This window comes from Quatrionicoccus australiensis (assembly GCF_020510525.1).
Taxonomy (GTDB): Bacteria; Pseudomonadota; Gammaproteobacteria; order Burkholderiales; family Rhodocyclaceae; genus Azonexus; species Azonexus australiensis_B.
Genome location: NZ_CP075188.1, coordinates 2,021,548 through 2,475,978 on the forward strand (window position 1 = coordinate 2,021,548; position 454,431 = coordinate 2,475,978).

437 protein-coding genes, 12 tRNA genes, 3 pseudogenes, 3 riboswitches and 1 other annotated feature (1 of these 456 only partly in view) are annotated in these 454,431 nt (G+C 59.9%); of the genes and pseudogenes, 185 read left to right on the forward strand and 267 right to left on the reverse strand.

Annotated features, from left to right (window positions below; all coding sequences use genetic code 11):
* Positions 1–30 precede the first annotated feature (30 nt).
* The 4 genes from KI612_RS09730 to KI612_RS09745 all read left to right on the forward strand — a co-directional run bounded on the left by KI612_RS09730 (position 31) and on the right by KI612_RS09745 (position 3,284).
* The gene (locus tag KI612_RS09730; RefSeq protein WP_226443992.1) at positions 31–618 is read left to right on the forward strand and encodes a TetR/AcrR family transcriptional regulator; all 588 of its coding nucleotides are present in this window, start codon (positions 31–33) and stop codon (positions 616–618) included.
* 106 nt (positions 619–724) lie between these two features.
* Positions 725–1,807, forward strand: coding sequence for an alkene reductase (locus KI612_RS09735; protein WP_226443994.1), 1,083 nt, complete (start codon positions 725–727; stop codon positions 1,805–1,807).
* A 77-nt stretch (positions 1,808–1,884) separates the two neighbouring features.
* Positions 1,885–2,799: a DMT family transporter gene (locus tag KI612_RS09740; protein ID WP_226443996.1), complete on the forward strand. Its 915-nt coding sequence runs from the start codon at positions 1,885–1,887 to the stop codon at positions 2,797–2,799.
* Positions 2,796–3,284 (forward strand): MsnO8 family LLM class oxidoreductase, encoded by a 489-nt coding sequence (locus KI612_RS09745; protein WP_404818088.1) that lies wholly within the window; start codon positions 2,796–2,798, stop codon positions 3,282–3,284. The genes KI612_RS09740 and KI612_RS09745 overlap by 4 nt, the downstream gene beginning before the upstream one ends.
* Positions 3,285–3,340: 56 nt before the next feature.
* On the opposite strand, the gene KI612_RS09750 is transcribed toward KI612_RS09745, so the two are convergent.
* Together KI612_RS09750 and KI612_RS09755 are read right to left on the reverse strand one after the other, a co-directional pair.
* Entirely contained in the window at positions 3,341–4,111 is a 771-nt protein-coding gene (locus tag KI612_RS09750; RefSeq protein ID WP_226443998.1) for a UPF0489 family protein, read from the reverse strand.
* Positions 4,112–4,247: 136 nt separating this feature from the next.
* Entirely contained in the window at positions 4,248–5,324 is a 1,077-nt protein-coding gene (locus KI612_RS09755; RefSeq protein WP_226444000.1) for a DNA-binding protein, read from the reverse strand.
* A gap of 456 nt (positions 5,325–5,780) precedes the next feature.
* Here KI612_RS09755 and KI612_RS09760 point away from each other — a divergent pair, with 456 nt between their 5' ends.
* Positions 5,781–7,766: a TonB-dependent receptor family protein gene (locus KI612_RS09760; protein WP_226444002.1), complete on the forward strand. Its 1,986-nt coding sequence runs from the start codon at positions 5,781–5,783 to the stop codon at positions 7,764–7,766.
* A gap of 55 nt (positions 7,767–7,821) precedes the next feature.
* Here KI612_RS09760 and KI612_RS09765 read toward each other — a convergent pair.
* Together KI612_RS09765 and flgB (KI612_RS09770) are read right to left on the reverse strand one after the other, a co-directional pair.
* Positions 7,822–8,040: pseudogene (locus KI612_RS09765) on the reverse strand (DNA topoisomerase IV subunit B); the annotation flags it as partial.
* Positions 8,041–8,328: 288 nt separating this feature from the next.
* Entirely contained in the window at positions 8,329–8,688 is a 360-nt protein-coding gene (gene flgB, locus KI612_RS09770) for a flagellar basal body rod protein FlgB (RefSeq protein WP_226444004.1), read from the reverse strand.
* A gap of 279 nt (positions 8,689–8,967) precedes the next feature.
* Here flgB (KI612_RS09770) and KI612_RS09775 point away from each other — a divergent pair, with 279 nt between their 5' ends.
* Together KI612_RS09775 and copK are read left to right on the forward strand one after the other, a co-directional pair.
* Entirely contained in the window at positions 8,968–9,360 is a 393-nt protein-coding gene (locus tag KI612_RS09775; RefSeq protein ID WP_226444013.1) for a CzcE family metal-binding protein, read from the forward strand.
* Between the two features lie 106 nt (positions 9,361–9,466).
* A complete protein-coding gene (gene copK, locus KI612_RS09780) occupies positions 9,467–9,748 on the forward strand; it encodes a periplasmic Cu(I)/Cu(II)-binding protein CopK (RefSeq protein ID WP_226444016.1) in 282 nt (93 codons plus the stop codon).
* A gap of 2 nt (positions 9,749–9,750) precedes the next feature.
* Here copK and KI612_RS09785 read toward each other — a convergent pair whose 3' ends face one another.
* The 17 genes from KI612_RS09785 to KI612_RS09865 form a co-directional block, all read right to left on the reverse strand.
* Entirely contained in the window at positions 9,751–11,061 is a 1,311-nt protein-coding gene (locus KI612_RS09785; RefSeq protein ID WP_226444018.1) for an HD-GYP domain-containing protein, read from the reverse strand.
* On the reverse strand, positions 11,058–11,591 hold the full coding sequence (gene flgB / locus KI612_RS09790) for a flagellar basal body rod protein FlgB (RefSeq protein ID WP_226444020.1): 534 nt from the start codon (positions 11,589–11,591) through the stop codon (positions 11,058–11,060). Before flgB (KI612_RS09790) ends, KI612_RS09785 begins: the two co-directional genes overlap by 4 nt.
* 113 nt (positions 11,592–11,704) lie before the next feature.
* Complete coding sequence (locus tag KI612_RS09795; RefSeq protein WP_014237662.1) at positions 11,705–11,947, reverse strand: hypothetical protein; 243 nt, start codon at positions 11,945–11,947, stop codon at positions 11,705–11,707.
* Between the two features lie 44 nt (positions 11,948–11,991).
* Positions 11,992–12,240, reverse strand: a complete 249-nt coding sequence (locus KI612_RS09800) for a hypothetical protein (protein WP_226444022.1) — start codon at positions 12,238–12,240, stop codon at positions 11,992–11,994.
* A gap of 76 nt (positions 12,241–12,316) precedes the next feature.
* Positions 12,317–12,574 carry a hypothetical protein gene (locus tag KI612_RS09805; protein WP_226444024.1) on the reverse strand — a complete coding sequence of 86 codons (258 nt, stop codon included), beginning with the start codon at positions 12,572–12,574 and terminating at the stop codon, positions 12,317–12,319.
* 5 nt (positions 12,575–12,579) lie between these two features.
* Complete coding sequence (locus KI612_RS09810; RefSeq protein ID WP_226444026.1) at positions 12,580–12,882, reverse strand: hypothetical protein; 303 nt, start codon at positions 12,880–12,882, stop codon at positions 12,580–12,582.
* 101 nt (positions 12,883–12,983) lie between these two features.
* A complete protein-coding gene (locus tag KI612_RS09815; RefSeq protein WP_157870639.1) occupies positions 12,984–13,310 on the reverse strand; it encodes a hypothetical protein in 327 nt (108 codons plus the stop codon).
* A 35-nt stretch (positions 13,311–13,345) separates the two neighbouring features.
* Positions 13,346–13,732 carry a c-type cytochrome gene (locus KI612_RS09820; RefSeq protein ID WP_014237665.1) on the reverse strand — a complete coding sequence of 129 codons (387 nt, stop codon included), beginning with the start codon at positions 13,730–13,732 and terminating at the stop codon, positions 13,346–13,348.
* The gene (locus KI612_RS09825) at positions 13,729–16,863 is read right to left on the reverse strand and encodes an efflux RND transporter permease subunit (RefSeq protein WP_014237666.1); all 3,135 of its coding nucleotides are present in this window, start codon (positions 16,861–16,863) and stop codon (positions 13,729–13,731) included. The genes KI612_RS09820 and KI612_RS09825 overlap by 4 nt, the downstream gene beginning before the upstream one ends.
* An 11-nt stretch (positions 16,864–16,874) precedes the next feature.
* Positions 16,875–18,464: an efflux RND transporter periplasmic adaptor subunit gene (locus KI612_RS09830; protein ID WP_014237667.1), complete on the reverse strand. Its 1,590-nt coding sequence runs from the start codon at positions 18,462–18,464 to the stop codon at positions 16,875–16,877.
* A complete protein-coding gene (locus KI612_RS09835) occupies positions 18,461–19,732 on the reverse strand; it encodes a TolC family protein (protein WP_014237668.1) in 1,272 nt (423 codons plus the stop codon). Before KI612_RS09835 ends, KI612_RS09830 begins: the two co-directional genes overlap by 4 nt.
* An 80-nt stretch (positions 19,733–19,812) precedes the next feature.
* Positions 19,813–20,157 carry a copper-binding protein gene (locus tag KI612_RS09840; RefSeq protein ID WP_226444028.1) on the reverse strand — a complete coding sequence of 115 codons (345 nt, stop codon included), beginning with the start codon at positions 20,155–20,157 and terminating at the stop codon, positions 19,813–19,815.
* Positions 20,158–20,175: 18 nt separating this feature from the next.
* Positions 20,176–20,616: a DUF411 domain-containing protein gene (locus KI612_RS09845; RefSeq protein WP_226444030.1), complete on the reverse strand. Its 441-nt coding sequence runs from the start codon at positions 20,614–20,616 to the stop codon at positions 20,176–20,178.
* 96 nt (positions 20,617–20,712) lie between these two features.
* Positions 20,713–21,375, reverse strand: a complete 663-nt coding sequence (locus KI612_RS09850; RefSeq protein WP_014237671.1) for a c-type cytochrome — start codon at positions 21,373–21,375, stop codon at positions 20,713–20,715.
* A 29-nt stretch (positions 21,376–21,404) separates the two neighbouring features.
* Positions 21,405–22,814, reverse strand: coding sequence for a multicopper oxidase family protein (locus KI612_RS09855; RefSeq protein WP_014237672.1), 1,410 nt, complete (start codon positions 22,812–22,814; stop codon positions 21,405–21,407).
* Between the two features lie 13 nt (positions 22,815–22,827).
* Positions 22,828–24,267, reverse strand: a complete 1,440-nt coding sequence (locus KI612_RS09860; RefSeq protein WP_226444032.1) for a TolC family protein — start codon at positions 24,265–24,267, stop codon at positions 22,828–22,830.
* Positions 24,264–24,548 (reverse strand): hypothetical protein, encoded by a 285-nt coding sequence (locus KI612_RS09865; protein WP_153150882.1) that lies wholly within the window; start codon positions 24,546–24,548, stop codon positions 24,264–24,266. The genes KI612_RS09860 and KI612_RS09865 overlap by 4 nt, the downstream gene beginning before the upstream one ends.
* Before the next feature lie 170 nt (positions 24,549–24,718).
* Here KI612_RS09865 and KI612_RS09870 point away from each other — a divergent pair, with 170 nt between their 5' ends.
* The 8 genes and pseudogenes from KI612_RS09870 to KI612_RS09905 form a co-directional block, all read left to right on the forward strand.
* Positions 24,719–25,396 carry a heavy metal response regulator transcription factor gene (locus KI612_RS09870; protein ID WP_226444034.1) on the forward strand — a complete coding sequence of 226 codons (678 nt, stop codon included), beginning with the start codon at positions 24,719–24,721 and terminating at the stop codon, positions 25,394–25,396.
* Positions 25,393–26,793: a heavy metal sensor histidine kinase gene (locus tag KI612_RS09875; protein ID WP_226444036.1), complete on the forward strand. Its 1,401-nt coding sequence runs from the start codon at positions 25,393–25,395 to the stop codon at positions 26,791–26,793. Before KI612_RS09870 ends, KI612_RS09875 begins: the two co-directional genes overlap by 4 nt.
* Before the next feature lie 123 nt (positions 26,794–26,916).
* The gene (locus tag KI612_RS09880; protein ID WP_226444038.1) at positions 26,917–28,089 is read left to right on the forward strand and encodes an AAA family ATPase; all 1,173 of its coding nucleotides are present in this window, start codon (positions 26,917–26,919) and stop codon (positions 28,087–28,089) included.
* Entirely contained in the window at positions 28,090–30,315 is a 2,226-nt protein-coding gene (locus tag KI612_RS09885; protein WP_226444040.1) for a S8 family peptidase, read from the forward strand.
* A gap of 17 nt (positions 30,316–30,332) precedes the next feature.
* The gene (locus KI612_RS09890) at positions 30,333–31,616 is read left to right on the forward strand and encodes a site-specific integrase (RefSeq protein WP_226444042.1); all 1,284 of its coding nucleotides are present in this window, start codon (positions 30,333–30,335) and stop codon (positions 31,614–31,616) included.
* 6 nt (positions 31,617–31,622) lie between these two features.
* Complete coding sequence (locus tag KI612_RS09895) at positions 31,623–34,625, forward strand: Tn3 family transposase (RefSeq protein ID WP_226444044.1); 3,003 nt, start codon at positions 31,623–31,625, stop codon at positions 34,623–34,625.
* Positions 34,626–34,700: 75 nt separating this feature from the next.
* Positions 34,701–35,033, forward strand: a complete 333-nt coding sequence (locus KI612_RS09900; protein WP_226444046.1) for a hypothetical protein — start codon at positions 34,701–34,703, stop codon at positions 35,031–35,033.
* 82 nt (positions 35,034–35,115) lie between these two features.
* Positions 35,116–35,700, forward strand: a pseudogene (locus KI612_RS09905) (MsnO8 family LLM class oxidoreductase); the annotation flags it as partial.
* 9 nt (positions 35,701–35,709) lie between these two features.
* On the opposite strand, the gene KI612_RS09910 reads toward KI612_RS09905, so the two are convergent.
* The 3 genes from KI612_RS09910 to KI612_RS09920 are packed head-to-tail and all read right to left on the reverse strand — an operon-like array spanning position 35,710 to position 37,739.
* Entirely contained in the window at positions 35,710–36,246 is a 537-nt protein-coding gene (locus tag KI612_RS09910) for a flavin reductase family protein (RefSeq protein WP_226444048.1), read from the reverse strand.
* A gap of 52 nt (positions 36,247–36,298) precedes the next feature.
* Positions 36,299–36,799: a hypothetical protein gene (locus tag KI612_RS09915; RefSeq protein WP_226444050.1), complete on the reverse strand. Its 501-nt coding sequence runs from the start codon at positions 36,797–36,799 to the stop codon at positions 36,299–36,301.
* Positions 36,800–36,818: 19 nt separating this feature from the next.
* Entirely contained in the window at positions 36,819–37,739 is a 921-nt protein-coding gene (locus KI612_RS09920) for a ParB/RepB/Spo0J family partition protein (protein ID WP_226444051.1), read from the reverse strand.
* A gap of 174 nt (positions 37,740–37,913) precedes the next feature.
* Here KI612_RS09920 and dinB point away from each other — a divergent pair, with 174 nt between their 5' ends.
* Positions 37,914–39,062 (forward strand): DNA polymerase IV, encoded by a 1,149-nt coding sequence (dinB, locus tag KI612_RS09925; RefSeq protein ID WP_226444053.1) that lies wholly within the window; start codon positions 37,914–37,916, stop codon positions 39,060–39,062.
* Positions 39,063–39,078: 16 nt separating this feature from the next.
* On the opposite strand, the gene KI612_RS09930 is transcribed toward dinB, so the two are convergent.
* The 3 genes from KI612_RS09930 to KI612_RS09940 form a co-directional block, all read right to left on the reverse strand.
* Positions 39,079–41,211 (reverse strand): carboxy terminal-processing peptidase, encoded by a 2,133-nt coding sequence (locus KI612_RS09930; RefSeq protein WP_226444055.1) that lies wholly within the window; start codon positions 41,209–41,211, stop codon positions 39,079–39,081.
* Between the two features lie 113 nt (positions 41,212–41,324).
* A complete protein-coding gene (ccoG, locus tag KI612_RS09935) occupies positions 41,325–42,728 on the reverse strand; it encodes a cytochrome c oxidase accessory protein CcoG (protein WP_226444057.1) in 1,404 nt (467 codons plus the stop codon).
* Positions 42,729–42,809: 81 nt separating this feature from the next.
* Positions 42,810–44,237, reverse strand: a complete 1,428-nt coding sequence (locus tag KI612_RS09940) for an aminotransferase-like domain-containing protein (RefSeq protein ID WP_226444059.1) — start codon at positions 44,235–44,237, stop codon at positions 42,810–42,812.
* Between the two features lie 345 nt (positions 44,238–44,582).
* Between KI612_RS09940 and KI612_RS09945 the strand changes: the two genes are divergently transcribed.
* The 5 genes from KI612_RS09945 to KI612_RS09965 are packed head-to-tail and all read left to right on the forward strand — an operon-like array spanning position 44,583 to position 49,926.
* The gene (locus KI612_RS09945) at positions 44,583–45,209 is read left to right on the forward strand and encodes a hypothetical protein (protein ID WP_226444061.1); all 627 of its coding nucleotides are present in this window, start codon (positions 44,583–44,585) and stop codon (positions 45,207–45,209) included.
* Positions 45,210–45,232: 23 nt separating this feature from the next.
* Positions 45,233–46,270, forward strand: coding sequence for an IS630 family transposase (locus KI612_RS09950; protein ID WP_226440294.1), 1,038 nt, complete (start codon positions 45,233–45,235; stop codon positions 46,268–46,270).
* The gene (locus tag KI612_RS09955) at positions 46,270–46,764 is read left to right on the forward strand and encodes a site-specific integrase (protein WP_226444063.1); all 495 of its coding nucleotides are present in this window, start codon (positions 46,270–46,272) and stop codon (positions 46,762–46,764) included. Before KI612_RS09950 ends, KI612_RS09955 begins: the two co-directional genes overlap by 1 nt.
* Positions 46,764–48,296 (forward strand): tyrosine-type recombinase/integrase, encoded by a 1,533-nt coding sequence (locus KI612_RS09960; RefSeq protein ID WP_226444064.1) that lies wholly within the window; start codon positions 46,764–46,766, stop codon positions 48,294–48,296. The genes KI612_RS09955 and KI612_RS09960 overlap by 1 nt, the downstream gene beginning before the upstream one ends.
* Complete coding sequence (locus KI612_RS09965) at positions 48,289–49,926, forward strand: hypothetical protein (protein ID WP_226444066.1); 1,638 nt, start codon at positions 48,289–48,291, stop codon at positions 49,924–49,926. The genes KI612_RS09960 and KI612_RS09965 overlap by 8 nt, the downstream gene beginning before the upstream one ends.
* Here the strand turns inward: KI612_RS09965 and KI612_RS09970 are convergent.
* A protein-coding gene (locus tag KI612_RS09970) for an IS3 family transposase (RefSeq protein ID WP_226441047.1) occupies positions 49,923–51,154 on the reverse strand; the annotation gives its coding sequence in 2 pieces (ribosomal slippage) (positions 49,923–50,866 and positions 50,866–51,154; 1,233 coding nt in all). The two genes, KI612_RS09965 and KI612_RS09970, sit on opposite strands and share 4 nt — an antisense overlap.
* Positions 50,760–50,876 (reverse strand) — a sequence feature (AL1L pseudoknot). (Overlaps the previous gene by 117 nt.)
* A 172-nt stretch (positions 51,155–51,326) precedes the next feature.
* Between KI612_RS09970 and KI612_RS09975 the strand changes: the two genes are divergently transcribed.
* Complete coding sequence (locus KI612_RS09975) at positions 51,327–51,932, forward strand: hypothetical protein (RefSeq protein WP_226444068.1); 606 nt, start codon at positions 51,327–51,329, stop codon at positions 51,930–51,932.
* A complete protein-coding gene (locus tag KI612_RS09980; protein ID WP_226444070.1) occupies positions 51,925–52,392 on the forward strand; it encodes a hypothetical protein in 468 nt (155 codons plus the stop codon). Before KI612_RS09975 ends, KI612_RS09980 begins: the two co-directional genes overlap by 8 nt.
* Positions 52,393–52,461: 69 nt before the next feature.
* Here KI612_RS09980 and KI612_RS09985 read toward each other — a convergent pair whose 3' ends face one another.
* From KI612_RS09985 to KI612_RS10005, 5 genes are all read right to left on the reverse strand, one after another.
* Positions 52,462–56,289, reverse strand: coding sequence for a hypothetical protein (locus KI612_RS09985; protein WP_226444072.1), 3,828 nt, complete (start codon positions 56,287–56,289; stop codon positions 52,462–52,464).
* A gap of 83 nt (positions 56,290–56,372) precedes the next feature.
* Positions 56,373–58,658: a hypothetical protein gene (locus KI612_RS09990; RefSeq protein WP_226444074.1), complete on the reverse strand. Its 2,286-nt coding sequence runs from the start codon at positions 58,656–58,658 to the stop codon at positions 56,373–56,375.
* A gap of 94 nt (positions 58,659–58,752) precedes the next feature.
* Complete coding sequence (locus KI612_RS09995) at positions 58,753–59,865, reverse strand: hypothetical protein (protein WP_226444076.1); 1,113 nt, start codon at positions 59,863–59,865, stop codon at positions 58,753–58,755.
* Between the two features lie 257 nt (positions 59,866–60,122).
* Complete coding sequence (locus KI612_RS10000; RefSeq protein ID WP_226444078.1) at positions 60,123–61,232, reverse strand: hypothetical protein; 1,110 nt, start codon at positions 61,230–61,232, stop codon at positions 60,123–60,125.
* A gap of 191 nt (positions 61,233–61,423) precedes the next feature.
* Complete coding sequence (locus tag KI612_RS10005; RefSeq protein WP_226444080.1) at positions 61,424–61,654, reverse strand: helix-turn-helix domain-containing protein; 231 nt, start codon at positions 61,652–61,654, stop codon at positions 61,424–61,426.
* 105 nt (positions 61,655–61,759) lie between these two features.
* Here KI612_RS10005 and KI612_RS10010 point away from each other — a divergent pair, with 105 nt between their 5' ends.
* The 3 genes from KI612_RS10010 (at position 61,760) to KI612_RS10020 (ending at position 64,134) form a co-directional block, all read left to right on the forward strand.
* The gene (locus KI612_RS10010; protein ID WP_226444082.1) at positions 61,760–62,929 is read left to right on the forward strand and encodes a hypothetical protein; all 1,170 of its coding nucleotides are present in this window, start codon (positions 61,760–61,762) and stop codon (positions 62,927–62,929) included.
* Between the two features lie 25 nt (positions 62,930–62,954).
* Positions 62,955–63,746: a recombinase family protein gene (locus KI612_RS10015; protein WP_450088463.1), complete on the forward strand. Its 792-nt coding sequence runs from the start codon at positions 62,955–62,957 to the stop codon at positions 63,744–63,746.
* A 73-nt stretch (positions 63,747–63,819) separates the two neighbouring features.
* The gene (locus KI612_RS10020; protein WP_226444084.1) at positions 63,820–64,134 is read left to right on the forward strand and encodes a hypothetical protein; all 315 of its coding nucleotides are present in this window, start codon (positions 63,820–63,822) and stop codon (positions 64,132–64,134) included.
* A gap of 408 nt (positions 64,135–64,542) precedes the next feature.
* Here the strand turns inward: KI612_RS10020 and KI612_RS10025 are convergent, their stop codons facing one another.
* Positions 64,543–65,640, reverse strand: a complete 1,098-nt coding sequence (locus KI612_RS10025) for a hypothetical protein (protein ID WP_226439951.1) — start codon at positions 65,638–65,640, stop codon at positions 64,543–64,545.
* Positions 65,641–66,339: 699 nt separating this feature from the next.
* Here KI612_RS10025 and KI612_RS10030 point away from each other — a divergent pair.
* The 4 genes from KI612_RS10030 (at position 66,340) to KI612_RS10045 (ending at position 69,317) form a co-directional block, all read left to right on the forward strand.
* Complete coding sequence (locus tag KI612_RS10030) at positions 66,340–67,050, forward strand: hypothetical protein (RefSeq protein ID WP_226439952.1); 711 nt, start codon at positions 66,340–66,342, stop codon at positions 67,048–67,050.
* A 33-nt stretch (positions 67,051–67,083) separates the two neighbouring features.
* Positions 67,084–67,686: a hypothetical protein gene (locus tag KI612_RS10035; protein WP_226439953.1), complete on the forward strand. Its 603-nt coding sequence runs from the start codon at positions 67,084–67,086 to the stop codon at positions 67,684–67,686.
* 27 nt (positions 67,687–67,713) lie between these two features.
* Positions 67,714–68,418, forward strand: a complete 705-nt coding sequence (locus tag KI612_RS10040; RefSeq protein ID WP_226439954.1) for a hypothetical protein — start codon at positions 67,714–67,716, stop codon at positions 68,416–68,418.
* A 140-nt stretch (positions 68,419–68,558) separates the two neighbouring features.
* Positions 68,559–69,317 (forward strand): hypothetical protein, encoded by a 759-nt coding sequence (locus KI612_RS10045; protein ID WP_226439955.1) that lies wholly within the window; start codon positions 68,559–68,561, stop codon positions 69,315–69,317.
* Between the two features lie 851 nt (positions 69,318–70,168).
* Here KI612_RS10045 and KI612_RS10050 read toward each other — a convergent pair.
* From KI612_RS10050 to mltG, 7 genes are read right to left on the reverse strand one after another with little or no spacing between them, the layout of a single operon-like run.
* Complete coding sequence (locus tag KI612_RS10050; protein WP_226439956.1) at positions 70,169–70,753, reverse strand: YybH family protein; 585 nt, start codon at positions 70,751–70,753, stop codon at positions 70,169–70,171.
* A gap of 51 nt (positions 70,754–70,804) precedes the next feature.
* Positions 70,805–71,464 (reverse strand): ankyrin repeat domain-containing protein, encoded by a 660-nt coding sequence (locus KI612_RS10055; protein ID WP_226439957.1) that lies wholly within the window; start codon positions 71,462–71,464, stop codon positions 70,805–70,807.
* A 5-nt stretch (positions 71,465–71,469) separates the two neighbouring features.
* Entirely contained in the window at positions 71,470–72,243 is a 774-nt protein-coding gene (locus KI612_RS10060) for a TatD family hydrolase (RefSeq protein ID WP_226439958.1), read from the reverse strand.
* 7 nt (positions 72,244–72,250) lie between these two features.
* A complete protein-coding gene (locus KI612_RS10065) occupies positions 72,251–72,613 on the reverse strand; it encodes a PilZ domain-containing protein (protein WP_226439959.1) in 363 nt (120 codons plus the stop codon).
* Between the two features lie 6 nt (positions 72,614–72,619).
* The gene (holB, locus tag KI612_RS10070; RefSeq protein ID WP_226439960.1) at positions 72,620–73,639 is read right to left on the reverse strand and encodes a DNA polymerase III subunit delta'; all 1,020 of its coding nucleotides are present in this window, start codon (positions 73,637–73,639) and stop codon (positions 72,620–72,622) included.
* On the reverse strand, positions 73,636–74,250 hold the full coding sequence (gene tmk / locus KI612_RS10075; RefSeq protein ID WP_226439961.1) for a dTMP kinase: 615 nt from the start codon (positions 74,248–74,250) through the stop codon (positions 73,636–73,638). The genes holB and tmk overlap by 4 nt, the downstream gene beginning before the upstream one ends.
* The gene (gene mltG / locus KI612_RS10080) at positions 74,247–75,242 is read right to left on the reverse strand and encodes an endolytic transglycosylase MltG (protein ID WP_226439962.1); all 996 of its coding nucleotides are present in this window, start codon (positions 75,240–75,242) and stop codon (positions 74,247–74,249) included. Before mltG ends, tmk begins: the two co-directional genes overlap by 4 nt.
* 91 nt (positions 75,243–75,333) lie before the next feature.
* Between mltG and ygfZ the strand changes: the two genes are divergently transcribed.
* Entirely contained in the window at positions 75,334–76,350 is a 1,017-nt protein-coding gene (ygfZ, locus tag KI612_RS10085) for a CAF17-like 4Fe-4S cluster assembly/insertion protein YgfZ (RefSeq protein WP_226439963.1), read from the forward strand.
* A gap of 12 nt (positions 76,351–76,362) precedes the next feature.
* Positions 76,363–77,112 (forward strand): NRDE family protein, encoded by a 750-nt coding sequence (locus KI612_RS10090; protein ID WP_226439964.1) that lies wholly within the window; start codon positions 76,363–76,365, stop codon positions 77,110–77,112.
* On the opposite strand, the gene KI612_RS10095 is transcribed toward KI612_RS10090, so the two are convergent.
* The 4 genes from KI612_RS10095 to guaB all read right to left on the reverse strand — a co-directional run bounded on the left by KI612_RS10095 (position 77,082) and on the right by guaB (position 81,231).
* Entirely contained in the window at positions 77,082–77,564 is a 483-nt protein-coding gene (locus KI612_RS10095; RefSeq protein WP_226439965.1) for a L,D-transpeptidase, read from the reverse strand. The genes KI612_RS10090 and KI612_RS10095 overlap by 31 nt on opposite strands.
* 2 nt (positions 77,565–77,566) lie before the next feature.
* Positions 77,567–78,001: a tRNA adenosine(34) deaminase TadA gene (tadA, locus tag KI612_RS10100; protein WP_226444205.1), complete on the reverse strand. Its 435-nt coding sequence runs from the start codon at positions 77,999–78,001 to the stop codon at positions 77,567–77,569.
* 71 nt (positions 78,002–78,072) lie between these two features.
* Positions 78,073–79,707, reverse strand: a complete 1,635-nt coding sequence (gene guaA / locus KI612_RS10105; protein WP_226439966.1) for a glutamine-hydrolyzing GMP synthase — start codon at positions 79,705–79,707, stop codon at positions 78,073–78,075.
* A gap of 60 nt (positions 79,708–79,767) precedes the next feature.
* Positions 79,768–81,231, reverse strand: a complete 1,464-nt coding sequence (guaB, locus tag KI612_RS10110) for an IMP dehydrogenase (RefSeq protein ID WP_226439967.1) — start codon at positions 81,229–81,231, stop codon at positions 79,768–79,770.
* Positions 81,232–81,300: 69 nt separating this feature from the next.
* Here guaB and KI612_RS10115 point away from each other — a divergent pair, with 69 nt between their 5' ends.
* Positions 81,301–81,762 (forward strand): DUF4124 domain-containing protein, encoded by a 462-nt coding sequence (locus tag KI612_RS10115; protein WP_226439968.1) that lies wholly within the window; start codon positions 81,301–81,303, stop codon positions 81,760–81,762.
* A 23-nt stretch (positions 81,763–81,785) separates the two neighbouring features.
* Here KI612_RS10115 and KI612_RS10120 read toward each other — a convergent pair whose 3' ends face one another.
* Both KI612_RS10120 and KI612_RS10125 read right to left on the reverse strand, forming a co-directional pair.
* Positions 81,786–82,112 carry an RnfH family protein gene (locus KI612_RS10120; RefSeq protein ID WP_226439969.1) on the reverse strand — a complete coding sequence of 109 codons (327 nt, stop codon included), beginning with the start codon at positions 82,110–82,112 and terminating at the stop codon, positions 81,786–81,788.
* Positions 82,105–82,548, reverse strand: coding sequence for a type II toxin-antitoxin system RatA family toxin (locus KI612_RS10125; RefSeq protein WP_226439970.1), 444 nt, complete (start codon positions 82,546–82,548; stop codon positions 82,105–82,107). The genes KI612_RS10120 and KI612_RS10125 overlap by 8 nt, the downstream gene beginning before the upstream one ends.
* 57 nt (positions 82,549–82,605) lie before the next feature.
* On the opposite strand from KI612_RS10125, the gene smpB reads away from it, so the two are divergent.
* Both smpB and KI612_RS10135 read left to right on the forward strand, forming a co-directional pair.
* Positions 82,606–83,055 carry an SsrA-binding protein SmpB gene (smpB, locus tag KI612_RS10130; protein WP_226439971.1) on the forward strand — a complete coding sequence of 150 codons (450 nt, stop codon included), beginning with the start codon at positions 82,606–82,608 and terminating at the stop codon, positions 83,053–83,055.
* 7 nt (positions 83,056–83,062) lie between these two features.
* A complete protein-coding gene (locus KI612_RS10135; protein WP_226439972.1) occupies positions 83,063–83,689 on the forward strand; it encodes a trimeric intracellular cation channel family protein in 627 nt (208 codons plus the stop codon).
* Here the strand turns inward: KI612_RS10135 and KI612_RS10140 are convergent.
* Positions 83,686–84,285, reverse strand: a complete 600-nt coding sequence (locus KI612_RS10140; protein WP_226439973.1) for a Crp/Fnr family transcriptional regulator — start codon at positions 84,283–84,285, stop codon at positions 83,686–83,688. The two genes, KI612_RS10135 and KI612_RS10140, sit on opposite strands and share 4 nt — an antisense overlap.
* A 173-nt stretch (positions 84,286–84,458) precedes the next feature.
* A tRNA-Asp gene (locus KI612_RS10145) sits at positions 84,459–84,535 on the reverse strand.
* A 165-nt stretch (positions 84,536–84,700) separates the two neighbouring features.
* On the opposite strand from KI612_RS10145, the gene mutS reads away from it, so the two are divergent.
* Positions 84,701–87,292 (forward strand): DNA mismatch repair protein MutS, encoded by a 2,592-nt coding sequence (mutS, locus tag KI612_RS10150; RefSeq protein ID WP_226439974.1) that lies wholly within the window; start codon positions 84,701–84,703, stop codon positions 87,290–87,292.
* Positions 87,289–88,206 (forward strand): metallophosphoesterase, encoded by a 918-nt coding sequence (locus KI612_RS10155; RefSeq protein ID WP_226439975.1) that lies wholly within the window; start codon positions 87,289–87,291, stop codon positions 88,204–88,206. The genes mutS and KI612_RS10155 overlap by 4 nt, the downstream gene beginning before the upstream one ends.
* A 48-nt stretch (positions 88,207–88,254) precedes the next feature.
* On the opposite strand, the gene KI612_RS10160 is transcribed toward KI612_RS10155, so the two are convergent.
* From KI612_RS10160 to KI612_RS10190, 7 genes are all read right to left on the reverse strand, one after another.
* Positions 88,255–88,752: an FKBP-type peptidyl-prolyl cis-trans isomerase gene (locus KI612_RS10160; protein WP_226439976.1), complete on the reverse strand. Its 498-nt coding sequence runs from the start codon at positions 88,750–88,752 to the stop codon at positions 88,255–88,257.
* Positions 88,749–89,219 (reverse strand): peroxiredoxin, encoded by a 471-nt coding sequence (locus tag KI612_RS10165; RefSeq protein WP_226444207.1) that lies wholly within the window; start codon positions 89,217–89,219, stop codon positions 88,749–88,751. Before KI612_RS10165 ends, KI612_RS10160 begins: the two co-directional genes overlap by 4 nt.
* A 99-nt stretch (positions 89,220–89,318) precedes the next feature.
* Complete coding sequence (gene ftsB, locus KI612_RS10170; protein ID WP_226439977.1) at positions 89,319–89,603, reverse strand: cell division protein FtsB; 285 nt, start codon at positions 89,601–89,603, stop codon at positions 89,319–89,321.
* A 6-nt stretch (positions 89,604–89,609) separates the two neighbouring features.
* A complete protein-coding gene (gene eno / locus KI612_RS10175) occupies positions 89,610–90,893 on the reverse strand; it encodes a phosphopyruvate hydratase (protein WP_226439978.1) in 1,284 nt (427 codons plus the stop codon).
* A gap of 36 nt (positions 90,894–90,929) precedes the next feature.
* On the reverse strand, positions 90,930–91,238 hold the full coding sequence (locus KI612_RS10180) for a DUF1330 domain-containing protein (RefSeq protein ID WP_226439979.1): 309 nt from the start codon (positions 91,236–91,238) through the stop codon (positions 90,930–90,932).
* Positions 91,238–92,074, reverse strand: coding sequence for a 3-deoxy-8-phosphooctulonate synthase (kdsA, locus tag KI612_RS10185; RefSeq protein ID WP_226439980.1), 837 nt, complete (start codon positions 92,072–92,074; stop codon positions 91,238–91,240). The genes KI612_RS10180 and kdsA overlap by 1 nt, the downstream gene beginning before the upstream one ends.
* 133 nt (positions 92,075–92,207) lie before the next feature.
* Positions 92,208–93,848, reverse strand: a complete 1,641-nt coding sequence (locus KI612_RS10190; protein WP_226439981.1) for a CTP synthase — start codon at positions 93,846–93,848, stop codon at positions 92,208–92,210.
* A gap of 158 nt (positions 93,849–94,006) precedes the next feature.
* Between KI612_RS10190 and KI612_RS10195 the strand changes: the two genes are divergently transcribed.
* From KI612_RS10195 to KI612_RS10255, 13 genes are all read left to right on the forward strand, one after another.
* Positions 94,007–94,951, forward strand: a complete 945-nt coding sequence (locus tag KI612_RS10195) for a dialkylrecorsinol condensing enzyme (protein WP_226439982.1) — start codon at positions 94,007–94,009, stop codon at positions 94,949–94,951.
* Positions 94,941–96,092, forward strand: a complete 1,152-nt coding sequence (locus tag KI612_RS10200; protein ID WP_226439983.1) for a beta-ketoacyl-ACP synthase III — start codon at positions 94,941–94,943, stop codon at positions 96,090–96,092. Before KI612_RS10195 ends, KI612_RS10200 begins: the two co-directional genes overlap by 11 nt.
* Positions 96,085–96,480 carry a hypothetical protein gene (locus tag KI612_RS10205; RefSeq protein ID WP_226439984.1) on the forward strand — a complete coding sequence of 132 codons (396 nt, stop codon included), beginning with the start codon at positions 96,085–96,087 and terminating at the stop codon, positions 96,478–96,480. The genes KI612_RS10200 and KI612_RS10205 overlap by 8 nt, the downstream gene beginning before the upstream one ends.
* Positions 96,480–97,466 carry a BtrH N-terminal domain-containing protein gene (locus KI612_RS10210; protein WP_226439985.1) on the forward strand — a complete coding sequence of 329 codons (987 nt, stop codon included), beginning with the start codon at positions 96,480–96,482 and terminating at the stop codon, positions 97,464–97,466. The genes KI612_RS10205 and KI612_RS10210 overlap by 1 nt, the downstream gene beginning before the upstream one ends.
* Positions 97,466–98,377, forward strand: coding sequence for an ABC transporter ATP-binding protein (locus KI612_RS10215; RefSeq protein WP_226439986.1), 912 nt, complete (start codon positions 97,466–97,468; stop codon positions 98,375–98,377). Before KI612_RS10210 ends, KI612_RS10215 begins: the two co-directional genes overlap by 1 nt.
* Positions 98,378–98,380: 3 nt before the next feature.
* Positions 98,381–99,613 carry an ABC transporter permease gene (locus KI612_RS10220; RefSeq protein ID WP_226439987.1) on the forward strand — a complete coding sequence of 411 codons (1,233 nt, stop codon included), beginning with the start codon at positions 98,381–98,383 and terminating at the stop codon, positions 99,611–99,613.
* Positions 99,610–99,879 (forward strand): acyl carrier protein, encoded by a 270-nt coding sequence (locus KI612_RS10225; protein WP_226439988.1) that lies wholly within the window; start codon positions 99,610–99,612, stop codon positions 99,877–99,879. The genes KI612_RS10220 and KI612_RS10225 overlap by 4 nt, the downstream gene beginning before the upstream one ends.
* Positions 99,876–100,958, forward strand: a complete 1,083-nt coding sequence (locus tag KI612_RS10230) for a beta-ketoacyl synthase N-terminal-like domain-containing protein (protein WP_226439989.1) — start codon at positions 99,876–99,878, stop codon at positions 100,956–100,958. Before KI612_RS10225 ends, KI612_RS10230 begins: the two co-directional genes overlap by 4 nt.
* Positions 100,955–101,629 carry a hypothetical protein gene (locus KI612_RS10235; protein ID WP_226439990.1) on the forward strand — a complete coding sequence of 225 codons (675 nt, stop codon included), beginning with the start codon at positions 100,955–100,957 and terminating at the stop codon, positions 101,627–101,629. Before KI612_RS10230 ends, KI612_RS10235 begins: the two co-directional genes overlap by 4 nt.
* Before the next feature lie 17 nt (positions 101,630–101,646).
* Positions 101,647–102,504 (forward strand): tetratricopeptide repeat protein, encoded by an 858-nt coding sequence (locus tag KI612_RS10240; protein WP_226439991.1) that lies wholly within the window; start codon positions 101,647–101,649, stop codon positions 102,502–102,504.
* 21 nt (positions 102,505–102,525) lie between these two features.
* Positions 102,526–103,425 carry a histone deacetylase family protein gene (locus KI612_RS10245; protein ID WP_226439992.1) on the forward strand — a complete coding sequence of 300 codons (900 nt, stop codon included), beginning with the start codon at positions 102,526–102,528 and terminating at the stop codon, positions 103,423–103,425.
* 108 nt (positions 103,426–103,533) lie between these two features.
* Positions 103,534–106,293, forward strand: coding sequence for an ATP-binding protein (locus KI612_RS10250; protein ID WP_226439993.1), 2,760 nt, complete (start codon positions 103,534–103,536; stop codon positions 106,291–106,293).
* A 9-nt stretch (positions 106,294–106,302) separates the two neighbouring features.
* Positions 106,303–107,799, forward strand: coding sequence for an NAD(P)H-hydrate dehydratase (locus tag KI612_RS10255; RefSeq protein WP_226439994.1), 1,497 nt, complete (start codon positions 106,303–106,305; stop codon positions 107,797–107,799).
* Here KI612_RS10255 and KI612_RS10260 read toward each other — a convergent pair.
* Positions 107,781–109,262, reverse strand: a complete 1,482-nt coding sequence (locus KI612_RS10260; RefSeq protein WP_226439995.1) for an FMN-binding glutamate synthase family protein — start codon at positions 109,260–109,262, stop codon at positions 107,781–107,783. The genes KI612_RS10255 and KI612_RS10260 overlap by 19 nt on opposite strands.
* A 54-nt stretch (positions 109,263–109,316) precedes the next feature.
* Here KI612_RS10260 and nadC point away from each other — a divergent pair, with 54 nt between their 5' ends.
* Entirely contained in the window at positions 109,317–110,192 is an 876-nt protein-coding gene (gene nadC / locus KI612_RS10265) for a carboxylating nicotinate-nucleotide diphosphorylase (protein ID WP_226439996.1), read from the forward strand.
* Between the two features lie 12 nt (positions 110,193–110,204).
* Here the strand turns inward: nadC and KI612_RS10270 are convergent, their stop codons facing one another.
* The 3 genes from KI612_RS10270 to KI612_RS10280 form a co-directional block, all read right to left on the reverse strand.
* Entirely contained in the window at positions 110,205–110,831 is a 627-nt protein-coding gene (locus KI612_RS10270) for an SAM-dependent methyltransferase (RefSeq protein ID WP_226439997.1), read from the reverse strand.
* 61 nt (positions 110,832–110,892) lie between these two features.
* Positions 110,893–112,320 carry a threonine synthase gene (gene thrC, locus KI612_RS10275; protein WP_226439998.1) on the reverse strand — a complete coding sequence of 476 codons (1,428 nt, stop codon included), beginning with the start codon at positions 112,318–112,320 and terminating at the stop codon, positions 110,893–110,895.
* A 32-nt stretch (positions 112,321–112,352) separates the two neighbouring features.
* Positions 112,353–113,477 carry a hypothetical protein gene (locus KI612_RS10280; RefSeq protein ID WP_226439999.1) on the reverse strand — a complete coding sequence of 375 codons (1,125 nt, stop codon included), beginning with the start codon at positions 113,475–113,477 and terminating at the stop codon, positions 112,353–112,355.
* A 398-nt stretch (positions 113,478–113,875) separates the two neighbouring features.
* Between KI612_RS10280 and KI612_RS10285 the strand changes: the two genes are divergently transcribed.
* From KI612_RS10285 to KI612_RS10350, 14 genes are all read left to right on the forward strand, one after another.
* Positions 113,876–115,753 carry a PAS domain S-box protein gene (locus KI612_RS10285; RefSeq protein ID WP_226440000.1) on the forward strand — a complete coding sequence of 626 codons (1,878 nt, stop codon included), beginning with the start codon at positions 113,876–113,878 and terminating at the stop codon, positions 115,751–115,753.
* Positions 115,754–115,771: 18 nt separating this feature from the next.
* Positions 115,772–116,413, forward strand: coding sequence for a response regulator (locus tag KI612_RS10290; protein WP_226440001.1), 642 nt, complete (start codon positions 115,772–115,774; stop codon positions 116,411–116,413).
* A gap of 148 nt (positions 116,414–116,561) precedes the next feature.
* Positions 116,562–118,661 (forward strand): PAS domain-containing hybrid sensor histidine kinase/response regulator, encoded by a 2,100-nt coding sequence (locus KI612_RS10295; RefSeq protein WP_226440002.1) that lies wholly within the window; start codon positions 116,562–116,564, stop codon positions 118,659–118,661.
* A gap of 121 nt (positions 118,662–118,782) precedes the next feature.
* On the forward strand, positions 118,783–119,148 hold the full coding sequence (locus KI612_RS10300) for a response regulator (RefSeq protein WP_226440003.1): 366 nt from the start codon (positions 118,783–118,785) through the stop codon (positions 119,146–119,148).
* 4 nt (positions 119,149–119,152) lie between these two features.
* Entirely contained in the window at positions 119,153–120,424 is a 1,272-nt protein-coding gene (locus tag KI612_RS10305) for a methyl-accepting chemotaxis protein (protein WP_226440004.1), read from the forward strand.
* Positions 120,425–120,434: 10 nt separating this feature from the next.
* Positions 120,435–120,740, forward strand: a complete 306-nt coding sequence (locus KI612_RS10310) for an STAS domain-containing protein (protein WP_226440005.1) — start codon at positions 120,435–120,437, stop codon at positions 120,738–120,740.
* A 19-nt stretch (positions 120,741–120,759) separates the two neighbouring features.
* Entirely contained in the window at positions 120,760–122,973 is a 2,214-nt protein-coding gene (locus KI612_RS10315) for a chemotaxis protein CheA (RefSeq protein ID WP_226440006.1), read from the forward strand.
* A 27-nt stretch (positions 122,974–123,000) separates the two neighbouring features.
* A complete protein-coding gene (locus tag KI612_RS10320) occupies positions 123,001–124,620 on the forward strand; it encodes a methyl-accepting chemotaxis protein (RefSeq protein ID WP_226440007.1) in 1,620 nt (539 codons plus the stop codon).
* A gap of 9 nt (positions 124,621–124,629) precedes the next feature.
* Positions 124,630–125,181: a chemotaxis protein CheW gene (locus KI612_RS10325; RefSeq protein ID WP_226440008.1), complete on the forward strand. Its 552-nt coding sequence runs from the start codon at positions 124,630–124,632 to the stop codon at positions 125,179–125,181.
* 63 nt (positions 125,182–125,244) lie between these two features.
* Positions 125,245–125,838 (forward strand): chemotaxis protein CheD, encoded by a 594-nt coding sequence (locus tag KI612_RS10330; protein WP_226440009.1) that lies wholly within the window; start codon positions 125,245–125,247, stop codon positions 125,836–125,838.
* Positions 125,838–126,650 carry a CheR family methyltransferase gene (locus KI612_RS10335; protein WP_226440010.1) on the forward strand — a complete coding sequence of 271 codons (813 nt, stop codon included), beginning with the start codon at positions 125,838–125,840 and terminating at the stop codon, positions 126,648–126,650. The genes KI612_RS10330 and KI612_RS10335 overlap by 1 nt, the downstream gene beginning before the upstream one ends.
* Positions 126,647–127,159: a chemotaxis protein CheD gene (locus KI612_RS10340; protein ID WP_226440011.1), complete on the forward strand. Its 513-nt coding sequence runs from the start codon at positions 126,647–126,649 to the stop codon at positions 127,157–127,159. The genes KI612_RS10335 and KI612_RS10340 overlap by 4 nt, the downstream gene beginning before the upstream one ends.
* Positions 127,152–128,237 carry a protein-glutamate methylesterase/protein-glutamine glutaminase gene (locus tag KI612_RS10345; protein WP_226440012.1) on the forward strand — a complete coding sequence of 362 codons (1,086 nt, stop codon included), beginning with the start codon at positions 127,152–127,154 and terminating at the stop codon, positions 128,235–128,237. Before KI612_RS10340 ends, KI612_RS10345 begins: the two co-directional genes overlap by 8 nt.
* 19 nt (positions 128,238–128,256) lie before the next feature.
* Positions 128,257–129,096, forward strand: coding sequence for an HDOD domain-containing protein (locus KI612_RS10350; RefSeq protein ID WP_226440013.1), 840 nt, complete (start codon positions 128,257–128,259; stop codon positions 129,094–129,096).
* 23 nt (positions 129,097–129,119) lie between these two features.
* On the opposite strand, the gene KI612_RS10355 is transcribed toward KI612_RS10350, so the two are convergent.
* The 3 genes from KI612_RS10355 to KI612_RS10365 all read right to left on the reverse strand — a co-directional run bounded on the left by KI612_RS10355 (position 129,120) and on the right by KI612_RS10365 (position 132,158).
* Positions 129,120–129,386: a DUF2249 domain-containing protein gene (locus tag KI612_RS10355; protein WP_226440014.1), complete on the reverse strand. Its 267-nt coding sequence runs from the start codon at positions 129,384–129,386 to the stop codon at positions 129,120–129,122.
* Positions 129,387–129,528: 142 nt separating this feature from the next.
* Positions 129,529–130,839 carry a homoserine dehydrogenase gene (locus KI612_RS10360; protein WP_226440015.1) on the reverse strand — a complete coding sequence of 437 codons (1,311 nt, stop codon included), beginning with the start codon at positions 130,837–130,839 and terminating at the stop codon, positions 129,529–129,531.
* 89 nt (positions 130,840–130,928) lie between these two features.
* Complete coding sequence (locus KI612_RS10365) at positions 130,929–132,158, reverse strand: pyridoxal phosphate-dependent aminotransferase (protein ID WP_226440016.1); 1,230 nt, start codon at positions 132,156–132,158, stop codon at positions 130,929–130,931.
* Between the two features lie 123 nt (positions 132,159–132,281).
* Here KI612_RS10365 and KI612_RS10370 point away from each other — a divergent pair, with 123 nt between their 5' ends.
* A complete protein-coding gene (locus KI612_RS10370) occupies positions 132,282–132,653 on the forward strand; it encodes an Mth938-like domain-containing protein (RefSeq protein ID WP_226440017.1) in 372 nt (123 codons plus the stop codon).
* Positions 132,654–133,054: 401 nt separating this feature from the next.
* Here the strand turns inward: KI612_RS10370 and KI612_RS10375 are convergent, their stop codons facing one another.
* The 5 genes from KI612_RS10375 to KI612_RS10395 form a co-directional block, all read right to left on the reverse strand.
* Positions 133,055–134,365, reverse strand: coding sequence for an EAL and HDOD domain-containing protein (locus KI612_RS10375; protein WP_226440018.1), 1,311 nt, complete (start codon positions 134,363–134,365; stop codon positions 133,055–133,057).
* Between the two features lie 241 nt (positions 134,366–134,606).
* Positions 134,607–134,683 (reverse strand) — tRNA-Arg (locus KI612_RS10380).
* A gap of 283 nt (positions 134,684–134,966) precedes the next feature.
* Positions 134,967–136,205 carry a capsule biosynthesis protein gene (locus tag KI612_RS10385; protein ID WP_226440019.1) on the reverse strand — a complete coding sequence of 413 codons (1,239 nt, stop codon included), beginning with the start codon at positions 136,203–136,205 and terminating at the stop codon, positions 134,967–134,969.
* 1 nt (position 136,206) lies between these two features.
* Positions 136,207–137,220 (reverse strand): NAD-dependent epimerase/dehydratase family protein, encoded by a 1,014-nt coding sequence (locus KI612_RS10390; protein ID WP_226440020.1) that lies wholly within the window; start codon positions 137,218–137,220, stop codon positions 136,207–136,209.
* On the reverse strand, positions 137,201–137,410 hold the full coding sequence (locus tag KI612_RS10395; RefSeq protein ID WP_226440021.1) for a hypothetical protein: 210 nt from the start codon (positions 137,408–137,410) through the stop codon (positions 137,201–137,203). The genes KI612_RS10390 and KI612_RS10395 overlap by 20 nt, the downstream gene beginning before the upstream one ends.
* Here KI612_RS10395 and KI612_RS10400 point away from each other — a divergent pair.
* Complete coding sequence (locus tag KI612_RS10400) at positions 137,393–138,406, forward strand: GNAT family N-acetyltransferase (protein ID WP_226440022.1); 1,014 nt, start codon at positions 137,393–137,395, stop codon at positions 138,404–138,406. The two genes, KI612_RS10395 and KI612_RS10400, sit on opposite strands and share 18 nt — an antisense overlap.
* Position 138,407: 1 nt before the next feature.
* Here the strand turns inward: KI612_RS10400 and KI612_RS10405 are convergent, their stop codons facing one another.
* The 17 genes from KI612_RS10405 to KI612_RS10485 form a co-directional block, all read right to left on the reverse strand.
* The gene (locus KI612_RS10405) at positions 138,408–139,550 is read right to left on the reverse strand and encodes a capsular polysaccharide export protein, LipB/KpsS family (RefSeq protein WP_226440023.1); all 1,143 of its coding nucleotides are present in this window, start codon (positions 139,548–139,550) and stop codon (positions 138,408–138,410) included.
* Positions 139,547–140,761 (reverse strand): glycosyltransferase family 4 protein, encoded by a 1,215-nt coding sequence (locus KI612_RS10410; protein WP_226440024.1) that lies wholly within the window; start codon positions 140,759–140,761, stop codon positions 139,547–139,549. Before KI612_RS10410 ends, KI612_RS10405 begins: the two co-directional genes overlap by 4 nt.
* 131 nt (positions 140,762–140,892) lie before the next feature.
* Complete coding sequence (locus KI612_RS10415) at positions 140,893–141,627, reverse strand: sulfite exporter TauE/SafE family protein (RefSeq protein ID WP_226440025.1); 735 nt, start codon at positions 141,625–141,627, stop codon at positions 140,893–140,895.
* On the reverse strand, positions 141,628–142,209 hold the full coding sequence (gene cysC, locus KI612_RS10420; RefSeq protein WP_264180710.1) for an adenylyl-sulfate kinase: 582 nt from the start codon (positions 142,207–142,209) through the stop codon (positions 141,628–141,630).
* 100 nt (positions 142,210–142,309) lie between these two features.
* Positions 142,310–143,482 (reverse strand): polysaccharide biosynthesis/export family protein, encoded by a 1,173-nt coding sequence (locus tag KI612_RS10425; RefSeq protein WP_226440026.1) that lies wholly within the window; start codon positions 143,480–143,482, stop codon positions 142,310–142,312.
* Between the two features lie 477 nt (positions 143,483–143,959).
* Positions 143,960–145,243: a glycosyltransferase family 4 protein gene (locus tag KI612_RS10430; RefSeq protein ID WP_226440027.1), complete on the reverse strand. Its 1,284-nt coding sequence runs from the start codon at positions 145,241–145,243 to the stop codon at positions 143,960–143,962.
* Complete coding sequence (locus tag KI612_RS10435) at positions 145,240–145,977, reverse strand: class I SAM-dependent methyltransferase (RefSeq protein ID WP_226440028.1); 738 nt, start codon at positions 145,975–145,977, stop codon at positions 145,240–145,242. The genes KI612_RS10430 and KI612_RS10435 overlap by 4 nt, the downstream gene beginning before the upstream one ends.
* A 40-nt stretch (positions 145,978–146,017) precedes the next feature.
* On the reverse strand, positions 146,018–146,644 hold the full coding sequence (locus KI612_RS10440) for a hypothetical protein (protein WP_226440029.1): 627 nt from the start codon (positions 146,642–146,644) through the stop codon (positions 146,018–146,020).
* A complete protein-coding gene (locus KI612_RS10445; RefSeq protein WP_226440030.1) occupies positions 146,645–148,639 on the reverse strand; it encodes a glycosyltransferase family 9 protein in 1,995 nt (664 codons plus the stop codon).
* Complete coding sequence (locus KI612_RS10450; RefSeq protein ID WP_226440031.1) at positions 148,636–150,063, reverse strand: hypothetical protein; 1,428 nt, start codon at positions 150,061–150,063, stop codon at positions 148,636–148,638. Before KI612_RS10450 ends, KI612_RS10445 begins: the two co-directional genes overlap by 4 nt.
* Positions 150,056–150,703 carry an ABC transporter ATP-binding protein gene (locus KI612_RS10455; RefSeq protein WP_226440032.1) on the reverse strand — a complete coding sequence of 216 codons (648 nt, stop codon included), beginning with the start codon at positions 150,701–150,703 and terminating at the stop codon, positions 150,056–150,058. Before KI612_RS10455 ends, KI612_RS10450 begins: the two co-directional genes overlap by 8 nt.
* Positions 150,700–151,500 (reverse strand): ABC transporter permease, encoded by an 801-nt coding sequence (locus tag KI612_RS10460; RefSeq protein WP_226440033.1) that lies wholly within the window; start codon positions 151,498–151,500, stop codon positions 150,700–150,702. The genes KI612_RS10455 and KI612_RS10460 overlap by 4 nt, the downstream gene beginning before the upstream one ends.
* The gene (locus tag KI612_RS10465) at positions 151,490–152,593 is read right to left on the reverse strand and encodes a hypothetical protein (RefSeq protein WP_226440034.1); all 1,104 of its coding nucleotides are present in this window, start codon (positions 152,591–152,593) and stop codon (positions 151,490–151,492) included. The genes KI612_RS10460 and KI612_RS10465 overlap by 11 nt, the downstream gene beginning before the upstream one ends.
* Positions 152,594–152,595: 2 nt before the next feature.
* The gene (locus KI612_RS10470) at positions 152,596–152,991 is read right to left on the reverse strand and encodes a sugar phosphate nucleotidyltransferase (RefSeq protein ID WP_226440035.1); all 396 of its coding nucleotides are present in this window, start codon (positions 152,989–152,991) and stop codon (positions 152,596–152,598) included.
* 55 nt (positions 152,992–153,046) lie between these two features.
* Positions 153,047–154,375, reverse strand: coding sequence for an aminotransferase class I/II-fold pyridoxal phosphate-dependent enzyme (locus tag KI612_RS10475; RefSeq protein ID WP_226440036.1), 1,329 nt, complete (start codon positions 154,373–154,375; stop codon positions 153,047–153,049).
* Entirely contained in the window at positions 154,372–161,895 is a 7,524-nt protein-coding gene (locus tag KI612_RS10480; protein WP_226440037.1) for a type I polyketide synthase, read from the reverse strand. Before KI612_RS10480 ends, KI612_RS10475 begins: the two co-directional genes overlap by 4 nt.
* 578 nt (positions 161,896–162,473) lie before the next feature.
* Positions 162,474–162,550, reverse strand: a tRNA-Pro gene (locus KI612_RS10485).
* 139 nt (positions 162,551–162,689) lie between these two features.
* On the opposite strand from KI612_RS10485, the gene dksA reads away from it, so the two are divergent.
* The gene (dksA, locus tag KI612_RS10490) at positions 162,690–163,115 is read left to right on the forward strand and encodes an RNA polymerase-binding protein DksA (RefSeq protein WP_226440038.1); all 426 of its coding nucleotides are present in this window, start codon (positions 162,690–162,692) and stop codon (positions 163,113–163,115) included.
* Positions 163,116–163,229: 114 nt separating this feature from the next.
* Here the strand turns inward: dksA and pnp are convergent, their stop codons facing one another.
* The 15 genes from pnp to KI612_RS10565 all read right to left on the reverse strand — a co-directional run bounded on the left by pnp (position 163,230) and on the right by KI612_RS10565 (position 177,991).
* Positions 163,230–165,359, reverse strand: coding sequence for a polyribonucleotide nucleotidyltransferase (gene pnp / locus KI612_RS10495; RefSeq protein ID WP_226440039.1), 2,130 nt, complete (start codon positions 165,357–165,359; stop codon positions 163,230–163,232).
* Positions 165,360–165,488: 129 nt separating this feature from the next.
* Positions 165,489–165,758, reverse strand: a complete 270-nt coding sequence (gene rpsO / locus KI612_RS10500) for a 30S ribosomal protein S15 (RefSeq protein WP_226440040.1) — start codon at positions 165,756–165,758, stop codon at positions 165,489–165,491.
* Positions 165,759–165,862: 104 nt separating this feature from the next.
* Positions 165,863–166,762 (reverse strand): tRNA pseudouridine(55) synthase TruB, encoded by a 900-nt coding sequence (gene truB, locus KI612_RS10505; RefSeq protein ID WP_226440041.1) that lies wholly within the window; start codon positions 166,760–166,762, stop codon positions 165,863–165,865.
* 5 nt (positions 166,763–166,767) lie between these two features.
* Positions 166,768–167,139, reverse strand: a complete 372-nt coding sequence (gene rbfA / locus KI612_RS10510; RefSeq protein WP_226440042.1) for a 30S ribosome-binding factor RbfA — start codon at positions 167,137–167,139, stop codon at positions 166,768–166,770.
* Positions 167,139–169,883 (reverse strand): translation initiation factor IF-2, encoded by a 2,745-nt coding sequence (gene infB / locus KI612_RS10515; RefSeq protein ID WP_226440043.1) that lies wholly within the window; start codon positions 169,881–169,883, stop codon positions 167,139–167,141. Before infB ends, rbfA begins: the two co-directional genes overlap by 1 nt.
* A 16-nt stretch (positions 169,884–169,899) precedes the next feature.
* Positions 169,900–171,372, reverse strand: coding sequence for a transcription termination factor NusA (gene nusA / locus KI612_RS10520; protein ID WP_226440044.1), 1,473 nt, complete (start codon positions 171,370–171,372; stop codon positions 169,900–169,902).
* A 21-nt stretch (positions 171,373–171,393) separates the two neighbouring features.
* The gene (gene rimP / locus KI612_RS10525) at positions 171,394–171,834 is read right to left on the reverse strand and encodes a ribosome maturation factor RimP (protein WP_226444209.1); all 441 of its coding nucleotides are present in this window, start codon (positions 171,832–171,834) and stop codon (positions 171,394–171,396) included.
* Positions 171,835–171,962: 128 nt separating this feature from the next.
* Positions 171,963–173,009: a 23S rRNA pseudouridine(2605) synthase RluB gene (rluB, locus tag KI612_RS10530; RefSeq protein WP_226440045.1), complete on the reverse strand. Its 1,047-nt coding sequence runs from the start codon at positions 173,007–173,009 to the stop codon at positions 171,963–171,965.
* Positions 172,999–173,481, reverse strand: a complete 483-nt coding sequence (gene scpB / locus KI612_RS10535; protein WP_264180443.1) for an SMC-Scp complex subunit ScpB — start codon at positions 173,479–173,481, stop codon at positions 172,999–173,001. The genes rluB and scpB overlap by 11 nt, the downstream gene beginning before the upstream one ends.
* 28 nt (positions 173,482–173,509) lie before the next feature.
* A complete protein-coding gene (locus KI612_RS10540; protein ID WP_226440047.1) occupies positions 173,510–174,349 on the reverse strand; it encodes a segregation and condensation protein A in 840 nt (279 codons plus the stop codon).
* A 2-nt stretch (positions 174,350–174,351) separates the two neighbouring features.
* Positions 174,352–174,642 carry a lipid-A-disaccharide synthase N-terminal domain-containing protein gene (locus KI612_RS10545; RefSeq protein WP_226440048.1) on the reverse strand — a complete coding sequence of 97 codons (291 nt, stop codon included), beginning with the start codon at positions 174,640–174,642 and terminating at the stop codon, positions 174,352–174,354.
* A complete protein-coding gene (locus KI612_RS10550; RefSeq protein WP_226440049.1) occupies positions 174,642–175,844 on the reverse strand; it encodes a tryptophan--tRNA ligase in 1,203 nt (400 codons plus the stop codon). The genes KI612_RS10545 and KI612_RS10550 overlap by 1 nt, the downstream gene beginning before the upstream one ends.
* A gap of 6 nt (positions 175,845–175,850) precedes the next feature.
* Positions 175,851–176,510, reverse strand: a complete 660-nt coding sequence (locus tag KI612_RS10555; protein WP_226440050.1) for a site-2 protease family protein — start codon at positions 176,508–176,510, stop codon at positions 175,851–175,853.
* A gap of 8 nt (positions 176,511–176,518) precedes the next feature.
* Entirely contained in the window at positions 176,519–177,145 is a 627-nt protein-coding gene (locus KI612_RS10560) for an L-threonylcarbamoyladenylate synthase (RefSeq protein ID WP_226440051.1), read from the reverse strand.
* Between the two features lie 3 nt (positions 177,146–177,148).
* The gene (locus KI612_RS10565) at positions 177,149–177,991 is read right to left on the reverse strand and encodes a 3',5'-nucleoside bisphosphate phosphatase (RefSeq protein WP_226440052.1); all 843 of its coding nucleotides are present in this window, start codon (positions 177,989–177,991) and stop codon (positions 177,149–177,151) included.
* Positions 177,992–178,101: 110 nt separating this feature from the next.
* A riboswitch (glycine riboswitch) is annotated at positions 178,102–178,191 on the forward strand.
* 17 nt (positions 178,192–178,208) lie between these two features.
* A riboswitch (glycine riboswitch) is annotated at positions 178,209–178,285 on the forward strand.
* Positions 178,286–178,424: 139 nt separating this feature from the next.
* On the opposite strand from KI612_RS10565, the gene KI612_RS10570 reads away from it, so the two are divergent.
* From KI612_RS10570 to KI612_RS10585, 4 genes are read left to right on the forward strand one after another with little or no spacing between them, the layout of a single operon-like run.
* Positions 178,425–179,687 (forward strand): tyrosine-type recombinase/integrase, encoded by a 1,263-nt coding sequence (locus tag KI612_RS10570; RefSeq protein WP_226440053.1) that lies wholly within the window; start codon positions 178,425–178,427, stop codon positions 179,685–179,687.
* The gene (locus KI612_RS10575; protein ID WP_226440054.1) at positions 179,680–181,419 is read left to right on the forward strand and encodes a hypothetical protein; all 1,740 of its coding nucleotides are present in this window, start codon (positions 179,680–179,682) and stop codon (positions 181,417–181,419) included. The genes KI612_RS10570 and KI612_RS10575 overlap by 8 nt, the downstream gene beginning before the upstream one ends.
* A complete protein-coding gene (locus KI612_RS10580; protein WP_226440055.1) occupies positions 181,416–183,638 on the forward strand; it encodes a hypothetical protein in 2,223 nt (740 codons plus the stop codon). The genes KI612_RS10575 and KI612_RS10580 overlap by 4 nt, the downstream gene beginning before the upstream one ends.
* Complete coding sequence (locus KI612_RS10585; RefSeq protein WP_226440056.1) at positions 183,628–184,074, forward strand: hypothetical protein; 447 nt, start codon at positions 183,628–183,630, stop codon at positions 184,072–184,074. The genes KI612_RS10580 and KI612_RS10585 overlap by 11 nt, the downstream gene beginning before the upstream one ends.
* A 451-nt stretch (positions 184,075–184,525) precedes the next feature.
* Here the strand turns inward: KI612_RS10585 and KI612_RS10590 are convergent, their stop codons facing one another.
* The 9 genes from KI612_RS10590 to KI612_RS10630 all read right to left on the reverse strand — a co-directional run bounded on the left by KI612_RS10590 (position 184,526) and on the right by KI612_RS10630 (position 194,736).
* Positions 184,526–184,945 (reverse strand): hypothetical protein, encoded by a 420-nt coding sequence (locus KI612_RS10590; RefSeq protein WP_226440057.1) that lies wholly within the window; start codon positions 184,943–184,945, stop codon positions 184,526–184,528.
* Positions 184,946–185,072: 127 nt separating this feature from the next.
* Positions 185,073–185,507 (reverse strand): hypothetical protein, encoded by a 435-nt coding sequence (locus KI612_RS10595; protein WP_226440058.1) that lies wholly within the window; start codon positions 185,505–185,507, stop codon positions 185,073–185,075.
* Between the two features lie 227 nt (positions 185,508–185,734).
* Complete coding sequence (locus KI612_RS10600; RefSeq protein ID WP_226440059.1) at positions 185,735–186,253, reverse strand: hypothetical protein; 519 nt, start codon at positions 186,251–186,253, stop codon at positions 185,735–185,737.
* Positions 186,246–187,670, reverse strand: a complete 1,425-nt coding sequence (locus KI612_RS10605; protein WP_226440060.1) for an Lcl C-terminal domain-containing protein — start codon at positions 187,668–187,670, stop codon at positions 186,246–186,248. Before KI612_RS10605 ends, KI612_RS10600 begins: the two co-directional genes overlap by 8 nt.
* A gap of 128 nt (positions 187,671–187,798) precedes the next feature.
* Positions 187,799–188,848, reverse strand: a complete 1,050-nt coding sequence (locus KI612_RS10610; protein ID WP_226440061.1) for a hypothetical protein — start codon at positions 188,846–188,848, stop codon at positions 187,799–187,801.
* 43 nt (positions 188,849–188,891) lie between these two features.
* Positions 188,892–189,617 (reverse strand): tetratricopeptide repeat protein, encoded by a 726-nt coding sequence (locus tag KI612_RS10615; RefSeq protein ID WP_226440062.1) that lies wholly within the window; start codon positions 189,615–189,617, stop codon positions 188,892–188,894.
* A 255-nt stretch (positions 189,618–189,872) separates the two neighbouring features.
* The gene (locus KI612_RS10620; RefSeq protein WP_226440063.1) at positions 189,873–191,846 is read right to left on the reverse strand and encodes a sensor histidine kinase; all 1,974 of its coding nucleotides are present in this window, start codon (positions 191,844–191,846) and stop codon (positions 189,873–189,875) included.
* Positions 191,815–192,585 (reverse strand): response regulator transcription factor, encoded by a 771-nt coding sequence (locus KI612_RS10625; protein ID WP_226440064.1) that lies wholly within the window; start codon positions 192,583–192,585, stop codon positions 191,815–191,817. Before KI612_RS10625 ends, KI612_RS10620 begins: the two co-directional genes overlap by 32 nt.
* A gap of 96 nt (positions 192,586–192,681) precedes the next feature.
* Positions 192,682–194,736, reverse strand: a complete 2,055-nt coding sequence (locus KI612_RS10630) for an autotransporter domain-containing protein (protein ID WP_226440065.1) — start codon at positions 194,734–194,736, stop codon at positions 192,682–192,684.
* Positions 194,737–195,180: 444 nt separating this feature from the next.
* Here KI612_RS10630 and gcvT point away from each other — a divergent pair, with 444 nt between their 5' ends.
* The 4 genes from gcvT (at position 195,181) to KI612_RS10650 (ending at position 200,212) form a co-directional block, all read left to right on the forward strand.
* Complete coding sequence (gene gcvT, locus KI612_RS10635; protein ID WP_226440066.1) at positions 195,181–196,272, forward strand: glycine cleavage system aminomethyltransferase GcvT; 1,092 nt, start codon at positions 195,181–195,183, stop codon at positions 196,270–196,272.
* Between the two features lie 23 nt (positions 196,273–196,295).
* Positions 196,296–196,676 carry a glycine cleavage system protein GcvH gene (gcvH, locus tag KI612_RS10640; protein ID WP_226440067.1) on the forward strand — a complete coding sequence of 127 codons (381 nt, stop codon included), beginning with the start codon at positions 196,296–196,298 and terminating at the stop codon, positions 196,674–196,676.
* A 102-nt stretch (positions 196,677–196,778) separates the two neighbouring features.
* Entirely contained in the window at positions 196,779–199,655 is a 2,877-nt protein-coding gene (gcvP, locus tag KI612_RS10645) for an aminomethyl-transferring glycine dehydrogenase (protein WP_226440068.1), read from the forward strand.
* Positions 199,655–200,212 carry a DUF2946 family protein gene (locus KI612_RS10650; protein ID WP_226440069.1) on the forward strand — a complete coding sequence of 186 codons (558 nt, stop codon included), beginning with the start codon at positions 199,655–199,657 and terminating at the stop codon, positions 200,210–200,212. Before gcvP ends, KI612_RS10650 begins: the two co-directional genes overlap by 1 nt.
* A gap of 30 nt (positions 200,213–200,242) precedes the next feature.
* Here the strand turns inward: KI612_RS10650 and KI612_RS10655 are convergent, their stop codons facing one another.
* The 3 genes from KI612_RS10655 to KI612_RS10665 form a co-directional block, all read right to left on the reverse strand.
* Entirely contained in the window at positions 200,243–200,800 is a 558-nt protein-coding gene (locus KI612_RS10655; RefSeq protein WP_226440070.1) for a flavodoxin, read from the reverse strand.
* A gap of 148 nt (positions 200,801–200,948) precedes the next feature.
* Entirely contained in the window at positions 200,949–201,953 is a 1,005-nt protein-coding gene (locus tag KI612_RS10660) for a DnaJ C-terminal domain-containing protein (protein ID WP_226440071.1), read from the reverse strand.
* Positions 201,954–201,956: 3 nt separating this feature from the next.
* Complete coding sequence (locus tag KI612_RS10665) at positions 201,957–202,868, reverse strand: arginase (protein WP_226440072.1); 912 nt, start codon at positions 202,866–202,868, stop codon at positions 201,957–201,959.
* A 122-nt stretch (positions 202,869–202,990) separates the two neighbouring features.
* On the opposite strand from KI612_RS10665, the gene KI612_RS10670 reads away from it, so the two are divergent.
* Positions 202,991–203,338, forward strand: coding sequence for a DUF3024 domain-containing protein (locus KI612_RS10670; protein ID WP_226440073.1), 348 nt, complete (start codon positions 202,991–202,993; stop codon positions 203,336–203,338).
* Between the two features lie 7 nt (positions 203,339–203,345).
* Here the strand turns inward: KI612_RS10670 and KI612_RS10675 are convergent, their stop codons facing one another.
* The 4 genes from KI612_RS10675 to KI612_RS10690 are packed head-to-tail and all read right to left on the reverse strand — an operon-like array spanning position 203,346 to position 206,140.
* On the reverse strand, positions 203,346–203,720 hold the full coding sequence (locus KI612_RS10675; protein WP_226440074.1) for a hypothetical protein: 375 nt from the start codon (positions 203,718–203,720) through the stop codon (positions 203,346–203,348).
* 41 nt (positions 203,721–203,761) lie between these two features.
* Positions 203,762–204,832 carry a DUF2914 domain-containing protein gene (locus tag KI612_RS10680; RefSeq protein ID WP_226440075.1) on the reverse strand — a complete coding sequence of 357 codons (1,071 nt, stop codon included), beginning with the start codon at positions 204,830–204,832 and terminating at the stop codon, positions 203,762–203,764.
* Between the two features lie 7 nt (positions 204,833–204,839).
* Positions 204,840–205,478 (reverse strand): YceH family protein, encoded by a 639-nt coding sequence (locus KI612_RS10685; protein ID WP_226440076.1) that lies wholly within the window; start codon positions 205,476–205,478, stop codon positions 204,840–204,842.
* A gap of 50 nt (positions 205,479–205,528) precedes the next feature.
* The gene (locus KI612_RS10690) at positions 205,529–206,140 is read right to left on the reverse strand and encodes a 3'-5' exonuclease (protein WP_226440077.1); all 612 of its coding nucleotides are present in this window, start codon (positions 206,138–206,140) and stop codon (positions 205,529–205,531) included.
* Positions 206,141–206,239: 99 nt separating this feature from the next.
* Between KI612_RS10690 and KI612_RS10695 the strand changes: the two genes are divergently transcribed.
* The 3 genes from KI612_RS10695 (at position 206,240) to KI612_RS10705 (ending at position 207,448) form a co-directional block, all read left to right on the forward strand.
* Entirely contained in the window at positions 206,240–206,494 is a 255-nt protein-coding gene (locus KI612_RS10695; protein WP_226440078.1) for a hypothetical protein, read from the forward strand.
* Entirely contained in the window at positions 206,487–206,774 is a 288-nt protein-coding gene (locus tag KI612_RS10700; RefSeq protein WP_226440079.1) for a GIY-YIG nuclease family protein, read from the forward strand. Before KI612_RS10695 ends, KI612_RS10700 begins: the two co-directional genes overlap by 8 nt.
* A gap of 101 nt (positions 206,775–206,875) precedes the next feature.
* On the forward strand, positions 206,876–207,448 hold the full coding sequence (locus KI612_RS10705; protein ID WP_226440080.1) for a DUF5610 domain-containing protein: 573 nt from the start codon (positions 206,876–206,878) through the stop codon (positions 207,446–207,448).
* A gap of 78 nt (positions 207,449–207,526) precedes the next feature.
* On the opposite strand, the gene KI612_RS10710 is transcribed toward KI612_RS10705, so the two are convergent.
* The 4 genes from KI612_RS10710 to KI612_RS10725 all read right to left on the reverse strand — a co-directional run bounded on the left by KI612_RS10710 (position 207,527) and on the right by KI612_RS10725 (position 210,473).
* The gene (locus tag KI612_RS10710) at positions 207,527–207,901 is read right to left on the reverse strand and encodes a hypothetical protein (protein ID WP_226440081.1); all 375 of its coding nucleotides are present in this window, start codon (positions 207,899–207,901) and stop codon (positions 207,527–207,529) included.
* Positions 207,902–208,062: 161 nt separating this feature from the next.
* A tRNA-Ser gene (locus KI612_RS10715) sits at positions 208,063–208,155 on the reverse strand.
* Positions 208,156–208,213: 58 nt separating this feature from the next.
* Positions 208,214–209,434, reverse strand: coding sequence for an aspartate kinase (locus KI612_RS10720; RefSeq protein ID WP_226440082.1), 1,221 nt, complete (start codon positions 209,432–209,434; stop codon positions 208,214–208,216).
* Between the two features lie 112 nt (positions 209,435–209,546).
* Positions 209,547–210,473 (reverse strand): histone deacetylase family protein, encoded by a 927-nt coding sequence (locus KI612_RS10725; RefSeq protein WP_226440083.1) that lies wholly within the window; start codon positions 210,471–210,473, stop codon positions 209,547–209,549.
* A gap of 137 nt (positions 210,474–210,610) precedes the next feature.
* On the opposite strand from KI612_RS10725, the gene KI612_RS10730 reads away from it, so the two are divergent.
* From KI612_RS10730 to mltB, 4 genes are all read left to right on the forward strand, one after another.
* Entirely contained in the window at positions 210,611–211,555 is a 945-nt protein-coding gene (locus KI612_RS10730) for an AAA family ATPase (RefSeq protein WP_226440084.1), read from the forward strand.
* 460 nt (positions 211,556–212,015) lie between these two features.
* On the forward strand, positions 212,016–212,513 hold the full coding sequence (locus KI612_RS10735; RefSeq protein ID WP_226440085.1) for a DUF58 domain-containing protein: 498 nt from the start codon (positions 212,016–212,018) through the stop codon (positions 212,511–212,513).
* Positions 212,510–214,450, forward strand: coding sequence for a transglutaminase TgpA family protein (locus tag KI612_RS10740; protein WP_226440086.1), 1,941 nt, complete (start codon positions 212,510–212,512; stop codon positions 214,448–214,450). The genes KI612_RS10735 and KI612_RS10740 overlap by 4 nt, the downstream gene beginning before the upstream one ends.
* 11 nt (positions 214,451–214,461) lie before the next feature.
* Positions 214,462–215,451 (forward strand): lytic murein transglycosylase B, encoded by a 990-nt coding sequence (gene mltB / locus KI612_RS10745; RefSeq protein WP_226440087.1) that lies wholly within the window; start codon positions 214,462–214,464, stop codon positions 215,449–215,451.
* Positions 215,452–215,504: 53 nt separating this feature from the next.
* Here mltB and rpoS read toward each other — a convergent pair whose 3' ends face one another.
* The 15 genes from rpoS to KI612_RS10820 form a co-directional block, all read right to left on the reverse strand.
* A complete protein-coding gene (gene rpoS / locus KI612_RS10750) occupies positions 215,505–216,404 on the reverse strand; it encodes an RNA polymerase sigma factor RpoS (protein WP_404818099.1) in 900 nt (299 codons plus the stop codon).
* Positions 216,405–216,433: 29 nt separating this feature from the next.
* Positions 216,434–217,378, reverse strand: coding sequence for a peptidoglycan DD-metalloendopeptidase family protein (locus KI612_RS10755; RefSeq protein ID WP_226440089.1), 945 nt, complete (start codon positions 217,376–217,378; stop codon positions 216,434–216,436).
* Complete coding sequence (locus tag KI612_RS10760) at positions 217,375–218,007, reverse strand: protein-L-isoaspartate(D-aspartate) O-methyltransferase (RefSeq protein ID WP_404818100.1); 633 nt, start codon at positions 218,005–218,007, stop codon at positions 217,375–217,377. The genes KI612_RS10755 and KI612_RS10760 overlap by 4 nt, the downstream gene beginning before the upstream one ends.
* A 26-nt stretch (positions 218,008–218,033) precedes the next feature.
* On the reverse strand, positions 218,034–218,774 hold the full coding sequence (gene surE, locus KI612_RS10765; RefSeq protein ID WP_226440091.1) for a 5'/3'-nucleotidase SurE: 741 nt from the start codon (positions 218,772–218,774) through the stop codon (positions 218,034–218,036).
* A complete protein-coding gene (locus tag KI612_RS10770) occupies positions 218,775–219,101 on the reverse strand; it encodes an H-NS histone family protein (RefSeq protein ID WP_226440092.1) in 327 nt (108 codons plus the stop codon).
* Positions 219,102–219,201: 100 nt separating this feature from the next.
* Positions 219,202–219,278 (reverse strand) — tRNA-Pro (locus KI612_RS10775).
* 35 nt (positions 219,279–219,313) lie between these two features.
* Positions 219,314–219,691, reverse strand: coding sequence for a MerR family transcriptional regulator (locus KI612_RS10780; protein WP_226440093.1), 378 nt, complete (start codon positions 219,689–219,691; stop codon positions 219,314–219,316).
* The gene (locus KI612_RS10785; RefSeq protein ID WP_168656356.1) at positions 219,675–219,977 is read right to left on the reverse strand and encodes an integration host factor subunit alpha; all 303 of its coding nucleotides are present in this window, start codon (positions 219,975–219,977) and stop codon (positions 219,675–219,677) included. Before KI612_RS10785 ends, KI612_RS10780 begins: the two co-directional genes overlap by 17 nt.
* 14 nt (positions 219,978–219,991) lie before the next feature.
* Positions 219,992–222,367 carry a phenylalanine--tRNA ligase subunit beta gene (gene pheT, locus KI612_RS10790; RefSeq protein ID WP_226440094.1) on the reverse strand — a complete coding sequence of 792 codons (2,376 nt, stop codon included), beginning with the start codon at positions 222,365–222,367 and terminating at the stop codon, positions 219,992–219,994.
* A complete protein-coding gene (pheS, locus tag KI612_RS10795; protein WP_226440095.1) occupies positions 222,364–223,410 on the reverse strand; it encodes a phenylalanine--tRNA ligase subunit alpha in 1,047 nt (348 codons plus the stop codon). Before pheS ends, pheT begins: the two co-directional genes overlap by 4 nt.
* Before the next feature lie 139 nt (positions 223,411–223,549).
* Complete coding sequence (rplT, locus tag KI612_RS10800; protein ID WP_226440096.1) at positions 223,550–223,909, reverse strand: 50S ribosomal protein L20; 360 nt, start codon at positions 223,907–223,909, stop codon at positions 223,550–223,552.
* A gap of 11 nt (positions 223,910–223,920) precedes the next feature.
* Positions 223,921–224,118, reverse strand: a complete 198-nt coding sequence (rpmI, locus tag KI612_RS10805) for a 50S ribosomal protein L35 (RefSeq protein WP_226440097.1) — start codon at positions 224,116–224,118, stop codon at positions 223,921–223,923.
* Positions 224,119–224,262: 144 nt separating this feature from the next.
* Entirely contained in the window at positions 224,263–224,817 is a 555-nt protein-coding gene (gene infC, locus KI612_RS10810; protein ID WP_319003000.1) for a translation initiation factor IF-3, read from the reverse strand.
* The gene (gene thrS / locus KI612_RS10815) at positions 224,817–226,733 is read right to left on the reverse strand and encodes a threonine--tRNA ligase (RefSeq protein ID WP_226440098.1); all 1,917 of its coding nucleotides are present in this window, start codon (positions 226,731–226,733) and stop codon (positions 224,817–224,819) included. Before thrS ends, infC begins: the two co-directional genes overlap by 1 nt.
* A 131-nt stretch (positions 226,734–226,864) precedes the next feature.
* A tRNA-Val gene (locus KI612_RS10820) sits at positions 226,865–226,941 on the reverse strand.
* A 120-nt stretch (positions 226,942–227,061) separates the two neighbouring features.
* On the opposite strand from KI612_RS10820, the gene KI612_RS10825 reads away from it, so the two are divergent.
* Both KI612_RS10825 and KI612_RS10830 read left to right on the forward strand, forming a co-directional pair.
* Complete coding sequence (locus tag KI612_RS10825) at positions 227,062–227,262, forward strand: SlyX family protein (RefSeq protein WP_226440099.1); 201 nt, start codon at positions 227,062–227,064, stop codon at positions 227,260–227,262.
* An 8-nt stretch (positions 227,263–227,270) separates the two neighbouring features.
* The gene (locus KI612_RS10830; protein WP_226440100.1) at positions 227,271–228,254 is read left to right on the forward strand and encodes a DHHA1 domain-containing protein; all 984 of its coding nucleotides are present in this window, start codon (positions 227,271–227,273) and stop codon (positions 228,252–228,254) included.
* A 4-nt stretch (positions 228,255–228,258) separates the two neighbouring features.
* Here the strand turns inward: KI612_RS10830 and KI612_RS10835 are convergent, their stop codons facing one another.
* Both KI612_RS10835 and KI612_RS10840 read right to left on the reverse strand, forming a co-directional pair.
* A complete protein-coding gene (locus tag KI612_RS10835) occupies positions 228,259–229,185 on the reverse strand; it encodes a bestrophin family protein (protein ID WP_226440101.1) in 927 nt (308 codons plus the stop codon).
* Between the two features lie 116 nt (positions 229,186–229,301).
* Positions 229,302–229,386 (reverse strand) — tRNA-Leu (locus tag KI612_RS10840).
* Positions 229,387–229,439: 53 nt separating this feature from the next.
* Here KI612_RS10840 and hpnC point away from each other — a divergent pair.
* The 3 genes from hpnC to hpnE are packed head-to-tail and all read left to right on the forward strand — an operon-like array spanning position 229,440 to position 232,315.
* Positions 229,440–230,249 carry a squalene synthase HpnC gene (hpnC, locus tag KI612_RS10845; RefSeq protein WP_226440102.1) on the forward strand — a complete coding sequence of 270 codons (810 nt, stop codon included), beginning with the start codon at positions 229,440–229,442 and terminating at the stop codon, positions 230,247–230,249.
* 4 nt (positions 230,250–230,253) lie between these two features.
* Positions 230,254–231,087: a presqualene diphosphate synthase HpnD gene (hpnD, locus tag KI612_RS10850; protein ID WP_226440103.1), complete on the forward strand. Its 834-nt coding sequence runs from the start codon at positions 230,254–230,256 to the stop codon at positions 231,085–231,087.
* Positions 231,088–231,094: 7 nt separating this feature from the next.
* Positions 231,095–232,315: a hydroxysqualene dehydroxylase HpnE gene (hpnE, locus tag KI612_RS10855; protein WP_226440104.1), complete on the forward strand. Its 1,221-nt coding sequence runs from the start codon at positions 231,095–231,097 to the stop codon at positions 232,313–232,315.
* A gap of 1 nt (position 232,316) precedes the next feature.
* On the opposite strand, the gene KI612_RS10860 is transcribed toward hpnE, so the two are convergent.
* Together KI612_RS10860 and KI612_RS10865 are read right to left on the reverse strand one after the other, a co-directional pair.
* Positions 232,317–232,700 (reverse strand): hypothetical protein, encoded by a 384-nt coding sequence (locus KI612_RS10860; protein ID WP_226440105.1) that lies wholly within the window; start codon positions 232,698–232,700, stop codon positions 232,317–232,319.
* 39 nt (positions 232,701–232,739) lie between these two features.
* Positions 232,740–233,411: an ABC transporter ATP-binding protein gene (locus KI612_RS10865; RefSeq protein WP_226440106.1), complete on the reverse strand. Its 672-nt coding sequence runs from the start codon at positions 233,409–233,411 to the stop codon at positions 232,740–232,742.
* Here KI612_RS10865 and KI612_RS10870 point away from each other — a divergent pair.
* Positions 233,410–234,012, forward strand: a complete 603-nt coding sequence (locus KI612_RS10870) for an arylesterase (RefSeq protein ID WP_226440107.1) — start codon at positions 233,410–233,412, stop codon at positions 234,010–234,012. The genes KI612_RS10865 and KI612_RS10870 overlap by 2 nt on opposite strands.
* A gap of 4 nt (positions 234,013–234,016) precedes the next feature.
* Complete coding sequence (gene mnmH / locus KI612_RS10875) at positions 234,017–235,078, forward strand: tRNA 2-selenouridine(34) synthase MnmH (protein WP_226440108.1); 1,062 nt, start codon at positions 234,017–234,019, stop codon at positions 235,076–235,078.
* On the opposite strand, the gene KI612_RS10880 is transcribed toward mnmH, so the two are convergent.
* Positions 235,051–235,590, reverse strand: a complete 540-nt coding sequence (locus KI612_RS10880) for a class I SAM-dependent methyltransferase (RefSeq protein WP_226440109.1) — start codon at positions 235,588–235,590, stop codon at positions 235,051–235,053. The genes mnmH and KI612_RS10880 overlap by 28 nt on opposite strands.
* Between KI612_RS10880 and KI612_RS10885 the strand changes: the two genes are divergently transcribed.
* Both KI612_RS10885 and KI612_RS10890 read left to right on the forward strand, forming a co-directional pair.
* On the forward strand, positions 235,589–235,996 hold the full coding sequence (locus tag KI612_RS10885; RefSeq protein ID WP_226440110.1) for an OsmC family protein: 408 nt from the start codon (positions 235,589–235,591) through the stop codon (positions 235,994–235,996). The two genes, KI612_RS10880 and KI612_RS10885, sit on opposite strands and share 2 nt — an antisense overlap.
* A gap of 88 nt (positions 235,997–236,084) precedes the next feature.
* Positions 236,085–238,790, forward strand: coding sequence for a bifunctional acetate--CoA ligase family protein/GNAT family N-acetyltransferase (locus KI612_RS10890; RefSeq protein WP_226440111.1), 2,706 nt, complete (start codon positions 236,085–236,087; stop codon positions 238,788–238,790).
* A gap of 92 nt (positions 238,791–238,882) precedes the next feature.
* Here KI612_RS10890 and KI612_RS10895 read toward each other — a convergent pair whose 3' ends face one another.
* From KI612_RS10895 to clpB, 5 genes are all read right to left on the reverse strand, one after another.
* On the reverse strand, positions 238,883–239,092 hold the full coding sequence (locus KI612_RS10895) for a DUF3460 family protein (protein WP_226440112.1): 210 nt from the start codon (positions 239,090–239,092) through the stop codon (positions 238,883–238,885).
* A 48-nt stretch (positions 239,093–239,140) separates the two neighbouring features.
* A complete protein-coding gene (locus KI612_RS10900; RefSeq protein WP_226440113.1) occupies positions 239,141–239,374 on the reverse strand; it encodes a DUF3567 family protein in 234 nt (77 codons plus the stop codon).
* Positions 239,375–239,470: 96 nt separating this feature from the next.
* A complete protein-coding gene (locus KI612_RS10905) occupies positions 239,471–239,878 on the reverse strand; it encodes a flagellar basal body-associated FliL family protein (RefSeq protein ID WP_226440114.1) in 408 nt (135 codons plus the stop codon).
* 112 nt (positions 239,879–239,990) lie between these two features.
* Positions 239,991–240,764, reverse strand: coding sequence for a DUF1684 domain-containing protein (locus KI612_RS10910; protein ID WP_226440115.1), 774 nt, complete (start codon positions 240,762–240,764; stop codon positions 239,991–239,993).
* A gap of 73 nt (positions 240,765–240,837) precedes the next feature.
* Positions 240,838–243,420: an ATP-dependent chaperone ClpB gene (clpB, locus tag KI612_RS10915; protein ID WP_226440116.1), complete on the reverse strand. Its 2,583-nt coding sequence runs from the start codon at positions 243,418–243,420 to the stop codon at positions 240,838–240,840.
* Positions 243,421–243,573: 153 nt separating this feature from the next.
* On the opposite strand from clpB, the gene KI612_RS10920 reads away from it, so the two are divergent.
* Positions 243,574–245,193, forward strand: a complete 1,620-nt coding sequence (locus KI612_RS10920; protein ID WP_319002936.1) for a methyl-accepting chemotaxis protein — start codon at positions 243,574–243,576, stop codon at positions 245,191–245,193.
* A 60-nt stretch (positions 245,194–245,253) separates the two neighbouring features.
* On the opposite strand, the gene moaE is transcribed toward KI612_RS10920, so the two are convergent.
* A complete protein-coding gene (gene moaE, locus KI612_RS10925; RefSeq protein WP_226440117.1) occupies positions 245,254–245,706 on the reverse strand; it encodes a molybdopterin synthase catalytic subunit MoaE in 453 nt (150 codons plus the stop codon).
* Positions 245,707–245,708: 2 nt separating this feature from the next.
* Complete coding sequence (locus KI612_RS10930; protein ID WP_226440118.1) at positions 245,709–247,283, reverse strand: peptide chain release factor 3; 1,575 nt, start codon at positions 247,281–247,283, stop codon at positions 245,709–245,711.
* Positions 247,284–247,471: 188 nt separating this feature from the next.
* Between KI612_RS10930 and KI612_RS10935 the strand changes: the two genes are divergently transcribed.
* Positions 247,472–248,482, forward strand: coding sequence for a GSU2403 family nucleotidyltransferase fold protein (locus tag KI612_RS10935; RefSeq protein ID WP_226440119.1), 1,011 nt, complete (start codon positions 247,472–247,474; stop codon positions 248,480–248,482).
* A 28-nt stretch (positions 248,483–248,510) separates the two neighbouring features.
* Here the strand turns inward: KI612_RS10935 and cowN are convergent, their stop codons facing one another.
* From cowN to KI612_RS10965, 6 genes are all read right to left on the reverse strand, one after another.
* Positions 248,511–248,828, reverse strand: coding sequence for a N(2)-fixation sustaining protein CowN (cowN, locus tag KI612_RS10940; protein WP_226440120.1), 318 nt, complete (start codon positions 248,826–248,828; stop codon positions 248,511–248,513).
* A gap of 280 nt (positions 248,829–249,108) precedes the next feature.
* Entirely contained in the window at positions 249,109–249,999 is an 891-nt protein-coding gene (locus tag KI612_RS10945; protein WP_226440121.1) for an SIR2 family protein, read from the reverse strand.
* Between the two features lie 92 nt (positions 250,000–250,091).
* Complete coding sequence (locus KI612_RS10950; RefSeq protein WP_226440122.1) at positions 250,092–250,634, reverse strand: HEPN domain-containing protein; 543 nt, start codon at positions 250,632–250,634, stop codon at positions 250,092–250,094.
* A gap of 279 nt (positions 250,635–250,913) precedes the next feature.
* Positions 250,914–251,597 carry a Crp/Fnr family transcriptional regulator gene (locus tag KI612_RS10955; RefSeq protein WP_226440123.1) on the reverse strand — a complete coding sequence of 228 codons (684 nt, stop codon included), beginning with the start codon at positions 251,595–251,597 and terminating at the stop codon, positions 250,914–250,916.
* A 103-nt stretch (positions 251,598–251,700) separates the two neighbouring features.
* Entirely contained in the window at positions 251,701–252,684 is a 984-nt protein-coding gene (gene acuI / locus KI612_RS10960; protein WP_226440124.1) for an acrylyl-CoA reductase (NADPH), read from the reverse strand.
* Between the two features lie 46 nt (positions 252,685–252,730).
* Positions 252,731–253,930, reverse strand: a complete 1,200-nt coding sequence (locus tag KI612_RS10965) for a YbfB/YjiJ family MFS transporter (RefSeq protein ID WP_226440125.1) — start codon at positions 253,928–253,930, stop codon at positions 252,731–252,733.
* Between the two features lie 102 nt (positions 253,931–254,032).
* Between KI612_RS10965 and KI612_RS10970 the strand changes: the two genes are divergently transcribed.
* Entirely contained in the window at positions 254,033–254,881 is an 849-nt protein-coding gene (locus KI612_RS10970; protein WP_226440126.1) for a LysR substrate-binding domain-containing protein, read from the forward strand.
* Positions 254,882–254,890: 9 nt separating this feature from the next.
* On the opposite strand, the gene KI612_RS10975 is transcribed toward KI612_RS10970, so the two are convergent.
* Positions 254,891–255,736 carry a D-hexose-6-phosphate mutarotase gene (locus KI612_RS10975; RefSeq protein ID WP_226440127.1) on the reverse strand — a complete coding sequence of 282 codons (846 nt, stop codon included), beginning with the start codon at positions 255,734–255,736 and terminating at the stop codon, positions 254,891–254,893.
* Positions 255,720–256,061 (reverse strand): DUF3301 domain-containing protein, encoded by a 342-nt coding sequence (locus tag KI612_RS10980; RefSeq protein WP_226444215.1) that lies wholly within the window; start codon positions 256,059–256,061, stop codon positions 255,720–255,722. Before KI612_RS10980 ends, KI612_RS10975 begins: the two co-directional genes overlap by 17 nt.
* Positions 256,062–256,083: 22 nt before the next feature.
* On the opposite strand from KI612_RS10980, the gene KI612_RS10985 reads away from it, so the two are divergent.
* The gene (locus tag KI612_RS10985; protein ID WP_226440128.1) at positions 256,084–256,929 is read left to right on the forward strand and encodes a 23S rRNA (adenine(2030)-N(6))-methyltransferase RlmJ; all 846 of its coding nucleotides are present in this window, start codon (positions 256,084–256,086) and stop codon (positions 256,927–256,929) included.
* Positions 256,930–257,308: 379 nt separating this feature from the next.
* Here KI612_RS10985 and KI612_RS10990 read toward each other — a convergent pair.
* The 3 genes and pseudogenes from KI612_RS10990 to KI612_RS11000 all read right to left on the reverse strand — a co-directional run.
* Positions 257,309–258,253, reverse strand: a pseudogene (locus KI612_RS10990) (HipA domain-containing protein); the annotation flags it as partial.
* Positions 258,250–258,531 (reverse strand): helix-turn-helix domain-containing protein, encoded by a 282-nt coding sequence (locus KI612_RS10995; RefSeq protein ID WP_226440130.1) that lies wholly within the window; start codon positions 258,529–258,531, stop codon positions 258,250–258,252. The pseudogene KI612_RS10990 and the gene KI612_RS10995, both read right to left, overlap by 4 nt.
* 216 nt (positions 258,532–258,747) lie before the next feature.
* On the reverse strand, positions 258,748–259,101 hold the full coding sequence (locus KI612_RS11000; protein ID WP_226440131.1) for a nucleotide pyrophosphohydrolase: 354 nt from the start codon (positions 259,099–259,101) through the stop codon (positions 258,748–258,750).
* 114 nt (positions 259,102–259,215) lie between these two features.
* On the opposite strand from KI612_RS11000, the gene KI612_RS11005 reads away from it, so the two are divergent.
* Positions 259,216–260,460, forward strand: coding sequence for a dicarboxylate/amino acid:cation symporter (locus tag KI612_RS11005; RefSeq protein ID WP_226440132.1), 1,245 nt, complete (start codon positions 259,216–259,218; stop codon positions 260,458–260,460).
* Positions 260,461–260,466: 6 nt separating this feature from the next.
* Here KI612_RS11005 and KI612_RS11010 read toward each other — a convergent pair whose 3' ends face one another.
* Positions 260,467–260,901: a hypothetical protein gene (locus tag KI612_RS11010; RefSeq protein ID WP_226440133.1), complete on the reverse strand. Its 435-nt coding sequence runs from the start codon at positions 260,899–260,901 to the stop codon at positions 260,467–260,469.
* 106 nt (positions 260,902–261,007) lie between these two features.
* On the opposite strand from KI612_RS11010, the gene KI612_RS11015 reads away from it, so the two are divergent.
* The gene (locus KI612_RS11015) at positions 261,008–261,529 is read left to right on the forward strand and encodes a gamma carbonic anhydrase family protein (protein WP_226440134.1); all 522 of its coding nucleotides are present in this window, start codon (positions 261,008–261,010) and stop codon (positions 261,527–261,529) included.
* A 47-nt stretch (positions 261,530–261,576) separates the two neighbouring features.
* Here the strand turns inward: KI612_RS11015 and fliW are convergent, their stop codons facing one another.
* A complete protein-coding gene (fliW, locus tag KI612_RS11020; RefSeq protein WP_226440135.1) occupies positions 261,577–262,020 on the reverse strand; it encodes a flagellar assembly protein FliW in 444 nt (147 codons plus the stop codon).
* Positions 262,021–262,140: 120 nt separating this feature from the next.
* Between fliW and KI612_RS11025 the strand changes: the two genes are divergently transcribed.
* The 5 genes from KI612_RS11025 (at position 262,141) to hslO (ending at position 268,974) form a co-directional block, all read left to right on the forward strand.
* Positions 262,141–264,462 carry a Tex family protein gene (locus tag KI612_RS11025; protein WP_226440136.1) on the forward strand — a complete coding sequence of 774 codons (2,322 nt, stop codon included), beginning with the start codon at positions 262,141–262,143 and terminating at the stop codon, positions 264,460–264,462.
* 114 nt (positions 264,463–264,576) lie between these two features.
* Positions 264,577–265,893, forward strand: coding sequence for a ferredoxin reductase family protein (locus tag KI612_RS11030; protein ID WP_226440137.1), 1,317 nt, complete (start codon positions 264,577–264,579; stop codon positions 265,891–265,893).
* Positions 265,894–266,052: 159 nt separating this feature from the next.
* Positions 266,053–267,687 carry a class I adenylate-forming enzyme family protein gene (locus KI612_RS11035; protein ID WP_226440138.1) on the forward strand — a complete coding sequence of 545 codons (1,635 nt, stop codon included), beginning with the start codon at positions 266,053–266,055 and terminating at the stop codon, positions 267,685–267,687.
* Positions 267,688–267,742: 55 nt separating this feature from the next.
* Positions 267,743–268,099: an arsenate reductase gene (locus KI612_RS11040; protein ID WP_226440139.1), complete on the forward strand. Its 357-nt coding sequence runs from the start codon at positions 267,743–267,745 to the stop codon at positions 268,097–268,099.
* Positions 268,096–268,974 (forward strand): Hsp33 family molecular chaperone HslO, encoded by an 879-nt coding sequence (gene hslO / locus KI612_RS11045; RefSeq protein WP_226440140.1) that lies wholly within the window; start codon positions 268,096–268,098, stop codon positions 268,972–268,974. Before KI612_RS11040 ends, hslO begins: the two co-directional genes overlap by 4 nt.
* A gap of 68 nt (positions 268,975–269,042) precedes the next feature.
* Here hslO and KI612_RS11050 read toward each other — a convergent pair whose 3' ends face one another.
* The 13 genes from KI612_RS11050 to acs form a co-directional block, all read right to left on the reverse strand.
* A complete protein-coding gene (locus KI612_RS11050) occupies positions 269,043–269,315 on the reverse strand; it encodes an STAS domain-containing protein (protein ID WP_264180711.1) in 273 nt (90 codons plus the stop codon).
* Positions 269,316–269,445: 130 nt separating this feature from the next.
* Positions 269,446–269,536 (reverse strand) — tRNA-Ser (locus KI612_RS11055).
* Between the two features lie 35 nt (positions 269,537–269,571).
* Entirely contained in the window at positions 269,572–269,841 is a 270-nt protein-coding gene (locus KI612_RS11060) for a hypothetical protein (protein ID WP_226440142.1), read from the reverse strand.
* 6 nt (positions 269,842–269,847) lie between these two features.
* Positions 269,848–270,096: a DUF4212 domain-containing protein gene (locus tag KI612_RS11065; protein ID WP_226440143.1), complete on the reverse strand. Its 249-nt coding sequence runs from the start codon at positions 270,094–270,096 to the stop codon at positions 269,848–269,850.
* Complete coding sequence (locus KI612_RS11070; protein ID WP_226440144.1) at positions 270,093–272,132, reverse strand: sodium:solute symporter family protein; 2,040 nt, start codon at positions 272,130–272,132, stop codon at positions 270,093–270,095. Before KI612_RS11070 ends, KI612_RS11065 begins: the two co-directional genes overlap by 4 nt.
* 7 nt (positions 272,133–272,139) lie before the next feature.
* A complete protein-coding gene (locus tag KI612_RS11075; protein WP_226440145.1) occupies positions 272,140–272,820 on the reverse strand; it encodes a PolC-type DNA polymerase III domain-containing protein in 681 nt (226 codons plus the stop codon).
* 2 nt (positions 272,821–272,822) lie between these two features.
* The gene (locus tag KI612_RS11080; protein ID WP_226444216.1) at positions 272,823–274,736 is read right to left on the reverse strand and encodes a DUF294 nucleotidyltransferase-like domain-containing protein; all 1,914 of its coding nucleotides are present in this window, start codon (positions 274,734–274,736) and stop codon (positions 272,823–272,825) included.
* Positions 274,737–274,780: 44 nt separating this feature from the next.
* Complete coding sequence (locus tag KI612_RS11085) at positions 274,781–274,957, reverse strand: hypothetical protein (protein ID WP_226440146.1); 177 nt, start codon at positions 274,955–274,957, stop codon at positions 274,781–274,783.
* A gap of 10 nt (positions 274,958–274,967) precedes the next feature.
* Positions 274,968–277,127 (reverse strand): 3'-5' exonuclease, encoded by a 2,160-nt coding sequence (locus KI612_RS11090; protein WP_226440147.1) that lies wholly within the window; start codon positions 277,125–277,127, stop codon positions 274,968–274,970.
* A gap of 104 nt (positions 277,128–277,231) precedes the next feature.
* On the reverse strand, positions 277,232–277,603 hold the full coding sequence (locus tag KI612_RS11095) for a response regulator transcription factor (protein WP_226440148.1): 372 nt from the start codon (positions 277,601–277,603) through the stop codon (positions 277,232–277,234).
* A 17-nt stretch (positions 277,604–277,620) separates the two neighbouring features.
* Positions 277,621–280,332 carry a sensor histidine kinase gene (locus KI612_RS11100; RefSeq protein ID WP_226444218.1) on the reverse strand — a complete coding sequence of 904 codons (2,712 nt, stop codon included), beginning with the start codon at positions 280,330–280,332 and terminating at the stop codon, positions 277,621–277,623.
* 3 nt (positions 280,333–280,335) lie between these two features.
* Positions 280,336–280,530 carry a hypothetical protein gene (locus tag KI612_RS11105; protein WP_226440149.1) on the reverse strand — a complete coding sequence of 65 codons (195 nt, stop codon included), beginning with the start codon at positions 280,528–280,530 and terminating at the stop codon, positions 280,336–280,338.
* 186 nt (positions 280,531–280,716) lie between these two features.
* Positions 280,717–282,678, reverse strand: coding sequence for an acetate--CoA ligase (gene acs / locus KI612_RS11110; protein WP_226440150.1), 1,962 nt, complete (start codon positions 282,676–282,678; stop codon positions 280,717–280,719).
* A 252-nt stretch (positions 282,679–282,930) separates the two neighbouring features.
* On the opposite strand from acs, the gene KI612_RS11115 reads away from it, so the two are divergent.
* Positions 282,931–283,467: a TIGR00645 family protein gene (locus tag KI612_RS11115; protein WP_226440151.1), complete on the forward strand. Its 537-nt coding sequence runs from the start codon at positions 282,931–282,933 to the stop codon at positions 283,465–283,467.
* A gap of 15 nt (positions 283,468–283,482) precedes the next feature.
* Positions 283,483–285,015 (forward strand): fumarate hydratase, encoded by a 1,533-nt coding sequence (locus KI612_RS11120; RefSeq protein WP_226440152.1) that lies wholly within the window; start codon positions 283,483–283,485, stop codon positions 285,013–285,015.
* 57 nt (positions 285,016–285,072) lie between these two features.
* Here the strand turns inward: KI612_RS11120 and KI612_RS11125 are convergent, their stop codons facing one another.
* Positions 285,073–286,356: a GGDEF domain-containing response regulator gene (locus KI612_RS11125; RefSeq protein WP_226440153.1), complete on the reverse strand. Its 1,284-nt coding sequence runs from the start codon at positions 286,354–286,356 to the stop codon at positions 285,073–285,075.
* Between the two features lie 441 nt (positions 286,357–286,797).
* On the opposite strand from KI612_RS11125, the gene ilvB reads away from it, so the two are divergent.
* From ilvB to KI612_RS11140, 3 genes are read left to right on the forward strand one after another with little or no spacing between them, the layout of a single operon-like run.
* Positions 286,798–288,468, forward strand: a complete 1,671-nt coding sequence (ilvB, locus tag KI612_RS11130; RefSeq protein ID WP_226440154.1) for an acetolactate synthase large subunit — start codon at positions 286,798–286,800, stop codon at positions 288,466–288,468.
* Position 288,469: 1 nt separating this feature from the next.
* Entirely contained in the window at positions 288,470–288,781 is a 312-nt protein-coding gene (gene ilvN, locus KI612_RS11135; protein WP_226440155.1) for an acetolactate synthase small subunit, read from the forward strand.
* A gap of 59 nt (positions 288,782–288,840) precedes the next feature.
* A complete protein-coding gene (locus KI612_RS11140; RefSeq protein ID WP_226440156.1) occupies positions 288,841–289,386 on the forward strand; it encodes a hypothetical protein in 546 nt (181 codons plus the stop codon).
* Positions 289,387–289,394: 8 nt separating this feature from the next.
* Here KI612_RS11140 and def read toward each other — a convergent pair whose 3' ends face one another.
* The 4 genes from def to KI612_RS11160 form a co-directional block, all read right to left on the reverse strand.
* Complete coding sequence (gene def, locus KI612_RS11145; protein WP_226440157.1) at positions 289,395–289,916, reverse strand: peptide deformylase; 522 nt, start codon at positions 289,914–289,916, stop codon at positions 289,395–289,397.
* A gap of 39 nt (positions 289,917–289,955) precedes the next feature.
* A complete protein-coding gene (locus tag KI612_RS11150; RefSeq protein WP_226440158.1) occupies positions 289,956–291,518 on the reverse strand; it encodes a bacteriohemerythrin in 1,563 nt (520 codons plus the stop codon).
* 116 nt (positions 291,519–291,634) lie between these two features.
* Complete coding sequence (locus KI612_RS11155) at positions 291,635–292,462, reverse strand: hypothetical protein (RefSeq protein WP_226440159.1); 828 nt, start codon at positions 292,460–292,462, stop codon at positions 291,635–291,637.
* A gap of 72 nt (positions 292,463–292,534) precedes the next feature.
* Positions 292,535–293,725 carry an aminotransferase-like domain-containing protein gene (locus tag KI612_RS11160; RefSeq protein WP_226440160.1) on the reverse strand — a complete coding sequence of 397 codons (1,191 nt, stop codon included), beginning with the start codon at positions 293,723–293,725 and terminating at the stop codon, positions 292,535–292,537.
* A 61-nt stretch (positions 293,726–293,786) separates the two neighbouring features.
* Here KI612_RS11160 and KI612_RS11165 point away from each other — a divergent pair, with 61 nt between their 5' ends.
* The 3 genes from KI612_RS11165 to KI612_RS11175 all read left to right on the forward strand — a co-directional run bounded on the left by KI612_RS11165 (position 293,787) and on the right by KI612_RS11175 (position 295,693).
* Positions 293,787–294,221: a MarR family winged helix-turn-helix transcriptional regulator gene (locus KI612_RS11165; protein WP_226440161.1), complete on the forward strand. Its 435-nt coding sequence runs from the start codon at positions 293,787–293,789 to the stop codon at positions 294,219–294,221.
* A 19-nt stretch (positions 294,222–294,240) separates the two neighbouring features.
* Positions 294,241–294,912 carry a glutathione S-transferase family protein gene (locus tag KI612_RS11170; protein ID WP_226440162.1) on the forward strand — a complete coding sequence of 224 codons (672 nt, stop codon included), beginning with the start codon at positions 294,241–294,243 and terminating at the stop codon, positions 294,910–294,912.
* A 136-nt stretch (positions 294,913–295,048) separates the two neighbouring features.
* Positions 295,049–295,693 carry a hypothetical protein gene (locus tag KI612_RS11175; RefSeq protein ID WP_226440163.1) on the forward strand — a complete coding sequence of 215 codons (645 nt, stop codon included), beginning with the start codon at positions 295,049–295,051 and terminating at the stop codon, positions 295,691–295,693.
* Positions 295,694–295,813: 120 nt separating this feature from the next.
* On the opposite strand, the gene pcaC is transcribed toward KI612_RS11175, so the two are convergent.
* From pcaC to tpx, 7 genes are all read right to left on the reverse strand, one after another.
* A complete protein-coding gene (gene pcaC, locus KI612_RS11180) occupies positions 295,814–296,203 on the reverse strand; it encodes a 4-carboxymuconolactone decarboxylase (RefSeq protein WP_226440164.1) in 390 nt (129 codons plus the stop codon).
* A gap of 32 nt (positions 296,204–296,235) precedes the next feature.
* Positions 296,236–297,036, reverse strand: a complete 801-nt coding sequence (gene map, locus KI612_RS11185; RefSeq protein ID WP_226440165.1) for a type I methionyl aminopeptidase — start codon at positions 297,034–297,036, stop codon at positions 296,236–296,238.
* Positions 297,033–297,245, reverse strand: a complete 213-nt coding sequence (locus KI612_RS11190) for a ParD-like family protein (protein ID WP_226444220.1) — start codon at positions 297,243–297,245, stop codon at positions 297,033–297,035. The genes map and KI612_RS11190 overlap by 4 nt, the downstream gene beginning before the upstream one ends.
* 75 nt (positions 297,246–297,320) lie before the next feature.
* A complete protein-coding gene (locus KI612_RS11195) occupies positions 297,321–298,718 on the reverse strand; it encodes an FAD-binding oxidoreductase (protein ID WP_226440166.1) in 1,398 nt (465 codons plus the stop codon).
* The gene (rimO, locus tag KI612_RS11200) at positions 298,693–300,015 is read right to left on the reverse strand and encodes a 30S ribosomal protein S12 methylthiotransferase RimO (RefSeq protein ID WP_226440167.1); all 1,323 of its coding nucleotides are present in this window, start codon (positions 300,013–300,015) and stop codon (positions 298,693–298,695) included. Before rimO ends, KI612_RS11195 begins: the two co-directional genes overlap by 26 nt.
* A gap of 57 nt (positions 300,016–300,072) precedes the next feature.
* Positions 300,073–301,440: an HD-GYP domain-containing protein gene (locus KI612_RS11205; protein ID WP_319002937.1), complete on the reverse strand. Its 1,368-nt coding sequence runs from the start codon at positions 301,438–301,440 to the stop codon at positions 300,073–300,075.
* 69 nt (positions 301,441–301,509) lie between these two features.
* Positions 301,510–302,013 carry a thiol peroxidase gene (gene tpx, locus KI612_RS11210; RefSeq protein WP_226440168.1) on the reverse strand — a complete coding sequence of 168 codons (504 nt, stop codon included), beginning with the start codon at positions 302,011–302,013 and terminating at the stop codon, positions 301,510–301,512.
* Between the two features lie 222 nt (positions 302,014–302,235).
* Between tpx and KI612_RS11215 the strand changes: the two genes are divergently transcribed.
* Positions 302,236–306,072: an MHYT domain-containing protein gene (locus KI612_RS11215; RefSeq protein ID WP_226440169.1), complete on the forward strand. Its 3,837-nt coding sequence runs from the start codon at positions 302,236–302,238 to the stop codon at positions 306,070–306,072.
* Between the two features lie 9 nt (positions 306,073–306,081).
* On the opposite strand, the gene KI612_RS11220 is transcribed toward KI612_RS11215, so the two are convergent.
* On the reverse strand, positions 306,082–306,867 hold the full coding sequence (locus KI612_RS11220) for a response regulator (RefSeq protein WP_226440170.1): 786 nt from the start codon (positions 306,865–306,867) through the stop codon (positions 306,082–306,084).
* A gap of 205 nt (positions 306,868–307,072) precedes the next feature.
* Between KI612_RS11220 and KI612_RS11225 the strand changes: the two genes are divergently transcribed.
* The 3 genes from KI612_RS11225 to KI612_RS11235 all read left to right on the forward strand — a co-directional run bounded on the left by KI612_RS11225 (position 307,073) and on the right by KI612_RS11235 (position 308,342).
* Complete coding sequence (locus tag KI612_RS11225) at positions 307,073–307,426, forward strand: hypothetical protein (protein ID WP_226440171.1); 354 nt, start codon at positions 307,073–307,075, stop codon at positions 307,424–307,426.
* Between the two features lie 148 nt (positions 307,427–307,574).
* The gene (locus tag KI612_RS11230) at positions 307,575–307,808 is read left to right on the forward strand and encodes a hypothetical protein (protein WP_226440172.1); all 234 of its coding nucleotides are present in this window, start codon (positions 307,575–307,577) and stop codon (positions 307,806–307,808) included.
* A 36-nt stretch (positions 307,809–307,844) separates the two neighbouring features.
* Positions 307,845–308,342 carry a hypothetical protein gene (locus KI612_RS11235; RefSeq protein WP_226440173.1) on the forward strand — a complete coding sequence of 166 codons (498 nt, stop codon included), beginning with the start codon at positions 307,845–307,847 and terminating at the stop codon, positions 308,340–308,342.
* A 46-nt stretch (positions 308,343–308,388) separates the two neighbouring features.
* Here the strand turns inward: KI612_RS11235 and KI612_RS11240 are convergent, their stop codons facing one another.
* The gene (locus KI612_RS11240; RefSeq protein ID WP_226440174.1) at positions 308,389–309,282 is read right to left on the reverse strand and encodes a LysR family transcriptional regulator; all 894 of its coding nucleotides are present in this window, start codon (positions 309,280–309,282) and stop codon (positions 308,389–308,391) included.
* Positions 309,283–309,377: 95 nt separating this feature from the next.
* On the opposite strand from KI612_RS11240, the gene KI612_RS11245 reads away from it, so the two are divergent.
* The 5 genes from KI612_RS11245 to ppk1 all read left to right on the forward strand — a co-directional run bounded on the left by KI612_RS11245 (position 309,378) and on the right by ppk1 (position 314,131).
* The gene (locus KI612_RS11245; protein WP_226440175.1) at positions 309,378–310,181 is read left to right on the forward strand and encodes a DODA-type extradiol aromatic ring-opening family dioxygenase; all 804 of its coding nucleotides are present in this window, start codon (positions 309,378–309,380) and stop codon (positions 310,179–310,181) included.
* A gap of 2 nt (positions 310,182–310,183) precedes the next feature.
* The gene (locus tag KI612_RS11250) at positions 310,184–310,726 is read left to right on the forward strand and encodes a cytochrome b (protein WP_226440176.1); all 543 of its coding nucleotides are present in this window, start codon (positions 310,184–310,186) and stop codon (positions 310,724–310,726) included.
* Position 310,727: 1 nt separating this feature from the next.
* Complete coding sequence (locus tag KI612_RS11255) at positions 310,728–311,279, forward strand: YceI family protein (RefSeq protein WP_226440177.1); 552 nt, start codon at positions 310,728–310,730, stop codon at positions 311,277–311,279.
* A gap of 28 nt (positions 311,280–311,307) precedes the next feature.
* On the forward strand, positions 311,308–311,886 hold the full coding sequence (locus KI612_RS11260) for a YceI family protein (RefSeq protein WP_226440178.1): 579 nt from the start codon (positions 311,308–311,310) through the stop codon (positions 311,884–311,886).
* A gap of 163 nt (positions 311,887–312,049) precedes the next feature.
* Positions 312,050–314,131, forward strand: coding sequence for a polyphosphate kinase 1 (gene ppk1 / locus KI612_RS11265; RefSeq protein WP_226440179.1), 2,082 nt, complete (start codon positions 312,050–312,052; stop codon positions 314,129–314,131).
* Between the two features lie 107 nt (positions 314,132–314,238).
* On the opposite strand, the gene KI612_RS11270 is transcribed toward ppk1, so the two are convergent.
* Positions 314,239–314,415, reverse strand: a complete 177-nt coding sequence (locus tag KI612_RS11270) for a LiaI-LiaF-like domain-containing protein (protein ID WP_226440180.1) — start codon at positions 314,413–314,415, stop codon at positions 314,239–314,241.
* 13 nt (positions 314,416–314,428) lie between these two features.
* Positions 314,429–316,651 (reverse strand): RelA/SpoT family protein, encoded by a 2,223-nt coding sequence (locus KI612_RS11275; protein ID WP_226440181.1) that lies wholly within the window; start codon positions 316,649–316,651, stop codon positions 314,429–314,431.
* Between the two features lie 128 nt (positions 316,652–316,779).
* On the opposite strand from KI612_RS11275, the gene KI612_RS11280 reads away from it, so the two are divergent.
* A complete protein-coding gene (locus KI612_RS11280; RefSeq protein ID WP_226440182.1) occupies positions 316,780–317,676 on the forward strand; it encodes a DMT family transporter in 897 nt (298 codons plus the stop codon).
* Complete coding sequence (locus KI612_RS11285; protein ID WP_226440183.1) at positions 317,676–318,428, forward strand: M90 family metallopeptidase; 753 nt, start codon at positions 317,676–317,678, stop codon at positions 318,426–318,428. Before KI612_RS11280 ends, KI612_RS11285 begins: the two co-directional genes overlap by 1 nt.
* Here KI612_RS11285 and KI612_RS11290 read toward each other — a convergent pair.
* A complete protein-coding gene (locus KI612_RS11290) occupies positions 318,425–318,907 on the reverse strand; it encodes a nucleoside 2-deoxyribosyltransferase (protein WP_226440184.1) in 483 nt (160 codons plus the stop codon). The two genes, KI612_RS11285 and KI612_RS11290, sit on opposite strands and share 4 nt — an antisense overlap.
* 110 nt (positions 318,908–319,017) lie before the next feature.
* Between KI612_RS11290 and KI612_RS11295 the strand changes: the two genes are divergently transcribed.
* Complete coding sequence (locus KI612_RS11295; protein ID WP_226440185.1) at positions 319,018–319,311, forward strand: hypothetical protein; 294 nt, start codon at positions 319,018–319,020, stop codon at positions 319,309–319,311.
* A gap of 47 nt (positions 319,312–319,358) precedes the next feature.
* On the forward strand, positions 319,359–320,822 hold the full coding sequence (locus tag KI612_RS11300; RefSeq protein WP_226440186.1) for a DegQ family serine endoprotease: 1,464 nt from the start codon (positions 319,359–319,361) through the stop codon (positions 320,820–320,822).
* A gap of 58 nt (positions 320,823–320,880) precedes the next feature.
* Here the strand turns inward: KI612_RS11300 and KI612_RS11305 are convergent, their stop codons facing one another.
* The 5 genes from KI612_RS11305 to KI612_RS11325 all read right to left on the reverse strand — a co-directional run bounded on the left by KI612_RS11305 (position 320,881) and on the right by KI612_RS11325 (position 325,939).
* Positions 320,881–321,579 (reverse strand): YecA/YgfB family protein, encoded by a 699-nt coding sequence (locus KI612_RS11305; RefSeq protein ID WP_226440187.1) that lies wholly within the window; start codon positions 321,577–321,579, stop codon positions 320,881–320,883.
* Between the two features lie 119 nt (positions 321,580–321,698).
* On the reverse strand, positions 321,699–322,268 hold the full coding sequence (locus KI612_RS11310) for a nucleotidyltransferase family protein (RefSeq protein ID WP_226440188.1): 570 nt from the start codon (positions 322,266–322,268) through the stop codon (positions 321,699–321,701).
* The gene (locus KI612_RS11315) at positions 322,265–323,266 is read right to left on the reverse strand and encodes an XdhC family protein (protein ID WP_226440189.1); all 1,002 of its coding nucleotides are present in this window, start codon (positions 323,264–323,266) and stop codon (positions 322,265–322,267) included. The genes KI612_RS11310 and KI612_RS11315 overlap by 4 nt, the downstream gene beginning before the upstream one ends.
* A 13-nt stretch (positions 323,267–323,279) precedes the next feature.
* The gene (locus KI612_RS11320) at positions 323,280–325,469 is read right to left on the reverse strand and encodes a xanthine dehydrogenase family protein molybdopterin-binding subunit (RefSeq protein ID WP_226440190.1); all 2,190 of its coding nucleotides are present in this window, start codon (positions 325,467–325,469) and stop codon (positions 323,280–323,282) included.
* An 11-nt stretch (positions 325,470–325,480) separates the two neighbouring features.
* Positions 325,481–325,939: a (2Fe-2S)-binding protein gene (locus KI612_RS11325; protein WP_226440191.1), complete on the reverse strand. Its 459-nt coding sequence runs from the start codon at positions 325,937–325,939 to the stop codon at positions 325,481–325,483.
* Positions 325,940–326,048: 109 nt separating this feature from the next.
* Here KI612_RS11325 and KI612_RS11330 point away from each other — a divergent pair, with 109 nt between their 5' ends.
* The gene (locus tag KI612_RS11330; protein WP_226440192.1) at positions 326,049–327,062 is read left to right on the forward strand and encodes an AraC family transcriptional regulator; all 1,014 of its coding nucleotides are present in this window, start codon (positions 326,049–326,051) and stop codon (positions 327,060–327,062) included.
* A 25-nt stretch (positions 327,063–327,087) separates the two neighbouring features.
* Here the strand turns inward: KI612_RS11330 and KI612_RS11335 are convergent, their stop codons facing one another.
* On the reverse strand, positions 327,088–327,624 hold the full coding sequence (locus tag KI612_RS11335; protein WP_226440193.1) for a hypothetical protein: 537 nt from the start codon (positions 327,622–327,624) through the stop codon (positions 327,088–327,090).
* 289 nt (positions 327,625–327,913) lie between these two features.
* Complete coding sequence (locus KI612_RS11340; RefSeq protein ID WP_226440194.1) at positions 327,914–328,777, reverse strand: SDR family oxidoreductase; 864 nt, start codon at positions 328,775–328,777, stop codon at positions 327,914–327,916.
* A gap of 89 nt (positions 328,778–328,866) precedes the next feature.
* Between KI612_RS11340 and KI612_RS11345 the strand changes: the two genes are divergently transcribed.
* Together KI612_RS11345 and KI612_RS11350 are read left to right on the forward strand one after the other, a co-directional pair.
* Positions 328,867–329,253: a winged helix-turn-helix transcriptional regulator gene (locus KI612_RS11345; protein ID WP_226440195.1), complete on the forward strand. Its 387-nt coding sequence runs from the start codon at positions 328,867–328,869 to the stop codon at positions 329,251–329,253.
* A gap of 104 nt (positions 329,254–329,357) precedes the next feature.
* Entirely contained in the window at positions 329,358–330,125 is a 768-nt protein-coding gene (locus KI612_RS11350) for a class I SAM-dependent methyltransferase (protein WP_226440196.1), read from the forward strand.
* A gap of 187 nt (positions 330,126–330,312) precedes the next feature.
* Here KI612_RS11350 and KI612_RS11355 read toward each other — a convergent pair whose 3' ends face one another.
* Entirely contained in the window at positions 330,313–330,618 is a 306-nt protein-coding gene (locus tag KI612_RS11355; protein WP_226440197.1) for a hypothetical protein, read from the reverse strand.
* 33 nt (positions 330,619–330,651) lie between these two features.
* Positions 330,652–331,620: a helix-turn-helix domain-containing protein gene (locus KI612_RS11360; RefSeq protein WP_226440198.1), complete on the reverse strand. Its 969-nt coding sequence runs from the start codon at positions 331,618–331,620 to the stop codon at positions 330,652–330,654.
* A 324-nt stretch (positions 331,621–331,944) separates the two neighbouring features.
* On the opposite strand from KI612_RS11360, the gene eat reads away from it, so the two are divergent.
* The 4 genes from eat to KI612_RS11380 are packed head-to-tail and all read left to right on the forward strand — an operon-like array spanning position 331,945 to position 336,451.
* Positions 331,945–333,333: an ethanolamine permease gene (gene eat / locus KI612_RS11365; RefSeq protein ID WP_226440199.1), complete on the forward strand. Its 1,389-nt coding sequence runs from the start codon at positions 331,945–331,947 to the stop codon at positions 333,331–333,333.
* A 21-nt stretch (positions 333,334–333,354) separates the two neighbouring features.
* Positions 333,355–334,749 carry an ethanolamine ammonia-lyase subunit EutB gene (locus tag KI612_RS11370; protein ID WP_226440200.1) on the forward strand — a complete coding sequence of 465 codons (1,395 nt, stop codon included), beginning with the start codon at positions 333,355–333,357 and terminating at the stop codon, positions 334,747–334,749.
* Positions 334,746–335,600 (forward strand): ethanolamine ammonia-lyase subunit EutC, encoded by an 855-nt coding sequence (eutC, locus tag KI612_RS11375; protein WP_226440201.1) that lies wholly within the window; start codon positions 334,746–334,748, stop codon positions 335,598–335,600. Before KI612_RS11370 ends, eutC begins: the two co-directional genes overlap by 4 nt.
* Positions 335,597–336,451, forward strand: a complete 855-nt coding sequence (locus KI612_RS11380; RefSeq protein WP_226440202.1) for a TorF family putative porin — start codon at positions 335,597–335,599, stop codon at positions 336,449–336,451. Before eutC ends, KI612_RS11380 begins: the two co-directional genes overlap by 4 nt.
* 67 nt (positions 336,452–336,518) lie before the next feature.
* Here the strand turns inward: KI612_RS11380 and KI612_RS11385 are convergent, their stop codons facing one another.
* Both KI612_RS11385 and msrA read right to left on the reverse strand, forming a co-directional pair.
* On the reverse strand, positions 336,519–337,823 hold the full coding sequence (locus KI612_RS11385) for a hemolysin family protein (protein WP_226440203.1): 1,305 nt from the start codon (positions 337,821–337,823) through the stop codon (positions 336,519–336,521).
* 159 nt (positions 337,824–337,982) lie between these two features.
* Positions 337,983–339,293, reverse strand: coding sequence for a peptide-methionine (S)-S-oxide reductase MsrA (gene msrA, locus KI612_RS11390; protein ID WP_226440204.1), 1,311 nt, complete (start codon positions 339,291–339,293; stop codon positions 337,983–337,985).
* 567 nt (positions 339,294–339,860) lie between these two features.
* On the opposite strand from msrA, the gene KI612_RS11395 reads away from it, so the two are divergent.
* The 7 genes from KI612_RS11395 to KI612_RS11425 all read left to right on the forward strand — a co-directional run bounded on the left by KI612_RS11395 (position 339,861) and on the right by KI612_RS11425 (position 346,113).
* A complete protein-coding gene (locus KI612_RS11395) occupies positions 339,861–340,637 on the forward strand; it encodes a DUF3348 domain-containing protein (RefSeq protein ID WP_226440205.1) in 777 nt (258 codons plus the stop codon).
* Positions 340,634–343,111: a DUF802 domain-containing protein gene (locus KI612_RS11400; protein ID WP_226440206.1), complete on the forward strand. Its 2,478-nt coding sequence runs from the start codon at positions 340,634–340,636 to the stop codon at positions 343,109–343,111. Before KI612_RS11395 ends, KI612_RS11400 begins: the two co-directional genes overlap by 4 nt.
* 2 nt (positions 343,112–343,113) lie before the next feature.
* On the forward strand, positions 343,114–343,758 hold the full coding sequence (locus tag KI612_RS11405) for an OmpA family protein (RefSeq protein WP_226440207.1): 645 nt from the start codon (positions 343,114–343,116) through the stop codon (positions 343,756–343,758).
* Positions 343,751–344,488 (forward strand): DUF2894 domain-containing protein, encoded by a 738-nt coding sequence (locus tag KI612_RS11410; RefSeq protein ID WP_226440208.1) that lies wholly within the window; start codon positions 343,751–343,753, stop codon positions 344,486–344,488. The genes KI612_RS11405 and KI612_RS11410 overlap by 8 nt, the downstream gene beginning before the upstream one ends.
* A gap of 81 nt (positions 344,489–344,569) precedes the next feature.
* Positions 344,570–345,040, forward strand: coding sequence for a VF530 family protein (locus KI612_RS11415; RefSeq protein WP_226440209.1), 471 nt, complete (start codon positions 344,570–344,572; stop codon positions 345,038–345,040).
* 160 nt (positions 345,041–345,200) lie between these two features.
* Positions 345,201–345,629: a hypothetical protein gene (locus tag KI612_RS11420; RefSeq protein WP_226440210.1), complete on the forward strand. Its 429-nt coding sequence runs from the start codon at positions 345,201–345,203 to the stop codon at positions 345,627–345,629.
* 283 nt (positions 345,630–345,912) lie between these two features.
* Positions 345,913–346,113 (forward strand): hypothetical protein, encoded by a 201-nt coding sequence (locus KI612_RS11425; protein WP_226440211.1) that lies wholly within the window; start codon positions 345,913–345,915, stop codon positions 346,111–346,113.
* Positions 346,114–346,167: 54 nt separating this feature from the next.
* Here the strand turns inward: KI612_RS11425 and KI612_RS11430 are convergent, their stop codons facing one another.
* The 3 genes from KI612_RS11430 to KI612_RS11440 all read right to left on the reverse strand — a co-directional run bounded on the left by KI612_RS11430 (position 346,168) and on the right by KI612_RS11440 (position 351,806).
* Entirely contained in the window at positions 346,168–347,319 is a 1,152-nt protein-coding gene (locus KI612_RS11430; RefSeq protein WP_226440212.1) for a ribonucleotide-diphosphate reductase subunit beta, read from the reverse strand.
* Between the two features lie 19 nt (positions 347,320–347,338).
* Entirely contained in the window at positions 347,339–348,961 is a 1,623-nt protein-coding gene (locus KI612_RS11435) for an adenosylcobinamide amidohydrolase (RefSeq protein ID WP_226440213.1), read from the reverse strand.
* Positions 348,962–349,034: 73 nt separating this feature from the next.
* Positions 349,035–351,806, reverse strand: coding sequence for a ribonucleoside-diphosphate reductase subunit alpha (locus tag KI612_RS11440; protein ID WP_226440214.1), 2,772 nt, complete (start codon positions 351,804–351,806; stop codon positions 349,035–349,037).
* 161 nt (positions 351,807–351,967) lie between these two features.
* A riboswitch (cobalamin riboswitch) is annotated at positions 351,968–352,167 on the reverse strand.
* A 156-nt stretch (positions 352,168–352,323) separates the two neighbouring features.
* On the opposite strand from KI612_RS11440, the gene KI612_RS11445 reads away from it, so the two are divergent.
* The 5 genes from KI612_RS11445 to KI612_RS11465 all read left to right on the forward strand — a co-directional run bounded on the left by KI612_RS11445 (position 352,324) and on the right by KI612_RS11465 (position 358,127).
* A complete protein-coding gene (locus KI612_RS11445) occupies positions 352,324–352,767 on the forward strand; it encodes a PaaI family thioesterase (protein WP_226440215.1) in 444 nt (147 codons plus the stop codon).
* A 62-nt stretch (positions 352,768–352,829) separates the two neighbouring features.
* Positions 352,830–354,209 (forward strand): 3'-5' exonuclease family protein, encoded by a 1,380-nt coding sequence (locus KI612_RS11450; protein ID WP_226440216.1) that lies wholly within the window; start codon positions 352,830–352,832, stop codon positions 354,207–354,209.
* Between the two features lie 159 nt (positions 354,210–354,368).
* Entirely contained in the window at positions 354,369–357,275 is a 2,907-nt protein-coding gene (locus KI612_RS11455; RefSeq protein WP_226440217.1) for an ATP-binding protein, read from the forward strand.
* 25 nt (positions 357,276–357,300) lie between these two features.
* Positions 357,301–357,768, forward strand: coding sequence for a CreA family protein (locus KI612_RS11460; RefSeq protein ID WP_226440218.1), 468 nt, complete (start codon positions 357,301–357,303; stop codon positions 357,766–357,768).
* A complete protein-coding gene (locus KI612_RS11465) occupies positions 357,765–358,127 on the forward strand; it encodes a cupin domain-containing protein (protein WP_226440219.1) in 363 nt (120 codons plus the stop codon). The genes KI612_RS11460 and KI612_RS11465 overlap by 4 nt, the downstream gene beginning before the upstream one ends.
* A 58-nt stretch (positions 358,128–358,185) precedes the next feature.
* Here KI612_RS11465 and KI612_RS11470 read toward each other — a convergent pair whose 3' ends face one another.
* From KI612_RS11470 to KI612_RS11480, 3 genes are read right to left on the reverse strand one after another with little or no spacing between them, the layout of a single operon-like run.
* Positions 358,186–358,947: an alpha/beta fold hydrolase gene (locus tag KI612_RS11470; protein ID WP_226440220.1), complete on the reverse strand. Its 762-nt coding sequence runs from the start codon at positions 358,945–358,947 to the stop codon at positions 358,186–358,188.
* Positions 358,944–359,798 carry an alpha/beta fold hydrolase gene (locus tag KI612_RS11475; RefSeq protein WP_226440221.1) on the reverse strand — a complete coding sequence of 285 codons (855 nt, stop codon included), beginning with the start codon at positions 359,796–359,798 and terminating at the stop codon, positions 358,944–358,946. The genes KI612_RS11470 and KI612_RS11475 overlap by 4 nt, the downstream gene beginning before the upstream one ends.
* A gap of 25 nt (positions 359,799–359,823) precedes the next feature.
* Positions 359,824–362,139 carry a DNA internalization-related competence protein ComEC/Rec2 gene (locus KI612_RS11480; protein WP_226440222.1) on the reverse strand — a complete coding sequence of 772 codons (2,316 nt, stop codon included), beginning with the start codon at positions 362,137–362,139 and terminating at the stop codon, positions 359,824–359,826.
* Positions 362,140–362,247: 108 nt separating this feature from the next.
* Here KI612_RS11480 and KI612_RS11485 point away from each other — a divergent pair, with 108 nt between their 5' ends.
* The gene (locus KI612_RS11485) at positions 362,248–362,778 is read left to right on the forward strand and encodes a DUF2062 domain-containing protein (RefSeq protein ID WP_226440223.1); all 531 of its coding nucleotides are present in this window, start codon (positions 362,248–362,250) and stop codon (positions 362,776–362,778) included.
* On the opposite strand, the gene KI612_RS11490 is transcribed toward KI612_RS11485, so the two are convergent.
* Genes KI612_RS11490 through KI612_RS11505 form a run of 4 tightly spaced genes read right to left on the reverse strand, consistent with a single transcriptional unit; the run spans position 362,768 to position 366,755 of the window.
* Complete coding sequence (locus KI612_RS11490; RefSeq protein ID WP_226440224.1) at positions 362,768–364,546, reverse strand: methyl-accepting chemotaxis protein; 1,779 nt, start codon at positions 364,544–364,546, stop codon at positions 362,768–362,770. The genes KI612_RS11485 and KI612_RS11490 overlap by 11 nt on opposite strands.
* A 21-nt stretch (positions 364,547–364,567) precedes the next feature.
* Positions 364,568–364,783, reverse strand: a complete 216-nt coding sequence (locus tag KI612_RS11495; protein ID WP_226440225.1) for a hypothetical protein — start codon at positions 364,781–364,783, stop codon at positions 364,568–364,570.
* Between the two features lie 54 nt (positions 364,784–364,837).
* A complete protein-coding gene (gene lolD, locus KI612_RS11500; protein ID WP_226440226.1) occupies positions 364,838–365,515 on the reverse strand; it encodes a lipoprotein-releasing ABC transporter ATP-binding protein LolD in 678 nt (225 codons plus the stop codon).
* Positions 365,508–366,755, reverse strand: coding sequence for a lipoprotein-releasing ABC transporter permease subunit (locus KI612_RS11505; RefSeq protein WP_404818050.1), 1,248 nt, complete (start codon positions 366,753–366,755; stop codon positions 365,508–365,510). The genes lolD and KI612_RS11505 overlap by 8 nt, the downstream gene beginning before the upstream one ends.
* A 74-nt stretch (positions 366,756–366,829) precedes the next feature.
* Between KI612_RS11505 and KI612_RS11510 the strand changes: the two genes are divergently transcribed.
* The 4 genes from KI612_RS11510 (at position 366,830) to KI612_RS11525 (ending at position 370,891) form a co-directional block, all read left to right on the forward strand.
* Entirely contained in the window at positions 366,830–367,858 is a 1,029-nt protein-coding gene (locus KI612_RS11510) for a hypothetical protein (RefSeq protein ID WP_226440227.1), read from the forward strand.
* The gene (recJ, locus tag KI612_RS11515) at positions 367,855–369,543 is read left to right on the forward strand and encodes a single-stranded-DNA-specific exonuclease RecJ (protein WP_226440228.1); all 1,689 of its coding nucleotides are present in this window, start codon (positions 367,855–367,857) and stop codon (positions 369,541–369,543) included. The genes KI612_RS11510 and recJ overlap by 4 nt, the downstream gene beginning before the upstream one ends.
* Before the next feature lie 3 nt (positions 369,544–369,546).
* Positions 369,547–370,413, forward strand: coding sequence for an EamA family transporter (locus KI612_RS11520; protein WP_226440229.1), 867 nt, complete (start codon positions 369,547–369,549; stop codon positions 370,411–370,413).
* Between the two features lie 73 nt (positions 370,414–370,486).
* A complete protein-coding gene (locus KI612_RS11525) occupies positions 370,487–370,891 on the forward strand; it encodes an FKBP-type peptidyl-prolyl cis-trans isomerase (protein WP_226440230.1) in 405 nt (134 codons plus the stop codon).
* A gap of 84 nt (positions 370,892–370,975) precedes the next feature.
* Here KI612_RS11525 and KI612_RS11530 read toward each other — a convergent pair whose 3' ends face one another.
* Entirely contained in the window at positions 370,976–371,755 is a 780-nt protein-coding gene (locus tag KI612_RS11530) for a class I SAM-dependent methyltransferase (RefSeq protein ID WP_226440231.1), read from the reverse strand.
* A 422-nt stretch (positions 371,756–372,177) separates the two neighbouring features.
* On the opposite strand from KI612_RS11530, the gene KI612_RS19900 reads away from it, so the two are divergent.
* Positions 372,178–372,258, forward strand: a complete 81-nt coding sequence (locus tag KI612_RS19900) for a glycine zipper 2TM domain-containing protein (protein WP_319003001.1) — start codon at positions 372,178–372,180, stop codon at positions 372,256–372,258.
* A 39-nt stretch (positions 372,259–372,297) separates the two neighbouring features.
* On the opposite strand, the gene KI612_RS11540 is transcribed toward KI612_RS19900, so the two are convergent.
* From KI612_RS11540 to nifJ, 5 genes are all read right to left on the reverse strand, one after another.
* Complete coding sequence (locus KI612_RS11540) at positions 372,298–372,915, reverse strand: LysE family translocator (RefSeq protein ID WP_226440232.1); 618 nt, start codon at positions 372,913–372,915, stop codon at positions 372,298–372,300.
* Positions 372,916–372,956: 41 nt separating this feature from the next.
* A complete protein-coding gene (locus tag KI612_RS11545) occupies positions 372,957–373,244 on the reverse strand; it encodes an addiction module antidote protein (RefSeq protein ID WP_226444226.1) in 288 nt (95 codons plus the stop codon).
* Between the two features lie 95 nt (positions 373,245–373,339).
* Entirely contained in the window at positions 373,340–374,086 is a 747-nt protein-coding gene (locus KI612_RS11550; RefSeq protein ID WP_226440233.1) for a DUF2971 domain-containing protein, read from the reverse strand.
* A 153-nt stretch (positions 374,087–374,239) separates the two neighbouring features.
* Positions 374,240–375,250, reverse strand: a complete 1,011-nt coding sequence (locus tag KI612_RS11555; protein WP_226440234.1) for a dihydroorotate dehydrogenase-like protein — start codon at positions 375,248–375,250, stop codon at positions 374,240–374,242.
* Positions 375,243–378,863, reverse strand: a complete 3,621-nt coding sequence (gene nifJ / locus KI612_RS11560; protein WP_226440235.1) for a pyruvate:ferredoxin (flavodoxin) oxidoreductase — start codon at positions 378,861–378,863, stop codon at positions 375,243–375,245. The genes KI612_RS11555 and nifJ overlap by 8 nt, the downstream gene beginning before the upstream one ends.
* A 205-nt stretch (positions 378,864–379,068) precedes the next feature.
* Here nifJ and KI612_RS11565 point away from each other — a divergent pair, with 205 nt between their 5' ends.
* Positions 379,069–379,839, forward strand: coding sequence for a TIGR01458 family HAD-type hydrolase (locus KI612_RS11565; RefSeq protein WP_226440236.1), 771 nt, complete (start codon positions 379,069–379,071; stop codon positions 379,837–379,839).
* Positions 379,840–380,039: 200 nt separating this feature from the next.
* Here the strand turns inward: KI612_RS11565 and KI612_RS11570 are convergent, their stop codons facing one another.
* The 3 genes from KI612_RS11570 to KI612_RS11580 all read right to left on the reverse strand — a co-directional run bounded on the left by KI612_RS11570 (position 380,040) and on the right by KI612_RS11580 (position 384,440).
* Positions 380,040–382,163, reverse strand: a complete 2,124-nt coding sequence (locus KI612_RS11570) for a sensor domain-containing protein (RefSeq protein WP_226440237.1) — start codon at positions 382,161–382,163, stop codon at positions 380,040–380,042.
* A gap of 179 nt (positions 382,164–382,342) precedes the next feature.
* Positions 382,343–383,242: a nitrate- and nitrite sensing domain-containing protein gene (locus KI612_RS11575; protein WP_226440238.1), complete on the reverse strand. Its 900-nt coding sequence runs from the start codon at positions 383,240–383,242 to the stop codon at positions 382,343–382,345.
* Positions 383,243–383,249: 7 nt separating this feature from the next.
* Positions 383,250–384,440, reverse strand: coding sequence for a methyl-accepting chemotaxis protein (locus KI612_RS11580; RefSeq protein WP_226440239.1), 1,191 nt, complete (start codon positions 384,438–384,440; stop codon positions 383,250–383,252).
* A 280-nt stretch (positions 384,441–384,720) separates the two neighbouring features.
* Here KI612_RS11580 and prfB point away from each other — a divergent pair.
* Together prfB and KI612_RS11590 are read left to right on the forward strand one after the other, a co-directional pair.
* Positions 384,721–385,825, forward strand: a protein-coding gene (gene prfB, locus KI612_RS11585; RefSeq protein ID WP_226440240.1) for a peptide chain release factor 2 whose coding sequence is annotated in 2 segments (ribosomal slippage) — positions 384,721–384,801 and positions 384,803–385,825 — 1,104 coding nt in all. Because the reading frame shifts where the segments join, the coding sequence is not laid out codon by codon here.
* On the forward strand, positions 385,822–386,154 hold the full coding sequence (locus KI612_RS11590; RefSeq protein WP_226440241.1) for a cupin domain-containing protein: 333 nt from the start codon (positions 385,822–385,824) through the stop codon (positions 386,152–386,154). Before prfB ends, KI612_RS11590 begins: the two co-directional genes overlap by 4 nt.
* Before the next feature lie 4 nt (positions 386,155–386,158).
* On the opposite strand, the gene KI612_RS11595 is transcribed toward KI612_RS11590, so the two are convergent.
* From KI612_RS11595 to KI612_RS11605, 3 genes are read right to left on the reverse strand one after another with little or no spacing between them, the layout of a single operon-like run.
* Positions 386,159–386,659, reverse strand: a complete 501-nt coding sequence (locus KI612_RS11595; protein ID WP_226440242.1) for a YkgJ family cysteine cluster protein — start codon at positions 386,657–386,659, stop codon at positions 386,159–386,161.
* Position 386,660: 1 nt separating this feature from the next.
* On the reverse strand, positions 386,661–387,014 hold the full coding sequence (locus KI612_RS11600) for an HdeA/HdeB family chaperone (RefSeq protein ID WP_226440243.1): 354 nt from the start codon (positions 387,012–387,014) through the stop codon (positions 386,661–386,663).
* 16 nt (positions 387,015–387,030) lie between these two features.
* Positions 387,031–387,969, reverse strand: a complete 939-nt coding sequence (locus tag KI612_RS11605) for a nucleoside recognition domain-containing protein (RefSeq protein WP_226440244.1) — start codon at positions 387,967–387,969, stop codon at positions 387,031–387,033.
* Between the two features lie 259 nt (positions 387,970–388,228).
* Here KI612_RS11605 and KI612_RS11610 point away from each other — a divergent pair, with 259 nt between their 5' ends.
* Positions 388,229–389,551, forward strand: coding sequence for an IS4 family transposase (locus tag KI612_RS11610; RefSeq protein WP_226440245.1), 1,323 nt, complete (start codon positions 388,229–388,231; stop codon positions 389,549–389,551).
* Between the two features lie 57 nt (positions 389,552–389,608).
* Here the strand turns inward: KI612_RS11610 and KI612_RS11615 are convergent, their stop codons facing one another.
* From KI612_RS11615 to KI612_RS11635, 5 genes are all read right to left on the reverse strand, one after another.
* Positions 389,609–389,785, reverse strand: coding sequence for a hypothetical protein (locus KI612_RS11615; protein ID WP_226440246.1), 177 nt, complete (start codon positions 389,783–389,785; stop codon positions 389,609–389,611).
* Between the two features lie 97 nt (positions 389,786–389,882).
* Positions 389,883–390,437, reverse strand: coding sequence for a phasin family protein (locus tag KI612_RS11620; protein WP_226440247.1), 555 nt, complete (start codon positions 390,435–390,437; stop codon positions 389,883–389,885).
* 252 nt (positions 390,438–390,689) lie between these two features.
* Positions 390,690–391,502 (reverse strand): glycosyltransferase family 32 protein, encoded by an 813-nt coding sequence (locus tag KI612_RS11625; RefSeq protein WP_226440248.1) that lies wholly within the window; start codon positions 391,500–391,502, stop codon positions 390,690–390,692.
* Positions 391,503–391,570: 68 nt separating this feature from the next.
* A tRNA-Arg gene (locus KI612_RS11630) sits at positions 391,571–391,647 on the reverse strand.
* 60 nt (positions 391,648–391,707) lie between these two features.
* Positions 391,708–391,784: transfer RNA gene (locus KI612_RS11635), tRNA-Arg, on the reverse strand.
* Positions 391,785–391,850: 66 nt separating this feature from the next.
* Here KI612_RS11635 and KI612_RS11640 point away from each other — a divergent pair.
* The gene (locus KI612_RS11640; RefSeq protein WP_226440249.1) at positions 391,851–392,117 is read left to right on the forward strand and encodes a biotin/lipoyl-containing protein; all 267 of its coding nucleotides are present in this window, start codon (positions 391,851–391,853) and stop codon (positions 392,115–392,117) included.
* Between the two features lie 24 nt (positions 392,118–392,141).
* Here KI612_RS11640 and KI612_RS11645 read toward each other — a convergent pair whose 3' ends face one another.
* The 5 genes from KI612_RS11645 to KI612_RS11665 form a co-directional block, all read right to left on the reverse strand.
* The gene (locus tag KI612_RS11645) at positions 392,142–392,483 is read right to left on the reverse strand and encodes a BON domain-containing protein (RefSeq protein ID WP_226440250.1); all 342 of its coding nucleotides are present in this window, start codon (positions 392,481–392,483) and stop codon (positions 392,142–392,144) included.
* Between the two features lie 168 nt (positions 392,484–392,651).
* Positions 392,652–394,046: a sigma 54-interacting transcriptional regulator gene (locus KI612_RS11650; protein WP_226440251.1), complete on the reverse strand. Its 1,395-nt coding sequence runs from the start codon at positions 394,044–394,046 to the stop codon at positions 392,652–392,654.
* Complete coding sequence (locus KI612_RS11655; protein ID WP_226440252.1) at positions 394,043–394,603, reverse strand: permease; 561 nt, start codon at positions 394,601–394,603, stop codon at positions 394,043–394,045. The genes KI612_RS11650 and KI612_RS11655 overlap by 4 nt, the downstream gene beginning before the upstream one ends.
* Positions 394,593–395,999, reverse strand: a complete 1,407-nt coding sequence (locus tag KI612_RS11660; protein ID WP_226440253.1) for a HAMP domain-containing sensor histidine kinase — start codon at positions 395,997–395,999, stop codon at positions 394,593–394,595. The genes KI612_RS11655 and KI612_RS11660 overlap by 11 nt, the downstream gene beginning before the upstream one ends.
* Positions 395,996–396,349 carry a hypothetical protein gene (locus tag KI612_RS11665; RefSeq protein WP_226440254.1) on the reverse strand — a complete coding sequence of 118 codons (354 nt, stop codon included), beginning with the start codon at positions 396,347–396,349 and terminating at the stop codon, positions 395,996–395,998. Before KI612_RS11665 ends, KI612_RS11660 begins: the two co-directional genes overlap by 4 nt.
* On the opposite strand from KI612_RS11665, the gene KI612_RS11670 reads away from it, so the two are divergent.
* Both KI612_RS11670 and ettA read left to right on the forward strand, forming a co-directional pair.
* Entirely contained in the window at positions 396,348–396,917 is a 570-nt protein-coding gene (locus tag KI612_RS11670; protein ID WP_226440255.1) for a bactofilin family protein, read from the forward strand. The two genes, KI612_RS11665 and KI612_RS11670, sit on opposite strands and share 2 nt — an antisense overlap.
* Positions 396,918–397,051: 134 nt before the next feature.
* Positions 397,052–398,716 carry an energy-dependent translational throttle protein EttA gene (gene ettA, locus KI612_RS11675; protein WP_226440256.1) on the forward strand — a complete coding sequence of 555 codons (1,665 nt, stop codon included), beginning with the start codon at positions 397,052–397,054 and terminating at the stop codon, positions 398,714–398,716.
* A 134-nt stretch (positions 398,717–398,850) separates the two neighbouring features.
* Here the strand turns inward: ettA and KI612_RS11680 are convergent, their stop codons facing one another.
* Positions 398,851–399,129 carry a hypothetical protein gene (locus tag KI612_RS11680; RefSeq protein WP_226440257.1) on the reverse strand — a complete coding sequence of 93 codons (279 nt, stop codon included), beginning with the start codon at positions 399,127–399,129 and terminating at the stop codon, positions 398,851–398,853.
* A 145-nt stretch (positions 399,130–399,274) separates the two neighbouring features.
* Here KI612_RS11680 and KI612_RS11685 point away from each other — a divergent pair, with 145 nt between their 5' ends.
* Together KI612_RS11685 and KI612_RS11690 are read left to right on the forward strand one after the other, a co-directional pair.
* Positions 399,275–400,108, forward strand: a complete 834-nt coding sequence (locus tag KI612_RS11685) for a class I SAM-dependent methyltransferase (RefSeq protein ID WP_226440258.1) — start codon at positions 399,275–399,277, stop codon at positions 400,106–400,108.
* A 7-nt stretch (positions 400,109–400,115) separates the two neighbouring features.
* Positions 400,116–402,005, forward strand: coding sequence for a peptidase U32 family protein (locus tag KI612_RS11690; RefSeq protein ID WP_226440259.1), 1,890 nt, complete (start codon positions 400,116–400,118; stop codon positions 402,003–402,005).
* A 4-nt stretch (positions 402,006–402,009) separates the two neighbouring features.
* Here KI612_RS11690 and KI612_RS11695 read toward each other — a convergent pair whose 3' ends face one another.
* The gene (locus tag KI612_RS11695) at positions 402,010–402,720 is read right to left on the reverse strand and encodes a class I SAM-dependent methyltransferase (RefSeq protein ID WP_226440260.1); all 711 of its coding nucleotides are present in this window, start codon (positions 402,718–402,720) and stop codon (positions 402,010–402,012) included.
* A 147-nt stretch (positions 402,721–402,867) separates the two neighbouring features.
* On the opposite strand from KI612_RS11695, the gene KI612_RS11700 reads away from it, so the two are divergent.
* A complete protein-coding gene (locus KI612_RS11700) occupies positions 402,868–403,593 on the forward strand; it encodes a TFIIB-type zinc ribbon-containing protein (protein WP_226440261.1) in 726 nt (241 codons plus the stop codon).
* 12 nt (positions 403,594–403,605) lie between these two features.
* On the opposite strand, the gene KI612_RS11705 is transcribed toward KI612_RS11700, so the two are convergent.
* A complete protein-coding gene (locus KI612_RS11705) occupies positions 403,606–404,760 on the reverse strand; it encodes an iron-containing alcohol dehydrogenase (protein WP_226440262.1) in 1,155 nt (384 codons plus the stop codon).
* A 96-nt stretch (positions 404,761–404,856) separates the two neighbouring features.
* Positions 404,857–405,408, reverse strand: coding sequence for a YaeQ family protein (locus tag KI612_RS11710; RefSeq protein ID WP_226440263.1), 552 nt, complete (start codon positions 405,406–405,408; stop codon positions 404,857–404,859).
* Between the two features lie 160 nt (positions 405,409–405,568).
* On the opposite strand from KI612_RS11710, the gene KI612_RS11715 reads away from it, so the two are divergent.
* The 3 genes from KI612_RS11715 to KI612_RS11725 all read left to right on the forward strand — a co-directional run bounded on the left by KI612_RS11715 (position 405,569) and on the right by KI612_RS11725 (position 407,319).
* Positions 405,569–406,012 carry a rhodanese-like domain-containing protein gene (locus tag KI612_RS11715; RefSeq protein ID WP_226440264.1) on the forward strand — a complete coding sequence of 148 codons (444 nt, stop codon included), beginning with the start codon at positions 405,569–405,571 and terminating at the stop codon, positions 406,010–406,012.
* On the forward strand, positions 406,006–406,233 hold the full coding sequence (locus tag KI612_RS11720; RefSeq protein ID WP_226440265.1) for a hypothetical protein: 228 nt from the start codon (positions 406,006–406,008) through the stop codon (positions 406,231–406,233). The genes KI612_RS11715 and KI612_RS11720 overlap by 7 nt, the downstream gene beginning before the upstream one ends.
* Before the next feature lie 66 nt (positions 406,234–406,299).
* A complete protein-coding gene (locus KI612_RS11725; protein WP_226440266.1) occupies positions 406,300–407,319 on the forward strand; it encodes a class I SAM-dependent rRNA methyltransferase in 1,020 nt (339 codons plus the stop codon).
* On the opposite strand, the gene KI612_RS11730 is transcribed toward KI612_RS11725, so the two are convergent.
* The 11 genes from KI612_RS11730 to KI612_RS11780 all read right to left on the reverse strand — a co-directional run bounded on the left by KI612_RS11730 (position 407,316) and on the right by KI612_RS11780 (position 415,941).
* Complete coding sequence (locus KI612_RS11730; protein WP_226440267.1) at positions 407,316–408,173, reverse strand: HDOD domain-containing protein; 858 nt, start codon at positions 408,171–408,173, stop codon at positions 407,316–407,318. The two genes, KI612_RS11725 and KI612_RS11730, sit on opposite strands and share 4 nt — an antisense overlap.
* A 153-nt stretch (positions 408,174–408,326) precedes the next feature.
* Entirely contained in the window at positions 408,327–408,545 is a 219-nt protein-coding gene (locus KI612_RS11735) for a YdcH family protein (protein ID WP_226440268.1), read from the reverse strand.
* Between the two features lie 163 nt (positions 408,546–408,708).
* Positions 408,709–408,783: transfer RNA gene (locus KI612_RS11740), tRNA-Thr, on the reverse strand.
* Between the two features lie 44 nt (positions 408,784–408,827).
* Positions 408,828–408,903 (reverse strand) — tRNA-Asn (locus tag KI612_RS11745).
* A 105-nt stretch (positions 408,904–409,008) separates the two neighbouring features.
* On the reverse strand, positions 409,009–409,908 hold the full coding sequence (ylqF, locus tag KI612_RS11750) for a ribosome biogenesis GTPase YlqF (RefSeq protein WP_226440269.1): 900 nt from the start codon (positions 409,906–409,908) through the stop codon (positions 409,009–409,011).
* A 134-nt stretch (positions 409,909–410,042) separates the two neighbouring features.
* Positions 410,043–410,291, reverse strand: a complete 249-nt coding sequence (gene moaD / locus KI612_RS11755; protein ID WP_226440270.1) for a molybdopterin converting factor subunit 1 — start codon at positions 410,289–410,291, stop codon at positions 410,043–410,045.
* Positions 410,288–411,493, reverse strand: coding sequence for a molybdopterin molybdotransferase MoeA (locus KI612_RS11760; protein ID WP_226440271.1), 1,206 nt, complete (start codon positions 411,491–411,493; stop codon positions 410,288–410,290). Before KI612_RS11760 ends, moaD begins: the two co-directional genes overlap by 4 nt.
* A complete protein-coding gene (gene mobB, locus KI612_RS11765) occupies positions 411,487–411,993 on the reverse strand; it encodes a molybdopterin-guanine dinucleotide biosynthesis protein B (RefSeq protein WP_226440272.1) in 507 nt (168 codons plus the stop codon). Before mobB ends, KI612_RS11760 begins: the two co-directional genes overlap by 7 nt.
* A 17-nt stretch (positions 411,994–412,010) precedes the next feature.
* Positions 412,011–413,186: a hypothetical protein gene (locus tag KI612_RS11770; RefSeq protein ID WP_226440273.1), complete on the reverse strand. Its 1,176-nt coding sequence runs from the start codon at positions 413,184–413,186 to the stop codon at positions 412,011–412,013.
* Positions 413,179–415,119, reverse strand: coding sequence for an ATP-dependent DNA helicase (locus KI612_RS11775; protein WP_226440274.1), 1,941 nt, complete (start codon positions 415,117–415,119; stop codon positions 413,179–413,181). Before KI612_RS11775 ends, KI612_RS11770 begins: the two co-directional genes overlap by 8 nt.
* Positions 415,120–415,188: 69 nt before the next feature.
* Entirely contained in the window at positions 415,189–415,941 is a 753-nt protein-coding gene (locus KI612_RS11780; RefSeq protein WP_226440275.1) for a hypothetical protein, read from the reverse strand.
* Between the two features lie 380 nt (positions 415,942–416,321).
* Between KI612_RS11780 and KI612_RS11785 the strand changes: the two genes are divergently transcribed.
* The 3 genes from KI612_RS11785 to KI612_RS11795 are packed head-to-tail and all read left to right on the forward strand — an operon-like array spanning position 416,322 to position 419,894.
* Complete coding sequence (locus KI612_RS11785) at positions 416,322–417,158, forward strand: fumarate reductase cytochrome b subunit (protein WP_226440276.1); 837 nt, start codon at positions 416,322–416,324, stop codon at positions 417,156–417,158.
* Position 417,159: 1 nt separating this feature from the next.
* Entirely contained in the window at positions 417,160–419,139 is a 1,980-nt protein-coding gene (locus KI612_RS11790; RefSeq protein ID WP_226440277.1) for a fumarate reductase flavoprotein subunit, read from the forward strand.
* Positions 419,136–419,894, forward strand: a complete 759-nt coding sequence (locus tag KI612_RS11795) for a fumarate reductase iron-sulfur subunit (RefSeq protein WP_226440278.1) — start codon at positions 419,136–419,138, stop codon at positions 419,892–419,894. The genes KI612_RS11790 and KI612_RS11795 overlap by 4 nt, the downstream gene beginning before the upstream one ends.
* Positions 419,895–419,912: 18 nt before the next feature.
* On the opposite strand, the gene KI612_RS11800 is transcribed toward KI612_RS11795, so the two are convergent.
* Positions 419,913–420,620 (reverse strand): substrate-binding periplasmic protein, encoded by a 708-nt coding sequence (locus tag KI612_RS11800; RefSeq protein ID WP_226440279.1) that lies wholly within the window; start codon positions 420,618–420,620, stop codon positions 419,913–419,915.
* A 179-nt stretch (positions 420,621–420,799) separates the two neighbouring features.
* Between KI612_RS11800 and KI612_RS11805 the strand changes: the two genes are divergently transcribed.
* Positions 420,800–421,153, forward strand: a complete 354-nt coding sequence (locus tag KI612_RS11805) for a DsrE/DsrF/TusD sulfur relay family protein (protein ID WP_226440280.1) — start codon at positions 420,800–420,802, stop codon at positions 421,151–421,153.
* Positions 421,154–421,238: 85 nt separating this feature from the next.
* Here KI612_RS11805 and KI612_RS11810 read toward each other — a convergent pair whose 3' ends face one another.
* Entirely contained in the window at positions 421,239–422,567 is a 1,329-nt protein-coding gene (locus KI612_RS11810; protein WP_226440281.1) for a malonyl-CoA decarboxylase, read from the reverse strand.
* Positions 422,568–422,746: 179 nt separating this feature from the next.
* Between KI612_RS11810 and KI612_RS11815 the strand changes: the two genes are divergently transcribed.
* Complete coding sequence (locus KI612_RS11815; protein ID WP_226440282.1) at positions 422,747–422,965, forward strand: Nif11-like leader peptide family natural product precursor; 219 nt, start codon at positions 422,747–422,749, stop codon at positions 422,963–422,965.
* A 257-nt stretch (positions 422,966–423,222) separates the two neighbouring features.
* Positions 423,223–423,576 carry a hypothetical protein gene (locus KI612_RS11820; RefSeq protein WP_226440283.1) on the forward strand — a complete coding sequence of 118 codons (354 nt, stop codon included), beginning with the start codon at positions 423,223–423,225 and terminating at the stop codon, positions 423,574–423,576.
* Positions 423,577–423,775: 199 nt separating this feature from the next.
* Here KI612_RS11820 and chrA read toward each other — a convergent pair whose 3' ends face one another.
* A complete protein-coding gene (chrA, locus tag KI612_RS11825; RefSeq protein ID WP_226440284.1) occupies positions 423,776–425,122 on the reverse strand; it encodes a chromate efflux transporter in 1,347 nt (448 codons plus the stop codon).
* A 325-nt stretch (positions 425,123–425,447) separates the two neighbouring features.
* Here chrA and KI612_RS11830 point away from each other — a divergent pair, with 325 nt between their 5' ends.
* On the forward strand, positions 425,448–426,182 hold the full coding sequence (locus KI612_RS11830; RefSeq protein ID WP_226440285.1) for a dinitrogenase iron-molybdenum cofactor biosynthesis protein: 735 nt from the start codon (positions 425,448–425,450) through the stop codon (positions 426,180–426,182).
* On the opposite strand, the gene nudC is transcribed toward KI612_RS11830, so the two are convergent.
* From nudC to KI612_RS11850, 4 genes are all read right to left on the reverse strand, one after another.
* Entirely contained in the window at positions 426,179–426,937 is a 759-nt protein-coding gene (nudC, locus tag KI612_RS11835) for an NAD(+) diphosphatase (protein ID WP_226440286.1), read from the reverse strand. The genes KI612_RS11830 and nudC overlap by 4 nt on opposite strands.
* 130 nt (positions 426,938–427,067) lie before the next feature.
* Positions 427,068–427,532, reverse strand: coding sequence for a PaaI family thioesterase (locus KI612_RS11840; RefSeq protein WP_226440287.1), 465 nt, complete (start codon positions 427,530–427,532; stop codon positions 427,068–427,070).
* Positions 427,533–427,679: 147 nt separating this feature from the next.
* Positions 427,680–428,891 (reverse strand): MFS transporter, encoded by a 1,212-nt coding sequence (locus KI612_RS11845; RefSeq protein WP_226440288.1) that lies wholly within the window; start codon positions 428,889–428,891, stop codon positions 427,680–427,682.
* An 84-nt stretch (positions 428,892–428,975) separates the two neighbouring features.
* Positions 428,976–429,380 carry a phage holin family protein gene (locus tag KI612_RS11850; protein ID WP_226440289.1) on the reverse strand — a complete coding sequence of 135 codons (405 nt, stop codon included), beginning with the start codon at positions 429,378–429,380 and terminating at the stop codon, positions 428,976–428,978.
* Positions 429,381–430,216: 836 nt separating this feature from the next.
* On the opposite strand from KI612_RS11850, the gene yjjJ reads away from it, so the two are divergent.
* The 3 genes from yjjJ (at position 430,217) to KI612_RS11865 (ending at position 432,860) form a co-directional block, all read left to right on the forward strand.
* Entirely contained in the window at positions 430,217–431,581 is a 1,365-nt protein-coding gene (gene yjjJ / locus KI612_RS11855) for a type II toxin-antitoxin system HipA family toxin YjjJ (protein ID WP_226440290.1), read from the forward strand.
* Between the two features lie 104 nt (positions 431,582–431,685).
* Positions 431,686–432,078, forward strand: a complete 393-nt coding sequence (locus KI612_RS11860; protein ID WP_226440291.1) for a glutaredoxin family protein — start codon at positions 431,686–431,688, stop codon at positions 432,076–432,078.
* A gap of 353 nt (positions 432,079–432,431) precedes the next feature.
* On the forward strand, positions 432,432–432,860 hold the full coding sequence (locus tag KI612_RS11865; RefSeq protein ID WP_319002940.1) for a group II truncated hemoglobin: 429 nt from the start codon (positions 432,432–432,434) through the stop codon (positions 432,858–432,860).
* Positions 432,861–432,935: 75 nt separating this feature from the next.
* Here the strand turns inward: KI612_RS11865 and KI612_RS11870 are convergent, their stop codons facing one another.
* Entirely contained in the window at positions 432,936–433,529 is a 594-nt protein-coding gene (locus tag KI612_RS11870; RefSeq protein ID WP_226440292.1) for an NAD(P)H-dependent oxidoreductase, read from the reverse strand.
* A 95-nt stretch (positions 433,530–433,624) separates the two neighbouring features.
* Positions 433,625–434,146 carry a hypothetical protein gene (locus KI612_RS11875; protein ID WP_226440293.1) on the reverse strand — a complete coding sequence of 174 codons (522 nt, stop codon included), beginning with the start codon at positions 434,144–434,146 and terminating at the stop codon, positions 433,625–433,627.
* A 52-nt stretch (positions 434,147–434,198) separates the two neighbouring features.
* Between KI612_RS11875 and KI612_RS11880 the strand changes: the two genes are divergently transcribed.
* Positions 434,199–435,236 (forward strand): IS630 family transposase, encoded by a 1,038-nt coding sequence (locus tag KI612_RS11880; RefSeq protein WP_226440294.1) that lies wholly within the window; start codon positions 434,199–434,201, stop codon positions 435,234–435,236.
* A gap of 108 nt (positions 435,237–435,344) precedes the next feature.
* Here KI612_RS11880 and KI612_RS11885 read toward each other — a convergent pair whose 3' ends face one another.
* Positions 435,345–435,674, reverse strand: coding sequence for an RDD family protein (locus KI612_RS11885; RefSeq protein ID WP_319003002.1), 330 nt, complete (start codon positions 435,672–435,674; stop codon positions 435,345–435,347).
* Between the two features lie 14 nt (positions 435,675–435,688).
* On the opposite strand from KI612_RS11885, the gene KI612_RS11890 reads away from it, so the two are divergent.
* Positions 435,689–436,726 carry an IS630 family transposase gene (locus KI612_RS11890; protein WP_226440294.1) on the forward strand — a complete coding sequence of 346 codons (1,038 nt, stop codon included), beginning with the start codon at positions 435,689–435,691 and terminating at the stop codon, positions 436,724–436,726.
* Between the two features lie 5 nt (positions 436,727–436,731).
* On the opposite strand, the gene KI612_RS11895 is transcribed toward KI612_RS11890, so the two are convergent.
* Positions 436,732–436,917, reverse strand: a complete 186-nt coding sequence (locus KI612_RS11895; protein WP_226440295.1) for an RDD family protein — start codon at positions 436,915–436,917, stop codon at positions 436,732–436,734.
* A 44-nt stretch (positions 436,918–436,961) separates the two neighbouring features.
* On the opposite strand from KI612_RS11895, the gene KI612_RS11900 reads away from it, so the two are divergent.
* Positions 436,962–437,999 (forward strand): IS630 family transposase, encoded by a 1,038-nt coding sequence (locus KI612_RS11900; RefSeq protein WP_226440294.1) that lies wholly within the window; start codon positions 436,962–436,964, stop codon positions 437,997–437,999.
* Between the two features lie 160 nt (positions 438,000–438,159).
* Here the strand turns inward: KI612_RS11900 and KI612_RS11905 are convergent, their stop codons facing one another.
* From KI612_RS11905 to KI612_RS11920, 4 genes are all read right to left on the reverse strand, one after another.
* Positions 438,160–438,639, reverse strand: coding sequence for a hypothetical protein (locus tag KI612_RS11905; protein ID WP_226440296.1), 480 nt, complete (start codon positions 438,637–438,639; stop codon positions 438,160–438,162).
* Positions 438,636–439,568: a DUF4747 family protein gene (locus KI612_RS11910; protein ID WP_226440297.1), complete on the reverse strand. Its 933-nt coding sequence runs from the start codon at positions 439,566–439,568 to the stop codon at positions 438,636–438,638. The genes KI612_RS11905 and KI612_RS11910 overlap by 4 nt, the downstream gene beginning before the upstream one ends.
* 115 nt (positions 439,569–439,683) lie before the next feature.
* Positions 439,684–440,862 carry a DUF3800 domain-containing protein gene (locus tag KI612_RS11915; protein ID WP_226440298.1) on the reverse strand — a complete coding sequence of 393 codons (1,179 nt, stop codon included), beginning with the start codon at positions 440,860–440,862 and terminating at the stop codon, positions 439,684–439,686.
* A gap of 82 nt (positions 440,863–440,944) precedes the next feature.
* On the reverse strand, positions 440,945–441,259 hold the full coding sequence (locus KI612_RS11920; RefSeq protein ID WP_226440299.1) for a hypothetical protein: 315 nt from the start codon (positions 441,257–441,259) through the stop codon (positions 440,945–440,947).
* 78 nt (positions 441,260–441,337) lie between these two features.
* On the opposite strand from KI612_RS11920, the gene KI612_RS11925 reads away from it, so the two are divergent.
* Positions 441,338–442,060: an HD domain-containing protein gene (locus KI612_RS11925; protein ID WP_226440300.1), complete on the forward strand. Its 723-nt coding sequence runs from the start codon at positions 441,338–441,340 to the stop codon at positions 442,058–442,060.
* A 3-nt stretch (positions 442,061–442,063) separates the two neighbouring features.
* Here the strand turns inward: KI612_RS11925 and KI612_RS11930 are convergent, their stop codons facing one another.
* Positions 442,064–442,426 (reverse strand): EAL domain-containing protein, encoded by a 363-nt coding sequence (locus tag KI612_RS11930; RefSeq protein WP_226440301.1) that lies wholly within the window; start codon positions 442,424–442,426, stop codon positions 442,064–442,066.
* Positions 442,427–442,684: 258 nt separating this feature from the next.
* On the opposite strand from KI612_RS11930, the gene KI612_RS11935 reads away from it, so the two are divergent.
* The 3 genes from KI612_RS11935 to KI612_RS11945 all read left to right on the forward strand — a co-directional run bounded on the left by KI612_RS11935 (position 442,685) and on the right by KI612_RS11945 (position 445,493).
* Positions 442,685–443,467: a substrate-binding periplasmic protein gene (locus KI612_RS11935; RefSeq protein WP_226440302.1), complete on the forward strand. Its 783-nt coding sequence runs from the start codon at positions 442,685–442,687 to the stop codon at positions 443,465–443,467.
* An 8-nt stretch (positions 443,468–443,475) separates the two neighbouring features.
* Entirely contained in the window at positions 443,476–445,062 is a 1,587-nt protein-coding gene (locus tag KI612_RS11940) for a CHASE domain-containing protein (protein ID WP_226440303.1), read from the forward strand.
* A 119-nt stretch (positions 445,063–445,181) separates the two neighbouring features.
* The gene (locus tag KI612_RS11945) at positions 445,182–445,493 is read left to right on the forward strand and encodes a hypothetical protein (RefSeq protein WP_226440304.1); all 312 of its coding nucleotides are present in this window, start codon (positions 445,182–445,184) and stop codon (positions 445,491–445,493) included.
* A gap of 344 nt (positions 445,494–445,837) precedes the next feature.
* On the opposite strand, the gene KI612_RS11950 is transcribed toward KI612_RS11945, so the two are convergent.
* Complete coding sequence (locus KI612_RS11950) at positions 445,838–446,005, reverse strand: DUF3149 domain-containing protein (RefSeq protein ID WP_226440305.1); 168 nt, start codon at positions 446,003–446,005, stop codon at positions 445,838–445,840.
* On the opposite strand from KI612_RS11950, the gene KI612_RS11955 reads away from it, so the two are divergent.
* Positions 445,999–446,469 carry a hypothetical protein gene (locus KI612_RS11955; RefSeq protein ID WP_226440306.1) on the forward strand — a complete coding sequence of 157 codons (471 nt, stop codon included), beginning with the start codon at positions 445,999–446,001 and terminating at the stop codon, positions 446,467–446,469. The genes KI612_RS11950 and KI612_RS11955 overlap by 7 nt on opposite strands.
* Here KI612_RS11955 and ppsA read toward each other — a convergent pair.
* Positions 446,388–448,763 carry a phosphoenolpyruvate synthase gene (gene ppsA, locus KI612_RS11960; protein ID WP_226440307.1) on the reverse strand — a complete coding sequence of 792 codons (2,376 nt, stop codon included), beginning with the start codon at positions 448,761–448,763 and terminating at the stop codon, positions 446,388–446,390. The two genes, KI612_RS11955 and ppsA, sit on opposite strands and share 82 nt — an antisense overlap.
* A gap of 25 nt (positions 448,764–448,788) precedes the next feature.
* A complete protein-coding gene (locus tag KI612_RS11965; protein WP_226440308.1) occupies positions 448,789–449,574 on the reverse strand; it encodes a FadR/GntR family transcriptional regulator in 786 nt (261 codons plus the stop codon).
* Between the two features lie 177 nt (positions 449,575–449,751).
* On the opposite strand from KI612_RS11965, the gene KI612_RS11970 reads away from it, so the two are divergent.
* The 4 genes from KI612_RS11970 to KI612_RS11985 all read left to right on the forward strand — a co-directional run.
* Complete coding sequence (locus KI612_RS11970; protein WP_226440309.1) at positions 449,752–450,534, forward strand: (Fe-S)-binding protein; 783 nt, start codon at positions 449,752–449,754, stop codon at positions 450,532–450,534.
* Positions 450,531–451,199, forward strand: coding sequence for a LutC/YkgG family protein (locus tag KI612_RS11975; protein WP_226440310.1), 669 nt, complete (start codon positions 450,531–450,533; stop codon positions 451,197–451,199). Before KI612_RS11970 ends, KI612_RS11975 begins: the two co-directional genes overlap by 4 nt.
* Entirely contained in the window at positions 451,196–452,626 is a 1,431-nt protein-coding gene (locus tag KI612_RS11980; RefSeq protein ID WP_226440311.1) for a LutB/LldF family L-lactate oxidation iron-sulfur protein, read from the forward strand. Before KI612_RS11975 ends, KI612_RS11980 begins: the two co-directional genes overlap by 4 nt.
* Positions 452,627–453,435: 809 nt before the next feature.
* Positions 453,436–454,431, forward strand: partial view of an FAD-binding and (Fe-S)-binding domain-containing protein gene (locus KI612_RS11985; protein WP_226440312.1) — the beginning only. Its footprint extends 1,770 nt past the window's final position; only the first 996 of its 2,766 coding nucleotides appear in the window; it begins with the start codon at positions 453,436–453,438; its stop codon lies off the right edge, out of view.

Genomic DNA, 454,431 nt, shown 5'->3' on the forward strand with positions numbered 1-454,431 from the left:
CTGGTCTAATTCATGGCAGACTGCCGTCCCATGAACCTACGTCACGACAACACGCGTCAGCACATCATCGATATCGGTTACGGGATCATCGCCGGCAAGGGCTTTTCCAGCGTCGGCCTGAACGAGATCCTGAAGACGGCGGGTGTGCCGAAAGGCTCCTTCTATCATTACTTCGAATCCAAGGAACAATACGGCCAGGCCTTGCTCGAGGACTATTTCGCCAATTACCTGGTCGGCATCGACGAGTTGCTGCAAGCCGAAGCGGCGTCCGGCCATGAGCGCCTGATGCGCTACTGGCAACGTTGGCTGGACAAGCAATGCGCTGCCGCCTGTTCCGATCAGAAGTGCCTGGTCGTCAAACTCAGTGCCGAAGTGGCTGATCTCTCCGACGCCATGCGCATTACCTTGCGTGATGGCACCGATCAGGTGGTTGCCCGCATCGCCGCATTGATCGAAGCCGGGGTTGCCGATGGCTCGCTGCCGCCGCTGGCGCCGCAAGCGACGGCACAAATGCTTTACCAGCTCTGGCTGGGCGCCAGCCTGCTGGGCAAGCTGCATCGCAACAGCGAAGCGCTGAGCAATGCCATGCAGTTCACGCAAACCCTGTTTTCCCGCTAAGCCGCAACCGCCCAGGCGGTCGACCTCCGGGAAAATGCCTTTTCAAATCTTAGACGACCGGTCTAATTACTGATTTTCTGAATACCCTCGCCAAGGAGAATTACCCATGACTACCCTGTTCGACCCCATCCAGATCGGCGACATCGCCCTCGCCAACCGCATCGTCATGGCACCGCTGACGCGCAACCGCGCCATCGCCGGCAATGTCGCCGGGCCGCTGACCGTCGAGTATTACCGCCAGCGCGCCACGGCCGGCCTGATCATCGCCGAAGCCAGCCAGATCAGCCCGATTGCCCAGGGTTACCTCGACACCCCGGGCATCTACAACGCCGAGCAGGTCGCCGGCTGGCGCCAGGTCACCGATGCCGTGCATGCAGCGGGCGGCAAGATCGTGCTGCAACTCTGGCACGTCGGCCGTATCTCGCACACCTCGCTGCTGCCGGACGGCGCCGCACCGGTGTCCTCGACCGACAAGGTGGCGAATGCCTCGACCTATACCAAGGACGGCTTCGTTCCCGTATCCACGCCGCGCGCCCTGCGTGACGACGAAATCCCGGGGCTGATCGAGGATTACCGCGTTGCTGCACGCAACGCCATCGATGCCGGCTTCGATGGCGTCGAGATCCACGCTGCCAACACCTACCTGATCGAGCAGTTCCTGCGCGACAGCGTCAATGAGCGCAGCGGCCCGTACGGCGGCAGCATCGCCAACCGTGCCCGCCTGCTGCTCGAAGTCGTCGCGGCGATCAGCAAGGAAATCGGCGCCGGCCGCACCGGTGTCCGCCTGAGCCCGATGACCACCTTCACGGCACCGCTCGACAGCGATCCGCAGGCGCTCTACGGCTATGTCGTCGAGCAGTTGGCGCCGTTCGGCCTGGCCTACCTGCATGTGATCGAAGGCGAAACCGGCGGCACGCGCACGCCCGAAGGCAAGACTTTCGACTACGAAGCGCTGCACCGCGCCTTCCCGGGCGCCTGGATGCTCAACAACGGCTATTCGCGCCAGCTCGCCATCGACAATGTCGCCAGCGGCAAGGCCGATCTGGTCGCCTTTGGCCGGCCCTTCATCAGCACGCCGGACCTCGTGCGTCGCCTGCGCGAAGACAAGCCGTTCAACGAACTGCGTGCCGACAAGCTTTATGGCGGTGGTGCCGAGGGTTACATCGATTACCCGACGCTCGTTGCCTGATTTCTGATCTGACTGCTGATTCACCCCGTGCCCCGACCGGTCAACTGCCGGCCGGGGCCGTTTTTCCCGGAAATTTCATGTCCGAATACCGTCGCTGGCTGCCTGCGCTCGCCCTGATCGTTCTCTCCCTGACCTGGGGTTACACCTGGGTGCTCGCCAAGCAAGGTCTGGCCTATGCGCCGCCCTTTGCCTTTGCTGCCGAACGCTGTGTTGGCGCGGCGCTGGCGTTGCTCATCGCGGTCAAGCTGAGCGGCCGCCGCTTGAGTCTGGTCGCGCCGCGCCAGACCATCGCCATCGGCCTGGCGCAGGTCGCCGGCTTCATGATTTTCCAGACCTGGGCGCTGGTCGAAGGCGGCCCCGGCAAGACGGCGGTACTCATCTTCACCATGCCGATCTGGACGCTGCTGCTCGCCTGGCCCATCCTCGGCGAACGCGTGCGCGGCAAGCAATGGCTGGCTGCAGCGAGCACGCTGGGCGGCCTGCTGCTGATCATCGAACCCTGGGACATGCACGCCAGCCTGTTCAGCAAGTTCCTCGGCCTGATGGCGGCATTGTGCTGGGCGACCGGTACCATCCTGATCAAGCGCCTGCGCGGCAAGACCCCGGTCGATTTGCTGACCCTGACCATGTGGCAAATGATCTTCGGCGCCGTGCCGCTGGTACTGCTGGCTTTTATCGTTCCCGAGCGGTCGACCGACTGGAGTGGCAGTTATCTCGGCATCCTTGCCTTCATGTCGATTGCCAGCACCGCGATGTGCTGGTGGCTGTGGATCTACATCCTTGATCGCGTGCCGGCCTGGGAAGCCAGCCTGTCCGTGCTCGGCACGCCGGTCGTCGCCATCCTGTCGTCGCGCCTGATTTTCGGCGAAGCCTTCAAGAGCACCGAGATTGCCGGCATCCTGTTGATCGGCAGCGGTCTCGCGCTACTTTCCCTGCTCGGCTGGGCCGCGAGCAGGCGCAATCCGGCCAGGATCATTGAGGAAAAAACATGAATACGCTGGTGAAACCGAAACTGGCCATGCTCGATCTCGTCACCGTCCGCGAAAACGGCACGGTGGGCGAGGCGCTGAACATCGCCCGCGCTACCGCCCGCCATGTCGAGAATCTCGGTTTCACGCGCTACTGGCTGGCCGAACACCACAACATGCCCGGCATCGCCAGTTCGGCCACAGCGGTGCTGGTCGGCCACATTGCCGGGGCGACCAGCCGCATCCGCGTCGGTTCGGGCGGCATCATGCTGCCCAATCACGCGCCGCTGGTCGTTGCCGAAGCCTTCGGCACGCTGGCCGAACTCTATCCGGGGCGCATCGATCTCGGCCTTGGCCGGGCGCCGGGCACCGATCAGCAAACCATGCGTGCCTTGCGTCGCGACCGCATCGAGACCGAAGCCGACTTTCCGCGTGAAGTCGCCGAACTGCAGCGCCTGCTCGGGCCGCGCCAGCCGGAGCAGCAAGAGGGTCGGCCGGGATTCATGTGAAATCCTCGAAATACCCTGCTAACCATCGGATTTAGTGTAAAAAAATCTGGTGTCGACTATTTCGACTGATGACGCCAACCGGCCTTGTGGCTCAACAGTGGTGGATCAAACAACGTACCGCATACCACGTTGAATAAGTGATTCGAGTTCATTAACCCGCCACAGAATTCTGGCTCAGTCGCGATGGTCATACCCGTCATTCGCGGGAGAATCCACGACATGAACGGACTGTCTGGATCAAGGCATGCTTGGATTTCGTCTTGGCTGACCAGTTGAAGCTTGTCGCCTCCTCCGCATGGGTCTGGACTTTCGGTGAAGTAATCCAGGTCGATATCGAGGATAACCGAATCGTGCTCTTGCCCTGAAATCGCCTCGGTTAGTTGCTCCCTGGAGTCATAGCAGCGGACCAGATGCTTCCGCCCTTCAATATCCACGAAATCCTCCGGGCATTCCTCACGTTGCTTTTGCACGACGTGGATGTCGCCAATCAGGTTGAGGTATGCCGCAGCCAGGATGTGGCCGTCGTTTAAGGCATGTAACTTATCCCAGCAAAAGTAACCGACAGCCTTGTAGTCGGCCGTATCAAGTGTGCTAAGCCACTCGCATTCGAGGTCGCAGGGTTGAGTAAGATCTTGATGCCAATCCAGTGAAATCAGTGTTGGCGGATTGGGCTGCTCAGCTTGTTTGTTGCGCCACTTGAGCCAATAGAAGAAAGCGAAACGATGATCCTGAACAATCGCTACTTCGATTGCACGCCTCTTATCGATCGGATGTGCGACGATGTCGTAGTAGGTTCCAGGTGGCCGAATGTACTCGTTGGACTCCATGTATCCCTCTGTTTTCTGGTTCGCTGATAAGCATGGTAGAGTTGAGACCATGTAACCAGATACTCATCCGCTTGGGTGGCTGGCAAATAGCATCCTGGTTGGCTCAAAATAGCCGTAGGATGCTGACCTCCCCTCATTACTTTTCCGTGTCAAAGAGCGTTTCTTGGTTCTCGGCGCTTCCTTTGCGCTGTCCGCTGCTTTTCGTTGCCGATATCTGATTTACGGTGAGCTTTTGCAGGATTTGTTCCTGGCTGGCCAACACAGCCTTCGCTGCCGTCAATTCAGTCTCTAGGCGGAGCCCCGCTTGATTCGCATCCTGTAATTTTCCTGTGCTGCTTTGGTTTTCCACGACCAGTTCATCAATGTGTGCGGCACTCTGGGCCAGGCGCTCTTCCAGCTGTTGATTCTTCAGTTCGGAAACAGCCAGATGTTCCCGGGCTATACGTAACGGACGAATCTCAGATTCCAAACGATGTACCTCGCTACGAAGATGGGTCTGCTCGCTGGAAAGACGGGCATTATCCTGATGGCTGTGGATGAGTTCCTGCTGTTTCGCGTTCACCGTTTCCTTGGCTGCACGCAGTTCGCCCTGCAAGAATTGAATCTGCTGCTCGAATTGCCGCTGGTCCTGCTCCCGTTGTTCCTTCGCCGCAGTGCGGAAATGCTCCAGTGCTTCTCTGGCATGCTGGTGCTTTTCTTCCAGCGACACCCGGTGCGCTTCTTCCTTCGTCAATTGCCCTTCCATGTCCTGGATACGCTGCGTCATTTGCGCCCGAGCGATCCGTTCATCCTGAAGGTTCGCCAGAGTGTCGGCATGGGCTGCTTTCTCTGTAGCCAACTCGATAGTCTGGCGCTCAGACTGCCCACGGAACGATTCGCTTTCGGTACGTAATGCAGCTATAGCATCATTCAGCATCGCAATTTCCGCCTTGTGCTTGTCGGTCAGTACCGCCATGCGCTGATCAGCTTCCTCATACAGGCGTTCGGCGAGTCTAGCGGCCAAGTCCTGAATGGCATCACTAACCGCAACCTGCGTACCGGGACTCCCACCTTCCTCTTCCTCGATTTCCTTCAGATAGCGGTGGATCGTGCCTTTCGAGCCGGTATTCCCCAGTTCGCCACGTATGGCATCGATCGACGGGTATCTCCCCATCGCTAATAGGTTATCTCGCGCTCTCACCACTTCTGACTTGTAGATTCCGGCTCTGGCCATGGCACCCTCGAATTTCGTATCGTATTACGTAATACGATATTACATACCAAATCAACAAAATTCAAGGCTTTAAAAGTCGCAGTTATAAGACGTGATAATGGTTGATTATTTGTTGTGATGGCTGGCAAAGGGGAAAACCAATCTAGGAATGGTACGAAATCGACGGTTGGCTTCCTTGCAATTTGCGTCCCAAGGGCTTTCATGAATCCATGAATTGGAATGCGACTTACTTTTATTTACAATCTTGGTCTGTTGTTCTAACCAAACTGCAAGCCAGCAACCGATGGATCTTTCCTAGGCAGCCAGCCAGTATCGCTAAAACGCCTTCGGAGAGTCTCCATGATGTATTGCTTATCGAGAAGTTCATTTTCTCCCACCCCGCTCGTGCTGGCGATTGCCGCAGCATATGCTTGCGTTCCGGCTGTCTATGCCAAGGAAGGCGACCCTGATAAAACCTTGGCTACCATTCAGGTGATCGGTAGCGAAGAAAATCTGTCGACCCTGGGTGGAGCCGGCCAGATTCTGGGCAAGAAGGAACTGGAGGATTCTCACGTTTTCACCGTGAATGAAGCCTTGCGCAAAGTTCCCGGTGTTCATGCCCGCGATGAAGAGGGTTTCGGTTTGCGCCCCAATATTGCCATGCGTGGCCTGAACCCGACGCGTTCAACCAAGATCACCCTGCTCGAAGATGGCTTGCCGCTGGCGTACGCGCCTTATGGTGACAATGCCAGCTACTACCATCCGATGGTGGATCGTTACGAGCGGATCGAAGTTCTGAAGGGGGCAAGTTCCTTGCTGTTCGGCCCGCAAACTGTTGGTGGCGTCGTGAACTACATTACGCCGGCACCGCGCCAGAGCTTTGGGGGTTATGTCCAGGGTGTCGTCGGCAACCGCGACTACTTCAACGGCAAGGTGAATGTGGGTGGCGGCGGTTTCACGCTGGATTACGGGCACAAGGAAGGCGACGGTGCCCGGGACAACATGAATCACAAGCTGGACGACCTCAATATCAAGTATGGCGCCATGTTGAGCGAGCGGCATGCGATCACCGTGCGCGGGAACTTCTACAAGGAAGATTCGATGCTGACCTATTCCGGCTTGACCCAGGCCGAGTTCGACCGCTTGGGGGCACGCTACAATCCGTTCAAGAATGATCGGTTTGAAGCGGAACGGGTCGGGCTTTCCGCGACCCATGATTTCCTGATCGACGACAAGTCAACCCTGACGACGAGCGTCTATTACTCGAAGTTCGATCGCGATTGGTGGCGTCAGGCCAGCAACAGTCAGGATGCACAGTGCGCCGCATTGAATCCTTCCCGCCTGGCCGGCGTTACGATCAACCCCGATACCTGCAACTCCGTCCAGGGCCGTCTGCGCAGTTACGAAACCTGGGGTATCGAACCGCGTTTGACCGTGGCGCATGGCCTGGGTGAATTCCAGGCGGGGGTTCGCGCTCATTTCGAGGAGCAGAATCGCATACAGATCAACGGCACCAGCCCGACAGCGCGTACCGGTACCGTGGCCGAGAATAATCTTCGCCAGACCAGCGCCTACTCCGGCTTCGTTGCCAATCGTTTCGACATTGGCCAGTTCAGCGTGACGCCGATTGCCCGTTATGAATCGATCAAAGCCGAACGGACCAATCGGCTGACCGGTCAGAGCGGTGAAACCAGCGTTCATGCCTTCACGCCGGGGGTTGGCGCGACCTGGAACCCGATGCCGACCTTGACTGTCTTCACCAGCCTGCACAAGGGTTTTGCGCCTCCACGCGTCGAGGATCTGATTGGCGGCACGGGTACCGTGGTGGATGTGGATTACGAAAAATCGCTGAATTTTGAATTCGGTGTTCGCGCTCAGCCGCTGCAAGGCGTTTCCGTTCAGGCGGCCTATTTCCGCAACGATTACGACAACCTGATTGCCGTTGGCTCAATTGCCGGTGGCAGCACGCCGCTTTCCCAGGGCAAGGCCTTGTTCGAAGGGCTTGAATTGGCGGCCAATGCCGAACTCTCCAATGGCGTATTTGGTCGCATGGCCTACACGTGGTTGCCGACCGCAGAACAAACTGAGGCTTTCCGCAATGTTGCCAGCGGCGCAATCGTTGGTGTCCAGGGCAATCGCCAGGCATATGCACCCGAACATACGCTGACGGCCGCTATCGGCTATGGCGTAGGCCCTTTCAGGGGCGAAATCGAAGCCCAGTATGTCGGTAGTCAGTACTCCGATTTTGCCAATACGCTCGCGCCGACAGCTGACGGGCAAAAGGGCGAAATTGCGGCTTACACCGTGTGGAATACGGCGCTCAACTATCGCTTCGACAAGGCACTGTCGGCGTTTGTCACCGGGAAGAACCTGTTCGACAAGACCTACATCGTCGATCGCACCCGAGGCATTCAGGTAGGCATGCCACGCCTGCTTCAGGTCGGGGTCAAGTACGCTTTCTGATTAGCGTTGATCACTCGTGCATGAAGGGGCTGGCTGATGTCAGCCCCTTTTGTTTTCAGACGTCCGCCTCGACCAGCCCGCCGTCCTTTTCCATCCAGGCCCGGCGGCCGGCTGCTTCGCCCTTGCCCATGAGCAGCGTGAAGGTGGCAGTCATCTGTTTGATCGTCTCGCGGTCGGCCTGGAAGGGCACGAGGCGGCGGGTGTCAGGGCACAGCGTGGTTTCCCAGAGCTGGTCGGGATTCATTTCGCCGAGGCCCTTGAAGCGGGAGACGGTGATCTTGTTTTCCGAGACGCCTTCGTCGCGCAACTTGACTAGGGTCTGTTCCCTCATCAGGAAGTCGTCTACCTCGCTGTGACCTGCCCGGCGTTTCGCTTCCGGGTAACCCGACCCGAGTGCTCCACCGGCACGATGATCAACAATGGGAGTAGGGGGGAGTTGCCTCCGCCGTACGGAAATCGAATCTGCATAAATATTGAGCAGAACCACTTCCCAGACCCTCATCAATCGCTAGTCAATGACAATTGGGATACCCGTCGCAGGAGCATAAAATATGCTGGTTCGCTATTTCAGGGATTGAAACAGCTCTTTCATGTGCTTGAACTCACCACCAACCCGATCAAGGGAGAATTGATACATCAATGAGTTCTCTGCGAATTTCTGGCGCTCAACATCCATTTCCACAGTATTTCCGTCATCCGCAGCCTGAGAGGGAACATGATATTTCAGACTTACGGGTGGCGATTGCCAAGAAGAATTGCCCTTGAAATGCCCCAGTGAGGAGACGTTTAACGGAAGAGGAGCAGATTGATCGCCGCCAGCGGCCTCGGCAATATTAATATCCACCGCGTTGTAGCCAGGGGTATCTGCGTTGGCGATGTTGGATGCAAGAATTTGCTGCCTATAGGCCCTGATTCCAAGCATAAGTCGATGCCCTCGGGTACGCCTTCGAGCAGGATATTCAGACTGTCCTTCAGTAAGATCCAGGTGCGTGGCAAAACCCACCCTCCCAATGCTTTGACTGCTTAGCGTGCTTTATTTTCCGCTTTCTGAGGCGACCCCTTTCCTGACAATTTGCGTACGAATGTTTTCAAAAAAGTAACGCAGGGGTCAGCGTCTTGTTGGTATCGGAATCCTAAGATGGCATCACGGTTGGACGAGATGAGTCCGACACGATTAACCCGATGTCACAAGGAGAGAACCATGAAAACGAAATTTTCCAAACTTGCCCTGATTGCTGCGATTGGCCTCGCTGCTGCCGGAACGAGCTACGCTCACGAAGACTATTCCGAAGCCGGCACCTACCATTGGCTGAGCCACGTTTCAGAAAGCAAGAGCGCGCCGACGGCAAATCAACAGGCTTCGTTTGGCTACGCCGCCACGAAAAATGCCGACCGCGAAATCACCCTAGCCAGCGGAAGCAAGTATCTGAACGTGACGCGCCTGGAAACCGTCAAGATCAATGTCGGTGGCAAGAGCGTCGTCTGGACCTTCGATACGCTCGGTACCGCACCGTTTCCGCTCTCCAAGATCGTACCAGGCGCTGATGGTATCACCGTCTATGTAACCGAGAACCCTTCCTACCAAGGCAATTGATCAGTCTGACCGATGAGTGACTGAATTGTCACTCATCGGTTGGCAAATTGTCAGGATCAACAACCTAATATTCACAGTGCAGTACAACTTCTTGAGGAGATTAAAAATGTTGAAGAAAATGCTTGCAATCGTGGCCCTGAGCTCACTGGGTTTTTCCGCCTACGCCGTTGATGCATCTCAAGTTGAGAAATCCATCGAACTGAAAGATGGCTCGACGGTTTATATCTTCAAAGACGGAAAGATGGCCATGGAAGATAAACTTGGCCGCACGGTCCGCATGAAGAAGGATACCGTGATGGAAACCAAAGATGGCCAGAAAATCTTGATGCACGGTGATGAGGTTATGCGCCTCGAGAATATTCTCCGCCCAGCGAGTAGTCGCGGTTAAGACTATTCTGCCGCAGTCACGGCTCCTTCGGGAGCCGTTATCAATTTGAAGTACCGCTCAAGCAGTACCTCCAATTCCCAACTCCAGTGGTCGTGATCTCGAGATTGGCCTTGCTCATACAGTATCGGCGCAATCTGCCGAAAGACCGCATAGATTGCCGGATCGAAATGCTGTCCCACTTCCTTTTTCATGATGGTCAGCGTCTCTTCTAATGACAGGGCTGGCTTATACGGGCGAACAGACGTCAATGCATCGAATACATCGACCAGAGTAAAGATTCTCGCAGCAAGCGGGATCGCCTCTCCGGCAAGTTCATCCGGATAACCTTTTCCATCGAAGCGTTCGTGATGATGTCGGATGATTTTCTCGGCACCGGCCAGCCAGTGATTGCCGGCGACGATCTCGATGCCCAGCAAGGAATGCGTCTGCATAATCTGGAATTCTTCGCTGGTCAGCCTTCCCGGTTTCAGCAGAATCTGGTCCGGGATACCAATTTTTCCAACATCGTGCAGAAAGGCGCCCAGTACCAGTTCGGTAATGGTGTCTTTGCCAACGCCCAATGCTTCGGCAAGAGTGACCGCGTAACAGGTTACCCTGTAGTTATGGGAATCGGTATCAGCGTCGCGCTTTGCAATGGCGTTACCAAGTGATCGCAACAACGAGAGATTGGCTTCCAGCAGCCGAGACGACAATGCCACCGTTCGGCTCAGCAATCCCGACATCAATGGGTAAAGCAACATGGCCGCCATGAATACCGATATAGAGGCCGTCAAGGCAGCCCAGCGAATCTGCTGTTTTCTCTCTTGTAGCGCCGACCGGGACACCAGGCTGACTCCCTCGACATAGCCTGCAAGACGACCGTCATTGGCGGTTATAGGCAGAATGACCTGGACCAGTTCTTCTCCTGCCACGGGGATTCGCTTGCTATGGCTATTGGGCGGGATTGGCCATGGATGACGCTGCTGTCGGGCAACCTCTTTCAATGCTTCGGGTAGTGGTCGCCAGACATCAAACAGCATCTCGGCATTGGGTGCAAAAACTCGAATCCCGACAAACTCATCGGTCAGCAACTGAGCTATCGCGGAATGGCCATCACCTTTCTCTCCGCTGACCGTCATCTGCATGGCGGGCGACTCGAAATGCCTGACCCCCGCTATGGCGCGCTCAAGGGTGCGCTGTTCTACGCGATACGATTCGACCCAGTAGGCAAGACCTCCCGCGAGACTGCCAACCAGAAGCGCACCGATACCGAGGCGCCGCGCCAACATGCGGCGCAATTGCCGGGGGGTTTCAGGAAGCGCCAAGGTTCTCATCTTAAATTCTGCAGCAATTCCATGAAGTGTTTGAAATGCCCGCTGACGCGATCCAGGGAAAACTGGTACATCAGCGAATTTTCCGAGAATTTCTGTCGCTCGGTATCCATTTCCACCGTATTGCCATCGGCAGCAGTTTGATACGGTACATGGTACTTCAGGGGGAATGGTGGTGCCTGCACTCCCCCTGACAGATGGCTAGTAGCGGTGGTTGCCAATGGCAGCGATCCCGATGCACCTTTGACGATTTCGGCGGCTTCTTCGATGTCAATATCGACGGCCTTGTAGCCAGGCGTATCGGCGTTGGCGATGTTCGAGGCCAGAAGCTGCTGCCGATAGACACGGACCCCCAGCATTTTCTGCTGAAAATCATGGCCGGCATGACCCCCTTGCCCGACTGAGAAGTGGTTCGGATGGGCAGATGCCGTGTTGGATGCCATTCCGGGAAATTGTCCGCCATGAGCACCGTGGCCGGCACCGGGGGTGTTGGCTTTTTGGGCAATCGCCTGATTTAATGCTTCGGAGAACACTCCGTTGTCAATGTTGCCCGGCGCTCCTCCATGCCCCTCATGTCCACCTTGAACCGAAGGTAACGGAGTGTTGGCGGACGGGGGAATGGATGGGAGTCCCGCCATGGCAGCGATTACTCGTTCATGATCAGGATGGCCTTCACCGGATCGATCTGGCCGCCGTCATGCCATTTCAGATCGCTGGCCGCCACGGCCGGCTCTGCAAGGCATCCATGATTGCATTCGACAATCCAGCGTTTCTGAAGCACTGTTCGACAATAGTTGTAGGTCAGCATCTTCGGGTCACTGCCGACCGCAAGCGCAAGCGTGCGACATACACATCGATCGCCGTGCTCTGCCGGCTTGCGGATATCCATGGCTGAAATACCGAGGCCCCGATTTCGGGGCCTTTGCGGGACGGTTACTTGCCATCTCGCGGATGGTAGTGCTTGCTCTGATCCTTGGCCGCCTTGGGTTTCTCGGCTTTGGCATCTGGCATGCTTTGCGGCATGCCGGTTTTTTCCTGGACATGGGAATGCGGCTTGGCAGCAGCCTTGTCAGCCTGTCCTTCGGCGGCTTTCGGGGCACCTGCCTTGTCATCGGCATAAGCGGCACCAGACATGGCGGCACCGGCGAAAAGAACGGCGGCGATGAGGGAAGAGATTTTCATGATCTTGACTCCTGAGTTTTGGGGATTTCAACGGTCCGAATCGAGTGGACAGATACAGTTTGTGCTTCTGTCACTGTCAACAAGGTGACTTGTCGATTACATTGTTCTCAGGAAGCATGGCCAAATACGGATTCACCAAAAGCACGATTGCGTCGGCAAGCGCATCGCGCAATTGCCGTTCGCAACACCCCATCAAAATTCCGTCCTCCAGCGCATCCTGGGCCATCTGGCGAAGTTCATCCAGGTTCTCATTGAGCACCTTGATTTTTTCCGTACAGGCAATGGCCTTGCCGGAAGAATCTTGCCAGCGCACCGACCCCGACGAACTCATCATCGAGTTCACTTTGTCGAATGTTGGGCCAGCGCCTGCAAAACCCGGTGCTGGTATTCCAAACTATCGAGGGTGTATGTCTTCCAATACTCGATGGAGGAATAGCCGACAGCAGCCCACCATGCCCTGCTTTGCCCTGAATCATCCAGAGAAAGCAATGAGGTTCGCTCAATGAGTTCCTTGAGCGGAAAAAACTGCGTGGAAACCATCTTTTCCAAACAGTCGAGATTCACGCGAAGTAACTGGGAAAGCAAATCCAAATGGAAGTCGGGGGATGTGTTGAAAATTGCGAACGAATTGGGTACGGACATGATTTTCTCCCTGTGGCACGATCAAGGCCCATTGCCTCACGAGGAGAAGTTTGCCTGTTGGTAGCTGTCGCGCCCATAACGGGAGCATTACAACCCGGTCACTATTCCGTCAGCTTGTTGCCGTGCTGCTCACAGAGAGCGATTATTTCTTGAGTCTGGGCGCTTAGCCCCTGAAAGACTTGTTGCCTCCGCCTCTCAAATTCTGCTGCAGAAACCTGCCACTGAGAGTCATGGGGGCCGTTCAGTTCGGCAGCGACAATCCGACGCACATAAGCCAGCGCGGATGCCTTGCCTTGCGTCAGTCGCAACAGATCTGCCCTTGCCGCATCGAAGGCATCGCGATGATGGTCTCTCAGACCGGTGGTGAGCACCACAAGAATGGCAACGGCATCCTCAAACGGTCGCATTGAATTGTCTTCTTTGGACAATTTCCCCCCTGATAGTGCTTTGTTCGAACCATCCGCTATTGGATGCCAACCTTCCGCTGCTCAGCCCGCACATAGGCGGTGATATGGGCGACGTCGTCTGGCGTCACACCTTTCACGGGGGCCATGTCACCAAACTTCCAGTGATGGGCCCGCACACCGTTGGCCACGGCCAACTGGAAGGCCGCATCTGCATGATGTGACGGCTCGTAGATCTTGTGCAGCAAGGGCGGTCCCTTTTCCGATCCCTTCAAGTCGCCGCCATGACAGCCCGCACAGTGATTGGCGAACAGCGCCTTGCCCATGACGGGATTGGGCATTAGGCCGGGGCCAGGTTTGGGAATGCTCCAGCCTTGAGCCAGGGCAAGGCTGGGCAGCAGCACAAGAAGCGATGCAGGAATCCAAAACAAACGCTTGCGCCTCATTGCTCCATCCCCTGTTTCATTCGCCACTGCTTGACCAAGGCGTAGATGGCGGGGATGACCGCGAGCGTCAGCACCGTCGATGAAATCATCCCTCCAACCATCGGCGCCGCAATACGACTCATGACTTCGGAACCGGTGCCGGTACCCCACATGATGGGCAGCAGGCCGGCCATGATGGCGACGACGGTCATCATCTTCGGCCGTACCCGTTCGACGGCGCCTTCCATGATGGCCTCGTAGAGATCATGCAGCGTTGGCGCCTGGTTTTCAGTGCGGCGCTTGGCCTTTAGTTCTTCCCAAGCATGATCGAGGTAAATCAACATGATGACCCCGGTTTCCGCCGCAACCCCGGCAAGGGCGATGAAGCCGACGGCGACGGCGACGGACAGGTTGTAACCGAGCAACCACATCAACCAGACCCCGCCGACCAGCGCGAAGGGCACCGACAGCATGACGATTAGGGTTTCGGTCAGTCGCTTGAAATTCAGGTAAAGCAGCAAGAAGATGATCAACAGCGTCACCGGGACGACGATCTTCATTTTCTCGATCGCACGCTCCATGGATTCGAACTGGCCGCTCCAGGTCGCGTAGTAACCCGGTGGGAATTTGACGTTTTCTGCCACTGCCTTCTTGGCATCCGCGACATAGCCACCGATGTCGCGTTCGCGAATGTCCACGAAGATATAAGCGGAAAGCAACGCGTTTTCAGTCCGGATGCCGGGCGTTCCCTTGGCCACCTCGACGCGGGCCAATTGGCCGAGCGGAATCATTGCCCCCTCCATGGTCGGCACCAGCACCTCACGGGCAATCTGCTGCGGATCGGAACGAAGTTCACGCGGATAGCGCACGGTGACGCCAAACCGTTCGCGCCCCTCGACGGTCGTGGTGACCATCTCGCCGCCCAAGGCCTGGCCGATGACATCCTGCAAATCGCCGACCGCCAACCCGTAGCGGGCCAACTGCGTGCGGTCCGGTTCAATGTTCAAGTAAAAACCGCCGGTAATCCGTTCCGCGAAAGCCGAGGTTGTCCCCGGAACCGTCTTGACGACCGTCTCGATTTCACGGGCCAGCCGCTCCATCTCGTTGAGATCCTTGCCGAACACCTTGATCCCGATCGGCGTCCGGATGCCAGTCGAAAGCATATCGATACGCGCCTTGATCGGCATCGTCCAGGCATTCGAGACACCGGGGAACTGCAGTGCCTTGTCCATTTCAGCGATCAGCTTGTCGGTCGTCATGCCCGGGCGCCACTCGGATTCCGGCTTCAGGTTGATCACCGTCTCGAACATTTCCGTCGGCGCTGGGTCCGTTGCCGTGTTGGCACGTCCTGCCTTGCCATAAACCGAGGAGACTTCCGGGAAACTCTTGATGATTTTGTTTTGGGTCTGCAACAGTTCCGCTGCTTTGGTGATCGACATTCCGGGCAAGGAGGCCGGCATGTAGAACAACGTGCCTTCATTCAGCGTCGGCATGAACTCGGAACCCAGTTTGCTGGCCGGGTAAATCGAGACCACCAGAGCAAGCAGCGCAGCAACAATGGTGGTCTTTTTCCATTGCATGACGCCGGCGATGATCGGACGATAAGCCCAGATCAGGAAACGATTCACCGGGTTCTTCGATTCCGGCATGATTTTGCCGCGAATGAACAGCATCATCAGCACCGGCACCAAGGTCACCGAAAGCAAAGCCGCGCCCGCCATCGAGAAGGTCTTGGTGTAGGCCAAGGGCGAGAACAGACGTCCTTCCTGGGATTCCAGCGTAAAGACGGGCAGGAAGGAAACGGTGATGATGAGCAGCGAGAAGAACAGCGCGGGGCCGACCTCTTTGCAGGCCGCAATCATTGCCTCGATGCGATCCCCGTGGGTATGGTCCTCCGGCAAACGCTCGATGTGCTTATGGGCGTTTTCAATCATCACGATGGCCGCATCGATCATCGCCCCGATGGCGATGGCGATACCGCCCAGGCTCATCAGGTTCGAGTTCATCCCCAGCAATCGCATGGAAATGAAGGCAATCAGCACCCCGACCGGCAGCATCAGGATGGCCACCAAGGCACTGCGCATGTGCATCAGGAAGACGACGCAGACCAGCGCGACAATGAGACTTTCTTCCGCCAAGGTGCGCGTCAAAGTATCGATCGCACGGTGAATCAATTCCGAACGGTCATAGACCGTCTGGATCGTCACGCCCTCCGGCAGGCCGGCAGAAATCTCGCCGATCTTTTCCTTCAGGTTATGGATGACTTCCAGCGCGTTCTGCCCGTAGCGCGCCATGGCGATACCGGATACCACTTCGCCTTCACCATTCAATTCGGTGAGGCCACGCCGTTCGTCCGGCGCCAGTTCGACGCGGGCAATGTCACGGACCAGGACGGGCGTTCCCCCTTGTGACTTGACCACCAGGTTTTCAATATCAACCGTGCCCCGCAGATAGCCCTTGCCACGTACCATGTATTCAGTTTCCGCCATCTCGACGACACGACCACCGACATCGCGGTTCGACTCCCGAATGACTTTTGAAACCGCCGCCAGCGGAATGCCATAGGCGCGCAATTTCACCGGATCAACCGTGACCTGGTAGGTCTGGACAAAGCCGCCAATCGAAGCCACTTCGGCGACGCCATGCGCCTTGGTCAGTTGGTAGCGCAGATACCAGTCCTGCAGCGTGCGCAGTTCTGCCAGCGTCTTGTCCTTGGCGAGTAGCGCGTATTGATAGACCCAGCCCACGCCCGTGGCGTCCGGGCCGATCTGCGGCGTGACGCCCTTGGGCATGCGGCCAGCAGCAAAGTTAAGATATTCGAGTACCCGGGACCGCGCCCAATAAATATCCGTACCGTCTTCAAAGATGATGTAGACGAAAGAGGCTCCGAAGAATGAGAAGCCGCGCACGACCTTGGACTTCGGTACCGACAACATGGCCGTTGTCAGCGGATAGGTCACCTGATCCTCAACTACTTGCGGTGCCTGCCCGGGATATTCGGTGTAGACAATGACCTGTACGTCTGAGAGATCAGGCAAGGCGTCGAGCGGCGTTTTCATGACCGCAACGACACCGCCGACAATGACGAAAAGTGTAGCCAGGAGGACGAGGAAGCGGTTGCGTCCCGACCATTCGATGATTTTGGCGAGCATGGTATCCCCTGTCAGTGGCCTGCGTGGGGATTGGCCGCCACTTTGCCAGCCATCGGTTTGATGCTGGTGACGACCCATTCACCGGGTTTGCGCTCGACAAACTCGAAGGCCACCGTCGCACCCGGTTTGAGTCCGCTCAACAGCGCCGGCGTCGCGACCTGGAACTCCATGGTCATGCCCGGCCATTTGAGGCTGGCGACCGGCCCGTGATTGAGCGTCAGCAGACCTGCCTTGGTGTCGAAACCCTCCACCGTGCCCTCGGCCTGATGCCCAACAGCTGCCGACTTGGCTGACTCCGGCTTCGGTTGGCTGCCATGGCTGGCATGGCCGAAACCGCCGACCGCCGCCTTCAGGTTACTTTCGGCGTCAATCAGGAAGTTGGCGGCAACCACCACGGGCTCGCCATCCTTGATCCCTTCGAGCACCTCAACATGGTTGTCACTGCGTTGCCCCAATTTAACCTCGCGTGGCTCGAAACGGCCTTCCTTGGCCTGGACCAGCACGATGCGGCGGGTGCCGCTGTCAATCACGGCCGAGGTCGGTACGGTGACGACCTCTCCTTTGGCCCCGACCGGCAACTCGACCTGGGCGAACATGGCCGGTTTCAGCAACTGACTGGGATTGGGCAGTTCGACTCGCACGGGTACCGTCCGCGTCTCGGCCTTCAGGGTCGGATAGACGTAGGTGATCGTCCCTTCGAACACTTTGTCCGGGTAGGCATTGATCCTGACCTTGGCTTTGGCACCGGTCTTGACCTGACCGATGTCCTGCTCGAAGACGTCAGCCACCACCCAGACCGCCGACAGGTCGGCCACCTGATAAAGCGCCTCGCCCGGCATGAAACGCATGCCCTGCAGGGCTTTCTTTTCGGTGACAATGCCGGCGACCGGTGAGCGGAAAGTCAGCGTGCGCCGTGCTTCGCCGGATTTGGCCAGCGCCTTGACCTGCTCCTCCGAAATATCCCAGTTCTTCAGACGCAACAGGCTTGAATCGGCCAGTTGCTTCATGCCGTCCCGCGCTTGGCCGCCGGCTTCCTTCAGCGACTCGACGCCTTGGGCGGCAATCGCGTATTCGCGCTGGGCGGAAACCAGTTCCGGGCTATACACCTCAAACAGCGGCTGCCCCTTGCTGACCGGCTGGCCCGTGACATTGACGTGCAGGCGTTCGACGTAGCCCTCGAACTTGGGGGAAATCGCGTAGATGCGACGCTCGTCCGGCTCGATCCGACCTGCGGCGCGGACCACCTTGTCAAGGACGCGCAATTGGGCGACTTCGGTCCTCACACCCAGTTTCTGCACCTTCTCGGTGCTGATCTTGATCTGGTTGGCCGATGCCGGCTCCTCATCCTGCTCTCCCTCATAGACCGCGATGTAATCCATCCCCATCGGGTCTTTCTTGGGCACCGGCGAGGTGTCGGGCAACCCCATCGGATTACGGTAGAAAAGCAGTTTTTTCTCTTTCTTGGCCGGCTCGGCCGGAGCGCTGGCGACCGGCACAGCATCGCCATGGGAAGCGCCGCCACGTCCGCCCAGCCAGTAACCACTCCCGGCTGCCACGGCAACGGCAATAACGCCGATGGTCAGTCCTGCACCCTTGTTCATAGATCTTCCCCTAAAAGACGTTCGATTTCGGCCAGACGCATCTGGGCGTCGACTTGGGCCTTAAGCTGGTTTTGTCTGGCCTGCCGGATTTGGCGCTGGGCATCGAGCAAGGTGGCGAAATCGACCTTGCCAGTCTCGTAGCCGGCCAGTGCCGCCTTGAAGGTCAGTTCGGCCTGTGGCAGTAGGCTGTTGGTCAGCAGGTTTTCCGTGCGACGGGCGGCTTCGATGCCGGCCAGAGCCTCGGCCAGTTCGGCAGAGACTTGGTTGGTGGTGGCTTCCTTGCGCGAGCGCGCGGCATTGAGCATGGATTCCGATTCCCGCTCCTGTGCCCGCCGCGAAGACTGTTGCAGTGGGATATTCAGTTCGACCATCAACTCCCATTCCTTGATGGCGCTCTGGTACTGGATGGGGGAGACCCCCAGCGTAAAGTCGGGATAGCGGTTTTTGTAGGTCAGGTCGCGGGATTTCTCGGCGGCTTTGATTTTCGATTCATCGGCGAACAGTTGTGGGTTGCGGGTTCGCACGCGCTCTTCCAGCGTGGCGTAATCCAGCGCCACGGGAGCCGGCAGTTTGCGCAACTGCGCTGGTTCCTGCAAGGACGCATTGCTTGGGCGGGCCAGCAAGGCGTTCAGCCGGGCATGCAGGTGGTGCTGTTCGGTCTCCAGCGCAATCAATTCGTTGCGCATGTTGGTCTGCTCGACCTGGGCGCGGATGACATCCTGCTGCGCCGCCAGGCCGCCGGCGTAGCGCACCTGGGCGACTTTCTCCAGGCGGGTCATCAGGTCGAGAATTTCCCGAGTCAGTTGTTCGTTGCGGTGCACGTAATAAAGTTGGGCGAAATTGACTTTGATCCGCCCGGCCACATCGGCCCAGGTGCCCAGCGCACGACCCTTGGCGCCGTCGGCCTCAAGCTCTGCAATCTCGCGTTTCAGGTCGCGCTTGCCGAACCAGGGAATATCCTGCATCAGCAGGTAACGTGTGCTGCCGACGCGACTCGGGGACAAGGTTGCGTTCTGCTCGCCAAATCGGGTGATGTCGCGCAACTCGGTACGAAACTTCGGGTCGGGCAAGGCACCGGCTGGCGTCACCCGCTCGCCCGACGCTTCGGCCTCGGCCTGCATCGCGGCGTACTCCGGATTGCGCGTTTTGGCGTAATTGATCAGGCTGTCGACGTTTGCGCCAAGGGCGCTCTCTTGGGCAAGCACGGGCGTCCCAAAGGCGGCGGCAAGCGCCAGGATCAAAACGGGTAACGGCCTGAGTCGGCGCATGCGACCTCCCTGAAAATATTTGTTTTTATGAAGCATGCTGACAGCGAGAGGTAGAACGGTCTCGCCGTCAGTTAATGATGTTATTTGGCTGGCTCGAAATGGACGACGGTAATGGCACCATTGACGTTGTCGGCCATGAAGCGAATCTTATCGCCGCTCTTCATCTGGTCCAACCAGGCGGCATTGGATACCTTGAAGACCATGGTCATCGCCGGCATGTTCAGGTTGGTCAGCGGACCATGCGACAAGGTCACCTTGCCGGCGGCCTTGTCCACTTTCTTGACCTGACCATCGACCATTTGCATTTCAGCGGACGCGGCGGCCGGTGCAGCCATGGCATGGCCGGCATGGTCGCCTGCAGCCTGGACCGAAACGGTGCCAAGGGAGGCAAAGGCAATCAGGGAGGCGGTGATGAGTGTTTTCATGGGTTTCTCCTGTTGGGATCAATGTTTTGCAAAAATGCTGGTTTCACCGCCGGACTGGACCAGCAGCGTGTTGTAGGGAACGGGTTTCGAACTTTCCATGCCTGGCGAACCGGGGGGCATCGAGGGCACCGCGATGCCGAGGGCTTTCGGTTTTTCCTTGAGCAGACGCTGGATGTCGGCAACCGGCACATGGCCTTCGACCACATAGCCGGCCACCTTGGCGGTGTGGCAGGAGCCCAGGCGATCGGGCATCCCCAATTGTTTGCGGGCCGCCGTGACATCCATGACGTTGTGCGAGCGGACCTCGAAGCCCGCATTTTTCAGATGATCGACCCACTTGCCGCAGCAACCGCAATTCGGGCTCTTGTAAACATCCACCGTTTCGCCGGCCGCCACGGCAGTGGAAAGGCCGGTGCCGAGGACGGCGCTCAAAGCAAGAACAAGAATGGGGTTACGCATGGCGAAGATCCTGTGTCAGTCGAGTGGCGTCAGTATGGATAGCAGACGCCAACAATTTGCTGTCCGCCTGATTACATTTTTGTAATCTTCATGGGGTTAATGTTTGTGCGATCCGTGGTCATGGCTGTGCGCTTTTTTGCCCTTGGCCACCGGTTTTTCCTCGACCGGGGCTACTGGTGCCTCTTCGTGGCCTCCATGCCCCTGCTCGTGGCCTTCCAGTCCGCCATGGGAATGACCATCACTGGCTGCCACCAGTTGCTCGTAGGCGGTCGCCGACAGCAAAGGTATCTTTTGCAGGAAGGCCGTCAGGTCCCAAATGGCCTCATCCTCCATGCCGCCCTTCGACCAGGCCGGCATACCGGAAGCCTTGATTCCGTGCTTGATGATCCAGAAATCGCGGGCAGCGTCACGTGACGATTGCGCCGCCGGTTTTTCGGAAAGATTGGGGGGAGTCGGATACAACCCCTTGCGAATCTCCGAATCTGGCGCTTCCGGAGACAAATGGCAATTGACGCACATTGCAGCATAGTTGCCGGCCCCGCGTCGCACGCGCTCGGGATCGGCAAGATCAGCCGGGATCTGGATTTCACCCGTACGGCTGGCAATGGCCCTTTCGCGGGCAAACGTCAGCGCCTGGTAGGTGAATGAACTGTGGGGGGTGTCGGCACCGACATCGACGACGCCGGCCACGACGACGATCCCAGCCGTTGCCGCGCCCAAGCCGATGGTAGCCAGAGCGCCCAAGAGTAGTTTGTTCATGATAAATCTCCTGCGATATGGGTGTGATTTCAGTGTTGGCCGTGGCTGCCAGGCTTCCTGACCACGACCTCCTGGGATTGCGCTTTGCCCGCTGGGCGCATCGCGCCCTTGCCGGCATCGTGGCTGCGGGTTGCGGCCGCCACCGGTCCGGTCCATTCATAGGCTTGGGTGTTTTTTGGCTGTTTGTACCATCCCGGATCGCGATAGTCGCCTGGTTTCTGGTCGCGACGGACCTTGAGGACGGAGAACATGCCCCCCATTTCAACCGCACCATAAGGGCCTTGGCCGGTCATCATCGGCAGCGTGTTGTCGGGGATGGGCATTTCCATCTCGCCCATGTCGGCCATCCCGCGTTCCCCCATCACCATGTAGTCGGGTATCAAGTCCGTGATCTGCTTGACGACGCCTCGGTGATCAACGCCAATCATGGTCGGCACGTCGTGCCCCATGGCGTTCATCGTGTGATGACTTTTGTGGCAATGGAAAGCCCAGTCGCCTTCTTCGTCAGCGAGAAAATCAAGCTGCCGCATCTGGCCGACCGCCACGTCGGTGGTCACCTCGGGCCAACGCGAGCCGATTGGCGTCGGACCGCCATCGGTGCCACTGACGACAAATTCGTGTCCGTGCAGGTGCATGGGATGATTGGTCATGGTCAGATTGCCGATCCGGATGCGGACCTTGTCTCCCTTGCGGACGTTGAGCGAGTCGATCCCGGGGAATGACCTGCTATTCCAGGTCCAGAGGTTGAAATCGAGCATCGTGTTGACCTTGGGCGTGTAGCTGCCGGGGTCGATATCGTAGGCATTCAACAGGAAGCAGAAGTCGCGGTCGACAGTTTCGATAAGCGGGTGGCGCTCTTTCGGGTGGGTCACCCAGAATCCCATCATGCCCATCGCCATCTGCGTCATCTCGTCAGCGTGCGGGTGATACATGAAAGTGCCGGGGCGACGCGCGACGAACTCGTAGACGAAGGTCTTGCCGACCGGAATCTGCTTTTGGTTGAGACCGCCCACGCCATCCATGCCGCTGGGCAAGCGCTGGCCGTGCCAGTGAATGGTTGTGTGCTCCGGCAGCCGGTTGGTCACAAAGATACGTACCCGGTCGCCCTCGACCACCTCGATGGTCGGGCCGGGGCTTTGTCCGTTGTAACCCCACAGGTGAGCCTTCATGCCGGGAGCGATTTCGCGGACAACCGGTTCTGCAACCAAATGAAACTCCTTGACGCCGTTGTTCATGCGCCAAGGCAGAGTCCAGCCGTTAAGGGTGACGACCGGATTGTAGGGACGTCCGTTGGGCGGAGTCAGTGGAGATGCCGTGTCCGGGTTGTCCATGGACACCAGTTCGGGCAACGCGGCAAGCGCGACGGAACTGACAGAGGCAGCCGCCACGGCACCGCCAGCCATGCCAAGGTTTTTGAAAAAATCGCGACGTGTGGTCATGATGGATGTCCCCTTAATGGTCGGCGCGGCCGGTGGCCGCAATGGTGGCTCGGGCCGAAGCATTCAAAGACGGCTTGCCGATCATCGCCATTTCCAAATCACCGCGAGCGATCCAGAAATCGCGCAAGGTTTCGATATAGCTGTTGACGCTACCGATCTGCGTCCGGGCATCAGCGAGCAAGTCGAAAACGCCAATCAGCATGCCGTTGTAGCGGAGCATGTTCTCGTCCGAAATCCGCTTGTTGAGGGGGACCACCTCGTCACGGTAATGGCGGGCAATGTCGTAATTGGTTCGGTAGGCGTGATAGGCCTCACGAACCTCCGAGCGGGCATTGATTGCCGATTCGCCGGCACGCTCCACCGCCTGCATGTAAATCGATTCAGCCTTGGCCACCTTGGAACCACCCCAATCGAAAATCGGCAATTCGAAGCTGATTTCGTAGCCTTTCTTGTAGCCGCTGTCGCGTGCGCCTTCGAGCACCCGGGCCGGGCCGACTTCGAGAACGTTGATGAAACGGGTCGCCTTGGACAGGCCAAGATTCTTCGCCAGCGCCTCGGTTTCGAGGCGGATTGCCTGCAGATCGAGGCGTTGGTCGAGCGCCGCCTGCTCGACACCCGGCAACTCGTCGACCGTCTTGGGCAAATCGGGGAGTCGTTCGGGCAAGCGAATGGCATTGCGATCAGGCAGGCCCAGCACGCGAGCAAGGCGTTCGCGTGCCGCGATTGCCGACTGCTCCGATCTGGCCAGGTTCAAAGCCGCATCGGCATAGAACGCTTGCTCGCGAGTCTGGCGCAGTTTGCTGAAATTGCCCACCAACGCCATGCGCCGGGCCAGTTCGGCACCTGCCTCGGCGGCCTGCCTGACTTTACGCAGGTAACGCACGGACTCCTCGGCAGCCAGCGCCGTGTAATAAGCTTGGCGGGCCTCAGCGGCCAGGCGGGCCACATCGATCACCGCCAGTTGCTGCGCCTGGGCGAATTTGCGTTTCTCCACCTCGACCGCCAGCGGCATGGTGATCAGGGCGAAGATGTTGAAGGTCAGCGCCTGTTCAATCTTGTATTCACGGATGCCGTTCTCAGGTTTGCTGGCACGCAACATCGAGAAATGAGGATTGGGCAAGCGTCCCGCCTGTACCAGTTCGGCCTCGCCGATCCCCAGGTCGAAAAACGCCGCCTGCAAGCCGCGATTGTTGTAGAGCGCAAGCTGAATCGCGTCATCCGCCGTTAGCGGATTGGCGAGCAGTTCGCCGACCCGGGCCTGCAGTGTCGAGCGCTCCGCATCGCTGCGCGCCCATTGGACGTCCTTGTCCAGACGCTCGCGGGTCGTTTGCTCGACACGGCCGAATCCGCCATCGTCCGAAAACGTGGCACAACCGGCCAAACCGAGAATTCCGACGGTGGCGACAAGCAGTTTTCCGCGACGCATCGGCAACAAAGAGAGAGCGGACGTCATGGCTTATCTCCGGTCGCCTGTGGGGTGCGTTCAGCAGGGTTTCCGTGCTCATGGGCTGGCTCTCCAGCCGCTTGGCCGGTTTCAAGATGCCCGATGTGTCCGCGCAGGCGACCCATCTCGCCATTGACCTGACGCCAGTCATGCAGCGTCTCATCCTGGAACGGTTTGTAATCCGCGAAAGCCGATTGGTAGGATGTTTCGGGTATCGGTTCCTTGGGCGGATGGGAATCGGCCCAGGCGGGTGTCGCGGCGAGCGCGACCGTTAACGCCATGATTTTCATGATGCCTCCATTGGGAATATGCGGAGTCTTTTGCCCCGATGATCGACATCATGCTTTCGCCAAACCAACATCTTGCTGACTTGCGGATTACATTTTCGTAATCTAGGCAATTGGCCTTTAAAAGCGACGGAAAATGCGCCATCAATAGCCAATGGTTGGCGGAGAGAGCGATGAAAATTCTTGTAGTGGAAGACGAAACCAAAACCGGCACCTACCTCAAGCAGGGCTTGGTCGAGGCAGGCTTCGTCGTGGATTTGGCCGTCAACGGCCTCGACGGACTGCATCTGGCGCTGACCGATGCCTATGATCTGGCGATCCTCGACGTCATGCTCCCGGGTATCGACGGCTGGCAGGTGCTGCAAGGCATTCGCCGGGCCGGCAAGGAAATGCCCGTGCTGTTTCTGACAGCACGCGACCAGGTCGAGGATCGGGTCAAGGGACTGGAGTTGGGCGCCGACGACTACCTGGTGAAGCCCTTTGCCTTCTCCGAACTGTTGGCTCGTGTCAGAACCCTGTTGCGGCGGGGCGGAAAAGCCAAGGAATCCGAGTTTCTGCGCGCCGCAGACCTCGAACTCGACCTGCTACGGCGCCGGGTCAATCGCGCCGGCAAACGCATCGATCTGACTGCCAAGGAGTTCGCGCTGCTTGAACTGCTGTTACGCCGCCAGGGCGAAGTGCTGCCTCGGTCGCTGATTGCCTCCCAGGTTTGGGACATGAATTTCGACAGCGACACGAACGTCATCGAGGTCGCCATCAAACGCCTTCGGGTCAAGATTGATGAGGGGTACGAACCCAAATTGATTCGTACCGTGCGCGGCATGGGCTATGTTTTGGAGATTACCGATTGACCCCGATCCGCGGCCCATCACTGACACTCCGGCTGACCCTGCTGTTCGCGTTGGCCTCGGCCTTTGTGCTGTTCCTGCTCGGCCTGCTTATCGGCAATGCGGTTGAGCGCCACTTTGAAGAGCAGGATTTGGATGTGCTGACCGGCAAAATGCAGTTGGCAAGGCATATCCTGGAACGAAAACCAGATAGTCAGCCGAAAGAGACACTGACCCAGCAACTGGACGATGCGCTGACGGGGCATCACGGGCTGATCGTTGCCGTCTATGACCAGAATGGCGAAACGCTGTATGCCAACGAAGCGATGGTGTTTCCGCAGGATCTACTAAGCATTGGCGCGACACCAAGGCGCGAGCAACCCGTCAAATGGAACAGTAACGACGGCCAGCCATGGCGGGGAATTTCCTCGATGATCAAAGGCACCGATGGTGGCGGTAGTTACACCGTGGCAATTGCTACCGAAATCACCCATCACGAGCACTTCATGACTTCCTTCCGGCAGACCTTGTGGGGGTTCATGAGCTTGGCAACCCTGGCGATGGGATTGCTCGGCTGGTTTGTCGTCCGGCGCGGCCTGTTGCCTTTACTGGCCATTAAGCGGCAGGCGGCTGAGATCACCGCCAATCGCCTGCATACCCGCTTGCCGGTCGAAGCCATCCCCCGCGAATTGGCGGATCTGGCTGACACACTGAATGGCATGCTTTCGCGCTTGGAAGAATCCTTTCAGCGCCTGTCGGATTTTTCATCGGACTTGGCCCATGAGTTGCGAACGCCGGTCAGCAATCTGTTGACCCAGACCCAGGTCACGCTCTCGAAAGCACGCTCTGCAGAGGACTACCGGGACATCCTGGCATCGAACGCGGAAGAATTCGAACGCTTATCGCGAACCATTTCCGACATGCTTTTCCTGGCCAAGGCCGACAACAACCAGATCATCCCCAATCGAGAGGCGATAGACCTTGCCGAGGAAATTGGCGATTTGCTCGAGTATTACGATGTGCTTGCCGAAGAGAAATCGATTGACTTGTCATTCTCTGGCGCCGGCCAAATCCTCGGAGACCGATTGATGTTGCGCCGAGCGATAAGCAATCTGCTGTCCAATGCGTTGAGGCACACGCCAAACGATGGAGTGGTTACAGTGCAAATCGAGGAGCGTGATGACGGATTGACACATATTGCCGTCGAAAACACAGGGAACGAGATTCCTGCGGAGCATTTGCCCCGCCTGTTCGATCGTTTTTATCGGGTTGACAGTTCCCGACTGCGGACAACCGAAAATTCGGGACTTGGGTTAGCTATCACCCAATCAATTGTGATTGCACATGGCGGGAAAGTACGTGTCCAATCGACCGCTGAAAAAACGCGCTTTACGCTATCCCTGCCCAGTTCTCACCGGTAATTGTTTCCCATTCAAAAATGCTTGATCTCAGGATGGCCTGATCAACATCGGCCTTATTGACCAATAATTATATTTCGCCATAAAATTCGCCAAAACAAACTGCACTCTTTAAAAGGCTATTTTGTGGAAAAAAAAAGAATTTCAGGCGAGATAGAAAACATAGAGGATGATTTCGCCAATTTAGCTCGACTCGCTGCTTCAGAGGCACATGAAGATACACGCCTGCTGCTAGCGCGCCTCGTACGCAAGTATCGTCAGCAGCGCCCCGAACTGGCAGCACGTCTTGATCAATCTCTGAAAGCATCCCAGACCCGATCAGCAGGTAATTCAATCCTGCGTCGAGGCACACCAGTGGTTGAAGCTGGCGAAGTGGCATTACCAGTTGATGGCGACTCCCGCCTAGCACTGATTCGCGTCTTCGATGATCGAGTCGGGTTGGCTCCGCCGATTCTTCCCGGCGGCGTTCATGACGCCATCGGCGCCATCATTCGCGAACGCCAGGAACGCGAACGGCTGGCTGCTCGCGGTATCAGCCCGACCCGTTCAGCCATTTTGGTTGGGCCACCCGGGGTCGGCAAAACACTCTCGGCCCGCTGGATCGCCAGCGCCTTGGGCAAGCCCCTATGGGTGCTTGACCTGACGGCGGTCATGAGCAGCCTGCTTGGCAAGACTGGCAACAATCTGCGTGCCGCCCTGGACCATGCCAAGAAGCACGCCGCCGTCCTGCTGCTTGATGAGATCGACGCCATTGCCAAACGGCGAAGCGATGAATCCGATATCGGCGAACTGAAGCGCCTGGTCACCGTCATGCTGCAGGAAGTCGACCAGTGGCCGGACAGCGGATTACTGCTGGCTGCCACCAATCATCCGGAACTGGTCGATCCTGCGCTGTGGCGACGTTTTGATATGGTTCTCAAGTTCGACGCACCGGATGCCTCGGCGATTGCGGTTGCCATCCAGCGATTCCTTGGCGACGACCTGAAACTGTTTGAGTCCTGGATCGATGTGCTAGCCGCCGGCCTACAGGGGCAGTCGCTGTCGGATGTCGAACGCAGCATCAACGCCTTGCGTCGTGGCCATGTCTTGCAGACAGCACCGTTAGAACAACTAATCGGCTCGGCACTGGGCCAGCGTCAGGAAGCCTTGAGCAAGGCAGAACGCCTCAATCTCGCAATCGAACTGGCCAAGGCGGGCCAGCATACGCACATGCAGATCAGTCAAATGACGGGGGTCGCTCGCGACACCATTCGCAAACACGCGGGACCATCACCCCGCAAAGGTAGGGGGCTCAAATAAGTGACTACGCGATACCTGATCGGCCGTGCCGAATTGCTGACCTATCCCATCGAAGCACCCAAGAAGAAGGTTGGCGACAAGGCTCACCCCTATACGCTCGGCGAGGCCAAGCGCATCATCGTGCCAGAGATCGAGTTAGCTAATAGCGTTTTCAAAGAATTACCAGCGAAGGCCTGTGCCGATGATTTAGCGGTGGCCCGTCTGATATTGCACCCGGCCTACCTGGCCAAGTCATTTTTCCCGAAGCTGCTGCTCGATCAGGTCGGCCTCGCCTCGGTCGGGTCGCGGACCCGCCGTATCCAGCCGCGCCGCCAAACTCAGAAGAAGGCGCCGCCGGAAGCAGAAACCACGGAACTTTTCGTGGCTGGCACGCGGGCGGCACTGGGAAGCTTCTCAGCTTTCGCCCGAAACCTGAACGAACAGATGCCAGTCGCCGAGCAGTTTGCACGCATAGAGACCTTTGCCGCCATGACCCCATCTGATCGTCTGCATCTTGAGGGGGCTAATATTGGTCACGTTTTCGAGGTCGGCCTGCATTTCCCCCCCGAGGGCGACGCCTCGGATGTTCGCGCCATGTTCGCTGACTACGCTAAGGATTGCGGCTTCAGGGTCAATGGCGAATTCGAATTTGAAGCGGGCCGCCTGCTCTTCGTTGCGGTCGAGGGGGATGCCGCCGGCCTGGAAAAACTGGCCCAGTTCACCCTGACCCGTGTCGTCCGGCCGATGCCGCACTTGCGGGCGGCACGTCCGGTCACCCGCAGCATGCCGCTGGCGGTGTCATTCTCGTTGCCAAGCGGCGAGCCACTTTCTCGCGAACCCAAGGTCGCTGTCTTGGATGGCGGCCTACCGGCGGAGCACATCCTCGATGGCTATGTCCGCCGCTATTTCCTGGCCGACGAGGAGGCAAGCGACGTACCCGACTTCACCGAGCATGGACTCGGCGTTACCTCGGCTTTGCTGTTTGGGCCAATTGAGCCGGAAGCAGCGGCAGAACGCCCCTACGCGCCGGTTGACCATCATCGCGTGCTGGATGCCAAGATCGATGGGGAAGATCCCTACGAGTTGTATCGCACGCTCGGCCACGTCGAAACCGTACTGCTCTCCCGTCAATACCAGTTCATCAACCTCAGCCTGGGTCCGGACCTGCCGGTCGAGGACCAGGATGTTCACGCCTGGACGGCGGTGATCGACAGCATTTTGAGCGATGGTGAAACCCTGATGACCGTCGCAGTCGGTAACAACGGTGAGCGCGATGCAGCACTTGGCCTTAATCGTATCCAGGTGCCTTCTGATAGCGTGAATGCTTTGTCCGTGGGCGCTGCCGACCGAAGCGGCGCGGATTGGAAACGCGCCGCTTACAGCGCGACCGGTCCCGGTCGTAGCCCGGGAAGACGGAAACCCGATGTGGTGGCGTTTGGCGGAGCGCCCAAGGAGTATTTTCACGTAGCAGCCTCTGGCAGCCGACCGAACCTGGCCGCCACGCTGGGAACCAGCTTCGCGGCACCGCTCGCGCTGCGCTCGGCAGTTGGTATCCGGGCCATTCTGGGCGATCCTGTACATCCGTTGACCATCAAGACGCTGTTGGTCCATGGCTGCGAAAGCAATGAAGAGCACGATGTTCATCATGTCGGCTGGGGACGTGTCCCATCGGATATCAACCGCCTGATCACCTGCGGCGACGGAGAGGCTCGAATCATCTATCAGGGTGAGCTACGCCCTGGAAAATTCCTGCGCGCACCGATTCCTTTGCCTGCTTTTCAGCTAGAGGGGAAGGTGCGTTTACGGGCAACTTTCTGTTATGCCAGCCCGGTCGACCCTCAGGATGCCGGCGCCTACACGAAAGCCGGCCTCGGCATTACCTTCCGACCCAACAGCAGCAAGCGCAAGGCTGGCGCCACCAATGCGTCGTCGGTCAGTTTTTTCCCATCGGCCGACTTTCGGACCGAGGCCGAACTGCGGGCCGATCTGGGCAAGTGGGAAACGGTGCTGCACGCTGAGCACAGTTACTACGGTAGCAGCCTGCTTGAACCCGTGTTCGACGTGCATTACAACGCTCGCGAGGCTGGGGGCCAAGCTTCGTCAGGGGCACCTGCCATCCGCTACGCCTTGGTGGTTACCGTACACGCCCCGAAGCATGCGCAGTTACATCAGGACATACTCAAGGCCCACGCCGTGCTCCAAGCGCTGGAACCGCAAGTCTCGCTGCCGCTGCGCACACGAACCTGAATCCAGCTAGAAATGCGATGAGCCAGGTCGATCTCTATCTTGATGCCGCTGAACGGGCCAACACCCGACGCAGCTATGCGTCAGCCATCCAGCACTTCGAGATCGAGTGGGGAGGCTTGTTGCCGGCAACCATCGATTCGATTTCCCGCTACCTGGCTGCGTACGCCGAATCCTTGTCGCTGAACACCCTCAAGCACCGCCTCGCCGCGCTGTCGCGCTGGCACCAGGATCATGGTTTTCCGGACCCCACGAAAGCCCCGAAGATACGGCAATTGTTGAAAGGTATCCGGACCCTACATCCGGCCCAGGAAAAGCGGGCCAAGCCGCTGGAGTTGGAAATCCTGTGCGGTGTTGCCGACTGGCTGACATCGGCCACGGCCGCAGCGGTTAGCCGGGGGGATTCGGCCAGCGCCCTGCGACATACCCGTGATCGAGCCCTGGTTCTCCTCGGTTTCTGGCGCGGGTTCCGTTCCGACGAACTGGCTAACCTACGCATCGAATTCATCGAGATCAAGCCCGGCGAGGGGCTGACCTGTTTCTTGCCCCGCAGCAAGGGGGATCGCAACCTGGAAGGCCGAAGCTACGCCTGCCCGGCGCTGTCCCGGCTGTGCCCGGTCGAGGCAGTCGAAGACTGGTTGACCTTGTCCAAACTGAAGGCGGGACCGCTATTCCGCAAGATTGACCGTTGGGGGCATCTGTCCGAGGCCGAACTGACCCCGAGCAGCATCATTCCCATGCTACGAAAGTTGCTGAGCCAGGCCGGCGTAGCTGATGCAGAAGCCTTCAGCAGTCACTCACTGCGCCGTGGGTTCGCCCAGTGGGCGGGCATGAGCGGCTGGGATCTCCGGGAGTTGATGAATTACGTGGGCTGGCGTGACGTGAAGACTGCTATGCGCTATCTGGATGGGGTCAGCATCGATCAGAAGGCGCGTTTCGAGCAGGGCCTGAATCGGATGTTGCCGGAAACGGCACTAGCCTCGACACCGCAACTACCCAGCCTGCCTGAGGTCGCCCATACAACGATCGAGGTTTCCATCGACCTATCTGCCTTCAACGGTGGTCGGCGCGGTGTCGCCAACGCCTTGCGGGATATGGCAAGTACCTGCCTTGCCCGATTTCAGGCCCAACCGCTGGATGAGGATGGCCGTCGATACCGGATTTCCGTTCCAACACCTTCAAGCAATATCCTGGACGACCATCTCTATGCACTGCTCGACGAACTCCATCGTATTGCCGATGCCCGTGAGTGCTTCCTGGAGGCGATCTGCCGTGACCCGGCCACCGGTAGGCATTGGGATTGATCTCGCATGACCCAGCTTCACGAGACCGCGTATCCCCGCCTGAAAGCGGACCCATCGGCACAGGATCTCGACGAGATTTATACCCTGACGCCCGAGGAAATCGCGTTCATCGACAAGACCGTAAAGCGTCCCATTGCTCGCTCGGCTGCATTCATCTACCTGAAGCTATTTCAGCGCCTTGGGTACTTCGTCCACATCAGGGATGTCCCGTCGGTGATTCGCCAACACATTGTGGCCCAAACGGGGTATCGGCCACCGAGGGCCGATGAACTTCGGCAGTTCGACCGAACGACGACGCGCACCACATTGATTGCTGCGTTGCGACGCTACCTAAATGTTCGGCCGTTGGACAATCAGGGGCGTGCCTGGTTGCGGCATGTTGCAGAAACCGCCGCAGATAGCCGGCATGTGGTGGCCGACATCATCAATGTGATGCTTGAAGAACTGGTACATCATCGCTATGAGTTGCCCGGTTTCTCCACGCTCGATCGGTTGGGCATCCAGGCCCGGGAAAAGGTCCACGATGTCCATTTTGCGAGCATCGCCGACCAACTTGATGCCAAGGTGAAAGCCTTGATCGACAACCTGTTCAAGATCAAGTCGGGCGAGACCAGCAGCACTTGGAACCTGCTCAAGCGCGAACCAAAAAAGCCAACCAACAAGGAAACCCGCTCCTATCTCCAGCATATCCGCAGGCTCCAGTTGCTGGTCGACCAACTACCCATCCCCGACATTCCCGTTCCGAAACTCAAGCAGTACCGCTATATCGCCCGTTCGTTGGATGCGGCGGAAATGGCGGAACTGAAGCCCCAGAAGCGCTATGCGCTGGCGGTCATTTACATCCGCTCGCAATTTGCCCAGACGCTCGACGATGCGGCCGATCTGTTTGTCCGCATGCTCCAGAACCTCGACAATCAGGCGCGCAACAAGTTGGGCGAATACCAACAGGAACACCTGCAACGAACCGATCGTCTGATCAGCCAGTTAAAAGAGATGTTGCTGGCCTATCGAATTGACGGCTCGGATCATCAACGGGTGGAGGCCATCGGCGGCAGCCTAATTGCTGATGTCGATGACCTTGTGGCCATCTGCGATGAGCACATGGCCTACGCCGGACGTAATCATCTGCCGTTCCTAATCCAGCCCTACAAGATGGTTCGAGCTCAGTTGCTGAACTGTATCGAAATCGTCAATCCGCAGAGTACCAGTGAAGACGATACCCTGATCCGGATGATGAAAGCGTTGCAGGCGCTGCGTGGCACCCGGCATGAGGTCGTGCCGCTGTCATTGGTTGGGTTGAATGCCGAGGAGGATTTTCAGTGGCTCTCCACGGCCTGGCGAAAACTGGTCATTTCCGAACGCGCCGACGGCCAGGTCGTTGCCATCAACCGCCGTTACTTCGAACTGGCGGTCCTGTATGCGATCCGCGATGAACTGAAATCGGGAGATCTGTTTATCCAGTACGGAGAACGTTACGACGACTACCGAGAGCAACTGGTTGACGACGACACCCTGAGTCGCGAACTGGCGCAGTATGGCGAGGTCACCGGTGTCGAAACGGATTCTAGGGCCTTTACCGAGTCCTTGAAGGCCGCATTGCTGGAGACGGCTGAGACGGTCGATGCCGAATTTCCTGAAAATGCCTATGCCGAAATCGTCGATGACAGGCTGATCCTGAAGAAACCGCCAGCCAGCGAACCGCTGCCCGGCATCAGGGCGATCGACCAGCTGATCACCGAGCACATGGAGAATATCAGTATCGTCGACGTACTGATCGACACTGAGCGCTGGCTGCAATTGCACAAGTTGTTTAGGCCGTTGATGGGAACCGAAAGCCGAATCGAGGAATTGCGGCCACGAGTGATCAGCACCTTGTTCTGTTATGGTTGTAACCTCGGGCCGACCCAGACGGCGCGCTCAATTCGGGGCATGAGCCGCAAGCAAATCGCCTGGCTCAACATCAAGTACGTGACAGAAGAGGTGCTGGAAAAAGCCATCGTCAAGGTCATCAATGCCTACAACAAGTTCGAATTGCCTGGCTACTGGGGATCGGGCAAGCATGCCTCGGCCGACGGCACAAAATGGAACCTCTACGAGCAGAACCTGATTTCCGAACATCATATCCGCTACGGCGGCTATGGCGGTATCGGCTACTACCATGTCTCCGACAAATTCATCGCGCTGTTCAGCCACTTCATTTCCTGCGGCACCTACGAGGGCACCCACATCCTCGACGGGTTGATGACCAATACATCGGATATCCGGCCGGACACCATCCATGGTGACACCCAAGCTCAGAGCTACACGGTGTTTGCGCTTTCCCACCTCTTGGGCATCAAACTGATGCCGCGCATCCGTGGCATCAAGGATCTCGTGTTCCATCGGCCCGACAGCAACAAGAAATTTACCCATATTGATCGGCTTTTCAGCGACGACATCAACTGGCAGATGATCGAGACTCATTTGCCAGACATGCTGCGCGTGGCGGTATCCATCAAGCTCGGGAAAATTTCTGCCTCGGCCATCCTGCGTCGCTTGGGGACTTACAGTCGAAAGAACAAGCTGTATTTCGCCTTCAAGGAACTCGGCAAAGTAATCCGAACCATGTTCTTGCTGAAATACGTTGGCGACGTCGAACTTCGCCGGCTCATCCACGCGGAAACCAATAAGTCAGAGCAATTCAATGGTTTCGAGAAAAAGCTGTTCTTCGGCGGAGAGGGGGTGATTGCCGAAAACTTGCGCCATGAACAGCGCAAAATTATCAAATACAACCATCTTGTTGCCAACCTGGTGATCTTGCACAACGTGGTGGGAATGAGCCGGGTGCTGAAGCAACTCCAGGCCGACGGGGCTGTGATCAACCAGGAAGTCTTGGCTGGACTAGCACCATACCGGCTGGAGCATATCAATCGTTTCGGCGATTACGTGCTGGATTTCCGACGCAAGATCGAGACATTGGATGAGGGATTCCGAATTTTGGAGGCCGAATCAACAAGTCAAGATCAATGACTATTGAATTTCTCAGAGGGAATCCCAATATCATGGATTGCCATGCGCGTGCGTGGTCACTTTAGGGAGATGTTCATGAGCAAGACACTGACCGGCAGTGGTTCGATCACGATGAAAAATCTGAATGGAACCTCAGACAAGGATTGTAGTTGCGGTTCCTGGCTTGGCCACTGGAAAAAGTTTGCCAAGGTTTCCGCAACGCCAAAATGCCACGTGCAGGGGTGTGAGTCCCAAGCGGAGGTAGGAGCGCATGTCATTTTGCCGAATATGAAGGACGAATCGCTGCGAAAACTCAACTTCATTACTCCAATGTGCAAAACACACAACGGAGCACCAAGTGCCGAGTACAAATCCAAGCCCGATAGCGTTTTTGTCAGCGCAAACAAGGCTCTGACGTGCGCAGCATAAGCCTCAATCAATAAGGGCAGGCTGGTTAAAAACGGCCTTACTTCAACCAATCTAATTTTCTTTTCAGAACAACAAACTAAGCGATTTTTTCGAGGGTTTCGCACGATTCCCGGCCGACCCTCAGCAAGTCATCGCCGTACCCGGCAACGGCACCGAGGTGCCGATCTGGCTGCTCGGCTCCAGCCTGTTCTCGGCCCGCCTGGCGGCCGAGCGCGGCCTGCCTTACGCGTTTGCCTCGCATTTCGCGCCGGCCATGCTGTTGCAGGCCATCGACATCTACCGGCGCAATTTCCGCCCGTCGGAAAAACTGGCTCAACCCTACGTGATGATCGGCGTGCCGGTGATTGCCGCGCCAAGCGATGACGAAGCCGAGTTTCTGGCCAGCAGCACCTACCAGCGTGTGCTCGGCATCCTGCGCGGCGACCGGCGCTGCCTGCCGCCACCGCAGGAAAACTATCTGGCCGGCCTGTCGCGCCAGGAACTCGCCGGCATCGAAGGCTTTCTCGGCGCCGGCGTGGTCGGCGGGCCGGACAAGGTCGCGGCCGGTCTGCGCGAACTGCAGCAGGCGACGGCGGCCGACGAAATGATGCTGGTCTGCGATATCTTCGATCCGGCCCTGCGCCTGCGTTCGCTCAGCCTCGTCGCCGAGGCGGTGAACGCCATCTGAAGCCGGTTTTTACTTCATCTTCGAGGCGGAGCGGATGCTCTCGCCGGCGATCATGAACATCCCGTTGCCCTGGTGGTGCAGGGTGCGGCGCTCCTTTTCGGCCGGCTTGTGCCAGGCGGCGACGACTTCGAGCACGAAGAAGTTGTAGCGATTGACCAGCCGCGTATCGACGACGCGGCATTCGAGATTGGCAAAGCACTCGGCAATCAACGGCGCCTCGACCTGGCTGGCGGGCAGCGCAGTCAGGCCGCTCAACGCAAACTTGTCGGCATCTTCGCCCGAGACATTGCCGCAGGTGACGACGGCGCCGGCCAGGGCGACGCTGGGAATGTTGAGCACGCACTGGCGCGTCGCCTGCAAGGCCTTGAAACTGAAATCGCCGGTACTGACCACGCAACCGACCAGGGGCGGCTCAAATTCGAGCGGCGTCTGCCAGGATAGGCTCATCACATTCGCCTTGCCATGCTGCGCAGTGGTCAGCAACAGCACGGGACCGGGTTCGAGCAGGGCATAGACCAGGTCAAGAGGGTAGGGCTGGCGTGACATGGCGGACTCCTTTGCTGCACAACACAGGCTGGTGGCGCCGCCGGTCGGGGATCTAGCCGGGGCGCCGGAACTCGCTGGCAATCCAGGCGCTGGCGCTCTTCATACTGAGCTTGAAATTGGCCTCGACCTTTTGTTCGGCGAGTTGCTCACCGGCAATATCGTACGCCGCCAGCACGGCATAGGGGTCGTCTTCGTCGGGCACGATGTCGAGCGTGACGCTGACCGGCCCGGCTTCCGTCGTCACCGTGATTTTCTGGTGATACAGCGCGTGCAGGTGGTGTTCATGCCGGCGCAGGACTTCCGAGGCGGTTTTGACCAGGGTCGCGAAGGCATTGGCGTCGAGCGGCTTCGGGTTTTTCTTGTCGCGGCCCATGGTCCACGGGCCGACCAGAGCCGGTTCCGATTCGCCATCCTTGATCATCGCGACCGCCCAGCCTTCGTCGTCCTCGTTCTTGATGACGCGTGCCGTCCAGCCCTTGTTGCGCCAGAGCAGCGCCTCGAAAATGGCACTGTCTGCGTCGTCGGCGATGTCGTTGTGGCTGTCTGCGTTCATGGCGGGCTTTCTCTGCGCTTCAGGCGGCCGGACCGGCGTCGCCCTGCATGGCCAGGAATTCGTCGACCAGGCGGGAGAGGACTTCTTCCTCGTCGCCATCGGCGAGGCCGAGAATTTCGGCGACCAGACGGATCTTGGAAGGATGGACCCGACGGCCGACGGCGGCCGCTGGCGTTGCGACTTCTACCGGTGCGGCGACCGGAGCTGTGGCGGGGGTAGCCGGCGTTTCCCAGGCCGGCGTCGTCACGACGGGCGCTTCGGCTTCTTCCACAACCGGCTTCTTCTTGCCGCGGCGCAGGCCTTCTTCGCTCAGCGCACGGTCGACTACCGTTTTCGAGAGTTTTTCACCTTCCGGCAATTGTTCGACCTGATCGATCAGGGTGTCGGCCTTGGCGACGTTCTTCTGCGCCAGTCGTTCGAGCTGGATTGCCGTGCTGGTGCTGGCGATCTTGCCGGAATCGAGCAGGGCGGTCACTTTAGGCGACAGGTTGGCGGCGGCGGTCGCCTGGTTGAGCCAGGTCGGGTTGCGGCCGAAATGTTCGGCCGCCGCCTCGCGGCTCTCGAAGCGCTCGGCGATGGTCTGGATGGCGCCGGCCATTTCACGCGGCTCGAGCGGTGCACGCAGCCCCAGACCGAGATTCTCGAAGACCTGGATTTCCAGCGCTTCGTCGCCGTCGCAGGCGCGCACCAGGGCCGGCAGCTGCGTCTCGCCGGCCAGTTGCGCCGCCCGCCAGCGCCGTTCGCCGACGATCAGGCGATAGCGCCCGGCGGCGTCGGCAGGGCGGACCAGCACCGGATGGATCAGGCCCTTGCTCTGGATCGAGTTGGCCAGGCCCTTGAGACCGACCTCGTCGCAATGCCGGCGCGGGTGCGCCGGATCAGGTTCGATCAGAGCAATGTCGATCAGCTTGAATTCTGCAGAGTTGTCTTTGAAAGCCACGGCCGGTACCTGTCCTGAATGCTGTGCCCAGCGGCGGCGGATGGCCGACGACGGGCGAAAGGGGCAGCATGTTCGACCTTTTTGCCGGGCATTTCAACTGTTAATTGCAATCGGGCAGGGTTGGCGGAACGCGCCGGCTGCGGCTCGCAGCCGGAACCTCGCTATACTGTACATATGAACAGTACCCGACGTATCGCTCACCTCGACATGGATGCCTTCTTCGCTTCGGTCGAAATGCTGCGCTATCCGGAATTGCGCGGCCAGGCGGTGGTGGTTGGCGGGCGCAACGTGCATCAGCCGGTCGAACAGCCCGACGGCAGCAAGCGCTTTTCCCGTCTTGGCGATTACGTCGGTCGCGGCGTGATCACCACCTCGACCTACGAGGCGCGCGCACTCGGCGTCTTTTCCGGCATGGGACTGATGAAATCGGCGCAGCTTGCCCCGGATGCGATCCTGCTCCCGGCCAATTTCGATGCCTATCGCGATTATTCGCGGCGCTTCAAGGCAGCGGTGGCGAGCATTGCGCCGAAAATCGAGGACCGGGGCATCGACGAGATCTACCTCGACCTGAGCGACATCCCGGAAGCCAGCGCACCATTGGCGCGGCGCATCAAGCAGGCGGTGTTCAACGCTACCGGCCTGACCTGTTCGATCGGCATCACACCGAACAAGCTGTTGGCAAAAATCTGCTCCGATCTCGACAAGCCGGACGGCATCACCATCCTTGGCGAGGAGGAGGTGGTGAGCCGGATCTGGCCGCTGCCGGCGAGAAAAATCAACGGCATCGGTCCCAAGGCAAGCGAGCGCCTGGCCCGGCTGGGCATTAACACGATCGGCGAACTGGCAGCGGTGCCGGTCGACTTCCTGGTCGAAAAGTTCGGTGAGCGCACCGGCGCCTGGCTGCATCGCGCGGCGCACGGGATCGACGAACGGCCTGTGGTCACCGAGTCGGAGCCAAAATCGATCAGCCGGGAAAGCACCTTCGAGCGGGATTTGCATGCGCGGCAGGACCGGGCGGCGCTGTCAGAGATTTTTACTGCCTTGTGCATGCGCGTCGCCGACGATCTGCAACGCAAGGGCTACGCCGGCCGGACCATAGGCATCAAGCTGCGCTATGCCGATTTTCACGCCGTGACGCGCGACCTGAGCCTGCCGGTGGCGATCAGCAGCGGCCCGGAAATCCGCAAGGCCGCCGGCGAATGCCTGAAGCGTGTGCCGCTGGAGCAGAAGATCCGGCTGCTCGGCGTGCGGGTCAGCGGCCTGGTACCCCTTGCGCAGGCAGCTGCGCCTGGGGCAGCCATTCAGGCCGAGTTGCCCTGGTAGCCGGCCCTGTCTGCGTTTAGTGCACCTGCGCTGTCTTGCCGGATTTTTCCGCCAGCCAGTCGGCCGACGTGCGCAAGCTGACTTCGTCGCCGAGGATGCGCGCCGCCTCGTTCAGCAAGGGATCAGGCGCCTTCTTGCGCTCGTCCGACTCGGCAAGATCCAGACTGAGCGGGCGTTCATCGGCTTGCAGGCCATCATCGCTGAAAGCATTAGGCTTGCGGGCGGCACGCTTGCCTTGCGCCTTGGCCGCTGCGTTTTGCACATCCAGCCTTGCCGCTCTTGCTTCCTGGGCGTCGCGCAACTGTCGGCGTTCCGTTTCGTTCAGTGAAATCACGTTGCTTTTGCGTTGCCGCGCGATTTCCGCGACATCTTCCTGCAGCGCGACAAACTCGCGGTCTTCCTTGATACGACCGGCGTGGCGGCTGCGCAGCGCTTCCAGTTCGTTGCTCAGATCGCCCTGCGCGGTGTAGGGGACGGGCGCAATGCGGACCCAGGGGAGAGCATTGTCGAAGGCTGCTTCACCCTGGTTGTCGGCCTCGTCGGCCAGCGGGAAAGCGATGTCCGGCGTGACACCCCGCAATTGCGTGGTACCGCCATCGATGCGGAAAAACTGCGCGATGGTCATTTTCAGTTCGCCGTACAGCGGCTTGTCCTGCCGGGCCAGCCGGTCAAGGTCGATCATGGTCTGTACCGTGCCCTTGCCAAAGCTGGGCTCGCCGATGATCAGGCCGCGCCGGTAATCCTGGATGGCCGCTGCAAAAATTTCCGAAGCGGAGGCCGAGTCGCGATTGATCAGCACGCCGAGTGGCCCATCCCATGCGCTGCCGGCCTTGGTATCCCTGGCGATGCTGATTTCACCCTTGGCATTGCGCTGCTGGACGACGGGACCGGTATCGATGAACAGGCCGGTCAATTCAACCGCCTCGACCAGCGAGCCGCCGCCGTTGCCGCGCAGGTCGATCAGGACGCTATCGACCTTTTCCTTTTTCAGCTCGCCGAGGATGCGCTCGACATCGCGGGTCGCGCTTTTGAAATTGCGCTCGCCCTTCTGCCGGGCTTCAAAGTCCTGGTAGAAGGAGGGCAGGGCGATGACGCCGATGCGCCGGGTGATGCCACCGTCGCTGACCGGAATGATCGATTTCTTTGCGGCCTGCTCTTCCAGACTGATTTTCTTGCGGGTCAGCGGCACCAGCTTGTGCTTTTCGGCTGCACCGGCATCGGCTGGCAGGATATCGAGCACGACGACGCTGTCGGCTTCGCCGCGGATCAGCCGCACGGTGTCGTCGAGGCGCCAGCCGGTGACATCGACCAGCGGGCCGTTGGCGCCCTGGCCGACGCCGACGATACGGTCGCCAACCTTGAGCTGGCCGGATCTGGCGGCCGGGCTGCCGGCCATCAATTCACGGATGGTCGTGTATTCGTCGCGTTCCTGCAGCACGGCACCGATGCCGACCAGCGACAGGCGCATCGAGATGTCGAAGTTTTCGGTCGCGCTCGGCCCCAGATAGTTGGTGTGGGGCTCAACGGCCATGGTGTAGGCGTTCATGAAGATCTGGAAAGCGTCTTCGCTTTTCAGCCGGCCTATGCGCTTGATCGATGCCTCGTAACGCTTGTCCAGAGTCTCGACTATCGCCTTGTCGTCCTTGCCGGCCAGCTTCAGACGCAACCAGTCATTTTTTACGCGCTTGCGCCACTGGTCCTCGGCTTCAGCCGCAGAGGCCGGCCAGTCCAGTTTCTCGCGTGACAACACCAGATTTTCGTTCTGCCCGAAGTCGAAGCCCGATTTGAGCAGGCTGCGGGCGTAGCCAAAACGCTCCACCACCCGTTGGGCGTAGAGATTGAAAATACCGAAAGCCGGTCCGAGATCCTGGTTCCGGATGGCGTCATCCAGGCGGGTGCGCAGGGGCGCCAGGCGCTCGATGTCGTTGCGGTCGAAAAAGTACTTTTCGCCATCCAGCGCCTTCAGGTAATGGTCGAAGATCTGCCCCGACAGCGTGTCGTCGAGCTGGTTTTCCCGGTAGTGAAAGCGCGAAATCAGTTCCGCGGTGACCGCTACCGCACCCGGCTGCTGCGGTAGCGGTGCCAGTTCCAGCGCGAGGGCCGAGGAAGAGATTGCTGCGAGGAGCAGCCAGCTAATGGATTTTTTCATCGCGATGACGGGAAAGATAATGCCAGGCAGTATAAGGAAGGCCGTCAGGCAGAAATAGGGGCCAAGTGTGACCAAGTGTTTATTTCTGTGAAGGCCGTCCGCCAAGGCTGTAACTACCTGCCAGTCGCCTCCGGCATCCGGAAGGTACTTGCTTCCTCGGCGTGCAGCGCCGGTTGCGCCGGCGAGAAGACATGAAAGCGGAGCGCATGCGTGCCGGCCGGCAAGGCACCGGCCGGGGCCGCAACAGTGACTTGCAATGGTGCGATGCTGCCCGGTGCGGCGCTGACCGTATTGGGGCCGACGATTTGCAGCTTGCCGTCGCCGACGACGGCGACCGCGAACTCCTGCGCTTCTTCCGTGAGGTTCATGACCTGCAGCGTGTAGGCGTTCTCGACCTGGCCGTCGGCCGTTTCGCGAGCGAGCACGCCGCGGTCGCGCAGCACATCGAAGCGCAGCTCGGCATGGCGGCTGACGGTCCACCCACCCAAAAAGGCAAAAACCAGCAGCAGCGCCGCATAGGCGATGACGCGCGGACGCCGGAACCAGGCCTGGCGCGGCATGGCGGCGAGTTCGTTTTCCGAGGCGAAGCGGATCAGGCCGGTCGGCGCACCGATCCGCGTCATCACCTGGTCGCAGGCGTCGATGCACAGGCCGCAGTTGATGCAGGCGTATTGCAGGCCGTCGCGGATGTCGATGCCGGTCGGGCAAACCTCGACGCAAATGCCGCAGTCGATGCAGTCGCCGGCCGGAGAACTTCGCCGCTGGCTGCTGCGCGGTTCGCCGCGCTTGCTGTCGTAGGCGACGCTGCGCGTTGCCGGGTCGAACATGACGCCCTGGAAGCGCGAATACGGACACATGTGCTGGCATACCGCTTCGCGCGCCAGGCCGGCCTGGACGTAGGTGAAGGCGGCGTAGAAGATCAACCAGAAAGCTTCCCAGGGACCGACCTGCCAGTCGGCCAGGGTCGGCAGCAGTTCGCGGATCGGCGTGAAATAACCGACGAAGGTGATCGCCGTCCATGCCGCCAGGGCTGCCCAGAGGACGTGTTTGAGCGTCTTGCGGACGATCTTGTTGAGAGTGAGCGGGCCGCGATCGAGTTGCAGGCGGGCCAGGTGGTCACCCTCGACGCGCGCCTCTATCCACGTGAACATGCTGGTATAGACCGTCTGCGGGCAGAGGAAGCCGCAGAACAGGCGGCCGGCCAGCGCCGTTGTCAGGAACAGCCCGGTCGCCGCGATAAGCAGGACGAGGGCGAGCAGCAGCGCATCCTGTGGCCAGAGGACGAGGCCGAACAGGTAGAGCTTTTCGTGTGCAATATCAAAATGCACCGCCTGGCGCAGTTGACCGTTGGCCGGCCAGTTCAGCCAGCAGGCGCCGTAGAAGATGATCTGGGTGAGGCCGACGCAAAGCCAGCGCAGGCTGTTGAAACGGCCGCTGACGGCTTTGGCGTGGATCTTTCCCTGCTTGCGGTAGAGTTCGAGTTTGGCGGCGCGGATTTTACTGACGGGCTGGCCCATTTCCTGTTTCCCCGGGTGGCGATGGCAAAGCCGGAGTAGAGCATCGCGGGAAAAACAGGAACAGATTCAGGATAATCGATTTTATATCGGCACAGATTGCGCAGCAGCGCCGACCAGGCTTCCGAGCAGGGCGATGGCGGCCTCTTGCCGCTCGTTGTCGGGGTGCCCGAAATTGAGACGCAGGAAATTGCCGTATTCGCGCTTGGCGGAAAAGATCGGGCCCGGCGCCGTACTGATGCCGTGGGCCAGGGCCTGCTGATGGACGGTCAGCGCATCGACGCCGGCCGGCAGTTCCAGCCACAGGAAATAACCGCCCTGCGGCCGGGCGATGCGGGTGCCCGCCGGAAAATGCCGCTCGACGCTGGCGATCATCGCCGCCGCCTGGGCTGCCAGACACAGCCGCAACTGGCGCAGGTGCTTGTCGTAGCCACCCTGTTTCAGGTAATTGGCCAACCCGATCTGGATCGGCACGCTGGTTGCCAGGCTGCTGGTCAGCTTCTGGCGGCGGATCTGTTCCACGTAGCGGCCGGCCGCGACCCAGCCGATGCGATAGCCCGGCGCCAGGCACTTGGCGAAGGACGAGACGTGCATGACCAGTCCGTCGGCATCGAGTGCCTTGCTGCACAGCGGCGGCTGTGCGCCGAAATGCAGCTCGGCATAGACGTCGTCCTCGATCAGCGGTACCTGGTGCCGGCGGAGCAGGGCGATCAGCTCTTTCTTGCGCGCATCGGGCATCAGGCTGCCCGATGGATTCGAGAAATTGAGCATGCACAGGCAGGCCTTGACGGGATGCCGCGCCAGCACATCGGCCAGCGCTTCCAGGTTGAGGCCGTCGCGCGGATGGGTCGGGATCTCGACAACCTTGAGCCCCAAGCGTTCGGCCGCCTGCAGACCGGCGTAGAAGGTCGGCGACTCGACCGCGATCAGGTCGCCCGGCCTGGTCACTGCCTGCAGGCAGAGATTGAGGCCTTCCATGGCGCCGGCGGTGATGATGATTTCCTGCGGTGCGACGCTCGCGCCGTGCGCCAGGTAGCGCAGCGCGAGGAGGCGACGCAGTTCGGCATTGCCCGGCGGCAGATCGTTCAGCGTGTCCTGCGGTGCAAGATGGCGGGCTGCTGCAGCCAGGGAACGCCCGAGCTTGGCGAGCGGAAAGAGCGCTGGCGACGGAAAGCTGGAGCCGAGCGGCAGCACGGCGCTGTCCTTGCTGCTGTCGAGGATGCGAAAAATGAAGTCGCTGACTTCCAGTCCGGTCGAATCGCTGCCGGGCTGTGTCATGTCGGGTTCGGGCAGGTTCTGGCCAAAGCGGGCACGCACGAAATAGCCCGACTTCGGGCGCGCTTCGACCAGACCGCGGCTTTCCAGCACCTGGTAGGCGCTGCTCACGGTGATCGGGCTCAGCGCGTGCGTGCGGCAGGCCTGACGGATCGAAGGCAGACGATCGCCGGGCCGGAGCAGGCCGTCGGCAATCAGTTTTTCGGTGGCGGCGGCAAGGTCTTGATAACGACTCATGTGCGAATGTTAGCAGCCCGGGGAAGGAGGCTTGCACACAATCGGCCGAGGCTCCAATATTTACAACTTTACATAATACAAATTATGCGCGTTGAGTGCACTTATCCTGATGTTGCTATTTCTGGATATAAGTAAAAAACAATGCAACAACAGACCATGTTTATAATTTATATATAACTGTTGCATTGAATCTACGTTCATCCCATGCTCAGGACACACTTCTCACACTCAATCCCGCTTGGCCTCCGGGAATCAATTCTGGTGGATAGCTATGGTCTGCCAAGATACTGGGCGACCGTTTGGTCGTCGCTATCGTTAGGACATCTCTCTCACAACACCCGTCTAATGAAACTACGCTATGTTGAAGATGCTTATCTTTTTGCTGATGAGCTTCTTGGATTTGGTGCACTTGACGATGCCCTTGGCTTTCAGAACGTAGATAAAGTGGCTGGCATTCTTGAAGGGTTCTTTATCAGTCTACGTAACAAAGCAACGCGAACGACTAGTGATGAAGCCAGATGGAGAACGGTCTACGACTTTGTAAGCAGTGTCCTATCCTGGCAGTCTCGCGGAGGTCTTCACGGAGCGTTATCGGAAACATCCAAAAAACTCCGCCACCTTAACGGTCTCTACAAACAATTACACGTTCAAAGCTCCAAACGACAGGAGATCCTACGCGCCTTACCTGCAAACGTGGTTGAGGTACTTTATGAGATGCTGGACCCAACATCTTCAACAAATCCCTTCAAGCGAGAAAAAACTCGCTGGATGATGTTCGTGATCTTTATCGTATTACTCCACCAAGGACTTCGCCGCGGCGAATTGCTCTTGCAGCCGGTTAATGCGGTCAAAAATGGTGACGACCTTAAACAAGGGCGTATTCGATACTGGTTGAATGTCGCTGATCAAAATGACAAGTATGATGACACTCGTGCGAGTCGCCCCAGCATTATTAACCTGGCAAATAGATAGGGCGTTTATGTTATGATATTTGCATGGATAAAGAAGATGCCCGCAAGCTCAGGCCAGAGCAACAAAAGGAGAAGCGCAAGATAGCGCTTCGCATGCGAATGAACGGACGCGAATTTGCCGAGATTGGATTAGCGGTCGGAGTACATTCCCGTACGGTCCAATATTGGTGGTCGCGCTACCAGGCAGAAGGCCTCAAGTCGGCGGTAGAAGGCGGCAAAAGAGGCACGGAGATTGGTGAGCGACGCACACTCAGCGTGGAACAGGAGTGGGCAGTGCAGCAGTTGATCAGCGAGAAAATGCCTGACCAACTCAAGCTTTCCTTCGCGCTCTGGACACGGGCAGCAGTTCAGGAGTTGATCCATCGTCGTTTCAAGATCGACATGCCGATTCGGACGGTCGGTGAGTATCTCAAGCGCTGGGGTTTTACACCGCAGAAGCCGTTGAAGCGGGCCTATGAGCAGAAACCTGAATTGGTGGAGGCTTGGCTCAAGGAGAGTTACCCACGCATCGCCCGGCGCGCCAAGGACGAAGGGGCGGAGATTCACTGGGGTGACGAAACGGGCATCCGTAGCGATTGCCAACATGGCCGGAGCTATGCGCCAGCGGGAAAAACACCTGTTCAAAGGGTGCCCGGCAGCCGGTTTGCCACGAACATGATCTCCACGGTCACCAACCAGGGGAAAGTGCGCTTCATGCTCTATCGGGAAACGATGACGGCCACTGTCCTGATTCGATTCCTTGCACGCCTGGTTCGTGATGCTGGACGCAAAGTGTTTTTGATTCTCGACAACCTGCGAGTGCATCACAGCAACAAGGTTCGGGACTGGTTGGAAAAACATACCGAGCACATTGAGTTGTTCTTCTTGCCCGCCTACGCCCCGGAACTCAATCCGGACGAGTATCTGAATTGCGACCTGAAGGCCTTGGTTCATGGCGGAAAGCCTGCCAGGAATCGGGATGAACTGGAATCAAAGGTGCGAGGTGCAATGATGAAAATACAGAATCGCCCAAAACGGGTTATGTCCTATTTTAGACACCGAAAAATCCAATATGCCGCGTAATGAACCTATTGGATTGCCGGGTTAATAAGACACATGCCTCAATTCGCCAAGTTCCTGTATCCGAACTAACCGCGAATATTATTCAGAGCTACACCGAAAACTTTCGTGGCAAGGCGAGTCACCCATTTTTACTGAACTCGGCAAAAGGCACCCCTTTGTCGATGGAAGGCATATCTGTTCTTTTCAACAGATTGTCTGCGGCTTTGCCAAAAAATGTAATCAAACAACTTGAAGATCGAACTGGAAAAACATCAATTTCTGCGCATGACCTACGCCATACGTGTGCTGTGGTTCGGTTAAATCAGTTACTCGATTCTGGTACGGAAATGGACGTTGCCTTACAAAAACTCAGAACATTCTTTGGATGGACCAGAAATTCAGATATGCCTAGAAAATATGCCCGTGCAGTATTTGAAGATCGATTGGCGGGTATCTGGTCCAACCTCTTGGATGACCGTGTTGCGATTCTTCGCGCGATACCTAAGGGGAAATGATGTTCTCAAGTGCCGAGCTAGTTACTGATGACCAACAACCAAATTCGGGGCAAATCCTCCGGCAGATTCTAGCGCGGCTCCCGAGCCTGCCATCCATCATTAGATACTACGATGACTTCGATGACAAATTAAGAAGCATTCCAGATTTTTCAACTGCTGATCAGATAGTCGTTTCGTGTTCGGGTAGCAAGATATCCGTAGACTTTGCTGCCTTCGGATATGCGTATGGCACCTTGTTAAAGCAGCTATTTGTTTTCCTAAATGCTAATGATTACAGAATGTCCACGATCTGTTTTCAGATATCTTGGTTTGCAAAACTTCCAGAAAAAACAATTTCGGATCTACTTGCAGTCAAACCAGGGGAAATGAATCGATGGTGGGCAACGGAGAGATCTCAAGCGCACTATAAAAAAGTATTTGAATCGCTAAAATCATTGCTTCGAATGCTCTGCGCAAACGTCGTAAATGACGGGTCTCCAGATTATCTAAGTTTTATTGCAGGGCTACCTTTGCCCTCAGTCGACAAATATGCGGCTGTTCGCACTGGGGATGTATTCCTGTCAACCGAGGAGGAGGCTCAGATTGTCCACTATTTTGACAATCTAGCTGCCAAAATCCTGTCAGGGGAAAACATCGATCAGCAGACTTTAGTTGAGGGCAGCGCCCTCCTCTGCTCGTATCTATTCGCAATGCGTCCATACCAAATTGCTTCGTTAACTATGCGGGATGTACGCATTTGGCGGGAAGATGACACAGGCACCTTGTATGTTCATTTAACTTTCAAAATGATTAAGCAGCGCACTAAGTCGACGGCCTACCCGCTGACTAGACGTGTGAAACACGAATGGGCGCCAATTATTTCTGAACAATATCGTTGCGCTAGTGCTTTTGGCCGCAGCGGTGCCGACCGCTTTCTAGGCGTGAATTCAGCGCAAGCCATGTCGCAGTTAATAGTGAAGGTGGCTACTCAGGTTGCTGGAGTCAATGTATCTGCCACAGACCTTCGGCACAGCGCAGCGCAACGCCTTGTTGATGCCGGGGCAAGTCAAGAAGAAGTGGCTGAATTTATGGGGCACGCCGACATAACTACTTGCCTTGTTTATTACAACGCGTCACCTAACCAAGCAGAACGAGTGAATAAAGCATTAGGTATATCTCCTGTATATCAACAAGTAGCCAAGATTGCCCATGCCAAATTCATTGACCCTGAGGAGCTTGCTCAACTCAAGGATGATCAGCAAATTGCGGGGGTCCCACACGGAGTTCCCATCTCGGGTATCGGTGGATGTATGAGTGGGCAGCTAGCCTGCCAGTTCAATCCTATTACCTCTTGTTATAGCTGTCAGAAGTTCATGCCAGTCATCGATGTGACTCTGCACAAACGCGTCCTAGGAGAAATGCGTTCAATCGTAAAATTCTTCGCCGATGTTTCGCGACACGACACCAATTCACCTGCTTTTATGCAGCTCAAGCGAACAATATTTAGCATTCAACAAGTTATTACAGAGCTAGAGGCTCCGGCTAATGCATGAATCCTTTGTGGAATATATCAGGCATGGAAAAGCGCTGGCTGAAAGGAAAGGCTTAGCTTGGGAGATGCTTCTTGATGCTGAGGGTCGTGCCGATATCGGTTGGAACCTCACGGAAGCTGCTGGCGGGTCACCTCCAACTATATATCTACGTGACTTTGGATACGACGAAAAAACAATCCGAGCCATCAATTCTAGACGTCAGGAACAAGGTCTTCCTCAACTTCCAAAACTGGCACTAAGTTGCCATTGGATCGACCTTCTTAAGGCTGCGGCTTGCGATCAGTTGTTATACCGGCGCAATAGCCCAGGACATGTATCTCAGAATGTCGTTCGCCCCTTGAAGGTGTTGGCTACGTGTGCCGGTGATTTAGCTCCTTGGCAGCTAAATATTGATGTTATCCATGAGGCAATATCGCTGGCCCAGGAATTCCAAGCGTCAGGGAAGCTAGCAGACCTTATCCGTGGGGCAATAAATTTCGTTATAGATGCGAATCATCTGGCCGAAGCATCACCACTCTACCCTGCCCTTTCTTCTTCTCGTTTGACTGGCCTCAACATTAGAACATCCAGGGCTGCTAAATCGAAAGACCAGTTACTGGATGACCTCGAACAGCGAAAGCGGGCTGAGCGTTTACCCGAGAGACGAGCGTTCTGGGAACTCATCCGGATTATCTTCACTGAGCCCCCACAGTCTTTTGCTGACGCAATGAGATTTTCTGTTCTCAAGACTATGGTTATATGCGGCCTACGCATAGGAGAGGCCGTCCTGTTACCTGCCGACTGGAAGCGGCACCGGGAGTATTACGACGTATCGGGGAGGCCTGCTGGGGAGTTGGGAGGCTACTCGCGCGCGCTGATGTTGCGCCACTTTGCTGAAAAGCAACAACTAGAGCAATCAGATAGCACTGTGCTATTTGAGGCCGCGCAACCAGTTCCAGAAATGTTTGCTGAAATCCTGAGCGAAACTTTGGATGATGCTCTTCGTATCACCGCCCCTCTTCGAGAGACTCTCCGCCTCCAAGTTCAAAGCGGCCGGCTTTTACCTTGGTATGACCGGCATAACCTTGTGCCCGCAACCGAGCTTTACACTAGGTTAACAGGCAACCCATTCTGGCTAAATATCGAAGAGTCTGTGGCCAACGATTTTGTTTCTCGTTATCGGGCGGGCTTCGAGCCTGCTGTGCTGGATGAGTTAAACCATTTTCAGAGCACCAGATATCTAGCACTCGGTCAGTCTTCCGGCCTCGATATGGCGATGTATGTATATTTTCATCGCCTTACAAAAAAGGTTGGCGCCCCGAAGCTCAGGCATGCGTCAGGCACTGAATACTGTGAAAAACGGAAATCATGGGGAGAGGTATACCTACAGATCGGAGAGCTTGAGGATTACTTGATCGCCTCAATTCCAACCAAAATCTCCGATACGAAACCGATTAAACTCCATAACGGCGAGTTGCAGACTTGGGAGTTATTGTTTCTTTCTCCCAAGCGGGCTTTAGCTGAAGGGCGTAACGACGGAATAGCCGACATCACCCGTTGCTGCTCCGTTGGCATGCCTGAGACTGCAATGCTAGGGGTGGCTCTTGGAGAAGTGAATCGCCCCGGGTTTCGTAGAGGCTCCGTGGTTTAAGTGCAGGCGTGTTCAGCCTGCGCGGTGAGTTGCAGATAATACCGATCCTCAGCCTCGGCGGGTGGGATGTAGCCGATGGGCTCAAGGAGTCGTTGATGGTTGAACCAGGTCACCCATTCGAGGGTGGCGAGTTCCAGGGATTCCACCGTTTTCCAGGGGGGCCGGCGATGGATTAGCTCCGCTTTGTATAAACCGTTGATGGTTTCGGCCAGGGCATTGTCGTAACTGTCGCCCTTGCTACCGACAGAGGGCTCGATACCTGCCTCGGCCAGTCGCTCGGTGTAGCGGATGGAAACGTACTGCGAGCCGCGATCTGAATGATGGATCAAGCTGGCATCCCGTTCTGGTTGGCGAGCATAGAGCGCCTGTTCCAGGGCATCTAGAACAAAGTCGGTGCGCATTGAGCGACTGACCCGCCAACCGACGATACGGCGGGCAAACACGTCGATGACGAAGGCGACATAGACAAATCCTGCCCAAGTGGAAACGTAGGTGAAATCGGAAACCCACAACTGATTCGGCCGATCTGCCTTGAACTGTCGATTGACCCGATCCAGCGGGCACGACGCCGCGGCGTCACCGAAGGTGGTTCGTACCACCTTACCGCGCCTCACGCCGCGCAGACCCAGCCAGCGCATCAGGCGCTCGACGGTGCAACGCGCGACCTGAATGCCTTCCCGCTGCAATTGCCGCCAAACCTTGTCGGCGCCATACACCTGAAAGTTGCTCTGCCAGACGCGCTGGATGTGCGGAGTCAGGAAGGCATCCCGGCGGGCCCTGGCACTCAGCAAAGAGGGATCGCGCTGGCGTGCGGCGTGGCGCCAATAAGCGGACGGGGCGACCTGCAACAACGTGCAGATCGGCTCGACCCCGAAACGCTCACGGTGCCGGTCGATGAAGGCCCTCACTTCTTCTTGAGGCGGTCGAGCTCCGCCTGCGCGAAAAACGCACTGGCCAATCGCAGAATCTCGTTGGCCTGCCGCAGTTCCTTGACTTCGCGTTCCAGCGCCTTGATGCGCTCGCGCTCGGCGGTCGGAATGCCATCACGTACGCCGGTATCGACTTCGTGTTTCTTGACCCACTCGTGCAGCGTCACCGTTGAACAGCCAATCATCGGCGCTATCGACTCGACCGCTGCCCATAGCGAAGGTCGATCCTTGCGTGCTTCCTGGACCAACCGTACGGCGCGCTCTCTGACTTCCGGGGAATATTTGTTCGTCTTACTCATGGCTCCATTCTCTCAAGAAATGGAGCCTCCTCAATTCCCGGGGCGATTCAAAGAGAAGGACAAGTGCGAAAGTCTATTCGCTCGCTACGGTGCCACCTCGGAGGACCGTAAGCTAGTACTACGCTCCCATGCTCTGCGTCACCTTCAAAACACCGAGCTATTCAGACTTGGAGTGGCAGATACGATCATCACAAAACGCTTTAACCGCCGTAGTGTTGCCCAGAGCTATGAATACGATCATCGTAGTCTGGCTGAAGAACTGGATAGCATTGAGTTACCCCCCGAAGTCGAAGCCTCACTTGGCTCCAAGGCCTCTACTGTGGCACGACTCATCAAGTCAGGTAGGGCAACCGGCCCCATGGTGTCTTCATTCAAACGCATTCAGCGCGAAGATGGGGATGAAGCGGCTTTTGAGTTTCTCAAGGCGGAATCTGATGGATTCCATTCCACGCCTTATGGACACTGCATCAACAGCTTTACTGTTGATCCCTGCCCCAAAAATCTCGAATGCTTTGCTGGTTGCTGCCATCTGACGGCAACCAACCTTCCAGAAAATCGTCGCCATTTAGAAACCCTTGAAGGCCGACTGAAAGCCGCACTCTCCGAAGCGCAGGCAAGACCAACTACATCGATCGGCCGCCAAAACCAAATTTCCCATGCCACGATCCGTCTTGACGCCGTACGCAAGCTTCTAGATTCACCAACAGGAGAACGAGTATTTCCTGACGGGCCTGATCTTTCGCTATCAAACCGACAACGGAGCTTATTTGATGACTGATCAAGTAGCTGATACCCCTACTCCATCTGAATCCTATGATTCTGAGATGGAAGCTGTTTTGCAGACAATGCTCGATGCGGATGAGGATATAACCGCGCGCGGTGTAATTCGCCTTCATCCGAAATTAAGTGCGGCCTCCTCTATTACGCGTAACCCTGCCCGCTCTGAAATGTTGGCCCTCTATCAAAACAAGCAGGAAGAGTTTCGAGGGTGGCGAAAGAGGCTAGCAAAGCGTTCCAAGGAAAGTTCAGCGATGGATCTTGCTGAAAAAGACATTCGGATTGCTGAGCTAGAGCATCAAATTGAGGTGTTAACTGCATCACACGTGGCCATGCTACGTGCAGTTGGTGAGCTTGGCGGTTTTTCTAAATGGGCCAAGTTCTTTGAAGATTTCAAGGGAGTACGTGATCAGCTCAGCGAAATGGGAGTCATGCCAAAGAAAACTCCATTCACTGAGTGAGCGCAATTTCTTGACTACAAAAAACATGATTGGGTTTGAACGCCTTTCCCGATCATCTCACTGCTCGGTTTAGACCTCACCGCACTCCGTCGCCGACCTCAGATTATCTGTGGAGATCTTGAGCATGGCACCAAGCCAGCCATCGAGCGCATCAACGCGTACAAAATCTGCGCGAGCCTCATACGGCGGGTGCTTGAGCCACCAAGAAACTTCTCTACAAACGTAGACGTCCCGAAACTCTGCATCGTCGCCACCCTGGCTTTCTGGCCATTGAAGCAGTTCCCTGAGCCGGTGCACATTTTCCGCCAAAAAATGACGCCGACGTTCAATTTTTGAGAACTGACCATGATCTTCGCCCCGGCCAAAGATACGCTCTCTTAAACGGCGTGCATCCTTGAGGCAGAACGGTGGCTGGTTGTACTTGCATTCGACCGCGACCCAAAGGTTCCTGTCTGGCCAGTACGCAAGCACATCGAAGTCCCCTACATCATCAAACCGCTCTTTCGGAAACCTGCGACGAAAATCAATTCCGTGCAAAACGAATTCGCCGTGTCTTAGAAATATCTCATACGCCCGCACTTCTAAGAGCTTCTCAATTCCCTCCTTGATGTTGCGAACAACTTTTGCAACCGTTGGCCATTGGAAGTCTGCGGGCAGGTAGCCATTGACAATGTTACCGACCCAGAGCGAGCGAGAACGGTCAATTGTGGCTGCTCCCCAAGCTAGCACATTATGATCAATCTGGATCAGGGGACGAATGGTATACCGATGCACACGTTTGGAATGCTCCCAAACTGGTACATCTGGCTCATCCTCAGTCTTACCAGCCAGACGACGAACACCGAGGGGGTCTAGTGTCAGGAATGCAATGACCTTCTCCGTGATGCCTTCAGGGATAGATGGCAGACGCTCTCGCACTCGTTCAACAATTAATGCTAACTGTGCAGCGTAGCCAAATCGAAGTTTATCGTCGCCGCCGGCCGAATGCCAGTGTGAAAGTACCTGGAGCACCTGACTCAAATGGGTGAGGGAAAAGCCAAGATCCAAGCTGAATGCTTCATCGAGCTGAGCCCAGTTTTTGGCACTGTCCTGATCGGAGTTGACTTCATCGATTTCGGATAGCCCGATTCCTAGCCTTGTGCCCGCAAAGTCTTGAAGATACTGCTGCTCCTTAGTGTCGCGATCTTCTGAGAAAAAAACCGTGGGGACAAAGGAATCATCTAATTCAATTCCTCCAACATCGATCCCGTTGTGAAGGGTGTCACTTGCCCCATAAAGGACCGATAGCCAGTCGATACGTGCAATCAGCTGAACAACCTCAGAGACAGTTGGCCGAATTTCACCTTGCTCAGGAGAGCTGACTGAGCACTCCAGTAAGTAGCGATAGTTCCGAGCCATGCTGATGTACTTCTCATACGCTTCGGCAAGTCGACTGGATCGATCAAAGGAAACTTGATGACTTAGGCTCAATTTCAACCGCACCACCTCAAACTGGTACTTCGTGGTTAACTCGTCGTGCTGAGAGATACAAATCTGCAGTAACTGCTTTCGATCGAATTGCGAGATCTTTGCATGCAGCTCACTTCGCATCGCATCCCGGGCGGAGTTGATGATGAGCTTGGCCGGCTCCAGCTCATAACGATCAGGAGCGACCCCTTGCTGCTTGAAGACAAAGGCTAGCTCCTTGCGTGCGAGTTTGAATTGACCTGCCTCGGGGAGGTCCGGACTCGCATGGTCGGGCACGTCAAAGGGGCGCTCGGTACTACGTAGCGTGAATCTAGGTGGTCTTTTCTCTGTTTCACGTAGAGACTCCAAGACGTCTTCTCCACAACTCAAGCCGAGCAACGCTGACAACCCAACGGTCAACTCGATCGCACATTCCGCTTCAAACGAGGCATCTGCAGCGCAGTTGAGTCCAGAGAAAAGCCTGGAGAGATTTACTTCCACCGCAAAAATCGCTTTCTCTGATGAACCAAATGCGAGCTTCAGGCCCGTGAGTAAGGGTAGTGAGGCGCGCTGCGCAGTCGCCTCATTATCATCCCTCAACGGTAGCGTCCGAAGATCCATTTCACAGTGGATTGCGATCTGCTCTCGGCGAAATAGCTCTAGCTTCTCAAGCAGAGAACTACGCTGAGTGCATGCGTCAGCAACGCAATGAACAAACAACTCGAGTAGCGGTCCGTTTTCATAGTCGGGATTCGATCCGACTTCCAAAAAGGCTTGCACAACACATCGCCCCACGCCTCCAGACCACGCAAGTGCGAAAGCTCCTTTTGCCTTCATCGACGTAAGACCGTCTTCTCTCTTGTCCACAATCCAGGTGTGCCGGTCATCAGGAAATCTATGCGGAGCGGATGCCCAGAAAGCCTCGAGTTCCTTGAAGCGCCAACTGGAGTTCCAGTGTGGGTCGAGGCCTATCCAATCAGGAGACTCAGCGCCCTCTATTAATACGCCATGACTATCGCGAAAGGCTGCAAACTGATCAATTACACCAATCATGCCTCCTGTGGATGACTCCGTATCGTCCAAGTAGGAAAGGAACGCATCCAACTCGTCGCTGCCCTTGATTGAATCAAAAAGCGATACAAAATCTGGTAATCCGATGACCCGCATACCCAAATCTGGCAACCCAAAGGATGTCGGCTGAGTACTAACCCGAGCGATGACAGCCACGAGTTGGATCCCGTTGGATCGTGGGAAATCTTCTTTTCCGTTGCGGAGCTCCACTATCTGCCTTTGATTAGGAAGCCTCAGTGCCCAACGCGCGCTTTCATCTACCAACCTGTTAAACCAACGCTCGATCTGCCCTAGCTTTGCCAGGTCATCAAGATTGATCGGCAGGATGAAATAAAGTTTTCCTTCAGAACGAACAACGGCAGCGATTTGTCGATCGAATCGATGTGATGTTCCGATTAGATCAGCGGGCCCGGCAATCACGTCATGTTCTCGGAGCCGATGCAACAAAAACTTGCCGAGCCGCCCGGCAAGTTTCCCTATGCCGTCAGCACGAAGAGAGTTAGCCTGTTTATGCCAAAGATCGATGACCACGCTCGAAGCAGCTCGTGGAGCAACCGGAAGGTAAGCTTCCCCCACTTGCACCATAAGAGTGGGCAAGGCTGTCCCCAGCATAATTGCGTCATAGAAACTTCCTAGAGAGTCGGGAGCGCTTAGTGCCCCCAACTCCACTACTAGTTCTCTACTCGTTCCGTCAAAGTTGAATTGGATGGCAGCGTAGGTGGATAACAACGCTTCACGGCACGAAAACCAGAACACATCTGTTGGTAGCTCCATGTGCCCTGCGGCTACATGTTCATCTGGTCCCACAAGAGAACTATCAATTGCTCCAAGAATATTCGCCTGTAGTGCAATAGCGAGATTCATGTCGCGTGTCGCAACAGGAAGTTCAACATGAAGGAGCCTGAACGCCTCTATAAAGTCCGGAATCCGCTCGACACTGCCGCCGTAGAAGATGCGTTGAAAGCCAGCCAATCCTGCTACACGTATTTCGCCCCAGTCTGCCTCCGGAACGAAATCCTCTAGCATGGGGAAGCTTGGTAATAGTCGCCTCAACCCATCCAGAAATTCTACGAACTCGTTATATGTGACGATAGGTCGAATACCCTGGAACTCACGTAGAGGCATACTTAGAGCAATGAGCATCGCCAGGCTGTGCTTTACTTGGCTTGATCGATTAGGCCGCCAAAGATCCGACACTCCGAGGGCAAGAATGATGTCGTAGGCGCCGAATTGGGTAAAGTAGCCCTTCAACTCCGCCAGTTGTTCATAGAATCGTTTGTCTTGCGAAGATTGTTTCAGCATTGGTGCCTCGACGACAACCGCCGGACGGTCAGTTTGGGCCTTACGCTTCTCCTGCTTCAGGCGCGATTTCTTCCCCATGATCGGCTCCTTTGTGCGCTAATTGATGTCAACGCTCCATGATTGAATGAATTAACCCGGTAGAACCTGCACAAGCTATCCGGCTAGGGAGACGCCTTTTGTGGCATGGCAATTCCGATGAACTGATAGGGGCGATGCCATTCTTCTATCTTCCGGCCGACAATGATGCAGCGCGTTCGGTTTTGCTCTGCTAAAGCATCTCCCGCTAGTTGACTCACGATATCCTGACGCTGGTTTGAGAGAGTTTCCGGGTAGACGTAGAAAATCACGCACGCCGCGCGATGTGCAGGGGGAGATACAACGAGAGAACAAAGATGCTTCGGGTCAATGTAGTTCTTGCGGACGTTCTCTCGCAGGATTTCTAGTTCGCTGAACAGGAGATCCTGCTCTTCGGCGCTGCCCATGCTCAGCATGTCTAGCGACATGCTAGTCCACGATCTAGCATTTCTTTGCCGGAGCTCTTGAATAATGCGCGCAAGCTGTGAATGTATCTTCGGACTAGGCTTCCGTACCTCGACGCCAGCATCGATGCTGCAGTAGTAGTGGTCTATCGCCTGCGACATCTCGGTGATTGCTAGCGCGACCCCTGCCTCTTCAAGCGAGAAGATATTAAAGCCCGTCTGCAGGTAAAACCCTAAGTAGTCCAACTCGTCACCGAAGATGTCGATAATCTTCTGCACACGCTCTCGCTCGGCGAGGTAGTGGAGAAAATACGCCGGCTCATCAAGGATGTCCGCGACGACCTCGAAATCCGCAAGCCCAAGCGTTGGTGCTAGGCGCAGGTCCTGAGGAACCCATCCAGCGGCCTTGAGTTCTTTCTCCGCACTGCAGATGGTAGAGAAGTCATCCAACGTGACCGAAACGCGAATGACAGTATCAATATCGTCCAGAACCAGTCCAAGCGACGACGCGATGCCTAATGACGATGGATCCCCTGCTTTCGCCTGTAAGATGATTTGCTCGAGGCGGAATGACTGCTGAGCGGGGGCAACTACCAAGTCGCGCACATGGCGTTTCACCCGGTCGGGCGCTCCGCGTAGCCCTTGGGAAGTCAGGGCTGCAGACTTGGCTTCAACTATGAAAACCACGCGATCGATTTGGCCCAGCAAATCGGTCTCGAAGATTTTGCCATCAACCTCCCACTTTGCGTTCGGGGTGAGACTTATCCCAGGGAGGGCTTTCTCTACAACCTCCTTAACCTTGGCCTCCAAAAAAGTCGCACGGCGCTTTTCAAGTTTTGTCTTTACACCGGCCGCTTCGGCCAAGGTGTTCATTATTGGGTGAATATGACTGAATATGATCTGCGGAGTCGGAAAGAAGAACACCCCTCCGATTCTCATGCCAGGAGAAACCCATATTGGGTTAGCAAGAAAGAAACTGTCAATCTGCTCAGCATCAAGATCACCGGGATGCAGAGACAATTTTTCTAGTATGCGCCCAACGACCTCACTGGCTCGTCCAGTCAGTTCGGCAAGTTCATCTGCATCGGCGATGCCTAGCTTGACCAACGCGATGTCAGCGTGAGCCAGTAATCGATATTTGACCATCTGTGTAGTCACGTCCTTCGGGATGCCGGCCAGGAATTCCTCCGGGTCCCCTTCGACATCTGGGTATTTGGCGTAGAAGTCCCGAACCAACTGCTCTGTGGTGCAGGCCCGGAAAATGTCTCGCAAGACAGTCCATCGCTTGTTGGCCCGCCGCTCAAACGCTGTGAGCAGTGCCTTGGAGACTTCGATCAGATCGGTGGCGCTGAACCCAAAATGACTTGATAGATCCTGGTCAAGTGCCCCGTACATTTCTTTCGAAATTCTGACAACTGCTGAGAAATAACCCCAATTCCGGACCATCTGTGTATGCGCTCGGAGACGTTCTTGGAGGGCTAGGACGACAAGTTGCTGTTCATCGCGCTCCTCGTCCATTGCGACGAATCTGCGGTATAAGAATGCCTCGGCCAGTTCGCCTACCTGGTCGATCACCTGCTGGATGACTTTAGGTGGCGCCGGTTCGCTTCCCCACTCGTCATTAGTTAGAGTCAGCGCAATTGCCTGCAGCATCTCAACATGATGCTGTTGCATGTTCTCTATAAACCTTTGGGACGACACACCTTCGTCACCGACCCCCACTTGCAGGCTATACGTGGCAACCGTCGAAATAATGAAAGGCGGATACCAACTGCGGAAGTGACCGAGAAGCGATTGAAGAATCGCTGGAAGCTTTTTGCCGCTCTCCTGCCCCGTGGACAGAAAGGCTTTCTTCAAGACATCTTTGTCGATTCTGTTGAAAGGGTGCTCGAAGACCGTGAATTCCTGATTCTTCGGGTTTTTGATATGTTTGTCTTTCCGCCTCTTAGATTTCAGTTTTCGCTTCACTTTATGCTCGATTATTGTGACCACGAAGGTTGTTAGCCTCATAGAGGCACGCTTCCGTCACGCTTTGGCCAATCAAAAGCTGATGATTCAGCGGCTATTTCAGGATCCGACAGAACTCGGCCAATATCGCCTCGATCTCTGCTGCAAAGTTGACCTCGCCCATGGTTGGAGCCACCTCCTTGTCACGAATCGGCATGTGCGCGAGTCGGTCTGCTACTTTTCTCGAATGATTTTCTAAGCGCTCCGCTGCTTTCTTAAAGGAACTTCCTCCGCCACGATAGTTCGCTGCTACCTGCGCAAATGTCTCAAACTCGAATGCCGGCGGCACGTGATTGAGGATCGTGCGAGTCAGAAGGATTACCGCAAGCGGATTATCGCGAGCCGCGCACTCGTTCAGCTCTTCACACATTGCGACTATGCGCGTGCAGTCAAAATGAAAGCTAGAAATTGCTCTAAGCTCATCCAGCCTGGAGAGTGCAATATATGATGGGGTGTTGCGGTCCAAATGTGGTTTGGCCACCGAAAGACTAGATTGAAAGTCGGACATTGCAGACAAACTTGGCAGAATCCGCCGTTGCCGATCTTCCAAGAGACAAGGGTCATCTTGCTGATACCCGGCGGATAATCTGTCATCAAGAAATGCCTCGGCGTTATCCGAATTGAAAAGATCAATGACCTCATCGGAAATTGCTACGCGCCAAGGGCTGTCATCCGGCCCCCATCCTGAAAGCTGGATAGGCATGCGAGGAGGCAAGCCGATCCGTAGAAGAGCGAAGAGAAGCCTCGTTTCTACGGGTGTCAGCGACATCTGGTCGACGATCTGACTACTCTGTATCTCGGTGATGAAGCTATCGCGCTCAAAGAGGCTTCTTACGAGGTAAAGCAATCGGACGAGTAAGCCCGCTAGATCAATTCCGTGTCCAGATAGAAGCGCACCGTGCAACGTCAATTGCAGGCAACGCTTGCCCTGTTCCAAAACTTCGAAAATCAGGCCACCATTTAGGCCTTCAAGGACTTGCTGCACAGATTGCTTGCCGGCAATTCTTGGAACACCTCGGATGGGAAACGGCGTCCCAACACTGACGAAATGGTTCCACGCCTCATCTAATAACCCCTTCTGAGGCACGGTAAGCGTATTAACTCGATCTGATAAGGAGACGACTGAAAAGCGCTCTTCCTTCGATGACGTCTGGACCGAGTAATTCATTTGAGTGTTGGTCGGAATGATAGGTCCTAAGCAACCACGGAGTTTCGATTATGATGCAGGAATGATTCAAGCAGCAATGATCAAAAAAATGAGGGTAAATCGCCTTGGCGTTTTAGCGAATTTTCAAGTTTCTGTCGAACATCCCGTAAGGGCATCGACGCGGTTATTCAAGTGATTGCTCCATCGTGGGAATGGCAGGTTGCTACAGGCCGAATTGGGTCACGAGGTAATCACCGAATTTTGCATGACCCCATTGGTCATGGCTCTCGAAAAATCCCCAAGGAATTTAGCCGCTGAAAGAACTCGCCCAATTTCTCTCGAGTTGAAACTAGTCTCCTCTCTCCCTCTTGGAAACGCCTTTGGTCTTCAATGAACGACTCCAATCCAGCCTTATGCTGCTCCAGTATCTCCGGGTCCGATGTTCCGCCGAACTGCGGCGAGGTCAGTCTGAGCGTCGAGTAATACCGAAGAGCCCTTCCAAGGTTCTCGTCGATTGACATTCCGATCGATGCCGGAGCGTAACGCCCGTGCGCTTGATGAGCAAACTGTGTCTGAAGATTGCAGATACTGAGGACATCGATATCAGCAAGACCTTCCAGGTTACCTTTGGTCGTTACTCGAAGAATCTTAGTAAGGAGGTAGTCCGTGTCATCTGCGAAGCGATCAATGATTGTCATATCATTGTCAGGGTGCTCGGCGAGGTGCCGCTCGATGTGTTTTGTGAAAAAAATACGGGCCAATGGCTCATGGAAGTATTCTAACTGGATCGCCTCGTAAAGCTCCTGAGCAGCGAAGAACGGTGGTACTAACAGCCGGCCATCGTTGGTTGGGAATCCGGAATAACCGCTCGGTGGTCGCATGAAATCGAAGCGCCAATCTCTAGCCTTGTAGTTCCTCAGGGTGTCGGCGATCTTCTTCGAATCTCGCCCGATCATTTCCAAATAGTGTTCGGCACCTTCATAGGTCTCTATGCCATCGAAGAATAAAGTTACTTCGAGCGAATCCTCTACAAGCGATTTGATAGACTTGATCTCCTGCCAGTGATCTCGCAAGTTCCTCACGTTGCGTAGCCGAAGAAACTCATAGAAGACCACTGGCCGGACAACTATGTCGATGTGGAATGGCAGAGTTTTTACGAAGAAAAAAGCTAACAGAGTGGACAGCACACCTTCTGCAACCTTGCCCTGCCGAAGGGACTCCAGACGCATGACAATATTCGAGTCGAGAACCAGTCTGTATGGCCCACGCAACATCGTCGAAGATTCAATCTGTCTAGTGAGGTTAATCAGCTGACTACAGAATGTTGTGTACGACCTGTCTTTCAGCTTCTTGACCTCTTCGACGATTGCCTCGATCTTAATTTCCATTCAGCCTCAACATTTCATTTAAGTTTGGGGACGCATCGCTGCTAGACGGTGCGCCTTGAGTATCAGTCAGCTTATAGCCAAGAACAGTAGTTCAGCACCGGCTACTTGAATGGCGACATTGGCCGACTTGCTCTCAGTAAGAGCTGCAGCTCGCAATTTGCTTTCCGATGAACCTCGTTGGATTGTTCCGCCTATGAGAACAGCTCATTTGGTTCACATTCAAGGGAACGCGCAAGTCTCAATATATTCAGAAGTGCAATATTGCGTTGCCCTCGCTCAACGCCACCAAGGTAGCTACGAGCTAGCCCACTCTCAAGAGCAAGGCGCTCCTGCGACCAGCCCCTTTCTTTTCTTAACAGAGCTAGACGCCGACCAAACTTCTGGAGATCTGTTTTCTGTTCAGGCGTGAGCGTCGTTTCCATCCCATGATGCTAGAAACACGACCTCTTTGAGGCGACGCCCTATGAGTGACAATTCGATATAACACCACTATATTTTCTGACTACCCCAATCAAAGAGTGTCAGCCATGAACAACCAATCGTCCTCCCCGGCCCTCGCCCATCTAACTCCGATGCAAATTCATTCGCTGATCCATCGGTACTATTCAGGTGAGAAAGTGGCCACCTTGATTACTGAATACGATATTGAGTGTACGACCAGCGAACTTTGTCGACAATTTCCACCCGAATGCGTCGGGCGTGATTGCCCTGTATGCAACTCCCCATTGATTAAACCCCGCGTTTCTCGCACACGTTCATCAGGGAGCAGGCATGCGGCAATTCGTTGCTCACGTTGCTCACATCAAGAGACAGAGAAGTGTGTTTGTCCGAACTGCCGAGAAATACGTACTCAGAAGAGCGAGGCCCAACGGCAGCGAGAGCGCGAAGCAATCACCACGTTCTGTAGTGAAAACTGGAGTTACTCGATCACGCAGATCAAGCCGGAACAGCTCGGCGCAGAGACGGCAATTGCCCTACTGAGCTTGATTCGTTGTGGCGGATGGTTGAATGACTCAACTATTGATGCGATTGCGTCCAGTGCAGTTCCGTTCGTGCCTAATGAAATCAGCATTGCACCTTATCTTCTAGGTGTTCTCTTCGACAACGGCTTGATTGCTCCCGCATTGAACTCTCGCCCTAGCTCGTTTTATTTAGCCGCTGATGAAAAAGCACGCGTTGACTGGCATGCTGTTTATTGGAGTTTGCGAATACCTGAAGCTCCTGTTTTTATCGAAAAACTGGAAATACTTGCTGCAAGTGACTCTTGGCCAAATGGCTGGAAGGCAGACATGCACGCACTTTGGAAAATGCTTGCTATGGCCGAGTGCAAAGAGTTCTGCATGCATGCCGTTGCCCAACGAAAACTTCCGATGCCTGGAGAAACAGCTTTGACAGCCCTACTCGAAAATCTGTTGCGGAGCTTCTCCGTTTCACAGTGCTATCAACTGATTTGGAATGCTGCAGGCCGTGCAGTGGACTACATGATCCGCGAGAAAATTAAGGCACAGCACGCCTCCAATGCACTAATCGGCAGTTGTCAGCGCTATGCTGATCGCGCTCGTTCAGAGGGCTGGAATCTCAAAGGATTTCAGCGAAATTTTGATTTGCCACGATCACAACTCAGCTATGTGCTACACGATGTCTTTTTGAAACATGGCGATATTGGATTTTATGGGGCCTTAACGACCTCCAGCTAAGGTGTTCGTGCGATTGCAGCAACAAATGCTTGGTAACTTTCGTATCTCAGACTTTCAGGAATTTCGTCTGTATTACGGTCATTTGCCGGACTCTCCCGGGAACACGCCGGCAAGGGGCGTCTGTATTTTTTCCCGTCCGTTAATCATCGTCTTTAAAATTAAGACTTCAACGGCATTACGGACAATCGCCATGAGAATCGGATACGCCCGCGTTTCTACTGACGACCAGAACCAAGATCTGCAACGCGACGCCCTCGACGGCGCCGGCTGCGAACGCCTCTTTACTGACACCATCAGTGGCGCCAAGGCCGACCGCCCCGGGCTGGCCTCGGCGATTGCCTTTGCTCGACCAGGTGATGTTGTGGTGGTGTGGCGACTGGATCGTCTCGGCCGATCCCTTCCTGATCTGGTGCGCCTGGTCGGTGAGCTGGACGCCGCCGGCATTGGCTTCGAGAGCCTGACCGAGAAAATCGACGCCACCACGGCCGCCGGCCGCCTGGTGTTTCATGTCTTTGCGGCGCTGGCCGAGTTCGAGCGCAATTTGATCCGCGAACGCACGCATGCCGGTCTAGCCACAGCTCGTGCACGTGGCCGAAAGGGTGGGCGGCGTGGGCTTGATCCGGACAAGCAAGCCGCCATTGCCAAAATGGCCGATCAGTCTCCGGCCGTTGTCTGCAAGACGCTCGGCATTAGCCGCAGCACCTTCTACAAGTACGCGACGCCCTTCGAACGATGGACGGACTCAGTTATGGAAGGCATGAAACGAATGTCGACCGACCCGGAATATCGTGCCGAAATCGAAAAGGAAATTTCTTAGCCGGCGGCATCCGAACGACAGAAGATGCCGTAGGTATAATGTTCTCAACACAACCGGAAAGCGGGAGCAGTTCATGAAATGGAAATTGGCAGCACTCACTTGCGCATACTTCGTTGCCGGTTCTGCATTAGCTGGCGGTAGCATTGCAGAGAAAGGCGCGTTCTATACCGCAGTGACGGCAGTCTCGCCATCAGATGCCGCCTACTCGTTCCTGTTGGAACAGTACCTAGAAATGAAGTGTGGCAAGCCGCAGTCCATTGCACACATAAAAAACTTGAGCGAGCAAGACGGTGCCAGCTTGTTCGTCATATTGGCACTCAAGGCAGGCGACACGGCGAAGGCACGCGACATCATCCGGGCGTTGCCGTGCGAAGGAGCATCCCGTTGAAGCGGGTATCGCCAGCCTGCCCGTCGGCTAAAGAGGTTACCAACCGCAGGTTCGCGTCCCCTTCTGTGCTCACTGACGAAACGGAAGTTCTAGGCGTACCTGTAAAGGATTGGGACAGGTTCTTTATCGGTGATTTTGAAAAGTCACTCGAAGAGGTAAAGCGTCGAGCATCCGCGATAGACGCGAAGAAATAACAGCGTCCCAAGCCTGGCAATTTCGGATATTTGCGGCGAACTCCTTCAGGGGCAACGAGGCTCAGTTCAAACTGAACAACGTCGCTGTGATGGTCGTTGCTCTTGGTTTTTCGAAATCTGCTGCTCTCAATACGTCCAACCAGATGGCTTCGTGGATCTGGTGAGCAAAGTTCTTTCGACGATTTTAATTAATCAGGATTTTTGGGTAACTCACTCATGCTTTGCCCACACTAGGCGAATGGTAACTATGGCGAAGCCAAGCACCCGCGCGAAGTTTTCGATCAAAACTGAAGACATGTTCGGCCGGTTCCTCTTCGCAACGGCCAACTACACGATTGAAGTACTGGAGTTTTCCATCCTCAAGCCAAACCCTTCCTCCACATAATGGACAGTTGGCTGCATAACGAACAAGGCGAAGGTTGTACGCACGCGGGCGATCTTGATTTGGCGTTGGCCCATCCCACTGCAATTCAATTTGGCAGTCCCGGTCCTTGAACGGATAGAAGAGCGGAGATGCCATCATGATCTTTAAGTCGTATAGCCTTGCAAGCGGACGAAGGTAGATCCAATAAAACGCGCCAGCCAAAATGAGTAAATTCCAGTTCAATTCTGAGGCTCCTGGAATTAGTGCGAGAACCGCCATCGTGCCAATAACAGTGGCGAGCAATCCCATGCCAATGGCTGGTATCCAGCGGCGCGCCCCTTCTATCCGCATGGTGCTGATACTTTGTTGCTTGAACATCAGTGGAGCCAGAAATAGGCGTCCAATCCATGAAAATCGGAGGCTTGATTGGTCTTCGTGGTAGCGAAGAATAAAAGGTAGCTCGCCGTAACCTGCCGGCAATTCAGGTTGGAGCACGTTTTCATCGAAAGCTCTCCACTCGAGAAAATAGGTCGAGCTATTCCCTCCATTCGACTGGTGTTTACTCGGCCATAGCAGACCGGAAAACCCGGCTTTACGCGCAGCCTCAGTAAAGCGCCCTTCGAATCCGGAAAATTGGCTCATCAGGTTTGGCCAGTGCTCATTTACACGTTTTCTGGCCTTATCGGAAACTGCACCGGAAGTGGTTTCACCACGTTCCTCGAGTGTAGAACGCCATAGATCCAGGGTAGAAATAGGCAATGCCACACCACCGTCGATCCAATCTGCCTTGTGCTGCAAAAATAACGCACGCAGAAGATCCCACGATTTGTCGCGATAAGTGGAGCTACAGTCACGATCAATCAGGTGCAGAAACCACTGGGTGTATCGAAGTATATCGACCGATTCTGATTGCCATGACTGTTTCACCTGATCACCAAGATTGCTCATTTTTCCTCCGAAAATATGCCCAAATTCTAACAGCGAACCGTCCGGATACCGGTCTGACACCGCCCTGGTTGGGGCCAACGATCCTTCTGAGTACCTAACCTATGGGCTCGATCAAGTCACGGAGAAAACCATGCTTAACCAATCTGTTCTCGTTATTCGAGGCGTACCTGTTCATATTCGGCCGTTGCCCTCTGGGGACATGGCGATCTGGCACCCATGCAATGAGGTTGTTCGTGCTGCAGTTGAGCCAATTTGTCGCAATCGTGGCCACTGGAAGGCGGAATACAACAACTGGATCATCTTTCGTCAATTTCAGAACGTCGTTCGGGCAGAATTGGAGGCAGAGGCGAAGTGCTAGCCTAGATAGCAACAGGAAATAGCTAGATGCGAAATTTCTAATCAGATGGCCACTAAATCTCACGGCATGACCAAGCGATGTCATATAGTTGGCCAGTGATTTGGCATTAGGCGGCAGTCGGCCAGGAGTCGCCGTTCAAGCTTTCTCTCCAAAGAAGGAATTGGCCAAAACCTACTTGCCGTCGGCATACCAAATGATCGCCGGTCCGTACTATCATTGCATATGCGGACAGTCTGCCGGAGTCGCTCCTAAATGAATCAACCAGTTACTTTGAGTTGCCATGTTTTACGATTATCAATGTGCGGACCGGTGGGTCCGGTGAGTAACAGTTAGCCATTCCGATGAATCGCTCCAGATCCTCCGCCAATGGTCGGCAAGTTCAAATATTCATCTCTGACAGCATAAATGATTACGTCGCTGCAAGAGTTTTATTACTCTCGGGGCTGCTTCAGCAAGGGGCTATACTCGGCAGTACATCAATCGAGAAGGCTTGCAAAGCAATCCTTGCCTTTCATGGCAATGAAAGCCGAGGACATCTAAAAAAATCTCATTGGAACGCGGTCAAGAACTTTGACAAAAATCTATGGGCGCTGTTGAGGTCGGATTTTTTAGAATTAAACAAGAAAGCATACTTGCTTCGATATACAGATGATCTTCCCGTCGACTTCAATATTGTCATCGCCCAAAGGGAATATCTCGCGGAGCTTGATCACACAATCATTTCCCTTATTAAGGGGTTTGGCTTCCAGAATGAAGGCGTTGATCAAGGAACAAAACTTACTCAGCTCCTCGCCAGGGGAGACTCTCGCTTACTCGCGGACAACCATGTATTGGGCAATAAACCAAAGAGTGAATTCATCTATTCTCTCCCTCAGGAAATCTATGAACTGCGATATGTGCCGTTATTCGGCCCGGTCGAGGTTTCGTATTCTTCAATCAGACCGGCGAAGCAAGCCTCATTCACACGCCCCGGGAATGTATTTCGTGGAGAAGGCAAGACACATCACTATGAACTCAGTCACTACCCCATCCCTCCTGGCAGCAATGGCTAACAATCCGTCCACTGACCTTTGTCGTTGGCCATTATGAACAACACTGCTTCAGCCCTAGCTGTGACGCGTATAGATGAAGAAACCTTCCTACTGCTCGGGCTGGCTTTGTATTGCGCACAAAAATTTGAGTTTGGGCTGTACGGCATCGCATCTCATATGTCACACCTGCCAGAAGCAAAGAAGGACAAGCGATTCGCAAACTTAACACCTGACGATTTTTTGTCGGCCGATCCGGAAAAGAAGGCGCTTCGAAAAGCAACGCTTGGTCAAATTTGCACCTTATTTGGAGAGCGCCTGCTACTTTCAGGTGAAGAACTTGAGCAGCTTGTAACAGACAGAAATATAGTTGTTCATGATTTCTGGCGCGAAGTGCACCCAATGAGGGGAGTCGTAGGTATTCAAAATCCAAATAAATTCCTGCGGGGTTTCATCACAAACGCCGAGCGACTAAATGCGGCAATCAAAGGGCTTCTTTCCCACATGATGGAAGCGGTAGCCCAAAAAGAGGGACGTTCAGGAGAGGTCGCTGTAACCGACACTGATCTTGAGAGCCGCAAGATATTTGAATCAATTGTGGCCGCACGGCTAACCAATCATTCAACCAGACCAGCGCAAAACGCCGCGCAGTGTGGCTAATTCCAAAGCTATATTTCGTGAGTCACTATGGATGCCACTGAAAAACTTGTTGCCGATCATTTAGCACACCGCGGCTATACCAACGTGGTCTACGAGCCTGACGGCAATATTCCCCCTGACTTTTTGGTTGATGGAAACATTGCAATTGAAGTCCGACGTTTGAACCAAAACCACTTCGAGGGTGGCGACGCCCAGGGCCTTGAAGAAGTGGCTATTCCGCTATGGAAGCGCGTCAAAGAGCTTGCCGGCAGTCTCGGCGCACCAACCGAAAACGAAAGTTGGTTTGTCTTCTTCCGATTCACGCGCCCCGTTGAGGCGTGGAAGACCTTAGGCCCTAAGCTGCGTAAAGCGCTCGAAACTTTTGTCGCGTCACCAATCAAGCAGAAGAGCACTGTCTTTATAACTAAGGGTTTTGAGCTTGAAGTGTTCAGGGCCAGCAATCCACATGCCTCCATGTTTGTTATGGGCGGCTGTAGCGATGAGGAGTCGGGCGGATGGTTGCTTTCCGAGATGGAGACGAACATCCGGCATTGTGCAAGTGAAAAATCTCGAAAGATCAAGAAGGTTCGATCGAAGTACAAACACTGGTGGCTTGCTCTTGTTGACCATATCGGCCACGGACTCGACGATTTCGACCGCGAGATGTTTCGAGATCAGGTGTCAATCTCGCACGACTGGGAAAAGATCATTCTAATAGACCCAAGGGATCATTCACGCTGGTTCGAACTCTAATCTCTTGTTCTAGCTGACCTGCGTGAAAAGCCGCGCAGGCCAGTCACCTCAAACGTTTCTGAGCGGCCGCTTTCCAAAGCCGACTACGGCACCTTTGGGCACGGTCCGGTCACGTCGTTTTTCAGAAATCTATAGCTACCATGTTAAATATTTGCCCGTTTTGCGGATCTCCAGGTGAAAAGGTTAATGCCCATATCATTCCTAAGGCATTTTTTAAAGCGATCTCACAAGATGGTGACATGCTTAAACAGAGAGAGCTGGGCGTTCATTCCAAGAAAGTTCCAATTGGAATTTATGATGACTCCGTTTGGTGTCGATCATGCGAGATAGAATATGGGCGCTGGGATGCCTACGCCGCCAAGGTTTTACTACAGTCGCCAATTGAAGAATTCATTTCTCAACCAGCCGCTTACGAACTTAAAATAGATAAAAACAGCCTTGGTGAGTTGAAATTGTTTTTTATTTCATTGCTTTGGAGAGCATCTTCTTCGAACAAACGAATATATGAAAATGTTTCTATCGGCCCCTTTGCTGAAAAAGCCAAGGTACTTTTGAAATCAGGATTGCCTGGTTTTCTAGATGATTTCTCAACCATCATCTCTTGCTCTGATGCAGATGAATCTCTAATTTCAGAGCCCGTAAGAGTTCGGAACCTCGGTGTCTTGTTCTACAGGTTTCATCTTGGAAAATATTCTGTTGATATAAAGGTGAGCAATCAGCCCACACCGGAAGTCTTGTTGCCCGCCGTCATTGGGCAAAAGGATGTATTGGTTATTCTCCGCACAAAGCGAAACAGTCAACTTGTCGGTTCTGTATCAAAAATCGCCAAAGACCAGCTGCCCAATCATTCCACCGGGCCTGCGCGAAAAGGAGCGCAGGCCGGCAAATTCAAACGTTAGCCAGCAGGAGCCGCTAAAGGGATTGAAGCCGCGCTTGACGTGCTCAAGCCACATTGGGAAGAAATCGAGGCAGACTTTGCTCGCCACAACGAGCGCTTCCTGGCATTGGCCGCCGACCATGACGCGATTGGACGTGTACTTCGCGCACACCTCGTTATTGAAAACTTCCTACGTATCCTCGTGGAGGCATTTGCACATGTGCACTCTCACACGCCAATCGCTGCTGGCTAACCAGCCGCAGCAGCGGACGGCTACGCCCGCCCACTGAGCTTCAATGTTCCTGAACATCCGCTTTCCCTGGCTCGCTAGTTCTGCTTTGGGCTCGCTGCTGCCGTTCGGCTTTTGCTGGTCAGATCGGATGCGATTCAGTGGTCAACACAGCGCGATTCTGCAGCTGGAAATATTGACTGTTGAATTTATATAGTTTTTTACTATCGATTGGTGTTACCCAGTCATTCCAAGTGCTCTCAGGGTAAAACAAACAGAAAACGACATCCATGCTGATACTTTGGCTTTCAGTGCCTGACGCGCTACGCTTGTCGGGTTGGTGATTTCGGGCTATGCCCGAGCCTCACCAACCTGATAACGCCGAGACAAAGTTCATCAACCATACGCAACACTCGTCGCAACGACCCAAGCGTTTATAAATAAATCTGGCTATTCGTGTTGCTACGGTTAGCCACAAAGCATGCAACAAACAAGCATCAATCACTTAGACAACGAGACTTACTGATGAATTGCTGAGTTCTTATGATTTAACTGCATTTCGAAGACGCAACGGGATCCGTATGTAACTAGATTGCGTGTATTCAGTGTCGAAAAAACCACCTTTCCGGTGGCTTCCCTTTGGCCTAGCGTTTTGTTGGTGAAAATGATTCTTCCTCGATCAGCCAGTGTCCTTCGCTGCGCCGCAGTTGCAATTTCTTGATGCCCTTGTCGCTGCGGATCTGCGAGCGATAGTTTTGCGAGAATGTCACGGTCGCCTGATTCAGCGAGTCGACAACGATTTGGGGTTCGCCCAGCGTCAGTTCGATTTTTCCAGCCTGCGCGATGACGCGTTTGCGGCTGGCCTGCCAGTTTGCCGGCCCAACCTCGCGCCCCTTGAAATTCGGCGTGTAAAACGCCAGGTAGGCATCGACATCGCGGGCTGCCCAGGCGTCGCGCCAGGCATTCAAGGTGCTCCGAATCTCGCTTTCCGTCGTCAGGCCTGAATCAGCGGCCTTGCCGACAGGTGCCGCAGCAGCCGGGCTGGCGGCAATACTCATCGGTACCGCAGTTTCAACGCTCGCTTCGGTTTTGCCACTCGTCAGGACGCTTTCGTTTTGTGCCGGTGCATCGAACAGCCAGTCAATCGTCTTGTTGCAGCCAGACAATCCCGGAAGAATCGCCAGTGCGGTCAATAGTCCAACGGTGCCTTGCCCAAAACATTTTTGCATCACTTTCCCCTCGTTTGGCATATGACAGAGTCGGCATACTCTCACATAAGTTTATTGAATTTCTATGCTTACCGAGCGTCCGGACTTGCCGCCAGCCCGCCGCAGCAGGTCGGCGATGTCGGTATTCTGGTTCTTGAGCGCAACATCTAGCGCCGTTTCTCCGGATTGCAGTGTTCTTGCCGGGTCAGCCTTGTTTTTAAGAAGCAGTTCGACAACTTCTCGATGGCCGCCTCGAGCCGCGGCAATCAGTGGCGTCGTGCCGTTTTCACTGGGCGAGTTCAGGTCAGCACCGGCCTTGATCAGTAATTCGGCGATTTCGAGACGACCGGCAAATGCGGCATAAGCCAGCGGCGTCCAGCCCGGCATATTGACGTTGGCGCCAGCTGCCAGCAGTAGCTCCACTACCTTGCGGTGGCCGAAATAAGCAGCCAAGCGCAGCGCGGTATCGCCCGAAGCATTGCGCGCATTGAGCTTGGCGCGTTGCTTAATCAGGAAATCGACCAGTTCGGCATGGCCGTCCCGGGCAGCCAGCATCAGCAGGGTGTTGCCGTCGATGTCGGTACTGTCGATCGAAGCCCCCTTCCCGGTCAGCGCAGCGACTTCACGCGTATCACCGAGCTTGGCGGAACTGATCAGGTCATCATAGGTGGCCGCCTGCGCGAAAACAGGGAGCAACAGCGTAGCCACTACGGTCAACAACGTTTTTTTCATGATTTTCAAGGGCGCTTGGCGTGTTTGAAGAGGCGGAAGAAGTTGTCGGTCGTTGCCTCTGCCAGTTGTTCGGCAGACAAGCCGCGTAGACGGGCGATTTCTTCCGCGACATGCATGACGTAGGCCGGCTGGTTGGGCTTGCCGCGATACGGTACCGGCGCCAGATAGGGCGAATCGGTTTCGACCAGGATGCGGTCGAGCGGGCACTTTTGCGCCACTTCCTTGACCTGGCTGGCATTCTTGAAGGTGACGATGCCGGAAAACGACAGGTAGAAGCCGAGATCGAGCGCCTGACGCCCGATTTCCCAATCTTCGGTAAAGCAGTGCATGACGCCGCCGGCTGCATTGGCGCCCTCTTCCTGCAGCAGGCGCAGCGTGTCGGCAGCCGAGTCGCGGGTGTGCACGACCAATGGTTTGGCACAACGCTTTGCGGCTTCGATATGGGTGCGAAAACGGGCCCGTTGCCATTCCGGCTTGTCTTTCTGCCAGTAATAATCGAGACCGGTTTCGCCAATGGCAATGATCTTGGGATGGCTGGCCAGCTCGACCAGGCGATCCGCCGTCGGCTCTTCAACATCGGTGTATTCGGGATGCACGCCGACCGTGGCGAACAGGCGATCGTCCTGTTCGGCAACCGCCATGACCCTGGCGTGATCCTCGAGGTTGACGCCAATGCAGACGGCGCACCCTACCCCGTTTTCCTGCATGCGCTGCAGGACATCGGGCAGGCGATCCGCCAGTTCCGGGAAATCAAGATGGCAATGCGAGTCGACCAGCATCGGTCGCTTAAAGGGTATGCGTCGGACGGGTGGATTGCATCACACCGCCAAGCAGGCCTTCGATCTTGCGGCGCGCTTCCTGACCACTTTCGTCATTGTTGAAATGCACGCCGATGCCCTGTGCGCGACCATTCTGGGCGCCCGGTGGGGTGATCCAGACGACGGTGCCGGCAATCGGCAGCTTGGCGGGATCGTCCATCAGCGACAGCAGCATGAATACTTCGTCACCGAGGTTGTAGCCCCGCGTCGTCGGAATGAAGATGCCGCCACTGCGCAGATGCGGCATGAACGCAGCGTAAAGCGCGGATTTCGAGTTGATGTTCAGCGAGAGAACGCTCGGGCGCTGCGGGGCGGATTTGGCTTCACTCATCGTTGATCAATTGGCAAACAGGGCTCGATAGTCCAGAAAAACCCCCTCCAGAAAAAGTCTTGCATTGAGCGGTTGCTCCGCTTCCTGGCGGCGTTTAATCATGTCGCGGTAGGCGTGGTTCAGGCGTACGGCCGGAATCATATCAGCCAGACCGGATATTGTGGCCTGCTGCGGCAGAAAATATCGCACTGGCAAGCCATTGCGGGCCATCGTCAAATCGACCAGCCATTTTTGCAGGGCTTCAACAACGGTCTTGAGCAGCAGCTTGCCCTTGCTGTCCTTGATGACTTTTTCCATCTCTCCCGCGATCGCCAGCGCATCGGCATTCCTGCCGGTCGACAGGCGTTTGATCAGCATTTCCAGCCAGGCGCCCTGCCCGGATGCCGACAACTCCAGCGCCAGCCCCGGCGAACCGCCGGCCAGCGCCAGCCAGCGGGCAGCATCGGCAAGCCCGGCTTCAGCCAGTACCTTCTCGGCGGCCTTGGGTTGCGGCAGCGGCACCGGTACGACCTGGCAACGACTGCGAATCGTCGGCAGCAGACGAAGAGGCTCATTGGAAACCAATAAAAACAAGGTTCCTGGCGCAGGTTCTTCAAGTGTTTTGAGAAGTGCGTTGGCGGTGTTGCGATTCATCGCTTCGGCCGGATTGACCAGAATGACGCGCAAGCCGGCGCGGTGCGTACCGATGGTCAGGAAGTCGTCGAGCCCGCGCACCTGATCGATGGTGATCTGCTGGCTCGGCTTCTTCTTGCCGTCTTCGACCTCGCCTTCATCGGACAAGGCATCCGGTTGCAGCAGACGGAAGTCGGGGTGATTGCCCTGGCTGTACCAGTTGCAGGCCAGGCATTTGCCGCAGGCCTGACCGTTCTCCTGTGGCTGTTCGCAGAGCAGGCTGGCGGCAAACAGGCGGGCGAGATCGTACTTGCCGGTGCCTTTCTGGCCGACCAGCAACAAGGAATGTGGCAGTTGCTGGCGGCGGGCCTGCAGTCCAGCCCATACTTTTGTGTGAAGCTCAATTACGTTCATAAACAATTCGTTGTAACGATTTGTTCAAGTGTTTTACGAATATCTTCCAGGCGGTGATTGGCGTCGATGACACGAATGCGCGACGGATTGGCGTGGGCCCGTTCGATATAGGCCTGACGTACCCGCTCATGAAAATCGGCGCGCTCCTGCTCGAAGCGGTCGAGCACCCGGCTGGCCAGCGCAATGCGTTCGCGCGCCACATCAAGCGGCAGATCGAAAAGCAGCGTCAGGTCCGGCTGCACATGTTCATGCACCCAATGCTCAAGAATCAGGAACTTGCTGCGATCCAGGCCGCGCCCGCCGCCCTGGTAGGCGTAGGTGGCATCGCTGAAACGGTCGCAGATCACCCATTCGCCACGCGCCAGCGCCGGCTCGATCAACTGCGCCAGATGTTCGCGACGGGCGGCGAACATCAGCAATGTCTCGGTTTCCAGGTGCATCGGGTCATTGAGCAGCAGCGTGCGCAGCTTTTCGCCAAGCTCCGTGCCGCCCGGTTCACGTGTTACCTGAACCGTTTTTCCCTGTGCCCGCAGCCATTCGGCCAGCCATTCGACATGACTGCTCTTGCCGGCACCGTCGATGCCTTCGAAAGTGATGAATTTACCTTTCACTTTCCTCCCCTTTGATATTTGTTGACTGCACGATTGTGTTCGTCGAGCGTACGCGAAAATTCGCTGCTGCCATCGCCGCGCGCGACAAAATAAAGCACGTCGCTTGGTGCCGGATGCAACGCCGCCTGCAGCGAGGCCAGACCAGGCATGGCGATTGGCGTCGGCGGCAGGCCCGGCCGACGGTAGGTATTGTACGGCGTCTCTTCAAGCAGGTCGCGTTTGCGCAGGTTGCCATCGAAGCGCTCGCCGAGACCATAGATGACCGTCGGGTCGGTCTGCAGCAGCATGCCTTTGCGCAGGCGGTTGACGAATACGGCGGCGACTTTTGTCCGGTCGCTTTCGCGCCCGGTTTCCTTCTCGATGATGGATGCCATGATCAGCGCCTCGTCCGGCGTCCGGTACGGCAGGCCGGCATCGCGCCGCGGCCATTCGCTGTCCAGCCTGGCCTGCATCGCACGCACGGCGCGGGCGAGCAGCTCGAGGTCACTCGACTGCTTGTCGAACATGTAGGTATCGGGAAACAGGCGGCCATCGAGTACGCCACCGGCGACGCCAAGCTGTTCGGCGAGCTGCGCTTCCGACTGGCCGCTGCTCAGGTGCAGCAGATCGGGGTGCCGATCGAGCCGGGTGCGCCACTGGCGGAAAGTCCAGCCCTCGACCAGCGTCAGGTTGCCCAGCGTGGTTTCACCCCGGGTCAGCTTGGTGAGCAGTTGCAAGGGCGTAACGCCGTTGCTGACCGAGTAGCTGCCGGCCTTGATCCCCGTTTCAGCCTTTTGCAGACGGGCCAGCCCGGCCAGCAGATTCGGCTCGACCGCGATGCCGGCGTCGCGCATCTGTCCGATCGCCGCGCGCAGGCTGCTGCCCGGCGTCACGCGAAAATCGAGGGGCGAGGTTTTGAGTGCCAGGGGCTGGTTGGCCCAGTACCAGATGCCGGCGGCCGATGCGGCCAGGAGCAGGAAAACCAGAAAAAATGCTTTAATTAGGAAGCGCACGGGAACTCGATGGTTGCAGGCCGGTCTTGCCCGTGTGAAACGAGCACGTTTAAACGGGCGATATAATATCCCAAACCCCTCAGGAGCCCTCATGAACCCCAACTGGCGCAGTTTTCTCGAAGCCGCCGAAGGCAACTTCGACAGCGCATCATCCGATCTTCTCAACTTTGGCGATGCTGCTGGCGAATTGCAGGCTGCCACCACGCAGACCATCATCACGCCGCTGACCCATCTCGGCCTGATCGAAGTCAACGGCGACGACGCCAAGACCTTCCTGCACAGCCAATTGACCAGCGACATCAATCACCTGGCCGCAGGCAAGGCGCAGCACAGCGGCTGGTGCACGGCCAAGGGCCGCCTGCAGGCGAGTTTCCTCGCCTGGCGCCAGGGTGGCAGCTATCAGCTGGCACTGGCCGCCGATTTGCAGGAAGCGACCCAGAAGCGCCTGCAGATGTTCGTGCTGCGCGCCAAGGTCAAGCTGACGGCGCTTACCGACAGCACCGTGCTGCTCGGCGTTGCCGGCCCGCAGGCGGCGGAAGCGCTGGCCGATGCCGGCCTGCCCTGCCCGGCCGAAGCGATGACTACGGTGCAGGAGGCAGACAACACGGTGATCCGCCTTGATGCTTCGCGTTTCGTGATCGTTGCGCCGCAGGAAGCCATGGCAAACCTGTGGCAAAAGCTCACCGTCAAGGCCCGCCCGGCTGGCGTGCCGGTCTGGCGCTGGCTGGATGTCGAGGCCGCGTATCCGCTGGTCACGCTGGCGACCAAGGAAGAATTCGTGCCGCAAATGGCCGATTTCGAAAAAATCGGCGGCGTCAGTTTCCAGAAGGGCTGTTATCCAGGCCAGGAAATCGTTGCCCGCACGCAGTACCTGGGCAAGGTCAAGCGTCACCTCTTCCGCCTGCGCAGCGCGCACGCGCTCAAGGCAGGCGACCCGCTGTTCTCGCCGGACAATCCCGACCAGTCCTGCGGCACGGTGATGACCGTCGCGCCGGCACCGAGTGGCGGTTTTGCCGCCCTCGCCGTCGTCCAGTCCAACTTTGCCGACAACGTGCATCTCGAGTCGCGCGAAGGCCCGCAGATCGAAGCCGTAGCGGTCAACCCGTAAAAAAGGGCAAAAATGTGCCTGATCGTCGTCGGCTGGCGGGGGCATGCGGCTTACCCGCTGCTGCTTGCCGCCAACCGCGACGAGTTCCATGCCCGGCCAACGGCCGCCGCAGCGCCCTGGCCGGATGCGCCGCAGATCGTTGGCGGCCGCGATCTTGAAGCTGGCGGCACCTGGCTCGCGGTCAGCGTCGGCGGTCGCCTGGCGGCCGTGACCAATGTGCGCGAACCCGGCATGGCCAAGGGCGCGCGCTCACGCGGCGAATTGACGCGCAACTTCCTGCTCGGCAGCGAATCAGCGCTCGACTACGCAACGCAGATCGATTGCGCAGCCTATTCCGGCTACAACCTGCTGCTCAGCGACGGCGAGGAACTGGTCTATGCCTCGAACCGCGACGGCGCGCCGCGCACTCTGGCGCCCGGTATTTACGGCCTGTCGAATCACCGCCTGGACAGCCCCTGGCCGAAACTCGAGAAGGCGCGCGCCGCCTTCGCGCAGGCGCTGGCAACGTTGCCCGACGAAAATGCCTTTTTTTCGCTGTTGACCGATAGCGAGATCGTCGCCGACGACAAACTGCCGCAGACCGGCGTACCACTGGAGTGGGAGCGCCTGTTGTCAGCTGTTTTCGTGCAATCGGCCAGCTACGGCACGCGCGCCTCGACCGTGGTCAGGCAGGACTGCGCCGGCAACTTTCGCCTGCACGAACGCAGCTTCGGGCCGAACGGCGAACTGCTTCAGTCTTCGGTAATTTCCACCGGCGTGTAACACGGCACCAGATCGAACAACTCGATCAGGTCGGTATTGCGCATGCGCACGCAGCCGTGCGAGCCGGGCGTCGTCATGTCGGTGACGTCGGGCGTGCCGTGGATGTAGATGTAGCGGTGCATGGTGTCGACGCAGCCGTGCCGGTTGCGCCCGGCTTCGCAGCCCGACAGCCAGAGGATGCGGGTGAGGATCCAGTCGCGGCCGGGAAACTGCTCGGCCAGTTCCGGCGTCCAGATCTCGCCGGTCGGTCGACGCCGCACAAAGACGGTATTTGCCGGCTGGCCGGCGCCGATTTTGGCGCGAATCAGGTGTTGACCGCGTGGTGTCTGGAAACTGCCGGATATCTCACCGACCCCGGCGCCAGCGGTCGACACCGGATATTCACGCAAAACCTCGCCATTGTCGGCGAACAGCGTCAGCCTTTGGCGTGCGACGGAAACCAGCAGTTTCATGCTTATTTCTTGCGTCGACCGGCAAAGAACTGTGACAGCATGCGACTGCATTCGTCGGCGAGAATGCCGCCTTCGACCGTCGCATGATGATTCAGGCGCTCGACACCGAACAGGTCGACGACGCTGCCATGCACGCCGGTCTTGGCGTCACGTGCGCCATAAATGACGCGGCTGATGCGGGCGTGCATGATGGCGCCGGCACACATCGCGCAAGGCTCCAGCGTCACGTAAAGCTCACAGCCCGGCAGGCGGTAATTGCCCAAGGCGCGCGCCGCATCGCGCAAGGCGGCGATTTCGGCATGCGCGGTCGGATCGCTTTCACCGATCGGCGAATTGAAGCCGCGCCCGACGATCACGCCGTCACGCACGACGACGGCGCCAACCGGCACCTCGCCCAGGCATTCGGCAGCACGCGCCAGCGAAATCGCCTCGCGCATGAAATACTCGTCGCCGAGACCGTTGACCGGTTCGGCGACGTCCGTCTCGAAGAAGGGTTCGAACGCTTCGCTCATTCCCACTCAATGGTGGCTGGCGGCTTGCCCGAAACGTCGTACACGACACGGTTGAGGCCGCGCACTTCGTTGATGATGCGGTTCGACACCTTGCCGAGCAGTTCGTACGGCAGGTGCGCCCAGTGCGCAGTCATGAAGTCGCTGGTGACGACGGCGCGCAGCGCGACGACATTCTCGTAGGTGCGGCCATCGCCCATCACGCCGACGCTCTTGACCGGCAGGAAGACGGCGAAAGCCTGGCTGGTCAGGTCGTACCAGGTCTTGCCGATGTCGGCTTCGGTACAGGCACCGGCGGCCACATCGCGTTCGGTGGCGACGGTGGCGCGCAGTTCGTCGATGAAGATCGCATCGGCGCGCTGCAGCAGATGCGCGGCCTTCAGCGTGACTTCGCCGAGGATGCGCACGCCCAGGCCCGGACCCGGGAACGGGTGGCGATAGACCATTTCGCGCGGCAGGCCGAGCGCAACGCCGAGCTCGCGGACTTCGTCCTTGAACAGTTCGCGCAGCGGCTCGAGCAGCTTCAGATGCATGTCTTCCGGCAGGCCGCCGACGTTGTGGTGGCTCTTGATGGTGTGGGCGCCCTTCTTGCCCTTGCCGGCCGATTCGATCACGTCCGGGTAGATTGTGCCCTGGGCCAGCCACTTGGCGGAAAGCAGCTTCTTCGATTCGGCCTGGAAGACTTCAACGAATTCCTTGCCGATGATCTTGCGCTTCTGTTCCGGGTCGGAAACGCCGGCCAGCTTGCCCATGAAGTCGTCGACGGCGTCGACACGGATGACCTTGACGCCGAGATTGCGCGCGAACATGTCCATGACCATGTCGCCTTCGTTGAGGCGCAGCAGGCCGTGATCGACGAAAACACAGGTCAACTGGTCGCCGATGGCGCGGTGGATCAGTGCCGCGGCAACGCTCGAATCGACGCCGCCGGACAGGCCGAGAATGACGTCATCCGTGCCGACCTGGGCGCAGATGGAGGCGACGGCTTCGGCGATGTAGTCGCCCATCACCCAATCGGTACCGCAGCCGCAGATGCCATGCACGAAGCTTTCCAGAATGGCACGGCCCTGCACGGTATGCGTGACTTCCGGGTGAAACTGCACAGCGTAGAACTTGCGGCTCTCGTCGGCCATGCCGGCGATCGGGCAGGACGGCGTCGAAGCCATGGTCTTGAAACCGGCGGGCAGTTCCATCACGGAGTCACCGTGGCTCATCCAGACCTTCAACATGCCGTGGCCTTCGGCCGTCGTGAAGTCGGCGATATCCTTCAACAGCGCCGTATGGCCGTGGGCACGGACTTCCGAGTAACCAAACTCGCGCGCCTTGCCGGCGGCCTCGGCGGTCATCACCTTGCCGCCCAGCTGCTGCGCCATGGTCTGCATGCCGTAGCAGATGCCGAGCACCGGAATCCCCAGATTGAACACCACTTCCGGCGCACGCGGCGTATCGCCCTCGGTCACCGAGCTCGGGCCGCCGGACAGGATGATGCCCTGCGCGCCATAGCTGCGGATGAAGTCTTCCGATACGTCGTACGGGTGGATTTCGCAGAACACCTTGGCTTCGCGCACGCGACGGGCGATCAGCTGGGTCACTTGCGAACCGAAATCGAGGATGAGGATTTTCTGGTGAGCCATTTTCAAAACCTTGAATAAAAAGGGCGGCTCCGGGAGCCGCCCTCAGTAACACGGGAAGAATCAGTCGAGGTGGTAGTTCGGCGCTTCCTTGGTGATCTGCACGTCGTGGACGTGAGATTCGCGGATACCGGCCGAGGTGATTTCGACGAAACAGGCGTTGTCATGCATGTGGGCAATCGTCGGGCTGCCAAGATAACCCATCGAGGAGCGCAGACCACCGATCAGCTGGTGGATGACCGCCAACACCGAGCCCTTGTAGGGCACGCGACCTTCAATACCTTCCGGCACGAACTTGTCGACGTTGTTGGTGTTTTCCTGGAAGTAGCGATCCGACGAACCGGCCTGCATCGCACCGAGCGAACCCATGCCGCGGTAGGACTTGTAGGAACGGCCCTGGAACAGTTCGACCTCGCCCGGCGCCTCTTCGGTACCGGCGAACAAGCCGCCCAGCATGACCGTGTCGGCACCGGCGGCGATCGCCTTGGCGATATCGCCGGAATAGCGGATACCGCCGTCGGCAATCATCGGCACGCCGGTGCCCTTGAGGGCTTCGGAAACGTTCTGGATGGCGGTGATCTGCGGCACACCGACACCAGCCACGATGCGGGTAGTACAAATAGAACCGGGGCCGATACCGACCTTGACGCCGTCGGCACCCATGTCAACCAGAGCGCGGGCTGCATCGGCCGTGGCGATATTGCCACCAATGACCTCGATTTGCGGGAAGTTGCGCTTGACCCACTGGACGCGGTCGAGCACGCCTTGCGAGTGACCGTGCGCCGTATCGACGACGATCACGTCGACACCGGCTTCAGCCAGTGCCTCGACGCGCTCTTCGGTACCGGCGCCAACACCAACGGCAGCACCGGCGCGCAGACGACCGGTTGCATCCTTGTTGGCGAGCGGGTGTTCGGTGGACTTGAGGATGTCCTTGACCGTAATCAGGCCACGCAGATGGTACTGATCGTCAATGACCAGGACGCGCTCCAGGCGGTGCTTGCGAATCAGTTCCTTGGCGTCTTCGACGCTGGCTTCTTCGTTGACCGTGACGAGGCGCTTGCGCGGCGTCATGATCATCCGGACCTGCTGGTCCAGATTGGTTTCAAAGCGCAGGTCGCGGTTGGTGACGATGCCGACCACCTTGCCGGCCTTGTCGATCACCGGCAGACCGGAAATCTTGTGCTGGCGGGTGATTTCGATCACGTCGCGCACCGTCATCAGCGGCGAAACCGTGATCGGGTCGCGCAGGATGCCGGATTCAAAGCGCTTGACCTTGGCCACTTCGGCCGCCTGGGCTTTGGCAGAAAGGTTCTTGTGGATGATACCGATACCGCCTTCCTGAGCCAGGGCAATGGCGAGACGACCTTCCGTCACGGTATCCATCGCAGCCGACAGCAGCGGCAGGTTCAGGGTGATGTTGCGGGTCAGGCGTGTTGCCAGACTGACGTCGCGGGGCAGAATCTGGGAATGAGCGGGGACGAGCAGGACGTCGTCGAAAGTGAGGGCTTTTTGCAGCAGTCGCATGGCCTTTAGCCTTTAATCCAAGGTCACAAAATCGTATTATACAGAAAACCAACGGAAACCCAGACCACCATGAAATCTCCGCTCATTTTTGCCCTTTGCGTCATGTCGACCGTTGCCGCCGTTTCTGCCCAGGCCCAGACTTATCAATGGAAGGACAAGAACGGGCGCACCGTCATTTCCGACACGCCGCCGCCCAACTCGGCGAAGTCATCGCAAGTCAGTGATGCAGCACCAGCAGCACCGGCTGCCACAACGACAGAAGCCCCCAAAACCTTGGCCGAAAAGGACATGGAGTTCCGGAAGCGCCAACAGGAAGCCAAGGACAAGGCAGAAAAGGAGGCCAAGGAACAGGCCGCCGCAGCCGAAAAGCGCGAGAACTGCGAACGGGCGAGGCGCAATCTTGCCGCCCTTGAATCCAGCCAGCCGCTCGCTTCAATCGATGAAAACGGCCAGCGCAAGAGCATGGACAACGGGATGCGACAACAGGAAATCGAGCGAGCCCGCCAGTTCATTATCGAAACCTGCAAATAAACGCAGGTTTCGACAAGAAATTTTCAGGCTTCAGGGGCGTCGGCATCACCGGCGCCTTTTTTCATGACCTTGCCTTCGGCAGCACGTTGCTTGCGCACTTCCTTGGGGTCGGCGATCAGCGGCCGGTAGATTTCAACGCGATCACGATCGCGCAAGATACTGTCCAGCTTTGAAAGCTTGGCAAAAACACCGAACTTGTTTTTCTTGAGATCGATTTCCGGATGCTTGACGAGCAGACCGGAGGCCTCCAGCGCCTGCTGCAGCGTGGCACCTTGTGGCAGCTTGACGCTGACCAGCGCCTGTTTGTCGGCTAGTGCGTAGCACACTTCGACATTGATCATTTCAGCCATGGCTGGCTCCATAAACCTGGGTGGCGCGACGCACGAAGGCATCCACGAAAGTATTGGCGATGTGACTGAACACCGGTCCGATCACTTTTTCAAAGAGTTTGCTGGAAAACTCGTAATGCAACTGGAACTCGATCTTGCAGGCGTTCTCGGCCAAGGCCCTGAAACGCCATGAGCCTTCGAGGCGGCGGAACGGACCGTCAACCAGCCGGATTTTCATCACGGCCGGAAACTCCTTGTCGTTTTCCGTCGTGAAGCAGGATTTGACCGAGTGGTAATTGATATGCAGGGTCGCCACCGTTTTCTGGGCATCACGGAATTTGACCTCGGTCTGGCTGCACCAGGGCAAAAAGGCCGGATAATCCTCGCAGCGATCCACCAACTCGAACATGCGGGTCGCGGATTGTTCAATCAGTACTGTTTTTTCGACCAGAGCCATGCGGCAGCTACGTTCCTGTATCCTGTAAAATGGCGATTTTAATGGATCACTGGCAGCATGAGCATCACGGTCAACAAAAAAGCCTTCCACGAGTATTTCGTCGAAGAGAAGCACGAAGCCGGCATTGCCCTCGAAGGATGGGAGGTCAAGGCGATCCGTGCCGGCCGGATGAACATCAAGGAATCCTACGTCATCATCAAGAATGGCGAGATCTTCCTGATCGGCATGCACATCACGCCACTACCCAGCGCCTCGACCCACGTCCATCCCGACCCGACCCGCACGCGCAAGCTGCTGTTGCACCGTACCGAGATCGCCAAGCTGATCGGCAAGGTGGAACGCGCCGGCTATACGCTGATTCCGCTCGACCTGCATTACAGCAAGGATCGCATCAAGCTCGAAGTCGGCCTGGCCAAGGGCAAGAAGCAGCACGACAAGCGCCAGGACGAAGCGGAAAAGGATTCCAAGCGCGAAGCCCAGCGCGCGATGAAGGAACGCCTGCACTAAGGTGAGCATGGACGCCCTGCTCTACTGGGTCGGCCTGGCCGCCGTGGCAGTCAATGCCTTGACCGGCGTCCTCGACGCTGGCCGCAAGCAGATGGACCTGGTCGGTGCCCTGCTGGTCGGTGTCGCCACGGCACTCGGCGGCGGCACCATCCGCGACCTGCTGCTCGACCGCAACGTCTTCTGGGTGGCCGATCAGACCTACCTGATCGCCGCGCTCGGCACTGGCTTCGCCACCTTTTTCCTGGCCCGGCGCCTGCCGCTGCATCCGCGCTTCTTCCTGATTCCCGACGCAGTCGGCCTCGCCTTGTTTACCGTCGTCGGCACACAGGTCGCGCTGCAGTGGCACACGCCCTGGCTGGTCGCCAGCCTGATGGGCGTCACGACCGGCGTCGTCGGCGGCGTCGTGCGCGACATCCTATGCAACGACGTGCCCCTGGTTTTTCTCAAGGGCGAGCTCTATGCCAGCGCGGCCTGGATAGGCGCATTGACACTGATCGGCTTGCAGGCGCTGGATATTCATGCGGTGAACGCGAGCTGGATCGCAATGGCCGTGGTTCTGGCACTGCGCCTGGCCGCCATGCGCTACCACCTCACCTTGCCGGCCTTCCGCCAGAAGCTGGAAAACGCCGACTAAACCGCAGCCAGGCCGTCGAGGTTGATGCTGAAGCTGCGCGTCGCATGCACGCCGCTGATTTTCACCGGTGCCAGCACCTCGGCTCGTTCCAGCTTTTTGATGATGCGCGAAATGGTCTCGAAACGCAGGTCGGTAATGTCGGCAATATCCTGCCGCGTCGGCAGCACGACACTGCCGGAAGCATCGGCGAGCAAACGAATCAGATTGACAACCCGGGCGACAGCCTCGCCGCCGCGCAAGGCCACCACATCGGCCGCCCGCTTCTGGGCGATAGCCAGCGACTGCAACAAGGACTCGCCGGCAGCTGCCTCACCTTCCGGCCACGGTGAGAGATCGCACTGGGTGAGCGCCGAGGCGCTGAAGGTGTAGGCACCGAAGAGCAGGGATTCGCAACCGATGATGTCGCCGGCAATTGCCAGACTGGCGAAACTGGCATCTCCCGATGCGGCCACCGCATCGAGCCGGACGACGCCACTTCGTACCCGCCAGGCCAAGCCGTCGCAACCGGAACGATAGATCGCCTCACCGGAAGCGCAGGCACGCGCCGCGCGAGTCGGAATGCTCTTGTTACGGTCGACCAGTGAAAACAGGCCCATTTCGAACCTCATCGATAAGCGGAGAATGACGCGACAGAAGTACGGGAGAAAACAGCGCGCCGAGCTTAGCGGCGAATAGCGCGGACGGGAATGCGGCAAATTGCCGCAGCACGAACAAAAAAGGCTGTTCTCGATCCGGATTCCGGATGAAAAACAGCCTTGCTTGCTGATGCTGGCGGAGTGGACGGGACTCGAACCCGCGACCCCCGGCGTGACAGGCCGGTATTCTAACCAACTGAACTACCACTCCTCGTCGAATTGCCAGCGTGCGGCCGGCAACTCGAAGCGCGGCGCATGGTAACACAGACTTTGCGCTGTCCGCAGCCGGGCGCAACGAATACAATAGCCGCCCTCGCCGCTTCTTCCGCCTTGCGCAGAACAGGCAGCCCGCCCTGACTGACATTACCTGAAAAAAATGAGCAAAAAAGAGACCTCCAGCCCGGCCAAGGACGGCATTTCCCCGATGATGCGCCAGTACATGGGCCTCAAGGCGGCGCATGCCCAGGACAAGCTGATGTTCTACCGGATGGGCGATTTCTACGAACTGTTCTTCGAGGATGCCAAAAAGGCCGCCCGCCTGCTCGACATCACCCTGACCACGCGCGGCCAGTCGGCCGGCCAGCCGATCAAGATGTGCGGTGTGCCTTTCCATGCCGCCGAGCAATATCTGGCGCGCTTGGTGAAGATGGGCGAATCGGTGGTGATCTGCGAGCAAATCGGCGACCCGGCGACCAGCAAGGGTCCGGTCGAACGCGCCGTGGCCCGCATCGTCACGCCCGGCACGCTGACCGATGCGGCGCTGCTCGATGATCGCCGCGACAGCTGGCTGCTGGCGCTCTGCGTGCACCGCAACACCGTCGGCCTGGCCCGCCTCAATCTGGCGAGCGGCGAATTCATCCTGACCGAAACCAGCCTTGAGCAACTGGCGGCGACGCTGGAGCGCATCCGCCCGGCGGAAATCCTCTATCCGGAAAGCTGGATTCCGGAAATCCCGCTCGACGGCGCGCGCACCCGGCAGCCGGACTGGTATTTCGAGGTCGATTCGGCGAAGCGCCTGCTCTGCGATCATTTCAAGGTTGCCTCACTGGCCGGCTTCGGCGCCGAAGGCCTGCGCCCGGCCGTGGCCGCGGCCGGCGCCCTGCTGCAATACGCGCAGACGACGCAGGCCGGCAATTTGCCGCATTTGCGAGCGTTGACCGTTGAGCTCGAAGGCGCCTACCTCGGTCTTGACACCGCCACCCGGCGCAACCTGGAACTGACCGAAACCCTGCGCGGCCAGCCTTCGCCGACGCTTTTTTCGCTGCTCGACAATTGCGTCACCAGCATGGGTGCCCGCCTGCTGCGCCACACCCTGCATCATCCGCTGCGCGAACGGGCAATTCCCGCCGCCCGCCATGCCGCCGTCGAGGGCCTGCTCGATGATTACGGCCGGATTGCCGGCGACATCCGCCGCGAACTGCGCGGCATCGGCGACATCGAGCGCATCGCCGGCCGCGTTGCGCTGAAGAATGCCCGGCCGCGCGACCTCGCCAGCCTGCGCGACTCGCTGGCCCGCCTGCCGGCACTGCGCGCGCCACTGGCCGAACAGCCCTCGCCGCTGCTGCAACAGCTTTGCCAGGAGATACAGACACCGGCAGCGGCACTCGATCTGCTGATCCGTTCGATCGCCGCCGAGCCAGCCGCCCAGATTCGCGATGGCGGCGCCATTGCGCCGGGCTACGACGCCGAACTCGACGAACTGCGCTCGCTCAACGACAACTGCGGCGCCTTCCTCGTCGATATGGAAGTGCGCGAGCGCGAGCGCACCGGCATCAACAGCCTCAAGGTCGAATTCAACAAAGTGCATGGCTTCTACATCGAAGTCACGCACGCCAATACCGACAAGATTCCCGACGACTACCGCCGCCGCCAGACGCTGAAGAATGCCGAGCGTTACATCACGCCGGAACTCAAAGCCTTCGAGGACAAGGCGCTGTCCGCCCAGGAGCGTTCGCTGGCGCGCGAAAAGCTTCTCTATGAGGGCATCCTCAACGAACTGGCACCGGCCATCCCGACCCTGCAGGTAATCGCTGGCGCCGTCGCCCAGCTCGACCTGCTGGCCGGTTTTGCCGACACGGCACTCAAGCGCAACTGGAGCCGCCCGGAATTTGCCGATGAAATCGGGTTGACCGTCCAGGCCGGGCGCCATCCGGTGGTCGAAGCCGAAATGGCCAACAGCGCCGACACCTTCATCGCCAACGACGTGCTGCTCGCCAAGAACCGCCGCCTGCTGCTGATCACCGGCCCCAACATGGGCGGCAAATCGACCTACATGCGGCAGACGGCGCTGATCGCCCTGCTCGCCCACATCGGCTGCTACGTGCCGGCCGAACGTGTCGTGCTCGGGCCGCTCGACCGCATCTTCACGCGCATCGGCGCCTCCGACGACCTCGCTTCCGGGCGTTCGACCTTCATGGTCGAAATGACCGAAGCCGCCGCCATCCTGCACCACGCAACCGCCAACAGCCTGGTGCTGATGGACGAGATCGGGCGTGGCACCTCGACCTTCGACGGCATGTCGCTGGCCTTCGCGATCCTGCGCCACCTGATCGACAAGAACCGCTGCCTGACGCTGTTCGCCACGCATTATTTCGAGATGACGCGGCTCTCGCACGAATACAGCGAACTGGCCAACGTGCACCTCGACGCCGTCGAGCACAACGACCGCATCGTCTTCATGCACTCGGTCGAGGAAGGCCCGGCTAACCAGAGTTACGGTATCCAGGTCGCTGCTCTGGCCGGCATTCCCAATGCCGTGGTACGCGCCGCCCGCAAGCAGTTGCGCGAATTCGAGCAACGCGCCACGGTCGACCCGCTGCAACCGGATCTTTTCGCCCAGGGCGAGCCGGAGCCATTTGAAGCGGAACCGCACCCGGCGCTCGAACAACTCTCCGGCATCGACCCCGACAGCCTGACGCCGCGCGAGGCGCTCGACGCCTTGTACGCCCTGAAGAAGCTGCTCAAGTGAAAATCCGGCTGGCCGCCTTGCTGCTTGCCGCAAGCATGGCGGCACAAGCGGAGATCTACCGTTTCGGCTTGATCGGCGACGTCCCCTACTCCGATTACGAACGCCGCGAATTGCCGAAAATGCTCGATGCCATCGCCGACAGCCATGTCGATTTCGTGGCTCACATCGGCGACATCAAGCACGGCAAGGATCGTTGCGACGACAGCCTGTTCGAAGACCGCTACAAGCTGTTCAATGCGGTGCGCGTTCCCTTCGTTTTCGTTCCCGGCGACAACGAATGGACCGATTGCAATCGTTCTTCGAACGGTGCCTACGATCCGCTGGAACGGCTAGGCAAATTGCGCAGCCTGTTCTGGAAGGGCGACTATTCCCTGGGGCAAAAAAAGCTACGCCTGGAAAAACAATCAGGCAGCTACCCGGAACACGCGCGTTTCCGGCTCGGGCCGGTGCTCTTCGTGACCATCAACGTTCCCGGCGGCAACAACAACTTCGGCCTCGGCAAGCAGGCCTCGGCGGAATTCCAGGCGCGCAACCCGGTCGTCCTGAAATGGCTGCAGGACAGTTTCGCCCTCGCCCGCCGTGACAAGCTGGCCGGCATCGTGCTGCTCTTCCAGGCCGATCCGGCCTGGAAGAATTTTGCCCAGGGCCTGGCGCACGAGGGTTACCGCGAATTTCTCACCATCCTGCGCGCCGAAAGCATTGCCTTTCGCGGTCAGGTCGTCGCCGTGCACGGCGACACCCACATGAGCCACATCGATCAACCGTTGCGCGACGGCGACGGCAAGACGCTGGCCAACTTTACCCGCGTCGAAACCTTCGGTTACCCGGTCATGGGCTGGACGCGCGGCATCATCGATACGGCTTCGCCAACGCTGTTCCGCTTCGAGGCACAGCCCTGGACGTCGAAGCAATAAAAAAGGCGCAGATCGCTCTGCGCCTTTTGCCGGGAAGCTGCCGCAAACTCAGTGGCAGTCATCCTCGTCGTCGCCACCATGCACATGACCGTGTTCGAGTTCTTCGGCGCTGGCCGGGCGAATCGAGGTCACGGTGCAGGTGAAGACCAGAGCCATGCCGGCCAGCGGGTGATTGCCGTCGAGAACAACCTTGTCGTCGGCAATGTCGGTCACACGGTAGATGATGAAATCTTCTTCATTGCCGTCTTCGGCGCCGCCTTCGAACTGCATGCCAACCTGCAGCTCTTTCGGAAAGTCCTTGCGCGGCTCGATCTGGACCATTTCGGCATCGTAGTCGCCGAAGGCTTCGTCCGGTTGCAGCTTGACCTTGACCGACTCGCCGACGGCCTTGCCTTGCAGGGCTTCCTCGATTTTCGGGAAGATGTCGTCGTAACCGCCATGCAGATAGACGAGCGGCTCGCGGCCTTCGTCCACCACTTCGCCATCCGGATCGGTGACGTGGTAGTCGAGGGTGATGACGGTATTTCTGGCGACCAGGGTATTCATGTATTCAGTTCCTTGACCAGGCGCAGCACTTCCTGTGCGTGACCCTTGTAATTGACGTTGTAGAGCGCATGGCGAATGATACCCGTGCGGTCGATGATGAAGGTGGAACGGACGATGCCGTATTTTTTATGGCCATCCACCTCTTTGGCCTGCCAGACACCGTACCGCTTGCAGACGGCGCCATCAGCATCCGACAGCAACTCGAGACCGATGCCTTCCTTGTCGCGAAACTCGGCATGTTTCAGACAGTCATCGCGATTGACACCGAGCAGAAGGCAATCCTGCCGCTTGAAATCTCCCTCGTGATCGGAAAAATCAGTCACCTCCTTGATGCAGCAAGGTGTGCCGTCTTTCGGATAGAAAAAAAGCACAAGATGCTTTTCACCCTGAAAGACCGCCAGATCGACAGTCTCCATGTCGGCATCCGGCAAGGCAAATGCGGGAGCTCTTTCGCCAACCTTGAGCAGCATGTTGTTCTCCTCGAGCGCTCTCTTTGGGGGACTGCTGAGAGCGATTCTAGCGGAGGCCAATGCTGGTGACTACAGCGGTCGACGCCTTTTTTCCGGCTATTTTCCGGGAACTTTCTCCGGAATCTGCACGAAGGTTTCGTCCTGGCGAACCATGCCCAGTTCGAAACGGGCCCGCTCCTCGATCGCGTCGTAACCCTGCTTGAGGTCGCGGACTTCGGCATCGAGGCCGGCGTTCCTGATTTCGAGCGACTTGGTGACTTCCTTCTGCTGCTGCAATTGACGGTCGTACTCCCAGACCTTCAGCCAGCCCCCCTTACCCACCCAGAGGGGGTACTGGAGCAGGCCGATGGCTGCAAGGAGGCCGACCGTCAGCCAGCGCATCTGCGTTTAGCGCAGGTTGTAGAAGGTTTCGCGGCCCGGGTAGGAAGCGGTATCGCCCAGATCTTCCTCGATGCGGATGAGCTGGTTGTACTTGGCGATACGATCCGAACGCGACAGCGAACCGGTCTTGATCTGGCCGGCATTCAGGCCGACAGCGATGTCGGCGATGGTGCTGTCTTCGGTTTCACCCGAACGGTGCGAGATCACGGCGGTGTAACCGGCACGCTTGGCCATTTCGACGGCAGCGAAGGTTTCCGACAGGGTGCCGATCTGGTTGATCTTGATCAGGATCGAGTTGGCGATGCCCTTCTTGATGCCTTCCTTGAAGATGCGGGTGTTGGTGACGAAGATGTCGTCACCGACGATCTGCACCTTGTCGCCGAGGCGGTCGGTGAGCAGCTTCCAGCCGTCCCAGTCGGCTTCGGACATGCCGTCTTCGATGGAAACGATGGGGAACTGGTCAGCCAGGTTGGCCAGGTAGTCAACGAACTGGGCCGAGGTCAGCTCCAGGCCTTCGCCGGCCAGCTTGTACTTGCCATCCTTGTAGAACTCGGAAGCAGCGCAGTCGAGAGCAAGCAGGACATCCTTGCCCGGCACGTAACCGGCCAGTTCGATCGCCTGCATGATGATCTGCAGTGCTTCGGCATGACTGCCCAGATTCGGGGCGAAACCGCCTTCATCACCGACAGCGGTGGAGTGGCCGGCCTTGTTGAGCAGCTTCTTCAGCGCGTGGAAGATTTCGGCGCCGCAGCGGATCGCTTCGCGGATATTGGCGGCACCAACCGGCATCACCATGAATTCCTGGATGTCCAGGCTGTTGTTGGCGTGCTCGCCACCGTTGATGATGTTCATCATCGGCACCGGCATCTGCATCGGGCTCATGCCACCGAAATAGCGGTAAAGCGGCAGGCCGGATTCTTCGGCGGCAGCCTTGGCGACAGCCATCGAGACGGCCAGGATGGCGTTGGCGCCGAGGCGCGACTTGTTTTCGGTGCCGTCGAGGTCGATCATGGTCTGATCGATGAAGGCCTGTTCCTGGGCATCGAGGCCAATGATGGCTTCGGAGATTTCGGTGTTGATGTTTTCAACGGCTTGCATCACGCCCTTGCCGAGATAACGACCGGCATCGCCGTCGCGCAGCTCGATCGCTTCGCGGGTGCCGGTCGAGGCGCCGGACGGAACCGCTGCACGGCCCATGACACCGCTCTCGAGCAGCACATCAGCTTCAACGGTGGGATTGCCGCGGGAATCCAGAATCTCTCGTGCAACAACATCAACGATGGAACTCATATTTCTTCCTTGTTATCAATTAATTGAAAGAACTACTTAAATTAAATTATCAACACCGGCAATGACCAGCATGTTCATTTCGGCAGCATTTTCGCGCGTTTTGCGCGCCGCCTGGTACTCGGCTGAGTCGTAAAAGCGCTTGGCCTGATCAACGGTATCGAACTCGACGACAACCATCCGTTGCGGCGGCGTCCATTTGCCTTCGAGAATCTCGGCGGCACCACCGCGGACGAGAAAGCGCCCGCCGTATTGCTCGACGGCCGCTTGCGACATCAGGCGATAACGGGCCATGGCGTCGGCGTCATGTACTTTGACTTCGGCGACGATATAGCCCTTTTCCGCCATTACTTCAGTTCCTCGAAGCCTGCGCTCTTGACCGCCTTGTCAAGCGCAGCCAGGGTAGCCAGAAGGCTTTCCATGCGATCCAGCGGCCAGCTGTTCGGGCCATCCGACCAGGCTTTTTCCGGACAAGGATGGGTTTCCATGAACAGGCCGGAAATACCGACCGCCACGGCGGCACGCGCCAGAACGGGCACAAATTCGCGTTGTCCGCCCGAGGTCGTACCCTGCCCGCCCGGCAACTGCACGCTGTGCGTTGCATCGAACACGACCGGACAACCGGTTTCACGCATGATCGCCAGGCTGCGCATGTCGGAAACCAGATTGTTGTAGCCGAAGGAGGCGCCACGCTCGCAGACCATGATGTTGTCGGCGCCGTTGTTCACTTCGCGTGCCTTGGCAACGACGTTCTTCATGTCGCCCGGGGCAAGAAACTGCCCTTTTTTGATGTTGACCGGCTTGCCGCAGGTCGCAACCGCATGGATGAAGTCGGTCTGCCGGCACAGGAAGGCCGGCGTCTGCAGCACATCAACCACACTGGCCACGGCCGGAATGTCTTCGACGGTATGCACGTCGGTCAGCACCGGCACGCCGATCTGGCGTTGTACTTCCGAGAAGATGCGCAGACCTTCGTCCAGACCGAGGCCGCGCACCGAGGTGCCGGAACTGCGATTGGCCTTGTCGTACGACGCCTTGAAGATGTAGTTGATACCCAGACGGGCACAAACTTCCTTCATATGGCCGGCGACATCCAGGCATAGCTGCTCGGACTCGGCGGTACAGGGCCCGGCAATCAGGAAAAAAGGCTTATCTAGGCCAGCTTCGAAACCGCACAGATTCATGGCTGCTCCTTCCGGGCCCGACGACAGCCTGCGCGGTCACATCCCCGCGATGCAGGGCTCCTGCTCCGCGCTCCGGCTGTCCCGGCAATCAGGAAAAAAGGCTGGTCTAGACCAGCCTCGAAACCGCAGAGCTTCATTTGCCTTGTGCCTGTTGATTGGTCAGCGCGGCTTTCACGAAGGACGTGAACAGCGGATGACCCTGACGCGGGTTGGAGGTGAATTCCGGATGGAACTGGCAACCGACGAACCACGGATGCACGTCGGCCGGCAATTCGACCATTTCGCACAGATCGGTACCCGGCGCACGACCGGCAACGACCAGGCCCTTCTCTTCGAGCTGGGCGAGCAGCGTGTTGTTGACTTCGTAGCGATGACGATGGCGCTCGGTGATCTCCGGCTTGCCGTAGATCTGGCGCGCCAGCGAGCCTTCGGCCAGCTTGCAGATCTGGCCGCCGAGACGCATCGTGCCGCCGAGATCGGAATCTTCGCCGCGTTTTTCGATCTTGCCGGAAGCATCGAGCCACTCGGTAATCAGACCGATCACCGGGTACGGCGTGTCCTGCACGAATTCGGTAGAGTGCGCGCCGGCCATGCCGGCCACATCACGGGCGAATTCGACGACGGCGAGCTGCATGCCGAGACAGATGCCAAGATAAGGCACCTTGTTTTCGCGGGCATAACGAATGGCGGCAATCTTGCCTTCCGTACCGCGTCGACCGAAGCCGCCCGGCACCAGAATGGCATCGAGGTCTTCGAGGACGCCGGTACCGTTCTTCTCGATATCTTCGGAATCGAGATAGACGATGTTCACTTCGCTGCGCGTATGGATGCCGGCATGCTTGATGGCTTCGATCAGCGACTTGTAGGACTCGGTCAGGTCAACATACTTGCCGACGAAGGCGATCTTGACCTGGTGCAGCGGATGTTCCAGCGCCACGATCAGGTTTTCCCAGACCGTCAGGTCGGCCGCCTTGGCCAGGATGTTCAGCTTGTGGCAGACGATTTCGTCGAGCATCTGTTCGTGCAGCATGCCCGGGATCTTGTAGATCGAGTCGGCATCGAGACACTCGATGACGGCTTCCGGCATGACGTTGCAGAACAATGCGATCTTGCGGCGTTCCTCGACCGGAATCGAACGGTCGGCGCGGCAAAGCAGGATATCTGGCTGGATGCCGATTTCGCGCAATTCCTTGACGGAATGCTGGGTCGGCTTGGTCTTCAGCTCACCGGCAGTCGGGATGTAGGGCAGCAGCGTCAGATGCATGTAGCAGACGTTGTTGCGGCCTTCTTCGAAACCGATCTGGCGGATCGCTTCCAGGAAGGGCAGCGACTCGATGTCGCCAACCGTGCCGCCGACTTCGACGATGGCCACATCGGCGCCTTCGGCACCGGCCTTGATCTTGTGCTTGATCTCGTCGGTAATGTGCGGAATGACCTGCACGGTCTTGCCGAGATACTCGCCACGGCGCTCTTTCTTGAGCACGGTGTCATAGATCTGGCCAGTCGTGAAGTTGTTGCGCTTGGCCATCTTGGCGCTGGTGAAGCGCTCGTAATGCCCCAAATCGAGATCGGTCTCGGCGCCGTCCTCGGTGACGAAAACCTCTCCGTGCTGGAAAGGACTCATCGTGCCGGGGTCGACGTTGATGTAGGGGTCAAGCTTGAGGTGGGTGACTTTAATGCCGCGGGATTCCAGAATGGCCCCGAGCGACGCGGCGGCGATGCCTTTGCCCAAAGAGGACACGACACCACCCGTAACGAAAACAAATTTGGTCATGGAAAGACAGGCTGCGGGAAAGCCGAATGATAGCCGAAAAGCTGCAAATTCCCCAAGTCCGTTGCGCAAATCAAACAATTCCCGGCCATTTCGCCGGTCGACCGTCAGCCCCGCGTCATTTGTTAGAATCATGGGTTCGCCAGCCATCAGATAACACCTTGAAAAACGTTCTCGTCGTCAATTATTCGCAAACCGGGCAACTTGCCGACGTGACCGCACAGGTGATCGCCCCGCTTGCGGCGGCCGGTCACAAGGTCCATCTGGAGACGCTGGTGCCGGAAACGCCGTTTCCCTGGCCGTGGTCGCTGGTCGATTTTGTTGATGTCTTTGCCGAATCCGTGCAGCTCGACGCACCACCGTTAAAGCCCCTCTCCATCCCGGCGGATGCCGAATTCGACCTGGTCATTCTGACCTATCAGGTCTGGTACCTGTCGCCCGCCCTGCCCATCGTCGCTTTCCTGAACAGTGCCCGGGCCAAACATCTGCTCAAGGGCAAACCGGTAGTCACGCTGGTGGCCTGCCGCAACATGTGGCTGACCGCACAACAGACCATGCAGCGCCTGATTGCCGAGGCCGGTGGCGAATTGCGTGACCACATTGCCTTTACCGACAACGCGCATGCGCTGGCCACACTGATCACCACACCTCGCTGGGTGCTGACCGGCAAGCGCGACAGCTTCCTCGGCCTGCCGCCGGCCGGCGTCTCCAGGGAAGATGTGCGTGGCGCCAGGCGTTTCGGGTGCGCGCTGGCTGACGCACTCGATCACGACGGCGAAAAGACGGGAAAACCGATGTTGACCGGCCTGAGAGCCGCCCCGGTCAATCCGCGCCTGGCGATGAGCGAAAAGGCCGGTCATCGGGCTTTCCGCGTCTGGTCAAAAATCATTCGCAGCTTCGGCAAGCGTGGACAATGGCGGCGGCGCCCTATCTTGGCAGTATTCACCATTTACCTGATTGCCATGGTGTTTACCGTTGTTCCACTCAGCCTGTTGCTACAATGGTTGCTTTCCCCCCTGCTCAAGCCCCGGCTGGCGCGCTTACGCGCCGAACTCGAACTGCCGTCCGGCGCGCAGGAATTCAACCTGAACAAATATGAACAGTAGCGGCAAGGTCTATATCACCCGTAGTTCGGCCTTTTTGCCGAATGCACCGGTCGATAACGAAAACATCGAGAACGTGCTCGGCATGGTTGGCGGCCGACCTTCGCGCGCTCGCCGCATCGTGTTGCGCAACAACGGCATCCGCGAACGTTACTACGCGATCGATCCGGCGACTGGCGAAACAACGCACAACAATGCCCAACTGACGGCGGCAGCGATCCGCGGCCTGGATATCGGCGACGCCATCGATTGCTTGTCCACCGGCACGACCATGCCCGACCAGTTGATGCCCAACCATGGCGTCATGGTGCACGGCGAACTGGGCATTTCGCCCTGTGAAGTCGTGTCGACCGCTGGCATCTGCCTGTCCGGCCTGACCGCACTGAAATATGCCTACATGGCCGTGCTCTGTGGCCAGGCGAAAAATGCCGTCGCCACCGGTTCGGAACAGGCTTCCGCCGTGCTGCATGCGCGCAATTTCGCCAGCGAGTCGGAACACCGCATTAGCGAGCTGGAAAGCAACCCGGAAATCGCTTTCGAAAAAGATTTTCTGCGCTGGATGCTCTCCGACGGCGCCGGCGCTTTCCTGCTCCAGGATCAGCCGGCACCTGCCGGACTGTCGCTGCGCATCGACTGGATCGACATCCTGTCGCAGGCCGGCGCCATGGAAACCTGCATGTACGCTGGCGGCGAAAAGCAGGAAGACGGCACGTTGCGCGGCTGGAAGACCTATCCGGCCAACGAATGGGGCCGGCGCTCGCTGTTTGCCATCAAGCAGGACGTCCGGCTGCTCAATGAAAACATCGTGCGCCAGACGATAGGCAAGATCCTCGAGAAGTCGATGGCGACGCGCGAACTCAAGCCGGATGCGGTCGACTGGTTCCTGCCGCACATGTCTTCCGAGTACTTCCGCCAGCCGCTTGCCGAGCACATGGCTGCACTCGGCTTCCCGATTCCCCAGGAAAAGTGGTTCACCAACCTGCACACCAAGGGCAACACCGGTGCCGCGTCGATCTACATCATGATCGATGAACTGTTCAAAAGCGGCCGCCTCAAGAACGGTGACCGCCTGCTCTGCTTCATCCCGGAAAGCGGCCGTTTCACCGGCTCGCTGATGCATCTGACGGCGGTCGACCATGCTTGACAACGAAGTTCCCCAGGAGGGCAACGCTACCCTAGGCGGCCACAGCAAGGCAGTCTATGCGCGCGGCGCCGACGGCAAGCTGCATCTCGTCCAGTCGGCCGGCTGGGAGGTCGAGGAAATCGTCACAAAACAAGCCGTAGACGACCTCAACCGCCTGGCTGCAGATGCCCGCCAGCGCGCTCTCGCCGGGCAGACCTCGGCGCTCGAATACCACATGCACAAGGCGCGCATGGACGTGGCTATGCTGGCGCAGACCACCGGCCTTTTCCAGTGGCGCATTCGCCGTCATTTCCGGCCGGACATCTTCGCCACACTGTCTGACGCGCTGCTCGCCCGCTACGCCGAGGTAATGGGCATCAGCCTCGAACAACTGAAAAAGGTCGATTGATGGAATTCCAGCACAGCCAGGCTTCCCACTGCGAAAGCGGCGTCATGTCCACGATGCTGCGCCACCAGGGCCTGCCGATTTCCGAGCCGATGGCGTTCGGGCTGTCCTCGGCGCTCTCTTTCGCCTATCTGCCCATCGTCAAGATCAATGGCCTGCCGCTGGTCGCCTACCGCATGCCGCCCAAGTTCATCATCAAGGGGCTGCAGAAGCCGCTCGGCCTGAAAATGCGCTTCGAGACCTTCGGCAAGCCGGAGGACGGCACGCGTCGCCTCGACGAACTGCTCGCCGCCGGCCACATCGTCGGCATGCAGACCTCGGTCTTCTGGCTGCCCTACATGCCGGAAGACCTGCGCTTTCACTTCAACGCCCACAATGTGCTGGCCTACGGTCGCGATGCGGCGAGCGGCGACTACCTGCTCTCCGACCCGGTCTTCGACACGCCCATGCGTTGCGCGCCGGAAGCCCTGCAGAAAGCCCGTTTCGCCAAGGGCGCGCTGGCCCCGAAAGGCCTGCTTTACTACGCCACCGGCAAGCCGCAGATACCGGACTGGTCGGTGGTCATCCCCAAGGCGCTGAAGAAGACCGTGCGCATCATGGAAACGCCGCTGCCGATCATCGGCGTGCGCGGCATCCGCAGCCTGGCGAAGGCGATCGAACGACTCGATGCGAGCGCGCCAGCGGCGAGCAAGATGTTCATCGGCCAGATCGTGCGCATGCAGGAAGAAATCGGCACCGGCGGTGGTGGTTTCCGCTTCATCTACGCGTCCTTCCTGCAGGAAGCCGCCGAACTGCTCGCCCGGCCGCGTCTCAACGAGCTGTCCGAAGCCTTGATCGAGATCGGCGACGAATGGCGAGAATTCGCGCTCTTCGCAGCGCGCATGATCCGCGACCGCGAGCCGCTGGCGCCGGGCAAGCTCGCCGATCAATTGCGCCGCATCGCCGAGCACGAACAGGCCTTCTTCCGCGACCTGAAACGCGCCGCCTGATGCTGGTCGTCGACGGCGTCTCCTACCGTTATCGCGACGCCGCCAGCCCGGCCCTGCAGGGCATTTCGCTGCATATTCCGGCCGGCGGCATCTACGGCCTGCTCGGCCCGAACGGCGCCGGCAAGACGACCCTGATTTCGCTGCTCGCCGGGCTGTTGACCGCTGCCGACGGCAAGATCGCGCTGCACGGCCAGCCGCTTGCCACCGCCCGCACCGTCAACCCGCGCGCCATCGCGCTGGTGCCGCAGGACTACGCCTTCTATCCGATGCTGACGGTGACCGAGAACCTGCGCTTCTTCGGCGGCATCCTCGGTCTGACTGGCTCAATACTCAAGACACGGCTTGAGTCGGCCATTGCCTTCGCCCGCCTCGAGCAGGTCGTCGCCAAGCGCGCCGGGGAGCTTTCCGGCGGCCTGCGCCGGCGCCTCAACCTGGCGATCGGCCTGCTCGGCCAGCCGCAGCTGCTGCTCCTCGACGAGCCGACAGTCGGCGTCGATCCGCAATCGCGGCACTTCCTGCTCGAATCCATTGCCGCATTGCCCGCGGCCGGCACGACGGTGATCTACACCAGCCACTACATGGAAGAAGTCGAAGCAATCTGCCAGCAGATCGCCATCATCGACCAGGGCAAGGTGCTGACCGAGGGCCGGCTGGCCGACATTCTCGCCACTCCGGAGCCCGTGCTCGACATCACGCTCGACCGCGAACTGCCGGCCGACATCGCGACACGGCATGCGGCCAGTGCCAGCGGCGAACTGAAATATGCCCTCAAACTGGCGTCGACCGCTGAGCTGCCGCGCCTGCTCGACGAACTCGCCGCTGCCGGCTGTGGCGTGCGCCAGTTGCGCTTCGGCCAGCACGACCTGGAACAGGTCTTCATGCGCCTGACCAATCGTTCGCTGCGGGACTAGACCATGTCAGCCCGTCTGCTCGCCCTCTGGCTCAAGGAATCCATCGCCCTGCTGCGCGACCGGCATGGCCTGCTCGCGCTGTTCATCATGCCGACCATTTTCATCCTGGTCATGACCCTGGCCCTGCGCGACAGCTTCACGCCAGGTGCCCGCATCGACGCCAGCTACGCGCTCGTCGACCTCGATCAAAGCGCCAGTTCGGCAGCCTTGAGCAAGCGCTTGAGCAAGGCTGCCTCGTTCAACCGCATCGACCACGCCGGTAATCTTGACGCCGCGCGCACCGCCGTACTGGCCGGCCGGCTCAATCTTGCCCTCGTCGTCCCGCCCGGCTTTGGCGAACGCCTGCTGACACCTGGTGGCGCCGACGGCCAGCCGGCCGAACCACTGATTTTGCTGCTCGATCCGGCGCTGTCGCCCGCCCTGCAACTCGCCTTCCGCAATCAGGTCATGGCGGCGCTGGGTGGTGTCCGGGCCGACGAGCTGACCCACAAGGCCGGCAAATTGTTCGGCCTGCCGGTCGCGCCCGGCGCCAGCGCCGACAAGGACTGGCCGGACGAGATCCGCAGCGAAGCGGTGCGCCGTGACAGCAATGCCAGCCTGCCTTCCTCGGTGCAGCAGAATGTGCCGGCCTGGCTGATCTTTGCGATGTTCTTCGTGGTCATCCCGATTTCCTCGATTTTCATCATCGAGCGCCAGCACGGCACGCTGCAGCGCCTGCGCGCCATGGGTCTGCCTTTCCGCCTGGTGCTGGCGGGCAAGCTGCTGCCTTTCTTCGTCGTCAACCAGGTGCAGGCCCTGCTCATGGTGCTGGTCGGCATGTACCTGGTGCCGCTGTTTGGTAGCGAGGCGCTGCAACTGCCGGCCACGCCGGCCCTGTTGCTTGCCTGGTGGGCCGTTTCGGCCGCCGTCAGCCTGGCCGCCGTGGCCTGGGCGCTGCTCATCGCCAGCCTGGCCAAAACCTCGGAACAGGCAACCATCGTCGGCGGCGTCGGCAACATACTGATGGGCGCCATCGGCGGCATCATGGTGCCGAAATTCATCATGCCTGCCGCCATGCAGCAACTTGCCGCGCTGTCGCCGATGGCCTGGGCGCTGGAAGGTTTCCACACGGTGATGCTGCGCCACGGCGGCCTCTCCGACGTCTTGCCCAGCATCGTCCAGTTGCTGGCCTTTTCCCTCCTGTCGCTGGTTGCCGCCGTCTGGCTGAACCGGCGCGCCCTAGCCGCCCGCTCATGAACGCCGCCCTCTGCCACGAACTCAAAGCCCTGATCATCGAAGCCTGCGACAAGGACTGCGCACCCGAGGCGATCAGCGACGACGAACTGCTGTTCGGGCCGGAGGCACCGCTGCAGCTCGATTCGCTCGATGCGCTGCAGGTCTCGATGGCGATCAAGAAGAAATACGGCCTGCGCCTGCCCGACAGCAAGGAAACCCGGCGCATCCTGTCCAGCGTCGCCAACCTCGCCGAACATCTCGACGCCTGGCGGGCCAGCCGCGCATGAGCCGTCCCGTATTCATCGCCGGCCGCGCCCTTCTCTGCGCTGCCGGCAATTCGCCGCCGGCAGTCGCCTCGACGCTGTGGGCCGGCGAATGCGCGCCGGGTCGCCGCCGGCTCGGCGAACGCGAGTTTCCCTATTTCGCGCTGAACTTGCCGGAAAGCGCCTGGCAGGCCCGCGCCGAACAAGCAATGCATGCCCTGGCAGCCCAACTTGGCCCGCTCGACGAAAAAACGCCACTCTTCATCGCCTCCTCGTCCTTCCAGATGGGCCAATTCGAGGCAGCCGGTTCGCCTTTCGAACTGCCGCCCGCCTGCGCCGCCTTCAGCCGGCAACTGGCCGACTGGCTGGGCCTGAACGGTTCCTGCTACAGCTTTTCGACCGCCTGCACTTCGGGCTTCTCGGCGCTCGATGCGGCGCGCAGCCTGATCGCCGCCGGCCTGATCGACGACGCCGTCGTGCTCGGCGTCGAACTCGCCAACAATTCGACCCTGGCCGGCTTTGCCGCAATGGAACTGCTCTCGCGCAGCACCGCCCGGCCCTTCGACGTCCGCCGCGATGGCCTGGTGCTCGGTGAAGCCGTCGCCGCCGTGCGCCTGAGCGCCCAACCCGCCACCTGGCGCATCGCCGGGCTGCGCACCGGCCTCGACGCCTATTCGACGACCGGCCCCGACCCGGATGGCGGCCCGATTGCCGCCCTGACGGTCGACTGCCTGCAGGAAGCAAAAATGCCGGCCGGCGACATCGAGCTGGTCAAGCTGCAGGCGGCCGGCTCGCCCGGCACCGATCTCGCCGAGGCCAACGCGCTGCGCCGGGTTTTCCGCGAACGCATGCCGCCGCTCCTCTCACTCAAGCCCTATCTCGGCCATACCCTGGGCGCCAGCGGCATCGCCGAACTGGTTGCCCTGCTTGCCTGCCTCGATGCCGAGCAGATCCCGGCCACCGCGGGGTTTGCCGAATCCGACCCGGAAATCGCCCTGAAACCGACCGTCGTGCGCAGCAATACCTATATCGAGCGCGCCCTGCTGCAACTGATCGGTTTCGGCGGCGGCTTGGCCAGCCTGATCGTCGAGCGTCGCCAATGACTTATCTCGACACCGTCATCACCCAGGAATTTACAGCGGCTGAACTGCCCGCCGCCGTGCGCGCCGCGCTCGGCAAACCGCTGCGCCGTGCCGCCACGCTGACCCAGCTCGCCGTGGTCGGTGCCCTGGCCTGCCTGCCGGCCGAGCGCCGGACTTTGCCGACCGCTCTGCTCTGGCAGACGCGCAGCGGTCCACGCACCGAAACGCTAGCTTTGCTCGAAGAAGTCTGCAATGGCGGGGCCGAGCCCATGCCCTACGACTTTCTCGCCACCCAGCCGGCGATTGCCGCAGCGCAACTCAAGCCATTCCTGCCCGGCCTGCACTCGGCAACCTGCCTGCCGCTGGCTGACGAGTCGACGGCCAACTGGTCACTGCTGCTCAGTCTTGCCGATCACTGGCTGCAGACCGGGCGCTACGCCCAGGTGCTGTGCGCCCGGCTCGACCACACCGACGACCAGTCCAGCGGCCAGTGGCTGGCCCTGAGCGCCACCCCCCTTGAAAATTCGCTGGCCAGTCTCCACCTGTCGGAAGTCACACCTGTCGAAGCGCTTGCCGACGATAAGGATTTCCCGGCCCGACTCGGCCAGTGGCTTGCCGCCGGGAGTATCGGCCACCTGTATTTGCAATCCGCCGCCGGCCGGAAGCTGGCGGTAGAATTCGCCCGCATCTAAATTTCACCGAGAACACCATGTCCCAATATTCCTTTGACGTCTCCCTCGCCGAATTCGAAACCCAGGTCCTGCTGCCGGCCCAGGAAGTGCCGGTCGTCGTCGATTTCTGGGCACCGTGGTGCGAGCCCTGCAAGGTGCTGAAGCCGCTGCTCGAAAAGCTCGCCGAGGAATACGCCGGTCGCTTCCTGCTCGCCAAGGTCAATGCCGACGAGAACCCGGAGCTGTCGCAGCATTTCGGCGTGCGCAGCATCCCGACCGTCAAGGTCCTGTTCCAGGGCCAGCTCGTCGATGAATTCTCGGGCGCCCTGCCGGAAAGCCAGATCCGCGAATTCCTCGACCGCTTCGCGCTGCCCGCCGTCGGCGGCGCCAACCTGCGCGAGGAAGCCGCCGCGCTGGTCGGCGAAGGCAAGTTCGAGGAAGCGCTCGCCAAGCTGGTCGAAGCCAGCCAGGCCACGCCGGAAGACCAGGCCATCCAGCTCGACGCGGTCGAAGTGCTGATGCAACTCGGCCGCAACGACGAAGCCAAACAATTGCTGGGTGGCGAATACGCCCAGGAAGCCGAGCGTGCCAATGCCCTGCGCGCCCGCCTGGCGCTCAGCGAAGGTGCCGCCGATACCGCCGAAATCGAAGCCAAACTCGCCACCAACCCGGATGACCATGCCGCCCGCCTCGACCTGGCGCGCGCCTATGCCGCCCAGGGCCGCTACCGCGAAGCGATGGAAACGATTCTGGAAGTCATCGTCCGTGATCGCTTCTTCGACGAAGGCGCACCGCGCAAGGCCATGCTGCAACTGTTCGAAGCCCTCGGCGGCAGCGAGCAGTACGACGATCTGGTGCGCGAGTTCCGGCGCAAGATGTCGGCCGCACTCAATTAAGCGACACTCAGGACGACAGGCGTGCGGCTGTTCTACACCGACGTCTTCGTCCTGCCGCTGCCGCCCGGGCATCGCTTCCCGATGGAGAAGTATTCCCGGCTGCGGGAGGCCCTGCTCGCCAGCGGCGAATTCTCCGTAAACGACTTTCACCTGCCGCCGCCGGCCAGCGACGCAGAACTGGCGCGCGCCCACACGCCCGACTACATCGCCGCCGTCGCCAGCGGTCGACTCGATGAAAAGGCACAAAAAGCCATCGGCTTCCCGTGGAGTCCGGGCATGGTCGAACGCTCGCGCCGTTCGGCCGGAGCGACACTGAGCGCCTGCCGCGCCGCGCTGGAAGATGGCGTCGCCGCCAATCTGGCGGGCGGCACACACCATGCCTTTGCCGATCATGGCGAAGGCTTCTGTGTCTTCAACGATGCTGCCGTCGCCGCCCGCGCCATGCAGGCCGAAGGGCGAGCCGAGCGCATCCTGATCGTCGATTGCGACGTGCACCAGGGCAACGGCACGGCCAGCATCCTGGCCGGCGACGAGCGCATCTTCACCTTCTCCATCCACGGCGCGCGCAACTATCCATTCACCAAGGAACAGAGCGACCTCGACATCGAACTGCCCGATGGCTGCACCGACACCGCCTACCTGTTGCAACTCGAAGCCGGCCTGGAAACCGCCTTCGATCTCGCCCGTCCCGATCTGGTCATCTACCTGGCCGGCGCCGATCCTTACCACGACGACCGCCTCGGCCGGCTCGGCCTGAGTTTTGCCGGCCTCGCCGAGCGCGACCGGCGGGTTTTCGCGCATTGTCGCAGCCGCCATCTGCCGCTCGCCATCGCCATGGCCGGCGGCTATGCGCGGCAGATCGACGACACCGTCCGCATTCACGCCACGACGCTGCAACTTGCCCGGGCAAACCGGCGCTAAACCCTTCTCTGTTCTTGCTCACGGCCGATCTCCGGGTGACAATGCAGAATCTGTCTGAATCCTGAAATAGCAGTCCCTGTTTCGGCTTCGGGCAGCACGAGGAGAAGCATGAAAACATCGTTTCGAATGTTTGAATGGCGTTCATTGCGCACACGCATCACGGCAGGTGTCCTGCTGCTCAGCCTGACCATGCTCTGGGGAACCGTGCTCAGTCTGAGTCACACCCTGCGCGCAGACATGGAAGCTGCCATTTCCGCACAGCAGTTTTCCACCGTTTCGCTGATCGCCGGCGAACTCGATCGCTCGATCCGGGAACGCCTCAGCGTCGTCGAATCGATCTCCGGCAAGCTGTCGGCCGAGATGATGCGTAACCCGGACCGGATCCAGGCTTATCTGGAGCAGCGCGACATTCCGGAAAGCACCCTCAACTGGGGCATTCTCGTCGTTGATAGCAAGGGCATGGCAATCGCCAGCACGCCGGAAAGACTGCAGCGCCGAGGCGTCGATTTCAGCACCTACCCGGTCGTCAAACAGGTCTTGCTGGACGGCAAGAGCCACATCACCGACCCCTTGCTCAGCCAGCACAGCAAGCAGCCAGTAGTCGCCATCCAGGTGCCGATTCTGGCTGCGGACCGGCAGGTACTGGGGGTTGTAATCGGCGTGATCAACCTTGCCGAATCGAATTTTCTCGACGAAGTCAGCACCTCGAAATATGGGCGCACCGGGAGCTTTTTCGTCACCGCACCGGAAAGCCGTACCTATGTCGCCTCCTCTGACAAGCGCCGCCTGATGAAGCTTGGTCCGCCGCCCGGCGTCAATCCGGTTTACGACCGTTATATCAACGGCTATGAAGGTTCCGGCGTCGCACTCAGCTCGCGTGGCGTCGTCGAACTTTCGTCGAGCAAGCGCATTCCGACGACCGGCTGGCTGATGCAGTCGGTGCTGCCGACCGACGAAGCCTTCGAGCCGATCCGACTGATGCAGCAACACCTGCTGATCATCTCGGCGGTCCTCTCGGTTCTCGCCACGCTGCTCGCCTGGTGGTGGCTGCGCCGCCAACTTTCGCCGCTCACCGAAGCCTCCGGCCTGCTCAACCAGATGAGTGCCGGAACCCTGCCACGGCAAGCCCTGCCGGTCAGGAAAATGGACGAAATCGGCACCTTGGCCGCTGCCTTCAACCAGTTGCAGGAAGTCATCGTCAGCGACGAGGCGAAAGCGGCCGAACATGCCGCCAACACCCGCCTGCGCCGCATCGTTTCGGCGCTGCCCGGCGTTGTCTTCCAGTACCGGTTGCTGCCCGACGGGCATGGTCACTTTCCCTTTGTCAGCGACGCGGTCACCGACATTTATGGCGTCACGCCGGAAGAGCTTGAAAGGAGCGGTGACCCGATTCGCAAACTGATGCACCCGGATGACGCGAAAGCCTTCTTTACCTCGCTTTACGCCTCGGCCGAGAGTCGCAGCCCCTGGCGTATCGAGTACCGCATCATCACCGCTGCCGGCCAGCTGAAGTGGTTGCTGGTCGACGCCATTCCGCAAGCCGAAAGCGCCGACACCGTCATCTGGTTCGGTTTCATTGCCGACATCACGCGAACCAAGGCCATGGAGGCCGAGTTGCGCCTTGCCCTGGAAGAGCATCAGCGCAAGGATATCGAGATCGAGCGCTATCGCGACCACCTCGAACAACTGGTCAGCGAGCGGACTGCCGATCTTGAACAGGCGCGCGCAGAGGCGGTCAGGCTGGCCCGGATCAAGAGCGACTTTCTCGCCAACATGAGCCACGAGATCCGCACGCCGCTGAACGGGGTACTCGGCATGGCACATATCGGGGTTCGCTCCACCGAGGAAAACACGCGCGCCAACGAAGCCTTCCGCAAGATCGTCAGCTCCGGCACCCTGCTCCTCGGCATCATCAACGACATTCTCGATCTCTCGAAAATGGAAGCGGGGATGCTCAAGATCGAGACGACCGAGATCGAACTGGCGCCGATTCTTGCCGAAACCATCGAGCTCATGCAGGAACGGGCCGGCATCAAGGGCATTGCCCTAGGTCTCAAAACCCGGAATCTCCCGGCCAGCCTGCGCAGTGACCCCTTGCGCCTGCGCCAGATCCTGCTCAACCTGCTCTCCAATGCCATCAAATTCACCGAAGCCGGCAAGGTCGATCTGGAAGTCGGACTGGATGAAGGGGAATTGCTGATTCAGGTCACCGACACCGGTATCGGCATCACCGACAGCCAGATCGGCAAGATCTTCCACCCCTTCGAACAGGGCGACAACTCGACGACCCGCAAGTTTGGCGGCACCGGACTCGGGCTGGCGATCACCGAGCGTATCGTCCGGTTGATGGGCGGACAGATCAGCGTCCATAGTGTCCCGGATCAGGGCAGTGTCTTTTCCGTGCGCCTGCCCTACCACCCGGGACAGACGCCCGATCTGCCTGTTGCAGCCGTCTCTTCCGTCCAGCCAGCCGACCCGACCCGCCCGCTGGCCGGCCTGAACATCCTGGTCGCCGAAGACAACGAGATCAACCAGGAAATCATGCGCGACAACCTGAGCGAAGACGGCGCCAACGTGACCCTGGTCGATAACGGGCAACTGGCGGTTGACGCCATCCGCAACCAGCCGACCGGCAGCTTCGACTGCATCCTGATGGACGTCCAGATGCCGGTCCTCAGCGGCCTGGATGCAGCCCGCCAGATCAAGGCCATTGCGCCGCAACTGCCGATCATCGGCCAGACCGCGCATGCCCTCACCCAGGACCGGGAAGACTGCCTGGCGGCGGGCATGGATGATTACATCGCCAAGCCGATCGATCCGCAAAAACTCAATGCGCTGATCCTCAAACACCTGCCCGGCAAACACTGAGTACCCGCCATGTCACGCAACGCACTCTATTTTTCCCGCAGCCTTCGCCAGATCGAAGCCCGCCACGCCGATGAAAACCTGATGCAGCGCGCCGGTCTGGCGGCGGCCGGCTGGGCAACCGAACTGGCCGGCCAGCACAACCAGCCGGTGCTGGTGCTCGCCGGGCCGGGCAACAACGGCGGCGACGCCTTTGTCGCGGCCCGCCTGCTGCGCCAGCGCTTCTTTGCGGTCAGCGTCGTCTTTGCCGGCGATGCGAAAAATCTGCCGGCCGATGCACGCAATGCCTGGCAGGACTTCGTCGCCGATGGCGGGACGACACTTACCGGCATTCCGGAAGACACCGCCTGGTCACTGATCATCGACGGCCTGTTCGGCATCGGTCTCGGGCGCGCCCCGGATGGGCAATACGCCGAGTGGATCGTGACGGCCAACCGCCAGGCGCAGCGCGACCGCTGCCCTGTGCTCGCCCTCGACTGCCCGTCCGGCCTCAATGCCGATACCGGGCAAATCCTTGGCACGGCGATCCGGGCGACGCATACCTTGAGCTTCATTTCGGCCAAACCCGGCCTGTTGACCGGTGACGGCCCGGAATACTGCGGCGAGCTGCGCATCGCCAATCTCGACCTCGATCCGGCCAACGAGTTGCGGCCAGACGGTCGACTGCTCGAATTGGCCGATTTTGCCGCGCACCTGCAGCCGCGCCACCTGAACAGCCACAAGGGCAGTTACGGCAGCGCCGGCATCCTCGGCGGCGCGCACTCGATGGTCGGTGCCGCCTTCCTGGCCGGCCGCGCCGCCCTCAAGCTCGGCGCCGGCCGCGTCTATGTCGGCCTGCTCGACCCGCAGCCGCCCAGCTTCGATCCCTTGCAACCGGAGCTGATGCTGCGCCGCCCGCAATCGCTGCTCCAGGGCGAACTCGACGTGCTCGCCTGCGGACCCGGCCTGGGCAATTCTCTGGAAGCCTCGGAACTGCTCGAACGCGCGATCACCTTCGACCAGCCGCTGGTGCTCGATGCCGATGCGCTCAACCTGGTCGCCAGCGAAGGCAACCTGCAGGTCGCGCTGGCCAGCCGCAGCCAGCCGGCGATCCTCACGCCGCACCCGGCCGAAGCCGCCCGCCTGCTCGAATGCGAGATCGCCGACGTCCAGGCCGACCGACTTGCCGCGGCGCACGAAATCGCCGAACGCTATCACTGCCATGTCGCGCTCAAGGGCTGCGGCACCGTGATCGCAACGGTCGACGGGCGCTGCTGGATCAATTCCACGGGCAATCCCGGCATGGCCACGGCCGGCATGGGCGACGTGCTGACCGGCCTGATCGCCGCCCTGCTCGCCCAGGGCTGGCCGGCGGAAGAGGCTTTACTGGCCGGCGTTCACCTGCACGGTGCCGCGGCCGACCGGCTGGTCGCCAACGGCGTCGGTCCGGTCGGGCTGACCGCAGGCGAAGTCATCGAGGCCGCCCGCAGCCTGTTCAACCAGTGGATCGCTCAGCGCACCGCCGGATAGGGATAAAGCACGTTGAGCGCAGCGCTCTGGCCATTCGGCTGGACGATGCGTACATGCTCGCGGCGCAGTTGCCGCGCATGCTTGAGGCCGCAGGCGTGCGCGATCATTTCGACTTCCTTGTTCATGTTGCGCGTGTAGGCGGCCACGCGTTCCGCCTTGTCCTCGACGACCAGGCCGCGCTGCAGACGCGGGTCGTGCGTCGTGATGCCGGTCGGACAGCTGTTCTGGTGGCAGCGTAGCGCCTGGATGCAACCGAGCGAGAACATGTAGCCGCGCGCCGTGTTGATCAGGTCGGCACCGCAAGCCAGCGCCCAGGCGACCTTGGCCGGGGTCAGCAACTTGCCCGAGGCGATCACCTTGATGCGCTCGCGCAGGCCGCTCTCGATCAGCGCATCGACGACGCGCGGCAGCGCCTCGTTGATCGACAGCGACATGTGGTCGGCCAGCGCCTGCGGCGCCGCGCCGGAGCCGCCTTCACCGCCGTCGATGGTGAGAAAGTCCGGGGCACATTCGAGGCCGCGCCGATTGACCGCCTCGACCAGCTCGTGCATGAACTGCCAGCCGCCGATCGCCGTCTTGACGCCGACCGGCTTGCCGGTAATCGTGCGCACGCGCACCACCATGTCGAGCAGTTCGTCCATGTTGCCGGTCTCGGCATGCCGGTTCGGCGACAGCGAATCCTGGCCGAACGGGATGCCACGGATCTGCGCGATTTCCTCGGTCACCTTGGCGGCCGGCAGCACGCCGCCCTTGCCCGGCTTGGCACCCTGCGACAGCTTGATCTCGAAGGCGCGGACCTTCTCGTGTGCGGCCATCTGGCGCAGCTTGTCCGGATCGAGCTTGCCCGCGGCATCGCGCACCCCGTACTTGGCAGTGCCGATCTGGTAAATCACGTCGCAGCCACCTTCGAGGTGATAAGGACTCAAGCCGCCCTCGCCGGTATCCATGTAGCAGCCGGCCTGCGCCGCGCCGCGCGACAGGGCCTGCACGGCCGGTTTTGAGATGGCGCCGTAACTCATGCCGCTGACGTTGATCAGCGAGCGGGCGGCAAACGGCTGCTCGCACCAGCCTTCGCCGATGATCACCGGCGGCGTCGCCTGATGCTCGCTTTCCAGCACCGGGAAGGAGGCATTGACGAAAATCAGCGCGCCAGACTGATTGAGATCGTAAGTCGAACCGAAACCGAGGATGCCGCCCTCGTTCTTGGCCAGGCGATAGACCCAGGCGCGCGTCGCGCGGTTGAAGGGCATTTCCTCGCGGTCGCCGAGAAAGAAATACTGCCGGAAATACTCGCCGAGATGCTCGAAGAAGAAGCGCAGATGACCGATCACCGGGAAATTGCGCAGCACCGTATGGCGCTTCTGCGTGATGTCGCGGATGTACCAGTAAAAGAACAGCAAGGCGACAACCAGTGCCACCAGCACCCCGAGACTGACATGAAACACGCCGACGACTTCGGACATCAAACCCCTCCGGAAGGTACAATTCGGCCCCCAGCATGCCGATTTGCCCAGCCCATGTCCATCGAATTCGACTTCCCCCTCGCTTCCGAAATCACCCGTAACGTCGCCGCTGCGCTCGTCGAAGACATCGGTGCCGGCGACCTCACCGCCGGTCTCGTACCGGGGGAGCGCAGCGTGCGCGCCACCGTCATTTCACGCGAAGACGGCGTGCTCTGTGGTCGCGACTGGTTCGACCGCTGCGTGCTGGAACTCGATCCGCAGGCCGAAATCACCTGGCAGGCCGCCGACGGCGAGCGCATCGTCGCCAACCAGTTGCTGTGCGAAATCCGCGCCAACGCCCGCGCCCTGCTCTCGGCCGAGCGCAGCGCCCTGAATTTCCTGCAACTGCTCTCGGCCGTAGCCAGCAAGGCGCGCATCTACGCCGACGCCATCGCCGGCACCAAAGCGCAGGTCGTCGATACGCGCAAGACCCTGCCCGGTCTGCGCATTGCCCAGAAATACGCGGTGCGCGCCGGCGGTGGCGGCAACCACCGGCTGGCACTGTGGGACGCGATCCTGATCAAGGAAAACCACATCCACGCCGCCGGCGGTATCGCCGAAGCCATGGCGGCGGCCAAAAATGCCGCTGCTGCAGCGGTCGACCGCTGCAAATTCATACAAATCGAAGTCGAGTCACTGGCCGAACTGGAAGCCGCACTGGCTGCGGGCGCAACCATGATCCTGCTCGACAATTTCAGCCTCGACATGCTGCGCGACGCCGTCAAGCTCAACGCCGGGCGTGCCGTGCTCGAATCCTCGGGCAACGTCACGCTGGAAACCATACGCGGCATCGCCGAAACCGGCGTGGACCGCATCTCGGTCGGCGCGCTGACCAAGGACGTCAAGGCGCTCGACCTGTCGATGCGCTTCATCGACCTGCTCGAAGCCTGAACAAGGCCGGTCTCAGACCGGCTTGCGCGCCACCAGGTCGATCAGCGCCGATTTGCCGGCGTGTGCCGTGCCTTCGGCAATCTCGTCGATATGCTCGCGCAGGACGAGGATTTCCCAGCCGGCGAACAACTCGCGCAGCATCGTTTCCGTATAGAGATTCTCGACGGTAGACGGGCCGCCCGTGCGATATTCCAGTTGCTGCGGCGTGTAGCCGTGCAGGAAGAGCAGGCCGCCGGGCTTCGTCGCCTGCTGCATGCCGCCGATCTGGCGCGGCCGTTCGGCCGGCGTCGCGAACTGGATGAAAATGCCGACCACGGCATCGTAGGCCGCCTGCGGCCATTCCCAATTGAGAATATCGGCCAGAACGAAGTCCACCGTCAGATGCCGGCCGCGCGCCAGTTTGGCGGCCTTTTCCAGGGCCACCGGCGAAATCTCGGTGGCCGTCACCCGACAGCCCTGTTCGGCCAGCCAGGCGGCATTGCGGCCCTCGCCATCGGCTACGGATAAGACTTCCATGCCGGCCGAGAAATACGCTTCCTGTTGCGCCAGGAAGCGGTTCGGCGCGGTACCGAACAGGTAGTCGTCGCCGACCGAACGATAACGCGCCGACCAGTGCGCTTCGTGATCAAATCCACTCATTGCCGTTCTCCAATGAAAAGGGGCAGCTGGCGCTGCCCCGGCATATGCGACAAGCGCCGTATCAGACGCGCTCGACGAGGAACTGCTTGACCGCCGCGACATCCGGCGCCATGACGACGACGCGCTGCTCAAGCTTTTCGATGCCGGCCAGGTCGGCCGGACGTACCGGCTCGGTGCCAAGCGCTTCGCGGATGGTTTCCTCGAACTTGGCGGGCTGCGCCGTTTCCAGCACAATCATCGGCACATTCGGCAAACGATGTTCGAGCGCCACTTTAAGGCCGTCGGCCGTGTGCGTGTCGAGCATGACGTTGTAGCGGCCCTGCGCGAAGCGGATGGTATTGATGCGGTCGACATGCGAGCTCTTGCCGGAAACAAAACCGAAATTTCCGATTTTTTGCCAGTGGACCGTAGCGGACAGATCGAAGGCCAGGCCCTTGTCGACCTTGGCCCACAGTTCGCGCACGACGGCCGGATCGCGGCCGACCAGGTCGAACACGAAGCGTTCGAAATTGGAAGCCTTGGAAATGTCCATCGACGGGCTGGAGGTGATGCTGGTCTCAGCGGCGCTGCGCGGACGGTAGATGCCGGTCTTGAAGAACTCGTCGAGCACGTCGTTTTCGTTGGTGGCGAGCACCAGGCGGGCGATCGGCAGGCCCATCTGGCGGGCGATGTGGCCGGCGCAGATATTGCCGAAATTGCCCGAGGGCACGGCGAAGGCGACCTGCTCGTCATTCGATTTGGTAGCCAGGAAATAGCCCTGGAAGTAATAGACGATCTGCGCCGCGACGCGCGCCCAGTTGATTGAATTGACGGCGCCGATCTTGTACTTGGCCTTGAATTCGGCGTCGTTGGAAACCGCCTTGACGATGTCCTGCGCGTCGTCGAAGAGGCCGGTGACGGCGATATTGAAGATGTTCGGATCCTGCAGCGAGTACATCTGGGCGCGCTGGAAGGCGCTCATCTTGCCGTCCGGCGAGAGCATGAAGACCTTGACGTTGTGCTTGCCGCGCATCGCGTATTCAGCCGCCGAGCCGGTATCGCCGGACGTCGCGCCGAGGATGTTGATAGCCTGACCGCGCTTCTCCAGAACGTATTCAAAGAGGTTGCCGAGCAACTGCATCGCCATGTCCTTGAAGGCGAGCGTCGGGCCGTTCGACAGTTCCTGCGTGTACAGGCCGTCTTCGAGTTTGGTCAGCGGCGTGATCTGGGCTGCATCGCCGCCGTTGCGGGTGTAGCGATAGACATCGGCGGTGTAGGTCCTGGCGACCAGCGCCTTGAGATCGGCGGCCGGAATGTCGGTAATGAACTTGGAGAGAATTTCGTAGGCCAGGTCGGCATACGACAGCTGACGCCAGGCATCGAGTTCGGCACGGCTGATCTGCGGGTAGGACTCCGGCAGGTAAAGGCCGCCATCCGGCGCCAGGCCGCCGAGGAGAATGTCGCAGAAAGCCTGGGGCGCGGCGTTACCGCGAGTCGAGATATAGCGCATGGCGAAGCCCTGAAAAGCGAAAAACGGCGATTTTACCGCGTCGACCGCCTGACGCGCACGGCTTGCAGCAGGTTGATCGCAAACAAGAGCAACGCAGCCAGGAGCGCGGCGAAGGCGAGGCGTTGAAAATCAGCCAGCAAAGCCACGGCGGCGAGCAAAAAAAGGAGCGCCCGAAAACCACCGTTTGCCGCCAGTTTGTCACGCATCTCCCGCCGGGCCGGCGTCACCGGGCCCGGCCAGCGCCAGACCGGCAACAACTGGCTGAGCGTCCCACTGACCAGCGGAAGGAGAAAGCCGGCGCCCCAGGCAAGCAGCGAGGGCCGCGCCGGCAACAGCCCGGCGCCGTGTGCAACACCAGCCGCCAGCGTCAGCAAAAGACCTACGACGGCGGCCAGCAAGGAGGCAGAAACGCCGTCAACAAGCAGCGGCCGGATGCCGAAACGCCGCACCCACTGACCGACCAGGCTCAGTCCGGCCACCAGGACAAGCGCCGCCCCCGGCGCCGCAAACGGCCAGACCACGGCGGCGCCAGTCGCCACCACCAGGGCTCCGCCGGCCACCAGCCAGAGACGCCGATGCAGCCAGCCGGCGCCTTCCGGGTCGGGCTTGCCGAGCACCGTCGGCATCAGCACCGGCAAGGTGCCGAGTGCTGCCAGGCCGACCAGGCCGATGGTATTGAGATGCAGGTGAAACAGGCGCAGCGGATACCAGTAAGCCGGCCAGATCGCGGTCAGCAGAATCGCCAGCAGGGCCAGCATCAGGCAGCCCAGCGCTGCGCCATACCAGCGCCAGCCCGGATGCGGCGAACCAAGACTGGCACGCGCCCGGGCCGCCATCCAGTTGAGCAAAACCGCCGCCAGGACGAGGTCGACCGTAGCGGCGCCATACAGCAACCAGTAAGGCACAAGGCCCTGCATCGCGAGCACGGCGAGCAGGCCGGCGGCCTGAGCCAGCCAGGGCAGGCGCGCGATCCAGCGAACAGGATCGCCGGTACGCGTCAACACCGGCACAAAATGACTCATCGCGGCGAAAATCAGCGGCACGACACCGACGGCAAATGCCAGATGCACCACGGCGACCGGCAGACCGATCCCCGCCGTCGCCAGGAAAGCGCCGCCGAGCAGGGAGCAAAGCGTCAGGCCGGCAACATACAGCATGCCGCCCTCGGTCCCGTTGCGATCAGCTTTGCGAACATGCCGCACACTCCATTGATATCTCCTGCCCCGGGATTGATCCGGCACCATGGCTCTTCATGGTTCGGTTTATACAATAATTTTCGGCCATCGGCTGCCGGAACACGCCCCAGACCGGCGTCATTAACGCCCTGAACAAAAAGGACAAGCTACCGCAAAACCGGTACTGCAATATAGGGAAATACCTGAATGTCGGTGCCAGATCCGATCACGTAAGATCCTTCTCCGGCAAGCTTCGTCAGCGTTTAACCACGATTAGTCGAGTGACTTTCCGAAAAGTTGCAACTCTTTTATGAACCTATCCTAAAAACGGGATTCCAACCCACCGGGGACTCCTTACAAGAAACATGGTGGAGACAAACATGGACGCACAGCACCTTACAAGTTATCCGTCGTCCCCCGAAATAGCAGCTTGTAGTGATCGGGAGACGCCGATCGCATGCCTGGAGCTTTATCGGACTGTTCTTGACACCCTGCCCTTCCCGGTATGGGTCAAAAACACCGAGGGTCGTTTGCTCGCCGTAAATGCAGCTTTTGCCCGTGTATTTTCTGCTTCACTGCCGCAGGAACTGGTTGGCAAGACCGACTTCGACATCGTGCCGGCGTATCTGGCCGAGGCCTATCGGGCGGATGACCAGCACGTTCTTGCCACCCGCCAGATCAAGGTAATCGAGGAAAAAATCCCTGACGGAGGTATCGAAAAATGGTTCGAGACCTTCAAGGCACCACTCACCGACGCCGGCAACGAGGCCATCGGTACCATAGGCTTCGCGCGGGAAATCACCGAGCGCAAGCAGGGCGAGAAATTGCGGGAAGAACAACTGGCCAGTCTGCGCCTGCACCATGACGCACTGGCGGCCATTACGCAGGGTGTCATCATTACCGATGCCGATGGCCAGATCAGCTTCGCGAACAAGGGATTCGAAAAAATCACCGGCTACGCACAGCGCGAAATCGTCGGCCGAAATTGCAGGTTTCTGCAAGGACCGGCAACCAGCAGGGAAACAGTCGGCAAAATGCGATCGGCGCTGGCATCGGGCCAGCAGTTTCATGGCGAAATCCTGAACTATCGCAAGGATGGTTCAAGCTTTCGCAACGAATTGTCGATTGTCCCGATTGCCGACAGCAAAGGAAAAGTCACGCAGTTCGTTGGCATCCTGCGCGACGAGACTGCAAGCAAGCTCGCCTCCGAACAATTGCGCACTTATGCCGGAGAGGTCGAGGATCTTTATCAAAACGCACCTTGCGGCTACCATTCGGTGAACAAGGACGGAGTCTTCATCCGCATCAACGACACCGAACTGCGCTGGCTGGGGTATGCACGGGAAGAGGTTATCGGCCGGGCACTGGTCGAGTTTCTTTCCCCCGCGACCATTCCTTCCTTTCTTGCCTATTTTTCCCTGTTGCTCAAAGAGCAGGCGAATGCGCAGACCGAAGTCGAATTCATCTGCAAGGACGGTAGCGCCCTCCCCGTGCTGATCAGCGCGACGGCATTACGTGACGAGGCTGGTAACTTTCTGGCCAGTCGAGCCAATGTTTACGACAGGCGCGAACACAAGAAGGCAGAAGCCGAGCGTCTCCGGCAGGCCGCCAAGCTGGAGGCAATGTCACGACATCTCGTGGCAACCCAGGAAGAAATCCGGCGCCGCCTGTCTGCCGACCTGCATGATCGAACCAGCCCCAACCTGGCCGCCATTTCAATCAACCTGGGCATCCTGGCAAACGAACTCGCAGCCCGTGGATCCAGCGAAATCACTGCTCGCATTGAAGATACCCGTGCCCTGATCGAGGACACGGCAGCAAGCATTCGCGAAATCAGCACGGAGTTGCGACCGCCCCTGCTTGACTACGCCGGCCTGCTCCCTGCCATGGAAAGTCATCTTGACGACTTTATCCGGCGCACCGGCATCGAAGCGACGATCAGTTGCACGAACCGCGAGCTGCAACCCTCGCCGGAGCACGAACTGGTGCTGTTCCGCATTTTTCAGGAAGCACTGACCAATTGTGCCAAACATGCCCGAGCCACTTCGGCAGAGATCTGCCTGTCTCACCAAATGAACGGGATATCAATGAGCATCTCGGACAACGGCATTGGTTTTGACAGTCAACAATTGAACTTGGCTGCGCCCGGAAACGGACTCGGCCTGATCAACATGCGCGAGGCCACCGAGTTTGCCGGAGGCACTTTCGTGATCGACTCCAGCTTGGGAAAAGGCACCCGAATTCATGTCCAGATCTAGTATCAAGAGCTACCAACCATGACCCTGCGCGTTCTGCTTGTCGATGATCACCGGATGTTCCGTGAAGCCCTGCGCGCCCTGCTTGAGCGCAGCCCCGATATCAGGATCGTTGGCGAAACCGGGGACGGCAACGAGGCTCTCCGACTCGTCGTGGACACTTCGCCGGATATCGTCTGCATGGACATCGGCCTGCCCGGCATGAATGGCGTGGAAACAACACGCCGGATCAAACTCGCGAATCCTTCGGTCAAGATCATCGCCCTGTCGATTTATGCCGAACGACGCTACGTCCTCGACATGATCGAGGCCGGGGCTGGTGCCTATGTCACCAAGGACGAGGCCAGTGACGAATTGCTGCGAGCCATTGATGCCGTACAGCGCAATCGCAGCTACCTGTGCCCGGATGTCGCAACGCTGATCACGCGCGGCATCAGCAGTAGCGACAAGAGCAGCCCTTCACCCATCCGTCTCGGCAATCGCGAGCAACAGGTTTTGCGCTTGGTGGCTCAAGGCAATACCTCCATCCAGATCGCCGCCAAGATGAGCATTGCCGCCTCGACAGTCGAGGTGCATCGCCGCAACATCATGCGCAAGCTCGATCTGCACAGTGTCGCCGAATTGACCCGATATGTGATCAGCCGGGGTATGGACCTCGACTAGCCTTGTCTCATTATTGAGCACAACCAAAATACCCAAACGGAATACTCGTTTACCGGTATGACAATATAATCAAATGTGTCGATATCGGCAGCCGCTCCGCAAGCGTACGATCACGATATCTCATACAGGTCTAATCCAGAACAACTGAATGCGTGACTCAAGTGTGAATACAGGCGACGCCTCGGCTTCCCCGATGCCGGAAAGCAGCACGGCCAGTCAGGCTGAACTGAGCGAAACCCTGCACTTGTTTGAAAGCGAGCTGAAAAAAACACAGCAGCGTCTTGCCGCCAGTGAAATCAGGATCCACAGCATCCTCGAGACCGCACCGGTCGGCATTGGTGTGATGACGGCACAACGTGTATTTGTTGACGCCAATCCGGCGATGAGCAACATCACGGGCTACCGGAAGGAAGAACTGATCGGCTGCTCCTCACGCCTGCTCTACCCGTCGGAAAAAGAATTTGAGCGGGTTGGCGGTGAAAAGGACAGCCAGCTGAGGACGTATGGACAATGTTCCATCGAAGCCTCCCTGCGGCACAAGAATGGCCAGATGCTTGATGTCATCTGGTCGATCGCCCCGCTCTCCCCGAACGATCCGGAAGGTTTGCTGACCGTAACATTTCAGGACATCACCAAGCGCAAGCAGGCCGAGACCCAGTTGCGCCTGCGCGGCGCGGCACTCGATGCCGCCGCCAACGCAATCATGATTACCGACATTGGCGGCGCGATCGAGTGGGCCAATCCGGCATTCTTTGCCATGACAGGCTACCAGCCAGTTGAAGTACTGGGGCGCAATCCGCGCGAGCTGTTGCGTTCAGGAGAGCAGGAACCGGAAGTTTACCTGGGGCTATGGAAAACCATCGGCGCCGGCCGGGTTTGGCAAGGACGGCTGGTCAATCGTCGTCGCGATGGCAGCCTTTATCACGAATTTCAGACGATCACACCGGTGCCTGATGAAAACGGCATCATCCGCAACTTCATTGCCGTCAAGGAAGACATCAGCCAAAGCGTTCAGGCGGAAATCAAACTGGCAAATTATCGCGATCATCTCGAAGAAATGGTCACCGAGCGCACGGCTGACCTGCTTGCGGCACAACAGAATGCCGAACGCCTGGCAAGGGTACGCAGCGAATTTCTCGCGAACATGAGCCACGAAATCCGCACGCCACTGAACGCCGTACTTGGTCTTGCCCAGGTGGGGTTACGCACGAGTACAGGTGCCTCCTGCCACGAAAATTTTGCCCGTATCGTGCAGGCGGGTGAGTTGCTCCTGGGGATCGTCAATGACATTCTCGACTTCGCGAAAATCGAAGCCGGCAAACTGACGCTTGAATCAGCACCGCTCAACCTCGACTCCTTGATTGAGCGAGCCGCCAATCTGAGTGCGGAACGCGCCAGAAGCAAGGGAATCGATTTTTCGATCAGCAAGATGCCGGACCTTCCCGTCGCCTGCCTCGGCGATGAACTGAGGTTACTGCAGGTTCTGGTCAATTTATTGTCCAATGCCATCAAATTCACACTACAGGGTGCGGTCAGACTGACAGTTTATCGCCAGGAAACGACATTGAATTTCCGGATTAGCGACTCCGGCATCGGCATGACAGCGGAACAACTCAGCCACCTCTTCCAACCTTTCGAACAAGCCGAAATTTCGACAAGCCGCCGCTTTGGCGGAACCGGGCTCGGCCTGGTCATCTGCAAGCACCTGCTCGACCTGATGGGGGGAACAATCAGTGCGCGCAGCACACCAGGCAAAGGCAGTGAATTCATTGTCAGCCTGCCGTTATGCGAGGTGATTCAACAGGAGCCAACCTCCGTCGCGACACCTCTGTCAGGCTTGCGTCTGCGCGGATTACGCATCCTCGCCGCCGAGGACAACGAAATCAACCGCATTGTCCTCGAGGAAATTCTTCTCGACGAAGGCGTTGAGCTATGTTGCGTCGAGAATGGCGTGCAGGCTGTCGAACAAGTGGAAAACTCGGATGAAAAGGCCTGGGACATCGTCCTGATGGACATCATGATGCCGATCATGGATGGCCATGAAGCTACCCTGCGTATACATCAGATTGATCCAGGCCTCCCCGTTATCGGGCTGACCGCTCACGCCCTGGATGAGGAACGTGACAAGTGTTTAGCGTCCGGCATGCTCGCCCATGTGGCCAAGCCGATTGACTTGAACCTGCTCGTCGAAACGATCCAGAAGCTCGCCAGAAGAGCATCTCCGCAGATAACCAAAACCGCAACATGATATCAACATGATTATTTATAAATGCGATCGCCAACCCAAAGTTAACCGAAACACATAAACCAGCGCATGTTTTGATCAGGCTTGTTGATAAGCCTACCCGAAGATACTGGAACAAATATCCATGAAAACAATTTTTCTTGTCGATGACTCCGCCACCATCCTGCTGAGCATTTCAAACATTCTTACCAAGGCAGGCTATGCGGCCGAAAAGGCATCAAATGCCGAAGAAGCCCTGCGCAAACTGAAAGGTGGCATCAAGATCGACCTGATGATCACCGACCTCAACATGCCGGGCATGAACGGCATCGAGTTGATCAAGGAAGTACGCAAACTTCCCGCCTACAAGTTCGTTCCCATCCTCTTCCTGACCACCGAGTCGCAACAGTCCAGAAAGCTGGAAGCCAAGGCAGCCGGCGCTTCAGGCTGGATAGTCAAGCCCGCGACGGCAGATGAACTGCTCAACACCATCAAGCTGGTCGTTCGCTAAACCCATGCCGATCAACACACTCCTGCGCCGTGGCCTGATTGTTTTCCTGATTGTCGCCACAGGAGCCTCCTGTGTCGTCTATTTTGCCCACAACTGGTTTCATACTGCCTTTACCTCGCTGACTGGACTGAAGTCTCCGGAAGTCGATGCACTGGGCACCTTTGTTCTGGTGGCCGCCAGTTATCTGGCGCAGCGCATGGTTTCACTGGCGTTTTACCGCGACCAGATGCTGGGTCTGGGCAAGCTTGCCAGCGGCGACGAGAACAAACTCAAGAACCTCCATCAAGTCACCGGAGAAATTTCAGGAGAACTCGCTCAGGTTTCCAGCTTTAATGAAGTCGTTCGCAATCAGTTGAAGAGCGTTATCGATGAAACCGAGAAAGCCGCCTTCAACATCGCCGAACGCCTGCAAACCATCGACAGCGTCGTTACCGCGCTTGATCGCTTTGTTTCCGGAACCACCGACGAAACAGCCCAGTTGGTTCGCGACTCGGAAACACGCATTGCGCAGAACCAGAAGATGATCCTGCAAATTGAAGGTTACGTGCAGCAGCGTCTGCACGAAGCCGCGCAGGACCAGGTCCGGGTGAAGCAGGTCGTGCAGGAAGCGCGCTCGCTGGAGTCGCTGGTGCAGCTGATCAAGCATGTTGCCGGACAAACCAACCTGCTGGCGCTCAATGCAGCGATCGAGGCAGCCCGTGCCGGCGAGGCCGGGCGTGGTTTTGCGGTAGTGGCGGACGAAGTGCGCAAACTGTCAGGCGAAACCGAAACCGCCGTCGTCAAGATCAGTCAGGGGATCGCCTCGGTCAGTGAACATATCGAAACGCAGTTCGAAGACAAGCTTTCCAACGTCAATCTGGAAAAGGAAAGGCAGTTGCTGGAATATTTCTCTGCCCAGCTCAACGAACTGGGCCTGAACTATGAAGAACTGATGCAGCATGAAGCCGGCGCCCTGGCCGAGGTGCAGAGCAGCAGCCGGCAACTTGCCGAGATGTTCCTCGAGGCCCAGGCCAGCGTGCAGTTCCAGGATGTCACCCGGCAGCAGATCGAGCATGTCATGCAGGCACTGGTACAACTGGATGAACATGCAAGCATGCTCGCTGAGCGCCTGCGTTCCGGTGGCAGCGCGGAATCCGGCTACACGCCAATCGCGCAGCATCTGGAAACACTTTACAGCCGCTATGTCATGGCACAGCAGAGAAATACCCATGACAGCTCGCTCAAGCGAACTTCGGGGGCGAAAGCCGCTCCCCAGTCGCGGATCGAGTTGTTTTAAGGAAAACGACATGTCATCCAGTCAACCGCTAACGGTCACCGAAGACTTGACCATCTATCACGCGCTTGAGCTCAAGGGAAAACTTCTTGACGCCCTTGCGCAAACAGCTGACCTGGAACTGAACCTCGCCCAGGTTGGTGAAATGGATACGGCCGGTCTGCAGCTGCTCGTGTTACTCAAGAAAGAGGCGCAGCGTGCCGGAAAGTGCGTTCGCATCGTGGCGCACAGCCAGGCCGTGAGTGCCGTCGTCGAGTTTTGCAACATGGCTGCCGAGTTTGGCGACCCCTTGCTCATTCCTGCCCATGAGACGCCCTGACGGGCAGCGGAGAACAGACATGGACGAAATTACCGGCGTCTTCATCCAGGAAAGCCGCGAGCAACTTGCCGAGATGGAATCCGGCCTGTTGCGACTGGAACAAAATCCGGAAGACCAGGACAACATCAACAGTATTTTTCGCGCCGCCCACACCATCAAGGGGGGCTCTGGCGTCATTGAATGCCACTTCATCGAGTCCTTCACCCATCGTGTCGAAAACCTGCTCGATGCGCTGCGCAACGGTGACCTTGTCGTGACCTCGGCCCTCGCCACGCTACTGCTCGAATGCTGCGACCACATGGGCAGCCTGCTCGATGTCCTCGGCGCCGAAGCCAGCGAGCCGGATGCCGAATTGCAGACTCGCGGGGAAAACCTGACCGAACGCCTCAAGGTACTGCTCGGATCACCGTCTGCTGCGCCAGCGAATTCCGGCATGACGCTGCACGATCCGACAGTGGAGGTCGAAAGCTCGGGCGGCGGCATCGTCATCACCGATAGCTGGCACATTTCCGTGCGCTTCGGCGAAAACGTGCTGCGCGGCGGCATGGAACCGCTCTCTTTCATTCGCTATCTGGCCTCGCTCGGTGAAATCGTCGGACTTGAAACGATTACCGATGCCATTCCGGCGGCGGCTGAAATGGACCCGGAATCCTGCTATATCGGCTTTGAAATCCAGCTGCAGACGCGTAGTTCCAAGGCCGATATCGAACGCGTCTTCGATTTTGTGCGCGATGAATGCGACCTGCACATCCTGCCGCCGAACAGCAAACTCTCGGAATACATCAAGCGCATCGAAGAACTCCCCGAAGACAGCATGCGGCTGGGGGAAATTCTCGTACGCTGTGGCGCGCTGACGCAGGCCGAGATCGATCAGGGGCTGCTCAACCAGAAAACAGCCTGTTCCAGCCCGTCGACCGATGGCGCGGTGCACTCCCACTTGGGCGAGATACTCGTCGACAACAAGGTGGCCCACAAGGAACTGATCGAAGCGGCAGTCGTCAAGCAGACCCAGGTCAATGACAAGAAAGCCAAGGAAGCCCGTCTGGTTCGTGTCCAGGCCGACAAACTCGACCAGTTGATCGATCTGGTCGGCGAACTCGTCATTGCCGGCGCCTCGGCCAATCTGCTTGCCCAGAAGAGCCGGCAGGCCGGATTGGTCGAAGCGACCTCGGTCCTGTCGCGTCTTGTCGAAAACATTCGCGACTCCGCCTTGCAATTGCGCATGGTGCAGATCGGCGACACGTTCACCCGCTTCAACCGGGTCGTCCGTGATGTTTCGAAGGAGCTCGACAAGGAAATCGAACTGCAGATCAGCGGCGCTGAAACCGAACTCGACAAGACGGTCGTCGAGAAAATCGGCGACCCGCTGATGCACCTGGTCAGAAACTCCCTGGATCACGGCATCGAACCGGTTGCGCTGCGCCTGGAGCGGGGCAAGCCGGCCTGTGGCAGGGTTTCGCTCAATGCCTTCCATGACTCGGGCAGCATCGTGATCGAAGTGTCGGACGACGGTGGTGGCCTCAACAAGGAAAAGATCGCCGCCAAGGCCCTCGAGCGCGGCATCATCCAGCCCGGTCAACAGCTTTCCGATGCCGAAATTGTCAATCTGATCTTCGAACCGGGCTTCTCGACCGTAGACAAGGTTTCAAACCTGTCCGGACGAGGTGTCGGCATGGATGTCGTGCGTCGCAACATCCAGTCGCTGCGCGGTGCGGTCAACGTCACGACCGTCGAAGGCCAAGGCAGCACTTTCAGCATTCGCCTGCCACTGACCCTGGCCATCATCGATGGTTTCCTGGTCGGCGTTGGCAAGGCGGCTTATGTCATTCCGCTCGATACCGTTGTTGAATGCATCGAGCAGAAGGAACCGCCCTCGGGACGCAGCTTCCTCAACCTGCGCGGCGAGGCCCTGCCCTTCATCCGGCTGCGTGACCTTTTCGAGATTAAGGGAACGCCCCCAGCCCGGGAAAGCATTGTCGTCATCCAGTTCGGCGGGCAAAAGGCGGGAATAGTCGTTGATCAGCTGATGGGTGAATTCCAGACCGTGATCAAGCCACTCGGCGTGATGTTCCCGCATCTGCAGGGAATTGGCGGCTCAACCATCCTTGGCAGCGGCGAGGTCGCCCTGATTCTCGATGTCGCAGCGCTGGTCCGTATCGTCAGCCAGAGTGAAGAACAGAAATTCTTGCCAGAGAGAAACCATCCCTCCCTGCCCGTACATCCCAATAATTAAGCAACGCAATTCAACAAGAGGTAAATCATGTTCAAGAATATGAAAATAGGTGTCCGGCTCGGTCTTGGCTTCGGTGTCGTGCTGATGCTGTTGCTGATCATTTCGGCGCTTTCTTTCTTTCGGGTTGGCGGCCTGAATGATGAGATCGGCGATATGGTGAATGACAAGTTCCCGAAAACGGTAGCTGCCAACACCATCATTGACCAGGTTAACGTAGTAGCCCGCATCACGCGTAATGCCATCCTGCAGCAAAAGCCGGAAGATGCCCAGGCCGAGCTTGCCCGCATTCCGCCGGCGAGCAAGCTAATCAGCGAGAACCTAGAAAAACTCGAGAAAACGATTACCTCGGAGAGTGGCAAAAAGGCACTTGTTCTGGTCCAGGAAACCCGCAAGGACTACGTTGCTGACCTCAACAAGCTACGCGAGCAAATCAGCGCCGGCAAACGTGATGAAGCGCTGGCCAACCTGTTCGGAAGCATGCGTAACTCCCAGGCCAACTATCTTGCCTCGATCAACAAGCTGATCGAAATTCAGACTGACCTGATGCATCAGGCGGGTCTGCGCGCCAGCGAAGCGGCACAAAGTGCGAAAAACATGATCATGCTGCTGTCGATCGGCGCCATCCTGATCGCCCTCGGTTTTGCCTTCTGGGTTACCCGTTCGATTACCGTGCCGATCAACGAAGCGGTTCAGGCCGCCAGCCGTCTGGCTGAAGGTGACCTGACCGTCAAGCTGCAATCCGACAGCAAGGACGAAGTCGGCCAGCTGATGAATGCGCTGCAGAACATGATCGGCAAGCTGACCCAGATCATCGGCGAAGTTCGCACCGCCGCCGACAATCTGACCAACGCCGCCGGCCAGGTCTCGGCCACGGCCCAGTCCCTGTCGCAGTCCTCCAGCGAACAGGCCGCTTCGGTCGAAGAGACGACGTCCTCGATGGAACAGATGACCGCTTCCATTTCGCAAAATACCGAGAATGCCAAGGTTACCGACGGCATGGCCTCCAAGGCCGCCAAGGAAGCAGCCGATGGGGGTGAAGCCGTGGTCCAGACGGTTGAAGCGATGAAGAGCATTGCCGACAAGATCGGCATCATTGACGACATCGCCTACCAGACCAACCTGCTGGCACTCAACGCCGCCATCGAAGCGGCTCGTGCCGGCGACCATGGCAAGGGTTTTGCCGTAGTTGCTGCCGAAGTCCGCAAACTGGCCGAGCGCTCGCAGATCGCCGCCCAGGAAATCGGCGGCCTGGCTTCCACCTCGGTCAAGCAGGCCGAACGTGCAGGCACCTTGCTCAACGAAATCGTTCCTTCAATCCGCAAGACTTCCGACCTGGTCCAGGAAATTGCTGCCGCATCGAGCGAACAATCGTCCGGGGTTGCCCAGATCAACGGGGCCATGGGACAACTCAACCAGGCCACGCAACAGAACGCTTCCGCTTCGGAAGAACTGGCCGCCACTGCCGAGGAACTCGGCTCCCAGGCCGAGCAACTGCAGCAGACCATGACCTTCTTCCACCTCGACAACAACAGCCGCAGCAGCACCCAGAGCTTCCCGGCACCACGCGCCACCGGCGGGACAAAGCCGCGCACAGCGGCACGAACGGCGGCCATCCAGATCAACGAGGGTGATTTCGAGCGTTACTGAGGAGTCATCATGGGACAACTAATGGAACGAAAGGAAGGAGCCGTCGCGACTAGCGCGGACGCCCCTTCCCAATATCTGACATTCACGTTGCGCGGCGAGATGTTTGCGGTCGGCATCCTCAACGTCAAGGAAATCATCGAATACGGCAGCCTGACCGAGATTCCGATGATGCCGAGCTTTATCCGCGGCGTCATCAACCTGCGCGGCAGCGTGGTGCCGGTCATCGACCTGACTGCTCGTTTTGGCGGCCAGCAGACGGTGATCGGCAAGAGAACCTGCATTGTCATCGTCGAGATCCAGGAGGAAGACACGCGCCACGATATCGGCATCATTGTCGATGCCGTTTCCGAGGTTCTCGAAATTCCGACAAGCGAGATCGAGCCACCTCCATCCTTTGGCGCCAGAATTCGTGCCGATTTCATTTTCGGCATGGGTAAGGTTGCCGGCAAGTTCGTCATCCTGCTCAATCTGGAAAACGTCCTTTCCGTCGAAGAAATTGCGTCTCTAACCGGCATCGAAAAACTCGCGGGCGATACCGGCATTGTTCCCGGAAGCGCATAAATTCAACTTTTTCAACGGTTGACCGCCCAGCCTCTGAATGCGGACCGAAAGCAATGCTTCTCGATGGATTACAGCAAACTACCCTCCAAGGAGATCGAGCGCCTGGCCCGGACCATTCATCCCGGAGCCTGGGCCATCGAGCCTGAGCAACCGCTGGCAACGCTGCTTGGCTCATGTGTCGCGGTTTGCCTGTTCGATCATCAGGTCCGGGTCGGGGGGCTCAACCACTTCATGCTGCCCAGTATCCGGCGCAGCCATCACGACGATGTGGATACCCTGCTTTCCGGCAGCTATGCCATGGAGTCACTGCTCAATGCCCTGCTCCAGCGCGGCGCCCGAAAGGAGCGCCTGCAGGCGAAGGCATTCGGTGGTGGCACCATCATCAACACCAGCGGCCCCTCGATGAATATTGGCGTACGCAATGCCACGTTTGCCAAAGAGTGGCTGGAGCGCGAAGGGATTCCTCTCGCCGCCTCGGACTTTCTCGGCCCGTGGTCACGCAAGGTGCTGTTTGTACCCACCACCGGAGATGCCTATTGCCGCCGCATGGTCACCAACATGGCAGCAGCCGAAGTCATCGCCAGGGAGGAGCAGGCCTATGCCGATTCCCTGTTGCGCAAGCCGCCTCCCTCTGAAAACAGGATCGAACTGTTCTGATGATCGAACCCAGCCCCATTACCGATCAGGAGTTCGCTCTTTTCCAGCGACTGATCTACAAGATCGCCGGCATCAGTCTGAGTGATGCAAAAAAGGTGCTGCTTGTCGGTCGCCTGTCGCGCCGCCTCAAGCAATACGAACTGGGCAACTTCGGTCAGTACTACCGCATGCTGGCGGGCGGCCAGCATCCCGAAGAATTGCAGACGATGGTCGATTTGCTGACCACCAATGAAACCTACTTCTTTCGCGAACAAAAGCATTTTGACTTCCTGCGCGACGAGATCCTGCAAAAACGGCGTAGCCCGGCCTGCTTTCGTGTCTGGAGTGCGGCCTGTTCGAGCGGCGAAGAGGTTTATACGCTGGCGATGATGCTGGCGGAGCATTTGCCCAATGCCCCCTGGGAAATCGTCGGCTCCGACATCAGTACCCAGGTCCTGGCCAAAGCCGCCACCGGGCATTGTTCGCTGGCGCGTACAGAAGGCATCCCCCCCGGCTTCATGAGCAAATACTGCCTCAAAGGTGTGCGTTCCCATGCCGGAACATTCCTGATTGCACCAGAACTCAGACGCCATACCAGTTTTCATCAAATCAACCTGATGAATCCGGTTGATGCCGAAATCGGCGAATTCGAGGTCATCTTTTTGCGCAACGTGATGATTTATTTTGACCCGCCGACCAAGACCAAAGTCGTGCACAACCTGTTACCCCGCCTCAAATCCGGCGGTCATCTGATCATTGGCCATTCGGAAACCCTGAATGGTCTTACCGACCGGGTTGAAGCCATCCTCCCGACGATCTACCGCAAGCCATGACCAGCGTGGTGCAGGAACCCGATACCGTTTTTCTCAATCCCGGCGAGTTTTACTTCGGCTCCGGCATGACCCGCATTTCCACCCTGCTCGGCTCCTGTGTTTCAATCACGCTATGGCACCCGCGCCGCAAGATCGGTGGCATGTGTCACTACATGCTGACCGAGCGAAACCGCCCGACCGGAATACCGCTTGACGGACGTTTCGGGCGGGAGGCCTTCGAGCTGTTTCTGCAACAGGTCGAGGCAGCCGGTACGCATCCCGGCGAATATCAGGCAAAACTCTTCGGTGGCGCCAACATGTTGAGTGGACCAGGAGGAGAAAAAATGGATATCGGCCCTCGTAATATCGAATTCGGACGAAAAATGCTTGCAGAGCGGCACATTGCCCTGATGGCCGAACATGTTGGCGGCAGTGGCCGTCGCAAACTGCACTTTGACATCTGGAGCGGAGATGTCTGGCTCGCTTTCCCGCAAGGCAGCGATGCTCGCATCAGGAGCACCAATGGCTGAGCAGCGCATCAAGGTAATGATTGTCGATGACTCGGCCCTCGTCCGGCAGGTCATCTCGCAGGCGCTGATGGCTGATGCCGGAATCGAAGTCATCGGCACGGCAGCCGATCCCATTTTTGCCCTGCAAAAAATGAATGCCCAGTGGCCGGATGTGCTGGTCATCGACATTGAAATGCCGCGCATGGATGGCATTACCTTCCTCAAGAAAGTGATGGCCGAGCATCCGACACCGGTTGTCGTCTGCTCGTCACTTGCCGAAAAAGGGGCGCAGGCAACCTTCGAGGCACTGGCCGCTGGGGCCGTATCGATCATCACGAAACCCAAGGTCGGCCTCAAGAGCTTTCTTGAAGATGCCTCCAACAATATTGTCCAGGCCGTACGCAGCGCAGCCCGGGCCAATATGCGCGCCGTCCGGACAACACCCGTAACAAGTACATTTGCAGGCTTTCGGCCAAAACTGACGGCAGACGTCATGCTCAGTTCCGCGAATAACGCCGCCCTCGTCAAAACCACGGAGCAGATTATTGCCATCGGCACCTCGACCGGCGGCACCCAGGCGCTGGAGATAGTTCTCAGCAAGCTCCCGGCAACGGCACTGGGCATAGTCGTGGTCCAGCACATGCCGGAAAAGTTCACCGCCATGTTTGCCGAACGACTGAACAACCTGTGCCAGATCGAAGTACGCGAAGCCAAGAACGGCGACCGCGTCATGCCTGGCCGGGCATTGATCGCACCAGGCGGTCGACACATGATGCTCAAGCGAAATGGAGCCCAGTACGTCGTCGAAGTCGTCGATGGCCCATTGGTGAATCGCCACAAACCTTCGGTAGATGTACTTTTCCGTTCGGTAGCAAAGTTCGCAGGAGCGAATGCACTGGGTATCATCATGACCGGCATGGGGGATGACGGAGCACGCGGCATGAAGGAAATGCACGCCACAGGTGCCCGGACGATCGCCCAGGATGAAGCCAGTTGCGTTGTCTTCGGCATGCCCAAGGAGGCAATCAAGCTCGGGGCTGTCGATCAGGTCATGGCGCTGGAACAGATTCCGCAAGCCATTGTCGGCTTTGGCAAGTAATTCTGCAGGGAGAAATGCAATGAACAACGTCAAGGAAGCTCTCTATGCCATCGCTGCAGATGCTGTGCGTGGTGACATGGTCTTTCCGACCAATGCCGAAATCGGTTTGCGGGTGCAGAAGCTGCTGGATGATCCGGATTGCTCGATTGATCAGCTCGGCCGGCTGATCTCGGCCGAACCGGTTCTCCTCTCGCGAGTCATCAGCATCGCCAACTCGGTTGCCTACAATCCGTCCGGACAGGCCATGAACGATGTTCGTTCGGCCATTTCGCGACTGGGTTTCAACACGCTGCGCATTCTTGTCATGGCCGTTGTTGTCAGGCAGATGCAAGGATTGTCGCAGTCGCCCGAGCACCGGGCGATTGCCGCACGTCTGTGGGAACACACTGCACACGTTGCGGCGCTGGCCCGTGTCATCGCCCGTCGCGTCACCCATCAGGATCCCGATGCAGCCTTCTTCGCCGGCATCGTGCATGAAATCGGTGGCTTCTACCTGATTTCGAAGGCAGATCGTTACCCGAACCTGCTCAGCCACAGTTTCGAGATGTGGCGCGATGAAGGCGAGGCACGCATCAGCGGCGCCATCCTGCAGATACTCGGTGTACCGGACAAGATTCAGGAAGCAATAAGCAGTCTGTGGAACGGCTATCTGTCGATGCCGCCCCAATCGCTCGGCGACACCCTGCTGCTTGCCGACCAGCTGTCGCCGGTCAGCTCACCTTTGTGCGGCGGTGATGATTTGCCGCAAAAGACGCCGCCGGCCGATCTCGACATGATGATTGATGATGCAATGTTGAGCGAGGTACTCGCCGAGTCGGCGGCGGAGGTGAAATCCCTGACCGATGCGCTGAACGTATAGCGCTCGCCCAACGGCTTGATCACTCAGCCCAGCACGGAAAAATCAATCACGATCGCACCCGGCTCGCGTTGCTGGTAAGCAATCCCCAGGCGCTCACCGTAGCGCTGCTGCAGTTGCGCCAGCAGCGGCAGAGGATCGTGGTCATTGCAAAAACGCATGGTTTCACCCGGTTGCAGGGCATCGAGTGCACCAAAGATCGCGGCATGACGAAAACGCTTGGCGACACCACGGGCATCAAAGGGATAAAGAGCGGCCGGAGTTGAGTGATCGCAGACGTGAATGGCTTGCATGCTGGCTCCTTGAGTCGGATTCAATAAATGTGAGAAGCGATTTTGCCCGGCCACCGCCCGTATTTCCTTGATCCATCTTGGCAAGCCCATAAAGAAAACGGGGGCTTTGCCCCCGTTGACCGTTCAGAACGTGCAGTACGACTTACTGCAGTTCTTCCAGGCGGATACGCTTGACCTTGCCCTTTTGTGCAGAGAGAGCTTCGATCCTGGCGATCGCTGCATCGGCAGCACTTTCCTTGCAGACATGGGTCAGGATGATGATGTCGGTCTCGCCTTCGCCCTCTTCCGGCTCGCGCTGCAGCATGGCGTCGATCGAAATTGCCTGGTCGGCGAGGATGCGCGTCACGTCGGCAAGCACGCCCGGCTTGTCCTCGACGCGCAGGCGCAGGTAGTAGCCGGTCTCGATCTCACTCATCGGCAGGATCGGCAGGTTGGACATGGCATCCGGCTGGAAAGCCAGGTGCGGCACGCGATGCGCTGCATCGGCTGTCGCCAGGCGGGTGACATCGACGAGGTCGGCGATCACCGCGGAAGCAGTCGGCTCGGCGCCGGCCCCCTTGCCGTAGTACATCGTCGCACCGACGGCGTCGCCCTTGACCAGTACGGCGTTCATCGCGCCTTCGACATTGGCGATCAGGCGCTTGGCCGGGATCAGGGTCGGATGGACGCGCAGTTCGATACCGTTGTCGCGACGCTTGGCAATGCCAAGCAGCTTGATGCGGTAGCCAAGTTGTTCGGCGTACTTGATGTCGGAGGCTTCGAGCTTGGTGATGCCCTCGATGTAGGCCTTGTCGAACTGGACCGGGATACCGAAAGCGATGGAGGCGATCAGCGTTGCCTTGTGTGCGGCATCGACACCTTCGATATCGAAGGTCGGATCGGCTTCGGCATAACCCAGGCGTTGCGCTTCCTTGAGCACGGTGTCGAAGGACAGGCCCTTGTCGCGCATTTCGGAAAGGATGAAGTTGGTCGTGCCGTTGATGATGCCGGCCGCCCATTCGATGCGGTTGGCCGAGAGGCCTTCACGCAGCGCCTTGATGACCGGAATGCCACCGGCCACAGCCGCTTCAAAAGCGACCATGACGCCCCTCTGTTGCGCCGCATTGAAAATCTCGGTGCCATGCACGGCAAGCAGCGCCTTGTTGGCGGTGACTACATGCTTGCCGTTGGCGATCGATTGCAGGACCAGTTCCTTGGCCACGCCATAGCCGCCGATCAGTTCGACGATGATGTCGATTTCCGGATCACTGACCAGCGAGAAGGCGTCATCGGTCACACGGGCTTCGCCACCAGTGATTTGCCTGGCCAGTTCGACGTTCTTGTCGGCCACGGCAGTAATGCGAATCGGCCGGCCGGCGCGACGGGCAATTTCGTCCGCATTGCGCTTGAGAACAGTCCAGGTACCACCGCCGACGGTGCCGATGCCGATTAGGCCAACATTGATAGGATTCATTTTAGGATCGAGTAGGTTAGTTGTTAGGATCGAGTTGCCTAGGGGTTTGAGCTTTTAGCTAACAGCTCAAGCCCCCTAATAGCTCATGGCTAGTTCGTGCCGTGCCGTTTGCGGTAATTTTCCAGGAAACGGGCAATGCGACCAATGGCTTCCTTGAGGTCATCTTCGTGCGGCAGGAAGACCAGGCGGAAATGGTCCGGATGCGGCCAGTTGAAACCGGTGCCCTGCACCAGCAGCACCTTTTCTTCCTGCAGCAACTCGGTGATGAAGGCCTGGTCGTTCTTGATCGGATAGATTTTCGGATCAAGCTTGGGGAACATGTACAGCGTCGCCTTGGGCTTGACGCAAGTCACGCCGGGAATGGCCGTGATCAGGTCGTGCGCGATATCGCGCTGGCGACGCATGCGACCACCTTCACCAACCAAATCGTCAATGCTCTGATAGCCACCGAGCGCTGTCTGGATGCCATGCTGGCCCGGCGCGTTGGCACACAGGCGCATCGAGGACAGCATGTCGAGACCTTCGATGTAGTCCTTGGCGTGCCGCTTGTCACCGGAAACGATCATCCAGCCGGCACGATAGCCGCAGGAGCGATAGTTCTTGGAGAGACCGTTGAACGTAATGGTCAGGACATCCTCGGATAGCGAAGCGATCGAGGTATGCGTCTCGCCGTCGTAAAGCACCTTGTCGTACACCTCGTCGGCGTAGATGATCAGGTGATGCTGACGAGCGATCTCAACCAGTTCCTTGAGCAACTCGTCCGGGTACAAGGCACCGGTCGGATTGTTCGGATTGATGATGACGATCGCCTTGGTGTGCTTGGTGATCTTCTTGCGAATATCGTCAAGATCGGGATACCAGCCGTTTTCCTCGTCACACAGGTAATGCTTCGGCGTGCCGCCGGACAAGCTGATTGCTGCCGTCCACAGCGGATAGTCAGGCGCCGGCACCAGCACTTCGTCATCGACATCCAGCAGGGCGTTCATGGCCATGACGATCAACTCGGATACGCCGTTGCCGACGTAGATGTCTTCCAGCGTCACACCCTTGATACCCTTCTGCTGGGTATAGTGCATGATCGCCTTGCGCGCTGCAAAGATGCCCTTGGAGTCGGTGTAGCCCGCCGCATTGGGCAGGTTGCGGATGATGTCCTGCTGGATTTCTTCGGGCGAATCGAAACCGAACGCGGCAAGGTTGCCAATGTTCAATTTGATGATCTTGTGACCCTCGTCCTCCATCTGCTTGGCCTTCTGCAGCACGGGGCCGCGGATGTCGTAGCAGACGTTGGCAAGCTTGGCGGACTTCTTGATTTGTTTCATGACTCCATCCATCGGGGAAGCAACCGGCGACAATCGGCCGGAGTGCTGTACTCCAAAAGGTATAATCCTACTTTATCGCATGGTGCACCGCAATTTCGGCGGGCCTTTCGGACGGATATCGCTGTGAAATTACACCAATCCAATATTGCCGGACTCAACATGTTCACCGCCTACGGTGAAGGTTACGTAGCGGTCAACAACGAAAAACACGGCAAAAACCTGATCCTGTTGCCGGAATCGATCATTCACGAATGGTCGACCGCCACACCGGAATCACTGAGTGAAGCCGACATGCAGAAGTTGCTGACGCTGGGAACGGAAATCATTTTGCTCGGCACCGGCAAGCGCCTGCGCTTTCCGCCGGGCGCCCTGCTCCGCCCGTTTGCTCCGGCCGGCATCGGCCTGGAAGTAATGGACCTGCAGGCGGCCTGCCGAACCTACAACATACTCGCCGCCGAAGGCCGCAAGGTCGCCGCAGCCTTACTCTTCGACTAGACCTCGGACCGGTCGCCCGGTTTGCCCGGCGACCATTGACTCAGACCTGCCAGCGGGATATCAAACATGCGGCGCTGCATGGTGACCCGCCGCTCAGCCATGCCTGGCGGCGGCCCCTGTACGTTTTTCCGGCGGTCACCGCCAGCCCGACGATCCTGTTTTATCACGATGCTGAATTTCTCTTTGTGCCGTTTCGCTGCTCACCTGGATGGCATGCACGAAACCGTATGTTGAGGTTGCCGACAAACCATTCCCGGAACACTGCCATGCCGCAGCTCTCCGCGCCGATTAATGACGGGCGATTAATGTAACACAGGGCGCGAGCCGGAAAAAACGATTCGCCCGTTTTGTTTAAAACATTCCGGCACGGCGAACGGTCAACGTGACGGATCAGGCATTTTTCAGCCCTGGCCCAGCAAATCGGAGGTCGCCCAAGCCATTGCCGTACTGTAAGTATTCAGCAAATGAGTCGGATCAATCGCCATCAGTCCCGCCAAAGTCACCGCCTGGTCAATACGGCATCGTTCCAGGGCGATCATCAGCAACAAATAACGCACATACGGCCCCTCATTCTTGAGCAAGGCCAAGGATACCGCCTCGGGCAGATGCATCTTCCCCAGGACAGCCGCCATCGGCATGCCAAGCAGGCTATCGACGACAGAAAGCATGCCGACCAGGAAAAGCTCGCCAGCCATCTTCTTGTCGCCACCGGGTGCCAGCGCTTCGAGACAACAGGCGCGGCTCAGGGCAATGACCAGCAAGGTTTCGTCCAGCCCTCTTTGCGCATCGATGCGAAACATCGCCAGTGTCAGCCAGCGATAAACCGCATCCCGCCCGAGCAGCATGATGGCTTCTTCCAGATTCGAAACCTGGCGCAACAGTCCGGAAAGGGGCGAATTGGCCATTTCGAGAAGCTTCAGAACCACTGCCGGATCGCGCTTGGCGGTAGCGGCAACCACGGCAAGCTCCGCATCACCGCGCAACTGATTGAGCATCTCGATAACCACCAGACGACTTTGGCTCAGGCGCCCGGCTTGCTCCGCCTCATCCGGCGTCGAGGCAAATCCGCCAATGCAGTAATCGACCCCCAGCGACTGGAAGAAACGAAACTCGGCCCAGGAGCTGACGTCCCGCACGACTACAGGCAGCCGAGGGTAACGCAGGCGTACAGCCTTGAGCATTTGCTCAAGCGCAGCCAGCTCGCCAGCCCGCGCGTCAAGCAGAACCATATCGGCGAGATCACCGGAAGCATCCGGCAGGTCAAAAAAGGCAGCATCCACCGCGACCCTGGCGCCGCAAGCGCGAATCTCCATCGCCACGGAATTCCAGGCTTCGGGCTCCCCTATCGAAGTAACCAGCAAATGAAAATAGGTCCGGGCGGTGGCAAGGCAGCGGAAATCAGCATCCTGCCATTGCTCGATGGCAACCGGCATCACCACCAGACGCTTCTCGGCCAGGCGCATGACATGCTCGGCACGGAATGAATCAAGCAACTGTCGCCCGGTAATTTCAGAACCTGCGCGAACCGGACTGACCGGCAAAAAGTAGCCGGCAATCCTGGCATGCGCATCAAGCATTTCATGCCAGCTGATCAACACCGAACGGACGGGTGACTCGGCTGGCAGTGGCGTCGCGACAGGCTGCGGAGCGGCTTTTGCAGCATCGCGATCAGGACGCGACAAAAACCCGAAAATGCGTTTGAAAAAACTCATTGGCTATCAATACCGGCAAATGAAGGATCAGGCAGCCCTTGCCAATACCCCGGCAAAAGAAATGGAGGGATCGCGGCATATCGGCAGAAAACTGCCGGATTCCGCCAAGCACCATTTGGCAAGTATGCCGAATAGTTTCCTTGCCGCCAAATACCGGCAACAGAAACGAGCATCACCTGAAACCGGCCGGCTCCGATTGCATTCAGGGAAGCGCCAGAGCAAAGACAGGGAAAATGGAGCGTGGTGTGCCCGGAGGGACTCGAACCCCCGACCTGCTGCTTAGAAGGCAGCTGCTCTATCCAGTTGAGCTACGGGCACTTGAGGGTGAAACGAAAAAACAGGGAAAAGATAGGAAGGGGGAATGGGATTCGAAGCCTTTTCCCAACATTTGAATTCCCCAAACACCATTTGACTCATCAAGATAATCATGGAGATAACGTAAATAACTGAATCTCCACTCCCTATCGACTTACATTTTACCTAAAAAACCTCCCAATTGCTCTACTTCATTGGATCTAACATTGAACGAACCTCTCGTTTAGAAACTCGCATCCCAAATGTCGCAGAAACAATCCAATAAAGACAAATTGCATAAGAAAGCTCACGGTGGATCGGCTAACAATCGTTGAAAGGCTACCTCGACTGCTGCGGCACATCCCTGTTCGCTAAAAAAGACACCTCGAATCTGGATCGTCGCCGCCATCAGATTGACAAAGGCGTCAACAAGATCGGGGTCCGGCGGTGCAGGAGCCATCCAGAACTCGTCCAGGGATCCCTGAAAGCTCATTTCCGGCACGTCGTAAACTGCCTGCCCCAGAACCTTGACCGGGCAACCCGCCTGCAGCGCATGCAGGCCGGCAGTGCTATTGACCGTCACCATGCCGGCCGCCGAACGTGCCAGCGTATCGAGACTGCCGCCATCGAGATATTCGACGCGATCCGCCACCCCGAATGCCTTGGCCACCCGCCCAAGCTGCCGGCGCCAGTTGACCATGCCTGCATCCCACGGGTGAACCTTGACGATCAGACGGGTTTGCCGCGGGGCAAAGCAGGCGAAGGATTCAACGACCTGTCCGACAAGCTCGCCCATCCCGCTAAATGGCGAATAAGCAACAATCTGGAAGTCGTGATCCAATTGCAGCGGCAGCACGAAATATCGGCTACCGCCAGCGGCGATTTCCGCCACACGCGCCTGGTTTCTGTTCCGGTGAAGACGGGCGCGCAACAGATGCAAGGCGCTGGCCGGGGTGTAGATCAGCGTATGCGGGCGACAGTCCGTTCGCCGGTAATGCGGATAGCAGACACCCAGAAATAGATTGGCAAAGTTGTAGAGCAAGTCTCCGGCCGCCATCGCGAAGGCGCTGTCGGCGTAGTGCCGGGCCGGGTCGGTGCGACCGACGCTGCGGGCGCGCAGGCGGATTTCCTGCGGGTCGCGCGGAAAACGTGAGTTACCACCCATGCCGTCGCGTTCCAGCGTGATCCAGTCCGGGCGCAGGTAGCCAAAATCGGTGACGCTGACCCGTATGCCCCGCTTCTGGGCCAACACCACCGCTTCCTTGTGGTAACGCCGCTGCTCGCCAAGCAACACCAGATCGGTCACGCCATTACGCTCGAAAAAATCGGCGATGAAGCGCCCCCAGTCCGCCGCCCGCCCACGGTAGCTAAGTGTGTTGCGGCCGTGCCAGAAAAGCCAGTCACCAACGCAAAGATTGATCCGCGTTACCCGGCAGCCGCAGTTTTCCAGGGCTTCGCCCAGCCGCCGGAAAAACGGCGACGGCATGCCCTGCAGAAAAACGAAATGGCGCAGGGAGAGTTTCGCTTCGCAGGTCACGCCATCCACCTCAAGATGCCGACTCATGCTCGACAAACCAGCGAATCGAACGGGCCATCGACTCATCGAACCCGATGCGGCCTGCCCAGCCACCGTTTTGCCTGATTTTTTCTGCCGAATGGCCACAGGTTCGCCCGAAAATATTGACCAGGAGGCGATGCAGCAGAGGCTCGCGGGCCGGCGCGAGAACGCAATAAAGCCGCTCCAGCAAGCTCGCCAGACGCATGGCACTGGCAAACGACAGGTTGACGACGATGCCGCGCCCCTTGATGCCATCGCGCAACACCCGAATGAATTCGGCCCAGCTCACATCGTCCACATCACGAACGTTGTAGCACTCGCCCTGGGCAATCCCGGCCTCGGCTGCCCAGATCAGCGCATCGACCAGGTTGGCGACATCGACGAATCCGCCATTGGCCAGACCGCCGTCAATTTTCAGCATGACACCGGATCTGAGACTTTCGCCAATGCGCTCGACGAACTGGCTGCCCGGCCCGATGATGTTGCCCGGCCGGAGAATGACAAAGGGAATGTCGTTGGCCGTACAGAAACTGCGCACCAAGCTTTCACCCTGCAGCTTGCTCTCGCCATAGCCAAAACCGGCTCCCGACACTGACATGCTTTCATCACAGGGGAAAGGCGGAAACCCATAGACATCGACCGTCGAAACATGAACCAGCCGGGCCAGACCCGGATTGCTCCCGGCGATGGCCTCCAGCAGATTGCGCACGCCGTCGACATTGGTCAGGCGGTAGTTTTCGAGGCTATCCCAGGTGCGCACGTTGGCAGCGCAGTGAAAGACGGTCCGCACCCCGGCCACGGCCGCCTGAAGCGCCCCGGTATCGCCCAAATCGCCTTGCACGAATGTGCAACGACGGGCCAGATCATCGGGCAGACACGCCGGCGACCGGACCAGCAGACGAACCCGCCGGCCATCGTCGAGCAGGCGCCGAACGAGGTTCCGGCCGAGAAAGCCAGTCCCGCCGGTGACCATGACATCGGATTCAGTAATCTCCAGACTCATCGACATCCACTAAAATAGCGCCCTTGTTGCACGCTGGCATGACCCCAAAATTTTGAAAACAAGAATATTCAGCAGCATTGACCAGATACCCCAGGCGACGTGGAACGCGCTTCTGCCCGGTCACTCCCATGCCTTCTCGCATGAATTCTGGGCAATTATCGAACAATCCGGCATGAATGACTTCAGCCATCGTCATGTCCTTTTTCTCGCCAACGACGAAACTCCCGTCGCCCTGACCAGCTTTTACTCCGTCACCACCGACATTGCCATTTTTGCGCCCCTGCCGCTGCGCAAGCTGCTGGCCGGAATCCGCCGGTTTTTTCCCAATTTCCTCAAGTTGCGGATGCTCGAATGGGGCACCCCGATCACGGTCAGCAGCCCGCCATTCGTCACTGCCCACGGCACTTCGCCGACCGAAGTTGTCCGCCACATGCACGCCATACTGCAGGCCACGGCCAAGGCCGAAGGCCAGTGGCTGATCATCGTCCGCGACTTTGAAGCAAACACTGAAAACCTCCAGCACGAATTCACCCGGCTCGGCTATCACCTGGTAGATAGCCTGCCCAACACCTATCTCGACATTGCCTGGTCATCCGCCGCCGACTACCGCGCCGCGATGAAAAGTTACTACCGCAGCAAACTGCAGAAGCACCTGCGCCGCAACGAAGAGCAACAGGTTCGCCACGAACGGGTTGACGATTTCGACCACCTCGCCGACCAGCTCTGCGCCCAGTGGATGGTGGTTCACAACCAGGCCGACGAATTCCAGCGCGAAGTGCTCACCCCAACCTTCTACCGCAAATTTTCCCAAGGCATGGGCGCCCGCTCCAAAGCCCTGCTCTTCTACCGCGCCGATCAACTGGTCGGCCACGCCCTGCTCCTGCACGATGGCCCGCTCCTGCGCTGGCTCTACTTCGGCCGCAACGAGGCGAACAACGACAGCCTTTACCTCTACGTTGCCCATGCCGTGATCGAAACCGCCATCAATCTGCGGGCCGAACGACTTGAAATGGGGCTGACCACCTACTCGATCAAGCAGGATCTAGGCGCCATGCCAGGGCCGATCAAACTTGCCATCCGGGGACGCTCCCGTCTTTTCAACCGGCTGGTCGGCTGGGGCTACGGCCTGCTCAACACCCCTTCCCGCCTCACCGAAAAAAACATCTTCAAGCGCACGAAGGACTGAATCACCATCGGGCGAGCCAGGCCCGGGCCAACACGCCCAGCTTGCGTGCCTGCCGCCGTAGATAGCCGGCCCGCAGCCGCTGCAGGCCGCCAGACGCTTCCATGGCATTGCGCGTCTTGACGATTTTCTCCAGCACCGCTTCGCAGCTCGTGTAACCCTTCAAATCCCAGTCCCAATACAGCGGGTAGCGCAACAAAGTACCGGCGATCAAGGCTTCCACGGTCACCCCGAATTTTCGCCTTAAAAAGGCAGGGCTTTCCGGCAGTACATCTTCGGTCAGCCCCCAGCCGGCATAAAACGGCTGGCCGTAAACCACCACCCGCTTGCCCCTCAGCAAGGCATCAAAGCCGCTCAGCGACGTCATGGTGTGCACCACGTCGCAAGCTTCGATACAACTGATCACCGACAGATGCACCTCGACATGATCGGCCAGCGCCAGGGCACCAGCCATGGCAACCGAGCCGGCGCGGTTGCCCGACATCACGTCAGGATGCGGCTTGTAAACGATGAAAGCCTGCGGATGCGCCCGGCGTGCCGCCTGCAGCAAACCAAGGTTGGTTTTGACATCGGTGCAGCCGAAACGAATCGACGCATCGTCCTCCACCTGCCCCGGCACCAGCACCACCTCCCGGCCGCCGCTCGCCCAGCCCGCCTTTTCACGCGGCTCCAGGTTGTATTTGGTAATACCGTGTTCGACGATAAAAGCCTGAACCTGCCGCGCTCGTTGCAGTTCCTCTGCCGAAAACTCTCCCGCAGCAAGAATTTTCTCCAGGTCGGAAGGCTGTGTCGGATCAAAGTAAATACCGGACTCATCCAGCACCAGTGACAACGGGCGAATGAAGTCCGAACCCAGGCCCACCGAACGCACAAAGCCATCTTCCATGCGCAACAGCTGCGCCCCGCTTTCACGGGCCAGCTCGGCAACCCCGGCCGGCGCCTCGCGGCCCCAGAAAACCAGGCAATCCCGCGCCTGTGGCGCCTGTGCTGCAGCCTCACCGGCATCACGCACGAACACCACCTGCCGCTGATCGGGCCCCAGCATGGGCCGTATATTCGCCGCCTTCCAGCGCCGGAAACCCACGCCAATCATCCGCCCCGGATAACGCGCCGCCACTTCGCGCTGACGATTCAACCAGTCGATCACGTTGAAGATCGCCCCCCGCTGCCCCCATCAATCGTTTCCAGCAGTTCTTCCACAACTGAGAAATGCTGCCCCCAAGTTGGAGGAGCATAGTTTTCCATTCGGGCAATTTGCATTTGCCGCGCCATGCCGTCTGAATGCACAAAATCGAGCACCGCTTGTCGCCATCCAGGACCGTCAAGTGGGTCAAGGTAATGCGGAATATCTCCCGCAATCTCGCGGAACACCGGCATCTCGCTGGCTATGACAGGCACGCGCAGCATCAGCGCTTCAACCAGCGGCATGCCGAAACCTTCGATGAAGGACGGAAACAACAAAGCTTGCGCATGCATCAGCCAGGTCGCCAATTCCCGATCATCGCAGTGAGGCAATTCAATCACATGGTCCTTCAGGGCGGCACAGCGATCCAGTAAATCAACCACCTGTTCGCACTCCCAGCCTCTTTGACCAATCACCACCAACTTAGGCGCAGCCTCACCCATCTCGGCGACCAATTGCCGCCAGACATGCAAAAGAAGTAAATGATTTTTGCGCGGTTCAATCGTTCCCAGAACCACAAAATAAAGCTTTTCCAGTGGCCGGCTATAGTGAGGCTCCGGCAACCTGGCTGGAGCCAGTAAAGCCACGGCACAGGGTGGCATGGATATACCCCGCTCGGCGGAATAAGCCAGCAATTCATCCCGCGTCGCCGCAGAATTGACAATCAGCCCCTTGCCTACCGACAGCATGGTTTCCAGGCGCCGATGATGACGTGCAGCCTCACCTGCCCGGCAATATTCCGGATGCAAAATGGGAATCAGGTCATGCAAAAAGAACACCGGCTTGAGCCCGCGTCGCCTGACCCATGCAGCGTATTCCGGCCGATCCAGTCCGCTATGCCCGGTATTGAACAACATCCCGCAATGCTGCCTGGGCCAAGCCAAGAGATAGCTACGTGCCACACAGCGGCGAAGCACCGAGCGACCGGCAGGATCGCCATTGAGCAATATCTCAAAAATCCGCCGCGAATCCGCACCTCCCAATTCCACCCAGCGGCTGCCGATTCGGATGAGCGCAAAAGCGCTACCCATAAAATGCTGCAAATATTGCAGGCTGACACGGTCGACTCCTGTCGGGAGTCGGCTTTTCAGGAAACGATCAGCCAAACGGGTAATGTCAATCAGCATGGCCGAATGAGACGCACAGGCAAAGTTTTCAGAGAAGGATGGATGCAAGTTTGTATTGTATTTTCTCAAGTTGAATCAAAACATTCAGCCTCGCATCCCAATTAAGGCTTTTAGCAGCACCGAGAAGCTGATCACAGTAATAACTTGAAGCCAACGGCGAACAAGACAACCGACAATGCTCAACGCAACCATCGATGCTGCAACCGTGAGGAGAGCCTCGCCCCCAGCAGCACCGCCGGCAGTGACCCCAGCAACAGGTTACCCAACAACGCGAAGTCTACATAACCGATAAAAAAATGCCCCAACCCGGCAAACATTGCCAATGGAATGGCATGGACAATATCGGTCGCGATCAAGCGAGGAGGCGTTAGGCGCAATGGATAAAGATAAGTCAACAGGACTGCCCCCAGCGCCCCAGCACCAACAGACGTCAAGGCTACCAAGGTGCCAATGACCGCACCGGAAAAAACCGTCAGTGGTGCCTGTAGCTGTTTAAACAGGCTCTCCTCAGTCAGTCGAAAGCGACGCCCAAAACCATGCAGATATTTCTGCATGACCACACCCAGGGCCGTCACCAAAACCGCAATTCCAATTACCTCTTTCAAAAAAACCACAGACTGCGAACCGGGAGAAAACCACTGCATCAGTACAAGCGTTATTGCCGCAGCGGGAAGGCTACCAGCCCAAAGGCGCCTTACGACCGGCCAGTCGATCAAATCGTGATGATGGTGCACTCTTGTCGCCAACAACTTGGTGATCGAGGCAAACCACAGATCGGTTCCCACTGCCGTCACCGGAGCAACACCAAACAAAAGCAGGAGCAATGGCGTCATCAGCGCACCACCGCCTACGCCGGTCAAACCGACCAGAAACCCGGTAAATGCGCCTGCAGCAAGCAATCCAGGATCCGGCACTCATGCCCCTTCACGAATAAACTCAGTGATCTCGCTCAGGCATTGCACTACCGAAAACTGGTCCGTTTTAAGGTGTAACTCTGGCGCCAAAGGTGGTTCGTAGGGACTATCCAGCCCGGTAAAGTCGCTGATCAGTCCTTGGCGGGCTTTGGCATACAAGCCCTTGGTATCTCGCTGCTCACATCGGGCTAAAGTTGCATCGACAAAAATCTCGACGAACTCACCGGAATCAAAAAGAGCACGCGCAGCATCTCGTTGCGCCCGAAACGGAGAGATAAACGCCACCATGACGATCAAACCGGCATCAACCATCAACCTGGCCACCTCGGCCACTCGGCGAATATTCTCATCCCGGTCTACCGCCGAAAAACCGAGATCACGGTTCAGACCATGTCGAACATTGTCCCCATCAAGCACATAGACAAATCTGCCGGCAGAATGCAATTCTTTCTCCAAAGAATTGGCCAAAGTGGATTTTCCTGCCCCCGAAAGGCCGGTAAGCCATATACACCTTGGCCGCTGATTCATAAGTGCTGATCTGCGGGCCTTGCCTACGCTGCTATGCTGCCAAAATAGATTCATCGTTGTATTTTTCTGACTCTCCTAGTCAATGATGTCATGGTTGAGCCTCCCATGGAGGCTCAACCATGCACTAGAAAAATCTAGCCATTGATCGAAAAAGTCACCTGATTGACCCCAGGCCCTGCGCGGTAAACACGACAGAAGTCAGGATGTTCAGGAATTTCTGGAGTTCCGCCGCCGGTGCATTCGAAACGTACAGCACATCCTTGTTGTGAATCGGAAAGCCCTGCGCCACGAAGAAACTACGCGGATCCTTCAGGTCTACACGATAGATCACAGGCACCTTGCCATCAGGCGTCAAAGACGGATTCTCGCCAGCCACACCAAGCACCAGCGGTTCTTCATAACGGAAAATGAACACTCCCATGGCATCGGCGCGGCTATCCTGCAAGCCTCCGGATCGTGCAAGCGCTTGAGCTAGTGTTATGCCCTGCGCTTCGAAAAACACCTCTTCGTTTTTACCCGTCGCACCGAGTGCCGTAAAACTCAGCGGCTGGAATAGGACCGTCACCACATCTCCCGGCTGCAAGACAATGTTCTGCTTGGGGTCCTGAATCACGCTGTCCAGTGCCATCGCCTGAACAACCTCGCCGCGTGTAATCTGAACTGTCATCTTGCCCACCGGCTGACGCACGCCCCCTGCCGCTGCAACGGCATCAAGCAGCCGTTCCCCCTTAGCCGTTAACGGCATCCGAATGCTCTGCGCCACCTCACCAACCACAGTGACATTCGAGGTGGCATTGCGGGTCACACGTACCAAAACTTGCGGCTGGTTAGCCTTTCCCTGCAAACGACGGGCAATATCCAGTTCGATTTGTTGTGGGGACTTACCTGCCGCTGGCACCATTCCAGCAAACGGAATATTGATCGCCCCTTCGTAGGACACCATCTGTTCTGGAAATGTAGTCACCCTTGTCGTCATCGCACCGGCTCTCGGATCAAGCGTAGTCGATCCAAACAAGGTAGCCGGCGGCGCCTCCCATATCGAGACCTCCACGATATCGCCCGCTCCCACTCGATACCCCGGCAATTTGTCGCTGAAGAAAACATCGGCGAAACGAACCCGCCTTTCAGCTGCAAAAACTCGGCGCGCTACGGCATCGTCGATATCGACAATCTGAATGGGCAAAGACGAAATCGCCTCCGCCCGCAAAACCTGTTCCTTATTGGCCCCGGATGATGGAATCATCGAACATCCAGCCAAAAAAAAGGTTGCCAAAGCGACCACAAGAACCGAAAAAGCAGGAACCTTGGCAAAAGATGGAAAATTCATAAAAAACACAAAGCCTTATTGAAAACGCATTTATGACAGAGCGAGAATTACGAAATGATCGCTGAAATGCCGAAAAATCTCCAGTTATTTCCCTAGTGCAGTAAATCGCCCCAGAGCCACTAGACGTTGCCCCCTTAAACTTAGATGAAAGGAGAAATCATGAACGGAAAGCCTTACTTGGAAAAATTCAAGATTGAAGCTGTCAGGCCACGACTGATCATGGTGATCCCAACGCGAAAGTATGAGCTAGAAATACTTCGATCCGGGCCCACCGCATTTGATCGGCCAGCACCGCCACGGGGTAATACAGATCAATCATCTGATCGAATCGGCCACGGAAAAACATCGGTGCTAATAAGACCTTCCCCAGCTCCTCTCAGATTTCTATAACCATCAATTTAATTCCTCAGAGATTTCTTTGGGGAAATTTACAGCCGAATCCCTTTGCTTGCCGATGCAGGATTTTTGCAGGGCCGACTAATTAAACCCCAACCTCTTGTATAACTCATTTAATCTATTCGTGTAACTTTCCTCTGAAAAAAACACTGACCTAAGGACTCCCCGACTTTCCAATTCAACTCTTAGCGAATCATCGGAATCAATCATACGTATAGCTTTAGCGATAGCAACCGAATCCAGCGGATCAACCGCTAGCGCCGCATCGCCAGTGACTTCGGGAAGACTGCTAGTAGCAGAGGTAATGACTGCTGTACCAAGTTTCATTGCCTCCAATACTGGCAGCCCAAACCCCTCGTACAGTGAAGGGAAAACGAGAGCTTTGGCCCCCTTTATTAAGGAAACGAGAAATGATAGAGGCAAATACTCCAAGTAAACTATGGAACTTCCTCTAGGAGACCCCTTAGCAATTTCCAGATTCTTCAATTCTTGCTTAGATTGCCACCCGGGAGCCCCAATAATAACCAATTTTGAATTAACACCACTACTCAAATAGGCTTCAATTATTCTTCCAATATTCTTCTTGGGCTCTACTGCGCCATAGAATAAGAAATAGTTTTTCCACTGGAGACCAAATATCCCCTCAATTTCGCTTAGGCAAACTGAAGTGCTCTTCTCGGCAATAGCAGATGGAAACGATACAGCTTGCGATGTATTCGTCACCTTATTTTCTGGCACACCCAATATATCAATAATATCACGCTTGGAGTTTTCAGAAACAGTAACAATATGGTCGGCAACATCTGCAATTTTTCTACAAATATTGTAATAACGCCTCTTGTTGTCGAGTGTTGTATATGGAAGCTTAAGTGGAATTAAATCGTGAATTGTATAAATATTAGTCGCTTTTGGCATGCGACAAGGAATAGGGTAAGTCCAATGCACAACATCGAAATTCCCTGCCTTAAGATTTCCAAACGCACCAAATGCATCAAATGATATTTTTGATAAACGAAAAAAATCAGGGCTATTTAAAAATGAGACACCACAGGGAAATCTATACCTGATTGGATCGATGTTCACTACTCCGGTTATGGGAATTTCTATCGCTTTTCTACCCATAGAGGCAAAGACACCAGCCACATAACTTCTTAGTAACCGAACTACCGATTGCTTATTTTGAATAGCGCCTTCAAAAAATAAAACTTCTGATAACAGGGGCGATTTTCCAGAAATACTCTTTCCGTAACAAATACTAACATCATGACCAGAACCAACTAAGGCATTAGCCAAATTTCTACCGTAGGTTGCAACGCCGGTACCTCTTTCCAAGCCCAGGTTATATCCATCTATTAGTATCTTCATGCCCCTCCATTCGCAATAACATCTTCAAGAAATTTTATTCTCTGATTAGCCTCGATTAGCTGGTAATGTAGATCTTGATAAACTACAACGTTGTCAGAAAAAGAAATATCCCCGCTGTCATTTGCCAACAAACATTTTCGCGAAGCCAACCGAAAATTTTGCAATGGGTTATCAAGCAAGAAACCAAACATTCTTGACGTATTGATAATAGGTTCAGAAACTTTTCGACATTGCACATTCAACGATATTCCACTTCTGTGCGATTCTACTGTTGGTATCCAACCATTTGATGCATCAGCCACAGGGGAACTCCACCACGAGTATGATGAAAATCCTAAAACATCAAGAATATCAATCAGCATTCTCTGTGTGAAGCCGAAACGGTGGACTTCTAAGGAGTTGTCCCTTCCTCCTACACCATAAATCAATCCCATAGCGAAAAAGTCGCTATCGGAACTTTTGATTTGTTGCAACAAGGCCATCACATCAGGAACAGCGATCCGTAAAACTCCATCGTACTTTAATATGCGAGAAAACTCAGCTAATGCTTTAAATGAGTCAGGCCATGAAATATGTTCCAATACGTGACTCGCCAGCACTTCATCACAAGATGAGCTTTCTACGTTGTGCATATTAGTAACATCTGCAACTATATCTGGATTGTGGACAGGGTCAATATCAACAGTTAGATAACCAGTCGGCTTGTAATTTCTAGATCCAACATATAATTTCATATATACCACCCAAAAAACAAAATCGCAAATTAATATTATTTCACCTAAAAAGCCAATATAAATTATATTGTGACACGGCGACATCCTTGATCCACTCAACAAACTGAAACCGCCCAGCCTCACTTCTAGAGAAATTATATTTTTCAAAAATATCCGGCCGCTCTATTATGATTATTTTTTCTAACGGCGAGCAATAAAAAAAATCACCTTTGCAAACAAATCCATTTAATATCTGGGCAATAAATTTAATATTTCGTTTGCAGTACAAGTCGTGCTCATTCGCGCCGTGCAATACGAGCCAAGCAATACCGCGCTCGAACGAGACAACGGCATCATTACCAGCGAACAAGGTACGTAGATCTTTCCTGCCCAATATAGCAACAGCCATTAACCACGTAATATCCAACCCGTCATTAAAACAGCTAATATATTTTAACTGATCAAGTTTATGATGGAGGTCGATATTTTTCCTTACATCCCACGCCCCTCTATCTTCAATGGTTGCATGTAACAAATCATCGCCAAGCCTCTCCATAAACGAAGCTGGTGGCAACAGCAATTTTTCATCACAATAGTTATTAAATAAATCCGCTGAATGCAACAAGTCTTCAACCAGCCTTCTATGATCAAAGAACCCCGTGCTTCCCTGAAAAATAAGGTTGGCCATCTATCGTATAAATTTATTTAATATATTAAACGGGCCGCCTTTAGCAACTTTAGGCAAAGACAAATCGCAGTTCACTATTTTTCCAAAAAGCGTAACTGTTATTTTTTTTAACGCGTCACCATCAAATACACAGAGATCGATAGATGGCAGAAACGCAAATTTATTTCCTGGATACTTCAGCGTAGTAAATTTACGCAACTCACCCAGAAATGAATTTATTGTTACTTGAAACCGCCCCTCGCTTTTAGTACAGCGAGCCAGATCCCCAATAATTCCATAATCTTCAATCAAATTAAAATTATCGAAAATCGCTATGCAAAAATCAAAACACCCGGTATCAAGAGGCAGATTCCCACCATTAGACGGAATCACTTCAACAATGCCACTTAAGGCTTTTTGGGTTCTTAAAAAATTCTTAGCCGACACAACAACCACGTCGTATGGACCCCACATGCTTTTTTGTGCAGCAGTACTCAGCCATTCGGAATACAACCCATCATCAATAGCGAGATAAACCAGCCTAACCATGTTGCCAATCGATGATTTATACTCATCGAGTGCAATTTCAAAAATTCTTTTTTTATTAATTAAATTTTCATCATATTTGATTGATGACTCAAGTATGAAACGACGCATATCCGTTGATAATGCACTCAATACTGTACTGCTGATTTCTTTACTACTATGTTCCATCATGCACGCTGGCTGCTTATATCCTGATGGGCATTTTATAGCCCACGTTTTTGTAGTCCACCAGCAGTTTTCGCAGGACTTTGATCCAAGATTTATGTTTTGAGAATATCCGAAAAATTTTAATGGTGTTGGTCCGAACATGACTACTGCTAAGGTATTCATTGCCCGCGCAACGTGAACTAATCCACCTTCGGTATCCAAATGAACACTTGCAAATTTCATCAAGCACGCAGTTTCATCAAACGAAGTCGCCCCTCTTAGATCGAGATCAACACCATCGATTAATTCTTCGTTAGCATCGCCAAGTTGGACTGTATATATACCAGAGTCTTTAAGTATCGAGACGATGTCCGCCCAAGTGGAAATAGGGAGGTTTTTTGTTTGTAAGCCACCAAAATTGGACATGTTTTTATCAGATCCGTGATGTACCGTGACATAACACTTATCAGATAATGCAGAATAATTTTCCTGCGTCATTGAAAACCTTGGGAAATAATTAAGTTGCGTCTTACTATCAACTGGCAAATATCCGCTATATCCCAAAACGTCTAACTTAGACATTCCAGATTTAACAACTTCATTCGCGAATGAGTTATTCAAATACGGCCATGAATATCTAACATATTTTTGATAATCTAAGGATCGACTGTTTGCCACTCTCAAAAAATCTCTCGGCACTCTTGAAAGAGGGGGGGCAATATATGATATCGCGTACCGAACCTCCGCAATTAAATCGAAAATATCGATAGAAGAACTCAGATCTAAAAATTCGCTTAATTTTTCGCCATGTAAATGAACACAAGAAAACACATAAGGATTATTAGAAAAAATCACATTTACAGCTGGGTTCTCATGAACCACAACAATTCGCGGTGATACGAACCGCGAAAAGAAGGCAGGCAAGATTGAAGACAAATATAGCATGTCTCCAAATCCTCCAGAACCATATATAAGAATACATACAGGATCAATATCATTCCCATTGTGTGGGAACATACCAAACAATTGACCGTTTATTCCTAATTTCTCTAATAATGATAGCCAGGAATCTCGTCGCTGTACGAGCGTCAGTGTCTTTACTGCTTCGCTAATTCTGGATGCTTCAAATTTAGTTCTTAAAGATGGCTCATTTATTACATCTCGTATCGCCTCTGGAACTCTAGCAAGTTGCAATTCAAGTGAACGCTTCTCAATTTCCAACTTTGAAATTATTGCTTCTTTTTCAGCCAGCAAATCACAAAGCGCCAAGTTTTGGATTTTGCCGACTATAGATTTTTCTTCAGATGTACTGTCTACACTCATTTGGCGCTTTCTTTTGTACCCATTAAATTGACCAATGCTTGTTGAGGAAGACTATTGGTGGTCAGATTTTCAGCCCTTTCAAACATCGCTTTGGCCTCATCGTTCTCTCCCGTTGCTAATAGAACATTACCTATAAGGAAATACACTTCCCACGCGGCCGCCACATCAACACTATCCAAATTAAAGCTAAGTAGATGTCGCGCAGCCGCATAGTAACCCGCCTCAAATGCATGACGCGAAAGTAAATACTTGGCATTAAAATTGTTCTGCCTTGAAAGGACACTCATAAAAATAACTTGTAGATCAGACAAATGGTTACACTTGAAAAATCTATTCAATATTTCACTTGGAACACAATCACGGTTAGCAGCTAGCAATGCCAATCCCATAACGTCAACCTGATCAGAAATAATTCGAGAATAACGACTTGTTTCAATTATTCTATCAACCAATTCCATAGAGTATCTTAGGCCGAGCTGCAGTACTCCTGCAGCCATACGGTCGGGCAACACATCATCGTTGAATATATTAAAATAATCGTTTATCCAGAAATTATCCGCGCCAGCCAATTTAGCGCATCTAGAAGCGCTAATCCAAAATGAATCCCAATCTTTTCTTTTAAAATATACAATACTTTTTTTAAAATGCCAGACACTGTCCATTACATCTTCATCGAAAAAAATCGGCAATGTTTGGGGTTCACCTTCGAACTCTCTAAGCCATGGCAGAGTCATCAACGCGCGACGAATTTGCTCCGTATTTGCAATAATATCTGGCGGAAAGCTAACGGATCGAAGATGATATATGTCATCAAAAAAACTATCGAGCGCCCCCTGAGATTTTAAAAATGGCTCAATACCATGCCCGGTATTAATATAAAAAATTTTTATTTCTGGCCGGGTAAGAATAGACGAATCTTCAAGATGGATAGAATCATTTATTGATTGCACTGGAAAAATCATAAAAACAGAAGGTAGTTTTTCCGAAGCCAAAAGATCATTCGCTAAATTAGGGGCATCCCCCCCCCAAATTGCCTGCGCTCTTGAATGCCTATCCGAAAGTTTTAAATGAGCAGATACTCCATAGCACGAAGTTAAATTCGGTATTTTGTCTAATTCAAGAGCCAACCGTACGGCTGCATACCCACCCATGGAAAAACCATAAGAGATAACCTTATCATAACCTCGCGCAACATCGGATATTTTATATATTATATCCAACCAATCGGTACAGAAAAAATCAGAATCACCCTCAAATATTATTACAGATATATTCAAACGCACAGCACGCTTGTAATGATAAGGTAATTTTCTCTGGGTAAAATATGCTGGAGAAAATACAATGAGAAGCGTGTCTGAACCATTTTCAACTCTGCTCATTAACGTTTGGCTCCCAACCCTCTCTCTAAGCTGTGTATTACTCATTTGTGTATTCTGAATAAGCCTCGTCGATAGAATTAAACGAATCTAATTTACCGTTACGCAATATAGCGGCTGTGTTGCAATATTCTCGAATATTCCCGGGATCATGGGAAACCAGGAGCAACGCCCGATCACTACGCTGCTCAAATAATTCATAATGACATTTCGCGTGAAATCGACTATCCCCTACTGCGATAACCTCATCTATTAGATAGCAGTCAAATTCAATTGCCATTGTCAAACCAAATGCTAACCTAGCGCGCATGCCGCTCGAGTATGTTTTAACCGGCTCCAAAAGGTAAGAACCTAGCTCTGTAAAATCTTCGATAAAAGGACGAATTTTATAAAAATTAACCCCATACACCCGAGATATAAATCTTATATTATCCAGTCCAGATAATGAACCTTGAAATCCGCCAGCAAATGCTAGCGGCCATGAAACTGACATTTTTCTAGTTACGGTTCCACTTGTCGGAGCTTCTACACCAGAAATTATCTTAATCAAGGTAGACTTCCCAGCACCATTTCGTCCGAGAATCCCAACCCGCTGTCCCATTTCTATTTTAAGTGATGCATTTTTCAAAACCACATTTCTACCGTTACGAGTTTCATATGATTTTGTTACATTATCAAGATAGATCATTCGCACTCCAGCCTATTTCTTACAACTTTTGTCAACAAAAGCGCGATTAAAACAAATGCCAAGCTAACAAATAAAAAATATTGGATGTCATAATGCGTTCTTATTGAAGAGCCAAATTGGCCGCTACGCATTAACTCAGTAGCTGTAACTGTTGGAACAAAAACTGCATAGGATTGAACGCTCGAAGGCAACCAGTCTACTAAAAAAAAAGCTCCCGACAAAGGCATCATAAAATAGCTTATTGGATGCCAAAATCGATCTACAATATCACTTAGTGAATTTAAACAACCTAATGTTGTAGAAAGTCCAAAACTAAATATCGCTAAAATAGCCCAACCTTGTAACATAGGAAATATAGAAGATGGCGGCTCCATAAATCCGAGCGTTATCATAAACAATTCAACAACTATAAAAGAAAACGTTGTTGTTAGAAACTCCAGAATAAACCGGGCTAAAAATATATCAAGGAGAGTCACGTTCCGATGATATAAAAGACTCCTATTTGACTCTATGGCCACAAGAGATCTACCTGTGGAATTTCTCCACAACAAAACTGTAGCATACCCGGTCACCACGAACGGTATTACCGGCAACTTAGAGCCGTGAATGCTGGATGTTGCCGCCCATAGCGCGGCTATCCCAAATGTAAAAAACAAAGGTTCTACAAAGGCCCATAAAAAACCAATATTATTACGCCCATATCTAGTTATAACCTCGCGCATTAATAAAGCCCAAATGACCCTTGTTTGCGTAAAAAACAAGCGGTTCAGAGAACGAATTGATTTATCAATTCTCATGATGCTCACGAACGCCGGAAACAAGAAGGCCGCCAATTCCCCATGCCAATAATCCAAAAACAAAAGTAATGAATATTTTTTCTATTCGGCGAGGCTCCATTGATTCATCAGGCAAACTTGGTTGAACAATTCGTTCAAGATAAAGCTGCTTACGTTGAGCTTCATTCTTGGCTTGTTCAAATGTGCTCATGGCGCTAGCCAGCATCTTTTCAGAAAATTCTCTTTCCAATACGAGTCGTTGATACTCCGCAACCTTACTGGCAAGAGAGCGTTCACCGCCAGTGACTCTACGGGTTTCTACGTCTATTTCGCTGTTAAGCAAACCAACGCGTTGACGCAACACAGGCAATTGCGGATTTTCCTTGGCAAGTTTTTCCAGCTGCATCACCTGCGCTTTAGTCGAAATCAACTCGTCCTGCAGTTTTGCAATTTGCTGCAAAGGAATAGTTGATTGCTTTTCCGGATCGATCACCCCCTTGGCATTTCGATATTGGGATAAAGCCAGGGCGGCAGCTTTCGCTTTGCTCTGTGCTTCGGCAACTTCGGCGGTGGCAAAGCGGATCATGTCCTGGCGGCCCCGCTCGTTCAGCTTGTTAACCAGACTCTCGGCCAGCTCAACGAGGCGTTGATTGACGCTTTGCGCTCCTTCGGGGGTAAAGGCACGAACGGTCAGGGTTGTAATTGAAGAGGTTGAATCAAGCTGGACGTTTACCTTTTTCTGGTAGTACTGGTGAAAGGCTTCCAGGCTCTCATCCCAATCCGTACCGGCAAAACGGCTGAACAAGTCGATTTTTGATGATGAATAGGCTTCCTTGATCTTTAGCTCATCGTTAAGAGCTTTCAGCGCATCACGAGACAGCACGTAATCCTGAACGGTATAGGAATCATCCTGCGCCTTGGAGAAGCCGGCTCCTTTAAGAATCAGGCCGAGAGGAGAGGCAGATTGCCGCTCGGGGCTGCGCACCACGAACCGTGACTCGGAAATATATACATCAGAAGCAATCAAGCCAAAATAGAGGATGGACAAGCTTGTGGGAATGATCGTGGTGATCAGCAGCAGCTTGTTACGGAACAACTCAGTAATGGATTTCAATTTCATCCTCTTCCGTAATAATCGTGGAAACTAACGATATCGTCTTCAGCAAGGTACTCGCCGCTTTGTACCTCGATCAAGACCATAGTAACAACACCTTGATTTTCAAGTCTGTGTGGATGCCCGGTAGCGATATATCTGGGCTCTAGGAGAAACGAGGCCGGAATCTGTCCGTCGGTAACTTCGTGGAATACATCTTCGGTCTTGAAGAGGAACTCGCGATTGGTCACGGTGAGCACTTGTGTCACATCGCCCAGATGAGCACCACGCAGAAAGGCTTTTTGTAGCAGACTTTGTCCGTCTGCAAGACGGATGAAGGGTTTCGGATGTGATTCTCGAGACACCGGCCAAAGACGAGAGCCTGCGCCTCCACAGAGAGTTACGGGAATCAAAGACATTGCCTGTCACCTGAATGGCCAAGAAAATTTTGAAACAACATCGAGCAATGAATCATCATATTTTATTGCGAAGCAACATAATCACCGCGTCAATTTGTTCTTTCGTATGTGTGTTGCTAACGAAAAAACGCAGGCGAGCGATACGCTCTTCGACAGCTGGATGGATGATAGGCTGTACGTTAATGCCATGCTCGAACAGGTATTGCGAAAGCTTGGTGGATTTCAGCGAACCGCCAACGATCGCCGGAATAACTGCATAGCCCATCGATAGCCCGGTATCGATGCCGCTATCACGCGCCCTTTCAAGAAAATAGCTGCCCCGTTCACGCAGATCGCTTACCCGACCCGGCTCAGCAAGCATGATACGGATCGCAGTAAGCGATGCTGCAGCCAAGGCGGGTGCGATACCTACGCTGTATACAAACCCCGGTGCGCCATATTTCAGATGCTCGATCAACGCCCTTTCTCCGGCGATGTAACCACCACAACCTGCGAAAGCCTTGCTCAGGGTTCCCATCCAGATATCGACATCCTTGCCCGGCAAACCGAAATACTCACGGATGCCTCGTCCGGTGTCTCCGAGAACGCCCAATGAATGGGCTTCGTCGACCATCAGGAAAGCTTTGTAGCGCTGCTTGATATCGATAAAGCGCGGCAGGTCCGGGATGTCGCCATCCATACTGTAGAGACCTTCAATCACGATCAGGGTACGTTCGAAATTTCCGCGGATTTCAGTCAGAATTTGTTCTAACGAATCGGGATCGTTGTGATTAAAAGCCCGGCGGGTAGCCCCGGAAAGTTTGATCCCCTCAAAAACACTGTTGTGGATCAGGCTGTCGTGAACAATCAGATCCTTGGGGCCGAACAGTGTGGCGATGGTCGTCACGTTGGTGGCGTGGCCGCTAACAAAGACGATGGCGTCGTCGACTTCATAAAGGCCGGCGATGGCTTCTTCCAGCTCGCGCTGGACGGGACGCTCGCCTGCGACCAGACGGCTGGCCGAGGCAGAAGTGCCGTAGCGGTCGATGGCATCCTTGGCGGCCAGGTTGACACGGGGATCACCGGAAAGGCCAAGGTAGTTGTAGCTGGAAAAATTGATGTAGCTTTTGCCGCCAATACAGGTGGTGGCATCGGCCACGCCTTCATGGGTCTTGAAGTAGGGATTCTCGATACCCAGTTTGCGGGCGGCAGCCTGCGGGATGGCTACTTTTTCGTAACCAGGAAACTTGTCGAAGCGACAGAACTTTTCCGGAATTTGGGCGAAATTCAGTGTCGACCGGGGGACTTCCGAAACAGTTTTCAACTGGTTGTCGCGTCGAGCCAAAAAGCGTTTGACCAACTGCTCCTTGGCATTTCCGACAAGTCCGAAATTTTGTTTGGTCATTGAGTGCCCTGCTCTTTCTCGATGTCTAGCACAGCGGCCTCAAGGATTTCAGGAGGGATCGATTCACCATGTTGTGCCGCCATGCTGAAAGCTATCGCGGCAAGAGTACTGTTTTCTTCACCACAACCGACATCAGAGACCAACCGTTCCATAATACGGGCGGTGATCCGCTCTATGCTAGGACCTTCATTCAGCATCATGGCCGGCACTTGGATACCAAAGCGCTTTTCCAGACCAAGCGCCAGTTCGACGCCCATTAGCGAGTCGAGACCGAGATCGTGCAATGAACGGGCAGGATCGATTCGCTCCGTACTAACGGCGAGAATTTGCGCAACCTCTTGGGTAACCAGTTCGATAACCAAATTTTGTATTTCAGCCAGCGACTTGCTTTCGATCATAACCTTGAAATCATCGAGACTTTCAGCACTATTTACGGCTTCTTGACCATGTCTGCGCAAACTCGCAAAACGTGGTCCTTGGGCAGAGGGAAGCAAACGGGCTAATGCCGAAAACAGGAAATCGCCGATAGCCAGATTGCCTTGCGGCATAGTCAGCACACGACCAAGCATGTGCAGGGCCTCCTCTACACTCAACGAGTCGGCACCTAACCGGCTGGACAGTCCATCTTTCACGCGCTGATTACGCGTTAGATAACCTGCATCACCGATTGGCCCCCAGCCGATGCAGGTTACGGGCAAACCATGAGCTCGTCGCAATAAGGCAAGGCCTTCGAGCCAGGCATTGGCGGCGACGTAATTAGCCTGCCCAGGATTGCCAATATAGGTGGTAATCGAAGAATAAAGTACGAAATGCTCGAGCGGCTGATTACGGGTCAACTTGTGGAGATTCCAGGCCCCCGTGATTTTCGGCAAAAGGACTCTGGACATACGGTCGGGATTGAGATTGCTCATCATGGCATCGTCGATAACCATGGCCGCGTGGAAGATGCCCTTGAGTGGAAAGATGTCTTCATGTTGCAACACCTTGGCCAGCGCTTCGCAATCAGTGACATCACAAGCCAGAACGAGGGCTTCGGCTCCAAGATCCTGAATATTGGCAAGCATTTCCGCAGCTTCGGGGGTCGCCATGCCACGACGACTTAGCAAAACCACCTGCCCAGCTCCATTACGTGCCAACCAACGTGCTGTTTCCAGCCCAAAACCTGATAGGCCACCGGTCACCAGATAGCTGCTTTGACCGTCAAAGCGGGCTTGTTTAACTTGTGGCAAGAGCGACTGGGGCACGATGCGCGCCTCATCGAAACTGACAACCACCTTACCGATCTGCCGTGCCTGCTGCATGTAGCGGAACGCATCAATAACCCGCTCAGCCGAAAAGGCTCGCACCGGCAACGGCGACAGCACCCCACTACGAAATAAGGCCATGACTTCGCGGAAAATACGCGCGGCCAGATCGGGCCGGGTGATCAGCAATTGGTCGGCATCGATCCCGAAATAACTGATGTTGTTCTTAAACAACCGCAACCCAATGGGCGTATTCTCAAAAAAATCCCGTTTGCCAAGTTCAAGAAAACGACCAAACGGCCTCAGTATATGCAGGTTGCGGCGAATCATTTCGCCAGCCAATGAGTTGAGGATGACGTCAACACCCTCTCCATTGGTGGCTGCGAGAATCTGTTCGGCGTAGGCCAGACTACGCGAATCGAAGACATGGTCGGCGCCAAGCAAAGCAACAAATTCGCGTTTTTCGGCGCTGCCTGCCGTAGCGAAGACCTCGGCACCAAAATGTCGGGCCAGCTGCACCGCGGCAATACCAACCCCGCCAGCGGCGCCATGGATCAGTACCCGCTCCCCCGACTGCAAATTGGCAAGTTGTTTGAGTGCGTAATAAACGGTAAAAAATACCGTCGGTACTGTAGCGGCCGCTTCGAAAGACCAAGCCTCTGGCTTTGGGGAAACGGCACTAGCCCGAGTCACGACATGACTGGCGAAACAAGCCGAACCAAAACCCATGACAGCATCACCGGGTACAAACTCGTCAACACGGAGACCGACGCGAGTAACCACACCGGAAAACTCCAATCCCAAGCTGGCACCAGCGAATCCATTTTCAACTGCCTCATCGGGCAACAGGCCCATAACGTACATAACGTCGCGGAAATTCAGGCCTGTGGCGAGCGGACGAACCTCGATCTCGTCCGCAGCCAGTTCTCGCTCTGGCTGCTCAAGCCATAACAAGTTGCGTAACTGGCCAGGAACGCGAAAATCGAGACAATAACGCTCCCCAGACTTCCCCTGTCCAGCGAATGCCAGTTGGGCTTTCTGCATACGCAAGACGTAGCGAGAGTTGGCTTGAAGGACGACTTCACTCTCACCATCAGAAGCCAGTAATTCATTGGTCAGCAATTCTGCCAAAACGCTGGCTGAGCCTAATGCAGGCAGATCAATCAATTGACAGCCCAGACTTGGATATTCGTTCATGACCACGCGACCGAAACCCCATAAGGCGGTGTGAGCCGGATTGCACTGCTTGCCGTCGATAGGGTTAGCCCCTCTGGTAACCAAAGTAAGCTGGGGCAATTGAGCCCCGACTCCCAAAGCCTGAACCAGACTCAAAGCTTCGACCGGCAGCATATTGTCATCAACCGCTCGGTCGCCAGCAATAAGCAGCACGTGATCAATGCCCCCCTCTAACTCCAGTTGCAGACGGCGAAGCAAAGTCAGTGCAGAATCCTGGCTATTCAACTCTTCAGTATATTCGACGCTCACCGCTACTTGGCCGTGTGTCAGCATAATCTGCTGCAGAGATAGAGCAATCGCACTGGCGGATGAGTCGCCGGCTAACAATACCCAGCTGGAAGTTTCCGGCAAGATCTCGGGCAGGGAAGCTTCTCTGCACTTGGCCAGCAACAGGTAAGCACCTACAGGACTACTCTCACCCGCAGGCTCGCGACAAATTTCCACATCATCAAAACCCAATTCAATCAGTTCCGCTTGCCAAGTTTGGGGCACCTGCATTTGCTGCCCCCCCCCCCAAACCAGATCGGTAGCCAAGTCTGCATAGCGCTCTGCCAGCACCAGCAGGCCACCGGTGGTCAGGCACGAACGGGCCCAGGCCAGCATCGCACGCGGATCGGCAAACCCATTCAGGGCATGGCGAAAAATCACCAGATCGTAATTGGCTGGTAAACCAACCTTGGCCTTGAGCCTGGGCGGCGAGGTCTCCAACTCAGCGACGCTAACCCATTCGTCGTCGTTGTACTCGTGGTACAGATGATCACAAGCTTCAGGATCACAATGAGCCAGCACATAATCAACCGATGCGGTGGTGATACGGCTTCCGAGGTGCCGTGGCAGGTCACTGAGACCAACAGAAATTTCGAGAACGCGAAGTCGGCGGTTGGCTGGCTGGCACTTGACTGACGCTTCGACAATTTGCTCGATTGCCAGCCGGTTACCACGATAAGTGATCGAGTGATCAAACAAGGTTTCTAGTTGACGACTACGTCGCATCTCGGCAGCCATTGCAACGGGATCAAGCTCCCCGCCCAACAGCGCAACTAGAGCCCGGCCCATACGCCCAATCAGAACAAGCTCTGGCACTCCTTCTGGATAGTCGGCCAACAAGGTACGCCATATTTCGGCAGCCAAGGGTATGTCGCTGTCGACAAGCTGCCAGCCACTATTACCATGGGTAAGCCATCCCTGCTCGATCAGCAGATCACGTACCCAAAACAGCACGCGGCGAAAGTCCTCGTTGACGGAAGCTCCTTCGTCAAGAAGAACTTGCGCGACTTCCGGCTGATCCGCAAGCATCGCCAGCATGGCCTCATACGCGAAGGCACTGACCAGCGCATCGAACAATGGCTGGGTTTCGCCAAAATAGGCAGTACGCTTCAGTTCGTTTTCCTGATTGATGAACCATTCCTTGATCTGCTGCACCAGCGCATGTACAGCTGGCAAATCACTGCGACTGGCAGCCAATGGGCCTGGCTGGAGTATCGGAACAATTTCCCAGCAGGCTGGCTCGGTTTGCTTGTCCTGGCGCAACATGGCTGCGCGGAAACGACAGCCAGTCAAAATGGCCACTTTTTCTCCGTCAGCCGTCAGCAATTCGAACTCAGCCAGGACTGAGCGTAAATTGCGTCGAAGGATACGCGTGCGAAAACGGGCAATCGGCGCCGTACGCAGCAGCCGTAGGCGACCAATCTTGACCGGCAGCAGAGGGAGCCCCACACCAGCTTCAATTTCATTATGGAAAAAGTCCAGCAACGACTGGAAGCAGACATCAACGATTGCCGGATGCAGCAACCACGGCTCATCGTCCAGACACAGATCAACTCGAGATTCAAAACGGCCATCAAGTGTTTCGCCACTTACCCAAGCCTCGGCCATCCCCTGAAAAACAGGACCGTAATCAAGAGCAAGCACATGCGCCAAGTGATAATGAGTTGCATGGTCAAACGCGCGCCCTGTTTCTCCAAGCGAGATCGGAAGATCCTCGACGTACCCGCTGACAGCACCAAGCAAGCGACCAGAGGCGTTCAAGACCCACTCGTCATCACTAAGACGCTGGCGGCTGCGAATCTGGAAACCGCCGTCACGAGGGTTAATATCAAAGCGAATGCTGCGCCCATGTTCGCCATCGAACACCACCGGGGCAACGATATCTAGCTCTTCAAGCTCCAACGTCTCGCCACCGAACCATATACGACCTGCAGCCAATGCCATTTCAATGTAGGCGGCACCAGGCAGGACAATTACACCACCGACGCAGTGATCAGCTAACCAAGGCTGAGTTCGCGGATCAAGAACATTTTCCCAACCAGCCACAGCATCCTTTAGCGACCAACCAAGCAATGGATGAATGCGCTTGCGCTCAACCAGACGGTAGCCTTCGCTAGTCGTTGGAAGCCAGTGACGCTCCCGTTGCCAAGGGTAGGACGGTAGATCAACAAAGCGCCCGACTGCCGGGAAATAAACTTGCAGGGTATCGTTGCCGGAGAGCAGATGTAGGCGCAGCACCAAATCCTGAAAGCGCTCGATGCCATCGTCGTTTTTGCGTAATGAGGAAAGTATCTGTCCCTTGACATCGGCCGCAGTCAGGCACTCCTTCAGGTAGCGCTGCAAAATAGCGTGTGGCGAGATTTCGACAAAACAGCGACAACCAAGCTCGATCATGCAATTTATCGCTGTTGAAAATAGTACCGGATGGCGAATGTTGTCCCACCAGTAGGAGGCATCAAGTGAACCAGGAAAAACCGTACCGGTGACAGTAGACACAAAGGTCGACGTCCCTGCATGAAGCGGCGCAAAATCAGCTAAGGACTTGGCCAGCAAGTCCTCAACCGAATCCATGCTGCGACTGTGAAATGCATAGTCGAGCTCAAGCAGACGACAGACAAATCCGAGCTCCCTGGCCGCCGTTATCAAGGCATCGAGTTGCTCAAGGGGACCTGACAGGGTCAGATTATCAGGACTATTAATGGCAGCAATTTCGAGATCCGGCCACAGCCCTCCTGCAAGCAGAATACGCATATTGGCTTCGGGCATGCTTACAGCAGCCATGCGACCAGCCCCCCGGGTCAAACCTTGGGCAGCACTGCGGGCGCAAATGACGCGTACAGCTTCATCCAGAGTCAAACTACCGGAAGCCCAAGCAGCCGCAACTTCACCGACACTGTGACCAGCGACTGCATCGGGGGTAATACCCAACTCTTTCAATAATACGGTCAACGCTACCTGAAGCGCAAAAAGCAAAGGCTGGGCGACGGCGGTGTCGGCCATACGCGACACCTCGCCATCAGCCTGCAATTCTGCAATAACCGAGAAGCCAGCCTGCGCAGCGATACGCAGATCAAGATCTTCGATAATGCTACGAAAAACCGAAGATTCGATCAGTAACAACCGCCCCATCCCCACCCACTGGGCGCCATTGCCAGCGTAAATGAAGGCCAGTTTGCCAACTTCGGACGGAGCATCTTCTTCGATTAGGCCCGCCGGCTGGCCTCCGGCGGCAAAACACTTCAGTTTCTCACTTAAAGCAGACAGAGAGTCGGGAACGACGATCAGTCGCTTATCAAGACGCTCACGACGATAAGCGGCGGCATAGGCCAAGTCGTAGTAATCAGATGCAGTCGGCGTGCTCAGCAACTCGGCATAGCGGCCAGCAAGTTCACGCAATGCAGACTCACTACGTGCAGAGAGAAGCAATGGCGACAAGGGGGCGTCGACTACGCGATGGCTGTCGACCGCCGAAACCGGATACTCCTGCAACAGCACATGTGCGTTGGCACCACCGAAACCGAAGGAATTGACCCCGACAACGCGCGGACGAGACCCACCTTCTACCAACGGCAGGCGATTGGAGACGGGCAATAGATTCCAGTTGGTAAAATCGATCTTCGGGTTGGGCTTATCAAAATGGATCGATGGCGGCACTTCATGATACTTGAGCACAAGCAGCGCTTTGACAAGGCCCGCCATACCGGAAGCCGGCTCAAGATGGCCGAGGTTGGTCTTGACCGAACCAATCGGCAAAGGGCAAGAGGCTGGACGAGCCATACCGTAAACCGTACCAATAGCCAAAGTTTCGATCGGATCACCGATGGCAGTACCGGTGCCGTGGGCTTCGACATAATCAACATCCTGGGCTGGAATGCCGGCACGCGCCAACACTGAACGCATCAGCTCGATCTGGCCCGTACAACTCGGAATGGTCAAACCGGTCTTGCGCCCCCCATCAGCATTGGCGCCGCTCGCAAGAATTACTGCATGGATACGGTCGCCATCGGCCTGTGCTTTATCCAGAGGTTTTAGCAATAGCAAAGCCCCCCCTTCGGCGCGAACATATCCGTCACCGGAAGCATCAAAGGTATGGCAGCGGCCACTAGCCGACAACATGGACGCTTTGGAAAAACCGATAAAGGGATATGGGTGGGTAAGCATATTCACACCACCAACCATGGCCATTGAAGCATCGCCAGCACGTAAGGCGTTACAAGCTTGATGCAAGGCCACCAGAGACGATGAACAGGCTGTATCAATAGCCATCGACGGACCATGCAAGTCGAACACGTAGGATAAGCGGTTGGCGGCAATACTCAGCGTATTGCCGGTCATCGTGTGCGCAGAGAAACTGGCTAAATCATCGAGCCCGCGGATACCATAATCAAGCCCCGAAATACCAACAAAAACTGCGCAATCGCTACCGGCCAGACGCGATGGCAACATGCCTCCATTTTCCATCGCCTCCCAGGCCAGTTCGAGCAGCAAGCGTTGTTGCGGATCCAACCAAGCCGCTTCACGAGGTGAAATGCCAAAAAATCCTGCATCGAACTGATCAATACGAGAAAGCACCCCCGCCGAAAAATTCACACTACGACCGGCTTCACTACGTTTAGGGTGTTGTAGCTCGTCTACCGCCCAGCGAGTCGAATCAACCTGGGTAACAAGATCTTTACCGTCTTGCAACGCCTGCCAAAACACCGCCTCTTCACCCATATCCCCGGGGAAACGAAAGGCAACACCTACGATCGCAATAGGTTGAGACTCAAGCAAGTTGGATTTTATTGTCAAAAGTAATGGATATGGTGAAAAGCTACAAAATCACCAAATTAACAATGGTTTTGGAGGGCGAATTATACCCCTCCCCCTCCCCCCTTCAAATAGAACAAAAGGCATAAAATCAGCGGAAACGCTGATCTAGTGAAGATTTCCGAAGTTACACAGGTATTTTAATGCCGCGCCGCGGGAGCAAAAGCAAATTAAACAAAACCGACACAATTGTCAGTTTTGACAGAAACACCATAGCGATTTACAAGATGTAAAAACCCAAGCAATCCAAATGCAAAGCCCCTTTGAGCAAGCATTTGCATAAATGTTGCAGCCTCAATAGAGACTTCAATCTAAAGCAGCCGACCGGTAATTTTACTCGGAGGAAACACCAAGCCCGATCCAACGAGTGAATACACCTAATGACGCTATCACGCAATGGGGCAGCCCCCCCCCCCCCCCGATCTCAAAGAGAAGCCACTCCACTTGAAACACATGCGAAAAAGCCCCACTAAAGGGGCTTTTTCAATTTTTTTAGCCCTTTACCCAAATACAGTAAAAGCCACCAAAAGCATGCTGTTTATTGGTCGGGGCGGTGGGATTCGAACTCACGACCCTCTGCTCCCAAAGCAGATGCGCTACCAGACTGCGCTACGCCCCGACACGAGGAAGCGCATTCTAGCACCACCCGGAAACCCGCACCAGTACTGGAGCCTGACTTTTAAAAATAAACATTTCTTGCGGCAAGCTGGGCTTTCTGATATTTAATCGCCTTTTTCGTCACCAGGACGCACAAGAAAATGGCAGAAGACCTGCTCCACAAACATTTCGCGCCGTACGAACCCAAAGCGGGTGAAGACTACATGAGCACCAAGCAACTCGCGCATTTCCGCAAGATTCTTGAAACGCTCAAGAAGGAACTCAGCGAGGATATCGACCGCACCGTGCACACCATGCAGGACGAGGCCACCGTCTTTGCCGATCCGAATGACCGGGCCAGCCAGGAAACCGATATCGCCATCGAACTGCGCAATCGCGACCGCGAGCGCAAGCTGATCAAGAAGATCGACGAGACCCTGGGGCGCATCGAAAGCGGTGAATACGGCTTCTGCGACAAGTGTGGCGTCGAAGTCGGCATCAAGCGCCTGGAAGCCCGCCCGACGGCAACCCTGTGCATTGACTGCAAGACGCTGGAAGAAATGAAGGAACGCCAGATGGCGAAATAATCGCCAAATCGTTCCGTAGCGGTCGACATCAGGAAAACCGCAAAAAACAAAGGGCGCCGCAAGGCGCCCTTTGTCCATTCAGACTCCCGCCTGGACGGGAGCTTCAGCCGCTGATTACTGAGCAGCTTCCGGTGCGGCAGCCGGGGCCGTACCTTCTTCTGCGGCAACCGCCTTCATCGACAGCTTGACGCGGCCGCGGTCATCGGTCTCGAGAACCTTGACGCGCACAACCTGGCCTTCCTTGACGTAGTCTTCGACCTTGTTGACGCGCTCCTGGGCGATCTGCGAGATGTGCAGCAGACCATCCTTGCCCGGCAGCACGGAAACGATCGCACCGAAATCAAGAATCTTCAGCACGGTACCTTCGTAGATCTTGCCGATTTCGACTTCTGCCGTGATCGCATCGATGCGCGAACGGGCAGCAGCGGCAGCTTCACCGCTGGTAGCGGCGATGGTGATCGTGCCGTCGTCCTGGATGTCGATCGTGGTGCCGGTTTCTTCGGTCAGCGCACGGATGACGGCACCGCCCTTGCCGATCACATCACGGATCTTTTCCGGATTGATCTTGAAGGTGTAGAGACGCGGCGCATAGGCCGACATTTCTTCACGCGGGCCGGCAGCGGCTTCCTGCATCAGGTTCAGGATGTGCAGACGGGCTTCCTGGGCTTGCGCCAGGGCGACCTGCATGATTTCCTTGGTGATGCCCTGAATCTTGATATCCATCTGCAGCGCGGTGATACCAGCGGTCGTGCCAGCTACCTTGAAGTCCATGTCGCCGAGGTGATCTTCGTCGCCAAGGATGTCGGTCAGAACGGCAAAGCGGTTGCCTTCCTTGATCAACCCCATGGCAATACCGGCAACGTGCGCCTTGAGCGGCACGCCGGCGTCGAGCAGGGCCAGACAGCCACCGCAAACGGAAGCCATCGACGAGGAACCGTTCGACTCGGTAATTTCCGAAACCAGGCGCATCGAGTAGGAGAAGTCTTCCGGCTTCGGCAGCACGGCGAGCAGCGCGCGCTTGGCGAGACGACCGTGGCCGATTTCGCGACGCTTGGGCGTACCGACACGACCACATTCGCCGGTGGCGTACGGGGGCATGTTGTAGTGCAGCATGAAGCGATCGCGGTATTCACCAGCCAGCGCGTCGATGATCTGCTCGTCGCGGTTGGTACCTAGCGTGGCAACAGCCAGCGCCTGGGTTTCGCCACGGGTGAACAGGGCCGAGCCGTGGGTACGCGGCAGGACGCCGGAACGCATGGTGATCGGACGCACGGTACGCGTGTTGCGACCGTCGATACGCGGGGCACCGCTCAGGATGCGGCCGCGCACGATGGAGGCTTCGATTTCGTGGAACAGGTTGCCGACGGTGTTTTCATCTGGGGCGCCTTCGGCACCGGTGCACAGGGCTGCAACAGCTTCGGCACGGATGACCTTGACGGCCTGGCTGCGCGTTTGCTTGACGGTGATGTTGTAGGCCTCTTCGAGCTTGGCCGTAACCAGGGCCGACAGGCTGGCAACCAGCGCTTCGTCCTTGGGAGCGGCTTGCCAATCCCATTCCGGCTTGCCGGCTTCTTCGACCAGTTCGTTGATGGCGTTGATCGCCTTCTGCATTTCGGTGTGACCGAAAACAACAGCGCCGAGCATGATTTCTTCGGACAGCTGGTCGGCTTCGGATTCAACCATCAGCACGGCAGCTTCAGTACCGGCAACGACGAGGTCGAGCTGGCTGGACTTGAGCTGGCTCAGGGTCGGGCACAGGACGTACTGGCCGTCGATGTAGCCAACGCGGGCAGCGCCGATAGGGCCGTTGAACGGCACGCCGGAGATGGCCAGGGCAGCAGAGGCGCCAATCAGGGCCGGGATATCGGAATCAACTTCCGGGTTCAGCGACATCACCGTGGCGATGACCTGAACTTCGTTGTAGAAACCTTCCGGGAACAGCGGGCGGATCGGGCGGTCGATCAGGCGGCAGGTCAGCGTTTCCTTTTCGGAAGGACGGCCTTCGCGCTTGAAGAAGCCACCGGGGATACGACCGGCAGCGTAAACTTTTTCCTGATAATCAACGGTCAGCGGGAAGAAATCCTGACCCGGCTTGGCACTCTTGGCAGCCACGACGGTAACCAGAACAACGGTTTCTTCCATGGAAACGAGGACGGCACCGCCAGCCTGGCGGGCAACTTCGCCGGTCTCGATGGTGACCTGATGGTCGCCATAGGCGAAGGTCTTTTTCACGACATTAAACATATCTTCCTTTCACTCTCATCACAATTAACAACAATAACAACAACTTACAACAACGAAAAAACAAGTTCGGAAAATGCAAAAAAGCGGCCGGGAGAATTCCGGGCCGCTCTTTCTTGGCTTTGGTCCAGCTTACTTGCGCAGACCAAGGCGGGTAATCAGGGTGCGGTAGGCATCAACGTTCTTGCCCTTGAGGTAATCGAGCAGCTTGCGACGCTGATTGACCATGCGCAGCAGACCACGACGCGAGTGGTGATCCTTCTTGTGTTCCTTGAAATGCGGGGTCAGCTCGTTGATGCGGGCGGTCAGCAGGGCGATCTGGACTTCGGGAGACCCGGTGTCGCCTTGGGCGCGCTGGAATTCGGCGACGACGCCGGCTTTGGTTTCGGTAGTGAATGCCATTTCAAACTCTCTTTCATGGTTACGACGCCGCCCCGGTTTGATAGAGCAAGCGCCAGTTAAATAAAAATTTCCGTTGGCGACGGAAAGCGAAGCAGTATAGCAGCTTAAACGACCAATTGCACCAGGCGTTTCGGCCACAGGCGACCATCGCTACCTGGCTCGCCCACGCCTATCAGCTGATCACCGGCATAGACCCGGATCTTTCCGCTCAGGCCGGCCGGCAAATCGACCGGATTGCCATGCCGGAAACGCGACTCCGCCTCACCTTCGACCGTAACAATCGGCAAGGTATGCACCAGTGCATCGACCGGCTGCAGATGCGCTAGGCGCCCGGCCTCATCAAGCGCCTCCAGCTCGGCCAGCGTCACGGCATTGGCCAGATCAAGATCGCCGACCACGGTACGCCGCAAGGCCGTCAGATGCGCGCCGCAGCCGAGCTCGCGCCCGATGTCGGCGGCCAGCACACGGATATAGGTTCCCTTGCTGCACGCAACACGCAGGCTCAGGCTATCACCGGCAAAGGCCAGGCACTCCAGGCGATGAATCGTCACCGCCCTCGCCTCGCGCTCAACCTCGATGCCCTGCCGCGCCAGCTCATAAAGCGGCCGGCCATCGCGCTTGAGCGCTGAATGCATGGGCGGAATCTGCTGCAGATCACCAGTAAACATCGGCAGGACACGGAAAATGTCGTTTTCCGTGACGTCGACCGCTGCGCTCGCCACCACCTTGCCCTCGGCGTCGCCGGAATCGGTCGTCACGCCCAGTTTGAGCACGGCTTCGTAGGTCTTGTCGGCATCGAGCAAGTCGGCCGAGAATTTGGTCGCTTCACCGAAACATAGCGGCAAAAGGCCGGTCGCCAGCGGATCGAGAGTGCCGGTATGCCCACCCTTGGCCGCTGAAAACAAACGACGCGCCTTTTGCAGCGCGTCGTTAGAAGTCAGGCCGATCGGTTTGTCGAGCAATAGAACACCATCGACCCGTTTCCAGGTCTTCTTCACTTGCATGGCGTTCAGTCTTCCGGGGTCAGGTCGCTGAGCGCGTTGGCCTGCTCAATCAGCGCCGACATGCTGGCGCCGTGCTGGATCGAGTTGTCGTAGACAAAGTGCAGCTCGGGCAAGGTATGGATATGAATACGCCGGCCCAGTTCGCGACGCAGGAAACCGGAAGCGCGCTTCAGGCCCTGCATCACCTCGTCGAGATGCTCGTCGTTGAGCGTCGCGAAGAAAACCTTGGCATGCGCATAATCCGGCGTCAGCTCGACAGCCGTCAGGCTGACCATACCAACGCGCGGATCCTTCAACTCGGTGCGAATGAGATCGGCAAGGTCGCGGCGAACCTGCTCCGCGACCCGGTCACTACGCTGAAAACCTTTTTTCTTCATTACAGCGAGCGTGCCACTTCCTGGATTTCGTACACTTCGAGGTGATCGCCTTCTTGAATATCGTTGTTATTCTTGAGCGACAGACCACATTCGAAATTGCTGCGAACTTCCTTGACGTCATCCTTGAAGCGCTTGAGCGACTCGAGTTCGCCGTCCCACTGCACCACATTGTTGCGCAGCAGACGGATACGCGAGTTGCGCTTGACGATACCTTCCAGCACGTAACAGCCGGCAATGGAGCCCACCTTGGATACGTGGAAAACCTGGCGGATTTCGACCATACCGGTGATCTGCTCGCGCTTCTCCGGCGACAGCATGCCGGAAAGTGCCGCCTTGACCTCGTCGACCGCATCGTAAATCACGTTGTAGTAACGGATATCGACACCGAAGGTTTCGGCCAGCTTGCGGGCACCCGCATCGGCACGCGTATTGAAGCCGATGATGACGGCACCGGAAGCCTGCGCCAGATTGACGTCGGACTCGCTGATCGCGCCAACCGCACCGTGGATGATCTGAACCCGGACTTCCTCGTTGGAAAGCTTGGCCAGGGTTTGCACCAGCGCTTCCTGCGAACCCTGCACGTCGGCCTTGACGATGAGGGCGAGCGACTTCATTTCGCCTTCCTTCATCTGCTCGAACATGTTCTCGAGCTTGGCCGCCTGCTGCTTGGCCAGCTTGACGTCGCGGAACTTGCCCTGACGGAAGAGCGCGATTTCACGAGCCTTCTTTTCGTCGGTCAGCACAATCGCTTCTTCACCGGCCGCCGGCACATCCGACAAACCAAGGATTTCGACCGGAATCGACGGACCGGCTTCGTTGATCGGCTTGCCGTTCTCGTCAAGCATGGCACGAACACGACCAAAAACCTGACCCGCCAGCACAACGTCGCCACGCTTCAAGGTGCCGGACTGAACCAGCATCGTCGCCACGGCGCCACGCCCCTTGTCGAGACGGGCTTCGATGATCAGACCCTTGGCCGGCGCATCCTTCTGTGCCGTCAGCTCCAGCACTTCAGCCTGCAACAGGACCTGCTCAAGCAGCTCGTCGATGCCGGTACCCTTCTTGGCCGAAACCGAGACGAAGGGCGAATCACCACCGTATTCTTCAGGAATGACGCCTTCGGCAACCAGTTCCTGCTTGACGCGATCCGGATTGGAATCCGGCTTGTCGATCTTGTTGACCGCTACGACCAAAGGCACACCGGCCGCCTTGGCGTGATGGATGGCTTCCTTGGTCTGCGGCATGACGCCGTCGTCGGCCGCCACCACCAGAATGACAATGTCGGTTGCCTTGGCACCACGGGCACGCATCGCGGTAAACGCCTCGTGACCCGGGGTGTCGAGGAAGGTCACCATGCCACGCTCGGTTTCGACGTGGTAGGCACCGATGTGCTGGGTAATACCACCAGCTTCACCAGCGGCCACCTTGGCGCGACGAATGTAGTCGAGCAGCGAGGTTTTGCCGTGGTCAACGTGACCCATCACGGTCACCACCGGAGCGCGCGGCTCCAGCGGCACATCCTTGTGATCGGCGGATTCTTCGAGGAAGGCATCCGGATCGTCAAGTTTGGCAGCAAACGCCTTGTGGCCCATTTCTTCGACGACGATCATCGCCGTTTCCTGATCCAGTACCTGGTTGATGGTAACCATCGAGCCCATCTTCATCATCACCTTGATGATTTCGATCGCCTTGATTGCCATCTTGTGCGCCAGATCGGTCACCGAAATGGTTTCCGGCACATGCACTTCACGCACGATGACTTCGGTCGGCGCCTGGAAGCTGCCCTGACCATCATCGGTTGCGTGACCATGCTTCTTGTTGCCACCACGACCGCTCTTCCACGAAGAGCCCGTATCGGAAGAACGCGTCTTGATGCCCTGCTTTTTCTTGCCATCATCAGCGCGAGCGTTGCCGCCCTTCTTGGCATCCTTGCCCGGCGCATCCGGCTTCTTGTGCAACGTACCCTTTTCCGGCGCGGGTTCCTGCGTCTTGGCAACGGCAGCAGCCTGCTGCTTGGCCAGTTCGGCAGCCTTGGCGGCAGCCGCAGCGACCTCTGCTTCCTGACGCATGCGCACCAATTGTTGTTCGCGCGCCTGCTTTTCCTTGAGCTCGCGCTCCTGGATGGCGCGCAACTGATTGTGGCGACGCTCCTGGGCTTCGCGTGCTTTCAGCTCTTCTTCACCAATAATGGCTGCGCGCGTCAGCGGGGCCGGGCGAGTCACTACCGGAGGAACCGGCTCCGGCGCTTCAACCACGGGCGCGGGCGCGGGTTCCGGTTCGGGTTCGGGCTCCGGTTCGGGCTCAGGAATGATTTCAACAACCGGCTCAGGAATCGGCTCGGGTACGGGCTCGGGAACAACTTCAACGACCGGCTGCTCGATCGGCATTTCCGCCGCCACATCCAGCAGGGACTCGTCGCTTTCAGCCGTATCCGGATGATGATCACCCGCCTCGCGCTTGACGAGAACGCGCTTCTTGCGAACTTCGACCTGCACGGTACGAGCGCGACCATGCGCGTCGGTCGCCTTGATTTCCGAGGTCTGCTTGCGCATCAGGGTAATCTTGGTCTTGGAGTCGTCACCATGCGCACGGCGCAGATAATCGAGCAGCTTGGCCTTGTCCTGATCAGTCAGGGTACCGTTGTTATCCTGCGCGGCGACGCCAGCCTTGCTCAATTGCTCGAGCAGGGCCGCGACCGGCATTTTCAGTTCAACAGCGAATTGTGAAACAGTTGTTGCGGACATACTTGCTACCTCCCGCTCACTCAAACCAGTGAGCACGTGCCTTCAGAATAAGTTCCTTGGCACGCTCATCGTCAATGCCGGTCATTTCAGTCAATTCATCGACAGCCAGTTCGGCGAGATCGTCGCGCGTCTTGATGTCGTGACCAGCCAGTTTTGCGGCCAGCTCTTTGCTCATGCCTTCCAGACCGATCAGATCGTCTGAAACACTTTCAAGCTGCTCTTCAGTCGCGATGGCCTCGGTCAGCAGCACGTTACGAGCGCGATTACGCAACTCGTTGACGATGTCTTCGTCGAGACCATCGATTTCCAGCATTTCTGCCAGCGGCACATAGGCCACTTCTTCCAGCGTCGAGAAACCTTCTTCAATCAGCAGGTCGGCGAGCTCTTCGTCGATATCCAGCTTTTCCATGAAGACAACACGCGTGACCGCATATTCGGCTTCGGAACGCTTGGCCGACTCGTCCTGGGTCATCAGGTTGATGGTCCAGCCGGTCAACTCGGAAGCGAGGCGGACATTCTGGCCGCTACGCCCGATGGCGATCGCCAGGTTGTCTTCATCAACGACGACGTCCATGACGTGCTTTTCCTCATCGACAACGATGGAGGAAACCTCGGCCGGCGACAGCGCGCCGATCACGAACTGAGCCGGATCGGCCGACCACAGCACGATGTCGATGTTTTCACCACCGATTTCGTTACGGACTGCGGTGACTCGCGAACCACGCAGACCGACGCAGGTACCGATCGGATCAACGCGCGGGTCGTTCGACTTGACGGCAATCTTGGCACGCAGACCAGGGTCGCGGGCACAGGCCTTCAATTCCATCAGACCATCGGCGATTTCCGGCACTTCCATGTCGAACAGCTTGATGACGAATTCCGGTGCGGTGCGCGACAGGATGATCTGCGGACCACGTGCATTGCGGTCGATGCGCAACAGGTAGGCACGAATGCGGTCGCCGACCCGGAGGTTTTCCTTCGGGATCATCTGGTCACGCGGCAGCAGGGCTTCGATCTTGCCGGCTTCGACAATCGCGTTGCCACGTTCCATGCGCTTGATGGTGCCGGAAACAACATGTTCCTTGCGATCCAGGAAGTCGGTCAGGATCTGCTCGCGCTCGGCGTCGCGGATTTTCTGCAGAATGACCTGCTTGGCAGCCTGGGCGCCGATCCGGCCGAAGTCGATAGGTTCCAGCCCCTCTTCGAGGGTATCGCCAACCTCGATCTCCGGATCATCCTTTTGCGCTTCTGAAAGCGGCACTTCGAGGTATTCGTTGACGTATTCGTTGTCGGGCACGACCTGCCAGCGACGGAAGGAGTCGTAGTTACCGGTATTACGGTCGATCGAAACGCGAACATCGGCTTCGTCATGGATACGCTTCTTGGTCGCGGATGCGAGCGCCAGTTCAAGGGCAGCGAAGACGATTTCCTTGCCGACGTTCTTCTCGCGGGCCAAAGCATCGACCAGTAGCAAAATTTCACGGCTCATGGGCTAAAACCTCCTAGTCCTTCAGTCGAATCGCGGCACTAAACGTGCCTTTTCGATATTATTAAATTCGAGTTCCACTTCATCTTTTTCCAGCTGCAGGCCGACCTTGCCATCCTTCAGGCCGAGCAACCTGCCCTGAAAGTTGCGACGACCGGCATGCGGGATGCGCAGCTTGATCTGGATGTCCTGACCGGCAAAACGCTCGAAATCGGCAGCCTTCTTGACAACACGATCGAGACCCGGCGAGGAGATTTCAAGGCGGTCGAAATCGACATTTTCCACCTCGAACACACGCGACAACTGATTGGAAACCTTGGCGCAATCCTCGACATCAATACCCGTCGCCTTTTCAGGAAGATCGATAAAGACGCGAATCGTACGGCCGCGCGGCGACATCTCGACATCGACGAGTTCATAACCCAGACCGGTAACGGTCGTTTCAAGCAGCGTGTTTAAATCCATAGCCACAAATAAAAAATGGGCGAAACGCCCACCTTGCCAAAAAAAGATGCCCCACCAAAAACGGCGGGAGGAACAAACCCGTGAATTATAACGAGTTTATCGCCTCCCGTAAATGAATCTGGCTGACTTTATGCACTCTCAGCGTGCGTTGGCGCCGGATTGATCGATTTTTCCAGCTCACGCAGCAAAGCCTTGACATCCCCCTCCGCCAGCTCGCGCACCCAGCCGCGTTTCAATTGCGGCGGCAGGTTGAACGGACCATAACGAACACGGATCAGACGACTGACCGTACAGTTGACCGCCTCGAACATGCGGCGCACCTCGCGATTGCGACCTTCAAAAATGGTCACGCGATACCAGTGATTGGCACCTTCGCCACCACCATCGGTCAAACTGGCGAAGTTGGCCGGACCATCTTCAAGCTCGATGCCGTCAAGCAACTGCTTTTGTGCCTCCAGCGTCAGTTCACCGAGGACGCGCACGGCGTACTCGCGAACCAGTTCGGAACTCGGGTGCATCAGCTTGTTGGCCAGTTCGCCCGAAGTCGTGAACAACAGCAGACCGGAGGTATTGAAGTCGAGACGTCCGACCGCGATCCAGCGCCCGCCGCGAATGCGCGGCAAGGCAGCGAACACCGAGGGACGGCCATCCGGGTCGTCGCGCGAAACGATTTCGCCTTCCGGCTTGTGATACATCACGATGCGCGGCGTCCGGGTGGTGGTGAAGCGAACATTCACCAGACGCCCACCGATCTTGATCTTGTCGGTCGGAATGACGCTCTGGCCGAGATGGGCCGGAACGCCATTGACGGTGATCCGACCGGCGGCGATCCATTCTTCCATTTCGCGGCGCGAGCCGATGCCGGCCTGGGCCAGCACCTTTTGCAGGCGTTCCGGCTTGGATTCGAGCAGCGGCTTGCCGTTACGCCCGACCGTGCCACGATTGGCGCGCCCGGATTGCGGTCCGAGACGCTGCCGCTTGGGCTTGGCGACAACCTCGGCGGCCGGCGCTTCGGCAAAATCCTCGCTCGGCGCCGGTTCGCGATTGACGGTGCGAGCCGCAGCGCGGCCGCCCCCCATCTTGAAGCGCGGCCGCTCGCTCGAGGCGTCCGGACGACTTGCCGCACCCTCGCCTTTTTTCATCGGCGCACGCAGCGGTGTCTTTTTAGTTTTCATGGTTCAGCTCCAGTGTCTGGCTGATTTGTTCGAGCGGCGGCAGTTCACTGACGCTGCGCAGGCCCAGATCATCGAGAAATTGTTTGGTCGTGGCAAACAGTGCCGGCCGACCGGGGGTGTCACGATGGCCGACGACGTCGATCCAGCCTCGCTCTTCCAGTGTTTTTACTACATTGCTGTTGACCGCCACGCCACGAATTTCTTCGATGTCGCCGCGCGTTACCGGCTGACGATAGGCAATGATCGCCAGCGTTTCCAGCATCGCCCGCGAATAGCGGGGCGGCTTTTCCGGATTCAGCCGTTCCAGATAAGGCAGATATTCGACCCGCGTCCGGAAACGCCAGCCGGACGCCAGTTGAATCAGCTCGACCGGGCGCTCTTCCCACTCTTCGCGCAATTGGTCGAGCAATTTGCGCAGCGTATCGGTCGACAGTTCCTCATCGAACATTTTGCGCAGTTCGAGTGGCGTCATCGGCTCGCGGGCAGCGAGCAAGGCCGCCTCAAGCACCTTCTTGACCAGACTCGGTTCCACCTTGGTGCACTCTCACATAAATCGGCGCAAAGGCCTCGGTTTGGGTAAATTCGACCAGCTTTTCGCGGGCCAGCTCAAGCATGGCAAGAAAATGCACGACCAGACCGGGCGCGCCCATTTCCGGATCGAACATGGTTTCGAACTGCACGAAACCGCCGCGCTCCTGCAAAAGACGCAGGATGATGCCCATATGTTCGCGCACTGACAACTCTTCGCGCCCGATTTTATGGTGTTTGTGCAAACTCGCCTGGCGCACCACCGCCATCCAGGCCTCTTTCAGATCATCTACCGAAACTTCCGGCAGCCGCACGTAGAGCGACTTTTCGACCAGCGTCTCGACCCAGTAGAACTCGCGCTCCGCCTGCGGCAACTCGTTGAGCTTCTGGCCGGCGACCTTCATCTGCTCGTATTCCATCAGCCGGCGCACCAGCTCAGCGCGCGGATCTTCGCCCTCCTCGCCCTCGCCCAGCTTCGGGCGCGGCAGCAACATGCGCGACTTGATCTCGATCAGCATGGCCGCCATCACCAGATACTCGGCAGCCAGCTCGAGATTGCTCGCCTGCATGCTGTCGATGTAAGCCAGATATTGCTTGGTCAGCGGCGCCATCGGAATGTCGAGAATATCGACATTGGCCTTGCGGATCAGGTAAAGCAGCAGGTCGAGCGGCCCTTCGAAGGCATCGAGCATGATCTCGAGCGCATCCGGCGGGATGTAGAGATCCTGCGGCAGATGCTCCATCGCCTCGCCATAAATGCGGGCAACCGGAACAAAAAGATCCGCAGCAGGCAAGTCGACCGTTGCGTTCATGCTCACGAGGCGGCCGAACGGCCCTTGCTCTTGTAATGCAAATGCAGGTTACGCAGATAAATCACGACCGGCAGCGCCTGCCCGAAAATGAAGACCGGGTCCCTGCGATGAATGGCGTAAATGACCAGCACCAGGCTGCCAGCCAGGCTGAAATACCAGAAGGCGACCGGAATCACGACCCGCTTGGCCTTTTCGCTGCTCCACCACTGAATCACGAAACGCATCATGAACAGCGCCTGGCCACCGAAACCGATGCCGATCCAGATCAGGGACTCCCAGTCGTAACCGAACATCAGTTGTATTCCAGCCCCATCGATTCACGCACGTCGCGCATGGTTTCGCGGGCGTATTCACGTGCCTTCTCACAGCCATCGGCAATGATGTTCTTGACCAGCGTCGGATCGTCGAGATAGACCTGCGCCCGCTCGCGCATCGGCGCCTGTTCGCGCAGGATACCGTCGATCACCGGCTGCTTGCATTCGATGCAACCGATGCCGGCGGTACGGCAGCCTTGCTGCACCCACTCCTTGCAGCCTTCGTTGGAGTAAACCAGGTGCAACTGCCAGACCGGGCACTTGGTCGGCTCGCCCGGATCGTGGCGACGGGCGCGCGCCGGGTCGGTCGGCATGCTCTTGACCTTCTTGGCCACCGACTCTTCCGATTCGCGCATGGTGATCGTGTTGTGATACGACTTGGACATCTTCTGACCGTCCAGGCCGGGCATCTTGGAAGCCTCGGTCAGCAGGTAACCCGGCTCGACCAGGATCATCTTGCCGGTGCCCTCGAGGAAACCAAACAGTCTTTCGCGGTCAACCGCCGAAAGATGCTGAATTTCATTGAGCATGGCCTTGGCTTGCTCGACCGCTTCCTTGTCACCATTCTGCTGGAAGCGGGTGCGCAGCTCTTCGTAGAGGCGCGCCTTCTTGCTGCCCAGCTTCTTGACGGCTTCGCGCGCCTTGTCCTCGAAACCCGGTTCGCGGCCGTACATGTGATTGAAACGACGCGCCAGTTCGCGCGTGAACTCGACGTGCGGAATCTGGTCTTCACCGACCGGCACCTTGTCGGCGCGATAGATCAGGATGTCGGCGCTCATCAGGAGCGGATAGCCGAGGAAGCCGTAGGTCGACAGGTCCTTGTTGACCAGCTTTTCCTGCTGATCCTTGTAGGTCGGCACACGTTCCAGCCAGCCGAGCGGCGTCATCATCGACATCAGCAGATGCAGCTCGGCGTGCTCCGGCACCTTGGACTGGATGAAGAGGGTGGCCTGGTTGGGATCGACGCCGGCCGCCAGCCAGTCGATGATCATGTCCCAGGTGGCCTGCTCGATACCCTGCGGGTTCTCGTAGTGCGTCGTCAGCGCATGCCAGTCGGCCGCGAAGAAGAGGCAGGGATACTCATGCTGGAGCTTGACCCAGTTCTTGAGAACCCCGTGGTAGTGGCCGAGATGGAGGGCGCCGGTGGGGCGCATGCCGGAAAGAACACGTTCTGCGTACATAGTCGATCAATAAAGCCCAAAAATGGATTCGATAATCCGCGCCGAAAGAATGACGAGCGGACTCATGATGGTATTGAGGATACCGGTGAACATCAGCAGCAGCAAAATCGGGAAGCCCCAGCGCTCAAGCTGGGCAAACTTCCAGGCCAATCGGTGCGGCAAAAGACTGACCGCAATGCGCCCGCCATCGAGCGGCGGCAGCGGCAGGAGATTGAGCACCATCAGCACGCAATTGACGATGATGCCGGTCTTGCTCATTTCGGAAAGTGGCACGGTGTAGTCGTTGACCGGCAGGGCCCAGGCCAGTTTGAGCATGAAGGCCCAGCAAAACGCCATGAAAAGATTGGCCGCCGGCCCGGCAATCGCCACCCAGAGCATGTCGCGTTTGGGATGGCGCAGACGGTTGAAATCGACCGGCACCGGCTTGGCATAACCAAACAGGAAGGAGCCACCGGAAAAAAGCAGGATGACGACCGGGATGATGATGGTGCCGACCAGATCGATATGGCGCAGCGGGTTGAGCGTGATGCGCCCGGCCAGCCATGCGGTCGGATCACCAAAATGGCGCGCCACGTAACCATGCGCCGCTTCGTGCAGCGTGATCGCAAAAATCACCGGCAAGGCGGCGATGGCGATGGTCTGAATGATCGCGTTAAGATCGGCCATGAGTCAGGTCAGTCCAGGCCGAACGGCTCGAGCGAACCGCGCCCGGCCCGGATCAACTCGGGCGAATCGCCGGTCAGATCGATGATGGTCGTCGGCTCGGTGCCGCAATGACCGGCATCGAGGATCAATTCCAGTTGATCCTCCAGACGATCCTGGATTTCCCAGCCCTCGGTCAGCGGCTGTTCATCACCCGGCAACTGCAGCGTACAGGTCAGCAGCGGCTCACCCAGCTCTTCCAGCAAGGCCAGCGCCACCGGATGATCGGGAATGCGCAGGCCGATCGTCTTGCGCTTGGGATGCAGGACGCGCCGCTCCAGCTCCTTGCTGCCTTCGAGAATGAAGGTGTAGCTGCCCGGCGTCGTCGCCTTGAGCAAACGGTATTGCGCGTTATCGACACGGGCATAGGTGGCAATTTCAGACAGGTCGCGCACCATCAATGTCAGGTGATGCCGCTCATCCATCTGGCGAATCTGGCGGATACGATCCAGCGCGCTCTTGTCGCCGAGATGGCAACCCAGGGCGTAGCAGGAATCGGTCGGCAAGGCGACGATCGCGCCATCGCGGATGAATTCGGCCGCCTGCACCAGCAGGCGCTGTTGCGGCGTATCGGGATGAATATTGACTACACGGGCCATAAATTAAGCAATCAGACGCCAGACCGGTTTCAGGTCTTCCGGCAATTGGGGGAGTCGACCGAGATCGACGTAACTTTCTTCCGGCCCGTGAAAATCCGAGCCGCGCGAGGCATGCAGCGCAAAGTGGCGGGCCAGGCGGGCATAGTGCAACACATGATCCGGCGAATGGCTGCCACAGACGATTTCGATGCCGCGTCCGCCGAGGTCCTTGAAGTCTCCAAGAAAACGCCGCATGTCGCTGTTCGAAAGCGCCTTGTAGCGGGCCGGATGCGCGACCACGGCGACACCGCCTGCCGCTTCGATCCAGCCGATCGCATCCTGCAGGCTGACCCAGCGGTGATCGACATAACCCGGCTTGCCCGGCGTCAGATAGTACTGAAAGATACCCGGCACATCCTTGGCGATGCCGATCGACACCATGTAACGCGCGAAATGGGCCCGCGAGATCAGGCAGGAATTGGTCGCGTAAGTCAGCGCCCCTTCGTAGATGCCCGGCATGCCGATTGCCGCCAGCGCATCGCCCATGCGTTTCGCCCGCTCGACGCGGCCTTCGCGCAAAGCGGTCAGGCCACCAACCAGCGCCGGGTTCGCCGCATCAAAGCCCAGGCCGACGACGTGGATCGGTACACCGTTCCATTCGATCGAAATCTCGACCCCGTTGCAGAAGCGCATGCCGGCCTCCTCGGCCACCGCTCTCGCTTCGACCAGGCCGCCCAGATCATCATGATCGGTCAAGGCCCAGAAATCGACGCCATTGGCGGCCGCTCGCCGCGCCACCACGGCGGGCGGCAACAGACCGTCGGAAACCGAGGAATGGCAGTGAAAATCGAAATTGGCTGGAGTCACAGGCAGGGAACGCAATGCAAAGCGGGAGTTTATCACGAAGGCCGCCCTCGCCCGGCACGCCTTGTGCACCGCAGCAGGTTGCCTCGCATCCGGCGACCCGTTATAGTGCCACCCGTTCCATGGGAGAGCGCAGATCAAGTCTGCCGCCGAAGGCGCAATTTCACCCGAAAACGCTCAGGCAAAAGGACCGTGGAACCAAAGCATGGCTTGCCATGCTTTGAAACTCTGGAGAGCGGCGTTAACAGCGCCCACCGATGGGGCAAATCTCTCAGGTATCGAGGACTAAAGAACACCTGAGAGCACACATGTCCATAAAGACTCCTCTGCTGCCCTTGCTACGGGGCGTATACACCAATTTTCTGCTGACTCTCCTTGACAATATAACTACGACTGCTATGTTGTAAGTAACAGATTAATTTTCGTAGTTATACAAATGAGCACCTACAGACTGATTGTCGACGTTGACCCGCATGGTGAGCGATGGGCCATGCTACTGAATGAAGATGGAATGCCTGCGTTCTATCCAAATTTGTTCAACACATGCAAATTGAGAAACCGGAGGCTTTCCACCTCTACGCAGGAACAGTTCCTGACTGCCATCAAGATTCTTAATGAAACCTGTGATGCGCAGAAAATTAATCTGATCGATCGTATTAAACGGCAGCGCTTTTTAACGACAGGTGAAGTCGATGCTATTAGTGATGCATGCCGAACAAAACGACGAGGCGTCAAAAAAAATAACATTTTGTCGCTCAAAAATGGTTACACGAAACCCAAGTTAAAGGTTGCAGACAGCACCCATTACTTATATCTGAGCCGTATTGCGGATTATATTAAATGGTTGAGCGAAAAGCTTCTGGACACTCATGGACTGACCTTGGAAGCAAACAACCAGATCAACTCCCTTGTCAAGGCCATTCGCTCAAGAGCAATGCGATCCGCTACGAGAAATTTGGATGATGAAGCGCTAAAGGGTATTAGTAACGCACAAGAAGAAAAATTATTCGAGGTACTACGTCCAGGTTCACCAATGAATCCATTTCGAGATCCAGGTATTCAATTACGTAACTACCTTTTGGTCAAACTACTTCGAGTCACGGGAACACGCCGTGGTGAGGTGCTAAACCTGAGGGTCTCCGATATTGACTGGGAGAAATCTCAAATCAGCATCATCCGCCGTGCCGATACGCCACAAGATCCAAGATCACGGCAGCCTGTAGTAAAAACAAATCAGCGTATTTTGCCCGTAACACAAGAATTTCTTGACGAAATTCGGGCTTATATCGTTCAGGTCCGCAAGAGTATTCCCAACTCCCACGCTCACCCATATCTTCTGATTTCACACAAAAGCGGCCCAAATGAAGGTCTTCCCCTTTCATTGTCGAGCATACAGGAAATATTTTCGACGCTGCGACGAGCACATCCGGAACTCAACTTGACAGCCCATGACTTGCGACATCGCTGGAATGAAAAGTACAGCGATGCCATGCATGCGCAAAACAAAATCAGCCACATCGAAGCAGAGGAACTTAGAAACTATCTGGAAGGCTGGAGCCCAGAATCCCAGATGGGAAAACGCTATAACCGGAAATGGATACGCGAAAAAGCTCATGAAGCGATGATTAAAACTCAAGAGGAAAAAGAATTAAGTTTACAAGCAATCCGTACAATCAACCCGAGCCCCGATCATGGATGATTCAATATTGCTTAGATCGGATGCACCTCCCTCCTCCGCAGGAAGTAGGACTCCTTCCCAAAGCGCTGAATGGCGAGAGGCAAAATCTGGAAAAACCTTCGACCTTCATTCAAACAAATGGCCACTGACCAGCAAATCCAATCTGAACGTTGAACCGATACGTACGCTAATCGGCTCAAGTGTACTAGTAGATGGAGCTATCAGGACACTTGCTCACCGAGTTGAAACGCAAGCTGCTGCGTATTGCGAAAGCCTTACAAAAGTCCTGATCAGATTTCTCGAACACTCCCAACAGCATCTCAATGGCGACGTGATTCCTGAAATCGCTGTAATAAATTTCAAAGAACATTGCTTTAAACGCGACGGTCACGATGGCAATGGGATGGAAAAACTCCGTCCATTTATCAAGCTATGGCACTCCCTCGGCTATTCTGGCTTATCGGACAATCTGATATATCGCCTAAATAGCTGGCGACTAAAGGGATATGAGCAACATGTCCGCGTAAATAAACGCGATATCGATGCGGGGCCATTGATGCCGGACGAGCAAGCAACTCTTGCTATCGGAGCATTAAATGCATTTGAATCTGGCTCAATATCCTTGACCGACTATTCTATTTATCGACTATTTGATCTATCAGGACGTCGCCCGGAACAATTTATTCAACTAAAACTCAAGGATCTGGACGACAGTCGGATTGAGGACTCTTTCGAAAAGCACCCCACAAGGCAATTAAATTTGCTTCATATACCACGAATTAAAGGTGGCCGCCGCTGGCGGGAACATTTTCGAGCGATTCCTCTTCCAAATGACACTTGGAATCTATTAGTTATACTTCGCACCGAGATACTGAGACGATTTGACCAACATCTACAAGAAGCAGGAATTATCCTTCAAAGCGTCGACCTAGAATCAATTTACTCACAACTACCATTATTTCCGGGATGGAATCGTATTACCAGATCATTGGAAACTGCCCGTGAGCACATTGAAAATGGGCAGCATGGCAAAGCATTAGAAAAGCTTAGGGAAGACTCCGAGTCAGACGCTTGGGAAACGGACTACCAGAACATATGGATATATCTGAAAAATACCATTGAGGCAGCAAAGGTCAGTAATCGATCTGGCAACAAACTCTCTGCTTTTCCAACGCGATTCCGATACACACTCTGCTTTAACTTGGAACGTCAAGGCTGCCCACCCGAGGTCATCGCACACAACCTCGACCACGACTCGCTCTCCGCCCTTCCCAGTTATTCAAAAAACGGTGCCGACAAGGCTGCTAGACTAAGCAAAGCCGTGGCTTTGAGTATGAAGCCCATTGCAGCCCTATTTCAAGGCACCATCGTCGATGGAGAATGGTGCGCCGTGGGTGGTGACGATCCAGCCAATTCCCGCCTGCTAATCCATGATGCACAGCCGGGCGCCACTTGTGCGACCAAGCGCTGCGGAATTAGCTCAATTCCACGTGCGTGCTACAACGGTTGCAAACATTTTCAACCTTGGGTTGATGGGCCCCATGAAGCATTCCTTGAAGAACTACTGGAGGAACGAGAATTCAATTTAACGAACCTCGACCCCATTGCTGCCCGATCCATAATCGAAGCTACCGATACATTGATCCTGGCTGTCGTCACTGTGATACACATGTGCGAGAAAATGCGTAAGGGATCTGCCTCGGAAACAACAAATTTGTTCGCGACTCCTCGTTCTAGAGGTAAAACAAAATGAATGGTCAACACGGACAAAATATCAAAAGCCACGTAAAGCTCATCGAGCAAAAACGCGCAGATCTAAACGTAAGCCAGTTCATCCGCGATGCAAAATCATTGGCTGCAATGACTCCGGACCAAGATTGGGAATCCAATCATTGGCAGAGAATCGGCACATTTACAACCCAAGGGGCAATAAAAAACGGAAAGCTGGGCACACTCTCCAACTCCCCTCTGCACCCAAATTTCATCGATTTTGCAAAGGCTTATATTCGGCATCGAGAAAGTGATAGCCCAAGCCGTCATAATCGAAAAATTGATCTGCGGGCGCTCAGGCTTGTGGAGAAATCGCTCACCCAAGCGGGCATTGATCCACACCCTCGTAATATTTCACTGCATATCCTGAATCAGGCAGCAGAGATGTGTTCGCAGATTTCACAATCAAAAGGTTCGCAATACAACACGGGGCGTGCGCTCCAACAACTTGCCTCGCTGTTGTACCAGAAATGTCTGACCGACTACTCTGTCGCATCATTCTCAAACCCAATTGCCGTTCCCCGACAACTGCACCTGAAGCTGGGCGACGAGGCCAACGAACACCGCAAGCGCTCATTGCCGGATGAAGATGCCATATCGGCGATCGCATCCATTTTTGCCAAAGGTTTTGATCTCACAACCCCAAAAACGCACACAGATGTCTATGTAACGAGCTGTATCGTCCTCCTTCTAGCAGGATCGAAGCGCGGAGGAGAAATCCATGAACTGGAAATTGATGCCGAGATTGAAGAACCGGACACAGAAGGAAATTTACAGTATGGATGGCGCTTTAGGTCATTCAAATCCAAGCAGAACGCCAGTCGGATTGCTTGGTGCATTAAAGCCATGGAACCTCATGCTCGCAAAGCATTCCATCGCCTACAAGAGATAACCAGGGAAGGAAGAGAATTTGCAAAATACGCAGAGGATCAACTAGCTCTTCGAGCAGCAAACCCGAATGCCCCTTTGCGATTTTATCGCCATGCCAATTGCCCAAATGTTCCCGACGACAAGCCCTTGTCCCCGCTGGAAGTCGCTAACGCACTGGGTTCACAATGCACCACAGAAAAAAATGCGAAGGCAATTTTAAAACAAAAGGGACTTAGTACCGGCCATGGCGATCACACGCTGAATAGCCTCTGGCTCTGGGCATTGAGTCGCTTACCGACGGGTTTTCCCTATGTAAAGGGCGCTAATAACAAGCGCCTGAAATACAGCCGAATGTTGTTTTGCATGCATCCATTTCAGATGAAACGAGATGCGACAATCAACCCTCTCTCCGTCTGGTCGCCCAGCCTTGGCTCCTTGCGCGACAGGCTAACGGGAAGCGAAACCCTTCCATCGATTTTTGAATACCATGGCGCCAACGCAGAGGATGGCACACCACTTCGTCTGAAATCACACCAGATACGCCACTTACTCGACAAACTAGCTCACGAAGGCACGGGGGATACCTTTCTTGAATCCTCATTTATCAATCAAATGGCCGGCCGTGCCAAATCCTGGCAAGGCAGAACCTATGATCACTCAAAGCCAGAAGACAAAGCAGAATTAGTCCGCAACGCTCTTGAACAAGCAGGAATCGAAACGGCAGTAATATCCCTGCCAAGGGGCAATGCGGAACCTGTAGCTGCCCAACACTGGTCAGTCCGCTTAAAACCCCGTAGCGTCGCCGATCTAGACATAAGCTACCGTAGCGCAGTTATCAGCACGCTTTACGGTAGCTGTGAGCATGACTGGCTATTGCAGCCCTGCCAGAACCAACGAGACTGCCTGAATTGCCAGGAGCATTTCTGCATCAAAGGCGCCGGCAAGGATGACCAAGAACGCTTCCAGCGACTGGAGCAATTACTTCTCAAAGTCATTCACCAGCAAAGTCTGGCTCAAACTTCAGTGACCAAAGGCGAATACGGTGCAAAACACTGGTTCGATTTTCAAACTGAGTACAGGCAACGCATTGAAGAACTCATTCGCTTATTGAAAGACCCGCAGGTCGCAAACGGTGCGGAAATTCGACTTGAGCGACCGAAGGCAAACACCCATTTGCATCGTGTTCTACAGCAAAAAGCTGTTCATGCCATCGACTACACGCTGGAAGAGCAGCCAGCGATCGATAGTCTATTGGCAGCCTTTAGAGAAAATCGGGCACTTGAACTCAAAAATACTACGCTGCCACTACAAGGAGAGATTCATGGCACGTAACCGCGTATTCACTGATTACGATATCGAAGCGATTATTACCCTCATTCGAGACTGGCCGAAGGAAACAATCGCCTGGCGAGAAGTATGCGACAAGGCCAACTCCATACTTGGCTATACCCCCTCGCGCCAAGGACTCAGCCAACACGAAAAAATCCTGATCGCATTTCAGGCCAGAAAACGTAATCTTCATGTACAACCGCAAAAATCGGCTCCGACCCCGTCCAGCCTCGCCATTGCGGCTCAACGAATCTCAAGACTTCAATCCGAAAATAGCGAGCTGGAACTACAAATTAAAAAACTCCGGCACCGTTTCAGGATTTGGCAATACAACGCTCATGCTCGAAACATGACAGAAGCTGATCTCGATAGACTATTACCGATTATCGACAAAGAAGTAGCAGCATCAGAAAAAGACGAATATGGGAGAGTGAAATAGGGGGTGCCCACACTACAGGTAGTACCCCTTACTTTACCCTCCTAGCCAGCGGCTCAATACAGGATGGAGGACGTCACCTGTTCAAACTCCGTTCTATCGCAAACGATCACAGTCCCGGTAGCAATTGCCTTTTCCGCTCGTCCGGCTGAAGCAACTGTCTACTTCAATCTTGCATGCGTTGTAGGCGCGTTGTTTCGCATTGAAATCAGAGTACTCGGCGGCGGACTGGGCTGAAGATTGCTCGCGGGAAGACCAGCGCAGATTCGAAGCCGAGGCGGCACAGCGGGTAGCGGGCGGCGAGCAGCAGGGTGTAGTGCATCAGAACCCCAAAGGCGGCGGGATGCCTGCCAGGCATCCCGCCGCAGTCCGGGGCTGCGCCAGAAGGCCGTCGGCGGGGTTTTGCTCAAGTGGCCGGCGGCCAGGGTGCGGAGCAAGGTGGATTCCATGTTTTTCAATAGCTCGATGGAAAGCCCTTGGCCTCCAGCATGGCGCGGATACGTTGGTACTCTTCTCGATCCTCGCGCCGCAAGCGTTCGTTTTCTATCGGGTCGTCAGAAACACGAGGGCCAAAGGGGGAGATAACTTCGAGGCGCTCCGACGAACCGTCTTCGTAGATCCGGATGTGCTGATCACCGGCAATGCGGTGGCGCATGTAGAAGTCGAGGTATTCGCCCCGCTCATCCTGGCCGAACAGATAGGTAACAACATCCCCATAGCCGTAATCGCCATCGTCGTCATCGCCAATTCGACCACGGCGGCGGTGCAGCACGTCGTCATCGGGCAACTGGTGGCCGAAGCGGCTAAGCATGTTGGCGAAGGTGGTTTGCAGAAGGGCGAGTGGCTTCTCTGATTCCGGCGTGTCGTTTTGCATCGCTCTATCGGTTCCTTGTGGCACTAACCTTCTTGTCAGCATTGTCGGCACGAAACTTCTGAACGCCTGTAGCCACGGGTCTCTTCGGCGTGTGTTCTGTGACATTGCTTATGCAAATGTTAGTAAATCAGGCGACTGAAAACCAACTTGCAATGTGCTGCCAAAACATACTGCCGAGAACCGACGTCATGAGCCCGACAAGAAATCCTAAAAATAGATCGAACATCCACTTTCTTCTATTATTTTCCGCTAGACCAACAAGCCTTAGCCTGTCAGTCAGTGCAAATATTTCCGCTCTTGTCCTGTTTTTTTCTAGGCTAAGTCTCTCAATTTCTAGCTCGATGGAATCTATCTCTAGACGCCGCGCCGCAAGCTCTATTTTTGTCTCTTCAATTAATGAAGACGTATCTCTCACTGGATGAGAATCGAATTTTTCTTGGTAACGCCTCCGCACCCATTTTAAGTAGCGGTTTGGATTTCTGTACACATCAACTGAGTGCAAAACTCCCGCAATTGGTATGGCAATTATTCCCATCCAAAACATTATATCTATTATTTTCATCGAACCACCTTAAATTCGACAGATTCAAGTTTTAAGAACAGAAGAGCGGAGCCGACTTACTGGTGCGGTATCGCTCTTAACCAATGTTAGTCCGCATAGCAATAGGGGCTCGATCCCGTTCTTTCCACCGATGAGCTCCTGTAGCGCAGCTCGGGGCTGCACCAAAAAGCGGAGGGCTATCAAATACCTCAACAATATGAACAGAGGCATGTGTAGCCGCGCGATGCTCAATTTGATCGTATTATGTAGCCTCTCAAATGATAAATAGCAAACCTCTTTCTGCTCTCAAAGCTACCCGCATGCTTTTCAGCTGACGCCCGTGCATTACCAGTAAAGGAGTAGTAATTTCCATTATTAATGTAGCTAACCAGTGCATACTGGTTAACTAGCCCACTAGGGTCATTATCAGTACATAAGCGGCGCAGACCGTAGCTATCATAAAATCCATCACAACTGCCAGTATCACAGTATTTGTATAAACCGTAATCCTTGCCAACATAACCACAATTAATGGCACCATAATTACTTCCAGCCGATTCACGCCTCCTTGCTTCCCTTTCGGCTTTATAAGCTTCATCAATGCGATGAACCTCTGCATGGCCTTTTTGCACCGAGCGACCTATCTCATCCATACCTTCGACTTCAACCTGAAGCCCCCCTGCCATTGCGCCTCCCGCGAAAACACCGGCCAGCAATAGTAAGGTTAAAAAAAACAAGCGTACGTACGAACACATTAAATTATTCATAATATATCGCCGTCAAACTCACCTTGGGCTTAACATTTCGAACTTGTTGTGTCCCACCAAGCATTTTCAAAAATGTCTTAATATCGAATAAAACATGATATCCATTTGCAGCATAAGCACTAGCTTTTTTGAGCTGGACTTTAATCGTCTTAAACTCTGGCTGCGCTTGCGTAACGCCAATGCCCATAAAAACCAGATCCACGTCCTTCTCAACAACAACATTCATCACCAGCACAATGTCGCGATCTTTGAACTTTGACATTTTTGCCTTGGGGGAAATTGCATAACTCATATGTATCTGATTGCTGGTTTCCGTTGAATCGAATTGCATGATTCCCAAGTCGTGACGCAAACTGGAAGGATCGGCTTTTTTTGCGCTCACTTTAACGCGGATATCAAAATCGCTTTCTGGCACCTGTGCTTTATCCGAGTAATCATCGCGGATCATGCGCAAAAATACACCACCGCGCGTAAATGCCCGGTTATTTTGGCCACCAGATGACTCTCCGTCAATAAAACTCACATAATTAAACCAAGTGCCGTCGGTTTCATAAGTCCAATAGTCACCCAAAGGCGTTTGTGGAAATTGTTGATGCTCAATGAGCGCCCTAACTCCACCCTCATAGCTTAAATCCCCGTATGCGTGACGCCAGATTTTATTTCCAATCTTGCCTCTATCGCCAAGACATTTGCCTTGACTATCGGATTCCAGTGCGCTTCGTCCATCGGGGCATCGCACAAGTGAATTTAATTCAGCCACAGAAGGCAGGCGCCAATCCGAATAACCAGCGTAGTCCATCTTATGGCGAACAGCCTCCGAGCGCTCAAATCCTTTTGATTTGTTTGCGCAATACTTGCCGGTCCAGGTTTGCCCCACTGAACACCGCATCCACATTAAACTCCCGATCTTTACCACCCCCCCTTGTGCCCTAGCATCGTCCTTGCTGGAATCACCGGGGCGTGAAATAAATGACTGTTGTACCGGATTATTTCCATCAAACTCAAACCCGCCCTTCCCTTCGGGTTGTTGTGCACTTGCCCCTTTGATCTGCTTGGAGGCCAGATGAGTGGGTTTGGCAACAAGACTGAAATCACCGCAACCGCTGGACATCACTTTGCCAGAAATAGTCTGATTATTCGACGAGTATTTGCCTGAGAGTATTATATTTTCTTTGTTTGGGACAGCCCCACTCGTACCAAATGAAATTTTGAATAACGAATTGCCAGCATCAACAACCCCCGTAGACTTAACAGCCACCCCGTTAGTAGCGGTTAAATTAACAACGGACTTAGCATCGTCGACAATTACATTTATCTCATAGCGAAGATCATCGCAATCAAACCACCCCTCTAGCTGGTCGGCAAAACCCGCCCCGGGGAGTAAAGCGCCAATCAATATCAAAGCATTTATTTTCATAACACATTACTCTATTGGTGCGCAACAACGAATTTCATGAAAAAATATCTGATAATTACCAACCAAAACATGGGGCCACACAAAACGCGGCACCAGATAAATGGAGATCGAAAACCACAGGTATATGTTCAAATTCTACTAAAAATACTCTCGCGAATATTAATTGTAATATCTTCTTTTAACTTTGAATTTAATTTCAAGCCGGATGAATTACGAACCCCCTCAGCAACGGGCAACGAGTACAAATAGAAATTTGTGTCCCGGAAGTTATGTACAGTTTCAATAGAAACGTTGTATCCATCATAATCACCTGAGAACTTTGCTCGATAAACCACGTATTCCTCGGCGCGAACATCATTGACTTGATGCCTTACCCCCTCTCTTTTTGCCTTGGCAAGACCTTCTTTTCCGACTTTCTCGATGTCGGATAGACGAGTTATAACAGAGGTGGAGTCATCAAGTTCCATAAGGTATACTTTTCCAGAGACGCCAACAATACTTCGAATCACACCATCATCACCAACTTTAAAATCCATTACTCTTATATTTTTATCAAACACCAGTCTTTTCAAAAGCGCACCTTCAATTGAAACCAGTTGCAACTCATTGGATACTTCAACGTCACTCATTACAACAATGGACTTCCCTTCTTTGGCAACGGCCAGTTGTTTCGACCAAGCACCTTCCGATTCAAAACTTGATACCTCCTTAAGTAGGCCATTGTCAGCACGGTAAATTCGTATAAGTGTTGTTTTTCGTTGTGGCGTTATATAGGTATGGTTTGGCGGGGAAACCACGGCAAAATCAGTGTCGCTGAGCTGCTTCATGAACCCCCAGGTTTTTGGAGTTCCAAACGGCATCGTAGTTTTTATGAGGGTTGCCCTGTTGATATCGTACAACCTTAACGTCCCTTCCCCCCCGGTCGTCATTGTTGCCAGATATTCCCCATTTTTAATGGCCAACGTCGATATAATCAACGCTTTTTCTTGCCGTTTTAAGGTTGAAATTGTATTACCGCGAGAATCCTTAACTGCAATTGCAGGCGGAGGGCAGTCAGAACATGTTTTATTTATGATTGATATTTTACTGCCATCTGGCCTTGTGTATTCAGCACCATTCCAAAACGCGTGCGCCACCGAGCTAATTGAAATAAATACCACAGCTATAATATTTTTCATACAATATCACCTTATAATCAGCAAAACCCTATCGTTTTTACATTCAATAACCGAGGTTGGCGAGACTTTTCTTCGCAGATTCATTATCTTGTTCTGCCGACTTGCGTAACCACTCCACGGCTTTTTGCTTGTCTTGAGCAACGCCGTTGCCCCTGTAGTACATGGTGCCAAGGTTGTTTTGGGCGACGGCATCACCTTGTTCCGCAGCCTTCATGTACCACTCGAATGCTTTTTTGTAATCTTGGGCAATGCCTTCGCCTTTCTCGTACATTGAGGCAAGGTTCAATTGGGCGACTACATCCCCTTGTTCCGCAGCCTTCACGTACCATTCCAATGCTTTTTTGTAATCTTGGACAACGCCTTCGCCTTTCTCGTACATAGAGGCAATGAAAAACTGAGCGTCTGAGTTGCCTTGTTCTGCAGCTTTCATGTACCACTCGAACGCTTTTTTGTAGTCTTGGACAACGCCTTCGCCTTTCTCGTGCATGATGGCAAAGAACAATTGAGCTGAAGAGTCACCTTTATCTGCTGCGGCTTTGCAATGAATAAGCGCTTCATCATACTTGCCATTATTGAATGTACTATGGCATTTCATGCTGCTCTCAGCGGCCTGCAACATTGCAAGCTTTTCAGCTTGGCTGCCAATGGTAGTTTGCGAATGGGGCTCGCTTTGTTTTGCCGCGCCCTCTACTCCCCCCATCACAAGGAATGCCGAAAATGTACCGCCTAGGATTATAAAACCAAGAACAATTCGTAATGTTTTATGCATTTCATTTTCCCTATAATATAAAAACCACTGCAAATCTATTTTATGACTAGAGTCTTATACTTCCCACGATTTTATAGGTTGAAAGTGGTAAAAATAGAAATGGTGCCAGCCCCCTAATTTTTAACCGCATGTTTTTTATTTAGTTGCTCAGATTTTTTCGTGAATTTGCTTAAAAACTGAGTTCAGCTCGAATACCAAAATTTTGCATCCAAGCGGTTCTGAATTATCCAAAACGACACGCTAACCGTCTGTCCTTCAATCGTATGACATCGACGGATGTACGAGTGTTTGCTGCGCATCATCGGCAACCGGCATGCTGATCCAAAACCGGCTGCCGCCGCCCTCTCCCCGCTCGATTCCGAATCCGCAGCCGATGAGCTCGGCCCGATGCCGGGCACCGGCCAGGCCGCGCCCGGCTTTGCTGTTATCCGGGTCGAAGCTGCAACCGTTATCGGCGATTTCGATTCTCAAGTCGTTTTGGACGCATTCGGCAAAAACGCAGATGCGGCTTGCGCCGGCATGCTTGAGCACATTGGCAATCGCTTCGCTCAACATGGCCCGGAGGTGTTGCCCTGCGTCGGCGGGCAGTCGGTCGAGGCGGGGCAGGTCCGTGGCAACTTCCCACTCGAGCGAAATCCCGCCCTGCGTCAGCCGTTTTTGAATTCGCTGGCGCAGTTCGGCCAGAATGTCGTTCACCCCCAGCATGGCCGGTGCCGCCACACTGAGCTGGCGCAGCTCTTCAGCCAGTTCCTGCAAGAGCAGCACGGTATCGGCTTGCGACAGATTGCCCTTGCGCGCCTGGAACAAGGCGCTGGTCAGGTTGCTGCCCAGGCCATCGTGCAGATCCTGCAGCATGGCTTCGCGCTGGGTGGTGAGCCGCTGCTGGATTTCCAGTTCGGCAATCTGCCGGTGCTGGGCGTTGAGCAGGGCCTTCTGCGCGGAAAGCTGGCGCTGCAGTTCCGATTGATATTTTTCCGAGGCTTCGATCGCCAGCGCCGAGCGGTGGCTGATGGCGTAGAGAAACGCAAAGAAGCTGGCTAGCACAGCAAAAGGGAAAGTGTGCACATGGTCTGGATACGCCATGCTCGAAACGTACAGCAGGGAATGCACGCCAGCCCCCAGTGGCCCCAGCATGGCCAGCAGGAGTACGAAGCCTTCGCGGCTAGGTTCCTTGATCCAACGATGCAGATAGACCGAGAGCCCAATCGAAAAGGCGATGATGTTGCCATAGTGGTTGGCGAACAGGCTGTACTGCCCCAGCAGCAGCATTGAGACTGCGGCAATCGAGCTCAGTGCGGCGTAGGCCAGCAGCCCTCCTGTAATGCGGGGCGCCGGGCGTGATTGAAACTCGAAGGCGAAGAGTAGCGAAAGAATCACGTTCCAGTTGATGGACAAATCCATCGCCAGCCCGAACCATGTGGACAAGCCTGGGTTTCCGGTGAAATCATGGAAATACTGCAGATTGGTCAGGCACCACACCAGCGCATTGGCGGAAAACAGTGCATAAACCCTCTCACGCCGGTGCCGCAAGGCCATCGGCAAGGTCATCAGCGCCAGCATTAGCGCCACGATGGAGGCTGCTCGCGGCAGGTCTGTCATCCATAGATCGCGTGCCTGCCAGGCCAGATTGATGTCGTCGGCCATGCCCATGAAAATGGAGCCCAGGGCGTAGCCTTCGGATGCGATCACTGGCAGGCTCAAATAGATTTCCTGTGCGCCGACGGGCAACATCACCCGCATGGGGGTGTTCCATTGCATGCCCCAATCCTTGCGATCCGTCTGCAAGAGACCGCCGTCCGACCAGGCGCTCCACGGGCCGCTGCCGATAATGCGATTGACCAGGATGCCGAGGCGCCCCTCATGCAACGACTGTTCCGCCAACTGCTCGGGAACGGAAATGCGCAGCCAGAGGCGGGTTTTCGCCTTGCCTGCGGCGGGCTGCGCCGGCATCACCAGGGGCGACTGGGCCTCGCTCCACGTCGCACCTGAGAAGTCAGGCGCCTTCACGGCCAACTGTTGCAGGTATTCCGGCGTGAAATCCGCGTCTCCGAGCGGCTCCAGCCAGATCGCGAGATGGCCTACCCGTTGGACATCCGGCGTTAGCCGATACTGCCACACGGCGATACCGACAAAAATTCCCAGCGGCAAAAGGAAGAGCGCCAGCACTCGGCGAACCGCCCGATCCCTCAGTTCCGGATTAGCGGAAAAGATGTTCACGCCGTGCGGCATAGAGGGCTTCCTGCAGGTTGCTGGCGCCGAGCTTTTGATAGGCACGTGCAGCGAGTGTCTTCGCCGTGCTTTCCTGGATGTTCATCCGCTCCGCACTTTGCCGGAACGAGCAGCCTTGATTGAGCAAGCCGAGCAATTCGGTCTCGCGGCTGGAGAGCCCCGGTGCCAGATCCTGGATGCGCGCATAGCAGCGGCCGATCTGGATGGCCGCCTCCTGCTCGGTCAATGCCAGCCGGCAAGCGGCCTCGTCTAGGCAGTATCCGGCCGCCAGCAGCTCGAACAATGGGCGCACCGACGCGTCCTGTTTCGAATCCGATACGGCCAGCATATGCTTGGCCAGGCTGCCGTGCATGAGCCCGCCGCCATTGGCGAGCGTGCGCAGCCCCGCCACCCACGCCAGTTCGTCGTCCGACTTGAACAAATAGCCCCTGGCCCCGGCCCGGATCGCTTTGAGGAGATGGGTTTCGTTCCCCGTCATGGTCAGCACGGCGCAGACGCAGGCATCGCCCCAGCGACGCCTGGCTTCATGGATCAGCGCCAGCCCGGAACCGGAGGGCAGGCCGAGATCGACGAGCAGCACATCGGGACGGGCCGCTGCGAGCAGCTCCAATCCTTCGTCCACGTCCTCCGCCATGCCGGCAACCGCCATGTCCGGCGCCCCCGCGATGGCTGCGGCCAGCGCCTGGCGGAAGACGGTGTGGTCTTCGACGATCGCAACGTTAATGACGGAAGAATTCATGCTTTTCCAAAGGCCCCGAAAACAGGGGGAACCCGGAACCGTATCAGGCAACGCTCATGCAATGCAAGACAAATACGACATCCGGGTCCGCTGCCCTTAAAACGCTTTTTGCCAGCCGGCCGCCAGCCATACATTCGGCACAGCCCCCTGGGTCGTGGCATTCAGCATCACGTGGGCAGCACCGCCGGCCAACTTGCCTTGCACGCCGAAGCCGGCACGCAACCAGTCCTGCTTGACATCGCTGCCCGGCAGATTGAAACCGAACAAGCCGACCACCTGCCCCGAAGTGCCTGCCCCATGGCGCTCGAAACGATGCACGCCTTCCAGTTGCCCGACCAGAGAAACGTTCTCCGCAACGGCCTTCGTCGCACTCAGGCCAAGGCGAAACTCGGTTGAGCGCTCCTTGCGGGTATTGAATCGTGCGGGGAAGCCGCCACTGGTTTCGGTATAGCCGTCCAGACGGGATTCGGCATAGCTCAGATCGGCATAGGGCGAAAACTGCGCGCCAGCAACCTGCAGGACGTTGTCCCAATCCAGCCGGGCGCGCAACCCGGTGGTGCTGACATCCGGCCGGCCGGTAGAGTAATCCTGCGTACCGGCATTTAGATAGCCCCGCTTCAACTCGGTGGAACCCTGATGATGGTAAGCCCCCAGCGTGGCCCAGATACTCCCGGCCACCGGCATGATGGCCTCGGCCTGCAGATAGGTGCCGTCCACTTCCGCGAGACCGTTTTGCACCAGTTTCTGGCTGGCCCAGGTTTGCCCAAGAGAAGCGTTGAACTGAATACGGCCGAAGTTGTAACCGCCTCCCACCTCGGCCAAGCCCAGGCTGCCGGCGCGGGTGCCATGGTCGTCACGGCCCCAGTCACCGGCCACCCAGAAGGTTTTCTGGCCGGCAGCGACACGGCGCATGAGTGGGCGACTGTGGGCGCCGTTGATCGACAGACCAGCCGAAGTCAGCGCCATGCTGCCGCCGGCAGCCGTGCCGGACAGACTGTTTTGCACATCGGCCAGGGTAACCAAGCCACTGCCGACAGATGAGACGCGGGCGATAAAGGCGTGCCCTCCGATCAGGGAGCCAACCACCACGCTACCATCATTATTGGTTGCCTTCGCTTCGCTGGTAATGTCACTCGCAACGGTTACTCCATTAGCACGTAACCAATTTTCAACAGACTGCATTCCGTTTGCCTGAGTCCAACGAAATGCACGATATGGACCGTTGTTACTTGCTTCGGCGGAACCGACAACCACTGAACCATCAGAAGACGTGCCGTTCGCCCATGATTCCCCACCACCCAGCGTTCCAAGATCAACCATGCCATCATTTGTCCAGCGAAATGCATGCACATAACCACCAGAAGTCCCACTACTACCAACAACAACTGACCCGTTGGAAGAAACGCCGCTCGCCGAGGAACCAGCCCCCCCCAGTGTTCCCAAACCAATCATGGCGCCGCCACTATTTCCTTCGGTATCAAAGGTCGTCAAGCCATCCGCAGATGTTCCTTGAACCCAACGAAATGCGAGAGACTCTCCGAGTGCATTTTGGGCACTGCCGACAATCACCGAACCATCGGCAGAAACGTCAGAGGCGCCGGACTCCCTCCCTCCCAAGGTACCCAGATCAACCATCCCGCTAGCTGTCCAACGAAAGGCGTGGAAATCAAGGTAATAAATCGTCATCCCGGCAACGACTTCGTTCGCCCGGACTTTTGAATTTCCAACAACAATTCCTCCATCATTGGAAACACCAAAAGCTGACGAATATTCCCCTCCCAAAGTACCCAGGTCGACCATGCCATCGGCACGAGTCCAGCGATACGCATGGTGATAGCCAGTATTCAGGTCAGCATGGCCAACAACCACTGCACCATCGGACGAAATAGCAGCCGCATTTGAATTAGTCCCCCCCAAGGTCCCCAGATCCTCCATTCCGCTACTGTATGTCCAACGGAAAGAGCGAGCGCCACTGGCGTTTGAAGCATAGCCAACAACAACCGAGCCGTCTGCGGAAATATCTAACGCCGAAGAGTATGTGCCACCCAGCGTCCCGAGATCAGCAATCTGCGCCTGTGATGAGCTTGCCAATAGCGCCAGGCAACTGGCAACAGCCAGTGCAACAGGTGTCTTCCGGGCTTTGATGAACATATCCGATTCCTCTGAAATTGACGGCGCGCCCCACAGGGAAGCAGTGAAGAGCCGTTCCGGTGCGAAATGGCACGGATTATTTCAAAACGGAATTGATGCGTCTGTCCTGCCAAAGAAGGACACGATGGAGAGAAACGACAGCTCCGAGCAAGGGCGTCTTCGGGCAAACGAAGATGCCTGTTAAAATCTCGGGCTATTAACCTATGAAACTGCTTGTAAATAAGAAGCACAAGACGCAAAGTCTTATTGACTAGATTATTTACACAACCAAGCGCATCTCAATCCTAGCAAGACAACGCTTAGATAATGAAGGCATTTCCATTAGGTGAGCACCCCTCACCCGTACTTAAAAGTACAGAGGGGTGAAACGCAAGATTCGTTCTTTCGTTTCACCCCTTTTCCGTTTCTAGAAGCAACGTTAACAAACGTTTGTAAAGGATTGATATGCTGAAGAAAACAGTGCTCAACAACGCACATCGTGCAATGAACGCCCGGATGGTTGATTTCGGTGGCTGGGACATGCCGGTCAACTACGGCTCGCAGATTGAAGAGCACCACGCCGTCCGCAACAACTGCGGCATGTTCGATGTGTCGCACATGTGCCCGGTCGATGTGGTCGGCGCCGATTGCCGCAGCTTCCTGTCCCGCCTCGTCGCCAACGATGTCGCCAAGCTGACCGTATCCGGCAAGGCCCTGTATGCGGCCATGCTCAATGACGCCGGCGGCGTCATTGACGACCTGATCATCTATTTCCTCAGCGAGACCCGCTTCCGCATCGTCGTCAATGCCGGCACCGCCGAGAAGGATCTGGCCTGGATGCAGGCCAAGGCTGCCGAATGGAAGCTGGATGTCAGCATCACCCAGCGCCGCGACGGCACCAACAATCTCGGCATCATCGCCGTGCAGGGACCGAATGCCCGTAGCAAGGTCTGGGAAGTCCTGCCCCAGGTCAAGGCCGCGACCGAAGGCCTGAAAGCCTTCTTCGCCGCCGAAGTCGACCAGTATTTCATCGCCAGCACCGGCTACACCGGCGAAGACGGTTTCGAGATCATGCTGCCGGCCGGCGAAGCCGAAACCCTGTGGAACCAGCTCAATGCCGCCGGCGTCGCACCTTGTGGCCTTGGCGCCCGCGACACGCTGCGCCTGGAAGCCGGCATGAATCTCTATGGCCAGGACATGGACGAAACGGTTTCGCCGCTCGATGCCGGCCTGGCCTGGACCGTTGCCAACAAGGATGGACGCGATTTCGTCGGCAAAACGGAGTTGACCGCCAACGGTCAGCAAAAGCAGTTCCTCGGCCTCATCCTGCTCGACAAGGGCGTACTCCGCGGCCATCAAACTGTCGTTACAAAACAAGGCAATGGTGAAATTACTTCAGGTAGTTTCTCACCAACGCTGCAACAATCCATCGCCCTCGCCCGCCTGCCGCTCGGCGTTGCCATAGGCGATGAAGTCGAAGTCGATATCCGCGGCAAACTGCTCAAGGCCAAGGTCGTCAAACCCGTATTCGCCCGCAACGGCAAGTCAGTCATCTAATTCCACCCATTCAGGAGAAAACCATGTCGAACGTTCCCGCCACCCTCAAGTACGCCGCTTCCCACGAATGGGTCCTGCTCAACGCTGACGGTACCGTCACCATCGGTATCACCGACCACGCGCAGGAAGCCCTCGGCGACCTCGTGTTCGTCGAACTGCCGGAAGTCGGCGCCACCTTCGAAGCCGAGAAGGAAATCGCCGTCGTCGAATCGGTCAAGGCCGCTGCCGATGTGTACGCACCGATCGCCGGCGAAGTCGTCGAAGTCAATCAGGCCGTGGTCGATGCACCGGAATCGGTCAACCAGGATGCCTACGCCGCCTGGCTGTTCAAGATGAAGCCGGCCAATGTCGCCGATCTCGACAAGCTGCTCGACGCTGCCGGCTACCAGGCCATCGCCGGCTAAATCGGTATTTTTGCCAGCCGGAGCGGCCGCGTGGCTGCTCCGGCCGTCTGCCTTGCCCGGCCGCCGTTCTGCCAGGCCGCACCTTCATTACCAAGGATTCCCATGCCGCTGAATCTCCCCCTTTCTGCGCTTGAGCAGAGCGACGAGTTCATCTCCCGCCACATCGGCCCCTGCACCGCCGAAACGACCGCCATGCTCGCCGCGATCGGTGCCGCCAGCGTCGAACAGCTTATCGACCAGACCGTCCCGGCCGCCATCCGCCTGCCGGCCGATCTGCCGCTGCCCGCACCACGCCGCGAACACGAAGCGCTGGCCGACCTCAAGGCGATTGCCGGCAAGAACAAGATCAACAAGTCCTGCATCGGCATGGGCTATTACGACACACTGACGCCCAAGGTCATCCTGCGCAACGTGCTGGAAAATCCGGGCTGGTACACCGCTTACACGCCCTACCAGGCCGAAATCGCCCAGGGCCGCCTGGAAGCGCTGCTCAATTTCCAGCAGGTCATCATTGACCTGACCGGCATGGAAATCGCGAATGCGTCGCTGCTTGACGAAGCCACCGCCGCCGCCGAAGCCATGACCATGGCGCGCCGCGTTTCCAAGTCGAAATCGAACCGTTTCCTGGTCGATAGCGCCTGCTTCCCGCAGACCATCGACGTGATCCGTACCCGTGCCGGCTATTTCGGCTTCGAACTGGTGATCGCAGCGGTCGACAGTGTAAAAGACGAAGAATTCTTCGGCGCCTTGCTCCAGTACCCGAATGATCGCGGCGATGTCAGCGACCTGAGCGCCCCCATCGCCAGCCTCAAGGCCAAGGGCGCCACCGTCGCCGTCGCCACCGACCTGATGGCATTGGTCCTGCTCAAGTCGCCGGGCGCCATGGGCGCCGACATCGCACTCGGCTCCAGCCAGCGCTTCGGCATCCCGATGGGCTTCGGCGGCCCGCACGCCGCCTTCTTCGCTACCAAGGAAGCCTTCGTGCGCTCGATGCCGGGGCGCATCATCGGCGTCTCCAAGGATGCGCGCGGCAACACCGCTCTGCGCATGGCGCTGCAGACGCGCGAACAGCACATCCGCCGCGAAAAGGCCAATTCCAATATCTGCACCTCGCAGGTGCTGCTCGCCAACATGGCCGGCATGTACGCCGTCTATCACGGCCCGCAAGGCCTGCGCACGATCGCCGGCCGCATCCACCGCCTGACCGGGATCCTCGCCGAAGGCCTCAAGCGTGCCGGCGTCGCCGTGCTGACCCACACCTTCTTCGACACCCTGCACATTGATCTCGGCGCGCGTGCCGAAATCGTCTATCTCGAAGCCCTCGCCGCCGGCTACAACCTGCGCCGCGCCTCGGCCGGCGTACTCGGCATTTCCTTCGACGAGACGACCACCCGCCACGATGTGGCCGCGCTGTTCAAGGTGATCGCCCAGGTCACGCTCGACATGGCAGCGATCGATGCACAAGTTGCCGCCGCCAACCCGTCGCTGCTGCGCAGCGACGCCGTGCTGACGCACCCGGTGTTCAACACGCATCACACCGAGCACGAGATGCTGCGCTACCTGAAGTCGCTGCAGAACAAGGATCTGGCGCTTGATCACTCGATGATTTCGCTCGGCTCCTGCACCATGAAGCTGAACGCGACCAGCGAGATGATCCCGGTCACCTGGCCCGAATTCGCCAACCTGCACCCGTTCGCGCCGCGCGACCAGGCCGCCGGCTACCTCGAAATGATCGGCAGCCTGACCGAATGGCTGAAGACGGTGACCGGTTTCGACGCCATCTGCATGCAGCCGAACTCCGGCGCGCAGGGTGAATATGCCGGCCTGGTCGCGATTCGCCGCTACCACGCCAGCCGCGGCGATGCCCACCGCACGATCTGCCTGATCCCGAAATCGGCGCACGGCACCAACCCGGCCACTGCCCAGATGGCCGGCATGCAGGTCGTCGTCGTCGACTGTGACGAGAATGGCAACGTCGATACGGTCGACCTGAAAAACAAGGCCGAATTGCACGCCGCCAACCTTGGCTGCCTGATGCTGACCTATCCGTCCACGCACGGCGTCTTCGAAGAGGCGGTCATGGACATCTGCGCCATCGTGCATGCCAACGGCGGCCAGGTGTACATGGACGGCGCCAACCTCAACGCCCAGGTCGGCCTGACCTCGCCCGGCTACATCGGCGCCGACGTCAGCCACATGAACCTGCACAAGACCTTCGCCATCCCGCATGGCGGCGGCGGACCGGGCATGGGCCCGATCGGTCTGAAGGCGCATCTGGCGCCGTTCATGGCCGATCACGCGGTTGCAGCAACGGGCAGCGCCGAGCGCGTCAATGCCGGTCAGGGGGCGGTTTCCGCCGCCCCCTTCGGCTCCGCCTCTATCCTGCCGATTTCCTGGATGTACCTCGCCATGCTGGGCGGCGCCGGCGTCAAGAAGGCAACGCAATTCGCCATCCTCAACGCCAACTACGTCGCGCAGAAGCTCAACGCCCATTACCCGGTGCTCTACACCGGCAAGAACGGCCGCGTTGCGCACGAGTGCATCCTCGACATCCGTCCGCTCAAGGCCGCCACCGGCATCGCCGAGATCGACATCGCCAAGCGCCTGATGGACTACGGCTTCCACGCACCGACGGTGTCCTTCCCGGTCGCCGGCACGATCATGGTCGAACCGACCGAATCGGAGTCGCAGGCCGAGCTGGATCGTTTCATTGCCGCGATGATCAGCATTCGTGAGGAAATCCGCCAGATCGAGAACGGCAGCTGGCCGGCCGACAACAACCCACTCAAGCATGCGCCGCACACCCAGGCCGACATCATCGCCGACTGGGATCGCCCGTACAGCCGCCAGCAGGCCGTCTTCCCGCTGCCCTGGGTCGCCGCCAACAAGTTCTGGCCGAGCGTCAATCGCATCGACGACGTGTTTGGCGACCGCAATCTCAATTGCGGCTGCCCGAGCATGGACGCCTACGCCGACTGATGGTTGATCTCTCTGCCATCGCCAAATGGCCTGACGTCCCCGCCTGTTACGACTGGTTGTCGCTCGACCGGCGGGGCGACTGGCGATTGCAGGGCGAGCGCGTCACGCACCGCGGCCTGATCGAGTTCATCAACCGGCAGTACGGTTGTGACGAGACGGGCCGCTGGTTCCTGCAGAACGGGCCGCAACGCGTTTTTGTCACCCTGGCCTACACACCATGGGTTTTCCGCCGCGAAGGCGATGCCTTCGTCAGCCACACCGGCCAGCCGGCCGGTGCGGTGCTGGCGGTTTTTCTCGATGCCGACGGCAATATCCTGCTGGAAACCGAACTTGGCATCGGCCTGCTCGACGACCGCGAACTGGCCGGCTTTCTTGCCGAATGCTGCGAGGCCGAAGGCGGGCCGGCCGGCGAAGAGGCATTTCTGGCTTTGATGAGCGGTCGACCGGCAAGCATCCATTGGCATGAACTGCCACTGCAAGCCAGCGCAGCGGTCGACCTGGCAAAACGCTACAAATTCGTGGCGCAGCCCGCCGCCGCAACCCCGGAAAATCGCTGAATCCAGGCGTCGACCGGCACGACCGAACAGTCAGCTAACCGCCAGCTTTTCCCGCAGCAACGGCCCGACCTGCGCCAGCCAGCGCTCGATGCGTTCATCGGTCAGCATGCCCTGCGTACGCTGGTCGATGATCAGGCCGACAAAACGGCCGTCAACCAGCGCCGCGGAGTGCTCGAAGACATAACCGTCAGCCGGCCACTCGCCGACGATCTCGGCTCCCCAGCCACGGAATTTTTCGACCAGTGCCAGCAAGGAACTGGCGAAACGGTCGGCATAGCGCTCCTGCGCGCCGAGACCGAAAAATGCGATGCGCTTGCCGCGAAAGTCCGGCGTTTCCGTCAGCTGCGCCAAGAACTCCTCCCAGTTCGGCTCGAAACAGCCGGCGCTCTTGCCCGGAATCTCGCCCACGCCATAACTGGGCGTACCGAGGATGAGCGCGTCGTACGCAAGCATCTCGGCGAGGCCGATACGATTGACGTTGAGCGGTTTGTCGCAGAGTTCGTCGCCGAGTTTCTTCTGCATTTTCTTGGCAATCAGGCGGGTGGTTCCGGTTTCCGTGCCGAAAAACATTCCGATCTTGTTGTGCATGTGTCACTCCCTTGTCGATGGACAGGAAGCTTGATGCAGGGATGATGCCAAGCGGCGTCAGCCGGCCGGAAGGCGGCGTAGCGGCGATTACCGCTGGCAGGACAGGTGACAAGCCCGCCGCCGATGTCGGATAAGCGACACAACTTTCCTATTCGGCAAGAAAGCTCCGCCGCCATGCCGCCAGCGTCGGCAGCGCCTCATCTGCATCCGCCAGCAGAGCCGCATCCGCCTGCAGCAGCAACTTGCGCTGACGGGCGTTCAGATGGCGGGGAAACTCTACTTCAAGACTGATCACGAGATCGCCTGCCGGATTGCGACCGCGCCCCGGATAACCCTTGCCGGACAGCCGTACTTCGCGGTTTTCCGCCGCGCCCGGAGCTAGTTCGCAGGCGATGCTGCCGGCCAGCGAGGGGACCCGGATTTCAGCGCCGGCCAGCAGGCTGATCGCACTGACCGGCATGCTGAAATGCAGGTCGCGCCCGCGCATTTCATAAAGCGGATGCGCCGCGATGATCAGGGTCAGATAAAGATCGCCAGCCCGCTGCTTGTCGCCGCCCGGTTCGCCCTGCCCACTCAGACGCAGGTCATCGCCGGACAGCATGCCGGGCGGCACGCTGATTTCCAGGCTGACATCGGCGACTTCACGGCCACTGCCATGGCAGTCCGGACAGATGCGCTCGGAAAACACGCCGCGCCCGCCACAATCGGGACAAGGCACCAGGGAGCGCTTGGCATCGTGCACCCGACCACTGCCGTGGCAGGCGGCACAAAAGCGCGTCCGCGAAATTCCCGCTTCGCCAGTGCCGTCACAGGTCGGACAGGCCTTGCCGCGGGCGTAGTGAATGCTCTTGCGGCAACCGGCGGCCGCTTCTTCCAGCGTGACTTCGAGATTCAGCCGGATATCGGCCGCCTTGGCCGGCGCCGCTTCGGGCGCAGGCTCTGCCGCCGCATCTTCGGTTTCTGCCTCTTCTGGCAGGTCGACCGCTGTCAATTTGTCGTAGGCGGCGCGGATCAGCTTGAAGCGCTCGGTCGCCTCCGGATGCTCGTTGCGATCCGGGTGCCAGCGCATGGCGAGACGGCGATAGGCGCGCTTGATCTCGGCCGGGCTGGCATCACGGGCAACTTCGAGAACGGCATGGGGATCGCGGCGCATGCCTTATTTTCCGCCACGTCCGGCAATCGCCGGCAGGATTTCGCCAATCAGGCCGGAGATCAGCCTCGCCGTCAGCCCGTCCCGGTCGCGATCCGGGTTGTATTCGACGATTTCCAGCGCCCGCAAACCGCTGGTCGCGGCCAGTTGGCGCAGGGCCAGACGGATTTCGCGCGCGCCCAGACCATCCGGCTCCGGACTACCGACACCGGGCGCCAGTTGCGGATCGAGCACATCGAGATCGAGCGTCACGCCAAAACCGGCTGGCGCACCGGCCACAATCTTGCCGGCCTCTTCCAGGCAGGCGGCAAAGCCGCGCTGCAGGATTTCCTCGCTGTCGATGATGCGTACGCCCTGCTGCTGCAGGAACTCGAGTTCCTCGGGTTCGTAGCTGCGCGCCCCGAGAACGACGCAGTGAGCGGCACTAACCTGCGCGCCGGACAAACCGATGTTGAGCAGCCGCTTGTCGCCACGGCCGAGCAGGCAGGCCAGCGGCATGCCATGCACCGCCCCGGAATAACTGGTTTCCGGCGTGTGACTGTCGAGATGCGCATCGATCCAGAGCAGGCCGAGCGGCGCGCCGGCAAAGCGGGCAACGCCGCTCCAGGTACCGATTGCCACCGAATGATCGCCACCGATGACAAGCGGAAACACCTTGTCGCGCAGGGCCAGTTCCAGTTCGTCGGCGAGCTGCTGGCAAAGCTCGGCAATGCGCGCCGTCGCAGACAGATGGTCTGCCGCCGGCGCAAACAGGGTGCGCCCCCAATCAACCAGAGGATGCCGCTCGATCTGGTGCCAGGCCTGCGAATGATGGAAAGCCAGCGGCCCGTCCGCGCATGCCTGGTCCTGCGCGCCCAGCCCACTGGCCGCGCCGATAACCCGCAGATGCGAGAGTTTTTTCTGGGTGCTGGATGTCATGAGGCGGGATTGAAACAGGAAAGGCCTGCAAGCTCAACGCCTGCACCACAGCCGGATATTCCATGGAGATATTCCGGCAACTGCGTTAGCATGCACGCCTGACTGTTTTTCACGGCAAGCGGATGACACTCCCCGTACTGATCAGGCACCTCGCCCAAACCAAGATCGAGGCTTATTGCAACCAACGGCTGCCGGCACATCTGCCCGAGCAGGTCCGCATCGACATTGAAATCGACGGCGATGCAGTCACACTGGTCGAATCGCGACCGCACTTCCAGCACCCGGAGCGCTGGAGCCGACTGCCGGTGGCGCGTTTTTGCTTCAACCCGGCGTCGAACACCTGGACATTGTTCCGCCCGCATTTCGGCCCGCACGAAACGTGGCTGCCCTATCCGGCCAAACCGGAGCGCGACCTGGAAAAGCTGATCAGCCTGCTCGACACGGATCAAACCGGCGCCTTCTGGGGCTGAACAGCCATCAAAGCGGAGCCGCATCGCCGAGCAGGCGATCGCACTCGTCGAGCAGCGACTGCGCGATCTCGGAGTGATAGTTCGGATCAAGCGACTCCATCATTTCATGCGCCGTGTACAGCCCGGCCTCACGCGACAGCGTCGCGGCAACCTGGCGCGCCAGCTGATCGCTCCGGTCGGACAAATGCCGCCGTTCGGCCAGCGGCAGATTGAGTTTTGAGCGACTCAGCCAGTCGGCCGCCAGCGAGGCGCCCTGCCCCTCGGTCAGCCATTGCCCGTGCTCGTAATAAGCTGCCAGGCGTTCTGCCGCCAGCGCGAAGATCAGCGCGACACGCACGCCCCGGTCGGTTACAGCGGCAGGGGGAGATTTTTGCCGGTTCATTGATTGTCTTGCTTCCTCAGGCTTGGCGTACGGCCAAACACTCAAAATTCGCGAAGTGAAAGTTGCTCGGCCGGCACCTCACCGCGCACCACGGTGATCGGCAGGATACTGACGGTACGCCCATCCTGCGTCGCCACGACAAAACGCCACTCGCCGGGCGGCGGATTGCGCACCCAGGAATAGCCGCGAAAGCCGCGCTCGCGTCCGCCAGTGGTCTGAAAGCGGTTGCGGTAGGCGAGGCGCCAGCCATTGGCTTCGCGTACCTCCCAGCGGTGCTCCAGGGCTGCCGTCACCCCCTTGGGCGCGAACACCGCCGAGACGCCATACAATTTGCCACCATCCGGCACGTGGACCGTCTGTGACTGATGCCGCCAGAACTGCCAGACCGGCGCCCGCTCCAGGCGCAAGGCATAGCGCCCCGGCGCCTGGACAAAGTCGTGGCCAACGGCAATATCCTGTTCAACCAGTGGCACCGGCGCGATCATGTCGAGGCGCCAGGCAAGCAGGAGCAGCGCGGCCAGCCCCCAGGCCGGCAGGACCCGCCCCGGTCGCCCGGGAGAAAACCACCACAGCGCATGCACAAGAACAATGCCGCCAGCGGTCGACAGGTAAAACCAGGCCGAATTCAAGCTGCCCACCGTGTGCGGCAAGGCAAAATTGAAAAGCAGGATGGCATTCAGCGCGAGCAATGCCCAGGTCAGCGTAAAACGCTCGCCATGACGCTTGCCGGCGACTTCGTTATGAACCAGCAGCGCACCAAGCAGCACCGCCGTCAGCCAGGTACCGAGATGGCCGGAACTCTTGAAATAGAGAATGAACAGCGCCGAAAAAATGCCGCCGTAAAAGAACTGCAGCAGCAGGTAAGGTGCCTGCCAGCGCAGATCAGTCAGGCGCCCGCGCCAGCCGCTTGCCGCAGCGGGGGCAACTTTTTGCAAAGCCTCGCGCCGCGCCAGGGCGACGACCAGCAGCCCGGCGCCAAGCAGGAAAAAGCCGAGGCGCCAGAGATCCACCACGCGAACCCGCTGGCCGATGGTCAGCGCATCCCAGGCAAAGCCGCCGAGAAAGGCGGCCAGCGGATAAAGACGCCGCAGCAGGAAAAGGGGCAGACGCACCGGCGAGTTATGCGCCGTTTGCCAGGAGCAGCGCCTTCAGTTCGGCAACTTCAGCTTCTAGCGCGCCGACCCGCGCCTTGAGGTCGGCCAGTTCTTCACTGGCCGCAGCCTTGCCCACCCCAGCCACAAGGCTCTCCGCGGCCGGCTGGCCGCTCAGCAGGTGTGTCCAGCGCTCTTCCCTGGTGCCAGGCAGACGAGGCAGGCGCAGCACCAGGCCGCCGTCAGCGCGCTCGGCCAGTTCTTCGAGAAATGCCTCGACCGAAGAAATATCGGCAAATTTGTGCAGGCGCTCGCAGTTCAGGCGCAACTCGCCGGCCGTCTGCGGGCCGCGCAGCATCAGCACGGTGAGCAAAGCCGATGCCTGGCTCGGCACACCAAGCTGCTTTTCCAGGTTGTGCGCGAAACGCGCCACCCGACTGCCGCTGACTTCGCTGACCAGACCGAGATCCTTGAGGCTATCGATGGCCTGCAGGATCTCCGGCTCCCCCAGCTCAAGCACCGGGTTGCGGCTGGTCTTCTGGTTGCAACCGGCGGCCAGCGCATTGATCGAGAGCGGATAGGTATCGGGTACGGTGCGTTGCTTCTCGACCAGGGTAGCGAGAACGCGGGTTTCGACGAGGGACAGTTCGGGAAGGGAAAGCGACATACGTTTGCAGGTTCCGGGTTGAGCAGTGAATCGGGATGGCAGGATCGGCCTCAGGCCGGCAGGTCGTTATTTTGCCGCCAGGTCCGGTAAATGCGCAGCGCGACGTGCGCATCGTTGGCGGCGTAGAGAATCTGCCGCTCGTTGAGGCGTGCATTGGCCCAGTTGCTGGTCCCGATCTTTTTCGACTTTTGCAGCTTCTGACCGAAATAATGCGCCACCGCCACCTTGGCGCCGACCGTGCCGCGATGCCCCGGCCCGCGCAGCTCTTCGCCGAGATCGAGGACATTCTGCAAGGCGATGTTCAGGCGCGTATGCAGTGCGCTGCGGTCGTTGCCCAGGCCAAAACCAACCTTGAGCACGCCGGGAGCTTCGAGCACCGCTTTCAGCACGTCGAGTGCGGGCGTTCCCACCACGGGGAAAAGATAGGCGTGCTCGTCGGTCGCCAGCTGGATCAGATGCGGCCCGGTCGACACCTCGCCCTTCAGGAAAGTCGGCTTGGACTCGGTATCGAAACCGATGGCGTCGGCCGCCATCAGTGCCGTCCGGGCCTCTTCAGCCTGCGCGGCAGAACTGACCAGCGTGATGCTGGCAAGCCCGATACCGGGATAGAGCGGCAATTCGGCGGCGGCCAGATCGCTGCGACTCAATACAACTTCACTCAAATTGGCCTCCTGCAGGCAGTCGACCGTAAATTGCCTTGCCCCGGGAACGTTCTGACTGCCATCAATGTATCCTTGCCTTTTTTCTCAAGAAGCAAGTGTATGGGATCACGCCGGCCGAAAGGCATCATTGCCTGGCTGAAAGACAAATTTTCAGTCCGCCCCGCCCCGACTTCCGAAATTGCCCGCGCCCAAAGCCTGATCGCGGCAATTGATCGCGGCGGCATTCCGCTCAATACCGCCAGGGTCAATGCCATTGCGCGCGACCTCGGCCTGGAGGTTTCGCGTCACGCCGCGGTCGAGCAGACCGTCCTGCGCATCCGCCAGGCCCTGACCCGAGTCGGCCGCGATGGCTAAGAAGCCCTGGTTTCTCTATCTGATCGAATGTTGCGACGGCAGCATCTACACCGGCATCACCGTCGATGTTGCCGCCCGCTACGCGGCCCATTGCCAGGGCACCGGCGCCCGCTATACACGCTCGCACCCGCCGCTACGCCTGCTCGGGCATGAGCAGCACCCGGACCGCTCCAGCGCCTCGAAAGCCGAATACAGGATCAAGCAATTGAGCCCTCAGGAAAAACGGCACCATGCCACCACGCTGGCCAAGCAGACTGAATTGCAGGTGCCGGAAAAATAGCCGCTGGCCCTTTGCCCGCCATGGCCTAGACTGAGTACAAGGGGCTTTGCCCCGGCAACGGACGCAATTTCCGCTTGATGCTCAAAACCACGGAGGTCAGCATGACCGATACATCAGCCACCACTCAGGTCGCGCAACGCTCCACGACGCAAAATGCCGAGTTGGCACAAAGCAGAACCCGCTCCGCATCGGAAACCCAGATCAGCCTGCGCGATGAAATGAACGTGCAGATTCTCGAAGCATCCGCCGCGGTATCGCTCAAGACCGGCGAACAGTCGCAAGCCCTGCTCTTTCGCAGCGCGATCGACCGGATCAACGAATATCTCGCCCCCACACTTGGCACCGATGCCATCCAGGGCAAGATGAGTGAAGACAATTCAGCCGAAGCGACCGCCGCACGTATCGTCTCGCTGTCTACCGCCTTTTACGACAGTTACGCCGCCCAACACCCCGGTGACGACCCGGAGCAGCTGGCCACCAATTTCGTCAACCTGATCCGCGGCGGTTTCGAAAAAGGCTTCAACGAGGCAAAAGACATCCTGCAAGGCTTGCAGGTCTTCAGTGGCGATATCGAAAGCGGCATCATGCGGACCTTCGATCTGGTCAACCAGGGTTACGACGACTTTCTCGCCAGCAAACTGGGTACGGCAAGCGAAACCACGAAGACGGCCTGAAACCAGCCGCCAACCCGGACCCATGAAAACAAAAAGCACCCGCGCGGGTGCTTTTTGTTTTGCGGCAACCCGACCTGATCAGGTCGTCTCTGCCGGAGGATTATTTGCTCCCCCCTCCTCTTCTTCGAGCCTGGCATCATCATCAAGCGACATCAAGCCGCGCTTGCCTTCCAGCTTCTGTTGCTCATAGCGCAGCCTGGCTTCTTCCGCCCGTCGCTCGCGGAACTCCTTTTCCTTCTGTTGTCGCAGCTTTTCCTGCTCGTAGTGAATCTTGCTCCTGTAGGCGGCTTCACCAAGCATTAATAGCACGCCAAGCATCCCGAGCGACATGAACGCAGTCAGGAACGTTTTTTCCAGCACCGTGTAGAGCGCAATCAGCGCCAGCAGGGCACGCCATCCGACAAGCCACAACAGGTAGGGACGGTCGTCAAAATTGAATTTGAGGTGATCCATGAGCAATCTTGCTGACAGCTAACACGTGAGTTAATCCAGACTGACCAGAGCATCATATCGACCGGCAGCTCTATCGCTTGTCGCCAGGTCATTCCATGCCGATGAACTTTTTGCCACTGGAAAAACAAAACGCCCCGGAGGGCGCATGTTTTCGATGTTGCTGGCGGAGACGGAGGGATTCGAACCCTCGATGCAGGTTTTGCCCGCATGCTCCCTTAGCAGGGGAGTGCCTTCGACCTCTCGGCCACGTCTCCGGATCCAGACTTCAACGAGGCGCGGATGATATAGCCTCCGCGCCCTTTGGTCAAACTTTTACTGGTCCAGACCGAAGGTGCGGTGCAGGACGCGAACGGCCAGCTCCAGGTACTTCTCGTCGAGCACGACGGAAATCTTGATCTCGGAGGTCGAGATCATCTGGATGTTGATGCCTTCGTCGGCCAGCGCCTTGAACATCTTCGAGGCGACACCCGGGTGCGAGCGCATGCCGACGCCGACCGCCGAGACCTTGCAGATCTTGTTGTCGCCGGTGACTTCGCGAGCGCCCAGACGGGTCTTGACGCCTTCGAGGATTTCCTTGGTCTTGGCGAAATCGCCGCGGTTGACCGTGAAGGAAAAGTCGGTGGTGCCGTCGCGACCAACGTTCTGGATGATCATGTCAACGTCGATGTTGGCGTCGGCGATGGAGCCCAGGATCTGGTAGGCAATACCCGGGGTATCCGGCACGCCGAGCACGGTCAGCTTGGCTTCGTCGCGATTGAAGGCGATCCCGGAGATGATCGGTTGTTCCATTTTCTTGTCTTCCTCAACAGTGATCAGCGTGCCTTCCCCTTCGTCCTGGAAGCTGGAAAGAACGCGCAGTTTGACCTTGTACTTGCCGGCGAATTCGACCGAGCGGATCTGCAGCACCTTGGAGCCGAGGCTGGCCATTTCCAGCATCTCTTCGAAGGTGATGGTGTCGAGCTTCTTGGCTTCCGGCACGACGCGCGGGTCGGTGGTGTAGACGCCATCGACGTCGGTGTAGATCTGGCATTCGTCTGCCTTCAGCGCAGCAGCAAGCGCGACGCCGGAGGTATCGGAACCGCCACGACCGAGCGTGGTGATGTTGCCGAACTCATCGACACCCTGGAAGCCGGCCACGACAACCACCTTGCCGGCATCGAGATCGCGCCGCATGTTGGTCTCGTCAATCGACAGGATGCGCGCCTTGGTGAAGGTGCTGTCGGTCAGGACCTTGACCTGGCCGCCAGTGTAGCTGCGCGCCGGGATGCCGATATTCATCAGCGCCATCGAGAGCAGACCGATGGTGACCTGCTCGCCGGTGGAGCAGATCTGGTCGAGCTCGCGCGGATCCGGGCTGGCCTGAACTTCCTTGGCCAGCGCAATCAGCTTGTTGGTTTCGCCGCTCATTGCGGAAACGACCACCACAACCTGGTGACCTTGCGCGTGGAACTTCGCCACCCGCTTGGCGACATTCTTGATGCGCTCGGGATTACCGACCGACGTGCCGCCGTATTTTTGAACAATCAACGCCATGGATTCATCCGGTTAAACGTTGGAAACATGAAAAAGAGGGCGGGATTTTACCCCACCCTGTTCTTTTTCCGAAGGAAATCAGCGACGGTGATTGCCGTCGCCCGACTGATATCTAGAGATCGGCCAAGGTTCGCAGATGCGCCCCGACGCTGCGCGCCAGCGAGGTCATCACGTAACCGCCTTCGAGCATCGAGACAATGCGCTTGTCGCAAATTTCGGCCGCCAGCTTCATCAGCTGATCGGTACACCAGGCAAAATCCTTTTCAACCAGCTTCAGGCCACCCATATCGTCTTCGTAATGCCCGTCGAAGCCAGCCGAGATCAGGATCATCTGCGGATTGAACTCGCGCAGACGCGGCATCCAGACCTGGGTGACGGCATCGCGGAACTCTTCGCCACCGCAACCGGCGGCAAGCGGCACATTGCACATGTTGGCGGCCGGCTTGTCAGTACCGCTATACGGATAGAAAGGATGCTGGAAGATACTGCACATCAGCACCTGCTCGTCACCGGCGAAACAGTCTTCGGTGCCGTTGCCATGGTGCACGTCGAAGTCGATGATCGCCACACGCTCCAGGCCATGGGCCTTGATGGCGTGACGGGCGGCAACACCGATGTTGTTGAAGAAGCAGAAGCCCATCGGGGTCGATTTTTCGCAATGGTGGCCGGGCGGACGCACGGCACAGAAGGCGTTCTGGATTTCTTTCCGCATGACGAGGTCGACCGCCAGGCAACCGGCGCCGGCGGCCCGCAAGGCAGCCTGCCAGGTATGCGGATTCATGGCGGTATCCGGATCAAGATGGACGACGCCATGCTCGGGTGAAGCACGCTTGATGCGCTCGAGGTGCGATGCCGGATGGACGCGCAGCAGTTGTTCGAAGGTCGCCAGCGGGGCATCGTAATAAACAAAATAGGCATCGATCCCTTGCGCAATCAGGTGATCATTGATGGCCGTCAGACGTTGCGGGCATTCCGGGTGATGCGACCCCATGTCGTGCAACTGGCAGTCGCGATGGGTAATGAAAGCAGTGGTTGTCACTTTTTTGTTCTCTTTCGTCTCTTCGTCTCTTCGAACCGCCCGCCACCGAAGGCGCACGTCGAGATTCCATTATGGTCCCAATCATTGCGCCGCTTCAAGCATTAGAATTGGCTGGAATAATTTTCGGATAAATCAGCATGCAGGCAGCAAACCAGGCTTCATCAGGCGACCGGCGACGGGCGCTGGAGAACGTTCTTGCCGAAACGGGAAAAATCATTCTCGGCAAGGAGAAGGAAATCCGCACGGCGGTGGCCTGCCTGCTCGCCGGCGGCCACTTGCTGATCGAGGATATGCCCGGCATGGGCAAGACAACGCTGGCGCACGCCCTGGCCCACCTGCTCGGCCTCGATTTCGCCCGCATCCAGTTCACCAGCGACCTGCTACCTGCCGACATTACCGGCGTCTCCATTTATGAGCGGGAGAAAGGCGAATTCCGCTTCCTGCCCGGGCCGATCTTTGCCCAATTGCTGCTCGCCGACGAGATCAACCGCGCCACACCGAAAACCCAGAGCGCCTTGCTCGAGGCGATGGAAGAGGGCCAGGTGACGGCCGAAGGCCAGACCCGTCCGCTGCCAACCCCGTTCTTCGTCATCGCCACCCAAAACCCGGCACACCAGATCGGCACCTTTCCACTGCCCGAATCGCAGCTCGACCGTTTCCTGATGCGCATCGAACTCGGTTACCCGGACCGGATGGCCGAGCGCGCCTTGCTCGCGGCCGGCGGTCAACGGCAAAAAGCCGAGCAATTGCCGGCCTTGCTCAATGCCGCAGACCTGCCGGCCCTGCAGCAGGAAGTTGCCGCCATCCATGCCGCCGGACCGCTCATCGAATACGTGCAGGCACTGCTTGAAGCCAGCCGGCTGAGTCCCGATTTTCGCCATGGCCTGTCACCGCGCGCCGGCCTCGCCCTGCTCGCCGCCGCCCGCGCCTGGGCCTGGCTGGCCGGACGGGCAATGGTCCTGCCCGACGATGTGCAGGCCGTATTCCCTGCCATCGCACGACATCGCCTGCTCCTGGCGCAAGGCGGCCAGGCTGGCGCCGAAGACATTGCAGCCCTGCTTCGCTCGGTTGCCATCCCTTAATTCGTGGGCCTCGTTTCCTCCCTGAAACAGCGCCTGTTCCGCTGGCAGAGCGACGGCACGACGCGCTTCCGGCTGGGTCAGCGGCGAATTTTCATCGTCCCGACCGGCGCCGGCCTGCTCTTTGCCACGGCCCTGCTCGTCATGCTGATCGGCGCCATCAACTACAACCTGGCGCTCGGCCATGCGCTCGTCTTCCTGCTCGCCGGCCTGGGCATGGCCGGCATGGTGCACACCTTTCGCAACCTGCATGGACTGCTCGTCACGCCAGGGCGCAGCGAGGCTGTTTTTGCCGGCGAGACAGCGCATTTCACGCTGACCCTGGACAACGACAGAAAGCAGCCACGCCAGGCACTGGAACTCGGCATCGCCGGCGAAAAAAACGGTTCCTGCAGCGGTCGACCGCCTGGCGAGCACGAAAATCAGCATCCCGCTGCTCGCCCGCCAGCGTGGCTGGCTGGAATTGCCCCGGATTCGCCTGTCGACCGTCTATCCGCTCGGCCTGTTCGTCGCCTGGAGTTACCTGCAGCCGGCCATGCGCTGCCTGGTTTATCCGCAACCGTTGTTCTCCGCCCTGCCCCCGCCCCGACCGACCGCACAGGGCGGCGCCCGCAGTGGCGAAGGAGGCGAGGAGGATTTCGCCGGGTTCAGGGAGCGCCAGCCAGCCGACTCGCCGCGCCATGTCGCCTGGAAGGCCAGCGCCCGGCAAAACGGCGACCAGGGTTTGCTGGTCAAGCAATTCGCCGGCGGTGCCGAAACCGAATTGCAGCTTGACTGGGCGTCGACCGCGGGCATGGCATCCAGCGAAGAACGTTTGTCTTTGCTCACCGGCTGGGTAATCAGCGCCGCCGATGCAGGCTGCCGTTACAGCCTGGCGATGCCCGGCCAGAATATTCCGCCGGGCAGCGGCGAGGCGCACCGCCGCCATTGCCTCGAAACCCTGGCATTGTTTCCGGCATGAGCACCGCCGCCCGTGAAGCCCTTGATCACGCAGCCACGCCCTGGCTGTTCGGCGTCGCCGCGATCACCACTGCACCGCATTTCCTGCACCAGCCACTCTGGCTGAGCAGTTTTGCCGGCCTGATCCTGCTCTGGGGCGCCTGGCTGTGGCAGGGTGACCGGCGCCTGCCCGGACGCTGGCTGCTGTTTTTGCTGGTCGTTCTCGGTTGCACCGGAATTCTGCTCGAGTTCCACTCGCTGTTCGGGCGCGATGCCGGCGTCGCCATGCTGGTCATGTTCATGGCGATGAAATTGCTCGAATTGAAAAGCCGGCGCGATGCGATGGTGATCGTCACCCTCGGCTTCTTCCTGCTGCTCACGCATTATTTTTACGCGCAGGGCATTACCACCGGACTCTGGCTGCTTGGCGCGCTGTGGCTGATCACTGCCGCCCTGATTCGTCTGCACGGCGGCCCGGCCAGCCCATTGCGGGCAACGCTGCGTTATGCCGCCAGCCTCGTCGCGCAGGCCCTGCCCTTCATGTTGCTGCTTTACCTGCTTTTCCCGCGCATCAGCGGCCCGCTCTGGGGCCTGCCGCAGGACGCCCACGCCGGCAAGACCGGGCTGTCGGAGCAAATGGCACCGGGCAGCATCGCGCAACTGGTGCAAAGCGGCGAAATCGCGTTTCGCGTGCGCTTCGATGGTCCGCTGCCGGCCCGCGACAAACTCTACTGGCGCGGCCCGGTCATGGAAAACTTCGATGGCCAGACCTGGCGACAGTCGCCCGGCCGCCTGGCCGCCGAACAAATCGAAGCCCTGTCGCTGCCAATCACCTACGAAACCACGCTGGAAGCGAGCGAACAACGCTGGCTGCTGACCCTGGATGCGCCGACCGGATTGCCGCCGGAAACCGCCCTGAATGGCCGCTTGACCGCCCATGCGCGACAGCCGATCAGTCAGCGCCAGCGCTTCCGTTTCGCCGCCAGCCTCGATTTCCGCTTCAATGTCCGCGAAAGCACCGCCGTTCTCGAGCGCAACCGGGCGCTGCCGCCCGGCCTCAATCCGCAAACGCGGGCCCTGGCGGTCGACTGGCGAAACAGCGGCAAAACGCCAGCTGCCATCGTCAATCAGGCACTGACCCTGTTTGCCGGGCGCGACTTTGCCTACACCCTGCAGCCGCCACTGCTCGGCCGCAACGGCATCGACGACTTCCTGTTCCGGAGCAAGCGCGGTTTCTGCGAACACTATGCTGCAGCCTTCGTTGTCCTGATGCGCAGCGCCGGCATACCGGCCCGTGTTGTTGGCGGTTATCAGGGCGGCGAAAAGAACCCGCTCGACGGCTATCTGGTCATTCGTCAGTCCGATGCGCACGCCTGGGCCGAGGTCTGGCTGGACGGGCGCGGCTGGGTGCGCGTCGATCCGACGGCTGTCGTCGCGCCGGCGCGACTCGAGAACGGCATCGGCGATGTGCTGGCCGCCGGCGAACCCTTGCCGGCCGTCTTGCAGCTGCGCTCGGACATGCTGCGTAACCTGCGTTACCGCTGGGAGGCGCTGAACAATGCCTGGAACCAGCAGATTCTCGGCTACGACGCCCAGAGCCAGCGCGAACTGCTGTCGCGCCTCGGCCTGTCCGATACCGGCTGGCAGAATCTCGCCATCCTGCTCGCTGCCGGCTGCAGCCTGGCGCTGGCGGTATTGACCGCCTGGACCATGTACAACCGGCCGGAGCGCGACCCGGCCATGCGTCTTTGGCATAAAGCCTTGCGACATCTGGCGCGAAGGCAAGTAAACTGGGCGCCCTGGGAGACCCCGCTGGCGATAGCCCGACGCGTTCACCTTGAACAACCGGCGCTTGGCGAGGCCTTCGACCGCGTCGTCGAAGCCTATCTGCAAACCCGCTATGCCGGCGCAAGCGACAATCTGAAAACACTGCGTGCCGCCGTGGCACGCCTGCCTTGATGGAGAACAACTTGAAGCACACCTTTGGCGCCCTGCTGCTCGCCGGCCTGACCGGACTGGCTTCCGCTGCGAACAACACCCCGAGCTTTGCCGACCAGGCAGCCGTCGTCGACTTCGCGCGCGAACTCGAACAGCGCCAGGGCTTCAACGCCGACGAGCTGCTCGCCCAGTTCGCCCAGGTCAGCCCGAACAGCAAGGTCCTGCAACTGATCAAGCCGCCCAGCTCGCCGCAACAACGCTCCTGGGAACGTTACCGGCCGCGTTTCCTGAACGATCGGCGCATTGATGGCGGCGTCCGCTTCTGGCAGGAAAACCAGGCCAAGCTGGCGCGCGCCCGTGCCCTCTACGGCGTACCGGAAGAAATCATCGTCGCCATCATCGGCGTCGAAACCGAATACGGTCGCAATACCGGCGGCTTCCGCGTCCTCGAAGCGCTCGCCACGCTCGCCTTCAACTATCCGCCGCGCGCCGAGTTTTTCCGCACCGAGCTTGAACAATTCCTGCTGCTGGCGCGCGAAAACAATCTTGATCCGCTTGCCGTCAAAGGCTCATTTGCCGGCGCCATCGGCATTCCGCAATTCATGCCGGGCAGCCAGCGCCGCTACGCCGTCGATTTCGACGGCGACCAGCGCGTTGATCTCGGCAACAGCGTGGACGATGCGATCGGCAGCGTCGGACGCTTCCTTGAGCAACACGGCTGGCAGACCGGGCAACCGATCACCGTCCCCGCCCGCATCAATGGCGAGCCCGAGCGTGGCCTGATCGAGGCCGGCATTCGTCCCAGCCTGAAAGTTGCCGAGCTGCGGGATAAAAATGTTTTCAGCGACGCCGATCCGCTCGCCAGCGTGGCGCTGGTCGATCTCGTCTCACCGGGACAGGCTACGGAATACTGGCTGGGTTACGAGAATTTCTACGTCATCACCCGCTATAACCGCTCCAGCTTCTACGCCATGTCGGTGTTTCAGCTCGGCGAGGAAATCCGCAAGCGGATGCAACGGTAAACAATCATTTTTGCCGTTTTTTCGGGGTCGACCGCTCGGCCCCGACGGACAGCCTAAAGCAGGGAGTCCTTGCTGATGTTGCCACGCTTGATGATCTTGCGGATACGCTCCAGACCTTCCATCTGAATCTGGCGCACCCGCTCGCGGGTCAATCCGAGATCGCCGGCAATGGTGTCGAGGGTCGCAACATCGGCGCCGTTCAAACCGTAACGGCGTTCGATAACATGGCGCTGCCGGTCAGTCAGCTGGGCCAGCCAGTCATCAAGCAGATTGCCGATTTCACTGGACTGCAGCAAGGACTCGGGATCGTCACCACCATCATCGGCAATCACCTCGCCCATCGAATGGCTGGGATCGATATCGAGCGGCGCATCAAGTGAAGCGATGTGCTCGTTGAGCGAAAGGATGTGGCGGACTTCGTCGACCGACTTGTCGATCAGGGCCGCAACGCGCTCCACCGTCGAATCACGGCGATCAGCCGCCTCCAGATGCCGCATGGCGCGCAAGACAACGTTTATTTCCTTGACGACATGCACCGGCAGGCGAATGGTACGCGACTGGTTCATGATGCCGCGCTCGATGCTTTGCCTTATCCACCAGGTGGCATAGGTGGAAAAACGGAAGCCACGTTCCGGATCAAACTTTTCCAGCGCATGGATCAGGCCGAGATTGCCCTCCTCGATCAGGTCGAGCAAGGGAATGCCGCGGTTCAGGTAGTACTTGGCGATATTCACGACGAGCCGCAGATTGTGCTCGATCATCTTCTGGCGGGCATTGAAATCGCCGGCCCGGACCAGACGGGCGGTTGCCACTTCTTCAGCTGGCGTCAGCAAGGGCTTGGCGCCGATTTCGTTCAGGTAGAGCTGGGTAACATCCTCGAGCAGTTCGATTTCCGGGGCGAGCTGTTCCGGCTCTGGCGACAAGGCTTCATCAGCCTGATCCCCTCCTTCCATCTCCTCGTCGTCGAGCCCCTCGGACTGACTCATCTTTTCGGCAGATATTGCGCCGGATCAACCGGCTTGCCCTGCTTGCGGATTTCGAAGTGCAGCTTGACCGAATCGGCATCGGTATTGCCCATTTCGGCAATCTTCTGGCCGCGGCTGACCTGCTGCCCTTCCTTGACCAGGATCTTGCGGTTGTGCGCGTAAGCCGATAGGAAGGTTCCGTTGTGCTTGACGATGACCAGCTCACCATAACCGCGCAGGCCCGCTCCGGCATAAACCACCTTGCCATCGCCCGCCGCCAGCACCGGATCACCGGCCTTGCCGGCGAAATCGTAGCCCTTGTTGCCGGCCTCGCTGAAGGTCCCGACCAATTTGGCCGAGGACGGCCACAACCAGGGCACATCATCCGGACCAGTCGGAGCGGTGCTTGCAGCTTCCGGTTTGGACTCGGTGCGTGGCTCTGCGGTCTTGGGAGCCTCGGCAACACCCAGTTTGTTCAAACGAGCATAAGCCTCGTCCGAGTAAGGTTCCTTGCCGACGCGCGGCTCGCGCTTGGCACCACTGGATGCGGCCGTGGCAAGCGGTGCGCTGGCAAGCGGCGCACTGGCTGCGGGCTGATCCAGCGAACGCGATTCGACGACGGCGCCCGCAACAACCGGGCTGGCAACCACGGCACCGGTATTCGCCACTGCGCCGGGCGCAGCCGGAGGAATCACACGCAACACCTCCCCCTCCTTGATCGCCGCCGGATTGGTGATGTTGTTCCAGGTCGCCACATCGCGATAGTCCTGACCGTTCTCGAGCGCGATCCGGTACAGCGTATCGCCCTTCTTGACCGTGTAGTAGCCGGGCCCGGAGGGTTGGGCCGCAACGGACGCGCGCGATTGCGGGCTTGAATTGCGGTCGACCGTTGGCGCCGGCGCTTGCGAAAAACAGCCAGCCAGCAACAGACAAGGCAAAACCAGGGCGAAGAATCGAGTCATTGTGTTCCTGCGAGAAGCGGGACAAAGCGGACGGCATCAAGCCGCGTTTCAGCATATCCCTGAGGCGTACGTTCGATGAAGCTAAGATACTGCTCGGACGTACCTACTGGCAAGACCAGCCGTCCGCCCAGCGCAAGTTGCTCAAGCAAGGCCGGTGGTACATGCATGCCGGCAGCGGCGACGATGATGCTGTCAAAAGGCCCGGCCTCCGGCAAACCCAGCTGACCATCCGCATGCTTCAAACGAACATTGAACTGCTGCAAGGCACGCATGTTGGCCTTGGCCTTCTCAAGCAAGGGACCAAGACGTTCGACGGCATAAACCTCGTTGGTCAGCTGCGCCAGCACCGCGGCCTGATAACCACAACCGGCACCGACTTCGAGCGTTTTGCCCAGCGACTGGCGGCCATTGAGCAACAGCTCGATCATCCGGGCCACAACATAGGGCTGCGAAATCGTCTGCCCCATGCCAAGCGGCAGGGCCGTATCTTCGTAGGCACGCGAGGCAAGCGCCTCTTCAACAAAAACATGACGCGGCACGGCGGCCATCGCGGCGAGCACAGCGTCGTGGCGTATCCCCTTTTCGCGCAGACGCTCGATCATGCGCGCCCGGGTGCGCTGCGACGTCATGCCGATACCGTGCAACACGTTTGAACTCATTGCATCCAGTGGCGAATGGACGGCAACTGTGCCGTGTTGGTCAAGTCGATCTGCAGGGGCGTAATCGATACAAAACCGCGGTCGACCGCACCGAAGTCGGTACCCGGCCCCGCATCAGCTGCCGCACCTGCTGCACCAACCCAGTAGACCGTCTCATTGCGCGGGGAAAGCATCTTGACGACCGGCTCCGCCTTGTGGCGCCGCCCCAGACGAGTGACTTCCATGCCCTTGAGTTCGGCATGGGGAATATCCGGTACATTGACGTTCAGCAACACGGGCTCTTTAACCGGATTGCGGATAAAACGCTCAACCAGATCACGGGCAACCTGCCCGGCAGTTGCGAAGTTATTGCCTTCAAAACTGGTCAGAGAAATTGCAATTGACGGAATACCAAGCAAATAACCCTCGGTCGCTGCCGCAACGGTGCCGGAATAAATCGTGTCATCGCCCATATTGGCGCCGAGATTAATCCCGGAAACAATAATATCCGGCAATTGTTCCAGCATTCCGGTAACGGCGAGGTGCACACAATCAGTCGGCGTGCCATTCACAAAATGAAAACCACTGGCGGCCTTTTTCAAAAGCAAAGGCCGATCCAGGGTCAGCGAATTACTCGCTCCACTGCGATTCTGCTCGGGAGCAACCACCACGATCTCACCGAGACCGGCGAGCGCCGCGGCCAGCGCGGCCAGGCCGGGCGCAAAATAACCGTCGTCATTACTCAGCAGAATACGCATTTAAGCTACCAGCAGATTATCGAGATTACCGCCATTGGCAAGCCAGGCTTCGACCCATTTCGGCTTGCGGCCACGACCGGTCCATTCCAGTTCGGCATTTTCCGGATGGCGATACTTTACTTTGACTTTATTACCGGAAGAAGCAACGGCCTTGACCTTGCCTTCCTTGCCCAGCAATTCCTCGATCGCATAGCCTCGCGCCTTGGCGAACGCACGCACTTCATTAAGGATTTCGTTTTTTTCCTGGGCTTCCCGACGCTTTAATTCAGCGGGAATCTGTTGCTGCAAATCGCGCAACTGGGAAACGGTGAGATTAGACAATTCCATAATTACCTCCGAGATTAAATAGGTGGCAACAATCTAATTTGTCCTGATATATTTTTCAATATATAAAATTAAAAAACCGGCAAAAGCCGGTTATTTAATTTGGTCGGGGCGGCGGGATTCGAACTCGCGACCCCTTGCACCCCATGCAAGTGCGCTACCAGGCTGCGCTACGCCCCGACAAGCCGAAGATTATAACTTAGATTGCTCGAGATTCAAAGCCGCAACATCTCGATTACAGAAAGCAATTCCAGACGCAACCCACCGGTCATTTGCTGAGCATCTGCCTTTTCAGGCACCGGCGCCACAACAGCAGCTCCCTCATCAAGACGATTACGCGCACCACTGATCGTAAAACCCTGATTATAAAGAAGCTCGCGAATACGACGCACCAGCAAAACTTCGTGGTGCTGATAGTAGCGACGATTACCCCGCCGTTTTACCGGCTTGAGCTGATTGAATTCCTGCTCCCAATAACGCAAGACATGCGGCTTGACACCACACAACTCGCTGACCTCGCCAATCGTGAAATAGCGCTTGGCGGGAATGGGGGGCAGCTCGTCGCTGCCGGATGCTTTATGCCGCGGTTCCATCACAGGCGAGCTCGACATCGGACTTCAGTTTCTGGCTGGCATGGAAGGTCACCACACGGCGCGCCGTGATGGGGATTTCCTGGCCGGTTTTTGGATTGCGCCCCGGACGCTGCGGCTTGTCGCGCAACTGAAAGTTGCCAAAACCGGAAAGCTTGACGCCATCACCGGTTTCCAGGGCATTACGAATCTCTTCGAAAAAAGCCTCGACCATGTCCTTGGCCTCACGCTTGTTGAGACCAACTTTTTCGAACAGCAGATCAGCGAGCTCGGCTTTGGTGAGCGTCATCGTTGTTTTTTCCATCAGGCACGCAGTTGAGCACCGAATGCCTGATCAAGACAGGACACCAGTTGCTGCAGGGCAGCATCAACTTCAGAATCTAGCAAAGTGCGTTGAGTATCTTGCATAACTATCCGGAACGCAAGACTTTTCTTGTTTTCGGCGACGCCCTTTCCGACGTAAACATCGAACAATTGAACGTCCTTTACCAGCCCCGGCAACTGCGCTTTCAGTGTATCGAGCAAGGCCTGCAATGCGACATCCTGATCAACGACGACAGCCAGGTCGCGAATCACCGGCGGGAATTTGGAAACTTCGGCAAAGACCGGAACCTGCGCCGCTTTGACTGCATCGAAATCGAGCTCGAAGACGACCGGCGCCTGCGGCAAGTCGTATTTCTGCACCCACTCCGGATGCACCTCACCCAGACAACCGATTTCGCGACCATCGAGCAGAACGCGTGCCGCACGCCCCGGATGCAAGGCCGGATGCACCAACTTCTCGAAGCGCAGGGATGCCGGAGCCAGCAAAGCCTCCAGATCGCCCTTCACATCGAAGAAATCAATCTTGCGCGAACCACTCCCCCAGCCTTCCGGCAGAGCACCGCCATAGGCCAGACCGGACAGCTTCCAGGTTTGCGCAAAACCTGCCACCGGAGCAGCAGCCACATCGCGCTGGAAAGCACGCCCCGTCTCGAACAGGCGGACACGACTCTGCTTGCGCTTGAGATTGGTCACCAGATTCGAAATCAGGCCACCAAACAAGGTCGACCGCATGACGGCCATCTGGCTGGCAATCGGATTGGCCAGGCGAATCAGGTCGGCATTGGCGGCAAAATCAGCCTCCCAGGCTTCCTCGACAAAAGCGAAATTGACCACTTCCTGATAGCCACGATCGACCAGCAACTGGCGAACGCGCGCCGCCGGACGCTGGGCTTCGGGCTGCACCATCATTTTCAGGTTGCCACGCGGCGCCGGAGCCGGGATGTTGTCGTAGCCATGCAGACGGGCGATTTCCTCGATCAGGTCTTCCTCGATTTCGATATCGAAGCGCCAGGTCGGCGGCGTGACCAGGAAATCGTCACCTTCACGAACAAAAGGCAAGCCCAGACCGGCGAACAAGCCGGCGATCTGTTCGGGAGAGAAAACCATGCCGATCACGGCACAGGCACGCGCCGTGCGCAGACGTACCGGCTTGCGCGCCGGCATCTCGGCCCTGGCTTCGACCACCGGACCCGCAGCGCCACCGCAGATATCGAGGATCAACTGCGTTGCACGCTCGATGGCGCGGCGAGCACCGCCGAAATCGACCCCACGCTCGAAACGATGCGAAGCATCGGAACCGAAGCCGTAACGACGGGCACGACCAGCGATCGCCTTGGGTGCAAAGAAGGCCGACTCGAGGAACAACTCGCTGGTTTCCAGCGTGATGCCGCTCTCTTCACCCCCCATGATGCCGGCCATGGCCAGGGGTTTGACGTCGTCGGCAATAACCAGAACATCAGCATCGATATTGATGGTCTGTTCGTTCAACAGCAGCAGCTTTTCTTCCGGCTTTGCCATGCGGGCATGCACGGCACCTTCCAGCCTGGTGTTATCGAAGGCATGCAGCGGCTGCCCGAGTTCGAGCATGACGTAATTGGTGACGTCGACGAGCGCCGAAATCGAACGGATGGCGCTGCGTTCAAGGCGACGCTTCATCCATTCCGGGGTCGGCGCCTTGGCGTTGACGCCCTTGAGGATGCGACCGAAATACAGCGGGCAGGCATTCGGTGCATCGAGGACGACGGCACGCTGATCGGTAATGCCAGCCGCAACTTCCTGCACATCCACAAACCTGGCCTGGGCACCGGCAATGGCAGCCACTTCGCGCGCCACACCGGTCAACGACAGACAATCGGCACGATTCGGCGTCAGCTTGAGTTCGAACTGCTGGTCGTCGAGATCGAGATACTCGCGGATGGACTGACCAACCGGCGCGTCAGCCGGCAGCACCAGAAGACCGGAAGCCTCTTCGGCAATACCGAGTTCCTTGGCCGAGCAGAGCATGCCGGACGACTCGATACCGCGCACCTTGGCAATTTTGATAACGAAATCGCCGGGCAACTTGGCACCAGGCAAGGCGCACGGCACGCGCAGACCAACGGCGACATTCGGCGCGCCGCAGACGATGGTCGTCGGCTCACCACGACCGGTATCGACCTTGCAGACGTTCAGACGATCGGCATCGGGGTGCTTGACGACTTCAAGCACCTGCGCGACGACAACGTCGTTGAATTGGGGCGCGACCGGCTCCAGACCTTCGACTTCAAGGCCGGCCATGGTCAGCAGATGGGAAAGCTCCTCGCTCGACAGCTTGGTGTCGACAAGGGTACGCAACCAGGATTCGGAGAATTTCATGCGAATTGCCTCAGGAAACGGAGGTCGCCTTCAAAGAAGAGGCGCAGGTCATTGACGCCGTAACGCAGCATGGTCAGGCGATCCTGACCGAAACCGAAGGCGAAGCCGGTGTATTTTTCCGGATCGATGCCGGCAATGCGCAGCACATCCGGATGCACCATGCCGCAACCGGCGATTTCCAGCCAGCGACCTTCGAGCGGACCGCTCATGAAAGCGACGTCGATTTCGGCGGACGGCTCGGTAAACGGGAAAAAGGACGGACGGAAGCGGACCTTGAGGTCTTCGGTCTCGAAGAAACTCCTCAGGAAATCGGCAATGACGCCCTTGAGGTCGGCAAAGGAAACGCCCTCACCCACCCACAGGCCTTCGACCTGATTGAACATCGGCGAATGCGTCGCATCGGAATCGACACGATAGACGCGGCCCGGCGCAATGATGCGGATTTCGGGCATTTTTTCCAGTTGACCGTAACGCTCGACGTGCGCCTTCATGTAACGCGCCTGGATCGGACTGGTATGGGTACGCAGCAGAACCTTGTCGGCCACCGTGCCGTCCGGATTCTGCAGGTAGAACGTATCGTGCATCGAACGCGCCGGGTGATCCTCGGGCGTGTTCATGGCCGTGAAATTGAAAAAATCTTCCTCGATCTCGGGGCCGTCGGCCACTTCGAAACCGATCGAACGGAACAGGGATTCGATCCGCTCCAATGTGCGCGTCACCGGATGCAGACCGCCGCGCGCTTCAGCGCGACCGGGCAGCGTGACATCCAGGGCCTCTTCGGCCAGGCGCGCATCCAGCGCAGCCTTGCGAATGGCTTCGCGGCGCTCGTTGAGCGCAGCTTCAACCGCCGTCTTGGCGACATTGATCGCGGCACCGGCAGTTTTCTTCTCTTCCGGCGGCAGCTTGCCCAGCCCCTTGAGAAGTTCGGTAATCTGCCCGCTCTTGCCGAGGAAGCGGGCTTTCACCTGTTCCAGCGCATCCGGGTCAGAAATGGCAGCGAAAGCCGTCCGGGCTTCGCTAACGATTTGATCAAGATTGTCCATAGACGTCCACCAACAATAGCACCAACAAAACGCACGTTTCAGTGAAGGCTCATGTCGGCGCAGCCGACACGAAGCCGCAAAGCGGCGGCCGAAACTAAAAAAGGAGGCTTGCGCCTCCTTTTTTTAACTACGCTTGAGCTCAGGCGCCGAGCTTAGCCTTGGCTTGTGCGGCCAGGGCAGCAAAGGCCGGCTGATCGAAGACAGCCAGATCGGCCAGGACCTTGCGGTCGACTTCGATATTTGCCTTCTTCAGACCGTTCATGAAGGTGCTGTACTTCATGCCCAGCTCGCGAGCTGCTGCATTGATACGGGCGATCCACAGGGAACGGAACTGACGCTTGCGTTGACGACGGTCACGGTACTGATATTGACCAGCCTTCATCACCGCCTGTTTGGCGATGCGATATACATTCTTGCGACGACCGCGGTAACCCTTGGCCTGAACGAGAATCTTCTTGTGACGCGCGCGCGCCGTTACACCACGTTTAACTCTAGGCATCTTCTATCTCCTTATGCGTAGGGCATCATGGCGCGGACGGATGCAACGTCGCGCTCGTTAACCGATGCGGCACCGCGCAGGTGACGCTTAACCTTGGTCGTCTTCTTGGTCAGAATGTGACGCTTGAAGGCTTGACCACGCTTGATGGAACCACCAGCGCGGACCGAAAAGCGCTTTTTGGCGCTGCTCTTGGTCTTCATTTTGGGCATTTAGATGCTCCTTAATGACATGCCAACAGGTGGTTCCCGACGGGAACGCTTTCACTACCCGAAAGCACTTATTTTTCTGCCGGCAAGCAATTATTGCCTGCCAGCAGTACTGCCTCACCCGAGCCCGAAACCAGGCTCAAGCAATTACTGAATCTTCTTCTTGGCCGGCCCGATGATCATGATCATCTGACGACCTTCCATCTTCGGCATCTGCTCAACCTGGCCAACGGCTTCCAGATCGGTCTTGATCCGCTCAAGCTGACGCATGCCGAATTCCTGGTGCGCCATTTCGCGACCACGGAAGCGCAGAGTCACCTTGACCTTGTCTTCTTCTTCCAGGAAGCGCGTCATGTTGCGCAGCTTGATCTGGTAATCGTTTTCGTCGGTGCCCGGGCGCAGCTTGATTTCCTTGACCTGAACCTGCTTCTGTTTCAGCTTGGCCTCGTGCGCGCGCTTCTGCTCCTGGTACTTGAACTTGCCGTAGTCCATGATGCGACAGACCGGCGGCTTGGCCATCGGTGCGATCTCAACCAGATCAACTCCAGCTTCTTCAGCCATCTGCAAGGCAGCGCGAATGCTGATCACACCCAGCTGCTCACCTTCCAAACCCTGGAGACGAATCTCCGGTACCGTAATTTCTTCGTTGAGGCGATGCGCCTTGTTCTGAGCTATGGTAGAACCCCCGAAAACATCAATAATTAAGCCGTGCCACTACGCGCCGCAACTTCGTTCTGAAGCTGCTTGATCAGATCATCCACGGACATCTGTCCGAGATCCTGACCACCGCGAGTCCGCACGGCCACCAGTCCGTCCGCTTTTTCCTTATCGCCCACAACGAGCTGATAAGGCAGCCGGTTCAAGCTATGTTCGCGGATTTTATAGGTTATTTTCTCGTTACGCAAATCTGCTTCAGCGCGAAAGCCCGCACGGTGTAGCTTTTGCGCGACTTCAGCAGCGTAATCGGCCTGCTTTTCGGAAATATTCAGCACCACCGCCTGCGTCGGCGCCAGCCACATCGGCAGCGCACCGGAGAAGTTCTCGATCAGGATGCCAATGAAACGCTCAAGCGAACCGAGAATGGCGCGGTGCAACATGACCGGCACCTTGCGCGTATCGTCAGCTGCGACATACTCTGCCCCCAGACGACCCGGCATCGAAAAATCGACCTGCATCGTGCCGCACTGCCACGAACGGCCGATCGCATCCTTGATATGGAATTCGATCTTCGGACCATAGAAGGCGCCCTCACCCGGCAATTCCGTCCACTCCAGACCGGAGGCACGCAAGCCGGCGCGCAGCGCCTCTTCCGCCTTGTCCCACACCTCGTCGCTACCGACACGACTTTCCGGACGCAGCGCAAGCTTGACGGCAACATCGTTGAAGCCAAAATCGGCATAAACTTTCTTGACCAGCGCATTGAAGGCCGTCACTTCGGCTTCGATCTGGTCTTCCGTACAGAAGATGTGACCATCATCCTGCACAAAGCCGCGCACGCGCATCAGGCCATGCAAGGCACCAGCCGGCTCGTTACGGTGACAGGAACCGAACTCGCCATAACGCAACGGCAGCTCACGATAGGAGCGCAGACCGGCATTGAAGACCTGGACATGACCCGGACAGTTCATCGGCTTGACCGCGTAATCGCGATTTTCCGACGAAGTCGTGAACATGTTGTCCTTGTAATGCTCCCAGTGACCGGACTTTTCCCACAACGATTTGTCGAGGATCTGCGGACAGCGCACTTCCTGGTACCCGTTGTTGCGATAGACGGCGCGCATGTAGCTTTCGATTTCCTGCCAGATCGCCCAGCCCTTGGGGTGCCAGAAAACCAGACCCGGCGCCTCGTCCTGCATGTGGAACAGGTCGAACTGCTTGCCGAGGCGGCGGTGATCGCGTTTTTCCGCCTCCTCCAGCATGTGCAGATAGGCGTCGAGATCTTCCTTCTTGGCCCAGGCCGTGCCGTAGATGCGCTGCAACTGTTCGTTGCGATGATCGCCGCGCCAGTAGGCGCCGGCCACCTTCATCAACTTGAAAACCTTGAGCTTGGCCGTGGTCGGGACGTGCGGACCGCGGCAAAGATCGATGAAATCGCCTTCACGATAGAGCGACACCTGCTGATCGGCCGGAATGGCGCCAATCAATTCAGCCTTGTATTTCTCACCCAGGCCAAGGAAGAAATTGACCGCATCGTCGCGCGACCAGACTTCGCGACTGACCGGAATATCCTTTTTGGCCAGTTCGGCCATGCGCTTTTCGATGGCAACCAGGTCATCCGGCGTAAACGGGCGCTTGTAGGCGAAGTCATAGTAGAAGCCGTTTTCGATGACCGGACCGATCGTCACCTGCGCCTCCGGGAACAACTCCTTTACCGCATAGGCCAGCAAGTGCGCCGTCGAGTGGCGGATCAATTCCAGCCCTTCCGGATCCTTGTCGGTCACGATAGCCAGATCGACGTTTTGCTCGATCAGGTAAGAGGTATCAACCAGTTCACCATTAACCTTGCCGCCAAGCGCAGCGCGCGCCAGACCGGCACCGATACTCGCCGCCACTTCGGCGATCGTTACCGGCTGTTCAAAGGAGCGGATGGAACCATCAGGCAGTTTGATATCAGGCATGGCAAATCTCTAGGCGAAAAAAAAGTGCGGGATGAGCCGCACTTTTTGGTCAAACGAAGGCTGACTCGATCAGTGTTTCTGAACTGCAGTGCAAGTTCGGAAAAGCATCAATTCAGCTCCGTCAGGAATTTTGGTAGGCGGTATTGGAATCGAACCAACGACCTCCACGATGTCAACGTGGCGCTCTAACCAACTGAGCTAACCGCCTAAGGAAGCCCCGCATTATAGACCTTAAAACGCCGATGTCAACAGCTTCTCGCGAAATTTCTCGAAGCCGGACAAAGGCCGCATACTTTGCAGTTGGCAACAAACTCAAACAGGTAAACCCGTGGAATCCAGAATCACCGATCTTGAGATCAAGATCAGCTACACCGAAGATCTCGTCGACGAACTGAACCGCATCGTCTATCGCCAGCAACAACAGATCGACCTGCTCGCCAACGAGATCAAGAACCTGCGCGAACAGATGCAATCGGCCCAGCCCAACGAGACGCGCAGCCTGCGCGACGAACTGCCGCCGCACTACTGAGCGCCATCGTGCCCTGCATCATTTACCACGCCGACTGCCTGGACGGCTTTGGCGCCGCCTATGCCGCCTGGCGGCATTTCGGCGATGCTGCCGAATATTTGCCCATGCACCACGGTCAACCGTGCGAAATGGGCAAAATTGCCGGGCAGGACGTCTTCATCCTCGACTTTTCCTTCTCCCCCGAGGTGCTGCAGGAGTTTGCCGGGACGGCAAAGTCGGTGACCCAGATCGACCACCATCTGTCCGCCCGCAAGGCCTGGAGCGGATTGCTGCAAGCCGGCGCAGACGGCAGACACAGCTACCAGCACCCCGAGCTGCCGCTGCAGGTGATTTTCGACCTCGACAAATCGGGCGCCCGGTTGGCCTGGGAATACTTCCACCCGACTACCGCCCTGCCGCTCGCCCTCGCCCACATCGAAGACCAGGACATGTGGCGCTTTGCCCTGCCCGGCACGCGCGCCTTTTGCCGCGCCCTGCGCCAGCAGCCATTCGAATTCTCAAACTGGGACGAGATCCTGCAAGCAACCGCAGACAGCAACACGGCGCGCTATCACAGCCTGCTCGAACAGGGTGTAGCCATTGAGTCCTTCTTCGCCAACGAGATCGAACGCCTCGCCAACAGCGCGCTGCGGATGCCGGCCCGCCTGCGCGCCGAGCCGATCGATGCATTGCAGGCGGTGCGTCACGACCAGCCAACACTGAGCAACGGTGAGCAAAGCTGGCTGGCCGTCAGCGGCATCGCGATCAACGCCAATGCCCTGTTCGCCTCGGAGCTGGGCAACCGGCTGGCGGAACAGAGCGGCACTTTCGGCCTGATCTGGCAACTCGCCGGCGATGGCGAAGCCAAGGTGTCCTTGCGCTCAAAAGGCGACTTCGACGTTGCTGCAATCGCGCAGCGCTATGACGGCGGCGGACATCGCAACGCGGCCGGTTTTCGCCTGCCGGCCGGACAATTCTTCACGGAGATCCTGGCGCTCGGCGACCAGGAATAAAAACTCAGTTCAACACGTAGTCGTGCGCAACCGGCGCTTCGCCGAGCGGCGCCAGGCCCGCCATCTCGCAAACCGAGTATTCAATGGTGTGGCACAGCGCATCGAGCGCCAGGTCATTCGGTTCGGTTCCGAACGGCTCCTCGATCTGCTCGCCGATGATTTCCAGCGCCAGGAAGGTGTAGGCGACGAAGGTCGCGATCAGCGGCGTCAGCCAGCCAATACTGGTCGCCAGCCCGACCGGCAGCAACAGGCAATAGACCATGACCGTGCGATTCATCAGAACGCGATAGGTATAAGGGATCGGCGTACTGGCGATGCGCTCGCAGGCACCGGAGGTCTCACCGAGGACGCTCAGACTCTTGTCGAGGGCCAGCCATTCCATCTCCGACAAGTTGCCACGCCGCTGTTCGTCGGCCAGCCAGTTGGCAAGTTGCAGCAAGACGATTTGCGGCTGGAATCTGGCCGCAACCACTTCGGCCAGCGCCGGCGCATCGAGACGCAGCGCCAGATCGGCGGCAGCATCGGTCTGCCGCAACTGGTGCTTGAGTGCAAAAGCAAAGGCCGACACAGCGCGCACCAGTTGCAGGCGAAAGGCAGCATGCGATTCGCCGGGCAGGACGCTGACCACCTGGCGCACCAGCGAACGCGCCGCGACCAGGATATTGCCCCACTGCCGGCGCGCCTCCCAGAAGCGCTCGTAACTGACCGAGTTGCGAAAGCCGAGAAAGATCGCCAGCGCCACGCCCATCAAGGTAAATGGCGGGATGCTCAAGGCCGAATTGGCATGCGCGTTCATCCACCACTCGCGGCTCAGCACACTGGCAACGGAGACGGCAAGCACCAGCGCCAGGCGCCCGACAATATTCGGCAGGACCGAACCGCGCCAGACGAAGAGCAGACGAAACCAGTGATGGCGAGGGCGAATGATCATGAAAGATGAAGCTCCGGCAAGGCGCGGCTGAAAACAAAAAGGCCGCTTATCCTCGGGATCAAGCGGCCCAGATGCAACCAGACTGTAAACATTTGCCTCTACCATCGCCATTGCGATGGTGCCCAGGAAGGGACTCGAACCCCCACACCTTGCGGCGCCAGAACCTAAATCTGGTGCGTCTACCAATTTCGCCACCTGGGCAGGCGGCGCGCATTCTACCACTCAAAGCGCTTCCCCCCTATACTTGCCGCCCCATGCCCGTCGAACATTACGAAAACTTCCCGGTTGCCTCACTGCTCGTGCCAGCCCGCCTGCGCCGGCCGATCGAGGTCATCTACCGCTTTGCGCGCAGCGCCGACGACATCGCCGACGAAGGCGATGCGACGCCGGACCAGCGCCTGGCCGCCCTCGCCGCCTATCAGGCCGAGCTCGACCGGATCGCCAGCGGTCAACCGCCGAAAACTGTCCTTTTTGTCGATCTCGCTGGCGTCATCGCGCAGCACGCACTGCCCATCCAGCTTTTCCGCGACCTGCTCGACGCCTTTGCGCAGGATGTCGTCAAGAAACGCTACGCCGACTACCCGGAACTGCTCGACTACTGCCGCCGCTCGGCCAACCCGGTCGGCCGCCTGGTGCTGCACCTGTTCGGGCGCACCGAACCGGAACACCTGGAGCAGTCGGACTGCATCTGCAGTGCGCTGCAGTTGATCAATTTCTGGCAGGACGTCGCGGTCGACTGGCAAAAAGACCGTGTTTACATCCCGCAGACCGATCTGCCGCATTTCAGGATCAGCGAAGCCGACATCGCCGCCGGACGCTGGTCGGCCAACTGGGCGGCCCTGATGGATTTCGAGATCGACCGCGCCAGCCGCCTGATGCAGCTTGGTGCGCCACTCGTCCACGCCCTGCCCGGCCGGCTCGGCTGGGAAATCCGCCTGACCGTGCAGGGCGGGCTGCGCATCCTCGAACGCCTGCGCCAGGTGCGCGGCGACGTTTTCCACCGCCGACCCAAGCTCGGCAAGGCGGACTGGCTGGTTCTCGCCGTCCGCGCCTTTAGAATGTGAGCCCATGAGCCCCGAACAATATTGCCAGGAGAAGTGCGCGAGCAGCGGCTCCTCCTTCTACTACAGCTTCCTCTTCCTGCCGCAGGAACGCCGGCGCGCCATCATGGCGCTCTATGCCTTCTGCCGCGAGGTCGATGACGTCGTCGACGAATGCAACGACATCTCGCTCGCCTCGACCAAGCTCACCTGGTGGCGCCAGGAAATCGAACGCGTCGCCGACGGCCAGCCGCAACACCCGGTCGGCCAGGCGCTGCAGGCGGTCAACCGCGACTTCAACCTGCCCAAGGAACAGTTGCTGGAAATCATCGACGGCATGGAGATGGACCTGCAACAGACGCGCTACCTCGACTTCAAGGGCCTGTCGCTCTACTGCTACCGCGTCGCCAGTGTCGTCGGCCTGCTCGCCGCCGCGATCTTCGGCTACCAGGACCGCCAGACGCAGAAGTACGCGCACGATCTCGGCATGGCTTTCCAGCTCACCAACATCATCCGCGACGTCGGCGAAGATGCCCGGCGCGGCCGCATCTACATCCCGATGGACGAGTTGAAGCGCTTCAACGTGCCGGCCGCCGACATTCTCAATGCCAAATATTCGGACAATTTCACGGCCCTGATGCAGTTCCAGACCGAGCGCGCCGAGCAGTATTACGCCCAGGCTTTTGCCCTGTTGCCGGCCGTCGACCGCAAGAACCAGCGGCCCGGCCTGATCATGGCGGCGATTTATCGCACCCTGCTCGACGAAATCCGCCGCGAGAACTTCCAGGTCCTGCACCAGCGCATTTCGCTGACGCCGGTGCGCAAGATCTGGATCGCCTGCAAGACCTGGATCGCCGGCTAAACCGGGCATGAACGTCGCGGTCATCGGCGGCGGCTGGGCGGGCCTCGCGGCAGCGGTCGAACTGACCGCGGGCGGCGCCGCCACGACACTGTTCGAAGCCGGCCGCGTGCTTGGCGGACGGGCGCGCAGCGCAACGATAGATGGGCGCGAACTCGACAACGGCCAGCACATCCTGCTCGGCGCCTACAGCGAAACGCTGGCCCTGATGCGCCAGGTCGGCACCGACCCCGACACCCTGCTCGAACGCCGGCCACTGCAGGTGCGCGACAACAGCGGCTTTCGCATGGCGCTGCCGCGTCTGCCGGCACCGCTCAACCTGGCCTGGGGCCTGCTCGCGGCGCGCGGCGTCGGTTTTGCGGAAAAACTGCGCACCGCGCTGTGGATGGACGGCATCAAGCGCAGGCAATTCCGGCTAGAAACCGACACCACGGTTGCCGCCTGGCTCGATGCCGCCGGCCAGACCGGCGCGCTGCGCCGCCACCTGTGGGAACCGCTCTGCCTCGCGGCGCTCAATACGCCGGCCGCGCGCGCCTCGGCACAACTTTTCGCCAACGTCCTGCGCGACAGCCTGGGCAGCCCGCGCCGCGCCGATACCGACCTGCTGCTGCCGCGTGCCAATCTCGGCCGCCTGCTGCCGGAACCGGCCGCCGCCTGGCTGCAGGCGCAGGGCGCTGAAATTCGCCTGCAAACGCGCGTCGACCGCCTGGAAACCACCAGCGATGGCGTTCTTGTCGACGGCCAGCCTTTCGCCGGCGTCGTCATCGCCTGCGCGGCGCAGCATGTCGCCAAGCTCTGGCCAGAAGCGGCAACCGCTTACGACTACGAGCCGATCGCCACGGTCTACCTGCAATTCAGCCCGGAAACGCGGCTCGATTTTCCGCTCGTCAGCCAACTGGGAAATCACAGTCAGTGGGTCGTCGACCGCCAGGGCGGACTACTCGCCTGCATCCTGAGCGGCCATGGCGACTGGGAGGCACTGACTGACGAGGCGCTCACCGACAAACTGGAAAGCGAGCTCAAGCTCGCCACAAAGGCCAGCTGGCGCAAGGTGATCCGCGAAAAACGGGCAACTTTTTCCGGTCGACCGGATATCGCCCGCCCCGCCAGCACGACCAGCCATCCCGCCGTTTTCCTCGCCGGCGACTACACCTGGGCCGATTACCCGGCGACACTGGAAGGCGCCGTACGCAGCGGCCGCCGTGCTGCGCAGCACCTGCTCAAGATCTGAATCAGACGACCTGCAGGTCGTCGCCGCAACTGACCAGCACCTTGATGCCGCGCCCCTTGAATTCGCCGACCAGCCTGGCGAACTCGCCGCGCCGCCAGGCATCCGGCCGCTCTGGCGTAACGTAGAGCACGACATCCTCGCCGTGGTTGGTGGTGCCGATCACGACGCGCGAACGGTCCGGGCGCAGGGCGACGGCAATCGGCTTGTCCAGGCTTTGCGTCTGCAACCAGATGCATTCGTAAACGCGACACGACTCCGGCCGCGTTTCATAAACGCCGCAGCCGACGCCGATCTTGCAGTCGGCGCACCAGGTATTGGCCGGCTTGTCCAGCTCGCGGATTTTCATGACCTTGCAGCAGACCGTGCAGCCATCGCAACTATGCATAAAACCTCGCCCAAAAACTGCGTTTGGAAATTTGCCTGTTCAAGCCAGTCGACCGCCGCGGATATGCAGCGTCCGGCCGCAACGCGCCGCAATTGCCTCGTCGTGCGTGACCAGGATCAGCGTCGTGCCTTCCTTCGCATTCAGTTCGAACATCAGGTCGATGATCTGCTGCCCGGTGGCGGCATCAAGGTTGCCGGTCGGCTCGTCGGCCAGGATCAGGCGCGGCGCCGGGGCAAAGGCGCGGGCCAGGGCAACGCGTTGCTGCTCGCCGCCGGACAGGTGTTTCGGATAATGCCTGAGGCGATGGCTCAGGCCGACCCGCTCCAGCCAGCCTTGCGCCGTGGTGGTCGACGCCTTGGAACCGGCCAATTCCAGCGGCAGCATGACGTTTTCCAGCGCGGTCAGCGAAGGCAGCAACTGGAAGGACTGGAAGACGAAGCCGAGCAATTTGCCGCGCTGCACGGCGCGTGCATCTTCATCAAGGCTGGCCAGGGCCAGGCCGTCGAGGCGGATTTCGCCGGCGCTCGGGATGTCCAGGCCGGCGAGCAGGCCAAGCAACGTAGACTTGCCGGAGCCCGAGGCACCCACGATCGCCACCGTTTCGCCCGGCATGACCGAAAAGGAAATATCCTGCAGAATGATCAGCGGCGCGCCGCCACTCTCGACGGTCTTGCCCAAACCCACCACTTCAACGACTGGTTGTCCTGCCATGCGGCTCGCTCTCTTCCTGTTGGTCCTGCTCTTTTCCACGCTCCCGGCCCAGGCCGCCAAAACCGTGCTGGTCATGGGCGACTCGCTCTCGGCCGGTTACGGCATTCGCCCGGAACAGGCCTGGCCGGCGCTGCTCGACAAACGTCTGGCGGAAAAACGCCTTGATTATAGCGTCGCCAACCTGTCGATCTCCGGCGAAACCACGGCCGGCGGGCGCGCCCGGTTCGCTGCCGCCCTGCGCCAGTACCAGCCGGCCGTCGTCGTCATCGCGCTCGGCGCCAACGACGGTCTGCGCGGTCTGCAACTGGTCCAGATGCGCGACAACCTCAGCGCCATGACGGCCGCCGCCCAGGCCACCGGCGCCCGTGTCCTGCTCGCCGGCATGCGCCTGCCGCCCAATTACGGGCCGTACGCCGAGGAATTCCGCAGCAGTTTCGCGACCGTGGCCAGCGGCAGAAAATCAGCACTGCTGCCCTTCCTGCTCGAAACGGTGGCCAGCCAGCCGTCCCTGTTTCAGGCCGACAACCTGCATCCGACCGCCAGCGCGCAGCCTTTAATCCTCGATCACGTCTGGCCGGCCCTGCTCCCCTTGCTAAAATAGGCGGATGAAACAGCCCCGCCCCACGCTTGCCGATCTCGCTGCCTACGACGAGATCATCGATGTCCGCTCGCCCGCCGAGTTTGCCGAAGACCATATCCCGGGCGCAATCAGCTGCCCGGTACTCGACGACGCACAACGCGCCCAGGTCGGTACCATCTACAAACAGGTGTCGCCCTTCGAGGCCAAGAAGATCGGCGCGGCGCTGGTTTCCGAAAACATCGCGCGCCACCTGCGCGAACGCTTCCTCGACCGGCCCAAGCACTGGAAGCCGCTGATCTATTGCTGGCGCGGCGGCGACCGCAGCGGTTCGATGACCACCATTTTCCGCGCCATCGGCTGGCATGCCGGGCAACTCGACGGCGGCTACAAGACCTGGCGCACGCATGTTCTGGCCCGCCTCGGTGAACTGCCGCAAAACTTCGATTTCCGTGTCCTGTGCGGCGCCACCGGCAATGCCAAGACGCGCATCCTGCAGGCGATCGCAGCCGCCGGCGAGCAGGTCATCGACCTCGAAACACTGGCCAGCCACAAAGGCTCGGTGCTTGGTGTCCTGCCCGAGCAGCCGCAACCGGCGCAAAAGGGCTTCGAAACCGCGCTGCTGCAGGCCTTGACCGCGCTCGACCCAAGCCGCCCGGTCTATGTCGAAGCGGAAAGCCGCAAGATCGGCCAGCTGCATCTGCCGGATGCGCTGCTTGCCGCCATGCGCAGCGGCGAATGCCTGCAGGTCGAAGCCGACCTCGAGGCGCGCGTCGAATTCCTGCTGCGCGATTACGACTATTTCCTGACCGATCCGGATTTCCTGATCGGCCGCCTGGAAACCCTGCGCACATTGCTCAGCCGCGAACTGCTCAACCGCTGGCAGCAACTGGCACGCAACGCCGACTGGCAGCCCCTGGTCCGCGAACTGCTGGCCGAACACTACGATCCGCTTTACCGCCGCTCGCAGGCGCGCAGTTTTGCCGGCATCGAAACATCCCTGAAATTTGCCGCCAGCGACCTGTCGACCGCTGGCGTCGCCCGCCTGGCCGAACGCATCATTCAGTCGCGCACGGCACAAACCGCCTGAACCATGGCCGGCCGCGGCTGCTCGACGTAGCCTTCGGTGAAGGCGACCGGCCGCAGGCCGGCGCCCCTGACCTGTTCCGACAACTCCCCCGGCTGCAGCAGGAACTGCGGGCTGGACGGCTTGCCGTAAGCCGCATTGCCCTGCATGAAGGTTTCGTAGATCAGCACGCCGCCCGGCGCCAGCATGGCGAGCACCGCCGGCAGATGCGGCCGCCACAGGTAATTGGTGACAACGATGCCGGCAAAACGCTCGCCGGCCAGCGGCCAGAGGTCGCCTTCAAGATCAAGCTGGCGGGTTTCGACATTACCCAGGCCGGCCAGAGCAGCCAGCGCTTCGCCATTGCGATCCACCGCCAGCACCGGATGGCCGCGCCCGGCAAGCAGGCGGACGTGGCGACCGCTGCCGCAGGCCAGATCAAGCACACGGCCGCCGGCGGCGATCAGCGGGCAATGGCGTTCGACCCAGGGCGATGCAGGTATGATTTGCGGCATTTCGTTCAAGGAGCCAGTCATGTCGGATGTCGTCATCGTTGCAGAAAATGGTCAGGGAAGATACCAGCAGGAAGTCCGCGTCGGCCAGCACCGCCTGCTCGCCGACGAACCGGTCAGCGTTAGCGGCGGCGATGCCGGCCCGGCTCCGTTCGACTTTCTGATGGCCGGTCTCGGCGCCTGCACTTCGATGACGCTGCGCATGTACGCCGAACGCAAGGAACTGCCGCTGACCGGCATCAAGGTGACACTCAGCCACGAAAAAATCGAAGTCGATGGCAAACTGCGCGACCGGATCAAGCGCGAGATCGCGCTGGAAGGCGAACTCAGCGACTCCCAACGCCAGCGCCTGCTGGAAATTGCCGGGAAATGCCCGGTTCACCGCGCGCTTTCACAGTCGCTGCTCCTCGAATGCGCGCTGATTGAATAATCCGTAAGTGCTTTGCCCACATGGCAATCGCCCTCCGTTTGTGCCAAAATCGTGCGCTGCACAATAACAAACTAATGAGGGGTTCGCCATGTTGGAACAGCACTATCTAACTTCGCTTTTCGAACCGAAATCGGTTGCCGTGATCGGCGCCTCCGAACGGGAAAACTCGGTCGGTAATGTCATTTTCAAGAACATCCTGAACTCGGGTTACAAGGGCAAGCTGTACGCCATCAATCCGAAGCACGAAACCATTCAGGGCCAGCCGGCCTACAAGTCGATCGAGGAAATCGGCGCCCGCGTCGAAATGGCGGTCATCGCCACCCGGCCGCAAACCGTGCCGCAACTGATCGAGCAATGTGGCCGCTCGGGCGTGCGCAACGTCATCGTCATCGCCTCCGGCTTTTCCGAAGCCGGCCATATCGGCGCCGCGCTCGAGCGCAAGGTGCTGGAAATCGCCCGCTCCTACAATGTTCGCATTCTCGGCCCGAACTGCCTCGGCATCATCCGCCCGGAACTCGGCCTGAATGCCACCTTCACCAAGATCACCGCCAACCCGGGCAATCTCGCCCTGGTCTCGCAATCCGGCGCCATGTGTTCGGCTGTGCTCGACTGGGCCAAGGCCAACCAGGTCGGCTTCTCCTCGGTCATTTCGCTGGGCATGACAGCCGACGTCGATTTCGGTGAAATCCTCGATTACCTGATCTACGACAGCCGCACGCACTACATCCTGATGTACGTCGAAGGCATCCGTAACGCCCGCCGCTTCATGAGCGCCCTGCGCTCGGCCGCGCGCATCAAGCCGATCATCCTGCTCAAGGCCGGTCGCCACGAAGCCGGCGCGATGGCCACCGCGACCCACTCGGGCATGGCTGCCGTCTCCGATACCGTGTTCGATGCCGCCGTGCGCCGTGCCGGTGTGGTCCGCGTCCAGAACGTCGGTCAGCTGTTCTATGCCGCCAAGGCACTCGCTTCAAAGTTCCGTCCGCTCGGCAACCGTTTGGCCATCATCACCAACGGCGGCGGTCCGGGCGCCATGGCAGCCGACCGTGCCGGCGACATGGGCATCCCGCTCGCCGAACTGTCGACCGAAACCATGGCCGTGCTCAACAAGGCGCTGCCCACCACCTGGTCGCACAGCAACCCGATCGACATCGCCGGTGATGCCACGCCGGAACGTTACCGCGATGCCGTGCTTGCCGTGACGCAGGACCCGAATGTCGATAGCACCCTGATCATGCTCTCGCCGCAGGCGATGACCGACCCGATGGGAGTTGCCAAGGCGATCATCGAGATCTCCGACAAGCTCAACCGCACCATCATCTGCTGCTGGATGGGCGAGGAACAGGTTGCCGAAGCGCGCAAGCTGCTCGAAGACAACGGCATCCCGGCCTTCCGCATGCCGGAAACGGCAATCGAACTGTTCCACCATATCTCCAAGTACTACCGCAACCAGAAGCTGCTGCTGCAGACTCCGGAACCGACCCGCCAGCATGGCCGCCCCGAAGCCGAAGGCGCCAAGATGCTGATCGAGGCCCTGCTCGCCGAGCGCCGCAAGGTGCTTTCCGAAATGGAATCCAAGGCCATCCTGCGCGCCTTCAAGGTACCGGTTGCCCAGACCATGGTCGCCCGTACCGCAACCGAGGCCCTGCTGCTGGCTGAACAGATAGGTTTCCCGATCGCCATGAAGGTCGATTCGCCGGACCTGCCGCACAAGTCCGATGCCGGCGGCGTGCGCCTCAACATCGTCAATGCGCCGGCCGTACGTAACGCCTATCACGACATCATCGACACGGTCAGCAAGCGCCATCCGAATGCCAAGATCAACGGCGTTTCGATCGAGCCCTTCCTGTCGCGTCCGAATGGTCGCGAACTGATGATCGGCGTTTTCCGCGACCCGATCTTCGGGCCGGTCATCACCTTCGGTGCCGGTGGCTTCGACGTCGAAATCTTCAGCGACCGCTCGGTCGCCCTGCCGCCGCTCAACAAGTTCCTGGCGGCTGACCTGATCGACTCGACACGCGCCTCGAAGATCCTCGGCCAATTCCACAACATGCCGCCGGTCGACCGTGACGCGCTCAAGGAAGTCCTGCTCTGCATCTCGGAAATGGTCTGCGAACTGCCGTGGATCATGGAACTCGATCTCAACCCGCTGATCGTCGATGAAAACGGCGCCATCGCTGCCGATGCCCGCATCGTCATCGACCACGCCGCCGGTGCCAGCGGCGACCGTTACGCCCACATGTCGATCTACCCCTACCCGGTCCATCTGGTCCAGGAATGGCAGATGAACGACGGCAAGGTCGTCACCATCCGTCCGATCCGTCCGGAAGATGCCGAGCTGGAGCAGGAATTCGTCAAGCGCATGTCTGACGAATCGCGCTACTACCGTTTCATGGATACCCTGCGCGAACTGACGCAGACCATGCTGGTCCGCTTCACGCAGATCGACTATGACCGCGAAATGGCCCTGGTTGCCACCCTGCCGCCAGAGGATGAGGTCGCGGAAGGCAAGGAATACCAGATTGGCGTGGCGCGTTACGTGGTCAACCCGGATGGCGAGTCGGTCGAGTTCGCACTGGCCGTCGGCGATGACTGGCAGAAGTGCGGCGTCGGCCGCAAGCTGATGATGGCGCTGATCGACTGCGCCCGTGCCAAGGGCTACCGTGCCGTGGTCGGCGACGTGCTGTCGACCAACAGCAAGATGTTCCGCCTGATGACCAGTCTCGGCTTCACCATCCACCCGCACCCGGACGACACCGCCGTCAAGCGCGTCGTCAAGCCGCTGGTTGGCTGATCAGGAAAGCCAGACAACAAAAAGCCGGTCAATTGACCGGCTTTTTTTCGCTCCCGACAACCAGCAGGGATTGAGCGGGAAGCAGCGACAGATTATTCGCCGAAGAAATTCACATCGTACGGATACGGTTTCTGGGCAACCTTGGAGTCGGCGTTGCGCGTACTGGTGTCGACATCCTGTTTCTTGTCCCACCACAGGGCGCGACCGGCCTTTTGATCCTCAACCCAGGCCGGGTTCTTTTCCAGTTGTTCGTTCATCCATTTCGTGTGATCAGACACGTAGCTCGTATTTACGTCACCCATTTGGCTGCATTCCCAGGCTAATCAAGACAATGGCGCGATTCTAGCACGTCAGTGGAAAACGATGGGGCGGGCGCTGCCGGCACAGTAATCGTCAAGGAAGGCATCGATGGTCTCCTCGTCACGCTCGGCTTCCGGAATACCTTCCATGGCATTGCGGAAATGCCAAGCCAGAGGCCCCTGCAGGAACAGCGTGGACAGGCTTTCCTTGTCGAAAAGCTCAAAACCCTGTTGTGCCGGATAAGCCAGCACCCAGTAATGATCGCTGCTGTAGATGACGTCCATCGCACACCTCCAATGAGAACTCCTACAACCCTATTTACGGGTGCCTGCCGGCTTTCTCAAGGGCTGCAGCAACATTTAATACCGCAGCAGCCGGCCTTACTGGATGATGAAGCTGGTAAAGAAGACTTCCTTGACACCGGTTTTCTCGGTTTCGTGCAGCAAATGATTCACCGTATCGATGATTTCTTCCATCAGATCCTTCTTGCCCTTCAGCGTCAGCAGATTGGCAGCATCCTGACTTGAAAGCAGCAGGATCATGGCGTGCTGCACGCGCGGCCGGTGTGCAGCCAGATGATGATCGGCTTCCGGTGAAGCCGCTTCAAAAACCATCTGCACCTGCAGATATTTGCCCCCCTTGGCCGGATCGCCGAGATTGACAACAAACTTGAGCGGTTCAGGGCCGGCTGCACCACCATGATCACTGGCCAATGCCGGCTGAGCACCGACCAGGACGAACATGCAGAAGGCAAGAAAATGGCGAAGCAGCGAGAAATTGGGGTTCATGAGCAAAGGTTCGGTTAAACGGGCATCACGCATTAATTGGCAGATAGCCCTGATGAAGCGAAAGAGCCTATGCCCGGATGATACCCCAGACACCGTTGCCGACGGTTGTTTGCTAAGCCCGGGGTTTCATTTCTCCGGCCGGCACGGCAAAGGGCAACCAGTTTTCCGGGGGCGGCAACGGACAAGTGGCAAATGGCGTGAACGCACAGGGCGGATTGTAGGCATGGTTGAAATCGAGCCTGATTTTGCCGTCGACCGCTGGCGACACCTTCAGGAAACGCCCGGCACCGTAAGTCTCCTTGCCACTCGTCCGGTCGCGAAATACGAAAAACACCTCGTGCTCGCCAACCGACATCGGCAACAGTTCGATGCGCTGTCCCGCCACACTGAACACGGCCTTGTGACTGACCAGAACCGTCTTCAACTCGCCTGTGACATTGGGGACCTCCATGGCCAGCGGCGTTGTTAGCACCTGCCATTCCGCCTCGATCGCCCACTCCGCCGCCGCAGGAAAGTATGACAAGCCGGCAAACGGCTGCCGGGCCGCCCAATTGCGATCACGCACACGGGCCGCCAGGCGTCCTTCACGGTCGACGATGAAAAATGCCAGATTTTCATGGTCGACCGTTGCAGGCGAACCAAACCGGTCCGTCTGCAACTCACGCGCCGAGTCGCCGAGCGGCTGCCAATAAACCCGCTCACCATCCCGGATCAAGTCGCCAAGATGGTCCGGTCCGGAAGGCAGGCGAACGCCACAGTGCTCGCCGCTGCCCACCTGGTTAACACCAGGCTCCAGCCAGAACAGGCCCTGCATGCCCAGCCAGCTGTCGGGCCCGCTCAATTCGGCATGGCGCTGTGCCTGCCAGCGCATCAGATCTTCCCGCATATTTTTTGGCTTCCTTGCAAATGGCAAAAAAAGGGAGGCTGCTCGCCTCCCTTGATCAATCAAAACAGAGCACTCAGACCTTGGCGAAACGCATGATGCCATTTTCGCAACTGACCCGGATCGTGTCCTTGGCGGCGAACTTGCCTTCCAGGATCGCCCGCGCCAGCGGATTCTCGATCTGCTGCTGGATCGCCCGCTTGAGCGGCCGCGCCCCGAACACCGGGTCGAAACCGGCCTGCGCCAGTTCGGCCAGCGCGCTGTCTTCGACAACAATCGCCATGTCGAGCTGAGCCAGGCGTTTTTCCAGGTAACCGAGCTGGATCTTCGCAATGCCGGCGATGTGCTTTTCGTCGAGCGCGTGGAAGACGACCACTTCGTCGATGCGGTTGATGAACTCCGGCCGGAAGTAGTTTTTCACTTCCGCCATGACCGCCACCTTGATCACGCCGTAATCGTCGCCCGACATCTGCTGGATCATCTGGCTACCCAAGTTCGAGGTCATGACAATGACCGTGTTCTTGAAGTCGACCGTACGTCCCTGGCCATCCGTCATGCGGCCATCGTCGAGCACCTGCAGCAGCACGTTGAAGACGTCCGGATGCGCCTTCTCGACCTCGTCGAGCAGGATCACCGAGTACGGCTTGCGGCGCACCGCTTCGGTCAGGTAACCGCCCTCCTCGTAGCCGACATAGCCCGGCGGCGCGCCGATCAGGCGGGCAACCGAGTGCTTTTCCATGAACTCGCTCATATCGATGCGGATCAGGTGATCCTCGGCATCGAACATGAACTCGGCCAACGCCTTGCACAGCTCCGTCTTGCCAACGCCGGTCGGGCCGAGGAAGAGGAAGGAACCGTAGGGCCGGTTCGGATCAGACAGCCCGGCGCGCGAACGGCGGATGGCATCACCGACCAGGCGCACGGCTTCATCCTGCCCGACGACGCGCTGGTGCAGCTTGTCTTCCATATGCAGCAGCTTCTCGCGTTCGCCCTGCATCATCTTGCTGACCGGAATGCCGGTGGCGCGGCTGACCACTTCGGCAATTTCCTCGGCGCCAACCTGGGTGCGCAGCAGCTTGTTCTTTTTCTGCTCGCCCTCGCCGGCCTTTTCCGCCGCCTTCAACCGGGCTTCGAGTTGCGGCAGCTTGCCGTATTGCAGTTCGGCCACTTCACCCAGCCGGCCTTCGCGCTGCAGGCGGGCGATATCGGCCTTGAGATGGTCGATTTCCTCCTTGATCTGGGCGGAACCAAGCACGGCTGATTTCTCGGCCTTCCAGATTTCTTCCAGATCGGAATATTCCTTGGTCAGGCGGGCGATTTCTTCCTCGATCAGGCCGAAACGCTTCTTCGAAGCCTCGTCCTTTTCCTTCTTGACTGCCTCGCGCTCGATCTTGAGCTGGATGATGCGGCGGTCGAGCTTGTCCATCGATTCCGGCTTGGAGTCGATTTCCATCTTGATCTTGGCCGCAGCCTCGTCGATCAGGTCGATCGCCTTGTCGGGCAGGAAACGGTCGGTGATGTAGCGATGCGACAACTCGGCCGCGGCGACGATGGCCGGGTCGGTGATATCGACACCATGGTGCAGTTCGTACTTTTCCTGCAAGCCGCGCAGGATGGCGATGGTCGATTCGACCGAAGGCTCGTCGACCAGCACCTTCTGGAAGCGACGCTCAAGTGCGGCATCCTTCTCGATGTACTTGCGGTACTCGTTGAGCGTCGTCGCGCCGATACAGTGCAGTTCACCGCGCGCCAGCGCCGGCTTGAGCATATTGCCGGCGTCCATGGCGCCCTCCGCCTTGCCGGCACCGACCATGGTGTGCAGTTCGTCGATGAACAGGATGATCCGACCGGCTTCCTGCGAGACTTCCTTGAGCACGGCCTTGAGGCGCTCCTCGAACTCGCCGCGATATTTTGCGCCGGCGAGCAGCCCGGCCATGTCGAGGACCAGCACCTTCTTGCCCTTGAGGGTTTCCGGCACTTCGTCATTGACGATGCGCTGCGCCAGGCCTTCAACGATCGCCGTCTTGCCGACCCCCGGCTCGCCGATCAGCACCGGGTTGTTCTTGGTGCGGCGCTGCAGGATCTGGATGGCGCGACGGATTTCGTCGTCGCGGCCGATCACCGGGTCAAGCTTGCCCTGGGCGGCACGTTCGGTCAGGTCGATGCAGTATTTCTTCAGCGATTCGCGCTGCCCTTCGGCCTCCTGCGAATCAACGCCCTGCCCGCCGCGCACGGCCATGATCGCGGCTTCGATGGATTTGCGCGAGAAGCCGTGTTGCTTGGCGATGCGGCCGGTTTCGTTCTTGTCGTCGCACAGCGCAAGCAGGAACATTTCACTGGCGATGAACTGGTCGCCGCGCTTCTGGGCTTCCTTGTCGGTCAGGTTGAGCAGGTTGCTCAGGTCGCGGCCGACGGAAACATCGCCGCCGTGGCCGGAAACCTGCGGCAGGTTTTTCAGGGCCCGCTCCAGATCGGCGCGCAAGGCCGGCACGTTGATGCCGGCACGGGCCAGCAACGAGGTGGTGCCGCCATCGTCCTGGTCAAGCAGGGCCAGCAGCAGATGCTGGGGTTCGATGAACTGCTGGTCGCCGCCGATTGCCAGACTTTGGGCATCGGCCAGGGCCTGCTGGAATTTGGTGGTGAATTTGTCGAGTCGCATGTTCGTCCTTCACAAGGTTTGCCTGTTGATACCGGACAGATAAGGTCAAAGTTCCGGATTTCAATCACCCCACCCACATTGTGGCGAATATGTTAAATTTCCCATCAGTTACAGAACACACAAAAACAGGGTGGAATGATGACGGGACAAGGAATGACACTGCGCGGCAAGCTGACCGCGATGACCATTGCGACGATCGGCGCCTTGATCGTGCTATTTGCGGTATTGCTGATCAATGGCAAGAGCCAGATGCTTGGCGATCGTCAGGACAAGGTGCGCAACCTGGTCGAGGTTGCCCACGCCACCGTCGCCAATTACGAGAAGGAAGCACGCGAAGGCCGCATGTCGGTCGACGACGCCAAGAAGGCGGCCATCGGCACACTGCGCGCCATGCGCTACGACAAGGTCGAGTACTTCTGGATCAATGACCTCAACGACCTGATGGTCATGCACCCGATCAAGCCGGAACTCGACGGCAAGGTACTGAACCAGTTGAAGGACAAGAACGGCAAGCTGCTGTTCGTCGAATTCAACACCATGGTCAAGAAGAACGGTGCCGGCTTTGTCGATTACCTGTGGCCGAAGCCGGGCTCGGAAGAAGGCGTTCCGAAGATTTCCTACGTCAAGGGCTTCGAGCCCTGGGGCTGGGTCATCGGTTCCGGCATTTATGTCGATGACGTCGATGCCAAGTTCCGCGCCGACGCCGTCAAGCTGCTGCTCTGGGGCATCGCCATCGGCGGCTTCATCGCGATCTCCCTGCTCTTCGTTTCGCGCAATATCATCAAGACCCTGGGCGGCGACCCGAGCATTGCTTCGGCCGTGGCCAAGCGTATCGCCTCGGGCGACCTGACCACGCCGGTCGAGGTTGCGGCGAACGACCAGGACAGCCTGCTCGCCAATATCCGGACCATGCAGGACACCCTGCGCAACATGATCTCGACCATCATCGGCAATGCCGTCGAGGTGTCGAGCGCCGCCAACCAGTTACTGAACGCCTCGGAAGAAGTCGCCGACCGCGCCCGCCAGCAGAGCGATGCCGCGTCGTCGATGGCTGCTTCGGTCGAGGAAATGGCGGTCAGTATCGACCAGGTCACCGAAAACGCTGCCGAAGCGCATGGTATCTCGGAAGAGTCGCGCAGCATCTCGGAAGAAGGCGCCACGGTCATCCACAATGCCGCAACCGAGATGCGCCTGATTTCCGAAGCCGTCCAGTCCTCGTCGAACATCGTCGAGGAACTCGGCCACCAGTCGAACCAGATCACCTCCATCGTCAATACGATCAAGGAAATCGCCGACCAGACCAACCTGCTCGCCCTCAATGCCGCCATTGAAGCGGCACGCGCCGGCGAACAGGGCCGCGGCTTCGCCGTGGTCGCCGACGAAGTGCGCAAGCTGGCCGAACGCACCAGCCTGTCGACCACCGAGATCGGCGGCATGGTTGCCAAGATCCAGAACGGCACGAAGAGCGCCGTCGACAGCATGCAGGCCGGTGTGGTTCAGGTCAGCAACGGCGTCGAATTGGCCAACCAGGCCGGTCAGTCGATCAATCGCATCCGCGATGGCGCCCTGCGCGTGACTTCCGTGGTCAACGACATTTCCGGCGCGATTCGCGAACAAGGGGTAGCCGGTAACGACATCGCACGCAAGCTGGAGACCATCGCCCAGATGTCGGAAGAAAGCGCCATTGCGGTTCGCCAGACGGCCGATGCTGCGCGCCGCCTGCACTCGCTGTCCGACTCCCTGCACCACACGGTTGCCCAGTTCAAGACCTGAGCCAGGCGCAGGCCAACAAAAAAGGGAGCCGCGGCTCCCTTTTTTGTTTTCCCGGTGTGCTTATTTATCCCAGCGCGCCGCCGCCGTGTCGTCGCTGTCCCGGGCATCGACCCAGTGCGCGCCGTCCGGCGTGACTTCCCGCTTCCAGAACGGTGCCCGCGTCTTCAGGTAATCCATGATGAACTCGCAAGCGGCAAAGGCCTCGCCGCGATGCGCACTGGTCACGGCAACCAGCACGATCTGGTCGCAGGGCAGCAGCGGCCCGATGCGATGGATGACCAGCGCATCGTAGATATCCCAGCGCGCTTTGGCTGCGTCGACAATTTCCTCGAGCGACTTCTCGGTCATGCCGGGATAGTGCTCCAGAGTCATCTCGCTGACCCCGGCCCCGCCGTTGATGTCGCGGACCAGACCGAGGAAGCTGACCTGCGCGCCGATCCGGGCATCGCCGGCGCGCTGCGCGGTCAACTCCGCGCCAAGGTCAAAATCCGCCGTCTGGACGCGCACCGTCATGTTCAGATCACCTCGCGCGCTTCGAGGAAGCGCAGGTTCGGATACTTTTCCTTGACCATGTTCAGATACACGTTGTTCGGCGCCAGGTAGACCGGATCGTCGGCCCCGTCGAGCGCGACGTTGGCGCTGTAGCGGTCCGACAGCTGGCGCAGCTCGGCCGCGTCGCCGTGGATCCAGCGCGCCGTCGAACAGTTGTAGCTCTCGAAAATGACCTTGACGCCGTATTCGTTCTCGAGGCGGCTGGCGACGACATCGAACTGCAGGATGCCGACCGCGCCGAGAATCATGTCGGTGCCGGCGAGCGGCCGGAACAGTTGCGTTGCGCCCTCTTCCGCCAGTTGCTGCAAGCCCTTCTGCAGCTGCTTGATCTTCAGCGGATTGGCGATGCGGGCGAGACGGAAATGTTCCGGCGCAAAAGACGGAATGCCCGTGAAGCGCAGGTCTTCGCCCTCGGTGAAGGTTTCGCCGAGACGGATCGAACCGTGATTCGGGATGCCGATGATGTCGCCCGGCCAGGCTTCGTCGGTGGTCGAACGGTCACGCGCCATGAAGGTGATGGCGTTGTTGATCGACAGGGTCTTGCCGGTCGCCACCTGCTTGACCTTCATGCCGCGGTCAAAACGCCCGGAGCAGACGCGCAGGAAGGCGATGCGGTCGCGGTGCTTGGGGTCCATGTTGGCCTGGATCTTGAACACGAAGCCGGAAAACTTGCCTTCGTCCGGCTCGACGCGGCGCGTCACGGCCGGGCGGGCGATCGGTGCCGGCGACAGGTCGACCACGGCATCGAGCAGACTCTGCACACCGAAGTTGTTGACCGCCGAACCGAAGAAGACCGGCGACTGCTTGCCGCTCAGGTAGGCCTCGGCATCGAAAGCATGCGAAGCGCCACGCACCAGTTCGATATCAACGCGCAACTCGTCGGCCTGCGTGCCGATCAGCTCGTCGAGGCGCGGGTTGTCGAGGCCCTGAATGATCTCGGCTGTGCCCTTCTCGGCCTGCGGATCGAAGAACGCGATGGCGTCGTCGTAGAGGTGATAAACGCCGCGGAAACGCTTGCCCATGCCGATCGGCCAGGTCATCGGCGCGCACTGGATGCCGAGCACCGACTCGATTTCGTCGAGCAGATCGATCGGCTCCTTGCCTTCGCGGTCGAGCTTGTTGATGAAGGTCAGGATGGGCGTGTCGCGCATGCGGCAAACGTTGAGCAGCTTGATGGTCTGCGCTTCGACACCGTTCACCGAGTCGATCACCATGACCGCCGAGTCGACGGCAGTCAGCGTGCGGTAGGTGTCTTCCGAGAAGTCCTCGTGGCCCGGCGTATCGAGCAGGTTGACCATGCACTCGCGGTACGGGAACTGCATCACCGACGAGGTCACCGAGATGCCGCGCTGCTTTTCCAGCTCCATCCAGTCGGACGTCGCATGGCGCGACGCCTTGCGGGCGCGCACTTCGCCGGCGACCTGGATGGCGCCGCCGAACCACAACAGCTTTTCAGTCAGCGTCGTCTTACCGGCGTCAGGGTGGGAAATGATCGCGAAGGTGCGACGGCGGGCAATTTCAGTTTCGAGTGGGGTCACGGCGGCCAGGGCGAAATTCGCCCGAAAAATCAGAGGCCGCGATTATACCTTTGCACCCCGCCGGACGCCGCCTGAATCAGCAACACGCTTCCTCGAGCTGGGTGAGCAGCTTGTTACCCCATGGATTGAATTTTTATGGGGTAATGCTAGGATTACCCCATTGATTTTTATTTCATGGGGTAACGGCTTTGTACCGGACACACGAACTTGCTTTTCGTACCCAATACGCCGAGCTAAAGGAACGCACCCTGTCTGCCGGCGAGTTGCTTCCCGGCACGCCCGGCTCGCTCACGCTAAGAGCGGGAACCGGTCACGCCTATTGGTATCGCGTCTTTTACCCCATCCCCGGAAAGAGCGAAGAGAAGTTCATCTGCAACGAAACGGATACCGACAAGCTCGATAGCATTCGCCAGCAAATTGCCTATCACGAGTGGGTCGCCAAGCAAGTCTCCAACCTCCGCAAGCTGGGCTTCCAGGTCGCCGACAAATCCGTGGCGCGCGTCATGGTCGAATTGCACAACCGGCATGCCTTCGAGGCCGGCCTGGTACTGGTCGGCACCTTGGCATTCATGTCCTGGCTGAACGAACTGGGCGGCATGACCGTCGCCGCGCGGACGCAGGACATGGATATCGCCCGCGGCAAGCCACTCAAATTCGCCGCCCCGCTCCCTTTTCTCGAAACGATCAAGGCAACCGGCTTGCCGTTTGTTCCTGTTCCGGGCATGCCGTCGAATGCGCCATCGACATCAGTCAAGTTGCCGGGCATACAAGGGTTGCGCGTCGACGTGCTGACGCCCGGCGATGTCCTTGGCGCCATCGTCGCCGTGCCCGAGCTCGAATGGTGCGCGCAGGCCGTTCCGTTCTACGACTATCTGCTCGAAGATCCCGAGCCGGCAGCCATTCTGGCTGGAGGACACTGCATTCCGGTCAAGCTGCCCCAGGCTGCCCGCTTCGTCTGGCACAAGCTGTATGCCAGCACGCAACGGCGCGGCTTCCAGGAAAAGGCAGAAAAGGACAGGCGGCAAGCCCTCGTTCTCGGCGGGCTGCTTGCCGACAGCGAGGCGCATTTGCTAACCGATGCCTGGCAAGCCGTCCCGGCCGTGATGGCAAAAGCCATCCGGCCACTGTCCGACAAACTGGTCGCCGCGGCAGAAGGCCACCCAGAATTGCAGGATGTATTTCGCGAATGCGCTGGCTAGCAGCGGGAAGAGGCACGCCCCCAAGCAATCAGCAACACTCTTCCTCAACCTGGGTCAGCAGCGTCTGCGCCGCCGTATCGCCGCATTCGTCGAACAGTTCGCGAATCACGTTGATGTGGCAATGGATCAGGAACAGGTCATCCGGCGCCGTACCGCTCTTCGGCTGGCGCTTGGCCATGAAGTAAGGCCAGAACGGCGCCGTACGTGCCGCATTCGGCACGTTGCGTTCGATGCACTCCATCAGACGACGGGCGTTGCCGGCGCAGTCGATGTCGTTGAAGGTGACGTAGCGGTCAACCTTCTTGCCGCAGCCACAATCGGGCGTTGCTGATTTGCTGGTTTCCATGGCGAGGCTCCTTCAATTGGTGATGGAGCCACTGTAACGGGCGACCAAAAACGATTCCGTCGGCTGGCCGACGTTCCTGGAAATGCCGGTGTGGGGAGAAGTCTTAAAAACAGATTGCTAATTCTGGCTTTCCAGCAGCACCTCTGCACCTATTGCGGGCGTAGCTGACATTGGAAAGCGGTGCCTCAGAACAGCACTAATTAGCGCGGGGTTAGGCCGAGACCTGAAGGAACCGAGATCTGTAAACTTTTGGGCGCGCCTTGATGCAAAGGGTTAGCCATCACGCCCACACTCCATTTCCATACAATTCATCATACGAATGGACTTGTAGGAGTTTTATGCCAACACTTTTGAAGAAATACTGCTTTCCTGGAGATTCGTCACCAACATGAGCAAACCAGGACTCTTGCCGACGATCAGGAAACTTTTTGAAATACTTGGCCCGCTCAATCAGTAGCCAACGCAAGAAGACTTCATTTTCTTCGAGACTCAGGCCAAGTATTAGCAGCGGCTTGTTAAAAATAGTATGAAGCCAAGTTCTGTGACCGGCCCATCCACCTATATTCTTCCCGCGAAATAGGCTGCTCTCATCACCCCTGTGTAACCAAGTTCGAGCACGCTCAACGCTCCCCATATAATGCGTAAGGCCAAGGCGAATACTTCTCCTATATCGTATGGTTCCGTTTATATGCCAAATGCCAAATCCCTCATCTGGGTGATGAAGTTGTTTTAAGCCAAAATATTTATTCCACGGATAAAAATCGGTGAACGGCATGCCAGGTAGCGAATACAACTGCGCATCTGCCGCACGTGATAACACTTCGTCAAAGTTTGTAGTGAGAATGGGGCATTGCGCTTCAATGGCCCACTTAGTAATCGCTTCGTGATGAGTGTCTGGAATCCAGTTTTGCATCGGAGCGCAGAACTCCTGCTGAAGGGATCCACTTGTGCTAGTTGAGGACTGTGCGAGTTCCAGCGAGTCGTAGAACTCCGTTAATGAAACGCCAGGGGGAATAGCGCTGCTAGATGGATCGATATGCTTTTGCGCCAATGCAATCAGGAGATCGCTCCACGAGTTCATCGGGGCCCGTATTCCGTATCGATTGATACCGTTTCCTATTAGCAGGGCAAGCTTGAACTTTTGGCTACCAAGTAGTTGTTTAAGCGGCATAGTACGGAACTGTCCCAAAATGCCTTAGTGAACCAGCGTTGATCAGCATTATTGTGCAGCATCCGGCAACCCAAAGGAGCAAGGTCGCCGGGTTAGAGATTGTTGTCGACATAGGCGTCGGTGGCCTTTACGAGATCTTTGACGAAGCGAATTACCTTTTCCAGTTCGTCGCGTTTGATTAAATGCGCGACGGGAGAGCCGTTGTTTATAGGCTTAGATCGGTGCACAGCATCTCCGCGTTTGCCAATCCAACTATTCAAAGTGCTTCTGGCTTTTTCTGGTTCATAGTTGGCCCATGACCACCCTTCGGTGACATCAAGGCCTAGGTACTCTTGAAATATACGTTTCGTCTTATCCGAGCTTGGGTTGTGAAATTGCTTGAGATCAGAGTGCAATTTTTTCAGGACAAAATCACCGACGTAACTGCCAGCAACCACACCAAGTTTCTTGTTCATTTCTTCAAGTAGCCGATCCTCGACGTAGGTTTCCCAAGCAGTTAAGGCCATAACAAGGCCTGCCCGTTTTAGCACCTCGGCATTTTGGGGTGGCGGATTTGCATTGATTGCATCGAAGTAGGCGAGTAATTCTTCTGCGTCTTTGATGCCGTACTCAAAACTCTGGTATGCGCGGGACATAGTAGTGTTTTCAATCTAGAAATAGACTGCATTATTGTCGTAAATGCAGGCTTGGCGCTATCCAGTGTCATGCAAAAACTCTAAGCCAACGACCGCTTTGGACTGACTAGTCCTGGGGCCGCTCCTAGCCGCCACCGGCCCCAACCACCTGCAACATCCTGGCTGGCAAATGAATTCCAAAGCCGATCAAAATCCCCCACCGCACTTCCCCACTTGCCGAAAGCCCCGTGCAGCAGGGCTTTTCCTACGTCCCAGACTATGGCGTGGGATATTGAATTCTCACCCCACCGGATCCGGACAACGCTCCGCCAGCGCTCGCAGCGAACGAACCAGCAGCGTCCGCCGTCCCTGCCGTTGCAGCAGGCCTTCGCGCTCCCATTGATTGATCAGCAACGAGACGCTTTGCCGGGTCGTGCCGAGCAGGCTGGCGATGTCTTCCAGGCCGAGGTCGAGCGGGACAAGCAGGCCTTCGTCGCAGACCAGGCCGCGGCGGTTGGCGAGGCCGAGGAGGAAGCGGGCCAGGCGGGCCGGGACTTCACGGAAGGCCAAATCCTCGATGAGCTTGACGGCATTGTTCAGCATGCCGCCGAGGACGCGCATCATGACCGGCGTGACCGACGGGTCACTGGCCAGCTTGCGGGCGAATGAGGCGGTGTCGATCAGCCATAGCGTGCTCGGCGCGACGGCTTCGACATAGGTCGGGGTGTGCGTCGTGTAGATGTCGCCGGCTTCGAGGAAGGTCAGCGTCAGCTCGCGGTTTTCGCCGGCCAGATAGACGCGCAGGCGGCCGCTGTGCACGATGAAGACCTGGTTGCTGGCAGCCGAAGGCGTAGACAGCAGGCCGCCCTTGCCCAGTTCGCGCTGTTCGAAACCGCCAGGCAAGCCGGAGCGGCCGAGTTCCTGCAGCCAGCGCTCGGCAGCGCGGCTGGCTTTTTCCGTTGGGTGTTGTTGAATGGCATCCATAAGATGCCCGAAGCAAAAGAAAGACCAGGCCGCAACACCCGTGAAATCAGCGGCCTGGCAGCGGTCGACCGCTCAGAAATGGCAGTTTTGCGACAAAACCATTTCAGCGTGCGACATCAACGACCACGCGGCCGCGTACCTTGCCTTCGAGCAATTCGCCGGCCACGGCAATCGCACCGGACAGCGCAATCTCGTGCGTGATCGCTTCCAGCTTGGCCGGATCGAGATCGCGCGCCAGGCGTTGCCAGGCTTCCTGACGCACGGCAAGCGGCGCCATGACGCTGTCGATGCCGTAGAGCGTTACGCCGCGCAGGATGAAGGGGGCGACCGAAGCCGGGAAATCCATGCCGCCGGCCAGGCCGCAGGCAGCGACGGCACCGCGGTATTTGGTGCTGGCGCAGGCATTGGCCAGCGTATGGCTGCCGACCGCATCGACGACGCCGGCCCAGCGCTCGCGGGCGAGCGGCTTGCCGGGGGCGGCCAGTTCGGCGCGGTCGATGATGTCGGCGGCGCCGAGCGCGCGCAAATAGTCGCTTTCAGCCGGTCGACCGGTAGACGCGACCACTTTGTAGCCCAACTTGGCGAGCAGCGCGATGGCGACGCTGCCGACACCACCGTTGGCGCCGGTGACAAGGATTTCGCCGTCTTCCGGCTTGATGCCGTGTTTTTCCAGCGCCAGCACGCAGAGCATCGCCGTGTAGCCGGCGGTGCCGATCGCCATTGTCTGGCGCGCCGTGAAGGCCGCCGGCCGGGCGACCAGCCATTCACCCTTGACCCGCGCGACGCCGGCCAGGCCGCCGCAATGCGTCTCGCCGACGCCCCAGCCGTTGAGGATGACGGCGTCGCCGGCCTTCCAGGCAGGGTTCGAACTCTCAGTCACGGTGCCCGCGAAATCGATCCCCGGCACCATCGGAAAACGCCGCACCACCGGCGATTTGCCGGTAATCGCCAGGCCGTCCTTGTAGTTGAGCGTGGACCATTCGACCTGGACCGTGACATCGCCTTCCGGCAGCACGGCGGCGTCGATGTCCTGAAACGCGGCCCGGTAGCCGGACTCATCCTTGGTGATCAAAATTCCCTTGAACATGTTCTGTCTCCTGACGGAAAAATGGCAATCTGGCGCGGTCGACCGTTCAGACCGCCTGCAAACGGGCAGTAGACGCGAGATCGCGCTTTTCGACAAGCTTGAGCAGCAGCAACAGCGCCGTGCCGACCAGCATGACGCCGGCTGCGACGTAGAGCCCGGCGTTGTAGCTGCCCAGTTGGGTCGCCAGCCAGCCGGTGATCGCCGGCCCGATAATCTGGGCCACGCCGTAGGAGAGCGTCATCTTGCCCATCATCTTGGCCGGCTTGGTCGGGTAGTAGCGCCCGGCCATGGTCAGCACCAGGCTAACCATGCCGACGAAGGTACCGCCAAAAAGCAGCGCGCCGAACAGCGAGGCGAGCAGGCCGCCGAACAGCACCGGCATCAGGATGCCGACGATCTGCAGCACGGCCGCCAGGATCAGCGCATTGAGGTCGCCGGTGCGGCGTGCGATCAGATCCCAGTTGAAACAGGCCGGGATGGCGCCGATGCCGATCGCCAGGAAGACCAGGTTGCCCTGCCCGCTCAGGCCCGGCAGATGGTTGATGATGGCGACGATGAAGGTGGCGCTGACCACGAAACCGAAGCCGGCGCAGAAATACGAGGCCATGAACAGGCGCAGGAAAAGCGGGCTGGGCGGCTTGTCTTCCAGCACCTGGCCGCTCTTGGTGACGCCGCTGGTATCCGGCGCCGGCAGCCAGCGCAGGGCCGGCACGAGCAGCACGCAGCCGATGGCGGTAAACACGAACCACTGCTCGCGCCAGTCCAGCCAGCTATTCATCAAGGCCGCGACCGCGGCGCAGCCGGCAATGCCGATACCGATACCGGCAAAGTGAATGCCCAACTCGCTGCGATGGTTGTGGCGGATCAGCCAGTTGAGGATCAGGCCGGTGCCGAGCAGCATGCCGGCGGCGCTGGCCAGGCCGGCGAAGTAGCGCGACACAGCCCAGATCGTCACGTCGGTAGTCATGCCCATGATCGCCGTGCACACGATGGCAACGACGAGACCGATCCGGTACAGCTTGTCTTTCAGCACCAGGTCACTGATCAGCGAGGCGATCAGCGCGCCGCTCAGGTAGCCGGCGTAATTGATCGCCGCCAGCCAGCCGGCTTCGGCGACGCCCAAACCGGCCTGTTGCTGCATCACGGGCAGCAGCGGCGTATAGGCAAAGCGGGCGACGCCGAGCACCAGCACCAGGCTGAAAATGCCGGCGCTGAGCACCTGCAGGCGTTGTCTCTGTTCGCGCATGGGGATGTTTCCTCTTGTTTTGGTAGACGAAAGGTAAACAAGTTAAGCTATCGAAACAAATGAATTGTTTAGAACATAACGTTCGCTATTGGAGATAGATCAATGGAACTGGTCGCCCTGCGCACTTTCCAGACCGTCGTCGAGGAAGGCGGCATTCTCGCCGCTTCGCGCAAGCTGAACACGGTGCAGTCCAATGTCACCAACCGCATCCGCCGGCTGGAAGAAGAACTCGGTGCCGAGCTGTTTTTCCGCAAGGGGCGCGGCCTCGAACTGGCCCCGTCGGGCCGCGTGCTGCTCGACTACGCGCGCCGCATGCTGTTGCTGGAACGGCAGACCAGCGCCGCGGTGCGCCAGGTCGGCGAGAATGTCGGCGAACTGCGCATCGGCGCCATGGAAACCTTTGCCGCCCTGCACCTGCCGAGTGCCCTCAAGGCGGTGCGCGCCGAGCATCCGCGCCTGGAACTGCGCGTCGTCACCAACACCAGCGCCCAGCTCACCGACAAGGTGCTGACCCACAAGCTCGACTGCGCCTTCATCGCCGGCCCGGTCATCCATCCCGAGCTGGAGTTCACCGAACTGGTCGTCGAGGAACTGGTCCAGATCAGCGCCAAGGGCGCCAACCCGGTGCTGCAACCGCTGATCCTGTTCCGCGAAGGCTGTGCCTACCGCAGCCGGGCACTGGCCTGGCAACGCGCCACCGGGCATGCGGTGGCCGATGCCATGGAGTTCGGCACGCTTGAAGGCATCCTCGGCTGCGTCGCGGTCGGCCTCGGCTGGACGCTGATGCCGCGCCGCGTCGTCGAACAGTCGCAACACGCCGCCGACCTGATCGTCGAAACCCTGCCCGCCGAGATCAGCCAGGTGCCGACCGGCATGATCCACCTGCGCGCCGCGCCCCCCATGGTTGCGCTCGGCACGCTGGCTGATGCCGTTGCAGCGGCAGCGCGCTAGACGAAAGCCTTAGATCGCGACCAGGGTCTGCCGGCCGTACCATTCCTCGCCGGCCGGCAGGCTGACCGGCTCGCCGGCCACCGCGGCCTCGATGCAGAGCATGTGACGCCAGGCATCGTCCGGCATGTCCTTGAGTTCGGCGCAGCGCTCGACCCACGGATTCCACACCACGACGTCGGGGAAGCCCTGGTTTTGCAGCGCCAGGCTGAGATTGGCGGCATGCAGCATCTGCGGCCGCTTGACGTTGAAATAGACGCGGTCGGTCTCGCCCTCGATGCGCAGCTCGATGCCGCTGTCGCGCTGCACCGTGTCCTTGACCGCATCGCGGTAGTCGAAACCGTGCAGGCCTTCGAGTTCGATGTCTTCGACCTGGGTGACGCGCAGGTAGGAATGCAGCGCGCCGGTGAATTCGAAAGTGTCGCCGCCGGTGTTGGTGATGCACAGCTCGACGTCGATCCGGTCGGCTTCGACCATCAGCGTGATTTCGGCATGGAAGGCATGCGGCCAGAGGGCACGACTGGCTTCATCGTCGGTCACTTCCAGCGTGACCAGCGCGTAATCGTCGCCGCAACGCTGCGAACTGACCGACCACAGGCGGGTGCGTACCAGGCCGTGCTTGGGCAGGTCACCAAGGCTGGCAAATTGCGGGAAACAGACGGGTACACCGCCACGAATCGCCACGCTGCCGTCGAACACGGCCTGCTCGGAGAGGAACAGGCGTTCACGGCCGTCGGCCGTCTTCCAGGACAGGACCTGGCCGCCCAGCCGGCTGATCACGGCCGTGGTGCCTTTCGGGCCGTTCAACTGGAAGGCTTCGATGCCGTGGAATTCGATGGTTTCAATGGAGGGTTTCATGGCTGCTCGGAATCACGTAAAGGTTGGGGCGAACATGCAGGATCTCGACCTCGTGGCCAAGCATCGTGACGCTGCCGGAACGGCGGTTGTCGCCGGTATCGCTATATTCGAAGGCATAGACGCGGCGCAGCCGAAGCTGGCCATTGTCGTCGCGACCCAGGCGCAGCGAGCGCCCGACCACGGTTTCGTCGAGGAATTGCAGGCCCTCGTCGGTACACGCCTGCTGCGCGGCCAAAATGCCGATTTCACGGGCTTTCAGCGTATCCAGCCAGAACCAGACGAGGGCACCGGCGAGCAACAGGAAAATGGTTTCGTAAATAGGCATGGCGACGAAGTATACTGTGCCCATGCTCAGTTACCGCCACGCCTTTCACGCCGGCAACCACGCCGACGTAATCAAACACCTGATCCTGCTCCAGATCGCCCAGTACATGGGCGAGAAACCGGCGCCCTTCTGGATCATCGACACCCATGCCGGCGCCGGCTGCTACGCGCTGGAGTCGGCGCACGCCACCAAGCTCGCCGAATTCCGCGACGGCATCGGCCGCCTCTGGGATGCCAAGGGCCTGCCGCCGGCCACCGCCGACTATGTCGATTTCGTCCGCATGCTCAATCCGGACGGCCAGCTGCGCCAGTATCCGGGTTCGCCCTGGCTGGCCAGCCAGCTGCTGCGCGACGGCGACCGCCTGCGTCTCTACGAACTGCACAGCACCGACGTCAAGCTGCTTGAAGGCTGCTTCAAGAGCGCCGGCCGCCAGGTCATGGTCACCGCCGGCGACGGCTTTGCCGGGCTGAAAGCCATCCTGCCGCCCCCGCCGCGCCGCGCCCTGGTCCTGATCGACCCGTCCTACGAAACGCGCGACGACTACAGCAATGTCGTCAAGGGCCTGCAGGAAGCCATGAAACGCTTCCCGACCGGCACTTACGCGCTGTGGTATCCGATGCTCTCCAAGCCGGAATCACGCAAACTGCCCGACAAGCTGAAAGGCCTGGGCGCCAAGGACTGGCTGCACGCCACGCTGGAAGTCAGCGCCCCGGCCAAGGACGGCTACGGCATGCACGGCAGCGGCATGTTCATCATCAACCCGCCGTGGACGCTGGAAAAGACCCTGCACGAAAACCTGCCGGTGATCACCCGATTGCTCGCCCAGAACGACGGGGCGAAGTACAAGATCGAGAGCCAGACGAGCTGATCAACCCGGGCGGACCTGACTCTTTCCGGTACGCCCGTGTCTAGCTGAGTTGGCGACTCATTTCGGCAATGGGAACATTGCGAATGCAGCCGATCATGTACAACTGCCCGGCGCGAAGCGCAGATGGCACATCCTGTCGTTTTTCGAACTCCGCCTTGATGGCATCCGCAGCAGGAAGAATTTGCGCCAATAGCCGATTGAGTTCGCGTTCCGCAATGGATACGGGAAGCTTCATGGCATCACCGAACGCCAGAATGTGCTTGCGCCGCAAATCAGCAAAAAAGCGGGCCTCGCCGAGCGCATGGGTCAGTTCGACATCCGGCCAACGCGCCCCGTGGACCACCAGATCCGGCCGCGCCCAGGAAACCGTGCTGACCAGATCGTAATGCGGCGCCAGCGCGTAGCCATCGCGGCCAGCAAAAAGCGAGAGGTTTTTCAGGTGGGCGTCGTGGTTGCCAAGCAAAACATTCAACAAGGTCCAGCGAAACAGGGCGATCCGGGTCGGCGCCTTGGCCCGGCACAAATCGACAACCCGGTTGAGCGCTTCAGCCCCGGCAAGCGTGTATTTCGACCCAGAAGACAGTGAAAGCAATTGCGTGGCATCAAGCGCATGTCGCCGTTCAAGCACTCCGTTGACGTATCGGCGATCAAAGCGCTCGATCAAATAAACGGCAGAAGGCACATAGCGAAGCTCCACCCTGGGCACATCGAACCGTAGTTGCTGAGCAACTCGGGCGCAATACCACTCATTGACGGCGCTCGCCGGGTAGTGCTCGCTCAGGGCATCGGGCTTGAGGATATGGGTGGATATCCGGGAACCGACCGGCTCGTATAAAACGCCATGCTCATCGAGGACCACCGGCAGTTTCTCCTGGGCACCAGCCAGTGACATTTTCTTGGGTGCGGTCGAGGCCAGTGAAACATGTGGCATTTGAACAATCCGTTGCTGCAGGATTTCATCGGGCAACGGGATCAGCGCAGCTTCCGCCTGTTTCTCACCCGGCGCCAGCAAGGTAATGGCACCGGCCGACTCGGCACCGAAGCGCGCCAGGAGGCTCCAGGCATCCCATTCGCCCTTGCCCAACGCAGCCACCAGACGCTGACGCGCCATCTCGTCCGGCAGAAGATTATCGAAATACCACTGGACCGGCCGCGTGCTTCCGGCATCCTCAATGCGTTCCGGCTGCAAAGGCAGGCCCGGCGCCAGGGGGAACCCGTCTTGCAACCAGGCATCGGCATAGGCAAAACTCCATACACCAGTACTCTCGAAAAGCCGGCCGACCAGTCGAGATTCGACAAACACATCCAACTCGCGCCCGTTCATGGGCGAACTCTCGTCCGCCGCGGCCTTGATTGCTCATTCGGCAGTTGAATACTCCCGACACCCGGCGGCAACGAAACGTGCAATTGAATCCCCAGTTCATCGAGCAACTGGAACAGCGTCCTGATCGCTGCTGCCGGAGGATCGCCCTGCTCCATGCGGCGCAAGGTCGTCGGGGAAACACCAAGCATTGCCGCCAGATCTTCGGCGCGAAGTTGTTGCGCTGTTCTCGTTTCGCGCAGGACGGCACCAAGGGCCATGGCGGATTTGATTTCAAGCATGCGCACCACCTATCGACAAGTTTTTGTTGATTGCAGATGGAGTATGCCTGATTTATTCTTATCGACAAAATTTTGTCGATAAGAATAAACTGCGGCAACCAAGGTAATTATCGACACTAAACTACCGATAAAATTCCGCAACACAAATACAGCGAGCTTGGCACGAACGGAAAAATGCTCTCTCGCCGAAATTTGCCAACGCCAGAATGCGCATCCTTACAGCTCGGTATATTTGGCCCGCGACCCGCGGGCCTTTTCTATGGGGTATTTCGCCGCGTTCTTGACCAGCTTGGCGCGCGCTGCGGCAAGCAGGTCGATGCCGGCGGTATCGGCGATCAGCAGCAGGTAGAGCAGGATGTCGGCGCATTCGTCGCGCAGGGCTTCGCCCGACTTGGCGCCGGCCGGCAAGGCGTCGATCTCGGCATCGCTCTTCCATTGCGTCAGTTCGAGCAGCTCGGCCGCTTCGAGATTGAGCGAGGTGATCAGGTTGCGCAGGGTGTGAAACTGCCGCCAATCGCGCGCATCGCGAAATTCGCGCAGCGCAGCGGTCAACGCTTCAAAATCACTCATTTTCATTCTCCGGCCGATGGCATCCGGGCGCGATGCTAGCGCAAAAATGCCTTCGCCACGGCGTTGACCGTCCGGGCATATACAATCTGCCCTGCCCTCACCCACGGAATCAGCATGGCCCGCAAACTGTCGCTCAATACGCAAATCCTGATCGGCTGCGCCCTCGGCATCGCCGGCGGCCTCTACCTGAACGGCCAGACCGCGACACCGCTGGCGCAGAACACGCTGTACGGCGCCAAACTGGTCGGTACGCTGTTCCTCGACCTGCTGCGCATGGTGCTGGTGCCGCTGATCTTTTCGTCCATCGTGGTCGGCGTTGCCAACCTGCGCGCGCATGAAAAGATGCATGCAGTGTGGACGACGACGCTGGGCTTTTTTGCGCTGTCGATGGCACTGGCGATCTTCCTCGGCTTCGGTGCCGCCAACCTGTTCCGGCCCGGCGAAGGCATGCACCTGGCGATGTTCGCCGAGGCGACGCAGAATTTCCAGGCGCGCCAGATGCCGCTGCCCGATTACATCGCCCAGTTCATGCACGGCCTGTTCCAGAACCCGATCAAGGCGCTGGCCAGCGGCGACCTGCTCGCCATCGTCGTCATTGCGCTGATCCTCGGCATCGCGCTGGTGATCGGCGGCGAGCGCTACAAGAACCTGCGCACGCTGCTCCAGGAACTGCAGGAACTCTGCCTGCTGATTGTCGGCTGGATCATGTACCTGGCGCCGCTCGGCCTCGCCGCCCTGCTCCTGCAACTGGCCGCGACGCAGCAGGCGGCGCTGCTCGGCAGCCTGCTCGAATTCATCGCCGTGGTCACCGGCACGACGCTGTTCCACGGCATCGTCGTGCTGCCCGCCTTGCTCTGGCTGGTCACCCGCGTCTCGCCGCTGCGCTTCTGGCGCGGTGCGCGTGAAGCGCTGATCACCGCCTTCGTCACCAGCTCCAGTGCCGCCACGCTGCCGGTGACGCTGCGCTGTGTCGAGCAGCACCTGCACGTCAAGAAGGACATCGCCAATTTCGTCGTACCGCTCGGCGCCACGGTCAACATGGATGGCACGGCCCTTTACGAAGCGGCCGCCGCCCTCTTCGTTGCCCGCCTGGCCGGCATCGAACTCGACATCGCGCAGCAGGCGGTGATCTTCTGCGTCGCCATGCTCGGCGCTCTGGGCGCGCCCGGCATCCCCAGCGTCGGCATGCTATCGATGGTGCTGGTACTGCAGTCGGTCGGCCTGCCGACCGAAGCCATCGCCATCCTGCTGCCGATCGACCGCATCCTCGACACAACGCGTACGGCGGTCAATGTCGAAGGCGACATGATCGGCAGCCTGATCGTGCAGAAGCTGACCAGCGCCGACAAGAACGCCTGACGCCGGCTATTTGTCCGGCACCTCGATGCCGCGCTGGCGCAACCACTCGCGATCCAGCTCCCAGCGCACGTCGCTGATCCCCGGCTGCGCCGCGACGATGCTGCGCGCTTCGGCCTGGACGGCGCCGAGTTGCTGCTCGACGGCGATGAAGGCCGGGTTGTTGGCATCCTTGACGTTGATTTCCGGGTAGAGCACGCCCAGCACCTTGAAAGCCGGCACCTCGAAACTGCGCGGCGTGCTGAGCACTGCCGTCTTGCCTTCGACGCGCAGCACATGGAATTGATAGGGATAGGCCTTGAGCTGGGCGCTGCCCTGCGTCGCGATGATTCCGGTCAGCTCGCGCGAACGCGCATCCGGCCGGCGGATCGCCCAGTCGAGTGCGACCAGGCCGGCAATGACGAGCAAGGCCCATTGCCAGGATTTGAGTCGAGGAAAATTCATGTTGGCTCCTTGAGGCGCCCCGCAGGCCGGCAGCGTAACATTACGCCTGCGCTTTGCGGTCGACACCGCAAAAATGGCCATTTTCAAATAGCAAAAAGGAGACCGCATGCCCCTCTACCGCCTCGCTGACAAACAACCGCAAATCGGCGACAACGCCTGGGTTGCCCCCAACGCCACGGTAATCGGCGACATCCGCCTCGGCGAGAACGCCTCGATCTGGTGGAACGCCACGCTGCGCGGCGACAACGACCCGATCCACATCGGCGCCAACACCAACATCCAGGACGGCTCGGTACTGCATACCGACGAAGGCGTGCCGATGCACATCGGCGACAACGTCACCGTCGGCCACCTGGTCATGCTGCACGGCTGCACGGTCGGCGACGGCAGCCTGATCGGCATCGGCTCGGTGATCCTCAACCGCGCCGTGATCGGCAAGGGCTGCATCGTCGGCGCCAATACGCTGATCCCGGAAGGCAAGGTCTTCCCGGACCGCGTGCTGATCGTCGGCTCGCCGGGCAAGGTCGTGCGCGAACTATCCGACGAGGATGTCGCCAAGCTGCAGAAATCAGCCGAGCACTACGTAGCCAACGCCGCCCGCTACCGCGACACGCTTGAGCCGCTGTAAACGACAACGCGGGGCCGCAGCCCCGCGTTTGCCTGGCAAGCTGGTGTTTAAACGGAGCTCGACAGGTTGGACAAGGTGATGTTCGGACGGAAGGTTTCCATGACCTTCTGCAGGCCGACCCGGGCCTTGGTGTTGATCACCAGCGGGGCGCGCAGGTTGGGGCTGATCACGGCCTTGCCGCCTTCTTCCTTCTTGAACAGGACCTGCATCACCGCCACATCACTGGCGACCGGCGTCTGCAGCAGCGCATTCTCGGCATCGCTCAGGGCCAGCTCGTAGTTGTAGCCGAGCGTGGTCGGATCAACGATCTGGAAAGCCAGCGTCGGATCATCCAGGGATTGCAGCGTGAAGCTTGCCGACTCGCCGGCATCGTTCTCGTGCACCAGCGTGAAGCGCGTGCTGCTTTCAAAGCCGACCAGACCGTTCGGGAAGGTAATGACTTTTTCCGGATTGACTTCGACCGAGCCGAACAGATAGGTATCAACTTTCATTATTTTTCTCCTTTGGATTGAAATGCCAATGTCACGCGACTTACTGTAACTCATCAAGGTTGTATTTTAGGTCGGTATTGCGCATAGTTCACCCCCCTTTTTTGTAGCACTGCCGCATCCATGCTCGCACCCATCGAACACCGCATCGCCATCGAACTGGGCGTCCGCCCGGCTCAGGTCAACGCCGCCATCGCCCTCCTGGACGAAGGCGCCACCGTTCCCTTCATCTCGCGCTACCGCAAGGAGGCGACCGACGGCCTCGACGACACCCAACTGCGCAACCTGGAAGAACGCCTGACCTACCTGCGCGATCTCGAAGACCGGCGCACGGCCATCCTGGCCAGCATCGAGGAACAGGGCAAGCTGACGCCGGAACTCAAGGCCGAGATCAGCGATGCCGAAACCAAGCAACGCCTGGAAGACCTTTACCTGCCGTACAAGCAGAAGCGCCGCACCAAGGCGCAGATCGCCCGCGAAGCCGGCATCGAGCCGCTGGCCTTCAGCCTGCTCGACAACCCTGACCTGACGCCGGAAGACGAAGCCGCAAAATTCATCAACGTCGACGCCGGCTTTGCCGATACCAAGGCCGTGCTCGACGGCGCGCGCCAGATCCTGATGGAAAAGTTCGCTGAAGATGCCGAACTGCTCGGTGGCCTGCGCCAATATCTCAGCGAACACGGCCACGTCCGGTCGACTGTCGTCGAAGGCAAGGAAACCGAAGGCGCCAAGTTCCGAGACTGGTTCGACTTCGCCGAACCGGTCACCAGCATGCCCTCGCACCGCGCGCTGGCCCTGCTGCGCGGCCGCAATGAAGGCATGCTGCAGGTCGCGCTGGTCCTCGACTCCGAACTCGACGAGGACGCCGTCAAGGCCGGCCCCAACCCGTGCGAGCAGCGCATTGCCGTGCGTTTCGGCATCAAGCCGCAGAACCGTCCGGCCGACAAATGGCTGGCCGACACCGTGCGCTGGACCTGGAAGGTCAAGATCTACACCCATCTCGAACTCGAACTGATGAACGAGTTGCGCGAACGCGCCGAGGAAGAAGCCATCCGCGTCTTCGGCCGCAACCTGAAAGACCTGCTGCTCGCCGCCCCGGCCGGCCAGCACGTCACCATGGGCATCGACCCGGGCATCCGCACCGGCTGCAAGATCGCCATCGTCGATGCCACCGGCAAGATGCTCGACCACGCCACCATCTATCCGCACGAACCGCGCTGCGACTGGGACGGCTCGATGTCCACCATCGCCCGCCTGGCCGCCAAGCACGGCGTGTCACTGGTCGCCATCGGCAACGGCACGGCCAGCCGCGAAACCGACAAGCTGGTGCAGGACGTCATGAAGCGCTACCCGGAAGCGCGTTTGCAGAAGATCGTCGTCTCCGAAGCCGGCGCCTCGGTCTATTCGGCCTCCGAATTCGCCGCCAAGGAATTCCCGGATCTCGACGTCTCGATCCGCGGCGCCGTGTCGATCGCCCGCCGCCTGCAGGACCCGCTCGCCGAACTGGTCAAGATCGACCCTAAGTCGATCGGTGTCGGCCAGTACCAGCACGACGTGTCGCAATCGAAGCTCGCCAAGAATCTCGATGCCGTCGTCGAGGATTGCGTCAATGCCGTCGGCGTCGACGTCAATACTGCCTCCGTGCCGCTGCTGACCCGCATTTCCGGCCTCAACGGCAGCCTGGCCGCAAATATCGTCAGCTATCGCGACACCCACGGTGCCTTCCGCTCGCGCGACGAGCTGAAAAAGGTGCCGCGCCTCGGCGACAAGACCTTCGAGCAGGCCGCCGGCTTCCTGCGCGTGCCGAATGGCGACAATCCGCTGGATAGCTCCTCCGTGCACCCGGAAGCCTACCCGGTGGTCGAGAAAATCATTGTCGACCTCAACAAGTCGATCAAGGAAATCCTCGGCGACAGCCGCGCCCTGAAAGGCCTGAATCCTTCGAAGTACACCGACGAGCGCTTCGGCCTGCCGACCGTGCAGGACATTTTCAAGGAACTGGAAAAACCCGGCCGCGACCCGCGTCCCGAGTTCAAGACAGCCACCTTCGCCGACGGCGTCGAAAAGGTTTCCGACCTGCGTCCGGGCATGATCCTCGAAGGCGTCGTCACCAACGTCGCCGCCTTCGGTGCCTTCGTCGATATCGGCGTGCACCAGGATGGTCTGGTGCATGTCTCGGCGCTGTCCAACACCTTCGTCAAGGACCCGCACACCATCGTCAAGGCCGGCCAGGTGGTCAAGGTCAAGGTGCTGGAAGTCGATCTGCAACGCCAGCGCATTGCGCTGACCATGCGCATGGGCGACGAGCCGGGCCAGGCCAAGCGGCATGACGGCGCGCCGGCCGGACGCGGCGGCCAGAACCCGACGCGACCAGCTCCGCGCAGTACCGGGCCGGCCCCGGCCAACAACGCGATGGCCTCGGCCTTCGCCAAGCTGAAGCGCTAAGCACCCCGAACCGCCTGCTCCGTCAGGCGGTTTTCATTTGCTTACACTCTGCAACAGCCCATCGTCGGAGAGCGGCGTAGACTGATGTCATCGCAATAGCAGATGAACAACATCATGAAACGCCCACTCCTTGCGCTCGCGCTCGTTCCCCTTGCCCTGTGGGGCATTTTTGCCCTGCCCGACGTGCTGGCCGCCAATCCGGAAGGCTTCTGGGCCTGGCGCCGGCCGCTGATCATCCTGTCCGGCCTGCTCGCCCTGTGGTGGATGAGCGCCGGCATGCTGCTCGCCGCCCGCCCGCGCTGGCTGGAACAGCGCTTCGGCGGCCTCGACAAGCTCTATCGCCTGCACAAGGATATCGGCATCGGCGCCGGCCTTCTCGTCCTGACCCACTATCTGCTCGAATGGCTGCCCAAGAACCTTGCCAAGGCGGGCTGGATCACCGGCCCGAACCGGCCGCGCGGACCGCGTGGCGAACCGGAAATGTGGATAGACCTGGCCAAGGATGTCGGCGAATGGGCCGGTTACATCCTGCTCGCACTGGTCGTCATCGCCCTGGTCAAGCGCATTCCCTACCGTTACTTCCGGCTGGTGCACAAGGCTTTCGGCCTCGTCTTCCTGGCCGGCGCCTTCCACGGCCTGATCCTGCTCCCCGCCACCTTCTGGCAAAGCCCGCTCGGCTGGCTGACAGCGGCACTCGCCGCCGCCGGCGTCGTCCCCGCCCTGCTCTCGCTGAGCAACCGCATCGGGCGTAAGCGCCAGTACCCGGCAAGCATCGAAACGCTCAGCCAGCCCGATGCACAGACGCTGGAGATCGTCTGCCGGTCGCCGGCCTGGCCCGGCCACCAGGCTGGTCAGTTCCTCTTTGCCGATTTCGGCAAGACCGGCGAAGGCGCCCATCCCTTCACCATCGCTTCTGCCTGGAATGCGCAGCAAGGCACGCTGACCCTGGCGATCAAGGCACTCGGCGATTACACGACCAGCCTGCCGGGCAGCTTGCGCGTCGGCCAGCAAGTCGTCCTCGAAGGTCCCTACGGCAAATTCGATTTTGCCGATAAAAATGCAGTCGACCGTGCGCCGCAGGTCTGGATCGCCGGCGGCATCGGCATCACGCCCTTCCTCGCCAAGCTCGACGAGCGTGCCGCGCAAAATGGCAGCGCCGGCGAGGCCGATCTCTTCTACTGCACGCGTGCCGCCAGCCCCTTCCCCGAACAGCTCGCCGAACGCTGCCAAGCTGCCGGCGTACGCCTGCATCAACGCCTAACCGACAGCGATGGCCCGCTCGATCCGGCCGAAGTCAGCGCCTGCCTGAAAGCGGGCAGCAGCGTCTGGTTCTGCGGCCCGGATGCCTGGGGCGCTGCCCTGGCCCGGACGCTGACTGCAAGCGGCCTGCCCGCCACCGCCTTCCATCGTGAAATGTTCGAATTCCGCTAACTGTCGGAGGCAAAACTCGGGAAGTGCTCAGCCTGACAATTGCCGACAGCCAAATTGTCATGATTTACTTGTCCTAAGGGACTCATGCTTCCCTGCCAGGAAAACGCACCTATACTGGTGCCACATTTGTCATGCACAGTCCAAGTGGCAACTCTCAAAATGCTCCAAAGCCCCTCTACCCGCTCCCTTGCTCCCCGACACTCTTCTCCTGAGAAAACGGCAGAGTCATCCGAAAATCGGCCAGACAATACTGACTCACGCAACATTACGCTCGACATAATCCGGCACGCAAAAAGTCGTCCCGAATCGCCCGCATTACTTATGGCACACAGGGATATCAGCTACCGCGAACTCGATAACCTAACCTGGAAATTCGCTCACTTCCTGCACGAACAAGGAGTGCGCCCCGGACACATTATCGGCCTGACCCTGACTGAGGAATTTACCCTCGTACTCTGCATTCTGGCGGTTACCCGCCTGGGGGCCACAGTATTCTCGATCCCTCGCAGCACCCAACCTGTCCAGCGCATTGCAATAGCCAGAAAAGCCCGCATTTACTGTCTTGCCGGCGACCAAGTGATTCATGCCATTCCCGGCACCCGCTTTCTGGAGATTAATCAACAAGCCTTGATCTCCAGCCCGATGCATATTGACCTGTCGATTATGGAAAAAGCCCCCCGTAGCCCCTGGCTGCTGATCAGCGGCTCGGGCACGACTGGAGAGCCAAAACTGATTCCCGTCACCCATGCTCAAGCAGCGGCCCGGGCAACCCGAGCCAACGAAAAGCTACAAATTACCGCTGCCGACCGCATTGCCCCGCTCAGCCACTTCGACTTCTCCCATGCCAAGTTTCGCCTGCATGAAGCTCTGGCTGCCGGCGCATCGTGCGCTTTGAACATATGGGATACACCCGACCCGATCGGGGCCTGTATCAGGTTTTCACTCAGTGCCGTATTCGCTACTGTATTCCACGCCGAAAAAATGCTGCAGATGCTAGCCCCCAACGCTGCGAATGCGCTCACCGGAGTCAGGGTCTTTGAAGTTACCTCATCCACAGTAACCGAGGATCTGCGCCGACGTCTCAAATGCTCTCTTACACCAAATGTCCATGTCCGCTACGGCATTAACGAAGCCGGTCCGGTTGCAATTGCCTCTCCTGATGAAATCAACCATATCTCTGGAACGATAGGACGTGCCCTGAGAGGAACACAGGTAGAAATCATTGACCGCAACGGGCAAGTGTTGCCAGCAGAAACAATCGGTCTGATCCGGATCAGCAGCCCCGGAGTGGTCGAGGGATACTTGCACGATGATAAAGCTACGCAGCGAAGCTTCATTAAAAAATGGTTCTTGCCCGGCGATCTTGGCAAGCTTACCGCCGATGGTCACCTGATTTTCTACGGCCGGGCCGATCACATGATGATCATGAACGGCATCAACATCTATCCTGCTGAAATAGAACAAGTTCTGACCGCCCATCCAGACGTGACGGATTGCGCTGTTGTACCGGCAAGACATCCGGTTCATCAGGATCTGCCGATCGCGGCGGTAACTCTGAGTTCCACCGCAAACAGCAGTGAAAGCGCCCTGCTGGCCTACGCCTGCGAGCAACTAGGTTCTCACGCTCCCTGGCGCGTAATAATCTGCGACCAAATTCCCCGCAACAATGAGGGAAAACTGATACGCAGCGAAATGAACGGACTACTTGCAGAAAGACTGGGAATCAGTAGAGCAGAAAAGAAAATGACTACGGATACATACCCTGCTCTATCCAGAAACACTACTCAACCTTAGAATTCAGCGCCACGTGATCTCCCGCCCTTTTTCAACAAAACTCCGACCTCTCGCCATGACAATAAAACAGGTAAAAATCTTCGGCATCAAGAACTGCGACACCATGAAGAAAGCCTTCGCCTGGCTGGGCGAAAACGGGATCGCCTACGAATTCATCGATTACAAGAAGGCCGGCGTGGCCGAAGCCAATCTGCCGGACTGGAGTGCGCGCGCCGGCTGGGAAGTGCTGCTCAACAAGCGCGGCCTGATGTGGAAGAAACTGACCGAAGAAGAGCGCACAGCGGTCGACGCAGAAAAAGCCCTCAAATTGATGGCGCAATACCCGGCCCTGATCAAGCGCCCGGTGCTCGACACCGGCAGCCAGCTGCTGATCGGCTTCAGCCCGGAAACCTATACGGAACAACTCAAATGAGCAGCACCATCCAGCGTTTCCTCTTCGACGGTCTCGACATTCGCGGCGCTATCGTCCGTCTCGACGACTGCTGGCAGCAGATGCAGGCTGACCGCGACTATCAGCCGACGGTTGCCCAGTTGCTCGGCGAAACCGCCGCAGTCACGGCGCTGATCGCCGGCCAGCTGAAGCAACCGGGTCGCCTGACCCTGCAATTGCGCGGCAACGGCCCGATCCAGCTGCTGGTCATGGATTGCAACGAACAACTGCAGATGCGCGGCATGGCGCGCAGCAACCCGGTCGTCCTGCCGGCGCCGGTACCGGAACTGCTCGGCGCCCATCAGGGCGGCCAGCTGATGATGAGCCTCGATCTGCCGACCGCGCGCCAACCTTACCAGAGCTATGTGCCCATGGTCGGCGAGAGCATCGCGGAAATCTTCGAGCACTACCTGGAGCAGTCGGAACAGCAGCCCTCGCGCCTGTTCGCCACCGCCAATTCCAAGGCCGCCGTCTGCCTCTTCCTGCAAAAGATGCCGCAGGCCGACAACCACGATCAGGATGGCTGGAGCCGGATCAGCCAACTGGCGGCGACCGTCAAACCGGCCGAATTGCTCGAACTCGACGCCGAAACCCTGCTCGGCCGCCTTTTCCACGAAGAGATCGAAGCGCGCGGCCTGCGCGTGTACGATGCCCAGACCGTCGTCTACCACTGCCCGGAAGACCGCGAAAAAGTTGCCGACATGATCCGCAGCCTGGGCAAGGCCGACGCCGAGACCATACTCGCCGAACATGGCGAAATCCTGATCCGCGACGACATCTGCAACCGCGATTACCGCTTCAGCGCCGCCGACGTCGCGCAGCTGTTTGCCGACAGCGAGGCCGGCAAGCTGCACTGAGCGGCAAGCAGGCAAAAAAAACCGCCAATTTTGCGATTGGCGGTTTTTTTACGTCCCGGAAGCGGCGGTTAGCGGATCGTGAACAGCCGATGAAAATTGGCGATATCGATGATCTGCTTGACGGTCCCCCGACAATTGACCAGCACGATCGACTTGCCGGCAGCGCCGGCCTCTTCCCGCGACAACAACAGCGACCCCAGGGCAGAACTGTCGAGGTAATCAACGCCGTCGAAATCGATCTCCAGCACAGTACAAGGACCGGCCAGCTGTTCCTTCACGGCCTTGCGGAAATCCCGGTGCTCGGAAAAACCAAAACTGCCCCGCAGCGTGATGGTCGCCACCGTACCAACGATCTGGCTCGTAATAAACATGGATGTCCAATCGGTGAATCAAGAGAAAAGTGCCTGTTGCGCACAGCGCAAATGCAAAAGGCCCGGTTTCCAAATCCGGAAAACGGGCCTTTCAGTATCTTGGCGGAGCAGGCGGGATTCGAACCCGCGGTAGGGGATTACCCTACACACGCTTTCCAGGCGTGCGACTTAAACCACTCATCCACCGCTCCAAGAGCCGCGCATTCTAGCAGAAAGCTGGCGTTCGTCAATGCAGTTTTCGCAGAAAAGCCAGACCAGTCCAGAGAAAGAAGAGAATCAGGAAAGTTGCGAAGCTGATTTTCCGGTCAGCAGTTCCAGCAGGCAGAACAGCGGCAACCAGTTGTCGCGGCGCCCGCGTGACCAGGGAAAACAACTGCCACACCGGGTTGACCGTACATTGGGTGCCGACCAGGACAAAAAGCACGCCCTGCCCGATCAGGCAAAGGCCGAGCATTTCAATGATGGCGCGCAGTGCGCTGATCAGGAAATCCGCCACGGCAAGCTATTGGTCTTCGATGCCGAACTCGGCATCAAGCTTGCGCATGCGGCGGTTGTAGTACCAGATGATCAGCAGGTAGATGAACAGCAAGCCCTGTGCGCCAAGGTAAAAGCCGAGCGGAAAACCGAAAAGCTCGAACTGGTTCAATTCGCGGGCGAACCAGTTGAGCACGAAGGTGACGAAAAACCACAGCACCAGCAGGTTCAGCGTCAGGCGGCGGGTCTTGCGCCAGTAACGGTCGTGTATCTTCATCGCCCGTCCTCCTCGCCGCTACGCCGAATGCCCTGGAGAAAATCGCCGCCCTCGCCGTCCGGACGCGTCATCAGGCTGACGGCAATGATGGTGATGAATCCGGCGCAGACACCAAACACACCGGCCGAGGTCGAATGCACATGGAACCATGGTTCCATGCCGATTCCCTTGATACCCAGCCAGGGAATGCTGTCGAACTCGACGCGCAGGATGTAGTAAATGGTCAGCAGCATGCCGAGCAGCATGCCGGCCAGCGCACCGGCCCGCGTTGCCCGCTGCCAGAAGATGCCGAGCACCAGCGCCGGGAAGAAGGCCGAGCCGGCAATCGAGAAAGCCCAGGAAACCATGGACAGGATGGTGCCCGGTTTTTGCGCCGCCACGGTTGCGGCGAGCACGGCGACCACCAGCAGCATCGACTTGGAAATCACCAGCCGGAACTGGGTCGAAGCATCCGGCCGGATGATGCGGTAGTAGATGTCATGCGACAGCGAACTGGTGATGGTCAGCAGCAGACCGTCGGCGGTGGATAACGCCGCCGCCAGGCCACCGGCGGCGACCAGGCCGGAAACGACATACGGCATGCCGGCGATTTCCGGCGTGGCAAGGACGATCACGTCGGGATTGAGCGCCAGCTCGGCCAATTGCAGTATCCCGTCGCCGTTGATGTCCTCGATATTGACCAGCCCGATCTTGGTCCACGCCGCGACCCAGCTCGGCAGTTTGGCTATCGGAATTTCGACCAGATGCGACAGCACTTCGTACTTGGCAAAGACGGCATAGGCCGGTGCCGTGATGTAGAGCAAGAGAATGAACAGCAGCGACCAGAACACCGAGTCGCGCGCCTGACTGACACTGGGCGTCGTGTAATAACGGGTCAGAACGTGCGGCAGTGCTGCCGTGCCTATGGTCAGGCAGAAGATCAGCGCCAGGAAGTTGATGCGTTCCGGCAGTTGCTGCTCGGCCGTTTCGCCGGGGAAGGCCTCGGCATGGTGAACCGGGGGCTGGCTACGGTCGACCGCCGAATACATGGCATTTTCCCAGCGCGCCTTCGCTTGTTCCGGATCGTGCGGCAGTTCGCGGCGCTGTTTCTCCAGCGCCACGATGTCCTTCATCTGTGCATCACTCGCCTTGAGTTCGTTGATCCGTGTCGAAATCTGCTCGCGCTCCAGGAGCAGCGAGCTGGGCAACTGCATGATCTTTTCGGCGTAGAGATCGGCCCGCTCACGATAGAGCTGGCGCACCTCGATTTCGGCCGGCATGTTGAACAGCTTCTCTTCCAGGCGCCCGACTTCCTGCAACACCTGGCCATAGACCAGTTGCGGCACCGGATTGCCGGTGACATTCCAGGACAGGATGGCAACCGGTGTGATGTAGGCGATGATCAGGATCACGTACTGCGCCACCTGCGTCCAGGTCACCGCCTTCATGCCGCCCAGGAAGGAACAGACGAGGATGCCGGCGAGACCGACAAAAACGCCGATCTCGAACTGCAGGCTGACAAAGCGGCTGGTAATCACGCCGACGCCGTAAATCTGCGCCACGACATAGACGAAGGAAGCCAGGATGGCGGCGGCGACGGCAACCATGCGGATGGCGTTGCCACCGTAACGGGCACCGAGAAAATCGGGAATGGTGTATTCGCCGAAGCGGCGCAGATAGGGGGCGAGCAGCAGCGCCACCAGCACGAAACCGCCGGTCCAGCCGATTACGAAAGCCAGACCCTGATGCCCCGACAAATACAGGGTGCCGGCCAGACCGATGAAGGACGCGGCGCTCATCCAGTCGGCACCGGTCGCCATGCCGTTGAAGAAGGCGGGCACCCGGCGGCCGGCGACGTAATACTCGGAGACATCCGAGGTGCGGCTCATGATGCCGATCACCGCGTACATCGAGATGGTGAAAAAGAGGAAGGCGTAGCCGATCCAGCGCGGCGGCATGCCATGCTGCTCAAGCACGGCAAGCGCCCCGATGAACGCCAGGAAGCTCACCGTGTAGTAGAGGTAGTAACGCTGCAACCTGGTCAGGGATGAAAGCATGCGGGGCCTAGTGCGTGCGACGCAGGAAACTGCTGGCGCGCGACTCGTCGACCAGACGGCCCGGCGTATCGATGCCCTTGGCGCTGACCCGGACCAGCAACATCTGGAAGATGCGGGCCAGCATCAGGGTGTTTTCCATCGCGTCGCGCCGGCCGCTGCCGCTCGCCAGGCCGAAGAGGTCGAGCCAGTGATCGAGCGGCTGCAGGGTATGCGACTTTTCCTCGAACATCGACGGCAGCAGCCAGGCGAGATCGACCCAGTTCGGCTGGAAATCGATGCCCAGGCGCTCCTTGTAGATACGCTGCAGGAAGCCGCCGACATAGGGCACGTGATAGGTCACCAGCGGCGCCTTGGCGAGGAATTGCAAAAAGGCCATCAACTGGCGGTCGACCGCCTGCTGCTGCGCTTCGCCCTCGCCTTCGATGGCGCTGAAATCGAGATAGAACGCGTCGTCCGGCACGATCATGCCGGCCTCGCGCACACCAGCCGCGGCAATGCCGAGCAGCTCGTCGCTGTCCGGCTTGAGGCCACTGCTGATGATGTCGATGACGACATAGCGCACATGAAAATGGGCATCGTCGAGTTGTGGACCGCTGCTGGCACGCCACGCCTCGATGGCCGCCTTGACGTCATCGGGCAGATGCGCCGGCGAGCCATCCTTGAACAGGAATTTCCGGATTCCGAACATTTCTAGTTCACCTGGTAGTCGAGTTTGAGGCGCGTCTGCAGCTTGCGGGCCTGGCGGAAGGATTCCTTGAGAATGCGGCGATCCAGTTCGTTGAGGTCGTCTGGATTGATCAGGTTGTCGCCCTGGGTGCCCGGCTCGCCTTCCAGATACTGGTGCTGCAGGCGCAGGAACTGGATGAAGTCCATGCCTTCGAGCACCGCGTTGACCTCGTCATCGCGGATCGACAGGCGCTTCGAGGCGAGGCGCAGGCGCTGCACCGAGTTGGTGTTGTGCACGCCGGTCGCCAGCGCGTAGATGCGGGCGACGTCGACGAAGATGCGCGAGCCGTATTTCTTGAGGTCGATCTTGCCCGGATGATCCGGTTCGAGATCGGTCAGGAAGTCGCGGATCTTGCCGAGCGGCGGCTCGACGTCGAGCGCATTGTGCGCCATGGCGCGCAGGAACATCGGGTTCGACGAGGTCTGCGCCAGCAGGTGACGGCGCATCGCTTCGGCCAGCTCGACCTTGCCGAACAGCGGCCGGAAGTCGAAAAAGATTGTCGCATTGAGCAAGGCCTCGGGCTGCGGCACGCGGATCCACTGGCTGAACTGCTCCTTCCATTCGTCGAGCGACAAACACCACTGCGGGTTGCTCGCCATGATGTTGCCCTTGCACAGCGGGAAGCCGCAGCGGTCGAGATCCTTGTTGACGTCGAGCGCAAAGGCCAGGAAGCGGGTTTTCAGCTCGCCAACGGTCAACCCGTCGGGCACGGCATAAACGATGCCGTTATCCTGGTCGGTACTGAAAGTCTGCTCGTCGCGCCCTTCCGACCCGAAGGCCAGCCAGGCCCACTCGATGCCGTCAAAATTGTGGTTTTCCAGGTTGAGCTGAATGACGCGCCGGGTCAGCGCATCGTTGAGCGCCGAGATGAACTGCGTCAGCTGTTCGGCGCCGACGCCCTGGGCGAGCATGTTGAACGACAGCTGGCGCACATCGGCCGCCGACTGCTGCAGCGCTTCAACGTTATGCGCGCCCTCGATCGACTGGCGAATCTGGCGCAGGCCAACGCGTTGCAGCGCAAAGAGATCGCGCTCGGACACCACGCCGGTCAGCTTGCCTTCGGCATCGGTGACCAGGACATGGCGAATGCCGTGCGTTGCCATGGCCAGCATGGCATCGTAAGCAGTGGCGTGCTCTTCGAGCTTGAACGGGGCCGGCGACATGGCCTGGCTGATCGGCGCATCGTGCGGCAGATCGGCGAGCACGACGCGATCAAGCAGGTCGGAACGGGTGAACACGCCGACCGGCTTGCGATCTTCGCCGGCAATGACCAACGAACCGACCTTGGCCGCCGACATGGTTTCCAGCGCGGCACGCACCGGCGTTTCCGGCGCCACGGCAACCGGCGAACGCGAACCGATGCCGACCAGCGGCGAATTGAGCGTCTGCTGCTCGTTGGCCCGCTGGGCGAATTGCAGCTGCAACTGGCAGCGCGACTGGTCAAGCAGGCTGGCGATGTACTGCGTGCAGAACAGGTTGAATTCCGGGCTGCTGGTCATCAGCTGCATGAAATCCTCGGCCGGCAGCTGGTAGCAGAAAACATCATCGACCGCGGTATAGGTATTGGTCGACGGACGCCCGGCCGTCACGGCACCGATCGGGAAGCTCTCCCCTACCCCGAGGCTGAGGATGGAATACTCGGTCACCGTCACTTCACCGGCCTGGCGCGCCTGTACCTTGCCCGACTCGATCAGGTAAAAGAACCGGACGTTGCCGGCTTCCGGCCCGACGATTTCGCTGCCGGCCGAATGAAAGACCAGTTGCGCCTTGTCGGCGAATGCCTGCAGGGCTTCGGCCTTCATCTTGTTGAACGGCGCGTGGTTCTTCAAGAAGGCCAGCGTATTGCCGGCGACACGCCGGCGCCCTTCCTGGCGCAACGAGACTTCAACGGGTTCCAGGGCTGTTTGTTCCGCTTGCGTATTCACGACAACCTCGATTTTCTAAGAATAATCAGTTTAACTTGAGGCGCAAAGGCAGCGCCTCGTTCAGGATGGCCGGCAACTCGGGCAGCGATGCGCTGCCCGGAGGGCCGGGGCAAAACAGGCAAAAATTCCGCGTCGACCGTATCGGCGACCTCGATCACCACGGAAAAAGTCATCAAGCCCACCTCAGTACTTGACCCGGGCGTAATAGGTTTTTTCCGAGGCTTCCAGCGCCTGGCGTACTGTCACGATGCCCATGTCGGCGAGCAGCGGCACCAGCTTGAGGAAGACTTCGCCGGTCGCCAGCGAGTCTTCGAGCGCGTTGTGCCGGGTATCGATCTGGATGCCCAGACGCTCGAGGATCACATCCAGCTTGTGCGACTCCTGGTTCGGATGCACAACGGCGGAGAGCAGCAGCGTATCGAGCACCGGCTGCGTGAAGCGGATGCCGGTGCGTTCTTCCTTGAGCTGCAGGAAGCGCATGTCGAAAGCCGCGTTGTGGGCGATCAGCACCGTGTCTTCGCAGAACTGGTGAAAGGCCGGCAGCACGGCGTCGATGTTCGGCTTGCCGCGCACCATGTCCTCGGTGATGCCATGGATGGGAATCGACTCCGGCTTGAGCGGGCATTCCGGGTCGATGATCTGGTCAAAGACTTCCTGGCGCAGCAGGCGGTTGTTGACGATGCGCGCCGCGCCGATCTGGATGATCTCGTCGCCCTTCGACGGCTCCAGACCGGTCGTTTCGGTATCGAACACGGTACAGGTCAGGTCGGAGAGTTTGCGGTCGAGATCGATCGAGCGGTCATCGAATTTGAACAGGTCGAAATCGTAATACTCGGGCCGGCCGGTAACCTGGCGCTCTTCGATCAGCACCTCGGCATCCGGCGTGGCGACCGGCAGCACGAAACGGAAATAGGCACGATGTGCCGCCTTCTCGCGCTGATACCAGATTTCGCCGCCATGCCGGTCGATCACGTCGCGCAGGGTGAGCGGCGAGGTGTCGCCGCCGACCTGCATGCTTTCCATTTCCCAGGTGTAGAAGGTCTCGGAAGACATCGCCGGGCCCGCCCAGATCAGGTCGAGATAGGCAAGTTTTCCTTCGCTGCTCAGACGGAAGCGCAGTTCGCGCGGCTCGTAGTGATCCTGCAGGCGGCCGGCCAGGAAGACCAGCGCGAAGACCAGCGAAAAGCTGTCCGCCTTGAGCCACAGACTTTCATCGACTTCCTCGGTCTTGATCGGCAGCTTGAGGCGCTCTTCAATACGCCGGCGAGCGGCAGAGATGACATCGACGCCGAGGATGTCTTCGAGCGGCCAGCGCGTTTTCAGCGAGTCGGAGAACTGGCTCATGGTCTGATCAATCGAATGGCTGCGCTTGGCGACCTCGTCGTCGATGACGTGCAGGAAGCAGCCGCGCTGCTCCGGCTCCATGTCGGGATAATCAAGCAGATTGGCAACGGCGGCACGAATGTTGGCAATCGCCGAGCGGCTGCCCTGACTCAGCGCATGCAGCGCCTGGTCGCGCTTTTCTTCTTCCTCGATGCTGCGCGTGATGTTGTCTATGGTCAGCACATAGCCCGACATTGCCGCGCCGGCGGCTTCGCCGGCCCCCGGCATGACCGGCACCATCTGGATGCGCAACAGCTGGCCGCCGCGCGTCGTGGTCGTGAAGCTGGCATGCGGCGTCTTGCCGGCCGCCAGACGCAGACGAATGACATCGCCGGCATGCTCGACCTGGTTCTTTTCGAGAATCGAGAAGATCGAACGGCCCAGACCGATCAGCGCCCCGCCCGCAGCCGAGGTCGGCCCCAGCGCCAGTGCCTTGAACTGCAGGCGGGCGCGGTTGTTGTAAAGCAGGATGCGACCGTCGAGATTGCACACGACAACAGCCTGCGACAGTTCCGACATCAGCGCCGCCAGACGATTCTTCTCTTCTTCAACGGACGCCTTGGCGCGCGCAATCTGCGCATCGACATCGTCCATCAGTTCATCGCGCTGCTGCGCCAGTTCGTTGGCAGCCTGGGCCAGTTGCTGCACTTCCGGCGGCCCCTCGAGCTCAACCCGGAAATCGCGATTGGCGCGCAGCATCAGGCGCAAGGTTTCCGACATGCGCAACAGGCCTTCGACGTATTGCTTGAACAGCTTGTGCAGCACCATGACGCCGATCGCAAAGCCGAACAGGGTCATCATCGTGCCGACCGGCAGGCGCGAGACGAGCAGTTCGGTCAGCATGTTGCGCTCGACCTCCTTCATGTCCAGCCAGACCAGCAGGGAGGTAACGACAAACGGCCCGGTCATCAACAGACCGAGCACGACGACGGCAAAGATGAAACGATGTTTGGCCTTCATGACACGCTTCCTGATATTTTGTTGCCGGCATCTCCGGCCTTTTCATGCTTTCTGGACGGTCGACCGGTACGGAAAGCAGATTTTCCGTACCCGGCCGTGCAAGATCAGGCGACCCCGAGCATGCCCTTGACCCGGACCACCAGATCCTTGGTCGAGAACGGCTTGGTGACGTAGGCATCGGCGCCTATCGCCAGCCCCTTGGCCACTTCGGTATCGCGCCCCTTGGCGGTCAGCATGACAATCAGCAGCCCGGCCCGCGCCGGATCGGCGCGCAAGGCCTCGCAGACTTCATAGCCGGACTTCTTCGGCATCATGACGTCGAGCAGCACGAGATCCGGATTGAAGCTGGCGACCTTGGCCAGCGCTTCGTCGCCATCAACGGCGACGGCAACCTCGAAACCTTCCTTTTTCATCAGGAATTCGAGCGAAATGACGATGTTGGGTTCGTCATCGACGATGAGTATTTTTTTTGCCATGAGTTTGTCTCCCTTTGTTATGCCTCAGGTGCCGGCAAGGGCACCGTGAAAATGAAAGTTGCGCCTGCTCCGGGCTGACTTTCAACCCAGAGATTACCACCAAAATATTCCACAATCTGCCTGCTGATCGGCAGTCCGAGGCCCGTGCCCTGCGGCTTGTCGGTCAAAGTGTTGCCGCCCTGCCGGAACTTCTCGAAAACCAGGCGGCATTCGTCCGCACCCAGGCCGGGTCCGTTGTCGGCAACCTCGACGCGCACCATGTCGGCGAGCGGCAAAACCCGCACCCGGACCTGGCCGCTGCCGCCCGGCACGAACTTCACGGCGTTTGACAGCAGATTGATCACAACCTGGGTCAGGCGGTCACGGTCGACCTGCACTTGCGGGCCAATTTCCGGAATCTCGCCGCTCAGGGCGACCGCCTTGTCGCGGAACAGCTGCTCCAGGGAAGCCATCGCCTCGCGCACCACGGCACCGATATCGACCGTCGTACTGGTCCATTCGGCATGCCCGGATTCGAGCTTGGCGAGATCGAGAATCTGGTTGATCAGCCGGGTCAGGCGCTCGGTTTCGCCGACGATGATGCCGAGGAAGCGCGTCCGCTCAGCGAGTTCGAGGCGGGGATCGTCGTGCAGCATCTCGGAAAAGGCGCGGATCGAGGTCAGCGGCGTGCGCAATTCGTGCGTCACGGTCGCGATGAAATCGTCCTTCATGCGGTCGACCTCGCGCAAACGCTCATTTGCGGCGCGCAATTCGCCGGTCGCCGCTTCCAGTTCGCGCTGCTTGTTTTCCAGTTGGTGACTGTAGGCGCGCACCTGCGTCGCCTCGTCGAGGATGCCGAGCACTTCGTCGAGCCCGATATCTTCCTCCTGCGCCACCGAGGCGACCATGACGCGCGCGCTGGCCGAACCGATCGCCGCCGCCAGCTCGCCCTCGGCAAAACGCACGAAGCCCGCATCGGCCGGCAACTCGCGCCAGTCGGCCAGACCGCGCGTCGCGGCATGTGCCGCCAGTTGCTGGCGGGCACGGACCGGACCAAGAAAGCGTTCAAGCAAGGCAACCAGTTGCGGCTGCGAGGCATTGCCACGCCACAGGCGGGCATCGGTCGCGCTGCCGGCATAGCGGAAGACATCGACAAAACGTTCGGCCTGCCCGGCCTCGGTGGCATCCGGCCGTGAATTGAGCGAGACGAGAACATACAGGCCGATATTGGCAAACAGGCTCCACATCAGGCTGTGCGAGATTTCGTCGAAACCGCTCAGACCGAACAGCGCCTGCGCCTTGAGCCCGGCCAGGCCGAACAGGCCATGCACGACGAAGCCGTCGTCGATCCAGCCCGAGCGCGCGAAGGACGGCAGCAGCAAGGTGTAGAGCCAGACCGCGAAACCGCCGAGCAGACCGGCCACCGCGCCGGCCCGGGTGCCCTGCTTCCAGTACATGCCGCCAAACATCGGCGGCGCGAACTGGGCAACCGCAGCAAAGGAAATCAGGCCGATCCCGACCAGCGCATAGGCTTCGCCGGCGGCACGGAAATAGACATAGCCGAGAAGCAGGATGAGGCCGATCGCAATCCGCCGGATCAACAGCAGCAAGCCCGACAGGTCGCGCCCTTTTTCGCCCTGCAGCCAGGTTGACCGTAGCAGCCAGGGCATCGCCAGGTCGTTACAAACCATCGTCGACAAGGCGATGGTTTCGACGATGACCATGCCGGTCGCTGCCGCCAGACCGCCGATGAAGACGAGCAGCGCCAGCGCCTCGGCGCCGTGGGCGAGCGGCAGGGTCAGCACAAAGGTATCCGGATTGACCGCCTGACCGGAGAAATGCAGCAGGCCACCGAGCGCGACCGGCAGCACGAAAATATTGATCAGCAAGAGATAGAGCGGGAACAGCCAGACGGCACGCTTGAGGTGCGCCTCGTCAACGTTCTCGACAACGACGATCTGGAACTGGCGCGGCAGGAAAATGATGGCCAGCCCGGAAAGCAGGATCAGTGCGGTCCACGTGCCGGCGCGCGCCGAATCCGGCTGCGCCAGGCGCGCCAGTTCGGGCGAGGCAGCGGCGCGCGCGAAGAGATCGGCAAAGCCGTCGAACATGCCGTAAGTCACGAACAGGCCGACCGCCAGGAAGGCAAGCAGTTTGACCACCGACTCGAAAGCAACTGCCGCGACCATGCCTTCGTGGCGCTCGGTGGCATCGAGATGGCGTGTCCCGAACCAGATCGTGAACAGCGCCAGCACGGCGGCGACAAGCAGCGTCGAATCCAGCCACCAGGGCAGCAGGCGGTGCCGGTCGCCGGCAAACAGCACATCGACGCTGGCGGCGACTGCCTTCAGTTGCAGGGCGATGTAAGGCACCACCCCGACAACTGCGATCACGGTGACCAGCCCGGCCAGCAACTGACTCTTGCCGTAGCGCGAAGCGATGAAATCGGCAATCGAGGTGATGCGCTGCACCTTGCTGATCCGGATCATTTTCAGGATGACGCCGGTAAACAGCAGCATCAGGGTCGGACCGAGGTAGATGGTAAGGAAGGACAGGCCGCCCGAAGTCGCCCGCCCGACGCTGCCGTAAAAGGTCCATGAAGTGCAGTAGACCGCCAGCGACAGCGCATAGACATTGGCCGAAATGATCGAACGCCCGGCGTCGGCCCGTGCCTCGCCATAGCGGGCAACGGCGAAGAGCACGCCAAGGTAGGCCGCGGCAATCAGGGTGATGGACCAGCCGGAAAGCAGCAATTACTTTCCCTTCCGCTCGGCGACCCTGGCCGCCAGGACAACCAGTCCGGCCCACACGGCAAACAGGTAAACATAGCCGGCCGGCAGGCCGAACCACTCCCCCACCGGCAAGCCTAGCAGCGGGTAGGTCAACAGGGGGATGCCGAGCAGCCCGAGCGCCGCCAGGCGTTGTCGCGACAGGCTCGCGCGCTTCATCGCCCCCTCCAAAAATAGAAAACGGCTGACACGCAAAGCGTGCCAGCCGTTGTTGGCATGCAGTCTGATGCGACCACACGGGAGGCCTCCTTTTGGGTGGCCATTGTCTCCTCCTTGCCTTTTAGTCAGTAGAGGCGGCGTGGCAAGCTCGCCGCCTCTTTGGCTCAACCGGGAACGAAAAGGTGATTAACCCTTGAGTTGTTCCAGGATGGCCGGATTTTCGAGCGTCGAGGTGTCTTGCGTCAGTTCCTCGCCCTTGGCCAGACCACGCAGCAGACGACGCATGATCTTGCCCGAACGGGTCTTCGGCAGGTTGTCACCGAAACGGATGTCTTTCGGCTTGGCGATCGGACCGATTTCCTTGCCCACCCAGTCAGACAGTTCCTTGATGATGCGCTTGGCGTCGTCACCGGTCGGGCGCTGGCCCTTCAGAACGACGAAGGCCACGATGGCTTCACCGGTCAGGTCATCCGGACGACCGACCACGGCGGCTTCGGCAACCAGCGGGTTGGCAACCAGTGCGGATTCGATTTCCATCGTACCCATGCGGTGACCGGAAACGTTCAGCACGTCGTCGATACGACCGGTAATGGTGAAGTAGCCGGTGTCCTTGTCACGGATCGCGCCGTCACCAGCCAGGTAGTACTTGCCCTGGAAGTCTTGCGGATAGTAGGACTTGACGAAGCGTTCGTCGTCGTTCCAGATCGTGCGGATCATCGACGGCCACGGCTTCTTGCAGACCAGGATACCGCCCTGACCCCACGGCAGATCGGCGCCGGTCTCATCGACCACGGCGAACTGGATGCCCGGGAACGGCAGGGTGCAGGAACCCGGAACCAGCGGGGTTGCGCCCGGCAGCGGGGTGATCATGTGACCACCGGTTTCGGTTTGCCAGAAGGTATCGACGATCGGGCAACGGCCGCCACCGACGTTTTCGTAGTACCACGTCCAGGCAGCCGGGTTGATCGGCTCGCCGACGGAACCGAGGATGCGCAACGACGACAGGTCGAAGCTCTTCGGATGCACGGACGGGGTCGTGTCGGAGGCCTTGATCAGCGAACGGATCGCGGTCGGGGCGGTGTAGAAGATGGTGGCCTTGTGATCCTGGATCATCTTCCAGAAACGACCGGCATCCGGGAAGGTCGGCACACCTTCGAAAACGATTTCGGTAGCGCCGCAGGCGAGCGGGCCGTAGGTGATGTAGGTGTGACCGGTGACCCAGCCGATGTCGGCCGTACACCAGAAGACGTCCGACGGCTTGATGTCGAAGGTCCACTTCATGGTCATGATGGCGTGCAGCAGGTAGCCGCCGGTGGAGTGCTGAACACCCTTCGGCTTGCCGGTGGAGCCGGACGTGTAGAGCAGGAACAGCGGGTGTTCGGCTTCGACCCACTCCGGTTCGCAGACGTCGGACTGGTTGGCGACAGCGTCGTGCAACCAGGTGTCACGACCGGCAACCATGTTGACTTCGGCGCCGGTGCGCTTGAAGACGATGACGTTCTTGACCGAGTCGCAACCGCCCATGGCGAAGGCTTCGTCAGCGATCGGCTTGAGCGGGATGGCCTTGCCGCCGCGGAACTGGCCGTCGGAAGTGATCAGGGCAACCGCGCCGGCGTCGTTGATGCGATCGCGCAGGGACTGGGCGGAGAAGCCGCCGAAAACGATGGAGTGGATGGCGCCGATACGGGCACAGGCCTGCATCGCGCAGATGCCTTCAACGGTCATCGGCATGTAGATGACGACGCGATCGCCCTTCTTGACGCCCATGCCGCGCAGGGCATTGGCAAACTTGGCAACCTTGGAGAGCAGTTCCTTGTAGGTCACCTTGGTGACTTCGCCGTTGTCGGCTTCGAAGATCAGGGCGACTTTTTCGCCGAGACCGGCTTCGACATTGCGATCGAGACAGTTGTAGGAAACATTGAGCTTGCCGTCGGCAAACCACTTGAAGAAGGGAGCGTTCGATTCGTCCAGTGACTGGGTAAACGGTTGCTTCCAGGTGATGAATTCGCGGGCACGCTTGGCCCAGAATTCCGGATAGTCAGCTTCCGCTTCCGCGCACAGGGCACGGTAGGCATCCATCCCGGAAACCGCCGCATTCTTGACCATTTCTTCGGACGGATAAATTAGCTGCACGGACTCATTCGACATATTTTTCTCCTCTGCGGTACTTCGCGCTTTTGTTGAAACAACCGATCGGATCTCGGGTTTGCCCCGGGACTATTTAAAGCCGCCCAAGCTGGAGAACTGCTCACTCCCCTCGCCAGCGTTGAGGCGGCATTAGACGTTGATAATCTTACAAAGGCCTTACGAAATCACGCTGCGGCGCAGCAATTCGGCATATGCCGGAAGCGCAGCAGCAGCGTGATAAACTTCGCCTCCCCGACTCAGACCGAAGCCCCGATGAACTCTCCGATCAAGCATCTCGAATCCTTCATTTTCGCCAGCCGCTGGATCCAGGCACCGCTTTACCTTGGCCTGATCGTCGCCCAGATCGTTTACTGCTGGCTATTCATGGTTGAACTGAGCCACCTGGTTCACAACGCGATCGATGCAGCCCACATCAGTGAAGCCGAGATCATGCTGGCCGTGCTTGGCCTGATTGACGTGGTGATGATCGCCAACCTGCTCGTCATGGTCATCGTCGGCGGCTACGAAACCTTCGTTTCCCGCCTCGACCTCGACGACCATCCGGATCAGCCGGAATGGCTGTCGCACGTCAATGCCGGCGTCCTCAAGATCAAGCTGTCGACCGCGATCATCGGCATTTCGTCGATCCACCTGCTGAAAAGCTTCATCAATGCTGCCAACCTGTCCGAGCAAACGCTGAAGTGGCAGGTGATCATTCATGTCGTATTCCTTTTCTCCGCCCTGGCCATGGCGCTTGTCGACAAGACCATGACCCAGACCCTCGCTCTTCAAAACCAAAAACACCACTAAAAACGGAGTTCTTGCATGACCGCCATCAAACAGGAAGACCTGATCCAGTCCGTTGCCGATGCTTTCCAGTACATCAGCTACTACCACCCGCTCGATTACATCAAGGCGCTGGGTGAAGCCTACGAGCGCGAGGAATCCCCCGCTGCCAAGGACGCCATTGCCCAGATCCTGACCAATTCGCGCATGTCGGCCGAAGGCCACCGCCCGATCTGCCAGGACACCGGTATCGGCATGGTCTTCATCAAGGTCGGCATGCAGGTCACCTGGCCGGATGCCACGATGAGCATCCAGGAAATGATCAATGAAGGCGTGCGTCGCGCCTACGGCAACCCGGACAATCCGCTGCGCGCCTCGGTGCTCGCCGATCCGGCCGGCACCCGCAAGAACACCAAGGACAACACCCCGGCCGTCGTGCATTTCGAGATCGTCGAAGGCCACCACGTCGAAGTGATCTGTGCGGCCAAGGGCGGCGGCTCGGAAGCCAAGTCCAAGTTCGCCATGCTCAACCCGTCCGACGACCTGGTCGACTGGGTCCTGAAGAAGATCCCGGAAATGGGTGCCGGCTGGTGCCCGCCCGGCATCATCGGCATCGGCATCGGCGGCACGCCGGAAAAGGCCATGCTGCTGGCCAAGGAATCGATCATGGCACCGGTTGATATTCACGAACTGAAAGCCAAGGCTGCCACTGGCGCCAAGCTGACCCGTCCGGAAGAACTGCGCCTCGAACTGATGGAAAAGATCAACGCCCTCGGCGTCGGCGCCCAGGGCCTCGGCGGCCTGACCACCGTGCTTGACGTCAAGGTGCTGGATTACCCCTGCCACGCCGCCAACCTGCCGGTTGCGCTGGTTCCCAACTGTGCCGCGACCCGCCACTGCCATTTCCATCTCGATGGCTCCGGCCCCGCCAAGCTCGAACCGCCGAAGCTGGAAGACTGGCCGGCCGTCACCTGGACGCCGGACCTCAAGGCCGCGACGCAGGTCAATCTGAACACCCTGACCAAGGAAGAAGTCGCCGCCTGGAAACCGGGCCAGAAGCTGCTCCTCAACGGCAAGATGCTGACCGGCCGTGACGCCGCACACAAGCGCATTGCCGACATGCTGGCCAAGGGCGAAAAGCTGCCGGTCGACTTCACCAACCGCGTCATTTACTACGTCGGCCCGGTTGATCCGGTGCGTGACGAAGTCGTCGGACCGGCCGGCCCGACCACCGGCACGCGGATGGACAAGTTCACCCGCATGATGCTGGAACAGACCGGCCTGATCTCGATGATCGGCAAGTCCGAGCGCGGCCCGGTTGCCATCGAGGCGATCAAGGACAACAAGTCGGCCTACCTGATGGCGGTCGGCGGCGCTGCCTACCTGGTCGCCAAGGCCATCAAGTCGGCCAAGGTGGTCGGCTTTGCCGATCTGGGCATGGAAGCGATCTACGAGTTCGACGTCGAGAACATGCCGGTGACGGTGGCGGTCGACTCGTCCGGCATCAGCGTGCATGAAACCGGTCCGAAGGAATGGCAGGTCAAGATTGGCAAGATCCCGCTCAAGGGCTGATCTTTCAGCACCAACAAAAAGCCGGCTTCGCGCCGGCTTTTTTTACACCCGGAAAAACTAGTCGGTCGTCCGCTCGGACTGCGCCCGCTCGCTCAAACGGCGCTGCATTTCATCGAGCGGCAGGCCAAAATCGAACATTTTTTCGAGTTGACCGAGCAGGGGCATCAATTGCAGACCGGCTTGCCCCAGACAGGAAGCCATGAGCTCCGGTGATGGTTCAGCCAGTACGCTCTGCAGGCGACCGAGAAAAGCGTCCTGAGCGCCGAACAACCGGTCGGGAGCAGGATCGCCGGAGATGACGCGATTGCCACCGGCCGCCACTGCCGCTGCCAGCCGTTGGCGGGCCAGCTGCAACAGATCCGTGCCGCCTGGTACAGCGCCCTCCTCTGGCGAGGCCGCAACACCGACGCTGACGGTCAGATCAACCCGCTGCCCGCGCACCGAAATCTGGGCCGCCGCCAGGGCCTTGCAGACGCGACTGGCGAAACTCGTACACAACGCCCGGTTGGTCTGCGTCGCCAGGATGGCGATCTGGCCCGGCGCCAGCTGGCCGATGCTGTCCTCGCCGCGTATCTTGTTGGCCAGCAAGGCCGAGACCTTGCGCGCCACCCGTTCGGCAAGCTCGACACCATAGCTTGCGAGCAGCCTGTCATAGCCATCGAGGCCAAAGACCAGCACCCCGGCAGCACTGGCCGCCGGCAGTTGCTGCAGACTCTCGGCAAATTTGTTCGGACTCAGCAGAACGGTATCGCGGCCAGTACGCGCAAAACCCTCGTGAGCGACATCATGCAATCCGGCCAGAAGACCGACCTGCCCCATGATGTCGGTTGCCCCGGTAATGCTGCGCTCACCGGTATAAGCGCGGGCGGACTCATCCGCCGGCGCACCATCGGCAGCTTGCGCCAGCGCGAGAGAGCCGGGCTTGAGAGCCTGCTGGCGGCGCTCTTCGGCCGGATGCGCTTGCCCGAGCAGATGATCGAGCAACGCAGCCATGTCGGCCGGTGGCAAATGCTTGGGAATGAAATCAGTGACGCCACGCTGGCTGGCAGCGAGTTTTTCCTGGGCGGAGTAGGACTCCGAAACGACCATGAAAAACGGCATGCGATTGAGGCGGCACAACTTGTTTTCACGGATCTGCTCGACCAGCTCAAGCGCATCCAGCTTGGCCAGATGCCCGCCCGAGATGACGGCGACGATGGAACTGTCGAGGACCAGCGTCTGCCAGGCCGACTCGCCATCGGCATCCTCGCAAACCTTGAAATGTCCCTTCAGATATCTGGCCAGCGACGCCCGGGTGACCCGTGACGCATCGACGATCAGAACCTTCTGCAACTTTGTCATGGTGCTTTCGTAGCAGAGAACACCTGGCTGGCGCACTCCGGTATATGACTAAAGGAATACATCAGTTTATTCCAATTTTGCAAAGAAAGGTAAATCCAGAATGCATTTACCCATCTTTACAACGTGATGGACCAAGGATGCGGCAAGACCATCCCGGACTACTTGCCAGCGAGAAAAAACTAAGCCATAGTTCGCCTTCAATTTTTTCAGCCCAATCCGAATCCGCCATGACCAACGCCCGCCACTTCCGCCCCAGCCCTGCCCGTGCAGTGCCGGCTGCTGTCGTCCGCGTAGTCGTCGTAGTAGGCGTCGTTACAGACACGCCGTCGCGGATTGGGTAGCAGAAACAGCACAGACTTCCCCAAACCCCGCCGGCGCAAACCGGCGGGGTTTTGTTTTTGGAGCCCGCCGGTTGTGCCACCAACCAGCAAGGAGTACTCCATGACAGAAACCCTGACCGGTGCCCAGATCACCATCCGCCTGCTTGAACGCCAGGGCATCCGCAACGTCGCCGGCATTCCCGGCGGCGCCATCCTGCCCATTTACGATGCGCTCGGGCAGTCGACCGTCATCCACCACGTGCTCGCCCGCCACGAACAGGGCGCCGGCTTCATGGCCCAGGGCATGGCGCGGGTCAGCGGCCAGCCGGCCGTCTGCATGGCGTCTTCCGGCCCCGGCGCAACCAACCTGCTGACCGCGATTGCCGACGCCAAGCTCGACTCCATCCCGCTCGTCGCGATCACCGGCCAGGTGCCGCGCGCCATGATCGGCACCGACGCCTTCCAGGAAGTCGACACCTATGGCCTGTCGATTCCGATCACCAAGCATAACTTCCTGGTGACCTCGGCCGAGGAACTGCTCGAAGTGATTCCGCGCGCCTTCCGGATCGCCGCCTCGGGCCGCCCCGGCCCGGTGCTCGTCGACATTCCCAAGGATGTGCAGACGCAGGCCATCGAAGTCAGCGACTGGCCGGCGCCGGGCACCGCCCTGCCCGCTGTGCAGGCGGCGGCAGAGCAGATTGCCGCGGCCGCGGCGATGATCAACGCAGCGCAGCGCCCCATCCTTTATCTCGGCGGCGGCGTCGTGCACTCCGGCGCCGCGCGCCTGGCGGTCGACCTCGCCGAAAAGGCCAATTTACCGACCGTGATGACCCTGATGGCGCTGGGCAGCATGCCGGTCGATCATCCGCTGTCGCTCGGCATGCTGGGCATGCACGCGGCCCGCTACACCAACCTGGCGCTCGACGAATGCGACCTGCTGATCGCCATCGGCGCCCGCTTCGACGACCGCGCGACGGGCAAGGTGGCCGCCTTCTGCAGCCAGGCAAAAATCATTCACATCGACATCGACCCGGCCGAACTCGACAAGATCAAGACGGCAAACCTCGCCATCGGCGCCGACGTCGGCGAGGCATTGACGCAGTTGCTGCCGGCCGTCACTGAAAATGCCCGAAAAAGCTGGGTCGACCGGGTAGACGCCCTGCGCGCCGAATTCCCGCTGCACATGCCGGAGGCGGCCAATCCGCGCGCCCATTTCGGCCTGATCCGCGCCGTCGCTGCCTGCCTCGACGACGCCGCGATCATCGCCACCGACGTCGGCCAGCACCAGATGTGGGTGGCGCAGGCCTACCCGCTGCGCCGGCCGCGCCAGTGGCTGACTTCGGGCGGCCTCGGCACGATGGGTTTCGGTGTGCCGGCGGCGATTGGCGCGGCGCTTGCCGAGCCGCAGCGCACCGTGGTCTGCTTTACCGGCGACGGCTCGATCATGATGAACATCCAGGAACTGGTGACCGCCGCCGAGGAAAATGTGAACCTGAAAATCGTGCTCATGGACAACGCCTCGCTCGGCCTGGTGCACCAGCAGCAGACGCTGTTCTACGGCGAGCGCCTGTTCGCCTCGCAATTCAAGGTGACGCCGGATTTCATCAAGGTCGCCCAGGGGCTCGGCATTGCCGCGCTCGACCTTGATCTGGCGGCCGATCCTGCCGCCGCGCTGCAAGACGCCATCGCCCGACCCGGCCCCTGCCTGATCCACGCCAGCATCGATGTCGAGCAGAAGGTCTATCCCATGGTGCCGCCGGGCGCCGCCAACCGTGAAATGATCGGAGCCTGAAATGAACGCCACGAACCGCAACGAACAAACCGCCCTCGCCCGCGCCGTCCTGGAAATCGACGTCAATAACCATCCCGGCGTGATGTCGCACGTCGTCGGCCTCTTTTCGCGGCGCACCTACAACGTCGACGGCATACTCTGCCTGCCGGTGGAGGATGGCACGCGCAGCCGCATCTGGCTGCTCCTCAACGAGGATCAGCGCCTGCCGCAGGTCATCAAGCAGGCGGAAAAACTCGAGGATGTCATCGCGGTGCGTCGCCACCACGCCGAGCACGCCGTATTCAGCCAGCTCGAGGAGTTCTTCCGGCCCTGACCCCATGAGGGCGGCATCCGTTCTAAAATGTCGCCCTCATCACTGACCGGGAAACCGCCTTGGATACGCTGTCCTTCGACTGGCCGCAAAGCGCTGCAGCACTCGTCGCACACGCCGAACGGCGCAGTGACCTGGCCCGCCTGATCATGGCCGGCACCTCGCACGTCGACTCCTGGCTGATCGAAAACCGCATCCTGCCCGTGCTGCACGAAAAGCAGCCAGGCCGGCTGGTCTTTTCCTCGTGCTGCCATGGCGATGGCGAACGCACGGCAACACTTATCCCGCTGCCGGATGGCAGCGCCTTCGCCTGTGACGCGAGCGGCCGCTGGTCGGCCCTGGAAGCAAGTGCCGCCCTGCATGAAATCGGCCATCTCGGTTACCGCTTCGCGCCCGGCAAGCGCTGGCAGCACGGTTTCTCCGCCCGGATCGAAAGCGCGGACGGCACGCTGCAACCGGCCTCGCCGGAACAAGCAGCAGCCTTCTGGGAACAAGTCACCGGCGAGCGCCCGCACGGGTTTTCGGCCGGCGCACTGGATCAGGTCGAGGCGATCGGTCTCGACGTCATCGAACGCCTGTTCAGCACCCAGGGCCATCTCGGGCTCTAGGACATGCCCTAAGAAAGTTCGGGAAACAACACCTCGGTGTAGCCAAAGCGCGTCAGGTCGCGCATCCGCGTCGGGTAGAGACGGCCGATCAGATGATCGCATTCGTGCTGCACGACGCGAGCATGGAAGCCCTCGACCGTGCGATCGATGGCGCTGCCATCGGCAGCTAACCCCTGGTAGCGGATACGCGCATGACGCGGCACTTCGCCACGCAGGCCGGGGACCGACAGACAACCCTCCCAAGCGCTCTCCTCGGCATCACCAAGTGGCGTAATCAGCGGATTGATCAGGATGGTTTGTGGCACCGCCCCGGCATCCGGATAGCGGGTACTGGCTTCAAATCCGAAAATGACCAGTTGCAGGCCGACACCGATCTGCGGCGCGGCCAGCCCGACCCCGCCAGCGGCGACCATGGTATCGAACATATCCTCGATCAGTTCCTGCAAGGCCGGCGTTGCGAAGTCGCGCACCGGCACCGCCGTCTGCAACAGGCGCGGATCGCCCATGCGGAGAATGTTGCGTATCGTCATGTTGCCCCCTGTCCTGCGAGCGCTGCCGGGAGGCCGCGCTTAAACCCCGACCAGCTCGTACAGCCTGGCATCTTCCTGCACAATGTGCTTGACCAGCCAGTTGCGCAAATAGATCAACACCTCGAACTGCGCGGTCAGCGGGTTGTTGTGCAACTCGTCATAGAAGCCCTGCAGGCGGTCTTCAAAAGCATGGTGCTGATGCTGCTGGACATCGATGGCCGCGTAACCATAGTGTTCCATCATCCGCTCCTCGGCCCGGAAATGCACCTGCGCATACTGGCTCAATGCCTTGAGGACACGCGCCACCTCGCTCGCGCCCTGCTTTTGCGAGACGATTTCAAAGAGATCATTGGTCAGATCGAACAGGTAGCGATGATGCTCGTCGATGACATCAATACCGACGCTCAGACTGTCTTCCCAGCGCACCCAATCGGATTGTGAGGACTGTGGCAGCGGCAGATCGACAACCTGGTTCGGATCGATGATGTCGTCACGGTAAAGCTGGCGGATACGCAAGATTTCCGGCATCGCCACGTCAAAGGCAGCCACCACCAGCGGATCGAAATGCGATCCGGCCTGCTGGCGCACCCAGGCTGCCGCTTCCTCGACCGGCCACGGATCCTTGTAGGGCCGCGCCGAAGTCAGCGCATCGAACACGTCGGCCACGGCACAGATTCGCGCCAGCAAGGGAATTTCCTCACCCTTCAGGCCCTCCGGATAACCGTTGCCATCCCAGTGTTCATGATGGCTGATGGCAATTTCCTTGGCGGCCTGGATCAGGGTATCGGTTCCGGTCAGCAGGCGCGAACCGATCTCGGTATGCGTCTTCATGATGGCAAACTCGTCCGTGCTCAGGCGCCCGGGTTTGAGCAGGATGGCATCGGGAATGCCGATCTTGCCGACATCGTGCATCGGTGCGCATACCGCCAGCAGATCGCGCATTTCCTGTGGCAGGCCCATAGCCTTGGCGATGCTGGTCGAAAAATGCGTCATCCGCATGACGTGCATGCCGGTTTCGTTGTCACGATATTCCGAAGCCGTCCCCAGGCGCCGGATGGCATCGGTACGCGCCTCTTCCAGTTCAACTTCGCGCACGCGCAGCGTCTCGTTGATGATGCAGCGCGAGACCAGCACGGAAAGCGCACCGGCCAGATCGGTCATGAACTCCGCTTCGACGGCATCGGCCTGCCAGGCGGGATCAACGAAAAGCAGGACACGCCCGAGAGCCTTTCCCTGGTTGCACAGGGGCAGGACAAAACAAGCCGCATCAGCAGGCTCCGCCGACGGCTGATACGGATGCTGGTAACTTGCCGCCGTGATGAAAGCCTGGCCGGCATCGGCCTGGCCGGCGTAGGGATCGGCGTGCGAGAGCGCAGAATTTTCCCAGACCGGAGGCAGACCGAACTGGGCAACCTGGGTCAGGCCACCGCGGGAATTATTGAGCAGGATGGCACTGCGTGCTTCGACCCGGATTCCCGGCAAGCTGACCAGCAGATCGAAAAGCTTTGCGAGCATTTGGTCGAGATCGACATCGGCGCCGCCCAGTTTGGTCAGTTCAAAAACCAGCCGGCTGATTGCCAGGATTTCCTGATCCTTATCCATCGTCTGCCTTCGGTGCCCCTTGAAAATAAGGGCGGTATCCTACCTTCAGGAAAACCGGCTTTCCATGGACCAAAGTCCAATCGCACGACAAAAAGTGAATTTTTTGTAACAATGTGTCAGCAACCGCGCCCGCCGCTCATCCGCGAAAAACCGAAGCCGTCGCCGGACGAGGTGGGCAGGATGCAGATGGTCATCGCCAGCGAACGCGCCGATTTGCCGATATCGGCCGGGAATGGTGCGAACGGGATCGAGCGCTCGACGACTGATTTGATGAAGGCGATCTCCGCCGCCTGGTCGCCGGCATTAAGCACGGTGAAGGATTTCAGCGTGCCATCCGGATTCAGTCGGAACTGCACCGCAGCCGGCCGTACGCCCTTGCTGCGCGGATCGTTTTTGACAAAGGCCGAACTGCGGTTAAGGCGACGGATCAGGCCGTCGACGTACATTTCCAGACTGAACGGATCGGGCTGCGCTGCATTCGGTCGCAACTCCAGCGTCGCCGTGCCGGCTTCATCCTGGCGCGCCAGTTGCCGCGCTTCATCACGCGCCATGGCAAGCGAACGTTGCGCCAGTGTTGGCCGGGGAGCGGCCTTGGCCTCGCTGGCCAGCCCCTCGAGGAAGTTGTTCATGTCGGCTTTCTCGGCCGCCGACCATTTCGGGCTGGGTGCCACCGCGCGACCGCCCTGCTTTTGCGTCGTCAGCAGACGTTGACCGGTTGGCTTGCGTTCCGATTTTCTCGCCTGCAACGGTGTTTCCGGCATTTCTCCCGGCGGCACCGGCGGACGCTGGGCGAGGCTGGCCTCGAGCCGCGGCAGGCTTTTTTCGCCGGCCGGATCGCTGCGCGGAATGAGCAGCACCAGGGCATGGATCAATACCGAAACGGCGATTGCCCACAGCGGTGCACGCCGATGGAAAGAAAAGTCCTGAAGAAGCATCGGCGGCATTTTAAGCTACCGACCGGACAGAAACCCGTCCCGGCAAATGTAAAACCCGGTCAAACCCCGCTGCTTGCCAACTCAGGCACAGGCGCGGCGCAGTCCGGTCGGCGCCCGGGCCAGTTCCTCGCGCACCAGTTCGGCCAGCGTTGCCAGACCCTCAACGATCTGCGCCTCGTCGGCATGACTGAAATTCAGGCGCAGCGCGCCGCAGGCATTTGGTGCCTCCGGACAGAAGGGCTCGCCCGGCATGAAGGCGACGTTGCGCTCGATGGCGCGTGCGAGCAGTGTCCGGGTATCTATCCTTTGCTGCAGTTCGAGCCAGAAGAACAGGCCGCCGGCCGGCACCTGCCAGGTGGCCAGCCCCTTGAAGTTGCGCTCCAGCTCGCGCGCGAACAGGTCGCGCTTTTGCCGGTAGATCTCGACAATGCGGCTTAGCCGCGCCGCCCGTCCCGCATCCTGCAACTGGCCGAGCACGTACCACTGGCTGATCCGGTTGCTGTGCAGGTCGGCGGCCTGCTTCAGACGCACCAGCGGCGTCATCAGGTCGGGCGAAGCGACCAGGTAACCCAGACGCAGGCCGGGTGCCAGGCTTTTTGAGAAGGAACCCTGATAGACCCAGGACGCCTTCTTCAGGCGGGCGCAGACCGGGGTGCGTTCGCAGGGGTCGTAGGCAAGATCACTGTAGGGATCATCCTCGAACAGCGGTACGCCGAAATCGTCGCAGGCCCGGGCCAGCGCCTCGCGTTCGTCGGCATCGTAACAATGCCCGGTCGGGTTCTGGAAGGTCGGGATGGCATAGGCAAAGGCCGGCAGCCGGGCCGCGTCGAAGCCGGCGTGCGGCTGGCCGGGCGCGAGCGGCGTGAAAGTCGCGCCGAAATAACGGAAGACCTGCAACGCAGCGAGATAAGTCGGCGATTCGACGGCGACCGGCGTACCGGCATCGATGAACAGCTTGCCAACCAGATCAATGCCCTGCTGCGAACCGGAGAGGATCAGGACTTGCGAAGCCGAACATTCAAGGCCAAGCGCCGAGAGGTTCTCTGCAATCAGCTTGCGCAATTGCGGATCGCCCTCGCTCGGCCCGTATTGCAGCCATTTGGCCGGCACGTCGGCGAGATTCATGGTCGGAAAGGTTTCCGCCGCCGGCAAGCCGCCGGCAAAGGAAATCATGCCCGGCCGATCGATCACCGAAAGGATTTCGCGGATCGGCGAGGCTTCGAGATTCGCCACGCGGCGGGAAAAACGCAATGCTGAGTTGGGGGTATTCATCGATTAACGTCAATGCAGTTGACCTATGGACAGCCTAAGCACCCACCCCTATTATGTCAACATGATTGACCAAAAAAACCAGGATGAGCTTGAAGAATCCATCGAGCTCTTCTTCTTCGCCTACCGCGCCTTCACCTCGCGCCCGGACCGCATGCTGGAACAGCGCGGCCTCGGGCGCGTGCATCACCGCATCCTGCATTTCGTCGGACGCAATCCGCAAATCGCGGTCAATGCGCTGCTCGGCATCCTCGGCGTTTCGAAGCAGGCGCTCAACGCGCCGCTGCGCCAGTTGATCGACATGCAACTTGTCGCCGTGGATGTGGCCGAACACGACCGACGCGTCAAACAACTGTCGCTGACGCCGGAAGGAAAGCAGCTCGAAACCCAGTTGACCGGTACGCAAATGAAACATCTCGCCGCCGTCTTTGCCGCCGCCGGCCCGCAGGCCGAACAAGGCTGGCGGGCGGTGATGCGGACCATCCCGGAAAAATCCTAACCCGAACAGGAAACGCCCCATGCTCGACCTCTACATCGGCAACAAGAACTACTCCTCGTGGTCGCTGCGCCCCTGGCTGCTGCTCAAGCACTTCGCTATCCCCTTTGCCGAGCACATGGTCTCGGTCGCCGGCCGCGACTACAACCCGCTGCTCAAGCCGCTCGCCGGCAATGCACGCGTGCCCTGCCTGCACGATGACGGCTTCCAGATCTGGGACAGCCTTGCCATTGCCGAATACCTCGCCGAGCAAAATCCGGCTTTCTGGCCGGTCGACCGCCTGGCGCGTGCCCGCGCCCGCAGCATCTGCGCCGAAATGCATTCCGGCTTCGCCAAGCTGCGCACGGCGATGCCGATGAATCTCAAGCTCAAGCTCAAAGGCAAGCCGGCAACGCCGGAAGTCCAGCGCGACATCGACCGCATCATCGAAATCTGGGAAGAAGCGCGCAGCAAGTTCGCGACTGGCGACGGCCCCTACCTGTTCGGCGATTTCAGCGTGGCCGATGCAATGTTCGCCCCCATCGTCTGGCGCCTGCACATCTACAACGTCGCCCTGCCACCGCTCGCCGCAGCCTACAGCGCGACCATGCTGGCGCATCCGGCAATGCAGGAATGGTACGCGGCAGCCCTGCGCGAAACCGAGGCGCACGCACATTACGACAATCTGGCCGCGGAATACGGCGGACAACGCTGATTTGGCGCGCCCCCGGAAATTCGCCAGCGATGGCATCGAGAAAACCGGGCGGCGAAAAAAATATTTGAAAACAGTGACAACGAAAAGCAATTTGCTGCGTTAATGAGGGATACGAGTTGAGTTGCAGGTACACCAAGTGCGCAAATTTTTAATCTTTGTTCTGACTTCATTGGCCGCAATGGGCGTGCACGCCTGGGAGCCGATGAGTGGTGACATGCAGCAATTCCAGGAGGAGCCGCTGCAACAGCAGCTGCCCTCCACCGAAGCCATCGTCACGATCACGCCGGTCCCCACGCAGGCCATGGTCGTCGAACTCACCAGCTACGCCCCGAAGCCAACGAGCATCCGGCAAGCCAAAAAAGCCAAGGCCGCCAAGGTGGCGGGTGCAAAGTCCATGCTGTCCCGCTCGGCGCGCGAACAGATTGTGCTGGCAAATTCGGCGGCGAAGCAGGATGAGCCGACAGGACTCATTGCGTCGGATAGTGACGACGAGGAAAGCTCCCTTGATGATCTGGACCTCCACCGCTCCTTCAGCAAGCCCAGGGTGGCCAGGTCATTTGACCAGATGGATGAAGATGATGCGAGCACGGAGCTTCCGGGTCATATCAAGCTTCGTCTTTTGCTGGCAAGGATCAAGGCGGTCGATGCCTTCAACCTGAACCAGGCAAGCAAGGCATCAGGGAATGCTGACGACGGGCTCTCCGACGCCGTGAAGCTCCGCCTGCAAAGCGCGCGAGCACAGGCGGTGAAATTGCATGCCGAGAAATTCGGCAACAGCTGAAGACTCAAGCCGGAAACCGGCAAAGCGTTTCCCGCCATTGGCGGCATGAGCAACACTGCCGACTGAACCCCGCCACTATCGTTAGCGCCGCCGTTTACCTGCAGGCAAACGGCCTTCAGCTCAAGCCTCGAGCCTGCCCATTTCCTTGAGCACTTCATGCGCCGAACGAAAGGCGTCGATGGCGAGCGGCATGCCGCAGTAGATCGCGGCGTGCAGCAGGACTTCCTGGATTTCCGCCGGCGTGGCACCGTTATTGATGGCGCCGCGCACATGCCCCTTGATTTCGGTCGCCCGCCCGAGCGCGGTCAGCATCGAAAGGGTCAGCAGACTGCGTGTTTTCAGATCCAGTCCGGCGCGGCACCAGGTCGTGCCCCAGGCGTTGCGGGTCACGAATTCCTGCAGCGGCGCGGTGAAAGCATCGACATTGGCAAAGGCCTTGTCCACGAAGGCGTCACCCATGACCTGGCGGCGCATCTGCAAACCTTGTTCAAATTGTTCGTCACGACTCATCTTGCTCTCCGCTTGCCGGCTCGGCACGGCGCTCAGGCCGCGATGGCCGGGTAATCGCCGTAGCCGTCCGGCCACGGCGTCAGGATATCGAAACCGCTGTCGGTCACGGCGACCATGTGCTCCCACTGCGCCGACAGCGAGCGGTCCTTGGTGACCACCGTCCAGCCGTCCGGCAGATGGCGGATACCGGGCTTGCCGGCATTGATCATCGGTTCGATGGTGAACACCATGCCGGCTTCGAGCCTGAGGCCTTCGCCCGGCCGGCCGTAATGCAGGACCTGCGGCTCGTCGTGGTAAATGCGGCCGATGCCGTGGCCGCAGTATTCGCGCACGACGCTGAAGCCTTCCCGCTCGGCGACTTTCTGGATGGCGTGGCCGACATCGCCCAGCGTCGCGCCCGGCCGCACCTGCAGAATGCCGGCGCGCATCGCCTCGTAGGTGGTGCGGACCAGGCGGCGGGCCAGGATGCCCGGCTCACCGACAAAGTACATCCGGCTCGAATCGCCGAACCAGCCGTCCTTGTTGAGCGCGACGTCGATATTCACGATGTCGCCGTTCTTCAGCTTCTTGTCGGACGGAATGCCGTGGCAGATGACGTTATTGACCGAAGCGCAGATCGTCTTCGGATAACCGTGGTAGCCGACATTGGCCGGGATCGCGCCCTGTACCTTGACGATATGGTCGTGGCACAGACGGTCGAGTTCGTCGGTCGTCACCCCGGCCCGAACGTGCGGACCGATCATGTCGAGCAGTTCGGCGGCGAGATGGCCGGCGCGGCGGGCCAGCGCAATCTCTTCCGGCGAGCGCAATGGAACCTGCACGGCGCCGCTCATGCGGCACGCTCTTCGGTGAGCGGCCCGGCCTGGCGTTCGGCCTGGATCAGCAACTGGCAGATCTCGCCGTAATGCAGGTTCGGATTGAGTTCGGCAAGCATGCCGACGCGTAGCCAGTGTTCAGCCTGGGCATTGATCGAGCGACTCAGCGCCCCACTGGTCAGACGCAGGTTTTCATGCATCTGTTCTGATATTTTCACGATTCCCAAGGCAGGCACTCAATATATGGTTTGTAGTCACTTCATATATTAACAAAAGTAACTAGCCGCGTCGAGCCGCCCCGCCTAGAGGATCTTGCCCGGATTCATCAGGCCCTGCGGATCGAGCGCCTGCTTGATACTGCGCATCAGCGCGAGTTCGACCGGGCTCTTGTAATGCGCCAGTTCGTCGCGCTTCAACTGGCCGATGCCGTGCTCGGCGGAAATCGAGCCGTTCAGCGCGTCGACCGTGTCGTGCACGATGCGGTTGACCGCCGGCTGGCTGGCAAGGAAAGCCGTGTTTTCCTGCGCATCGGCCTGCGACAGGTTGTAGTGCAGGTTGCCATCGCCGACATGCCCGAAGGCAACGACGCGACTGCCGGGAAAGGCCGCCGCCAGCGCCGCATCGGCGCGCGCCAGGAACTCCGGGATGGCCGAGACCGGCACCGCGACATCGTGCTTGATGCTGACGCCTTCGACCTTCTGCGCTTCCGAGATGTTCTCGCGCAGCGCCCACAGCCGCGCCGCCTGCGTCTCGCTCTGCGCGAGCACGGCGTCGGCGATGCGCTCGTCTTCCAGCATCTCGCCCAGCCAGGCTTCGACGGCGGCGCTTGGCGCATCGGCAAACTCGGCCAGCACGTACCAGGGCGAAAGGACGCCGGGCCGTACGCTGTCCGGGATGTTCTTCAGCACCAGGCCGAGCGCCGTTTCGGAAACCAGTTCGAAAGCGGTCAACTGCGCGTCGAAAACGGTTTTTGCCCGATTCAGCAGGTCGACCGCTGCGGCCGGGCTGGCGACATTGAGCCAGCAGGTGGTCAGCCGGCGCGGCAGCGGATAGAGCTTGAGCACGGCGGCGGTGATGATGCCGAGCGTACCTTCGGCGCCGATGAACAATTGCTTCAGATCGTAGCCGGTGTTGTCCTTGCGCAGACCGCGCAGGCCATCCCAGACGTCGCCGTTGGGCAGCACGACTTCGAGGCCCAGCGTCAGCTCGCGCGTGTTGCCGTAGCGCAGCACCTGCACGCCGCCGGCATTGGTCGACAGATTGCCGCCGATCCGGCACGTCCCCTCCGAGGCGAGCGCCAGCGGGAACAATCGGTCGACAGCGCGCGCCGCGGCCTGCACCTCAGCCAGCGTACAGCCAGCCTCGACCGAAATCGTGTTGTTTTGCGCGTCGACCGCCCGGATATGGCGCAGCCGGCTCAGGCTAAGCACGACCGCCCGGCCCGTCGCATCCGGCGTCGCCGCGCCGCACAGGCTGGTATTGCCGCCCTGCGGCACGATCGGGGTATTACTGGCGGCACAGGCGCGGACGACGGCGGCGACTTCTTCCGTATCGGCCGGACGCACGACGCAGAGCGCCGCCCCGACGTAACGCCCGCGCCAGTCGCTGACGAAGGGCGCGATGTCGGCCGCAGCAGTCAGGACATGCGCTGCCCCGACAATGTCAGCGAGTTGTTCAGACAGGCTGGGCGTAGAGGTCATGGTGATCGGCGTCGACGACCTTGACTTGCAGGAAGTCGCCCGGCTGGGCGTCGAAGAAGCCGTCGAGATAAACGAGACCGTCGATTTCCGGCGCATCGGCCTTGGAGCGGGCGATCGTGCCCTCCTCGTCCACCGCGTCGACCAGCACCTGGATGGTGGTGTCGATCTTGGCTTCGAGCTTGGCGGCGGAGATGTCTTCCTGCACCTGCATCAGCCAGCGGCGGCGGTCTTCGCGCACGTCTTCGGGCAGGAGCAGACCGAGTTCATTGGCCTTGGCGCCCTCGACCGGCGAGTAGGCAAAGGCGCCGACGCGGTCGAGCTTGGCATCTTCGAGGAACTGGATCAGTTGGTCGAAATCCTCTTCCGTCTCGCCCGGGAAGCCGGTGATGAAGGTCGAGCGGATGACCAGTTCCGGGCAGATCTCGCGCCAGCGGGCGATGCGTTCCAGCGTGTTTTCGCTGGAGCCGGGGCGCTTCATGGCCTTGAGGATCTTCGGGCTGGCGTGCTGGAAGGGCACGTCGAGGTAAGGCAGGATCTTGCCTTCGGCCATCAGCGGAATGATGTCGTCGACCGACGGGTACGGATAAACGTAATGCAGGCGCACCCAGATGCCGAAGCTGGCCAGCGCCTCGCACAATTCCTTCAGGCGCGACTTGACCGGCTTGCCGCCCCAGAAAGCCGTGCGGTATTTCAGATCGACGCCATAGGCGCTGGTGTCCTGCGAGATGACGAGGATTTCCTTGACGCCGGCGCGCGCCAGATTCTCGGCTTCGGCGAGCACGTCGCCGACCGGGCGCGAGACGAGCGGGCCACGCAGCGACGGGATGATGCAGAAGGTGCAGCTGTGATTGCAGCCTTCGGAAATCTTCAGGTAGGCGAAGTGATCGGGCGTCAGGCGCACGCCCTGGGCCGGCACCAGGTCGGTGTAGGGATCGTGCGGTTTCGGCAGGTGCGCATGCACGTAGCCCATGACTTCGTCGGCGGCGTGCGGGCCGGTCACGGCGAGCACCGACGGATGCGTCGATTGCACGATGTCGCCCTTGGCGCCGAGGCAGCCGGTGACGATGACCTTGCCGTTTTCGTTCAAGGCCTCGCCGATCGCGTCAAGCGATTCCTCGACGGCGGCATCGATGAAGCCGCAGGTATTGACGATCACCAGATCGGAGTTGTCGTAGCTCGGGGAGATTTCATAGCCTTCGGCGCGCAGCTTGGTCAGGATGCGCTCGGCGTCCGAACTGGCCTTGGGGCAACCCAGGCTGACGAAGCCGACGGTCGGCACTTTTTGTTGAATAGTCATGCGAAAAACCTTGTCCGGAAAAGCCGGAATGCGAAAGGGCCGTATTTTACGGGGGAATCAGGCCGGCAGGCGGTCAAGTGACCGTTTCAGCGCGGCAAAACAGCGCTCGTCGATGGCGCTACCGAGGTTTTCGGCCATCATCTCGAGCGTGCGGGGAATCGGAATGGCGCCGCGGTAGGGGCGCTCGGCGGTAATCGCGTCGAAGATGTCGGCGGTCGTGATGATGCGGGTTTCCAGGCAGATCTGGTCAGCGGACAAACCGCGCGGATAACCCTTGCCGTCGAGGCGCTCGTGATGCGCCGCGGCAACGACGGCCAACTCGGAAAATGCGGCGATGCGCGCCAGGATGGTTTCGGTGTACATCGCGTGCGCCTGCACCGCTGCCCACTCCTCGGCGTCGAGCTTGCCCGGCTTGTCGAGCACGCTGTTGCTGACGCCAAGCTTGCCGACGTCGTGCAGCAGCGCACCGCGCTTCAGCCAGCGCCGACGTTCGGCGGACAGGCCCATTTCTTCGGCGATCAGGTCGGTGTAAAGCGCCACCCGCGCGCTGTGGCCGCTGGTGTAGGGACTTTTCGAGTCGACCACCTGGCCGAAGGCGGCGGCGATGTCGTCGAGGTAATCGTCATCCAGATCAACGATGTGCGCGGCCGGTTCGAGCGCCAGGATCGCGGCGTCGATTTCCGGTGCGGCCAGCATCGCCCAGAAGGCATCGTCATCGGCCACGCTTTCGAAGGCCTGCACCAGGCGTGGATCGAACCAGGCACCGGAACGCTGGCGGACTTCATCGAGCGCCGCGCCCGGCCCGCCGGTCGTATGGAAGACGTCGATGACCTGGGCGAGCAGCGCGATCCGCGCATAAAGCGGGATCGCCTCGCCGGCCAGCGCCGCCGGCCTGCCCTGCCCGTTGTAATGTTCGTCCAGGCTATAGATGCCGAGCGCGACCGCTTCCGGAAAACGCAACAGGCGAGCAATTTCGGCGCCGCGCTGACAACGCGTCGCGATCAGTTCCTGCGCGATCTCGCTGCCGTCACGCATGATCGTCAGCGCGGTGCGAAAACGTTCGGCCAGCCCGGCCTTGAGACCGGTATGGCTGAGCACGAATTGCAGCACCTGCGGCAGGCTGTCGCCGACCGTCTTGAAATCGCGTTTGAAGGCGAGATCGTCGGTCAGGTACAGCTCGCAGATGCGCGCGGCATTGCTGCTGCAGCCGAGATCCTTGAGCAACAACGTGTAATAGAGCTCCCACAGCGCATCGTCGTCGAGCCCGATCGTCCGCCCGATGTGCATGCCTATCCAGCAGCAGCGCACGCAATGCCCGGCTGGCTGCCCCTCGGTGATGTCGAGCGCGTGCGACAGCGCCGAAATCAGTTCGGAAAGCTGCAAGCCGCTGCCGGACGGCAGCGCGGAAAATCGGCGCATGGGCATGGGAAAAACCTGCGTTTACAGCGGTCGACCGCCCGGCGCGACAGAAAATGCTGCCGTGCCGGGATGGGGTCAGGCGAGCGCGGCGAGGGCCGGGGCGTAATCCGGTTCCTGCTTGATTTCGCTGACCAGTTCACTGTGCAGCACCTGATTGTTTTCATCAAGCACGATCACGGCGCGCGCCGCCAGCCCGGCGAGCGGCCCGCTTTCAATGGCGACACCGTAGGCAGCCAGAAAATCGCGGCCGCGCATGGTGGACAGGGTCTGCACGTTGGCCAGGCCTTCGGCGCCGCAGAAACGGCTTTGCGCAAACGGCAGATCGGCCGAAATGCACAGCACGACGGTGTTCTTCAGCTCATTGGCCGACTGGTTGAACTTGCGCACCGAGGTGGCGCAGGTCGGCGTATCGATGCTGGGAAAAATGTTCAAAATCTTGCGTTGACCGCCCAGGCTGGCCAGCGTGACATCGGCGAGATCCTTGCCGACCAGAGAGAATGCCGGAGCCGTGCTGCCCTTGGCGGGAAAGACGCCGCCCACTTCGATCGGATTGCCGCCCAGGGTTACGGAATTGCTCATGTTGTGCTCCATGTTTTGGTGATGGCGAAAGCGCCGAAGTGACTCTGACCTTGCGTCAGCAAAATAATTTCATCGAAAAACGCAAAAACATGCGGCACACACCCGAAATACGACAATTGACAGGCGTTTACCGTCAGGGATGCCAATCAAAGGGGGGCACTCTGCCTTAAGATATAGACCGTTCCGCCCAGCAGCCAAAAAAACACAGGCAACCGCCCCTTCATGCTCGAACTCGTCAGTAGCGCGCCCCCCGAGAGCCTTCTCTACATTGGTCAGTACAACCCGTTGCTGGTCGTGGCTTCCTTGCTGATTGCCATCTTCGCTGCCTTTGCCGCCCTGCTCGTCACCGACCTGACCGCCCGACTCGATGATCACCGACAACGCCGCAACTGGCTTGTGGCAGGCGGCATCACCATGGGCCTCGGCATCTGGGCGATGCATTTCGTCGGCATGCTGGCCTTCCAGCTCCCCTGCAGCGTCGCCTATTCGCCCTGGCTGACGGCTGCTTCCATCATCCCCGGCATGCTGGCCTGCAGCCTGGCGCTGGCGCTGATCAGCCGCAAGCACCTCGACACGCCGTCCTTGCTGCTCGGCGGCACCCTGATCGCGCTCGGCATCGGCCTCATGCACTACACCGGCATGGCCGCCATGCGCCTCGACGGACTGGTCCGCTACGACCGCACGCTGTTTTTCCTCTCGCTGGCCGTCGCCGTATGCCTGGCCATCCCTGCGCTCTGGCTCAAGACAAGAATCGACCGCTGGCTGCCCCGCGGCCCATGGGCCAACCTGGCCGCGGCAAGCACCCTGGGACTGGCGATTTCCGGCATGCACTACACCGCGATGGCGGCGGCTTATTTCGTTCGCGACGGCGATGCCGGCATTCCCGTTTCCCAACTGACACCATCCCTGCTCGCCACGGCGCTCGCGCTGGCCACCATCGCCATCATCATCGCGATGATCGCTGCCGCCATCGGCAAACGTCACGCCAAGGCATTCGATAGCGCCCACTACCGGCCATTGCTGACCATGGGACTGATCTGGACGGGAATCGCCTGGATACTTGCCTCGCTCTACACCGCCCGCCTGACATCCGAACTCCATCAACAGGAAACCGCAAGCGCACATCGGCAATTGAGCTATGTCACCGCCAGCATCCAGGAAACCCTGAACGGGCAGGCTGCGCTGCCCGAAGCGCTGGCGCATGAACCTGCCATCCGGCAATTGCTGTACAAGCTCGCCGGGCCGACTGCCCCCCGGGCACCCGGCAAGGACAGCCCGGGTCAGCCGCGCAGTGAAAACCAGCAACTGGCAGAACTCAATCGCTATCTGCAGAGCCAGGCAAAAATACTCAAGGCCGACGTCATCTGGATCATGACGCCCGACGGCCGCAGCGTCGCCGCCAGCAATGCCGGCGAAGCGGACAGTTTTGTCGGTACCGACTTCAGCGAACGCGACTATTTCCGCAGCACGCAAGCCGGCAAGCCCGGACGGCAATTTGCCGTCGGCAAGGTCAGCCGTATCCCCGGCCTCTATTTCGCCTCACCGGTGCTGGCCGAAGGCAGGAATCTCGGCACGATTGCGGTCAAACTCAACATTCGCAGCCTGACCCAGCATTTCGCCGGCAGCGGCGTCTTTCTCACGGATGCCCATGGCGTCGTTGTTTCATCGACCGACCCTGCCTTGCTGTGGCATACCGTGCCCGACAATACCCTGACGCAGTTGAGCGAAAGTCAGCGCCTGCAGCGCTACCAACAGGCGAAGCCCGAGCCGATGCAACTGGCGAACTGGGGCGATGAGCGCTTTCCCGACTTGTTGAAAAGTCGCCGCAACGCCCCTCTGATTCTCGAAAAACAAACCTTGCCGGCTGACGGAATCGGCGTTTACCTGCCGCATTATCTGGAATCGTGGCCCGACATCCAGGACAACCGGACCTGGCTCTTCGTTCTCCTGGCAATCGCCGGCGGACTGCTGTTTTTCTCCATTTATGGCGGCTGGCTCTATTTCCGGACCGTACGCGAAGCCAACCGGGCCCAGGGTGAATCCCTGGCGCGACTGGAACAGAGCGAGAAAAAATTCCGCCTGCTCCTCGACTCGATGGCGGAAGGCATCTACGGCACCGACCGCGACGGCACCTGCATCTTTGTCAACCGCGCCTGCATCAAGATGCTCGGCTATACCGACGAGAGCGAACTGCTCGGCCAGCGCATGCACAGCTTCATTCACCACTCGCATGCCGACGGCAGCCACTACCCGGCCAACGCATGCCCTGCGGCACTGGCGACAATCGCCGAACACGGCGTCCATGTCGAAGGCGAAGTCTTTTGGCGCAAGGACGGCACAGCCATCCCCGTCGAGTATTGGGGCCGACCGGTCATTCAGGATGGTGAAAGTATCGGCACAGTCGTCGCCTGGTTCGATGTCAGTGCCCAGCGCGCCTCCGAGGAAAAGCTGCGCAAACTGTCGCAGGCGGTCGAGCAAAGCCCGAATTCGATCATCATCACCAACAAGCGATGCGAGATCGAATACGTCAACGAAGCATTCTGCAAGACCTCCGGCTACACCTTCGACGAAGTGATCGGGCGCAATCCGCGCTTCCTGCAGTCCGGGCGCACGCCGCCCGCGACCTATGCCGCACTGTGGCAGGCGCTGAGCAATGGCCAGCCCTGGCAAGGTGAATTGATCAACCAGCGCAAAGATGGCGAAATCTATATTGAATACCAGATCTTTTCGCCCATCCGCCAGAGTGATGGCCAGATCACGCATTACCTCTCGGTCAAGGAAGACGTCACCGAGAAAAAGCACAACATCGAGGAACTGGAACACTATCGCCTGCACCTTGAGGAGCTGGTCAGCGAACGCACCCGCCAGATCGCTGCGCTCAATACCGAGCTGGCTGCCCATGCCGCCGAGGCCGAGGCTGCCAACCGTGCCAAGAGCTCCTTCCTGACCAACATGAGCCATGAAATCCGCACCCCGATGAATGCCATCACCGGCATGGTGCACCTGCTGCGGCGGGACAACATCACGCCGCGCCAGGCCGAACGTCTGGGCAAGATCGAGGTTGCCGGTCAGCACCTGCTGGCGATCATCAACGACATTCTCGACCTGTCGAAAATCGAGGCCGGCAAACTGACCCTGGAATCGATCCCGATCCATGTCGGCGCGCTGGTTGCCGATGCCGTCTCGCTGATGGCCGAGCGCGTGCATGCTAAGCACCTCGACCTGCGCGTCGAAACCAGCGCCCTGCCCGGCAACCTGCTCGGCGACCCGACCCGCATCCGGCAGGCCCTGCTCAATTACGTGATCAATGCCGTCAAATTCACCGACAGTGGCCACATCACGCTGCGCACCCGGCTCATCGAACAGTCGGCCGATGATGTCCACCTCCGCTTCGAAGTCGAGGACACCGGCAGCGGCATCCCCGAGGAAGCCCAGCAACGCCTGTTCTCGGCCTTCGAACAGGCCGACAACTCAACCACCCGCCATCACGGAGGCACCGGACTGGGCCTCAACATCACGCGCCGCCTCGCCCAACTGATGGGCGGCGATGCCGGCGTCAGCAGTCGCGAGGGGGAAGGCAGCCTGTTCTGGTTTTCCGTCAGGCTGCCCCGCGACAAGCAGGACACGCCGAAGCCCATGGCGGCCAAGGCACAGCAGGCGGAAGAAATGCTGCACAGCAACTATGCCGGCAGCCGCATCCTGCTCGTCGAGGATGAACCGATCAACCGCGAAATCGCCCTCGAAATCCTCAGTGATCTCGAACTTGCCGTCGATGTCGCGGAAGACGGGGTCGAAGCGGTCGCCATGACCAGCCAACACCCCTACAAACTGATCCTGATGGACATGCAGATGCCGCGCATGGATGGTCTGGAAGCCACCCGGCGCATTCGCGAGCTGCCCGGCTGCGCCAGGCTGCCGATCCTGGCAATGACCGCCAATGCCTTTGCCGAGGACAAGGCACGCTGCATGGAAGCCGGCATGGACGACTTCATTGCCAAGCCGGTCGATCCGGAAATCCTGTTTGCGACGCTGCTCAAATGGCTGTCAGCAGCGCACTGACCCGCGCCTTCAGCGACCGAGCAAGCGGCGGATGAAGGTTTCGACGTAGGCCGGACGCAAGGGCTTGATGATGTAGCCAACGGCACCGAGGCCGGCCGCCTGGCCGACCAGCCTCTTGTCGGCACAGCCGGTAACCATGATCACCGAGGTTTGCGGACTGGCTTCGACAATCTGCGGCAAGGCTTCCAGACCGCCCATCACCGGCATGTTGACGTCCAGGCAGAGCACCCGCGGCTGATGGTTGCGTGCCGCCTGCAGAGCCTCGGCACCGTTCGCCACCGACTGCACGACGGTCAGGCCGCTTTCTTCGAGCAAGCCCTTGAGCACCAGACGCACCGAGCCGTTGTCATCGGCGATCACCGCCGTCTCCCGCTTGCCGCGCACCGGCTCCGGTGCCTTGGGCGCACCGCTACTGGTCTGGTGGTTCGCCGCATGGCGGGTATCGGCAACCGCCTGCAATTCGGCAATGATCTGTACCTGACCGAAAGGCTTGCGGATGAAGCCGGAAGCCCCGGCATCCGCAGCCCGCTCCTCGATGTCCTTTTCCGCCGACGCGGTCATGAAGACGACGTCGATCTGCGGCCATTCCGCCTGGATAGCCTTGATGATGGTCAGCCCGTCGCGCCCCGGCAGGTGGTAGTCGAGACACAGCACATCGGGCAGGATGTAGCGGACGTGATCCTCCAGACCATCGCCATCGCCGAAGGAACCCACCACTTCATGACCGGCCGCGGCAAACAGTGCGGCAAGCACCTTGCGCATGGCTGCATTGTCATCGACGATCATGATCCGCATCTGCAAACTCCGGCTTGGGGAAAGCGCAGCTTAGCAGAAGCGCAAGCCCGAAGAACAGCTCCAGGCAAGGCTGGCCGGAAAAACGACACACCGGATGGATAATGTCAAAGAGCTAGCCACCAATTAATGGGCTGGCAACATGCAAGCGCCGGCAAATTGCGGCAGGCGCGAGCAACCCGGCGCAAAGTTTTCGTATACTTCCCGCATGGCTGACATCATCCACCTCGCCGATTTCAAGCTGAGCGGCCCTGCCGCCGTGCAGGCGCTGCTCCATTGCGAGTTGGCGCCCGGCGTCAGCGTGCATGCCGCGGCCTGGGTTTTCGCCATGCCCGATGCCGAATATGCAAAATGCGCAGCCGACCCGGAGCAGATGGCGGCCTGGCTCGATGCTGCCGGGCTTGCCTATTTCAGCGGCAACCACGACCAGCCGGCCGCGCTGGTCCTGCGCGATGAAAACCGCTTCCGCCGCCACTTCCGCACGCTGGCCTGCCGCGAGGCGGCAATGAATGCACTGGGCAGCGGCATCCTGATCCGGCGCACGATCGAGCATTGCGCCTGAGCGGCTGGCTCGCTGCGCCGCGCAACTGGCATATTCCCTGCTAACTCTCACGGGCAGGCCCAAGTCGAGCGGCGATGGCCGAAAAACCATCGGATGACCGGCAAAACGGGCAGACAACGGCAAAAATTTCCGGGAGAAAGGCAAGATCATGGAAGTCAGAAACGTCGGCACACCAATCACTGCGGCGCAGCGCCACGGCTATCGCGAAACGCCGGACAGCAGTTTCTACGCGACCTACCAGGCCGCATTTGCCGCGCAAAAGCCGACATCGGCGAGCAGCGAAAGTAACACTGCCAGCAAGTCACTGACCGACATCCTCGGCAGCACGCATCGCGAACTCTCCGCGCTGCGCGGCGTCAGCAATGAAAGCCAGGCGCTCTAGGCCGAGATACTGAACAAAGCCTACAGTTCGGGCGGCATGGACAATGCCCGCCAGTTTCTCGGCTCGCTGTCGGCGAAAGAGCTCGATGCCGTGCGCCAGAATCACTGCCTAGCCGACCGCATCGACACTGCGTCGCTAACCGAGGAAGGCGCCGAAAACCTGCTGCTGCCGGAGGGCTACGGCGTCGACCTGAACCATGACGGGATCACCGAAGTCGGCGCCGCCCGCACCATGTCCTTCCCGCCCAGCGATGCGCCCGAAGCCTTCAAGGAGGCCTGGTTCCAGGCCACGGCCGGCATGGACCAGGGGATGATGATGACCTACCAGTTGAGTATGCACATCGCCATCTATGGCTTGCAGATCGACGGCCAAAGCCAGGGTTTGACGTATCCGGCGGACGAGATCAGCAGCTATCGCCAGGTCGTGGATAACTTACTGGCAAGCCTGGAGGCAAACAAGGGCCTGCTCGCCGACGGCCAGTACGAGCGCGACAAGGCTTTCTACAGTCAGCTGCAGGCCCTGATCGCCGCCTGAAAACAGCCCAAAATCCGGCGTCGACCGGTCGACGCCGGAAAAACGCCTAAATTGCCGGCTCGGCCAGCCCGGCAGCGAGGAAGTCCATCAGCACACGCACCCGGTGCGGCACGTGCCGGTTGCTCGGCAACATGGCGTAGATGCCGAGTTCGGGCTGGGGAAAGTCTTCGAGTATCGCCTCGATGCGCCCACTCGCAAAATAGCTCTCGCCGATGAAATCGGGCTGGCAGGTGATGCCCAGCCCCTGCGCCGCCGCTTCGGTCAGCACGTCGCCGTTGTTGGCGTTGATGCGGCTATGCACGACGAAACTTTCCAGCTGCCCGGCAACCAGGAACTGCCAGGCCAGGCTGCCACCGCCAGCGGTATAGCCCAGGCATTCGTGATGCGCCAGCTCCGACGGGTGACGTGGCCGGCCGTGCCGGGCCAGGTAGTCGGGCGAGGCAATGACCTGCATGCGGCTGCTGCCGATCTTGCGCGCCACGTCGCCGGGATCGAGGCGGCGGGTGATGCGGATCGACAGGTCGATGCCCTCCTCGATCAGCTTGACCCGCCGGTCGCTGTAATCCATCTCGAGGCCGACCTCGGGATAGCGCTGCGAAAAATCGAGCAGCAGCGGCGCCAGGCGCTTGAGGCCGAAGCTGAGCGGCAGGCTGATGCGGATATTGCCGCGCGGCGTCAGACGCTCCTCGGCGACATCGGTCTCGGCCGACTCGACGAGATTGAGGATGACCCGGCATTTTTCCAGGTAGGCGGTGCCGGCCGAGGTCAGCGCCAGGCGGCGCGTGCTGCGCACCATCAGCTTGACGCCGAGATGCGCTTCGAGCGCCGCGATCTGGCGCGTCACCACCGAACGGGCAAGGCCCAGTTGCAGCGCCACCGCCGAGAAACTGCCCAGTTCGGCGACACGCACAAAGAGATGCATGGCTTCGAGTCTATCCATTGTTGCTCATCCAGCAATAAACATTTGCCGATTGTCTGCTATTTCGCTGCAAAAAGGAGGACTACAGTACGCCCATCGCATCAGGAGTCGCAGCAATGACACAGTCCCTACCCGCTCTCTTCGTTCCGCACGGCGCGCCGACTTTCGCGCTGCGCCCGGGCGCAGCTGGCGCGGCCATCGCGGCAGCGGCCCGCCAGCTCCCCCTGCCGCGCGCCATCGTCATCGTCAGCGCGCACTGGGATACGGCCGAACCAACCGTCGGCTACGCCGCCCGGCCGGAAACCATCCACGACTTCTGGGGCTTCCCGGAAGAACTCTATGCGCTCAACTACCCGGCCACCGGCTGCCGCGAAGCCGCCGACGAAGTCGTGGCGGCGGTTCGTGCCGCCGGCCTGCCGGTCGCCAGCGATGCCGGCCGTGGCCTCGATCACGGCGCCTGGGTGCCGCTGCGCCTGATGTTCCCGGAGGCTGACGTGCCGGTCATCCCGCTGTCCATCCAGAGCCATGGCGGACCGCAACAGGCCTACGCGCTCGGCCGGGCGCTCGCCCCGCTCACCGCGCAAGGCTTTCTCGTCATCGCCTCGGGCAATGTCACGCACAACCTGCGCGACTACCAGATGGCCTGGCGCAATGGTGGCCAGACACCGGCCTATGTGCGCGAGTTCACCGACTGGCTGGCCGAGCGCCTGCAGGCTGGCGACATCGACGCCCTGCTCGACTACCGCCGGCAAAGCCCGGGCGGTGTCCAGGCACAACCCAGCGAGGAACATTTGCTGCCGCTCTTTGTCGCACTTGGCGCCGGCGGCGAAGCAGCCCAAGCCCAACGTTTCCATGCCGGCATCGACGATTACGTGATCGCGATGGATGCCTATTCATTTTTGCCCCAATCAGGAGGTTGACCGTGTCCACTCATTACACCCGCACTGCCAAGGGCCTGCACTGGGCAATGGCGATCCTGCTCATCGGCCTGCTTGCGCTCGGCTTCTACATGCATGATCTGCCGCTGTCGCCGGAAAAGCTGCAGCTCTACTCGTGGCACAAGTGGGCCGGCGTCACCGCCTTCCTGCTCGTCCTGGTCCGCCTCGCCTGGCGCGTCGCGCACCGGCCGCCCGCCCTGCCGGCGAGCATGCCGAAGCTGATGCAACTGGCGGCGCATGCCGGCCACCTGGCGCTCTACCTGCTGATGCTCGCCATGCCGCTGTCCGGCTGGCTGATGAGTTCGGCCAAGGGCTTCCAGACCGTCTGGTTCGGCATCCTGCCGATTCCCGACCTGCTCGAGAAGAACAAGGAACTCGGTGCGCAACTGGCCGAAGTCCATGCAGCGCTCGCCATCCTCTTCATCCTCACCCTGCTCGCCCATATCGGCGCCGCCCTCAAGCACCACTTCATCGACAAGGACGACATCCTGACCCGCATGTTGCCCCGTCACGCCAAGGAGAACTGACATGAAACGCATCGCCCTCGCTTTCGCACTGACTACCGCCTTCGCGGCCCAGGCTGCCGAATTCACCCAGGTCCAGGCTGACAAGAGCGCCATCAACTTCACCTACAAGCAGATGGGTGTCGCGGTCGACGGCAAATTCAAGCGCTTTTCCAGCCAGCTCGCCTTCGACCCGGCCCGCCCGGCATCGGCCAGCGCCAGCTTCGATGTCGACCTGGCCAGCGTCGATACCGGCGCCCCGGAAGGCGACGACGAAGTGGCCGGCAAGCCCTGGTTCAACACCAAGGCCTTCCCGACTGCCCGTTTCGTGTCGACCGGCGTCAAGCCGCTCGGTGGCAACAAGTACGAAGTCGCCGGCCAGCTCAGCATCAAGGGCAAGACGCAGGCCGTCGTCGTCCCCGCCACCTTCACGGCACAGGGCAAGAGCGGTGCCTTCGACGGCAGCTTCACCATCCGCCGCGCCGATTTCGCTATCGGCGAAGGTTCCTGGGCCAAGTTCGACATCGTCGCCAACGACGTCCTCATCAAGTTCCACATCACCGCCAACAGCAAGTAAGCCCCCAACCCCAAACAGGAGAATCACCATGCAAAAATTCAACAAGATCGCCGCCGCCCTCGTCCTTTCCGCCGCTGCCGCCGCCCCGGCGCTGGCCGCCCCGGAAACCTACGTCGCCGACAGCACGCACACCTTCTCGCGCTTCTCGTACAGCCACTTCGGCTACTCGACCCAGCTCTCGCGCTTCAACAAGAACAGCGGCAAGGTCGTTTTCGACAAGGTCGCCAAGACCGGTTCGGTCGACATCGTGATCGACACCAAATCCGTCGATACCGGCTTCGACACCTTCAACGAGCACATCCAGGGTGAAGACTTCCTCGACACCGCCAAGTACCCGACCGCCACCTTCAAGTCGACCAAGGTCGTCTTCGAAGGCGACAAGCCGGTCAGCGTCGAAGGCAACCTGACCCTGAAAGGCGTCACCAAGCCGGTGACCCTGACCGTGACCTCCTTCCAGGCCATGCCGCACCCGATGCTGAAGAAGGATGCGATCGGCGCCAATGCCTGGACCGTGGTCAAGCGCTCGGAATTCAATGCCGGCAAGTACGCGCCTTACGTTGGTGACGAAGTGCGCATCGAAGTCGCTATCGAAGCGATCAAGCAATAAGCTGAGTCTTGCTCTTGCAAGCCAACGCCGCCTTATCGGGCGGCGTTTTTCGTGGACCGCACCGCCGCTGCCACAGGCCCATCCCATGTCATCACACTGAAACATTAGTGCAACAAAATGATGGGCTTAAGGAATATACTTCAGAAAACACTTGGAGCGCGCGATGCATCATCCCCAAATCAAACCCCGCTTCCCGACCGAGAATTATCTCAACCGCGAACTCGGCATGCTCGCCTTCAACCGGCGCGTGCTGGCCCAGGCGGAAGACGAACGGGTGCCGCTGCTCGAGCGCCTGCGCTTCCTGTGCATCGTGTCCAGCAACATGGACGAGTTTTTCGAGATCCGCATGGCCGGCCTCAAGGAACAGGTCAAGGCCAATGCGCCGATCCTGACCACCGACGGCAAGACGCCGCATGAGGCCTTCCGCCTGGTCTCGGCCGAGGCGCATGCGATCGTCACCGAGCAATACCAGCACCTCAACGACGTGATCCTGCCGGCACTCGCCGAGGAAGGCATCCGCTTCCTGCGCCGCTCGTCCTGGAACGAAGCGCAGCGCGAATGGATCCGCAACTACTTCATCCGCGAGATGGTGCCGGTGCTGACCCCGATCGGACTCGACCCGTCGCACCCCTTCCCCAAGGTGCTCAACAAGAGCCTCAATTTTGCCGTCGAACTTGAAGGCAAGGACGCTTTCGGGCGCAGCTCCAACGCCGCCATCGTCCAGGCACCGCGCGTCCTGCCGCGCGTCATCCGCCTGCCGGAAGAACTCGCCGGTTGCGAATACGGCTTCGTTTTCCTGTCGTCCATCCTGCACGAGTTTGTCGGCGAACTGTTCACCGGCATGAGCGTGCTCGGCTGCTACCAGTTCCGCGCCACGCGCAATTCCGACCTCTTCGTCGATGAGGAAGAAGTCACCAACCTGCGCACCAAGCTGCAGGGCGAACTGCCGCACCGCCATTTCGGCGATGCCGTACGACTCGAAGTGGCCGACAACTGCTCGCCGGCGATGACCGAATTCCTGCTCGCCCAGTTTGGTCTCAAGGATGCCGATCTCTACCGCGTACATGGCCCGGTCAACCTCGTCCGCCTGATGCAGGTGCCGGACTGGGTCGACCGCCCGGAAATGAAGTTTTCCTCCTTCGTCCCCGGCATCCCCAAGGCAGTCGGCAAGGGCGTCAATATTTTCGCCAGCATCCGCCGTGGCGACATCCTGCTGCACCATCCCTACCAGTCGTTCTCGCCGGTCATCGAGCTGCTCAACCAGGCGGCCAGCGATTCCAATGTCGTCGCCATCAAGATGACGGTGTACCGCACCGGCACCGACTCGGTGCTGATGCAGTCGCTGATCCGTGCCGCCCAGAACGGCAAGGAAGTCACCGTCGTCGTCGAACTGATGGCGCGCTTCGATGAAGAAGCCAACATCAGCTGGGCGACCAAGCTCGAAGAAGTCGGCGCGCATGTCGTCTATGGCGTGGTCGGCTACAAGACGCACGCCAAGGCGCTGCTCATCGTGCGCCGCGAAGAAGGCGGCCTGAAGCGCTACGCCCATCTCGGCACCGGCAACTATCACCCGCGCACCGCCCGCCTTTACTCCGACTTCGGCCTGATGACCGCCAACGAGGAAATCACCCACGACGTTTCCGAGGTTTTCAAGCAGTTGACCGGTCTGGGCAAGGCGCGCACCTTGAAGCACCTGTGGCAGGCGCCATTCACGCTGCAACCGAACGTCGTCGCCGCGATCCAGGCCGAGGCCGAGACGGCACGTGCCGGCGGCAAGGCGCGCATCGTCGCCAAGATGAATTCGCTGCTCGAAGCCGAGGTCATCAACGCCCTCTACGAAGCCTCGCAAGCCGGCGTCTCGATCGACCTCATCGTGCGCGGCGTCTGTGCGTTGCGCCCGGGTGTCCCGGGGCTGTCGGACAACATCCGCGTCCGCTCGATCATCGGCCGCTTCCTCGAACACCACCGGATTTTCTATTTCTTCGCCGGCGGCAAGGAATCGGTCTATCTGTCCAGCGCCGACTGGATGGAGCGCAATTTCTTCAAGCGCATCGAACTCGCCTTCCCGATTCTCGATCCCAAGCTGAAAAAGCGCGTCATCACCGAAGGCCTCAAGTTCTACATGGCCGACAACCAGCAGGGCTGGGACATGAACAGCCAGGGCGTGTACCAGCGCCGGCGCTCGGCCCGCGCCAAGCCGCACAATGCGCAGGGTGAACTGATGCTGACGCTGGGCGGCGTTTGAACGGTCGACTCTGAAAAAAGGGCAGAAATGCGGCACTCGCCGCTTTTCTGCCCTTTTGTTTGTTCACCATACCAGCCAATGCAGCCCCGCAGGCAGCGGGACCAAGCCTAGCGGCGCGGCTGGTCGTCCGGCGTGAAGTAAAGCGCCACGCCCAGCGCAATCAGCGCCAGCGGCCACCATTTGCGCAGCAGATTGACCAGGTCGATTTCGAGCAGATCGAGATTGACCGCCAGGGCCAGCACCCCGATCACCGCCAGCGCGATGGCCGCAAAATTTCCCTTCATCGCTGTTCTCCGGTCAGGCGCGACGCACGCCGACCACGCCTTCGACATCGTGGATCAGGGTCAGCGTTTTCTGCATCTGCTGCAGGTTGGTGATTTCGACGGTAAAGCTCATGTGCGCCTTGCCCTGCTTGGACTGGGTATTGACGCCGACGACGTTGAGCTTTTCGCGCGTGAAGATTTCCGAAATGTCGCGCAGCAGGCCTTGCCGGTCGTGCGCATCGACGACGATGTCGGCGGCGAAAACACCGGTCGTCTGCACGCCCCAGTCGGTCTCGATGACGCGCTCCGGGTGCATCGCCGCAAGATTGGCAAAATTGGAGCAATCCATGCGGTGGATCGAGATGCCCTTGCCGCGCGTGATGAAGCCCTGGATCTCGTCGGGCGGCGCCGGCTTGCAGCAGCGCGCCAGTTGGGTCAGCAACTTGTCCACGCCGACGATCAGGATGCCCTGATTGCCCTCGACCGGTTTGCTCGGCCGCGTCTGCACCTCGTCCGGCGCCAGCGTTTCAGCGAGCAGGTCGCCGCCGCGCGCCACCGCCTGGAACTGGCGCAGGTTCATCTCGCCGCGCGCCGCGGCGATATACATGTCGTCGGCGCGCGAGAAACCGAGCTTGTGCGACAGTTCCTCGATATTGGCGCTGGTCTGGCCGGCGCGCTGCAATTCCTTGGTGACGATGGCCCGGCCTTCGGCCAGGGTTTCCTCCAGCGCCAGGTTGGAGAACCAGGCGCGCACCTTGACCCGCGCGCTCTTGGTATGGATGTAGTTGAGCGTCGGATTCAGCCAGTCGCGCGACGGCCCGCCGACCTTGGCGGTAATGATGTCGACCTGCTGCCCGGTCTCGAGCGGCGTATTCAGTGTCACCAGATGGCCATTGACCTTGGCACCGCGGCAACGGTGGCCGAGATCGGTATGCACGCGGTAAGCAAAGTCGACCGGCGTCGAACCCTGCGGCAGGTCAACCACCTTGCCCTGCGGCGTCATGACGTAGAGAGTCTCGTCGAGCGCCGCCTGCTTGTAGCGCGACACCCAGTCGGAACTGTCGGCGACTTCGTCCTTCCAGGTCAGCAGCTGGCGCAGCCAGGCGATCTTGTCGTCGTAGTCATCGCCACCCGCCCGCTTGCTGCCTTCCTTGTAGCGCCAGTGGGCCGCCACGCCGAGTTCGGCGTGCTTGTGCATTTCCCAGGTACGGATCTGGATTTCCAGGCTGCGCCCGTCCGGGCAACGCACGGCAGTGTGCAGCGAACGATAGTTGTTGCCCTTGGGATTCGAGATGTAGTCATCGAATTCCTTGGAAATCGGCGACCACAGGTTATGCACGATGCCAAGTGCGGTGTAGCAGTCCTTGAGGTCGTCGACGATGATGCGCAGCGCGCGCACGTCATAGACCTCGGAGAACTCGACGCCCTTTTTGCGCATCTTGTTCCAGATGCTGTAGATGTGCTTCGGCCGGCCGTAGATCTCGGCCTTTTCAACGCCCACCGCAGCCAGTTCCTGACGCACCCTGGCGACCGCTTCGACGATGAACTGCTCGCGCTCGCTGCGCTTCTCGTCGAGCATCTTGGCGATTTTTTTATAGGTGTCCGGGTGAATGAAACGGAAGGACAGATCCTCCAGTTCCCACTTCAGTTCCCAGACCCCGAGCCGGTTGGCGAGCGGCGAATAGAGTTCGAGCGTCTCGCGCGCCACCTGGACGCGCAGGTCGTCCGGGTTGGCCGCGTAGAAGCGCAAGGTCTGCGTCCGGCTGGCCAGGCGCAGCAGCACGACGCGGATGTCCTCGACCATGGCGAGCAGCATCTTGCGCAGCACTTCGACCTGCGCCTTGACCTCGGCCGGATTGACTTCGCCGGCCTCGATGTTGGCGGCGACAAAGCCCTTGGTAATCGGACGCAGGCGGTCGAGACGGGAAACGCCGGCGACCAGATGTGCCGCCGGCTTGCCGAATTTTTCCTCGATGCGCGCCACGCCGTGCTCGTCATAGGACGGAATGGCAAACAGCATGGCGGCGATGCGCGACTCGGCGTCGAGCTTGAGGCCGGCGATGATCACCGCCATGCCGAGTGCGTGTGACCAGACCCGTTCGCCGCTGCCGAGCACCCGGTCGCCGTAGCTCTCCCAGGCGTATTCAACGGCCTTTTTCAGGCGCTCTGCATCGGGCTCGGCCAGCCCTGCGGAAAGGGTGGCGAGGAACTTATCGAAGTCGCTCTGGGCGGCGACGGAATGAACGACGGAAACCATGTGGCGGATTATACCGTCCGGGAGGCGGCAAGCGATGCCGGCAAACATGCCCGCACCACAAACAGCGGGAACCCTATTGGGGATAACCGCATCTGAAAGGCCTCTCCCGGCTCAGGCATAATCCCGCCATGACTGCAAAACACCATAACTTCCTGACCAGCCCCTACCTGCTGCTGACCCTGACCGCGCTCTTCTGGTCGGGCAACATGGTCATCGGCCGCGGCGTGCGCGCCGATGTGCCGCCCATGGCCCTCGCCTTCTGGCGCTGGGCGATTGCCCTGCTGCTCGTCCTGCCGCTCGCGCTGCCGCACCTGAAAAGCCAGTGGCCGCAACTGAAACAGGGCTGGAAGCCGGTGCTGCTGCTTGGCGTGCTCGGCGTCGGCTGCTACAACACCTTCGCCTACATCGCGCTGCAATACACCTCGGCAACCAACGCCGTACTGCTCAATTCCTTCATTCCGGTCGCCACCATCGCCATTTCCTGGGCCTTTCTCGGCAAGCACCTGCGCCGGATCGAAGGTCTCGGCGTGCTGATCTCGCTATGCGGCGCGCTGACCATCGTCGCGCACGGCGACTTCAACATCCTGCTGCATCTCAACCTCAATCTCGGCGACGTCTGGATGCTTGGCGCCGTGCTGGTCTGGGCCATCTACACGGTCGGCCTCGCCTGGCGTCCGGCCGGCGTGCATCCGATGCTGATGCTCGGCGCGATGACCGCGGTCGGCCTGCTCGCGCTGACCCCGGCCTATCTCTGGGAAATCGCCGGCGGCCGGCAAATCAACCTGCACGCCGCATCACTCGCTTCGATTGCCTACGTCGGCGTCTTTCCGAGCTTCGTCGGCTACATTTTCTACAACCGCGGCGTTGCCGAAGTCGGCGCCAACAAGGCCAGCCTGTTCATCCACCTGATGCCGGTCTTCGGCACCCTGCTCTCGGCCCTGTTCCTCGGCGAAATCCCGTACTGGTATCACTACCTCGGCATCGGCCTGATCTTCACCGGCATCTGGCTGACCACGAAGAAATAATGGGCCTCTTCGACTGGCTGCGCGGCCGGCGCCGCCCCGAGATTGCCGCCGACCTGTGGGCGCAGACCGTCGCCGGCCTGCCCTTTCTCGCCGTCCTGACGGTCGACGAGCAAAAAAGGCTGAAATTGCTCGCCGAGGAATTCCTCGCCGAAAAGGAATTCAGCACCGGCGGCGGCCTCGAACTGAGCGACGCGATGTGCGTCGCGATCGCCGCCCAGGGCTGCCTGCCCATCCTCGAATTCGGGCTGAGCGCCTATCGCGGCTGGGTCGGCATCGTGATCTACCCGGACGAATTCGTCGTGCCCCGGCAAATGGCGGACGAGGACGGCGTCGTGCATGAATACGACGACGTGCTCTCCGGCGAAGCCTGGGAAGGCGGGCCGCTGATCATCTCGTGGCGCGATGCGCAGATGGCCGGCGACGGCTACAACGTGGTCATCCACGAATTCGCCCACAAGCTGGACATGCTGAATGGCGAAGCCGACGGCATTCCGGCCCTGCATGCCGGTTTACCGGTCGACCGCTGGGAAAAGGTGTTTTTCGCCGCCTGGGAAGACTTCTGCCTGCGCGTGGACAGCGGCGAGGAAACGCGCATCGATCCCTACGCCAGCGAACATCCGGCCGAGTTCTTCGCAGTGCTCAGCGAAAACTTCTTCGAGCAGCCGGCGCTGCTCACCGCCGAATATCCCGAACTCTACGCCCTGCTCCGCGACTATTACCGCCAGGACCCGCTCGCCCGGCTCGGCGCCTAGCCGGCGTTCAACAACGCCAGCGCTTCGTCCAGACCGCCGACCACCAGACGCACCGGCACCGCCAGCATCAGGTTGAGCGGCAGGCCGAAATCCTCGACCAACAGGCCGTCACGGTCGACTGCCCGGCCGTCGCGAATTTCCAGCGCCGCTCCGGCCAGACGGGCGACGCGCTCGGTCGTACCCTCTTCGCTGGACAGATAGCCGAAGACCGGCTTGCCCAGCGCCAGCGCAAAGCCGACCTCGACACAGGTGCCGGAATCCGGCTCGCAGCCGCGAAACGGGTTGAGATTGGCAATCACCGCATCGGCGGCGCGAATCAGGCCGATATTGGCGTAATAGATGCCCGCCGCCGTCGTTTCGACGCCATCGAGCGGGACCAGCGCCGAATGCCCGGCAGCATGACACGCACGGCGCGCTTCTTCGGCCCAGGCCAGGGCATCGGGACGAAAGACATCGGGACCGGCGAGGTAGATTTTCATGGCATTACCCTTGGCAACATCGTGATACAAACAGTCGCAAAAAGGGTACTTGAAAATCCGGCGTTCTGGGCAAACATGGCATCTGTGCTTTTTTTGCAGAGGACCCCGCCATGCTGATCACCGATCCCCGGCAAGCGACAAGCATCGCCAATTTCATTGCCACCTCGCGCACCTACCTCGGCCTGCCCGAGCGGCGCCAGGCGGCCCGTTCCCCGCTTCACAACCTGCGCTGGGCCATCCTGCGCCTGGCGCTGCTCGCCGGCGGCAGCGGCGCCCTGTTCGGCGGTGCCGCCATGGCCGAGAACAATACCAGGGCAGCGCGGGCGCCAAGCGCAGCCACCCAGCTGGCCAGCGTCGACGTCGAGCGCCGCCAGACGCGCAGCAGCCTCGAACAGATGCCCTGAACCACGATCACCGGATTTTCCACAAAGACAAAATGGAGAAAGCAGCCATGCCCGTACGCAAACTGAAACTCACCGTTCTTGCCCTTGCCCTGACCGCCGCCCTCGGCGGCGCCTACTCGCTCGGTCACATCCAGACGATCAGCGAAGCCAGTGCCGCCACCCTGCCGCCCCCCGTCGCCGCGCCGCAGGCTTTCGCGCCGAGCGCCGCCCTGCCCGACATGGGCAGCATCGTCGAGCGCAACGGACCGGCTGTGGTCAATATCAGCGTCACCGGTTCGCGCAAGACCGGCAACAACCAGGCTGACCAGTTGCAGATCGACCCCGACGATCCCTTCTACGAATTCTTCCGCCGCTTCCGCGGTGCCCAGCCACGCGGCGGTGAAACGCCAGTGCGCGGCCAGGGCTCGGGCTTCATCGTCACCAGCGACGGCACCATCCTGACCAACGCCCACGTCGTTGAGGGCGCCGAGGAAGTCACCGTCAAGCTGACCGACAAGCGCGAATTCAAGGCCAAGGTCAAAGGCCTCGACAAGGCGAGCGACGTCGCCGTGCTCAAGATCGAGGCCAGCAACCTGCCCACCGTGAAGATCGGCAGCGCCGCCAATACGCGCGTCGGCGAATGGGTGCTCGCCATCGGCTCGCCCTTCGGCTTCGAGAACAGCGCCAGCGCCGGCATCGTCTCGGCCAAGTCGCGCACCCTGCCCGACGGCAGCTACGTGCCCTTCATCCAGACCGACGTCGCGGTCAATCCCGGCAACTCGGGCGGCCCGCTGTTCAACATGGCCGGCGAAGTGATCGGCATCAACTCGCAGATCTACTCGCGCAGCGGCGGCTACCAGGGCCTGTCCTTCGCCATCCCGATCGAAGTCGCGATGGGCATCGAGAAGCAGATCGTGACCAGCGGCAAGGTGCAGCGCGGCCGGCTCGGCGTCACCATCCAGGACATCAACCAGTCGCTGGCCGATTCCTTCGGCCTGAAGAAGCCCAACGGTGCACTGGTCAGTTCGGTCGAAAAAGGCAGCCCGGCCGCCAAGGCCGGTCTCGAACCGGGCGACGTGATCCTTGCCATCAACGGTCGCGAAATCGCCGGCTCCGGCGAACTGCCTGCCATCGTCGCCGGCATGGCTGCCGGTGAGACGGCCAAGCTGCAGATCTGGCGCAACGGCGCCAGCCGCGTCATCGAAGCCAAGGTCGGCAGCTTCAGCGAACCCAAGGTGGCGAGCAACGACAGCGCCGAACCCAACAAGGGCCGGCTTGGTGTCGCGGTACGCGCCCTGACGCCGGAAGAGCAGCGCCGCGCCGAGCTCAAGGGCGGCGTCGTGGTCGAGAATGCCAGTGGCGCCGCGGCCCGCGCCGGCATCCAGCCCGGCGACATCATCCTGTCGGTGAATGGCGAAGCGGTAAGCAGCACCGAACAATTGCGCCAGCTGGTCGGCAAGGCCGGCAAACGTGTCGCCATCCTGGTCGAACGCGGCGACTCACGGCTGTTCGTACCGGTCGACCTCGGCTAAACGCCAAAAAGCAAAAGGGCCGCTCGTCGAGCGGCCCTTTTTGCATGGCACATACGGATCAGTTCAGCTTTTCCGGCGAGCCGCAGCATTGCTTGTATTTGCGACCGCTGCCACAGGGGCACGGATCGTTGCGGCCGGACTTCGGCTCTTCGCGCTTGACCGTGCCGCCGGCGCGCTTGTTGCGCCAGAAGTTGTACAGGGTCTGCACGATGACCGGCAGGTTTTCCTGGATGTCGGCAACCAGGCGGGCTTCTTCGGCCGGCGCGAACCAGCGCTCGCCGCTTTTCTCGACGTCTTCCTTGAGCATGCCGTTCAACAGGAACATCGGTTCGAGCAGCTCCGAGAGATCGTCGGCATGCTTGCCGGCCAGCTCGTACCAGTCGCCGGCCATGCCGGCACCGAACACGTAGGAATCGGCCCAGGCGGCGTAATCGTAGTCTTCGCACTTTTCGTCGAGCGGATAGAGCACCGGCGACACCGTTTCGTCCGCGAGCAGCGCGGCAGCGATGTCATTGTTGAGGCGCATCAGCAGTTCGACCGCTTCGCCGAGGATGGGATCGCCCTCGGCCGATGCCATGCCTTCGCCCAGCACTTCCGGCAGCCAGACGGTCGGCGGCACGCTCACCGGTCCACTCACGACGGCGCACAAAATGGCCTGGATTTCGTCGAGGCGCATCGCATCGCCATTGAAAATATCGGCTTCAAGCAGTTCTTCGAGACGATCGAGATCGGCATCGTTCAGGGGGGTCGGGTTCATTCTTGGATCTATCCTGTGGCAACCGGACAATCATAGCCCAGGCGGCGCCTGTCGTCAGGCCCTATGTCGCCGGCCGGCCACCGGTCGACCGCAAAAAACAGGCAATTTTGCCCGCCGGCTCAGGCGAGATCGCCGGGCAGATCGACGTCGAACAGCACGCCGGGATCATTGACCGGACAGCGCATCAGCTCGGCTGCGCCCGCCTGCACCAGTTGGCGCGCGCCGGCATCGCCGCTCAGGGCGAGCAGTTGCTCGCGCCAGCGCGCGGCAAAGCCGACCGGATGCCCGGCCTGCCCGGCATGTTCGCTGCGCGCGAGGCTCGCGCCGGCATGCAGCGCGGCAAGCACGGCGCGATGCGAGGCAACCTGCAGACGCGGCATGTCGGCCAGGGCAACCAGCCAGCCCGCCGCATCCGGACTCGCCGCGACGCCAGCCGCCAGACTGTGGCCCATGCCGAGCTGCGCAGCAGCCGCGCCGACCACCTCGCACCCGGCGGTCGCAAGCAATTCGGCGAGTTCGGCATCCTCCGGGCGGACCACGGCGATCACCGGCACGCCGGCCTGAAGCAGCTGACCGGCGGCGACCACGGCCATCGCGCGCCCGTCAGTCAGGCGCTGCAGCCGCTTGTCACTGCCGAAACGCCGGGCGAAACCGGCGGCGAGCAGGATGCCGACGACGCCCCGGCTCATCCGACGCGGCAGGCGTAGGGATCGGCTTCGCGCGCCGCGCCGGCCGTCACCGGCTGCACCGAGTTCTTGACCGCGGTCATCTCGGCCAGGATGGAGACGGCGATTTCCGGTGGCGTCCGGCTGCCGATCGGCAGCCCGACCGGCCCGTGCAAGCGCGCCACCTCGGCAGCCGTGAGATCGAAATATTCGAGCAGGCGGGCGCGCCGCTTGTCGTTGTTGAGCTGCGAGCCGAGCGCCCCGACGTAGAAGGCCGGCGACTTGAGCGCTTCGAGCAGCGCCATGTCGTCGAGCTTGGGGTCGTGGGTCAGCGCCACCACGGCGCTGCGCGGATCGAGCGCCAGTTCGTTGACCACGTCGTCGGGCATGCCCGCTACGCGCTCGGCGCCTGGCACGTCCCATTCGCCGGCGAATTCCTCGCGCGGATCGCAGACCAGCACGCGGTAACCGAGCGCCTGCGCCATGCTCGCCAGGTAGCGCGAAATCTGCCCGGCGCCGATGATCAGCAGGCGCCAGGCCGGGCCGTGCGGCGTGCTCAGCGTCGCGCCGTCCCAGGCCAGCGCATCGCCGGCGGCGCCGGCATGGATGCGCACCCGGCCACTCGCCAGATCCAGCTCGCGGCGCACCAGCTGGCCGCCGGCGATGCGTTCGGCAAGCAACTCAAGGGCAGCAAGATCAGGCGCCGCCTCGACGACCAGTTCGAGCGTGCCGCCGCAGGGCAGGCCGAAGCGGTGCGCCTCGTCCTGCGTCACGCCGTAGCGCACGACCTGCGGCGGACCATCGGAAAACTCGCCGGCCAGCTTGCGCTGGATCAGGTCGTCCTCGATGCAGCCACCGGAAACCGAGCCCTGCACCATGCCGTCGTCGCGCAGGATCATCCGGGCGCCGGGCGGGCGCGGCGCCGAGCCCCAGGTCCGGGCCACGGTGACCAGCGCGAAACGCCGGCCTTCGTTGGCCCAGCGTCGGGCGGCGGCGAGCACCTGCGTATCCAGGCTATCCATGTCCGCCTCCCTCTCAGGCCAGCAGGTCGGCCGGCCGGATCGGCAGGCGATGCACGCGCTTGCCGGTCGCCGCCGCAATGGCATTGGCGATGGCCGGCGCCACCGGCGGCACGCCCGGTTCGCCGATCCCGGTCGGCGGTGCGGCCGAGGGCACGATATGCACTTCCACCCTGGGCATCTCGTTGATACGCAGCGGCGCGTAGCCATCGAAATTACCCTGCTCGACGCGCCCTTCCTTGAGCGTGATTTCACCGTGCAGCACGGCCGACAGCGCGAAGCCGATGCCGCCCTCGACCTGCGAGCGGATGTTGTCCGGATTGATCGCCGTGCCGCAATCGACCGCGCAGACCACGCGATCCACCTTGAGGCTGCCGTCCTTCGCTACCGTGACCTCAGCGACCTGGGCAACGATGCTGTGGAAGGATTCGTGGATGGCGATGCCGCGACCTCGTCGTTCCCCGGCCTTTCCGGCCTTGAGCTTCGTTCCCCAGCCCGCCTTGTCGGCGGCCAGCTTGAGCACGGCGAGATAGCGCGGGTGGGCCGCCAGCAACTCCTGGCGCAGTGCCAGCGGATCCTTGCCGGCAGCGGCCGCGACCTCGTCGAGGAAGGCTTCGGTCGAAAAGGCGGTATGCGACGAACCGACCGAACGCCACCACAGCACCGGCACGCCGATATCGGTCGGCGTATGCAGATCGACCAACAGATTGGGAATGGCGTAAGGCAGGTTGGCTGCGCCTTCGACCGAAACCGCATCAATGCCATCCTTGATCATCATGCCGGCAAACGGTGAGCCGGCGATGATCGACTGCCCGACCAGGCGGTGCTTCCAGCCGACCAGCTTGCCGCTGCCATCGAGCGCCGCTTCCAGCGCGTGATGGAAGAGCGGCCGGTAATAGCCGCCGCGCATGTCGTCCTCGCGCAGCCAGACCAGCTTGACCGGCGCCCGACCATTGATCGCCTTGACGATGTGTGCCGCCTCAAGCAAGTAATCGGAATGCGTCGATGCGCGCCGGCCGAAACTGCCACCGGCGTACAGCATGTTGAGTTTCACCTGTTCCGGCTTGAGGCCGAGCAAATGTGCGATATTTCCCTGGTCGACCGTCTGGAACTGCTCGCCATTCCAGACTTCACAAGCATCGGGCTTGAGCTGGATGACGCAGTTCATCGGCTCCATCGCGGCATGCGCCAGATAGGGAAAATCGTAACTCGCCCTGACCACCTTGGCTGGCGCTGCGAAAGCGGCAGCGGCATCACCTTCCTTGCGGGCCACCAGACCGGGTGTCCTGGCGAGTTCCTTGTAACGGGCGAGGATTTCGTCGCTGCCCAGCTTGAAGGCAGCGCTGTCGTCCCAGGTCACCAGCAGCGCATCGCGACCAAGCTTGGCGCTCCAGGTGTCTTTGGCGAGCACGGCAACGCCTTGCGGAATCTGCACGACATCGACGACGCCCTTGATCGCCCGGGTCTTGCTGGCATCGAAGGCCTTGACCGTGGCGCCGAACTGCGGCGGATGCGCGACAACCGCAACCAGCATGCCGGGCAACTGCACGTCCTGCGTGAATTTTGCCGTACCGTTGGTCTTGTCGGCCGAATCGCGCCGTTTTGCGGTCTTGCCGATCAGCTTGAAATCCTTCGGATCCTTGAGTTTGACCTCGCTCGGCACGGCCTCCTTGGCGGCCGCTTCGGCGAGTTGCCCGAACGTTGCCGAACGCTTGCTGGCCGGGTGAGTCAGCTTGCCCGCCTCGACCACGATTTCGTCCGCTGCCACCTGCCACTGCCGCGCCGCTGCCGCAACCAGCATGGCCCGCCCGGCGGCACCGGCCTGACGCATCTGCTGCCAGGAATTGGCCATCGCCGTACTGCCGCCGGTGCCCTGGATCGGCCCCATCAGCAGGTTGTTGTAGCGCCGGGCATCGGCCGGTGCGCCCTCGACGCGCACCTGCGCCCAGTCGGCATCGAGTTCTTCGGCGAGCAGGGTCGCCAGACCGGTATAAGTCCCCTGCCCCATTTCAAGGTGTTTGGACAGGACCGTCACCGTGTTGTCGCTGCCAATGCGCAGGAAGGCATTGGCTTCGAAGGTCGCCACCGGCATTTTTTCAGCCGTTGCTGCGGCCACCAGGGACGGCAGGCAGAAGCCCAGGGTGAGGCCGGCGCCGCCCTGCAGGAAACGGCGGCGGCTCAGGTTTTCAATATTCATTTCACGCATGCTGATTCTCCTCAAGCCAGGCTGCGGGCAGCTTCGTGGATGGCGGCGCGGATCCGGACATAGGTCGCGCAGCGGCACAGGTTGCCGGACATGGCGGCGTCGATGTCGGCGTCGCTCGGCTTGCGGTTCTGGCGCAGCAAGGCGACGGCGCTCATGATCTGGCCGGACTGGCAGTAACCGCACTGCACGACGTCGAGCTTGCGCCAGGCCGCCTGCACGGCCTGGCCGACCCGCTCGGCCTCGACCACCTCGATGGTGCTGATCTTGCGTCCGACCACCGCCGACACCGGCGTCGAACAGGCGCGCAGCGGCGCGCCATCGACATGCACGGTACAGGCGCCGCACAGGCCCTGGCCGCAGCCGTACTTGGTGCCGGTCAGTTGCAGGGTATCGCGCAAGGCCCAGAGCAGCGGCGTCTCGGGATCGACATCAAGCCGAACCGGCTTGCCATTCACATTGAGTTGAATCATCTCGGGAATCCTCGGTGGGGTTGGTCTGCCGGCGGTACCTGCCACCGACGCTATGGGCAGAGTTTGGGGCTGGCAGCCGGACAAGCGCTAACCCAAAACTGCGAACTTATTGCCTGATCCTCCAGAAACGCAGTTCGCCCTCTCGCTGAAAAAGGACAAAGCAGCTACGCTGGCGAACACCTTGACCTTGCTTCTGACCATGCCCGACCGGATTGATTCCAGCACCCCGCCCGCCCCGCGCCAATCACACCTGATCGACCTGATTGACCGCCACTGCCCGAACGATGGCAACGTCACGACGCGCGTCCCGGGATTGCTGCTGTTCCGCGGCAGCTGCGTCAGTTCGCCGATCTGCACGATCGCCCTCTCCGCCTTCGGCATGATGGCCCAGGGCGCCAAGCGGATCACGCTGGGCGATGCGGTCCTCGACTACGATGCGCGGCATTACATGGTCTCATCGGTCGACCTGCCGATGACGGCACAAATCACCCGCGCCTCGCTGAGCGAACCCTATCTCGGCCTGGCGGTCGCCCTCGACCCGCTCAAAATTGCCGAAATCTGCAACCAGCTGCCGGCGCTGCCGCGCGGCGAATCCGGCGTCGCCTGCGCGCTCGCCGTGGCACCGCTGGAAACCCGCATTGCCGACGCGGCCTGCCGCCTGGCCCAACTGCTTGACACGCCGGACGACATCCCGGTGCTCGCCCCACTGATCGAGCGCGAACTGCTCTACCACCTGCTCAGCGGCCCGCTCGGCCCGCGCCTGCGCGACGTGGCGGTGAGCGGCAACCACAGCCACCAGGTGGCGCGCACCATCGGCTGGCTGCGCCAGAACCTGGCCCAGCCGATCCGCATCGACGACCTCGCCGGCGTCGCCAACATGAGCAAGTCGTCGCTGCACCATCATTTCAAGGCGCTCACCGCGATGACGCCGCTGCAGTACCAGAAGCAGTTGCGCCTGCAGGAAGCGCGCCGCCTGATGCTGATCGAACGCCACGATGCCGCCTCGGCGGCACACCGCGTCGGCTACGAAAGCCCGTCGCAATTCAGCCGCGAATACCGGCGCATGTTCGGCACCCCGCCGGCGCGCGACATCGCCGTCGTGCGTCAGGCGGAAGGCAGTTGAGGCAAAGGGGTGTGAGCGAGCCTGGCTAGGCGCCCCGGCACGTCGGGCAAATCCCGTAGACCACCAGCACCTCGCCACTGGCGGCATCCGGCGGCAAGGGCGCCTGATCCGGCTCATACCAGTGCGTGGACAGCTTCAGGCGGTTGCACCAGCTGCAGCGCACGGTCAGCCTGGCGGTGCGCCCGCCCGCCGCAGCGCGAAAACGCATGCGCCGCTGCATTTTCTCCGTACGCAGCAGGCGATGCTCCCACTTGAGCAAGCCGTCCTCGGTCAGGCTCAGGCGCATTTCCATGAAGCGCCGCTGATCCGGCGAGTCGCAGCGATAGGTACGCACCAGGGGGCGCCGGAACAGGCGTGCCGAATGCAGGATGGCACGGACATACATCCGGCTGTCGTCGCCGGCGACAAAATCGATCAGCTTGCGACCGACCACCTTGCCAGCATCGAGATGCGGCGCGTCGTTTTCGCGCGCGAACTCGTCCCAACCCGGACCGACATCGACGATCACGTCGTTCTGGTCGAGCAGGTAGCAGATTGAATAGCTGGGCTCGGCGTTTTCCATACGGCGATGTTAGACAAGCACAAGGCGCGACTCAAGCCTGCCCCGCCCCCCGGCTACGCCAGGACCAATCAGATCAGACCGTACTTCTTCAGTTTGTCGTGCAGCGTCGTGCAGGCGGTTTCCCGAGGCTGGCGACAAATCAACCATCGGATTTCCGGCACCTTGATTATTGCGCCACACCGGCCTGCCCGGAGAAATAAAAAAGCCGCCTGGCAAAGGCGGCGCGAAAAACACCGGCTCAGCGCGGCCAGCCCACGCGGGCCGAACCGCGGCAAGCGGCGCCGGGCACTTAAGCGGCAGTCGCCGCCAGCTGCGCCGCGACCATGTTGGCCAGCGACGTCGTCGGCCGGCCGATCAACTGGCTCAACTGATGGCTGTCGTCGAACAAGCCGCCCTTGGACGCGCCGACATCGGACTCGGCCAGTAGCGTCACCAGGAAATCCGGCAAGCCGGCGCCGAGCAGCGCGGCCTTGAATTCGCTTTCCGGCAAATTCTGGTAGTTGACCGCCTGGCCCGACTGTTTGGCGATTTCGGCGGCCAGTTCGGCCAACGAGTAGGACGCGTCGCCGGCCAGTTCGTAGATGCGCCCGGCCTGATCGTCCTGCGTCAGCACGGCAGCCGCCGCCGCGGCATAGTCGGCACGCGCCGCCGAGGCGATGCGCCCTTCCCCGGCGCTACCCAGCACCACGCCGTACTGCAGCGCGGTCGGGATGCCGGCCAGGTAATTCTCGGTGTACCAGCCGTTGCGCAGGATCACCGCCGGCAGGCCGGAAGCGCGGATCAGGGCTTCCGTCTCCTGGTGCTCGGCGGCAAGCGGCAGCGGCGAGCTGTCGGCATGCAGGAGGCTGGTATAGGCAAGCAGGCCGACGCCGGCCGCCTTGGCCGCATCGATCACGGCGCGGTGCTGCGGCACGCGGCGACCGACCTCATTGGCCGAAATCAGCAGCAGCTTGTCGGCGCCGGCAAAGGCGGCCGCCAGGCTGGCCGGCTGGTCGTAATCGGCAACGCGCACCTGCACGCCGCGCGCCGCCAGATCGGCGACTTTCTCGGGATTGCGCACGGCGGCGACGATTTCGCCGGCCGGAACTGTCTGCAACAGGGCTTCGATGACAAGGCGGCCAAGCTGGCCGGAGGCGCCGGTGATGACGATCATGATGAATTTCCTTTATTTCGGTGGGGGGAGCCGGCAGAATAGCGACACCGCTAACTTTTAGTAAGTACGCACAAAAAGGTAAGTTCAAAATGCATAACGCCGACACCCCACGCCCCGGCTTCGCCGAACTCATGCAGCGCGGCCAGCTGTTCGCCGAAAAATGCCCGTCGCGCGAAGTCCTCAAGCACGTCACCAGCCGCTGGGGCGTCCTGCTCCTCGTCGCCCTGCGCAGCGGCACCCACCGCTTCAGCGACCTGCGCCGCAAGGTCAACGGCATCAGCGAAAAAATGCTCGCCCAGACCCTGCAATGGCTGGAAGGTGACGGCTTCGTGGAGAGGATTTCCTACCCGGTCGTGCCGCCGCATGTGGAATACAAGCTGACACCGCTGGGGGAGGAAGTCGGGGAGAAGGTGGAAGCGCTGGCGGACTGGATAGAGGTGAAGTTGCCGGAGATTCTGGCGGGGAGGAAGAAATGAGCGCGGGGAAAATCCCGCTTGAGAGAGGGATTCGAATCGCGTAGCCTGCTGGAACAGCCGAGTTTCATACCCCCACCTGCTTAGTCAAAGTCAATTCCCGATTCATGGACAACAAAAACCTGACCTGCCCGGTTTGTCGGAAAGCCTCTGCCTTGCTGGATGTAGTGGATCTCAACAAGTCATGCGAAGAAGCGAGCGGCAAGTTCCTGCCGCTTTCGGGAACTCCCGTTTACTACGCACACTGCGGCAATTGCGGCTTCTGTTTCGCACCGGAAATAATGAACTGGTCGCTGGATGAGTTCGCAGAGAGGATTTACAACGACCAATACGTCCTTATTGACCCGGATTATCTCGAAACGAGACCGCAAGCCAATGCGGACAATCTTGTGGCCTTGTTTCCGGCCTTGCCGCCCACGGTCAGGCACCTCGATTACGGCGGCGGATCGGGCAGTCTCGCAGAAATCCTGCGCGACTACGGCTGGAATTCGCTGTCTTATGACCCGTTTGAGAACCGGGATGTCACCCTTGATCAATTGGGGCAGTTCGACCTGATCACGGCCTTCGAGGTCTTCGAACATGTGCCGGACGTGCAGCAACTGATGTGCGACATCTGGCAGTTGCTTTCCGAAAACGGCGTATTGATGTTTTCCACGCTGCTATCCGACGGCAACATTCGTCCGAATGAAAGACTGAACTGGTGGTATGCATCGCCGCGCAACGGACATATCAGCCTGTTCTCGCGCAAGAGCCTGACGCTGCTTGCCCAGGATTCCGGATTCAACTTCGGCAGCTTTTCCGATCTCTTTCATGTTTTCCATACCAACATGCCGGCATGGGCTGCGCATCTGACGGGTTCGGAAAAGCAGGTTTGAGGCTCCTGCTGTCCTTGGCCTCCATTCGCCTTCACTGAACAATACGGCAAAGCCGAAGCCGGGTATATCCAGTCCTGTCCGACGGACGGGCGCATCAAAGTCGCCGCAGCGAACAACCGCGGTCGACACCGGAAAAACGATGATTTCATCCTGTTGACCGCTGGAAAGCGGCAGCGTCAAACGCCCTTCACTCTTCCCGAAACTCCCACCCCTTTTCCGGCATCCGCAGACGCAAGCTGCCATCACCCGCATCGGCCAGCACTTCCAGCCCGGCGCAGTCGAGGCTGAAGGCGACGTCGAAGCGTTGGCCGACGATGTAGCCGATCTCGATGCGGCCGGCGGCCGGGTGGATTTCGAGGCGGCCCTGGCAGTAGGGGCAGCGCGCAGAGAGGATGCCGAGGCTGGCGTCGGCGAGTTCGTCGCAGGCGTTGAGCAGGTCGAGAGCGGTCAGTTGGCCGCCGCAGAGCGGGCAGCCGGAATGGCGATGGGTCATGGACGGGTTTCCGGTACTTGGCTTCTGGCTGGCTCAGCTGCGCAGGGTTTCGGAGGGCAGTTCGCCGAACAGGCGGCGGTAGTCCTGGGCGAACTGGCTGAGGTGCGAGAAGCCCCAGTCGTAGGCGATGCAGGAGATCGGCCGCGCCGTGTTGGCGCGCAACTGGCGGCGCACTTCGTTGAGGCGCAGGCTGCGCACGTAGGCGAGCGGCGCCAGGCCGGTGGCGTCTTCGAAGCAGTTCTGCAGGGCGCGCCGGCTGATGTGGAATTGTTCGCAGAGTTCGGCAACGCTGGGCGGCGCGTCGGGCTGCTCGAGAACACGGCGGCGCACCTTGTCCACGACCTGCTGGTGCTGCAGGCGGGTGCGATTGAGCGACGCCGGCTGCGAATCCTGGCTGGTCAGCACGCCGGCCAGGGCTTCGAAAATGCGCCCCTGCAGGTCGTCGACCGCTGCGCTGTCGGCTTCGCTGCTGTTGGCGTCGGCGAGGATGTTGGCCAGCTTGCGACAGAGATGTTCCTTGCGCCCCGGCGCCAGGTCGCGCACGTCGCCCTGCTGCAGCAGGCGGTCGAGATCGAGATGGCGGGTGGCGTCGAGATGCAGGGCAAAGCTTTCGCGGTCGACGACGACGCCGAACAGGTCGAAATCCGGCGCCGTGAGCAGGTCGAATTCGGCGCCGCCGTCGCGGATGCAGACGGCGCGTGACGACAGCTGCTTGCCGCCCATTGCCATCAGGCCGTCGGCCATGTCGGGAATGCCGAACCACACCGAGTTCGGCCAGGCGGCGCAGGTCTGGCGCAATTGCTGGTTGGCGCGTTCAACGAAAACCTGGGTCTTGGGCAGCCACAGTTCGGTGACTTCGCCGCTGAAACTGCCGGCCGAAAGCTGGTCGTAGCGCTGATCCCACTGCGACAGGTTGCGCGCATGCTCGTCCGCATCGCGCGCCCGGATCTCGCGGCGCAGTGGCCGGGCAAAGGCCGGATGGGAGGTGGTGAGTGCGCTCATGGTGGCTTTCCGCTGTTGCTGTCGCGCGTATTGATGCAAGGCCCGTACCATCCGGCGCAAATTGCCTATGCCGTTTTCGCGATTGGCGTCGGCAGCGGGCACGCCGCTTGCAGGTCATGACGGAAAAATAGGCAAAACCGGGCGCAATGCCGTCCGGCGTGGTGCATTTCCCGGTTTTCGGGCACTGCCGCGGTGCAAAACGCAGGATTTTTTACGGTCGACCGCCATTTGTGCCGATTTTTGATATTGCGGTGCTGATTCTTGATATGTGTCGTGCCGCCGCCTGTTCGAAGATGCAGTCACCAACATTTTTCGGAGCACATCATGACTACCCCTTCCCATTCGGCGCACGGCCTCTCGGCCAGCCTCGGCACCTGGCAACTGTGGGGCATTGCCGTCGGCCTGGTCATTTCCGGCGAGTATTTCGGCTGGAGTTTCGGCTGGGCGACGGCCGGCACCCTCGGTTTTCTGGTCACCACCATCATGGTCGCCATCATGTACGGCACCTTCATTTTCAGCTTCACCGAACTGACCGCCAGCATCCCGCACGCCGGCGGCCCCTTCGCTTACAGCTACCATGCCTTCGGCGCGACCGGCGGCTACCTGGCCGGGATGGCGACGCTGATCGAATTCATCTTCGCGCCGCCGGCCATCGCGCTCGCCATCGGCGCCTATCTCAACGTGCAGTTCCCGGCGCTCGATCCGAAGATCGCGGCGACCGGCGCCTACGTCGTGTTCATGGGCCTCAACATCATCGGCGTGACCATTGCCGCAACTTTCGAGCTGTTCGTCACCATCCTCGCCATCTTTGAACTGCTCGTCTTCATGGGCGTCGTCGCCCCCGGCTTCTCGCTCGCCAACTTCACGGCCGGCGGCTGGAGCGGCGCCGACGAGTTCTCGCTCGCTTCGCTGACCGGCATCTTCGCCGCCATCCCGTTCGCCATCTGGTTCTTCCTCGCCATCGAAGGCGTTGCCATGGCCGCCGAGGAAGTGCGCGATCCGAAGCGTTCGATCCCGATCGCCTACACCGGCGGCATCCTCACCCTGGTTGTGCTGGCCATCGGCGTCATGGTCTTTGCCGGCGGCGTCGGCGACTGGACCAAGCTCGCCAACATCAACGACCCGCTGCCGCAAGCCATGAAGACCATCGTCGGCGAATCGAGCGGCTGGCTGCACATGCTGGTCTGGCTCGGCCTGTTCGGTCTGGTCGCTTCCTTCCACGGCATCATCCTCGGCTACTCGCGGCAGATCTACGCCCAGGCCCGCGCCGGCTACCTGCCGGGCTGGCTCGGCAAGATCCACCCGCGCTTCAAGACGCCGCACCGCGCCATCATCGCCGGCGGCCTGATCGGCATCGCCGCGATCTTCAGCGACGAGGTACTGTCCTTCGGCGGCCAGAGCCTGACCGCCAACATCGTCACCATGTCGGTATTCGGCGCCCTGCTCATGTACGCCCTGAGCATAGCCGCACTGTTCAAGCTGCGCGCCAGCGAACCGCGCCTAGCCCGTCCGTACAAGGTGCCATTCTACCCGGTCTTCCCGGCCATCGCACTGGCCGGTTCGCTGGTCTGCCTGGGCACCGTGGCCTGGTTCAACCCGACCCTGGCCGGCCTCTTCGTGCTGATCCTGGCTGTCGGCTACGGCTACTTCCGGATCACCCACGCCCAGCGCGCCGCCCTCCCTTTTGCTGAACTGGCCGTCGAGGCCGAGTAAGCGAACGCCAGGAAACGCATCATGATCCACGCCTGCACCCTCGGCCTGCACCGCCATGTCTTTCCCGACCTCAAGGCGGTGCTGGCCAAGGCCAGCCCGGCCCGCTCCGGCGACATGCTGGCCGGCGTCGCGGCGGCCAGCGAAGAAGAACGCATGGCGGCGCGCCTTGTACTCGCCGACATCCCGCTCGCCCACTTCCTCAACGAGGCGGTGATTCCCTACGAAGACGACGAAGTCACCCGCATCATCATCGACAGCCATGCCGCCGGTGCCTTCCTGCCGGTAGCGGGGCTGACGGTCGGCGAGTTCCGCGACTGGCTGCTTTCCGATGCCGCCGACACGGCCAGCCTGACGGCGCTGGCGCCCGGCCTGACGCCGGAGATGGTGGCGGCGGTGAGCAAGCTGATGCGCAACCAGGACCTGATTTTGGTCGCCGCCAAGTGCTCGGTCATCACCCGTTTCCGCAACACCCTCGGCCTGCCCGGCCGGCTCGCCGTGCGCCTGCAACCCAACCATCCGACCGACGATCCGCGCGGCATCACCGCCTCGATGCTCGACGGTCTGCTCTACGGTGCCGGCGACGCGGTGATCGGCATCAACCCGGCGACCGACAGCCTGCCGGCGATCACCGCCCTGCTCCGCCTGATCGACGATTTCCGCGAGCAATACGCGGTGCCGACGCAAAGCTGCATCCTGACCCATGTCACCAATACGCTGCGCGCCATCGACCAGGGCGCGCCGGTCGACCTGGTCTTCCAGTCGATCGGCGGCAGCGAGGGCGTCAATAGCAGTTTCGGCGTTTCCGCCGCGCTGCTCGACGAGGCCAACGCGGCGGCGCGCGAACTCGGACGCGGCACGCTCGGCAACAACGTGATGTATTTCGAGACCGGTCAGGGCAGCGCGCTCTCGGCCAACGCCCACCACGGCGTCGACCAGCAGACCATCGAGGCGCGCGCCTACGGCCTGGCGCGGCGTTACCAGCCGCTGCTGGTCAATACCGTGGTCGGCTTCATCGGCCCGGAATACCTCTACGACGGCAAGCAGATCATCCGCGCCGGCCTTGAAGACCATTTCTGCGGCAAATTGCTCGGTCTACCGATGGGCTGCGACATCTGCTACACCAACCATGCCGAGGCCGACCAGGACGACATGGACACGCTGCTGACGCTACTCGGCGTCGCCGGCATCAATTTCATCATCGGCGTGCCCGGCGCCGACGACATCATGCTCAATTACCAGAGCACCTCCTTCCACGATGCGCTCTACCTGCGCCGCGTGCTCGACCGCCGGCGTGCGCCGGAATTCGAGGAATGGCTGGAGAAGATGCGCATCACCGACTACCGCGGCGAACTGCTCGCCCAGAGCAGCCAATACCCGCTGCTCGGGCTAGCCGAAAGTATCCAGGAGGCGCCATGAGCCAGAAACCGGCCATCCTGACGCCCGACCCCTGGCAGCAACTGCAAAGCCTGACGCGCGCCCGCGTCGCCCTCGGCCGCGCCGGCGTCAGCCTGCCAACGCGCGAAGTGCTGCGCTTCGGCACGGCGCATGCCCAGGCGCGCGACGCGGTGCATACGGCGCTCGACGTCGATCTGCTCGCCGGCGAATTGCAGGCCGACGGTTTCCGGACCCTGGCCGTGCAAAGCCAGGCCGCCGACCGCGCCACTTACTTGCGTCGCCCGGATTACGGGCGCCGGCTCGCTCCAGCCTGTAGCGGTCGACTCGTTGAAAACGGCAAAAACCACTGGCCGGCCCGGCCGCGGCTGGCCATCGTCGTCGCCGACGGTTTGTCCTCGCTGGCGACCAGCAGCCACACGCGGGCATTTCTCGCCGCCCTGCGCGCGCACATCCCTGACCTGAGCAGCCAGCCGCTGATCATCGCCACCCAGGCACGCGTCGCGCTCGGCGACGAGATCGGCCATCTGCTTGGCGCCGAACAGGTTGTGGTCTTGATCGGCGAACGGCCGGGCCTGTCCTCGCCCGACAGCCTCGGCCTCTACCTGACTGCCGGGCCGCGCCCCGGCCTGAACGATGCACAGCGCAACTGCATCTCGAACGTCCGGCCGGAAGGCCTGCCCTACGCCGAAGCCGCGCGCAAGCTCGCCTTCCTGATCGACGGCGCGCGCCGCCTTGGCCGTACCGGCGTCGATCTCAAGGACGACAGCGACGCGCCGGCGCTGGCCACTGCGGAAACCGGGCCGCGCTTTGCCGCGCCGGAAACCGCCCCACCTTTTTTTCCCACCTTGAACCTCCTGGAGATCCCTGCATGACATCCTCTTCCCGCAAGCTGCGCGCTGCCGTCCTGCTCGCCTTCACCGCGACCGCTCTCGGCACTGCCGCCCCGGCCCTGGCCGACGGCGATGCCGCCTGGACCTTCCCGGTCAATGTCGGCGTGGTCAGCGACTACATCTTCCGCGGCCAGTCGCAGACCTGGGGCAAGCCCGCCCTGCAGGTCAGCGCCGAAGCCGATCACGCTTCCGGCGCCTATGTCGGTGTCGCCGCATCCAACGTCTCCGACCACTGGCTGCCCGGCGCCACTGTCGAACTCGACATCTACGGCGGCTATCGCGGCAAGATCGCCGATACCGTCGGCTACGACCTCGGCCTGATCTACTACACCTACCCCGGCGCCAACTGGAACGACTCGGTATTCGCCGGCTTCAATGCCAAGAACAGCCTGAACACGCTGGAAGCCTCGGTGGCACTGAGCTACGAATGGCTGACCTTCAAGACCGGCGCGACGCTGACCGAGTATTTCGGCTGGAGCACCAACAATTCACCGGTCAATGGCGGCTTCTTCGGCGACGCCGCTGCCGGCGTCACCGGCAGCACGCGCTACTCGCCCTTCGTCGAACTCAATGCCGCCTATGAAGTCGCCGAAGGCTGGACGGTCAACGGCCAGCTTGGGCATCAAATGATCCGCAACTCGAAAGGCCTCGACATCACCTACTTCAAGGCCGGCGTCAGCAAGGCCTTCGCCGACGGCTGGACGGTTGGCGCCTCCTACTCGGTGTCGAGCGAACCGAATGCCTACAAGAACTTCCTGAGCCTGGCCAACGGCACGTCGGCCTCCGACATCGCCCGCGACAAGTTCTTCGTCAGCGTGAACAAGGCTTTCTGAGCCAGCACACGTCGTGGAAAGTGAAGCGGGCCGGGAATCACATCCCGGCCCGCTTCATTTTTGCCTGTTACACCGGCTCTGCCGCCGGAATGATCCGGATCAGCACGATGCGCGGCCCGGTCATTTTCTTGACCACGGCATCGAACTGCGGGAAGGAAATGCGCTGGCCTTCCTCGGGCAGATCGCCAAGTTTCTGCAGAATGAGGCCGCCGACCGAATCGACGCCGGCTTCATCGATGTCGATGCCGAGCGCCCGCTCCAGCGTGAAGATGGGCAGGCTGCCCTTGCCGATCAGCGAGCCATCGTCGAGCTTAGACCATTCGTTGTGGGTCTGCCGGAACTCGTCGCGAATCTCGCCGACCAGCGCGCCGAGCAGGTTGTCGAGCGTGATGAAGCCGATCGGATGGCCGTCGCCATAGGCAACCACGGCAAAATGCGGCGCGCCCTGGCGGAAACGGCGGAACAGCTCGGTCGCCGACAGGTTGGGCGAAACGATCATCACCGGCCGCACCAGCTTGTCGAGCGAGGCGAGGTCCGGGTCCTTGCGCAGCGCGATGAAGATGTCCTTCAAATGGATGACGCCCTTGGCCTGCCCGTCGTCGGCGAGATAGGGATAGCGGCTGAAGCGGTGCAGCACGATGCGCTCCAGGCTGAGTTCGATATCGTCGCTGGCCGACAGCGGCACGGCTTCGTTGAACGGGCGCATCAGGTCGGCGACGTTCAAATCGCGGAAATCGAGGGCCTGGGCGAGAACACGCCATTCGTCGCCGGCAAAGTCGGCATCGGCGCGCGACGAACGCAGGATGAGCTTGAGTTCATCGGCCGAATAATGGCTGTCGTGGCCGGCCTGCACGTCGAGATTGACCTTGCGTAGCACCCAGTTGGCGCTGTGATTGAGCACCCAGATCGCCGGATACATCGCCCAGTAGAAGGCGTAAAGGCCGGGCGCCGTCCACAGGCCGACTTTCTCGGTGATGCGGATTGCCATCGACTTGGGCGCCAGCTCGCCGACCACGATGTGCAGGTAGGAAATGATGAAGAAGGCGACCGCGAAGGCAATGCCGTGGATCAGCTCCTCGCTGGTCATGCCGAGCGCGCCGAGGAAAGGTCGCAGCAGGTCGGCAAAGGCCGGCTCACCAACCCAGCCGAGGCCGAGCGAAGCCAGCGTGATGCCGAGCTGGCAGGCCGACAGGTAGGCTTCGAGATCCTGATGCACCTTGGCGAGAATGCGGCCCCGCCAGCCGTAAGTCTTGGCAATCGCCTTGACCCGGCTCGGCCGCAGCTTGACCAGGCCAAACTCTGCCGCCACGAAAAAACCGTTCAGAACAACGAGAACGAGCGCAACCACCACCAGCAAAAAGCTACTACCCATATCGCGGACACGGGATGTGCCCTGCACCTTTCCTTGAATTCGAATGCCTGAATAGTACCGGAGCGCGACCCCTTTCCATCAGCCAGTGCTAGCGACAGCAAGGCTTTTTACGGTCGACACCGGAAAAACAGCCTTTTTCCAGCGTCGACCGCTGGGCGACTACTTCGCCTTGTCCGGCACGAATTTCAGCACGTTGCCATTGATGCAGTAACGCTTGCCGGTCGGCGGCGGGCCATCGTCGAAGACATGGCCGAGATGGATGCCGGAACTGGCGCTGCGCACTTCGACGCGCTTCATGCCCATGCTGACATCCTCGTGCAGCGTGATCGAACCGGGCAGCGGGTTGAAGAAGCTCGGCCAGCCGGTGCCGCTCTCGAACTTGGTATCGCTGCGGAACAGCGCGACGCCGGAAATCGGATCGACGAAGGTGCCGGGCCGCTTCTCATCGAGATTGGAGCCGGTGCCGGGACGCTCGGTGCCTTGCTCGAAGGCGATCTTCTGCTGCGCCGGGGTGAGCAGGTGAAAACCCAGCCACTGCCAGAAGCGCGGCGCCTCGCCGCTGTAGCCGGTGTAACGGGAGACTTCTTTGCCCTTCTCGAAGAGCACGATGGTCGGCGTCGCGAACAGCGCCTTTTCCAGCGTCCAGCCGGCCGGCGCTTCGGGGTTCAGCGTGCTGACGATGGCGACCGGCGATTGCCAGTGATCGAGCACGTCAGCCTTGAACTTGCGGCAGTAGGCGCAGTCCTCGCCTTCGAAAACGATCAGCTGGCGGTCGAAATTGAGCGCCTTGGCATCGAGGCGCGGCGCCTTGACTGCAGCGGTCGCCGGCATCGGCGTCGTTGCCGCGCCAGTCACCGGATATTTGACACCGGTGCCACCCAGGCCGCAGTAGCCGTTCGGGTTCTTGACCAGGTAATCCTGGTGGTATTCCTCGGCGGAAAAATACTTTTTCAGCGGCGCGATGTCGGTGGTGATCTTGCCATAACCGGCGGCGGTCAGCGCCGACTGGTAGGTGTCGCGCGTCTTCAGCGCCAGCGCCTGCTGGGCATCGTTGTGGCTATAGACGGCGCTGCGGTAATTGGTACCGACGTCGTTGCCCTGACGGTCGCCTTGTGTCGGGTTGTGGCTTTCCCAGAACTGGACAAGGATCTTTTCCAGATTGACCTTGGCCGGATCAAAAGTGACCTTGACCACTTCGGCGTGGTTGCGCTGCGTTGCCTTGCCGGCGCGCAGCAGTTTCTCCTGGGCGAGCACGGCTTCGTAGGTGCCGGCGATTTCGCCGTTGGCGTAGCCGCTTTCGACATCGAGCACGCCGGGAATGGCGGCCATGCGCTTCTCGGCGCCCCAGAAACAGCCCATGCCGAGCACGATGCTGTCGGTAACGGCCGGTCTGGCCTGATCCTTGGCGGCCTTGCCGGCCGCCTTGTCGTCGGCGCAGGCGCCAATCAGAAAGCTGGTAGAGATGGCCAAGATGATTCCTTGTATGAGTCGTCGGGGTGACATTGCTTGCCTTTCGCTGGCGAAGAAAGCCGACCGGCAAATACGCCGGCACGCCGCCTTTCGCCTGTGGTGGACGGCCTGATTGCTCAGTGGTTCCCTTTAGTCGCCGGCACGGGCGGATTTCTTACAAGCGGATCACGATTTATTGCTGGTCATGCAACCCCCTGATGAAACTACTAAGCAACCGACTAAGCCGCCAAACTACGGCGGCTAAGTCTCTGCTTATCCCCGGCCCTCCCCTTGTCAGGGGAGGGAGACCAAGCTGACGCCGGAAGCGCTGACGCCTCCCCTGACAAGGGGAGGTTGGGAGGGGTTAAAGGCCCGGCGAAGCGGTACCGGTGCACAGATATGTGATCATTCAAAGATCGTGGGCTGCTTCTTGGAACCGACCGAAAATACCTGAAAATCCGCTTTTCACCATGAAGTACACCGGCACGCAGGATCGCCGCGCGCACGCTGCCTGCAGCAGACCGCTGACCGCGTCGCAAAGTTGTAGTAGCCTTGCGGCCCCTTTCGACGTCGAACCTGGCCACGATCATGACGCGTGAATTGCACCGCGCCACTTTCAACCGCTCTGCCCTCGTCCGCGTCCTGTCCGACACCCTCCCCAACGTCGCCGAGCCGAAATACGACTTCGGCGAACGCCTCGGGCAGTGGCTGGACTTCTCGGATGCGCTGACGCTGTTTTCGGTCCTCAACCACGAGGCCGGCAGCAGCACGTCCGCGCCGTCCGCCAATGCCGACCTGGCGGCCCAGCTGGCGCGGGTGCGCGGCAACCTGAGCACTTCGATCCAGAACGATGGCGTGTTCAACCCCGCGCCAACCGACAGCCCGGTCCGCATTCCCTTTCCGACGCCGCTGCCGAATGCGACAGCCGACAGCGCCGCCGACTTCTCGCCCTACCACCGCTACTACCTCGCCCACCAGCGCGACATGAACACCGCGATCACGGCGCTGCGCGCCAATGCCCGCAAGGCGCTGGCCGCTCAGTCGGCGGCCGGACGAAAACTCGCCGACCTCGACGCCACCTTCGAAAAAATCCTCGCCGTCCGCGAGCGCAACCTGCTGAGCAACATTCCCATCCTGCTCGGCAAACGCTTCGATCAGCGCTACGCCGAACACCGTGCCGCCCTGGCTGCCGACGCCGTGGACAACCCCGTCGAGTGGACGCAAGCCGGCAGCTGGCTCGACGCCTTCTGCCACGATGCCCAGACCATGCTGCTCGCCGAACTGGAACTGCGCCTCAAACCGGCCGCCGGCCTGATTGCCGCCGCCGGCAGCGCGAGTGAATCTATGGAAACAAAGCCCCAATGAACCGCAATCTCAGTCTCTCCGCCTTCTTCCTCGGCCTGATCGCCGTCGTCTGGGTCGCCATCGGCTACATCGGCGGCCATACGCTGGCCTTCAGCGTCTCCTGCGTGATCGCCGGGGTCTATGTCGCCGGCGCCCTCGAAATGCGCCGTTTCCACGCCAATACCGAGGCGCTGGCGAAGGCGCTGCGCAGCATCCCGGACGACCTCGGCCACCTCGGCGAATGGCTGCAACAGGTGCCGGCCGCACTGCAGAACGCGGTTCGCCTGCGTATCGAAGGCGAACGCGTCGCCCTGCCCGGCCCCGGCATCACGCCCTACCTGGTCGGCCTGCTCGTGCTGCTCGGCATGCTCGGCACCTTCCTCGGCATGGTCGTGACGCTGAACGGCGCGGTGCTGGCGCTGGAAAGCACCACCGACCTGCAGACCATCCGCGCCGCGCTCGCCGCCCCGGTCAAGGGCCTCGGCGTCGCCTTCGGCACCTCGGTCGCCGGTGTCGCCACCTCGGCCATGCTCGGCCTGATTTCGGCACTCTGCCGGCGCGAGCGCCTGCAAGTCGGGCAATTGCTCGACAGCAAGATCGCCGGCGTGCTGCGCGACTTCTCGCTCAGCTACCAGCGCCAGGAAACCTTCAAGGCCCTGCAGGCGCAGGCCCAGGCGCTGCCCGAACTGGTCGGCAAGCTCGACACCATGATGAGCCGCATGGCCGAACAGAGCCGCCAGCTCGGCGAACAACTGCTCGCCGGGCAGCAGAGCTTCCATGCCGAAGCCAAGGGCCTCTATACCGACCTCGCCCAGTCGGTCGACCGCTCGCTCAAGGCCAGTTTGCAGGACAGCGCGACGGTTGCGGCGCAGACCATACAGCCCGTCGTCACCGCCACCATGACGAGCATCGCCGACCAGACGCGCGGCCTGCACGACAAGCTGTTCGGCACCGTCGAACGCCAGCTCGACGGCATCACCGGCCAGTTCGCGCAAACCGTGAGCACGGTCAGCGACACCTGGACGCAAGCCCTGACCCACCACGAACAGGCGACCGACGCACAACAGCAGCAACAGCAGGCCGCGCTCAACGCCTACGCCGAGACCTTCGAACAACGCTCGGCGGCGCTGCTCGCCTCGCTCGAAAGCACCCAGGGCAAACTGCAGGCCGACGCCGCGCAACAGCACGCCGCGCTCGCCGCAAGCAGCGCCGCCAGCCAGCAGCAACTGGCCGCGACGCTGGCCAGCCAGTTCGACGGCGTCACCGCCCGCCTCGACCAGGCCGTCAGCCAGGTCGCCGCCACCTGGCAAGGCGCGCTCGCCCAGCACAGCAACAGCAGCGAGGCCCTCAACCAGCAGTTGCAGAACACCCTGGGCGCCTTTGCCGACACCTTCGGCGAGCGCTCGCAAGCGCTGCTCGACTCCGTGGACGGCACGCATGCCGCGCTGCGCAGCGAACTCGCCGCCAGTCACGCCGCTTTTGCGCAGACCACGCAGGCGCAGCAGACTGCCCTCAGCCAGCAGGTCGCCAGCCAGCTCGATGGCATCGCCCAGCGTTTCGACGGCGCCGTGCAGACGGTGTCCGCCACCTGGAGCGGCGCGCTGGCCAAGCACGAACAGGCCAGCGAGCGCCTGACGCAGGCCCTCGATCAGACACAGACCAGCCTCGCCGCCACCTTCGCCGAGCGCAGTGCCGCGCTGCTCGCCGAGCTGCGTGCCACCCAGGCCGCCTGGCAGAACGAATGGGCGAGCGGTGAACAGGCCCGACAGGCCGGTTTTGCCGACACACTCACGGCGATGGCCGGCCAGCTCGAAGCGCAATGGCAGCAGGCCGGTCAGGCGACGCTGGCGCAGCAGGAACAGATCACCGGCACGCTCGGCACGACGGCGCGCGAACTGGTCGCCACGCACCAGCGCCAGGCCGAGACGACCATCGCCGAAGTCACGCGCCTGATGCAGACCGCCGCCGAAGCGCCCAAGGCCGCCGCCGAAGTCATCGGCCAGTTGCGTCACGAACTGTCGGCCAGCATGGCGCGCGACAACAGCCTGCTCGAAGAACGCAGCCGCATCATGGAAACCCTGGGCGCCCTGCTCGACGCCATCAACCACGCCTCGACCGAGCAGCGCAGCGCCATCGACGCGCTGGTCGCCTCGTCCGCCGAGCTGCTCGAACGCGCCGGCAGCCAGTTCGCCGCCAAGGTCGAGAGCGAAGCCGGCAAACTGGTCGACATCGGCGCCAGCATCACCGGCGGCGCCCTCGAAGTCGCCAGCCTGGGCGAGGCTTTCGGCCACGCCGTGCAACTGTTCAGCGAATCGAACGACAAGATGCTGACGGCGCTGCAACGCATCGAAAGCGGCCTCGCCAAGTCGCTAACGCGCAGCGACGAGCAGCTTGCCTACTACGTTGCCCAGGCCCGAGAAATCATCGACCTCAGCATCATGTCGCAGAAGAAGATGGTCGACGACCTGCAACGCGCCACAGGTAGCGAGGCCTGAGCATGGAAGACATCGACGCCGGCGGCGAACACGCGACACCGGTCTGGGCCGTCTTCGGCGACCTGATGGCCGGCCTGCTCGGCGCCTTCGTGCTGATCCTGGTCGGCGTGCTCGGCGTGCAGCTCGAACTGGTGAGCAGCCTCGAAGCCGAAATCCAGAAACGCCAGCAGGAAGAACAACGCCGCGAAGCCCTGGAAAAGGCGCTGGCCGGCCCGCTCGCTTCCGGCCGCGTAACGCTCAACAACGGCAAGATCGGCATCAGCGGCAACGTGCTTTTCGCGCTCAATTCCGACCAGTTGCAGCCGGAAGGCAAGCAGTTGCTGAAGAGCCTGTCCGAACCGATCGCCGCCTATCTCGGTGCCAGCGAGCAGATGCTGATGGTCAGCGGCTTTACCGACGACACGCCGGTGCGCGGCAGCAACCGCCAGTTCGCCGACAACTGGGAACTCTCGGCCCAGCGCGCATTGACCGTGACGCGCACGCTGATCGAGGATGGCGTGCCGTCCTCGTCGGTCTTCGCTGCCGCCTTCGGGTCGCAGCAGCCGGTCGCCGCCAACAGCGACGCCGACGGCCGCGCCCGCAACCGCCGCGTCGAAATGGCACCAGTACCCAAGTCGCGCACCAACGGCAAGGAAGGCAATGGCTGAAACGGGCGAGCTCGCCGCGCAAGGCGATCCGGACGAAATGGCCGCCACGGCGGCGTCGACCGCCCTGCCGCCCGAACTCGAAGCGCTGAGCGCCAGCGGCGCCGCCGCCCGCGCCCCCGTCCGCTTTGCCTATCTCGTCGCCCTCGCCCGCCGTGCCGCGACGCAGCCGGACGCCATCCGTCTCTCGCTCAACGCCAGAATCAGCACCGCCGCCAGCGAACTCGCCGGCCGCCCGGCCCTCGCGCCTGCCAAAGCCGGGCCGAAAAACAGCGCCAGCCCGCTCGCCGAACTGCTCGCCTATATCGGCCTGCACGCGTCTGCGCAGATGGGCGAAAAACCAGCCGCGGCGAGCGCTCCACCGGTCAACCGCAATTTTGGGCAAGATTCCAAAAGCGTCTCAGCCAGCCGCAACCGGCAAGGCCCGGAGCTCAAGTCGGTGGCCTATTTCCGCAACGAGTGGTCCAAGCTCAGCACCGAACAGCAACTGACCCAAACCCTCGCCCAGGCCCCGGAAAACGCCGGCCCGATGAACTCGCAGCACCTCGTCCTGCGCAGCCTCGAACGCATGCGCGACATCGCGCCGGACTACCTGCAAGGCTTCATGTCCTACATCGACACCTTGATCTGGCTGGACCACGCCGACCCGACCAAACCCGTGCCCACCCGCGCAGCGACCGGCGAGGGAGAAAAGAAGACACGCAGCACGAAGCGCAGCGCAGCCAGCCGCTGATTTGCCATCGCCCAGCCAAATTGGCCGTATCGCGACAGGTATAATCCCGCATTGACCACCTATTTCCGGGCTTCCATCCCCATGGATATTGATTACAGCAACAACCCCTTGCACGGCCTTGGCTTGAAACAGATGCTGACCGAGATCGTCGACTACTACGGTTTCGAAATCCTCTACGCCTATCTGAATATCAACTGCTTCAAAAGTAATCCCAGCATCGAATCCAGCGTCAAGTTCCTGAAAAAGACCGATTGGGCGCGCCAGAAAGTCGAAGCCTTCTATCTCTACAAATTCAAGAGCCTGCCGCGCGCCTCGGACGAACAGTTCGAACTGCCGCCGCGCGACCGCATCATTCCGCCGGAACAAACCCCGGGCGAACCGGCCGAACTGAGCCTGGAAGACGCAGAACGCCTGCGCGAAAAGCGCGCCAGAAAAGCGGCAGAACACGACGCCGGCACGACCCGCCGCAGCAGCCCGGAGCAGCGCAAATCGAATTACGCGCAGCCCGCGGTTTCTTCCGATACGGATCCCTGGGCGAAGTGGCGGAAATGAATCCGGCCTTGCCGGCAGACCGCAAGCTACAGCCCCACGCATCACAGGCCAGGGCGTCGTTCAGGATCTGACAGCAAACAGGATCAGTCCTCAGAACCACCTGCGCTGAGTGACTGTTCCATATTCCTCGCGGAACCCAGTCCGAATGGTGACAACGAATATGCGATGCGATGGCTGCGGCAAGGTGCTGGCGAGCCCCGATGCCGTGTGTACGGACTGTGCGGCAAAGATCCGGGCGGAACTTGATGCGCCGCCCCAAGGCAAGCATCCCTGCCCGGTCTGTGCAGGCCGCTTCGACCGTCCACGCCACGAGTTGTGGCCAGCCGGTGCCAAATGGTACGTCCCCCGCCAACTCAAGCCGACTTGCCCGCTATGTCGCAGTTTCCTGCGCGACAACAGGTATCCGGCACTTCCCGCCCATCTCGTCTGGCTGCTGATTGTCACGGCACTTGCTGCCTGGCTCGCCCTCCCCGCGACCTATACCAGGGGAGCGCTCGCCGTTCTGCTCACCGCCTATCTCGCCCTTCATTTGCGGGAGAGAAAGCGCAACAAGGATGCGGCTTCCAGATATTCCAGGGATGAAGCCTGAGTCGCAGTCAGTCGTGATGGCGTAGTGGCAGCAAAGGCCCGGCGCTGCGAGCCGATCTGAGTTGCCGGGCTTGCGTCAAGACAGCAAACGCCGGCAAGCACCCTGCGCCGCACGGAAACACGCCCGACACTCCCTCGCCAACAAACCAACGCACTTCCCCGGTGCCGGCAATGCACCGCCGGCGTGCCTGTGCCGCCCCGCTAGCCCTCTGAGCAGCACTTTCACGCATGGAACAAACATTGCGTGACTCGCAGCGAACACAGGAAACCACCGGGAGAACAGCATGACTTGCCGACTCAACGAAGAAACCATGTTCTGGCTGCGCCTTGCCGCTTTTGCCCATTTGTCCGAACAAGTGCTGTGCACCGGCGCTTCGCTGGCCGATGCCGAGGAACTGCTGTTCGGCTGGCGCCTGCCAGGTGACCTGCCGGCGCGTTTCGCCTGCCTGACCGGCGGTGTGGCGAATGCGACAAACCCGGCTTGAGGCTGCCCGGCGGATTCAGTCGGCGAGCAGCGCCGCCGAATCTGGCCAGCCGGCTCAATCCCAGGCCAGCGCCCCGCCGGTCTGGTATTCGGTGACGCGCGTCTCGAAGAAGTTCTTTTCCTTCCTCAGGTTGGCCTGTTCGTCCAGCCAGGGCAGCACATTCTCGGCACCGGGGAAAGGTTCCTCGACACCGACCTGACGCGCCCGCCGGTTGGCGACGAAGCGGAATTGCTGGACGTGCAGTTCGGCGTTGTAGCCGAGAATCGGTTCGCGCAGGATGTAGCCGGCGTAGGCGCGCTCGGCGGCCTCGGCTTCGTCCCATAGCGTGCGCAGGGCCTGCGGGTCGAGTTCCAGGTTTTCTTCCTTGAGCAGTTCGCGCACGACGCGGATGCCGAAGGCGCAGTGCAACACCTCGTCGCGCATGATGTACTGCAACTGTTCGGCGGTACCTTTCATCAATCCACGCCGCTGCAGCGCGAAGATGGGCGTGAAGCCGTTGTAGAACCAGCAGCCTTCGAAGATCACTGCGAAGAAGAAGTAGGACAGCGCGAATTCGTGCAGGTTGGCGCGATTGGTCAGATCGAAGTCGGCGCGCATGACGCGCTCCAGCCGGCGGTTGGCGAGCGCGATCTTGCCGTGGATCTCGGGCACGACGCGGTAGCGATTGTAGATTTCCTGCTGGTCGAGGCCGATGCTTTCGATGCAGTGCTGGTAGGTCCAGGTGTGCAGCGCTTCTTCATAGACCTGGCGGGCCTGGTAGATCTGCAGTTCGGGCGCGCTCATCTTCTCCATGACGGCGAGGCCGATGTTGCGCATGGCCAGGATGTCGGAAGTCGTCAGGTAGGCCAGCACGTTCTCGAAAACGTGGCGCTCGGCCGGGCTGAGCTTGTGGTGGTAGTCGTGCACGTCCTGCGCCATGCTGATTTCGAGCGGCGTCCAGTGGTTGCGGTTGGCCTTGAGGAAGAACTCCCAGGCCCAGGGGTACTTGAAGGGGGCGAGCTGGTTGATGTCGGCCTTGCCATTGACGATGCGTTTGTCGGCGGCGTTGATCGGCGCCAGCGACGGCGTGCCGGCTTGATCAGGAATGGCCGGCGCCACACGGTCGACCACGGCTTTCGCGGCATTTTCAACGTTGACCGCCGGGCTTTGCGGGGCGGCAGGTTGCGACGGGGTGTCCCAGTCGTCGAAGCGGAAGGCGGCATTCATGATGGTTTGAACCTCGGTGTCAGTCGGTGCGAACGGCCCGGAAGCGCTGACGGCGATTCCAGTCCACGTAGAAGATGCCGCCCTCGGCGGCGGTGAAGCTGTGCAGGCGCTTGCCCTTGAGCGAGACGGCGCTCTGCCCCAGCGAGAAATCGAGTTCCGGCTCGCGGCCGCCACGATTGACGGCGATCAACGGGATGCCGGTTTCGCGCGAACGCTTTTCCCAGACGTCGCCCGGCCCCATGCCGTCGACCGGCGGCCAGTTGGCCGGCGAGAGCAGGATCTTTGCGCCGCGCGCCGCGAGTTGGGCGGCCGCATCGGGACGCCAGGCATCGGCGCAGATCAGCGTGCCAACGGCGATGCCATCGACCATGAAGGGCGTGCCTTCGGTGCCGGCCAACGACCAGGCTTCGGCCTGGCCGACCGGGCGCTGCTTGCGGTAGGCACCGAGAATGCGCCCGCTGCGGTCGATGGCGGCGACGCTATTGTGCAGCTTGCCGGTCTGCGCGTCGCGCTCGGCGAAACCGACGAAGAGCGCGACGCCGTTGTCGCGCGCGATGGCGGCCAGGCTGCTGATCCAGGCATCGGGGAAAGGCGCGATCCAGTCGGTGCCGACGCGTTTGGCAAAGTTGTAGCCGGTTTCGGCCAGTTCCGGCGTCACCACCCAGTCGGCGCCGTGGCGCACTGCCGCGCGGATGCCGTCTTCGATACGCGCCCGGTTGCCGACGATGTCGCCCGGCACGGGATCGAGATGCAGCAAGGCGAGACGCAGGTCGCCGGCGGCTTTGGCCGGGCCGGCCGCGGCGTCGCCGAAGCGCTTGCTGCCGGGCAGGAAATAGCCGTTCTGCTTGCCGAGCGCCTCGACCACCGCCGCGTAGGTCGCCTTGCCGATCAGCTCGCCGATGCGGCTATGACCGCCGGTGTAAGTGGCGCGCGGCGCCGCCGTGCCGGAAACGACGATGATGCTGTCGGTGCCGGTGCCGGTCGCCTGCACCTCTTTCGTGTAGCTGCTCGGCACCTTGAGGTCTTCGAGCGCCGCCGTCTTGCCCTCGGTGATGGTGATCAGGGCACGGGCCAGCGCCGCGTCGCTGAGTTCGATATTGGCCAGGACCATGATGTTGATGGTGCCGGCAGGCGTTTTTTCGTCGTTGGCACCTTCAATGTAGGCGCCGGCATCGACGCCGGTGCGGATGGCGTTGCTCTTCGCCCCGGCCGTGGCCAGCACGGTCACCGTCAGCGGGCCATGCCGGCGCGTGACGATGGCGAGATTGTCCATGTCGGCCGCCGTAGACATCTCGGCGACGGCGGCCGGCGGCAGTTGCAGACGCCCCGCCGTCGCGGCGCGTCGTTCTTCGCTGTAGCGCTTGCCGTCGGCACCCAGCTTCCTCCAGAGCAGCGGATGCGCCGCCTGGTTGAGGGCGGCGCGCGCCGTGAGCGGGCCGTCGCTGGTCGACAAGGCGCGCCGCTCGCCGGCAAAGCGCACGACCAGGGTCTTTTCCCAGAGGCCATCGCGCTCGCTGCGGTCGACCTGCGCCGTGGCGCCGATTTCGGCCGGCAAATCGAGGTCGACCGCCAGGGCGCAGACGGGCAACACCAGCAGCAAGGCCAGCGCCGGACGCAGGCAGGAAGCGAAGAAGGATTTCATCGAAATGTCTCGTGATACAGAAAGGCGGCAAGCTTAACCCGGCGCGCCGGCTTGGCTTGCACGTCCCTTCCCGTCACTGACACGCCTCGCAAGTCGGATCGTCAATCGCACAGAACTTCGGCGCCTCTTCCTGCACCACCGAGTCGTCGCGCCCGCCCGCCTTTTCGGCCTGGCTGGCACCCAGGGTGCGCAGGTAGTAGGTGGTTTTCAGGCCGCGCGTCCAGGCCAGCTTGTAGATCTCGTCGAGTTTCTTGCCGGAGGGCAGCGCGAGATAGAGGTTCAGCGATTGCGCCTGGTCTATCCATTTCTGCCGGCGGGCGGCGGCTTCGATCAGCCACACCGGGTCGATCTCGAAGGCCGTCGCGTAGCGCGCCTTGAGTTCGTCGGGCACGCGCTCGATGCGGGCGAGCGAGCCGTCGAAATACTTGAGGTCGGCGACCATGACTTCGTCCCACAGATCGAGCGCTTTCAGGTCGCGGACCAGCGCGTCGTTGACGACGGTGAACTCACCCGAGAGGTTGGATTTGACGTAGATGTTCTGGTAGGTCGGCTCGATGCTGGCCGAGACGCCGACGATGTTGGAGATGGTCGCGGTCGGCGCAATCGCCACGCAGTTGGAATTGCGCATGCCGTAACGGGCGATGCGTTCCTTGAGCGCGGCCCAGTCGAGACTCGATTCACGATTCACCTCGAGATAACCGCCCCGCCCTGCCTCGAGCAGCCGGATCGAGTCGAGCGGCAAAATGCCCTGATCCCACAAGCTGCCGGTGAAGCTGGAATAGCGGCCGCGCTCTCGCGCCAGTTCGCTGGAGGCCGAATAGGCGTGGTAGCAGACGGCTTCCATGGTCTGGTCGGCGAATTCCACCGCCGCGGTCGACGCGTAAGGCAGGCCGATTTCGTACAGGCAATCGGCAAAGCCCATGATACCGAGGCCGACCGGGCGATGCCGCAGGTTGGCGTTGCGCGCCTTGGGCGTCGCATAGAAATTGATGTCGACAACGTTGTCGAGCATGCGCAGCGCGGTGTTGATCGTGCGCGCCAGTTTGGCCTGGTCGAGCTGGCCGTCCTTGAGGTGCGCCAGCAGATTGACCGAACCGAGGTTGCAGACGGCGGTTTCCGAATCCGAAGTATTCAGCGTGATCTCGGTACAGAGGTTCGAGCTATGCACGACACCGACATGCTGCTGCGGCGAGCGCAGGTTGCAGGCATCCTTGAAGGTGATCCACGGATGGCCGGTCTCGAACAGCATGGTCAGCATCTTGCGCCACAGCTGCACGGCGGGGATTTTCTTGTGCAGCTTGAGTTGACCGCTGGCCGCCTGCGCTTCGTAGCCGAGGTAGGCGACCTCGAATTCGGCGCCGCACAATTCGTGCAAATCAGGCACGTCGACCGGTGAGAACAGCGTCCATTCAGCGTTTTCCATGACGCGCTGCATGAACAGGTCGGGAATCCAGTTGGCGGTGTTCATGTCGTGCGTGCGGCGGCGCTCGTCGCCGGTGTTCTTGCGCAGGTCGAGGAACTCCTCGATGTCGAGATGCCAGGTTTCGAGATAGGCACAGACCGCGCCCTTGCGCTTGCCGCCCTGGTTCACGGCGACTGCCGTGTCGTTGACTACCTTCAAAAAGGGAATCACGCCCTGGCTCTGCCCATTGGTACCCTTGATCCGGCTGCCCAGCGAACGCACCGGCGTCCAGTCGTTGCCCAGGCCGCCGGCGTATTTCTGCAGCAAGGCATTTTCCTTGATCGACTGGTAGATGCCCTCGAGATCGTCGGCGACGGTGGTCAGGTAGCACGACGACAGTTGCGAATGCAACGTGCCACTGTTGAACAGCGTCGGCGTCGAGCACATGAAATCGAAGCTGGAAATCAGGTCGTAGAACTCGATGGCGCGGGCTTCGCGGTCGATTTCGTTGAGCGCCAGGCCCATCGCGACACGCATGAAAAAAATCTGCGGCAGCTCGATGCGCCGCCCTTCGATGTGCAGGAAGTAGCGGTCGTACAGCGTCTGCAGGCCGAGATAGCCGAACTGCAGGTCGCGCTCGGGTTTCAGCGCAGCAGCAATGCGCGGCAGATCGTAGGTGGCGAGGCGCGAGTCGAGCAGTTCGGCGGCGATGCCCTGCTTGATGAAAACGGGCAGATATTCGGCGTTGACCGTTGCGAGCTCATCCAGCGTCACTGCCCGGCCGAGCACTTCACGCCCCAGGCTGGCCAGCAGCAGGCGGGCGGTGACCTGGTTGTAGGCCGGTTCGCGCTCGACCAGCGTGCGCGCGGCGAGGATCAGCGCCTGGTAGACGTCGGCCAGCGGCACGCCGTCGTAGAGATTCTTCAAGGCGCTTTCATAGATCGTCCTGGCCGACACCACGTCGCCGAGACCGAAGCAGGCGGCTTCGCAATTATTCAGCAGCAGCGCGCGATCGAGCGGCAGGCGCACGCCGTTGTCGAGCACGTGCAGTTCGGCAACGCTGACTTCCTCAAGCTGGCTGGCCGCCCGCTCGGCAGCGCGGCGTTCGCGGTAAAGCACGTAGGCGCGGGCAACATCGTGTTCGCCGGCGCGCATCAGCGCCAGTTCGACCTGGTCCTGGATGTCCTCGATATGCACCGTGCCGCCGTCCGGCGAGCGCCGGGTCAGCGAATTGACCACGGTCTGGGTCAGGCGGGCAACCAGTTCGCGGATGCGCGAGGACACCGCGCTCTGGCTGCCCTCGACGGCGAGAAAAGCCTTGCTCAGCGCAACCGCGATCTTGTCGGGATCGAAGGCGACGAGCGCGCCGTTGCGGCGGATGACCTGCAGGGCAGCTACCGCGAACTGATTAGCGGCAGAGAGAGACTGGACATTGGATTGCAAGGCGATTCTCCGTATCGGGGGGCGGAGAACCGAGTGCGCGGGCCGCTGGCGCAGGCCGACCGGTGCAACGGGAAGCATCCCGAACACGGCTCGACACAACGGACAAACGGCAAGAGACCACGCAAAAACCTCTCGTCAGGGACACCCCGCCCCAAAATCATGAAAAAGGACACATTGAGGCAGGTCTCCTGGCTCTCGGCTCAGCGCGTTTCACCTGCCTTCCCGGACGCATCCAGTGGCATGGGGTGGCGAAACGCTCGCCGATTACAGTTGCGGGGGCAGCCCCGGGATACAGGTCGAAGACCTGGCACCGGATTCCCTTTCAATCCCCTTGCGGGGAACCTTCAATGGACGGCAGTCTAAAGGGGGCGCGATGATGACGTCAAGCAAAAAACACTACATGCAGTAGATTCAACCAGACAAACCACTAAATACGGTAAGCAAGCCAAGCTTGACGTATACGTCAACGCCACTCTAAAGTGAGTCCGGCCCAAGACCAAAAAAACGGAGACAAACCATGGCGCACATTGCCAACCCCGACTTCAAGACCAGCGTCGCCGCCAGCTTTGCCAGGCAAAACGCGATGCAGCTGATTCGCGCCAGCCTGCCGCTGATCGAACACGGCCGTACGGAAATCCACATCCCGCACTGGGCAGGCGTCGAGCAGCAACATGGCTACGTCCATGGCGGCGTGGTCGGCATGATTGCCGACTCGGCGGCGGGCTACGCGGCAATGACCGTGGTACCGGCCAGCGCCTCGGTACTGACCGTCGAATACAAGATGAACCTGGTCGCTCCCGCCGATGGCGAGACCCTCGTTGCCCGCGGCGAGGTGGTCCGGCCGGGACGCACGCTGATCGTGACCAAGGCCGAGGTCTATGCCTGCAAGGACGGCAAGGAAACGCTGTGCGCCATCATGCAGCAGACGATCATGGTGATGCACGGCAAGAGCGAGAAGTAAGCAACAGCGGGCTTGCCCGTTCTGGCGGTATCATCGCGGCCTGTCCCGATTTCCGCCCCGCCATGCACCGCAAACCCCTCGCCTTCGTCGACCTCGAAACCACCGGTGCCACCGCCGCCTTTGACCGCATCACCGAAATCGGCATCGTCGAGGTCGATGCCGACGGTTCCGTGCGTGAGTGGCAGCAGCTGGTCAATCCCGGCGTGTCGATTTCGCCCTTCATCGAGCAGTTGACCGGTATCAGCAATGCCATGGTGGCGACGGCGCCGCCGTTTGAGGATGTCGCCGCCGAGGCGCTGCAACGCCTGCAGGGGCGGCTGTTCATCGCGCACAATGCGCGCTTCGACTATGGCTTCCTGAAAACCGAGTTCAAGCGCCTGGGCATCGATTTCCGCGCTTCCGTGCTGTGCACCGTCAAGCTGTCGCGCGCCTTGTATCCGGAGCACAAGCGGCACAATCTCGACTCGCTGATCGAGCGCCACGGCCTGCAGGCGGCGGCACGCCACCGGGCACTCGCCGATGCGCAGCTGATCCATCAATTCTGGCAAAAAATCCAGGTCGACCGTAGCGGCGAGGCGCTGAGCGCCGCGCTCGACGCGCAGAACGCCTACCCCAGCCTGCCGCCGCACCTCGATGCGGCGATCCTCGACGAACTGCCGGAAAGCCCCGGCGTCTACCTGTTCTACGGTGAAAACAATCTGCCGCTCTACATCGGCAAGGCGAAGGACATCCGCCAGCGCGTGCTGTCGCATTTTGCCGCCGACCACAAGTCGGCCAAGGAAATGGCGATCGCGCAGCAGGTCCGCCGCATCGACTGGATGGAGACGGCCGGGGAGATCGGCGCACTGTTGCAGGAGGCGGCCCTGGTCAAGACGATGCAGCCCGGCCTCAACCGCCAGTTGCGCAAGAACGACGAAGTGTGCACCTGGACGCTGGTCGACGAAGGCGAAGGCTGGCTGCGCCCGGAACTGCGCTCGGCGCGCGAGATCGAGTTCAACCTGCACACATCGAGTTACGGCCTGTTCAAGACGAAAAAGGAAGCGCGCGACGTGCTGCGCACCTTCGCCGAATCGCACAACCTGTGCGACACCCTGCTCGGCCTGGAAAAGGGCATTCCCGGCAAGCCCTGTTTCGGCCACCAGATCCGGCGCTGCAAGGGCGCCTGCGTCGGCAGCGAGCCGCTCGCCAAACACAGCATGCGCCTGGTCGGCGCCCTGACCGGGCTGAAACTGCTCGCCTGGCCTTACGCCGGCCCGGCCCTGATCCACGAGGGCGAAGAAGCCCACCTGATCGACGGCTGGCGCTACCTGGGCACGGTCAAGAGCGAGTCCGACATCGATGCTCTGCTCGCCGCGCCGCGCCCGGCTTTCGAGCGCGACACCTACAAGATCCTCGCCAAGTACGTCGGCAAGCTGAAGCCCTGCACCCGCCAGCCGCGTTAGTCGCAGAATCGCCGGCCAACGGCGCGCCAAAACCATCTTCACCGTGTGGTATAAAGTTGTCGCAAGCATTCCACCGGCTCCCGGCCCTGGGCGAATGCGCATAAACACCGGTCCTGAAACCTCCTGCCAGGCGCAATCAAATCTGAATCATCCGGACGCATGATCAATACCGTTTCCCGCCGCCTGTCGCTTTCGCTGGGCGCACTGATCCTGGTGCTGCTGGTCCTGTTGGCCGGCGCGGGCTTCATCGCCCTGCGCCTGGCAACCGAAAAAACCGTCTCGCTGACCTTGCAGCAACTGGCCGAGACGCATGCGCTGGCGCATCAGGAAACCTTCCGCCAGGCCCAGACCAGCGTGCAGCGCCTGCACAAGGAACTGTTGCAGCGCCTGGATGCGCAGGATCCGGCACAGAGCCGCAAGCGCTTCCATGAACTCTTCGCGCGCAGCGCCGATGGCCTGTGGCGCCTGCACCCGGACAAGGTCGACACCGAACGGGCACCGACCCTCTACCTGCACCAGGCAAACGGCGAACCCGACGACTCGGTGCGCCGACGCGCCGTGGCCAGTTACGAACTGTTCCGCGAACAGGGACCGGCGCTGGTACCGCCCTTCTTCTCGGTGTACATGGACTTCGTCGAAGTCGGCCTGATGGTCTATTCGCGCGGCATCGACTGGGGCGCCGCCGCGACGCCGCAGACCGACAATTTCAATTACCCGACGATGACCGGTGCACGACCGGTCAACAACCGCGAACGCTCGCTTTTCTGGACCCCGGTTTATTTCGACGAACAGGCGGCAGCCTGGATGGTTTCGGCGATTCAGCCGCTCGACTGGCACGGCGAATGGGTCGGTACGGTCGGCCACGACATCACCGTAGACAGCCTGCTGGCAACGGCCCGACAGGCGGGCGCCAGCGACGAATACCATCTCATTCTGAGCGCCGATCAGCAGCTGATTGCGCATCCGCAGTTGTACGAACGCATCGCCGCCGCGCAGGGCCAGCTGGCGCTGTCCGGCTTGCACGATCCGTTGCTCGACCAGATCGACACCTTGATCCACGGCACGCCGGCGAGCAGTGGCGTGCAACGCACACCGGACGGTTCGCACCTGGTCGCGTGGAGCCGTATCGACGGGCCCGGCTGGTACTGGGTCAGCGTGCTGCCCCAGGCCAGGCTGGATGAACGCATGCTGCTCGGCGTCGGCGTGTTGCTGCTGATCGGCGTGATCTTCGCAATACCCGCCCTGTGGGCCATGCGCAGCCTGATCCGGCGCATCGTCAGCCAGCCCCTGAAAAACATTGCCCGGGCGGTCGACGAGCTGGGCAAGGGCAAAATGCCGCAGCCCATCGATCTCAAACAGGGCAACGAACTGGGCCGCCTCGCCGACGCTTTCGATAGCATGGTGGCCGAACTCGCCGTCCAGCGCGCCGAACAGCTGCGCCACACGCACACCCTGGAAGAGCGTGTCGACCAGCGCACCGCTGAACTCGCCGAAGCCAAGCTGGCCGCGGAACGCGCCAACGAAGCGAAGAGCAGCTTCCTGGCCAACATGAGTCACGAAATCCGCACACCGATGAATGCCATCATCGGCCTGACGCATCTGCTGCGCCGCGGCGCCAGCGCGCCCCAGGCCGACCGGCTGGGCAAGATCGACGAGGCCGGACGCCACCTGCTGTCGATCATCAACGACATTCTCGACATTTCCAAGATCGAAGCCGGCAAGCTGCAACTCGAGCATGGCGACTTCGCACTGCCGGGACTGCTCGACCAGGTCCGTTCGATGATTGCCGAAGCCGCCAGCGCCAAAGGCCTGAGCATCGAAATCGACACCGACTCGGTTCCCGTCTGGCTCAAGGGCGACGCCATGCGCCTGCGTCAGGGACTGCTCAACTTTGCCAGCAATGCCGTCAAGTTCACCCGGACCGGCAGCGTCAGACTCAGTGCAGAACTGCTCGGCACGGAAGATGACGACTTGCTCGTCCGTTTTGCCGTGAGCGACACCGGCATCGGCATCCCCGCCGACAAGCTGGCCTGTCTGTTCCAGCCCTTCGCGCAATCGGATGCCTCAACCACGCGCCAGTACGGCGGCACCGGTCTCGGCCTGGTCATCACCCGCCGCCTGGCCGAACTGATGGGCGGCACGGCCGGCGCCGACAGCACCCCGGGGCAAGGCAGCACCTTCTGGTTCACTGCCCGCCTGCAAGCCGGGCACGGTGTTCTCCCGGCCGCTGCAACAAAATCCCGCGATGCCGAAGAACTGCTGCGCGCACAGCATGGCGGCCAGCATCTCCTGCTCGCCGAAGACAACCCGATCAATCGCGAAGTGGCGCTGGAATTGCTGCACGGCGTCGGACTTGCCGTCGATGTTGCCGAAGATGGCAGCAAAGCGCTGGCAATGGCCGGGCAGCAGCATTATGACCTGATCCTGATGGACATCCAGATGCCCAATCTCGATGGCCTGTCGGCCACCCGCGCCATACGCCAACTGCCGGGCTGGCAGACCAAACCCATCCTGGCCATGACCGCCAATGCCTTTTCCGAAGACCAGGCAGGCTGTCTTGCGGCCGGCATGAATGACTTCATCGCCAAGCCGGTCGAACCGGAAGATCTCTATGCCTGCCTGCTGAAATGGCTGCCGCGTTCAGGGCAAGCGGAAGCGACAGTCAGCGCCGCGCGCGCCCCGGAAGCGGAGGCCCCCCCGGAATTGCTCGCCAGTCTGGGGGCCATTCCCGGCCTCGATGTCGCAACCGGCCTTAGCCTGATGCGCGGCAAGGTGCAACGCTACCGCCATGTCGTGCAGATGTTTGTCGACCGGCATGCCGAAGCGGCCACGCAACTGCAGGAACTGATCGACACCGGCGAACTGGAGGCTGCCGAACGCCTCGCTCACACGCTCAAGGGGGCGGCCGGCAGCATAGGCGCCGTCCGCATTGCGCACCAGGCCACCGAACTGAACAACGCGCTGCGCCAGGGCGATCTTGCCGCAACGCATCCCTGCCTGCCGGAACTGCGCGACGAACTGGCGCTCCTGTGCCGGGCGGTACGCGCCCTGCCCGCAGCTGAATAAACCATCGGAACCACGAGAAACCACCATGCCACGTTTTGCTCCCCTGCTCCTCGCCGCTCTCGCCCTGCCCGCCAGCTTTGCCGCCACGGCCGAGGAAGTCGGCTGCATCACCACCGCCTGGAAGCTGATCGGCGCCAATCACCGCGTCTGCATCTACGCCTTCGACGACCCTGAGATTTCCGGCGTCACCTGTCACTTCAGCCAAGCCAGGACCGGCGGCATCAAGGGCAGCTTCGGGCTGGCCGAAGATCCGTCGCAGTTCTCGCTCGCCTGCCGCCAGATCGGCCCGATCAACAAGCCGGCCAAGCTGCCGGAAGACAAGATCGTGTTCAGCGAGGACACCTCCCTGATGTTCAAGGAAACCGCCATCCATCGCAGCTTCGACGAGAAGCGCAATGTGCTGGTCTATGTCGCGATCAGCCGCAAGCTGATCAACGGCGCGCCGGCCAACGCCATCTCGACCGTGCCTATCCAGCCCTGGGGCGGCAAGTGACGCAGCGCAGCGCCTATCGCGAAATCGCGCCCTACATCACCAAGGACGGCTCGCAGATCCGCGAACTGCTGCACCCCGAACAGCATGCAATCCGGCAGCAGAGCCTGGCCGAAGCCATCGTGCCGCCGGGCGCGACGACGCTGCTGCATCGCCATGCCGTGACCGAGGAGATCTACCACGTCACCCAGGGCAGCGGCGAGATGACGCTGGGCGACGAGAAATTCGCGATCGCCGTCGGCGACAGCATCGCCATCGCACCGGGCACGCCGCACTGCGTCAGCAATACCGGCAGCACGGCGCTGCACATCCTGTGCTGCTGCGCGCCGGCGTATTCGCACGCCGATACCGAGCTGCTTTAATTCCCCACCGGTCGACCGGTAAAAAAGACGGTTTTTGCCTTTTTCCCGGCGTCGACCGTCAGCAGCGTGCGACGAAGGCGGTCAGCGCCTCAAGCACCGTCGCTTCCTGATCGCGCTGCGGCGAGTGGCCGCAATTGGCCAGCTTGAGCAATTGCGTGCCCGGCACCTGTTCGGCGATCGCATCGATCTGGCGCAGCGTCGCGTATTCGTCGTCCTCGCCCTGGATGGCGAGTACCGGGCAGCGGATGCGCGGCAGATATTCCTCGATGTTCCAGTCGCGAAACGGCGGCGACAGCCAGCAGTCGTTCCAGTCGCTGAACACGCGTTCGGTCTGCGCGTGGTGGTAGCGCGCCAGTTTTTGCGGCAGGTCGGTAGTCTGCCAGGCGGTGCGCGCTTCGCGGATGCCGGCCAGGGTTTCTTCCTCGACGAACTCATGCGGCGCCAGCACGGCGATGCCGCGCGGCACCCCGGGGAAGGCGCCGGCAAAGATCAGCGCGATGCTGCCGCCGTCGCTATGACCGATCAGCAGCGGCCGCTCGATCTTCAGTTCGGCAAGCAGCGCCGGCAGCGCCTCTTCGGCTTCGCGATGCATGTAGCGCGTGCTGCGCGGCTCGGCATAAGCCTGCGAGCCGCCGTAGCCGGCGCGCGACCAGACGACGACGCGGCAGCCGGTGGCGGCCGCCAGCTTTTCCGGAAAATGCCGCCACATCGCGACGCAGCCGAGGCCTTCGTGCAGCAGCAGGAGTTCGGGGCGGCCGGCGACGGTCGCCGGGTAATCGCGGTATTCGAGGCGCAAGCCATTGACGACAAGATGTTTCATGCGGCGAGAAGAAAGTTGCGGGCGATATCGATCTGCCCCTGGGTCAGGAACATCGGCGCGTGGCCGACACCGGGAATTTCGGCCAGTTCGGCGCGTGGACCGCACTCGCCCATCTGCAGCCAGGTTTCGCGCGTCAGCAGATCGGACTCGGCGCCACGGATGGCCAGCGTCGGGCAGCGGATGGCCTGGTAAAACGGCCAGAGATCGATGTCCTGCTCGCTGAAGGTGGCCTTGAACGGCATTGCGATCCGCGGATCGTAGAGAAAGCCCCAACGCCCGTCGGCGCGCTGGCCGATGCTCGATTCGGTCAGGTGATGCCACTGCGCCTCGTCGAGATCGCCGAAGGGCGCGCTGATCAGGCGGACATAGGCCTGCGCCTCGCCGAAGGTCGCCCAGGTCGGGTCGAGACCGACGTAGGCGCCAATGCGCTTCAACGAATCGACGGTGATCAGCGGCCCGACATCATTGAGGATCAGGCGGCGGATCGGCGAGTTTTCCTGTGCCGCCAGCGCCATGCCGATCAGGCCGCCCAGCGAGGTGCCGACCCAATGCACGCTGTCGACATTGAGGCGGGCGATCAGCGTCACCATGTCGGCGACGTATTGCGGCACGCCATAATGCGCCGGATCGCGCAGTCGACCGCTACGCCCGCGCCCGACCACGTCGGGACAGACGACGCGGTAATGCGCCGACAGCGCGCGCGCCAGATCGTCGAAATCGCGCGCATTGCGGGTCAGGCCATGAACACAGACAAGGACGCGCGGATTGTCCGGCGCGCCCCACTCGGTATAGGCCATCCGGTGCAGACCGGACGGACTGATGCATTGCACTGTCTTTTGCGTGAATTGCATGCTTGTCTCCTTCGCCGCCAATGTATCACCGGCCGTACCAATAACGCTTGCGCTCATCGCGCCAGGCGCTGACCGCAACGTCCCCGGCTGCCAGGCTGACCTGCACGGCGCCGTCGCGATCCGTGCGCCACAGCCGCGTGCCGCGCGCCTCGTAACGCGCCAGCACCTCGGCCTTGGGATGGCCGAAGCGATTGCGGTAGCCGACCGGGATGATCGCCTGCGGCGCCCCGACCGCGGCCAGGAAAGCCGGTGTCGAGGAGGTTTTCGAGCCGTGGTGCGGCATCAGCATGACATCCGCCGCCAGCAGAGCCGGATCGCGCGCCAGCAATTGCGCCTCGTCGGCCGCCTCGATATCGGAAGTCAGCAGCATGACCCGGCCGCCCGCCTCGACGCGCAAGACGCAGGAAAGATGATTGCTTTTGCTGTCGACCGCATAGGCGGCTGCATCCGGATGCAGCACGGCAAAGGACACGCCGTCCCAGACCCAGCGCTGCCCGGCGACACAGCGCGTGCCGGCGATTTCCGGCAAGGACGAGCGCACTTCACCGACCGGCAGCGCCGCCAGCACCGAGCCGAGGCCGCCGGCGTGGTCGCTGTCGCGATGTGTCACCATCAGCTGGTCGATGCGGTTGATGCCGAGGCTGCGCAAATAAGGGATGACGACACGTTGCCCGGCATCGGCGTCGGCGCCGTAGAGCGGACCAGGGTCGTAGACCAGCACATGCTCACGGGTGCAGATCACGCTGGCCAGGCCCTGGCCGACATCGAGCACGTCGATCCAGGCCGTACCCGCCTCCGGCTGCGGCGCCGGCCAGAACGCGGCCGGCATCAGCAAGACCAGCCCCAGACCACGCCCGGCCACGCCGCGCGGCAGCAGGCAGAGCGCCACGCCCAGCCCGGCCGCAGCAGCCGCCCACCAGGGTGGCGCCGGCGCCTGCCAGACCGGCCAGGTGGCGCACCAGAACAGGAATTGCATCAGCCAGCCGGTCAACCCGTGCGCGAAGGCCAAAACCGGCCACCACGGAAGCAGCGCCGCGAACAGCACAAGCGGCGTCAGCACAAAACTGATCAGCGGCACGGCCAGTGCATTGGCCAGCGGCGACACCAGCGAGAACTGCTGGAAGACGAGCAGCAGCACCGGTAGCGAAGCCAGCGTCGCCGCCCACTGCACCAGGCCCCAGCTGCGCAGTTGCCAGCGCCAGCCCTGCCCGGCACCGACCACCGCCGCAGCGATGTAGAACAGCGCGCCGACTGCACCAAACGACAGCCAGAAGCCGGCCGCCAAAACCGCCCAGGGATCGAATGCAAGCACGACCAGCAGCGCCAGCGCCAGAGTCCGGCTCGGCGCCAGCAGGCGCCCGGAAAACATCGCCAGCGCCGCGACCAGCAGCATGTAGAAAGTGCGTTGCGCCGGCACCGCAAAGCCGGCCAGCCCGGCATAGAACAGCGCCCCGAGACAGGCGGCGAGCACGCCGGCCTTCTGTGCCGGCAGGCGCAGCGCGAGCCGCGGAATGCGCCGCCAGACGGCGCTGAGCAGCCAGCCGAACAAGGCCGCGACCATGGTGACGTGCAGTCCTGAGATCGACAGCGCATGCGTCACACCGGCGCGGTTGAACACCGTCCAGTAATCGCCATCGATGGCATTCTGGTCGCCGACCGCCAGCGCGATCAGAATGCCGGCCCACGGGTATTGTTCGGCCGGCAAGGTGCGGCGAAACGCCGTGCGGATCGCATCGCGCAGCCGCTCGATGGCATAGGCCGGGTGCCAGACCATCGTCTCCAGGCGTTCGGCCGCTTGCGGCCGGACATAGCCGGTCGCGCGGATGTTGCGCTCGAGCAGCCAGGCCTCGTAGTCGAAGCCCTGCGGATTGGCATTGCCGTGCGGCCGCTTCAAACGCAGCGTCAAACGCCAGCGCTCGCCCGGATGCAGCACCGGTCGAGCCGTCTGCGCCGTGTCGCGCCCGGCATACCAGGAGAGCAGCACGCGCCGCGGCACGACGGCGCCAGCGGTCAACGCTTGCTCGATGACAAATTCGCTGCGCGTGCCGTAACTGAACTCCTGCGCCAGACCGGCAATCACGCCGATCACTTCGACATCCTCGCCTTCCCAGGCCGCACCGAGTTCGTCGGCGAGGCGAATCTCGGCCCGCCAGCCGGCCCAGGCAAAACCCAGCGCGCAGCAGCCGATGACGGCGAGCCCGCGGCTGATCCGGCCGGCCCGGCGCTGCTGCGGCCAGCACAGCAGCAAGCCGGCCAGCGCCCAGAGCGGCCAGGCAGGCAGTACCGGCTGCAACTGCAGGGCGAGTACGCCGGCGGCAAAAGCAAGGATATTGAGGCGCATGCAAAAATGGCCCGCGGCAACGGTCGACCGCCGCAGAATAGCCAAAATGCATAACAATCACCAGCCGGAAAACTGCAGCCAAAAACGATTTACCGGATAATGACCGGCATGCGCAAGCATCTGAAAAAATACCTGCCCGACCCGTCGGCAATCAGCGAGAACCGCTGGCTGCGGCCGTTTCACAACTCGCTGCTGCACCCGCGCCTGTGGCACCTGAACCGCCATTCGGCGGCCGGCGCAGTCGCCGCCGGGCTGGCCTGCGGCCTGATCCCCGGTCCCTTCCAGATGCTGGGTGCGGCGCTGTGCGCCCTGCTCTTTCGGGTGAATCTGCCGCTGGCGATGTTCGTGACGCTGTACACCAACCCACTCACCATCGTGCCGCTCTACCTGCTGGCCTATGAACTCGGCCGGCTGGTGATTGGCGACGGCAGCCATTTCAGCGCGCCGCCCGAATTTGCGCTCGGCCACCTGGCCGACTGGAGCCAGGCCATGCTGGGCTGGATGGCCGGCGTCGGCAAGCCGCTCGGCATCGGCCTGATCGTGCTCGCCGGCGGCCTTGCCGGGCTTGGTTATTTCGCCGTCAAGCTGGCCTGGCGGCTTTACCTGGTCGCCGCCTGGCGGCGCCGGCTCAGGTCCTGAAGCGCTCGACTTCGCCGCTCAGGGTTTCGGCCAGCTGACGCAGCGAAGCGGCGGTATCGGCATTGCTCGACGCCGCCGAGTTGTTTTCTTCCGCCATCTGGGCAATGCGCTCGACGTTGCGGGCAATTTCGCTGCTCGCCGCCGACTGCTCGCGCAATGCCGTGGTGATTTCGGACACCGAATCGACCACCTGGCGCGCCTGCGACTGCACCTGGCGAATCGCATCGCCGGCCGCCTGCGCCTGTTCGACACCACTCGCGACGCGCTGCACGCCCAGCTTCATACTGCCAACGGCAGTCGTCGTGCCGGACTGGATGGAGTCGATCATGCCGGCAATTTCCTGCGTCGATTTGGCCGTGCGTTCGGCCAGCTTGCGCACCTCGTCGGCAACCACCGCGAAGCCGCGCCCGGACTCGCCGGCCCGCGCCGCTTCGATCGCCGCATTGAGCGCCAGCAGGTTGGTCTGATCGGCAATTTCCTTGATCGTGCCGACAATGCTCGAAATCTGGTGCGACTGCTCGCCAAGCGCTTCGACGGCCACCGCCGACTGGTTGACGGTCGCGGCGATGCCTTCGATCTCGCTGACCACGTTCTGGACAATCCGGTTGCCGTTGGCCGCCACTTCGTCCGACTGGTTCGAGTAAGCCTGCGCATCCTGCGCATTCTTGGCGATGTGATCGACGCTGACCGTCATTTCCTCGACCGAAGCCGCCATGCTCGACGCCGAATCGCTTTGTGCAGCGGTACTCTGCGAAATCTCGTTACTCGAAGTGGCGAGCAGATCGGCGGCATGGTGCAGTTGCTCGACATCGCCCTTGACCCGGCTGAGCAGCGCCCGCAAGGCGCGCGCCATGTTGTTCAGGTCGTCGCCGGCGGCATGCAACTCGTCGTGGCCTTCCGTTTCGAAATGCACGGTCAGGTCGCCGTCGGCCAGGCGCTGGGCTCCGCGCGAGAAGATATTGACGCTGTTGATCACCGAGTAATAAGTCGCTACCGACAGGTAGGCAACAACCAGCATGACGATCACCGCCAGCAGCGCATTCAGCCAGAGAATCTTGCGGGCGTCGGTGGCACGCAGCTCGAGCTGCTTCTCGAATTGCGGCATCAGCACATCGAACATCACCTTGTAGCCGAGGTCGATGACCTGCGTCGTCTGGGCAAAATATTCCTGCGGTGGCGTCGCGTATTTTTCCCCGAGAATATCGTCGCGCACCAGGGCAAAAATTTTCTCGGCACCGTCGGAAAACTCCTTGGCCGGGCCGGTCAGATCGCCGCGCAGGGCCGGTGCAAAGCGCATCACCTTGTCGAGATTGGTATTCTGGGCACGCAGGGTGGCGGTCATCTGGGCGATCAGCGAAGCGACATCGACGCGCAATTGCGGCGTGATTTCCTTCTTGGTCAGGATGCCGGTACCGCGCGCCCGGGTGATGCCGAGCGGCTCAAGCATGGCCGGCATCTTGCTGACCACGGTATCCATGAAATAGTAGGTATCCATCGCCGGATCGAGCGTCAGCTCGGTTTCGTCGGCAATGTCGACCATGAAGACCAGCACCCGGTCGATCATCGCCGTATGGCGCTTGATGTTTTCCGGCGGCATCCAGCCCATGCCCTGGGCGCGGATCGCTTCCCAGTCATCGCGAATCGCCTTCCACTGCGCCGTATCGCGCAACACCGGCGACAACGCGGCATCAGCCGCGCCAATCGCCTCGACGACTTCCTTTTCCTTGGCCGAGCGCTTGTCCTTCATCGCTTCGTTGCCGTTGAGCACCCCGGACGACAGGCCGCGATGCTATTGCATGAACTGCACCATGCGGTTGACCGGCTTGAGCATGTGCAAACCGGCGATTTCCTTCTGCGCCGTCTTGATATCGCGATCCAGCGTCACGAAAACAGTAAATAGCAAAACGATGATGACGCTGGAGCCAGCCAGACCAAGCAGCATGAACTTGCTCGGATAACGCAGGCGATTCATCAAAATGATGGCCGGTCTGAACAGAGCTTCCATGTCTCTTCCTCTCACTGGATTTATTTATTATGAATATTGAAACTATGGCACAACTCAACAGGCCAGCAAACCGTCATTCAGCATCAGCACCCGGTCGGCACGCGCAGCCAGGCGGGTATCGTGCGTCACCATGACCAGGCTCGACTGCTGCAAACGCACGCGCTCCAGCAGCAGGTCGAAGACGATACCGGCAGTTTGACTGTCCAGATTGCCGGTTGGTTCATCCGCCAGCAAACAGGAAGGCTTGCTGACCAGCGCCCGGGCAATCGCCGCGCGCTGGCGCTCACCGCCGGACAGCTCGCCGGGTCGGTGCTCAAGGCGATGGCCGAGGCCAACCGCAGCCAGCATCGCCGCTGCTTCGGCCAGCGCTTCGGCACGCGGCATGCGGCGGATCAGCAGCGGCATGGCAACATTTTCCAGCGCCGAAAACTCGGCCAGCAGATGGTGGAACTGGTAAACGAAACCGAGATGCCGGTTGCGCCAGTCGCCACGGTCGACCTCGCCCAGATCGGAAAAATCGCGGCCCATCAGCACGACCTTGCCCTCGCTCGGCGTATCCAGCCCGCCCAGCAGATGCAGCAGCGTGCTCTTGCCGGAACCGGAAGCGCCGACGATGGCCACCGTCTCGCCCGGCATGATCGCCAGGTCGATGCCGGACAACACGGCAACGTCGAGGCCGCCGCCCTTGAATACCTTGCTCAGGCCGCTTGCCTGCAGGATCGGATCACTCATAGCGCAGGGCCTCCGCCGGATTGACGCGCGAAGCGCGCCAGCTGGGATAAAGGGTGGCCAGCAGCGCCAGCACGAAGGAAATCATGGTCACGCCCCAGACATCGCCCCATTGCAGTTCGGACGGCAGGTCGGAGATGTAATAAACCTCCTTGGACAGGAAATGCACGCCGAGCATGCGTTCGATGAAAGGCACGACGACATCGATGTTGAGCGCCAGCGCGACGCCGCCGACAACGCCAAGCCCCAGCCCGATGAAGCCGACCAGCGCGCCCTGCACGACGAAGATGCCCATGATCGACAGCGGCCGCGCGCCGAGCGTGCGCAGGATGGCGATATCGGCCTGCTTGTCGGTGACTGCCATGACCAGCGTTGAAACGAGATTGAAGGCGGCGACAGCAACGATCAGCGACAGGATGATGAACATCATGTTTTTCTCGATCGCCACGGCGCGGAAGAAATTGGCGTGGCTCTTGGTCCAGTCGTGCAGATAGGCATCGGCATCGATGAAGCGGACCAGCTCGCGCGCAATGCGCGGCGCCTGGAAGAGATCATCCACCTTGAGACGCACGCCGGTCACCCGGTCGCCCATCTGGTAAAGCGTCTGCGCATCCTGCAGGTTGATCAGGGCAAGACCCGAGTCGTATTCGTACATGCCGACCTCGAAGATGCCGACCACCTTGAACGACTTCAGGCGCGGGATCACGCCGGCCGGCGTCACCGTGCCTTGCGGCGCGATCAGCGTCACATTGTCGCCGGTAAAGACGCGCAGCGAACGCGCCAGATCGGCGCCGAGCACGACGCCGAACTCGCCCGGCCTGAGGTCATCGAGGCTGCCGCTCTTGATCGTCTTGCGGAAATCGGCGACGCGGTCTTCCTGGTCGGGCAGGATGCCGCGTACCAGCGCGCCCTTGACGCCGTTATCGACGGTGAACATCGCCTGCGACTGCACGAAAGGTGCCGTGGCGCGCACCTCCGGATGCTGCAGCGCCTGCGCCGCGATCGCCGGCCAGTTTTCCAGCTGGTCGTTGATGCCCTGGATCTGGATGTGCGAAGCGACCCCGAGGATGCGCGTGCGCAATTCCTTCTGGAAGCCGTTCATCACCGAGAGCACGACGATCAGCGCCGCGACGCCGAGCCCGATACCGAGCATGGAAATCAATGAAATGAAGGAGATAAAGTGATTGCGACGTTTGGCCCGCGTGTAACGCAGACCGATCAGCAGTTCATAAGGCAGGGCCATGTGGCGTTCGGAGTGAGGCAAAGTCGCTATGGTACACTCAAGCGCTTTCCCGCCGCCTGTCTGCCTGGATTACCGTGCACCTGACCCTGCTTGTCCCCGAACTGATCTGGCCCGAACCGGCCGACCAATTCACCCTCGGCAAGCTCGCCGCCCCCGGCTGCGAATGGCTGCTCGGCCACGCCAGCCTGAACCGCCAGCCGCGCCGCCCCTTCGAGAATGTCCTCGCTGCCCAATGCGGCCTCGCCGACGCACCATTCGGCGCCCTGCGCCTGCTCGGCGAAGGTTCTGCTGCGGCCGCCGACGGCCACTGGCTGTGCGCCGATCCGGTGCACCTGCGCTTTCACCATGAACGCATCGTGCTTGCCGACGCCGGCGCCTTTGATCTTGAAATGGATGAAGCCGCCGCCATCGTCGCCGCCCTCAATGCCGAGTTTGCCGACATCGGCGAATTCCACAGCCAGGACGCGCGGCGCTGGTACCTGCGCCTGCACCAGGCGGTCGACCACCCGGTGGCGCCACTTTCCGCCATGGCCGGCCGCCGCGTCGACGGCGAACTGAACGGCAGCGCCCTGCCCCTGACCCGCTGGCTCAACGAAGTGCAGATGTTCCTGCATGGCCACCCGGTCAACAGCCGCCGCGAACGCACCGGCCAGCCGGCCATCAACAGCCTCTGGCTGTGGGGCGGCGGGTGCCTGCCACAACATGCGCCGGCCGCCTTCTCCGGCATCTGGAGCGACAACCCGCTCGCCGCCGGCCTGGCGCAAGTCAGCAAGACACCGCTCGCACCGCGTCCGGCGACGCTGGCCGAATTCCTGCCGCAGGCCGGCGAACGGCCGCTGGTCGTGCTCGATCAACTGCTGCCGCGCGTCCTCTACGAAGATGGCGAAGGCTGGCGCAGCGCCTTCGAGGCCATGGAAAACGACTGGTTCGCGCCGCTCAGAAAAGCCCTCGGCGGCAAGGTCGACCGCCTGACGCTGATCGCCCCCTGCGTCTATGGCGAACTGCACTACGAAATCGCCAGCGGTGAACGCTGGAAATTCTGGAAAAAAGCTCAGCCGCTGATGTCCACCGCCGAACAACTCGCCAAGCAGGCCCAGGCATGACCCGACTCGTCACCCGTTCCAGCCCGCCACGCACCGCCTGGCAACTCGAACAACAAGGCCTGCATCCGCTGCTCGCCCGCCTCTACGCGGCACGCGGCATCACCGACAAGGCGGAGCTCGACTACGAGCTCAAATCGCTGCTGCCACCGGCCTCGCTGACCCATGCCACGGACGCCGCGCACATCCTCGCCGACGCCATCGAGGCCGAGGCCAAGCTGCTGATCATCGGCGACTACGACTGCGACGGCGCCACGGCGACGGCGGTCGGCATGCGCGCCCTGAAGATGCTCGGCGCCGATGTCGATTTCCTGCTACCCGACCGCTTCAAGCTTGGTTACGGCCTGTCGCCGGAAATCGTCGACGTCGCCGCCGAACAGTCGCCCGACCTGATCATCACCGTGGACAACGGCATCGCCAGCATTGCCGGCGTGGACCGGGCGCGCGAGCACGGCATCGCGACGCTGATTACCGACCACCATTTGCCCGCCGAAACGTTGCCGGCCGCCGACTGCATCGTCAACCCGAACCAGCCCGGCTGCGATTTCCCGTCCAAATGCATCGCCGGCGTCGGCGTGATGTTCTACGTCATGTTGGCGCTGCGCGCCGAATTGCGCGAACGCGGCTTCTTCGCCGACCGGCCGGAACCCAATTTCGCCAGCCTGCTCGATCTCGTCGCGCTCGGCACCGTCGCCGACGTCGTCAAGCTCGACCGCAACAACCGCATCCTGGTCAGCCAGGGTTTGAAGCGCATGCGCGCCGGCCAGTTGCAGCCGGGGCTCGCGGCGCTGTTCAAGGCGGCCGGCCGTGACCCGAAAAAGGCGACGGCAATGGACCTCGGCTTCATCCTCGGGCCGCGCCTGAATGCCGCCGGCCGTCTCGCCGACATGCGCCTCGGCGTCGAATGCCTGCTCACCGACGACGCCAGCCGCGCCCTGCAGATCGCGCAGGAACTCGACGCGCTCAATCGCGAACGCCGCGAGATCGAATCCGGCATGCAGGAACAAGCGATGATCCTGCTCGAATCGCTCGACGCCAGCGACGCCGCACCCGGCATCGCGATGTTCGACGAGACCTGGCACGAAGGCGTGGTCGGCATTCTCGCCTCGCGCATCAAGGACAAGCTGCACCGCCCGGTATTCGCCTTTGCGCCCGGCGAGGGCGGCATCATCAAGGGTTCGGGCCGCTCGATTCCCGGCCTGCACCTGCGCGATGCGCTCGACCTCGTCGCCAAGCGCGCCCCCGGCCTGCTGATTCGCTTCGGCGGGCATGCGATGGCGGCCGGCGCAACGGTACACGCCGAAAATTTCGAACAATTCCGCGACCTCTTCGCGCAAGTGGCCGGCGAACTGCTCTCGCCCGCCGACCTGACCCGCACCATCGAAACCGACGGCACGCTCGAAGGCGGCTACTACTCGCTCGACATCGCCCGCCTGCTGGAAAACGAAATCTGGGGCCAGGGCTTCCCGGCGCCGCTGTTCATGGACGAGTTCGAGGTCGAGCAGCAGCGCGTGCTCAAGGAAAAACACCTCAAGCTGCGCCTGCGCAAAGGCAACACGCGCATCGACGGCATCCAGTTCAATTTCAGCAAGCAGCCGGGCAGCAACACCCGCCTCGCCTATCGCCTGAGCATCAACGAATACATGGGTGTCGAAACGACGCAACTGATGGTCGAGCATCTGGAATAAGTCGTGCCCTACCTGATTGTCGTCACCGTCCTCTGGGCGTTCTCGTTCAGCCTGATCGGCGTTTACCTGGCCGGCCAGGTGGACAGCGATTTCGCGGTGCTGGTGCGCGTCGCCATCGCCGCCGCCATCTTCGTGCCGCTGCTGCGCTGGCGCGGCCTGCCGCAGCGCCTGATCGGCGGCCTCTGGCTGGCCGGCGCGCTACAGTTCGGCGTCACCTATCTCTGCCTTTATCGCAGTTTTGCCGTGTTGACCGTGCCGGAAGTGCTGCTGTTCACGGTGCTGACGCCGATCTACGTCACCCTGCTCGACGACGCGCTGGCCCGCCGCTTCAATGCCTGGGCGCTGCTCGCGGCCGGCGTCGCGGTCGGCGGCGGCATCCTGATCCGCTTCCAGCCGCTGACCGGCGACTATCTGCTCGGCTTCATCCTGCTGCAGATCGCCAACGCCGCCTTCGCCGCCGGCCAGGTGCTGTGCCGCCAGCTGCTCGCCCGCTACCCGACAGAAGAACCGTTGCACCACCTGTTCGGCCACTTTTTCCTCGGTGCGATGTTGCTCGTCCTGCCCTCCTTCCTGATTTTCGGCGATCCGGCACGCCTGCCACAGAGCGCCATGCAATGGGGCGTGCTCGCCTGGATGGGCGTTTTCGCCACCGCGCTCGGCATGTTCTGGTGGGTCAAGGGCAGCACCAAAGTCGATGCCGGCACGCTCGCCATCATGAACGAGCTGCACGTCCCGGCCGGCCTGCTGGTCAATGTGCTGATCTGGAACCGCGACGCCGACCTGCCGCGCCTGGCCGCCGGCGGCAGCGTCATCCTGCTTTCGCTGTGGCTGAACCGGCTCGGGCGCAAAGCCTTGGCAAAGGCCGCCTGAAAACGCCGAAAAGCTTGCCCGGCAAGCCGCCGCGCGGTAAGTTGGCGGCCTCAACCCAACCGCTGGAGAAAACATGAACCTGCTGCACAAAATCGCCCTGAGCGCCCTCGTCGCCCTGAGCAGCGCCGCCTACGCCGGCGCCCCGGAACACACGCCGTCCGGCCTGATCTACGAATCGCTCAAGGACGGCAGCGGCCAGCAGGCCACGCCGGCCGCCACCGTGCAGGTACATTACCGCGGCACGCTGGCCAACGGCACCGAGTTCGACAGTTCCTACAAGCGCGGCGAACCGGCCAGCTTCCCGCTCAGCCGCGTCATCCCGTGCTGGACCGAAGGCGTTTCGAAAATGCGCGAAGGCGGCAAAGCCAAACTGATCTGCCCGCCGGAAATCGCCTACGGCTCGCGCGGCGCCGGCGGCGCCGTACCGCCCAACGCAACGCTGACCTTCGAAGTGGAATTGCTCAAGGTCACCCGCTAAACCCGGCGCCAGGCGGTCGACGCCTGGAAAAGCATGAAAATGGCGCAACAAGCTGCGCCATTTTCATTGCGGCCCGGCCGTTCGCTAGACGAAGCTGATGTTGATCCGCTGCTGCCCCTGCACGATACGCGCCGCCGGCAGCAACTGGTGCGGCACATCGACGAAGGCAATGTCCGAATTGGTTATCACGTGATCGATCAACTGTTCGATCATGCTGCCGCGACGAACCAGTATCAGATCCGACCAGTCGGTATTGGTCAGCGCCACCGGCACGAAATTGCTGCGCTTGATGAAACTGGTCACCGCTTCCAGCACCCCGAGATTCTGGCGGGTGCCGAGCAGGCTGTGGCAGCAATCGTTCAGCACCATGCAGCCCTCATCGGCCACCAGATCCTGATAAGTCATCAGATCGTGCAGGATGTATTCGTACTGGTGGTTGGCATCGATATAGATCAATTCGAATTTCTCGACACCGGTTTCCGGCTGGATACGCTTCAATGCGCCAGCCGTATCGGAGCGGATGAAATGAATATCGGGCAATCCCGCGAAACGAGCCTGACACTCCTCGAACAACCGGTCATAAGTTGCCTGTTCGTGCATCGAGCCGCCGTAATAGGAAGCGTACTTGTCCAGCGAATCGACCCATGCCGGCAACTCCGGAAACGGACAGTAAGCCTCGGCAGCCGACATGCTCCAGCTATCCACCAGCACCAGAAGTTCCGGCGCCAGCGCCTTGTGCATGTTCAGCGCGTTCTCACCCCGCAGAACCCCCAGCTCCATGACCCTGGGTTTGATGTTCTGGGCATAGAAAACCCGCTCCAGCACCTGATAAAAATTGTAGCGATTGGCGTGACAGACCTTCATTTCATCTCCCCGAAGCCCACTGGCGTGATCAATATTGGCCGTAATCCTACAGCCTTTTCCGGACTGACTGCCGCAACGCGATAAATCGCAAAGCATTGTTCGAGCATTGACGAAGGATTCGTGCGCCGCCGCACCGACCGGGCAGCGGGTTGGGCACAAGCTGCCATTGAGCAATACGGGAAAGCCCCCCCGCAAAGCTGATTTGCAACGGCGGCCAAAAATCGCATCAGCGCTGCTTGCCACCGACCGAAAACTGCTTGCCCAATTTCAGGAAAAGGTCACCCCATGCACAGCATCTGCAGCACCACCCTCCGTGTTCTTGCCGTCACCCTCTCGCTAAGCCTGTCCGCCTGCTCCGGCATGTCGGCGCAGGATCAGAGCACCGCCATGCCGGAGCAGGCGTCGGTGCCATCGGCGGCTCAGTGCTGACCGGCGGCAGCACGGCCGGGACCGTCGGCGGCGCCGTCGTCGGCGGCGTGATCGGCCACGAAATCAAGAAATAGCAATACCGGAAGTGACCGGCGCGAGGGCAACTTCGGCCGTCACTTCTCCGACAGGGCGAGATTCGCCCCCAGTCCGACAAAGGCAGCGGCAAAACCGCGCCGCAGCCAGGCCTGCACGCGCGGCGACTCGATCACCGTATGACGGAAGGCATGCGCCAGCAAGCCGTAGGCGACGAACACGCCCAAGGTCATCGCCATGAAAACGCCGCTCAGCGCGAACAATTGCAGCAAGGGCCGCGCCGCACCCGGCGTCACGAATTGCGGCAGGAAGGCGAGGAAGAAGATGGTCAGCTTGGGATTGAGAATATTGAGCAGAAAAGCCTTGATCACCACGGCCGCTGCCGAACTACGTGTGGTCTGCCCTGCCTCGACGGCAAACGCCGAACGATCGCGCCAGGTCGCCCAGGCGACATAGAACAAATAAGCCACGCCAGCATATTTCAGCGCCTGAAAAGCCAGCGCGCTGCTGTGCAGCAACGCCGCCAGACCGAGCACCGTTGCCAGCAGATGCGGCACGATCCCGAGCGTACAACCCAAGGCCGCAAACAGACTCGCCCGCCGCCCGGCGACGAGGCCGGTGGAGACGGTGTAGATGACGCCGGTGCCTGGGATGAGGACGACGATCAGGGAGGTGATGAGGAATTCGAGGGTGATCATGGGGTGAATGACCTCATGGAAGCAGGAACAAATCCCGCAACTCAGGAATGAACAGGAGAAGCGGAGAGCTTCACGCCGAGCGCATGCAGAAGCTTGAGCATCGTGTCGTAGCGGGGCTTTGCGCCGGGCGTAAGTGCCTTGTAGAGACTTTCCCGTCCCAGCCCCGCATCCTTGGCCAGTTGCGCCATGCCGCGGGCGCGCGCCACGTCGCGCACGGCAGCCAGAAACACATCGGGATTGGCATCCTCCAGCGCTGCTGTAATGTAGGCCGAGATGGTTTCTTCGTTATCGAGGTAATCGGCCGCATCGAACGGGGAAAAATTAGCTATGTTTCACTCCTTGTTCACTAACGATTTAGGGGGAGATGACGATTTTTTTGTAATGTATCAAAAATTGTGGCCTTTCTCAGATTACCTTGCCCTGATTACGCCCCTGCTCGGACTATGCCAAGTGAAAATGTTGTATCACAGGGTGTTGAACGATAGACATTGACTTGATGATGTCGCCCATCAACCCATTCACGTACCTTCCTTTCGTCCTTAGGCGAGATATGAGCCCCAAGAATTACGCCTGTAAGAGCCTCTTCTGGAAAACGGTAAATGCCAGGGCCGCCTGTGTAATGCACAATCCGCCACTCCTGTTCATACTTCCAATGATCAGCCTTCGTTAGCAATGCGGCTTCCATCATATCTTCGTTATTTTGGCGAAAAGGATTGATCCTCGGCCGCACAGTCGGATATTTCACTTCTTGAGCATGAGAGAAAAAATCAAAATACCCGTCAAACTCAAGGCAAATCCCTCTGTGGGAGTCTGCATAATGCGACCACATCAAGATGTCGTCTTTTACTGTAGACAGACATAGAACTCCAATCTTCTCGGTGATTTGCTCAGTATGTAGATCTTGAACTCGCTTGACAGCCGCAGGATTACGGGGACTTCGTTCCGAATCTGCTACTTTCGCACGCGACTCTCGGAGCCTTTGCTCATCTGTCCAATGAGGACGATGTTTCTTAAGTATCCGCGCATAATAGGTAATTATTTCCTCGTCTGAGCCTTCAAATACAAAGCTCGGACGACAGTCGAAAGGATCGTTGAATAAAGACGGTTGAGGGAAAAAGAGTTCGTTGTGGCAAATCGTTCGTTCGACATACTCTGCGGCACCATTCGCCAAGCTTCTGTATCTGTAAAAATGAGATGGGCACTTGCTCATAATGGGGTAAAGAACCTAGCGTAAAACGAGACGCCTAGTAGACGAAAAGCTATCAAACGGATTGATCACTAAAACTAAGCAACCAAAAACGAATTTTACGGCATACCCTTATTTTCAATACATCACCCCTGCCGGCGGCGTAAACGAATCCAGCGCATTGAGGTAGGCCGCGCGTGCGAAGGCGCTCGGGTCGGGCAGGTTTTGCTGGCTCATCGAGCCTTTGAGTTGCGCAACCGACGCGTATTCGCCCTTTTCCATCCAGCGGGTGATGCCGTCGAGCACTTCCATGAGCGCCGGCGGGCCGCCGATGAGCAGGGCGCTGGCCATGTGCACGACGTCGGCGCCGGCGAGCAGCATTTTCAGGGCGTCGTCTGCCGTGTGTACGCCACCGCTGGCGGCCAGGCTCAGTTTGCTGCGTCCGCGCAGGATGGCAATCCAGCGCATGGTGAGCAGGGTGTCGGCCGAGGTCGAGAGCTGCACACGGTCGACCACTTTCAAAGTGGCTAAATCAATATCCGGCTGGAAGAAGCGGTTGAACAGCGAGATGCCGGCGGCGCCGGCCTGTTCGGCGCGACGCACGAAATTGGGCAGCGACGAGAAGAAGGGCGACAGCTTCATGCTGACCGGGATGCTGACCTGATCCTTCAATTCCTGGAGCAGGCCGAGGTAACGTTCTTCAAGGGCATCGCCGGGAATTTCCGGGTCGCCCGGCATGTACCAGGCGTTGAGTTCGAGCGCGTCGGCGCCAGCGGCCTGCATTTCCTGGCCGAGTTCGACCCAGCCGTTGAGCGAGGAGCCGTTCAGACTGGCGACCACCGGGATTTCGAGGCGCGCCTTGAGTTGCGTGATCTGTTCGAGATAGGTGTCGAGCTTGCTGACGTAGTCGTGACGGCCCGGCAGGTGACCGGCCGATTCGCCGAAGGCGTCGGGCGTGATCAGGAAGCGGTCGATCATGCGTTCGTCGTTGCGCACGTCTTCCTCGAACAGCGAGTGCATGACGATGGCCGCGGCGCCCGCATCCTCAAGGTGCAGGATGGGGTCGATCTGGCGGCTGAGCGGCGTCGAGGACGGGACCAGCGGATTCTTGAGCTTGAGCCCGAGGTAGTGGGTAGACAGATCAGGCATTTTTCTCTCCTTCGGCGGATTCAGCGCTCTTCTCGGCAATGGCGGTTTCCGGCAGCAGCAGACCGGCCAGTTCGACGTATTCCTGGTGACGCAGGCGGGCATCGCTTTCGGCCTGGTCCATGAAGCGGGCGGCGGCTTCCGGGTGCTGGCGTTCGAGCACGGTGAAGCGCGCCTCGTTCTTGGCAAACTCGCGGAAAGGCACGCTCGGCGCGGCGCTGTCGACCGACAGCGGATTGGCGCCCTGCTCGCGGCGGCGCGGGTCGTAGCGCAGCAGCGGCCAGTGGCCGGATTTCACCGCCAGGTCCTGCTGGCTGTGGTTGTGCGACATGTCCACGCCGTGCGCGATGCACGGGCTGTAGGCGATGATGATCGAGACGCCGGGATAGCTTTCGGCATCAATAAAGGCCTTCAGCGTGTGCGTATCCTTGGCGCCGTAGGCGACCTTGGCGACGAAGACGTTCTCGTAATCCATCGCAATGCGCGCCAGATCCTTCTTGCGGTTGTTCTGGCCGCTCGCCGCAAACTTGGCGACGGCACCGCGCGGCGTCGCCTTGGAGTTCTGGCCGCCGGTGTTGGAATAGACCTCGGTATCGAGCACCAGGATATTGACGTCGGCGCCCGACGACAGCACATGGTCGAGACCGCCAAAACCGATGTCGTAGGCCCAGCCGTCGCCGCCGATGATCCACACGCTGCGCCGCACCAGGTTTTCGGCAATCGCCGAAAGCGAGGCGGCAGCCGGCGTGGCGAGATGGCCGAGCTTGGCCTGCAAGGCGGCGACGCGCTCGCGCTGCTCATGGATGCCGGCTTCGGTCGATTGGTCGGCATGCAGCAAGGCAGCCACCACGTCGTCGCCGACATCCAGCGCCAGCGCCTTCAGTTGCGTGCGCGCCGCATCGGCCAACTGGTCGGTGGCCAGGCGCATGCCGAGACCGAACTCGGCATTGTCCTCGAACAGCGAATTGTTCCAGGCCGGCCCCCTGCCCTCGGCATTCGTCGTGTACGGCGTGGTCGGCAGGTTGCCGCCGTAGATCGACGAACAGCCGGTGGCGTTGGCGACCAGCATGCGATCACCGAACAACTGCGTGGCAAGCCGGATGTACGGCGTTTCGCCACAGCCGACGCAGGCGCCGGAAAACTCGAAAAGCGGCGGCAACAGCATGGCGCCGGGCACGGTGCCCCGCTTGACGATGCGCCGGTCGTAATCGGGCAGCTTGAGGAAGAACTCCCAGTTTTCCGCTTCCTGCGCACGCAGCGGCGGCTGCTCGGCCATGTTCAGGGCCTTGCGCGAAACATTCGACTTGTCGCGGATCGGGCAGACCTCGACGCACAGCGTGCAGCCCGTGCAATCCTCGGGCGCCACCTGGTAGCTGATGTTCCAGCTCGCCGGGTAATCCTTGCTGCGCGGTGCCATGTGCTTGAACGTCGCGGGCGCGTTCTCGGCCAGTTCGGCCGGGAAGGCCTTGGCGCGGATCGCCGAATGCGGGCAGACGAAGACGCACTTGCCGCATTGCGTGCACAGATCGGTTTCGAGCACCGGGATCTGCAGCGCCAGGTTGCGCTTTTCGTACTTGGCGGTGCCGGTCGGCCAGGTGCCATCGACCGGGAACAGCGAAACCGGCAGGCTGTCGCCATGGCCGGCGATCATCGGCAAGGTCAGCTTGCGCACGAAATCGGTCAGCGGCTGGCCGGCGATGGCGGCGGCCGGCGTAGCGGTCGACGTCGCTTCAGCAGGCAAAACCACCTGGTTCAGGCAGGCCAGCGTCTTGTCGATGGCACGGTAATTCAGCTCGGCGATGCGCCGCCCCTTGCGGCCATAGGTTTTCTCGACCGCATGCTTGATCGCGGCGATCGCGTCTTCCTGCGGCAGGATGCCGGAAATGGCGAAGAAGCAGGTCTGCATCACGGTATTGATGCGCCGCCCCATGTCGGCCTCCTGCGCCACCTGGTAGGCGTCGATGACATAGAAGCGGATCTGTTTTTCGATCATCCGGCGCTGCATGGCGAGCGGCAGCGTGGCGAAAACGCGTTCCGGCGACAGGTGCGTGTTGAGCAGGAAGACGGCCCCCGGCGCGGCATGCGCCAGCAGATCGTGCGTTTCGACAAAATGCGGCTGGTGGCAGGCGATGAACTTGGCGTCGCCGTCGCCGGTCAGGTAGGCCGAACGGATGGGCTGCGGGCCGAAACGCAGGTGCGAAACGGTCATTGCGCCCGACTTCTTGGAGTCATAGACGAAATAGCCCTGGGCGTAGAGCTCGGTTTCGTCGCCGATGATCTTGATCGAATTCTTGTTGGCCGACACCGTGCCGTCCGAGCCCAGACCGTAGAACACGGCAGCAAAGGTTTCGGCGGTCGCATCGCTGCGGAAGCTGGCGTCGAAAGGCAGCGACAGGCCGGTCACATCGTCGGCAATACCGACCGTGAAGCGGCGTTTCGGCGCCGGCTCGGTCAACGCGGCAAAAACGGCCAAAACCATGGCCGGATTGAATTCCTTGGAACCCAGGCCGTAACGCCCGCCGATCACGCGCGGCATGGCGGCGAAGCGCGGGTTTTCGTTGCCGGCATCCTCGGCCAGCGCCACCAGGACGTCCTTGTAGAGCGGTTCGCCGGCGGCGCCCGGTTCCTTGCAGCGGTCGAGCACGGCAATCTGGCGCGTCGTCGCCGGCAAGGCGGCGAGCAAGGCGGCCGGCGCCCAGGGGCGGAACAGGCGAACCTTGAGCAGCCCGACCTTCTCGCCACGGCGATTCATGTGGGCGACGGTTTCCTGCACGGTTTCGGCACCGGAACCCATCAGGATGATGACGCGCTCGGCGTCGGGCGCGCCGACATAATCGAACAATTTATAGGGTCGACCGGTGAGCTTGCCGAATTCGTCCATGGCTTCCTGAACGATGTCCGGGAAGGCGTCGAACCACGGGTTCTGCGCTTCGCGCGCCTGGAAGAAGACGTCCGGATTCTGCGACGTACCGCGCAGCACCGGGTGTTCCGGCGACAGGGCGCGGCCGCGCAACTCGACGATGCGCTCCTGCGGCAGCATTTTGTGCAAAACCGCATCGTCGACCGTCTGGATCTTGGCAACCTCGTGCGAGGTGCGGAAACCGTCGAAGAAATGCAGCACCGGGATGCGTCCGGCCAGCGTCGCTGCCGTGGCGATGGCCGCCATGTCGTGCGCTTCCTGCACCGAATTCGACGAAAGCAGCGCAAAGCCGGTGGCACGCGTGGACATCACGTCGGAATGGTCGCCGAAGATCGACAGCGCATGCGTCGCCAGGGCGCGGGCGGCAACGTGGAAGACGGTCGGCGTCAGTTCGCCGGCGATCTTGTACATGTTCGGGATCATCAGCAGCAGGCCTTGCGAGGCCGTGAAGGTCGTCGCCAGCGCGCCGGCCTGCAATGCGCCATGCACGGTACCGGCGGCACCGCCTTCGGACTGCAGTTCGACGACTTTCGGGACGCTGCCCCAGATATTGGCCTTGCCCTGCGCCGCCCATTCGTCGGACAGTTCGCCCATGCCGGACGAAGGGGTGATCGGGTAAATGGCGATCACTTCTGAAATGCGGAAGGCCACGTGTGCGACGGCTTCGTTACCGTCGATGGTGAGCATGTGTTTCATGATCTGATCCTGGTGGTTCGACTACGCCCACTCGAAAGCTGGCAGCCGGAAAACGCTCCGGGCAGGCCCGGAAACGCCGGATGCTGCAATGCAGCACTTGCATTCTACGCCCGAAAACGCAGGCGTGTCCGCCCTCTTCGATGACGCCGGGAACTAAAATAACGGCATGTGTTCCATCAAGAAAATCCCGCCGGGAGAAATCACCATGCCACTGCCGCGCCGCCCGCAAGCCGTCCTGATCGATCTGGCCGGCGTCCTGCATATCGACGACCAGGCCATTCCCGGCGCAGTCGAGGCGCTGCAGCGGTTGCGTGCCAGCGGCTTGGCGCTGCGCTTTCTGACCAACACGACGCGCTCGCCGCGCCGGCGCATCGTCAGCAAGCTGCAACAAATGGGTTTCGCCATCGCACCGGAAGAAGTGCAGACCGCCGTGCACGCGACCCGCCACCTCGTCGAACAGCGCGGCCTGCGCCCGCATTACCTGGTGCATCCCGATATTGCCGACGAAATCGGCCACAGCCACGCCGAACCCGATGCCGTCGTGCTCGGCGATGCCGGCGAGCATTTCACCTACGCCGCACTGAACACGGCATTTCGCCTGCTGATGCAGGGTCGACCGCTGATCGTCATGGCGCGCAACCGTTATTTCAGGGAAAAGGACGGCCTGACGCTGGACATGGGCGCCTACGTCGCCGGCCTGGAATACAGCAGCGGCGCCAAGGCGGAAGTGGTCGGCAAGCCGGCCGCGCCCTTCTTTTTAGCGGCGCTCGCCGAACTTGGCGTAGCCCCGGAAAACGCCGTGCTGATCGGCGACGACCTCAGCGACGACATCGGTGGCGCGCAGGCCGCCGGCATTCCCGGCATGCTGGTGCGCACCGGCAAATTCCGGCCGGGCGACGAGGCGCATCCGGACATCAAGCCGGCCGCAACGGTCGACGACTTTGCGGCAGCCGTTTCCCGGCTGCTCGATCGCTGAGCCGTTCTAAGAAGCTGTTCATGATTTTCGCTTGTCATTCAAACCCCTCCCCAACCCTCCCCTTCTCAGGGGAGGGAGTTTGTCCATGCGCGACTTGGGGTGCTCCTCCCCTGTTAAGGGGAGGTCGGGAGGGGTTTTACAGGCATATCAAATAAAGCTGTAGCCCGGTTTCACGACTTTCGGAAGATCGTGAACAGCCTCTAACGCGCGGTCAGCAAAAATTCGGCAGCGGCACCAGCCGACAACGGCCGCGCAAACAGGTAGCCCTGGAATTCTTCGCAGCCCAGCGCATTGAGCACGGCCAGTTGTGACGCCTTCTCGACCCCTTCGGCAACGACGCGCAGGTTGAGGCTGTGCGCCAGCGAGACGATGGCGCGCGTGATCGCCGTCGCTTCGGCGCCGGTGTCGCACTCCATGACGAAGGAACGATCGACCTTGAGCGTGTCGATCGGGAAGCGCTTCAGGTAGGCGAGCGAGGAGTAGCCGGTGCCGAAGTCGTCGATCGCGATGGTGACACCCATCGCCTTCAGTTCGTGCAGCACGGCGAGCGCCCGCTGCACATCGCCCATCAGCATGCCTTCGGTGATTTCCAGTTCGAGATTGGCCGGCGGCAACCCGGCTTCGTCGAGCACCGAACGGACCAGCGCCGCCAGATCCTTTTCGCGGAACAGGCTGGGCGAAATATTGACCGCGACATGCAGATCACGATATCCCGCGGCCCGCCAGCCGGCCGCCTCGTGACAAGCCTGGCGCATGACGAACCAGGTCAGTTGCGAGATCAGGCCGGTTTCTTCGGCGAGCGGGATGAACTTGACCGGCGAAACACTGCCGAATTCATCGCTGTCCCAGCGCACCAGCGCCTCGAAGCCGCAGGCGCGGCCGCGCGCATCGACCTTGGGCTGATAGACGACGTACAGCTCTTCCTGCTCGACGGCACGGCGCAAGGCCGAGTCGAGCGCCAGGCGGTCGCGCGCCGCGGCATTGAGCGATTCGGTATAGAACTGGAACTGCCCCTTGCCCAGCTGCTTGGCATGGTGCATCGCCGCGTCGGCATGGCGCAGCAGCGCTTCGAGATCTTCACCATCGTCCGGATAGACACTGACACCGATGCTGCAATTGACGCGCACTTCGTGGCCGTCAAGCATGATCGGCTCGGCGACGGCCTCCTGAATGCGGTGCAGGATCTGCAGCGTGTCGCTGAGGCCGCCGTAATCGCCGAGGATGAGCACGAACTCGTCACCGCCGTAACGCGCCACGGTATCCGACTCGCGCAGGCTGGCCTTGAGGCGTCTGGCAGACTCGACCAGCAACTGGTCGCCGGCGCCGTGACCAAGGCTGTCATTGACGAACTTGAAGTTATCGAGATCGACAAAGGCCAGTGTGCCGTGCGTGCCCTTGCGCTGCGCCAGACGCAGCAACTGCTGCAGGCGGTCCTGCAACAGGTTGCGGTTGGGCAGGCCGGTCAGCGGATCGTGCGTTGCCTGGTATTCGAGTTGCTGGCGGTAGTTGTGCTGCGCCGTGACATCCTCGACCGTGCCTTCGTAATAAAGCGCCTCGCCTTCCGGACTGAAGACGACGTGGGCGTTCTCGGAAATCCAGATGCGGCTGCCGTCACGGCAATAGACTTCGGATTCGAAATCGGTGACGCGCCCGGTATCGCGGATGCGCTGCTTGAATTCCTCGCGCCGGCCGGGTGCGACGTAAAGCCGGGTGGCAATGTCGGATAGTCCGGCAACCAGCGAAGCCGGGCAATCGTAGCCATAGAGCCGGGCCAGCGCCAGGTTGGCGGCCAGGTAATGACCGTCGATCGAGGTCTGGAACATGCCGATCACCGAGTCTTCGAAAATGCTGCGGTAGCGCAGTTCGGCATCGGCGAGCTGGCGTTGGCTGAGCAATTGCTCGGTAATGTCCTCGATGAAACCTTCAACCACGCGCCGTCCCTGCTCGTCGAGCACGACAGAGCCGCGTTCAAGCACCCAGATTTCCCGACCATCACGGTGCAGCAGGCGGTACTGCAGGCGATAGCGACCACTTCCGGCCATCGCCGCAGCGATCACCTGGCGGACACGCGCCCGGTCATCCGGATGGGTGATCATCTCAAGCGAGACGACCTTGTTGTCTTCCAGCTCGTCCGGGCAGTAACCGGTCAGTTCGCGGCTGCCATCGCTGACAAAATACAAGGTCCAGTGATCGTCGATGGCGCAGCGGAAGACCATGCCTTCAAGGTTGTGCACCAGCACCTGCAGGACGCGATCACTGTCGATGTCATTCCAGACGGAGTCACGCCGTTTGCGCAGGACAGGAAGAAAACCAGAAGAAGGCACGATATCTTTCATGTAAGAAACAAGTTTGATCAGCAAGCACGCTCTTGGAGCAAAAACCCTGCCCACCACAAACCTGGCGTTTTTGACACTTTTATATCGAAAACCACAAAAAACAGACATCCACCCGCTTCGGATGCACCACTATGATGCAACAACAACCATTGTGGTGCATTCAGAAATCAGGCATGCCCATAATCGGGAATGCGCCGCGGCAACGCGCCCGCCATCCCGCCGCCGGACAATCTTTTGCCATCGGCTGATATCCAGGCAAATACGGCGTCAACAGCCCGCGTGGCATCAGCAAAGTATTCCTGAGCATCAATCTCGACCCCCGCTGCACCCAGCATCCGGGTCCGAACCAAAGCCGCCATATGCCGCACTGCTTGGGCGGCCTGCCCGGCCAAGCCATCCTGAACGCTACCCTCGCCCGCCTGCTGGAGAATAGACTCGGCCCGGGCAATCAGAAACATCAGGCGAACCCGTGCAACCGCGGTGCAGCTCCGGCGTGTGGCCACACTCAGCCCGACCGCGCGCGCCTGTCCGAGGCACTCCGTCAAGGCGGGCAAACGACTGGCGTAATTGCGCACCATCGCACGCCCATCACGATCTGCAAGCAAAGGTTCAAGCCGCGACTCACCAAGCGCAGCCAGCCAGTGCAACAGCTTCTCGATCAACTGGCTATGTTCGGCAATACTTTGTTCGACCGTCAGTTTGCCCAGCTTTTCACGCAAGCCGACCCAGTGATGCCGGAACAGGGATAAATCGTTCGCGCTCAGGCAGGGATGTGGCTTGACGCTCTCGCCCACAGCAATCGGACGCAGATCCTGGATCAAGGCATCGATCTCGCGGGCCTTGCTTTCCAACTTGCTGGCAAAGCTCTGATCACCAGCCAGCCAGGCCGAACTCATTCCTCGATGCTGCTGAAAATGTGCAATCAGAGCCAACAGGGTGCGACATGCCGCCAGACTATGCTCCAGCGAGCGGCCGGCGTCCTCCCGCTGGGACCGGCGCTGGCGCAGCAGCGCCAGCACGGCAATCGACAGGGCAGCCCCGAGCATTGCATAGATGATCCAGTCCATGGCGATCTCACTCGTATTGGTATTGGTTCAGGGCCGTGTTCAACTGCACGGCCAGCTCACTCAGGTAGTGCGACAACTCACTGTTCTCGCTGACCAGATGCTCATTCGCATCGGCCAGCTGGGCGACCTGCTCGATGTCGCGGGCAATGTTCTGGCCGGCCTCGCTTTGCTCCCGACTGGCTGCAGCGATGTCGCGAATCAGTTCCAGCGTGCGCTGGACGTTCTCCTCAACCAGACCCAGCTCGTCGACCGCCTTGCCGGCGTCAAGCAGACTGAGCCCGGCTTCCTGGCTGGTTTGCCCCATCGCCATGATCATGCTGCTGACCTCGCTGCGCACGCCTTCGATCCGTTCGCCAATATCGCGTGTCGCGTTACTTGTCCGCTCGGCCAATTTGCGCACCTCGTCGGCAACAACAGCAAAACCCCGTCCCTGCTCACCGGCCCGCGCCGCCTCGATGGCAGCATTTAGCGCCAGCAGGTTGGTTTGAGCTGCGATATCAGCAATCAGGCCGACGATCGTGTCAATTTCCTGCGAACGCTCGCCCAGACGCGTCGCACTGGCCGCCGTACGTTCGACCGTAGCCACCAGATCGGTCAGGCTGCCAGCCAGACCGCTGACCCGGCCGGCGCCAGTCAGCGCCATCTGGCGCGATGCCTCGGCCACCGCGGCAGCACCTTGTGCGCTATCACTGGTCATGCCGAGACTTACCGTCAATTGCTCCAGCGTTGCCGACGACGAAAAGGTAATGTCGCGCTGTCTACGTACTCCGGCATCACCACCACTCGCGTTCTGCCGGCTCTCGCTGGCAACACTGGAAATCTCCTGCGCCATTCGGCCGAAAACCAGAAACAGGCTGGCCAGCGAACGTGCCATACCATTCAGGCGTTCGGCGAGAGGCGCCAATGCGCCACACCGGCCAGTATCGAGACGGGAAACCAGCTTGCCGGCAGCCAATGCCAGGGCGAACTGGTCGATCATATGCAGCCCTCGCTCCAGATCAAGCAGGACGCGCGAGGCAAGCACCGCCGAGAGCAACAACATGCCACAGCCCAGCCAGCCCACGTAGATCGACCAGACGCCGGCAAAGCCAAGGCTGGCCGACATTGCACCAATTACCGCAAACAGCCAGCAGGCAATTTGCGGGGTACGCAAATCAACCTGAACAGGCCGGAAAACAATCGGGTCGCGCTCTGTCATGGGGTCTCGTTCATATCCGCCGTTATTGCCGCTCCTGCATGCAAGAGCCTTGCCATCACGCACCAGAAAAAATCCCACACAAAATCATGAAGATAAAGCACTCCCAACGGTCAACTGCCAACAAATGCCCTAAAGCAAGGCATGGCCAGCAAAGTCCGCAACCAGACATGCACACTTACAGTGCCTGGGCCAGCCGAGTCGCCCAGGACGTACAATCCGGTCGGAAAGACGCCGCCCGGCGGCTATAATCACGCCTTTGCAATGCACTGGAACTGGTCACATGGAAGCCGAACACATCAACAGCATCTCCAACAAGCTCGAGGATCTGGCGCAGCGCGCCGCCGAGCTTCGGAGGTATCTTTGACTACGATCAGAAACGCGAACGCCTGACCCTCCTGACCCAGGAGATGGAAGATCCCAAGATTTGGGATGACGCCAAACGCGCCCAGGAACTGGGCCGCGAAAAGAAATCGCTGGAAAACATCGTGCTGGTGCTCGAAGAAGTCGACGCCGGCATCAACGACGGGCGCGAACTGTTCGAGATGGGCAAGGAAGACGGCGACGAAGACACCCTGCTCTCCGTCGAAGCCGACAATGCCGAACTCGAGAAGAAGGTTGCCGCCCTCGAATTCCGCCGCATGTTCAACAATCCGTCCGACCCGATGCCCTGCTTCCTGGAAATCCAGGCCGGCGCCGGCGGTACCGAAGCCCAGGACTGGGCCTCGATGCTGTTGCGCATGTACCTGAAATACGGCGAAAAGAAGGGGTTTACCGTCGAGGTCATGGAAGAGTCGGAAGGCGACGTCGCCGGCCTGAAGAGCGCCACCGTCAAGTTCACTGGCGACTACGCCTACGGCACGCTGCGCACCGAAACCGGCATCCACCGCCTGGTCCGCAAGTCGCCGTTCGACTCCAACGCGCGTCGTCACACCAGCTTCACGTCCGTGTTCGTGTTCCCGGAAGTCGATGACTCGATCGAGATCAACATCAACCCGGCCGACGTGCGTACCGACACCTACCGCGCTTCCGGCGCCGGCGGTCAGCACATCAACAAGACCGACTCGGCCGTGCGTCTGACCCACGTCCCGACCGGCATCGTCGTGCAGTGCCAGAACGACCGTTCGCAGCACCGCAACCGCGACGAAGCCTGGCAGATGCTGCGCGCCCGCATCTACGAGTTCGAGTTGCGCAAGCAGCAGGCCGAACAGCAGAAGCTGGAAGACGCCAAGTCCGACATTGGCTGGGGCCACCAGATCCGCTCCTACGTGCTCGACCAGAGCCGCATCAAGGATCTGCGCACCAACTACGAAGTCGGTAACACCCAGGGCGTGCTCGACGGCGACCTCGACGGCTTCATCGAGGCCAGTCTCAAGCAAGGTGTGTGACGCCAAACCCCAACCTGTTCGCCGGATTGCCGGCCGCTCCCGCGGCGGCCGAGCAATTCGCCGAACTGCTTGCACTCCCCGATCTGCGCATCGAGCGCATTGTTTCCACCGGCCAGAGCAGCCCGCCGGATTTCTGGTACGACCAGGCTGAAGGCGAATGGGTCGTTGTGCTCGAAGGTGAAGCCAAATTGCGTTTTGCCGACGAAGCCGAAGCCCGCCATCTGCAGGCCGGCGATTACGTCAACATCGCGCCGCACCGCCGGCATCGCGTCGACTGGACGCCCACCGACCGCACTACCGTCTGGCTCGCCGTTTTCTACCGCGCCTGAACGACTAGCGCTCCGCACGCCATTCGGCGTACCACTCGGTCAGCAGACGCCGCTCACCGAGGCCGGCCAGACTCTGATCCACCGCATCATGATTGCCCCAGACGACATCGGACAAGGCGCCGGCGTCGACCTGCGCTTCGATTTCGCTGCAATAGACGCCCTTGTCGCGCTGCACGTAGAAGCCGTAGGTGCGACAGGCCACCGGACGCTGGGCATAGACCGGACAGGCGCCGCTTTCCCGGTCGAGCAATGGACAGGTCAGCGGTCGCACCGTCTGGCTGGCGAGGGCCGCCATGTCGGCGTCGATCTGCTGCAGATGCTGCGGCGTCAGCCCGGCCAGGCCCTGGCGCAGCAGATCCCATTCGGCGGCATGCAGTTGCGGGATTTCGGCGAGGCGCTGGCAGCAGCCGTCACAGCCCTTGCCGCACAGCCAGTCGGGCCGGTTCTCGCGGATGCTGGCGACGCGGCGGTCGACCTCGGCGAGCAGCCGGAAAAGCGCTGCCAAGCTATTTCCGGATCGGCTGGTTACGCCCGGAAAACTGGTCGCTCAGGCGCATCACCCCATCGCTGATGTTGCTGTCCCGGTTTTCCTTGCAATACTGGCTGATCTTGGCCTCGATCGTGCCGCTCGAAATGGTGGAGACCTGCTGGTTGGGCAAGGCGTAATTGTGGCCGGTCAAAAAGCCGCGCAGCCAGAAAATGTAGGCATTGCGCTGATCCGGATCGTCCTTGGACTTGATCCAGGTAGCGCAGGACATGTCGTCGAAGCCGAGAATATTGGTTGCTGCCATCGCCGACATGGCAAAACACAGCGCGGTGCAGGCCGCAGCGGTCAACCCGGCAATTTTTCGTATTTTCATCTGACCATCCCTGTTCTCAGGTCGCCAGTATATGCCCCGCCGTGCGTACCGCAATGCCGACGCAAGCGCCGAGCGCGGCAGGCTTCCAGACCGCGGCAATGCGCGGACCGGCCGAGATCAGCACAGCGACGCCGGGCAGATCGAAGGGCGAAATCAGGAAGCCGGCGCTGGCATTCAACAACTCGACGCTGATCTGGCCCGCCTTGCGCATGTCGTCCATGACGCCCATCATCGCCGTGCCGCCGGCGATGTACTTGGTCAGCGTCGGCAGGATCAGCGCGCTGTCGATCGACAGCGCCGTCAGCAGCGGCGCCAGCAGGTGGGTCAGGCCGTCGATGGCACCGGAAACACGCAGCGCGGTGACAACGACCAGCGACAGCACCAGCATCGGGATCGCCCCGACCGCCAGCTTGAAGGCTTCGGCGCCGGCCCGGTTGATCACGTCGAGAATGCCCTTGGCGCTCTCCGCCACCGGATGCGTCAGATGCTCGTCAAGCCGGCCCTCGACACCCGACAACGAGCGCCCGAACAGGTAATAGGTCGCCGCCGCTGCGGCCAGGCCGCCGATCAGCGAATAGCTCAGGGTCAGCATCAGATCCAGCCCCATGGTCATCATCGGCAGCGCCGCATTGGCCTGCGACATCGCAAACACCATGGCCAGCGTCGCCGCGATATGGCGATCCGACGCGCCGCGCTGCTCCATCATGGTCAGGGTCGCCATCGGCGCGGCGAAGCTGACGAAATTGATCTGCAAGGCCGCAAAAACGCCCAGCCCGGTCAGCCCGAACGGCTTCAGCAAGGGCGCCAGGCGGGCAACCACCCAATCCAGCACACCGCGCGCCTCGAGCAGACGCATCAGCGAGAGCATGACAACCATGACCGGCAGCAGCACGAAGAGCGACAGCTCGACGGCCGAACGGCCAGCCTTGAGGATGATTTCGATGAGGATTTCCATAGGGTGGGATTATTGCACTGCTGCCCGGCGTGAAGGGTATTGGCGATTTCCCTTGTAGCGCAGCGACTCGATGTTTACGCTCGATTTATCGCCGGCTGAAGCAGCCGAACCCCGACAGCGAAGAAACGCGCCAAGAATGCTTCAAACAACAAAAAACGGGGCATTTTGCCCTAATGCCGTTCAGTTAAGACTGAACGGCATTTTTATTTTGTAGGCAAGGGCTTGTAAACATTAGCAAAGGCTGTTAACTTTTGGCCCGATGCTCTCAAGCCCACTTTCCGCGACAACGGACGTTCTGCCGGTTACAGGGCTTGACCGACTGGCCGAGCATTTGCCGCTGGCGTGGATTGACCAGGCACTCAATGCGACCGGAACAGCGAGCATCAGACGGCGGCGATTGCCGGCCGAACAAGTGGTTTGGCTGGTCATTGCCCTGGCGCTGTACCGGCATCAATCGATGCCCGAAGTGCTGGCGACACTGGATCTGGCCTTGCCGTGTGCAGCAACCCCGATTCTCAGCAAGAGTGCTGTTACGCAGGCCCGACAACGACTGGGAAGCGAGCCCCTGGAATCGTTGTTCAACCAGACAGCCGGCACCTGGTGCGCTCAAGATGCCCAACGACATGCTTGGAAGGGTCTTTCGCTGTGGGCGATGGATGGCACCACCTTTCGCGTCCCAGACAGTGCAGAGAACCGGGCGCATTTTGGCGCCCAGTCATACGCCAGCGGCAAGGTGGCCAGTTATCCGCAACTTCGCGCGGTCAGCGTAACGGCCATTCCGACCCATCTGGTCGCCGACATGGCATTGGGTCCGTACGGCCAGAACGAGATGCTGTACGCCAAGACCTTGGTCGAACGGATTTCGGATCACTCCTTGACCGTCTTTGATCGCGGTTTTCTCAGTGCGGAAATCCTGCTGGGCCTGAGCCTGGCAGGCGAGGAGCGGCACTACCTGATCCCCGCAAAATCCAATACGAAGTGGGAGCGGCTTTCCGGGACCGAGCAGGATGGCCTCGTGCGCCTGCGGGTTTCGCCGCAAGCTCGCACCAAAGTGCCAACGCTACCCGAATATTGGACGGCACGCGCCGTGCGGATGGTGAGCGCCAACGGGAAGGCGCGCGTTCTCCTGACTTCCTTGCTGGACCGTCGCCGCTTCAAGGCCGAGGATTTGGCTGAATGCTATCGTCGGCGCTGGGAAATCGAAACCAGCTATCGCGAACTGAAACAGTCGATGCTGGGCTCGGCGCTAACTTTACGCAGCCAGCAACCATCAGGGATCAAGCAGGAAATCTGGGGCGCCTTGATTGCCTATAACCTGGTGCGACTGGAAATGGCCAAGGCGGCGATCGAGGCCAAGGTCGAACCGACTGATCTCAGCTTTCTGCGCGCCTTGCACATCTTGCAGAATGAAATGATCTGGGCCGTCGGGATGGCGCCGGGCAAACTCCCTGCCCATCTCCTGCGCTTGCGAATACAACTTCAGTTCGCCATCGTCGAAAAACGACGGGGGCGTCAATGCCCCCGTGTCGTTAAAGCCCTACCCAAGCGCTATCCCGTTAAACATCTGAAAAAAGATCCTTAACTGAACGGCATTAGGGCATTTTGCCCCGTTTTTGCTGGTCGACCGCTACAGAGCGGATCAGGCAGCCTTGGCGGCGTGCATTTCCTCGACCTGCTCGTGTTCCCATTCCTTGATGGTATCGGACACGAGACGCGCTTTTTCATGCGCATCGGGCTGGTGGTGCTGTTCTTCGACAAAATGCTCGAGCGCCTCGTGGATGGCCTCGGCCTTGCTGGCGGCATGGGTATGCGGCATCGCGAAAACTCCAATCAAAAAGTAAAAAAGCCCTTGTTACCAAGGGCTTTTTGTCAGAAACCGCAGACAGGCTCCGGCTTCAACGTTTCATGCTGGCTTAGGCAGCCTTCTTGCCGGCAGCCTTCGGGGCGGCAACAGCAGCAGCCTTGATGGTGGCGGAAGTGGCAGCGGCAACGCTGGCTTCGGCAACTTCAGCAGCTTGCTTGGCAACCTTGTTCAGGCCTTCGTAAGCTTCGTTGGCCGACTTGATGGCGGTCTTGACGGCAGCAACGGCAACTTCGGAACCAGCCGGGGCAGCAGCCAGGGCCTTTTCGACCAGACCGGTAACCTTGGCGCTGGTGTCGGCAACGTGAACTTCCACTTCCTTGGCGATCTTGTCCTTGGTTTCGGAAGCGATCGAGATCACGTTACGCGAATACTCGAGGCCCTTCTCGATGGACGGGGTGGAGAGTTCCTTGTGCAGGCTGACGAAGGATTGAACGTCCTTGGCGCCGAGCAGGCTTTCGATGTTGGACAGCGAAACTTCGAACATGGAACGGGCAGCGGCCAGGTTCAACAGGGCCAGACGCTCGATGCCATCAAAAGCGGTGTTGGCGAAGAACAGGGCAAAGTTGAAACCGGACTTGGCGAAATCTTGGGGCTTGGTGAACATGGTTGAATCTCCGTAGGGTTGGGATGCGTCTGGCGGGTCAGCTTATTTTGCTGCGCCGCAACATGACTCCATTGTAGCCACAGAGAATCACCTGTCAACAACTTTTGTGCACTGCACCAAAACATGAATGCATGACGCCATGCCAAGCTGAACTACACGAAAAACGGAGGCGCCAGACCCAAAGCAGCTCGCCGCAAGTCGCCAGGCAAGGCATCCCGCCCCCTCATGCCAAGCCGATGCGAGACAAGCTGCCTAGAAATCCATCTCGGCAATATCCGGGCAAGGCGGACGGACCTCTCCTTGCTCCAGCTGCTTGTGATGCGTGCTCCCCCATTCATGCGTTGCATACGAGCGCGCACCACCGGTGTACTGACGCCCGGAAAAGTGTCTGGGCAAGAAAAAATGGCTTGGAAATATGGCCAGGTCAGTATCCTGGGTACGCAAAAAGGCATTGGTCAGTTTTACCGGCCCGGTACCCTGCCATGCGGGCAAATCACAAGCATTTACGTCATCGCGGATTTCACGAATCAGGTTGGCAAGCAGCTTGCTGCGGGGCCTGAAACCAAGAAAGCCATTAGCGATCAGCCCCGGCCGGACGATTTCACTCTCCCAACAAGCGAAGGAGTGATTCTCCAGAAGAACCTCATCCAGCGGACGAATACAGGAACTGTCCGCATCAACGTAGATACCACCCTCCTCATACAGGATTTCGTATCGCATCAGATCCGCCACGGCGCTAAGTTCCTTCCCCCACAAGGACTTCATATGGCGCGCATTCCTCCATGGCCGGGCCGCGAGCTCCTTATTCCCCCATATCTTGACCTGAAAATCCTTGTTCAAATCCCGCCAGGACCGGATATTTTCGGCAGGAATCAATCGCTGATCGCCAATCCAGATAATGTGGATCACTTTTGGAATGACTGGCAATCGTTCGGCACCTTGACGGCGAACATCCGAAAAAATGCTTTTAACTACATTAACTAAAATTGACATGGATTGAAGCGAGCGTTGATTGAACAAGAACAGGACATTGCGCCTTAAAACCAGCACAAAGAAATATGACAAGCTTTTCTTTACAAATCAACAGGCAATAAAAAAGCCAATCCGGAGATTGGCTTGATTGATTAGTTCTTTGGTGCGCCCGGAGCGATTCGAACGCCCGACCCCTTGGTTCGTAGCCAAGTACTCTATCCAGCTGAGCTACGGGCGCACTGTCAAAACTATTTGCTGATCGATGATCAGTTTTACTGCTGGTACCGCTTGTCTTTGCTGGTGCGCCCGGAGCGATTCGAACGCCCGACCCCTTGGTTCGTAGCCAAGTACTCTATCCAGCTGAGCTACGGGCGCACTGCAAGAGCCGCGCATTATACGGATGAAGACGTAGAATGCAAGGGTTTCCAGGAAAGTTTTTCAATGCGCGCCAAATTCGTCCGTATGCCGAAGTATCCCGAGTGTTGGGAGAGTTGCGGCTCCTGTGCCAGCGGCAATGTGTTCATACTCGAAATCCTGGTCAAGATCGGCGATGTGGTCAATTTTGACGACACCATTCTGGTCCTGGAAACCGGCAAGGTGGCGCTCGATATTCCGACCCCCTACGCCGGCAAGGTGGTTGCCATACACGTTACAGAGGGCGATACGGTCGATGAGGGTGCATTGCTGGTAACGCTGCAAACAGACTGAGCAAACCCCGCCATACCGCCCCGATCATTTTGGGGAGTCGATCTCCATTGCATTGCGCACTTCCCTGACGCCGCGCACGCTGCTCGCCAGGTCGAGCGCCCGGCGCAGTGAATGTTCGTCGGGCACCGTGCCGCCAACGGTAACGACACCCGCCCTGCCCTGCACCCGCAATTGCGAACCAGCCAGCCCGATGTCCGTGCGCAGCAGGGTTTCGACCTTTTCGTTCAGCACCGCGTCGAGCGTTTCGCCGGCCATGCTGACGCTGGCGATGACTTGCGGATCGTCGGTGGCAAAGGCGGTCAGCCCCAGACCACAGAGCGCCACAGCGGCAATAAAGCCGGCAACTGCGAAATGACGTTTGATCATGTCCTGCTCCTCCAGTAATTCAATACCGAAGGTCTATTGCGAGGACCGTGCCAGAAAATTTAACTCAAATTAATCAGACAGATAAGAAACAGACACCCGCATTACGGGGATTTTCGGTCGCCTGACGGCGACAGCCGGCCAGGCTTGGCGCGGCCAGGCAAGCGGCGCTCAGCGCTCGCCAAGCGCCTCGCTCTCGCTGCGGAACATCGCCGGCGTCAGATCGTACTTTTGCAGCAGGCGATAAAACTCGGTGCGGTTGCGGTCGGCAATGCGTGCCGCGTCGGCGACATTGCCATCGGTCAGCTTGAGCAGCTGCACCAGGTAATTGCGCTCGAAGCGCTGTTTCGCCTCGGCATAGCTCAGCGCCTCCATGGTCGGCAGGCGCAGCGCGCGCTGGACCAGCGACAACGGGATCAGCGGCGTCGAATTCAGGGCACAACTCTGCTCGACCACGTTGTAGAGCTGCCGGACATTGCCCGGCCAGGCAGCGGTGGCCAGCGCCTCCAGCGCATCCGGAGCGAAGCCGGTGATCGGCTTGCCGTACTTGGCGGCCAGCAGTTGCACGAAATGGGCGGCTAGCAGCGGAATGTCCTCACGCCGCTCTTCCAGCCGCGGCAGCGTCAGCGAAACGACATCGAGGCGGTAATAGAGGTCTTCGCGAAACTGGCCCTGCGCCATCGCGGCATCGAGATCGCGGTGCGTCGCCGAAACCAGACGCACATCGACCGGCTCGGCGCGCGTCGCCCCCACCGGCCGCACGACGCGCTCCTGCAGCACGCGCAGCAGCTTGACCTGCAGGCTGAGCGGCATGTCGCCGATTTCATCGAGAAACAAGGTGCCGCCATTCGCCGCCTGGATCAGGCCGACCCGGTTATTGCCGGCGCCGGTGAACGCCCCCTTGAGATGCCCGAAAAGCTCGGACTCCAGCAACTGCTCGGGAATGGCACCGCAATTGATGGCGACAAAAGGCCCCTTGGCGCGCGGACTGGCGCGATGAATGGCGCGCGCCAGCACTTCCTTGCCGGTGCCGCTCTCGCCGCGAATCAGCACGCTCGCGTCGGACGCCGCCACCATGCGCGCCTCGGCGAGCAGTTCGGCCATCTGCGTGCTGCGAAAGACGATGCCGGCCAGCCATTCATCAGCCTGTGCGCTGCCCGCTGCCGTACCGGAGGCCGACACCGGCAGCTCCGGCGCGGAAAGCTGCAGCGCCTGATCGATTTTCTCGAGCAGGATCTGGCTGTCGAAGGGCTTGGTCAGATAGCCGAAAACGCCCCTAGAAGTGGCGTCGACCGCATCGGGAATGCTGCCGTGCGCGGTGAGCAGAATGACCGGCAGGGTCGGCCGCGTCGTGCGGATTTCCTCGAACAGGGCGAGCCCGTCGCGCCCCGGCAGACGCACGTCGCTGACCACAACGCGCGGCGGATCGACGGCAATATGCGCCAGCGCCTCCTCGGCCGAGCCAGCCGCGGTGATGCGAAAGCCGCGCGCCAGCAGGCGCATGCTGAGCAGGCGCAGGATATCTTCATCGTCATCGACGACCAGGACATGTGCGCCGGCCGTCATTTGCTCCGCCCCGCTGGGGCCGGCCGCAGACTGTGCGTGCGTTGCGGCAGGGTGCGCTCGATATCGGCCAGACCGTCGATCTTTTCCTGCAGCTCGGCGCTCTTGCGCTGGCTCTCCTTCAACTGCTGGCCCTGACGCTCCTGCTGCGCATCGAGTTTCTGGCGTTCCAGATAATTGTCGGCCAGCAGGCGGGCCAGCGGCTGCAGACTGAGCGCGGCCGGATCGCTCGATTTCAGGATGCCGTCGAGCAGCGCGATTGCCTTGGTCAGATCCTGCGCCGCACGCGGATGGCCGGCCAGCATCGCCTGCCGCAACTGCGTGTTGGGCGTTGCCGGCAAGGCGGCCAGCACCGAGCGCTCGCGCCCGAGTTCAGCCGGACTCATTTTGCCCAGCAACTGGTAGTAGGCAAGCGGCGGCAAAGGCCCCGGCCCGTCGTACGCCGGCGGTCGCGGCCCAGCCGTATTGGCGCAGGCTCCGAGCAGCAGGCTGAGCACAAGCAGGATAGGCAGAGCTGATTTGCCGGCAGTATGGCGCCAGCCTGGGGAATTACTGATCATCGGGGAGTTCCACACAAAAATGAGCGCCCTGCGCGGCCGGCAACAGACTGACCGAGCCGCCCATGGCACGCACCAGTTCGCGCACGATGGAAAGCCCGACCCCGCTGCCGCGGCGCAGGGATGGCGCCTGACGCTGGCCCTGGACGAAGGGATCAAAAATCCGCTGCGCATCCTCGGCGGCAACTCCCGGCCCCTGGTCGATGCACTCGAAATACCAGGCGCGCTCGGCATGTCGGGCAAGCAAGCGGATTTCACCGCCTTCCGGACTGAAATCGATGGCATTGGACAGCAGATTGTCGAGCACGACCGCCATTTTCTCGGCATCGAGCAGCGCATGGTTGTCGTCCGGCGTCTCGACCAGCACTTTCAATTGCCGCGACTGGACGTGCAGTTCGCGGCGCTGCACGACGCTACTCAGCAGCTTGCCGAGATTGACCTTGCCGACATTCAGCCGGCGCGCTTCAAAGGCTGCGGCATTGAGGCTGAGCAGGCTTTCGATCTGCTGCTGCAGGCCGCCGACGTTGTGCTGCAGGATATCGACCACTTCGCGCTGATTGCCGGCGAGCGGCCCCGGCACTTCCTCGCGCAGCAGCGCGATGCCTTCCTTGAGCGCGGTGAGCGGCGTTTTCAGTTCATGCGACACATGCCGCAGGGCGCGCTCGCGATCAGATTCCAGTTCGGCCAGGCGCAGACGCAGCCAGTCCAGACGTTTGCCCAGGCGCCGCAGGTCGACCGGACCGCCAACCAGGACCGGCTCGTCGAAACGGCTCGCGCCGAGCCGGCCGATGGCCTGCTCCAGTTGCCGCAGCGGGCGCACCAGCCACCAGCCCATCGCCGTGGCCGCGAGCAAGGCACCGCCCAGCGCCAGCGCGATCTGCAGGCCGAGATGCCGCCGGTTGGCGTCCAGATCCTTGAGCACCTGCTTGTTGCGGCTTTCGATCCAGCGTTGTCCGGCCTCCTTGATCAGCCCGTTCAGCTCGACCAGACGAGTCAGCAAAGGCGCCAACTCGGCCTTGCCCAGTTTCTGCTCAAGGCTGCTGCGCAAGGCGCCGGCCACCATCCGCCAGCCACCGAGCATGGATGACAGTGAATCCCCCGCCTGCGCATCAAGCCGATCGACCAGTGCCAGAGACTGAGCCAGATGCTCGTCGAAGCGCTGGCGAAACACCGGGTCATCAAGCAGCAGGTACTGCCGGGCACTGCGCTCGATATCGACGGTACGTTCGCCCAGTTCCTGGATTTCTGCAGTCAGCGCGATCGCCTGCTCGCTGGTTTGCCGGCTCTGTTCGACAAGACGTTCGAGTACCAGCCAGCTTTGCAATGCCGCCCCGGACAGCAGCAGAACAATCACCGCAAAGCCGAGTAACATGCCTTGACGAAAGGAAATCCGGATCATGCGCAGGCTTTTCTTGAAAACTCTGGTGTAGACCGACTGACCATCGCACCGACAACCTTGCACCCGACCACCGGAAAACCGCTTGAAAACAAAAACAATCTAATAATCATTACCTTGCATATCACGTCGCCGATAAGCGACAAGCTTAAGCCAAGCCGCGCATGACTAGCCAAGTGACAGCAAAAAAAACCTGTCGTCATTTCCCGACGAATGCATCCCATACGGTCGACGGCCTGAACAAGGCAAAAACCCAAGCCCTTGTTTCGCCATGCCATTTCCATGGTGGCACGCTTATCGCGTTTGCTTTCCGAAGCTATCCCCTTTCGCCACACCCAACGAGGAGTCTTCATGTTCAGCAAACCCGTCATCACCACGCGCAACGATCCGGTCGTCCGCAAGGATGTCAGAACCATCCCCGGCAGCAACGGCGCCCCGCCGGTCGACCTGACCACCCGCGCCGCGCAGCAAGTCGCCCCCGAAACACCGGCGGCCCCGCCGGCAGTGGAAAAGGATGCGCCCATTTCCGAAAACGTGCTCGGCGCCCGGCTCATCGTCGGTCCCGATGTCAAACTGAAAGGCGCCGAAATTCTCGATTGCGACACGCTGGTCGTCGAGGGGCGCGTCGAGGCGACGATGGACAGCCGGGTGATCCGCATCGCCGACCAGGGCTCGTTCTCGGGCAAGGTCAGCATCGACATCGCGGAAATCCATGGCAGTTTCGACGGCGAACTGACCGCCCGCTCGCAACTGATCATCCACGCCACCGGCAAGGTCAGCGGCAAGATCCGCTACGGCAAGCTGGTCATCGATGAAGGCGGCGAACTGTGCGGCGACATCAACGCGCTGTCGGCGGAAAAGCCTTCCCAGAGCTGGGCGCGCAGTGAAAGCGTGCCGACCCTGAGCGCCATCGTAGGCTAACCACCAAGCGGGCGGCGCTGCTGCCGCCCACCGGTCGACTGCCCGGAAAAAGCCAAATTGCCGGGAATGCTGGTCATTTGCCGCGAAGCCTCGTAGACTTTACGGCTATTCATTTCCAGCGACAGGCAAGGTCCATGGCTCAATACGTAATGTCGATGCTGCGCGTCAGCAAGATCGTCCCGCCCAAGCGGCAGATCATCAAGGATATTTCCCTCTCCTTCTTCCCCGGCGCCAAGATCGGCCTGCTCGGTCTGAACGGCTCCGGCAAGTCCACCGTGCTCAAGATCATGGCCGGCGTGGACAAGGAATACGACGGCGAAGTGCAGCATCTGGCCGGCGTCTCGATCGGCTACCTGCCGCAGGAACCGCAGCTCGACGCGAGCAAGACGGTCAAGGAAGAAATCGAATCGGCGCTTGGCGAAGTCATGCAGGCACAGGCCAAGCTCGACGAGGTCTATGCAGCCTACGCCGACCCGGACGCCGATTTCGACAAGCTGGCCGAAGAACAGGCCCGCCTCGAAGCCATCATCTCGACCGCCGGTGCCGACACCGAAGCGCAGATGGAACTGGCCGCCGACGCGCTGCGTCTGCCGCCCTGGGAAGCCGTGATCGGCAACCTGTCCGGCGGTGAAAAGCGCCGCGTCGCGCTGTGCAAGCTGCTGCTCGCCAAGCCCGACATGCTGCTGCTCGACGAACCGACCAACCACCTCGACGCCGAATCCGTCGAATGGCTGGAACAGTTCCTCGTTCGCTTCCCCGGCACTGTCGTCGCCGTTACCCACGACCGCTACTTCCTCGACAACGCCGCCGAGTGGATTCTCGAACTCGACCGTGGCCATGGCATTCCGTACAAGGGCAACTACTCCAGCTGGCTGGAGCAGAAGGAAGCCCGCCTGGAAACCGAAAACAAGCAGATCGACGCCCACATGAAGGCGATGAAGCAGGAACTGGAATGGGTGCGCTCGAATCCGAAGGCGCGCCAGGCCAAGTCCAAGTCGCGTCTGGCCCGTTTCGAGGAAATGTCGAGCCAGGAATACCAGAAGCGCAACGAAACCCAGGAAATCTTCATTCCGGTCGGCGAGCGTCTGGGCGGCAAGGTCATCGAGTTTGCTGGCGTCACCAAGACCTTCGGCGACAAGCTGCTGATGGACAACGTCAGCTTCACCATCCCGGCCGGCGCCATCGTCGGCATCATCGGCCCGAACGGCGCCGGTAAATCGACGCTGTTCAAGATGATCACCGGCCAGCAGCAACCGGATTCCGGTACGGTCGACATCGGCCCGACGGTCAAAATCGCCTACGTCGACCAGTCGCGCGACTGCCTCGACGGTTCCAAGACGGTGTTCGAGGAACTGGCCCAGGGCAGCGACATCCTGCAGATCGGCAAATTCGAAATGCCGTCGCGTGCCTATATCGGCCGCTTCAACTTCAAGGGCGCCGACCAGGGCAAGCAGGTCGGCAATCTGTCCGGCGGCGAACGCGGTCGTCTGCACCTGGCCAAGACGCTGATGACCGGCGGCAACGTCCTGCTGCTCGACGAACCGTCAAACGACCTCGACGTCGAAACCCTGCGTGCCCTGGAAGATGCGCTGCTCGAATTCCCCGGCTGTGCGATGGTCATCTCGCACGATCGCTGGTTCCTCGACCGCATCTGCACGCACATCCTGGCCGCCGAAGGCGATTCGCAGTGGAACTTCTTCGAAGGCAACTTCCAGGAATACGAAGAGGACAAGAAGAAGCGCCTCGGCGAAGAAGGTGCCAAGCCGAAGCGTATCCGCTACAAGCCGATCACGCGCTGAGGCCGGGCCGCGCGTACCGCCGTTTTCGCGGGCGGTACGCGGTCAACCGCCAGCCACAATGCAAAACGGGCGCCGTATGGCGCCCGTTCTTCTTTTTGCCCCCCGCCATGGCGGAAGGCCAAAACTTGTGGGGATTAGTGCTTCAGATTGGCGGAGAACACAGCCTTGGTATTTTCGGAAAACTGGAATTCGTTGAAAGCGCGATCAATGGCGGCTTCGTTGCGGCCTTCGGAACGGTCTTCGAAGTTGATGCCGATGACCTTGCCGTTGGCAGCCAGGGTCTGGAAGGCGAAACGCCAACGTTGTGCTTCAGCCAGCCGCTCACGCAGTTCGGCTTCGTTGGAAATGGTAATACCGGCGTTTTTCAGGGAATCAAGAAACTGTTCGAAAGATTCGTTGCTCAAACTACCCATTTGTATCTCCGTGTTTAGATGCGGTGTTGGATCACCATGAGCCGAATAACGACCCGGTATTGATTCGGTTGACACAAAAGTAATAGAAATTTCAAAACATTTTTTCGCCGCGGCAAAGCGTCCTCAAATGCGATAATCGCGCCCTATGAAAAAGCCGAACATCCCCGCCGAAATCCCGGAAATCCGCCCCGGTCAGTCCATCGAACTGCTCAAGGAACTGCACATCCTGACCCGCGACGGCAAGCTGAACCAGGACACGCGGCGCAAGCTGAAGCAGGTCTATCACCTCTATCAATTCATCGAACCGCTGCTCGCCGATGCCGCGAGCCTGGCCGACCACGGCGCCGGCAAGTCCTACCTCGGCTTCATCCTCTACGACCTGTATTTCAAGGCGCGCCAGGCGGACGAACAGCACGGCCACATCTACGGCATCGAAACGCGCAAGGAACTCGTCGAAAAATCGCGCGCACTGGCCGAACGCCTCGGTTTCAAGGGCATGAGCTTTCTCGACGTCACGGTCGAGGAATCGACCCACTCCACCGCCCTGCCCGCCCAGATCGACGTCGTCACCGCGCTGCACGCCTGCAACACCGCAACCGATGACGCGATCCGCTTTGCACTGACCAAGAACGCCCGCCACATCGTGCTGGTGCCCTGCTGCCAGGCCGAAGTCGCTGCGACGATGCGCGCCAAGAAGAACGAATCGCTGGGCAAGACGCCGCTTTCCGAACTGTGGCGCCACCCGATCCACACGCGCGAACTCGGCAGCCACCTGACCAACGTGCTGCGCTGCCTGCTGCTCGAGGCGCACGGCTACGACGTCACGGTCACTGAACTGGTCGGCTGGGAGCATTCGATGAAGAACGAGCTGATCATCGCCAGCAAGCGCGGCGCGCCAAGAAAGAATGCCCGCGAACGCGCCGAGGCCATCCTGCGCGAGTTCAATATCGAGGAACTTGCGCCGCGTTTTGTTTACTAAGCAGCCCATGACCCGCACCCAACACCCGCTCGAACTCCTCGCCCCGGCCAAGAATGCCGATTTCGGCATTGAAGCCATCCGGCACGGCGCCGATGCCGTCTATATCGGCGGCCCGGCCTTCGGCGCGCGCTACGGCGCCGGCAATACCATCGAAGACATCGCCCGCCTGTGCGAATTCGCGCACCGCTTCCGCGCCAAGGTCTTCGTTGCGCTGAACACCATCCTGCGCGACGACGAACTCGAAGAAGCCCGCCAACTGGCCTGGAAAATCTACGAGGCCGGCGCCGACGCGCTGATCATCCAGGACATGGGCCTGCTCGAAGTCGAGCTGCCGCCGATCCAGTTGCACGCCAGCACGCAAACCGACAATCGCAATCCGGCCAAGGTCAGATTCCTCGAAGATGCCGGCTTCTCGCAGGTCGTGCTGGCGCGCGAGATGACGATCAAGGAAGTCGAGAAAGTCGCGGCCGAAACGACGCTCGCGCTCGAATATTTCGTGCATGGCGCGCTCTGCGTCGCCTACTCCGGCCAGTGTTTCATCAGCCATGCCCACACCGGGCGCAGCGCCAATCGCGGCGAATGCTCGCAGGCCTGCCGCCTGCCCTACACGCTGATCGACGACAAGGGCAAGACGATCACCGAGAACCAGCATCTGCTGTCGATGAAGGACAACAACCAGACGCAGAACATGCTGGAACTGGCCCGCGCCGGCGTCTCGTCCTTCAAGATCGAAGGCCGGCTGAAGGACCTGTCCTACGTCAAGAACATCACGGCGCATTACCGCCAGCTGCTCGACGAAATCATCGCCGAAAACCCCGAATTCACCCGCGCTTCAAGCGGCACCAGCACTTTCACCTTCGCGCCGCAGCCCGAGAAAACCTTCAACCGCGGCTACACCGATTATTTCGCCAACGAGCGCCAGGACGACATCGGCGCCTTCGATTCGCCGGCTTTCGTCGGCGAGCTGATCGGCGAAGTCGTCGAGATCGGCGACGGCTGGTTTACGGTCAACGCCGAAAAACCTTTCAATAACGGCGACGGCATCTGCTTCTACGACGCGCATGGCGACGTGGTCGGCGTGCGCATCAACCGGGCCGAAGGCACCAGGCTCTTCCCGGTCGAAATCCCTGCGGAACTGACCGAAGGCACGACGCTGTTCCGCAACCGCGACCAGGAATTCGAGCGCGCCCTGGAAAAGGACTCGGCCGAACGCCGCGTCGCCGTCCAGCCCATGTTCGCCGAGACGGAAAATGGCTTTTCCCTGACGTTGACCGATGAGGACGGCGTTTCCGTAGCGGTCGACCTTGTCCACGGCAAGGAAATCGCCCAGAACGCCGAGCGCGCGACCAATACGCTGAAAGACAGCCTGGCCAAATTCGGTAACACGATGTTCACGGCGCAGCCGGTCGAACTCAAACTGAGCCAGCCGTGGTTCCTGCCGGTCGGTGCGCTCAATGCGCTGCGCCGCGAAGCCACCGAAAAGCTCGAAGCCGAACGCCTCGCCACGCATCCGCGTCCGCCGCGTGCCGCGCCGGCTGCCAACCCGGTGCCCTACCCGCAGGACGAACTGACCTATCTCGGCAATGTCTTCAACGCCAAGGCCCGTCACTTCTACGAGAAGCACGGCGTCAGCCTGATCGCCGACGCCTACGAGGCCAACCAGGAAAAGGGCATGGTCTCGCTGATGATCACGCGCCACTGCCTGCGCTACAGCTTCAACCTCTGTCCGAAGGAAGTGAAGCACCTCAAGCCGGACCCGATGACCCTGGTCAATGGCAGTGAAAAGCTGATCCTCAAGTTCGACTGCAAGGCCTGCGAGATGCACGTCATCGGCAAGATGAAAAAGGGCGTCACGCTCAATCTCGGCACGGTGCGCCCGACCGCAGCCTGCGGCTGAGGCTTCAGGCCGGCTTGCGCAGCAGGTCGACGCGCTGCGGGTTGTGGAAAGTGTAACCGTCGGGCCCGGCGAAGGACTCGAACTTTGCCTGCACCTGCCGGTAGAGTTCGGGCGACAGGCGGTGGTCGCTGTGCGTGACCTGGATCATCCGGGTGTCGAACTGCGCGAAGTTGTCGAAAGCGCTGCGCGTGTTGAAGAACAGCTGCTTTTCGAGCTTCAGGCTGCCCGATTCGACCGCCTGGCAGACCGCGGCAAAGGCCGCCTCGCGCACCAGCTCCTCGTCGTGGAACAGGCGGAACACCTCGTTCAGGTTGCCGGCGAAGACCGGTTCGGAAATCCAGGCCAGCCCACCCGGCTTGAGGACGCGGGCGATTTCGGCGAGTGCCTGATCCATCACCCCGACCGGTACATGGTGCAGGGACTTGAACATCAGCACGATGTCGATACTCGCATCCGCTGCCGGAATCGCCTCGGCACCAGCGTGCGCGAAACGCACCGTCGGCAGGTCGGCAATTTCCAGGTTGCGCGCGTGCTGGATGGTATCGACTTCGAGCGCCAGGATCTGCGCCGGCCGGCCGCTCGCAGCAAGCTGGCGGGTCTTGTCGGCACGGCCGCAGCCGAGTTCCAGGACATGCGCCGCGTCGAGCGGCAATTCGGCGAACAGCAACTGCATTTCGTTGCACAGCGTGGTCTGGGTCGGGTCAGCGATCTGCATGGCACTTCCGGTGAAATTGGCAAAAGCGAATATTAACGGATGATGATGTTGCAAAAACCCTCCAGCAACAGGCCGACCCACCATTTTCATACGAAACGGCAGGCCGGCAAGCTATAGTTGCAGGCGTCATCCAAACATCCTGTCGCCATGAAATCGACTTCCTGCCCATCCTGCCGGCAGCCCATGCTGCAAAAGACCTTCGAGCGCCAGTTGCACGGCACAGTCGAACTTGATCTCTGCTTTTCCTGCCAGGGCATCTGGTTTGACGATTATGAAAGCGCCCAGCTGACGCCGGGCGGGATACTCGAACTGTTCCGGCTGATTCAGGACCATGACGACGAGCAGCGCCAGCCGCTGCGCGATAGGCTGGTTTGCCCGCGCTGCGGCGACAAGCTGCTGCACGGCCTGGATGTCGCCAGGCACGGCGGCCAGTTCAACTATCATCGTTGCCTGCAAAAGCACGGCCGCTTCACGACCTTTGCCCAGTTCATGATCGAAAAGGGCTTCGTCCGCCAGTTGACCGTCGCGGAAATCGACGAACTGGCGAGCAAGGTCGGCATCGTGCGCTGCAACGGCTGCGGCGCGCCAATCGATATCCGCAAGGACCACGCCTGCAGCCATTGCCGCGCCCCGATCACTATCCTCGATCCGCAGGCAGTCGAGCAGGCACTGGCGCGTTACCAGCAGGCCGAGGTCAAGCGCAGCGCGCCGCCCGATTACGAGTTGCTCGGTGACGCCATCGTCATGCGCGAACGGGAACGCAGCCGGCAATTGCGCGAAAAGCAGAAAAACGGCGACAACTTCGACGGCACCGAGATTGTCGATCTGGTCAGCGCCGGCGTCGAACTCGTTTCCAACCTTTTCCGCCGCTGAGCGGCATGCCGCCTAACCACAGGCGGCCGCGATGATCCGCGTGGTTTTCTCGTCATCCAGCCCGGCATGGCCGCCGAGCGCCGCATTGCCATGCTCGCGCACGGCCTGCATGACGCGCGTTGCCGCATCCGGATCAGCGACACCCGCTTCCGAGAGGTGCAGGGGCATGTTCAGGCTGCGGTAGAAGGCTTCAAGCGCGGCGATGGTCTGCTCGGCCGTCGGCGCCGGCAAGCGGAAGACTTCGCGGCCCATCTGCTCCAATTTGGCGCGCTTGGCCTCGATCAGTTCGCGCAGCAGCCAGGGCTGGATGATGCTCAGCGTGCGGCCGTGATCGATGCCGTAGAGCGCGGTCAGTTCGACGGCCAAACGATGCGTCGCCCAGTCGGTGGGCACACCGGCGCCGATCACGCCGCACAGCGCCTGGTTGGCGGCCCACATCAGGTTCTGTCGCCAGTCAGTGGTGTGGCGCTGATCGAAACTGTCAGCCAGCGTCTTCAGCGCGCGCAGCACGGCCTCGGCGTAACCGTCCTGGACCAGCGCGCCGACCGGATAAGTCAGATACTGTTCGCAGACATGCACAAAGGCATCGACGACGCCGTTCTCCAGTTGCCGGTCCGGCAGGCTGGCCATCACGTCGGGATTGAGAATGGCGAAACGCGGCCGGGCCGGCGGCACGAAAAACACCTTCTTTTGCAGCGTTGACCGGCGGGTGACGACGGCGCCAGCATTCGATTCCGAACCGGTCGCCGGCAAGGTCAGCACGATGCCGACCGGCAGGGCTTCCTGTGGCACGAACTTGCCGCTGACGATGTCCCAGCCATCGCCGTCGTAAAGCGCCGCGCAGGCGATGAACTTGGCGCCGTCGGCGACCGAACCGCCACCGACGCCGAGAATGAACGTGATTTTCTCCCGCCGCGCGAGGTCGACCGCCAGGCTCAGCGTTTCCAGGGTCGGATTCGGCTCGACACCGGCAAATTCGATAACCTGACGCCCGGCCAGCGCCGCGCAGACCTCGGCATGAATGCCGTTTTTCTTGATCGAGCCGCCGCCGTAGAGCAGCAGCACCCGGGCATCACGCGGAATCAGGTCAGCGAGCCTGGCAAAGCTGTTGGGGCCGAAATGGATCTGGGTCGGGTTGTGGTAGCTGAAATCGAAGGACGGGTTCATCGCGCAGGCCTCAGGATGGAGCGAACGCAGATTCTGCCCTGCCGCAGCCGTTTTGGGGAAACGGCGCCAACAAAAAGCCGCTGGCCGCGGCCCCGCTCAGCGCTCGACCGGCGCCTGCCAGATCAGCGGCGTGAGTTCGACCTGCTTGCTGTCGGTGCCGATCCAGATCGTGCCGTCCTGGATGGTGCATTGCAGGCGCATGTTGCGTTCGGCGAGTGCCGCCAGCGCCGCCGACTCTTCCGGCGCCAAGGCAAGCACCGTCAGGTTCTTCAACCCGGCCAGCTTGTCGGCCGACTGCTGCCACCAGATTTCCGCCTGGCGCCCGCCGTAGGCAAGCACCACCACTTGCCGCGCGCGGCCGCAGGCACGCCGGATATTGCGCTCGTCGGGCAGGCCGACGTCGATCCAGCGCTCGATGCAGCCGGTCAGGTCGGTATCGGTCAGCGCCGCCTCGTCCTCGTTCGAGAGGCCGCGCCCGAAGGCCAGCGTTTCCGAGGCGTAGAGCGCAAAGGCAAGCAGGCGGACCATCATGCGCTGGTCGTTTTCCGACGGGTGGCGCGCCAAAGTCAGCGGGTATTCGCCGAATTGCGAGCGATCAAGATCGGCCAGTTGCAGTTCTGCCTTGAAGATAGTCGATTTGAGCGCCATGCCGGTCCCCGGAAAAAGCGCGGATTATCCCACGCAGGGCGCGAACCGGCCGAGCGGAATGCGGTCTGAACAGCCAGACGGGACTGCTCACCCAAGGCAAAAATGGGCGGGCGGCACCGGGAAAACCTATAATCAGCGTTTCCTTATTTTCGGATCTGCCATGCGCCGCCTGCTTCTTGCCTGCACCCTCGCCTTTTCTTCCCTGCTCGCCCACGCCGAGGTCGTCGATATCGACAATGCGGAATTGCAGCGTCTGCTCAAGGCCGGCACGCCGGTCATCGACATCCGCACCCAGCCGGAATGGGAGGAAACCGGCATCGTCGCCGGCAGCAAGCTGCTCACCTTCTTCGACGAACGCGGCCGCGCCGACCCGGCCGCCTGGCTGAGCAAGGCGCAGCAGGTCGCCAAACCGAACGAGCCGCTCATCGTTATCTGCCGTAGCGGCAACCGGACCAAGGCGGTCAGCCAGTTCCTGTCGCAACAGGCCGGCTATGCCCGCGTCTATAACGTCAAGAGCGGCATCAAGGGCTGGCTGGGCAACGGCGGCGCCGTCGTCCCGGCAACGCAGAGCATTGCGGCCTGCCGCAGCGCGAAAAATTGCTGAGCCACGCCGTCGACCGCAAACGCTGCGCCAGTTGCGAACACTGGGGCGGCCCGCGCCAGCCCGGCGACACGCCGGCCAGCGTGCTGATCGACGATGAAACCAGCACCGGGCCGTGCAATGACGGCGGCTGGGCCGGTTCCGAGCGGCGCGCCCGCTCGGCTTGCGGCCACTGGCGGTTGTGGCCGCTTCTTAATCCCCCGGTAGACGAGCCCGTCCGGTAAAATGCAGCGCCTCGGCTTTCCGGCGGCAATTTGCGCGCAGATCGCTGCAATCTGACCGGAAACCCCATGCCCACGACGCAACTCACCGCCCTGCTGCAAGCCGCCTTCGACGCGCGCCAGCCGCTCCTCGAACGTTTGCACGGCGAAGACACCAATGCCTACCGGCTGTTCAACGGCAGCGGCGAAAATCACCCCGGTTTGACGGTCGACCGCTACGGCGACCTGCTTTTGCTGCAAAGCTTCCACACGCCGCTCGACGGCCATGACCGGGTTGCCATCGAACAGTTCTACGCCGGCGTCCTGCCCGGCCTGACCGCGATCTACAACGACCGCAGCGGCGCCAACTCGCGCATCGTCAACCCGCTGCCGCTCGAAGTCCTGGCCGAAGCACAACAGCCGCGCGAGTTCCATGAAATGGGCGTGCGCTACCTGGTACAGGGCCGTCATGCCGGCCAGGATCCGTGGCTCTTCCTCGACATGCGCGCCGGCCGCCGCCGCGTCATGCAGGAAATCGCCAGCAAAACGCTGCTCAACCTCTTCGCCTACACCTGCGGCGTCGGTGTCGCCGCCGCCAAGGCCGGCGCGGCGCACGTCGTCAATGTCGATTTCGCCGAATCCAGTCTGAAAGTCGGCAAGGACAACGCCCGCCTCAACGACCTGCCGATCCGCCTGCGCTTCGTGCATAGCGACGCCTTTGCGGCGATGCGCCAGCTCTCCGGCATCGGCCAGCCGAAGAAGGTGCGCGGCAAACCGATGCCGCCCTTCCCGACGCTGGAAAAGCACAGCTTCGACGTCGTCTTCCTCGATCCGCCGCGCTATGCCAAGAGCCCGTTCGGCGTCGTCGACATCGTCAACGACTACGCCGCGCTGATGAAGCCGGCGCTGCTGTGCACGGCCGAAGGCGGCACGCTGATCTGCTGCAACAACGCGGCGCAGATTTCGCGCGAAGTCTGGGCCGATCAGCTGCAGCGCTGCGCCACCAAGGCCGGCCGGACCGTGCGCGAACTGGAGTGGATCACGCCGGAAGAGGATTTCCCCAGCCACGACGGTCAGCCGCCGCTGAAGATTGCGCTGCTGCGCGTCTAATCCGCCGGCAACGCGGCAATCGCCGCCAGCAACGCGTCGCGCAGCTCGTCCGGCAAGGGCAGCGGCGCGGCAAGTTCAGCCAACTCGGCGCCCGGCACCACGCCTGACACTTCCTGCAGGATCGCCAGCAAGGCCGGCACTTCTGGCTCGATGCTGATGCGCTTGGCGGCATCGGCCGCCAGACGCGCGATATTGGCGCGCGGCGTATCGGTCCCCTTGATCAGCGCAATGACCAGCCCGGGCAAGCCCCAGGCCTGGGCCAGCGCCATGGTCAGCTGGCGGAAGGTGAATTCGATTTCCGACGGGCGCAGTGCCAGCGCCCAGTAGCGCTCGTTCCATTCGCGGACGCCGACTTCCTTGTCGGTCATTTCCGGCGCGAAATGCCAGAGCAGCAATTCGCCGATCTCGACCAGCAAGGCCGCCATCGCCACCTCGTCGGACGAGATGTCGGCGCGCCGGTCGGCCCAGGCACGGGCGATCGAGGCAGCCAGCAGCGAACGCTGTTCGCAGATGCCGCAGCCGGGCAAGACATCGACCGGCTGCGGGCTGTTGATCACGATATCGTGCAATTCATCGAAACCGACCTGCAGGATGGCCGCCAGCGGCGTCGTCGTATCGTGGCCAAGCTGGCGCGAACGACTGTCTTCGGCCTTGCGCAGGATTTTCAGGGCGAGATAGGGGTCGGCATAGACAATGTCGGCCATATCGCGTGCCGACAGGCGCTCGCGTTCTTCGTCAGGTCCTTCGCGCAGTGCCGTGAGTACGGCACGGGTCGTTGCCAGGACAGGAATCTCCTTGTCCTTGAGATACTCGACCCACTGGCTGATCCCCCACTGCCACTGATGCGCCTGCATGTTTTCCTCACCCCGATGACACATCCGGAATATGTGCCGCAGTCAGCAATGTAATGCGCCGCCGGACGCCTGCCAAGGGGCGCCGGCAGAATGAGCGGCAAAGAAAAAGCCACCTCGCGAGGTGGCTTCCTGTTTTTGCCGACGGCCTGCAGATCAGGCGGCGCTGGCTTTGCGCAGCGTGTTGTAGAGCTCGTCCTTGAGTACGAGCTTTTCTTTCTTGAGGGCCTCGATGGCTTCATGGGTGGCCGGTTCGATGCCGGATTCCATGTTCTTGATCTTCTGATCCAGTTCGTTGTGCTTGTCGAAAACGTTCAGGAAATGACGATCCGTCGTCTTCAGTTGGGTAATGAGTTCACGGTATTCAGGAAACATGCTACTTCTCCACGGCTGGTTACTATTTGGCTTGTGTTCAGGTATCGATGATACGACCAAAATCGGGAAAAATCCCCGGTTGACCGTGCAAAAGCCTTGCCTGCGCGGCAAAGACGCGACACTACCGGGTCATGCTGGAGATTTTTGCGGGATTCGGGATTAATGGTGCCCATGGGCAGGATCGAACTGCCGACCTCTCCCTTACCAAGGGAGTGCTCTACCACTGAGCCACATGGGCAACAAGACTGCTAGCCGAGTGGTAATGGCATGAAGCAGAATTTTTGGCTCCCCGACCTGGGCTCGAACCAGGGACCTACGGATTAACAGTCCGGCGCTCTACCAACTGAGCTATCGAGGAACTACTCGGTTGCCGGTGATCACCACCGACAGGGCGCGAATTATATACAAAACTTCTGAAACGACCTAGCACTCTTCGTTTCGAAGTTTATTTTTTGCAAAAAAATCATTCTTCGTCGGCTGGCTGCGCTGGCTGTTCGAGCAGCTGCTTGGCCCGCTCGGCACGCAGGGACGGGGTTTCCAGGCTGATCCGGCCGAGCGCGCAGCTGCGGTAATCGGTCAACAGCAAACCGGAGGCCTTTTCCAGATCCAGCTCGCCGCCCCGCCCTTTCATCAGGCAACCGCGCCGTTTGGCGACGGCTTCGATGACGCCGACCGCATCCATGCCCTCGGTGGCAAAGCCGTAACGCGCCGTGAGCAGCGCCGGATAATGTTCGAGCAGGAAGCCGGCGAGGAAGGTCGCGACCTCGATGTCGATGTAGGCATTGACGCCGACCGCGTGACTGGCGGCCAGCATCTGGCCGTCGATCGGATGCGCGATCTTCGGCCACAGCATGCCCGGCGTATCGTAAATGGTCAGGCGCGAGCTGATGTCGATGCGCTGCTGGCTCTTGGTCACCGCCGGCTGGTCGCCAACCGCTGCGACCTTTTTCTTGACCAGCGCGTTCATCAGCGTCGACTTGCCGACGTTGGGCACGCCCATGATCATCAGGCGCAGCGGCTTGACGGCATCGTTGCGGTGCGGCGCCAGCTTCTGGGCCAGACCGGGAATGCGCGCCACGTCGCTCGCCTTCTTGCAGGAAATGGCGACCGCCTTGACCCCCGGCTGCTTTTCAAAATAAGCGAGCCAGGCCTTGGTCACTTCCGGGTCGGCCATGTCGGCCTTGTTGAGCAGCTTGAGACAGGGCCGCTGGCGGAAGGCGCGCAGCTCGTGAATCATCGGATTGCTCGAAGCCTCCGGCAGGCGGGCGTCGAGCACCTCGACCACGACGTCGGCCATGGCCAGCGTCTCGCCGGCCTTCTTGCGGGCCGAGGTCATGTGCCCCGGGAACCATTGGATGGACATTATCTTTTCCTTTTACTACCGTAAGGCGCCAACAAAGTGCAGCGCAGCGGCCCTGGCTAGGCGAACCGCCGAAGACAGTACGAACTGTACGGCGAGGGGGTTCAACGACGCCAGGGGCATTTTGTTGGCGTCTTTCAACCGCCAGTTACGGGCGGGAAGAAGGCGATCTCGTCACCATCCTGCACCGCCGCATCCAGCCCGGCCACTTCCTGATTGACGGCGCAGCGAAGATTCTTCGCCGTCGCCAGTTTTTCGCGCCCCTGCGCAACCAGCCAGTCGCGCAGCGCGGCCAGCGTTTTGACGCTTTCCGGCAGGTCGACCGTCTCGGCCGAGACGCCGAGCGCCTCGCGCAGGCTGGCAAAGTACAGCACCTTGACGCTCATGCCAGCAGCTCCGCGAAGGGGATGAAACGCACGCTCTCGCCGGCCGCAATGACTTGCTGCGGCGCCTTGACGATCAGTCCGTCGCCCCAGGACAACGAGGTGACGACGCCGGCGCCCTGGTTTTTGTACAACTCGACGCCACCGGCGCCGTTGAGCCGGCCGCGCAGGAACTCGGTGCGCGGATCCGGCTTCTTCCAGTCGAAATCGGCACGCAGCGTGTAGCTGTGCGGCAACACCTCGGCGACGCCCTGCAGGCGCAGGATGAAAGGCCGGACCATGATCAGGAAGGTAACGAAAGCCGACACCGGATTGCCCGGCAGGCCGATGAACCAGGCCTTGCCGTCGCTTTTGCGGACTTCACCGAAAGCCAGCGGCTTGCCCGGCTTGATGGCGATTTTCCACATATCGAGCCGGCCTTCGGCTTCCACTGCCGGCTTGACGTGATCTTCCTCGCCGACCGAGACGCCGCCGCTGGTGATGATCAGGTCGTTGTCTTCGGCCGCACGGCGCAGCGCATCGCGCGTCGCATCCAGCGTGTCGGCGACGGTGCCGAGATCGCGCACCTCGCAGCCCAGGCCTTCAAGCAATGCGCGCAAGGCATAGCGGTTGGAGTTGTAGATGGCGCCCGGCGGCAGCGGCTCGCCCGGCTGCACCAGTTCGTCGCCGGTGAAGAAGACGCCGACGCGCAGGCGACGATAGACCGGCAGTTCCGGCAGCCCGGCCGAGGCGGCAAGCGCCACATCCTGCGGCCGCAGCTTCATGCCGGCACTGAGGATCTGGCCGCCAATTGAAATATCCTCGCCGGCGCGGCGAATGTTCTCGCCGGCATGCGGCAGATGATTGATGACGACACCGCCCTCACCATGTTCGCAGAGTTCCTGCATGACCACGGCGTCGGCGCCGACCGGCACTGGCGCGCCGGTGAAGATGCGCGCTGCGGTGCCCGGCTGCAGCGGCAGCCCGACCGTACCGGCCGGAATGCGCTGGCTGACCGGCAGGCAGACGCCGGCTGCGGTGATGTCGGCAACGCGCACGGCGTAGCCGTCCATCGCCGAATTGTCGAGCGGCGGCACCGCGACGGTCGACGCCTGCGCCACGGCCAAAACGCGGCCGGCAGTGGCGGTCAGCGGCAAGGCACGCACTTCCTCGACCGGCGTGGCGGCGGACAACAGCTTGTCCAGGGCTTCTTCAAAACTCAGCATGGGCGTTCCTGCAAATCCAGGGTGTTCATTACAAAATCGGCGATCGCCGCAATGTCGTTCAGGGGCAGCACCGGCAGATCGGTCGCCACCTCGCCGTCGGTCGCGACGCCGACGATGTCGCTGCGCTCGGCAAAAAGCGGCGGCTTGCCGTGCGCCGGACGATGGACCTCGAGTTTGGGCACCGGTTCCTGCTTGAAGCCCTCGATCAGCACCAGGTCGCAGGGCGACAGGTGGCCGAGCAATTCGGCCAGGGTCGGCTCCGCCTCGCCGCGCCGTTCGTGCATCAGCGCCCAGCGGTCATTGCAGGAAAGCAGCACCTCGACGGCGCCGGCTTCGCGATGGCGGTAGGAATCCTTGCCCGGCCGGTCGATGTCGAAACCGTGGTGGGCGTGCTTGATGACGGCCAGCTTGAGGCCACGCGCGGTCAGCGCCGGGATCAGTTTCTCGAGCAGCGTCGTCTTGCCGGAGCCGGACCAGCCGGCGATACCAAATACTTTCATGGCCGGATTCTAACCGTTCAAGCCGCAAACACCGGGGCGAAACCGCCGCCCGGCGTCCGGAAATTGGTCGTTTGCCCTTGATAAAGGCGGGCCGCAACGAGCTGGATACGAGCAGCGTAGGTGTAGCAGCGCACGTCGAGTTTCATGTCCTGCGCGACAGCGTCAACGAGCAGCGTCTGCGTCGAAGGCGGCACGATTTCCTGGGCGATGTAGCCGCCCTGCAGGATTTCCTCGAACACCCGCTTGGTCAGCTTGTCGCCGCGATAAGTGGCGCGACTGCCAAAACCGGCGGCCGGCTTGAAGAACCAGTTTTTGCGCGCGCTCCAGAATTGCTCGCCCTGCTCGGCCGTGACCGCGACCGTGCGCGGGATGCCGGCAAGCAGGATTTCCTGCGTTGCGGCCGGCACGCCAAGTTCACTGAGCGCAACCGGATCGGACAGCAGCATCAGGTTGCGCTTGTCGGCATACAGCGCATGCGCCCGCGGGTGCGGCGTGACGACCACGCCGCCGGCCGCGAAAACAGCCTGCAGATCGGCGTTGACCGCTGCCTCGAGGGCAAAGTCGGTGAGGCGGTTATAGACCAGGTCGACGACCTCGCCGCGATACAGCAGGCGCTCGCCGTCACGCAGCAACTCGGCCGGATCGGCGATCACCGCGGCGATGCCGTTGCGCGCGAAAAGCCGCCGGAAGAGTTCGAACTCCGGCGCCAGGTATTGCGCGGCGGGGTTCTCGTCGACGATCGCGATGCGCGTCAGCGGCGCATCGCCGCGCTCGAGCTGCCATTCGGCGCGGAACATCGCGACGATTTCCTGCTCGATACGCTCGGCTGCGGCCGTTTCGCCGTGCGCCCGGAGCAAACAGGTATTGAGCAAGGCGCCGCCGGCATTGGTGTTGATTTCGATCAGTTTCGGGCCGTCGACCGCCAGATGGAAGTCGTAGCCGAAAAACACGCTGCGCGCCGGCGTCGACCGCTGCGCCAGGGCCGGCGCCCCGGCCAGCACGCGTTGCTGCCAGGCCGGCAGTGCGACGACCGACTCGATGGCGGCCACAATGTCAGCCATCGCCTGCCGGGTAGCCGGCGCGATGGCAACCGCTGCCTGCGAGAACAAGGACGGATGCGACTCGGCGAGCGCCGCCAGGTCGAGGCCGGCGCCCTCCACTAGCGCGGCGTTCAGGGCGGCGCGATCAAACATGGTCGCCGTTGCGGCGGGCGAAAAAGTTGAGCACATCGTTCAACTCCTTGGTGCGTTTCATGGGCGGCAGACTTTGCCACACCTGCCGGCCGTACGGCTTTGATATAAGTCGTGGATCGCAGATCATCAGCACGCCGGTATCGTCCTCGTCGCGGATCAGCCGGCCGGCGCCCTGCTTGACGTTGATCACGGCACGCGGCAGCTGGTATTCGATGAAGGCGTTGCGGCCCTGCTGCTTCATCTGCTCGATGCGCGCCGAGAGCACCGGATCGTCGGGCGGCGCGAAGGGAATCTTGTCGATGACGACCAGCGAGAGCGCCTCGCCGCGCACGTCGACGCCTTCCCAGAAGCTCTGGCTGCCGACCAGAATGGCATTGCCGAGATGGCGGAAGCGTTGCAGCAGGTCGTTCTTGCTGCCCTCGCCCTGGATCAGCAGCGGCATGTCGAGACCTTCGTCCTCAAGGCGCGCCTTGAGCAACTCGTGCGTGCGGCGCATGGCGCGCAGGCTGGTGCACAGGAAGAAGGCGCCGCCGCCCGCCGCCTTGACCGCCGGGAAGGCAGCGTCGACAACGGCGTCGGTATAGCCCATGGAGTTCGGCTCCGGCATGCCGAGCGGCGCATAGAGCAAGGCCTGCTTGCCGTAGTCGAAGGGACTTTGCCAGCACGCCGACTCCGGATCGCCAAGGCCGAGTTCGGCGCAGTAATGATGGAACTGACCGCGCACGGCAAGCGTCGCCGAGGTGAAGATCCAGGCACGCGGATGGCCGCCCATCTGCTTGCGGAAGATGTTGGCGACATCGAGCGGCGTCGTGTTGAGCTGCAGCGAATGCGTATAGGCCTCGCCCCAGCGCACGTAGCCGTCGTCGGCATTGCTCTGCCAATGACCGATCTGGCGCAGCAGCTCGGTGGCGCGCTGCCAGCATTTTTCCAGACCTTCGGAGCGTTCGGCCTGGGTTTCGAGAATGGCCGCAAAGCCGCTGACCTCGTCTTCGAGCAGTTTCAGGGCCGGGGCAAATTCGGGCTTTTCGAGCAGTTGACCGTAGGAGAAGCGGCCGCTGTCGAGGCCGACCGCCAGGCGCAGGTCCTTGGCGACCTTTTCCAGCTCGCGCGTCGCGCTCTGCAAATCGAGGCAGTCGCGCGCGCTGGTCAGGCCTTCGGCGCGGCTGTCGCGGGCGAGATCGAGGACCTGAGCGGTCGAGACAGTTTCGCCGAAGAACAGCGTCGCCACTTCCGGCAACTGGTGCGCCTCGTCGAAGATCACCGTGTTGCAGGCGGGAAGCAGTTCAGCCATACCCTCGTCGCGCAGCATGACGTCGGCGAAGAACAGGTGATGATTGACCACGACCAGGTCGGCCGCCATCGCCTCGCGCCGGGCGAGCATGACGAAGCAGTCCTTGTAGTCCGGGCAGTCCTGGCCCAGGCAGTTCTCGCGCGTCGAGGTGGCGTGCCCCCAGACCGGCGAGTTTTCCGAGACTTCCAGGCATTCGGCCTTGTCGCCGGTGTGCGTGACCTTGGCGAAAACCGAGATGCGGCGCGCGTCAGCGGCATCCTCGCGGGTCAGGAAGCGACCGTCGGCCAGCGCCCGTTCCAGGTGGTAGGGACAAACGTAATTGGCGCGCCCTTTCAGCAAGGCGATCTTGACCGGCGCCTTCAAGGCGTCGCGCACCATCGGCAGGTCCTTGTTGAACAACTGGTCCTGCAGTGTCTTGGTGCCGGTCGAGACAATCACCTTGCCGCCCGACTTCAAGGCCGGAACGAGATACGCGAAAGTCTTGCCCGTGCCGGTGCCGGCCTCGGCGATGAAGACCGAACAGCTCTTGATGGCGGCAGCGATGCGCTCGGCCATTTCGACCTGCTGATCGCGCACGCGATAGCCGCCTATGGCCCGGGCCAGCGGCCCGTCGGGGGAAAAGATCTCGGGAAGGGAAGACAAGGAAAAAGGCCTGATGAATGCGGGCCGAATCTTAACAGATGCCGGCCCCCTTGCCCCGTCCGCAGCGCCTCAGAAGCTCTCCGACCAGACCGCCTTGATGACGTATTTTTCCGGCGTTTCCTTGAAGCCCTGACCGATGCCGACATGCAGGGAACCGCCCGCCGTCTGCATCTCGCCGACCAGGTAAAGCGTGCGGTCGCCCGCGCCCGGCTTGAGATCAGAGAGTTTGCCCCAGTCGAGATAGGCTTCCAGTCCCCAGGCAAAGTCGCCGGACAGCTTGTGCATGGCCTTGAAATCGACATTGAAGTCGGGCCGCCGGTCCGCACCGGCCTGACCGTAGCCCCACATCAGGTGCGGATTGGCAACCAGCCGGAAATGCTCGCCGTCGTAACCGGCGATGCCGCGGAATTCGATGCTCGTTTTGTCGGCGACGAAGCGCGGCGAATTGATGTCGTATTCGGCATTGAAGCCGTAATACCAGCCGCCGCTCAGCGGCCGGATATGCTTGAGGCGGAACATGATCGCCGACTCACCCCAGTCGCCACGCCGCGAACTCGGGCTGTCGACGCCGGCGCGCATCACCGGCAGATGGATGCCGGCCTCCCAGCCGGGCGCAAGACCGGTCGCAAACTCGGCCATGACATAGCTCATCTTGTCCACCGGCCAGGTGCCGTCGCGCGTCGTTTTGTCACCCTGCAGCGTGTGATTGGCATGCAGGGTCGCCACGAGTTCGCCGCGCGCGGCGAGGTCGCCCTCATGCACCATGATTTCCGGATCGGCCACCGCCCCGCCGGCGCACGCCAGCCAGGCCAGCGCGGCCATTAGTTTTTTCCCTGAACTGATCATTTTTTATGGTTTTTTTGCAACAGGCGGAGATTTGCACGCCCAGCCTCATCCGGCAAGCTTTTGCCAGCACGAAAAACGCCTTCTCGGCCAAGCCAGGCGCCATTTTGCGGCAGCGCAAAATCATTCAAAAAACACGCAAAACCGGCCCACAACAAGGCTTACGCGATACTTACAGAACTCGACACAACAAATAAATGCTGCATTGCAACATAAGTGCAGCACGCTGTGCTAAAGTCGGCTCGAATCATCGATAAATACAACATGAATGTTGAATGCTGCTCCGGCCAAAAACTGCCCGCCGCCGTATTTCGACATCGACCTTCAACAGGGAAGGCCTTTGCAACAGGAAGCGCATCATGGCAAGCCAGATAGAGCGTAACAAAGCCAGCCACGAACAGATCAACCTGGACGCCAGCGGGCAATTGAGCATCGACGGAGCGCCGAAAAACTGGGCGGTCGACGCCCCGCCTCTGCGCAAAAGCCGCTGGCCGGCCCGTCTCGATGTGCTGCAGAGTGCTTCCGGCCTGTTTCTCGGGCTGTTCCTGATGGCGCACATGTTCTTCGTGTCGAGCATCCTGATCAGCCACGACGCCTTCTACACGATCGCCCGCTTCTTCGAAGGCGTCTATTTCCTCGGCAAGCCTTATCCGATCATGGTTTCGGCCGTGGTCTGCGTGATCACCACCATCTTCATCCTGCATGCCTGGCTGGCGATGCGCAAGTTCCCGGCCGGCTACCGCCAGTACCGTGCCTTTGTCGCGCACAAGAACAGCCTGCAGCACGGCGATACCGCCCTGTGGTGGCTGCAGATCTGGACCGGCTTTGCGCTCTTTTTCATGGCCACCATCCACCTCTACGGCATGCTCACCCAGCCGGCGCTGATCGGCCCCTATGAATCGGCCGACCGCGTCTGGTCCGGCGGCATGTGGCCGCTCTACCTGATGCTGCTGTTCGCCGCCGAGCTGCATGCCAGCATCGGCCTTTACCGCCTGGCCATCAAATGGGGCTGGTTCGCCGCTGCTTCGGCCAACGCCAGCCGTCGTCGCCTGCAACTGGCGCGGCATGCGCTGAGTGCCTTCTTCATCACGTTGGGTCTGGTCACCCTGCTCGCCTACGTCGAGCTCGGCCGCGCCCATGCGGAAAAGGCCGGCGAACGCTACGTCCCCGGCCAGCAAGCCAGCGGCAGACACTGACATGGATGTGATCCACACCGACGTCCTCGTCATCGGCGGCGGACTGGCCGGCCTGCGCGCCGCCCTCGCTGCGAAAAAACGCGGCCAGAAGGTCATCATCCTCAGCCTGGTGCCGCCCAAGCGCTCGCATTCGGCCGCTGCGCAAGGCGGCATGCAGGCCAGCCTGGGCAATACCGCCAAGGGCGCCGGCGACAACGAAGATGTACATTTCGGCGACACCGTACGCGGCAGCGACTGGGGCGCCGACCAGGAAGTCGCCCGCATGTTCGTACATACCGCGCCCAAGGCCGTACGCGAGCTGGCCGCCTGGGGCGTGCCCTGGAACCGCGTCGAACGCGGCCCGCACGACGTCATCATCGACAGCCAGAAAGTCACGCTCAACGAGGCCGATGCCGCGCACGGCCTGATCACCGCGCGCGATTTCGGCGGCACCAAGAAATGGCGCACCTGCTACGTCTCCGACGGCACCGGCCACGCCATGCTCTACGCCGTCAGCGACCAGACCATCGCCGCCGGCATTCCGGTGCATGAGCGCATGGAAGCGGTGGCGCTGATCCATGACGGCACGCGCTGCTACGGCGCCATCGTGCGCAACCTGACCAATGGCAAGCTCTCGGCCTACGTCGCCCGCGCCACCTGCATCGCCACCGGCGGTTTCGGGCGCATCTACCAGGCGACGACCAATGCCGTGATCAACGAAGGCATCGGCGCCGCCATCGCACTGGAAACCGGCGTCGTGCCGCTCGCCAACATGGAAGCCGTGCAGTTCCACCCGACTGCGATCTTCCCGGCCGGCATCCTGGTTACCGAAGGCTGTCGCGGCGACGGCGGCCTGCTGCGCGACGTCGATGGTCACCGCTTCATGCCGGACTACGAGCCGGAGAAGAAGGAACTCGCCTCGCGCGACGTCGTCGCCCGCCGCATGGAAGCGCACATTCGCGCCGGCAAGGGCGCCCGCAACCGTTTCGGCGAGCATCTCTGGCTCGACATCACCTTGCTCGGCGAAGCGCACATCAACAGCAAGCTGCGCGAAGTGAAGGAAATCTGCCATCACTTCCTCGGCATCGACCCGGCCAAACAGTGGATACCGGTGCGTCCGGCCCAGCATTATTCGATGGGCGGCATCCGCACCAATGCGCAGGGCGCCGCCTACGGCCTGAGCGGCCTCTTTGCCTGCGGCGAAGCGGCATGCTGGGACCTGCACGGCTTCAATCGCCTGGGCGGCAACTCGGTGGCCGAAACCGTCGTCGCCGGCATGATCGTCGGCGAAGCGATCGCCGATTTCTGTGCCTCGCCGGCCGGCGACATGCATGTTTCGACGGCGCTCGTGCGCGACTGCCTGGAGAAAGCCGAAGCGGAATTCACCGCACTCAGCGCCGGGCAAGGCACGGAAAAAGCCGGCCAACTGCTGCGCGAGATGCAGGCGATCATGACCGAACAGGTCGGCATCGTGCGCCAGGGCGAAGCCCTGGGCGCAGCGGTCGACGCGCTGCAGAAGCTTGTTTTGCGCAGCCGGCAGATCGGCCTCGGCGGCCGGCGGCCGGGCGCCGACCCGGAACTGACCACCGCCTGGCGCCTGCAGAAAATGCTCAAGCTGGCGCTCTGCGTTGCACGCGGCGCCGAGCAGCGTTGCGAAAGCCGCGGCGCGCATTTCCGCAGCGACTACCCGCAGCGCAACGACGCCGACTGGCTCAAACGCACTCTCGCCTACTGGCCGGACGCGGCGCAGCCGCTGCCCAGCCTCGCCTACGAGGAACTCGCCATCGCCGGCATGGAACTGCCGCCCGGCTGGCGCGGCTACGGCACGCGCGATGCCATCGAACATCCCGCCACCGCCATCCGCCAGGCCGAGATCGACGCTATCCGCGCCCGCCTTGGCGAGGCCGACCGCCACGCCGTGCAGGACGCCCTGATGCCCTTCCGCCACCTGTTGCCGGCGCATCTGCGCGGCAACAACGCCCGCCTCGACGAGTCCGCATGATCAAGCTTTTTCGCCGCACACCGGCCAGCCAGGCACCGCGCCGCCTGACCTTCAGCATCCTGCGCCACAACCCGGCCGATCCGGCTAGCCGGCCGCAGTTGCAGGACTTCGAAATCGAGGAAGCGGAAGGCATGACGCTGTTCATCGCCCTCAACGAGATCCGCGCCACCCAGGACGGCTCGCTGCAGTTCGATTTCGTCTGCCGTGCCGGCATCTGCGGCAGTTGCGCGATGCTGGTCAATGGCCGGCCCGGCCTCGCCTGCCGCACGCTGACGCGCGACCTCGGCACGCAGATCACGCTGGCACCGCTGCCCTTCTTCGAGCTGATCGGCGATCTATCGGTCAATACCGGCAAATGGATGCGCGGCACCAGCGAACGCCTGCAGACCTGGATCCACAATGACGCACCGGTCCGGCTCGACGCCCTTGAAGAAAGGATGGCGCCGGAACTCGCCGAAGGCATCTACGAACTCGACCGCTGCATAGAATGCGGCTGCTGCATTGCCGGCTGCGGCACGGCGCAGATGCGGGAGAAATTTGTCGGCGCGGTCGGCCTCAACAAGATCGCCCGCTTCCACCTCGACCCGCGCGACACGCGCAGCGACGCGGATTTCTACGAGTTGATCGGCGACGACGACGGCGTCTTCGGCTGCATGTCGCTGCTCGGCTGCCACGATGTCTGCCCGAAGCAGCTGCCGCTGCAGACGCAAATCGCCTACCTGCGGCGCAAGATGGCGATCGTCGGCCTCAGCTGAGGCCAGGCGGTCGACGCCTCAATCGACCCGGAAAGGCAGGAACTTCGAGTTGATCCGGTCGTAGACGCCATTCACCTTGATCCGGTCGAGCGCCTTGTCGAGTGCCGGCTTGAGGTCGGCGCGCTGCGGCGAGATGCCGAAGGAAGCCGCGCTGTCGAACTCTGGCGTCTGCAGGATCACCGGCACCAGCCCGAGTTGCAGGAAAGCGCGGCTCTTGCGCAGGCTGAGGCTGCTCATCAACGGCACGACACAGGCGTGGGCAACACCGGCGACCAGTTGTTCGACCATGTCCTCGGCCGTTTGCGCGCCGACCGACTTCCAGCCCTGCTGCCGGATATAGCCTTCCTGCGCCGAGCCCTTGAAGGTGGAAACACGCACCTCGGGCTGACCGGGCGTCACGCCGGGCTTGGCAAAAAACAGGGTTTGCGAACGGTAGACCGGGCGGGTGAATAGCACCTTCTGGCGGCGTTCCGGCGTATTGAGCAAGCCCACCGCCGCCACATCGAAATGGCCGCTGGCCAGATCGTCGAGCAGATATTCGAACTGCCGCACCTCAAACTCGCAGCGGACATTCATTTCGGCACACAGCGCCTGCATGACCGCCACACTGAAGCCGGTCAGTTGCCCGGCGGCATCGCGATAAGCCATCGGTGGCGCATCCTCCAGCACCACCACCTTGAGCACGCCGGGCTCGCCCGGTGCGGCAGTTGCTGCCAGCGGGAGCACGAGGAACAAACACCAAAGAAAAAACTGCCGAAATTGCCGCATGCTTCTTCACGCCACCTATGACTGGCGGCCAGTATAGCGCCATGAAACGGCCAATTTGATGACTGCGGGCAAATCCGCCGACTTGCCAAGTACGCCGTATTTGCGCAGCATGCACGGCAATTTCCGAGGAGCCTGCCATGCAAAACATTCTGATCATCATCCACGCCGCCCCCTACGGCAGCGAACGCTGCCTTTCCGCCCTGCGCCTGGCCTGCGCCCTGAGCGGCAGCGACGCCAAGCCGCAGGTCAATATTTTCCTGATGTCCGACGCCACGGTACTCGGCCTGCCCAACCAGATCGACGGCACCGGCAACGGCCTGCAGGGCATGGTCGAACAACTGGTCGCCAGCGGCGCCAGCATCAAGCTCTGCCGCACCTGTGCCCTGGCGCGCGGCCTCGGCGAACTGCCGCTGATTCCCGGCACCAGCATCGGCACGCTGGTCGAACTGGCTGCCGCCACGCTGGCAGCGGACAAGGTCATCACTTTCTGAGCGAAAAAAAGGCCGGGCAGCACGCCCGGCCTTTCCTGCATTTTCGGCCTTTTCAGACGGTCGACCGTCTGCAAACGGCAAAAACCTACTTGCTGCGCGCCTGGCGCCGCACCCCGGCCGACATCGCGATGTGGCCGGTACTGGCGAAGGCTTCGAGATTGGTCTCGATGTCATCCAGGCTGTAGAAATAATTCACCATCAGCCCGAACGACTGGCGGAAACCTTTCGGCGAAGCATCGGCAAGATAATTGAGCTGCTCGACGCGCGCCCCGTTGCCGAGGTGGAAACGCGACACCGGGTCGAAGGGCGGGCCGCTCTCGCCGCCGCCCTGCTTGGCCGTCGCCAGGTAGCGCGCGGCGAGCCGGGTCAGCGGATCGCGCAGGCTGCGCACCTGCTTCTTGTCCCCGGCCCAGGTACCGGTCGCCAGTGCGTCGAGCGGCAATTCGCAGCCCGCCTCGGCCAGCACCTGCGGATTCTTCTTGACCCAGGCGGCCAGGCCCGGCATCGGCGACAAGGTCGCAAAGCAGGAAAGGCGCGGGAAGTCGCGTTTCAGGTCGTCGATCACCCGCTTCAGCAGGAAATTGCCGAAAGACACGCCGCGCAGGCCGACCTGGGTATTCGAGATGGAATAGAAAATCGCCGTGTCGGCCTTGCTGTTGTCGAAGACCGGCGCGTGCTCGTCGAGCAGTTCCTGGACATTGCCGGCCAGATGGTCGGTCAGCGCGACCTCGACGAAAATCAGCGGCTCGGCCGGCATGCGCGGGTGGAAGAAGGCGTAGAGCCGGCGGTCGGAATCGAGCCGGTTCTTGAGATCGGTCCACGAGCGGATTTCATGCACCGCCTCGTACTCGATCAGTTTCTCGAGCAAGGCGGCCGGCGAATTCCAGGTGATGCGCTGCAACTCCAGGAAGCCGACGTCGAACCAGGCCGACAGGCGCGACTCCAGTTCGCGGTCGAGCACGGCGAGTTCGCGGTCGTTTTCGAGGTAGCGCAGCAGGTCGGCGCGCAGGTCGACCAGAAACTTGACGCCCTGCGGAATGGCGTTGAACTGGGTCAGGATGCGGATGCGCCGCGAGCGCATCGCGCCGCGCATCGCCGCTTCCGCCTTCCACTGCTCGGGCGTGCCGACCGCGGCCTGATAGGCGGCATGCGCCGTCGCGACCTTGGCCGGGTCCGGCCCGAACTCGAGCGCGATCAGCTTGAGGAAACGCTGCCGGCCTTCGTCATTGAGACTGAGATAAGTTTCGGCGAGGCGCGCCGCGCGACCGCGCGCCGAGACTTCGCCACCCTGCCCTTCGGCACACTCGCGCAGTTGCGCGCGCAAACGCTCCAGGCCGCGCGGCGTCAGCGCCACGCGCTCGACACCAGCGCCCACCATAGAACGCAATTTGTCGACCAATCCTTTTGTCACCATGGCTCACCTCCTGACGGATATTGTGCCCCAAGGCGGGGCGGATTTGGCCCCGGAATTGCTTACCCCCCCCGATGCCCAGGAAAAGACGTCGTTTTTGTCGACTAGCCGACAAAGCGGACGCTCGCCCGGCGGGCTGGAATACCACCTTTTTTCGCAATAACGTTGAACAGGAGAAACAGATGTCGATTGTCCCCATCAAGGCCTTTTCCGAAAAAGCCAAAAGCGATCCGGTGCTGAAGGAACAACTGCTGGCTTGCCAGAAGATCAAGGAACTGCGTGCCCTGGCCCTGGAGCACGGCTTCGCCATCGACGAGAATTCCCTCTACCCGCCCAACGAACCGCAATTCACCGAAGCCCAGCTCTCCGAGCGCCTGATCAAGGCCCTGCTGCGCGTCTGAAACATTGCGCACGCGGCGAACAAGGCCGGCGCGTCCGGCCTTGTTCGTTTTCGGGTGTTTTTGGCGGTCGACCGCTGCGGCGGGGCAAAAACCGCGTCAAGCGGCTCTGCCCCCCCTGGCCAGGCGCGCGCGATTACAGTTTGTAACGCAACAAATCCCGTCCCGGGGTTAGCATTGCCGACTTTGCGCCCTCTTGCCCGGCCTGCTGCCCGATGCGACAACAGCGCTCCCGGGCAAATACCCCCAGGACTTACGCGATGAAATCCCTCCCCCTGCTGCTTGCCGCCTTGCTGGCGATTCCCGTCTCCGCCATTGCTGCAGAAGCAATCAAGATCGACATCTATCTGGCTGACCAGCTGGAACAATCCGTCACCCTGAGCGGACCAAACTCGACCGCCAGCATCACCGGCAGCAACATGCCGGGCACTACTTTCGAGCTGCGTCTGATCGCCCCGGAGCCGCTCATCGTCGAGATGAAGGAACACTCAAACGATGGCCGTGCAGATGCAACCGGACGCGCCAAAATACTAGCTGCCGGCAACTCCTTTGCGGTTTCGGAAATCAAGGGATCAACGTTTCGCAATCCCTACGTACTTGTCCGCCGCAACTAAGGAACTCCCTCTCCCCGCCCAACGAGCCGCAATTCGCCGAAGCCCGGCTTTCCGGGCGCCTGATCAAGCCCCTGCCGCGCGTCGGTAGCATTGCGCACTTGGTGAACAAGGCCGGTTCGTCCGGCCTTGTTCGTTTTCGGGTGTTTTTAGCGGTCGACCGGTGCGGCAGGGCAAAAACCGCCCCGCGGCAGACGGGCGATCAGAGGAAGGTTTTGCTTGCCAGACCGAGGACGGCACAGGCGGCAATGACATGGATGATGTTGCGCTGGAAGCGCAACAGGGCAACCGCGGCAAGCAGCGCAATCAGCCCCGATATCCAGTCGATGCTTCCGCCCGGGCCCTGCGGCCACAGGACGTGGTAACCGAAGAACAGTGCCAGGTTGAAAATGACGCCGACCACGGCAGCGGTGATGGCAGTGAGCGGCGCAGTGAACTTCAGATCGTTGTGCGTCGTCTCGATCAGCGGACCGCCGCCCAGGATGAAGATGAAGGATGGCAAAAAGGTAAACCAGGTGACCAGACACGCCGCCACGGCGCCGGCCAGAAACAGGCTTTCCGGCCCGAACACCGCCTTGCCGTAGCCACCGACAAAGCCGACAAAAGCCACCACCATGATCAGCGGCCCCGGCGTCGTTTCACCCAGCGCCAGGCCATCCATCATCTGCAGCGGAGTCAGCCAGTGATAGGCATCCACCGCCCCCTGATAGACGTAAGGCAAGACCGCATAGGCGCCGCCGAAAGTCAGCAGGGCCGCCTTGCTGAAAAACCAGCCCATCTGCGTCAGGGTGAAGTCCCAGCCGTAGAGCAAAGTCAGGCCGGCCATCGGCACTCCCCAGAGCAACAGCCCGCCGAGCAACACCCAGGCGAGCCGTGACCAGGTAAATACCGCGTGCGCCGGCGTCGGCGTCTCATCATCGATCAATGCCCGGCCAAAGGATTTCCCGGCTTTGCCATGCCCGCCGCCCAGCGTGAAGCCGGTCGGCGCGACACGTCCGCCGATGTAGCCGATCAGGGCCGCCGTCGCGACAATGGCCGGAAACGGCACGCCCGCCGCAAAGATGGCAAGGAAAGAGGCGGCAGCAATCGCCCAGAGCACCTTGTTCTTCAGGACACGCCCGCCGATCCGGTACGCCGCCTGGAGAACAATCGCGGTCACCGCCGGCTTGATGCCGTAAAACAACCCGGCAACCAGCGGCATCTCGCCAAAAGCGACATAGACCCAGGACAAGGCAATCAGAATAAACAGCGATGGCAGCACGAACAAGCCGCCGGCCACGATGCCGCCCCAGGTGCAATGCAGCAACCAGCCGATATAGGTCGCCAGTTGCTGCGCTTCCGGACCGGGCAGCAGCATGCAGTAGTTGAGGGCATGCAGGAAGCGGCGCTCGGAAATCCAGCGCCGCCGCTCGACCAGTTCATGATGCATCAGCGAAATCTGTCCGGCCGGCCCGCCGAAACTGACAAAACCGAGCTTGAGCCAGAAAGCAAGGGCTTGCCAGAAACTGACTGGCGGCGGCAAGCTGTCGGAGCAGCGGGAAGTCGTCATGCGTGTTTTGCTTTCTGGAATGCGGCAAGCAAACCGTCAAACAGGCTGCCGGCCAGAATCAGGAGCCGGGCAAACCTTGAATCAGTCTGGCGATGGCGCATTACCCGGCGATGCCGTTCATACTACCGAATATCCTGGCGCCGGACAGCATCCCGCCCCCGCGCCTCTTGTCGAAAACTCGACAAGAGGCTGTCGCCGACCAAAGCGCGCCAAATTAGTTCAATTCGGCGAAAACGCTGACCAGGAGGGCCAAGCCGGCGCTTGGCACCATCCCTGCAAGGGCAAAATCTCCAACGATAGGCCAGCAAGGCCAAGGAGATCCCCAATGGACCAGAGAACCATGCCGATTACCCAGGAAGCCGCGCTGCGCGTTGCCCTAGCTTCCCGCGCCATGCCCAATGTCACCCTGCCGCGGTTGATTGCGCTGTTGCAGAGCCATCTCGGTGAACAAATCGACACCGACAATTTGCGCGCGATCACCGTCACCAACCTGAAAACCGGGCTGGGCAGCATGGACGGCGAGGAAGACGACGAGGACATGGGCATCGGCATCGACGCCATGAAACTCGCCGTGCGCATCCTGTGGGGCGAGGTGCAGGACGATGAGAACCTGCCGCAGGCCGAGCCTTATGCCGACGGCGACATCCCCGATTCGCTGCGCGTCGCCATCGCTTCCGACAGCGGCAACGAGCTGAACGGGCATTTCGGCTCCTGCCTGCGCTACCTCGTCTATCAGGTGTCGGCGACGGAAAGCCGCCTGATCGGCGTGCGCAGCGCGCTGGAAGCGGATTTTGCCGAGGACAAGAACCTCTTCCGCTGCCAGTTGATCGGCGATTGCCATGTGCTCTACGTCGTGTCGATCGGCGGGCCGGCGGCGGCCAAGGTCATCCGCGCCGACATTTTCCCGATCAAGCTGCCCAACGGCGGACCGGCTCCGGAAGTCATCGGGCGCTTCCAGCAGGCGCTGGCCGATTCGCCGCCGCCCTGGCTGGCGAAGATCCTCGGCGTCAGCGCCGACAAACGCCTGCGCCTGTACAACGCCGAGGAAGAAGACGATTAAGCCGGGCGCAGCGCCGCGTCGATCAGGCGGCGCGAGATGCTGATCGGATCCGGCAGGATGGGCAGCGCATCGGGCGAAAACCATTCTGCCGCTTCGATCTCGGCCGGATCGGGCGTGATCTCGCCGCCCGCGTAATCGGCGAAGAAGGCGATCATCAGCGAATTCGGGAAAGGCCAGGGCTGGCTGGAGAAATAGCGCAGGTTGGTGATCTCGATGCCGACCTCTTCGCGCACCTCACGCGCGGCGCACTCTTCCAGCGTCTCGCCCGGTTCGACAAAACCGGCCAGGGCGCTGAACACGCCCGGCTTGAAATGCGGACTGCGCCCGAGCAGCAGCTTGTCGCCATCGCGCACCAGCACCATGATCGCCGGCGACAGGCGCGGATAGGCGAGCAGGCCGCAGTGCGGGCAGTGCATCGCCAATTCGCTGTCCTTCTTCACGGTCGGCGTGCCGCACTTGCCGCAGAAACGGTGGTTGGCCTGCCAGTCGAGCAACTGCGTGGCGCGCCCGGCCAGCGCGAAGATTTCCGGCCCGGCCAGCTGAAAGATGGCGCGCAGCGGCGTCGGCTCGGCGCCGGGCATTTCCGGCAATTCGGCGAGGTCGACCGCATGGCAGGGCTGGCCGTGCAATTCACCGACGTAAAGGGCGTTGTCCGGGTCGCCGAAGGCGCCGGCCGGGCCGAACGGAAAAACCGTATCGACCAGGGTCAACAAGCGCTGTTCGGAACGCAGGATCCAGTAACCGGTTTTGCTCATGCTGGGCGTGTGCTGCTGTCAGGAAAGACGCAAGCTTAGCATCCGCTCCGGGCAAAAGCCGTGCGCCACACCTGGCACCCGGTTTTGCCCGCTTTTTTACGGTCGACCGCTACGGCAGTGGCAAAACCACTCAGGCGGCGACGAAGGTATCCGGCATCTGCACCGCGACGATCTCGCCGCGCGCCGTCGCGACGCCTTCGGCATATACCGTCGCCTCGACCACCACCTTGCGCCCCTTGATTTCCTTGACCCGGCCGCGGATTTCCAGCACCGGGCCGAGCGGCGTCGGCTTCAGGTAACTGACCTGCAGCGAGCCGGTGACGAAACGAAAGGCCGGCAGGCTGTCCATGCTGCGGTTTTCCGCCCGGTACATCGCCGCTGCGGCGGTGCCGGTGCCGTGGCAATCGATCAGCGAGGCAAGCAGGCCGCCATAGACGAAACCTGGGATGGCCGTGTGTTCCGGGCGCGGCTGGAAATGCGTGACCGTCTCGTCGCCGTCCCAGAAAGTCTTGATCCGGTGGCCGTCTGCGTTGTTGCGGCCGCAGCCGTAGCAGTGCGCGAGATTCTCCGGGTAGTAGTCCTGAAAGGCCTGCATGCTTGTCTCCTTGTTGTTTAAGCAAGGCGCATCCTAGGCGATGCCGGCCGGCGGCGACCACTGCGCCCGCCGACAACAAGCATGCAAATTCGGCCTTTTTTTGCTGTCGACCGGTCGACGCCGCAAAAAGGCTGATTTTGCCGAAAACTAGACCTTCTGCCCGTGCATGACGATACGCCCGACATACCAGATCGCCACCAGGTTGGCACCCACGGCCAGATAGCCGGCGAACGGGTAGCCGACGACATGACCGTCGGCGTCGAGCGCAATCATGTAGCCGGCCAGGGTCGTCGCCAGGCCCATCGCCAGCGACTGCACGGTGCCGTTCAGCGACATGAAGGTGCCGCGCAATTTCGGCTGCGCCGCCGAGGTGATGACCGCCATGGCCGGGATCATGCGCCCCGAGATCAGCACGAAAAAGCTGGTCGAACAGATCAGCCAGCCCCACAGCGGCAGGCGGCCGACATGGGTAAGCACCAGCAGCGGCACGATGGTGATCAGCGCCACCCAGCGATAGGCCTCGACCTTGCCATGCCGGTCGGCCCAGTGGCCGATCAGGCGCGCGCTGATGAAGGTCGCGAAACCGCCGGCGAGATAGACGAAGGGAATGTCGTGCGGGTCGATGCCGACGTTATTGACCGCATAAACCGTGATGTAGGGAATCACCGTGAAGCCGGAAAACACCAGCAGCGCCGAGAACAGCAAGGCATGCCGGTGATTGGCCTCGCCGAGCACGCTGAAGGTCGCCGAGAGCAGGTGCGCCCGCTTCTCTTCGCTCAAGTGATGCCGCAACTCGGGCAGAAAGCGCAGGCCGACCACGATGAACAGCACGCTGGTCGCGGCGATCAGGATGAACGGCATCTGCCAGCCGAAATGATTGGCCAGCCACAAGGAGAGCGGCACGCCGGCAATGGTCGACAGCGAGAAGGCACTGGCGATCAGGCCGCTCGCCCGCGCCCGCCGCGAGAACGGAATCACGTCGCCGACCATGGTCTGCACCAGCGCGCCCATGATGCCGCCGAACACACCGGCCAGGCCGCGCGCCAGCAGGAGCATGGAAAAGCCCGGCGCCAGTGCGCAGGCCAGCGTCGCCAGCGCAAACAACGCAAAGCAGACGAGCAGCATGCGCTTGCGCTCGAAGAGATCGACGAAGGTCGCCGCCAGCACGCCGGAAATCGCCGCGCTGAAACTGTAAGAGGCGACCAGCAAGCCGAACTCGTGCGTACCGATGCCGAAGGCCGCCATCAGAATCGGCCCGAGCGGCATCATGATCATGAAATCGAGGATGTGGCTGAACTGGACGCCGGCCAGGGTCAGCAGGAAGAAACGCTCGGTACGCGGGGCAAGCTCGGTGGTCATGGATCGTGCAGCAACTGTTCGCCAAGGGCGGCCGGCAAGGATACGCGTCCCGGCGCCGCGGCGGTAGCTTTCCCCCGGCAAAAGCTACATCGAGATGGTCGGCCCGCTCGCCGGCAGGCGATAGATGGTCAGCTCGGCATCCGGCACCAGTCCACCGAGCAGCATGCTCATCAGCGCAATGAACAGGCTGGCGAAAAACGCCGTCCAGAAGCCGGAGATTTTGAAGCCATCGACCAGGCGCGCCACCAGCAGCAACATCAGCGCATTGATCACGAGCAGGAAGAAACCCAGGGTCAGGAAAGTCAGCGGCAGGGTCAGCACGATCAGCAAGGGGCGCAGCACGGCGTTGGCAAAACTGAGCAGCAGCGCCGAAACCAGCAGCGTGCCGGTACTGGCAAAGCGGATGCCGCTGAACACATGACTGGCCACCCACAGCGACAAGGCGATGATGCCCCAGTGAATGAAGAAGGCGGTCAGATTGGCGAGCATGCTAATTCCTCGAATGAACTGAACGGGAATTATCGGCCATACAGGCCAAAGCAGGAAACGCCGGCGCCCTGCCCGGCCGCAGCTGGCGCAACGAGGCGGCCCGTTCAGTAAGGCGGCGGAGCGCACGCCAAGCACGCCCTCACCAGCCGCTTTTCCTTGATTGCAAAACAGTGACAAATATTTGTTGCACTGCAGCAAATTTGTGCCACAATGGACCTGTCTCCTCCATTCCAAAAAATGGATTTATGCCCGCCTAGTGCGGGCATTTTTTTCGCCGGGAAATTGCCCGGAAAACCGGGCAAAACGGCCCACAGCGGGCCGTGCGACGGATCGCGCACAGCGGCAGGCGCACCGCCCGCCAGAAACGACAGGCGAAAAAGAAGCCCGTCTTTGCGGGCTTTCCTTTACTTGCTACTTAGTCTCCTCCACCCGAATCATGCTTAACCGGGAGGACGCCGGGCGTCCAGTGAGGTCGGATTATCCATAGTTGAATCAGTTTTGTATAGATAAATTTCGGGGTTATTCTCGTTTCGGGTCGATGGCCGTATTGGCAACGGAAAGCCGCTTGAACGAAAAGCCGGAACCGCCCTGCTTGCGACCAGCTTCGGCACACACGCCGTAGCACGACATAGGCCGGTGCGGAGCAAATTACGCTGAATTTAGCGGTCGACCGTTGAAAACAGGAAAAAACCAGGCTCAACTGTAAAAGCAGCCGGCACGGCTGGCGCCCCGGCGTTTCTCAACGGCCGCATCGCTGCCGTATCGTTATCGCTGCAATAGCCAAGCCGCCGGAACAAGGCTAATATCAATTCATCAATCTATTCATCAATCAATTCATGCCAGCACCCGATCACTCGCTAAGCATTCGCACGCTGCTTTCATCCGGCCCGCTTACTGCCCGCCAGTTGGCCGAAAAAATCGGTATCAGCCAGGCCACGCTGTCCCGTGCCATGCAGGTACTGGGCAATCAGATCCTCCGTTTCGGCCCGTATCGATCCATTCACTACGCGCTGCGCCGGCCCCTGCTCGCCATGCCGGATGTTGCCATCTACCGCGTCACGCCGGCCGGCCAGGTCGAGGCGCTCGGGCGGCTCAGCCCGGTACAGCCCACCGGCTACGTGATGACCAACAGCGACGGCAGCACCAGCTACAGTGAAGGCTTTCCCTGGTGGCTGGACGACATGCGGCCGCAGGGTTTTCTCGGCCGCGCCTTCGTTGCCGCCCAGGCGGAAACGCTCGGCCTGCCGCCCCGTCTCGGCGACTGGCAGGAAGAACACATCCTGCGCGCCCTGCTCAGCCAGCCGGGCAGCGACGCCATCGGCAATTTGATTGTCGGTGATGCCGGGCGCGAGCACTTCATCCAGCACCCCGAGCCAGTTGCGCTACCGGCCACCGGGCTTGCCGCTGCCTACGCCGAACGCGCCCGGCAAGCGCTCAGCGGCGAAACCCCGGCCTCGTCAGCCGGCGGCGAGCAACCCAAGTTCGGCGCCTACGCTGAAACTGTCGATGGCCCGCGCCATGTGCTCGTCAAGTTTTCGCTTGCTGCCGCGGAAGGCGCCGACAACCCCGTCGCCCAACGCTGGCGCGACCTGTTGCTGGCCGAACACCACGCCCTGACGCTGCTGCGCGAAAACGCCATCGCCGCCGTCGCCACACGCATCCTCGACAACGGCCAACAACGCTTCCTCGAAGTCGAACGTTTCGATCGCATCGGCCCGCACGGCCGGCGCGGCCTCATCTCACTCAGTGCCATGGACGCCGAATTCATCGGCCTCGGCCGTGGCGGCTGGCCGGCCATGACCGCCCGCCTGCTTGCCGAGCGTCACATCACCCGCGACGCAGATGAGGCCGCCTGCCTGCTGTACGCCTTCGGCACGTTGATCGGCAACACCGACATGCACCCCGGCAACCTCTCCTTCGTCACCGACAGCGGCCGCCCCTACCAACTGGCGCCGGCCTACGACATGCTCCCCATGGCCTTCGCGCCGCGCAGCAGCGGCGAACTCCCCGCCACGCTACCGGCCGCCGGCTTTGACAGCCAGATCAGCAGCGCCCAGTGGCGCCAGGCACTGGCGCTGGCACAGGCCTATCTGAAGCGCCTGAACGAGGAAGCGGGATTCACTGCCGAATTTGGCGAATGCCTCGCCGCACTGGACAGACACTTGCAGACGGCCGCGGAGCGGATTGGGCGGCTGGGATAGCGCTCGCACGCAGCCACGCCGGACAAGTCATTTTGCGGCGCGCGGAACTCCATGGCGAACCGGCTGCCTTAAGCCCGTCCATTAACGGAAGCAAGTCATCCCCCATGAAAACAGTGATCAGAGCCTTCTTCAAAACCCTGCGGATCGTCATCGGCCCCTTCATGCTGCTCGGCGAGTTCGTCACCCGGCCCAAGGGAGTTGCGCGTCCTGCCGCAAGCCAGGCCGAGGTCGACCAGCAGTGCGCCAGCCTCGTCCTTTACCAGTACAAGACCTGCCCGTTTTGCATCAAGGTACGCCAGGAAATGCGGCGTCTCGCCCTCAAGGTAGAACGGCTAGATGCGCAACAGCCCGGAACCCACCGCGAGGCGCTGATCAGCGGCGGCGGCAAGGCCAAGGTGCCCTGCCTGAAAATCACCGACCCGGCCGGCAATACGCAGTGGCTCTACGAATCCGGCGAAATCATCAAGTATCTGCGCAGTCGTTTCGCCAGCGCCTGAAGCCCACGTCTGACAGGGAATGGCCGGCATTTGCTTTGTGCCGGCAATTTGCACCTTTTTCACCGGTCGACCGCCTGAGAGCTGGAACAAGCAAGCGAGCCATGCCATTTATGGCAGAGCGCTTGCCAACGCTGTCACAACAGCCCCACCGGAAAACATCCCGTCGCCCTCCCGCCATGCCGCATTGGCCAGCCGCGAGCCGCCACCCGGCGGCCTTGCGTGGCCGGCATGCATGTTGCTGATAATCCGGCCTACGCCAAGAGCGGGAACAAACGCATGCCGGACGCCACGCAAGCGGCGAACAAAGCGATGCGGCCCCGCAGGAAATGCAGGCGCAATCACGGGAAAACGACATGGAAACAATGAACCAAAGCAGCGAAACGCCCTATCAACGCATCGGCGGCGAAAGCGCCATCCGCAAACTGGTTGACCGCTTTTACCAGTTGATGGACGAACTCCCCGAAGCCTACACGGCGCGCAAGATTCACCCGCAAGACCTCACCGAATCGGGCAACAAGTTTGTCGATTTCCTCTCCGGCTGGCTGGGCGGCCCGCAGCTTTACGTCGAGAAATACGGCCCGCCCATGCTCAGGCGGCGCCACATGCCCTACACCATCGGCCCGGAAGAACGCGACCAATGGCTGATGTGCATGCAGCTTGCGCTGGAAGAATCGGTCCCCGATGAATCGCTGCGCACCGCCCTGTACGAGCAGTTCGTCCGCATCGGCGAATTCATGCGCAACCGGGGAGAAAACCTTCCGTCCTGCGGCTGCGGGCACTGATCGATCGCCTCGCGGCGGGCGCGGAAAAAGCCGCTAGTGGACCGCCCCGTCGCAGCGCACGAACCCCGCCCTGCGTCACAACCAGCGCGCCAAGGCCCTTTCAATGCGCGATGAAAAGCGCCGAACCTGAGCCGAATCGAGCTTCTCCGCCTGATACAGCGACAGCATCCCGAAGCGGCAAGCCGGCGCGCAAGTGCCCAGCAATGCCGTTTTCAGGATGCGCCGGACCGGCTGCCACAGCAGCAGGCGATCCACCCACCACGGCGACCCCAGCGAAGTGATCGCCAGCGCGTGCTTCAGATTGAGCAAACGCGGCCGAATCGGCCCCAGATCGCTGGCATGATCGTAAGCCACCCCAGGCCCCCAGACCCGGTCAAACCAGCCCTTCAAGATCGCCGGAAAGCCGAACCACCAGGTCGGAAACACCAGCACCAGCGCCTCGGCGGCAAGCAAGCACTCAACCTGCCCGGCGATGGCAGAAGCGTCGAAAGGCAAACGGTAGTAGCTCTGCCGCTCGGCCTCGGTCAGCACCGGAGAAAAGCCCGCGTCGTAAAGATTTTCGACCACAACCTCATGACCGGCGGCGGTCAGCGATTTGATGGCGACCTGCGCCAGGGCTTGGGTCAGGCTGTCAGGGAGAGGGTGGGCGATGACGACGAGGGTTTTCATGGGAGATGTCCAAAATCAAACCGGGCAACTGGTGAGAAGCGGAATATGCCGCATCGCCGCAAGCATCGCACCATAAACACGAGCGGCGCCCCCGCTTAAAGCCGACAGCTCAGCACGAGACGCTCGCCCGCCCTGACCTCGACCTCGTCCTTCGTGATGCGGGAGATCTTGCCGGCCGACTCGTAAGTATCGCCGCACAGTTTCCAGAATATCCGCAGGCCGGGAAGCAGTTCGATTTCCCGTTGCAGCACGATACCCAGCGGATCGGCGTCAAACGCGGCAACCCGATAGAGGCGATAGCGAACCACTCCCGAGCCGGCTTCGTCGAGCATGCCGTCGATGAACGGCGCCGAGAAAGACATCACCAGCCAGCACAACAAACTGATCGGCAGGACCGGCAAGGCAACAATAAAGGCGGCCCGGCGAATGTCCCCGCGCGGAGAAGCGAAGCCTGCCCAGATGAGACTGAAGGGAATGGCCAAGGCGAGCGCCAGACCGACCTGCGCATTGATGCCCCACAAATCGACCTCGAACGGAAAACCGGTTAGGCCGATGCCGGCAATAGCAAGTAGGACACCGGCAAATATCAGGCGGCGGATGAGGGATGCGGGCGCCATTTTCAGTTATTAACCTGGCAAATAGATAGGGCGTTTATGTTATGATATTTGCATGGATAAAGAAGATGCCCGCAAGCTCAGGCCAGAGCAACAAAAGGAGAAGCGCAAGATAGCGCTTCGCATGCGAATGAACGGACGCGAATTTGCCGAGATTGGATTAGCGGTCGGAGTACATTCCCGTACGGTCCAATATTGGTGGTCGCGCTACCAGGCAGAAGGCCTCAAGTCGGCGGTAGAAGGCGGCAAAAGAGGCACGGAGATTGGTGAGCGACGCACACTCAGCGTGGAACAGGAGTGGGCAGTGCAGCAGTTGATCAGCGAGAAAATGCCTGACCAACTCAAGCTTTCCTTCGCGCTCTGGACACGGGCAGCAGTTCAGGAGTTGATCCATCGTCGTTTCAAGATCGACATGCCGATTCGGACGGTCGGTGAGTATCTCAAGCGCTGGGGTTTTACACCGCAGAAGCCGTTGAAGCGGGCCTATGAGCAGAAACCTGAATTGGTGGAGGCTTGGCTCAAGGAGAGTTACCCACGCATCGCCCGGCGCGCCAAGGACGAAGGGGCGGAGATTCACTGGGGTGACGAAACGGGCATCCGTAGCGATTGCCAACATGGCCGGAGCTATGCGCCAGCGGGAAAAACACCTGTTCAAAGGGTGCCCGGCAGCCGGTTTGCCACGAACATGATCTCCACGGTCACCAACCAGGGGAAAGTGCGCTTCATGCTCTATCGGGAAACGATGACGGCCACTGTCCTGATTCGATTCCTTGCACGCCTGGTTCGTGATGCTGGACGCAAAGTGTTTTTGATTCTCGACAACCTGCGAGTGCATCACAGCAACAAGGTTCGGGACTGGTTGGAAAAACATACCGAGCACATTGAGTTGTTCTTCTTGCCCGCCTACGCCCCGGAACTCAATCCGGACGAGTATCTGAATTGCGACCTGAAGGCCTTGGTTCATGGCGGAAAGCCTGCCAGGAATCGGGATGAACTGGAATCAAAGGTGCGAGGTGCAATGATGAAAATACAGAATCGCCCAAAACGGGTTATGTCCTATTTTAGACACCGAAAAATCCAATATGCCGCGTAATGAACCTATTGGATTGCCGGGTTAATATTTACACTCAAATCAAAATGGCAGAGAGGGAGTTAGTTTTGATAAAAATTCAATCACTCCAAGCTCTATGCATCGTTTGCCCTAGGCATTGGGGAATCTGACTGAAACAGGACCACGTTGTTTGGCTCTGACGACGACGCTATGAGCGAGTTTGTCGTGCCAACCTTGTTTCCTGTTATCAAAGCCAACCCAGATCAATCCAAGCCCAAGCGGGATCGCAGATACAAAATATGCCAAGTATCTCCCGATGCTTTGGCCGACAGAGAGCGCAGCGCCAGAGTCGGCGTCTAAAACGCTTAGTGACAATGCCATCTTCCCCGGAGTGGCTTGCTTTCGTGTCCAAAACCAGACCGAGCCAACTGCGGGAAGAAACCAGGAAATATTAACCTGGCAAATAGATAGGGCGTTTATGTTATGATATTTGCATGGATAAAGAAGATGCCCGCAAGCTCAGGCCAGAGCAACAAAAGGAGAAGCGCAAGATAGCGCTTCGCATGCGAATGAACGGACGCGAATTTGCCGAGATTGGATTAGCGGTCGGAGTACATTCCCGTACGGTCCAATATTGGTGGTCGCGCTACCAGGCAGAAGGCCTCAAGTCGGCGGTAGAAGGCGGCAAAAGAGGCACGGAGATTGGTGAGCGACGCACACTCAGCGTGGAACAGGAGTGGGCAGTGCAGCAGTTGATCAGCGAGAAAATGCCTGACCAACTCAAGCTTTCCTTCGCGCTCTGGACACGGGCAGCAGTTCAGGAGTTGATCCATCGTCGTTTCAAGATCGACATGCCGATTCGGACGGTCGGTGAGTATCTCAAGCGCTGGGGTTTTACACCGCAGAAGCCGTTGAAGCGGGCCTATGAGCAGAAACCTGAATTGGTGGAGGCTTGGCTCAAGGAGAGTTACCCACGCATCGCCCGGCGCGCCAAGGACGAAGGGGCGGAGATTCACTGGGGTGACGAAACGGGCATCCGTAGCGATTGCCAACATGGCCGGAGCTATGCGCCAGCGGGAAAAACACCTGTTCAAAGGGTGCCCGGCAGCCGGTTTGCCACGAACATGATCTCCACGGTCACCAACCAGGGGAAAGTGCGCTTCATGCTCTATCGGGAAACGATGACGGCCACTGTCCTGATTCGATTCCTTGCACGCCTGGTTCGTGATGCTGGACGCAAAGTGTTTTTGATTCTCGACAACCTGCGAGTGCATCACAGCAACAAGGTTCGGGACTGGTTGGAAAAACATACCGAGCACATTGAGTTGTTCTTCTTGCCCGCCTACGCCCCGGAACTCAATCCGGACGAGTATCTGAATTGCGACCTGAAGGCCTTGGTTCATGGCGGAAAGCCTGCCAGGAATCGGGATGAACTGGAATCAAAGGTGCGAGGTGCAATGATGAAAATACAGAATCGCCCAAAACGGGTTATGTCCTATTTTAGACACCGAAAAATCCAATATGCCGCGTAATGAACCTATTGGATTGCCGGGTTAATAATAAAATCAGCGGGGCCCGAAATCACGCTCTCCGAATCAAAATACTTCCAGCCATAAATTGAAACGAGAAGTGGAAATGTAATTGCCATGACCAATACCGCATCGATGAGGGCAGCCCCCACACGCACCCAGAAGCCTGCATATTCAAAATCTGATTCGTTCATATTAACCTGGCAAATAGATAGGGCGTTTATGTTATGATATTTGCATGGATAAAGAAGATGCCCGCAAGCTCAGGCCAGAGCAACAAAAGGAGAAGCGCAAGATAGCGCTTCGCATGCGAATGAACGGACGCGAATTTGCCGAGATTGGATTAGCGGTCGGAGTACATTCCCGTACGGTCCAATATTGGTGGTCGCGCTACCAGGCAGAAGGCCTCAAGTCGGCGGTAGAAGGCGGCAAAAGAGGCACGGAGATTGGTGAGCGACGCACACTCAGCGTGGAACAGGAGTGGGCAGTGCAGCAGTTGATCAGCGAGAAAATGCCTGACCAACTCAAGCTTTCCTTCGCGCTCTGGACACGGGCAGCAGTTCAGGAGTTGATCCATCGTCGTTTCAAGATCGACATGCCGATTCGGACGGTCGGTGAGTATCTCAAGCGCTGGGGTTTTACACCGCAGAAGCCGTTGAAGCGGGCCTATGAGCAGAAACCTGAATTGGTGGAGGCTTGGCTCAAGGAGAGTTACCCACGCATCGCCCGGCGCGCCAAGGACGAAGGGGCGGAGATTCACTGGGGTGACGAAACGGGCATCCGTAGCGATTGCCAACATGGCCGGAGCTATGCGCCAGCGGGAAAAACACCTGTTCAAAGGGTGCCCGGCAGCCGGTTTGCCACGAACATGATCTCCACGGTCACCAACCAGGGGAAAGTGCGCTTCATGCTCTATCGGGAAACGATGACGGCCACTGTCCTGATTCGATTCCTTGCACGCCTGGTTCGTGATGCTGGACGCAAAGTGTTTTTGATTCTCGACAACCTGCGAGTGCATCACAGCAACAAGGTTCGGGACTGGTTGGAAAAACATACCGAGCACATTGAGTTGTTCTTCTTGCCCGCCTACGCCCCGGAACTCAATCCGGACGAGTATCTGAATTGCGACCTGAAGGCCTTGGTTCATGGCGGAAAGCCTGCCAGGAATCGGGATGAACTGGAATCAAAGGTGCGAGGTGCAATGATGAAAATACAGAATCGCCCAAAACGGGTTATGTCCTATTTTAGACACCGAAAAATCCAATATGCCGCGTAATGAACCTATTGGATTGCCGGGTTAATAAATAATTTCCTCTGTTTTGATTAAGGAAAAAAATCTAAAAAAACGGATTCTGACACCCATTATCTCTATCTCGTTTTTTAAAAAACGAATTCGCTTAAATCAGTGCTAATTATATCAGACATATTTGATTGATTTAAGGAGACACCTTTCTATCTTCGCGAGAAACTCTGTTGAAAAACGTGTGCAATTTCATAAGATCAATGACGTTTTTCACCATTGTATAGCTGTTAATGAGCGCCAGCAAAAATCCGAATGCGGCCAATAATGCAAATCCATTTCCAGTAAACAACTTGGTTGCCAGCAATAAAAATATCGCGACTCCTTCGATGGCGACTACATAAGCGGTGGCGTTCAAGAAAACATGGAACGAGCCAATCCGGTCAAGCCAAGTATAAAACTCTGTGTCCGCTTTTGAATAAAACGTCCACAAGAAACCAAGTGCCGCCGCGAAAAATACGGCGCAATATAGTGTTGCGATATCTAATGCGAATTGGCGCACTAATTCTGCCAAAGCGGCAGCGCCCATTGTGCTGCATCCAAGACCAACAAGCAGAATGGCGAGAACTATTTCAACGATATACGCCCAGGCAACTTTTAATTTCCTGTGCTTCATTCTTCTCTCAGTGGATGAACTCTATCAATTTCCGCGCAGATTGCAGCAATTGCATTTTTTGCTTCCTTTGTGCGTAGATTTACATTTATTCCGCGCACAAAATCTCTCAGCCCCTTAACAACTCCGCGAGCGGCTTCATTACCAGACTGAGCAACTTCAAAAGTATCATTACGCAGACCTTCAACAGTTACTTCGCCCTTCTTGTAACCTTGCTCGGCAAGGACAGCAGATGCGAAGGGGCGAGCATTTGGTAACTTGGAAAGTCCGCCGGGATTTTTCATATCCTGAGTTATTTCTCGAATCCCACTGTCTCTAAGATCCTCGTACACCGATTTAGTGTATCTATTTAGCTCTGGATTTGGGATTCTCAGGGTCACTTTCATTCTTGTAACCCGCTGAAATGATAGAAAAAGCTCAACGATATCGTTGTGCGCGGGAACGGGCTCCAGTTCAATAGTTGACCACCACTCCAATGAGTTTGCGGCGCTCGAAAGAATTTGGTGCATGAAGTCTCGCCAAGCTGTGTTTGATAGATCTCCTGTATGTTCTACGGCCACAAGATGGCGCGATAGATCGAATAGGCAAACGATTGTGCTAGCTAGTGGAGGATATGAAATTGATGTGCTATTTGTAAGGCCTTCGTCCGTAACACTCATCCCATCTTTTTCTAGGATGCTTCTTGCTAAAACTATGTGAACTAGGTCTCGTTGCTCCGCTATTTCACTAAGATCAACAAAGGAGCGAATACTCCATTTGAAGACAGCACTTCTTGTTTTTTGAATTTGATCGTGAGCAACATCGCATGAAGCCTCAAGAAGCTGGCGTATATCTGTATCGCCTCTGAGGCGCCTTGGATTTATGTCGATAAATAAATCAGATGAATCCTCAATATTCAGCCTGAACAAATCGAATGAAAAGCGTTTTGGCAATTTTACCTCCTTGTTTTCTTCTGAGAAAGACTAGCGAAAGAGTAGAAAATTTGCATGACAGGACCAGACCTCTATTAATTTTTCTATTGTTGTTCTTGACTACCCATTTTTACCTCTATTGCCGACTAATAGCTTCTTGCCTTCGACTTTCGTCAATACGTCTTATGTTTTCTGCCATATCAATCTGATCACTCGTTGGTTCAACGAGTTCATCAAACCATTTAGACCAACGGTTTGAAATTGCATTTATCGAAATTTCGTCGGTACGACCACGATAAGCCTGAGCCCTAAAAATCGGGGCTAACTCATCCGCCACATCCTTACCTTCAAGAAGACGCTTGAAAAGCCACAAATAGCAATCCACAAGCTCAAGTCCCACGCTTTCTTTTCCCGAACGGATCGAAATGGGTGCTGTTGGAATTTTTGACAAATCCATTTTTGGCAATCCTGGCCCAGTTTCCCAAGGAATATCGCGAGCATTCGCATAAAACTCTGCGAGATTCTTTTGTGCTTTATTAAACTGAGATTGCTGATCAATCGTAATACTAGCGAAAGATTTACCGTTTTTAAGCCTAGATGCAATGCCATGCATAACCGATTGAAACCCAATTAAATTTGGAGTTACAGTTAGCACTTCTTTTTTTGATTGGCAGTTGTACTGTAATTTATCTGGATTTCGAATGGCCCAATTCAGAGAGTCACCCAATAGCTGCCTAGACCTTTCATCCGGCAGAGCCTTTAATCTATTAATCAATTCACTGCATACCTGAATTAGTAATGATTCGGCGTGTTGATTTTTTGTTTCAATTCGAGAACTCCATGCGAGTTTCGCGAGGTTCTCGTCAAATAGCGACGCGAGTTTTACCAGCAAAATATAGCGAAGCGGTGTCCAATATCCAGTCCATGTCATTGCTGGATTGATTCCTTGATCAAACACCTGATCAAAGAAACAAATAATGGCATGATCAGGCTTGGCAACACGATAGAGGTCAAAAATCGGTTTATGTCTCTTTTGCACGGAAATAAGGTAGTCAGAAATCTTGACCAACCCTCCAAGCCCCAATTCGGCTGCATGAAGCCGTTCAACGCCAAGCTTCTTTCGTGCCAATTTAACCTGCTCCTCTGCGACAAGGTCTAGGTTGGTCGTTGCACTTAGTACACCGTAGTAAAGAACAGGTTGGTCAACATCAAAAATATTGGGGCCTGTATGACCACTTTCATCGACATAGAAAAACATATTTTCTTTCTGTTTATTCGAATATGACGAAACCGAAAAGATTTTCTTTAATTCCAAACCACCACCAACTCCCGTGCCCTCCTAGTTATCACCACCAGAGGAAACTCCAACCCATTGCAGTTGTGCATGCTCAAAAACTTCACGGTGTCTTCCCTCTCCTCAAAGATGATTTGATCCTGACAAGCCCCCGGCATGCCGACTTTTTTGGCGAGGAGAGGACCGGTTTGCCGATACCGTAGTCGCAGTAAATCACCGCCATGTCGCTACATGGGGAGCCTGCTTTATTAAGGTGAGTGACAACGAAGTCAGGATGCACATTGCGCGGCCCAAGCGGTACGTCGTACCAGAGCAGCCAGTCATCTTCGAGCTTTTGCTCGAGGCGGTAGGCGAGACGCTTTTCGCCACCGGTCATGCGGGAGACACACACGCCGATTGCCGGAATCAAAGACGCCACGGCCACCCTTCCGTTTTGTTATGAATTTGTAATGGGAAAATTATGCCATAGGCCATATCCCATTCGGCTGAAAATAACTTGGACAGCTTTCTCGCCGCCAGCCTCTCCCCGATTCGGCGTTACGATGTCGCCCCCTTCGCCCAGGAAAATCGCATGCAAAACCTCGTCGACCGTATTGCCGCCCGGATCAAGGCCAAGTTTTTGTCGGAAAGCTCGGGCCATGACTGGCATCACATTCATCGCGTCTGGCAGCTGGCGCGGCAGATTGCCGAGCGCGAGGGGGCCGACCTGGTGATTGCCGAACTGGGCGCGCTGGTGCATGACATTGCCGACTGGAAGTTCCACGGCGGCGACGACAGTGTCGGGCCGCGCGAAGCGCGTTTGCTGCTGAGCGAGGAAGGTGCGCCGGCGGCGGTGATCGAGGCGGTGGTCGATATCGTTGCCAGCATTTCCTACAAGGGTGCCGGCGTGGCGACGCCGATGCGGTCGCTGGAGGGGCGTTGCGTGCAGGATGCCGACCGCCTGGATGCGATCGGCGCGATCGGCATTGCCCGCTGTTTTGCTTACGGCGGCCACGCCGGGCGCTTGATGCACGATCCGGACGAGCCGCCGGTATTGCACCAGACGGCGGCGGCCTACAAGGCGTCAAAGGGCGCCAGCCTGAATCACTTTTACGAGAAGCTGTTTCTCTTGAAGGACCGCATGAACACGCCGACCGGCCGCGCCCTGGCCGAGCCGCGGCATCAGTTCATGCAGGATTTCGTGACGCAGTTTCTTGCCGAGTGGAACGTATCGGCCTGAGTCTCAGGCGCCGAGTGACGGGCCGCCGCGCCCGGTGCTCATGAATTGCCGACGAAAATCGGCTTCGCAGACCGGTCGACCGCTGAGGAAGCCCTGATGCACGTCACAGGCGAGATCACGCAACATCAGTAGCTGGCCTTCGCTTTCAACCCCCTCGGCGATGACTTCGAGGCCAAGGTTGTGGGCCATGGCGATGATCGCCGGGACCAGCGCCGAACCGCCGGCGTAGTTGCCCTCCTCGTCGATCAGCGACATGACGAAGCTGCGGTCGATCTTGAGACTGTTGAAGGGCAGCCGGTGCAGGTAGGAAAGCGAGGAGTAGCCTGTGCCGATGGCGCCCGGCCGGATTTGTCCCCAGGTGATCATCCCCCCGGCCGGCCAGATCTGCAGGCGGCGGGCGATGCATGGCAGATCGGGCGCAAGCGGATATTCACGGTAAATATCCGCATGCCCTGCCCGCAGAGCGTCGCCGCCCCCGGAGATTTGCCGGCCAGTTGCACAGTCGGCGACTACTGTTGCAGGGCAAGCGCTATCAGGGTTTTGACCGCTCGCCGTTTTGCAATGTTTCGGTATGATTGAGTAACAATTTGAACAAATAGTCACACCTCCCCCCGGAGACCGACGATGATCGTACGCATAGCCTTTGCCTTAATGCTCTCGCTCGGCAATCTCGCAAGTGCCGGCGCAGCTGCTCCCGATTGTTCCCGCCCCTACACCCTGGCCCTGCACGATCACGGCCTGCTCTACTCAGCCGACACCGATACCGGCATCGACAAGGATGTCGCCGAGGAACTGATCCGGCGCAGCGGCTGCAAAGTCACCGTCAGCCTGATGCCACGCGCCCGCATCTGGCAGCTGATCGAATCCGGCGCGCTGGATTTCAGCCTTTCCGGCATTGCCAATGCCGATCGTGAAAAATTTGCCACCTTTGCCTGGTATTTCAGCAACCGCTATTACCTGCTGGTGCGCAAGGATGTCAGCGTGCGCCAGATCAACGACTTCGTGCAAAACGCCGACCTGCAGCTCGGCGTCATCCGCAGCTTCCGCTACAGCGAATCGGCCAACCGGCTGGTCGACCGGCTGCAGGCCGACAACCGCCTCAGCCTGTCGAGCGGACTGTCGCCGCTGTATCAGGCGCTGCAACTCAATCGCATCCAGGGCATGATCATCGAACCCTTCGACTACCCCAGCCTGGAAGAAAAGAAAATCCGCGAGTTCACGACGGTCATTGAATTCAACGACCCGGCCGTGCCGCATGGCCTGATCATGTCGAGGAAAGCCCTGCCGGTCGCCGAGCAGGAAAAATGGCGGGGGCTGATCGCCGGCATGCGCAATGACGGCACGATGCACCGGATTTTCGCGAAGTACTTCAAACCGGACCAGGCAGCCGCCATGGTCGACTTCTAGACCGGCCCATGGACGAGTACCGAACCCGCGCGGCAGCACTCCTTTCGCTGCTGCCGTGGCTGGCGCTGCTCGCCTCGCTCGGCACCACCTGGCTGGTTTGGGATCACGAGCGCAACAGTGCAAACAATGAAATGCGTTCGCAGTTCAACTTCGCCCTGCGCGAAACGGTCAGCCGCATCGAGCAACGGGTTGCGGCCTACGAGCAGATGCTGCGTGGCGTGCAAAGCATGCTGGCGACCACCAGCCTGAAGAACCGCAAGGCTGTTCACGACTACATCGAGTCACTGCAGCTTGATGCCAATTTTTCCGGGGTTCAGGTGATTGGCGTCGTCGAGCTGGTAACGGCGCAGGACAAGACCCGACATGAAGCGGCGATGCGCCAGCTTGGCCTGGCGGATTACCGGATTGAACCGGCCGGCGAACGCAAAATCTACGCACCGGTCATCCAGCGCGAACCGTACTTTGGCCGCAACCGGACCAATCTCGGTTTTGATGCCTGGTCCGAACCACGACGCCAGGAGGCCATGATCAGGGCCAGGGACTCGGGAATGGCCGCGATTTCCGGCAAAGTCCGCCTCGCCGTAGACGACGCAAGCACTGCAACGCCGGGCTTCATCATGTACCTGCCGGTTTTCGCCCACGACCAGCCGCATGACAACCTGGCCCAGCGCCGTGCCCATCTGGTTGGCTGGGTATTTGCCTCGTTCCACATGAACGACTTCATGGCCAGTCTGTATGGCAGGCAGCCATCCGGCCTCGCCCTGAGCATCTACGACGAAGTTGATCCGACCGAGGCGGCACTGATCTATCGCTCGACAGATGGCAAGGAAAAGCCTGAGCCGGCTGGCAAGAACACGCTGAGCACCATCGAATACATGGTTGTCGCCGGCCACAACTGGACTGTTTCGCTATCTACACAACAGCAATTCGAGAAGCTCTACGATCGCGATACCGACTTCGTCATCGCCGCCGCCGGCACCTGCCTGAGCTTCGCCCTGGCGGCACTGGTCTGGTTGCTGCTCAACGGCCGTAGCCGCGCCTTGCGTCTGGCCGCCAGAATGACCGAAAAACTACGTCACATGGCGCAGCACGATCTGCTCACCGGACTCCCCAACCGGGCCCTGTTCAGCGACCGCCTGCAGCAGGAACTTGCCCGGGCCAAGCGCCTGAACGGGCAGTTCGCGCTGATATTTCTCGATCTCGATCATTTCAAGCCGATCAACGACAACTTCGGCCATGCCGTCGGCGACCAGCTTTTGCTGGAGATGGCGCAACGCCTGCGCACGACCGTCCGCGCCGCCGATACGGTCGGCCGCATTGGCGGCGACGAATTCGTCATCCTGATGACGGAATTGACCGATGCGAGCGACGCGCTCAGTCTGGCGGAAAAAATATGCGAGGCAGTACGCCAGCCGGTAACGGTCAACGGCGTTGAGCAGCGGGTTTCCTGCAGCCTGGGCATCGCCATTTACCCGACCGACGGCATCGATGAAATCACGCTCACCAAACGCGCTGACGCGGCCATGTACCGCACCAAGGAGAACGGTCGCGACGGCATCGAACTGGCCGCCCGGATGACCAGCAGCCGGTTTTAAAGCAGCACATCCCGGGCAAGGTGTTACAGCACGTAAATAGCCTCAACTTCATGCCGGCTCCGGACGTTAATACATGCACGGAAGCAGTTTTGCTGAATGATTCATGAAGGAGTGTCACCATGATCGAGCTCAACCATTTGGATATCGACCGACTTCAAGAAACCGCAACAACGGCGGCAACTTATCTTGATGCCTGCGATGACGGCGCCCGCTTCGTGCGACTCGATCCGGCCTATTACAAGGCCTGCGGCCACCTGCTGCTGACCATCTTTACGGCAACCGATGCAGCCAGCGCCTTTCCCCGCCTGCTCGAACACTCGCCTGCCGCACGCGAAGCCGCCGAGTCTGTCGAAATCGCCCGGCGCATCGGCATCAGCCGCCTCGGCTATTACCCGCAACTGACCGTGGCCATGAACCGCATCACGACCTAGGCGGTCAACACAAAAAATATCGCGAAAATGAAAAAGGCCGGAAAACCGGCCTTTTCATCGTGCAAATTCGGTGGCAAACAAGGATCAGGCGACCCCGGGCACATCCCGACTCAAAAGCAAGGCTTGCCGCAATTGCCCCGATCCTGGCTTGGGAAAACCGGCAAACATGCATTTCCCCCGGAAACCGGGAGAAAAGACCGGAAAGCAATTGTCGACAGACAACCAGACAGTCGTGGGAGCGACTCTGGCGTCATCTGCCCAACTCTTCTTGCAGGAACACACCAGGAGATCGCCCTCCTTCCTGCCGCCCCCGCAACCGGAGGCCGCTTGCCACTAACTGCAAATCAATGGGCGACACCTGCCGAACCGGAATTCGAAGCGGCATCCTTGGCGTCCGACTTCATATGCTGCATCGCGTAGCGCCCGATATACACACCCATGACGATCATGAAAGCGATAGTAAACAGGCTGAACAGCCCGATATCCGACGTAAACAACAGATCCCATGCCATTGATTTTCTCCCTTTATCTCTCGGTTGATGACTGTATTGATCCAGCCATGACAATCCATTCGCAAGATGCATGCCCATGGGCTGACAATGCCGCCGGGGAAAATTCAAGCGCACAAAAACAACTCCGGCGCGCCCCGCAAACCATGCAGCAGAAGGCTTGGCGGGCAGCGGGAGGAAATGGCATGCCGAGCATTCGCCACTTGATGCGTCATCGACAAGACTCGAACAAGTTCACAAAGCACCTAACATCGCCAAGTTTGGCAACAAATAACAAAAATCACGCCACAATTGACAATCAACGCCAAAAATTGACAAACAAAAAGGCCGGGATCGCTCCCGGCCTTTTTCATTTCTGCCGTTTTTCAACGGTCGACCGTAAAAATCAGGCCTTTTTGTGCGAGGCCAGACGGGTCCAGGTATCAACCACGGTATCCGGGTTCAGCGAGATGCTGCTGATGCCCTGATCCATCAGCCATTCGGCCAGATCGGGGTGGTCGGACGGGCCCTGGCCGCAGATGCCAATGTACTTGCCGGCCTTGTTGGCCGAGGCGATGGCCATGGCGAGCAGCATCTTGACGGCCGGGTCGCGTTCGTCGAAGAGGTTGGCGACCAGACCGGAGTCGCGGTCGAGGCCCAGCGTGAGCTGGGTCAGGTCGTTGGAGCCGATCGAGAAGCCGTCGAAGATCTTGAGGAAGTCGTCGGCCAGCAGCGCGTTGGACGGGATTTCGCACATCATGATCAGCTTGAGGTCGTTTTCGCCCTGCTTCAGACCGTGTTCGGCGAGCAGATCGACGACGCCCTGGCCTTCGCCAACAGTACGGACGAACGGCACCATCAGTTGCACGTTGGTCAGGCCCATTTCTTCGCGGACCTTCTTCATGGCGCGGCATTCCATCTCGAAACAGTCGCGGAAGGACTGGGCGATGTAACGCGAGGCGCCGCGGAAGCCGAGCATCGGGTTTTCTTCTTCCGGCTCGTAGAGCTCGCCGCCGAGCAGCTTGCGGTACTCGTTGGACTTGAAGTCGGAGAGACGCACGATCACCGGGTTCGGCCAGAAGGCGGCGGCGATGGTGGACACGCCTTCAACCAGCTTTTCGACGAAGAATTCCTTCGGCGAAGCGTAGCCACGGGCGCGGCGCTTGATTTCGTCGCGCTTCGAAGCCGGCAGGCGATCGACGTCGAGAATGGCCTTCGGGTGAATGCCGATCACGTTGTTGATGATGAATTCGACGCGGGCCAGACCGACACCGGCGTTCGGCAGCTGGGCGAATTCGAAGGCCAGTTCCGGGTTGCCGACGTTCATCATGACCTTGACCGGGACGTCCGGCATGGCGGTGATGTCGCGCGAGGTGACTTCGAAATCGAGGCTGCCGCGATAGACGTGGCCGGTATCGCCTTCGGTACACGAGGCGGTAACGATTTCGCCTTCGGTCAGGGTTTCGGTGGCGTCACCGCAACCGACAATCGCCGGGATGCCCAGTTCGCGGGCGATGATGGCGGCGTGGCAGGTACGGCCGCCACGATTGGTGACGATGGCGGAAGCGCGCTTCATCACCGGTTCCCAGTTCGGGTCGGTCATGTCGGCGACGAGCACGTCGCCCGGCTTGACCTGGTCCATTTCCTTCGGGTCCTTGACGATGCGAACCGGGCCGACACCGATCTTCTGGCCGATGGCGCGGCCGGAGGCGAGCACCTTGGAGAAGGACTTGAGCTTGAACTTTTCGACCTTGCCGGCATGCGCCTGCGACTGCACGGTTTCCGGGCGGGCCTGCAGGATGTAGAGCTTGCCGTCGATGCCGTCCTTGCCCCATTCGATGTCCATCGGACGACCGTAGTGGGCTTCGATGATCATCGCGTAGCGGGCCAGTTCCATGACTTCTTCGTCATTCAACGAGAACTGGTGACGCAGGGATTCCTCGACATCCTCGGTAACGACCGACTTGCCGGCAACCTTCTCGGCCGAGAAGGTCATCTTGATCATCTTGGAACCGAGGTTGCGACGCACGACGGCCTTCTTGCCGGCGGCCAGCATCGGCTTGTGCACGTAGAACTCGTCCGGATTGACAGCGCCCTGGACGACGGTTTCGCCCAGACCATAGCTGGAGGTGACGAACACGGCATCACGGAAGCCGGATTCGGTGTCGAGCGTGAACATCACGCCGGCGGCGCCCTTGTCGGAACGCACCATGCGCTGGATACCGGCGGACAGTGCGACGTCGGCATGCACGAAGTTCTTGTGCACGCGGTAGGAAATGGCGCGGTCGTTGTACAGCGAGGCAAAGACTTCCTTGATCGCGTGCAGGATGTTTTCCAGGCCGACGATGTTCAGGAAGGTTTCCTGCTGGCCGGCGAAGGAAGCATCCGGCAAGTCTTCGGCGGTGGCGGAAGAGCGCACGGCGAAGGACATGTCGGCGGTGGAATCGGCGACCAGGCGCTGGTATTGCTCGGTGATCGCAACGGTCAACGACATCGGGAACGGCGTTTCCATGATCCATTGACGAATCTGCGCACCGCAGGCGGCGAGTGCATTGACGTCATCGACATCGAGCGCATCCAGGGCGGCGTTGATCTTGTTGTCGAGGCCGCTCTGCGCCAGGAACTCGCGATAAGCCGAGGCCGTCGTGGCAAAGCCGCCCGGCACGCGGACGCCCGTACCAGCCAGCTGGCTGATCATTTCGCCGAGTGAGGAGTTCTTGCCGCCGACCTGCTCTACGTCAGTCATGCGCAATTGTTCAAAGGGGATGACGATAGGCTCCATGCCTGTTCCTTTCCGGGGGGTCAAATCAAGAAGAAGACGAAGGGTTATTGCTGAAATCGCTGCTCAGGCGCCGCGCTGCCGTTTCCCGACGGGCGGCGGTGCGCAGCGACTGGGCCAGGGTTTCGCGGACGAAATCGATATGGGTTTCGGCGGCGGCGCGGGCTGCCGCCGGCTTGCGCTCGTGAATGGCGGCGTGGATCGCGGTGTGCTGGTTCTTGAGCAGGTTACCGGCGGCCGGCACGCCATTCAGTTCGCCCAGGTTGAGGCGGATGTTGTCGTGCATCAGGCGCAGCAGGGCCGACGACAAGTGACCGAGCAAGGCGTTGTGGGCGGCTTCGCCGATCGCCTGGTGAAAGGCGATGTCGCAGCGCGAACGGTTGTCGAGGTCGTCGGCGGCAAAAGCGGCCGAGAGTTCTGCAAAAGCCTGATCGAGGCGGGCCAGATCGTCGCCGGTGGCGCGCTCGGCAGCCCACTCGGCGGCCTGGCCTTCGAGCATGCGGCGGAATTCAAGCATGTCTTCGCGCAGATTGGGGTGCGCGCCCAGCATGTCGCGCCACGGATCGAAGAAGCTCGAGGCGAGGCGGTCGGTAATGAAGGTGCCGCCACCCTGCCGGCTTTGCACCATGCCTTTCGAGGCCAGTTTCTGGATCGCTTCGCGCAGCGACGGGCGCGACACGCCCATCTCGGCCGCGAGTTCGCGCTCCGGCGGCAAGCGATCGCCCGGCTTCAGCGAAGCTTCAAGAATGCGGCGCTCGAGTGAAGCAGCGACGGCATCCGAAATACGCGGAACCTGCATTTTGGCTGGTGACATGGGGCTTTCGCAGTGCTTTTGAGTGGTCATTGATTGGTAAGACCACGCCATTCTAATAAGCAAACCGGTAAACCGCAAGCACCGGAAAAACCCTTATATGATTGACTAAGTAACGGTTGTATCGTACATTTTCGCTTCACGAAATATTGGTTTGACCAATTTACCAACGGAGAAACCATGCCGAATCATGGAAAACCCGCGAGCCGCCCGCGCGACATCTATTTCTTTGCCACCTGCGTCGTCGACCAGTTCTATCCTGGCGCCGGCATGGACGCCATCACCCTGCTCGAACGCCTGGGCATGCGCGTGCATTTCCCGGAAGAACAGACCTGTTGCGGTCAACCCGCCTACACCAGCGGTTTTCCCGACGCAGCGAGAAAAGTTGCCGCGCTGCAACTGACGCTGTTCCCGGAAGACTGGCCGGTCGTCGTGCCGTCCGGCTCCTGCGCCGGCATGATGAAGCACCATTACCCGACACTGTTTGCCGCGGACCCGACCCGCAAGGCGCAGGCCGAAGCGCTGTCGACGCGCATCTACGAGCTGACCGATTTCCTGGTCAATGTGCTCGACTGGCAACCGCAGGACACCGGCGGCGACTGCACCGTCGTGCTGCACACCTCCTGTTCGGCGCGCCGCGAAATGAATGTCCATCTGACTGGCCGGCAGTTGCTCGGCAACCTGGACAAGGTCAAGGTCGCGCAGCAGGATCATGAATCCGAATGCTGCGGCTTCGGCGGCACCTTCTCGCTGAAGCAGCCGGAAATCTCCGGCGCCATGGTCGAAGACAAGGTCAAGGCCCTCAAGGCGACCGGCGCCGAGCGCGTCGTCAGCGCCGACTGCGGTTGCCTGATGAACATCCTCGGCCACGCAGCCTGGAAGGATCAACAGGAAGGCAAGAGCAAGCCGAGCCTGCCCGGCGAACACATCGCCAGCTTCCTGCTGCGGAGAACTGCCCAATGAGCGCCCGTGACCGCATCCTGAACAAATTGAAGGCCGCCCCGCGCCAGGACAAGGCCGTACCGGACGTCGCCGCCTGGTATGCCACGCATCGCACGCCGGAAGACAAGGCCGGCAAGGTGCAGCGCTTCCGCCAGTGCATCGAACTGGCGCATGCCGAAGTGCATGCGGTAACGCCGGCCGACTGGCTGACCACCCTGCGCGAAGTCCTGCGCAGCAAGGGGCTGGACAAGATCCTGGTGAGCGAGGAAACGACGCACGGCTGCGCGGTGCTCGATGAATTCCCGCGCCAGGGCGTTGACTGCCAGGTCTACGACATGGCGATCGAAGCCTGGAAGACGGAAATGTTCAACGCGACGCCGGCCAGCCTGACTGCCGCCCGCGCCGCCATCGCCGAGACCGGCACGCTGATCCTCTGGCCGGACGCCGCCGAGCCGCGCCTGATGTCGCTGGTGCCGCCGGTGCATATCGTGCTGCTCGACGCGAACCGCATCTACAACACCTTTTACGAGGCGATGCACAGCGAAGGCTGGAAGGACGGCCTGCCGACCAACGCCCTGCTCGTCTCCGGCCCGTCGAAAACCGCCGACATCCAGCAGACGCTGGCCTACGGCGCACACGGCCCGAAGGAACTGGTCGTCTTGCTGCTGACGGAGGACGCACAATGAGCGAGCACACTCTGCACTTCAAGCCGGCCGAAGGCTTCCGCGCCCGCTCCAAGGCGGTCGTCGACAATCCCTTCCTGCGCCAGAGCTTCCGCGGCGCCATGGACTTCCTGATGAGCAAGCGCGCCGCGCAGTTCCCGGATGCCGGGGAACTGGCCAGCCTGCGCACGCTGGGCGAAAGCATCCGCCAGTACAACCTGGCCAAGCTACCGACCCTGCTCGAACAACTCGAAGCCAATCTGACGCGCAACGGTATCCAGGTGCACTGGGCGGAGACGCCGGAGGAAGCCAACGCCATCATCCTCGGCATCTGCCAGCGCATCGGCACCGAACTGATGGTCAAGGGCAAGTCCATGGTCAGCGAGGAAATCGAGCTCAACCATGCCGCCGAAGCCGCCGGCGTCGCCGCGCTGGAGTCGGACATGGGCGAGTACATCGTCCAGCTCGCCGATGAAAAGCCGTCGCACATCATCATGCCGGCCATCCACAAGACCAAGGAAGAAATCGCCCGCCTGTTCGCCGACAAGGTCGAAGGCGTCGATTACACCGACAACGTCGATGCGCTGATCCAGATCGGCCGCAATGTGCTGCGCCAGAAGTTTCTGGAGGCTGACATCGGCCTCTCCGGCGTCAATTTCGCCGTCGCCGAAACCGGCACGCTGTGCCTCGTCGAAAACGAAGGCAACGGCCGCATGTGCACGACGGCGCCGCCGGTGCATATCGCCATCACCGGCATCGAGAAGATCGTCGAAAAACTGGAACACATCCCGCCGCTGCTCTCGCTGCTCACCCGCTCGGCAACCGGCCAGAACATCTCGACCTACTTCAACATGATCTCCAGCCCGCGCAAACCGGGCGAGAAAGACGGCCCGGCCGAAGTCCACCTGGTCCTGCTCGACAACGGCCGCAGCCAGGCCTATGCCGACGAACAACTGCGCAAGACCCTGCAATGCATCCGCTGCGGCGCCTGCATGAACCATTGCCCGGTCTATACCCGCATCGGCGGCCACGCCTACGGCACGACCTACCCCGGCCCGATCGGCAAGATCATCTCGCCGCACATGCTCGGCCTGGACGCGACCTCATCGATGGCCACCGCCTCCTCGCTGTGCGGCGCGTGTGGCGAGGTCTGCCCGGTCAAGATTCCGATCCCGGAATTGCTGATGCGCCTGCGCGAAGAAGCCTTTACCGCGCCGCATGCGAATCCTTCGATGCTTGGTCAGGGTGCGGGGTATAGCTGGTTGATGACTTCCGTCTGGAAGGGGTGGGCGGCGGTGTATCGCTCGCCTGCCCTGTACGCTGTTGCGACCTGGCTGGGGAGTCGGTTTGCGTGGCTGATGCCTGCGAAGCAAGGGGCCTGGACGAGTGTTCGGGTTCCGTTGAAGCCGGCACCGAAGCGCTTGCGGGATATGCTGAAGGATCGCGGGTAAATGGGATTGGGGCTTGCTCCGCCGCCGGGTTCATTTGTTCACTTTCGAGAAGTGAGTGTGGCACTTGGTTGGCGGCTGGGTTCGGTTGGCCTTTCTCGCGCAAATAGTGCAGCACCTTTTTGGCGGCCGGGTTCCGCGCTGGCGGCGCGGGCGTACTTTCTTTTGCTTCGCCAAAAGAAAGTAGCCAAAGAAAAGGCGACCCCCGGGTCGGCGCCGGGCTTTGCCCGGTCCCTTGCGCTACTCGGCCGTCCGGGCGGCTTGCTAAACTCGCCTGCGGCTCAGACAGACGCAAGCCGAATGCCCCCGGCCGTCCTGCGTTGCTCAGCGCCTCTCAGGGGGACCCGAAAGGCGTCTCGAGACAACGGCTCTGCCCTGAAAAAAGCAAAAAGGGTGTTTTTTGGCGATCGACCGCTAAAAACAGCCCAAAACCATTTTCAACGGTTCGGCGGCGACGCTTTTCCGGGTCCCCATGTGGAGCGCCGAGCAACGGAGCTGATGGCGGATAAAGGGCGAGGACTGTTTGAGGGGCGTAGCCCCGAGTTCCGCAGCCCCCGCCAGCAGCGAGTAGCGCAGGGGAGTCGGCGCAGCCGACCGCGTAGCCTGGGGTCGCCTTTTCTTTGGCTACTTTCTTTTGGCGAAGCAAAAGAAAGTACGCCCGCCCACAAGGCGGAAACATCACGCCAAACGAGGACAACATCTCCCGTAAGCAAGACCAAAGCGAATACCGCCCGCAAGACTGAACCCCAACACAAAACAAGCACCCAATCCATCACCACCCACGCCAAAAACAAACACCCGAGACGAACAACATGAGCGCCCTCATCCAGCACCTCCGCCAACACCTCCCCGATCACCAGATCATCGTCGACGATCTGCGTCGCCTCGCCTACGGCACCGATGCCAGTTTCTACCGCCTGATCCCGCAGGTGATCACGTTGATCGAGACGGAAGACGACGTGCGTACGGTGTTGACCGCCGGCCGGCTGCATGCCACGCCGGTGACTTTCCGCGCGGCCGGGACCAGCCTGTCCGGTCAGGCGATCAGCAGCGGCATCCTGGCGCTGATCGGCGAAGGCTTTGCCAGTTGCGAGATCAGTGCCGATGCCGGCAAGGTCAAGGTCGGGCCGGGGATAGTCGGGGGTGAGGTGAATCGCCGCCTGGCGCCGCTCGGCAAGAAGATCGGGCCGGATCCGGCGTCGATCGGGGCGGCCAAGATCGGCGGCATTGCCGCCAACAACGCTTCCGGCATGTGCTGCGGCACGGCCCAGAACAGTTACCGGACGCTGGCCGGCCTGCGCGTCGTGCTCGCCGACGGCAGCGTGCTCGACACGGAAGATCCGCTCAGCGTCAATGCCTTCTCGCAAAGCCATGCGGTGCTGCTCGGCGAACTCGAACGCCTGGGCAGCGACACGCGCAACAACCCGAAACTGGCCGAGCGCATCCGCCACAAGTTCAAGATCAAGAACACCACCGGTTACAGCCTGAATGCGCTGGTCGATTATGAAGATCCGATCGACATCCTGAGCCACCTGATGATCGGCTCGGAAGGCACGCTCGGCTTCATTTCCAGCATCACCTACCGGACCGTCGTCGAAGATCCGTGCAAGGCTTCCGCGCTGGTTTTCTTCCCCGATATCCGCACTGCCTGCGAAGCAGTGATCCGCCTCAAGCCGCAGCCGGTCGCCGCGGTCGAGCTGCTCGACCGGCCCGCCCTGCATTCAGTCGAGAACAAGCCCGGCCTGCCGGCGGTGATGCGCGAGCTGGGCGAGGAGGCAGCCGCGCTGCTGATCGAAGTACGCGCCGCA

What these genes read in the sequence shown, in the direction of transcription:
- KI612_RS10705 (WP_226440080.1), top strand. Translation starts at nt 206,876, where the DNA reads ATGACCGATACATCAGCCACCACTCAGGTCGCGCAACGCTCCACGACG.
- KI612_RS11710 (WP_226440263.1), bottom strand. Translation starts at nt 405,408, where the DNA reads ATGGCGCTCAAATCGACTATCTTCAAGGCAGAACTGCAACTGGCCGAT.
- KI612_RS11230 (WP_226440172.1), top strand. Translation starts at nt 307,575, where the DNA reads ATGGAAGTCAGAAACGTCGGCACACCAATCACTGCGGCGCAGCGCCAC.
- KI612_RS10905 (WP_226440114.1), bottom strand. Translation starts at nt 239,878, where the DNA reads ATGAACCCCAATTTCTCGCTGCTTCGCCATTTTCTTGCCTTCTGCATG.
- KI612_RS10710 (WP_226440081.1), bottom strand. Translation starts at nt 207,901, where the DNA reads ATGGATCACCTCAAATTCAATTTTGACGACCGTCCCTACCTGTTGTGG.
- KI612_RS10030 (WP_226439952.1), top strand. Translation starts at nt 66,340, where the DNA reads ATGAATCGCTCCAGATCCTCCGCCAATGGTCGGCAAGTTCAAATATTC.
- KI612_RS11355 (WP_226440197.1), bottom strand. Translation starts at nt 330,618, where the DNA reads ATGACCCATCGCCATTCCGGCTGCCCGCTCTGCGGCGGCCAACTGACC.
- KI612_RS11485 (WP_226440223.1), top strand. Translation starts at nt 362,248, where the DNA reads ATGCGCAAGCATCTGAAAAAATACCTGCCCGACCCGTCGGCAATCAGC.
- KI612_RS11065 (WP_226440143.1), bottom strand. Translation starts at nt 270,096, where the DNA reads ATGAAGATACACGACCGTTACTGGCGCAAGACCCGCCGCCTGACGCTG.
- ppk1 (WP_226440179.1), top strand. Translation starts at nt 312,050, where the DNA reads ATGCATCATCCCCAAATCAAACCCCGCTTCCCGACCGAGAATTATCTC.
- KI612_RS10620 (WP_226440063.1), bottom strand. Translation starts at nt 191,846, where the DNA reads ATGCCGCACGGCGTGAACATCTTTTCCGCTAATCCGGAACTGAGGGAT.
- KI612_RS10455 (WP_226440032.1), bottom strand. Translation starts at nt 150,703, where the DNA reads ATGATCTATCTTGATAATGTAACAAAATCATATGAAACTCGTAACGGT.
- KI612_RS10835 (WP_226440101.1), bottom strand. Translation starts at nt 229,185, where the DNA reads ATGATCATTCGCCCTCGCCATCACTGGTTTCGTCTGCTCTTCGTCTGG.
- KI612_RS11310 (WP_226440188.1), bottom strand. Translation starts at nt 322,268, where the DNA reads ATGAGCCGGGGCGTCGTCGGCATCCTGCTCGCCGCCGGTTTCGCCCGG.
- KI612_RS10685 (WP_226440076.1), bottom strand. Translation starts at nt 205,478, where the DNA reads ATGTCGCTTTCCCTTCCCGAACTGTCCCTCGTCGAAACCCGCGTTCTC.
- KI612_RS11620 (WP_226440247.1), bottom strand. Translation starts at nt 390,437, where the DNA reads ATGTTCACCAAGCCCCAAGATTTCGCCAAGTCCGGTTTCAACTTTGCC.
- KI612_RS10215 (WP_226439986.1), top strand. Translation starts at nt 97,466, where the DNA reads ATGCTGGTCGTCGACGGCGTCTCCTACCGTTATCGCGACGCCGCCAGC.
- KI612_RS10095 (WP_226439965.1), bottom strand. Translation starts at nt 77,564, where the DNA reads ATGAAACTGCTGGTTTCCGTCGCACGCCAAAGGCTGACGCTGTTCGCC.
- KI612_RS10305 (WP_226440004.1), top strand. Translation starts at nt 119,153, where the DNA reads ATGCCGATCAACACACTCCTGCGCCGTGGCCTGATTGTTTTCCTGATT.
- KI612_RS11340 (WP_226440194.1), bottom strand. Translation starts at nt 328,777, where the DNA reads ATGATCGTCATCACCGGCGCCTCCGGCCAGCTTGGCCGCCTTGTCATC.
- KI612_RS11530 (WP_226440231.1), bottom strand. Translation starts at nt 371,755, where the DNA reads ATGAAGGTCTGTCACGCCAATCGCTACAATTTTTATCAGGTGCTGGAG.
- KI612_RS11430 (WP_226440212.1), bottom strand. Translation starts at nt 347,319, where the DNA reads ATGAATGCCGCCTTCCGCTTCGACGACTGGGACACCCCGTCGCAACCT.
- KI612_RS10210 (WP_226439985.1), top strand. Translation starts at nt 96,480, where the DNA reads ATGGAATTCCAGCACAGCCAGGCTTCCCACTGCGAAAGCGGCGTCATG.
- KI612_RS09950 (WP_226440294.1), top strand. Translation starts at nt 45,233, where the DNA reads ATGGATAAAGAAGATGCCCGCAAGCTCAGGCCAGAGCAACAAAAGGAG.
- KI612_RS09825 (WP_014237666.1), bottom strand. Translation starts at nt 16,863, where the DNA reads ATGCTCGCCAAAATCATCGAATGGTCGGGACGCAACCGCTTCCTCGTC.
- KI612_RS11370 (WP_226440200.1), top strand. Translation starts at nt 333,355, where the DNA reads ATGATCCACGCCTGCACCCTCGGCCTGCACCGCCATGTCTTTCCCGAC.
- hpnE (WP_226440104.1), top strand. Translation starts at nt 231,095, where the DNA reads ATGAACGTCGCGGTCATCGGCGGCGGCTGGGCGGGCCTCGCGGCAGCG.
- KI612_RS11665 (WP_226440254.1), bottom strand. Translation starts at nt 396,349, where the DNA reads ATGAAGACTCCTCGTTGGGTGTGGCGAAAGGGGATAGCTTCGGAAAGC.
- KI612_RS11070 (WP_226440144.1), bottom strand. Translation starts at nt 272,132, where the DNA reads ATGCTTTCATCCCTGACCAGGTTGCAGCGTTACTACCTCTACTACACG.
- KI612_RS09740 (WP_226443996.1), top strand. Translation starts at nt 1,885, where the DNA reads ATGTCCGAATACCGTCGCTGGCTGCCTGCGCTCGCCCTGATCGTTCTC.
- KI612_RS09820 (WP_014237665.1), bottom strand. Translation starts at nt 13,732, where the DNA reads ATGAGGCGCAAGCGTTTGTTTTGGATTCCTGCATCGCTTCTTGTGCTG.
- nadC (WP_226439996.1), top strand. Translation starts at nt 109,317, where the DNA reads ATGTCCATCGAATTCGACTTCCCCCTCGCTTCCGAAATCACCCGTAAC.
- KI612_RS10090 (WP_226439964.1), top strand. Translation starts at nt 76,363, where the DNA reads ATGTGCCTGATCGTCGTCGGCTGGCGGGGGCATGCGGCTTACCCGCTG.
- KI612_RS09855 (WP_014237672.1), bottom strand. Translation starts at nt 22,814, where the DNA reads ATGACCACACGTCGCGATTTTTTCAAAAACCTTGGCATGGCTGGCGGT.
- KI612_RS10325 (WP_226440008.1), top strand. Translation starts at nt 124,630, where the DNA reads ATGGGACAACTAATGGAACGAAAGGAAGGAGCCGTCGCGACTAGCGCG.
- KI612_RS11255 (WP_226440177.1), top strand. Translation starts at nt 310,728, where the DNA reads ATGAAACGCATCGCCCTCGCTTTCGCACTGACTACCGCCTTCGCGGCC.
- eat (WP_226440199.1), top strand. Translation starts at nt 331,945, where the DNA reads ATGACTACCCCTTCCCATTCGGCGCACGGCCTCTCGGCCAGCCTCGGC.
- gcvP (WP_226440068.1), top strand. Translation starts at nt 196,779, where the DNA reads ATGCCGCTGAATCTCCCCCTTTCTGCGCTTGAGCAGAGCGACGAGTTC.
- KI612_RS11010 (WP_226440133.1), bottom strand. Translation starts at nt 260,901, where the DNA reads ATGAATTTTCCTCGACTCAAATCCTGGCAATGGGCCTTGCTCGTCATT.
- KI612_RS11865 (WP_319002940.1), top strand. Translation starts at nt 432,432, where the DNA reads ATGGAAACAATGAACCAAAGCAGCGAAACGCCCTATCAACGCATCGGC.
- KI612_RS10545 (WP_226440048.1), bottom strand. Translation starts at nt 174,642, where the DNA reads ATGTTCGGTTACGACTGGGAGTCCCTGATCTGGATCGGCATCGGTTTC.
- KI612_RS10655 (WP_226440070.1), bottom strand. Translation starts at nt 200,800, where the DNA reads ATGCACAACAAGATCGGAATGTTTTTCGGCACGGAAACCGGAACCACC.
- KI612_RS10920 (WP_319002936.1), top strand. Translation starts at nt 243,574, where the DNA reads ATGACACTGCGCGGCAAGCTGACCGCGATGACCATTGCGACGATCGGC.
- KI612_RS10390 (WP_226440020.1), bottom strand. Translation starts at nt 137,220, where the DNA reads ATGAGTCTGGAGATTACTGAATCCGATGTCATGGTCACCGGCGGGACT.
- KI612_RS11040 (WP_226440139.1), top strand. Translation starts at nt 267,743, where the DNA reads ATGACAATAAAACAGGTAAAAATCTTCGGCATCAAGAACTGCGACACC.
- KI612_RS10180 (WP_226439979.1), bottom strand. Translation starts at nt 91,238, where the DNA reads ATGGCGGAAAAGGGCTATATCGTCGCCGAAGTCAAAGTACATGACGCC.
- KI612_RS11705 (WP_226440262.1), bottom strand. Translation starts at nt 404,760, where the DNA reads ATGAACCCGTCCTTCGATTTCAGCTACCACAACCCGACCCAGATCCAT.
- KI612_RS11475 (WP_226440221.1), bottom strand. Translation starts at nt 359,798, where the DNA reads ATGCAATTCACGCAAAAGACAGTGCAATGCATCAGTCCGTCCGGTCTG.
- mobB (WP_226440272.1), bottom strand. Translation starts at nt 411,993, where the DNA reads ATGAAAGTATTTGGTATCGCCGGCTGGTCCGGCTCCGGCAAGACGACG.
- KI612_RS10230 (WP_226439989.1), top strand. Translation starts at nt 99,876, where the DNA reads ATGAGCCGTCCCGTATTCATCGCCGGCCGCGCCCTTCTCTGCGCTGCC.
- KI612_RS09750 (WP_226443998.1), bottom strand. Translation starts at nt 4,111, where the DNA reads ATGGAGTCCAACGAGTACATTCGGCCACCTGGAACCTACTACGACATC.
- KI612_RS09800 (WP_226444022.1), bottom strand. Translation starts at nt 12,240, where the DNA reads ATGAAAATCTCTTCCCTCATCGCCGCCGTTCTTTTCGCCGGTGCCGCC.
- KI612_RS11315 (WP_226440189.1), bottom strand. Translation starts at nt 323,266, where the DNA reads ATGGATAGCCTGGATACGCAGGTGCTCGCCGCCGCCCGACGCTGGGCC.
- KI612_RS09890 (WP_226444042.1), top strand. Translation starts at nt 30,333, where the DNA reads ATGAGCCAGGTCGATCTCTATCTTGATGCCGCTGAACGGGCCAACACC.
- KI612_RS10895 (WP_226440112.1), bottom strand. Translation starts at nt 239,092, where the DNA reads ATGGGTGACGTAAATACGAGCTACGTGTCTGATCACACGAAATGGATG.
- pheT (WP_226440094.1), bottom strand. Translation starts at nt 222,367, where the DNA reads ATGAAATTCTCCGAATCCTGGTTGCGTACCCTTGTCGACACCAAGCTG.
- pnp (WP_226440039.1), bottom strand. Translation starts at nt 165,359, where the DNA reads ATGTTTAATGTCGTGAAAAAGACCTTCGCCTATGGCGACCATCAGGTC.
- KI612_RS11150 (WP_226440158.1), bottom strand. Translation starts at nt 291,518, where the DNA reads ATGGATAAGGATCAGGAAATCCTGGCAATCAGCCGGCTGGTTTTTGAA.
- KI612_RS10250 (WP_226439993.1), top strand. Translation starts at nt 103,534, where the DNA reads ATGAAAACATCGTTTCGAATGTTTGAATGGCGTTCATTGCGCACACGC.
- KI612_RS11940 (WP_226440303.1), top strand. Translation starts at nt 443,476, where the DNA reads ATGGACGAGTACCGAACCCGCGCGGCAGCACTCCTTTCGCTGCTGCCG.
- rpoS (WP_404818099.1), bottom strand. Translation starts at nt 216,404, where the DNA reads ATGGAAGGAGGGGATCAGGCTGATGAAGCCTTGTCGCCAGAGCCGGAA.
- KI612_RS10445 (WP_226440030.1), bottom strand. Translation starts at nt 148,639, where the DNA reads ATGAGTGTAGACAGTACATCTGAAGAAAAATCTATAGTCGGCAAAATC.
- KI612_RS11680 (WP_226440257.1), bottom strand. Translation starts at nt 399,129, where the DNA reads ATGGGTAGTTTGAGCAACGAATCTTTCGAACAGTTTCTTGATTCCCTG.
- KI612_RS11425 (WP_226440211.1), top strand. Translation starts at nt 345,913, where the DNA reads ATGACTTGCCGACTCAACGAAGAAACCATGTTCTGGCTGCGCCTTGCC.
- nusA (WP_226440044.1), bottom strand. Translation starts at nt 171,372, where the DNA reads ATGAGCCGTGAAATTTTGCTACTGGTCGATGCTTTGGCCCGCGAGAAG.
- KI612_RS11790 (WP_226440277.1), top strand. Translation starts at nt 417,160, where the DNA reads ATGGATGTGATCCACACCGACGTCCTCGTCATCGGCGGCGGACTGGCC.
- KI612_RS11405 (WP_226440207.1), top strand. Translation starts at nt 343,114, where the DNA reads ATGGAAGACATCGACGCCGGCGGCGAACACGCGACACCGGTCTGGGCC.
- KI612_RS10330 (WP_226440009.1), top strand. Translation starts at nt 125,245, where the DNA reads ATGGATTACAGCAAACTACCCTCCAAGGAGATCGAGCGCCTGGCCCGG.
- holB (WP_226439960.1), bottom strand. Translation starts at nt 73,639, where the DNA reads ATGAACGTAATTGAGCTTCACACAAAAGTATGGGCTGGACTGCAGGCC.
- KI612_RS09735 (WP_226443994.1), top strand. Translation starts at nt 725, where the DNA reads ATGACTACCCTGTTCGACCCCATCCAGATCGGCGACATCGCCCTCGCC.
- ylqF (WP_226440269.1), bottom strand. Translation starts at nt 409,908, where the DNA reads ATGTCCATCCAATGGTTCCCGGGGCACATGACCTCGGCCCGCAAGAAG.
- rpmI (WP_226440097.1), bottom strand. Translation starts at nt 224,118, where the DNA reads ATGCCCAAAATGAAGACCAAGAGCAGCGCCAAAAAGCGCTTTTCGGTC.
- KI612_RS11320 (WP_226440190.1), bottom strand. Translation starts at nt 325,469, where the DNA reads ATGCGTGAAATGAATATTGAAAACCTGAGCCGCCGCCGTTTCCTGCAG.
- KI612_RS11955 (WP_226440306.1), top strand. Translation starts at nt 445,999, where the DNA reads ATGCCATTGATTTTCTCCCTTTATCTCTCGGTTGATGACTGTATTGAT.
- KI612_RS11565 (WP_226440236.1), top strand. Translation starts at nt 379,069, where the DNA reads ATGCCACTGCCGCGCCGCCCGCAAGCCGTCCTGATCGATCTGGCCGGC.
- KI612_RS11015 (WP_226440134.1), top strand. Translation starts at nt 261,008, where the DNA reads ATGCCCCTCTACCGCCTCGCTGACAAACAACCGCAAATCGGCGACAAC.
- hslO (WP_226440140.1), top strand. Translation starts at nt 268,096, where the DNA reads ATGAGCAGCACCATCCAGCGTTTCCTCTTCGACGGTCTCGACATTCGC.
- ilvB (WP_226440154.1), top strand. Translation starts at nt 286,798, where the DNA reads ATGACAGAAACCCTGACCGGTGCCCAGATCACCATCCGCCTGCTTGAA.
- kdsA (WP_226439980.1), bottom strand. Translation starts at nt 92,074, where the DNA reads ATGAATCTGTGCGGTTTCGAAGCTGGCCTAGATAAGCCTTTTTTCCTG.
- KI612_RS10950 (WP_226440122.1), bottom strand. Translation starts at nt 250,634, where the DNA reads ATGTCCCGCGCATACCAGAGTTTTGAGTACGGCATCAAAGACGCAGAA.
- rpsO (WP_226440040.1), bottom strand. Translation starts at nt 165,758, where the DNA reads ATGGCATTCACTACCGAAACCAAAGCCGGCGTCGTCGCCGAATTCCAG.
- gcvT (WP_226440066.1), top strand. Translation starts at nt 195,181, where the DNA reads ATGCTGAAGAAAACAGTGCTCAACAACGCACATCGTGCAATGAACGCC.
- KI612_RS11880 (WP_226440294.1), top strand. Translation starts at nt 434,199, where the DNA reads ATGGATAAAGAAGATGCCCGCAAGCTCAGGCCAGAGCAACAAAAGGAG.
- KI612_RS11105 (WP_226440149.1), bottom strand. Translation starts at nt 280,530, where the DNA reads ATGAAGCGCGCGAGCCTGTCGCGACAACGCCTGGCGGCGCTCGGGCTG.
- KI612_RS10270 (WP_226439997.1), bottom strand. Translation starts at nt 110,831, where the DNA reads ATGAGTGGATTTGATCACGAAGCGCACTGGTCGGCGCGTTATCGTTCG.
- KI612_RS09980 (WP_226444070.1), top strand. Translation starts at nt 51,925, where the DNA reads ATGACTGATCAAGTAGCTGATACCCCTACTCCATCTGAATCCTATGAT.
- KI612_RS10760 (WP_404818100.1), bottom strand. Translation starts at nt 218,007, where the DNA reads ATGACGTCGCAGCGCACCCGGGCGCGCATGATCGAGCGTCTGCGCGAA.
- KI612_RS10550 (WP_226440049.1), bottom strand. Translation starts at nt 175,844, where the DNA reads ATGTACGCAGAACGTGTTCTTTCCGGCATGCGCCCCACCGGCGCCCTC.
- KI612_RS10675 (WP_226440074.1), bottom strand. Translation starts at nt 203,720, where the DNA reads ATGAACCGGCAAAAATCTCCCCCTGCCGCTGTAACCGACCGGGGCGTG.
- KI612_RS10365 (WP_226440016.1), bottom strand. Translation starts at nt 132,158, where the DNA reads ATGAAACAAATCAAGAAGTCCGCCAAGCTTGCCAACGTCTGCTACGAC.
- KI612_RS11035 (WP_226440138.1), top strand. Translation starts at nt 266,053, where the DNA reads ATGCTCCAAAGCCCCTCTACCCGCTCCCTTGCTCCCCGACACTCTTCT.
- KI612_RS10120 (WP_226439969.1), bottom strand. Translation starts at nt 82,112, where the DNA reads ATGGCTGAAATGATCAATGTCGAAGTGTGCTACGCACTAGCCGACAAA.
- KI612_RS11660 (WP_226440253.1), bottom strand. Translation starts at nt 395,999, where the DNA reads ATGATCCGGATTTCCTTTCGTCAAGGCATGTTACTCGGCTTTGCGGTG.
- KI612_RS10295 (WP_226440002.1), top strand. Translation starts at nt 116,562, where the DNA reads ATGCGTGACTCAAGTGTGAATACAGGCGACGCCTCGGCTTCCCCGATG.
- KI612_RS11890 (WP_226440294.1), top strand. Translation starts at nt 435,689, where the DNA reads ATGGATAAAGAAGATGCCCGCAAGCTCAGGCCAGAGCAACAAAAGGAG.
- KI612_RS11030 (WP_226440137.1), top strand. Translation starts at nt 264,577, where the DNA reads ATGAAACGCCCACTCCTTGCGCTCGCGCTCGTTCCCCTTGCCCTGTGG.
- KI612_RS11075 (WP_226440145.1), bottom strand. Translation starts at nt 272,820, where the DNA reads ATGTTCGGAATCCGGAAATTCCTGTTCAAGGATGGCTCGCCGGCGCAT.
- KI612_RS11095 (WP_226440148.1), bottom strand. Translation starts at nt 277,603, where the DNA reads ATGGCAAAAAAAATACTCATCGTCGATGACGAACCCAACATCGTCATT.
- KI612_RS11850 (WP_226440289.1), bottom strand. Translation starts at nt 429,380, where the DNA reads ATGCTCGCCAATCTGACCGCCTTCTTCATTCACTGGGGCATCATCGCC.
- KI612_RS10555 (WP_226440050.1), bottom strand. Translation starts at nt 176,510, where the DNA reads ATGGCCGATCTTAACGCGATCATTCAGACCATCGCCATCGCCGCCTTG.
- KI612_RS11160 (WP_226440160.1), bottom strand. Translation starts at nt 293,725, where the DNA reads ATGAATACCCCCAACTCAGCATTGCGTTTTTCCCGCCGCGTGGCGAAT.
- KI612_RS10755 (WP_226440089.1), bottom strand. Translation starts at nt 217,378, where the DNA reads ATGACTCGATTCTTCGCCCTGGTTTTGCCTTGTCTGTTGCTGGCTGGC.
- KI612_RS10010 (WP_226444082.1), top strand. Translation starts at nt 61,760, where the DNA reads ATGAACAACCAATCGTCCTCCCCGGCCCTCGCCCATCTAACTCCGATG.
- KI612_RS10600 (WP_226440059.1), bottom strand. Translation starts at nt 186,253, where the DNA reads ATGAATAATTTAATGTGTTCGTACGTACGCTTGTTTTTTTTAACCTTA.
- KI612_RS10860 (WP_226440105.1), bottom strand. Translation starts at nt 232,700, where the DNA reads ATGCATAGTTGCGATGGCTGCACGGTCTGCTGCAAGGTCATGAAAATC.
- KI612_RS10985 (WP_226440128.1), top strand. Translation starts at nt 256,084, where the DNA reads ATGCTCAGTTACCGCCACGCCTTTCACGCCGGCAACCACGCCGACGTA.
- KI612_RS09910 (WP_226444048.1), bottom strand. Translation starts at nt 36,246, where the DNA reads ATGTCACGCCAGCCCTACCCTCTTGACCTGGTCTATGCCCTGCTCGAA.
- KI612_RS11435 (WP_226440213.1), bottom strand. Translation starts at nt 348,961, where the DNA reads ATGAAATCCTTCTTCGCTTCCTGCCTGCGTCCGGCGCTGGCCTTGCTG.
- KI612_RS11875 (WP_226440293.1), bottom strand. Translation starts at nt 434,146, where the DNA reads ATGGCGCCCGCATCCCTCATCCGCCGCCTGATATTTGCCGGTGTCCTA.
- KI612_RS11085 (WP_226440146.1), bottom strand. Translation starts at nt 274,957, where the DNA reads ATGACTTTTTCCGTGGTGATCGAGGTCGCCGATACGGTCGACGCGGAA.
- KI612_RS10350 (WP_226440013.1), top strand. Translation starts at nt 128,257, where the DNA reads ATGAACAACGTCAAGGAAGCTCTCTATGCCATCGCTGCAGATGCTGTG.
- fliW (WP_226440135.1), bottom strand. Translation starts at nt 262,020, where the DNA reads ATGAAAGTTGATACCTATCTGTTCGGCTCGGTCGAAGTCAATCCGGAA.
- KI612_RS10955 (WP_226440123.1), bottom strand. Translation starts at nt 251,597, where the DNA reads ATGGATGCCATTCAACAACACCCAACGGAAAAAGCCAGCCGCGCTGCC.
- clpB (WP_226440116.1), bottom strand. Translation starts at nt 243,420, where the DNA reads ATGCGACTCGACAAATTCACCACCAAATTCCAGCAGGCCCTGGCCGAT.
- KI612_RS11975 (WP_226440310.1), top strand. Translation starts at nt 450,531, where the DNA reads ATGAGCGCCCGTGACCGCATCCTGAACAAATTGAAGGCCGCCCCGCGC.
- KI612_RS10320 (WP_226440007.1), top strand. Translation starts at nt 123,001, where the DNA reads ATGTTCAAGAATATGAAAATAGGTGTCCGGCTCGGTCTTGGCTTCGGT.
- KI612_RS10200 (WP_226439983.1), top strand. Translation starts at nt 94,941, where the DNA reads ATGAACAGTAGCGGCAAGGTCTATATCACCCGTAGTTCGGCCTTTTTG.
- infB (WP_226440043.1), bottom strand. Translation starts at nt 169,883, where the DNA reads ATGTCCGCAACAACTGTTTCACAATTCGCTGTTGAACTGAAAATGCCG.
- KI612_RS10880 (WP_226440109.1), bottom strand. Translation starts at nt 235,590, where the DNA reads ATGACTGGCTCCTTGAACGAAATGCCGCAAATCATACCTGCATCGCCC.
- KI612_RS11350 (WP_226440196.1), top strand. Translation starts at nt 329,358, where the DNA reads ATGGACAACAAAAACCTGACCTGCCCGGTTTGTCGGAAAGCCTCTGCC.
- KI612_RS11870 (WP_226440292.1), bottom strand. Translation starts at nt 433,529, where the DNA reads ATGAAAACCCTCGTCGTCATCGCCCACCCTCTCCCTGACAGCCTGACC.
- rbfA (WP_226440042.1), bottom strand. Translation starts at nt 167,139, where the DNA reads ATGAAGAAAAAAGGTTTTCAGCGTAGTGACCGGGTCGCGGAGCAGGTT.
- KI612_RS10335 (WP_226440010.1), top strand. Translation starts at nt 125,838, where the DNA reads ATGATCGAACCCAGCCCCATTACCGATCAGGAGTTCGCTCTTTTCCAG.
- KI612_RS11240 (WP_226440174.1), bottom strand. Translation starts at nt 309,282, where the DNA reads ATGGATAGACTCGAAGCCATGCATCTCTTTGTGCGTGTCGCCGAACTG.
- KI612_RS10605 (WP_226440060.1), bottom strand. Translation starts at nt 187,670, where the DNA reads ATGAAAATAAATGCTTTGATATTGATTGGCGCTTTACTCCCCGGGGCG.
- KI612_RS11225 (WP_226440171.1), top strand. Translation starts at nt 307,073, where the DNA reads ATGGCTGACATCATCCACCTCGCCGATTTCAAGCTGAGCGGCCCTGCC.
- KI612_RS11650 (WP_226440251.1), bottom strand. Translation starts at nt 394,046, where the DNA reads ATGACGGCCGGCGCACATGTCCTGGTCGTCGATGACGATGAAGATATC.
- KI612_RS10630 (WP_226440065.1), bottom strand. Translation starts at nt 194,736, where the DNA reads ATGTTCATCAAAGCCCGGAAGACACCTGTTGCACTGGCTGTTGCCAGT.
- KI612_RS10040 (WP_226439954.1), top strand. Translation starts at nt 67,714, where the DNA reads ATGGATGCCACTGAAAAACTTGTTGCCGATCATTTAGCACACCGCGGC.
- KI612_RS10945 (WP_226440121.1), bottom strand. Translation starts at nt 249,999, where the DNA reads ATGCCGCTTAAACAACTACTTGGTAGCCAAAAGTTCAAGCTTGCCCTG.
- KI612_RS10975 (WP_226440127.1), bottom strand. Translation starts at nt 255,736, where the DNA reads ATGAAACCCTCCATTGAAACCATCGAATTCCACGGCATCGAAGCCTTC.
- KI612_RS10395 (WP_226440021.1), bottom strand. Translation starts at nt 137,410, where the DNA reads ATGGCTGAAGTCATTCATGCCGGATTGTTCGATAATTGCCCAGAATTC.
- KI612_RS10115 (WP_226439968.1), top strand. Translation starts at nt 81,301, where the DNA reads ATGAAATCTCCGCTCATTTTTGCCCTTTGCGTCATGTCGACCGTTGCC.
- KI612_RS10900 (WP_226440113.1), bottom strand. Translation starts at nt 239,374, where the DNA reads ATGGACGTCATCTACAGCAGCGATCATTACTGGGTGCTGGCTTATCCG.
- KI612_RS09850 (WP_014237671.1), bottom strand. Translation starts at nt 21,375, where the DNA reads ATGAACAAACTACTCTTGGGCGCTCTGGCTACCATCGGCTTGGGCGCG.
- KI612_RS10140 (WP_226439973.1), bottom strand. Translation starts at nt 84,285, where the DNA reads ATGGGCCTGTTTTCACTGGTCGACCGTAACAAGAGCATTCCGACTCGC.
- pheS (WP_226440095.1), bottom strand. Translation starts at nt 223,410, where the DNA reads ATGGACAATCTTGATCAAATCGTTAGCGAAGCCCGGACGGCTTTCGCT.
- KI612_RS10460 (WP_226440033.1), bottom strand. Translation starts at nt 151,500, where the DNA reads ATGAGAATTGATAAATCAATTCGTTCTCTGAACCGCTTGTTTTTTACG.
- KI612_RS10885 (WP_226440110.1), top strand. Translation starts at nt 235,589, where the DNA reads ATGTCGGATGTCGTCATCGTTGCAGAAAATGGTCAGGGAAGATACCAG.
- KI612_RS11400 (WP_226440206.1), top strand. Translation starts at nt 340,634, where the DNA reads ATGAACCGCAATCTCAGTCTCTCCGCCTTCTTCCTCGGCCTGATCGCC.
- rimP (WP_226444209.1), bottom strand. Translation starts at nt 171,834, where the DNA reads ATGGATTTAAACACGCTGCTTGAAACGACCGTTACCGGTCTGGGTTAT.
- KI612_RS10055 (WP_226439957.1), bottom strand. Translation starts at nt 71,464, where the DNA reads ATGAAAAAAACGTTGTTGACCGTAGTGGCTACGCTGTTGCTCCCTGTT.
- KI612_RS11795 (WP_226440278.1), top strand. Translation starts at nt 419,136, where the DNA reads ATGATCAAGCTTTTTCGCCGCACACCGGCCAGCCAGGCACCGCGCCGC.
- KI612_RS09745 (WP_404818088.1), top strand. Translation starts at nt 2,796, where the DNA reads ATGAATACGCTGGTGAAACCGAAACTGGCCATGCTCGATCTCGTCACC.
- surE (WP_226440091.1), bottom strand. Translation starts at nt 218,774, where the DNA reads ATGCGTATTCTGCTGAGTAATGACGACGGTTATTTTGCGCCCGGCCTG.
- KI612_RS10225 (WP_226439988.1), top strand. Translation starts at nt 99,610, where the DNA reads ATGAACGCCGCCCTCTGCCACGAACTCAAAGCCCTGATCATCGAAGCC.
- KI612_RS11295 (WP_226440185.1), top strand. Translation starts at nt 319,018, where the DNA reads ATGCTGATCACCGATCCCCGGCAAGCGACAAGCATCGCCAATTTCATT.
- KI612_RS11980 (WP_226440311.1), top strand. Translation starts at nt 451,196, where the DNA reads ATGAGCGAGCACACTCTGCACTTCAAGCCGGCCGAAGGCTTCCGCGCC.
- rluB (WP_226440045.1), bottom strand. Translation starts at nt 173,009, where the DNA reads ATGAAAACTAAAAAGACACCGCTGCGTGCGCCGATGAAAAAAGGCGAG.
- KI612_RS11715 (WP_226440264.1), top strand. Translation starts at nt 405,569, where the DNA reads ATGCGCCGCCTGCTTCTTGCCTGCACCCTCGCCTTTTCTTCCCTGCTC.
- KI612_RS10440 (WP_226440029.1), bottom strand. Translation starts at nt 146,644, where the DNA reads ATGGCCAACCTTATTTTTCAGGGAAGCACGGGGTTCTTTGATCATAGA.
- scpB (WP_264180443.1), bottom strand. Translation starts at nt 173,481, where the DNA reads ATGACGCCACTCGAACTGCGCAAAATGTTCGATGAGGAACTGTCGACC.
- KI612_RS09945 (WP_226444061.1), top strand. Translation starts at nt 44,583, where the DNA reads ATGAAACTACGCTATGTTGAAGATGCTTATCTTTTTGCTGATGAGCTT.
- KI612_RS09995 (WP_226444076.1), bottom strand. Translation starts at nt 59,865, where the DNA reads ATGAATTACTCGGTCCAGACGTCATCGAAGGAAGAGCGCTTTTCAGTC.
- KI612_RS10575 (WP_226440054.1), top strand. Translation starts at nt 179,680, where the DNA reads ATGGATGATTCAATATTGCTTAGATCGGATGCACCTCCCTCCTCCGCA.
- KI612_RS10360 (WP_226440015.1), bottom strand. Translation starts at nt 130,839, where the DNA reads ATGAATCCTATCAATGTTGGCCTAATCGGCATCGGCACCGTCGGCGGT.
- KI612_RS11525 (WP_226440230.1), top strand. Translation starts at nt 370,487, where the DNA reads ATGAACCTGCTGCACAAAATCGCCCTGAGCGCCCTCGTCGCCCTGAGC.
- KI612_RS11220 (WP_226440170.1), bottom strand. Translation starts at nt 306,867, where the DNA reads ATGCGGATCATGATCGTCGATGACAATGCAGCCATGCGCAAGGTGCTT.
- ftsB (WP_226439977.1), bottom strand. Translation starts at nt 89,603, where the DNA reads ATGCGCTGGCTGACGGTCGGCCTCCTTGCAGCCATCGGCCTGCTCCAG.
- hpnC (WP_226440102.1), top strand. Translation starts at nt 229,440, where the DNA reads ATGCCCGTCGAACATTACGAAAACTTCCCGGTTGCCTCACTGCTCGTG.
- yjjJ (WP_226440290.1), top strand. Translation starts at nt 430,217, where the DNA reads ATGCCAGCACCCGATCACTCGCTAAGCATTCGCACGCTGCTTTCATCC.
- KI612_RS11205 (WP_319002937.1), bottom strand. Translation starts at nt 301,440, where the DNA reads ATGCCCATGCGCCGATTTTCCGCGCTGCCGTCCGGCAGCGGCTTGCAG.
- KI612_RS10475 (WP_226440036.1), bottom strand. Translation starts at nt 154,375, where the DNA reads ATGACCAAACAAAATTTCGGACTTGTCGGAAATGCCAAGGAGCAGTTG.
- KI612_RS11305 (WP_226440187.1), bottom strand. Translation starts at nt 321,579, where the DNA reads ATGAACCCGACCCCCCTGAACGATGCCGATCTCGATCGTCTCGAAGAA.
- KI612_RS10595 (WP_226440058.1), bottom strand. Translation starts at nt 185,507, where the DNA reads ATGAAAATAATAGATATAATGTTTTGGATGGGAATAATTGCCATACCA.
- KI612_RS11285 (WP_226440183.1), top strand. Translation starts at nt 317,676, where the DNA reads ATGGGCCTCTTCGACTGGCTGCGCGGCCGGCGCCGCCCCGAGATTGCC.
- tadA (WP_226444205.1), bottom strand. Translation starts at nt 78,001, where the DNA reads ATGCGCGAGGCGATTTCGCTGGCGCGTGCTGCCGAATGCCTGGGCGAG.
- KI612_RS11000 (WP_226440131.1), bottom strand. Translation starts at nt 259,101, where the DNA reads ATGAGTGATTTTGAAGCGTTGACCGCTGCGCTGCGCGAATTTCGCGAT.
- KI612_RS11615 (WP_226440246.1), bottom strand. Translation starts at nt 389,785, where the DNA reads ATGCCGCATACCCATGCCGCCAGCAAGGCCGAGGCCATCCACGAGGCG.
- KI612_RS11895 (WP_226440295.1), bottom strand. Translation starts at nt 436,917, where the DNA reads ATGAACGAATCAGATTTTGAATATGCAGGCTTCTGGGTGCGTGTGGGG.
- KI612_RS11950 (WP_226440305.1), bottom strand. Translation starts at nt 446,005, where the DNA reads ATGGCATGGGATCTGTTGTTTACGTCGGATATCGGGCTGTTCAGCCTG.
- mutS (WP_226439974.1), top strand. Translation starts at nt 84,701, where the DNA reads ATGAGCAAAAAAGAGACCTCCAGCCCGGCCAAGGACGGCATTTCCCCG.
- cowN (WP_226440120.1), bottom strand. Translation starts at nt 248,828, where the DNA reads ATGGAAACCAGCAAATCAGCAACGCCCGATTGTGGCTGCGGCAAGAAG.
- KI612_RS10355 (WP_226440014.1), bottom strand. Translation starts at nt 129,386, where the DNA reads ATGCAAGCCATTCACGTCTGCGATCACTCAACTCCGGCCGCTCTTTAT.
- KI612_RS11945 (WP_226440304.1), top strand. Translation starts at nt 445,182, where the DNA reads ATGATCGAGCTCAACCATTTGGATATCGACCGACTTCAAGAAACCGCA.
- KI612_RS11860 (WP_226440291.1), top strand. Translation starts at nt 431,686, where the DNA reads ATGAAAACAGTGATCAGAGCCTTCTTCAAAACCCTGCGGATCGTCATC.
- KI612_RS10220 (WP_226439987.1), top strand. Translation starts at nt 98,381, where the DNA reads ATGTCAGCCCGTCTGCTCGCCCTCTGGCTCAAGGAATCCATCGCCCTG.
- KI612_RS11730 (WP_226440267.1), bottom strand. Translation starts at nt 408,173, where the DNA reads ATGCAGGCGCATCAGTGGCAGTGGGGGATCAGCCAGTGGGTCGAGTAT.
- KI612_RS09895 (WP_226444044.1), top strand. Translation starts at nt 31,623, where the DNA reads ATGACCCAGCTTCACGAGACCGCGTATCCCCGCCTGAAAGCGGACCCA.
- nudC (WP_226440286.1), bottom strand. Translation starts at nt 426,937, where the DNA reads ATGAGCAAAACCGGTTACTGGATCCTGCGTTCCGAACAGCGCTTGTTG.
- KI612_RS10285 (WP_226440000.1), top strand. Translation starts at nt 113,876, where the DNA reads ATGGACGCACAGCACCTTACAAGTTATCCGTCGTCCCCCGAAATAGCA.
- KI612_RS11905 (WP_226440296.1), bottom strand. Translation starts at nt 438,639, where the DNA reads ATGAAGCACAGGAAATTAAAAGTTGCCTGGGCGTATATCGTTGAAATA.
- KI612_RS10670 (WP_226440073.1), top strand. Translation starts at nt 202,991, where the DNA reads ATGACACTCCCCGTACTGATCAGGCACCTCGCCCAAACCAAGATCGAG.
- KI612_RS10315 (WP_226440006.1), top strand. Translation starts at nt 120,760, where the DNA reads ATGGACGAAATTACCGGCGTCTTCATCCAGGAAAGCCGCGAGCAACTT.
- KI612_RS11780 (WP_226440275.1), bottom strand. Translation starts at nt 415,941, where the DNA reads ATGGCCGCGCTGGCCTGGCTGGCGTGCGCCGGCGGGGCGGTGGCCGAT.
- KI612_RS10770 (WP_226440092.1), bottom strand. Translation starts at nt 219,101, where the DNA reads ATGGAATTGTCTAATCTCACCGTTTCCCAGTTGCGCGATTTGCAGCAA.
- KI612_RS11125 (WP_226440153.1), bottom strand. Translation starts at nt 286,356, where the DNA reads ATGACAAAGTTGCAGAAGGTTCTGATCGTCGATGCGTCACGGGTCACC.
- KI612_RS10740 (WP_226440086.1), top strand. Translation starts at nt 212,510, where the DNA reads ATGAGCACCGCCGCCCGTGAAGCCCTTGATCACGCAGCCACGCCCTGG.
- KI612_RS10340 (WP_226440011.1), top strand. Translation starts at nt 126,647, where the DNA reads ATGACCAGCGTGGTGCAGGAACCCGATACCGTTTTTCTCAATCCCGGC.
- KI612_RS11415 (WP_226440209.1), top strand. Translation starts at nt 344,570, where the DNA reads ATGGATATTGATTACAGCAACAACCCCTTGCACGGCCTTGGCTTGAAA.
- KI612_RS11735 (WP_226440268.1), bottom strand. Translation starts at nt 408,545, where the DNA reads ATGTTTCCTGAATACCGTGAACTCATTACCCAACTGAAGACGACGGAT.
- KI612_RS11695 (WP_226440260.1), bottom strand. Translation starts at nt 402,720, where the DNA reads ATGCAGATCGCTGACCCGACCCAGACCACGCTGTGCAACGAAATGCAG.
- KI612_RS10060 (WP_226439958.1), bottom strand. Translation starts at nt 72,243, where the DNA reads ATGCTGGTCGACTCGCATTGCCATCTTGATTTCCCGGAACTGGCGGAT.
- KI612_RS11260 (WP_226440178.1), top strand. Translation starts at nt 311,308, where the DNA reads ATGCAAAAATTCAACAAGATCGCCGCCGCCCTCGTCCTTTCCGCCGCT.
- KI612_RS10205 (WP_226439984.1), top strand. Translation starts at nt 96,085, where the DNA reads ATGCTTGACAACGAAGTTCCCCAGGAGGGCAACGCTACCCTAGGCGGC.
- KI612_RS11450 (WP_226440216.1), top strand. Translation starts at nt 352,830, where the DNA reads ATGCACCGCAAACCCCTCGCCTTCGTCGACCTCGAAACCACCGGTGCC.
- KI612_RS10965 (WP_226440125.1), bottom strand. Translation starts at nt 253,930, where the DNA reads ATGCGCGAACAGAGACAACGCCTGCAGGTGCTCAGCGCCGGCATTTTC.
- KI612_RS11155 (WP_226440159.1), bottom strand. Translation starts at nt 292,462, where the DNA reads ATGCCGCCGATGCTTCTTCAGGACTTTTCTTTCCATCGGCGTGCACCG.
- ettA (WP_226440256.1), top strand. Translation starts at nt 397,052, where the DNA reads ATGGCTCAATACGTAATGTCGATGCTGCGCGTCAGCAAGATCGTCCCG.
- KI612_RS09955 (WP_226444063.1), top strand. Translation starts at nt 46,270, where the DNA reads ATGAACCTATTGGATTGCCGGGTTAATAAGACACATGCCTCAATTCGC.
- chrA (WP_226440284.1), bottom strand. Translation starts at nt 425,122, where the DNA reads ATGACGACTTCCCGCTGCTCCGACAGCTTGCCGCCGCCAGTCAGTTTC.
- KI612_RS09985 (WP_226444072.1), bottom strand. Translation starts at nt 56,289, where the DNA reads ATGGGGAAGAAATCGCGCCTGAAGCAGGAGAAGCGTAAGGCCCAAACT.
- KI612_RS10780 (WP_226440093.1), bottom strand. Translation starts at nt 219,691, where the DNA reads ATGGAACCGCGGCATAAAGCATCCGGCAGCGACGAGCTGCCCCCCATT.
- dinB (WP_226444053.1), top strand. Translation starts at nt 37,914, where the DNA reads ATGAACAGTACCCGACGTATCGCTCACCTCGACATGGATGCCTTCTTC.
- recJ (WP_226440228.1), top strand. Translation starts at nt 367,855, where the DNA reads ATGACCCGACTCGTCACCCGTTCCAGCCCGCCACGCACCGCCTGGCAA.
- KI612_RS10190 (WP_226439981.1), bottom strand. Translation starts at nt 93,848, where the DNA reads ATGACCAAATTTGTTTTCGTTACGGGTGGTGTCGTGTCCTCTTTGGGC.
- KI612_RS11395 (WP_226440205.1), top strand. Translation starts at nt 339,861, where the DNA reads ATGACGCGTGAATTGCACCGCGCCACTTTCAACCGCTCTGCCCTCGTC.
- KI612_RS11605 (WP_226440244.1), bottom strand. Translation starts at nt 387,969, where the DNA reads ATGGAAATCCTCATCGAAATCATCCTCAAGGCTGGCCGTTCGGCCGTC.
- KI612_RS10865 (WP_226440106.1), bottom strand. Translation starts at nt 233,411, where the DNA reads ATGGCAGGACAACCAGTCGTTGAAGTGGTGGGTTTGGGCAAGACCGTC.
- KI612_RS09960 (WP_226444064.1), top strand. Translation starts at nt 46,764, where the DNA reads ATGTTCTCAAGTGCCGAGCTAGTTACTGATGACCAACAACCAAATTCG.
- KI612_RS11165 (WP_226440161.1), top strand. Translation starts at nt 293,787, where the DNA reads ATGATTGACCAAAAAAACCAGGATGAGCTTGAAGAATCCATCGAGCTC.
- KI612_RS11215 (WP_226440169.1), top strand. Translation starts at nt 302,236, where the DNA reads ATGCTCGAACTCGTCAGTAGCGCGCCCCCCGAGAGCCTTCTCTACATT.
- KI612_RS09930 (WP_226444055.1), bottom strand. Translation starts at nt 41,211, where the DNA reads ATGAAAAAATCCATTAGCTGGCTGCTCCTCGCAGCAATCTCTTCCTCG.
- acs (WP_226440150.1), bottom strand. Translation starts at nt 282,678, where the DNA reads ATGTCGAATGAGTCCGTGCAGCTAATTTATCCGTCCGAAGAAATGGTC.
- KI612_RS11025 (WP_226440136.1), top strand. Translation starts at nt 262,141, where the DNA reads ATGCTCGCACCCATCGAACACCGCATCGCCATCGAACTGGGCGTCCGC.
- moaD (WP_226440270.1), bottom strand. Translation starts at nt 410,291, where the DNA reads ATGAGCGTCAAGGTGCTGTACTTTGCCAGCCTGCGCGAGGCGCTCGGC.
- KI612_RS11815 (WP_226440282.1), top strand. Translation starts at nt 422,747, where the DNA reads ATGTCGATTGTCCCCATCAAGGCCTTTTCCGAAAAAGCCAAAAGCGAT.
- KI612_RS11725 (WP_226440266.1), top strand. Translation starts at nt 406,300, where the DNA reads ATGCCCACGACGCAACTCACCGCCCTGCTGCAAGCCGCCTTCGACGCG.
- KI612_RS11420 (WP_226440210.1), top strand. Translation starts at nt 345,201, where the DNA reads ATGCGATGCGATGGCTGCGGCAAGGTGCTGGCGAGCCCCGATGCCGTG.
- KI612_RS10540 (WP_226440047.1), bottom strand. Translation starts at nt 174,349, where the DNA reads ATGAACGCAACGGTCGACTTGCCTGCTGCGGATCTTTTTGTTCCGGTT.
- KI612_RS10720 (WP_226440082.1), bottom strand. Translation starts at nt 209,434, where the DNA reads ATGGCGTTGATTGTTCAAAAATACGGCGGCACGTCGGTCGGTAATCCC.
- KI612_RS09835 (WP_014237668.1), bottom strand. Translation starts at nt 19,732, where the DNA reads ATGCGCCGACTCAGGCCGTTACCCGTTTTGATCCTGGCGCTTGCCGCC.
- KI612_RS09860 (WP_226444032.1), bottom strand. Translation starts at nt 24,267, where the DNA reads ATGACGTCCGCTCTCTCTTTGTTGCCGATGCGTCGCGGAAAACTGCTT.
- KI612_RS11830 (WP_226440285.1), top strand. Translation starts at nt 425,448, where the DNA reads ATGGACCAGAGAACCATGCCGATTACCCAGGAAGCCGCGCTGCGCGTT.
- KI612_RS10310 (WP_226440005.1), top strand. Translation starts at nt 120,435, where the DNA reads ATGTCATCCAGTCAACCGCTAACGGTCACCGAAGACTTGACCATCTAT.
- KI612_RS10450 (WP_226440031.1), bottom strand. Translation starts at nt 150,063, where the DNA reads ATGAGTAATACACAGCTTAGAGAGAGGGTTGGGAGCCAAACGTTAATG.
- KI612_RS10000 (WP_226444078.1), bottom strand. Translation starts at nt 61,232, where the DNA reads ATGGAAATTAAGATCGAGGCAATCGTCGAAGAGGTCAAGAAGCTGAAA.
- KI612_RS11935 (WP_226440302.1), top strand. Translation starts at nt 442,685, where the DNA reads ATGATCGTACGCATAGCCTTTGCCTTAATGCTCTCGCTCGGCAATCTC.
- nifJ (WP_226440235.1), bottom strand. Translation starts at nt 378,863, where the DNA reads ATGAAACACATGCTCACCATCGACGGTAACGAAGCCGTCGCACACGTG.
- KI612_RS11280 (WP_226440182.1), top strand. Translation starts at nt 316,780, where the DNA reads ATGACTGCAAAACACCATAACTTCCTGACCAGCCCCTACCTGCTGCTG.
- KI612_RS11360 (WP_226440198.1), bottom strand. Translation starts at nt 331,620, where the DNA reads ATGAGCGCACTCACCACCTCCCATCCGGCCTTTGCCCGGCCACTGCGC.
- KI612_RS11640 (WP_226440249.1), top strand. Translation starts at nt 391,851, where the DNA reads ATGCGCGCCAAATTCGTCCGTATGCCGAAGTATCCCGAGTGTTGGGAG.
- KI612_RS11655 (WP_226440252.1), bottom strand. Translation starts at nt 394,603, where the DNA reads ATGATCAGTAATTCCCCAGGCTGGCGCCATACTGCCGGCAAATCAGCT.
- KI612_RS11345 (WP_226440195.1), top strand. Translation starts at nt 328,867, where the DNA reads ATGCATAACGCCGACACCCCACGCCCCGGCTTCGCCGAACTCATGCAG.
- KI612_RS11930 (WP_226440301.1), bottom strand. Translation starts at nt 442,426, where the DNA reads ATGATCACCTGGGGACAAATCCGGCCGGGCGCCATCGGCACAGGCTAC.
- KI612_RS11245 (WP_226440175.1), top strand. Translation starts at nt 309,378, where the DNA reads ATGACACAGTCCCTACCCGCTCTCTTCGTTCCGCACGGCGCGCCGACT.
- KI612_RS11380 (WP_226440202.1), top strand. Translation starts at nt 335,597, where the DNA reads ATGACATCCTCTTCCCGCAAGCTGCGCGCTGCCGTCCTGCTCGCCTTC.
- KI612_RS11760 (WP_226440271.1), bottom strand. Translation starts at nt 411,493, where the DNA reads ATGCTGAGTTTTGAAGAAGCCCTGGACAAGCTGTTGTCCGCCGCCACG.
- rimO (WP_226440167.1), bottom strand. Translation starts at nt 300,015, where the DNA reads ATGACTATTCAACAAAAAGTGCCGACCGTCGGCTTCGTCAGCCTGGGT.
- KI612_RS10665 (WP_226440072.1), bottom strand. Translation starts at nt 202,868, where the DNA reads ATGACATCCAGCACCCAGAAAAAACTCTCGCATCTGCGGGTTATCGGC.
- smpB (WP_226439971.1), top strand. Translation starts at nt 82,606, where the DNA reads ATGAGCATCACGGTCAACAAAAAAGCCTTCCACGAGTATTTCGTCGAA.
- KI612_RS10870 (WP_226440107.1), top strand. Translation starts at nt 233,410, where the DNA reads ATGCGGCTCGCTCTCTTCCTGTTGGTCCTGCTCTTTTCCACGCTCCCG.
- KI612_RS11810 (WP_226440281.1), bottom strand. Translation starts at nt 422,567, where the DNA reads ATGGTGACAAAAGGATTGGTCGACAAATTGCGTTCTATGGTGGGCGCT.
- KI612_RS11195 (WP_226440166.1), bottom strand. Translation starts at nt 298,718, where the DNA reads ATGACCTCTACGCCCAGCCTGTCTGAACAACTCGCTGACATTGTCGGG.
- KI612_RS10020 (WP_226444084.1), top strand. Translation starts at nt 63,820, where the DNA reads ATGAAATGGAAATTGGCAGCACTCACTTGCGCATACTTCGTTGCCGGT.
- moaE (WP_226440117.1), bottom strand. Translation starts at nt 245,706, where the DNA reads ATGACGGTGCGCGTCCAGACGGCGGATTTTGACCTTGGCGCGGAGTTG.
- pcaC (WP_226440164.1), bottom strand. Translation starts at nt 296,203, where the DNA reads ATGAGTCGTGACGAACAATTTGAACAAGGTTTGCAGATGCGCCGCCAG.
- KI612_RS11820 (WP_226440283.1), top strand. Translation starts at nt 423,223, where the DNA reads ATGAAATCCCTCCCCCTGCTGCTTGCCGCCTTGCTGGCGATTCCCGTC.
- cysC (WP_264180710.1), bottom strand. Translation starts at nt 142,209, where the DNA reads ATGAATCTATTTTGGCAGCATAGCAGCGTAGGCAAGGCCCGCAGATCA.
- KI612_RS10570 (WP_226440053.1), top strand. Translation starts at nt 178,425, where the DNA reads ATGAGCACCTACAGACTGATTGTCGACGTTGACCCGCATGGTGAGCGA.
- KI612_RS11410 (WP_226440208.1), top strand. Translation starts at nt 343,751, where the DNA reads ATGGCTGAAACGGGCGAGCTCGCCGCGCAAGGCGATCCGGACGAAATG.
- KI612_RS09785 (WP_226444018.1), bottom strand. Translation starts at nt 11,061, where the DNA reads ATGAGAACCTTGGCGCTTCCTGAAACCCCCCGGCAATTGCGCCGCATG.
- KI612_RS11685 (WP_226440258.1), top strand. Translation starts at nt 399,275, where the DNA reads ATGAAAAAGCCGAACATCCCCGCCGAAATCCCGGAAATCCGCCCCGGT.
- KI612_RS09810 (WP_226444026.1), bottom strand. Translation starts at nt 12,882, where the DNA reads ATGTCCGTACCCAATTCGTTCGCAATTTTCAACACATCCCCCGACTTC.
- KI612_RS09845 (WP_226444030.1), bottom strand. Translation starts at nt 20,616, where the DNA reads ATGCGTAACCCCATTCTTGTTCTTGCTTTGAGCGCCGTCCTCGGCACC.
- KI612_RS09805 (WP_226444024.1), bottom strand. Translation starts at nt 12,574, where the DNA reads ATGATGAGTTCGTCGGGGTCGGTGCGCTGGCAAGATTCTTCCGGCAAG.
- KI612_RS10125 (WP_226439970.1), bottom strand. Translation starts at nt 82,548, where the DNA reads ATGGCTCTGGTCGAAAAAACAGTACTGATTGAACAATCCGCGACCCGC.
- thrC (WP_226439998.1), bottom strand. Translation starts at nt 112,320, where the DNA reads ATGCGCTATATCTCGACTCGCGGTAACGCCGCGCCCCAGGCTTTCTGC.
- KI612_RS11290 (WP_226440184.1), bottom strand. Translation starts at nt 318,907, where the DNA reads ATGAAAATCTACCTCGCCGGTCCCGATGTCTTTCGTCCCGATGCCCTG.
- KI612_RS09900 (WP_226444046.1), top strand. Translation starts at nt 34,701, where the DNA reads ATGAGCAAGACACTGACCGGCAGTGGTTCGATCACGATGAAAAATCTG.
- KI612_RS10615 (WP_226440062.1), bottom strand. Translation starts at nt 189,617, where the DNA reads ATGCATAAAACATTACGAATTGTTCTTGGTTTTATAATCCTAGGCGGT.
- KI612_RS11700 (WP_226440261.1), top strand. Translation starts at nt 402,868, where the DNA reads ATGAAATCGACTTCCTGCCCATCCTGCCGGCAGCCCATGCTGCAAAAG.
- KI612_RS11900 (WP_226440294.1), top strand. Translation starts at nt 436,962, where the DNA reads ATGGATAAAGAAGATGCCCGCAAGCTCAGGCCAGAGCAACAAAAGGAG.
- KI612_RS11610 (WP_226440245.1), top strand. Translation starts at nt 388,229, where the DNA reads ATGCTCTCAAGCCCACTTTCCGCGACAACGGACGTTCTGCCGGTTACA.
- thrS (WP_226440098.1), bottom strand. Translation starts at nt 226,733, where the DNA reads ATGCCTGATATCAAACTGCCTGATGGTTCCATCCGCTCCTTTGAACAG.
- map (WP_226440165.1), bottom strand. Translation starts at nt 297,036, where the DNA reads ATGAGCGGCGCCGTGCAGGTTCCATTGCGCTCGCCGGAAGAGATTGCG.
- KI612_RS11455 (WP_226440217.1), top strand. Translation starts at nt 354,369, where the DNA reads ATGATCAATACCGTTTCCCGCCGCCTGTCGCTTTCGCTGGGCGCACTG.
- KI612_RS09840 (WP_226444028.1), bottom strand. Translation starts at nt 20,157, where the DNA reads ATGAAAACACTCATCACCGCCTCCCTGATTGCCTTTGCCTCCCTTGGC.
- acuI (WP_226440124.1), bottom strand. Translation starts at nt 252,684, where the DNA reads ATGTTCAAGGGAATTTTGATCACCAAGGATGAGTCCGGCTACCGGGCC.
- KI612_RS10430 (WP_226440027.1), bottom strand. Translation starts at nt 145,243, where the DNA reads ATGAAGATACTAATAGATGGATATAACCTGGGCTTGGAAAGAGGTACC.
- KI612_RS10890 (WP_226440111.1), top strand. Translation starts at nt 236,085, where the DNA reads ATGTTGGAACAGCACTATCTAACTTCGCTTTTCGAACCGAAATCGGTT.
- KI612_RS09915 (WP_226444050.1), bottom strand. Translation starts at nt 36,799, where the DNA reads ATGAACGCAGACAGCCACAACGACATCGCCGACGACGCAGACAGTGCC.
- KI612_RS10660 (WP_226440071.1), bottom strand. Translation starts at nt 201,953, where the DNA reads ATGCGCCGCGATCCCCATGCCGTTCTCGAAGTTGCCCGTGATGCCAGC.
- flgB (WP_226444004.1), bottom strand. Translation starts at nt 8,688, where the DNA reads ATGCTTGGAATCAGGGCCTATAGGCAGCAAATTCTTGCATCCAACATC.
- KI612_RS11670 (WP_226440255.1), top strand. Translation starts at nt 396,348, where the DNA reads ATGTTCAGCAAACCCGTCATCACCACGCGCAACGATCCGGTCGTCCGC.
- KI612_RS10580 (WP_226440055.1), top strand. Translation starts at nt 181,416, where the DNA reads ATGAATGGTCAACACGGACAAAATATCAAAAGCCACGTAAAGCTCATC.
- KI612_RS11495 (WP_226440225.1), bottom strand. Translation starts at nt 364,783, where the DNA reads ATGGAAGCTCTGTTCAGACCGGCCATCATTTTGATGAATCGCCTGCGT.
- KI612_RS11690 (WP_226440259.1), top strand. Translation starts at nt 400,116, where the DNA reads ATGACCCGCACCCAACACCCGCTCGAACTCCTCGCCCCGGCCAAGAAT.
- KI612_RS10050 (WP_226439956.1), bottom strand. Translation starts at nt 70,753, where the DNA reads ATGCAAAAATGTTTTGGGCAAGGCACCGTTGGACTATTGACCGCACTG.
- KI612_RS11115 (WP_226440151.1), top strand. Translation starts at nt 282,931, where the DNA reads ATGAACTCTCCGATCAAGCATCTCGAATCCTTCATTTTCGCCAGCCGC.
- KI612_RS10425 (WP_226440026.1), bottom strand. Translation starts at nt 143,482, where the DNA reads ATGAATTTTCCATCTTTTGCCAAGGTTCCTGCTTTTTCGGTTCTTGTG.
- KI612_RS11840 (WP_226440287.1), bottom strand. Translation starts at nt 427,532, where the DNA reads ATGCAGGCCTTTCAGGACTACTACCCGGAGAATCTCGCGCACTGCTAC.
- hpnD (WP_226440103.1), top strand. Translation starts at nt 230,254, where the DNA reads ATGAGCCCCGAACAATATTGCCAGGAGAAGTGCGCGAGCAGCGGCTCC.
- lolD (WP_226440226.1), bottom strand. Translation starts at nt 365,515, where the DNA reads ATGAGTGATCCGATCCTGCAGGCAAGCGGCCTGAGCAAGGTATTCAAG.
- KI612_RS10240 (WP_226439991.1), top strand. Translation starts at nt 101,647, where the DNA reads ATGTCCCAATATTCCTTTGACGTCTCCCTCGCCGAATTCGAAACCCAG.
- KI612_RS10700 (WP_226440079.1), top strand. Translation starts at nt 206,487, where the DNA reads ATGGCTAAGAAGCCCTGGTTTCTCTATCTGATCGAATGTTGCGACGGC.
- KI612_RS09830 (WP_014237667.1), bottom strand. Translation starts at nt 18,464, where the DNA reads ATGAACAAGGGTGCAGGACTGACCATCGGCGTTATTGCCGTTGCCGTG.
- KI612_RS11580 (WP_226440239.1), bottom strand. Translation starts at nt 384,440, where the DNA reads ATGACAGAGCGCGACCCGATTGTTTTCCGGCCTGTTCAGGTTGATTTG.
- KI612_RS11845 (WP_226440288.1), bottom strand. Translation starts at nt 428,891, where the DNA reads ATGACCACCGAGCTTGCCCCGCGTACCGAGCGTTTCTTCCTGCTGACC.
- KI612_RS10345 (WP_226440012.1), top strand. Translation starts at nt 127,152, where the DNA reads ATGGCTGAGCAGCGCATCAAGGTAATGATTGTCGATGACTCGGCCCTC.
- KI612_RS09940 (WP_226444059.1), bottom strand. Translation starts at nt 44,237, where the DNA reads ATGAGTCGTTATCAAGACCTTGCCGCCGCCACCGAAAAACTGATTGCC.
- KI612_RS10560 (WP_226440051.1), bottom strand. Translation starts at nt 177,145, where the DNA reads ATGGCCCGTGTAGTCAATATTCATCCCGATACGCCGCAACAGCGCCTG.
- ygfZ (WP_226439963.1), top strand. Translation starts at nt 75,334, where the DNA reads ATGAACCCCAACTGGCGCAGTTTTCTCGAAGCCGCCGAAGGCAACTTC.
- KI612_RS11480 (WP_226440222.1), bottom strand. Translation starts at nt 362,139, where the DNA reads ATGCGCCTCAATATCCTTGCTTTTGCCGCCGGCGTACTCGCCCTGCAG.
- KI612_RS10235 (WP_226439990.1), top strand. Translation starts at nt 100,955, where the DNA reads ATGACTTATCTCGACACCGTCATCACCCAGGAATTTACAGCGGCTGAA.
- KI612_RS11385 (WP_226440203.1), bottom strand. Translation starts at nt 337,823, where the DNA reads ATGGGTAGTAGCTTTTTGCTGGTGGTGGTTGCGCTCGTTCTCGTTGTT.
- def (WP_226440157.1), bottom strand. Translation starts at nt 289,916, where the DNA reads ATGACGATACGCAACATTCTCCGCATGGGCGATCCGCGCCTGTTGCAG.
- KI612_RS10400 (WP_226440022.1), top strand. Translation starts at nt 137,393, where the DNA reads ATGAATGACTTCAGCCATCGTCATGTCCTTTTTCTCGCCAACGACGAA.
- KI612_RS11805 (WP_226440280.1), top strand. Translation starts at nt 420,800, where the DNA reads ATGCAAAACATTCTGATCATCATCCACGCCGCCCCCTACGGCAGCGAA.
- KI612_RS09865 (WP_153150882.1), bottom strand. Translation starts at nt 24,548, where the DNA reads ATGAAAATCATGGCGTTAACGGTCGCGCTCGCCGCGACACCCGCCTGG.
- KI612_RS10625 (WP_226440064.1), bottom strand. Translation starts at nt 192,585, where the DNA reads ATGAATTCTTCCGTCATTAACGTTGCGATCGTCGAAGACCACACCGTC.
- KI612_RS10025 (WP_226439951.1), bottom strand. Translation starts at nt 65,640, where the DNA reads ATGAGCAATCTTGGTGATCAGGTGAAACAGTCATGGCAATCAGAATCG.
- KI612_RS09755 (WP_226444000.1), bottom strand. Translation starts at nt 5,324, where the DNA reads ATGGCCAGAGCCGGAATCTACAAGTCAGAAGTGGTGAGAGCGCGAGAT.
- rplT (WP_226440096.1), bottom strand. Translation starts at nt 223,909, where the DNA reads ATGCCTAGAGTTAAACGTGGTGTAACGGCGCGCGCGCGTCACAAGAAG.
- ilvN (WP_226440155.1), top strand. Translation starts at nt 288,470, where the DNA reads ATGAACGCCACGAACCGCAACGAACAAACCGCCCTCGCCCGCGCCGTC.
- KI612_RS11235 (WP_226440173.1), top strand. Translation starts at nt 307,845, where the DNA reads ATGGACAATGCCCGCCAGTTTCTCGGCTCGCTGTCGGCGAAAGAGCTC.
- KI612_RS09965 (WP_226444066.1), top strand. Translation starts at nt 48,289, where the DNA reads ATGCATGAATCCTTTGTGGAATATATCAGGCATGGAAAAGCGCTGGCT.
- eutC (WP_226440201.1), top strand. Translation starts at nt 334,746, where the DNA reads ATGAGCCAGAAACCGGCCATCCTGACGCCCGACCCCTGGCAGCAACTG.
- KI612_RS09730 (WP_226443992.1), top strand. Translation starts at nt 31, where the DNA reads ATGAACCTACGTCACGACAACACGCGTCAGCACATCATCGATATCGGT.
- KI612_RS11770 (WP_226440273.1), bottom strand. Translation starts at nt 413,186, where the DNA reads ATGTTTGATCGCGCCGCCCTGAACGCCGCGCTAGTGGAGGGCGCCGGC.
- tpx (WP_226440168.1), bottom strand. Translation starts at nt 302,013, where the DNA reads ATGAGCAATTCCGTAACCCTGGGCGGCAATCCGATCGAAGTGGGCGGC.
- KI612_RS10065 (WP_226439959.1), bottom strand. Translation starts at nt 72,613, where the DNA reads ATGAGTGAAGCCAAATCCGCCCCGCAGCGCCCGAGCGTTCTCTCGCTG.
- KI612_RS11505 (WP_404818050.1), bottom strand. Translation starts at nt 366,755, where the DNA reads ATGGCCCTGCCTTATGAACTGCTGATCGGTCTGCGTTACACGCGGGCC.
- KI612_RS11965 (WP_226440308.1), bottom strand. Translation starts at nt 449,574, where the DNA reads ATGTCACCAGCCAAAATGCAGGTTCCGCGTATTTCGGATGCCGTCGCT.
- truB (WP_226440041.1), bottom strand. Translation starts at nt 166,762, where the DNA reads ATGCAAGTGAAGAAGACCTGGAAACGGGTCGATGGTGTTCTATTGCTC.
- KI612_RS09775 (WP_226444013.1), top strand. Translation starts at nt 8,968, where the DNA reads ATGAAAACGAAATTTTCCAAACTTGCCCTGATTGCTGCGATTGGCCTC.
- KI612_RS10910 (WP_226440115.1), bottom strand. Translation starts at nt 240,764, where the DNA reads ATGCGGGAAGATCTGATGCGCTGGCAGGCACAGCGCCATGCCGAATTG.
- KI612_RS11270 (WP_226440180.1), bottom strand. Translation starts at nt 314,415, where the DNA reads ATGAAGGGAAATTTTGCGGCCATCGCGCTGGCGGTGATCGGGGTGCTG.
- eno (WP_226439978.1), bottom strand. Translation starts at nt 90,893, where the DNA reads ATGAGTTCCATCGTTGATGTTGTTGCACGAGAGATTCTGGATTCCCGC.
- KI612_RS10255 (WP_226439994.1), top strand. Translation starts at nt 106,303, where the DNA reads ATGTCACGCAACGCACTCTATTTTTCCCGCAGCCTTCGCCAGATCGAA.
- KI612_RS10695 (WP_226440078.1), top strand. Translation starts at nt 206,240, where the DNA reads ATGGGATCACGCCGGCCGAAAGGCATCATTGCCTGGCTGAAAGACAAA.
- copK (WP_226444016.1), top strand. Translation starts at nt 9,467, where the DNA reads ATGTTGAAGAAAATGCTTGCAATCGTGGCCCTGAGCTCACTGGGTTTT.
- KI612_RS10585 (WP_226440056.1), top strand. Translation starts at nt 183,628, where the DNA reads ATGGCACGTAACCGCGTATTCACTGATTACGATATCGAAGCGATTATT.
- ccoG (WP_226444057.1), bottom strand. Translation starts at nt 42,728, where the DNA reads ATGGGCCAGCCCGTCAGTAAAATCCGCGCCGCCAAACTCGAACTCTAC.
- KI612_RS10160 (WP_226439976.1), bottom strand. Translation starts at nt 88,752, where the DNA reads ATGAATACCCTGGTCGCCAGAAATACCGTCATCACCCTCGACTACCAC.
- KI612_RS11325 (WP_226440191.1), bottom strand. Translation starts at nt 325,939, where the DNA reads ATGATTCAACTCAATGTGAATGGCAAGCCGGTTCGGCTTGATGTCGAT.
- KI612_RS11005 (WP_226440132.1), top strand. Translation starts at nt 259,216, where the DNA reads ATGGCCCGCAAACTGTCGCTCAATACGCAAATCCTGATCGGCTGCGCC.
- KI612_RS10015 (WP_450088463.1), top strand. Translation starts at nt 62,955, where the DNA reads ATGCTTGGTAACTTTCGTATCTCAGACTTTCAGGAATTTCGTCTGTAT.
- KI612_RS10375 (WP_226440018.1), bottom strand. Translation starts at nt 134,365, where the DNA reads ATGAGTTTTTTCAAACGCATTTTCGGGTTTTTGTCGCGTCCTGATCGC.
- KI612_RS10300 (WP_226440003.1), top strand. Translation starts at nt 118,783, where the DNA reads ATGAAAACAATTTTTCTTGTCGATGACTCCGCCACCATCCTGCTGAGC.
- KI612_RS11170 (WP_226440162.1), top strand. Translation starts at nt 294,241, where the DNA reads ATGCTCGACCTCTACATCGGCAACAAGAACTACTCCTCGTGGTCGCTG.
- KI612_RS11300 (WP_226440186.1), top strand. Translation starts at nt 319,359, where the DNA reads ATGCCCGTACGCAAACTGAAACTCACCGTTCTTGCCCTTGCCCTGACC.
- KI612_RS10260 (WP_226439995.1), bottom strand. Translation starts at nt 109,262, where the DNA reads ATGTCCGAAGTCGTCGGCGTGTTTCATGTCAGTCTCGGGGTGCTGGTG.
- KI612_RS10035 (WP_226439953.1), top strand. Translation starts at nt 67,084, where the DNA reads ATGAACAACACTGCTTCAGCCCTAGCTGTGACGCGTATAGATGAAGAA.
- KI612_RS11335 (WP_226440193.1), bottom strand. Translation starts at nt 327,624, where the DNA reads ATGGAAAACGCCGAGCCCAGCTATTCAATCTGCTACCTGCTCGACCAG.
- KI612_RS11575 (WP_226440238.1), bottom strand. Translation starts at nt 383,242, where the DNA reads ATGGACTGGATCATCTATGCAATGCTCGGGGCTGCCCTGTCGATTGCC.
- KI612_RS10970 (WP_226440126.1), top strand. Translation starts at nt 254,033, where the DNA reads ATGGAACTGGTCGCCCTGCGCACTTTCCAGACCGTCGTCGAGGAAGGC.
- KI612_RS11470 (WP_226440220.1), bottom strand. Translation starts at nt 358,947, where the DNA reads ATGAAACATCTTGTCGTCAATGGCTTGCGCCTCGAATACCGCGATTAC.
- KI612_RS10730 (WP_226440084.1), top strand. Translation starts at nt 210,611, where the DNA reads ATGCAGGCAGCAAACCAGGCTTCATCAGGCGACCGGCGACGGGCGCTG.
- KI612_RS10785 (WP_168656356.1), bottom strand. Translation starts at nt 219,977, where the DNA reads ATGACGCTCACCAAAGCCGAGCTCGCTGATCTGCTGTTCGAAAAAGTT.
- KI612_RS10435 (WP_226440028.1), bottom strand. Translation starts at nt 145,977, where the DNA reads ATGAAATTATATGTTGGATCTAGAAATTACAAGCCGACTGGTTATCTA.
- KI612_RS11600 (WP_226440243.1), bottom strand. Translation starts at nt 387,014, where the DNA reads ATGAAAATACGAAAAATTGCCGGGTTGACCGCTGCGGCCTGCACCGCG.
- KI612_RS10135 (WP_226439972.1), top strand. Translation starts at nt 83,063, where the DNA reads ATGGACGCCCTGCTCTACTGGGTCGGCCTGGCCGCCGTGGCAGTCAAT.
- KI612_RS10650 (WP_226440069.1), top strand. Translation starts at nt 199,655, where the DNA reads ATGGTTGATCTCTCTGCCATCGCCAAATGGCCTGACGTCCCCGCCTGT.
- ppsA (WP_226440307.1), bottom strand. Translation starts at nt 448,763, where the DNA reads ATGGAGCCTATCGTCATCCCCTTTGAACAATTGCGCATGACTGACGTA.
- KI612_RS10280 (WP_226439999.1), bottom strand. Translation starts at nt 113,477, where the DNA reads ATGCTGTATGTTGCCGGCCTGACGCTTTGCTCCCTGCTCGGCGGCGCT.
- guaB (WP_226439967.1), bottom strand. Translation starts at nt 81,231, where the DNA reads ATGCGACTGCTGCAAAAAGCCCTCACTTTCGACGACGTCCTGCTCGTC.
- KI612_RS10590 (WP_226440057.1), bottom strand. Translation starts at nt 184,945, where the DNA reads ATGCAAAACGACACGCCGGAATCAGAGAAGCCACTCGCCCTTCTGCAA.
- guaA (WP_226439966.1), bottom strand. Translation starts at nt 79,707, where the DNA reads ATGGCTCACCAGAAAATCCTCATCCTCGATTTCGGTTCGCAAGTGACC.
- KI612_RS11120 (WP_226440152.1), top strand. Translation starts at nt 283,483, where the DNA reads ATGACCGCCATCAAACAGGAAGACCTGATCCAGTCCGTTGCCGATGCT.
- KI612_RS10045 (WP_226439955.1), top strand. Translation starts at nt 68,559, where the DNA reads ATGTTAAATATTTGCCCGTTTTGCGGATCTCCAGGTGAAAAGGTTAAT.
- KI612_RS11785 (WP_226440276.1), top strand. Translation starts at nt 416,322, where the DNA reads ATGGCAAGCCAGATAGAGCGTAACAAAGCCAGCCACGAACAGATCAAC.
- KI612_RS11645 (WP_226440250.1), bottom strand. Translation starts at nt 392,483, where the DNA reads ATGATCAAACGTCATTTCGCAGTTGCCGGCTTTATTGCCGCTGTGGCG.
- KI612_RS11445 (WP_226440215.1), top strand. Translation starts at nt 352,324, where the DNA reads ATGGCGCACATTGCCAACCCCGACTTCAAGACCAGCGTCGCCGCCAGC.
- KI612_RS11275 (WP_226440181.1), bottom strand. Translation starts at nt 316,651, where the DNA reads ATGGTTTCCGTCGTTCATTCCGTCGCCGCCCAGAGCGACTTCGATAAG.
- KI612_RS09870 (WP_226444034.1), top strand. Translation starts at nt 24,719, where the DNA reads ATGAAAATTCTTGTAGTGGAAGACGAAACCAAAACCGGCACCTACCTC.
- gcvH (WP_226440067.1), top strand. Translation starts at nt 196,296, where the DNA reads ATGTCGAACGTTCCCGCCACCCTCAAGTACGCCGCTTCCCACGAATGG.
- KI612_RS10610 (WP_226440061.1), bottom strand. Translation starts at nt 188,848, where the DNA reads ATGAAAAATATTATAGCTGTGGTATTTATTTCAATTAGCTCGGTGGCG.
- KI612_RS11090 (WP_226440147.1), bottom strand. Translation starts at nt 277,127, where the DNA reads ATGAAGGCCAAACATCGTTTCATCTTTGCCGTCGTCGTGCTCGGTCTG.
- KI612_RS10470 (WP_226440035.1), bottom strand. Translation starts at nt 152,991, where the DNA reads ATGTCTTTGATTCCCGTAACTCTCTGTGGAGGCGCAGGCTCTCGTCTT.
- KI612_RS10980 (WP_226444215.1), bottom strand. Translation starts at nt 256,061, where the DNA reads ATGCCTATTTACGAAACCATTTTCCTGTTGCTCGCCGGTGCCCTCGTC.
- KI612_RS11540 (WP_226440232.1), bottom strand. Translation starts at nt 372,915, where the DNA reads ATGATCACCCTCGAATTCCTCATCACCTCCCTGATCGTCGTCCTCATC.
- KI612_RS10005 (WP_226444080.1), bottom strand. Translation starts at nt 61,654, where the DNA reads ATGGAAACGACGCTCACGCCTGAACAGAAAACAGATCTCCAGAAGTTT.
- dksA (WP_226440038.1), top strand. Translation starts at nt 162,690, where the DNA reads ATGGCAGAAGACCTGCTCCACAAACATTTCGCGCCGTACGAACCCAAA.
- KI612_RS10290 (WP_226440001.1), top strand. Translation starts at nt 115,772, where the DNA reads ATGACCCTGCGCGTTCTGCTTGTCGATGATCACCGGATGTTCCGTGAA.
- KI612_RS11460 (WP_226440218.1), top strand. Translation starts at nt 357,301, where the DNA reads ATGCCACGTTTTGCTCCCCTGCTCCTCGCCGCTCTCGCCCTGCCCGCC.
- mnmH (WP_226440108.1), top strand. Translation starts at nt 234,017, where the DNA reads ATGAAACAGCCCCGCCCCACGCTTGCCGATCTCGCTGCCTACGACGAG.
- KI612_RS10995 (WP_226440130.1), bottom strand. Translation starts at nt 258,531, where the DNA reads ATGCTTGAAATCAAATCCGCCATGGCCCTTGGTGCCGTCCTGCGCGAA.
- KI612_RS09795 (WP_014237662.1), bottom strand. Translation starts at nt 11,947, where the DNA reads ATGGATATCCGCAAGCCGGCAGAGCACGGCGATCGATGTGTATGTCGC.
- KI612_RS11555 (WP_226440234.1), bottom strand. Translation starts at nt 375,250, where the DNA reads ATGCCTGATCTGTCTACCCACTACCTCGGGCTCAAGCTCAAGAATCCG.
- KI612_RS11970 (WP_226440309.1), top strand. Translation starts at nt 449,752, where the DNA reads ATGCCGAATCATGGAAAACCCGCGAGCCGCCCGCGCGACATCTATTTC.